The organism is Croceibacterium segetis (assembly GCF_011320115.1).
Classification (GTDB): domain Bacteria; phylum Pseudomonadota; class Alphaproteobacteria; order Sphingomonadales; family Sphingomonadaceae; genus Croceibacterium_B; species Croceibacterium_B segetis.
On the sequence record NZ_JAANOZ010000001.1, the window covers coordinates 1 to 362,446 of the forward strand.

The window sequence follows — 362,446 nt, forward strand, 5'->3', positions numbered from 1 at the left end:
CGCCCTGTCCCGCCCAATCGTGACCGCGTCGCCTTCGCCCGGCACTTTACCGTCGGGCCACGACGCCGGATCGGACCAGCGCGACGGATGGGCCGCGGAAAGCGCTGCCTGCGCGGGCATGTCCATGTGGGCGTGCGTTTCCTGAGCGCCGGCTTCGAACCCTGTGCCGAGGAAAAGGGCAGCAGGAAGAAGCCAGGAAACAAGCAGCCGAGATTGCGCGCGCATGACGTTGATCCCCTCACCCGGGATTGTGAGTCCCGCATTTTAGCCTTTTTGACTTGTGCAACGAAGAGGCCGATTTGCCAAGCTGCTTGCACGCCGATCGCGGGACAAGTTGTAATTGATTGTACCGATTCTGCACCCGCACCTCGGCCTGTTTTTGAAAGAGGATCAGGGATGCCGGCGGGGGCCGCGGGGCCGATAGCTCGGAGCATTGAGGCAAGCTCCACCCGATCGGGCGCCGTTTCCGGATGACGCTCATCGTCGAAGATCATCGAAGGCACGCTTCGGCCATGAACGGGTTGCCATCGCGGTAGCTCCGGGAAATAAGTGTGCATCGGGGGAGGAATTGACGCATGCATGAAGGCATCACGTCCGGAGCTGCAGCTTCGAGGCGTCGGAATTGGCTCCGGCGTGCCTCGGTTGCGATCATCCTGGCCGGCATGGTCGCGGCTCCAGCGGAGACGGCCGCCCAGCAAAGTTCGATCAAGGTCGCTCCGGCCCCGCGGTGCTCGGCATTGCTCAAGCAGGGGCGCGGCGGAGTGGTTATCCAGAGCGCGGAACTGGTCCCGGCGGGCCGTCTGCCCGGGCGGCCGGGCGCCGCCGACGCGGGCCCTCTCTTGCCGGTGCACTGCAAGGTGCGCGGCGTGATCGATCCGCGCACTGGCTTCGGCGGGCGCCCGTTTGGAACGGGATTCGAACTGCGTTTGCCTGTTGCGTGGAACGGCCGCTTCCTGTTCCAGGGCGGTGGCGGGCTCGACGGGCAAGCGATGCCGGCTGTCGGGAACGTTGCGAATTCCACCGGCGAACCTGCGCTGGCGCGCGGTTTCGCCGTCGTTTCCACCGACAGCGGCCACAGCGGCTCGCTGGTCGATGCGACCTTTGGTTTGGACCAGCAGGCGCGGACGGACTACGCCTATAATGCACTCGACAAAGTGACCGCCGAGGCAAAGCGAATCATCGGCGAATTCTACGGCTCGCCGCCGAAGAAATCCTATTTTCTCGGTTGCTCGAATGGCGGGCGGCAGGCGCTGATGGCCTCGCAGCGCTTGCCGCTGCAGTTCGACGGGATTGTCGCCGGGGATCCGGCGATGCGTTTTTCGCGCATCGCCCTCGGTGAAGTGTGGAACATGCACGTCGTTGCCCGGATCGCCCCGCGCGATGCGGATGGCCGGCCGATCTATTCCAAGGCTTTCTCGGACGGTGATTTGAAGTTGGTTCGCCAAGCTGCCCTTAGGCGTTGCGACGCGCTCGACAATCTCGCCGACGGGATGATCAATGACTGGCAGCACTGCGATTTCGATCCGGCCGAACTGACCTGCAAGGCGGGCAAGACCGATCAATGCCTCACGTCCGGCCAGGTCGGAGTGTTGCGCGAACTTTTCGAAGGTCCGCGCACCGCTGGCGGCGGCCATATCTACGGGCCGTTCACTTACGACACCGGGATCGCGTCCTCGGCATGGCGGGGCATGCGGCTGGGGACGTCGGAAACCGGCCAGGCCAATTCGGCCGATGCGACGCTCGGCCTGGGGCAATTCCGCTATTACCAACTGACCCCGCCCGACCCGAACTTCGATCCGCTCATGCCGTTCGACAACGACGAGATGCTGGATCGAATCCGCTACACCGGCGGCATCGGCGATGCCGACAGCCCACTACTTTCGACGTTTGCGCTTTCAGGCAAGATGATCCTCTACAACGGCATGGCCGACCAGGGCATGGCGACGGCGATGATTGTCGACTGGTACAACAAGATGCTCGCCGCGACCGGCCAGCCGGGAGCCGACGCGGTGCGGTTGTTCACCGTGCCAGGTATGCTTCACTGCGGCGGCGGGGAGGCGACCGACCAGTTCGAGATGCTCGACGCGATCGTCGACTGGGTCGAGAAGGGCACTGCACCCGACCGGATCGTGGCGACAAGCAAGACGATGCCCGGCTTGTCGCGGCCGCTGTGCCCTTATCCGAAGGTGGCTCGCTACTCCGGTGGTGATCCAAAGAGCGCCGCCAGTTTCAGATGCACTGCGTAGGCCGAATTTTGCCTCGGCGGCGCTTCGGTCAGTCCCAAACCCTCTCCGTCCGTGAGCGTCCGGACTATCGCCTGCTGCGCCGGCGGTTTTGCCACCACATCGCAAACAGGATCAGCAGGAATGCAGCGAGGCGCAGCAGGTAAAGCCAGCTGCGCTCTTCGTCGTAGAAGTTGCCCAGGGTCAGCAGGCCCTGGGTAATGCCGAGCAGCAGAAAGCTGCCCGAGAACGCGAGGAACAGCCCTTCGCGGGTGCGCCTCCAGAATTTCAGAAACATCAGCGCCGCGACGGCAAAGCCCATGACGATCGCACCGGCGAGGAAATCGTTGATCATCGCTCAGGAATCCTCGTCCCAGATGAAACCGAACAACAGCACGGCAACCGCGAGCAATGTGAGCCACAGGCGGACGGGCCGGAGATCGACGTCCGGATAGATCAGGATATCGAAGATCACGAGCAGGTTCACCAGCGCCAGCAGGGCGAAGCACCATGCGCTCCAGAAGAGCATTCGCGACCGCGCCCTGAAGAAGCTGCGCGCCAGCAGGAAAGCGCAAGCTGCGCTGGTTGCGAAACACAGGAGGTAGACCAGCGTCGGGAACAAGGTGCCCATCCTCAATCCTTCCGCAACTTGAACGCGTCGGCGAACGCGGTGACCCCGGGACTCGCTTGCGCGACGATTAGCCGGCGCACCTTGTCGGGGCTCTTCTGGTAGAGGTCGATCGCCTGCCGAACGAGTCGCTGCTGTTCGCCGTTGCCTTCGTGCAATGCGACCCGCCCCTTGCCGTCGACTACTGCCAGTCCTGCGGCCGAGAGGTTTTCGACGCTTTGCGAGACCACGGCGTCGCTTATCCTGAGTGCGGTGATGAGCTCATCGGGGCTGAACTTCGCCGCAGGATTGATGGCAAGGTATTGCAGGACTTCGAGCGCCCAGACGGACCGGAAGCTGTTTCCGATAAAGGATTCAAGTTGTTTCTGGTCAGCCATCCGCTCGCGCTGGGGGTTTCTTGCCGGGTCCCTGATACCTGGCCCGCTGGTCCTACTCATTCTCGGCGCGCTGGCAACCGCATTTGGGCCAAAAAGTTAATTTTGTTGAGCGGTGCCGGGAACTTGAAGGGACCTTGGCATTTGTGATGTGAGGGGCCGTGGGGACGCACACCCGCGCGTACGGGGAGGGAAGTGTGAACAGCCAGATATCGCAAGCGGAATTCTCGCGCAGCAGACGTGAACTTGTCCTCGCCCTGCGCCGGTTGCGGCGCGGCGACTTCTCGGTGCGGATGCCCGAGGAAGGCAGCGATGCCGACGTTGAAATCGCTACCTTGTTCAACGAGGTGGTCAGCATCAACCAGCAGATGGCCAACGAGATGGAGCGCGTTTCGCGGGTCGTCGGCAAGGAAGGCAAGATCGGCCATCGCGCGAAGGTCCACGGCGCCACGGGCGGCTGGGAAGCCAAGCTGCGCGCGATCAACGAACTGATCGACGACATGGTCCAGCCGACGATCGAGGTCGCCCGCGTGATCGGCGGCGTTGCCAAGGGCGACCTGTCGCAGACGATGGCGCTCGAGATCGACGGGCGCCCGCTCAAGGGCGAGTTCCTGCGCATCGGCAAGGTTGTCAACACGATGGTCGACCAGCTGGCCAACTTCACCTCGGAAGTGACGCGCGTTGCTCGCGAAGTTGGTACCGAAGGCAAGCTCGGCGGGCAGGCGCGCGTGCGCGGTGTGGCTGGAACCTGGAAGGATCTGACCGACAACGTCAACCTGATGGCGGCCAACCTCACCGGTCAGGTGCGCAATATTGCCGAAGTGACGACGGCCGTGGCCTCAGGCGACTTGTCGAAGAAGATCACGGTCGACGTGAAGGGCGAAATCCTCGAACTCAAGAACACCATCAACACGATGGTCGACCAGCTCAACTCTTTCGCCTCGGAAGTGACCCGCGTGGCGCGTGAGGTCGGCACCGAAGGCAAGCTTGGCGGCCAGGCGCAAGTGCCCGGGGTCGCCGGCACCTGGGCGGACCTGACCGAGAACGTCAACTCGATGGCCGCGAACCTGACCGGGCAGGTGCGCAACATCGCCGAGGTTACAACGGCGGTCGCCTCGGGCGACCTGTCCAAGAAGATCACCGTCGACGTGCAGGGTGAAATTCTCGAGCTGAAGAACACGATCAACACGATGGTCGACCAGCTCAACGGCTTCGCCAGCGAGGTGACCCGGGTCGCTCGCGAGGTGGGTACCGAAGGCAAGCTGGGCGGACAGGCGCAAGTGCCCGGCGTCGGCGGCACGTGGAAGGACCTGACCGACAACGTCAACTCGATGGCGGCGAACCTCACCGGTCAGGTGCGCAACATCGCCGAAGTGACCACCGCGGTCGCCTCGGGCGACTTGTCGAAGAAGATCACGGTGGACGTGAAGGGCGAGATTCTCGAGCTCAAGAACACCATCAACACGATGGTCGACCAGCTCAACGGTTTCGCTTCCGAAGTGACCCGCGTGGCGCGCGAAGTCGGCACCGAGGGCAAGCTGGGCGGCCAGGCGCAAGTGCCCGGCGTCGCCGGAACCTGGGCCGACCTGACCGAGAATGTGAACTCGATGGCGGCGAACCTGACCGGGCAGGTGCGCAACATCGCCGAGGTCACCACCGCCGTGGCGCGCGGTGACCTCTCAAAGAAGATCACCGTGGAAGTGCGCGGCGAAATCCTCGAGCTGAAGAACACCATCAATGTCATGGTCGACCAGCTCAACTCTTTCGCCTCGGAGGTGACGCGCGTGGCCCGCGAGGTCGGCACCGAAGGCAAGTTGGGCGGCCAGGCGCAGGTCGAAGGCGTCGGCGGCACCTGGAAAGACCTCACCGACAACGTCAACGCGATGGCCGGCAACCTGACCGGGCAGGTGCGCAACATCGCCGAAGTGACCACCGCGGTGGCGCTGGGCGACCTCTCCAAGAAGATCACCGTCGACGTGAAGGGTGAGATCCTCGAGCTGAAGAACACGATCAACACGATGGTCGACCAGCTCAACTCGTTCGCTTCCGAAGTGACGCGCGTTGCGCGCGAAGTCGGCACCGAAGGGCGCCTCGGCGGGCAGGCGCAGGTCGAAGGCGTCGGCGGCACGTGGAAGGACCTGACCGACAACGTCAACGCGATGGCCGCGAACCTCACCGGGCAGGTGCGCAATATCGCCGAGGTGACCACGGCCGTGGCGCTGGGTGACTTGTCCAAGAAGATCACGGTCGACGTGAAAGGCGAGATTCTCGAGCTCAAGAACACCATCAACACGATGGTCGACCAGCTCAACTCGTTCGCTTCGGAAGTGACGCGCGTGGCCCGCGAGGTCGGCACCGAGGGCAAGCTGGGCGGCCAGGCGCAAGTGCGCGGCGTCGCCGGCACCTGGGCCGACCTGACCGACAACGTCAACCTGATGGCCGACAACTTGACCGGCCAGGTCCGCAACATCGCCGAAGTGACCACCGCCGTGGCTCGCGGCGACCTTTCCAAAAAGATCACCGTCGATGTGAAGGGCGAGATTCTCGAGCTCAAGAACACCATCAACACGATGGTCGACCAGCTCAACGGCTTCGCTTCGGAAGTGACCCGCGTGGCGCGCGAAGTCGGCACCGAGGGCAAGCTCGGCGGCCAGGCGCAAGTGCCCGGCGTCGGCGGCACCTGGAAGGATCTGACCGACAACGTCAACCTGATGGCGACCAACCTCACCAACCAGGTGCGCGGCATCGCCGACGTCGTCACCGCGGTCGCGCAGGGCAACCTCAAGCGCAAGCTGACCTTCGACGCCAAGGGCGAGATCGCCGCGCTGGCCGAGACGATTAACGGCATGATCGAGACGCTTTCCACCTTCGGCGATCAGGTGACCAACATGGCCCGCGAAGTGGGCGTGGAAGGCCGGCTCGGCGGCCAGGCGCGCGTGCCCGGCGCCGCGGGCCTGTGGCGCGACCTGACCGACAACGTGAACCAACTGGCGGCGAACCTGACCAACCAGGTCCGTTCGATCGCCGACGTGGCAACGGCGGTGACCAAGGGCGACCTCACCCGCTCGATCTCGGTCGAAGCCTCGGGCGAGATGGCGGCGCTGAAGGACAACATCAACGAGATGATCCGCAACCTGAAGGATCAGACGCTCAAGAATGCCGAACAGGACTGGCTCAAGACCAATCTCGCGCGCTTCAGCCGCATGCTCCAGGGCGAGCGCGACCTGACGACGATCTCCAACCTGATCATGAGCGAACTCGCGCCGCTGGTGAACGCGCAATACGGAGTGTTCTACGTCGCCAACGACGAGCCCGCGGGCAGCAAGTCGCTCGATCTCGTCGCTACCTATGGGGCGGAGAAGAAGAAGGAACTCAAGAACCGTTTCGAGCTGCGCGAAGGGCTGATCGGCCAGGCCGCGGCCGACAAGCGGCCGATGCGGCTTAAGAAGGTGCCTGGAGACTTCATTCGAATCGGCTCGGGCCTCGGCGCCGCGACACCGGCCAACATCAACATCCTTCCCGCGTTGTTCGAGGACGAGGTCAAGGCCGTGATCGAGCTGGCCTCGTTCGAGGAATTCAACGAGACCCACCACACCTTCCTCACCCAGCTGATGGAAACCGTGGGCATTGTGCTCAACACGATCGCGGCGACGATGCGCACCGAGGAGTTACTCAAGGAATCGCAGCTGCTGACGCAAGAGCTGCAGAGCCGCCAGACCGAGCTCACCCGCAAGCAGGAAGAGCTGCACGCGACCAACGAGGAGCTGCAGGAAAAAGCCCAGCTGCTCGAGAACGAAAAGCGCCAGGTGGAGGCAAAGAACTTCGAGATCGAGATGGCGCGCCGCGCGGTCGAGGAGAAGGCCGAGCAGCTGGCGCTGACCTCGAAGTACAAGTCCGAATTCCTTGCCAACATGAGCCACGAACTGCGCACGCCGCTCAACTCGCTGCTGATCCTTTCGAAAATGCTGGCCGACAACCAGCAGGGCAACCTCAACGAGAAGCAGACGGAGTTCGCCCGCACGATCCATGGCGCGGGCACCGACCTTCTCAACCTGATCAACGACATCCTTGACCTGTCGAAGATCGAATCCGGCACGGTCGCGATCGAGATCGGCGAGATGTCGTTGGCTAGCTTGCGCCAGCACATGGAGCGCACGTTCCGCCAGCTCGCTTCGGAAAAGCAGCTCGAGTTCCACGTCGAGTTCGCGCCCGACCTGCCGCCGGCCATCCGCACCGACGAGAAGCGCCTGCAGCAGATCGTGCTCAACCTGCTGTCGAACGCGTTCAAGTTCACCGCGCACGGCGGGGTGACGCTGGCGGTGAGGAAGGCGAGTCAGGGCTGGAGCCCGGCGCACCCGATCCTCGGCGATGTCGAGGCCGCGATCGAGATCGCCGTCAGCGATACCGGCATCGGCATCCCCGAAGACAAGCAGCGGCTGATCTTCGAGGCGTTCCAGCAAGCCGACGGTACGACCAGCCGCAAGTACGGCGGCACCGGGCTCGGCCTGTCGATCAGCCGCGAGATCGCCGGCCTGCTCGGCGGCGAGATCCAGGTCCGCTCGACTGTCGGCAAAGGCTCGACCTTCACGCTCTATGTTCCCTTGAAATCGCCCGGCGTCGCGCCGGCGCTGGCGCTGCCGGGCGCCGGCGCCCTCGGCGGCGAGGCCGGTCCGTTAAGCCCGGCGATCACCGACGATCGCGACGATCTCGACGGTCATCCGTTCGTGCTGATCGTGGAGGACGACCCGAGCTTCGCCAGCGTGCTGCTCGACATCGCCCGCGACGCCGGCATCAAGGGCGTGATCTCGTCCGCCGGCGCGGGCACCTTGTCGATGGTCCGCAAACTCAGGCCGAGCGCCATAACGCTCGACCTCGGCCTGAGCGACATCGACGGCTTCGTGTTGCTCGATCTCCTGCGCCACGATCCGGAAAGCAGCGACATCCCCGTTCATGTCATTTCAGGTGCCGAGCAGGCTGCGCATGCGCTCACGCTCGGGGCCGAACGCGTGATCGAGAAACCGGCCGAACGAGGCGAGCTGATCGACCTGTTCACGGCGATGGGCGAGCGCTTCGCGCAGCAAGGGCCACGCAAGGCGCGCAAGGCCTCGCGCCGCAAGGGCAGCGACCGCGCCGCGGCCGGGCCGCCCGAGCTGGCCGGCAAGCGACTGCTGATCGTCGACGACGACATCCGCAACATCTACTCGCTGGCCAGCGTCCTCGAGACGCACGGTGCCGAAGTGCTCCATGCCGAACGGGGCGCGGAGGGCATCGCCCTGCTCGAGCAGGACCTCAGCATCGACGTCGCGTTGATCGACATCATGATGCCGGAAATGGACGGCTACGAAACGATGCGGCGGATCCGCGCCAACCCCCGGCTGGCGCACATCCCGCTGATATCGGTCACCGCCAAGGCGATGAAGGGCGACCGTCAGAAGTGCCTCAATGCGGGCGCCTCGGACTATATCGCCAAACCGGTTGATATCGATTTGTTGCTCGCCTTGCTCCGCGTGTGGATCGGCCGCGCGCAAGCCGGTGCGAACGGGCTGGCGCCAGTCCTTGTCGAGAACGCAGCCTGATGGTCCGAGCCGAAGCGATCACGGCGCCTGAACCTGGGCCGGAGCTTGCGCCGGAGGCGGAGCGCCGCCCGCGCGTGCTGTTGGTCGACGATGACGAGCGCAACTTGCTGGCATTGTCGGAGGTGCTCGAGCCGATCGCCAGCGTCGTAACCGCGACCTCGGGTCGTATCGCTCTCCGCGAGTTGCTCAAGGACGAGTTCGCGGTGATCCTGCTCGATGTGTTCATGCCGGAAATGGACGGCTATGAAACCGCCTCACTGATCCGCAAGCGCGCCCAGACAGCGCGAATCCCGATCATCTTCCTATCGGCGGTGAACAAGGAAACCGAGCACCTGATGCGCGGCTACGCGATGGGGGCGGTCGACTATGTCTTCAAGCCGGTCGATCCGGTGGTGCTCAAGTCCAAGGTCGCGGTGTTCGTCGACTTGTTCGAGCTGCGCCAGCAAGTCGCGGGCCAGGCCAAGGCGGAACAGGAACTGCGCGAGGCGCGCCTTCGGGCGGAAGGCGAGCGACTGGTTTATGAGCGCGAGCTGCAGCAGGCGCAACTGCGCCAGGCGGCGATCCTCGAAGCGCTGCCGCTGGCGATGTACGAGGCTTGGCTGGACGACGAAGGGCGCTTGAATCGCCGCTTCATCGGCGGCGACATTGCCAAGATTGCCGGCGACGACACCGAGGCTCTCGGATCGGGCGCCTTGCGCTGGTGCGACAGGATCGCCGAAGCCGACGTTGCCGATCTCGAGCGACGGATTGCCGGCAGCGCCAACCAGTCGGTCACGGCGAACTACCGCTGGACCCGCCGCGACGGCAGCGCGATCCACGTCATCGACCAGTGCGTCCGGTCGTCCGAGAGCGAGAATATCTGGGTTGGAACGCTGATCGACGTCACCGCGCAGCGCGAGCTCGAGCAGCAGCTCGTGCAATCGCGCAAGGCCGAAGCACTAGGGCAGCTGACCGGCGGTGTGGCGCACGATTTCAACAACCTGCTCGCCGCGGTCCTCGGCGGCCTGCGCCTGATCGAGGGGCGCGTCGAACTCCGCGGGCGCGAAAGGCAGATTTTCGACCAGATGCGCAGCGCCGCCGAAAAGGGTGCCGAGTTGGTCCGCCGTCTGATGGCCTTCGCTCGCAAGCAGGAGCTGTCGCCGAGCAGCATCGAGCCGCGGGCCTTGCGCGATTCGGTTGCCGGACTGGTCGACCACGCGCTCGGCGACCACGTGAAGGTCGATTGGCGGCTCGCCGACAAGCGCCTGCGGCTTTACGCCGACGAGGCGCAGCTCGAACTGGCACTAGTCAACCTGCTGATCAACGCGCGTGACGCGATGCCCGACGGCGGCACGATATCGGTCGCCATCGAACCCGTGGCAGCGCCGGACGGTCGCGGCGGCGCGAACGAGTGGCTGCGAATTCGCGTGTCCGACGAGGGCGACGGCATCCCGGCAGAGCTGGTCGAACGGGTGACCGAACCGTTCTTCACCACCAAGGAGGCCGGCAAGGGCACCGGCCTCGGGCTGTCGATGGTGGCCGGGTTCGTCGAACAGTCGGGCGGTGCGTTCGATATCGCGAGCGAAGTCGGCAAGGGCACGCAGATCGACATGGTCCTGCCGGCCACCCGACTCGAAAGCGCAACCGTCGCGGCTGCGCGGCCGGAGGACGGGCCCGAGCGGCTGGTCGGGTCGGTGCTGCTGGTGGACGACGATGCCAGCGTGCGGCTGATTCTGTCCGAGCACCTGCGCGACCTCGGCCTCGAGGTTGCCGTCGCCGAAGATGCAACCGACGCGCTGCGTCTGCTCGAAAGCAACGGCTACCGGCCGGACTTCGTGCTGACCGACTTGTCGATGCCGGGGATGGATGGCTTCAACCTGCTGGGCGCGATCGGGGAACGCTGGCCCGACATCCGCGGGGCGATAATGACCGGCAACCCGCAGGAACGCGTGCAGCGCTGCGACCCGCGGGTGTCGGTGATCCACAAACCGATCGAATTCGGCGAGCTCAGGCGCTTGCTCGCCTGCACCTGAGGAACGTCCGCCCCGCCGCGCCCGTTTGATGGCGATACGGCGAAAGGACTGGGCCTTGCCGCTTGAGCAACACGATTCCGTCGCGCAACTCGATGGCAGTCCGCGGCGACGCTTCTACGCCGGCGGCGACATTGCTCGGGTGGAGGCGATCAACGACCTGCGAGCGCGGACGCACAAGCTGATGCCGCGCTTCGTGCTGGAGTATCTGGAAGGCGGAGCGGGCGAGGAGGCGACCTTGGCGCGGGAGCGCGAGTGTTTCGCCGAATGGCGAGTGATGCCGCATACTCTGGTCGATGAGGCGCACCGCGACCTTACAACTTCGATCATCGGCAAGGACGCGCCGCTGCCGCTGGCGGTGGCTCCGACGGGGCTCAACGGCGTGTTCATGCGCGGTGCCGATACCGCGCTGGCGCAGGGCGCCTCGCGCTCGGGCGTGCCGTTCATTCAGAGCACAATGTCGAACGAGCGGATGGAGGACGTGGCGAGGGTGCCGGGACTTCGCCACTGGTGGCAACTATACGTGTTCGGCGGCGAGGAGATCTGGCAGGAGCTGGTCGACCGTGCCGATGCCTGCGGCTGCGAGGCGCTGGTGCTGACTACCAATTCGCAGATCTTCGGACAGCGCGAGTGGGACAGCCGTACGCGCGTCGAAGGCCAGCGGCCGTCGTGGAGCACGGTCTTCGATGCTGCGCTTCATCCACGCTGGCTGGCGACCACGCTGAACCGAGGCATGCCCGAATTCGCCAACGTGATCGAGTTTGTCCCGAAGGAGCATCGCGGATTCTTCGATAGCGCCTTCTGGATTCGCGGGCAGATGTGGCGCAATCTCGACTGGAAGACGGTCGCGAAAATCCGCGACAGGTGGAAAAAGCCGTTCTTCGTCAAAGGCATGCTGAACCTGAAGGATGTCGAGCGCGCGCTCGACAGCGACATCGACGGGATCATCCTCGGGAGCCACGGCGGGCGGCAGTCCGACTGGGCGGTGGCGCCACTCGACATCCTGCCGCGCGCGCGGGAGATCGTCGGTGACCGCAAGGCGCTGTACCTGACGGGTGGCATTCGCCGCGGCACCGATATTCTCAAGGCCAAAGCGCTCGGGGCAGACGTGGTCCTGACCGGGCGCGCGACGCTCTACGGTCTGTGCGCCTACGGGGCGGACGGGGTCCACCGCGCGATCGAGACGCTCAAGGAAGAGATGCTCAACGAGCTCGGCCAATACGGTATTCCCCGCCTCAAGGCGTTAACGCGCGACTTGCTGGTGCGAACCGATGACCTGCCGCTCTAATCCGCCGGCCAGGCCATCGTAGAAAGCAGCGCGATCTCTGCCGCTCGGCTGTCGAGCCGGGTGTGCTGAACGACGATCGGCTGGTCGCTCTCGATGACGCTGGCATAGTCCTCGCCCGGAGGGATGGGTTCAGGATCGCTCAGCTCGTTGAAGCGCAGGTGAAGCGTGCGCCGTGCGCCGAGCGTGATCTTGTATGGGCCGACCGGCTCGCGATCGGTGAAGAACAAGGTGATCCGCACGTGCGCCTCCTTGTCGCCGGCGTTGAGCAGGCAGGCTGCTTCGTGGCTTAGCAGCGCTCGGTTGGCGTTGATCATGCTCTGGGGCGGAATGAAGCCCTCCGGGATTACCCAGCGCTTGCGTCCGATCGCGTCCGTCACGGTCTAACTCCTTGTTCTGTTTTACATCGGAACGCGACGGGCCACGCTCCGTTTCCAACTGGGGCACACGAAGGCGGCAGATTTCTTTCCGAGGAGTGAGCCATGGCGCAGAGCGTTTCCGAGTTTGTATGGGATCGGCTGCACGAATGGGGTGTACGCCGGATTTTCGGTTATCCGGGCGACGGTATCAACGGCCTGGTCGGCGCGCTCGACGCCAAGAAGGAGCTGTTCGAGTTCGTCCAGGTGCGGCACGAGGAGATGGCCGCGTTCATGGCCAGCGCCCATGCCAAGTTCACCGGCGAGCTGGGCGTGTGCCTGGCCACCTCCGGACCCGGTGCGACCCACCTTCTGACCGGCTTGTACGACGCTGCGCTCGATCACATGCCGGTGCTGGCGATTGTCGGCCAGCAGGCCCGCACGGCGATCGGGGCGCACTACCAGCAGGAGATTGACCTCAACTCGGCGTTCAAGGACGTCGCCGGCGCCTTCACCGGCATCGCGATGGTCCCCGCGCAAGTGCGCCACCTGATCGACCGCGCGGTGCGCATCGCCAAGGCCGAGCGGCGGGTGACCGCGCTGGTATTCCCCAACGACCTGCAGGAAATGGACTATGCCGAGCCGCCGCGTAAGCACGGTGCCGTGTTCTCGGGCGTCGGTTGGTCGCAGCCGAAAGTCGTCCCCAAGGACGAGGACCTCAAGCGCGCCGCCGAAGTGCTCAACAGCGGCAAGAAGGTGGCGATGCTCGTCGGCGCGGGGTGCAAGGGCGCCAGCGACAAGGTCATCGCGATCGCCGACGAGCTCGGTGCAGGCTGCGCCAAGGCACTGCTCGGCAAAGACGTGCTGCCCGATGACTTGCCGTGGGTGACCGGCTCGATCGGCCTGCTCGGGACGAAGCCGAGTTACGATCTGATGATGGAATGCGACACGTTCCTGATGCTCGGTTCGGGCTTCCCCTACTCCGAGTTCCTGCCCAAGCAGGGTCATGCCCGGGGCGTTCAGGTCGATATCGACGCCGGAATGCTGTCGATCCGCTTCCCGCACGAGGTCAACCTGCAGGGCGACGCCGCTCTCACGATCGACGCGTTGCTCGCGCTGCTCGAGCAGAAGATCGACACGACCTGGCGCGACACGATCGCCGGCTGGAAGAAGGACTGGCAACAGACGCTGCACGATCGCGCGATGGTCGCCGCCAACCCGATCAACCCGCAGCGGGTGTTCACCGAGCTGTCTCCACGCCTGCCCGATCGCGTGATCGTCACCAGCGACAGCGGCTCGGCCGCCAACTGGTATGCCCGCGATCTTCAATTTCGCGAGGGTATGACCGGGTCGCTGTCGGGCGGGCTCGCCTCGATGGGCGCAGGCGTGCCCTACGCCATTGCCGCCAAGTTCGCCTTCCCCGACCGCCCGGTGATCGCGCTGGTCGGCGACGGCGCGATGCAGATGAACGGCATGGCCGAACTGATCACCGCGGCGAAATACCACCGCAAGTGGTCCAACCAGACCTTCGTCGTTTGCGTGCTCAACAACCAGGACCTGAACCAGGTGACCTGGGAGCAGCGGGTCATGGAAGGCAATCCCAAGGCCGAAATGACGCAGAACCTGCCCGACGTCCCCTATCACAAGTTCGCCGCCATGATCGGCTTCGAGGGCATCTACGTCGACGACCCCGAGCAGCTCGGGGCCGCGTGGGACCGCGCGCTAGGCTCGAAGGGCCCTTGCGTGCTGGAAGTGAAGACCGACCCCGAAGTGCCGCCGCTGCCGCCGCACATCACCTTCAAGCAGGCCAAATCGTTCATGACCGCCGCAGTTCAGGGCGATCCGAACGAAGCCGGCATGATCAAGGGCAGCATAAAGCAGGTGCTGAGCTCGGTCTTCGCCGTGGACTGATGACCCCCGCCACGAGCAGGCGATGATCGCCCATGCGACCGTATTCACGGACCAGGCGTTCGAGGCGATCGGTGCTACTGAGCGCTGGACGACACCTGCCACCTCAACGGCACCGCGCGGATGGGCGACGATCCCGCCGCTAACGTCGTAAACGCCGACTGCCGCAGCTGAGATACCCCAACCCGTGGAGCTACGACGGTCAGGTGTTCCCGACGGTCGGCGGCGCCAACCCTTCGCTGACAATTCAAGCAATGGCGTGTCGGACGGACGACAGAATCTCGGAACTCGCGCGGCGCGGCGAGATTTAATCGGCATGGCCCACGAACTTGCAGATCCGCCCGTCGTCGTCATCACCGGTGCCACCGCCGGTGTCGGCCGCGCCGTCGCCCGCCGCTTCGCCAAGGACAAGGCCAGGGTCGGATTGATTGCGCGAGGGATGGACCGCCTCGAGGCCACCAAACGGGAGGTCGAGGGGGCCGGCGGCGAGGCCCTGATCTGCCAGTGCGACGTCGCCGATGCCGAGGCGGTCGACAAGGCCGCAAGCGCTGTCGAAGGGCATTTCGGCCCGATCGATATCTGGATCAACGTCGCCTTCGCCGGGATGATGGCGCCCTTCGTCGACATCTCGATGGAGGAGTTCAAGCGCGTCACTGAAGTCACCTACCTTGGCCAGGTGCACGGCACGCATTCGGCTCTCAAGCGAATGATACCGCGCGATCGCGGCTCGGTCGTCCTCGTCGGCAGCGCGCTCGCCTATCGCGGCATACCGCTGCAATCGCCGTATTGCGGCTCGAAGCACGCGATCCAGGGCTTCCAGGATTCGCTGCGCTGCGAACTGCTGCACATGAAGTCCAACGTGCATGTCAGCATGGTCCAGCTTCCCGGCGTGAACACGCCCGAGTTCGACTGGATGCGTACGACCATGCCCAGGACGCTGCGCCCGGCGAGTCCGCCCTACCAGCCGGAAGTCGCCGCCGACGCGATCCACTTCGCCGCTTACTCGAAGCGTAAGGAAGTCACCTTCGGGTGGTGGGCGCTGGCGTCGGTGTGGGCCGACAAGCTCGCCTCGCCGCTGGTCGACCGCTATCTTGCCAGGACCGGCTTCGCCAGCCAGCAGACGAACGAGCCGATCCCGGCGGACCGCATGGATAACCTGTTCGAGCCGGTGCCTGGCGATCCCGGCGCGCATGGCCGCTTCGACGCGGAATCTCACGTCAGGAGCCGCGAACTGTGGCTGACCAAGCACCGCGGCCAGGCCGCGCTTGGAGCCGCGCTTGCTCTCACTGCTGGCGGCCTGGCCTGGCTGGGCTCGCGCCGTCACGCGGCATAGCGCGTTTTTCTTGGCGACGAGCGGAAAGAAACCACTGCTCGCCTGTTGTCTTGATTGTGAAAATGGGACGAACGAGGGTTCGGCGCGACCGGTAGGGAGAGACGCGCGCCTGCCCGATGTCCCCGCGGACCAGAAGCAGGGACCGGCACTGCCACAGATCTTTTCCCCTTCGGCCGACACCTGGATGCGCGTCGTTCTCGGCGGGGCGCTCCTGCTGGTCGCCGGAGCGAGCGCGGCCGGGGCGGGACTGGTGCGCGGCACTTTCTGGACCCGAGCGGGCTGGGTGCAGGATCAGACGGTGCCTTTCAGCCATCGTCACCATTCCGGCGACCTGGGGATCGATTGCCGTTACTGCCATACCGGCGCCGAGACAGGCGCGGTGGCGGGCCTGCCGCCCACTCACACCTGCATGACCTGCCATTCGCAGATATGGACCGGCGCTCCGGCGCTGGCGCCGGTGAGGCAGAGCTATGCCACCGGCAAGCCGCTAGCGTGGAACCGCGTCGCGCAACTACCCGATTACGTCTATTTCGACCACCACGTACACGTCGTCAACGGCGTCGCCTGCGTCGAGTGTCACGGGCGCGTCGACGAGATGCCGCTGACCTGGCGGGCCCAGCCGTTCACGATGGACTTCTGCGTTGACTGCCACCGGCACCCGGAAAGGGCCCTCCGCCCGCCGTCAATGGTCACCCGGATGGATTGGTCGGGTCTGAATCCCAATCTCCTCAAGCAGTACGGAATTCGCATCGCCGGACACAAAGGGCTCGATCCCGACCGACTGACGAATTGCGAGACCTGTCACCGATGAGCCTGGCCGATCCACTCGCGCTGCTCCAGGAGCGCTTCCCCTCGCTCGATCTGCGGCGGCGCGACGTTCTCAAGACGCTCGGTGCGACGCTGGCGCTCGCCGGCCTCGACGGCTGCGGGCGCGAGGCGGACGAAACCGCGATGCCGTTCGTCGAGGATCCGGACGGCGGCCCCGGCGCTGAAAAGCATTACGCCACCGCTGTCGAACTCGATGGAATCGGCCAACCGGTGATCGGCATTTGCCGCGATGGGCGGCCGGTCAAGCTCGAGGGCAATCCGGCACATCCCGCGAGCCTCGGCGCGACTGACGCGTTCACTCAGGCGGCGCTGCTTGGGCTGTACGATCCGGCACGCTCGGCCACACCCCTGCGGCAGGGAGCGCCCGCCACATGGGGCGAGGCGGAAGCCGCACTGTTCCAGCTGGCGAGGCGACTCGACGAAGCCGCGGGCGGCGGCTTTCACTTGCTCACCGGGCCCGTTGGTTCGCCGACGCTGCTGCGGCAGATCGCCGAGCTGCGCGCGAGCTGGCCGGCGATGCGCTGGCACGTCCATGCGCCGCTTGCGGGAACGGTCCCGCAGCCGGTGCTGCCGCTCGACAAGGTCGAGGCGCTTGTGGCGCTCGATTCCGATCCGCTCGGCGCGGGGCCCTTGCAGACAATCCACGCGCGCGGCTGGTCGGCGCGTCGGCGGGCCTACCAAGAAGGGAAGGGTGATGCGCTGCTGTTCGTCGCCGAGCCCGTCCCGACGCTCACCGGAGTCTCCGCCAGCGAGCGGTTGATCGCCCGTCACGGCCGAATTCCGGCGCTGTTGGCCGGTCTGGCCGAAGAGCTCGACGGTGGCGCGAAAGGAGGAACGTTCGACGCGCGCGAGCAGGCGTGGCTGCAAACCGCGGTCGCGGAGCTACGCCGGCACAGAAACGCTGCGCTAATCCTGCTCGGAGCGCACCATCCGCCTCCGCTCCACGAACAGGTTGCAGCGCTCAACGCGGCAATCGCTGCGCCGCGCCCATTGGGCTTTGCCGCGGTCAACCCCGACGCCGAGGACCTGACCGCGCTCGTGGCAGCCATGCGGTCCGGCGAGGCGCAAGCGGTGTTCGTGCTCGACAGCAACCCCGCCTATAGCGCGCCGCCCGATCTCGGATTCAGGCAGGCGTTCGCCAAGGTGCCGCTGCGCCTCCATGCCGGCCCGCACGCCGACGAGACCGCCGCACTGGCGCACTGGCACTTGCCGTTGGCGCATCCGCTGGAGAGCTGGAGTGACGTGCGCGCCGCTGACGGTTCGGCCGGCATCGTCCAGCCGCTGGTGCGGCCGTTCCTCGATGTGCGTTCGCGGCATGAGGTCCTGGCGTTACTCGCCGGAGACCGGAGCGAGGCGCGAGCGCTGGTGCAGGCAAGCTGGAACGCGACCGACGACGATGCGCGCTGGCAGGACGCATTGCTGCGCGGTTCAATGAAGTCCTCTTCCCTTGCGGGAGAGGGAGGAGCACCAACAGGGGCGGACCTCTCCCCCGACCCTCTACCGCACGAGGGGGACGCCGAGCGCGGCCTCGACCTCGTGATCCTGCCCGACCCGACCGTCCACGATGGGCAGTTCGCGCACAATCCGTGGCTGCAGGAGCTGCCCAAGCCGCTGACCAAGCTGACGTGGGACAACGCGATCCACATCGGTCCCACGCTCGCCGCGCGGCTTGGCCTGGAAAACGAACGGCGCGCCGAGCTGTCGGTCGGACAGGCGAGGGTGGTCGGCCCGGTATGGATCGTCCCCGGCATCGCCGACGAGACGGTGCTGGTCCACCTCGGCTACGGCCGCCGTGCGGGCGGCCAGGTGGGTGAGGGGATGGGGTTCGACGCCTATCAGTTGCGGAGCAGCGCCTCGCCGTGGCGGCGCGCCGGCGCACGGTTGCGCGCGCTCGATGGCAGCTACCCGCTGGCCACGACCCAGCCGCACACGACGATGGCGGGACACGACTTCGTCAAGTTCGTCGGCCACGCGGGCGAGGGCGTTCCGAAAACCCCGCCCAAGCCGAACATGTACCCCCCGCAGCCGCGCACGGACGGCCTCGCCTGGGGCATGGCGATCGACCTCGACGTGTGCATCGGCTGCAACGCCTGCGTCACCGCCTGTGTGGCGGAGAACAACATCCCGATGGTCGGCAAGGACCAGGTCCACAAGGGCCGCGAGATGCACTGGCTGCGCGTCGATCACTACGCCGATGGCCCTTCGGACGATCCACAGCATGCGTTCCAGCCGGTGCCGTGCATGCATTGCGAGGACGCCCCGTGCGAGATGGGCTGCCCGGTCAACGCCACCGTGCACAGCCCCGACGGGCTCAACCTGCAGGTCTACAACCGCTGCATCGGCACCCGCACCTGCTCCGCCTACTGCCCGTACAAAGTCCGCCGCTTCAACTGGCTCGACTACACCCGCGAGGACCCTCCGGTGCTGCGCGCCGCGCGCAATCCCGAAGTGACCGTGCGCGACCGCGGGGTGATGGAGAAATGCACGTACTGCATCCAGCGGATCGAGCGCGAGAAGATCGGCGCCGATGCCGAGGGGCGGCCGATGGGCGAGGTCAAGACGGCCTGCCAGCAAGTCTGCCCGACCAACGCCATCGTGTTCGGCAACCTCGCCGACGGCTCCAGCGAAGTCTCGCGCCGCAAGGCCGATCCGCGCGATTACGCGCTGCTGGAGGAGGCCAATACCCGCCCGCGCACCACCTATTTCGCGCGCATCCGCAAGGGGCGCAAGGCATGAGCGAGAAGAATCTCACCGGCCGCTATCACCGGATCACCGGCGAGGTGGTGTCGATCCCGCCGCACTTCCCGGCGCCGGTCGCCTGGGCGGTGCTGTTCGGCATCTCGATGCTGCTGGTAGGACTGCTGGTGGTCTCGGTGGTCGTGCTACTGATCAAAGGGCCGGGCATCTGGGGCAACAACATCCCGGTCGGCTGGGGCTTTCCCATCTCGAATTACATCTGGTGGCTCGGGATCGGCCACGCCGGCACGTTAATCTCCGCCATGTTGCTGCTGATGCAGGAGAACTGGCGCAACTCGCTCAACCGCTTCGCCGAGGCGATGACGCTGTTCGCGGTGACCTGCGGCGGACTCTACCCGGTGCTCCACCTGGGGCGGCCGTGGTTTTTCTACTGGATGGCACCCTATCCCAGCACGATGGGTGTGTGGCCGCAGTTCCGCAGTCCCCTTACGTGGGATTTCTTCGCGGTTCTGACTTACCTGATCGTCTCGATCTGCTTCTGGTACATCGGCATCGTCCCCGACCTCGCCGCCGCGCGCGACCGGGCGGCAAAGCGGCGCTGGCAGGTGTTCTTCGGGATTTTCGCGCTCGGCTGGCGGGGGAGCGGACGGCATTGGGTGCGTTGGCGCCAGGCCTACGTGATCACCGCGGCGATCGCGGTGCCGCTGGTGGTGTCGGTGCACTCGGAAATCTCGATGCTGTTCGCCGCCGGGCCGATCCCGGGGTGGAACTCGACCTTGTTCCCGCCCTACTTCGTGCTCGGCGCGGCGTTCTCGGGCTTCGCCATCGTGACGATGCTGGCGGTAATGGTCCGCTCGCTTCTCGGCCTCAAGGATCTGGTCAACGACCGGCACCTCGACATGCTCGGGCGGATGACGTTGGCGACCGGGCTGCTGACAGGCTTCGGCTACGTCGCCGAGGTGTTCACCGCGCTCTACGCCGGCAGCTACGAGTACCAAACGCTGATCGACCGTTTCACCGGTCCCTACTGGTGGAGCTTCTGGGGCGCGGTGTTCTTCAATTTCGTGCCGCTGCAGCTGTTGTGGTGGCGCAAGGTGCGCGTCGCGGCGATCCCGGCGTTCCTGATCGGCCTCAGCGTCGCGGTCGGCATGTGGATGGAGCGCTACATGCTGCTGGTCACCTCGCTTTACCGCGACTGGCTCGAAAGCTCGGTCAACCTGTTCCACGCGACGTTTTGGGACTGGTCGCTTTATCTCGGCTTCATCGGCTTCTTTATGGCCGCATTCCTGCTGTTCGTGCGGTTCCTGCCGGTGATCTCGCAATTTGAGATCAAGGAAGCGCTTGAAGAGGGGGAGAAGTCCGCTGGCTGAGCGCGAGCCCGCCTTCCTGGTCGCTGAATTCGCCGAGCCCAAGCCGATGCTCGAGGCAGCGAAGACGCTTCGTGAGGAAGGTTGGCGGGTCGAGCTGCACTCGCCGTTCCCGGTCAAGGGGATGAAGGAAGCGCTCGGTTTCACCGACCGCACGGTGCCGCACGCGTTCCTGGTCGGCGGCATCGTGGGGGCCGTGGCGGGTTTCGGCATCCAGGCTTATGCCAACTGGGCCTATCCGCTCGACGTTGGCGGCCGGCCGCTGATCGCCGTGCCGGCGTTCATGCTGATCGTGTTCGAGGTGATGGTGCTGTGCTCGGTGCTCACCGGCATCGCGACGATGTTCGCCAAGAACCACCTGCCGCGGTTGCATTACCCGCTGTTCGACGCGGCGCGTTTCCACCTCGCGAGCGACAACCGCTTCTTCGTCTCGCTGGCGCTGGATGGGTGCGACGAGGGCAAAGCTCGCGCGGCGCTGGACCGGCAAGGCCCGGCCTCGGTCGAGAAGGTGGGCGGGGAGTTGCCGGAATGAGGCGGGTCGCAATCCTCCTCCTGCTCGCGCTCGCCGGGTGCAAGAACATGGTCCAGCAGCCGCGCTACGACGAATACGAGGCGAGCCCGCTCTATCCTGCCCGGATGGCGATGCAACACCCGCCCGAGGGCACCGTGGCGCAGGACTTGCCGCAGCAGATCGCCGCTGCGCAGCGTCCGCCGCTGACCAGGGCGCTGGTCGAGCGCGGCCGCGAGCGCTTCGGCATATATTGCACCCCGTGCCACGCCTACGACGGATCGGGTGACGGCGTGGTCCCCGCGCGGGGCTTTCCGCATCCGCCGGACTTGCGCTCCGCGCGGCTGCGGCAAGCCCCGCTGTCACATGTCTACGACGTGATCACCAACGGCTACGGCGTGATGTACTCCTACGCCGACCGGGTTGCGCCACCGGACCGCTGGGCGATCGCGGCGTACACCCGCGTGTTGCAGCAGGCTCAGCCGGAGAGCCAGCCGTGATCCGTCGCGGCGAGCGGTGGCTCGGCGCGCTCGGCGCGCTGGGCGCCGTGGCCGCGTTGCTGCTCGTGCTCGCCGGCCCGCGCGAGGCGCTCACCGGCTGGCTCGGCGCGGTTTCATTCATCGCCGGATTGCCAGCGGGCGGGCTGATCCTGCTGCTGATGATGCCGCTGATCTCGGGCAAATGGACCGAGGACTTGCGCGGCCCCGCGCGGCTGCTCGGCGCACTGTGGCCGCTCGCCGCGCTCGTATTCGTCCCGGTGGTGATCGGCATGGCGGCGATCTACCCGTGGTTCGGCGCGCCGCCGCATTCGGCGTTCGCCGGGGTGTGGCTCAACCCGCCGTTTTTCGCCGCGCGGACGGTCGGCTGGTTCGCGCTCGCCGGGCTCATCGCCGCGCGCGCCGCGGCGCCGATGAGCGAAGGCGTCGCGGCGGGCCTGTTGATCGCCGTGGTGCTGGCCGACAATTTCGTCGCGACCGACTGGCTGATGACGCTCGACCCCAAGTTCGCCTCCTCGGCGTTCGGGGCACAGGTGATCGTGTTCGACGTTTGCGCGGGGCTCGCGGCGATGATCCTTCTTCGCCTTGCCGCCGGCAAGCCGCGCCACACCGGGGTGCTCGGCGGGTTGCTGCTGACGCTCCTGCTGCTGTGGGCCTATTTCCAGTTCATGCCCTTCCTGATCGTCTGGTCGGGCAACCTGCCGGACGGCGTGGGGTGGTATCTCGCGCGGCGGGGCAGCGGATGGGTGGCGGCCATTGTCGCCGCCTCGGTCCTCGGCGGGGTGCCGATGTTCGCTCTCCTGGCGCCGCAAGCGCGCCGAAGCCCGCGCGGGCTCGGCCTTTGCGCCGCGGCTGTGCTGGCGGGCAAGGCGATCGAATTCGCCTGGCTCGCGCTCCCGGGTCGGAGCGGGCTGGCGGTGCTGGCGTGGTTGCTGGCGCTCGCCGGGCTCGGCTGCCTCGCGGTCGCCTCGCTGCTGCGCGCCGCGCGTCTCGCGGAGGCGGCGGCATGAGCGGCATGGTTCCCGGCCTCCATCCTAACACACGCCCGCAACGCAAGGGCGAGGGCGGCGCGTGGAAGGTTGCCGCGGACAACGCCTTCGAAGCCCGCGATGCGCCGCCGCGCTGGGTCGCTCTGGGCCTCGTCGGCACCCTGGCGGTGCTGTTGCTAAGCGTCGCGGGCGTGCTTTGGTTCGTCGGTGCGAACAAGCCGCGCGTGCCCCTGCTCGCGGACGCAGCGAAGGCGCGCTTCCACACCGCGGGTCCGCCACTCGAGGCCGCTCCGCAAGCCGACCGGGCGGCGCTGGAACGGGTGCATCCCGCACCCAATGGGTCGGCGCTCGATGCGGCCATGGGCGCTGTCGTTCAGCAAGGCTGGGGTGAGGCCGACGCCCCACCTTCGCGCGCCGACACGGCCATGAAACGGGCGGAGGCGCGGCAATGATCGCGCGCCTTCTCGCGCTTGTGGCCGCCGCCATGCTGGCGGCCGGTGCGGTCGATCCCAACGATCCGTTCAAGGCCGCCTCGATCGTCGAGAAGCCCGGCGCCTCAATCCCGCTGGACGGGCCCTTTGTCACGTCGGCGGGTCAGCCGGTCACGCTGCGCCAGCTCGCCGCCGGCAAGCCGCTGCTGATTACGCCTGTGCAACACGAATGCCCGAACATCTGCGGCGTCACGCTTGCGGGAATCGCCGGAGCGATCGACGGGCAACCGAAGTACAAACCGGGGCGGGACTTCGCCATCGTCGCCCTCGGCATAGACCCGCGCGAAGGGTCGGCGCAGGCGGGCGACGATCTCAAGCGGCTCGCCGCGCAGCGCCCGAACGCCGTCTGGCAACCGGCCGCGCTCACGGGTAGCGAACAGGCGATCCACGCCGTCACCGATGCCCTGGGCTATCGTTATGCCTGGTCCGACCAGCTTGGACAGTACGCGCACCTGTCGGGCACGGCGGTGCTGACGCCCGACGGGCGGATGTCGAGCTGGCTCTACGGTCTCGCGCCCACTTCTGCGCAGCTACAGGCGGCGGTGACGCAAGCGAGCGCCGGACGCAGCGGCGGGGTGATGCAGCAGATCTTGCTGCTGTGCTTCCACTACGATCCACAGACCGGCCGCTATTCGCTGGCGATCACAAAGGCCCTGCGCCTTGCAGGGGTCGCCACGGTGCTGCTGATCGCGCTCGCCATTCTCCTCCTCTCGCGGCGGCGGAGGACGGCATGAGTCTGCATTTCTGGCCCACGCAAGCCTCGCTCCATGCCGAACATGTCGACTGGCTGATCGGCAGCTTCGGCATTCTTGTCGCCTTGCTCGCGGCGCCGGTGTTCATCCTCTCGGCGGTCTACCTGGTTCGCTACCGCCACGGGCGCAAGGCCGACCGGAGCCAGCGCGAGGCGGGCAACGTGTGGCTCGAGACAGCGTGGGCGGCGATCCCGTTCCTGCTGGTGATGGGATTCTATGTCTGGTCGACGAAGATGTTTCTCGATCAGCAGAGCCCGCCCGATGACGCGCTGACGATCGACGTGATCGCCAAGCAGTGGATGTGGAAATTCCAGCACGCCGGGGGGCAACGCGAGATCAACGAGCTGCACGTGCCCGTCGGCCGCCCGATCCGCCTGACGATGACCAGCCAGGACGTGATCCATAGTCTCTATTTGCCCGCGCTGCGCATCAAGCAGGACGTGCTGCCGGGGCGCTACACGCAGGAGTGGTTCGCGGCGACCGACACCGGCACGTTCCCGCTGCGCTGCGCCGAGTTCTGCGGGACCGATCACAGCGTGATGGGCGGACGGCTGGTGGTGCAGACGCCGGCCGATTTCGCGGGTTGGCAGGCGCAGGCCGGCGCCGACCGCAGCCTGGCGCAGCTCGGCCACACGCTATTCGACCGGCTCGGCTGCGCGGGATGCCACGGCGGCAATGCCCAAGGACAGGATGCGCAAGTGCGCGCGCCACCGCTCGCGGGTCTCTACGGTAAGCCCGTGCCGCTCGCCGACGGCAGCATCGTCCGCGCCGGCGATCAGTACATCCATGACAGCATCATGCTGCCCAACAAGCAGGTCGCCGCCGGCTACGAGCCGCTCATGCCGCCGTTCGGCAGCGTGCTCGACGAAGAACAGGTCGCCCAGCTCGAGGCGTATATCCGCTCGCTGGGTGCGGGAGGCGACCGATGAGCGAAGCGACGTCACACGTGAACCCGCGCATGTCGCAAGAGCCGATTCCCGACACCGCGGTGGAGCGGGTTTCCTACCTCGCCGAGGGCCATTCGCTGCGCTCGTGGCTGCTGACGACCGATCACAAGCGAATCGCGATCCTTTTCCTCATTTCGATCACCTTCTTCTTCTTTTGCGGCGGTATCGCCGCGGCGCTGATCCGGCTCGACCTGCTGACCCCCGCGCCCGACCTGCTGAGCAACGACGGCTACAACCGGGCCTTCTCGCTGCACGGGATCATCATGGTGTGGTTCTTCCTCATCCCGTCGATCCCAACGACGTTCGGGAATTTCCTGCTGCCGATGATGATCGGCGCGAAGGACCTCGCCTTCCCGCGGCTCAACCTCGCCAGCTGGTACATCTTCGCCCTCGGCGGGCTCGCGACGCTGGCGACGGTCGTCCTCGGCGGAGTCGACACCGGGTGGACGTTTTACACGCCGTTCTCCTCGACCTATTCGAACGGCGCGGTGTTCATGGCGGTGACCGCGGTATTCATCAGCGGGTTCTCGTCGATCCTCACGGGGATCAACTTCATCGTCACGGTGCACAAGCTGCGCTGCCCGGGGATGACCTGGGGGCGGCTGCCGCTGTTCGTCTGGGCGCATTATGCGACTGCGGTGATTTTCGTGCTTGCAACCCCGGTGCTGACTATAGCGCTGCTGCTGGTCGCGCTCGAGCGCGTGTTCGGCATCGGTATTTTCGACCCGCGTCTGGGCGGAGACCCGTTGCTGTTCCAGCACCTGTTCTGGTTCTACAGCCACCCGGCGGTGTACATCATGGTGCTGCCGGCGATGGGGGTGGTCAGCGAATTGATCACCAACGCGGCGCACAAGCAGATCTTCGGCTACTGGTTCGTCGCTGGCAGCGCGATCGCGATCGCGGTGATCGGCTTCATGGTCTGGGGCCACCACATGTTCGTCAGCGGCCAGTCGCCCTATGCCAGCGCGATCTTCTCGTTCCTGTCGATTCTCGTCGCGGTGCCGAGCGCGATCAAGGTCTACAATTGGACCGCGACGCTGCACAAAGGCGACATCGTCATCGACGGTCCGCTGCTCTACGCGCTCGGGTTCATCGGCCTGTTCACGATCGGCGGGCTGACCGGGCTGATGCTGGCGATGCTTAGCATCGACGTGCACGTGACCGACACTTACTTCGTCGTGGCCCATTTCCATTTCATCATGGTCGGCGGCAGCGTCAGCGCCTTTTTCGGGGCTCTGCACTTCTGGTGGCCGAAGGTCACCGGGCGCCTGTACAACGACCTGTGGGCGCGGCTCGCCGCGCTGCTGATCTTCGCCGGCTTCGTGATGACTTTCACGCCGCAGTTCCTGCTCGGCTACGAGGGGATGCCGCGGCGCTATCACGTCTATCCGGAGGCGTTCCAGCCGCTCAACGTGATGAGCTCGGTGGGCGCCTCGATCCTTGCCTTGGGCTATCTGCTGCCGTTCACTTACCTGCTGTGGTCGTTGCGCTACGGCAAGCCGGCGGGGCCGAACCCGTGGGGCGCGACCGGGCTCGAATGGACCACGCCCTCGCCGCCGCCGAAGCACAACTTCGAGACCGTGCCGATCGTCGACAAACAAGCCTACTGCTACCCGGTCGGCGGCCGCGGCGAGCAGTCGGAGCCGCGCACGCAGAACGCGAAGCAGGACGATGGCTGAGGTGAGCCGCCTGCAGCCTCAATTCCCCACGCTCGAGCGCCAGCGCGAGGCCGATCACTTCGGCATGCTGATCTTCCTGGCCACCGAAGTGCTGATCTTCGGCGGGCTGTTCGCCGCGCTGTTCGTGCTGCGCGCGGAGCATTCGACCGAGTACACAAAAGCCTCGAAAGAGATGCATTACTGGCTCGGCGGCATCAACACCGCCGTGCTGCTGACCTCGAGCGCGCTGGTCGCGCTGATGGTTGAGGCAGTGAAGGCCGGCAGCGCCAGGCTGGCGAAATATCTACTGTTCGGGGCTCTCGCGCTCGGACTGACCTTCCTGGCGATCAAGTTCATGGAGTACGGGCTTGAATACCGCGACGGAGTGGTGCCCCAGCTGTCTGCCGCCAAGCTGCGCGGCGGTCCGCACGCGCTTTTCATGGACCTTTATTTCGCCGCGACCGGGCTGCACGCGCTGCACGTTCTCGGCGGGCTCACCTTGCTTGCCTCGCTGATCTGGCCGTTCGGCACCGCCCGGCGCGACACTTCCGCCGTTTTCGCCGGTAATGCCGCGCTCTACTGGCACCTTGTCGATGTGATCTGGGTGTTCCTCTACCCGACGCTCTACCTGGCGCGATGAAGGCGGCGCGCATCATCCTCTTTGCCTGGGCCGCGCTGCTCGCGCTACTGGCCCTGACAGTGGCCGCCAGCTTCGCGCCGCTTGGGAAAGCGCTGCCGTTCGTGTCTTACGGTATCGCCATGGCTAAGACGGCGATCGTCGCCTGGATATTCATGGAGCTAAGGGTCCGCGAGGGACTGCAGCGGCTCGCGCTCGCTGCAGGCTTCGTGTGGCTGGCGATCCTCTTCGTGCTGCTGTTCGCCGACAACCTGACGCGCGGCTGGCTAGGACGATAGCCATCCGCCTTGGAGCAGCTCGCCGACGTTTTCGATCACCAGGTCCGGCCGCCGTTCGCGGCCTTGCGCGGCCCATTGTTCGCGGTTGGTCGTGCCGCTGGCGACGCCTACGCCGATGGCCCCGCCGGCGACGGCCATTTCGATCTCAACCTTGGGATCGTCGCCGATCACCGCGATGTCGCTGGCGGGCAGGCCGAGCCGGGCGGCGACGAAGTCCATTGCCAATTGGCTCGGCTTGCCGGTGACCTGCGGCTCGACCCCGGTTACGCGGTGGATGGCGCCGTTGATGGCGCACGAATAGCCGAAAGCCGGGCCTTCTTTGGTGGCGAAGAACGGTACGTCGGAGGCGGTGTAGAAGGGCGCGCCGTCGAGCACGCGGCCGGCGGCGGCGTGGATGTCTGCCATCGAGCATTCGGGATGCCAGGCGGTATAGACCGCGTCGGCGCTGGCCGCGTCCGGGTCGCCTGGTTGGGTGCAGCGAATGCCGTGACCTTCGAGCGCCTCGACCACGCCGGGTGTGCCGAGCACCAGCACGTTCCGGTAGCCGCGCTCGGCGAAGACCTTGCCGGCGACCGAGTTGGGGGTGAACAGGTGCCCGTCGATGATGGGCAGTCCGACCTCGCGCAGCCGGGGGCCTTGCTTCGAAGCTGAATAAGCGCTGCCGTTGGTCAGCGCGAGGTATGGGATGCCGCGCCGTTCGAGCTCGTTCAGGACCTCGACCGCGCCAGGAATGACCTCGTAGCTGCCGAGCTTGCGGTTCGACAGGATCAGCGTCCCGTCGAGGTCGAACATGAAGCCCTTGGGGGCTTTGGCGGGAGCGTTCACCGGGCCGCGAGCTCCAGCTTAAAGTCGTCCTTCTCCAGTTGCAGCTCGGTCACGTCGGTCCTTTTCAAGAGGTCGCGCAGCAGGTTCATCAGCGCCACGGTCGAAGGGTCGTACTCGCGGGGCGCGGGCCCTTTGGCCTTCATCGCGTCGATCATTTCGGCCGGCATCGTCGCGCGCAGGAGGAATTCCTCGTCGGACAGGTTCTTGCCGATGCGCTTCCTGAGGTCGGACAATTCGGCCATGCCCGGCTCGGCCTGCAGCTCTTTCGTCCGCGGATTGGCCATGATCCTGTCCATGACCTCATGGGCGATCGGCACGTTGGGCCGGCCGAACTTGCCGAGCGCGTAGCGAATGATCTCGTCGGGGATCACCGCGTAGCGCTCCTTGCCGGTGACGTTGAGCACCGCCTGGGTCTGCAGCATCTGCGCGAACGGGGTCATCACGATCGGCCAACCGAGCTCTTCGCGCACCTGGCCCATTTCCTCGATCACCTTGCCTTCGAGCTCCGGCACGCCGTGGTCGGCGAGGTGGCGGCGCATCGTCCCGACCATTCCGCCGGGGAGCTGGTGGCGCAAGTAGGCGGCGTCGAAGTGCATCGGCTTGCCCATCGGCAGCCCCTCAGCCTCGGCGAGCGCGGTGAAGTATTCGGCGACTTCGCGCGCGGCGTCCTCGTCGATGTCGACCGTGTGGCCCATCGCCTTGAGGTTGGCGATCATCCGGGTGATCGGCGGATTGCTGGTGCCGTCGGCCGCCCCGCCGCTGGCGCATTGCACGGCGGCGACGCCGAGGTCGGCGGCTTCGAGGCACGCCGGTTCGGCAAGGCCGATCGTGCAGTGGTTGTGCAGCTCGAGCGGCTTGTCGCCGATCTCGGCGAGGATCGCCGGGATCAGCGTCTGCGCGCGCTTGGGCGTGAGCAGGCCGCCCGGGTCCTTGATGTAGAGCGCATCGACGTCGTGGCTTGCGGCCAGCGTGCGGGCGGCTGCGGCATAGTGCGCGTCGTCGTGGATCGGGCTGATCGAGTAAACGAGTGCCCCAATGACCTGTTCGCCACCGGCACGCTTAACCAATTTGGCAACTTCGACATTGGAAGCGGCATCGTTGGTCGGGTCGGCGAGCGCGAAGCGGCGGATGCCGTTGGTCGCCAGCGTGCGGAAGGCGAGCTCCATGAACTCAGGCGAAGCGGTCTCCCACGCGATGAAGCGGAAGCCGGTGGAGAGGAATTGCAGTGGCGTGTTGCGGCAGATCTGGCCCATCGCGCGGATCCGCTCCCACGGGTCCTCCTGCTTGTAGCGGACCGCCACGCCCATGTGGGTGCTGGTGGTGAAATCGATCGCACGATAGCCGACGCGCTCCATCAGCGGGGCGACGGTCAGCGTCTTGGCGGTATCGACCCCCAGCGCCCCCCACAGGCACTGGTTGCCGTCGCGCAAGGAGGTTTCGACGATCTGGAGCGTGGCCATGCTAGCGCACCTTGACCCGGATCAGCGCCTGGCCTTCCTCGACCGCGCTGCCGTTCGGCGTGAGCAGCGCGACGACCGTGCCGGCCACTCCCGCGCGGATCGGGTTCATGAGCTTCATCACCTCGATGATGCCGATCACCGTTTCCTCGGTCACCGCGTCGCCCGGTTGGACGAACGGCGGATCGCCGGGGCGCGGGGCTTCGTAGAAGTTGCCAAGCAGCGGCGCGGGCACATCGACCTCGCCCGCGCGCGCGGCGCCCGCTTCCTGGCCGAGCGGCATCGGCTCGGGCGCGGGGGAGGGCGTCTCGGCGATCTCGTCCTCTTCGTCATGGTAACGGGGCGCCCAGCTGCCACCCTCGCGGCGAATGCGCAGCTTCAGGCCGCCGGTCTCGAGCTTGAGGTCGGTGAAGTGGCTTTCGTCGAGCAGCCGGGCGATTTCGGCGATGTCGGCGGCCGTCAGGCTCACTTCTTGCCCCCGAAGATGCTCATCACGTGCTTGAGCGGGTTATCCTCGGGCGGCTTGACTGGGGCCAGCGCATCCTTGGTCGCCCACACGGTCTCGGGGCGCGATTGCAGAAGCAGCAAGTTGCCCGCCTTGTCGATCGCCCACTCGATGTCCTGCGGCTTGCCATAGTGCCGCTCGACCTTGCGGCCGACTTCGCGCAGCGCCAGCAGTTCCTCGTCGCTGAGGCAAGGCTGCGAGCGCTCGGCGCCGGACAACTCGACTTCCTTGATCCCCCCGCCTTCGGCCGGGACCTGCTTGGCGTGCTTGTCGGAAATGTCCCGCACGCTGATCTCGCCGGTGATCTTGCCCACGACCCAGCGGTCGGGCGTGACTTCGCCCGAGACGACCGCGCTACCGAGCCCCGGCGCGCCTTCGATGGTGATCACCGACTTGTCGCCGGTCGTCGGGCTGCGCGTGAACATAACCCCCGCGCAGCGCGCGTCGACCATCGCCTGGATCACCACCGCCATCGCCACCCCGTCCTCGGGGAAATCCTGCTTGCGGCGGTAGGTCATGGATTCGACCGAATAGAGGCTGCCCCAGCACTCGCGCACCTTGGTGACCATGTCGGCGCCGGTGAGGACCCACAGGAAGGTGTCCTGCAAGCCGGCGAAGCTGGCGTCCTCGGCATCTTCGGTGGTCGCGCTCGAGCGGACCGCGACGGGCGTCACGCCATCTGTAAGCTCGGCGTGCGCGGAAAGGATCGCCCGCTCGACTTCGGCCGGCATCGGTTCCTCGATGACCCGACGGCGCAGTTCCTCGGAGAGCTTGGTCGCCGCGCCGAGATCGTTCGGATCGAGCGCGGTGACCTTCTCGCGCACCGGCGCCCGCGCCTCGATCGCTTCGAGAAAGGTCTCGAACGCGCTGGTCGTCACGACAAACCCGGGCGGCACCGCAATGCCCGCCTGGGTCAGCTCACCGAGCGAGCCGCCCTTGCCGCCGACGGTCGGTCGGTCGGCGATGCCGACATCCTTGAACCAGGCGACCGCGCTCATGCGTCTTCCAGGACCGGCTCATCCTGAAGGATCGTGACGATCCCGCGTCCGCCATCGACGCGGATGCGCTGGCCGTCCTTGATCTTCGTCGTTGCGCTGCCGGTCCCGACCACGGCGGGGAGGCCGTATTCGCGCGCGACGATGGCCATGTGGCTCATCGACCCGCCGATATCGCTGACCGCGGCGCCGATCTTCTGGAAGATCGGGCTCCAGGTCGGGTTGGTCACCTGGCAGACGAGGATATCGCCCTGCTGGATGCGGCCGATCTCGGCGACCGACTTGACCACCCGGGCCACGCCTTCAACCACGCCGTTGCAAGCGGCAAAGCCTTTCAATTCGTTGGGGTTGGCGTCGGAGCCCTCGTTAAGCCAGGAATCGAGGTTTTCGCGGGTGATGCCCCACAGCATCACGATCGCCGGATCATCGATCACATCGGGTACCGCGCCCAATGCGGGCGAGGTGGTGTGCTTGCCCCATTCCTCGATCGCCGCCTTGCGCTGGGCGACGATCGCCGGCCAGTGCTGCGGGCCGCGCGGGGTCGCGCCGACGCCCCAGCCGAGCATCAGGTCGATGATCGCGCTCTCGAGCTCGTACTGCGTGAGGTGGAAAACGTCGTCCTCCTTGCCCTCGGGGCCAAAGAAGTCATTCTTCGCGAGCAAGGCACCGAACTCCCTGATCTTGTTGAAGAACAGGTTCGTGTACCAGTGCTCGCAGTAGAATTTGTGGCCCTCGACGTATGGGAACACGCGGTGGGCGAGGCCGATCAGCTGGTCGTAAGTCGCCCGATCTTCGTCGGTGTCGAGCAGTTCTCGATAGTCGCTGACCAGCTGGTTGCGTTCCTCGATCAGCTGCGCGGTCGGGCGCTCGATATTGGCGCCGGCCTTGATCTTCTCGATATAGCCGGGGAGCGCCGCGAACGGCAGCGAGAGGTCGTCGTTCCAGCTGCGGTGATAGTGGTAGAAGCCGTCACCCGAGCTGACGTTGAACCACGGATTGCGGCTGGTTTCTAGCTCGCCGAGCCATTCCTTGCCCGCGTTGCTGACCTTGTCGAGATCGGCCAGCACCTGGTCGATGTTCATGTTGTCAGTAAAATGCTGGTCGACGCCCAGTTCGACGGCGCGGCGGGCGAGCCGCTTCACTTCCTCGTCGGGGCGGAAGATCTCGGCTTCCATCCCCGCGACCATCCGGCTGATCGCTTGGTCGCTGATCTCCGGGAAGGCCTTCTTGCAGAAATCGAAGAAGGTCATGTACGCGCCGTAGCCGAGCAGCAGGAACTCGAAGTGGTGGTGCCACATCCGGTGGTACCCTTCGACCTGCTTCTGGTAGATATCGAGCAGCGCGTGGTTCGATGCGACGCCCTTGCCGGTGTGGGTCGTCTCGATCGGTTCGTAGTCGGGCAACTCGGGCTTGGGCAGCGCCTGCGCATCGGCGATCAGCGCCTTCATCTTGACCTTCCACTGGTCGTAGAGCCGTTCCCAGTGCTCGTAGTAGTAGAAGGCGCGCTGCTGGAACTGCTCGACGCGCTCGGCGATCTCCTTGGGGTCGGTCACCGCCACGCCGCCGATGTAGACGCGGCCGTTGATCACCCGGTGGTCGATACCCTTGGCGGTCGGCAGCACGTGGACGCGGGTGTTGAACGCGCCCAGCGCCACGTACGCGGCCTCGGCCGTGATCATATCGAAATGATGCATCGGCTCGGGGAAGTGCATCGAGTTGTAAAACCAGAACTTCTGGTCATCCTCGGGCACGAACTGGGTGTAATAAGGGTAAGCCGCCTGCGCGGCCTCGGTGCCCGGGACGACCTTCAGGTCGCTCGGTAGCGGAAAAGACTTCTGTTCGCTCATCGGTAGGGCAACCTCTCCACGAAGCCCCGCGCCTTTGTGGCATCGTCAGGGGGACTCCTCATGTGTGGAGAGGTTACGCCTCTGCGCCTCACTCGGGCAAGGATTCACGCGCATCGCCAACAGGACAAAAGCGCAGGAGCTTTTGTCTTGTTTCTCCAGGTTGTCCTGGCCTCAGCCGAGCGGGTTCTTGTCCCCGCAGTCGGAATAAACCTTGGCGATCGCCTCGCGTGCGCCGGCGACGTCGAACTTGGTGTTGTAGATGCTGTGCTCGATCGGCTTGAGCCGCACCTCGACGGTCTTGGCGTCGGCCAACTGCTCGAGCAGCCGGCTCAGCGAACGGGTGTTGCCCTGGTCGACCGCCATCGCGAACTTGTCGTTGAAGCGCCAGTTGTCGTCCCAGGTTGGCTTGTCATCCATCCGCAGGGTGACGGGGAAGCTTTCGTACTGGTTGCTCGGCAGCGGCCGTGCCTGGTTGGTGGTGGCGACGACGACCGCGAAGACCTGCTTTTTGCCCGGTTTGTCGCACTTGATCAGAAGCTGCGAGCCATCGGCCGCCTGCACCCCTGCGCCCGAGGCCTGGCCCGGTCCGCCGAAGAAACCCCACGCCGAATTCTGCGCGCCCGCACCCACCGACATGGCCGCCACGGCGACGCCAAACACCCAATAACGCATGTGAATCCACTCCCGCTGACTCATCTCGGGCGATACCGTAACCCGTTGTCCCGCCGTCGGCAAATCAGGATTGGGGCGCATGCCCGGCGCGCCATTCGCGCGGCGTGATGCCGAAGCGCTTGCGGAACAGCCGGGTGAAGTAGCCCGCATCGAGGAACCCCGCGCGAAAGGCGATCTCGGACACCGGCAAGCCGTCGGCGCGCGGGTCGGAGAGCAGGTCGCTCGCCCGGTCGAGCCGCGTGGCGTTCAATTCCTGAACGAAGCTGGTGCCGCTGCCGGCGAGCAGGGTCTGGAGGTACCGCTTGGAAATGCCGATCTTGCCGGCGACCACCTCGGGCGACAGCTCGGGGTCCGCGTAGCCGCTTTCGATCCGGCGGAGGATCTGCCGCGCGAGCTGACCGCGGTGTCGGCTGCTTTCGGCTGGCTCGTGGAAGCCCGTAGCGAGGCCGAGCAGGTGGCCCACTTGTTCGGCGATCAGCGGGCGCGGCAGCGGCGCGTCATCTAGGCTCGTCAGCATGGTCTCAAGCAAGGCGCCGAGTGGCGCGCCCCAACCTTGCCGAGCCTCGATCGGCCGCGCGAGCAGCGCCTCGGGGTCGGGCAGGTACTTCTCGAGCCAGCCTTGCGGCATCATCAGGTCGAGCGCCTCGTGTTCGGTGTCCATTTCCATCTGGTAGAAGCGGGTGTTGTCGAGCAGCACGAACTGGCCCGGCTCGACCGTGAAGCGCTTGCCGCCCATCAGTGTCTTGAGCGTGCCGCGCCGGGCATAGACCAGCTGGATCGACGGCGCCGCGCGCCCGCTCGAGCCTTCCGCTCCCGTATGCGTCACTCGCTGCGCCGGGGCGTGCAGCTGGAGCATCCTCAGTTGGCCGATGCCGTGGCTGGCCCAGCGCGCGGCGAAGCTGTTCGGGTCGAACACAGTGACCTCGATCGGCGCGATCGTGCTCGCCGCCCACTCGCGCCACTCGCGCAAGGCCTCACGCTTGCCGAGGCCGGCGGAGGTCCAGCTGGCATCTTCCGGCGCGGGGGCGGGCTTGGGCATGGCGTGCAAGGGTAGGCCGCCCCTCAAGTGGCGGCAAGCTTGGGCGTTTGGCGCCTGTGCGACACAATTTGCCATTCCTGCGATAGCGCGTCTCGCCACCGGGCGGTATTGTCACCTCCTCAACTCTCCGGGGGAGACAAAGCATGGACTGCAGGATCGGTTACGTGATCGTCGGCGTGAAAGCGCTCGAGCCGGCGATCGCCTTCTACCGTGACACAATGGGCTTCGAGTTCCAGTTCAGCGAACCCGAGATGCATTTCGCCTCCTTCAAAGTCGGCGACATGCGCTTCTCGCTGGCCGAAGGGGCCGAGGAAGTCCACGGCACTGGCAACCGTAACACCGGCATCGGCTTCGAGGTGGCGGACCTCGACGCCGCGCACGCGGATCTCGCCGGCAAGGGTGTTCGCTTCACGATGGGCCCCGGCAAAATGCCGTGGGGGGGCTACATGGCGATGTTCGTCGATCCCGACGGCAACGAGTTCTACCTCGACCAGGCGCAATGAGCCGATGGCCATCGCGATCCGCTGCCTGGCGGCGACCTATTACGGCGGTTTCCACATCCGGCCGCACCGCCACCACTGGGGCCAGCTGATCTACGCCGCCGCTGGGGTGATGCGGGTAAGGGCGGGCGGCATGTTGTGGATCGTTCCGCCGGCGCGTGCCGTTTGGGTGCCCGGCGGGACCGAGCACGAGATTCACGGGCTCGGCGACTTCGCGATGCGCACGCTCTATTTCCCCACCGAGATGAGCGGAGGGCTGCCCGGCGAATGCTGCGCTCTCGACGTCACCCCTCTACTGCGCGAACTGGCCCTCGAACTGGTCGAGCGCTGCCCAATCGACGCTACGGACGATGCGGGCATGCGCCTGTCCGCGGTCGCGCTCGACCTCATCGCGCAGGCGCGCGTGCTCCCGCTGCAATTGCCGCTGCCGCGCGACCCACGCGCCCTGCGGCTGGCCGATCGGCTCTTGGCGGACCCGGCTTCGCCGGCCGAGCTGCCTGAGCTGGCGCGCGCGGCGGGGGCGAGCGCGCGGACGATCCAGCGGCTGTTCCTGGCAGAGACCGGATTGCCATTCAGCCGCTGGCGCCAGCGGCTACGCTTGCTCCGGGGCGCCACCATGCTTGGCAGCGGCGCCTCGGCCACCGAAGCCGGACTGGAGGCGGGGTACGCCGGGACCAGCGCCTTTATCGCCGCCTTTCGCAAGCACTTCGGAGTGACACCTTCGCGGCTCGGTTGAGGAGCATTGCCCTCGCGCCGCCAACCGCTACTCTTCGGCAAACGCCACAGGAGAGACGAATGCGCCTGATCGCCACCGAGGAAGCCTGGTCGATCCCCGAAGTCGCCGCCGAGCTCAAGAAAGTCGGCAACGGCCCTTCGCAAAGTCTCGACAAACTGCTGGTCAAGGGCATCTACAGCGTCGAGCCGGGCGAGCCGGGTTACGACGCGTTCCCGTTCCTTGGCGGCCTGCTCGACGCCGAGGATACCCGCCTCAAACAGATGGATGAATACGGCGTCGACATGCATCTCCTGGCGCTCACCGCGCCCGGCGTGCAGATGTTCGACGCCGACACCGCGCACGAGCTGGCGGTGCTCGCCAATGACCGGCTGGCCGGTCTGACCCATAAATACCCCAAGCGATTCGCCGGCCTCGCCAGCTTCGCTCCGCACAGCCCTAAGCGCGCGGCGAAGGAGATGGAGCGGGCAATAAAAGACCTGAAACTCAACGGCTTCATGGTCAACTCACACACTTACGATGAATACCTCGACGATCCCAAGTTCTGGCCCATCCTCGAAGCCGCCGAGGCGCTCGATCGCTGCCTCTATATCCACCCGCGCGCCGCCTCCTACGGCTTCAAGGGCCCGCTGCAGGACTACGGGATGGACTCGGCGATGTGGGGCTACGGCATGGAAGTCGGCACCCACGCGGTGCGGATGATGGCCGGCGGCGTATTCGACGAATTCCCGAACCTGAAGGTCTGCATCGGCCACATGGGCGAAGCGGTGCCGTTCTGGCTCTGGCGTCTCAATTTCATGAACACCCGCGCGCAGAAGGCCGGCCGGGCGAAGAGGACCAAGCGTTCGATGGCCGAGTATTTCCAGGACAACTTCGTGATCACCAACAGCGGCGTCGAGGACCCCCTGGCGCTGCGCTATTCGATCGACAAGCTCGGCATAGACAACGTCATGTGGGCGATCGACTACCCCTACCAGCCGATGGAACCGGCGGTGAAGTTCATCGAAGCCTTCGTATGCACCGACAATGAGCGCCATGCCTTGTGTCACGGCAACGCCGAACGCATCTTCCATATCGCGCCGGAGTGAGGGGAGGGGGTCCATGTTTGGCTACGCGGTATTCATCGTTACGATGCTGGTGATGAAGCTGGCGCCGGATTCTGCGCTCGGTCGCTGGCTCAGCGCCACGCTCGTCGAACGGCCGCTCGCAAAGGTCGCCGCGATGGATCGGCGGCAAGTGATTTTCCTGATGATCCTGGTCGGCATCTGTTTGTCGGCCGAGACGGTGATCGCGTTCGGTTCGTTCGACCTGCTCTCGCTCTACGCGTGGGACCTCACGGTCTATCTCGACACGATGGTGTTCGTTTATGCGCTGGCGGCGGTGGCGCGGGGGCGGGCGGCGATGCGCTGGCTGGCGCTGCGCGGATCGTTGCTGCTGCGGGGGCGCGCGCGTTTGCGGATGCGGCGCACGCGGGCGGCGCCTCATAGGCCGGAGGACAGCGCCGATAACGACGATGACCCGGCGTCTGCATGGGCCCTCGCGGCATGAACAGGACACGCCACCTGGTCGATCCGGAAATCGCCGCGATGCTCGAGATGCCGGCGCTCGACCTTACCGACGAGACGCTCGAGGAGATCCGCAATAACCCGCTGTTCTCCGCGGCGGACCTGCCGCCGCCGCCCTTTCCGGTGACCGAGGCCTTCGCGCCGAGCGAGCATGGGCCCGAGGTGCGGCTGGTGGTGATGAATCCGCCCAGTGAAAACACCGGTCGCGGGGCGGTCCTGCATATCCACGGCGGCGGGATGGTGGTCGGCGTGGCCGACACGGCGACCGTGACCAAGTGCCCGCTGGCGCTCGAGCACGACGTGGTGGTGGTTTCGGTCGATTACCGGCTTGCGCCCGAAACGCCGTTTCCGGGCCCGCAGGAGGACAATTACGCCGCGCTGCTGTGGCTGGCGGATCATGCAAGCGACCTCGGGGTCGACCCTGCGCGGATCGTGGTGATGGGTGAAAGCGCGGGCGGCGGACTGGCCGCCAGCCTCGCGCAGATGACCCGCGACCGGGGCGGGCCGCGGCTTGCCGGGCAAGTGCTGGTCTACCCGATGCTCGACTGGCGCACCGGCGGCCCCGAGTGCGCGCATAACAACCGCCACACCGGGGAATGGATCTGGACCCGCGACAAGAACCGCTTCGGCTGGGAAGCCCTGCGCGGCGACTACTCGCCGGCCGACGCGCGCAAGGGCTGGTTCTCACCCGCGCTTGCCGACGACCTTTCCAGCCTTGCGCCCGCCTATATTGCCACCGGCGCGCTCGACTTGTTCCTCGACGAGGACCTCGCCTACGCCCGGCGTCTGATCGACGCCGGGGTGGCGTGCGAGCTGCACGTCTACCCCGGGGCGATCCATGCCTTCGAGATGGTGCCGGACACCGCGCTAGCCACGCAGGCGGCGAGCGATCTCAGGCGCGGACTGGGCCGGTTGCTCGCCTAGCGAGCCGTCAGATCCGCCCCAGGAGCCATAGCACCAGCACGATGATCAGGATCAGGCCGAGGATGCCAGTCCCCCGGTGGCCGTAGCCGTAGCCGTAGCCGCCGAACCGGCCACTGAAGCCGCCGAGCAGGGCGATCACCACGATGATGACGAGGATTAGCCCGATCGACATCGGCCGTGCTCCCGAAAAGCGCCGGTCACGCGCGGTGACCGGCGCGGACTAGACGCTCCGGCGCCCCGTAACGAGGTTCCAGATGATCACGATCACAGCGAGCACAAGCAGCAGGTGGATCAGACCACCGCCGACGTGGAACGCGAGGAATCCCAAGGCCCACAGGATCACGAGAATGACAGCGATGGTCCAAAGCATATCGGCTCTCCGTTTTGTTTCCTGCGCAACGGTTCCGGTGGCCGCTAGGTTCCTGAACGGATTTTGCCCGCGGAGCGGGACGATTGCTGGAGTCCGCGCGGCTGGCGCGGTCAGGCCATCCCGCTGACGGTCACCTGCATGAACTGCGGCTTCGACCTGGGCGGGCCGGCGATTTGCTGCAGCGGGTAGTTGCCCTGCGGCAGCGTGGCCAGCGGCATGCCCGCGGCGGCGAGTGCGTAAGGGCTGACGCGATGGCGGGTAACCAGGCCGCCAGCGCCGTCGCTGACCAGCGGTGTCTCGAACTCGACCGCGATCTGCGCGTCCTGCGTGCGGGTGACCATGCAGACCGCGAGCTGGCCGCCGCCGAGGTCGAGCACGAGGCCGGTGCCTTCGGGCACGCCGATCAGGCCCTCGATCTTGGCGCCGGTCTTGCTCAGGTCGCGCATCACCGCCTCGTAGCGGTGGTCGTCGTGGATCACGCCGATGCGGCGGAACACGCTGCGCCGTTCGGGGCGGTGAATTTCCGGTCCCTCGGGCTCGATCTTGAAGTCCTTGTTGGCGATCTTTTCCTCGATCTCCGTCAGGCGCAGCGCCTTCGAGTAGATCCACCCCTGAACGAACTTGGCCCCCTTCGAGATCACCAGCTTGAGCTGGTCGAACGCCTCGACGCCCTCGACCGTGGTTTCCATGCTCAGCGCTTCGGAGAGGCTGATGATCGCGGTGATGATCTTGGCGCTGTTGTGGTCCTTCTGGGTGCACGAATCGACGAAGCTCTTGTCGACCTTGATCTTGTCGAACGGCGCCGAGCGCAGGTAGCTGAGCGAGGAATAGCCGGTGCCGAAGTCGTCGAGCGCGAGGCGCACACCGAGCAGCTTGAGTGCCTTGAAGGTCTCGTCGACCGTTTCGCTGTCGCCCATGAACACGCTCTCGGTCAGCTCGAGCTCGAGCCGGTTCGGCTCGAGGCCCGAGGCGGCGAGCGCCTGGGTGACGATGTCGGGAAAGGCCGGGTTGGCGAATTGCACGGCCGAAACGTTGACCGCCACGCGCACGGTCTTCGGCCAGTTCACCGCGGCTCGGCAGGCGATCTTGAGCGCCCATTCGCCGAGCTGGTTGATGAGGTTGCCCTCTTCGGCTGCGGGGATGAACACCGCCGGGCTGACGAAGCCGCGTTCCTCGTGCTCCCAGCGCATCAACGCCTCGAAGCCGACGACCACGTTGTCGGCGGTGCGCACGACCGGCTGGTAGTGCAGCTCGAGCTTGTCCTCGGCGAGGGCCTCGCGCAGGTCGTCGAGCAGCAGCTGGCGCTCCTGCTCCTCGTCCTTGAGGTCGGCCGAATAAAAGCGGAACTGGCCGCGGCCACCTTTCTTGGCGGCATAGAGCGCAAGGTCGGAGGCGCGGACCATCTCGTCCTTCTCGAGCGCGTCGTAAGGCGCCACGGCCACGCCGACCGAGGTGCCGATGATCGCCCGCTTGCCGTCGATCGGGTACGGCTGGCTGACGATCTGGATGACTTTGCCGGCGAGCTCACCGAGCTTTCCGCGGTCGTCGAGGTCGGGCAGGATCACCTGGAACTCGTCGCCGCCGAGACGGCCGATCTCGCCGCGATCGCCGATGATGTTGCGCAGCCGCTCGGCCACCTGGCGCAGCAGCTCGTCGCCCGCCGGGTGGCCCATGGAGTCGTTGACGTGCTTGAAGCGGTCGAGGTCGAGCATCATCACCGCGCAGCTGCGCTTGGCGCCCTTGTAGGCGGCGAGGATGCCCTCCAGCCGGCGGGTCATCCGATGGCGGTTGGCGAGGCCGGTGAGCGAATCGTATTCGGCCAGGCGGCTGTCCTCGAGCTTGCGCTCGTATTCGACCGTCACGTCCCTGGCGCTGCCGCGATAGCCGAGGAACTTGCCGCTCTTGTCGAATTTCGGATGGCCGTAGAACGACCACCAGACGCGGCGCCCCTGACCCGCCTCTTCGGTGGCGGCGAAGCGCATGATCAGGTCGTTCAACTTGTTGCGGGCGGAAAGCTGGAACTTGAGCGGCCGGTCGGAGCGCTCGTCAGGGTTGTCGGCATCGGTCGCGAACAGCTCGATCAGCGGGTGGCCGAGCAGTTCGAGCACCGGACGGCCGAGCTTCTGGCCGGCGCTGTCGGAAATGTAGATCAGCCGGTTGTCGCTGTCGGTCGCCCAGATCCAGCCGATCCCGGCCTGTTCGAAATCGTCGAGCACGCCGAGCCGCGCCGCCGAATCCGCCGCGGTGATCACACCGGCGGCGGCGCTCACACCGCTTTCCTGCTGCGTGGCGGCGCTCTGGCGGCTCCTGAAGAAACTGGACAATTCCATAAGTTCGACGATCAGCCTCGCGCAGGGCGCCGCTGTCGGCACCCGTGGAATCGAGCCATCGCAGGTCTTGGTTACTATCGGCCTAACGGAGGGCGCCTGGTCTCTCGCCCGAGGCGGAAACGGGTCGACGGGACGGGAGACAAGCTCCCGCCCCGTTTACTTCCGGGGTCAGGGTCCCGGAAGGACCGTTGCCAGGGTCTGTCCCGCACCCGGTCGGAAGGGGGTCCTGCGGATTTGGGCCGTCACCTGTTCGAGGCAGATTATACCGCGCGGCAATCGCGCGGAAGATCTGTCAAGCGGCCAAGAATTACCTAACGAAAGTTAGGCGCGACCAACCGCCAAAAAAAGCTTGCGGAGTTCGACCATCAGCCTCCGCCCGATCGGGTCGCGATGGGCTGGCTGGTAGCGCGGCGGGGTGAGCCCGGCGCTGTCGGTCATTCCCTGGCGGCGATCGCCGAGGTTTTCGACCGTCTGCGAGAGTCGCGTGTCCTTGAGCAGGCGGTTTTGGGGGATCAGCGGCCCCGAGTCGGCATAGAGATGCAGGCTGGTGGTGAAGATCGGCGCGAAGCGCAAGGTTTCCGGAACGGCGGCGCTGCCCGCCTGCAGGCTCGCTGCGCTGCGATAGAGCCCGGCCAGACGCAGCCGTAACCGATCGTCACCGCCACGCTGCCGGTCACCAGATTGCGCGCGCGGCCGCCGCCAACACCCACGCGCCGCCTTCGAGCAGGTCGATCCGCGGCAGTCCCGCGCGGATCGAAACGACGAACGATCGAATGCGAGGCGGGGACTTGCAGGCGCGGCTGCGACGCCTGCGCTAAACCATGAAGCACGCGCCGTAACGCAGTTCTCTGCGCCGCTCCGCGAATCGTCCGCCGCGGGATAGATGGGGAAATACGCTTGGAATGTATCGCTTAAATCTACCGAGCGACCTAAACTAAACCTAACTATCGGTAGCTGTACCACTTTCGGTCGCATGGGCGATCAGCGCCAACTCGGTGCGGTTCTTGATGCCGAGCTTTTGATAGATCGTGTGCAGGTAAACCTTGACCGTGCCTTCGGACATGGCGAGCGCGTCGGCGATCTCGCGGTTGCGCAGGCCGCGGCCGACTTTCGCCGCGATCTGTTTCTCGCGCGGGGCCAGCGAGGCCAGCGGGTCGATGTCACCGCCCGCCAGCGACAGATCGAGCGCCCGCTGCAGCAGCACTTGCGGAATGGCCTTTTCCCCGGCCGCGACTTTCTCGAGCGCGTCGAGCAGCGCGTCTTCGGCCCCGTCCTTGAGCACGATGCCGTTGACCCCGGCACGGACCGCCGCGAGCAGCGAACGATCCTCGAGCGCGGCGGTGAGCAGCACGACCGGCCGCATATCGCCGGAAGCGCGTAGCGCCTGGAGGGCCTCGACGCCGGTTTTCTTGGGCATGCGAATGTCGAAGATGCAGATCGTCGGATCGCGCCGCGCCACCAGCTCGAGCGCCTCGTCGCCGTCGTTGGCCATCCCCACGATATTGAACCGCGTCCCGCGCAGGACCGCCTCGACGCCCGCCCGCATGAACGGGTGATCGTCGGCCAGTAGCACCGGGATCATCAGCGCTCGTCCAGCGGAAGCGCGAACCGAAGCGCGGTACCCGCCGCGCCCGATTCGATCTGGAGTGAGCCGCCGAGCGCGGCGATCCGTTCGCTGATCGAGCGCGGTTGAGCGTTGTTGTCGGCAGGGAAGCCGGTGCCGTTGTCGGCCACCGTCAGGCGCAGCATTCCATTCTCCTCGGCCAGCGCGACCGCGACCCTGCTCGCTGCGCCGTGACGTACCGCGTTGGCGACCGCCTCGCGCAACACCTGGCGCAATTCGTGCGCCAGCCAGCCGGGAATGACAATCCTTTTTCCGCTATCGTCGATCTCGATGGACATTCCCCAGTACTTGGAGAGATCCTCAAGCAGGGGGCCGAGCGTCCGCGACGCGGTGCCGTCGGGCAACAGGCTTTCGCCGTGGCGCAGGCGGTCGATCATCACGCGGACATGGCTTTGCTCGGCGCGCAAGGAGGTCTTGATGGACTGGATCTCCTTGTCGGGATCGCCGCCGTCCTTGATCCAGTGGCGCAGGCCCTCGAGCCGCAACGAGACGCCGGCGAGCGATTGGGCGATGGTGTCGTGGAGGTCGCGGGCGACGGCATCGCGCATGCGCGTGACCGCGCTCTCGCGAACGAGCGCCAGCGTGGCCTGCCGGTCGAACCCGGCGCCGACCTCGCGCGCGATCAGCGCGCCCATCTCGACGTGGTCGGCGCCGACACCGGAAATTCCCGCGAGGAGTATCTCACCGCGACCGGTCACTGCCGCGAACGGTAGAGCCAGGCCCTCGGCGAGGCCGCAATGACCGGCGAACGGATCCTCGATCCGTTCCTTCGATGCCACGCTACGCCAGCCGCCGATCCGCAGCGCCCGGTCCTTCGCGATGTTGAACAGCTGAGTTCTTTTCGCGAACGGGGCATCGGGCGAAAGGTCGTCTGGCGCCAGCCGGCCGCTCCCGCAATCGAGGCCGATCTGGCGAACTTCCACGTGCGGTTCCTCGTCGTCGGCCCAGGCGATCGCTCCGACCTGGGCATCGGTCTGGACCATCGCGTAGCGCAGCGCATCGAACAGCGGCGGAAGCCGGTCCTCGGCGCTGCCGGGGGCCTCGACGAAACGCTCGACTGTTTGCTCGCGGCGCTGCAATCCGAACCAGATCAGCACCAGCGCCAGCACCAGCATGTAGGCCACCCGGCGGCCGAAGCGGAACATGTCAAGGTCGATGGCCGCCCAGCTCATGCCCAGCCCGACAAGCAGGTACAGCAGGGTGACGATCGCCCCTGTCAGCGCCGTAACTCGCCAATCCCAGCGTATCGTCGCCGATAGCATGAGATAGGAAAAGAACGCCAGGAATGGGCTGGTGAAGTCGTCGTTGAGCGTCTCGGTGAAATAGACCGCCGCGAGGAACATGATCACGTCGGCCACGTGCATCGGCCACGCCAACCTGTGATCCCACCACCAGTTGCGCCAGGCGATGACCAGCAGGGCGGAAGCGATCAACATATAGCTGAATAGGATAGCGTAACCGGTCACGCCCGTGCGCACCGGCTGCTGCGGGTCGACCCACAAAGCGATGAAAAACACCGTCGCCAGCACGAAGCGGCAGAGTGCGATTATGCGGCCCGAACGGTGCTCGAACTCGCGCGCGAGCAAGCTGTGCTGGCGCGTTCGAAGCGAAGCTGTCGGTGAAGCTTGCGAGGACACGGGGCCTCGACCGCGTTGGGGGAATTGGCTCAGGCGGCCCTGGCCAGCTCGAGGTCGAGCCGGTCCCAGATTTCGAGCAATGCCCCTGTGAGCGCGCGCATCATCGCCTCGGTGTGCGTCGGGCCGGGGGTGAAGCGCAGCCGCTCGGTGCCGCGCGGCACCGTCGGGTAGTTGATCGGCTGGACGTAGACGCCGTACTCGGCCAGCAGGATGTCGCTGATCTTCTTCGCCCGCACCGGGTCGCCGACCATCAGCGGGACGATGTGCGTTGTCGAATTCATCACCGGCAGGCCGGCTTCGCGGAACAGCGCCTTGAGCGTCGTCGCGGCCGCTTGCTGCCCCTCACGCTCTTCCGAGCTCTGCTTGAGGTGGCGCACCGCCGCCAGCACGCCGGCGGCAAGCACCGGGCTCAGCGAGGTGGTGAAGATGAACCCGGGCGCATAGCTGCGGATGCAGTCGATGATCTTGGTGTCGGCGGCGATATAGCCGCCCATCACCCCGAACGCCTTGCCCAGCGTGCCTTCGATGATGTCGATCCGGTGCGCCGCCTCGTCGCGTTCGGAGATGCCCCCGCCGCGCGGTCCGTACATGCCGACGGCGTGAACCTCGTCGATGTAGGTCAGCGCATTATACTTCTCGGCAAGATCGCAAATCGCGTGGATCGGGGCCACGTCGCCGTCCATCGAATAGACGCTCTCGAAGGCGATCAGCTTGGGAACCTCCGGACTCTCGGCGGCGAGCAGCTCTTCGAGGTGGGCGACGTCGTTGTGGCGGAACACCCGCTTCTCGCACCCCGAGTTGCGGATGCCGGCGATCATGCTCGCGTGGTTGAGCTCGTCGGAGAAGATCACGCAGCCGGGGAGGAGCTTGCCGAGCGTCGACAGCGTTGCGTCGTTGGAGACGTAGCCGCTGGTGAACAGCAGCGCACCTTCCTTGCCATGCAAGTCGGCCAGCTCGCGCTCCAGCTGGATGTGGTAGTGCGTGTTGCCGGCGATGTTGCGCGTGCCGCCGGCTCCGGCGCCGACGTCGTGCAGGGCCTCTTCCATCGCGGCGATGACCTTGGGGTGCTGGCCCATCGAGAGGTAATCGTTCGAGCACCACACGGTGATCGGCTGCGGTCCGTTATGATGGGCGAAGCAGCGCGCGTTGGGGTAGGCGCCCTTGTTGCGCAGGATATCGATGAATACGCGGTAACGGCCCTCTGAATGGAGCCGGTCGATCGCCTGGTCGAAAATCTGATCGTAGTTCAACGGGTCGGTCCGTTCTGCGCCGCGAGCTGGCCGCGGACGTTGTGTTCCGGGCGACTTAGTGGATGCCAGCCGCAGTTTAAAGCGCGGAGTTTGCGAGCTATTCGCATTAGAGCGGTTCGAGTCTTTCGAGGCCATATGTCTTCAACGCCGCAGCAAGAGGTTGGGCACGCGCTAGGTCACCGGTGACCACGGCAACATCCGGAGATGACCGGAGGAAGCCTTGCCCTTGCGTCAGATAAGCGACGCGACGGGCGATTCCTTGCGCACCGTCAACGAAGGTCACGTTATCCCCAAGCGCGGCGCGCAGCTCGTCCTGGACGAGCGGAAAATGAGTGCAGGCGAGCACGACGGTGTCGATGGCCTCGCCGCCGGGCTGTTCGCGCAGCCCGGCTGCCGCCGCCGCGAACACGGCAGGATCGGGAGTCTCGCCGCGGAGCTTGGCCTCGGCGGTCGCGACCAGCTCGGGGCTCGCGTGGCGGATGAGGCGCTTGCCGTGGGCGAACTCGCGCTCGAGGTCGTCGACGTACTTCTGGCGCACGGTCGCCGCGGTGCCGAGCAGGCCGATCGCGCCGGTCCGGCTCAGCGCCGCCGCCGGCTTGATCGCCGGGACGGTGCCGACGATCGGCACGTGCAGCACCTCGCGCACCATGCCAAGCGCGATCGTGCTCGCGGTGTTGCAGGCGATGGTGATGAGCCGCGGCCTGAAGCGCTCGCTCATCCGCCCCAGCAACCCGGCAACGCGGGCGGCGATCTCGGCCTCGGTCTTCTCGCCGTATGGCAGCCCGGCGAGGTCGGCGGCGTAGATCACCGGCGCCTGCGGCAAGAGCTTGCGCAGCTCGGCCAGCACGGTCAGCCCCCCGACGCCGGAATCGAACAGCAGGATCGGAGCACTTTCGTCCATGGTTTCCCTCCGAAGCCGTTCGGCCTGAGCTTGTCGAAGGCCTGCTTTTCTATCATGCGGCGCGTAAGCGAAGGACGCTCCTTCGACAAGCTCGGGGCGAACGGATAGGGTTGGGGCATGGACTGGTTTTACGCCGCGCTGCTTGGATACCTCGCCGGCTCGATTCCATTCGGGCTGCTGCTCGCGAATGCCGCCGGCAAAGGGGACATCCGGCAGATCGGCTCGGGCAACATCGGCGCGACCAATGTGCTGCGCACCGGAAGCAAGGGGCTTGCCGCGGCGGTGCTCCTGCTCGACGCCGGCAAGGGCTTCCTGGCGGTGCTTCTGGCGTCGCGCTGGTTTCCGGAGGCCGTTTCGATCGCCGCGCTTGCGGTGGTCATCGGACACTGTTTTCCGGTCTGGCTCGGCTTCAAGGGAGGCAAGGGGGTGGCGACCAACGCCGGGGTCAGCTTCGGGCTCGGCTGGCCGATCGGCGCGGCTTATGCGCTGGTCTGGCTGGCTGTGCTGGCGATCGCCCGGATCAGCTCGCTGGCCGGGATGAGCGCAGTGGTCGCCGCCGTCATCGCCGCTGCCGCGCTGGGATACGAGCGGTTCGTGCCGGTGCTGGCGGTCATCGCCTTGCTGGTCATCTGGCTTCACCGGGCCAACATCGCGCGCTTGCTCAAGGGCGAGGAGCCCAGGGTCGGTTCGAAGCCGTGACTCTCTCGCAAGACGAAGCGTTCGCCCGTATACGCCTGCTGCGCTCGCCCAACGTGGGGCCGGTCAGCTATACCCAGTTGCTGCGCCGCTTCGGCAACGCCGAGGCGGCGATCGAGGCGCTGCCCGACCTCGCCTCGCGCGGCGGACGCGAGTACCGCCCGGCAAAGCGCGAGCGGATCGAGGACGAGGTGGCGGCCACGCGCCGCGCCGGCGCGCGTTACCTGTTCCAGGATTCGCCGGAATATCCGGCACTGCTCGGCGAGATCGAAGGCGCCCCGCCGATCCTGATCGTGCGCGGTGACGCGTCGCTGGCGAACCGGCCATGCGTCGCCGTCGTCGGCGCGCGCAACGCCTCGGCGGCGGCGGTCAAGCTGGCGCGCGACTTTGCCGCGGCGCTGGCCGATGGGGGCTTCGTGATCGTCTCGGGCCTCGCCCGCGGGATTGACGGAGCTGCGCATCACGGGGCTCTTCCGGCGACGATCGGGGTGATCGCCAGCGGCATCGATGTTGCCTACCCGCCGCAGCACGTCGAGCTGCAGGAGCAGATCGCGCGAGAGGGCTTGCTGGTCGCCGAGCAGCCCCCCGGCACCGAGCCGCGCGGGAGTCACTTTCCCAGCCGCAACCGGATCATTGCCGGGCTTGCCGTCGGCACGCTGGTGGTCGAGGCGGCGCCGAAGTCGGGCTCGCTGATCACTGCTCGGCTCGCCGCGGAGGCGGGCAGGGAGGTCATGGCGATCCCGGGCAGCCCGCTCGAACCACGCGCGCAGGGCTGCAATCAGCTGATCCGCGAAGGCGCGGTGCTGGTGCAGACCCCGGAGGACGTCGCCGAGCTGATGAGCGGTTTCGACGGCACGCCGCGCTCGACCTTTCGCGAGCCGCTTCCCGCCGGCTGGGATGCCGCGCCCGATGAGCTGGCCGACGCCGAGCCGGCAGACATCGCCGGTCTGCTCACCACCGCCCCGGTCGCCGTCGACGAGTTGATCCGCCAGTCCGGTGCCAGCGCCGCCGAGGTGCAAATGGCTCTGCTCGAGCTGGAAATATCGGGACGTCTCGAGCGCCATGCCGCCGGCCGCGTCTCGCTTTGCGCTTGACTGGCGTGGCGATTGTCCGACGATGGCGACGGGATTTATCGAGGGAGAGTGGGCATGGCCGCTGTGGCACCGCGTGAGCTCAAGATCGGGGCGATCATCGACAAGACGCTCGGTGTGCTCGAACGCACCGCCGGGCCGGCTCTGGCCTATTTCGCGGCCCTCACGGCGATCGACTGCGCGATCACCTATTTCACGCTGTCGATGATAGCCCCGCTGCAGGCGCTGGCCATCGGCCTGCTCAAGATGGTCGTCGGCATCGTTGCCGGCTACCTCCTGCTCGATGCGATGGTCCGCAAGACCGGGCTTCGCTCGGGCAAGGGTGAAGACACCTTCCTGACCTTTTTCGGCCTGTCCCTGCTCTCCGGGTTTGCCGTACTTGTCGGATTGATCCTGCTGATCATCCCGGGACTGTTCCTGATTGCTCGCTGGAGCATTGCCCAGCCGCTGGTGGTTGCCCGCGGCGACGGCGTGATGCAGGCTTTCGGGGAAAGCTGGGAGCGCACCCGCGGCAACGAGTTCCAGATCCTCATGGCGATGCTCGCCTTGCTTGCCCTCTTCATCGCCATCGCGATCGCCGGCGCTGCGCTGTTCGAGAAGACCGACATCATCGGGATCGTCATCGGGCAAGTCGGCTCGAGCGCGATAAGCGCGGCATCGCTGGCCATGGGCGTTGCGCTTTACGGCCTGATCGTCGGCGCCGAGAAGGACGTTGCCGCGACGTTCGAATGAAGATTGCGCGCATCGACGCTTGACGAACCGGGCTGAGGCCAACCACCCTCGCGCGTACACATACGTGTAGGGGCTCGTTTTAAATCCATGCAGCTTGTCATCGTCGAATCGCCGGCCAAGGCGAAGACCATCGAGAAATACCTCGGCGGGGACTACAAGGTCCTCGCCTCGTACGGCCATGTGCGCGACCTGCCGGCCAAGGACGGCAGCGTGCGGCCGGACGAGGACTTCGCGATGGACTGGGAGGTCTATGGCGACAAGCTCAAGCGGGTGAAGGAAATCGCCGACCTGGCCAAGAAGGCCGACCGGCTGATCCTCGCCACCGACCCCGACCGCGAAGGCGAGGCGATCAGCTGGCACGTGCAGGAGCTGCTCAGGAACCGCAAGGCGCTGCCCGCCGAAGTCGAGCGGGTCACCTTCAACGCGATCACCAAGCAGGCCGTCACCGACGCGATGGCGCACCCGCGCCAGCTCGATACCGACCTGATCGACGCCTACCTCGCCCGCCGCGCGCTCGATTACCTCTTCGGCTTCACCCTCAGCCCGGTGCTGTGGCGCAAGCTGCCCGGCGCGAAGAGCGCGGGCCGCGTGCAGTCGGTGGCGCTCAGGCTGATCGTCGACCGCGAATTCGAGATCGAGGCCTTCGTGCCGCAGGAATACTGGTCGGTCGTCGCGACCATGGAGCACGACGGGACCGAGTTCGAGGCGCGGCTGGTCACCTTCGACGGACTGAAGCTCGACCGCCTGACCATCGGCGACAAGGGCATGGCCCAGTCCGCCAAGGCTGCGGTCGAGGCCGGGCGTTTTACGGTCGAGCAAGTCGAGACCAAGCCACTCAAGCGCAATCCGGCGCCGCCGTTCACCACCTCGACGCTGCAGCAGGAAGCCGCGCGCAAGCTCGGCTATTCGGCCAGCCACACGATGCGCCTGGCGCAAAACCTCTATGAGGCCGGCGCGATCACCTACATGCGCACCGACGGCGTGCAGATGGACCACAGCGCGATCAGTGCGGCGCGCCGGGCGATCACCGAGCGCTTCGACGGCCATTACCTGCCCGAGAAGCCGCGGATCTATCAGACCAAGGCCAAGAACGCGCAGGAAGCCCACGAGGCGATCCGTCCTACCGATTTCAACCGCAGCCATGCCGGCTCGGGCGACGAGGCGAGGCTCTACGAGCTGATCTACAAGCGCGCGATGGCGAGCCAGATGGCCGGGGCCAGCCTCGAGCGCACGACTGTCACGCTGCGCGATCCGACCGGCCGGCACGAGCTGCGAGCGACCGGGCAGGTGGTGAAGTTCCCTGGCTTCCTGGCGATCTACGAAGAGGGCCGCGACCAGAAGAACGAGGACGAGGAGGACGAGGGCTTGCTGCCGCTGATGCGCCAGGGCGATTCCCCGGCCAAGAAGGCGGTCGTCGCCGACCAGCACTTCACCCAGCCGCCGCCGCGCTTTTCCGAAGCGAGCCTGGTCAAGCGGCTCGAGGAGCTCGGCATCGGCCGCCCCTCGACCTATGCCTCGACGATCCAGACCCTGCGCGACCGCGAATACGTGCGGATGGAGAAGAACCGCTTCTTCGCCGAGGAATCCGGCCGCCTGCTGACAGCGTTTCTCGAGCGCTTCTTCCCGCGCTACGTCGCCTACGACTTCACCGCCGGAATGGAGGAAGAGCTCGACGACGTTTCGGGCGGCCGCGCCGAGTGGAAGCACGTGCTCGAAGCCTTCTGGCGCGACTTCAAGCCGAAGAGCGACGAGGTGATGGAGCGCAAGCCGTCCGAAGTCACCGAAGTCCTCGACGAATTCCTGTCGGACTACTTGTTCCCCAAGCAGGCCGACGGCGGGGATCCGCGGCAGTGCCCCAAGTGCGTCGCCGAGGGCCGCGAGGGCGGCCGTTTGGGGCTGCGCGGCGGTCGGTTCGGCGCTTTCGTCGCCTGTTCGAACTACCCCGAGTGCTCCTTCCGCCGGAAATTCGGCCAGCCGGGCGAGGGCGGGGCCGGGGAGGACGAGTCGATGGGGCAGGATCCCGCGACCGGGCTTGAGGTCAATCGCAAGACCGGGCGCTTCGGTCCCTACGTCCAGCTCGGCGACGGGAAGGACGCGCGGCGCGCGTCGATTCCCAAGGACTTGCCCGACTTCGATCTCGAATGGGCCTTGAAGCTGCTCGCCCTGCCGCGCGAGATCGGCCTGCATCCGGAGAGCGGCAAGCCGATCACCGCGAGCATCGGCCGCTACGGCCCGTACCTCGCGCACGATGGCAAGTACGCCAAGCTGTCGAGCACGCGCGACGTGTTCGAGACCGGCATGAATGCCGCGGTGACGCTGCTCGCCGAAGCGGCCAACCGCAAGGCCGGCGGCGACCGCGCCAAGGCGGAACCGATCAAGGCGCTCGGCGCTCATCCCACCAGCGGCGGTGAGATCAGGGTCATGCCCGGCCGCTATGGCCCATACGTCACCGACGGCACGACCAACGCCACGCTGCCCAAAGACGTCAAGCCCGAGGATGTGACCGAAGCTCAAGCAATCGAGCTGATCGACGCCCGCGCCGCCAAGGGCCCTGCCAAGAAGAAGGGTCGCGGCGGGGCGAAGAAGAAGGCTCCGGCGAAGAGGAAGGCCAAGGCATGAGCGAGCGTTTCGAAAAGCACCGCCAGCCATGGCGCTCCGACGAGGTCGCCAAGCTCAGGACGCTGGCGAGCAAGGGCAAGGGCCTCAAGGAAATCGCCAAGGCGCTCAGCCGGACCGAGGAATCGACCCGCGACCGAGCCAAGGTCGACGGTATCGCCATCGCCAAGAAGCGTTGATAATGTGCCCTTGCCGCCGGCCACGGGTCGGTACGAGCTGAGGGGAGGTCGCCCATGTCCGCACTGTTGCTAGCCGCCGCCGCCGCCGGCTTCGCGCCGCCGAGCTTTGCGCCGGATCAGCTCCGCCAGCTTGAACGGGAGACCGCAACAGCATCCGTAATCCTTGATGCGCAAGTCGATCCAAAGGGACGGATCAGCCACTGCAAGGCGATCGCGACTTCGGGCGACGCGCAGCAAGGCGCGAGCCTCTGCAGCCGTGCCGAAAGCCTGCGGATCGAGCCGGCCGCGGTGCTCGGGAGGTCGGCCTACGGCGTCGTGCGACAATTGGTCGGCGCAGCGGGCGCGGCGCGCTCACCGTCCGACATCGAGGTCCAGGTCAACGTGCTGCCGGCGGGCCAGGCCAGTCTCCGCGTTCAGGCCAACGTCCTCGTCGGCGCCACAGGCAAGCCGCAAGCATGCAACGCCGGCGACGCGCCCGCGGGCTACGGCGATGTCGCTTGCGCGCAGGTCGGCGCCATCACCTTCGGCACGCTGAAAGACGGCGAGGGTCAGCCGGTCCAGTACGTGCGCACCGTGAGCGTCGATTTCGTCACCCAGCCTTCCGCCGGATGAGGGCTGCATGGGACCTTTCGATTGACTGAGCGTTCCCCCGGCATGCTTCGATCCCAGGATTTCGGCGACAGTTCACCCCCGGTGCGCGAAGGGCCCCGGGTGCGGCCGAACCGCGAGATGGACGGGCTGCCGATTCCGCGCCGCTACTGGGCGATCGCGGCGATCAGCTTCGGGACCTCGCTGTTCGTGGTCGACGGGGCTATCGCCAATGTCGCCCTGCCGACGATCGGGCGCGAGCTGGGTGTCGGCAACGGGCCGGTGACCAACGTCGTCACTGTCTACCAGCTGGTGCTGGTGATGGTGCTGCTGCCGTTCTCGAGCCTCGGCGACCGAGTCGGCCACCGCAACCTCTACCAGGTCGGCCAGGTGCTGTTCCTGATCGCTTCGGCGGTCGTGCTGTTCATTTCCGACTTCGCCTGGCTGCTGGTGGCGCGCGCCGGACAGGCGCTCGGCGCCGGGATGGCGCTGAGCGTCTCCGCGGCGATGCTGCGCGAGACGTACCCCGCGCGCAGCCTTGGCAGCGGGATGGGGATCAACTCGGTGGTGGTGGCTTCGTCCTCGGCGCTGGCGCCGACGCTCGGCGGCTGGCTGGTCGCGAGCTTCGACTGGCGATGGGTGTTCGTCGCCGCTGTGCCGATGGCGGTGATCTCGCTGCTGCTCGGGCGCGCCTTGCCCGACCCCGTCAAGTTCGACCGCAAGCCCGAGTACCTCAGCGGCGTGTGGAGCGCGCTGACCGTGCTGATGCTGATCGGGGGCATCCAGATCGCCGCGCATGCCGGAACGATTATCCTCGGCGCCGCCCTCTCTCTGGCGGGCGTGGTTTCAGCGGTGCTGCTCGTGCGGCGCGAGCGCAAGCGGACCAACCCCGTCGTCCCGGTCGACCTGATGGCGATGCCGGTGATCGGTCTCTCGGCACTGGCTGCGGTCTGTGCCTTCATCGCCGCCGGTTCGCTGCTCGTGTCGCTGCCGTTCCTGTTTCAGGAAGGCATGGGCTACCCGCCCGACCAGGTCGGGCTGCTGCTGCTGCCCTTTCCCCTGACGATGCTGATCGTCGCCCCGGCGGCGGGCTACCTGTCGGACCGCATCGCGCCGACCAAGCTCGGCGTCACCGGCATGGCGATCGCCATCGTCGCGCTCCTGCTGCTCGCCTTCATGCCGGATCGGCCGGGCGGCTTCGGGATCGCCTGGCGGTTGTCGCTGTGCGCGGTCGGCTACGGGCTGTTCTTCGCGCCCAACTCGCGGCTGCTGATCGGCCAGGCGCCGAAGGCCCGCGCGGCGGCGGCCGGCGGCCTGCTGTCCACGTCACGCCTCTCGGGGCAGACCCTCGCCGCGGCGATCGTCGGCATCCTGCTATCGGCAGGGCTCGGCCTCGGGCCCACGCCGATGCTGGTCGCTTGCGCCTTGTCGGTCGTCGCGGCGCTGTGCAGCTTCGCCCGCTACACCACGATGACCCGCGCCGGCCACACGATGGCTTCGCTACGCCAGTCCTGACCCTTGCGCGAGTGCCGCCGCCTCGGGGCTGCGCCCTCGCGCTTCCGGCGAGAGCTTGTCGACGAGGGCCGCGATGAAGGCGCGCTCGGCCGCTTCGTCCGCGAAGCTTGCGTGGGGGATCAGGAAGGTCAGCTGGTCGGCCGAAAGCACCCAACCGAGATCGAGCCGCTCGACGCGATCGATCGCCCGCCACTTAGGGGAAATGGTGATCCTGTCGGTGCTCAGGCGCAGGCCCTCGGGGAGGATTTCGAACTGCGCGTCGATTTCGGTCGGAATGCCGAGCTTCGGGAAATTGCGCAGGTAGGCGCGGCGAATGGCCCAGTTCTGGATCGCGCCGACCAAGATCACCACGATGAGCGCGAACAGCGCGGGGATCACGGTCGACAGGCTCACGCCGATCGCGAACATCGCGCCGAACGGGAGCTGCTGGATGAACCAGAAGGCGAAGAGGTGGCCCAATTCTATCGCAAGGATAAGGCCAACGCCCAGGACAACGCCGATCCAGGTTGCGGAGATGGGACGGCTGCGCGAGGCCATGCTGGCCTTCATGACGTCGTCATGCTTGAGCAGCGCGCGATGCGTGAGGGCAGCGTCCATGCCGCCTAGCGTACCCAGTCGAGTCCTATCTCTTCGTAAATCTCGCGGCTTTCGGCCCAGTTCTCGTCGACCTTGACGTGCAGGAACAGGTGCACCGGCACGCCGAGCAGCTCGCTCAGCTCGCTCCGCGCCGCTTCGCCGATGGCCTTGATCCGCGCTCCGCGCTTGCCGAGGACGATGGCTTTCTGGCTGTCGCGGCCGATGACGATCTGCTGGCGGATCTCGATGCTGCCGTCCTTGCGCACGGTGTAGCTCTCGGGCCGCACGGCGCTGTCGTAGGGCAGTTCCTCATGCAGCTGGCGGTAGAGCTGCTCGCGGGTCACTTCGGTGGCCAGCAGGCGCTCGCTGGCGTCGCTGACCTGGTCCTCCGGGTAGTGCCACGGCCCCTCGGGCATCAGCTCGGCGAGGCGGTGCTTGAGTTCGGCCACCCCATCGCCCGTCAGCGCGGAGACGTAGAACACCGCGTCGAAGGCAACCTTGCCGACGAGCCCCTGCGCGAGCTCGAGCAGCGATTCCTTCACCGCTGCGTCGACCTTGTTGAGCACCAGCAGCTTGCGCTCGGAGCGGTGCGCGAGCGATTCCAGCAGCGGTTCGAGCTCGTGGCGGCGCTGCTTGACGGCGTCGACCACGAGCACGATCGCGTCGGCCGCCTCGGCGCCTTCCCACGCGGCGCTGACCATCGCCCGGTCGAGCCGCCGCTTTGGTGCGAAGATGCCGGGCGTATCGGCGAGGATGATCTGCGTTTCGCCCTCGAGCGCGATGCCCATCAGCCGCGCGCGCGTGGTCTGCGCCTTGGCGCTGACGATCGCCACCTTTTGCCCGACGAGCGCGTTGACCAGCGTCGACTTGCCGGCGTTCGGCGCGCCCAGCACCGCGACTACCCCGCAGCGGGTCATCCGAACCTCTCCATGAACAGCCGCGCCGCCTCGGTCTCGGCGTCCTGCTTGCTCGAGCCGGTGCCCTCGACCTCGCCGACCTTGTGCACGCTCACGCGAACGGTGAATTTCGCCGCATGGTCCGGACCGGAGCGGTCGATCACTTCATATTCCGGTGGCTTGCGGCGGTTGCCGGCGGCCCATTCCTGCAGCGCGCTCTTGGGATGCTTGGAACGGCCGGCGTGACCGGAGACCGCCTCCTCCCACAAGTCGTGGACGATTTCGCGCGTGGCGGAAAAGCTGGATTCGAGGAAATTCGCCCCAAGCAGTGCCTCGAGCACGTCGCCGAGGACATTGTCGCTGGTGTGGGCGCCGTCGTCGCGCGCCTGGCGCCCCAGCCGGACGTGCTCGGGCAGGCCGATCTCCTGCGCGATCGCGGCGCACGTCGCCCGGCTGACAAGCGCGTTGAGGCGCTGCGCCAGCTCGCCTTCGGAGGCGTCCTCTCGGCGATAGAGCCATTCCGCTATGGCCAGACCGAGCACCCGGTCGCCGAGAAACTCGAGCCGCTGGTAATCGCGCGAAGCGCCCATGCTGCCATGCGTCAGCGCCTCGATCCACAGCTCCTCGTCGGTGACCGTGAAGCCGAGCCGCTCGAGCCACGCCCGGCTCTCGCCAAGCTCTTTCACAAGGTGTCTCCGATGCGGCCCCAGCGCGCCGCGCGGAACCAGCTGATCGGGTTGACCCAGCTTGCCCGGCCGTCGGTCGAGAAGGCGATCACCGCCGCGCGGCCGACCACGTTGTCGATCGGCAGGAAGCCGACACCCTCGCCGGCTTCGGAGGGGAAGCGGCTGTCTTCCGAATTGTCGCGATTGTCGCCCATCACGAACAGCTTGCCCTCGGGGACGATGACCGCATCGGTGTTGTCGGCGTTGACGCCCCACGGGTTGTTGGCACCCGACTCCCCGAAATCGAGCACCATGTAGCTCACACCGCCGGGCAGAGTCTCGCGGAAGCGGGGATAGCGGCAGACGGGCGTGCCGTCCGCCGCGACGCTGCGAAAGCGGGCGATGCGGCACGGGTCGTAGGGCGTGATCGGGGCGACGAAATCGCCCACGCGCACCTTCGGGATCGCGGCGCCGTTGAGATAGACCACGCCGCCTTTGACCTGCACGGTGTCGCCCGGCAGGCCGATCACGCGCTTGATGTAGGTTTCGCGGTTGATCGGGTGTTTGAACACGATCACGTCGCCGCGTTCGGGCACGTGGCCGAAAATGCGCCCGTCGAACAGCTTGATGTCGAGCGGCATCGAGGCTTGCGAATAGCCGTATGGCCACTTCTCGGTGAACAGGTAGTCGCCCCACATCGCCGCCGGCAGCATCGATTCGCTGGGGATCGAAAACATGCCGAACACGAACGTGCGAAAGAGCAGCACCGCGATCACCAACTTGACCAGGAACCACAGGAAGCTGCCTTCCTCCTTCCTGGCCGGGACGGCCTTGTCGAACTGACTGGCGGGGGGTGATTCGAGGTCAGCCATCGAGCACACCTGAGGCGAAGTTTACACCGGACTGACAAGGTTGACAGGGTCCAGAACAGAAGCCGCCGCACCGCTTCACCGACGGCGCAAGACGCCTCGTCGTCGCGGTGTTTTTCCGGTTCCAAATCATCGCCCGGTCGCCTAGCCGATGTGGCCGCCTGTAGGAAAGGATTGAATAGTGAGCGACCCGCGAACGGACGCCTGGCAAGTCATCAGGACCCGGTCCGACGCAACGCTGGCCGAGCTGTTCGAGCGCGATCCCGAGCGCGTCGGCAAGCTATGCGGCCGGATCGACACGGGCGAGGGCGGGGTGCTGTTCGACTGGTCGAAGACCCACCTGACCGACGAGCTGCTGGGCGATTTCGAAGCGCTCGCGGAGGCGGCGGGCTTCGCCGAGATGCGTCGCAAGCTGTTCGCCGGCGAGGTGGTCAATGGAACCGAGAATCGCGCCGCCGAGCACCCGGCGCTGCGCGGGGTCGGCAAGGAAGCGAGCATCGAGGAGGCGATGGCGCTCGCCGCGCGGATGAAGCTGCTGGTCGAGGCGATCCACGACGGCGCGCTCGGCGAGGTCAACCATCTGATCCATATCGGCATCGGCGGCTCGGCGCTCGGCCCGGCTCTGGCGGTCGATGCCCTGGCGCGCGACCTCAAGCGTTGCGACGTCCACGTCGTCTCGAACGTGGACGGCCTCGCGCTCGAGGAAGCGTTCATGGCCTGCGACCCGGCGACCACGCTAATTGCCGTGGCCAGCAAGACGTTCACGACCATCGAGACGATGACCAACGCGGAAAGCGCGCTGGCTTGGCTGCGGGACAACGGCGTGGTGGACCCCTACGGCCGGGTCGTCGCGCTCACCGCCAGCCCGGAGAAGGCGGTCGAATGGGGTGTCGACGAGACGCGGGTGCTGCCGTTCTCACAGAGCGTCGGCGGGCGTTATTCGCTGTGGTCCTCGATCGGCTTCCCGATCGCCATGGCCGTGGGCTGGGAGGACTTCGCCGCGATGCTTGACGGCGCGGCGCGGGTCGACGCCCACTTCCGCGATACCGGCGGCCGCGCGAACCTGCCGCTTCGCGCGGCGTTCGCCGATCTCTACTACGCCCGCGTCCGGGGCGCCGAGACGCGCGCCGTGTTCGCCTACGACGAGCGCCTGAGGTTGCTGCCGAGCTATCTCCAGCAGCTCGAGATGGAATCCAACGGCAAGAGCGTGACCGTGGACGGCGCACCGGTCGATGGTCCGACCGCTCCGATCACCTGGGGCGGGGTCGGCACCGACGCGCAGCACGCTGTGTTCCAGCTGCTCCACCAGGGCACTCACCTCGTGCCGATCGAGTTCATCGCCAGCGTGGCCCCGGGCGACCAGCTCGACCTGGCGCACCACCGCATCCTGCTCATGAACTGCTTCGCCCAAGGAGCGGCGCTGATGGCCGGGCGCGCCAGCGACGATCCGGCGCGCAGCTATCCCGGCAACAGGCCCAGCGCGACGATCCTGTGCGACGATCTCGATCCGGCCACGCTGGGCGCGCTGGTCGCCTTCCACGAGCACCGCACGTTCGCGAACGCCGTGCTGATGGGCATCAACCCGTTCGACCAGTTCGGCGTCGAGCTCGGCAAGGACATCGCCCGCAAGATCGAGGCCGGCGGGGAGCGCTTCGATCCGAGCACCGAGGCGCTGCTCGAGGCGGCCGGGCTGGCCTGAACGCTATTTCGTGATCAGCACCGGTGTGCCGATCTTGGTCGCTTCGAACAGTTTCGCGGCAAACTCGTCGGGCAGGCGGATGCACCCGTGCGAGGCAGGATATCCCGGCAACCTGCCCGCGTGGAGCGCTACCCCGTAGCTGGTGATCTGCTGCATGTATGGCATCGGCGCGTTGTCATACTTCTTTGAAAAATAGCGCCGGTACTTCGCCAGGACCTTGAAGCTGCCCGGCAGTGTCTCGTGCCCCGCGCGCCCGGTCGATACGGTCGAAACCGCGACCAGGCGGTCATCGTCGTAGGCGTAGATCAGCTGCTCTGTGAGCCTGAGCGCCAGCCGGTCGACCTCGGTCGTGCCGTCCGTCCACAGGAACTTGCCGTTCTCGAGTGTGTCCTGACCGAAGGCCTCGCTCATGGCGGCGCGAGGATCGTCCGCTGCTTCGGCGAGCCTGACGACTGCCACGACGGGTTCGTCCGTCGTCTGCGCCTGCGCCGGAATTGCCAGCGCCGGCGCGCCCAGCAGAGAAAGCCCTTGGACCAAGAGCCTGGTTTTCGCTTCAATTCTAAAAGACATTCGCATGCCTGCGGGCTAGCAACGTGGGCCGCAGGCTTCGCTCCGTAATGTCCGCGATTCCCGCGCGCAGCAGACGCATCTGCTAACGCGCTGCTCAGTCCTTCAGGGCAACCTGGGCCGTCGTGGGGTCGAAGTACGGCGGGTAACCGCCGACGTAGACCGGGATGCCCACTTCGGTCGCGGCGAACAGCTTGGCGGCAAACTTGGTCGGCATGCGGATGCACCCGTGCGACGCGGGATAGCCGGGCAGAGGTCCGCCGTGCATGGCGATGCCGTAGTCGTCGATCCGCTGCATGTACGGCATGCTGGCGTTGTCGTACTTTTTCGAGCGGTAGCTCTCGTGCCGCTCGAGGATCCGGAAGATGCCGGTCGGGGTGATGTGGCCTTCGCGCGCGGTCGAGGCCGTCGCGGCGCCGACCAGCTCGTCACCGTCGTAGGCATAGACCATCTGGTCCGCCAGGCTGACCACCACGCGGGTGACGGTGTCGGCGCCATCCTTCCACATGAACTGGCCGTTCTTGAGCGTGTCCTTGCCGAAGGTATCGAACAAATCCTCGCGCGCGTCGGCGGCGGCGTCGAAGGCCTTTTCGACCGCTTGTTGGCTTTCATTCGATGCTTGCGCGGGGGCCGGCACGGCGAGAGCCAGCGCACCCAAAAGCGCAAGACTTTGCGCCAGGCGTTTCATTTTCGTCACCAATTCTCAAAACTTGCTTTGGTTTAATAATGCCCATTCGCGCGGTGGGTTCCGCTTTTCTTCCGGGCAACTCGGCGCGCCAAAGCAAGCATTCGCCGTATCGAGGCCTCAGTCGTCCTCTTCGCGCACCGCTTCTTCAGCCGCCAGGAAGCCGATCTTCGAGTGCTGGCCGTCGCAGAACGGCTTGGTGGTCGAGGCGCCGCAGCGACACAGGAAGACGTGCTTCTGCCCGGCGAGAGTGTAGGCATTGCCGCCGTCGTCGTGCATCTCGAGCTCGGCGAGGTCGCCGGTCAGCTTGTAGGGGCCGTTCTTCGTGACGGTGATCTTGATCGGCATCGCATCTTCTCCTCGCGCTGGCATGACCATAGCGCATCGCGCCCGGCGAAGGAACGCGTGTCAGGAGAATTTGGGAAGCGGAACGATCATCGAGACCCGGCGTCGATAGTCCTCGTAGCCGCCGATTTCCTTTTCAAGGAAGCGCTCTTCGACCCGCGCCTTAAGGACGAAGCCGAGCGAGAACAGCGCCGCGCCGAGGATCGGCCAGGGCTTTCCCTGCAATCCTGCCATCGCCACCGCGCCGGCGATCAGGCCGGTGTAGATCGGGTGCCGGACGAGGGCATAGGGGCCGGTATCGACCACGCGGTGCTCGGCCATGCGCTCGATCCCGCCCGACCACAGCTTGCCGAGCGCGATCCGCGCCCACCAGGCAAAGGCGATGCCCGCGGCGGTGAGCGCGATCATCGACCAGCCCAGGATGGGGCCGACATGCCACAGCAGCGGCTGGAACCTTGGGACGACTCCGTACATCAGGACCATGCCCGTTGCGACCATCAGGAAATGCACCCGGTAATCGCCGCGCGGCGCCTGCGCGGTCGGCTTGTCGCGCCATAGCGCGGCCAATTGCCAACTGACCAGCCATGCCAGCCACAACGAGGCCGCGACCTTGACGTAGAACGGAAACATCCCGCGAATGTAAGGTGGTGTATCGTCCGCGTAAAGCACCGCCTCGCGCTGGTTGGCAAGCGCCCCCGCAGCCGCCATATGCGCGGCGCAGCAGGAGCTTCCCACATGGCCGACTACGACTACGACCTGTTCACCATCGGCGCGGGCTCGGGCGGCGTGCGCGCGAGCCGGGTCGCGGCCGCGCACGGTGCCCGCGTGGCGGTGGCCGAGGAATACCGCGTCGGCGGCACCTGCGTGATCCGCGGCTGCGTGCCCAAGAAGCTGCTCGTCTACGGCGCCCACTTCGCCGAGGACCTGCAGGATTCGCGGGCTTTCGGCTGGACCGCCGAGAATTGCGTGTTCGACTGGAAGGCCTTGCGCGACAACGTGCTGGCAGAGGTCGACCGGCTCAACGGTCTCTATCGCCAGACCCTCGAGAACCACAAGGTCGAGATCATCGAGCAGCGGGCCACGGTCAGCGGCCCGCACGAGGTGACGCTGGCCGACGGAACGAGGAAGACGGCGAAAGTCATCCTGGTGTGTACCGGCGCCCGGCCGCACATCCCGTCATGTCCCGGGCACGAGCTCGGTATCACCAGCAACGAGGTGTTCCACCTCGACGAAGTGCCGAAACGGATCCTGATTTCCGGGGCGGGCTACATCGCCAACGAGTTCGCGGGTATTTTCAACGAGTTCGGCTCGAAGGTCACGCTGATCAACCGTTCCGACCAGCTGCTGCGCGGCTACGACGAGAGCATGCGCGACCGGCTGCTGCAGATCAGCACGATGAAGGGCATCGGCTTCCGCTTCAACGCCGAGTTCCGCGGCATTCACAAGAACGAGGACGGCAGCTTGCGCGTCTCGATGACCAACCATGACGATCTCGAGGTCGATTGCGTGCTGTTCGCCACCGGCCGCCTGCCGAATACCGAGGGGCTGGGCCTCGAGGATGCCGGGGTCGAACTCGGCGCCAAGGGCGAGATCAAGGTGGACAAGTATTCGCGCACCAGTGTCGAGAGCATTTATGCCGTCGGCGATGTGACCGACCGGATCCAGCTCACGCCGGTGGCCATTCGCGAAGGACAGGCGTTCGCCGACACCGTGTTCGGCAACAAGCCGACGACGGTCGACTACTCATGCGTCCCGAGCGCGGTGTTCAGCCACCCGCCGATCGCCGGCGTCGGCATGACCGAGGGCGAGGCGCGCAACAAACTCGGCGCGGTCAAGGTCTACCAGTCGGACTTCCGGCCGATGAAGAACGTGCTCGCCGGACGCAACGAGCGCAGCCTCTACAAGATCATTTGCGACGGCGAGGACGAGCGCATCGTCGGTATTCACATGATCAGCCCCGACGCGCCCGAGATCATGCAGGCGGCGGCGATCGCGGTGAAGGCGGGGCTCACCAAGGCCGATTTCGACGCGACGGTGGCGATCCACCCGACGATGGCCGAAGAACTGGTGCTGATGCGCTGACCTAGCGGCGCCGGCGCCCTTCGACGGGGGTGGCGGGCAGGGTGTCGAGCGTCAGGTACCCGCGATGCGCGGTGTCGAGCTGGTTGAAGCGCAAATGCGCCGCCTCGCTGGCCGCGGTGCGCGAAATGCGCCCGCGCAGTTCCAGGTCCATGGCCGCTACGGGCTCGGGCAGCCCGAGCAGGTCGAATCGTGCCGCCCCGATCGGTATCGTAGCCTTGCTGCGCTTCGGCCGGTCGACGCTGGGAAGGTCGACATCATCGCCGAATTTCGAGGCCCATTCTTTGTTGCTGTCGGGCGCCCGGGCGCCCGTCCACGAACCGCCGAGCGTTTCGGGCGCGACTTCGCCCTCGTAACGGGTCTTTTCGATGCTATCGATCGCGCCGTCGTGATTGACGTCGAGGGTATCGAAAAACCGCAGGAAGTCGGCGTTGAACTCGGCAAAGTCGAGTTTCCCGTCGGCGTTCTTGTCGGCGCCCGAGAACCAGTCGGCGACCGGATAGGGCACCTCGCCGTAGACGCGAAATGGCTCGCCCGAAGGGGCGATGAAGACTTGCGCGCGGCCTTGCGGCGCGGCATCGCCGGCCGGGGCAGCAGCTTGCGCCGTCATCAGCAGGATCGGAAGAAGAGCAAGCATCGCGGCAGGGTTCCTAGTTGGGGAATCGCATGATTGTACAGCGTTACCTTACCACGGCCTGACTTGCCGGCCGCAAGCCCAGAAACAAGTTCTGCGCCAGGATCGTTCAGAGGGTGAACCATGCCGACGATCTTCACCATTGGATACGAGCAGGCGACGCAAGCCGCGGTGGTCGCAGCCTTGCGCGAGGCTGCGGTCGAGGTCCTGGCGGACATCCGCTATCTCCCGTTGTCGCGCCGGCCCGGGTTCTCGAAGAACTCGCTCAAGGCCGCGGTCGAGGAGGCGGGGATCGCCTATCGCCACTTCCGCGATCTCGGCACCCCCGCGGAAGGACGTGCGGCGGCGCGGCGAGGCGATCAGGCGGAGCTTTCGCGCGTCTATTCCGGGCAGCTCGAATTGCCCGAAGCGATGAAGCAGATGGCCGAGCTGCGCGCGCTCGCCGAGGAGAAGCGTGTGTGCCTGCTGTGCTACGAGCGCAACGCGGCGGAATGTCACCGCGCACTGCTGTTCGACGCCCTGTTCGGCGATTTCGCTCGCGTCGACCTGGAACCGGCGCTCGTGCTCGCGAGCTAGGCCCGCAAGGGGATTACGTTCGACGTCGGCTCGCCCGCTTCGAGCAGCGCTTCCAGCGTGCCTTCGTCGAGCGGTGTATCGAACAGCACGCCGAGCGAGCCGCCCTTGGTCCACTTGAGCTTGCCGGCGATCGGTCCGACCTCGCCCAGCCACAGCTGCAATGCTTCCGAGCGGGTGACCCCGACGGCCTCCGTTCGCACGCGGCAGCCCTGCAAACCCAGGTCGGTCACCAAGGCGGCTTCTGTGCCGCGCTCGCCGATCACGCACAGGCCTTCGATCACCACCGCGTTGCGCGGCGCGGAGCGCGAACGCGCGCTGTTCTGCTGCAGTCTTGTGCGTTTTCCCCTGGTCATGCGGCGACCCTGTAGGACCGGGGTTAAGTTTCTCTTGCGGAGCGAGGGTTAGCGCTCCGGTAAGCTCGAATTGCCGCGTGATAAGTTTCGACGAGCTTGCGCCCGAGCGCCGCGGGCGAAAGCTCTCGTTCGAAGTGCTCGAGCGTGGCCGCCCGCGTTTCCTCGCGAGGTCGTTCCGCCAGCGTCATGATCCCCTCCGCAAAGGCCTCGGCATCGCCGCATGGCGCCAGCGCACCGATCTTGCCTTCGCCGGTCAGCGCGCGGAACGGAGGAATGTCGCTGACGACCGTGCCCAGCCCGCAAGCGAGCGCCTCGATGAGCGAATAGCCGCTGCCTTCACGGTGGCTGCCCAGGATGAACAGGTCGCACGCGCGATAGAGCTGTTCCATCTTCTCATGCGGCAGGGCGCCGAGCAGATGAACATGCTCCGCGAGCGCCGGTTCCTCGCGCAGGACCTGCTCGACGGCAGGCAGCAGGTCGGCTTCGCCGTAGGCGCACCAGAATTGCAGGTTGGGCAGCCGCGGCAGGACCCGGCGGATTGCGTCGAGGATCGTCAGCGGGTCCTTGTTGGCGTTGAGCCGGCCCACCCACAGCAGGGCCGGATCACCCCACACTCCGGCCGACGAGCGAGCGGCGCCACGGTCCCCCGCGGCGAAACGCGTCGAGGATTCCGGTACGGCAAACACCGGCAGCGCGTCGGGCAGCTCCCCGGCGCGGCGGAACTCCTCCGCCTGCTCCTTTGCGGTGAAGGCCACGCCCGCCGCCCCGCGCAAGCTCCACCGCCTGAGCCTGCCCCGCTTGCCGCCGGGGGCGCTGGCGTGGTCCTGGACCAGTACCGGGACGCCGAGACCGGTGATCGCGGCGAGGTGGAGCGGGAAGCCGAGACCGTTGAGGTGGATCACGTCGGGGGCGAGCCGGCGCGCGGCCGCTGCGAGCCGCCACGGCATGATGCCGGCGCCGTACTTCCGCGAAAGCCGCGGTTCGGCGATAAAGCGGTAGTCGACGCCTTCGTGCCGATATTCGGCGGCGAAACGGCTGGCCTGGAGCACGGTCACCCTTGCGCCCGCCTGCGCAATCGCCTCGGCCACCAGCGGGACGGTCGGCCAGGCCCGCAACAGCGCCTCCGGTCCACGTCCTTCGGCGTCGATCCCGCAATTGACGTGGACGACGTGCACTGGGGGCTGTGGTGCGGCTCAGGTTTTCGGAGCGGGCGCCCGCACGATCCCGCCGTTGTCGTCGGACTGCGGCCCGGGGAGCACGCTGATCGTGTGCACCGCGCGCAGCTTGCCGTCGATGAAGCGGAAGCTGTGCGAGTCCGGCCCGCCGGTCGAGCTGCCGAAGCGGCAGAAGACGTTGATCACGCCCATCTCGGGATCGATCAGGTAGTCGCGGTTGACGATGTAGAGCACGCCCGGCGGGATGCCGACCTCGCACGAGGCGTCGGGTTTGCCCTCGCGGTTGGTGTAGGCGCCGCCTTCGAGCCGCGCGCAGGGCTGGCCCCACGGGATGGCCGTGAACTTGTCGGCGAAGGCATCGAGATAGGCGTTGGCGCCGCGGATCATCTCGGCGGGCGCGGTGCCCTGGTACTTCATCAGCGGCTGCCAGTTCTCGGCCCTGGCGTACTTGAGGTAGGCGTTGGCGTTGAACAGCCAGTCGCCCGGCTTGGTCACCAGGCTGTCGACGCGGATGACCTTGCCGTCGTGCAAATAGAGCCGGGTGCCGATCACGTAAGGCTTGGCGCCGGTGACAACGATCTCGCTGAAGGTCTTGCAGCGGATGGGATCGTGCAGGCTCATCGAATGGGCGACCGGCAGCGCGGTGTTCCACAGGCCGGCCGACTTTTCGACCGTCGCCATGTCCTGCAGGTAGTGCGCCTTCGGATCGAGCGGCAGCGCGGAGATGTCGCCCTTGGCTTGCCCGGCGACATAAGCGGCGGTGGCTGCCTTGAGCTGCTCCATCGTGCAGGTCGGCTTGTCGGGCTGCGGCGCATAGGGACTCGGCGGCGGGCCATTCTGGGCGAGCGCCGGCGAGGCGATGCCCGCGAGCAGCGCGGCTGCGACAAGTGTACGGATCATTGTTCTAGCTCCCCCTTGGCTTTCACCGGACGTCCTGGATTTCCTCGCTGCGGCACTGCTCGTAAGTGCCCCAGCCCGAGCAGACGCCGTAGGGCCCGCGGATGAAAACCGCCTCGATGCGGCGGATCTTGTTGTTCTCGATCTTGAACAGTTCGCCCAGCTCCCACGTCCAGTTTATCGGCCGGTGGTCGAAGGCGGCGAAGGCGAAGACGATGCCGCGTTCACGGTCGACGGCGACGAAGCGGCGGTCGCGGATCCCGGTGACGACGCCCCTGAGCGCGGTTTCGAACTGGCCCTTGCAGGTCATCACCGGCTGGCCGCGCATGCCCGGCGTGCCGCCCGGTCCCGCTGCAAGCATGCCGTTCTCCCGCCGCAGGCAATCGTCGGTAAACGGATAGTACCCCTTGCCGTCGTTGCGTTGCATGCCGGTGAAATACTGGTTGGCGACCGCGATCAGGTCGGCGCGGCTCATCCGCTCCTTCTCGGGAACGGCCTGGAGGAAGATCGGGTGGGGCGAGCCCATCGCCTCGACCGCCGCGCCGGTCGCCGGGAACGGGCTGCTGCTGGGCGCCGAGGTGGCGCCGAGCGGACGATCGGGACGGGCGACGATCTGCTCGACCTCGCTGATCTTGCCGCTGGCGTCGATCCGCAGGCGCACGTCGATGCCCACCGGCTCGGGCGGGCGCGCGGCGCCGGCCGCGCTGGTCGAGGCCTGCTCCATCATCGTGCCGAGGAAAGCGACTTGCTGGGTTTCGGTATCGGGGACGTAGAACTTGTATTTGCCGACGCCGCTGGCGGTCGCCCACAGGCCCTCGGTGCCGAACGGCAACTGCACACCGTTCTCGGTGAACCTGACGTTGGCCGCGAACAGCGCCGGATCGACTTGGTGCGCGGCCATCGCGGCGAGGTATTTGTCGACGTAGCCTTCGAGGCAGGCGCGCTGGCACTTGTGCTCGGGCAGCGGCACGCCGCCGGGCGGCTCGGACGCGGCGCCGGCCATGCCGGCCACGGCGGTGAGTGCGAAAGCCGCGAGTGCCATGCGGATCGAACGGCGCATCGATTGTCCTCCCCTTCTGCGGGCCCTCCTCGCGAGCGGGAGAATCCCATTTGAGTCCGACAATAGCGCAAATCGGCGCCGCGGCTACCCGCGCAAATGTGCCAAATTGTCTTGCCGGTCAGGCGGCGGGCGCGGCCTTGCGCGAGACCAGCCACCCGCCGACCGCGCCGCCGACGATCTTGAGCGCGTGGGCCGTGAGGTAGGCGGGCGTGAAGCCGGCCGCAACGCTGGTCCCCGCGACGAACAGGCTCGCGACGAGCCCAATCAAGACGTAGGCGGCCACGGCGATAAGGCCCGTCAGCGCACCCTGGAGCAGGGCCGAGCCTGGCGTTGGCTTTGCCGACCAGTATCCCGCACCGACGAACACGACGAACGAAGCGGGTGGGACGATCAGGCTCAGCAGCGACGCCGCGTGGCCCAGGTCCATCCATCCGTAAAACGGGATCGCGACGAGGATCAGCACCACTTCGCCGAGGACTGCGGCGATCAGCGCGCGGCCCCAGCGCAGGCCCCGCGCGGCGCTATCCGGATTGCTTGCCATGGCTCTCTCCCCATCGACCCGGGCTGGGAAATACCAGTCTTCGCGGGCGGAGACCAGCCGGTGCGGTTGTTCGCGAACCGTCACCATCCCGGAGACACCAGGTCGAGCCCGGCGTTCGTCCCCGTTGGGTTCGGACCTTATCGGCTGACCGCGATGTTGGCTTGCAGATCCGTTGGCCGAATGACCGGCCTGACCGGAGCACTGGCCACCAGCTTGACCCAGAGGTCGTTTCCGTCCCTGAAGTAGGACGTCTGGTTCGCCTCGCGCAAGGCGTCCATGCTGCCCTGTTCCGTGCCGGTGGCTGCCTTGGTGAAACCCGGCAGGTCAAACATGACCCATGAGCCCTTGTCCATTTCGGCCAGGCTGAGAGTGACTTGCGGCCTTTCGGTCTTGACCCGGATCTCGGTGCCGGCACGCACGGTGCTCTGGTCGCCGTTGATTTTGAATTCCCTGCCGTTGCGAACGAGCGCGATGGGCGCCTGCGGAGGACGGCGGGAGAACAGGGCGGCACGCTGGGCCTTGACGAGGGGCGTGTCCGGAGCGTTTGGACCGAGCGAGGAGAGCAGGGCGAACCGGGCGGTGCGGGATTCCAGATCGACTGCGGCGGGAAGTTCTCCCCTGGCGTCCGAGAGGTTCAGGCGACCGATGTCGCCTGTGCATACAGAAGCGTTCCAGGTGGGATGAATCTGACAGGTGTCGTCGGTGACGACGCTGTCATTCTCGCCGTCGTTGAGCATGATGTGGGAATCAGGGATTCCGGTCACCGATCCGTCGAGGTCGTGGATCGACAGGGTCCGATATGCGTTGCCGCCGCGGTTATCATTATCGAACCGGGCATCGTATTTCGGAAAATAGACCGGCTTGGCGTTGACGAATTGCGCGCCGCTTATGGTGCTGCCGGTACTGAGCCCCGCGCTCGTGAACAGCAGGAAGGACAGCGCGCCTGTCTTTCGCCGGTCGTTATCCTGGAAATTCACGAATGTCGTGTTCACCACGTCATCGCGGTAATCGTAGTATTCGTAGCCGCGGATCGGGAAATCCGGAATTGAAGGCTTCGGCAGGCTGCGGCCGTAAGCGACTTCCTCCGGCGTGCGCGGATTGCCGATATTGTCGGTCTCGCCCACGATCAGCGAATCCACCAGCCGCGAATTGAACGGGTTGCTGCCGATGTCGCCGGCGGCCTGCGTCATGCCGATGGCGTTGTCGGCGAATTTGGCGTTGCTGTAGACGAACATGTCGCCCCGGCCCCAGAGTCCGCCATTGCGGTTCTTGTAGCTGGTCAGGTTCTCCCAGTGCGACTCCACCACTTCGCTCTCCAGGTCGGCAGGATTCTTGAGCGGCAGGAACGGGATGGTGGCCAGGCCGAAGGTGTTGTCCGGGTAGATGTTCCGGTCGAAAAGGAACCCGTCGAAGTTCGAATGCGCCACGTTGCCCCTGAATTCGCGCAGCGGCGTGCGGCGCGGCCAGATGGTTTTCGCGGCCTCCGAACCCAGGAACGCGCCCTGGGGGTGCTCGGGCACCGACAGCCAGAAACCGTTCTCGTCGGAACCGGCCGCCACATTGTCGATGAAGCTGTTGTCCGGGTTTGTGATCCAGAACGAGGCCACCGTGTTGTCCGAAGGCAGCAGGGTCTGGCCGTGGAAGCTCGCCTTGCTGTAAGCCGCGCGATCGGCAGCGAGGGGGAGCTTCTCCCCGTTGGCGGCAAGGTTGGTCGGCACGCAGTCCAGGGTCGGATGGCACTTGGTCTGGATGGCCAGGTTCCTGACGAACGTGTTGCCGTGCTCGATGCCGTCTTCGAGGAAGAAGCAGTGGCCCACGGTGTTGTAGGTCACGTTGTTCTCGACCAGCACGTCGTTGGTGCCGTGGACCGTCACGCAGCGGTTGTAGGTATCGTGGATCGCCGCGTTCCTGATGTACATGCCGGCACCCTCGCCGAGCAGGTGGAAGTGCATCGGGTAGCGGGCGAGGGTCAGGTGCTGGCCCATGCGATTAAGCTCGATGCCTTCCGCATGCACGGTCGAACCGGGCATCGCCATGATGTGGCCGCCGAAATAGCTCTTCGCCGCATCCTCGGACGCCTGGACCTTGATGTTGCGGGTCAGCATGCCGACCTCGCCGCGCTCGTCCACCCCGTAAGTGATCTGGCCATAGTGCATGTATTCGAGCGGCTGCGCGAAGCTGAGCGTGTTGCCGTTGACGGCGGTGACGGTGCGGCGCTCCGCCTGGCGCGGATTGTAGTCGGTCGAGGCGAGCACGATCTCGTCGCCCGCGCGCCATTCGCTCGCGTCGAGCACCCGGATCTGCCGGGCCCCGCGCTCGGCGGTGGCGGCGAGCTTGGTCCAGCTGTGCGTCCGGTTGCCGTGCAGTTCCAGCGTCCCGTTCAGCAGCATGATGCCCCGGTCGCCCATGGTGTTGACGTTTTCGCCCGGCACGTTGTCGGTCAGGGTGATCGTCGCCTTGTGCCGGTAGGGCGCGGCCGCGGTGCCGATTTCCAGCGTCCCGCCCGGAACGTAGATCCAGTCGGTCTTGATCTCGATGTCGCGCTTGTCGGCGAAGCTGAGCTTGCCCTGGATGGTCAGGCTGCGCAGTTCGGGCGGGCTGGCGTCGAGGATTACCTCGGTTCCGCGGGGAATGGTCACTTCCTCGCCCGCCGCGGGCACCTTGCCCGAGGGCCATGCCGAAGCGTCCGACCACTTCACGGTCCGCTCGATCGCGCCCGGGGCGGCCCCGTCCATCGCCATGCCGGCGTGATCCCGGCTATCCTGGGCGGCGACACCGGCACTCGCGGCGAGAAGCAGGCAGGCACCAGCGAGGCGAGTGCAAAAGAACAGCCGAGACTGTTTGCGCATGACCAGTTTTCCTCTCCCGGACGATGAGTCCGGGTTATGGCTGGTGCGCGAAGCTTTTTGCAAGGGTCAAACCGGTTGTCTCACGCCGTTCCCTTCAAACAATCCTCCACCATGCTCGGGTCCGCCAGCGTGCTCGTATCCCCCAGGTTCCCCACATCGTTCTCCGCGATCTTGCGCAAAATCCGGCGCATGATCTTGCCCGAGCGGGTCTTCTGCAGCGACGGGGCGAACTGGATCGCGTCGGGCATGGCTGGACCTATCCTTCCGCCGGCAGTTCGCGAAACACCCGCCACAGCAGGATCGCGCTGGCAGGAAACGTCACCGCCCAGGCCGAAGCCGGCCAGATGAGCGAGGGCACCAGCATCTGCAGCGCGAGGAACGGCAGCACCGCTCCGTTGGCGATCATCGCCGCTTTGGCCGCGCGGGCAGAGCGTGCCTGCGGCAGCCCGAAGGCGGCGAACAGCGTCGCCGCGCTCATCAGGCTGTATCCGAACAGGTCGATGGCGAAGAGGAACGACTTGTAGGGCACGAACAGCAGCAGGGCGATGTCCTGCGTGTCGCCCGCCGCCAGCCGCGGGGCGACAAAGGTCAGCTGCACGAAATAGACCAGCCCGGTGAGCGTCGCGTACATGATCGCCAGCGCCAGCCCGGCGAGCGCGAACACCTTCCGCTCGCGCGGCGCAACCGCATAAAGCGCGGCCATCGTCACCACAAAAGCCGGACCGAGCAGCAGCGAGGGGACGAGCAGCACGGCGATGCCGAACGGCGTGCTTGCGCTGTTCGGCCCGCCGGCCGAGCCGAGCATCCCGGCCCATTCGAACAGCTGCGCGACGATATAGGCAATGCTGAAGAAGGCGGCGGAGGACGCCGCCCAGATCCCGACCTGGCGGGCGGAACCGCCCGATTCAGGCACGGGGACGGTTCGCCACCAAATCCGCCACCACGCCCGGGTCCGCGAGCGTGCTCGTATCTCCCAAATTCCCCACGTCATTCTCCGCGATCTTGCGCAAAATCCGGCGCATGATCTTGCCGCTCCGGGTCTTGGGCAGGGCGGGGGCGAACTGGATGACGTCGGGGGTGGCGATGGGGCCGATTTCCTTGCGCACCCATTGCGACAGCTCCTTGCGCAGGGCCTCGCTGTCCTCGGTGCCGACGGTGGTGGTGACGTAGGCGTAGATGCCCTGGCCCTTGATGTCGTGCGGCATGCCGACGACCGCCGCCTCGGCGACCTTGTCGTGCAGCACCAGCGCGCTTTCGATCTCGGCGGTGCCCATGCGGTGGCCGGAGACGTTGATCACGTCGTCGATGCGGCCGGTGATCCAGTAGTAGCCGTCCTCGTCGCGCCGGCAGCCGTCGCCGGTGAAGTACTTGCCGGGATACTGGCTGAAGTAGGTCTGGAAGAAGCGCTCGTGGTCGCCGTAGACGGTGCGCATCTGGCCGGGCCAGGAGTCGGTGATGCACAGCGCGCCTTCGGCCGCGCCTTCGAGCAGGTGGCCGTCGGCCGGATCGACCAGCGCGGGCTTGACGCCGAAGAACGGCTTGCTGGCGCTGCCGGGCTTGAGCGGGGTCGCGCCGGGAAGGGGGGTGATCATGTGGCCGCCGGTCTCGGTCTGCCACCAGGTGTCGACGATCGGGCAGCGCCCGTCGCCGACCACCCGCCAGTACCACTCCCACGCTTCGGGGTTGATCGGCTCGCCGACGGTGCCGAGCAGGCGGAGCGATTGGCGGCTTGTCTTCTGCACCCACGAATCGCCCTCGCGCATTAGCGCGCGCAAGGCGGTGGGGGCGGCGTAGAAGATCTCCACCTGGTGCTTGTCGACCACTTGCCAGAAGCGGCTGAAGTCGGGGTGGTTGGGCACGCCTTCGAACATCACCGTCACCGCGCCGTTGGCCAGCGGGCCGTAGACGACGTAGCTGTGCCCGGTGACCCAGCCGATGTCCGCGGCGCACCAGAAGACCTGGGGCGCGCGGTAGTCGAAGGTGTACTCGTGGGTCATCGCCACCCACACCAGGTAACCGCCGGTGGTGTGCAGCACGCCCTTGGGCTTGCCGGTCGAACCGGAGGTGTAGAGGATGAACAGCGGGTCCTCGGCGCCCATTTCCTCCGGCGGGCAATCGGCGCTTTGACCCGCGACGGCTTCGGCCCAGTCGAGGTCGCGGCCTTCGACCCGGTTCACGTGCGCGCCGGTGTGCCTGAGCACGATCACCCGGCGGACCTTGCCGTGGCGCTCGCAGGCGGCGTCGACGTTGGCCTTGAGCGGGATCTTCTTGCCGCCGCGCAGCCCTTCGTCGGCGGTGATGACGACATCGCTGTCGCAATCCTCGATCCGGCTGCCGAGCGCCTCGGGGCTGAACCCGGCGAACACGACCGAATGGACCGCGCCTATGCGCGCGCAGGCGAGCATCGCCACGGCGGCCTCGGGCACCATCGGCAGGTAGATCGTCACCCGGTCGCCGCGGCGCACGCCCTCGGCCTTGAGCAGGTTGGCGAACTTGCAGGTGGCTTCGTGCAGCTCACGGTAGGTCAGCGTGCGGCCGGGGGTGCTGGGGTCGTCCGGCTCCCAGATGATCGCCGTCTGGCCGCCGCGTTCGGCCAAGTGGCGGTCGAGGCAGTTGCTCGAGAGATTGAGCGTGCCGTCGGCGAACCAGCGGATGCCGAAGGTGTCGGCGTCGAAGCTGGTGTCCTTCACCTGGGTGAAGGGCCTGATCCAGTCGATCCGCCGCGCCTCCTCGCGCCAGAAGCCGTCGGGGTCCTCGACCGAGCGGCGATACTTCTCGGCATAGGTGTCCGCGTCGATCAGCGCGTTCTCCGCCCACTCGCGCGGCACGGGGTGGACCACCTGCTCACTCATCGCCTGCTCCCAAATCGCTTTCCGGCAGCGCTAAGTCGCCGCGGCGGAACGGGCAAGGGGAGTCAGCGCCAGAGAGCGTTCAAGGCCGGCAGAAGGTGCGCACGATGCTCTTGGGGGACGCGCTCGATCAGTTCGCGCTCGAAGTGCTCGATCACCGTGCGGCCTTCGGCCAGTTTGGCGCGGCCGGCATCGGTCAGCGCCAGGCCCTGGCTCTTGCCGTCGATCGGGGCGCGGGCGATCAGTCCGGCGTCCTCGAGCCGCTTGAGGATCGGCACCATGTTGGCGCGCTGGATATCGAGCTGGCGGCCGAGCGCGCTCGAGGTCGCGCCGGGATTGGCCTCGACCAGCATCAGCAGCGAAACATCCGATTGGCGCAAGGCGAGCGCCACCAGCCGCGAGGCGAGTTCTGCCGCGGTTGCGTTGGCGGCACGGCGCAGTGCATAGCCGGGGAGCGAGACGAGCGGATCCTGCATTATCGCTATTGTCTATAACAAAAGCGAAAGCTATGGGCAATAGCAATACCGCCGATTCGAACTGGAGAGACCACCATGGCCATGCCGTCGCAACCCGATCCCCGCCCCGAGGCGGAAACCGTCCGCTACGAGATCGAGGACGGCGTCGCCTGGGTCTATTTCAACCGCCCCGACAAGCGCAACTGCATGAGCCCCAAGCTCAACCGGCGCATGCTGCAGGTGCTGACCGAGCTCGAGTTCCGTGACGACGTGCAGGTGCTCGTCCTGACGGGCGAGGGTTCCTCGTGGTCCGCCGGCATGGACCTCCTCGAATACTTCCGCCTGACCGAGCAGGAAGGCCTGCACGCGATCCGCCGGTCGCAGCGCGAAGCCTATTCGTGGTGGGAGCGCCTTCGCTGGTACGAAAAGCCGACGATCGGCATGATCAACGGGTGGTGCTTCGGCGGTGCCTATGGCCCGCTGTTCGCCTGCGACCTGGCCTATTGCTCGGACGACGCGCAGTTCGGGCTCTCCGAAATCAACTGGGCGATCCTGCCCGGCGGCGGCGCCTCGAAAGTCGCGGCCGAGCTGATGGGCTTCCGCGATGCGATGTACCACGCGATGATGGGCGAGAACCTGACCGGCAAGCAGGCCGCCGAGAAGGGGATGGTCAACGAATCGCTCCCCGCCGACAAGCTCAAGGCGCGGGTCCAGCAAGTCGCCGACGTGCTCAAGAAGAAGGACAGCCAGGCCCTGCGCGCGACCAAGTGGGCCGTGCGCCGGGTGCGCGAGATGACCTACGACAATGCCGAAGATTACCTGATCCGCGCGCAGGAAGCGCTCAACCAGTTCGGCGGCGTGGCAGCGCGCAAGGAAGCGACCAAGCAGTTCCTCGATGACAAGACCTTCAAGCCGGGGCTCGGGGCGTTCGACAAGACCAAAGTCCAGAAGGACTAGAGCGCACCAGCTGTCGTCGCCCCCGGGGCCCCGCTATTCTTCCAGCGCCGCAATCGTAGCGGGTTCCCGGGTCACGTCCGGGATGACGAATGAAATGGAGACGGCTAGGGCGCGCGCCGAATGGAGAGAGATTCGATGACCACCCGCCGCTTCACCAACGCGCAGATCGACCGCCTGCTGCGACCGAAGTCGGTCGCCGTGATCGGCGCTTCGGACCGCCACGGGGCGCTCGGGGCGACGCTGCTGAGCAACCTGGTGAAGTACGAGTTTTCCGGCGACGTCTACCCGGTGAACCCCAAGCGCGACGAGCTGCTCGGGCTCAAGGTCTACCACTCGGTCGAGGAGCTGCCCGAGGGCATCGACTGCGCGGTGCTGGCGATCCCGCGCGATTTCGTGCTCGGCACGGTCAAGAGCCTCGGCGAAAAGGGCTGCGGGGCGGTGGTGATCTACTCGGCCGGCTTCTCCGAAGCTGGCGAGCAGGGGATGAAGGACCAGCAAGAGCTGGCCCGCATTGCCAACGAGCACGGGATGATCGTCGAGGGGCCGAACTGCCTCGGCTGCACCAATTACATCGAGCGGGTGCCGCTCACCTTCGTGCAGACCAACATGCGCACCCCGCCCAAGGGCACGCGCGCAGTCGGCATCGCCAGCCAGTCGGGCGCGCTCGCGGCGGTGCTGGCGACCACGCTGTTCGCCCGCGACGCCTATGTCTCGACCTCGGTATCGACCGGCAACGAGGCGGTCAGCGGGGTCGAGGACTATGTCGAATGGCTGGTCGACGATCCCGACACCCACGTGATCGCGATGTACGTCGAGAGCCTGCGCCGCCCGCAGGCGTTCCTCGCCGCCGCTCGCCGTGCGCGCGAGGCCGGCAAGCCGATCGTCATGCTGCACCCCGGCAAGAGCAACAAGGCGCAGGAAAGCGCCGCGACGCACACCGGGGCGATGGCCGGCGACTACGCGCTGATGAAGGCCAAGCTCGGCCGCGAAGGGGTGATCTTCGCCGAAACGCTTGAAGAACTGGGCGACATCGCGACGATGGCCGTCACCTGCAAGGCGCTGCCCGGGGCCAACATGGCGGTGCTCGGCGAGAGCGGCGCGCTGCGCGGCCTCGCCTTCGACATCGCCGAGGACATCGGCCTCGACCTGGTCGACCTCAACGACGACAACACCCCGGCGATGCGGGCGATCCTGCCCGACTACGTGCCGGTCTCCAATCCGACCGACATCACCGCGCTCGGCCTGTCGGAGCCGGAAATCTACACCAAGGTGCTGACCGTGCTGCTCGAGGATCCGCGCGTCGGCTCGGTGGTCGCTTCGATCATCCAGTCGGACCCGATCACCTCGAAGATCAAGTTTCCCGCCATCATCAAGGTGCTCGAGGACGGCACTTTCCCCAAGCCGCTGGTCTTCGCCGGGGTCGACGAAGGCGCAAACGTGCCGCCGGAATACGTCGAGGGTCTGCGCAAGGTCGGCATCCCGTGGTTCCCGAGCACCGAGCGCGCCTATCGCGCGATCGCCCGGCTCGCCGACCTGTCTAAGCGCGACCTGACCGATCGCAGCCAGCCGCCGCTGCCGGCGGAAGGGCTCGACGCGGTCTCGGGCGTGGTGCCGGAATATCAGGCCAAGGACCTGCTTCGGCCGCTCGGCATCGCGTTCCCGGAGAGCGAGTTTGCCGCCACACCGGACGAGGCCGCCGCTGCCGCCGAGCGCATCGGCTATCCGGTCGTGCTCAAGGCCCAGGCCGCCGCGCTCGGCCACAAGAGCGATGCCGGCGGGGTGATTCTCAACATCAAGTCCGAAGACGATCTTCGCGCCGCCTTCGACGCGATCTACGGCAACGTCGTCGATTACGATGCCTCCATTCGGCTCGACGGCGTGCTGGTCGAAGAGATGGGCAAGATGGGCATCGAGATGATCGTCGGCGCCAAGAACGATCCCGAATGGGGCCCGGTCGTGCTCGCCGGTTTCGGCGGGGTGACTGCGGAAATCCTCAAGGACGTCAAGCTGTTCACCCCCGACATGGGCATCGAGCAGGTCGAGGCCGGGCTGCTGTCGCTCAAGCAGGCGCCGCTGCTCAAGGGCTGGCGCGGCGCGCCGCCGCGCGATGTCGCGGCGCTGGCCGAGCTGATCGTCCAGGTCGGCCGGGTGATGACCGGCAACCCGCGCATCCGCGAGATCGACCTCAATCCGGTGATCGTGCACCCGCAGGGCGAAGGGGTCGTGGCGCTCGACGCGCTGATGCTGGTCGAAGGGTAATTGCCCGGGGGCTAATGCTTCGAGCGCTCATGTTCGCTGCGGTAATACCGCTTCAACCGCTGACGCTCCGAGTTGTAGTGCAAGCGCCAGATGGCGGCGGCCACGCCGCAGGCCAGCAGCACGATCAGAAAATAGGCGATCAGCAACCGAGTCGACATCGAAGGCCATCCTACGCGGCGAATGCGCGCCACACTTCGTCGAGATCACCTGCGAGCGAACAACACCTGCGGCGTCATGCGGTCAATTTCGCAAGAGTGCGTAGGTTCCGGCCGGCCTTCGCTGCGATCAACGATTTGAGGCGTCGCCATAAGGGCTGGCGGGCTTGACCTCGTATTCGATCCGGATCCGCACCCAGTCGCCGACTTGCGACACGCCGTTGACGCGCGGCGGGCGCACGCGGAACTGCCAGGCCGCCGCCAGCACCGCGCGCAGCATGTGCGAGCCTTCGGGATATTCGTCGAGCCCGATGCAATCCTCGACGCGGTAGTCGGCCACGGTCTTGCAGGTGATCAGTCCCCACGCGGGCCCTTCCGCGGTCGAAAGATAGCCGCGCAGTTCCTGATCGGTCGGTTCACGATACCAGGCCGCGGCGTACATCGGCTGGCCATTGGGTGCGGTGCCTACGCGCTTCGAATCTCCGAAGGCCGGGCTGTAGGCGGGGCCGATCACCGGCCCTGCCGGCGCGCTGGGCCGCTTCGGCAGGTTTGAAATGTCGAACGACCGCATTTGCTGCGGCGACACCGGGATGATCGCCGCAGGCGGCTGTGCGGGAGCGACCTCGGCGACGTCGGGCAGCGGTGGCGCTTGCGCCGGCCTCGGCGTGGCGCGGGCGGCTTCGCTCGGCGGCTTGGGCTCCGGCTGGGTAGGGGTTTCGGAATAGTCGCGCGAATCGAACGCGACCGTGGCCATCGGCACGTCCTTGTGCGCGGGGCGCATCTGGCTGAGCGACAGCAGCACAAGCAGCAGCAGTCCCTCGAGCGCTAGCGCCACCACCGCCCCGGTGATCCGGTCTCCGAGGTTCGCGCGCGTCCGCTCGCGGGCGTGGCCGAGCAGCCGCCGCAGTGAGCGGGCATCGAACATTGGGGGTGCAATCATGAAAGGGGCGATTCGGGACCAAGCAAGCTGACGCCGCTCATTGTCGCGTGCCGGACGGTCGATGTCGAGATGCGATCATTGCGCGGCGGCGCTGCTCGCGTCAGCTGGCCTCGTCGCTTCTTTCGCCGGATATGCCTTCCTGAGACGGTACTCTGGCCTTGCGGCCTGCTCGCCGTGCGTGCCGCTTGCGCCGGCGGACGTTGCGTTCGGAGTTGTAGATCGCCCACCACACCGCGAAGCCGCACCCGGCCACCAGTAGAACCAGCAAGGCGTATCCGATTACCAGCCGTGTCGCCATGGGCCCCCCAGCAACCGGTGTTGCTCACGCCACCATTTACCATAAGCGCGCGAAATCCAATCTCATAAAATGCCCCCTTTCGCGCCTCAGGCCCGAATGTGGCTTTCCTGCATTGGTCACATTTTGCTCATGACGCGGCGACCGAAAGCCGGCGATCGTGCTCCTGACAAAACCGGATGGAGGCATGCCGTGACACATGAACCCCTCGCACGATCGACGCCCTTTCGCTCACTCAGCGGATGGTTGCCGGTCGTCCTTGCCGCGGCCGCGCTGGCGTTGCTCGGCGGCTTCTGGCTGACTGGGCCGCACCCGCCGAACATGGTGCTCGACCACGGCGTGTGGCGCGAAGACGAAGGCGTTGCCGCGAGAGTGTGGCAGCTGCTGATGCTCGCACAGCTCGCCGCGATCGCGGTCAGCCTGGTTCGCTGGGTTCCGCGGGCGCCCGGGGCGGCGCTGCAGATGCTCGCGCTGCAGCTCTGCGCCCTGGCTGCCGCGGCGCTGCCGGTCTGGCTGCTCGAGCACTCTTAGGCGAACAGCTCGGCCAGCTCGCTTGCCGCGCCGAGCACGTCGCCGGGGGTCATCATCGTGTTGCTGGCGAGCGCGATCGACAGATCCTCCTCGGGATAGACGACGAGTCCGCAGCGTCCGCCGGGGGTGGTGCCGGCGTGGTGCCAGCGCGCACGGCCCCGCTTGTCGCTGTCGACTCGCCAGCCCAGAGCGAGCGGCGGCTGCTCCGGGCTGCCCTCGGTCAGCGGAGTGAACAGCAGCGTGCGCTCGTCGGCCGTGATCCTCGACTTGGGGCTTTCGAGCAGCGCCGCGCCGAAGCGGGCGAGGTCGGGCATCGTCATCAAAAGTCCAGCGCCGGCCCAGCAGAACGACGGATTGCTGAGGCCCATGTTGGCGAAGCCGTCCTCGCCGGCAGGCGGCGACAGGCCCGGCATGCGCGTGGCGAGGATCTCAAGCTCGCGCGCCGTGAAGTAGCCGCCGACGCGGCCTGGTATGATCTTCATCACCTCGTCGGCGCACAGCGAAGGCAGTTCGAACGGGACGGCGATCTCGTCGGCGACGATCGCGAGGAAGTCCTGTCCGGCCGCGGCCTCCATCACCATCGATGCGAGGGTGTAGCCGTACGAGGAATAGTTCACCGTCGTGCCCGGTTCGGCGACCAGTGGGTCGTCGATGAACAGCGCGAGGATCGAGGCGCAATCGGGGTAGTGCCGCTGGACGACCGATCCGCCGGGCGAGCTCGGATCGAGGTCCTGCGGCCCGTAATGCCGCACGCCGCCGGTGTGGGTGAACAGCTGGCGCAGGGTGGTCCGGCGGTGATGCTCGGGCAGGTCCGGCAGCCAGTAAGCGATCGCCGTATCGAGTTCGAGCAGGCCCCGCGTGACCAGCCGCGCGGCGGCGACGGTCGTCACGACCTTGCTCACCGAGCCGAGCCGGAACAGGTGCGCGGGCGTCGCCGGGACCGCGAACTCGAGGTTCGCCATGCCCGTTGCGGCAGACCACGCCAGTCCCTCGCCTTGCGCTACCGCGAAAGCCATCGCCGGAGCATCGTGCCTGTCGAAGAAGGCCTGCGCCCACCCGTCGGCTGCGTCCGAAGCGCCTAGGGATCGGACCGTTTGGCTCTGCCTTAGCATACTAATACACTAACGCAGCTGGCGGATCGCGGCAAGGGTTGGATTTACTCGGTCAGAACGCGGCGATGCCGGTAATCGCCCGGCCGAGGATCAACGCGTGGACATCGGATGTGCCTTCGTAAGTGTTGACCGTCTCGAGGTTGAGCATGTGGCGGATCACCTGGAATTCCTCGGAAATGCCGTTGCCGCCGTGCATGTCGCGCGCGGCGCGCGCGATTTCGAGCGCGGCGCCGACGTTGTTGCGCTTGACCAGGCTGATCATCTCGGGAGCGAAACGGCCTTCGTCCATCAGCCGCCCGACCCGCAGGCTCGCCTGCAGGCCCAACGCGACCTGCGTGGTCATGTCGGCGAGCTTCTTCTGGTAGAGCTGGTTCGCCGCCAGCGGCCGGGCGAACTGCTTGCGCTCGAGGCCGTATTGGCGCGCGGCGGCGAGGCAGAACTCAGCCGCCCCGAGCGCTCCCCACGAGATGCCGTAGCGGGCGCGGTTGAGGCAACCGAACGGGCCCTTGAGGCCTTCGACGCCCGGTAGCAGCGCCTCGGCGCCAACCACGACGTCGTCGAGAACGATCTCGCCGGTGGTGCTTGCGCGCAGGCTCAGCTTGCCTTCGATCTTCGGCGCGCTGAGGCCCTTCAGCCCCTTGTCGAGCACGAAGCCACGGATCGCTCCGCCATGCGCTTCGCTCCTGGCCCAGACGACGAACACATCGGCGAACGGCGAGTTGGTGATCCAGGTCTTGCTGCCGGACAGCCGGAAGCCATCGCCGTCCTTCCTGGCGACCGTGCGCATCGATCCGGGATCGGAGCCGGCGTCGGGCTCGGTCAAGCCGAAGCAGCCGATCAGCTTCCCGAGCGCGAGGCCAGGCAGGTACTTCGCCTTCTGCTCTTCGGAGCCGTAAGCCTCGATCGGATACATCACCAGGCTCGACTGCACCGAGGCCATCGAGCGATAGCCCGAATCCACTCGCTCGATTTCCCGCGCGACGAGGCCGTAGGCGACATAGCCCGCGCCGGCACCGCCGAATTCTTGAGGGACGGTCACCCCCAACAGGCCCGCTTCTCCCATCAGCGGGAACAGCTCGGGCGCATCGATCTCATCGCGGAAGGCGCCGACGACCCGCGGCTGAAGCGTTCCTTGCGCGAAGCCGTGTGCCGCGTCGCGGATCATCCGCTCCTCGTCGGTCAGCTGGTCTTCGAGCCGGAAGGGGTCGGCCCAGTCGAACGGCACCATCAATTGGTCTCCTTTGAAACCGCCGTAGCGATTTCAAAGGCGCAAGCCAATCGGCTGCGGTTCTAGGTGGCCGCGTTCTCCAGCGCCCCGCTGATCATCATGATCAGCCGGTCTGGCGGGCATGGCTTCGAGCAGGCGATTGCGTGCGGGTAGCGTTGGGCGATGTCGGCCGAAGCGATGTGGCCCGAGTGGAAGATGATCGGCACGCCGGCCTCGGCCAGGGCGTCGGCCAGCGGATAGACTTCGCCGTCCGCCGTCTTGACGTCGAGGATCGCGCAATCGGGCATGTGCTGGTCGATCGCGATGAAGGCGTTTTCCTTGTCGGCGAACGGCCCTTCGACCTTGTAGCCGAGGTCGCGGACGGTCTCCGACAGATCCAGGGCAATGATGAATTCGTCTTCGACGACCAGGACGGTGGGGCGCTCGCGATTTTTCATGCCGAATTCGTTCCAAATGCGATTGGGGACCCGGCTCGTCCGGGTTAAGTGGTTCAATGGCCCGCCGCCGTGCCGGTTCCCGTAAATCGGCGGAAATCCGGCGCTTTTCGACCGGCGATCAAGTTATCTTGCCGAACCGATGCTCGAACCCCGCCATGTCGCCCGCCGCCAGGTAGCGCGCCTGCGTCGGCCAGTCGTCGCGGCGGATGCGGCCGGCGAAGGTGCCGAGCTGGGCATCGATGCGGTCGATCTCGTCGTCGTCCCATGCGGCGATCTGCGAATAGCTGGTGACGCCGAGCGAGTTGAGCAGCTTTTCCAGCTTCGGGCCGACGCCCTTGATGCGTTTGAGATCGTCGCTGTGCAAAGGCTGGTGGAGCGGCTTCGCGATCGCCGCCACCACTTCGCTGACGCCGCCGAGAACCTCAGGCGTCGGCGGGGGCAAGTCCACTTCGGCACTGGCGGGTGTCGCGTCGATCAGCGCCTGGTTGCGCTTCGCGGGCAGGTCTTCGCCGGACGTCTCGGTTCGCTCGATGCGCGTCCGGCGCGATGCGACGAGCAGCCACCAGGCGACCAGGACCACGAGGACCAGCGCGGCCACGAAGATCAGCCAGTTGTCGGAAAACACCTCACGCATCGTCTTCAGTCTCCATCGTGTCAGCCGTCGGCCACCGCCGCGTCCGCGGTGCGCCTGAACAGCACTCTGTCCTCGGGCCCGAAGCCGCGTCGCCAGATCACCCAACCGTAGGCGAATAGAATCGCCGGAATGCCGAAAAGCAGCTCGGCCCATTCGGGCAGCAGGATCACCCCTTCGCCCACGACGATCCCAACGGCCGCCGCCCAAACCAGAGGCCAGCGCCAGTTGTTGATCGAGCGGCGAAGGATTCGCGAGAGCATGAGCGCCTTGGTCAGCGAGGCCGCGGCGAGAGCCAGCGTCAGCGCCAGGGCGGCCGCCGCGGCGCGATAAAGCTCGGGCAGGCCGTAGCGGTCGATGAGCAGCATCGCCGCTACCGTCAGAGCGGCCTGCAGGACGATCGTGCCGATCGAGACGATAAGGTTGCGAAACCGCGCCACGTAGATCAGGGCCGATTCGGAGACGACTGCGGTCGCCGCGACCACTTCGGCCGCCAGCAGGAACGCGAGCGCCCCGGTTCCGCCGACGAAGTTCGGGCCGACCAGGCCCATGATCGCTTCACCCGGAATTCCGAGCGCCAGCGCGATGCCGGCCTGCATCGCGGTGATCCAGAAGCCCACCTGGCACACCTGCCGGGCGATCGCGGCATAATCCTTGTCCTTCAGCGCGCGGGTGATCACCGGCCCGAGGATAGGATCGAAGCTCGACTTGAGCTTCTGCGGCAGGCTCGCGACCTGTTGGGCGATGTAATAGATGCCGACGGCGGCGGGCGCGGCGAACAGACCGAGGATGAAGATGTCGAGCCGGCGGGTGCCCCATTCGATCGCGTCCGCCGCGGCGAGGGGTGCGCCGCGGATCGTCAGCGCCATCATTCGCCCGGGATTCGGCCGCCAGCCGCGCGGGACGCCGTAAGTCTTCACGAACGGCCAGGCGGCGGTGGCCAGAGCGGCATAGATCGACGTCAGATAGGCGAGCTGAAGCCCGCTCTGCGGAACCCACAGGTAATAGACCGCCGCCATGATCGAGATCGTCCACGGTTCGACGACCGCGCGCGAGCGAACCGTGGCGCCGACGTCGTAGCGATAGGCTTGCGCGGCGAGGAGGATTTCGGTGAGCGCCAGCGCGGGTATCGCCAGCACCAGCAGCCTGTCGATCGGGGAATACACCCCGCTGGGGAACATCGGCGCGGGAAACAGCCACAGGATCAGCCCCACGGCGCTGGCGGCGATCAGCGCGGCGAGCAGCCCGTCGGCGACGATATGGGCCGGGTCGCCGTCCCCGTCGGCGTCGGACAATCGCTGCGCCAGCCCGCGCTTCTCGCCGATCGTGCAGACCATTGCCAGCAGCTCGACGATCACCAGCGCCGAAGCGAAGCGGCCGAGGGCCGTGGCGCCGTAGAGCCGCCCGGCGATGAACAGGAACGGCATGCGCGCGGCGAGGCGCAGCAGGAAGCCGAGGAAGTTCGTCCGTCCCCCGCGAGCGAGCGCGGCTATGTCGCCACCGGCCGGCGTGGGATCGGGCGGCGGCTCGCTCAAGCGGCGGGGCCTTCGGAGGTAAGCGGGCGGGCGAGCAGGTTCGAGACCACCTCGCGCGCCGGCGAGCCTTGCAGCAAGTGATAGACCGCCATGGTGATCGGCATCGTCACCCCGTGCCGCGCGGCGAGCTCGACGAGCACCGGCGCGGTGTGCGCGCCCTCGGCGACGGTGCGGCGGTCGGCCATCAGCTCGTGCGGCGGGTGCCCTTCGCCGAGCGCCTTGCCGAGCGAGAAGTTGCGGCTCGAAGTCGAGGTGCAGGTCAGTACGAGATCGCCGAGGCCGCACAAGCCGGCAAGCGTATCGCGCTCCGCGCCGAGCGCCTCGCCGAAGCGCATCATCTCGGCATAGCCGCGCGCGATCAACGCGGCGCGTGCGTTCTGGCCGAGACCGAGGCCCTCGACGACACCGCAGGCGATCGCCAGCACGTTCTTGACCGCGCCGCCGATCTCGGCGCCGATGACGTCCTCGGAATAATAAGGCCGCAAGTTGGGTCGCGCGAGGGCAGTGGAGAGACGCTCCCATTGCCGGCGTTTGCCGCCGCAGGCGAGGGTGACGGCCGTCGGGAGGCCGGCGGCGACCTCGTGCGCGAACGTCGGCCCGGACAGGACCGCGATCTCGCTGTGCGGCGCGGCTTCGCGGGCGACCTCGCTCATCAGCCGCCCGGTGCCGGCCTCGATGCCCTTGGCGCAAAGCACCAGGTCGCGGGGGAAAGTGGGTAGGTCGGACAGGACAGCCGCAAGGTGCTGCGCGGGAGTCACCAGCAGCAGGATCTCGCATCCGTCCGTCTCGGCGATTGCGCCGGTCGCGCGAATGGTTTCAGCCAGGCGGGCGCCCGGAAGGAACAGCGAGTTGCTCCGCTGGGCATTTATCTCCTCGACCAGCTCGGGCTCGCGCGCCCACAAGAGCACGTCGCGCCCGTCGGAAGCCAGCGCTTGCGCCAGCGCCGTGCCCCACGCGCCCGCACCGATCACCCCGATGGTCGCGGTCATGCCTTGTACCCCGCGCCGCGCACCGGTTCGGCCGCCGGGTCGAGCGGCCAGCGCGGCCGGGCGGCGATGTCGAGCGGGTCGGACGCGCCCTGTTGCAGGCGTTCGATCCCGGCCCAGGCGATCATCGCGGCGTTGTCTGTGCACAGCTCAAGCGGCGGGGCGACGAAGCGCAATCCGCGGCTTGCGGCGAGGGCTTCGAGCGATTGACGAACTTGCCGATTGGCGGCGACACCGCCCGCGACGACCAGCGCGGTCACCTCATCCATCTTCTCAAGAGCGCGCGCCAAGCGGTCCTCAATGCAATCGATCGCGGCTTGCTGAAAGCTCGCGGCGATGTCGGCGGGCCGGTGTTTGCCGCTTTCGCTGGCGCGCAGCACGGCGCTCTTGAGCCCGGCGAACGAGAAATGCGGCTCCTCGCTGCTGAGCAGCGGGCGGGGCAGGGGAACCGCGCGCGGATCGCCTTCGAGCGCGAGCTTCTCGACTGCCGGCCCGCCGGGATAGCCGAGGCCGAGGATCTTGGCGGTCTTGTCGAAAGCCTCGCCAAGCGCATCGTCGATCGTCGTGGCGAGCCGCGTGTAGCGCCCGACGCCCTCGACCCGCAGGACCTGGCAGTGCCCGCCGGAGACCAGCAGCAGCGCGTAAGGAAACTCGAGCTCGGGATCGGCGAGGCGGGGGCTCAGCGCGTGCCCCTCGAGGTGGTTGATGGCGATCAGCGGCTTGTCGCTCGCCATCGCCAGCGCCTTCGCGGTGACAAGGCCGACCATCACGCCGCCGATCAACCCGGGGCCAGCGGTCGCGGCAACGGCGTCGCAATCCGCCAGCGTCATCCCGGCATCGCTCAAGACCGCCTCGATCAGCGGTGCCAGCTTCTCGGCATGGGCGCGGGCGGCGATCTCGGGAACGACGCCGCCGTAAGGCGCGTGGGCGGCTTCCTGCGAGGCGATCCGCTGCGCAAGAATGCGCCTGTCGCCTGTCACGAGCGCCGCTGCGGTTTCGTCGCAACTGCTCTCAATGCCCAGGACTACGGTTTCGGCACCTCTCATCCCGGGTTTCCCTGACGCAGATTGCCGATTAGGGCAAGCGGACCTGATGGCGGACACACCCAAGATAAGGCTCGGCACGCGCCGCTCGCCGCTTGCCATGGCGCAGGCCGGGGAGACGCGTTCGCGGCTGTGCGCGGTGCATGGCTGGGAGGAGAGTGCGGTCGAACTCGTTCCGGTCGAGGCCAGCGGCGACAAGATCCAGGACCGCCCCCTCGCCGAGATCGGCGGCAAGGCGCTGTGGACCCGCGAGCTTGACCAGTGGCTTGGCGAAGGACGGATCGACGCCGCGGTCCATTCGCTCAAGGACGTCGAGACGATCCGCCCACCCGAGCTGACGATCGCCGCCGTCTTGCCGCGCGCCGACAAGCGCGACGTACTGCTCGGGGCGGCGTCGATCCACGCGCTGCCGCAAGGCGCCGTCGTCGGCACCAGCGCCCCGCGCCGGGCGGCGCAATTGCTCCACGCGCGGCCCGACTGCCGGGTGGTGCCGTTCCGCGGCAATGTCGCGACGCGGCTGGCCAAGCTGGCGGCGGGCGAAGCGCAGGCGACTTTCCTCGCCGCCGCCGGGCTGCAGCGGCTCGGGCAGCAGGGCGCGGGCCACCCACTCGACGCCGGCGAATGGCTCCCGGCGCCCGCACAGGCCGCCATTGCCGTCGAATGCCGGGCCGACGACGCGCCGACTCGCGAATGGCTCGCCGCGATTGATCACGCGCCGAGCCGCGCCGAGGTCATGGCCGAGCGCGCCTTGCTCGCCGCGCTTGGCGGCTCCTGCCACAGCCCGATTGCGGTGCTGTGTGAGCCCGACGGCGACGACCTGACGCTGCGGGCGGCGATCTTCACTCCCGACGGCGCCGAGAAGATCGCGGGCGAAGCGCGCTTCGCCGCCGACGACCCCGACGGCCCCCGGCAGCTAGCGGCGGACCTCCTCGGCCGCGCATCGTCAGGGCTGGCGGCGCATTTTGCCGGCCAGGGATGAGCTTGCCGATCCTGGCCATCCGGCCCCAGCCGGGCAGCAGCGCCACCGTGGCGGCGGCGGAGGCGGCCGGCCTGACCATCGAAGCTTGCCCGCTGTTGGAACTCCGTCCGGTTCCGTGGAGCCTTCCTCCGGGCGAGTTCGACGGCCTTCTGCTGGGCAGCGCCAACGCCTTGCGGCTCGGCGGTCCGCTTGTGGATAACCTTGTGGGCAAACCTGTCTATGCGGTGGGGGAAACGACGGCCGAGGCAGCCCGGCAACGCGGCTTTCGGGTGGTCCGGACGGGTCGGGGCGGGTTGCAGGCGCTGCTCGACGACCTGGCGGGCGAGGACCTCTGCCTGCTGCGCCTCGCCGGGCGCGAGCGCGTGCCGCTGAGCCCGCCGCCGGAGATCTCGATCGAAACCGCCATCCTCTACGAATCCAGCCCCTTGCCGCTTCCGGAGCGCACCGCCGGGCTCATCCGTACGGGCGCGCTGGTGCTGCTCCACTCGGCGGCCGCGGCGCGTCATTTCGCCGCCGAGTGCGACCGCCTCGGCGTTCCTCGCGGCGACATCCGCCTTGCCGCACTCGGGCCGCGGATCGCTGAAGCGGCCGGAACCGGATGGGCCGCGCTGCGGGTCGCGGCCGAGCCGAACGAGGCGGCGCTCTTGGCACTGGCCCGCGAGATGTGCCATGACCGGCCCTCGGGATAAGACGTAACGCCCGCGAGCGCCGCGCCCAGCGTCGCGAAGGAGCCTGATGGACGAGGACTACGGCAGCATCGCCCGCGCGCAGCAAAGCCGCAGCGGGCGCACGAGAGCCATGCTGGGCACGGGCGCCGTGGTGGTCGCCGTCGCGCTTGTCGGGCTCGTGTGGTGGAGCGGCTGGCAGCCGAGCGACCTGTTTGCCGTCAAGCGCGAGCAACAGCCCGCCTTGTCGGCGCCCCTGCCCACGCCGAGCGCCTCCGCTTCGGAAGCCACCGCCGCGCAGGCGCGCCAGGCGGTTGCCCAGGTTCAGCAGGTCGTCCAGCAACAAGGCGGTCTCGACAGCCGTGTGGCGGCGATGGAGCAGCGCCTCGCCAAGCTCGACCTGCAGTTGCAGGCGGCCTCGGGCAACGCCGCCCGCACCGAAGGGCTACTGGTCGCTTTCGCCGCGCGCCGCGCGGTCGAGCGCGGCGCGCCGCTCGGCTATCTCGCCGACCAGCTGCAGCTGCGCTTCGGCGACGCCCACCCGAGGTCGGTGCGGACGATCGTCGATTTCTCGCACGATCCGGTGACGCTCGACCAGCTCGTCGCAAGGCTGCAGGGGCTCGAGCCGGAACTGGTCAAGGCGCCGAAGGACGAGGGCGCGATCAGCTGGCTCGGGCGCGAAATCTCCGGCCTGTTCGTCATCCGAAGGGCGAGCACACCATCGCCCGAGCCGCAACGGCGGATTGACCGGGCGCAACTGTTCCTCGAGAGCGGCCGGATCGATCCGGCGATCGCCGAGGTCAAGAACCTGCCCAACGCCCAGGAAGCGGCCGACTGGATCGCCGACGCCGAGCGTTACGCAGCCGCCCGCCAGGCGCTCGACATGCTGGAGACTACTGCGATCCTCGAGCCGCGCGAGTTGCGCAATGGAGCCGGGCAGCGGATCGAGCAGCCGAGTCCGGTGGTCAGCGCCCCCTAGGGGCCTAGCCCTTGAGCAGTTCGGGCAGCGCGCCGCTGGTGCCGCGTGCCTCGTCCATGAACCAGCGCTTCAGCGGCGGCGTGCGCTGAACCAGCCCCATGCCGAAGCGGCGCACCGCGCTCGGCAAGCGGCCGGGAATGCCGAACAGCCGGGTCAGCCCGTCGGTGGCGAGCGCGACCATGAACGTGTCGAGCCCGCGCCAGCGCTCGTAGCGGGCGAGCAATTGCGCGTCGCCCGGATCGAGCCCGAGGCGCATGCCCTCGGCGATCACCTCGACCAGCGCGCCGACGTCGCGCAACCCGACGTTGAGGCCCTGCCCGGCGATCGGGTGCAGCCCGTGCCCGGCGTCGCCGACCAGCGCGAGGCGCTGGGCGGTGATCGTCGCGGTGTGGTGAAAGCCGAGCGGATAGGACGAGCGGGTGCCCTCCAGCGCGATAGCGCCGAAGATCCCGTGCATCCGCTTCTCGACTTCGGCGACGAAGGCGCGTTCCGACAGCGCGAGCACGCCGGCGGCGTCCTTCTCGGCGACCGTCCACACCAGCGCGCTGCGATGCTGGCCGTTGGGTCCGTCGAGCAGCGGCAGCAGCGCGAACGGGCCCGCGGGATAGAATATCTCCCACGCGACGCCGTTGTGCGGCTTCTCGTGCGTCAGCCCGACGATGATCGCGCGGTGCTGGTAATCCCAGCGGGTGACGGTGATCCCGGCCTCTTCGCGCGTCGGCGAGTTGCGGCCCTCGGCGGCGACCATCAGCGAAGCCGTCAGCTCGGTGCCGTCCGTCAGCGTGGCCGAGACGCCGTGCTCGCCGCGGCGGCGCCCGGTCACTTCGGCCTTGGCGTGCCAGGCGATCAGCGGCTCGGCCTTGGCCGCTTCGAAGAGCGCCAGGCGCAGCTCACGGTTGGCGAACATCCGCCCGAGCGAGCCCTCGTCCGGCTTGGGCTCGAAATCGATCCGGCCCGGCTTCATGCCGTCGGTCACCGCGATCGAGGCAATCGGGCAGCCGTGCGGCTCGAGCCGTTCGGCGAGGCCGATGTTCGCGAACAGGTTCCAGCTCGCGGTCGAGATCGCGCTGGCGCGGCCGTCGAAGCCCTCGGCGGTCAGCTCGGCGGGATCGGCGCGGTCGACGACGTGGCTCGACAGGCCTTTCTTTGCCGCCGCCAGCGCCAGGGTCATGCCGACGAGGCCGCCGCCGAGGATCAGGAGATCGCGCTTGTCCGCCATGGGGTCGGTCCCTAGAACCCGCGCCGGGATGGACGCAAGACCAATGCATTGGCCACGGGCGCTCGCGCTGCTGCTGGCGTGGGCGCTTGTCGCGTTCGCGCAGCCCGCGCTGGCGAATCACATGGCCGCCGAGCTGGTGCCCGAAGCTCCTGCCGCGCCCGGCAAACCCGTGACCCTGGCGCTCCATTTCGCTCCCGAGCCGGGCTGGCACGGCTACTGGTCCAACCCGGGCGACGCCGGTTACGGCCTCGATCTCGACTGGCACCTGCCGCAAGGGTGGAAGGTCGGCGAGCCCGAGTATCCGGTGCCGCAAATGCTCAGCATCGCCGGGCTGATGAACCACGTCTACGAGGCCGAGTACGCCGTGCTCGTCCCGCTGACGGCCCCGCCGAGCGCCGCAGGCGCGACACCGGTGGCGGTCGACGCCAACTGGCTCGCCTGCACCCGCGAGGTCTGCGTGCCCGAGAAGGCGACGCTGACCGCAGTGATCCCCGCGACGGGTGCGCGCGACGCGCGCTTCGACAAGTGGCGCGCGGCGATCCCCGCGCTGCTCGACCGGCGCGCCAGCTTCGCGCTGACGCCCAAGACGCTGCGCCTCGCCATCCCCCTGCCGGCCTCGCTCAAGCTGCAAGATCCACATGTCTTCATCGAGCAGGCCCAGCTGGTCGATTACGCCGCGCCGCAGGCGTTCAGCCGCGACGGCGACACGCTGATCGCCGAGCTTCCGCGCAAGGGCCTCGCCACCAGCGCCGCGGCGGTCAGCGGTATTCTCAGGATCGACGGTAGCGGGCAGGGCGTTCGCTTCGTCGCCGCCCCAGGCGCGGTGCCGAACGGCGGCACGCCGATCGCCGGCACGGCGGCTCTCCCGGGCTCGCTGTGGCTGTTGCTCGGCCTGGCCCTTCTCGGTGGGCTGGTGCTCAACGTCATGCCGTGTGTGTTCCCGATCCTCAGCCTCAAGGCGCTGAGCCTGGCCCGTGCCGGCGAGAGCGAAGCCGAGGCGCGGCGCGAGGGGCTCGCCTATACCGGCGGGGTGATCGTTGCCGTGCTCGCGCTAGGCGCGCTGCTGCTGGTCCTGCGCGCCGGCGGCGCCCAGGTCGGCTGGGCCTTCCAGCTGCAGGAGCCGGGCGTGGTGGTACTGCTGCTGGTGCTGGCGAGCGCGATCTCCGCCAACCTCGCCGGGCTCTACGAGCTGCCCTCGGTCTCGTTCACCCGCGCCGGAGGCAAGTCGAGCGCATTCGCCACCGGGCTCCTCGCCGCTTTTGTCGCCACCCCATGCACCGGACCGTTCATGGCGGCGGCGATGGGCGCGGCGCTGCTGCTGCCGTGGTGGCAGGGGCTGCTGCTGTTCTTGGCCCTCGGGCTTGGCCTCGCGCTGCCGTTCCTGCTGCTCGGCTGGGTCCCGCCCCTGCGCCGGATGCTGCCGAAGCCAGGGCGGTGGATGGAGACCTTCCGCAAGGTCATGGCCGTGCCGATGGGCCTGACCGCCCTGGCGCTGCTGTGGCTCACCTGGCGGCTCGGCGGCAACTTGTTCGCCGTTGCCGCGTTGGGTCTGGCAATTGCCATGGTCGCGCTTCTCATGATGATCGGACGGCTGCAACGAGCCGGGAAGCCCGTTGGGGTGCAGTCGGCCGTCGGCATGGCCGCCCTGGTGCTGGTCTCCGTGCTCGTCCTGCCGCACGTCCAGGCTGCGCAGGGGCCGGCGGCGCAGGGACTGATCGCGGCCAAGCCGTTCAGCGAAGCGGCGCTGGCCGAGGCGCGCGCCGCGGGCAAGCCGGTGTTCGTCTGGTTCACCGCCGACTGGTGCCTGACCTGCAAGGTCAACGAGAGCGTGGCGATCGAGCGCGAGGGCACCCGCGACGCCTTCCGCAAGGCCGGAGTCGTCGCGCTCGAGGGCGACTGGACCCGGCGCGACCCGGCGATCACCCGCTTCCTCACCGAGCACGGCGCGGCGGGCGTACCGCTTTACTTGTGGTATCCGGCCCGCGGCGAGGCGCAGCAGCTGCCGCAAGTGCTGACGCCCGACAGCCTGGTCGAGCTGGCTGGGCAGGCGAGTCGCTCGGCGACGTAAAGCCGGCGGATCGAGCGAAGTTTACACTCGCCTGACAGCGTTGACACGGTTCACGATGGCGAACCCCGCGCCGGTTCAGATCGGCGAAGTTGACACACCTGACACGGTTCAAGGCGTGGCGCCGGGCTTGCCGAAATGGCGCTCTCGCCGAGCTGGCGCGGAGGATCGAAAAGGTCGGGCGCGGGGTCATCTCGCAGCATAAGCCACAGGTCGGCCGCTGTAGGAAAGGCGCTTTTGCAGCCGCCCGGCTTTTGTTGGATCAGGCCGCGCTCGTGGCGGCCGGCGGGCTCGCGGTTTCCACCGCCGGACCTTTCCCGCCGTCGCGGCACCAGGTGAGGAATTGCCCCGGAACCGAGCTGCCGGCGATCTTCACCGTCCCGCCGCCCGGCAGGGTCGCCTGCAGCGCGCCAGGACCCTCGAATACTTCGAGCAACGGATCGTCGGCGGGGAGCGTGCCCTGCCAGCGCCACTCGTTGTCGGCCAGGGCGGCGTCGACCTTAAAGCGCGAGATGATGCGGTTGCCGATCACCGGAAACAGCGCCTTCTCGCCCGGGCGCGAGGGCACATGGCGGACGATGGTGACTTGCGGCTGGCCCGCCTTCACGCTGCAGGCGAGCGAGACGAACGGCTTCTCACCCGGCTTGGCAAAGTCGATCGCCTGCCCGGTTTGTGCCACCGCCCAGCTGGCGCCGGTGGTGTCGGGCGAGGGCAGCGGCTCCTCGCTCTCGCTGCGCACGTCGGCAAGCGAGATGCGCTGGCCCTGCACCGGCGCCTGCTCGCTGTGGCAGGCGCTCAGCGCGAGGGAGATGGCCATGAGCGCGAGTGCTTGGCGGGCGCGATCCGAAAAGAGCATCCGCCGCCCTTTACCGGGCAACGCGGCCCCGGCAAGACCCGAAGCCTAGCGCCCCCACTTCCGCTGGGTCTTGCCGTAGCGCATCTTTCGCGTCCCCGGCTTGCCCTCGTTGGCGCGGCCGACCGGTTGGCCTTTCTTCTCGGTGTCTGGCAACCCCAGTTCGTCCGCCTCCAACCGCCGGATCTCGTCGCGCAGGCGGCCGGCTTCCTCGAACTCGAGATCGGCGGCGGCGGCGCGCATGCGTTTTTCGAGGTCTTCGATGTAGGCGCGCAGGTTGTGGCCGACGAGGTTGTTGCGCTCGGGATCGTCGATCTCGACGAGCACGCCGTCGCGGCTGGCGGTGTCGGCGATGATATCCTGGATGTTGCGCTTGATCGTCGTCGGGGTGATCCCGTGGGCCTCGTTGAACTGACGCTGCTTCTCGCGCCGGCGGTCGGTCTCGGCGATCGCCCGCTCCATGCTGCCGGTGATCCGGTCGGCGTATAGGATCACCCGCCCGTCGACGTTGCGAGCGGCGCGGCCGATGGTCTGAATGAGGCTGGTCTCGGAGCGCAAGAAGCCTTCCTTGTCGGCGTCGAGGATCGCCACGAGCCCGCACTCGGGGATGTCGAGGCCCTCGCGCAGGAGGTTGATGCCGACGAGCACGTCGTAGACGCCGAGCCGCAAGTCGCGGATCAGCTCGATGCGTTCGAGCGTCTCGACGTCGGAGTGCATGTAGCGCACGCGCAGGCCCGCCTCGTGCATGAACTCGGTCAGGTCCTCCGCCATGCGCTTGGTCAGCGTGGTGACGAGGGTGCGGTAGCCGAGCTGCGCGGTCTTGCGGCATTCGACGATGCAATCCTGCACCTGATCCTCGACCGGCTTGATCTCGACCGGCGGGTCGATCAGCCCGGTCGGGCGGATGACCTGCTCGGCGAACACGCCGCCCGATTGCTCGAGCTCCCAGCCGCCCGGCGTGGCCGAGACGGCGAAAGTCTGCGGCCGCATCGCGTCCCATTCGTTGAAGCGCAGCGGGCGGTTGTCGATGCAGCTCGGCAGGCGGAAGCCGTATTCGGCGAGGGTGATCTTGCGCCGGTGGTCGCCCTTCGACATCGCGCCGATCTGCGGCACCGTCTGGTGGCTCTCATCGACGAACAGCAGCGCGTTGTCGGGCAGGTACTCGAACAGCGTCGGCGGCGGCTCGCCCGGCAGGCGGCCGGTGAGGAAGCGGCTGTAGTTCTCGATGCCGGCACAGGATCCAGTGGCGGCGATCATCTCGAGGTCGAAGTTGGTGCGCTGTTCGAGCCGCTGTGCTTCCAGCAGCCGCCCCTCGGCATGCAGCTCCTTGAGTCGCTCCTCGAGCTCGAACCGGATCGCCTGCGTGGCCTGCTTCATCGTCGGGCCGGGCGTGACATAGTGGGAGTTCGCATAAACCCTCACGCTGTCCAGGCTTGCGCCCTTGCTGCCGGTCAGCGGATCGAATTCGCTGATCGCCTCGATCTCGTCGCCGAAGAAGCTGACCCGCCACGCCATGTCCTCGTAGTGGCTGGGGAAGATCTCCAGGCTGTCGCCGCGCACGCGGAAGGTGCCGCGGGTGAAGGCGGCGTCGTTGCGCTTGTATTGCAGCGCGACGAGCTTGCGGATGATCTCGCGCTGGTCTTGCGTTTGCCCCTTCTTGAGGTCGAAGATCATCGCCGAATAGGTCTCGACCGAGCCGATGCCGTAGAGGCACGAAACCGAGGCGACGATGATCACGTCGTCGCGTTCGAGCAGCGAGCGGGTGGCCGAGTGGCGCATCCGGTCGATCGCCTCGTTCACCGAGCTTTCCTTCTCGATGTAGGTATCCGATCGCGGCACGTAGGCTTCGGGCTGGTAGTAGTCGTAGTAGCTGACGAAATACTCGACGGCGTTGCCCGGGAAGAAGCTCTTGAACTCGCCGTAGAGCTGGGCGGCGAGGATCTTGTTGGGCGCGAGGACCAGCGCCGGGCGCTGCAGCTCCTCGATCACCTTGGCCATGGTGAAGGTCTTGCCCGAGCCGGTCACGCCGAGCAGCACCTGCGTGCGCTCGCCCTCCCGCGAGGCCTCGACCAGCTCGCGGATCGCGGTCGGCTGGTCGCCGGCCGGCTGGTAGTCGGACTCGAGCACGAACGGCCGCCCGCCCATGACCTTTTCCGGCCGTGCGGGCTTGTGCGGCTTGAACGTGCCGGAGGTGTCGGGCTCTTCCAGCCCGCGACGGATAACGAGTTCGGCCATGGCGCAGATATGGAGAACAAAGCGCGGACATGCAACGTTCCCGAGGCGCCCAATCGCCGCCTCGCCAACGCGGCCTTAGCTTGGTAACCTGCCGCATCTCAGCAGGGTGGCGGGAGGAAACCATGAACAGGACCACGATCGGCGTTAGTGCCCTGGCACTCGCCTTGTCGGCGTGCTCGAGCGGCGAGAAGGCGGCCGATTCGGGCAAGGCCGTCGGCCCCGCGGATGCCGCCGCGAAAGTGGCCGGAGCGCAGATCAAGCTCCAGCCCGGCGAATACGAAAGCACGATGAAGGTGCTCGAATTCGCCATGGCCGGGGTTCCTGCGGGCCAGCTCGATAGGATGAAGGGCATGATGGGCGGGCAAATGGAGAAGCCGCACCGGTACTGCTTCACCCCGGAGGAGGCGGCGCAGGGCCCGAAGCAGCTCGTCAGCCGCATGCAGCAAGGCGACTGCAAGATGTCCGATTTCAACAGCAGCGCGAACAGCGTCAGCGGAACGATGCATTGCACGTTCCAGGGCCGCGGCTCGAGCACGACGAAATTCGCCGGGACCTATGCCAGCGACGGGTCGACCATGACGATGGAATCGGATCAGCAGATGCCGGGCTTGCCCGGCAAGGGCATGCACATGAAGATGCAGGTCGAAACAAAACGGGTCGGCGATTGCACGGCATGAAACTGTCTCGTGGGCTCGGGAGTTGGTGAGGTTGAGTAAGACCGCCGCCGAACGGGAGCGCATGGCTCAAGACGCCACTTTCGATCGCCGCCCAGTTGCCGCGCCGGGTCCGGCCGAGCCCGGCTGGCGCGAGGTTGCCCGCCGGGTCGCGCTGGCTCGCCGGCCGCAGCCCGAGGGCGCGCGCAATCCCTCGCTGCGTTTCCTGGTCAGCGAGCTGGGCGAGCTTGCCGAGCCGCTGCGCCGCGCGCTGCACCCGCCGCTGGACATCCCGCGCGCGAAGACCGGCAGGGTGGCCGTCCTGCTGCCCGGCTTCGGCACCAGCCCGTGGCGGATGCGCTACATGGCGAAACAGCTCGAGCGTGCCGGGCACAAGGCCAAGCGCTGGGGCATGGGCGTCAACCTCGGCGTGTCGCCCGAACTGTTCGACAAGCTCTCCGACCGCATTCTTGCCGTGCGCGAACGGTACGGCCAGCCGGTCGTGCTGGTCGGCTGGAGCCTCGGCGGAGTGTTCGCGCGCGAGCTGGCCAAGCTCCATCCGGACGCGGTCGCCAAGGTCATCACCATGGGCTCGCCGTTCTCCGGCTCGCCCTACGACAACAACGCCTGGCGCATCTACCACCTAGTGACCGGGCACCCGGTCGACGAGCCGCCGGTCGAAGCCGAGCTGGCGGAGAAGCCGCCGGTCGAGACGGTGGCGATCTGGAGCCCGCGCGACGGGATCGTCTCCCCGCGCGCTTCGCGCGGCCGCCCGGGCGAACGCGACAGGGCGATAGCGGTGCGCTGTACCCACGTCGGGTTTCCCAATTCGCCGGAGTGCATCCGGGCGGTCCTCGAAGAGCTGGACGCGCTGTAGATGACCTATTGCGTGGGCATGGTCATGGACCGCGGGCTCGTGCTGATGAGCGACACGCGGACCAATTCGGGCGTCGACAACATCTCGGTGTTCCGCAAGATGTTCCACTGGACGGTGCCGGGCGAGCGGATCGTCGCGCTGATGACCGCCGGCAACCTCGCCACCACCCAGGCGGTGATCAGCCGTCTCGAGGAGCGCACCAAGGCACCCGAGGACCGCAGCATCCACTCGCTGCTCGAGGTCCCGACGATGTTCCAGGCGGCCGTCGAAACCGGCCGGGTCTTGCGCGAGGTCGTGCTCGAGACGCAGGAGGAGAACGGCGAGCAGGGCCGCGGCCGGTTCACCGCGTCGTTGATACTCGCCGGGCAGATCAAGGGCATGGAGCCGCGGCTGTTCCTGATCTACCCGGAAGGCAATTTCATCGAGGCGAGCTGGGACACGCCGTTCTTCCAGGTCGGCGAGACCAAGTACGGGCGGCCGATCCTGATTCGCGGCTACGACCGCAACCTGAGCTTCGAGGACGCGGTCAAGCTGCTGATGGTCAGCTTCGATTCCACGCTCAAGGCCAATCTCTCGGTCGGCCTGCCGCTCGACCTGATGGTGATCGAGCGCGATGCCTTCGCGCCGACCCATCAAAAGCGAATCGAGGCCAGCGACGCCTATTTCGAGTCGGTTTCATCCGGCTGGAGCGAGGCTTTGCGCAACGCCTTCCATTCGCTGCCCGACTACAGCTTCTACCGCGAGGCCGAGCGCGATTGAGGACCTATCGAAAGTTAGGTAAGAACCCCTAAGTGTTGAATCGATAAGGACATTTGGCAACCGGAAGAATACGCAGTTGCCTCCGGAATGGAGGAAATATGCGTAAGGACTTGCCCCGCTTTCGGTGGTTTTCGTGGCCGATCAACATTCATTTCCGGGGTGCCTCGGCGTGCATGTTCCGGGCTTCCCGAGCCACATGATGGGCATGGAACAACGCATCGCCCTTCACATCGTCGACCGCGACAGCCGCTCGCGCGCCGAACAGGCCCGCACGGCCTTCGCCCTGGGTCACCACGCCGAAGTCTATTCGGATCTCGCCGAGCTGCTCCTCCGTACGCCGGCGAGCGGGATCATCCTGCTACGGGACCGGACGAGCGATCTGCCGCTCACCGAGCTGTTCGAGCAACTCGGCGAGGACAGCGTCTGGATGCCGCTGATCGTCTGCGATGAAAGCCCCTCGATCGAGCGCGTGGTCGCCGCGATCAAGGGCGGCGCGCTCGATTACCTCCAGCTCCCGCTCGAGGCCGGCCGGCTGGCGAGATCGCTGGCGCGGGTGATCGACGAAGCCGAGGCCCAGCGAAGTGCTCGCCAGCACCTGGTCGAAGCGCGCCGGCGGGTGGCGCAGTTGAGCAAGCGCGAACGCGAGGTGCTCGAGCTGCTGGCGCTGGGCAGCTCGAACAAGCTGATCGCCCGCGAGCTGTCGATCAGCCCGCGCACGGTCGAGATCCATCGCTCCAACATGATGACCAAACTGCGCGCCAATCACTCCGCGGAGGCGGTCAGGCTTTGGCTGCAGTCGGGGCTCGAAGCGAAGATCGCGGAGGTCCCGCGCGAACTCGAGTTCGACGGGAGCCGCGGCCTGTCGCGCTATGCCGACTTCAGCCGGATAGTTCGCGAGCGGTTGCCCGGCGTGGTCGACGAAGGCGAAGGCGCGCCCGAAGTCGGCGCGCGCCGCAAGAAGCTCGGCTGACGCCGCAGCTCAGGCACGGTCACTGATCTTCGAAAGCGACCCCCGCGGACCGGCGGCCCGCGGGGGGAAACGCATCAGGCCTTGGCCGCTGCTCCCGAGGAACCGCCCATCGCGGACAATCCCGTGACGTCTTCCTTGGAATTGTTGAACAGCCGCATGGCAATCACCGTCGCCGCGACGCCGGCCGCGGCCAGCGCGACGTTGAGCGCAACCGCATTGAGCTGCGCGCCGATCGCCGGAATCGTGGCTAGCGCTGTGCCAACAGCCGGCAGCACCAGGACGACCAGAAACAGCCGTCCGGCTTGATCGGCGGCATAACCGAGCCCGGCAATGATGCCGAGGACGACCAGCGCCAGCGCAACGTCGAGCGAAGGAATTGCCACGAAGCCGGCCACGATGGCAAGCAAGGTGGCTAGGAGGCGGGCGAGACCCGCTATCGACTTGACCATAAATTCTCCCCCCAATTGACTTGTCAGATACAGACAAATCGTTGGACGACCCCGGGTGAAATATACGCCTACGGTTAACCCGCTGGGAACCCTTTTTTGTGCGCGGTAAACAGTTGAAAATGCGCCATAATATCGACTTATCCTCAATCACGTTTTTCGCCGGTGCCGCTTTGTCGCCCGTTCGGGGATGGTTTCTGAAGCAACCGCATCCGCGCTTGACTTGGGCTCGGCGCTCTATAGGGCGCCCGGCGGGCCACGCGGTCCCAACGCCGCGCGTGCTCTCTGCAAGGAGAGACTACATGTCTAATGAACCTACGCTCCGTCCGGAGCGCCCCTTCTTTTCCTCCGGTCCCACCGCCAAGCCGCCCGGCTGGTCGCTCGACAAGATCGACACCCGCTCGCTCGGCCGCTCGCACCGCTCGCCTTATGCCAAGGGCCGGCTGAAGTATGCGATCGACCTCTCCAAAGAGCTGCTCGGCGTGCCCGAGGACTACCTCGTCGGCATCATGCCGGCGTCGGACACCGGCGCGCTCGAGTGCGCGATGTGGACGATGCTGGGCGACCGCCCGACCACCGTCGCCGCCTGGGAAAGCTTCGGCAACGTGTGGATCCAGGACGCGGTCAAGCAGCTCAAGCTGCCCAACCTGACCACGCTCGATGCCGACTACGGCGAGATCCCCGACCTGACCGAGATCCCGCAGGACAACGACGTCGTCTTTACCTGGAACGGCACCACCTCGGGCGCCAAGATCCCCAACACCGACTGGCTCGCTCCCGGCCGTGAAGGCGTCACGATCAACGACGCCACCAGCGCGATCTTCGCGATGGAGATGGATTGGCCCAAGCTCGATGCGACGACTTACTCGTGGCAGAAGGTCATGGGCTCGGAAGCCCAGCACGGCATGCTGATCCTCAGCCCCAAGGCGGTCGAGCGGATCGAAAGCTACGATCCGGCCTGGCCGCTGCCCAAGCTGTTCCGCATCAAGAAGAAGGGCAAGCTCGACCGCGCCATCTTCGAAGGCGCGACGATCAACACCCCGTCGATGCTCGCCACCGAAGACTACATCGTCGCGCTCGAGTGGGCCAGGTCGATCGGCGGCCGCCAGGCCATGTTCGAACGCGCCAACCGCAACGCGCAAACCGTGTTCGACTGGATCGAAGCCACCCCGTGGGTCCGCAACATGGTCGCCGACCCGGCCAAGCGGACCAACACCGGCGTGTGCGTGGTCTTCCAGGGCGACTGGTACGAAAGCCTCTCCGAAGAAGAGCAGGCCAACGTGCCGAAGAAGATCGCCGGCACGCTCGAGAAGATGGACATCGGCTACGACTTCAACGGCTACCGCGATGCGCCGCCGTCGTTGCGCATCTGGTGCGGCGGCTCGGTCGAGCAGGAGGACATCAAGCGCCTGCTGCCGTGGATCGAGTGGGCCTACGAGCGCCTCAAGAACGGCGAGCTCTGATTCTGTCGTCGTCCCGGCCTTGCGCCGGGACCGCTTTCCACCTGGCGCGCCACTGCGGCCAGCGATCCCGGCGTTCGCCGGGATGACGGAGTACTTCAAATGACCAAGCCCAAAGTCCTCATTTCCGACAAGATGGACCCCAACGCCGAGCGCATCCTCAAGGAGCTCGGCTGCGAGGTCGACGTGATCACCGGCAAGACGCCCGAAGAATTGAAGGCGATGATCGGCCAGTACGACGGCCTGGCGATCCGCTCGGCCACCAAGGTGACCAAGGAAATCCTCGACGCGGCGACCAACCTCAAGGTCATCGGTCGCGCCGGGATCGGCGTCGACAACGTCGATATCCCCTATGCCAGCTCGAAGGGCGTGGTGGTGATGAACACCCCGTTCGGCAACTCGATCACCACCGCCGAGCACGCCATCGCGCTGATGTTCGCGCTCGCCCGGCAAATCCCGGAAGCCGACGAACAGACCCAGGAAGGCAAGTGGCCGAAGAACGCCTTCATGGGCGTCGAAGTCACCGGCAAGACGCTCGGCCTCATCGGCGCCGGCAATATCGGCTCGATCGTCGCTTCTCGGGCGCTCGGCCTCAGGATGAAGGTCATCGCCTATGACCCCTTCCTGACCGAGGAGCGCGCGGTGGAAATCGGCGTCGAGAAGGTCGATCTCGAAACGCTCGTCACCCGGGCGGACTTCATCACCCTGCACACCCCGCTGACCGACGAAACCCGCAACATCCTCAGCCGCGAGCGGCTCGAGAAGACCAAGAAGGGCGTGCGGATCGTCAACTGCGCCCGCGGCGGGCTGATCGACGAGGCGGCGCTCAAGGACGGGCTCGATTCCGGCCACATCGCCGGCGCCGCGCTCGACGTGTTCGCGGTCGAGCCGCCGCCGGCGGACCATCCGCTGTTCGGCACCAAGAACTTCATCTGCACCCCGCACCTCGGCGCCTCGACCAGCGAAGCGCAGGTCAACGTCGCCCTGCAGGTGGCCGAGCAGATCGGCGACTACCTCGTTACCGGCGGGATCACCAACGCGCTCAACGTGCCGTCGCTCAGCGCCGAGGAAGCGCCCAAGCTCAAGCCGTACATGGGCCTTGCCGAAAAGCTCGGCAGCCTCGTCGGCCAGCTCGCCCGAGGCAGCCTGCCGAAGATCAGCATCGAGGTCGAAGGCGCCGCGGCGCAGCTCAACCAGAAGCCGATCACCGCGGCGGTGCTCAGCGGGCTGATGAAGCACTATTCGCAGAGCGTGAACATGGTCAACGCGCCGTTCCTGGCCAAGGAACGCGGCATGGAAGTGCGCGAGATCCGCAACGAGCGCGAGGGCGTCTACCACACGCTCGTGCGCGTCACCGTGGCGACCAGCCAGGGCGACCGCTCGGTCGCCGGGACGCTGTTCGGCGCCGGCGCGCCGCGGCTGGTCGAGATCTTCGGCATCGGCATCGAGGCCGATCTCGACGGGCACATGCTCTATATCGTCAACGAGGACGCGCCGGGCTTCATCGGCCGCATCGGCTCGCTGCTCGGCGAGGCCGGGATCAACATCGGCACTTTCCACCTCGGCCGCCGCGACGCGGGCGGGGAAGCGGTGCTGCTGCTCAGCGTCGACCAGCCGATCCCGCAGGACCTGATCGACGCGGCCTGCAAGCTGCAAGGCGTGAAGAACGTCAAGGCGCTGGCGTTCTGATGGCGAGAGCCGTTCACTCTTCGCAAGCGGGGAGTGAACGGCTAGGGCCTGTCGCACCATGACCGACCCGACCCGCGACCTGTTGCCCGAGGGGCTCGAGGACCGCCTGCCGCAAAGCGCGGCGGCGGCGGCGCGCATCGAGCGCGCCGCGCTCGAGGCGATGGACGCCTGGGGCTACGACCGCGTGCGCCCGCCGCTGGTCGAGTTCGAGAAATCGATGGCCGCGCGAATGCACGGCTTCGCCACCCGGCAGATGTTCCGCTTCGTCGATCCCAAGAGCCTGCGGATGCTGGCCTTGCGCTCGGACATGACCGTGCAGGTCGGCCGCATCGCCGCGACCAGTCTCGCCGGCCGGCCGCGCCCGCTGCGCCTGTGCTACGCCGGCCAGGTCGCGCGCATCGCCGGCGACCAGCTCGACCCGCGGCGCGAGGCGCTGCAACTGGGCGCCGAGCTGATTGGCAGCGACACCGCGCCAGCGGCCGGCGAGATACTCGAGCTGGCGATCGCCGCGCTCGAAGCGATCGGCGCCAGCGGCATCTCGGTCGACTTCGCCTTGCCCGACCTGGTCGACACGCTTGCGGCCGAGGAATTCCCGCTCGACGCCGAGCAAGTCGCAGCCGTGCGCCGCGAGCTCGACGCCAAGGATGCCGGCGCGCTCAAGGATGCGGGCGGGGCGTCCTATCTGCCGCTGCTCTATGCCGCCGGGCCGTTCGAGGAGGCGATCGCCAAGCTCGCGCAGATCGACGCCAGCGGTGCGCTGACCAGTCGCATCGACGGGCTCAGGAAGATCGCCGAGCGCGTCGCTGGCCGTGCGCGCCTGACGCTCGACCCCAGCGAGCGCCACGGCTTCGAATACAAGAGCTGGTTCGGCTTCACCATCTACGCCGAGGGCGTGCGCGGCACGCTGGGGCGCGGCGGGACTTACCGCATCGGCGGCACCGACGAACCGGCGACGGGGTTTTCGCTCTATCCGGAGGAACTGGTCGAAGCGGTCGGGGCGTCGGAGCCGCGCGCAAAGGCGCTGTTCCTCCCCCTCGGCCATGACCGCGCCGCAGCGAGCAAGCTGCGGGCCGAGGGCTGGCGCACGATTGCGGCCTTGTCCGAAACGGATGATGCCAAGGCGCTCGGTTGCTCGCACCGCCTCGCGGGCGGCGCTGCCGTGAAGCTCTAGCGCATCACCTTGGCCAGCCAGCGGTCGAGCACCGCCGTGGCCGGATAGTCGGCCTCGCCGAGCTTGCGATTGATCTCCATGTGACCGCGCAGCCCGGTCCCGGGAAATCCTTCGATCTCGACGGGCGTCCCGGCCTTCTTCAGCGCCTCGGCGAGCGCCTGGCTTTGAGCCACTCCATCGGGGCGCTGGACGTGAAGGATGAGGAAGGCGGGAGCGTTCGGCTTGGCGGCTTGCAAGGTCGGCGAAAGGCCCTCTTGCCGCTTCGGGTCGCTGCCGAATGCCTGCTTATAAGTGCCGCCCATCAGCGGCGCGCCGATCTGAAGCTGGCGCGGCACGTCGTAGGCCGCGCCGTCGAGCGGCACGACTCCGCGCACGTCGTCCATCTTCAGGCCCGCGCCGTTGAGCCATTTGGGATCGGTCCCGACCAGCGCGACCAGGTGCGCCCCGGCCGAGTGGCCCACGAGCGCGATCCGTCCGACGTCGAAGCCGAGCGCCTGCGCATCGGCGCGCAGGAAGGCGACGGCCGCGGCCACATCGGCCGCCTGGTCTTCCACGCTCGCTTGCGGAACCAGTCGATAATCGAGCGAAGCGACCGCGTAGCCGAGGCTGTGCCAGTGCGTCAGCTTGGCCGAACCGTCCATCATCGTCATGTCGCCGCGGGTCCAGCCGCCTCCGTGGACGAACACCACCAGCGGCGAATGCGCCGTGGCGCCGCGCCAGTATTCGAGCTTCTGCAAGGGCGCGGAGCCGTAAGCGAGCGTCTGCTTGCCCGCAATTCGGTTCGTAGCCGGTGGGGTGGCCTCGCGGGCCGGAGCGATCGAACCGCTCGCGACGGCGGCCAGAATCAGCGGAATGAGCACGGTCTTGCGCAATGTTGCCTCCCGACGATGAGCGCAGGATATTGGCCCAGGCTCGAAGGTCCAGTCGCGAACTGTCGCCGATTGTAGCCTGCGCGGTTGCCCTCAACCGCTGCATTGCCTAGGGCCGCGCCGGTTCTTCCGTGAAAGGCTGCCAGCTTGGCCAACGTCACCGTGATCGGCGCCCAGTGGGGCGATGAGGGCAAGGGCAAGATCGTCGACTGGCTTGCCAGCCGCGCCGACGTCGTCGTGCGCTTCCAGGGCGGGCACAACGCCGGGCACACGCTGGTGGTCGGCAACACCACTTACAAGCTCAGCCTGCTCCCGTCCGGGATCGTCACCGGCACGCTGTCGCTGATCGGCAACGGGGTGGTTCTCGATCCTTGGGCGCTCAAGAGCGAGATCGAGCGGCTCGAGGGGCAGGGGGTTTCGATCACCCCCGAGAACTTCGGCGTGGCCGACAACTGCGCGCTGATCCTGCCCGTGCACCGCGACCTCGACGGCTGGCGCGAGGCGGCGGCGGGCAAGGGCAAGATCGGCACCACCGGGCGCGGGATCGGCCCGGCTTACGAGGACAAGGTCGGCCGCCGCGCGATCCGGGTGTGCGACCTGGCGCATCTCGACGAGCTCGAGCCGCAGCTCGACCGCCTGTGCGCGCACCACGACGCCTTGCGCGCCGGGTTCGGCGAGCCGCCGGTCGACCGCGCGCGGCTGCTCGCCGACCTCGGGGAAATCGCCCCGTTCGTACAGCAGTTCGCCCAGCCGGTCTGGCGCCGACTCAACGAGGAAAAGAAGGCCGGCAGCCGCATCCTGTTCGAAGGCGCGCAGGGCGTGCTGCTCGACGTCGACCACGGCACGTACCCCTTCGTCACCAGCTCGAACACGGTCAGCGGCACGGTGGCGAGCGGCAGCGGCCTCGGCCCCGGCGCGGCGGGTTTCGTGCTCGGCATCGTCAAGGCCTACACCACCCGCGTCGGCTCGGGCCCGTTCCCGACCGAGCTCCACGACGCCGACGGCCAGCGCCTCGGCGAGCGCGGCCACGAGTTCGGCACCGTCACCGGCCGCCAGCGGCGCTGCGGATGGTTCGATGCGGTGCTGGTGCGGCAAAGCTGCGCCATCAGCGGCGTCACCGGCATCGCACTGACCAAGCTCGACGTGCTCGACGGATTTGACACCCTGAAGATCTGCACCGGCTACCGCCTGCGTGGCGAGACCCTCGATTACCTGCCCGCCAACGCCGCCGAGCAGGCCGAGTGCGAGCCGGTCTACGAGGAAATGCCCGGCTGGCGCGAGAGCACCGCCGGTGCGCGCAGCTGGGCCGAGCTTCCGGCGCAGGCGATCAAGTACATTCGCCGCATCGAGGAGCTGATCGAATGCCCCGTAGCCTCGGTCTCGACCAGCCCCGAGCGCGACGACACGATCCTCGTGCGCGATCCCTTCGCCGACTAGTCCGGTGAAGCGCGCCGCATACCCGCTGCTGTTTCTGGTGGCGGGATGCAGCACGCCGAAGCTTGCTCTTCCTCCGTCGCCGGTCGCCGAACGGGTCCCGAACCGAGCCGCCGAGGTCGACTCCGTCCTGGTCGACAAGTCCGACCGGACGCTGACGCTCTTCAGCCGCGGCGTCCCGCTCAAGTCTTACGCCGGCTTGCAGCTCGGCGATGCGCCGGACGGTCCGAAGCATTTCGAAGGCGACGAGCGGACCCCGGAAGGACGCTACACCGTGGATTATCGCAACCCGCGCAGCGCCTATCACCTGAGCCTGCACATCTCCTACCCGAATGCCGCCGACCGGGCCTACGCTGCCGCGCGCGGCCGGAGCCCGGGCGGCGAGATCTTCATCCACGGCCAGCCGAACGCGCTCGCCCAAGGGCGGATGCAGGGCGACTGGACCGACGGTTGCATCTCCGTTTCGAACGCCGAGATCGAGGAGCTGTGGCGGGCAGTGCCCGACGGCACGGCGATCGAGATCAGGCCCTAGGTTCGCCGCCTTCCAGCATCGCCACCTGAACTTGCAGGCGCTTCACCTCGCGCAGGATGGTGAGCATGTTCATCCGGCTGAAGAACCAGTCCTTGGTGAATCCCTGAGCCAGCAGCAGCGCAAGCGTGGCGACAGCCCAGAGGATCAGTTCGCGCGTGCCGGTCGCGGTCAGCAATTGCCAGATCGCCGCGATCATCGCCGCGCCGAGCACGAACGACATGAAAGCCACGAGTCTGGCCCAACGGCCCATCGGACCGGTCAGGCTGTCGCCGACCTGGCGCCAGAAGCCGCGATCGGTTTCGAGCTGCGCAAGGAAAGCCTTGTCGTCGGCATCGAGTACGTCGCGGATGCGTTCGTCGATTGCGGTCATTGTCATTCTCCTTCGAGCGCCGCTTTCAGGCGGCGGCGGGCATGGAACAGCCGGGACTTGGCGGTGCCCACCGGCACCTGCTGAACCTCGGCGATCTCGGCGAGGGTCAGACCCTCGACGAAGAACAGTTGCGCGGCGAGCCGTTGCTCGGCGGGCAGGGCGGCGAAGGCCCCGACCAGCGCCAGCGCCTCGTCGGGAGCGGGCTGTACCGGGGCCTCGACTTCGCCCATGGCGATCGAGCGCCGGGCCTGCGCCCGCCGGATGGCGTCGGCGCAGCGCCGATGGAGGATGCCGAAGGCCCACGGCGCGAAGCGCGCCGGATCGCGCAGCGAGCCGATGCCGCGCAGGATCGAAATCCACGCCTCCTGCACTACACCCGGCGCCATCTCCGCGCCGACGAGCCGCCGTGCGGTGCGCAACAGCCGCGGATGCCAGCGCCGGACGAGCCGCTCGCCCGCGGCGCGGTCGCCGCCCTGGACGAGAGTGACAAGCAGCTCGTCGAACCGCCGCCCGGCATCGCCTCCCGTTCCTCGCGCCGGAGCTTGCATCCCCATCATGCCGTACAGTCGCGCGAAGGCGGCGAATTGTTCAATCGCTCATCAGCCGCCCGCGGCCTCAGGCCGCAGCTTCGAACAGCTCGGCGTGGCGTGCGAGGATCCGCGGCCAGACCTCTCGGGCGCGCGGTTCGTCGATCCCGAAGCGCGTCGCCAGCGTTTCGACGAACTCGTCGGCGTCCGCCACCGTGTGCGTCGTCGTGCCGCCGGGTCCGCGCTCGGTCAGCACGCGGCCGCGAAGGATCAGCTGGCTGTCGTGGTGCCGCTTCATCGCAACGGAATTGAGCGTGAAATTCGACATCGGATGCGTGGCTTGCCAGTCGCGCTTGGCGGTGAGCAGCGCCTCGTCGGCCGGCTCGGCGCGGAAGTCGTAGCTGAAGGGTGTTTCGGCGCGTTCGGTGAAGCGCCAGTAGCCGTCCTCGGTCTGCTCCAGCGAGACGGTGTATGGCGCGTGCTCGCGCGCGTCTGCCGCGAGCGGAAGGGGCTCGAGCAGGCTGCCGCCGAAGCCGGCGTCGCACAACCATCGGCCGTCGCAGTCGACCATCAGCGCGAGATGGGTGCCCATCCGTTCCTCGCCGCCGTCCTGCCGCATCACTCCGCACGACAGGCGCGTGACATCGAAGCCGATCGCCTGCAGCGCCGCCCCGAGCAGCCCGTTCATCTCGTAGCACCAGCCGCCGCGGCGGCGCTCGACCAGTTTCTCGAAGATCGCGTCGGGCTCGAGGCTCGGCACCTCGCCGAGCTGGACATCGAGAGCCTCGAACGGGATCGCGGTCACGTGCGCGCGGTGCACCGAACGCAGCGTGCCAAGGTCCGGCCGCACGTTCCAGGCGTGCCCGATCCGCTCGAGATAGCGCGCCAGCTCACCGTCATTCATAGCTGACCACCTCGAATTCGATCCCGTCCCAGTCGAAGAAATAGAACCTGCGGCCCGGTTCGTAGTCGGCGTGATTGAAGGTTTCCAGCCCTGCATCGAGCACCACCCGCTCCGCCGCGTCGAGATCGTCGACCACCAGGCCGACGTGGTTCAGCGGCGTGCCCTTGGCGTAGCGACCGTGCGGCTGGCGATCGGTGTAGAGCGCCAGGTAAGCGCGGTCGTCGCCGACATGGATCGTCTCACCGCCGTTCATCGCCTCCCCGCGCCAGCGCTCGCGCCAACCCAGCAGCTTCTGGAAGAATTGCGACGAACGCTCGATGTCGTTCACCGTCAGATTTGCATGTTCTATCGTGCCCCTGTGCATAACCGCTCCTTCGTTCGTGGACCCTGAAGAAACCCGACCCATCCTTGACCGGCAGGGAGCAGGGCGAATCAATCGCTTGCTTATCCTGCAACCTCAAGCTAACTTGAGGTCAAGCGTAAAATGGGGTCGGAGAGGGAAATGCCGGCAATCACCAAGGACGACGTCATTCCCATCGGCACGCTCGCCGCGCGCACCGGTGTCGCGGTCTCGGCGATCCGCTTTTACGAGGACAAGGGACTGATCCATGCCGTCCGCACGGGCGGCAACCAGCGGCGTTTCCTGCGCTCCGACATTCGCCGGGTGAGCTTCATCCTCATCGCCCAGCGCCTCGGCCTCGCGCTGGCCGAGATCGAGGAGCAGCTCGCCACCTTGCCCGAAGGGCGCACGCCGAACGTGCGCGACTGGCAGAAGATCAGCCATTCGATGCGCGCCGCGATCGACGACAAGATCAAGCTGCTCACCCGCACCCGCGCCAAGCTCGACGAATGCATCGGCTGCGGGTGCCTGTCGCTCCAAAAATGCCAGTTGTACAACCGCGACGACAAGATGGGCGCCGCGGGAGCGACCGGCCCGCGCCTGGTGCTCGACACCTAGCGGATGGAGCCGCTCGAACTGCTCGCCACGGCCACGGCCACGGCGCCGGACGGCGAGGAACTGCGCCTGATGCGCCGCGGCGGCGATTTCATGATCGTCCTCGACCGCAACGAGCTGATGAACAGCCGCATGAGCGGCTCGGAAGAAGCGCTGGCGACGATGGCCGTCGAGCGCCTGCCGGGCCGCGAGGCGGCGCGTTTCCTGATCGGCGGCTACGGCATGGGCTTCACGCTGCGCGCGGCGCTGAGCGCGCTCGGCCCGCAGGCGAAGCTGACCGTGGCCGAACTGGTGCCCGAGATCATCGAGTGGGCACGCGGGCCGATGGCAGGGTTGGCCGCCGGCTGCCTCGACGATCCGCGCGTCCATGTCGTGCTTGACGACGTGGCCGAACTGGTCGCTCGCGGGCGCGGGGCTTACGACGCGATCCTGCTCGACGTCGACAACGGCCCCGACGGCTTGGTGCGCGACGCCAACGACCGCCTCTACACCCCTGCCGGCCTCGCCGCCGCCAAGGCCGCGCTCAAGCCGGGCGGCGTGCTCGCGGTATGGAGCGCCGCCCCGGACAAGGCGTTCGCCGCGCGCCTGCGCAGGGCCGGCTTCGAAGTCGACGAAGTCACCGTCCGCGCGAGGAGCAACGGCAAGGGCCCGCGGCACACGATCTGGTTTGCGCGGCGGTAGCAAAAGCTGGGCCAATGGCGCTATTCGGTGATCGAGCCGATCAAGGATTGCGACTCATGGCTGCGGGAGGCGATCACCGTATGAGACTTACTCTGGCGAAACTGCCTGTTTCGCTCCTCGCCGCGATCGCCTGCGCTGCGCCGGGGCTGGCCGCCGGCCCGCCCTGGCAGCCGGTGAGAGATTTCGGCGGCGCCACCTTGCTGAATGAGCGAGACCTGGAGAGCTGGACGATGCGCCGGCTCGATGAGCCGCTGATGCCGGTCCGCGGCCAGACGATTGTCGCCTTCGACATCGACGCAACGGGCCGGGCAGCCAATTGCCTGGTCGAAAAGTCGAGCGGCAATCGCGCGCTCGACGGGGTGCTGTGCCCTATTCTCGAAAGGCGGGCGAAGTTCTCGCCGGCTCACTCGGCGGACGGGATGCCCATCGCGGTAAAGGGCCGGCTCAGTATCCAGCTGTGGCCGACAGGCAACTAGCGCGAGCTGCCTTACTCCGCCGCCAGCAGCTCCTCAGCCCCGCCCAGATCGACGCTGACCAGCCGCGAAACGCCCTTCTCGACCATCGTCACGCCGAACAGGCGGTGCATGCGGCTCATCGTCACGGCGTTGTGGGTGACGATCAGGTAGCGGGTCTGGGTTTCGGCGACCATCGCGTCGAGCAGGTCGCAGAACCGGTCGATGTTGGCGTCGTCGAGCGGGGCGTCGACTTCGTCGAGCACGCAGATCGGCGCGGGGTTGGTGAGGAACAGCGCGAAGATCAGCGCGATCGCGGTCAGCGCCTGCTCGCCGCCCGATAGCAGCGTGAGCGACTGCAGGCGCTTGCCGGGCGGCTGGGCGAAGATTTCGAGGCCGGCTTCGAGTGGGTCGTCGCTGTCGACCAGCGCGAGATGCGCCTGGCCGCCTTCGAACAGGCGGGTGAACAGGCGGCGGAAATGGCCGTCGACCGCTTCGAAGGCCGCCTTGAGGCGCTCGCGGCCTTCGCGGTTGAGGCTGCCGATCGAGCCGCGCAACCGGTTGACCGCTTCGGCCAGCTCGGCCTGCTCGGCGACGCTGCTGCCGTGCTCTTCCTCGAGCTTGGCGAGCTCGTCGGCGGCGACGAGGTTGACCGGGCCGATCCGCTCGCGGCTGGCGAGCAGGCGGTCCATTTCCTCGCTCTCGGCGTGCGAGTCCTGCACCTTGGCGTCGTCGAACCCGTAGCGTTCGCCGAGCAGCGGCGGCGGGCACTGGAAGCGTTCGCCGGAGATGCGCGCCATTTCCTCGCGGCGCTGTTCCTCGTTCTCGGCGCGCGCGGCGGCGCCGGCGCGATGCTCGCGGGCCGTCGCCAGCGTTTCGGCGGCTTCGGCCAGGGCAGCTTCGGCGGACTTCATCTGGCCGGCCACTTCGTTTACCGCCGCTTCGGCCACGGCCAGTTCCTCGCCCAGGCGCGCGCGGGTGGCGTCGCCTTGCTCGATTTCGCGCAACAGGCCCTCGGGTTTGGCGGCGGTGACCGCGCGCTCCTCGGCGATCTCCTCGAACCGGCGGTCCATGTCGGCGAGGCGGCGGGCGGCGTCGCCGGCGCGCATTTCCCAACCGCGCATGTCGGCGCGCTGGGCCGACGAGCGCTCGCGCGCCACTGCCAGCGCCTGGTCGTGCGCGGCCAGTTCGGCGAGCGCGGCCTGGAGCCCGGTGCGGGCGGCTTCGTGGCGGGCTTGGGCGGCGCCCAGGGTGGCGCGGCCGCTCTCGGGATCGGGCAGCGCGGCGCGCTTGTCCTCGGCGGCCTTGATCTCGATTTCGGCCTGCGCGCGCTGCTCGGCGAGGTCCCTGGCGGCAGCTTCAAGCTGCTCGATCCGCGAGGCCAGGCGTTCGCGCGCCGCCTCGGCCTGGTCGACCGCCCGCAAGGCCTGGCGTTCGGCTTCGGAGGCTTGCGCCACCTCGCGCTCGGCGGCGACCAGCTCGCGCTGCAGCGCCGACAGCGCTTCGTGCACTTCGGAGTGGACCGCATCCGCGGCCATCGACGCCTCGCGCAGAGCCGGCAGCTCCTTTTCGAGGTCGGCGAAGCGATTCTCCGCCTCGAGCCGCGCCGCTTCCGCCGCGCCTTCGCCGCGGGCGATGAAGCCGTCCCAGCGGCGGAGCGCGCCCGAGCGGGTGACCAGCCACTCGCCCGGCTTGAGCGCGCGCCCGTCGTCGCTCTCGGCGACGTGCACCAGTGCCAGCCGCGCGACCAGTTCGGGCGGGCAATGCGGCACGTGGTCGGCGAGGCTGTCGGCCACCTTTGCGGGTGCTGCCGATCCGGTCCAGAACCGTCCCTCGCTGCCTTGCTCGGGCAAGCCCAGCGGCGCCTTGGCATCGCGGCCGAGAACTGCCGCCAGCGCCCGCTCGTAGCCTTTCTCAGCGCTCACCTTGTCGAGCGCTGCGGGCAGGCCGTGGCGGTTCGCGGCCTGCCTGGCGCGGGCCTCGCGGTCGCGGGCGAGGGCGCCGTATTCGCGCTCGACGCCGGCCAGCTCGGCGCGCGCCGAAGATAGCGCGCTGGATGCTTCGTCGCGCTTTTCGGCGAGCGTTTCCTTGCGGGCCTGCATCGATTCGAGGTCGGCGCGCTTGCGGGTCAGCAGGGTGCCGGCATCGGCGGCGGCCGCCTTGGCCTGCGCCAGCGCGGCTTCCGGATCGCCCTGCTGCCTCAGCGCGGCGCGCGCCTCCTCCTGCCGCCGGACTTCGCCGGCGATCCGCTCGAGCCGCGAGCGCGCCTGCGCCAGCTCGGCTTCGGCGACGCGCCACTCGGCTTCGACGCCGGCGTGGTCGGCGGTCGCCTTGGCCAGAGCCAGCTCCGCGGCCCGCGCGGCGCGCTCGGCTTCCTCGGTACGCGCGGCGATCTCGGGCCGGCGGGCTTCCTCGGCGGCGAGCGCTTTCTCGCCCGCCTCCAGCTCGGCCTGCAGCCGCTTGAGCGCCTCGGAGGCATCGCCGGTCAGCCGGTCGGCATCGCCGCGATCGGCTTCGAGCTGGGCCTTTTGCCGGTCGAGATCGGCGAGGCGCTGTTCGGCGGCTTCGAGCTGGTGGGTCAGCGCGGCCATCCGGTGTCCGTGGGCGCTGGCGTCGTCGCGCCGGTCGGCGAGCTTGTCGCGCGCATCGGCGAGCTTCTCCGCCAACGTAGCCTGTGCCTTCTGCGCGGCGTCCGCCAATTGCTTCGCCGCTTCGACCCGTGCCTCGGCAGTCCGCGCCTGCTCGCGCGCGGCGTCCGCAGCGCTCGCGGCGTCGCGCCAGCGGGCAAACAGCAGCCGCGCCTCGGCGACGCGGATCTGGTCGCTGAGCGCCTTGTACCGCTCGGCCTGCTTGGCCTGCCGCCGCAGGCTGGCGATCTGCGCGTCGAGCCCGGCCATCAGGTCCTCGAGCCGGGCGAGGTTGGCCTCGGTCTGCTTGAGCTTGCCCTCGGCGTCGCGGCGGCGGACATGCAGGCCGGCGATCCCGGCCGCCTCTTCGAGCATCATCCGCCGCTCGGCCGGCTTGGCGGCGATCACCGCGGCGATCTTGCCCTGGCTGACGAGGGCGGGGCTGTGCGCTCCGGTGGCCGCGTCGGCGAACACCAGCGCCACGTCCTTGGCGCGCACGTCGCGGCCGTTGACGCGGTAGGCGCTGCCCGCGCCGCGCTCGATCCGGCGGGTGACCTCGATCTCCTCGCCTTCGCCATCGGAGGCGTGCAGCACGACCTCGGCGAAGTCGCGCGGCGGGCGCTGCGTGGTGCCCGCGAAGATTACATCGTCCATCCCACCCGAGCGCAGCGACTTGGGCGAGTTCTCGCCCATCACCCAGCGGATCGCTTCGAGCAGGTTGGACTTGCCGCAGCCGTTGGGGCCGACGACCCCGGTCAGCCCCGGCTCGATGCGCAGCTCGGCGGGCTCGACGAAACTCTTGAAGCCCGAGAGGCGGAGCTTGCGGAAGAGCATGCCTGTCGAGCCCCGCTCCGGCGCCTTACCTGGCGCCTGCGTTCTGCAGGATCGGCTCGACCTCTTTCCACTCGGACGCTTCGAGGGTCGCGCCGTTGAGCATCAGCGTGGGCGTCTGGTTGACGCCCTCGTCGCTCCACTTCTGGCCTTCCTTGGCGACCTTCTCGGCTGCCGAGGTGTCGGCGAGACAGGCGTGCGCCTGGTCCTTCGAGAGGCCGCGCGCGGCGAACCAGTCGGTCAGCCCGAAGGCGTCGGCCAGCGCGGGAAAGCGCTGCGCGGGCGGCAGCTGCGAAGCCGCCTGCGCCTGGGCGTTGCCCGCCTCGGCGCGAGTCATGAGCGCCGGCTGATCGGTGTAGATCTGTTCGACCAGCGGGAAATAGGCCGATGGATCGACGCAGCGCACCATCACCGTCAGCGGCACGTCGATGATGCCGTGGATCGGGAAGCTGCGGAATTCGTAGCTCACCCGCCCGCTGTTGACGTACTTGTCGACCAGCGTCTTCATCCCGTCGTTCGCGAATTTGGCGCAGTGCGGGCACGACAGCGAGCCATACTCGACGAGCTTGAGCGGCGCGTTGGGATTGCCCATCCGCATGCCGCCTTCGGGCGTGGCCGAGACGACGTCGGACCACATCTGGCCGGCGGGGGCGGGGACCGCCGCGACCGGCTGCCCGGTCGGCGCGGCGCCGGGCGCGGCGTCGTCCTTCGATCCGCAGGCGGCGAGCGCGAGGGCGAGGGGGGCGGCGAGGGTGGCGAGGGCGAGCGAGCGAAGCACGGTCATGGTCAGGTTCCCGTCGATGGGCGGATGGAAAGGCTAGCGGAGCGCGCGCGGCGATCAAACCGCGTTAACCCCGCCGATGTCCGTTTTGCACAGTTAGGACGCGAGCGCCTTCTGCAGCTCGTCCCAGGAGTGCGCGTCGAGCGTCTTGCCGTTGAGGACGAAGCTCGGTGTGCTGTTCACGCCGTATTTGTCGGCAGCGGCGTTTGCTTCGTCGAACAGCGCCCGGACCTTCTTGGTGTCGTTGAAGCAGGCATCGACTTGCGCCCGCGTATAGCCGCGGGTCTCCATCATGTCGTAGAAGCCGGCGTCGCCGGCCACCGCGCGCATCCGTTCAGGGATTGTCCCCTCGTACCAGCGTTCCTGCTGCGCCCGGCTGGTCTTCTGCAGCTTGCCGATCCAGGTATCCTGCTGGCTGAAAAACATGTCGTGGTTGCCGAAGAACTTCTTCGGATCGCCGCATTCGGCGAGGATCACCGCGGCATAGTCGGCCGGATCGCGGATCACGTGGCGGACCTCGACGGAGATCTTGCCCGGCTGCACCAGGGTCAGCTTGATCGGCCCGTCGGCTTCCTTGAAGAAATGGCCGCAATGCGGACAGGTATAGCTGACGAACTCCATCAGCTTGGTCGGCGCGGCGGGGTTGCCGATGCGGTGCCCGCCGGGAGTGACGGCGGTGGTCGTCAGCCAGTTTCGGCCCTTGGCCGTGGCGCCGATCACCAGCGGCGCGGCCGCCAGAAGCACCGCGGCGAATACCAGTTTCTTCATCCCTGTTCGTCCTCCTGCCCGTTGCCCAGGCTGCGGGCGAGCGATTCGAGCACCGTACGCAGCTCCGGATCGCCGATATCCCGCAAGCTGTCGCCGAGTTCCATCGGGATCGGCCTCAGCGACGGCGGCGCCTTGGGGCGCTCCTCACCACGCGGAGGCTTAACCTCGCCTTGCCGCATCTTCACCCGCGCGACCGCCTTGTAGCCGAAGAAGCGGTTTACCCGCTCCATGATCTCCGGAATCACGTGCTGGATCAGCGGCGCGTGCGCCGGGAGCACGACCAGCTGGAGGATCCCCTCGCTCTTCTCGCCCGGCGGGAAGCGGATCGATTCGGGCATGCACACTTGCGCATGGTGCTCGCCGACGATTTCCGGCCAGCGCGTGACGACCGAACTCTGCACGAAGCCGAAGCGGCGGAAGGCGGCACGGCCGATCTGCGGCATCAGGTCGGCGATCGGCTTGGCCGGCCCGCCGCGCGGGCGTTCCCACGCTTTAGGCTTCTTCGCCTTTGCCGGCTTGGGCTCGTCCCGTTCCATGATCGGCGCCGCCATGCCATAGCCACGGCGTGACCGCCAGCCGCGCCATCTCCGAAAAGCTCCTCGAATGGTACGACCGCAATGCGCGGGCGCTGCCGTGGCGCGTGCCGCCCGGCGCCGGCGACATCGGCAGCGCGGCCGATCCCTATCGGGTGTGGCTGTCCGAGGTCATGCTGCAGCAGACGACGACCGCGCACGCCGCGCCCTATTTCTCGGCGTTCCTCGAACGCTGGCCGACGGTCGAGGCGCTCGCCGCCGCGCCCGAGGCAGACGTCATGGCCGCCTGGGCCGGTCTCGGTTACTACTCGCGGGCCCGCAACCTCATCGCCTGCGCCCGCGCCGTGGCTGAAATGGGCGGCTTTCCCGACGACGAGGCGGAATTGCGCAAGCTGCCCGGTCTCGGCGCCTATACCGCCGCGGCGGTGGCGGCGATCGCCTTCGGCAAGCGCGCGGTGGTGGTCGACGCCAATGTCGAGCGGGTGGTCGCGCGGTTGTTCGCCATCGGCGAGCCGCTGCCGGGAGGGAAGGCGCCGATCCGCGCGGCCGCCGAGGCGATCACCCCGCACGCGCGTGCCGGCGACTTCGCGCAAGGCATGATGGACCTCGGCGCGACGATCTGCACCCCGCGCGATCCGAAATGCCTGCTGTGCCCGCTTACCGCCGATTGCACCGGTCGGGCGACCGGCGATCCGGCGCGCTTTCCGGTCAAGGCCGCCAGGAAAATTCGTCCCACCCGTGTCGGCACGGCCTTCTGGATCGAACGCGACGGCAAGGTCTGGCTCGTCCGACGGCCCGGAAAGGGCATGCTCGGCGGCATGCGCGCGCTGCCCGACGACGGCTGGAGCGCCCGCGCCGACGGCTCGGGCGACGCTCCGCTGCCCGGCTCGTGGCGCGCCGGCGGCGTGGTGCGGCACGGCTTCACGCACTTCGATATCGAGCTGGGACTGGCGATCTATGCCGGCGACAAGTGGCGCGAGCTCAAGGGCGAGGGCGAATGGTGGCCGCTCGCCGTGCTCGAGGCGGCCGGGCTGCCGACGCTGTTCGCCAAGGCGGCAAGGCTGGCGCTGGCGAGTTAGGCTCGTAATGTCCGCCTTGGGTGGAATGCGGACATTCCGCTTCTTGGTCGCACCCTCTGAGAGCGTTCGTTCCGCTTTGGCACCAGCCCGACCGTATACCAACGCACAGCTTAGGAACCGTCACAGGACAGCGCCGTTACCGTGTTCCATCAGGAAGTTATGGGCTCATCATGCTGATCGACGAACGAACTGCCCGGATCGGGCGGGAAGAGTTGCACGCCATGATCGCCGACCCGGGATTTCCCTGCGTCGGCGCCAAGTCGGCACTGGCGCGCGGGACCCTCAAGGAATTGGTATGCCACTCGCTGGTAAGCGGGTGGGACGACGTGAGGATCCATTCCGAGCTGCTCGAATGGGTGCGGGAATACCGTCGCGATCCGACTGGCCTGCGCAGCCTGGCGGTGGTTTTTGACGGTCCCGAAGGCCTGTCGGAGGAGAGGTTCGAGACCGCGATGTGGGAGCGCATCCAGTCGCTCGCCGACAAGGACGACTGGCGCGGCCAACACTACGACGAGCGGGTCAGCCCAGACCCTTCCGATCCCCATTTTTCACTGAGTTTCGGTGGCGAGGCGTTCTTTGTCGTCGGGCTCCATCCTAACGCCTCGCGACCGGCGCGCCGGTTTCCGCGTCCGACGCTGGTGTTCAACCTCCACGACCAGTTCGAACGTTTGCGCGAGGCAGGCAGCTACGAAAAGATGCGCGAGCGGATTCTCGAGCGCGATGTCGAGCTTGCTGGCGACGTCAATCCCATGCTGGCGCGCCACGGCGACGCGAGCGAGGCGCGCCAATATAGCGGTCGGCTAGTCGGGTCGGATTGGCTATGCCCCTTCCGCGATCCGCGGGCGGAGTGAGCGTCATCGAGATTCCGCCGCGGAGTGGCGCCGCCTTCACGCTGGGCAAGGGTCAGGTGCTGCGGGTGATCGATCCCGAAGGCCGGCAGGTGTCCGACCTGCTCGCCTACAACGTGGCCGATGTGCGCGAAGCCATCTCGAACGGCCGCACTTTCGACTACGAAGAGACAATTGCGCTCACCGCGGGCCATCGTTTGTGGTCGAACCGCTCCAATCCCATGCTTTCCATCGTCGAAGACACCGTCGGGCGCCACGACTTCCTGCTCACTCCATGCAGCGAGGCGACCTTCCGCCATTTCTATCCCGAGCACCCGGTGCACCCCGGCTGCTTCGGCAACCTCGCCGAGGCATTGGCGCCCTATGGGGTCGAGGCGGACATGATTCCGTGCGCTTTCAACCTGTTTATGAACGTGCCCGTGACGCCAGACGGCCGGCTACGCGTCGATCCACCCATGAGCAGGCCCGGTGATTACATCCGCCTGCGCGCGGAAATGGACCTCGTCGTCGGGCTGACCGCTTGCTCGGCGTACGCATCGAACGGCGGCAGTTTCAAACCAATCCATTACCAGCTGGAAGACCAAGGGGTTGCATCATGAAAAGCCTTTACGGCCGCTGGTTCGATCTTGGCCTCGATGCCTGGACGCTCGGGATTGAGTCGTCGGCGGTCATTGCTTTACGGACGACGAATGCCGCCATGGGCGGAGACGCCGACGGGCGCGAGGCTCGCCGCATGATCCAAGAGAAAGTGAGCGCAGCCATCGAACTTCAGTCGGCTTTGCTGCTCGGCGGTCTCGGAACCGATCCCGCCACCGCAGCCAAGAGGGTCATCCGGTCCTACACCCGAAAGGTGCGTGCCAACCGCCGCCGGTTGACTTAGCCTTGGCACGGTTGTCCGCCGCCGGTCAGCCCAATGTCGGCAATGGGTCGAGCGCGGACCTTGCCCGGCGCTAGAAAATCCCGCCCCCGAGCGAGAGCCGCACCACCGCGATAGCGAACACGATCAAGCAGAAGTTGCGCCCGCCGTTGCTGCGCGAGAGCGCGCCGATGCCGGCGCCGATCACGGCGATGGGCAGGACGAACCAGTTGGCCCAACCGAGCAGCGGGATGGTTGCGGGGATCGCCAGTAGCAGGGCGACGATGCCGATCAGGATCGAGATGACGTTGAGCATGTGTATTACATGGGCAGCACGGCGCGCCTGTGCAAGCCCGGCTTTATCTGTTTGCCACGGCCGCTAAGGTGCGGTTCACGCTGCAGGACCGACGGGGAGCGACGCCGATGAACTTACCAGCCTTCGATCCACGACTCACGCGCAGGCAGTTGCTCGGCGGTGCCGCGGCGGCGGGCGCCGTCACCGCGTTCGGCGCGGTCCCGGCACTGGCCCAGACGGGCTTCGGCTGGCCCAACGTGACCAGGCTGATCGAAAGCTACGTCAACGATCGCAAGGTTTCCGGCATGGTCGCCGCGCTCGCCTTCGGCCGGCGCGATCCGGTGTTCATCGCCCGCGGGGTCGACACTTTCGCCCGGCCACGGCTGTCCGACGCCGACAGCATCTACCGCATCTATTCGATGACCAAGCCGATCACCGGCATGGCGGCGATGATGCTGATCGACGAGGGCAAGCTCGGGCTCGACCAGCCGCTTTACGAGATCCTTCCGGCCTTCAAGGACATGAAGGTGCAGAAGGTCTACGACGGCCCGATCACCGCCGACAATCTCGAGCCGGCGATCCGCCCGATCACCATCCGCCAGCTGCTCACCCACACTTCGGGCCTCGGCTACGGGATCGTCCAGCGGGGGCCGATCAGGGAGGCCTTCCAGGACCGCGGCGTGGTCCCGGGGCTGGTCACGCGGCTGCAGACCCTGCCGGTGTTCCGCGGCACCGCGGTGCCGAGCCTCAAGCTGTTCGCCGACCGTCTTGCCGAGTTCCCGCTGGTCTACCAGCCGGGCACGCGCTGGTCCTATTCGATGGGCGCCGACCTGATGGGCCGGGTGATCGAGGTGGTCTCGGGGCAGAAGTTCGATGACTTCCTGCAGCACCGCTTCTTCGATCCGCTGGAGATGGGCGACACCCATTTCCAGGTCCCGCGTAACGATGCCGACCGCATGACCACCAGCTACTTTCTCGCCGATGGCACGCTCATCCCGATCGATCTCGGCAGCGATTCGGTGTTCATGGACCCGCCGCCGTTCCCCTTCGGCGGCTCGGGCCTCGCCAGCACGCCGCGCGATTACGACAAGTTTCTGCACATGCTTGCCAGTCACGGCTCGTTCGAGGGCAAGGAGGTCATGAGCGAGGCCGCGGTGAGGATGGGGACCTCGAACCTGCTGCCCGCTACCGTCCAGCCGGATCCCAATCCCAGGGGTCTCGGGCTCGACCTGTCGAAGTACGGCTTCGGTGCGTTCGGGCGGGTCGGCAAGGGCTCGCTGGCGAGCATCTACGGCTGGGCCGGCGCCGCCGGTACGGTCGGCTTCGTCGACACGCGCACCGGGCTGCGCGCCGGGCTGTTCACCCAGTACATGCCTTCTGAAGCCTATCCGCTGATCGACGAATTCCCGGCGGCGATTCTCGCCGACATCCCGAGCCTGCTCGGCGGCGCATGAGCCGAAGGCCGCTCGCTTTCGCCGGGCACCCGCTCGACCGCGCGGACCCGATCCGCTCCGACGCCGCGCGGCTGGCCGAGCTGGCGCATGGCGAGGCGCGGCTGCTGCGCCTCGACGGGCTGATCCCCCGGCTGGGCGAGGACCAGCGGCTGCAATGGGGCAAGCTGGGCGAGGCCAATGGCGCGGAAGTGGTCTTCCTCGGCCTGCTCGAGGGCGAGCCGATGTTCGCCGCGGTGCCGACCGAAGGCGATCCCGATCCCGCCTACACCCGCCGCGAAACCTTCGCCGCGCTCGCCGTCCTCCCGCACGACGAGCTGGCGCTTTACGGCGGCGCGCGCAGCCTGCTCGACTGGCACGCGCGGCATCGCTTCTGCCCGCAATGCGGCGGCGCGACCGTGCTCGCCAAGGGCGGCTGGCAGCGCGACTGCACGAGCTGCGGCGCGCAGCAGTTCCCGCGCACCGACCCGGTGACGATCATGCTGGTCGAGCATGAAGGACGTGTGCTGCTCGGGCGCAACGCGCGCTTTCCCGGGCGCAGCTATTCGGCGCTCGCCGGGTTCGTCGAGCCGGGCGAGACGATCGAGGAAGCGGTCGCCCGCGAGGTGTTCGAGGAAGCCGGCGTGCGCGTGCGCGACGTGAGCTACATCACCAGCCAGCCGTGGCCGTTCCCCTCGCAGCTGATGATCGCCTGCCACGCGCATGCCGACGACGACGCGCTCACGCTCGACCCGGCGGAGATCGAGGACGCGCAGTGGTTCACCCGCGAACAGGTGGTCGAGGCGTTCGAAAAAGGGCATGACAGTCCGACTTTCGTGCCCCCTTTTCCTTTGGCGGTGGCGCACCACATGCTCCGCTGGTGGCTGGAGAAAGACGATGGTTAAGCCTGCGATCGACGTGCAGATCTGGTCGGACGTGAATTGCCCGTGGTGCGCGATCGGCTACAGCCAATACGCCAAGGCGCTCGAACAGATCGGCGGCGAGTTGGACGTGGTCACCCGCTGGATGCCCTTCGAGCTCAATCCCGACGCGCCGCCCGAAGGCAAGGACCAGGCGCAGCACATCGCCGAAGTCTATGGCCGCTCGCCCGAGCAGGTCGCAGAAATGCGCGAGCAGCTCAACGCGAAGGCGCGCGCGGCTGGCTTTCCGATGGAGTGGGCCGGTGAGGGCGAGCCGCCCCCGGCGATGATGTGGAACACATTCGAGGCGCACAAGCTGCTGCGCTGGGCGCTGGCGGTGCATGGTCCCGAGGCGCAGACCCGGCTCAAGGTCGCTCTGCTCAAGGCGCATTTCCAGCAGCGTCGGCCGATCGGCGAGCGCGAAACCCTGCTCGACGTCGCCGCCGAGCAGGGCTTCGACCGTGCCGAAGCCGCCGCCGCGCTAGACGAGGAAGCCCTCGCCATCGCCACGCGGATGGAGGAGAAGCGCGGGCTGGAGATGGGCATCAACTCGGTTCCGAGTTTCATCGTCAACGGCCGTTACCTGATCCCCGGCGCCCAGGAGCCGGAGGTTTATGCCGCCACATTGCGGCGAGTGGCGGAGATGGCGGAGGCGGGTTAGTCGAGTCCCAGCGCGGCGAGCTTGCGGATCAGCTTGCCCGGCAGCGCGTCGCCGGCTTGCTCGCCTTCGGCGAGGTCGGGCGGGGCCATCCGGTCGGTCAGGTAGCGCCAGCCCTGGTGGGCGCGCTTGGCCTTGGGGTGGACCAGGATCAGCTTCGGCGCGAGGCGGATCGTCCAGCGGCGATCCTCGCGCTGTTCGAAGCCGAGAATCTCGCTGCGGGCGACGATTGCGTGCTCGAGGATCCAGTAGAGCGAGCCGCCGACCATCTCCTCGTGCCGCTTGGGGCAATAGCGCGTGGTCATCAGCGCCTCGGGGCCCGCCTCGACCCACGCGCGAAGGTTTTCGAGCGTGCCCGATCGGTAGGCGATCTTGGTCATGTGGAGCGGCATGCACGCGAGATAGGGCAATTCCAACATTCGGCAAGGCAGGCGCCGAAACCGCTTTCCTACAACGGTTTGGCCGTGCCACGCTCCGCGAGGTTCTTTGCCATTGTCGGACACCAGCGGCGCCCTCCGGCGCGAAATCAGTTGGAGACCTGTCACCCTGTCGGGAGCAGCCTAGTATTTGAAATATAGGGATATTTGGTCAAGCCTCTGGGTGACAGGGTCCGTAAAGTGTCACCCGGCTCAGGGCACCAGCCCGGTCGCCACGGCAAGGCCGAGGAAGACCAGGAAGCCCATCGAATCGGTCGTCATGGTGACGAAGATCGACGAGGCGATCGCCGGGTCGGTGTCGAAGCGGTCGAGCGTCAGCGGCACGAGCACACCGGCGAATCCGGCGATGAGAATGTTGGTCAGCATGGCCAGGCCGATCACGAGGCCCAGGTGCCAGTCGAGGGAGATCGGCGCCCAGTTGTGCCACTCGCCGAAGATCAGGCTGACCACGGTGCCGATCACCAGGGCGACGCTGACGCCGTTCAGAAGCGCGATCGACATCTCGCGGCGCACCGCGCGCCAGGTGTTGCTGCTGGTCAGCTGGTTGGTGGCGAGCGCGCGGACGGTGACGGCGAGCGTCTGCGTGCCGGCGTTGCCGCCGATCCCGGCGACGATCGGCATCAGCACCGCCAGGGTCACCAGCTGGGCGATGACGTTCTCGAAGCGCGAGATCACGAACGAGGCGACCGAGGCGGTGACGAGGTTGGCGATGAGCCAGCGGACCCGCGCGACATAGGCATCGCGGATCGGTTCGTTGATGTCGCCTTCGCCCGCGCCGGACAGCAGCATCACGTCCTCGCCGGCTTCCTCGGAGATGATGTGGACGATGTCGTCGACCGTCAGCTGGCCGACGAGCCGGCCGCTCTCGTCGACCACGGCGGCGGAAATCAGGCCGTACTTCTGGAACCGCAGCGCGACCTCTTCCTGGTCCATCCCGACCGGGATCAGCGTCTGGTCGCGCTTCATCACGTCGCTCAGCGCGACGGCGCGCGGGGTCCGCAGGATCCAGCTCAGCGCGCAGGTGCCGACCGGCTTGTGCAGCGCGTCGACGACGAAGACTTCCCAGAACTCGGTCGGCAGCTCGTCGTGCTCGCGCATGTAGTCGATCACGTCGCCGACGCTCATGTGCTCGGGCACCGCGACGAACTCGCGCTGCATCAGGCGGCCGGCGGTCTCTTCCGGATAGGCCAGCGCCCGCTCGATCGCCGCGCGGTCCTCCGGCTCCATCTCGGCGAGGATCGCCAGCTGGTCCTCGGGCTCGAGATCCTCGATCAGCTGGACGGCGTCGTCGGTGTCGAGCTGCTCGGCGATGTCCGCGACCGCTTCCGGCGGCAGCGCTTCCATCATGTCCTCGCGAACGTAATCGTTGAGCTCGGCGATGACGTCGGCGGTCAGCAGGTCGGTGATGGCCTTGGCGAGCGCCGCGCGGTCCTCGTGGCCGAGCAGCTCGAACAAGTCGGCGATGTCGGCCGGGTGGAGCGGCTCGACCAGCTCGTAGGCACGGCCCTCGTCGCGAGCTTCGAGGGCGTCCTCGACCGCGCGGACGAATTCGGGCTTCAGCCGGTTCTCCTCGTCGAGCTCGCCCTCCTCGGGCGGGGCGGCGTCGGGCGCCAGCTCGTCGATCTCGGTCTCGGCCATGGCGGCTTCACTATGCCCGTTGAAGGCAAAAGCAAGCGAAGGGTGACATTGCCGGACCGGGGCTTATATCGGCGCCGCAAAAGCAGGAGACTGACCATGGCCGACGACACCCTCACCCTCACCCTCGACACCGGCAACGGCGCGGGCGGCGACGTGGTCATCAAGCTGCGACCGGACCTCGCGCCGGGCCACGTGGCGCGGATCACCGAGCTGACCAAGGAGGGATTCTACGACGGCGTGGTGTTCCACCGGGTGATCCCCGGCTTCATGGCCCAGGGCGGCGATCCGACCGGCACCGGCATGAGCGGCAGCGACAAGCCGGACCTCAAGGCCGAGTTCAACGCCGAACCGCACGTGCGCGGCACCTGCTCGATGGCGCGCACCCAGGTGCCCGACAGCGCCAACAGCCAGTTCTTCATCTGCTTCGACGATGCGCGCTTCCTCGACCGGCAATACACCGTGTGGGGCCAGGTCGTCAGCGGGATGGAGCACGTCGACGCGCTCCCCAAGGGCGAGCCGCCGCGCGAGCCCGGCAAGATCGTCAAGGCGACTGTGGGGTGACGCAAGAAAGGGGGCGCCGAAGCGCCCCCTTCCATTGCCGTCGCCGGCGCCTTCAACCCGCGTAGTAGGTGCCGAGCGTAAAGCCGATCACGCGGCCGCAGAACGGGATCGCCATCCACAGCGCCAGCGACAGCGTCGCCGAGAGCTTGGCGTTGATCGGAATGGCGCCACCGGGAACACCCCAACTGGCGACGTCCTTGCTGAAATAGCGGTGGAACACCGCCATGTTCACCCCCGCGAGCGCCATCAACGCCGTCTTCCAGAGGAAGTACGGATTGGCCATGTAGCTCTGCGCCTTGCTGACGAACAACAGAAGACCGGAAATGACCGCGACGGCGAATGCCACCCAGGTCACCGGCAACGTGTCACGCTCCATCGCGGCGACCGACTTGGTGCCCGAGGTGAGGCCGAGCAGCCGCAGGTCCATCACGGCGATCGCCCCGATCACGGTGACGATGGCGATTACATGGATCGTTTCGATCGTCGGAAACATCCACTCGTTGCCGGCGATGGTGGATCCGAGGCTGGAGTTCTCCAGAGTCGCCCACAGTGAACCGCTTGTCATGACGTGCTCTCCTCAATTCGGTGCGTAAGCGATCCAGCGGCCGCCGGCGATTACCAGGCACCAGAGGATCGTCAGGAAGATGGCGCCGGTGCGCAACGAAGCGTGGCCGCTCGGCGAGACGTCCCAGGTGTCCAGCCGGCCCCGAAGCGAGCGCTGGAACCAGAGCGAACCGACCACCGCAATCAGCAGCAGCGTCATCTTGATCCAGAAAACCGAGTTGACCATGTTGCGAACCGGTTCGCTGATCAGCAGGATCACCCCGCTAGCCACCAGCACGAGCAGCGCCGACCACATCCACGGGCGATAGCGGCGATAGGCGGCTTCGAGGTTCTGGTCGGTGCCGTTGATTCCCAGCACGCGGAAGTTGAGCAGCAAGGTCGAGCCGAACAGCACCGCGATCGACAGGATGTGTATCGTCTGGAACGCCGGGATCGCGTAGAAGTGGCTCTGGAGCCACAGCGCGAACGGCCAATCCGAAACCCACAGCGAAAACTCGACCAAGTGCGTCGTGCGCAGCAACTCGGTCATGTGAAACAGCCAGTCCATCCCTCGTCCCCTGTGACCGGCGGCGGCGCTTCAGGGCGCCGCCTCAACCGGTTTCAGGAACTGAAGATGACTTTGTCCGGCACGAACGGCATTGACGCGGATCAACTAAGCCAAGCGGCTACAATCCCGCATCGATCAGCCAATCGTAGAACATGCGCACCGGGCGGTTCTCAAGGTCCATCGGGCGGCAGACGAACCAGTAGCTGTAGGGGCTCTGGACCTCGACATCGAACAAGTGGGCGAGGCGCGGGTCGCGGGCGCGCTTGAGGTGGTCGTCGTGCATCATCGCGATGCCGAGGCCCTGCGCCGCGGCCTCGAGGATCAGCTGGCCGGAATCGTAATGGTCGATCGCCGCGGGGTGCAGATTGGGCATGCCGATCGCCATCTTCCACGCATCGAAGCTCTGCGGCAGGTCGCTGTGGATCAGGAAAGTCTGCTTCTCGAGCGCCTCGATGCCGGGATTGGAGCCGATTTCCTCGGCCAGTTCGCGGCTGCAGATCGCGTGAACGGTGTTTTGATCGAGCTGAACCGCATGGAAGCCGGGCTCGGGCCTGGTGGTCAGCAGGATCGCCGCATCCAGCGTGTCGCCGACGCGGTCGATCAGGTGCGGCCCGGTGTCGATGTCGATGTGCAGCCGCGGGTGCAGCTTGCGCAACTCGGGCAGGCGCGGGAACAGCCGCTGAGCGCCGAACAGCGGCAGCGTGCCGAGCCGCAGGCGCAGGAGCTGGAGGTTCTCCGACTGGTTCTCGACCGCCGCCGCGAGCGCGTCGAGGTGCGGCTGCACCGCTTCGTAGAACGCGCGTCCTTCGTCGGTCAGCTTCATGGTCTGCCCCGAGCGCGAGAACAGCTTCTTCCCGGTGAAGTCCTCGAGATTGCCGATGCGCCGCGACAGCGCCGACGGGCTCAGCCCAAGCTCCGCCGCGGCCGCCCGCGCCGAGCCGAGGCGGACGGTGCGCATGAACGCTTCGAGCGCGCGCAAGGGGGGGAGTCGGCGGATCGGCATGGGCGGCACTGTTCAGAAATATGCAACTGTGTCGAGGGTGCAAGGGGGCTTATTCGCCGCTCGCGCTCTCGCGCTTCTCCGGGCGGTGCAGGCGCAGGCGCGTGACGTGGGTCTCGTCTCCGGCCGTCACCTCGATGCGCCAGCCGCTCGGGTGCGCCAGCATCGCACCAGGCCGCGGAACTTGCCCGGCGAGGACGAACGCCAGGCCGCCGAGCGTGTCCACCGCTTCCTCGACCTCGGCCAGCCGCGGATCGCCGACGATCCCGGCCACGTCGTCGAGCTCGGCGCGAGCATCGGCGTCCCACATGCCTTCGCCGATCGGCGTGATCAGCTCGACCGGCGCCTCGTCGTGCTCGTCCTCGATGTTGCCGACGATTTCCTCGACCAGGTCCTCGATGGTGATGATCCCGTCGGTGCCCGAGAACTCGTCGACCACGATGGCGAGGTGGATGCGGTGGGCACGCATGTCGGCGAGCACGTCGAGCGCGCCGCGCGCCTGCGGAACGTAGAGCGGCTGGCGCATCAGCACCGTCCAGTCGCCTGGGGGAGCTTCCCCCCGGGCGAGAAACGGGAAGACGTCCTTGACGTGCATCATGCCGATGACCTGGTCGAGCGTGTCGCGGTAGACCGGCAGCCGCGAATGGCCGTGCTCGGCGAACTGTGCGACTACTTCTTCCCAGCTGGCATCGGCTGACAGGGCGACGATTTCGCTGCGCGGGATCGCCACGTCGTCGGCGTCGTGCTCGCTGAAATGGAGCAGGTTGCGCAGCATCTGCAGCTCGAGCGGCGACAGGTCGCCCTTGCCGGGCTCTTCCGAACTGGCGGCCTGCTCGTCCTCGTGCTCGTCGATCGCTTCCTCGAGCTGCGCGCGCAGCGAGGTGTCGGCGTCGCCGTTGTCGAACAGCCGGCGGATGGCCTTGAGCAGGCCGCCGCTACTGTCCGCGTCTCCGGTGACGGAGTCGCCGGGTCTGGAATGGTCGGGCATAGCCCTCGTTAGATCCCCACTGCCTGGTTGCGCGGCTCATATGGGTCCGCCACCCCGACCAGCGCAAGCGCCTTCACTTCCAGCCGCTCCATGACCTCGGCCTGGTCGGGGCCAAGTTCGTGGTCGTGACCGGCCAGGTGGAGCAGGCCGTGAACCACCAGATGGGCCGCGTGATGCTCGAGCGGGATGCCCTTCTCGCCAGCTTCGCGGGCGCAGGTCTCGAAAGCCAGGGCCACGTCGCCGAGCATCACCGGCGGCCCGTCCGCTGCCAGCCCGAGCAGTTCGGCGCGATCGAGCATCGGGAACGACAGCACGTTGGTCGGCTTGTCGCGCTGGCGCCATTCGCGGTTGAGCGCGTGAACCTCGGCGTCCGAGGTGAACAGCAGGCTGGCCGAGAGGCGCGGATTGCCGAGTTCGGGCGCGACCCGAGCCAATGCGGTGGCCGCCAGTTCGCTCCGTTCCTGCCATTCGCCCGCTGGCCACGGGTCTTCGATATCGATGTCGAGTTCCACCGGCGGCTAGGCGTCCTTGCCCTCGTAGGCCTCGACGATGCGGCCGACGATCGGGTGGCGGACCACATCGGCGACGCTGAAGCGCGTGACGGCGATGCCTTCGACACCGGTGAGCCGCCCGACCGCGTCGGCAAGGCCGCTCATCTCGATGCCGCCGGGGATGTCGACCTGCTTGGGATCGCCGCAGATGACCATCCGGCTACCCTGGCCGAAGCGGGTGAGGAACATCTTCATCTGCTCGCGGGTGGTGTTCTGCGCCTCGTCGAGGATCACGAAGGCGTCGGCCAGCGTGCGGCCGCGCATGAAGGCGATCGGGGCGATCTCGATTTCGCCGCTGGCGAGCCGCCGGTCGACCTGCTCGGGCGGCATGCAGTCGTAGAGGGCGTCGTAGAGCGGGCGCAGGTAGGGATCGACTTTTTCCTTCATGTCGCCGGGAAGGAAGCCGAGCCGCTCGCCGGCCTCGACCGCCGGGCGGCTGAGGATCAGGCGCTGGACGCTGCCGGTGATCAGCTGGCTGACCGCCTGCGCGACCGCGAGGTAGGTCTTGCCGGTACCGGCCGGGCCGAGCGCGAAGATCATGTCCTTGCCGGCGAGCTGGCGCATGTATTCCGCCTGCATCGCGCTGCGCGGGACGATCGTCTTGCGGCGGGTGCGGATCATGATCGGCGGATGCTTGGCCTCCCCGCTGATGATTCCCTCGAGGGTCGGCTCGCCGGACATCGCGATGAGCGCCTCGATAGCGCCGGAATCGAGGTCCTGCCCGGTCAGCAGCCGCTGGTGCATGCCCTTGAGCACGTCGCGTGCGCGGGCGACGTCGTCCACCGGCCCTTCCACGACGATCTTGTTGCCGCGCGCGCCGATGTACACGCCGAGGCGGTTCTCCAGCTGGACGAGATTGGCGTCGAATTCGCCGAACAGGGCGCCGAGCACCGCTTGTTCGTCGAAAGCGATCTCCGCGCGCGCGCGGCGCGGGGCGTCGCGGCGATCCTCGGGATGCGTCAGCGCCGCCTCAACGTCGGCGCGATCGGGTTTACGAGCCATGCGCTCCTTTCATGGGCGCGGCCGGGTTCGGTCGAGCCAAGCCCCAAGATAGGCCGCCGCCGGAGGCGCGCAAGCCGTCGCCCGACGAACCGAGAGACCGGACCGTCGCTTTCCCACAGTCCCGTGCGCCTGCGGTGCGTCGCGAGCATTGTGCACGGCAGCTGTCCCGAGCGTTGCCAAGTGTTCATGAAACCGGCCGCTTAGATAAACGTTTGGTTTGATGATCTTCATGAAAGGAAGTTCTAATGCGTAAGTTGTTACTTGTCGCACTTGCGGCCACGGCGCTCGCCCCGAGTATCGCCGGCGCGCAAACCGCCGGCGAAGTTCGCCGAGACCAGCGCGAGGTCAGGCACGACCAGCGTGAAGTTAACCGCGACTTGGCGCGGGGCGATTACCAGGAAGCGCGCGAAGACGCTCGCGAGACCCGACGCGACCAACGCGAAACCACACGGGATTGGCGCGACTATCGCCAGACCCATCGCGGCGTGTACCACCGCCCCGCCTATGTTGCGCCGCGTGGCTACCGTTATCGCCAGGTCGCGGTCGGCACGACGCTAAACCGCGCATTCTGGGGCTCACGCTACCGGATCGGCAACTACAACACCTACCGCCTGCCGTATCCCGGCCGCAACCGGATGTACGTGCGCCACGGCCATGACGTCCTGCTGATCAACGCGCGCAACGGCCGCGTGATCAGGGTCTACAACCGCTTCTTCTGGTAAGCCTGAATTCGAACCGGCGGCCGCCATTCAGGCGGCTGCCGGGACGAGCAATTCACCAGCCAGTGAATTGGGCCCCGCGGCGGCCAGTTCGACTTCGACGAGGTCGCCGATCGCCGCGTCGCCCTCGAAAAACACCGATTGCAGCCACGGCGACTTGCCGAGCCATTGGCCCGGCTTCTTGCCCTTGCGCTCGACCAGCACAGCGCATCGGCTCCCCACCGAAGCCTGGTTGAACGCCAGTTGATGGCGGCCGAGCGCGGCCTGGAGGCGCTGCAGGCGCTCCTCCATCACCTCGCGGGCGACCTGGCCGTTCATCGCTGCCGCCGGCGTGCCCGGGCGGGGCGAATACATGAAACTGAAGGCATGGGCATAGCCGACGGCTTCGACCAGGCGGAGCGTCTCGCCGAACTCGGCCTCGGACTCGCCCGGGAAGCCGACGATGAAGTCGCCGCTGAGCGCGATGTCGGGCCGCGCGGCGCGGAAGCGTTCGAGCAGCCGGAGATACCCGTCCACGGTGTGGCTGCGGTTCATCGCCTTGAGCACGCGGTCGCTGCCGCTTTGCACCGGCAGGTGCAGATAGGGCATCAGCTTGTCGATCTCGCCATGGGCGGCGATGAGGCCATCGGTGACGTCGGCGGGATGGCTTGTGGTGTAGCGAATTCGTTGCAAATCCGGGAGCTTGGCGAGCTCTCTTATCAAGCCGTCTAGGCCGGTCGCGCAGCCCTTGGCGTCCTCGCCGCGCCACGCGTTGACGTTCTGCCCGAGCAGCGTCACCTCGCGCGCGCCGGCCTCGACCAGACGCTGCGCTTCGGCCACCAGCTCGCCGAACGGCCGCGAGATTTCGGCGCCGCGGGTGTAGGGGACGACGCAGTAAGTGCAGAACTTGTCGCAGCCCTCCTGCACCGTGAGGAACGCGCTCGGTGCCACCCGGCGGCGCGGGGGCAGGGCGGCGAACTTGGCGTCGGCCGGCATGTCGGTGTCGGTCGCCCGCTCGCCGCGAAGGGCCTTGGCGATCATCGCCGGCAGGCGGTGGTAAGCCTGCGGGCCCACGACCATGCCGACCGCCGGAGCCCGGGCCATGATCTCCTCGCCCTCGGCCTGCGCGACGCACCCGGCGACCGCGATCATCGGCGGATTGTCGCCGCCCGCCTTCACCAGGCGGCCGATGTCCGAATAGACCTTTTCCGCGGCCTTCTCGCGGATGTGGCAGGTGTTGAGCACGACGAGGTCCGCGTCCTGCCCGTCGACGGCGGGGGCGATGCCCTGGTCGGCCAGCAGTTCGGCCATCCGCTCGCCGTCGTAGACGTTCATCTGGCAGCCGAGGCTCTTGACCCTGAAGGTCCTGGGATGCTCGCGTGTAGGCATGGGGCCGCGCCTGTAAGCCATGGCGCGGCGGATTTAAAGCGCCAGTGCGCGCTCGATCGCGCCGCGCGCTGCCGCTGCCATCGTCTTGCGATCGGCGAGGGCGGGGCCGGCCAGCGCCGGCAGGAAGCGTACGGTCAGGTGGACCGGGCGGGTGCGCGACAGGATGGTGGCGGCGTTGCGCAAGCCGGGTTCGGCGCCGACCCAGGCGATCTCCTCGGGCTCGTCGTAGATCAGTGCCACCGGCTGGATCGGAATGCTCGCCGGCAGGTCCTCCAGCGCCGACAGCAGCGAGCTCTTGAACGGCAGCATCTCGCGCCCGTCGTTGGTGGTCCCCTCCGGAAAGATCGTCAGCCGCCGCTCGCCGAGCGCCTCGCGGACCTGGGCGATCTGCCCGGCAATCGTATGGCGGCGGTCGCGGGTGATGAACACCGTGCCGTTCTGGTCGCACAGCCATTTGAGCGCGGGCGAGATGCTGAGGCCGGAGTGGGCGACGAACGCGGTGCGCGAGGCCGCGGCGAGCGCCATGATGTCGAGCCAGCTGAGGTGATTGGCTAGCAGCAGCGCGTGCACCCGCGGCTTGCCTTCGACGGTGAAGCGCAGGCCGGCGAACCAGCCGAGCCCGCACAGGTACGTCGGCGGGATGAGCCAGCGCTGGCCGAAAAGGCGAACGAAAAGATGGAGCGGGACGACGAGCGCCGTCCACACCAACATGGCGGCCACGCGCGCGACGACGAGCAGCCAGCGCCAGCCGAGCCCTTCGAGACGGGCCTTCGACTTCGCCCCTGGCGGGGTTGCGCCCAGTCCCTCCTCAGGGTGAGCGGAATTTTGAAATGACTCGCTCATCCTGAGGAGCCTCCGGAAAGCAGAGCTTGTCGAAGCATGGAGGAGGCGTTTCGAAGGACGGCTCAGTCTTCGCGATCGAGGCGGACGCCGTAGAGCTCCATCCGGTGGTCGACCAGCCGGTAGCCGAGCTTCTCGGCGATTTGCCGTTGCAGCGCCTCGAGTTCGGGATCGACGAACTCGACGACCTTGCCGGTCTCGACGTCGATCAAGTGGTCGTGATGCGCCTCGGGTGTGGCTTCGTAGCGCGAGCGGCCGTCGCCGAAATCGTGGCGGTCGAGGATCCCGGCGTCCTCGAACAGACGCACCGTGCGATAGACCGTGGCGATGGAGATCTTCGGATCGATCGCCGAGGCGCGCTTGTGCAGCAACTCGACGTCGGGATGGTCCTCGCTATCCGACAGTACGCGGGCGATGGTCCGGCGCTGCTCGGTGATCCTGAGGCCGCGCTCGGCACACAGCGCTTCGAGGTCGATGGCCTGGTGCAAATTTGCCTCTCGCGAATGGACGACGCCTGGGACCTTACCGGTCCCAAGCGTTCATCTCAAGCCGCGCTCAGGCGCTCGCTTTTTTGTGCCGACCGCGGCGCTGGCCGGGCTTGCGGCCGAGGCCAATCTTCTTGGCGAGGTCGCGGCGCTTGTCGGCATAGTCGGGGGCCACCATCGGGTAGTCCGAGGCGAGGCCCCAGCGGGCGCGATATTCGTCGGGCGTCAGGCCGTGATCGGTCATCAGGTGACGCTTGAGCATCTTCATCTTCTTACCGTCTTCGAGGCAGACGATGTGGTCGCGCTTGATCGACGAACGGACGGACACCGCCGGATCGGGCCGCGCTTCGGGCGCGGCGTTTTCCTGGCCGAGGGCGGCGAGCGTCCCGTAAATGTCGCGGATCAGCGAGGAGACGTCGTCCGCCCCAAGCGAATTGTTGGCAACGTAGGAAACCACGATATCGGTGGTGTGAGTTATCAACATGTCATGTATTTCTGCTGCTGCTTCGTCCATTTGTCCGATCTTTCCCTGTTACGAATGGGTCGCGGTTTCTTCCGCGATCCGGCGACTCCCGTTTTCCCTGATGCGAGGCTGATACGGATGCGGGCGATTCTTTACAAGAGCGCGCGGCTTGAGCTTCTTAACGATCGTTACTTCTCAAGAACTGACAAATCCGATTTGGACCGAAGATACGTAATCGCGTCGAGCGGTCCTTTCGAAGCGCGGCGATAATAATTGCGACGCCGGCCGATGGGCTCGAATCCCGCGCGCCGATAAAGCGAATCGGCGGGATTGCCCTCGCGCATTTCGAGAAACAGCCGGGCTTTGCCGCGCGCCTCGGCCGTTTCGATGAAGCGCTGGAGCAACGCGGCGCCGATACCGCGGCCGCGATAGGCAGGATCGACCGCGATCAGCAGCAGCTCCTCCTCATCGAGCACGCCGCGCGAGAGCGCGAAGCCGACCGCCGTGGCCCCGTCGGCGGGTTCGTCGCCATCCGGCCCGGCGAGGACGTAATGGGTGCTGGGCAGTATCAGTGCATCGCTCACCTGGCGGCGGTTCCAGGCTTCGCCGAAGGCCGGATCGAACGCGACCTGCATGACCGCCATGATCCGGTCGAGGTCGTCGATCTGCTCCTCGATCATGCACCCGCCCCTGGCAGCCTGGCATCCGGAGCGCGACCGTAAATCGGGGTCAGGTCGCTGTCGAGAACAGCGGGCGGGAGGAGCGGAAATTCGCGCGCGTCGGGGAGCAGCGCCAAGGCCGTGCCGCTGCCTCGAAGAGCGACCAGCGCCTCCGCCTGGCTTCCGGCAACGATGGGGCGCGTGGCGGCTTCGGCGGCCTGCGCGGGCGCGAGCGAGGCGAGCGCGCCGACGGCTCTGCCATCGGCGCCGAACGCCTGCACGAACCATTCGCCATGGCCGCCGCTCATGCACACAGTCACGGCCCCCGGATGCCGCGCGCGCGCCATGGCCGCAACCAGCGCCAGCGTCGGATAGCCGAGCACTTCGGCCCGCCACGCGAGGCCGAGCGCGCGGGCGGCGGCGAGGCCGATGCGCACGCCGGTGAAGCTGCCCGGGCCGAGCGAGACGACGATTCGTTCGGCGCGGCCCTTGCCCGGCAGTTCGGCGATCATCGTGACCAGCCGCTCGGCGTGGCCGCGGCCGAGGATTTCGTAGCGCCCATCGAGCAAGGCGTCGCCTTCGAACAGCGCCGCCGAGCAGGCCTCGGTCGCGCAGTCTATCGCGAGCGTTCGCACGCCTCAGAGGATGCGGTTGAAGGTGTCGAAGTCGGGCCGCGGGCTGCGGCCGAAGATGCTCGCCGGATCGCCGTAGCCGATCGAGCAGATGAAGTTGCTCTTCCAGTTCGGCTCGCCGGCGAAGAACTCGGCGTCCACCGCGGCGTTATCGAAGCCCGACATCGGCCCGCAATCGAGCCCGAGCGCGCGCGCGGCGAGCATCAGGTAGGCGCCCTGCAGCGACGAATTGCGGAAGGCGTTGGCCCGGCGCAGCTCCTCGTTGCCGGCGAACCAGCTGCGGGCATCGGTGTGCGGGAACAGCCACGGGAGCTGCTCGTGGAACTCGAGGTCCATGGCCAGGATCGCGCAGACCGGGGCGTTGGCGATCTTCGGCTGGTTGGCCGGCATGGCATATTGCGCCAGCCGCGCCTTGGCTTCGGGCGACTTGCACCAGACGATCCGCGCGGGCTGCTGGTTGGCCGAGGTCGGCCCCATCTTCACCAGCTCGTAGATTGCGTGAATCTGCTCCTCGGTGACGTCCCTGTCGAGCCAGCCGTTGTAGCTGCGCGCGGAGCGGAACAGCTGGTCGAGCGCGGAATCGGGAAGCGGTTCGGCCATGCTGGGAATCCTCGGCAATCAGGCGGCGCGGACTTCGGTGACCTCGGGCACGTAGTGCTTGAGCAATCCCTCGATGCCGTGCTTGAGCGTCGCGGTCGAGCTCGGGCAGCCGGAGCACGCGCCCTGCATCTGCAGGTAGACCACGCCGTCGCGGAAGCCCTTGTACTCGATATTGCCGCCGTCGCCGGCGACCGCCGGCTGGACGCGAGTTTCGATCAGCTCGCGGATCTGCGCGACGATCTCGGCGTCCGCCGGGTCGTCGTCGACTTCGGGCTCGGAAGGAACCGCGAAACCGCTCGCATCGCCGCCGGCGAACAGCGGCGCCTGGCTGACGAAGTGGTCGAGCAGGACCGCCACGACTTGCGGCTTGAGCGCCGACCAGTCGGCCCCCGGTGCGGCGGTGACAGAGACGAAATCGCCGCCGAAGAACACGTTGGTCACTTCGCCGGTATCGAACAGCGCTTCGGCCAGCGGCGAGGCCTCGGCCGCCTCGGGCGTGGTGAACTCGCGCGTGCCGGCGGGCATGACCTGCTGCCCGGGGAGGAACTTGAGCGTCGCCGGGTTGGGCGTTGTTTCGGTCTCTATGAACATGGCGGTGATGTAGGCACGGCGCGCCTCGCGGGCAAGCGCTCGCGCCTACTTACGGGCCAAGCGCGGCTATATTCACTGTCCCTTCATCGCCCCAGCCGTTATGGGGCCGAATGCCTTTGCTCCCGCGCGTCGCCCGCGCTCTCGTTCCCCTCCTCCTCTTTGCCCAGCTGCCCGCCGCAGCCCAACAGGTCGCTCCGTTACCCAACGCCGCTGCCGCACCCGCCCTGGCGCCGCCGCGGTACGCCAGGCCGAACGACCCGTGGATCTACCGCGGCACCGACATCCCGGCCGATCCGCAGTGGCTGTTCGGCGAGATGCCCAACGGCATTCGCTATGCGGTGCGGCAAAACAGCGTGCCGCCGGGGCAAGTCTCGATCCGCATCCGCATCGACGCGGGCTCGCTTTACGAGACGGAGAGCGAGCAGGGCTACGCGCACCTGATCGAGCATCTGACCTTCCGGGAATCGAAGTATCTCGGCAACAACGAGGCGATCCCGACCTGGCAGCGGCTCGGCGCCAGCTTCGGCAGCGACACCAACGCCCAGACCACGCCGACCGGGACGGTCTACAAGCTCGACTTGCCGAACGTCAGCCGCCCGGCGCTCGACGAGAGCATGAAGCTGCTCTCGGGCATGATCGAGGCGCCGGCGTTGTCCTATTCGAACTTGCGCACCGAGGTGCCGATCGTGCTCGCCGAGCGGCGCGAGCGGACTGGCGCCGACGAGCGAGTGGCCAAAGCATCGCGCGAGACCCTGTTCGCCGGGCAACTGCTCGCCGACCGCCCGCCGATCGGTACCGTCGAGACGCTGCAGGCAGCCACGCCGCAGTCGGTGCGGGCATTCCACGACCGCTGGTACCGTCCGGAAAACACGGTGATCGTCGTCGTCGGCGACTATCCGCGCGAATACCTCGCTTCGCTGGTCGAGAAGTGGTGGGCCGATTGGCAAGTCGCCGGCAAGCCGGCCGCCGCGCCCGATTTCGGCGCTCCCAAGGCCCCTCCGGGCACCGACCCCGCCAATCCGGTGGGCGAAACCAAGGTGGTCGTCGAGTCGGGCCAGCCGCGCGGGTTCAACTATGCCTACCTGCGGCCCTACCACCAGGTGATCGACAACCTCGAATACAACCGCGGCAACCTGATCGACGCGGTCGCCATGGCGGTGATCAACCGGCGGCTCGAGGCCCGTGCCCGCGGCAGCGCGAATTATCTCGTCGCCTCGGTCGACAACCAGAACATCAACCGCTCGGCGAACGCCACGACGATTTCGTTCGTCCCCCTGTCGGAAGACTGGCGTTCGGCGTTGAAGGACGTGCGCGGGGTGATCGCCGGGGCGCTCTCCCAACCGCCGACGCAGGCCGAGATCGACCGCGAAGTGGCCGAGCTCGACGTCGCGTTTGCCAATCAGGTTCAGCAGGCCGCCGTGCAGGCTGGCGCGGCCATGGCCGACGATGTGGTCAACGCGGTCGATATTCGCGAAGCGGTGGGCAGCCCGGCGCTGTTCCTGCAGGTGTTCCGCGACATGAAGGCTCGCTTCACCCCCGCCGAAGTGTTCGCCCATACCAAGGAGCTCTTCACCGGCACCGTGCTGCGTGCCGTCTATCTGACGCCCGAAGCGGGGGAGGCGGACGCCGCCACGCTCGCCGCGGCGATGCATGAGACGGCGGTGGCGGAGGATCCTTCGCGCACCGCGGCGAAGCCTGTGTCGTTCGCTGAGCTGCCGCCGATCGGCAAGCCCGCGGCGCCCGTCGCGCGGCGCAGGATCGGCATCTACGATATCGAGCAGCTCGATTACGCCAACGGGGTCCACGCCATGGTGTGGAACAGCGGCAACGAGCCCGGACGGGTAACTGTGCGGGTTCGCTTCGGCAGCGGCTCGCGCGCGTTCTCGGCGCAGGACGCGGTCTACGCCCGCCTCGGCCAGATGGCGCTGGTTAGCGCCGGTGAGGACGGACTCGACCAGGATGCGCTCGACCGCATCTCCACCGGCCGCAAGATGGGCTTCGCGTTCGACATCAAGGACGCCGCGTTCGGCTTCAACGCGGCTACCCGGCAGGAAGATCTTGCCGACCAGCTTTACCTGTTCGCGGCGAAGCTGGCGATGCCGCGGTGGGATGCCAAGCCGATCGAGCGGGCGCGGGCTTCGGCCAAGCTCGCCTATCCGAGCTACGGCACCGACCCGGCGAGCGTTCTCGGTCGCGACCTCGAGTGGCTGCTCAACAACCGCGATCCGCGCTACGCCACGCCCACGCCGGCCGAGCTCGACGCAGCGAGCGCCGCGGGATTCCGCAAGGTGTGGGAGCCGCTGCTCAAGCAGGGGCCGGTCGAGGTCGACGTGTTCGGCGATATCGACACCGCGGCGACGGTCGAGGCGATCAACCGCACTTTCGGCGCCCTGCCGCCGCGCCAGCCGATCCCGGCCGCGGCGCTGGCGCGCGGGCTCACGTTCCCCGCCCCGACCGCCCGGCCGGTTGTGCTGCATCACACCGGCGAGGCCGATCAGGCTGCCGCGGTGGTCGCCTGGCCTACCGGCGGCGGTTCGGCCCGGCTCCCCGAGAGCCGCAAGCTCGAGCTGCTCGGCGAGGTGTTCCAGAACCGCCTGCTCGAGGCGATGCGCGAGAAGGCCGGGGCGAGCTATTCGCCGCAGGTCCAGGCCAGCTGGCCCCTCGACATCGACAGCGGCGGGCGCCTGATGGCGATGAGCCAGCTCCCGCCCGAGCTGGTGCCCGAGTTCTTCGCAGCGGCCGACAAGATCGCCGCCGATCTTGCGGCCACCGGTCCGACAGCCGACGAACTCGCCCGGGCTACCGAGCCGCTGCGCCAGTTGCTCAACCGGCTCGAGACGGGGCACACCTTCTGGCTCAACCAGCTCGAAGGGGCGACCATCGATCCCAACCGGGTCAACCTGCTGCCGTCGATCATGAACGACTACACGGTTTCGACACCGGCCGAGATGCGCGCGCTGGCCGCGAAATACCTCCAGCCGGGCAAGGCTTTTCGCGTCGAAGTGCTGCCCGAAACCAAGGGTGACGTGACCGTCCACTAGCGCCAATTCGATACCAGATGTAACCTTTGCAATGCCCGGGGGCAGCGCTTACATGCGCGCCTTCCCGCAAGGCTTGGAACGTGACGTGGCAGAGACCTGGACTCCCGACAGCTGGAAGAAGCGCGAAGCGAAGCACTTGCCGCTGTACGAGGACGCGGCCGAGCTTGCCCGCACCGAGGCCGTGCTCGCCAACTTCCCGCCGCTGGTTTTCGCCGGCGAGGCGCGCGAGCTGAAGACTCAGCTGGCCGACGTCGCCGCCGGCCACGGCTTCCTGCTGCAGGGCGGCGATTGCGCCGAGAGCTTCGCCGAGTTCCACGCCAACAACATCCGCGACACCTTCCGCGTCCTGCTGCAGATGGCGGTGGTGCTGACGTTCGCCAGCAAGCGCCCGGTGGTGAAGGTCGGGCGCATGGCCGGGCAATTCGCCAAGCCGCGCAGCGCCGCGACGGAGACCCAGGGCGACGTTACGCTGCCGAGCTATCTCGGTGACATCGTCAACGGCATCGAATTCGACGCCGAGGCCCGGGTCAACGACCCGCAGCGGATGATCCGCGCCTACTCGCAGAGCGCCGCGACGCTCAACTTGCTGCGCGCCTTCGCCAACGGCGGCTACGCCAACTTGCGCCAGGTCCACAAGTGGACGCTCGATTTCATGGGCCGCAGCGCCTGGGCCGAGAAATTCAAGGACGTTGCCGACCGGATCGGCGAGGCGCTCGACTTCATGGAAGCCTGCGGGATCGATCCCGAAACCGTGCCGCAGCTCAAGTCGACCAGCTTCTACACCAGTCACGAGGCGCTGCTGCTGCCGTACGAGCAGGCCATGACGCGGCAGGATTCGCTTACCGGCAAGTGGTACGACACCAGCGCCCACTTCCTGTGGATCGGCGACCGCACGCGCTTCGAAGGCAGCGCGCACGTCGAGTACTTGCGCGGCGTCGGCAATCCGATCGGCATGAAGTGCGGGCCCAGCCTCGAGCCCGATGCTCTACTGCGCCTGCTCGACACGCTCGACCCGGGCCGCGAGCCCGGGCGAATCACGCTGATCAGCCGCTTCGGACACGACAAGGTGGAGGCCGGGTTGCCCAAGCTGGTTCGCGCGGTGAAGGCGGAAGGGCATCCGGTAGTGTGGAGCTGCGACCCGATGCACGGCAACGTGATCAAGTCCGACAGCGGCTACAAGACGCGCCCGTTCGACCGCATTCTCGGGGAGGTGCGCGGCTTTTTCGCGGTCCATCGCGCCGAGGGCACCCATGCCGGCGGAATCCACGTCGAAATGACCGGGCAGGACGTGACCGAATGCACCGGCGGTGCGGTGGCGATCACCGACGCCGGGCTGGCCGACCGTTATCATACGCATTGCGACCCGCGGCTCAACGCCGCGCAGTCGCTCGAGTTGGCGTTCCTGCTGGCCGAAATGCTCAACCTCGAAGCGGGCGAGCGGCACAAGCACGCGGCTTGAAGAAATGCGCTTTTCCCGCTCCGGCGGAAGGAATGGCTTAACCTCGATTCTTTATGATCCCCCACAAGGGGACAGAAAGACGTGGCTCGGCTCGCCCAGATTCGCGGCCCGCTGATTGCGGGGCTGCTGTGGATCGCTCTCGCGTTTGCGTCGACGACGCTGCGCGACAAGGGCGGCGCCATGCTGCTCTTGTGGCTGCCGACCGGTGTTCACGTCGCCAGCGTCTATGCCACGCCGCGGAAGCGATGGCCGTGGCTCCTCGGCACCTTGTTCACCATGCAAGTCCTGTACGCGATGTGGCGCGGCGTGCCTTTCGTCCCGGCATCGGGAATTGCCTTTGCCAACGGGGTCGAGGCGCTCCTTTGCGCTTACCTCGGTATTCGGGTCCTTGGTGGACGGGCCAAGAGCCCGCAGACCTTTGGGCACGTGGCGGGGTTGTTCGGCGCCGCGCTGCTGGGCTGTGCCGCCGGAAGCCTAATCTCCCTCATGTTCGTTCCCATCCCCAATATCGGAGCGCCTTTTCACTGGTTCCTTTCGAGCGTGCTCGCGGTCCTCACCGCAACGCCGGTGCTTCTGTATCTCAGGCGTTGGCTCGGTTTCGGCGACCAGGACGTACGCTCTTGGCGCGGTGGGCGCCGCTGGGACTTTGTCTTCGCCGTCGCCGGCATGACGGCGCTCGGCGCTCTGGTCTTCGCCAGCCCGGTGCGCGGAGCAACCCCGATCCTGTTCGTGGCGATCGTCTTCGCGGTCTTCCGCTTCGGCCAGCTCGCCGCGGCATGCGGCGTGATCGCCTATGCGGCCATGGGCATGGTCGTCAGCCTCGGTGGCCACAGCCCCTCGCTTTACCTCGATGCCGATCCATTCACCGCGGCGCTGATCCTGCAAGGCCAGATGCTGCTGATGCTCGCGACGGCCTTGCCGCTCGCGGCGATGCTGCTCACGCGCGACCGTCTCGAGCAGGGCTTGCGCTGGAGCAACGACGAGCTGCGCGCCAACTTGACGATTCTCAACCTCACCAAGACGCTCGCCGGTATCGGCCGCTGGCAATACGACCTCGAGACGGGCGCGCAGAACTGGTCTGAGAAGATGCTCGAGCTGAACGGCCTTTCGCCCGATCTCGCGCCCGACCCGGGCGACATCCGCGAACTTCTGCCCGACGGGGGCGAGGAGCTGTTCGCCAAGCTGGCCGAGCACTGCGAGACCCGCATTCCCTACAGCTTCGAATATTCGGTCACGCATCCCGATGGCAGCGAGCACATCCTCAAGATGAACGTGTGCAACGAATTCGATCCCGACGGCGTTCGCATCGCGCTGTTCGCGGTGGCGATGGACGTGACCGAGCAAGTCCGCCGCGAGCAGGCCCTCAAGCGCGCGCGCGAGCAGGCGATCGAGCAGGCCGCGGAAGCGCAAAAGCTCGCCAAGACCGATCCGCTGACCGGGCTCGCCAATCGCCGCGCGACGATCGGCTGGCTCGAAAGCATGATGACCTGCTCGCTCGAGATCGACGAGCCGCTGGCGGTGCTGATGTTCGATATCGATCACTTCAAGCTGATCAACGACACGTACGGGCACCAGACCGGCGACGAAGTCCTGTGCAAGATCGCCGAGATCGCCCGCGCCCAGATCAGGGCCGAGGATCTCGTCGGCCGCATCGGCGGCGAGGAATTCGTCTGCATCCTCTCGGGTATCGGCGGGCGCGAGGCGCGGGCGCTGGCGGAGCGGGTATGCCGGGCGATCGCCCAGGGCACCGAACGGGCCAGCTGCCCCGCCGCGACGATCAGCATCGGCCTGGCGTTGCTGCGCAAGGGCGACACGGTCGAGACCCTGCTGAGGCGGGCCGACGCCGCGCTTTACGAAGCCAAGGAAAACGGCCGCAACCAGGTGCGCCGCGCGGCCTGACGGAAACAAAACAGGCCCGTAGTCTTTTCTTCCTCGCGGTGTTCCGCCATCATGGCCGCGGACTGCCGGGGAGATTTTCGTGCCCGAAGCCCATGCCCAGGCGCCCGCCGGCGCTGCCCTTCCGCTGGCCGAGCGTTATCGCGCGACGCGCCAGCTGACCGAGGCGCTGTGCGCGCCGCTGAGCGAAGCGGACGCCACGATCCAGTCGATGCCGGACGCCTCGCCGGCCAAGTGGCATCTCGCGCACACCAGCTGGTTCTTCGAGACCTTCCTCTTGCGCGATCGCTCGCCCGGCTACCGGCTGTTCGACGAACGCTGGTCGTTCCTGTTCAATTCGTATTACGAGGCCGAAGGCGAGCGCATCCCGCGGCCGCGGCGCGGCATGCTTTCGCGTCCGAGCATGGCGGAGATCTGCCAGTGGCGCGCACACGTCGACGAGAAAATGACTTCGCTGTTCGCCAATCCCCTGCACGCGCCGCTGATCGAGCTCGGCCTGGCGCATGAACAGCAGCACCAGGAGCTGCTGCTGACCGACATCAAGCATGCCCTGGCGCAGAATCCGCTCGGGCCGGCGATGTGGGAAGCGCCCGCGGAGGTCGAGCGGACCGGCGGCCAGCCCGACTGGCACGAGCATCCCGGCGGTATCGCCTTGATCGGCCACCAGGGCGACGGCTTCGCCTTCGACAACGAAGGGCCCGCGCACCGGGTGCTGCTCGAACCGTTCGCGCTCGCCGGGCGGCTGGTCAACAACGGCGAATGGGAGCAGTTCGTCGCCGACGGCGGCTACAGGACCGCGTCGCTGTGGCTTTCCGACGGCTGGGACTGGGTCCGCCGCAAGCGCATCGAGGCGCCGGAATATTGGTACGAAGGCGAGCACTTCACCCACAGCGGCTGGCAAAGGCGCGACCCGTGGGCGCCGGTGACGCACGTTTCGTATTACGAGGCCGATGCCTTCGCCACCTGGGCCGGCGCACGGCTGCCGACCGAATTCGAGTGGGAAGCGATCGCCCAGGGCCGCGATCCCGCGTCGGGCAACCAGCTCGACGGCGCGGGCCCGCCGCTGCCGATCGGCGATCCCTCGCTGTTCGGCGACTGCTGGCAATGGACCCGCTCGGCCTACCTGCCGTACCCGCGCTTCGCCCCTGCCGCGGGCGCGGTGGGCGAATACAACGGCAAGTTCATGTCCGGCCAGTTCGTGCTCCGCGGCGCGAGCTGCGCGACGGTGCGCGGGCACTCGCGGGCGAGCTACCGCAACTTCTTCTACCCCCACCAGCGCTGGCAGTTCACCGGGCTGCGCCTGGCGAAGGACCTCTGATGGCCACCGGGGAGGGCCTGGCGCTCGTCGAGCTCGACGACGACGGCGTGGCGACCGCGTTTCGTGCCGATGTCCTCGCCGGGCTCGTGCAGCCGCAGAAGGCGGTCCCGGCGCGCTGGCTCTACGACGACGCGGGTTCGGAGCTGTTCGAGGAAATCACCCGCCTGCCGGAATACTATCCGACCCGCGCCGAAACCGAGATTCTCAGCGAGCGCTGCGGCGAATTCCGCGAGTTGATCGGGCCGGGCAGGGCGGTGGTGGAGTTCGGCTCGGGCAGTTCGGTCAAGACCCCGCTGCTGCTCGCCTGCATCGAGCCGGCGGCCTACGTTCCGCTCGACATCTCGGGCGACTTCCTGCGCGCCGCGGCGGACGACCTGGCGGCCAAGTTTCCCGATCTGCCGGTCTATCCGGTCGAGGCCGACTTCATGCGCGAAGTCGCCCTTCCGCCGGCGGTGCGCGAGCTGCCCAAGCTCGGCTTCTTCCCCGGCTCGACGATCGGCAACATGGTCGCGCGCACCGCCGTCGACCTGCTGCGCTCGATGCGGGCGACGCTTGGGCAGGGCTCGCAACTGCTCATCGGCATGGACCTGATCAAGGACGTCGCCGTGCTCGAAGCGGCCTACGACGATGCGAAGGGGGTGACCGCCGAGTTCAACCTCAACCTCGCCCGGCGCATCAACCGCGAACTCGGCGGCACCCTGCCGCTCGACAAGCTGCGCCACGTCGCGCGCTGGAACGACACTTACGCACGGATCGAGATGCACCTCGAGGCGCTGGAGGACCTTGAATTCGAAGTCTCCGGCCGCCGCTTCGCGCTGCGCCGGGGCGAGACAATCCACACCGAGAACAGCCACAAGTTCGACCTGCGCAGCCAGAACACGCTTCTCCTCGCCGGCGGCTGGACGCCGGCGCGGCGGTGGCTCGACGGCGAAGGACGTTTTTCACTGATCCTGGCCGACTGGACGATCCCGCGCGGGGCGCCGTGAACGGCTGGCCGCGCCTCGATTACGCTGCCGACAAGGGCACGATCGAGACGCTTCACCTGCTGCTGCAACTGATCGGCAAGCTGCCGCTGCGGCTGCAGCCCTGGCTCAACCACGGCTGGCACGTCGCGCTGCGGATCACGCCGCGCGGGGCGATCACCCGCTCGCTGCCGGCGGGCGAGCGCCACTTCACCGTCGAACTGGACTTCCTCGACGGCGCCATCCGCGTCGAATGCGAAAACGGCGCGCGGGAAAGTCTGCCCATCGGTGGCGAGACTGTCGCCGAGGTTCATCGCGGACTTGGGGCGCTGTTAGCCGCGCTCGGCTTGCCGGCGCCGCTCTACGGCGCGCCCAACGAGATGCCCGATCCGCTGCCCTTCGCTTCAGATGCCCGCCCGCGCGAGTGGGACGCGGACGCGGCGCGCCGTCTGCATGGCGCGTTCCTGTGCGCCGACCGAAATTTCAACGCCTTCCGTTCGCTCTACCGAGGAAAGACATCGCCGAGCCACTTGTTCTGGGGCAGTTTCGACCTGGCGGTGACGCGCTTCTCGGGGCGTAAGGCGCCTCGCCATCCCGGCGGAGTTCCTCATCTGCCCGACGGCGTGACTCGCGAAGCCTACAGCCATGAAGTCATCAGCGCAGGCTTCTGGCCCGGCGGCGGCGGCTTCGACGAAGCGGCGTTCTACGCTTACGCTTATCCGACGCCGGAGGGACTTGCCGGCGCGCCGGTCGAGCCCGCCGGAGCGACATGGAACGCCCAGCTCGGCGAGTTCCTGCTGCCCTATGCTGCGCTACGCGAGGCGGACGATCCCGACGCTCTGGTGCAGCAATTCCTGCAATCGACCTTCGCCGCCGCGGCAGACCTGCTCGATTGGCCCGGCGGTGTCGTGATCGGTCCTGCGCCGAGCTACGGACGCCCGCCGGCCGCCTGATCCGCTCATCGCAAAGCAAGCCTCGACGGACTATATAGCGGTGATGGACTTCGCCTCGATCTGGGACCAGCTGGAGCACAACATCCGCGCGTTGCCGCAATCGCAGCTGATGCTGGCGGCACTCGTGGCGATGGCGCTCGGGCTGCTCGGCTCTCTGGTGATCCGCCGCGTGCCCGCGCTCGGCCGCACGCTCAGGAGCGTAAGCACGCTCGGGCTGATGGGGGTGCTGCTGCTGGTGGTGCTGCAGCTTTCACGGCTGGATTCGCGCTTCGACATGGCGGTGCCGCAGCTCGGGCTGCCCGAGCAGGTCGTCGAAGGCCGCGAGACCCGGGTGCCGCTGGCGCCCGACGGGCATTACTGGATCCGCGCCACGGTCAACGGCATCCCGGCGAGCTTCCTGGTCGACACCGGCGCTACGGTGACCGCGGTCTCCGCCGAGACTGCCGACCGGCTCGGGCTCGAGCCGCGCGGAGCGGGCATTCCCGTGCGCATGCAGACCGCCAACGGCGCCGTCGCCGCGCAGCTGACCACGATCGACGAGCTGCGCTTCGGCAACGTCGCCGCGCGCGGCATCGACGCGATCATCGCGCCCGGGCTGGGCCCGACCAACGTGATCGGCATGAACGTGCTCTCGCGCCTCGCCTCGTGGCGGGTCGAAGGACAGACGATGATCCTCGTGCCGCACCATCCCCAGCCCACCGCATCCGGCGATTGACGCGGGTCCGGCGGCGCTCCACTCTCGCTTTCGACAAGGGGTGGGAGAGGTTACGCATGGCCAGCAGTCCGGCAACGGCCGACAACCGTTTCGACGTTGCCGCCTTCATCGACGCGCGGGCGATCGGCCGGCGCGAGATTGCCATGCTGGTGGTCTGTTCGATCGTCCTCTTCATCGACGGTTTCGACATGTACTTCCTCGGCAAGATCGCCCCGGCGGTCGCGCGGGGGCTCGGCGGGCAGCCGGTCGACATGACGATGGTGTTCACCTGGCAGCAGATCGGCCTCGCCGCGGGTGCTTTCACGATGCCGCCGCTGGCCGACAAGATCGGCCGCAAGCCGATGCTCGTCGCCTGCCTGGCCGGATTCGGCTTGCTGTCCTTCGCCGGGGCGTTCGCCACATCGCTTTTGCAACTGGCGGCGCTGCGGGGGCTTGCAGGGATATTTCTCGCCGGAGCGTTTCCGATCGGACTCACGCTGCTTTCGGAAGTGACGCCGGCGCGAATGCGCTCGCCGTTCATGTCGGTCTCGCTGGTGTTCCTGTCGGGCGGCAACATCGCCAGCGGCGGTGTCGCGGCCTGGCTGCTCGACATCTACGGCTGGCAGGTCGGCTTCTGGCTCGCCGGGATCCTGCCGCTGGTCGCGCTGCCGCTGATGTGGCTCGTCCCTGAATCGCTTGCCTTCCGCGTCAGCCGCGACCCGGTCGACCCCAAGATCGCGCGGATCATCCGCAAGGTCGACCGCGAGATCGTGTTCACCGGCTTCGAGCGCTTCCACTACGGTCCCGAGCAGCCGGCCGGCGCCAAGACGGGCCCGAGCGCCATTCTGAGCCGCCGCTACCGCCTGCAGACGGTCATCCTGTGGGCCACCTGCTTCCTTTCGCTCGGCAACATCGCGCTGCTGGCGAACTGGCTGCCGACCTATTTCCAGGAGCTGGGCGGGGTGCCGATCCAGCAATTCGCCAAGTTCCTGATGATCGCTTTCATCGGCGGATCGATCGGCACGCTGTCGATGGGCTGGTTCATGGCGCGCACCAACCCGTACTGGCTGATCTGCGGCTTCTTCCTCATTGATGCGGCGGCGATTGCCGCGCTCGGCTGGCTGCCGTTCGGCCTGGGCATTTTCGTCGGTGCGCTGATGGCATGGAACTTCGCGCAGGTGGGCGGGCAGACCGGGCTCAACACCCTCGCCACGCTCGGCTATCCGCCGACCATGCGCAGCAGCGGGATGGGCTGGGCCAGCGGCGTCGGACGTTTCGGAGGCATTCTCTTCCCTTACCTCGGCGGAATCGCGCTCAAGGCGGCTTTGCCGCTGAGCACGCTCATGCTGCTGATCGCCGTGCCCGCGGTGCTCGTTTCGGTGCTGATCGCCATCCTCGCAATCGGCACGAAGCGCCAGGCGGCGGAGGAAGGGAGCTCCGCCGCCGCCTGACGGCCCCGTTATCCTGCCGGCCCCTGGGTGGCCGGGCGGGATTGCTCAGAGCTTGAACTTGACGCCGACGGTGTAGCGCCGCCCGAGCACGTCGAAGAGGCTGGCGTTGTACTGCGCCGATGCGCCGGTGAAGGTCGAATAGTAACCCGTCGCCGGCGGGGCCTTGTCGAACAGGTTGGTGACCGATCCCCAGATCTGCATCGTGGAGCCGCCGATCGGTACCTCGTAGCTGAGCCGCAAGTCGGCGTAGAACACTGAGGGCACCGAGTTGTCGGCGATGTTCACTCCCTCTTCGGCAGGCACCGTCCCGAACAGGTATGTCCGTTTGCCTTTGCCGATCAGGCGGCCCTGGAAGAAGACCGAGAACGGACCGTTCGAATAAGTGACGTTCCCGGTTCCCTTGAAGTGCGGGAACAGGCCCACGGCGCCGGTATCGGGGGCGATGCCGGTCAAGCCATCGAACTGCGTCACCAACCCGGTCGGGTTGACGGCGGTAGGTGCCCCGATGTCGGTGCGGTCGAGCAGCCAGGTCATGAACAAGCGCGTCGCGAGACTTTCATCGCCACCACCGAACAGGCTCAGGCTCGTGCGGTAGTCGATTTCCGCATCGATCCCCTGCACGCGCGATGCGGCGACGTTGACGAATTGATTGCCGACCAGGATGATCTTGTTGTTGTCCGCCGGGTCGAGCGTGACGAGATTGCAGAACTGGGGATCGCCGCCGATCAGGCACTGCCGCGCCACCTCGTTGGTGCCGACAGTGGCGATCGCATCCTTGATCTGGATCTTGTACCAGTCGACCGACGCCGAAAGTCCGGGCAGGAACGAAGGCGTGACCACCGCGCCGAGGGTGTAGGTATCGGCCTGCTCCGGCTTGATGTTCGGATTGCCCCCGGAGAAGATCGTGATCTGGTAGGTCTTTCCGCCCCAGGCGGGGTTGTCCGCCGCGGTTCGCGGATCGGTGACGTTGCCCACACCGCCGGTCTTGTCGAAGCGTTCCGATAGGTTGCCGGCGCGGACGTCGCGTGAATAGGTCCCGCGGAAGCGGACGAAGTCGAACAGGCCGACTTCAAGGCCCCCCTTGTAGGCCCATATCGTGCCCGATCCCGAATAGTCGGCCCAGCGTACCGCGCCGTCCGCATTCGCATGGATCGCCTTGGTGTCGAGCAACGGAATGTAGATTTCGCCGAAAGCCTCTTTGACGTCCGACGCGCCCTGGATGTTGGAGACCTTGGAAAACTGGAATGCCACGGTATTGCCGGCGCAGTCGGCCGGATTGGCCCCGCGAAGGCCGAGGGCCGCGTTGTCGCACATCACCGGATGGAACGCGCCGGTGAAGTCCGAGGCCCGGTTGGCGGTGTCCTGCACCACCTGGCGAATCGTTTCCTTGCGGTACGATGCGCCGACGGCAAGCGAAATGGGGCCCGCCCAGCCATCGAAGAGATTGCCGTGCGCCGAGACCTCGGCCAGGTGCTGGACGAAGGTGGTGATGTTCCGCTTGGGTGCGACCGCGTCGTAGGACAGGGTCTCGCCGGTGTAGCCCAGATTGGCGAAGTAAAGCGGGGTGTCGACGTGCGTGCCGGGGTCGTTACCGAGCACGTAATCGATCGCTTCGGACGACGCATTGCCGCGCCCGAACAGATTGAGCGGCTGGCATCCCGGGAACGCGGCCGCGCCCGCTGCGACGGTCGATACCCGGCACACGATGTTGCCGTTTGCATCCCGCACCGCATCGACCGCCGCGAAAATCCGATCGACCCGCAGCGTGTACTGGTCCCAGACGCGCCGGCTGTGGCCGTACTGGTAGAAGCCGTCGACTTTCCACCCGCTCAGGAAGCCGTCGCCGCCGATCTCGGCATTGAAGCCGGCGGTGCCGACGTCCTGCGTCGTGCGATCGGCGAACCACACGTCACCGATGTCGAGGATGCTGCCGTCGCGCCGCAACTGGAACGAGGCGATGTTGTTGGCGATCATCGTCTGGCGCAGCGAATCCGGCAGGAACGCGTTGTCCTGGAAGATCGTGATCGCGGTCGGTGAGCCCTGCAGCGAGGCGCGCGGGTTGTTGTACTGGAACTGATGATTGTAGCCGCGCACGTATTGCGCGAACAGTTTGATGTTGTCGCTCACTTCGTAGTCGCCGTAGGCGAAAATCGAGTAGCGGTCGGTGTCCGGATAGAGCGTAAAGACTTCGCTGTTGAGGTCGTCGCCGCTGCCGCCGACGGTTCGTCCGGCGTTCGGGCCGGTGCCGCCGACTACACCCTGAGTCACGGTTCCGGGAACGAATGGCGCGTAATTGCCATTGCGATCGAACGCCAGACCATTGATCACCTTCCCCGGCGCCGAGATTATGCCGTCGAACGATGCGCTCATGGAGTGGACGTTGGCAAAGTCGGTCCACACGCCGTTGATCTGAACCGAGCCGGTGCTGGTGTACCAGTCGCGCCCGCGGAGCGTGTGGATGCCTTCCATCGAGGCCTTCGATCCGGCCAGAAGGATGTGCCCGCGCTCACCGACATTGAAGCCCCAGGCAAGCTTGGCTTCGTAATTGTAGCCGTCGTCACGGTCGGTGAAGCCGCCTTGCAGGTCGGCCTGCAGGCCGGTGAAATTGGTGTCGAGCAGGAAATTGACCACGCCGGCGACGGCATCGGTGCCGTACGCGGCGGAGGCGCCGCCGGTCACGGTTTCGATGCCCTTTATCATGGCTTCGGGAAACAGGTTGATGTCGACGCCGCCGAAGGCGCTCGAGGACGGGAAGCGCCGTCCGTTGAGCAGGGTAAGCGTGCGGTTGGCGCCCAGGCCGCGCAAGTTGAGGTTGCCGGTGCCGCCGCGCAGGAAGAAGTTCGAACTGACGGGAGTCTGGTTGTTGTAGAATTGCGGCAGCTGGCTGACGCTGTTGATCAGCGCCGTCGGATCCATCTTGGTGAGTTCTTCCGCTGCCACCGCGGTGACCGGCACCGGTGAATCCATGCCGTTGGTGACCACCCGCGAACCGGTGACGACGATTTCCTTGCCATCCGCTGCCGCGGTTTGAGTGGGCGATGAATCCGCAGGCTGTTCGTCGGCGGCGGCGGCGGCCGTATCGGCGGCGGCCTCTTCGGCCAGCGCCGGCGTGCCGGCCAACGCAAGCGCGGCCAGGCTGGCTCCGGTAAGCAATCCCCGCGTCGCGGACATGCCGGCGGCTTTGGCGATGAACCTCATGCAATTCCCTCCCCATGGTCACTTATCTTTTCGAAGGCCGTTTCCAGGCAAATCGCGCTTCGAAGCAACGCATCGCAAAGTGATGACAGGGCATTCACTTCTAGTTATGGGTAATCGGGGGAGGGATAATGGCCAGCTTACCTTTCACGTTGCGTCAGCTCGACGTCTTCGCCAGCCTGTGCGCCACGCGAAGCTTCCGCCGAAGTGCGGAAAGTCTCGGTATTTCACAGGCTTCGGTGAGCAATCAGATCAAGGCGCTCGAGCAGCAGCTCGGTGTCGCCTTGTTCACCCGCCGGCCTGGACAGCGTCCGACGGTGACCAGCGAAGGCATGGCCTTTCTCGACGACCTGCGCACATTTCAGGCTGCGGGTGAGGCGCTTGCGTCACACCGCCGGAGGGCGGCGGAAGCCGAGGACCCGGCGCTCTATCGCGTGCTCGTCGGGCAGGGCATGCTCGACGGTTACATTCGCCCCAAGCTCGACCGGTTCTTCGCCGGGCACCCGCGGGTCGAGCTCGAGTTCGAAGCGCAGCCGCCGAGTCCGGACCTGGCCCGCGACCTGGAAGACGGCCGCTACGATTTCGCTCTGATTCACCGCCGCGCCGACCGCTCGGTCGAGCCTTACTTTCGCCAGCTCGCGCTCGTGCGCGGCGGAATCTACGGCCACCGCAAGTTCGCCGAAGGCAAGCAGCTGCCGCTGGCGCCCGACGAGATCAGCACCTTGCCGTTCATCATGCCGCTGGCGGCGCACGGCCGCGAGCAGGACATGCTGCGCTTCTTCGAACGCCACGGCATTCGCCCGCGGCATGTCATCGGCCATACCCAGTACTACGACGTGCTGGGGGCGATGCTCGATCGGGGGATGGGCATCTCCTCGTTCGCCGACGCCATCCTGCAGCCCGAGATGCGCGAGAACGTGATCATGCTCTACCCGCTCGAGAACTGGCGCCTGCTGTGGTACCGCAAGGATCACGGCACCGATCCGCGGCGCGAGGCGGCGGCGAGCTTCCTGCTATCGAGCGTGCTGCAGGATCCGAACTACCGGACGATCTCGATTTTCGCCGAGGAATACAGCGAGCCGGTCGATCAGCCGGGGAGCTGAACGAGCTCGATTTCGTGCCCCTGCGGGCTGTGCAACACGGCGACCTTGATGCCGTCGCCGACGGTGATGATCCCGGTGCCCTTTTGCGCTCCGGCCGAAAGAGCCCGTTCGTGGGCCGCGGCGATGTCGCTGGTCTGGATGCCGACGGCGCCGTGGCCGTGGCCGACCGTGACGTCGCGCCCGTCCTTGTAAGCGACGAGCATGAGGCTGGGTCCTCCCGCATGAGCCGGCAGCGCGAGTACCTTCTCGTGGAACTCGGCCTCGTCGAAGGTCTGCGCGACTTCGAAGCCGAAAGCTTCGCGCCAGAACGCCAGCGCGGGGACGATCTCGGGTACGTTGAGCTTGAAGAAGGCGAGGCGAAGGTCCGGTTCCATGGTCGATCGACCTAGCTCAAGGAACCGCCATCGCGCAAACGGCATTCCTTTGCCATGGCGCGCGCGTTCCCCGGTTTGGCAGTCCCGCTCGATAAGCCCCCGATGGAAGCCAGGCTGGCGAGCAGGATTCCTGAAGGCGAGGGCTGGCAGTTCGAGCCGAAATGGGATGGCTTTCGCTGCCTCGCCTTCCGCGATGGCGACGCGGTCGAGCTGATGAGCAAGTCGGGCAAGCCGCTGGCGCGCTACTTTCCCGAGATCGCCGAGGCCCTGCTGGCGCTGGATGAAGCGCGCTTCGTCCTCGACGGCGAGCTGGTGCTGCCGCTGGGCGACGTGCTCTCGTTCGCCGCGCTGCAAATGCGGTTGCACCCGGCGGCATCGCGGATCGCGAAGCTGTCGCGCGAGACTCCGGCCCAGTTGATGCTGTTCGACGCGCTGCAGGTGGGCGACGAGAGCCTGCTTGAAAGGCCGCTCACCGAGCGGCGCGCGGCGCTCGAGAGGTTCATGCGAAAGGCCTCGGCGCCGCGTCTGCGCCTTTCGCCGGCCACCCTCGATCCGCGCGTTGCCGCCGAGTGGTTCGAGCGCAGCGGCAAGGCGCTCGACGGTGTGGTCGTCAAGCGGCTCGACGGTCCCTACCAGCCGGGCGAGCGGGCCATGGTCAAGGTCAAGCAGCAGCGCACCGCGGATTGCGTCGTCGGGGGCTACCGCAAGGGCAAGAACGGCGTCGGCTCGCTGCTGCTCGGGCTCCGCGACAAGCACGGCAAGCTCGATTATGTGGGCTTTACCAGCTCCTTTTCGGACGAGGATCGCGCGGCGCTGGCGAAGAAGCTCGCCCGCGACGAAGGACCATCGCCGTTCACCGGCAGCTCGCCGGGCGGAGCGAGCCGATGGAGCAACGGACGCAGCACCGAGTGGGTCTCGCTGAAAGGCGATCTCGTCGCCGAGGTGACTTACGACCAGGTCACCGGCGGCCGCTTCCGCCACGGCACCACGTTCCTGCGCTGGCGGCCCGACAAGCGGCCCGACCAGTGTACCCGGGAGCAACTCGGGCATGAGCTGAGCCTGGCGGCGCTGGAGCAAGTCTTCGAGGGCGCCGAAGCGTGAAGATCGCCAGCTACAACGTCAACGGCGTCAACGGCCGCCTGCCGGTGCTGCTGCGCTGGCTCGAAGGATCGCGGCCCGACATCGCCTGCCTGCAGGAGCTGAAAGCGCCCGACGAGAAGTTCCCCGAACAGGCTATCCGCGATCTCGGCTACGACGTCGTCTGGCACGGCCAGAAGAGCTGGAACGGCGTGGCGATTCTCAGCCGCGTCGGCGAAATCCACGAGAGCCGCCGCGGACTTCCGGGCGACCCCGACGACAGCCACAGCCGCTACCTCGAGGGAGCGATCAACGGGCTCGTCGTCGCATCGATCTATCTGCCCAACGGCAACCCGCGGCCGGGGCCGAAGTTCGATTACAAGCTCAAGTGGTTCGAGCGGCTGACGGCGCGCGCCGCCGACTTGCTCGCCTGCGGCGCGCCGGTGGTGCTGGCCGGCGACTTCAACGTCATGCCGACCGAGCAGGACGTCCACGCGCCCGAGCGCTGGCTCGACGACGCGCTGTTCGCGCCCGAGGTCCGCGCGGCGTGGTTCCGGCTGGTCGAGCAAGGCTGGACCGACGCCGTTCGCGCGCTCCATCCGGACGAGACGATCTACACCTTCTGGAAGTATTTCCGGAACGCCTTCGCCCGCAACTCCGGGCTGCGGATCGACCATTTCCTGCTCACGCCCGATCTCGCGCGCCGCCTGGTCCGCGCCGAGGTCGATCTGCAGGTGCGCGGGTGGGAAAAGACCAGCGACCACGCGCCTGTGTGGATCGAGCTAACGGACTGAGCGGAAGGCTGGCTGGGGCGGCAGGATTCGAACCTGCGCATGCCGGTACCAAAAACCGGTGCCTTACCGCTTGGCTACGCCCCAGCAGCGGGTGCCCCTATAGCGGGTGGCAAGAGGATGGGAAGGGCGGTCCGACCACTTCCGCACGCTTCGGCAAATCCGCAAGCGTGACTCGAAAGACACGCTTCGGCAGCGTTCCGAAGCGCAGCCGCGAACAAAAATTGCCCGCTTTCCCTAACAAATGTAAGAATGAGGCAATTCCTAGGGAGGGAAAACATGAAGATTTCCGCTAGCCGCTTCGCCGGCGCATCGCTCGCCGTCCTGTCGCTGACCCTTGCCGTTCCGGCCACGGCGCAGGACGATGCCAGCCAGGCCACTCCGACCACCGAAGCCATTCCCGGCGACCAGGCCGCTCCGGCGCAGGACGGCAATGCCATCGTGGTCTACGGCTTGCGCCGTGCCGACACGCTGCAGGACACGCCTGCGGCGATCACCGCGTTCAGCGCCGAGACCATCGCCAACGCCGGCATCGAGAAGCCGGCCGACTTCATCAACCTCACGCCCAACGTCAACCTGGTCGAGACGCAGAACGTCGGCAACGCCTTCGTCATCATCCGCGGCATCACCCAGGCGCGCAACAGCGAGCCGTCGGTCGCGGTGGTCGTCGACGGGGTGCAGCAGGTCAATCCGGCGCAGTTCAACCAGGACCTGTTCGACATCCAGCAGATCGAAGTGCTCAAGGGCCCGCAAGGCGCGCTCTACGGCCGCAACGCGATCGGCGGCGCGATCATCATCACCACCAAGCAGCCGACCGACCAGCTGGAAGGCAGCGTCACCGTCGGGATCGACAACGGCTTCGGCTGGTACACCCACGGCGGGATCAGCGGCCCGCTGGCGAAGGGGGTCAAGTTCCGCCTCTCGGGCCTGTTCAAGGACACCGATGGCTACATCCGCAACCCGTACCTCGGCGAGGACGCCGATCCCTACAAGGATTACGCGTTGCGCGGAAACCTGCTGTTCGATCTCGGCCCCGACTGGAACCTCGACCTGAGGGCCTCGGCCGACCGCACCCGCACGCAGGGCTTCTGGTACAACATCGTCGCCGACGTGAACGACGTCAGCCTGCCGGTGCGGGTCAACAACGCCGGCATCGACAACCGCGACACCAACAACGTCTCGGCCAAGCTCAGCTACGCCGGCGAGGGCTTCAAGATGACCTCGGTGACCTCGTACGACACGGTCAAGGAAATCATCACCGGCGACGCGTTCGACTTCCTGCCGATCAACGAGGCGTTCTGCCACGTGACGCCGTTCTGCTTCAGCGGCAACAATGACCTCAACCAGAGCCAGTACCTCAACGTGAAGGCGTTCAGCCAGGAGCTGCGGTTCGAAAGCCCCACCTCGACCCCGCTGTTCTGGATGTTCGGCGGCTACATGATTTCGACCGACCGGTTCATTTCGACCGGCAACATGCTCGATCTCGGCAAGGGCGTGTTCCCGGTCTATCGCACGCCGACGACCAACCCCGACAACCCGCAATACTCGTTCCTGTCGGACCAGCAGAACAACTTCGCCTGGGCGGCGTTCGCCAATCTCGGCTACGAATTCAGCGACTTGTTCCGCATCGACGGCTCGCTGCGCTACGACCATGACCGGCGCAAGAACACGACCAAGACGCCCGAGGCCTGGCTCGCCTACATCAACTACATCGCCTTCCTGAACGGCGCGCCGCAGAGCCACGAGGGCGACGTACGCAGAAGGAACTTCAGCGACTGGCAGCCCAAGGTCACCGCGACCTTCACGCCGACCAAGAACCTGACGATCTACGGCGGCTACTCGCGCGGCTTCCGCTCGGGCGGCTTCAACCAGACCGGCGTCGGCGTGGTCGCCGCCAGCAGCGGCGTGGTCGGCGTCAACGACGTGTTCGAAGCCGAAACCGCCGACACCCTCGAAGCCGGCTTCAAGTCGCAGTGGTTCGACGGGTTGCTGACGCTGAACGGCGCCGCCTTCACCACCACTTCGAAGAACGGCTACTTCTTCGTCTACCTCTACGCCAACTCGACGCAGAACCTCGGCAACGTGCCGAAGGTGCGCCTCAAGGGCATCGAGCTCGAGGCGCGGGTGGTCCCGGCCGACGATTTCCAGATCGACGCCTCGTGGGGGCTGACCGACAGCGAGATCAAGGCTTTCCCCGATCCCGCGGCGATCGGCAACGAGGCGCCCGACATCTCGCGTTCGACGATCAACGTCGGCGTGCAGTGGACGCCCGACATGGGCGGTGGGGTCTCCGGCCTGCTGCGGTGGGATTTCCGCCGCACCGGCCGGACCTGGTGGGACGTCTACAACACCACGGTGCGCAACCCGGTGAGCCTGCTCGACGTGCGCGCCGGCATCAAGACGGACGCCTGGAGCCTGACCGCATTCGCGAGCAACCTGTTCAACGAGAAGTACAACGCCGAGTTCTCGCCCGGCGGCTTCGTGTTCAAGGCCCGCCCGCGGGTCTACGGCGTGGAGGCGGGTTACCGCTTCTGAGGAGCGGAGCGAGCGCGCCGATCAGACGTCGGCGCGCTTCCTCACCGGGTCGAACAGCGCCTTGTCGAGGGTGTCGAAATCGCTCGCCGAGTGGCGTTCGGGCAAGCCGTTCTGCGCGTTGACCAGGCGCCCGCGAATTGCCGCCGGCCGCGCGTCGATCGTCTTCACCCAGCGCGCGACGTTCTCGTACTCGTCGAGGCCGAGGAAGATGTCACAGCGGTTGTAGGCGCCGTGGTAGAGGTTGCCGAGCCACGTATAGCTGGCGATGTCGGCGATCGTGTAGTCGGCGCCGGCGAGATACTCCGTCTTGGCCAGCTGCATGTCGGCGACCGAGAACAGCCGCTTGGTCTCCATCGCGTAGCGGTCGATCGGGTACTTGTAGCGCTCGGGAGCGTAGACGTAGAAGTGGCCGAAGCCGCCGCCCATGAACGGCGCGCTGCCCATCTGCCACATCAGCCAGCTCATCGTCTCGGCGCGCGCCGGGTTGGTCTTGGGCAGCAGGTAATCGAACTTCTCGGCCAGGTGGACGAGGATCGCGCCGCTCTCGAACACCCGGAACGGGGTTGGCCCGCTGCGGTCGACCAGGGCGGGAATCTTCGAGTTGGGATTGATGTCGACGAACCCCGACCAGAACTGGTTGCCTTCGAAGATCTTGATCAGCCAGGCGTCGTACTCGGCGTCGGAAAAGCCCTTCTCGAGCAGTTCCTCGAACATGATGGTCGCCTTCACGCCGTTGGGGGTGCCGAGCGAGTAGAGCTGGAACGGGTGTTTGCCGACGGGCAGCTCGTGCTCCTCGCGCGCGCCGGCGGTCGGGCGGTTGACCCCGGCGAACTGGCCGCCGTTCTCGGGATCGTATTCCCAGACTTTGGGCGGGGTGTAGACGTCGGACATGGGCGCGCTCCTCGATCGTTGAACTTCGGCTGCGGTCCAAATGGCGGGAGCCGGGGTTGCGGGCAAGGGAGAGAATGTTTGCGGCGGCTAATTTCGGTTCGCCGCCGCGATCCGCCACGCCAGCAGCCCCGCCAGTGCCGCGAAGCCGGCGCCGGTCAGGAACGTCGCTCCCGCGCCTTGCCAATCCCACAGGACGCCGGCGAGTACGCTGGCGACGAGCGCCGCCACGCCGGTCGCCAGGTTGAAGATGCCGAACGCCGACCCGCGAAGCTCGGCCGGAGCGTGCTCGGCCACCAGCTTCGCCAGCAGCCCCTGGCTCAGCGCCATGTGCGCTCCCCACAGCGCGATGCCGACGAACGCGCCGACCGCGGTGGCCGCCGACGCAAGCGCCAGGTCAGCCGCGATCAGGCAGGTGAGGCCTACCAGCAGCAGGCGCCGCGGCGGCGAGCGGTCCGCCCAGACACCCGCGGGATAGGAACCGAGCGCGTAGACCGCGTTCATCACCACGAGCACCAGAGGCGCCCACATCAGCGGCAATCCGACGGCGCTGGCCTTGAGGATCAGGAACGCTTCGCTGAAGCGGGCGAGCATGAACACGACGGCGAGTCCGATCACCTGCCAGAAATCGCCCGGAAGGCGCTTGAGTTCGGACAGGTGCAGGGGGACTTGCGGCGCTTTCGATGGCGGCGTGGCGCGGTCCTCGACGCCCACCAGCACGCACACGACCGCCAGCAGCGCGGGGACCGAGGCGATCCAGAAGACCAGCCGCATGTTGTCGGCGAACGCGGCCATCAGGCCGATCGCCGCCAGCGGGCCGAAGAACGCGCCGGCGGTGTCGAGCGCCTGGCGCAGGCCGAACGCGCGGCCGCGCATCTCGGGCGGGGTGACATCGGCGACCAGGGCGTCGCGCGGAGCTCCGCGCAGGCCCTTGCCGATCCTGTCGGCGAAGCGCGCCGCGAATACCGTCGTCGCGCTGGTCGCCAGCGGGAACAGCGGCTTCGACAGCGCCGCGAGCCCGTAACCGAGAAGGACCAGCGGCTTGCGCCGGCCGAGGCGGTCGGAAATGTAGCCGGAGAACATCTTGGTCACGCTGGCAACGGCTTCCGCCACGCCGTCGATCAGACCCACAGTGGCGGCCGTGGCGCCGAGCGACACGGTCAGGAACAGGGGCAGCAGCGCGTGGATGCTCTCCGACGAGGCATCCATGAACAGGCTGACCAGGCCGAGCGCCCAGACGGTGCGCGGAAGACGGGCGGCTGGGTCGCGCATCATGGTCCAGCGGTTGGCGGCAATTGTCTGGAACCGCAAGGCCTTGCGGTCCGTTCCGCGCTCCCATGGCGACCCGCGCTCCCAAGCTGACCCATGTCGACGACGGCCAGCCTGGGATTTCCCGCAAGAAGTCGGGGCGCGGCTGGGCCTATTTCGATCCCGACGGCAAGCGCATCACCGACCGCGCCGAGATCGACCGGCTGAACGCTATCGCGCTGCCGCCGGCCTATACCGACGCGTGGTTCTGCCTCGATCCGAACGGCCACATCCTCGCCACCGGCATCGACGACAGGGGCCGCAAGCAATACCGCTATCACCCCGATTACCGCTCCCGCCAGGAAGCCGAGAAGTTCGACGGGTGCGCAGAGTTCGGGCGACTGCTGCCGAAGCTGCGCAAGCGGGTCGAGAAGGACCTCGCCGGCACCCACCTCAGCCGGGAGCGGGCGATCGCCAGCGTTGTGCGCCTGCTCGATCTCGGCGTGGTCCGCGTCGGCAACGAGAGTTACGCCAAGGCGAACAAGAGTTTCGGCGCAACCACGCTGCGCATGCGGCACGTCAGCGTCTCGGGGAGGACGGTAAAGCTACGCTTCAAGGCCAAGTCGGGCAAGCTGGCCGAAGTCGCGGTAACCGACCGCCGCCTCGCCCACTTCGTGCGCAAGATGGAGGACCTGCCCGGCCAGCACCTCTTCCAGTACGTAGGCGACGACGATGAGGTGCACTCGGTCGGCTCCGCCGAGGTCAACGACTACCTTTGCGAAACGATGGGCGAGCACTTCACCGCCAAGAACTTCCGCACCTGGCATGCCAGCGCAATCGCCTTCGGCCTGCTCGCGCATGCGGAGGGGCAGCTGACGCTCAAGGCGCTGATGGAAGACGTGAGCGAACGGCTCGGCAACACCCCCGCCATCGCCCGCAAGAGCTATGTCCACCCGGCGGTGGTGGCGCTGGTCGAGCGCCAGGCGAAGTGGCGCAAGGCGCTCAAGCTGCCGCGCAAGACCAGGTGGCTGAGCCGCGAGGAGCGCGGATTGCTCGAGTTGCTCGAGCATGGTCCCGGCGCAGCCAGGCTGCTGGCCGCAGGATGATGCGGCGGGCCGAAGGAACCCGAGGAACCCCTCAGGAGTTTCTCAGCTGACTGTCTCTCTAACCACACGATTCGTTAATCTTATGTCCGCCCGAATTCTGATCGTCGAAGACGAAATGCTGGTAGCCCTGGAGCTGCAATCGATCCTGCGCGAGCTCGGCCACGAAACGGTCGGGATCGCTCCCGACCTGCCGACGGCGCAGGGTTACTTCAACCAGGAAATCGATCTCGCGCTCATCGACCTCAATCTGCGGGACGGCCTGACCGGGCCGGAAATCGGCGCAACGCTGGGTTCCAGCGGCGTGACGGTGCTGTTCGTGACGGCGAATCCCCGCCTGCTCGGCAAGGGCATTGCCGGGGCGGTCGGGGTCATCACCAAGCCCACCGACGAGGAAATGGTCTGTTCGGCCGTCAGCTATGCGCTGGCGGTGCGCAGCGGCAGCCCGGCCAAGGCTCCGCCCTACTTGCGCCTATTCGGCTGACAGCTCCCGTCGGCGCAGGTTCTTGCACGGCACGCGCACGCCCACCCGCAGGCCGCCGGGTTCCCAACGGCGATCGATCTCCCCGCCCAGTTGATCGCGGATGCTGATCTCGCTCAGCACGGTGCCGAAGCCGGTCCTTTCCGGCTCGCCTGCGATCGCTGGCCCGCCGACTTCGCTCCATTCGAGCACCAGATCCTCGTCGGCCACCCCGGTGGTGATGCGGACCTTGCCGCTTTCGTTGCTGAGAGAACCGTACTTGGTGGCATTCGTCGCCAGCTCGTGGATCAGCAGGGCGAGCGGCGTGGCGCTGCGGTCGTCAACCATCTCGTCCGAACCGCCGATCTCGATCCGCTTCGCGTCGAAGGCCGGGTAGGGCGAAAGGATTTCCGCCACCAGGGCGTGCAGCGTGGTGTCTATGCCGGGATTGCGCGACTCCTCGCTGTGCGGGCGAACGAACTCGTGCGCGCGGCCCAGCGCGCCGATCCGCTGCCTGATCCCGCTGGCGAATTCCTTGTGCTCCGGCGCCTGCCGGGCCGACATCGAGATCAGGCTGCCGACGACGGCGAAGATGTTCTTGATCCGGTGGCTGAGCTCGCGGCTGAGAACCTCGATCTGCTTTGCCTGGCGCTTGGCGGCGTCGATGTCGGTACAGGTGCCGATCCAGCGGACGATGCGCCCGTCGGCGCCGCACATCGGCGTCGCCCGCCCGAGCGTCCAGCGGTACTCGCCGCTGTGGTGGCGCAGGCGGTATTCGATCTCGTACGGCTCGCCGGTGGCGAGGCTGCGGCGCCAGACCTCCCACGCGCGCTCCTGGTCGTCGGGGTGGAACACGCCGTTCCAGCCCTCGCCGTCGGTGGAGCCGGCGGGCACGCCGGTGAATTCGTACCAGCGCTGGTTGAAATAGTCGTGATCGCCGTCGGGCAGGGCCGACCAGACCATGTGCGGCAGGGCGTCGGCGAGGGTGTTGAAGCGCGCGTCGCTTTCGCGCAGCGCGTTGCGCGCCGCGATGAGGTCGGCTTCCAATTTCTTGAGGGGAATGACTGCCTCCGGGCATGAAGCGGCGAATTCGATAGTTAATCCCCATCGGCCGCATCGGTTCCACGCTGACAGGCCCGGCACGAGCCGTTAGGAGGCGCGCGAGCGGAAGGAGCAAGGCAGGCGATGTCCCAGCTTTACGACGGCGTCTGGCGCGATTCCCCGCCGGCAGCCGAGGAAATCGGCGAGGACGGGCAGTTCCGACGCATCGAGAGCCCGCTGCGCCAGTGGATCTCGCCCGACCCCGACGCCGAGTTCCCGGCCGAGGCGGGCCGCTATCACCTGTTCATCGCCTGGGTTTGCCCGTGGGCTTCGCGCACCACCGCCTATCGCGTGCTCAAGGGGCTCGAAGACGTCATTTCGCTGTCCGCCTCTCACGGGGTGATCGGCAACCAGGGATGGATCTTCCAGGACGAGACGATCCCGCCGTTCACCGTGCCGCACCCGCTCTACCGCGTCTACCAGGAGCACGATCCGCACTATACCGGCAAGGCCACCGTGCCGACGCTGTGGGACAAGAAGACGCGGCGGATCGTCAACAACGAGAGCGCGGACATTATCCGCATGCTCAATTCGGCGTTCGACCACCTGACCGGCAACCGGCTCGACCTCTATCCCGAAGCGCTTCGGGGGGAGATCGACCGCTGGAACGAGCTAATCTATCCGACGCTCAACAATGGCGTCTACCGCGCCGGCTTCGCCAGCACCCAGCGCGCCTATGAAGAAGCCGCGCGCGGCGTATTCGAAACGCTCGACGCGATGGAAGCGCAGCTTGAGCGCAGCCGCTACCTAACCGGGGAGTGGCTGACCGAGGCCGACTGGCGCGCCTTCACCACGCTGATCCGCTTCGATGTCGGCTATCACGGCGCATTCAAGTGCAACTTGCGGCGGGTCGAGGACTATCCGGCGCTGCGCGGGTACTTGCGCGAGCTCTACCAGTGGCCGGGCATCGCCGGCACGGTCAGGCTCGAGGAGATCAAGCGCAACTACTACGCGCTGACCGACAGGCACCACCTCTACCCGATCGGGCCGGAGCTCGACCTCGGCACCCCGCACGACCGCGCGCGGCTGCCCGGCCGGGGCATCTGGGAGCGGCCCGAGTGACGCCGGACCTGATCGTCATCGGCGGTGGCTCGGCCGGGGCCGCCTGCGCGGCGCGGCTGGCCGAGAGCGGCAAGCGCGTGCTGCTGGTCGAGGCCGGCAAGTCGGACGCCGACATCCGCTCGAAGGTCCCCGCGCTGATGAGCGGCATCGTCCACACGCCCGAGTTCGACTGGATGTACAAGGCCGAGCCCGACGCCTCGGTCGGCGGGCGGCCCGATGTGTGGCCGGCGGCCAGGCGCCTCGGCGGCGGCAGCGCGATCAACGGGATGATGTTCATCCGCGGCCACAAGTGGGACTACGACCGCTGGGCGGAGCTCGGCGCGACCGGCTGGGACTACGCCAGCGTGCTGCCGTACTTCCGGCGGATGGAGGACAACGAGCGCGGCGAGGACGAGTGGCGCGGGCAGGGCGGTCCGATCGCCGTCTCCGAGGTGCGCTCGCGCTACGAGGTGACCGACGAATGGATCGAGGCGGTGCAGCAGGCGGGCTACCCACGCTCGCTCGACCTCAACGGGCAGAACGCGGAGGGTGTCGACCATATCCAGCTGTCGCAGCGCCGCGGCCTCAGGCATTCGACCGCGGCCGCCTATTTGCGCCGCAAGCCCGCCACGCTCGAAATCCTGCTCGAAGCGCAAGTGCTCAGGATCGAGATCGCGAACGGCCGCGCGACCGGGGTGACGATCCGCCGCGGCGGCGAGGTATCGACGCTCACGGCGAGCCAAGGCGTGGTGCTGTGCGCCGGCGCGCTCAACACCCCGCGGCTGCTGATGCTTTCGGGGATCGGCCCCGAGAAGGATCTGCGGCATCACGGGATTGACGTCGTCTGCGACGCGCCGGGGGTCGGCGGCAACCTGCAGGAGCATCCTGGCGTCCACCTGGTCAACTCGGTCGATGCCCACACGCTGAACGACGATGCGCGCGGACTCAACGGCGTCAAGGCGGTGCTCTCGCTGGCCATCGCCCGCACCGGCGCGCTGACCACCGGGATCGGCCATGCGCAGGCGTTCGTGAAGAGCCGCGAGGGATTGCCCGCGCCGAACCTCCAGCTCGCCTTTTCCGCCTTCGCCTTCGACGTGACCGACAAGGGCAACCTCGCGCTGCGTCCGGAAAGCTCGGTGTCGACCTTCGTCGCGCTGATGCGCCCGCAGTCGCGGGGGCGGATCACCCTGCGCGCGAACGATCCCGATGCCCCGCCCAAGATCGAGCACTTGCTGCTCGGCGTCGAAGACGACGTCCAGCAGCTGATCGACGGGCTCGAGATCGCCCGCAAGATCATGGCCCAGCCGGCCATCGCGCCGCTTGTCAGGAGCGAGGTTCGCCCCGGCGCCGAACTGACGACGCGCGAGCAGCTCGGCTTCTACGTACGTGCGGCGACGATCCCGATGTTCCACCCGGTCGGCACCGCGAAAATGGGCGCGGCGGACGATCCCGAAGCGGTGGTCGGCGCCGACTGCCGGGTGCGCGGCCTCGAGGGGCTGTGGGTCGCCGACGCGTCGATCATGCCGACCATCCCGCAAGGCAACACCAACGCCACCGCGATCATGATCGGCGAGCGGGCGAGCGACCTGATCCTCGACCGCCTGCGCGAGAAGCAGGCGGCCTGAGGGAGCCCTATTTGGCCACCGCCGTGGCCAGCATCTCGGGCGTCGGCGGGGCGGTGTCCTTCGGATCGGAGCCCTTGTGCTTGTCCGTCGCCGGCAGCGGCTGACCGTTGGCCACCCCGAACCCGACCGGCTCTCCGGCGAACTCGAGATAGGCGATATTGACGTTCATGTTCGCCCGCGCGCGCGGGGTGTTGCCGTACTCGAGGCCCTTCTTGATGTGGGTATCGAGCAGCGGGGCGAAGTCGGCGTTCTTCTGCAGGTCGGCCACCGCCATGCCGGGCGGGTCCATTCGATCGTAGTGAACCTTGGCGGCATCGACGAGGGCGCGGTCGAACTTGGCCAGCCGTACGAGGCCGGCCCAGTTGTTGATATGGCCGTGGCCTTCCTCGACCAGGTCGACCTTGCCTTTCATCGCCTTGACCAGCGCGCCGGTCTCCTCGGCGATCGCTTCGGCCCCGCCGGCGGGCAGGAACGGCGCCATGTTCCACGCCATCACGTCGCCCATGCACAGCAGGCGCGCGGCGGGGAACAGCACGAAAGTATCGCCGTTCGTGTGGCCGCGGCCGAAGTGGTAGAGCTCGATCCGGTCGGCGCCCGAGCCGATCGTCATGCGGTCCTTGTAGGTCTCGGTCGGCAGCAGCGCGGGGCTGGGGCGCGGTCCGCCGCTCAGCTCTTCCTTGGCGCCTTCGTTCATGATGATGCGGGCGTTGGGATAGTGCTCGCGGAAGTAATCGTTGCTGCCGACGTGGTCGGGGTGGCTGTGGGTGTTGATGATCAGCTTGATCGGCTTGTCGGTGACCTTCTTCACCTGCTCGTCGATGTAGGGCCCGTTGCCGGGCATCTTGGTGTCGACCAGGACGACGCCGTCCTTCTGGACCACGACCAGGGTGTTCCCGCCGCCGCCGAAGATCTTGTAGACATTGTCCTTTACGTGCTCGATCGGCTCGGGCGGTGGCAGCCCGCCGCCGCGGGGCGGACCGGCCGGCCGTCCGGGAGCAGCGCCAGGCGCTCCCTGGGGCGCCTGTTGCGCCGAGGCCATTGCGGCCAGGCTGCCGGCAGCCAGAATTGCGAGAACCACCTTCGTCTTCATCCCGTCTCTCCCTCGACGGAACACGATTCGCCCCCGTCGTTGACTCTGTCTAATCCGGCGGGCCCGATTGGCAAAGCCCGCAAGTGTAGCGAATGGTCGTAGACGGGAACGCGCCCCTAGCTCTTCAGCCGCGCCGGGATGAAGTCCTCGCGGACGGCCCTGGCCAGCAGGTCGAGCGGCAGCAGGCCCTGGTCGACGACGAAGTCGTTGAATGCCTGCCGGTCGAACTTGTCGCCCAGCGCCAGCTCGGTCGCGGTGCGCAGGTCGGCAAGCTGGCCGTAGCCGTAATAGTAGCTGCCCGCCTGGCCCGGGCTGCGGAAGGTGAAGCGGTCGACTTCCTCCTTGGTGAACGCCTTCGACAGGCCGACCTCCTCGCGCAGCCACTTGGCCGCTTCGGCGGGCGTGATCTGGCCGAGGTTGAGCATCGGATCCAGCATCGCCCGGCTTTCGCGCAGCAGCTGGTACTGCAGCGCGATCAGCTGCCCTTCGGTCGGCTCGTAGGGCTTGAACTCGGCTTCGGCGTAAAGCGCCCAGCCTTCGGCGTTGACGCTGTTGAAGGCGTAGAGCGCGCGCGCCTGGCTGACGCCGCGGGCGAGCATCTGGGCGAACTGCAATTCGTGTCCCGGGCGCGCCTCGTGCGCGCTCAGGGTCCACGCCGCGGCCTTGAAGTTGAAATCGTCGTAAGCCGCGTCGGCGCCGGCGGAAGGATCGGCGGTGCTGAGCACGAACTGGCCGCGCTCGCCGGTATTGCCGATGAGCCGGGGCGGCGACATGTGCGGCGCCGGCTGCTGGGCGTTCTCGGCGGGGGTCCCGAGGCGCATCAGGACCGGGAAGTCCGGCCGGGTGATGATGCGCTCGCGGGTGATCGTGGCGTCGATCTGCTTCAGCACCCCGGCATAATAGGGTTCCATCTGATCCGCCGGAATCTTGTCCTTCTTGAGGTCGGCGATGACCGACGGATAGTCGGTCTCGGCGAAGCCGAACTTCTGCGCCACTTGCGGCGCGAGCGCCTGCATCTCGGCGCGGGTTTCGTAGAAGCCGCGCCGCGCCCGGGCGACCAGGTCTTCGGGCGGCAAGTCGATGCCGACTTTCTTGAGGCGGAAGGCGTAGAGCTCGGCCGGCAGGCGGAAGTCGTCGCGCGCCTTGGGCAGGACGGTGGCCTTCTCCCACGCCGCATAGTCGCGCAGCTGCCGGTCCATCGCCTTGAGCGCCTTGTCGGCGCCGGCGACCTTGGCCTTTGCGAACAGCTGGTGGATGCCGGCGATATAGGTCTCGGTCTTGCCGAGGGTGTCTTCGACGCGGCCCTTGTAGGGTCCGATCTTGCCTTCGCCCTGGCTGTCCGCCCAGCGCGCCTTGGCGAGCTCGGTCAGCGGCGTGGTTCCCGGATAGAGCCCGGTGTAGCGCTCGAGCAGTTCCCTGGCCTTGGCCTGGCGCGCCGCGCCGATTTGCGCGTCGAGCGCGTCGTTCATGTTGCCGAACACCATCTGCGGCACGTCGTACCAGTCGAGGGTCAGCCGATCGCTGAGGCGGGTGCCCTCGATGTCGCGCTCGATTGAATCGATCAGGATCTGCAGGTCCTGCCTGACTTGCGGGTCGGTCTCGCGCGTCCGCGCTGCCTTGAATTCGTCGAGCCGGACCTGCTCGGCGGCGATCAGGCGTTGCGACAAGTTGGGGCCGAGGTCCATCGCCAGCCCGTCGTACCGCTCGAGCCCGGTCTGCGCGGCTCCCTCGGGTGCGAACTTGGCCTGCGTTTCGAGCAGCTCCTGGGTGTAGCGGTTGCTGGTGGCGATCCACGCCGGAACGTCCCCGGCGGAGGCGGGCAAGGCTGCGGCGAGCAGCGCCGCGGCGGCGGGCAGCGTCAAGGTCCTGAGCATGCGAAACGTTCCCCTCTGGCGAATGGGCGAGCTATCCCATGCGCGCTCGGGAAGGGCAAAATCTTTCGTCCGGCGATTCCGTCCGGCCATGCCGCGGCGACCGGCGGCGCTTGGAACGAGCGAAAACCGACTCAGTCGAGCCGCATGACCCAGCCGTGCTTGTCGTCGGCGGTGCCGCGCTGGATCGCGACGAGCCTGTCGCGCAGGCGCTGCGTGGTCTGGCCGGGGCCGCCCGAGCCGATAGTGAACTCGCCGTCGTGGCTGGCGACCTTGCCGACCGGGGTGACCACCGCGGCGGTGCCGCAGGCGAAAGCTTCGGTGAGCCGGCCGCTCTCCGCATCGGCGCGCCACTGGTCGATGGCGTAGCGCTCCTCGCGCACGGTCAGGCCTTCCTCGCGGGCCATCTGGATCAGGCTGTCGCGGGTGATGCCGGGCAGGATCGTGCCGGTCAGCGGCGGGGTGACGAGGCTGCCGTCGTCGAACACGAAGAACAGGTTCATGCCCCCCAGCTCCTCGACCCAGCGGTGCTCGGCGGCATCGAGGAAGCAGACCTGGTCGTGCCCGCGGGCGACGGCGTTGGCGTGCGGGACCAGGCTGGCGGCGTAGTTGCCGCCGCACTTGGCCGCGCCGGTGCCGCCCGGTGCGGCGCGGGTGTAGTCCTGCGAGACCCAGATCGACACCGCCGGCGAGCCCGACTTGAAGTAGTTGCCCGCCGCGCTGAGGATGACGAGGAACTTGTACTGCTTGGCCGGGCGCACGCCGAGAAACGCCTCGGTGGCGATCATGAACGGACGAATATAGAGGCTGCCGCCGTCGACCGGCGGAAACCACTCGCGGTCGGCGAGGACGATCTTGCGGATCGCTTCGACGAACGCCTCTTCGGGCAGGTTGGGCATCGCCAGCCGGTCGGCCGAGCGATTGAAGCGGCGGGCATTCTCCTCGGGACGGAACAGCGCCATCGTGCCGTCGGCCAGCTTGTAGGCCTTGAGCCCTTCGAAGATCTCCTGCGCGTAATGCAGCACCGCGCAGGCCGGATCGAGGCTCAGCGGACCGCGCGGGCCGAGGGTCGCGCCGTGCCAGCCGCGGTCTTCGTCCCACTCGATGGTCACCATGTGATCGGTGAACACCTTGCCGAATCCGGGGTCGGCGATCGCCCGCGCGCGGGCCTCGGCGGGAACCGGGGCGGGATGCGGCACGCGGGTGAAATCGATCGGGTGGTCGGCGCTGTCAGCCATGGGTTCGTCTCGGGTTGTGATGCGGCGTGCCTGTACGAATATTACAATATAGGCAAGCAAATTGTAATAAATGGTAACCGTTGCGACTACCGCAGTCAGCCCTAGCCGGGGCGCGCGGCAAATTGAAGGGCAGATCGGATCGCAGGCTATCCTTCCCCGCGGGCGCCGAAAATGAGAAGGGCGGCCCCGGTATCCCGAGAACCGCCCTTCGCATGGTCAGCGGCCAGAAGAGCCGCCCACGAAGCCTTTATCGGCGAAAGATCAGATTACCGATAATGCTCCGCAAGGGTCGTTTCCGACCTCCCTGCTGAACCATGAGACATCGGATCACCTCCTTTCGCGCTTAGAGCCGGACCGCCCGTTTCACCGGTGGCCAAGACCCGCGTGGACCGCTGGCCTTGTTGGTAAATGTGAGTCGTTCGGCGCAACAAAGCAAGTCTTGCATTTATGTTTTTCACTGTCAGAATTTGCAGCTTCGGGCCCGCGTGGGGGAGCGCGGGCCTTTTCCGTTCCGGCAGGGGCAAAAGCGAAGCTGTCGCCTAGCGGCAGTCCTCGATCACGCGGGTCACTTCGGGCCAGCTCGGCAGGTACAAAGTCGGCTCGCCGCCGACCTCCACGGCAAAGCGCCCTTTCGAAAATGCCATCGCGTCGAGGAAGGGGTCGGCCGCCGGCAGGCTCGCCGCGACCAGGTGTTCGACGCTGCCTTGCGCCGGATTTGCCGAAAAGGTTCGCGTCGCCGATTCGGTGCGGATCGTCATCGGCTGCGAGGCCATCGACGCGCTGGTACGGCCGATCGAGACGGTACGGCTTGCCTGGTCGCACCGCAGGGCAAACATCGGTTGCCGCTCCGCCGGGCCGAACGCGGCGATCGAGGCGCCGGTTTGCGGGATGTAGAACCAGTCGCCCGGCGTCTGCGGCGCGTCCACCCAGTTCGAGTAGGTCGGAGCGGGCGCCGGCGTGGGCGTGGGTGACGGAGTCGGCGCCGGTGCGGGGGCGGGCGGCGGCGGGGTCGGCGGCGTTACGCATCCCGCAAGCGCCATCAGCGCGGCGAGGGGCAGGGTGGCGAGGGAGCGCTTGGTCATGCCTTCCTCTGTGGCCGAGCGGCGGGATTGGCTCAAGCGTTGCGGAACGGCTAAGCGCGCATACATGGCGAAGCAACGCATCGACCAGCTCCTGGTGGCCCGCGGCCTCGCCGAAAGCCGCGCCCGCGCGCAGGCGCTGGTGATGGCCGGCCTGGTCTTCGTCGGCACGAGAAAGGTCGACAAGTCCGGCCAGCAAGTGGCTGAAGATGCTGAGATCGAGGTCAAGGGCCGCGATCATCCGTGGGTCAGCCGGGGCGGCATCAAGCTGGCCCACGCGCTCGACCATTTCGCTCTCGACCCCGCGGGCGCGGTGGCGATGGACATCGGCAGCTCGACCGGCGGCTTCACCGACGTGCTGCTCCAGCGCGGCGCCGAACACGTCTTCGCGGTCGATTCCGGCACCAACCAGCTCGCCTGGAGCCTGCGGCAGGACCCGCGCGTGACGGTGCTCGAACAGACCAGCGCCCGCGTGCTCACGCCCGGGCAGATCGACAGGCCGTGCGACTGGGTGGTCTGCGACGCCTCGTTCATCTCGCTCGCCAAGGTCCTCGAGCGCCCGCTCGAGCTCGCCGCGCCCGATTGCCGCCTGGTCGCGCTGATCAAGCCGCAGTTCGAGGTCGGGCGGGAGGAAGTCGGCAAGGGCGGAGTGGTGCGCGATCCGGCGCTGCACGCCCGGGTCTGCGACGAAGTGCGGCAATGGCTCGAAGGCGCCGGCTGGACCGTCGACGGCATTGTCGAGAGCCCCATCACCGGCCCCGAGGGCAATGTCGAATTCCTCGTTTCGGCCCGCCGGGGTGCTGTATAGCGGCGCGAATCACAGGAGTGCCGATGAACCGTCTCGCTTCGCCCGCCCAGCTTCGCGCCAGCTTCTTCCGCTGGGCGCTGTTCGTTGTGCCGCTTGTCCTGTGCCTCGGCTTTCTGTCGGGCATGGTGGCCGGGAGCACGGCGAGCAACCCATGGTTCGCCAACCTTGCCAAGCCGGTGACCTACCCGCCTCCGGCGACCTTCGGCATTGTCTGGTCGGCACTTTACGCGATGATGGGTGTGGCCCTGGCGCTGGTCTGCGCCGCCTGGGGCGCGCGCTACCGTGGCGCGGCGATCGCGCTGTTCGTGCTCCAGCTGCTGATCAATCTCGCGTGGAGCCCGGTGTTCTTCGCGCTCCACGAGATCAAGATCGCGCTGGCGGTGATCCTCGCGCTCGACGTGGTGGTGCTGGTCACCGTGGCGCTGTTCTGGCGCGTGCGCCGGCTCGCCGGGTGGCTGATGGTGCCTTACGTGCTGTGGATCCTGTTCGCGACGGTGCTCAACTGGCAGTTCCTCGAGCTCAACCCGCAAGCCGACGGGGCGAATGCCTCGTACGCGGTGCAACGCATCGAATTGTAGCTTGCGGGCCGCCCGGCAAGGTCCCACATCACCGCCATGCAAAGCGAAAACCCCCTCATCGCCGACCTGGTCAAGGTCGCCAACAGCGCCGCCGGCACTCTCGCCGGCATGACCCGCGAGGCCCGCGAAGGCGCGCGCGAGCGGATGAAGGAAGCCCTCGGCGGGCTCGATTTCGTCAGCCGCGAGGAATTCGACGCGGTCAAGGACATGGCCGCCAAGGCGCGCGAACAGGCCGAGGCGCTTGCCGCCCGCGTGGCCGCGCTCGAAGCCAGGCTGGAAAAGTAGCTCGCCCGCCGGGCGAAAGCGGTCCAAGACCCTCCCGCAATTCGGAGAAGGTCTTCATGAGTTTCACTATCTACGAATCGTCCGTGCCGGTTTTCGTCAAGATGTTGCGCAACATGGGCAACTGGCTCGACAAGGCGGCGGCGGAGAAGCCCGAAGCGGAGCTCGTCGCGGCCAAGCTGGCAGAAGACATGCGCCCGCTCACCGCGCAGTACCAGTTCGCCTCGGATTCGGCGAAGAACGCGGTCGCGCGGCTGATCGGCATCGAGGCGCCCTCGATGCCTGACACCGAGACCAGCTTTGCCGAGCTGAAGCAGCGCTGCGACAAGACCATCGCCTTTATCGAGAGTGTCGACCCCGTGGCATTCGCCGGCGCCGAAGATCGCGCGGTCGAGATCAAGTTCCCCAACGGCATGGGCTATCGCTGGAAGGGCGCCGATTACCTGCGCGATTTCGCCCTGCCCAACTTCTATTTCCATGCCACCACCGCTTACGCGATCATGCGCGCCCAAGGCGTTTCGCTCGGCAAGCCGGACTACCTCCAGCATCTGGGGCAGCCTGAGCAATTCTAGCGCATGAACGTCCGCGCCCCAGCGATTCTCTGCGCGGCTCGTCCGCATGGCGAAACGGCGGTCATCGCGCAGTTGCTCACCGCCGATCACGGCCTGCTTGCGGGGTATGTCGCCGGGGGCAGGGGGCGCCAGCTTCGCCCGGTGGTGATCCCCGGCAACCTGGTCGAGGTCGACTTGCGCTCGCGGTCCGACAGCCAGCTGCCGTTCGCCCGGCTCGAACTGGTCGAGAGCCGCGGGCCATGGCTCAATGAACCGCTGCCGGCGGCCGCGATCCAGTGGGCGACGACGCTCACCGCCACGGTGCTGCCCGAGCGCCACGCCTATCCGACGATCTACCAGGCGCTGACCGGGCTGCTCGAGGCCATTTGCTGCGCGCCGTCCGCGCGCGGCTGGGGACGGGCGCTGGTCGGCTACGAGGCGCTGTTGCTGCGTGAGCTCGGTTATGGCGGCGAGCGATCGGCGGGCGAGGACCTTCCCGGCGTGCTCGCCGAAATGGATCGCCTCGCCGGCCCGCTCGACCACTACCTGCTTGCCGACCGCCGCGGCGATGTTATGGCCGCGCGCGCTCGCTTACGGGACCTGTTGGGACGAATGGCATGAAGATCGCGGTACTGGCGGGCGACGGCATCGGCCCGGAGATCATGGCCGAGGCGCGCAAGGTGCTCGACGCGCTCGAATTGCCGGGCGTCGAGTTCGCCGAAGCCGACGTCGGCGGCGCCGCTTATCGCCGCCACGCCCACCCGCTCCCGCCCGAGACGCTCGAAGTGGCCAAGGCCGCCGACGCGGTGCTGTTCGGCGCGGTCGGCGATCCGGCGTGCGACGGCCTCGAGCGCCACTTGCGGCCCGAACAGGCTATCCTCGGCTTGCGCCAGGCGCTCGGGCTGTTCGCCAACCTGCGCCCGGCGACGATGTTTCCCGGGCTCGAGGACCTCTCCGCCCTGCGCCCCGAGATCGCCCGCCGGATCGACCTGCTGATCGTCCGCGAATTGAACGGCGACGTCTATTTCGGCGAGAAAGCCATCCGCACGCTCGACGACGGCCGCCGCCAGGGCTTCGACTTCATGTCCTACGCCGAGGACGAGGTCCGCCGCATCGCCCATGTCGGCTTCAAGGCCGCGCGGGGCCGCAAGGGCCGCCTGTGCAGCGTCGACAAGGCCAACGTGCTCGAAACCAGCCAGTTGTGGCGCGACGTGGTGATCGAGGTCGCCGCCGAGTACCCCGACGTGGCGCTGAGCCACATGTACGTCGACAACGCGGCGATGCAGCTGGTGCGCGATCCGGGCCAGTTCGACGTCGTCGTCACCGGCAACCTGTTCGGCGACATCCTCTCCGACCAGGCGAGCATGTGCGTCGGCTCGATCGGCCTGCTCGCCAGCGCCTCGCTCGGCGAGCAGCAGACCGGGTTCGGCACCAAGGGGCTTTACGAGCCGATCCACGGCAGCGCGCCCGACATCGCCGGGCAGGGCAAGGCCAACCCGATGGCGATGATCCTCTCGGGGGCGATGATGCTGCGCCACTCGTTCGCCCGCGAGGCGGAGGCGGCGCGGATCGAGGCGGCGGTGGCGAAGGCGCTCGCGGACGGCGTCAAGGGCGCCGACCTCGGCGGCCACGCCGGAACGAGCGAGATCGGCGACGCGGTAGTGGCGCGGCTCTAGGCCGTGGCCGCTCGCCTGAGCGGGAACAACCGCCAGTAGGTCAGGCAGCGCCACAACCACTCGAGCGGACCGTAGCGGAAGCGCGCCAGCCACCACGGCGAGCACACCAGCATCAGCGCCCAGCCGAAGAGCACGAACAGCTCCATGCCCGGGCGCATGAAATGACCGTAGAGGCCCAGGCCCCAGCCTTGGAAGATCGCCGCCATCACCGCCGAAGCGCCGATGTAATTGGTGAACGCCATTCTCCCCGCCGCCGACAGCCGCTTGCCGAGGCCCGTCGCCGCCCACACCGGGGTCATCGCCACCAGCACGGCAGCATAGCCGAGGACCATCGGCAGCCGGATCACGTGGCTCGGACCGTAGAACACGAACATGTTGAGCGCGCGCGGGAAGTCCGCCGCCCAGACCCACGCCGCGAGCGGCGCGGCCATCAGCAGCGAGGCGGCGATGCCCAGCGAGCCCCAGCGAATCATCTTGCGCCGGTCCCACCCGCCCGAGAAGAACCCCATGCGGAACAGCGCCGCGCCGACCAGCATGCAGGCGAGCGAATCGAAGATCATGGTGACGGCGCCGAAGAGCGGGTCGAGGCCGTAGTGACGCACGCGATAGGCGACGATCTGCGGCAGACTGCCCTCGGCCAGCACTTTGCCCTCCGCCCGCGCGTCGGCGACGAACTGGTCCTGCTCCTCGACGTATTTGACGCGCTCGGGATTGCTCGCCGGCTCGGCCAGGATGCGGTGCTCGTCGCGCGCCCAGCCGCCGAGGTCCTGCGAGGCGAAGTAACTGTCGGCGCAATAGAGCAGCATGCCGGCGATCAGCAGCGGCTTGACCGGCAGGCGCACCAGCAGCACCGCGATCATACCGAGCAGCGCGTAGTGAAACAGGATGTCGCCTTCGAACAGCACGTAATAGTGGAACAGGCCGAACAGGGCGAGCCAGAACAACCGGCGGTACTGCAGCCAGTAAGGCTTCGCGCCCCTGGCCTTGGCGCGGTCCATGAACAGCACCAGCCCGGCGCCGAACAGCATCGCGAACAGCCCGCGCAGCTTGCCGTCGACGAACAGGAAGTTGACGACCCACAGCACCTTGTCGGCAAACGAGGGCTCGCCGATCAGCTTCAGCCAGCGATGCGCGCCAGGCAGCTGCGCGTAGTTGAGGATGTTGGTCGCGAGGATGCCGAGCACGGCCACCCCGCGGATGAAGTCGAGCGTCGAGATGCGCGCCTCGGGCTGGTCGGGGGTGCCGGCAGCAAGCGCGAGATCCGCGTCGAGCGGCGCCGCGATTCCTGTTGAAACAGCTGTCGCCATGCGTCGTATCCCCCTCGACCGGCGCGACCCGCCGTGACTATGCCCGAGCGCGGCGCGAACGAAAGCTTTTCTTGATATTTGCCATCGATCCGGCGAGGCGGTGCGAATGACCCGCATGGAGATCGTCGAGGCCGCCGAAGCGGCCGGCCAGGCCGTCTTTGGCCAGCTCGAGCTGGCGATCGTCCTGCCGACGCTCAACGAGAAGGGCAACGTGGCGCCGATGGTCGCCCGGCTCGAAGAGGCGCTCGGGCCGAGCGGCTGGGAAGCGGTGTTCGTCGACGACAACTCGCGAGACGGCACCGCCGATGCGATCCGCGAGATCGGCAAGACCGACCCGCGCGTCCGCGTGATCCAGCGGATCGGCCGCCGCGGCCTGGCCAGCGCGGCGATCGAGGGGATGTGCGCCACGGCGGCGCCCTATGTCGCGGTGATGGACGCCGACCACCAGCACGATCCCGCCTTGCTGCGCGAGATGCTCGCGGCGGTGAAGTCGGGCGAATACGACCTCGCCTACGCCAGCCGCTTTGCCGAAGGGGGGACCGCCGAGGGCCTCTCGAGCAAGGGCCGCGAGAAAGGCTCGCGCCTGGCCAACGCGCTGGCTCGCAAGCTTGTCGGCAGCGAGCTGAGCGACGCGATGAGCGGGTTCTTCCTGCTGCGAACGGCGCAATTGCGTGAGCAGGCCGACCGGCTCTCGGGCATCGGCTTCAAGATCATGCTCGACATCCTCGCCACCGCCGAACCGCCGCTAAGAGTGAAGGAATTTCCCCTGAAGTTCGCCCAACGCGCCTCCGGCGAAAGCAAGCTCGACCACGGCGTGGTGCTCGACTTCCTCGCCGGGCTCTACGAACGCTGGTTCGGCCGGATCATCCCCACGCGTTTCGCGCTGTTCGGCACCGTCGGCGCGCTCGGCGTGGTGGTGCACATGGCCGTGCTGACCCCGCTCTACAAGCTGGCGCACGTGCCGTTTACGCTCGCCCAGGCGATCGCCGCGGTGCTGGCGATGACCTTCAACTTCTGGCTCAACAACCTGCTCACTTACCGCGACCAGAAGCTCGCGGGCCTGCAGGCGCTGTTCTTCGGCTGGGCCAAGTTCTGCGCCGCCTGCGCGGTCGGCGCCTTCGCCAACGTGGCGGTCGCGGCGATGCTCAACGACAACGGCGTCCACTGGTACGCCGCCGCGGTCATCGGCGTCACCGTGGCCTCGGTGTGGAATTATGCGCTGTCGAGCAAGTTCGTCTGGGGCCGCTTCAAGTAGCGGTCGAAACGATTGCGCCGCGGAACGCGGGCGGTAAGAATGTGACATCCCGGATGTCGAAAGTTGCCCGCCTATGCGCCTGCTCAAACGCCTCGTTCCGCTTGCGGCCGTCCTGTCGAGCGCTGCATGGGGCCAGGCGGTGAGCGACGATCCCTACATCTGGCTCGAGGAAAAGGATTCGCCGCGGGCGATGGCGTGGGTCGAAGCGCACAACGCCAAGGCCGTCGCCACCCTCGAAGCCGACCGTCGCTACCAGCCGTTCTACGACGAGGCGCTCAAGATCGCCACGGCCGAGGACCGCATCCCGATGCCGGCCTTCCGCAACGGCGGGATCTTCAACTTCTGGCAGGACGGAGAGCATTTGCGCGGCCTCTGGCGGCGCACCACGCTGGCCGACTACCGCAGCAAGGAGCCCAAGTGGCGCACGGTGCTCGACGTCGACGCGCTCGGCAAGGCCGAGGGCAAGAGCTGGGTGTGGAAGGGCGCCAACTGCCTCATGCCCGAGGAACGCCTGTGCATGATCTCGCTGTCCGACGGCGGCGAGGACGCCACCCAGGCGCGCGAGTTCGACCTGGCGAAGAACGCCTTCGTCAAGGACGGGTTCTTCCTGCCGCGCAGCCAGCTCTCGTTCGACTGGGAAGACGCCGATCACCTGCTCGTCTCGACCGACTGGAGCGGGCAGGACCTGACCGAATCCGGATACCCGTACATCGTCAAGCGGGTTAGCCGCGGCCAGCCGCTCGCCGCCGCGCATGAGCTGTTCCGCGGCTACAAGAGCGACGTTGGCGTGTTCCCCAGCGTGCTGCGCGACGGCAACGGCAACACGCTGTCGCTGCTGGTGCGCGCGAAGGACTTTTTCCACAGCGAGACGTTCGTGCTCACCGGCAACACGGCCGACAAGCTGGCGATTCCCGAAAAGGCTTCGGTGTCCGCGCTCGTCGCGGGCCGGGCGATCGTCTCGCTCGACGAAAACTGGAGCGTCGCCGGCACGACCTTCAAGGCCGGCTCGGTGGTCGCGCTCAACCTCGCGGAGCTGAAGAAGGATCCCGGCAAGCTCGTCCCGACGCTCGTCTGGGCGCCGGGGCCGCGCGACGCGCTCGATGGCATCTCGACCACGAAAGACCGCCTGCTGCTGTCGACACTGCACAACGTCAGCGGGCGCGTGCTCTCGTTTGCGCCGCTCGCCGACGGCAACTGGGGCGCGACGCAGATCGCCTTGCCCGACAACCTCGCGCTCGGCGTGGCCGCGGCGGACGACAAGTCGAACGCGATGTTCCTCACCGCGCAAGGTTTCCTGACCCCGAGCACGCTCTACATCGCCGACGCCGCGGCCCCCGCCGCGCCCGAAGCGCTCAAGCACCTGCCGGCCAAGTTCGATGCCTCGAACGACGTCGTCGAGCAGTTCGAGGCGACCTCGAGCGACGGCACGAAAATCCCCTACTTCGTGGTCCATCGCACGGACATGAAGCTCGACGGCTCGACGCCGACGTTGATGACCGCCTACGGCGGCTTCCAGTCGAGCGAGACGCCCTACTATTCGGGCGCCATCGGCAAGCTGTGGCTCGAGCGCGGCGGCGCTTACGTGCTCGCCAACATCCGCGGCGGCGGCGAGTTCGGCCCCGCCTGGCACGAGGCCGGACTCGGCGCCAAGCGGCAGATCATCTACGACGACTTCGCCGCGGTGGCGAAGGACCTGGAAGCGCGCAAGATCACCTCTCCGCGGCGGCTCGGCATCTACGGCGGCTCCAACGGCGGGCTGCTGATGGGCGTGGCGATGGTCCAGTATCCCGAGCTGTTCAACGCCATTACCATCCAGGTGCCGCTGCTCGACATGATCCGCATCTCGAAGATCGCCCGCGGCGCCTCGTGGCAAGGCGAATACGGCGACGTGAACGCCGATCCGGCGATCCGCGCCTTCTGGGAGAAGACCTCGCCGTACCAGAACCTCAAGCGCGGCGGGAAATATCCCGAGCCCTACATCTTCACCACCACCAAGGACGACCGGACCGGCCCGCAGCACGCCCGCAAGTTCGCCGCGCGGATGGAGGAGTACGGGCTGCCGTTCCTCTATTACGAGAACACCGAAGGGGGCCACGGCTCGGGCGCGGATGCCAAGCAGTCGGCGGTGATGACCGCGCAGATGATGGTCTATTTCAGCCGCAAGCTGATGGACTGAGGCAGCCGATCGGTCGTTGGTCGAACTGCGGCGTCAGCCGGTCGGACTATTGTGGATTCCGCGGCCGCGCTAATCATGGCGCCCGGCAGTCAATTTCGGGAGGAATCCGATGCTCTTTCATTTGTCGATCGACGCGCGCGATCCGCAGCACGTCGCTGGCGTTATCGCCGAGCTGTTCGGGAGCGGGCAGGCGGTGCCGTTTCCGCCGGTCGCCAAGGGGAGCTGGGTGGCGCTCGCTCTCGACGAGCGCAACACCACCGTCGAGGTCTATCCGCGCGGCACCGTGCTGCGGGAAGTGCCCGGCGACGCCGACGGAGTGGGCCTGCACGATCCCGCCCGCGGCGCTGATTTCGGCGTGGCGACGCACTTCGCGATGGCGACGCCGCTGACTCAGGAGGAGGTGCTGGCAATCGCCCGGCGCGAGGGCTGGCCGGCCAAGTACCGCAAGCGCGGGGGCGCGTTCGGAGTGATCGAGCTGTGGCTCGAGGGCGACCGGATGGTCGAGGTGCTCACCGCCGAGATGCAGGCCGAATACCTCGCCGCGCTGTCGCCGGAAAACGTCAAACGGTTGATGGCGTCCGTCCGACCGCAAGCGAGCTGACCTTGCGCAAACGCGCGATGTGTATTATTTCGATAATACAGTAATCGTTCTCGCGAGGGAGAAGGCCATGTTCAAGATGCTGTTCGGCTTGATCGTCATCGGGCTCGACATATGGGCGGTCCTCAATGTCTGGCGGAATACCCGCTCGGACGGCGTCAAGATCGGCTGGGCGCTCGGGATCTTCATCTTCCCGATCGTGGGCTTCCTGGTCTGGCTGGTCGCCGGTCCCAAGGACCAGAAGCGCCTGCCCAGGCTCTAGAGCCTAGCGCCAGCTGTCGAGCCACATCCAGTGGGCGAACGACTGCGGGCTGGCGAGTCGCGCCGCTGACAGGATCGGGTAGAAGCCCGCGAACAGCGCGAGGCTCGCCGCTAGAACGGCCAGCGCGATCTTCCGCCATCCGCTGCGCCACAGGGAATCGAGCGCGAGCGCGAGCATTCCCATCAGGAAGGTCCCCGGCAGCAGGTAATGGTAATAGAACTGCACCGGCTTGCCGGCGAGGATCCACGCGCCGAGCGAGACGAGATAGAGGATCACCAGCGCCGCCGCGTCTCGCCGGCCTTCGCCGAACCCGTAAACCCCCGCCCAGACCAGCGCGAGGAGGCCGAGCAGCATCGTCAGCGGATTGCCGACCAGCAGGATGCCGCGCTGCGCGCCGTCGACGTTCTCATAGAGGAACCAGATCGCCCGCCAGTCGACGATCCACTGGTACCACACGCTCTGGTAGGGATGCGGCTTGACCACCGAATCCTGCAGGTGGATCATCTCGCGGTGCAGCGCGACCAGCCCGGTCGGCGCGAGCGGATCGTGGGCGTAGAACATGGCCGGGACGAAGGTCAGCGCATAGATCGCCAGCGGCACCAGGCCCAGCCACAGCGCCGCTTCCCAGATCGTGATTCCCGCCACCGGCGCCCCGCGGCCGCTGGTGAAGCCGCGCCAGCCGCTCTCGCGCAGGCGGACGGCGGCGAACGCGATGCCCGGCAGCACCGCCAGCGGCACCGCGCTCCATTTGGCCGCCATCGCCAGGCCGAGCGCCATCCCCGCGATCGCCAGCCGCCGCCGCCCGGTCTCGTTCTCGCGCAGCGCCCCGGCGAAGGCCCACAGGGCGACGAGCACGAGGCTGGCCATGAACACGTCGAGCATGGCGATGCGGCTCATCACGAACCACATGAAATCGCTCGCCAGCAGCAGGCCGCCGGCGATCGAGGCAAAGCGCGAGCAGCTGGCGAACCACAGCGCGCGCATCGCGGCGAACAGGCCGAGCGTGCCGAACAGCAGCGGCATGATCCGCCAGCCCAGCGGGTTGTCGCCCAATAGCCGCAATCCCAGCCCGATCAGCTCCTTGCCGAGCAGCGGATGCTCGACGTTGACCGGGCGTGACAGCGCCATCAGCGTGCGCGCGGCGGGCAGGTAGTGGACTTCGTCGAAGAACGGCTTGGAGGGGATCGTCAGGCGGATCGCCGCGAGCACGAGGAAGGCCAGCGCGATGGCCAGGTTCCAGGCGAGCGGATCGCGCGGGTGATCGGGCGCCTGGCTCATCGGTAACGATCGTTATCGCGCGGCGGGAGAGGGAGCAAGGTCGCGCTTGCCCCTCGTTCCCTGCCGACCTATCGAGCCATGGCGATGAAGAAGACCACCGGAACCGACCGCTCGATCACCTCCAAATGGCGCCCCGCCACGCGCGCCGTGCGCGCCGGGACCTGGCGCAGCGAGCAGGGCGAGACCAGCGAGGCGCTGTTCCTGACCTCGGGCTATGCCTACGATTCCGCCGAGACCGCCGCGGCGCGGTTCCGCGGCGAAGACCCGGGCATGACTTACTCGCGGTTGCAGAACCCGACCGTGGCGATGCTCGAGGAACGGATCGCGTCGATGGAAGGCGCGGAAGCGTGCCGCGTGCAGTCGAGCGGCATGGCGGCGATGACCGTCGCCCTGCTGTGCCAGCTGAGCCAGGGCGACCACGTCGTCGCCGGGCGCGCGGCCTTCGGCTCGTGCCGCTGGCTGGTCGACCAGCTCATGCCGCGCTTCGGCATCGAATCCACCACCATCGACGCGCGCGACAACCAGGCGTGGGTCGACGCGATCCGGCCGAACACCAAGGTGTTCTTCTTCGAGACCCCGGCCAATCCGACGATGGACGTGGTCGACATGACATTCGTCTGCGGCCTCGCCCGCGAGCGCGGCATCACCAGCGTGGTCGACAACGCCTTCGCCACCCCGGCGCTGCAGCGGCCGATGGAATTCGGCGCCGACGTCGTCGCCTATTCGGCTACCAAGCTGATGGACGGGCAGGGCAGGGTGCTCGCCGGCGCGGTTTGCGGCACGAGCGACTTCATCAACAACAAGCTGCTGGCGATGCAGCGGCACACCGGGCCGAACCTGTCGCCGTTCAACGCCTGGGTCGTGCTCAAGGGGCTCGAGACGCTCGACCTGCGCGCCCACCGCCAGAGCGAGAACGCGCTCAGGGTCGGCCGCTTCCTCGAAGGCCGGGTGCCGAAGATCAACTTCCCGGCGCTGCCGAGTCACCCGCAGCACGACCTGGCGATGAAACAGATGGACGCGGCGGGGCCGATCTTCTCGTTCGAGGTCGAAGGGCGCGAGCAGGCCTTCGCCGTGCTCAACGCGCTCGAGCTGATCGATATTTCCAACAACATCGGCGATGCCCGCTCGCTGATGTGCCACAACGCCTCCACCACCCACTATTCGGTGAGCGCGGAGGCGCGCGCCGAGATGGGCGTCTCCGAGGGCATGCTGCGCCTGAACGTCGGCCTCGAAGACCCGCAGGACGTGATCGACGACCTCGACCAGGCCCTGACCAGGGCCGGGCTTTGACCGAGTCCGGCGCGCGGGGAACCGCCGCACCGTTCGCTGCGTTAACTATCGAATCCACCACGGGGGCGATTCGCGGGGCATCCCTGCGGCTGGGCGAAACATCTGAATGACGGAACTCCGCGATTTCTACGCCGCGCTCGTCGAATCGTGCGACGATGCGATCGTGGCCAAGAACACCGACGGGATCGTGATCGCCTGGAATCCGGCGGCGCAGCGGTTGTTCGGCTGGACTTCCGAAGAAATGGTCGGCGGCTCGATCCGCCGCCTGCTGCCGCCGGACCGGCAGGAAGAAGAGGACCAGATCCTCGCCCGCATCCGCGCCGGCGAGCGGGTGCCGCCGTTCTACACCAAGCGCCTGCACAAGGACGGCCACTTGCTCGACGTGCAGGTCAGCGTCTCCCCGGTGCGCGACGCCAGCGGTACGATCATCGGCGCCAGCAAGCTCGCCCGCGACGTCGGCGAATACTTGCGCGTGCAGGAGGCGGTGCGCGAAAGCGAAGAGCGCTTCCGCACGCTGGCCGAGAACATCAGCCAGTTCGCCTGGATGGCCGAGCCCAACGGCCACATCTTCTGGTTCAACAAGCGCTGGTACGAATTCACCGGCCTTACCGACGAAGAAACGATGGACCAGAGAAGGCGAAAGGTCGTTCACCCGGATTACCGCAAGCGCGTGGTCGCCACTTACCTCGCCGCGATCGCGGCGGGCGAGGACTACGAAGACACCTTCCCGATGCGCGGCAAGGATGGCGAGTACTGCTGGTTTCTCTCGCGCGCCAAACCGATCCGCAACGGGACCGGCGAGATCGTCCGCTGGTTCGGCACCAACACCGACATCACCCAGCAGCGCGAGCAGGCCGAGCAGATCCGTCTGCTGCTGATGGAGGTCAACCACCGCTCGAAGAACATGCTGACCACGATCCAGGCGCTCGCCCGCCGCAGCGCGCCCGGCGAAGAAGGCTTCCTCGCCCGTTTCGAAGACCGCGTGCAGAGCCTGGCAATCAACCAGGACATCCTCGTCGGCCGCGAATGGCGCGAGGTCCCGATCGACGAGCTGGTCCAGTTGCAGCTTGCCTTCATCCACGATGCGCCGGGCGAGTTCGTCGTCGGCGGGCCGCCGATCTCGCTTGCCCCGCGCGCCGCCGAGGTCATCGGCATGGCCATGCACGAGCTGGCGACCAACTCGCTCAAGTACGGTGCGCTTTCGACCGAGGACGGTTCGGTAGACATCGGCTGGTCGCACCGGCCGGACGGAGCGGGACTGATGCTGTGGTGGCGCGAGAGCGGCGGCCCGGCCGTCGTCAGGCCCCAGCACAGCGGCTTCGGCACCACGCTGATCCGCGACGTGCCGCAGCACAATCTCGGGGCCGAGGTCACCCTGCACTTCCATCCCGGCGGTGTCTGCTGGGAGCTCATCTGCGATTCCTCGGCGCTCGCAAAGCCGGTGCCGGTCGACGCCTGAGGATTACTCCGCCCGATCCGCCGCACATCGATTGCGGCCCGCCGGCAAAGGCGTTACGCTTCGGCCCGTCATGCTCGATGCCCTCCGCAGCCTGTTCCAGCACACCGCGATGACAGACGGAGTGGCCGTCCACGTCTCGGTGACTTTCATGCCCGAGCAGTCGCGGATCGAGGCGGGCAAGTGGTTCTGGGTCTATCACATCCGCATCGAGAACGACCGCGACGACACCATCCAGCTGATGACCCGCCACTGGCGCATCACCGACGCGCGCGGAATGGTCAGCCTGGTCGACGGCGAAGGCGTGGTCGGCGAAATGCCGGTGCTCTCGCCGCGCGAGACCCACGATTACGTTTCCGGCTGCCCCCTGGCGACTCCGCACGGTTCGATGGAAGGTCACTACACCTTCCGCGACGGCGAAGGCCGGCTGTTCGAGGTGGCGATTCCGTTCTTCCCGCTCGCCGCGCCCGCCGAAGCGAACTGACCTCTAGGAAGGCGGCGCTTTGCTCGCCGCCGAACGCCAGGCCTGGGGCGAACTGCCGAAAGCGCCGGCGAACCACCGCGTGAAGGCGCTCGGCGAGGCATAGCCGAGCAGGCCGGCCACCGAAGTGACCGGCTGGCTCGAGCCCGTCAGGTAGGCCGCGGCGAGCTCCTTGCGCACCTCGCCCAGCAACTCACCGAAGCGATAGCCTTCGCCATCCAATTGCCGTTGCAGCTTGCGCGGGCTCACGGCCATTTGCGCGGCGACTTGCTCGAGCGTTGCCCGCCCGTCGGGCAGCAGCGCGGCGATGGCGCGGCGCACGCGTTCGCTGACAGGCTTCGGCCCTGCCGCCACCGACACCAGGCCGAGCAGGCGCTGGGCGTGCTGCGCCATCGTCTCGTCGGCCAGCGGATTGGGCCTGCGCAGCATGTCGCGCGAGCAGGAGAAGCCGTTGAAGCTGCTGCCGAACTCGACCGGAGCACCAAAGAACCGCTGCCACGGGAGCCGGTCCCTCGGCGCCTTGCGGGTCAGGTAGACGCGATCGGGCCGCCAGTGTCCGCCCGAGACGCCGACGAGCCCGCGATGCGCCACGCCGATCGTCTGATCGACCACCAGCTCCCGGTGGAGGTTCGGTGGCAGGGCGAACCTGACGAGGCAGACGTCGCCGTCCTCTTCCATCGAAATGTCGACGATGTCGTTGAAATGGCGCTGGTTGGCGATGCAGGCGCGAATGACCTCGCGCAGGTTCGGCAGGTGCTCGAGCAGCATGCTGATGGGCCCGAGATTGGCGAAGTTCCGCCGGCCCGCCGTCAGCAGGGCGAAATCCTCGCGGCCCGTCGCGGCCGCGGACATCTCCAGCAGATCAGCCAGGCGGCCGGCGGGAATGCGGTTTTCGGGATCGCTGAGCGCTTCCTCGGCAATGCCGGCGGCCCGCAGCATCGAGTTCCCGTCGAGCCCCAGCGAAGCCGCGACGTCGAGATAGCCCAGCAGTGAAACCGCGCGAATCAGTTGCATCCCGACTCTCTCCCAGAGCCTGCAATGCGAGCGACCTCCGGGGGCAATTGCACACACTTTGGCGCGAATTGCAAAGCACGTCGGTTTCGGCGCGACTAAGGCGCGCGTCCGCCCTGCCACGGCCACTCGCCGGCACGGACGAAATTACAGCTCGAGGAATCGATGGTCAAAAATGCGCTCCCCAGCGCCGGCGATGTCCGCGCGCTTGCTCATCACTTGTTGTCCTGGGCCGAGCATCTGGCGGCCGGGCCACACCTCAACCGCGTCCTCGCCGATGCCGACCGGCATGAACTGGTCCTGGCGCTGGCGACGGCCGCGCGGGCGATCACCCGCCTCAGGGTGCGGATCTTTCCCGACGTCGGCTTCGCCAATCCGGCGTGGGCGATCATGCTCGAAATCTTCATCCGCGAAGCCAATGGCTATCGCGTCTCGCTCGACCAGCTCACCGCCGAAGACGATCTGCCGCAGCTCACCGCCTATCGCTGTCTCAACCTCCTGATCGACAAGGGCCTCATCGAACGCAGCGAGGGCAAGACCCACAACGACGACGTGTGGCTGTCCCTGACCTTGCCGGGAAAACGAAAGATGATGGAGTTGCTGCTCGAATCCGCTGAATACGCCCGCCGCCGCTGTGGCGAGGCGGACAGCGCAGTGCAGACGCTGCATTCGCGCTGACCCGCCTGGCGGCTGCGCCATTGCCAGTTCCCGGCCGGGACCTTAGAGCGCTCCGGCCATGAAGCGCACGCATCTGCCTCTCAACGCCTTGCGCGTGTTCGACGCCGCCGCGCGGCACTTGTCGTTTACGCGCGCCGCCGACGAGCTGGCGGTGACCCCGGCGGCGGTCGGGCAGCAGATCCGCGCGCTTGAGGACGTGCTCGGGGTGGTGCTGTTCCGCCGCACCAGCAAGGGGCTCGAGCTGACCGACGAGGCCGAGGCCGGGCTCGACCCGCTGCGGGAGGGCTTCCTGCGCTTCGAGGAAGCGGTGCAGGCGATGCAGGCGGGGCAATCGAGCCACTTCTACACCATCGCCGCCCCGCGCGAGTTCTACGCCCAGTGGCTCGCCGCCCGGCTCGCCGCGTTCCGCCGCGAGCACCCCGAGGTGCGCTACCAGCTGATCGGCGGCGAGGAGGTCGATTTCACCGAAGCCAACCTCGACGTCGCCGTGCGCCTGGTCGAAGGGCCGGACGATCTCGAAGGCGTCCAGCTCGCCCCGGCCCAGCGCGTGGTCGTCGCCGCCGAGGGCGCGCCCGATGAATGGGTCGCCTGGCCGGGAGCGCCGCTCCCCGAAGGCGTCGAGCCGGCGCTGCAGGTCGGCAACGCCGGGCAGGCGCTGGCCAGCGCGCTCGCCGGGCTCGGCAAGGCGATGCTGCCGCTGCTCCTGTGCGAGGAAGCGCTCGAATCCGGCCGGCTCAAGGTGCTCGAAGGCCCCGAGGAAGGCCGCCGCGCCTACTGGCTGATCGCCCCGCGCCCGCAATGGCGGCAGAAGAAGGTCAAGGCGCTGGTCGAGTTCCTCGCCGGCGAATGAACCCGCCGCGCGGCTAGGTTCCTCCGTTCACCCCGGCCGCCCAACGGCCTGTCTCTTTTACAGGTAATATTAAGCCCCGTTGCTATATTGGGCAAAGTCAACAGGGGCCGGACGGGGCCTCGCCCACAACATACAGGGTCACCATGATTCTCAACCGACGGCATTTCGTCGCCGCCGCCGCTGCTATGACCGTGAGCGCCTCCAGCGCTCTGCTCGGCCGCTCGACGCCGCTCGCACGCCGCACCCCCTCTCCGTTGCTGCCGCCGCAAGTCCCGGCCGCCGTTCGCGCCGCCGACGAACCGCCGCTGCTGGCCGAGGCGCGCGCCGCGCTCGATGCGCACGCGCCCTATCTCGGCCGGCGCGACAAGATCGGCCTGGTCGACTTCTCGCTCGCCTCGCGGGAGCGGCGCTTCTACCTCGTCGACCTCGAGGGCGGGCAGATCGAGCACATGTGGCTGGTCGCCCACGGCAAGGGCTCGGATCTCACCAACACCGGCTATGTCCAGCGCTTCTCGAACGAGCCCGGCTCGAACGCCAGCTCGCGCGGGTCGTACGTCACCGCGACGCCTTACTACGGCAAGCACGGCCGCTCGCAGCGCCTGATCGGGCTCGATCCCGACAACAGCGCCGCGCTCGACCGGGCGATCGTCATCCACGGGGCGAGCTACGTCGACCCGGCGATGATCGACGCGCGGGGCCGCATCGGCCGCAGCTTCGGCTGCTTCGCGGTCGAGGACTGCGAAGTGAACCGGGTGATGGGCGCGCTCGGCGAAGGGCGCCTGCTCTACGCCGGCAAGAGCGCCTGAGTTAACCCTCGCTCTTGGCCGCCGGCGGCGGCGCCGGCGGGCGCGCTCCCGGAGGCGGGCCGGGCCGGTCGTTGGCCGCCGGATCGTAATCGAACTGCTGGGCGAAGCGGCTGCGCGAATCGTCGGCGCCGGTCTCGGGCTTGCGCGTGCCGGCGGCGATCTGCGCCCGCTCGGCGCGCGACGACTTGATGTAGCCGCTGACCTGCACGTCGCCTTCGAAGCAGGCGTATTCGAAGAACTGGTAGCTGTCGTCGCGGGCCCATTCGAAGCGCGCGGTCCACGGGCGGGTGAAGACCATCGGGTCGTCGTAGGTGATCTGGTAGTCCATCGTGTCGGGGCCGACCATGGTCAGCCGCTCGACCGTGTGGGCCTTGACGCTGGTCGGGATGGTGTTGAACGGCGGCACGTTCTGCGTCGCCATGTTGAGCGGGGAGGCGGCGCGCTTCTGGATGTCGTAAGTCACCCCGTCGCCGCTCTTGATGTTGCTCGTCTCGATGACGAAGGTCTTGCCTTCCCAGTGCCCGCGGCCGTTGCCCATCCACGCCTCGACCTGGCCCGGCCAGGGCTTGGCGTTGCCGATCGGGATGATCCGCGTGCCGAGCATCTCCAGGCTGACGACCATGTAGCCGGGCGACTGGAAGATGCGGATGCCGTTGTTGTAGCGGAAGGGGAACATCGACGCCGGGAAGCCGCGGGAAACGCAGCGGTCCCAGCTGTCGAAGTCGGCCGGCGAATCGTAGGCCTGGCCGGGCACCCAGCTCGAGCGGCCGTTCTTCCACAGCTCCTCCGCCCACGGGGTGAGCGGCGGCAGCTGGCCGTCGGCCGGGTCGATCAGCATCGAGGTGCGGTGGCCGAACTCGGTGCTGGTGACCCAGTTGGCGAGGCCCTGCGTCCCCCCGGCATTCAGGCCCGAGCCCTCGTTCGAAAACTGCGAGTCCGAGCGCTGGGCGTTGGTCTGGCGGATCTTGAACTCCTCGGGCGTGAGGTAGAACCGGTTGGCCCACTTGGGCGAGCGCTGGAACAGGATCCGCGCGGCGTTGAGGTTCTCGATCTGCCAGGTATGCGCGAAGTTGTAGTCGCCCCACGAAGTTTTCGGCGGGGTGTAGGTGGTGTCGACCGGCTGCAGCTTGCCGAGATCGGCCGGGGTCTTCCATTCCTTCGCCGTCACCGGGGCGAGCGGCTTGGCCGGCGGCGGACCCTGTTGCGCATCGAGACCGCCCGCCGGAACGAGCATCATCGCCGCGGCGGCGAGCGCGGAAGCGGTCACGGCAAGGCGAGTGGAAATGGTGCGACGCGTCATGGCAGGCCCCTCTGTTAAGCTGTGTTCTTTTGCCGCAGCCTAGGCCCAATTTGACTTTGTCTCAATCTTTGATTTCGCCTCAGGCGCCGGCGCCGGGGATGTGCTTGCAGCACAGCTTCGCTTCCCGCCCGGCTTGGCTTTCCTCGCATGAGCTCGGGCGGCCGGTCGGCCTTGCGGCCGGCTAGTCGCCGGCCGGATCCTCCGCTTCCTCACCCTCCGCTTCGGGAGAAAGCGGCCGCGCGCGTGCTTGCTCCTGGCGCGCCTCGCCAGCGGTCTCCTCCTCCGCCGCCATCTCGGCGAACAGCGCCTCGTTGGCGAGCCGCCGCTGGCGCATGCCTTCGAGGAAGCGGTCGATCGATTCGAGCACTTCCTCCTCGCTCTCCTCCTCCTCGGCGCGGTAGCGGGCGACCGCCTCGGCGGCGATGCGCTCGTAGACCGGGTGCCCGGGCTTGAGCGCGCGCCAGTCGGGCGCATAGCGCTCGCCGCGGCGGTTGCGCAGGAAGAACATCACCAGCGCCTCGTTGAAGCGCGTCTCGTAGCCCATCACCTTGCCGCCCGAGACGACCATCCGCTCCTCCCCCTCGATCGCCCGGGCGAGCGCGCTGTCCTCGAGCCGCATGACCCCGCGGTCGATCGCCGCGTCCCACGCCGCGCGGAACTCCTCGGCGCCGGGCCTCTGGCGCAGCTTGTAGAGCGCCTCCATCGAAGCGCCGATGCTGCGCGCCGCCTGGGTGACGATGCCGCACTCGGCGAGACTGGCGACGAACGCCCGCTGCCGCGCCGGCCCGATCGAATTGCGCCGCGCCGCCTTGTGCGGGACGGGGCGGAAGCCGAGCAGGGGATCGCCCGGATCGAGCGGCTCGTGGCGATAGGCCATGTAGGACGTGCCCTGCCGCGCAATGGCGCGGGTGCAGGCGGGCGGGCGGGGCGTGTTGGATTCGTCTGACATGACCATGGCTGGCACAAGCAAGCGCTTGTAGGAAAGTTCTTTGTTTGTTCCCGGACCATTTTGTTGGATATGGCAATTGCGTGATTTGGGCTGCGACCAGCAGGACCTCAAGTCCCCGGCTCAACCTCCGGCTCCGGCGCCGGCACCGGCACCGGCCCCTCAGGCTCCGGCGGCAACGGCACATCCTCGTACACCCCCGTCTCCGCCTGCCTTGCGGCTTCCTCCAGGTCGGCGAGGTACTGGCGCTTGCTCTTCTCGAAGTGGAGCACGCTGAGGTAGCAGCTCACCGCCGCGCCCTTGAGGCCCCAGTGGGCGAACAGGGTGTCGCAGTGGTGGCCGTGGTCGACCACCACTTCGGTGGTGCCGCCGGCGAGCCATTGCGCCGCGCTCAGGCGGATTTCCATCACCGGCCCGACCTCGCCTTCGCCGTGATCCTTCCAGAAGTAGAGGTGCTGGCCGCGCAGCACGACTTCGCAGGCGAGCTGGCCCGCCGCGCTGGTCGTGCTTTCGAGCGCGAACCACAGCTTGCACGAGTGCTCGACGGCGATGAAGCTGGCGGCGGCGATCTTCGGCTGCGGCGCGGCCTGGGGCAGGGCGATCTCGCCGGTGGCCGAACCGCCGACGCGGCCGGGCGTGCCGGCCAGCTCGACATTGCCGATCGGGAACTTCGGGTCGTTGCCGGGCCAGTAGGTGAATCCGGGGTGGTCGTAGTCGGGCATGGCAAGGCTCTCCCCTCGCGCGCGACCGACGGCCCTATATCACAAGGTAACGGTCGGCCGCACGGGTCAATGCCTTCGGCAACCCTAAACCGCCCGCACCACCGCCACCTTCATCCCCGGCGCGCAGTCGGTCCGTTCGACCGTGGCGCCGAGCTGCATCGCCAGGGCGTCGACGATGCCGGTGCCGAGGCCCGGCTTTATCGGCGCGGCGCTGGCCGGGATGCCGATGCCGTTGTCGGTCACGGTGAGCGCGAAGCCGGTGCCGAGCGCGCGGTATTCGACCGCGATCTCGCCCGGCTGGTTGCGATCGGGGAAGGCGTGCTTGAGCGCGTTGATCACCAGCTCGGTGACGATCAGGCCGAGGCTCGTCGCCACGTTGGCGGTGACCTCGCTCTTGTCGCCGCCGGCGTGCAGGGCGATGCGCCCGTCGTCGTCGATCATCGAGGCGCCGATGCTGTCGCACAGGCCGGTGAAATAGGGATCGAGCGGCACCTTGTCGTCGCTCGCCACGGCGAGCTGCTTCTGCAGGGTGGCGATCGACAGCACCCGGTTGTGGGCGTTGCGCAAGTGCACGCGGGTCTCTTCCGACTGCACCCGGCGGGCGCTCTGCATCAGCACGCTGGCGATGATCTGCAGGCTGTTGGCGACGCGGTGCTGCAGTTCCTGCAGCAGGACCTGCTTTTCCCTGATCAGTTCGTCCTTGAGGCGCAGCTCGTGCCGCGCCGTGGTGACGTCGGTGGCGGTGAGCACGACCAGCGGGGCTTCCTGGTCGTAATCCAGCCGGTGGGCGTTGAGCACGATGCAGGCGTCGGGCAGGCCGGCGCGGACGAGGTCGATCTCGTAGGCGTCGACCGCGGCGGTGCCGGCGAAGGAGGTCTTGAGCAGCGAGCGCAGCCGCGGCACGTTCCATTCGCCCTGGCCGAGCTGCGCCAGCGAGCGGCCGGCCATGTCGCGCGGCCGCAGGCCGAAGGCGGTGCAGAAGGAATCGCTGGCGCCGACGACTTTCGATGCGGCGTCGAGCAGCAGCACCGGCGCGCGCGAGGCGTGGATCAGCGCCAGCGCGAGGCTTTCGGCGGGGTTCGAACGCGTGATACGGGCTTCGAGCATGCTGGGCGCCTTGGGTGGCCGCCGGGCCCGCGAGAGCGCAGGGCAATCCGGTGTGGGGTGGAAAGCGGGGGAGCGTCAGCCTGTTTGCCGCGAGCGTCCCACGGCCTTCATACACGTCCCCGGGTGAATCGCGGCACGATTTCGAAACTCGGCGTTTCCACGAGTGTGGTTGACCGCCCGGGCAAACTCGCATAGGGGCCGCCGCGTCCGGGCAGTCAGGGTGACCAACCAAGCCTGTACCGGATACTTATAGAGCTGAACATTGGCGGCTCAGCGCCCTCAGGGGGGCGGTCGTCAAAGTAACCCGGCACCAGGCCGGGTGGAGCGTTTCAGGCTCGTGCGATCATCGCCTTTCGGCCCATCGGCCGCGGCGCGCACGTTCCTTTTTCCCTTCACCCGCTGTTTGACGCCAAACCAGGTGAAGAGAATTTATGCCGACGATCAACCAGCTGGTCCGCAAGGGCCGCGAGCCGCAGAAGGCCAAGAGCAAGGTTCCTGCGATGGAGCAGAACCCGCAGAAGCGCGGCGTCTGCACCCGCGTCTACACGACGACCCCGAAGAAGCCGAACTCGGCGCTGCGCAAGGTGGCCAAGATCCGCCTGACCAACGGGCGCGAGGTCATCAGCTACATCCCCGGCGAGGGGCACAACCTGCAGGAGCACTCGGTGGTGCTGATCCGCGGCGGCCGCGTGCGCGACCTTCCCGGCGTGCGCTACCACGTGCTGCGCGGCGTGCTCGACACGCAGGGCGTCAAGGATCGCCGCCAGAGCCGCTCCAAGTACGGGGCCAAGCGGCCGAAATAAGCCGCCCGCTGGTTTTGCCCGGCCGCGAGCGCCTGATCGCAGCGGCCCGAAGATAAGGAATTCATCCGATGTCACGTCGTCGTCGTCCCGAGAAGCGGGAAATCCTGCCCGATCCCAAGTTCGGGGATCAGGTGCTCTCCAAGTTCATGAACAACCTGATGCTCGACGGGAAGAAGTCCGTCGCCGAGAGCATCGTCTACGGTGCGCTCGAAACGGTCGAGAGCAAGGCCAAGGCCGATCCGATCGCGCTGTTCCACGATGCCCTCAACAACGTGAAGCCGCAGGTCGAGGTCCGTTCGCGGCGCGTCGGCGGGGCCACCTACCAGGTGCCGGTCGAGGTCCGTCCGGAACGCGCCCAGGCGCTCGCCATCCGCTGGCTGATCACCGCCGCCCGCGGGCGTGCCGAGACGACCATGGCCGCGCGCCTCTCGGGCGAGCTGCTCGACGCCGCCAACAACCGCGGCAACGCGGTCAAGAAGCGCGAAGACACCCACCGCATGGCCGACGCCAACAGGGCGTTCAGCCACTACCGCTGGTAACTTTCGTAACTACATAGGCCCCGGCCGGGCGGCGCAAGCCCCGGCCTCTGCCTCACTAAGGATTGAATCATGGCCCGCGAATATCCGCTGGAGCGTTATCGCAATATCGGCATCATGGCGCACATCGATGCCGGCAAGACGACGACCACCGAGCGCATCCTTTACTACACCGGCAAGTCCTACAAGATCGGCGAAGTCCACGACGGCGCCGCGACGATGGACTGGATGGAGCAGGAGCAGGAGCGCGGGATCACCATCACCTCCGCCGCCACGACCACCTTCTGGGAGGCCGAGGACGGCAAGGGTCCCAAGCACCGCATCAACATCATCGACACCCCCGGCCACGTCGACTTCACCATCGAAGTCGAGCGGTCCTTGCGCGTCCTCGACGGCGCCGTCGCGGTGTTCGACGGCGTCGCCGGCGTAGAACCCCAGTCCGAAACCGTCTGGCGCCAGGCCGACAAGTACAAAGTGCCGAGAATGTGCTTCATTAATAAGTTGGACCGCACCGGGGCCGACTTTTATTATTGCGTGCAGTCGATCATCGATCGCCTCGGTGCGGTGCCGCTCGTGCTGTACCTGCCGATCGGCGCCGAGGGCGGCCTCAAGGGCGTGGTCGACCTGGTCAACAATCGCGGCATCGTCTGGCAGGACGAAAGCCTTGGCGCGAAGTTCGACTATGTCGAAATCCCCGCCGACATGGCCGACAAGGCCGCCGACTATCGCCACCAGCTGATCGAAACGGTCGTCGAGCAAGACGACGACGTCATGGAAGCCTACCTCGACGGCAACGAGCCCGACGCCGCCACGCTCAAGCGGCTGATCCGCAAGGGCACGCTGGCGCAGGTGTTCGTGCCGGTGACTTGCGGCTCGGCGTTCAAGAACAAGGGCGTCCAGCCGCTGCTCGACGCGGTGGTCGACTACATGCCGAGCCCGCTCGACATTCCGCCGATCAAGGGCATCAACCCCGACAACGACCAGGAAGACACGCGTCCGGCCGACGACAACGCGCCGTTTGCGGCGCTGGCGTTCAAGATCATGAACGACCCGTTCGTCGGCTCGCTGACCTTCACCCGCATCTATTCGGGCAAGCTGTCGAAGGGCACCTACCTGAACTCGGTCAAGGACAAGAAGGAAAAGATCGGCCGCATGCTGCTGATGCATGCCAACAGCCGCGAGGACATCGATGAGGCCTTCGCCGGCGACATCGTCGCGCTGGCCGGCCTCAAGGAGACCACCACCGGCGACACGCTGTGCGATCCGGCCAAGCCGATCATCCTCGAGCGGATGGAATTCCCCGAACCGGTGATCGAGCTGTCGGTCGAGCCGAAGACCAAGGCCGACCAGGAGAAGATGGGCATCGCCCTCAGCCGCCTCGCGGCCGAGGATCCGTCGTTCCGCGTTTCCTCCGACCATGAATCAGGCCAGACGATCATCAAGGGTATGGGCGAGCTCCACCTCGACATCCTGGTCGATCGCATGAAGCGCGAGTTCAAGGTCGAGGCCAACGTCGGCGCACCGCAGGTGGCCTACCGCGAAAGCCTCGCCCGTCCGGTCGAGCTGACCTACACCCACAAGAAGCAGTCGGGCGGCTCGGGCCAGTTCGGCGAGGTCAAGATCGCCCTCAAGCCGGGCGAGCGCGGATCGGGCATCGTCTTCCTCGACGAGATCAAGGGCGGCAACATCCCGCGCGAATACATCCCGTCGGTCGAGAAGGGCATGCGCGAGACGGCCGAGACCGGGTCGCTGATCGGCTTCCCGATCATCGACTTCGAGATCCGCCTGATCGACGGCAAGTACCACGACGTCGACTCCTCGGCGCTGGCGTTCGAGATCGCCGGCCGCGGCGCGATGCGCGAAGCGGCCCAGAAGGCAGGCATCAAGCTGCTCGAGCCGATCATGAAGGTCGAGGTGGTGACACCGGAAGACTTCATGGGCGACGTCATCGGCGACCTGAACTCCCGTCGCGGACAGATCCAGGGCACCGACACGCGCGGCAACGCCCAGGTGGTGGAGGCCTTCGTGCCGCTCGCCAACATGTTCGGCTACGTCAACGAACTGCGCTCGTTCAGCCAGGGCCGCGCCCAATATACGATGCAGTTCAGCCACTACGACGAAGTGCCCGCGAACGTGGCCGCGGAGGTCAAGGAGAAGCTTGCCTAAGGCAGGCTGAGCGTCTAGGGGCGGCGCCTGATTCAGCGGGTGCCCCTCCAACACCGCACAAGATCAAATCACAGACAGAGGTTACGGATAACATGGCCAAGGCAAAATTCGAGCGGAACAAGCCGCACTGCAACATCGGCACCATCGGTCACGTCGATCACGGCAAGACCACGCTGACGGCCGCGATCACCAAGGTGATGGCTGCCGAACACGGCGGCACCGCGGTCGATTTCGCCAACATCGACAAGGCTCCGGAAGAGCGCGAGCGCGGGATCACCATCTCGACCGCTCACGTCGAGTATGAGACCAATGCGCGCCACTACGCGCACGTCGATTGCCCGGGTCACGCCGACTACGTGAAGAACATGATCACCGGTGCGGCGCAGATGGACGGCGCGATCTTGGTGGTGAACGCCGCCGACGGCCCGATGCCGCAGACCCGTGAGCACATCCTGCTCGCCCGTCAGGTCGGCGTGCCGGCGCTGGTCGTGTACATGAACAAGGTCGACCAGGTTGACGACGAGGAAATCCTCGAGCTGGTCGAGCTCGAAGTGCGCGAGCTGCTCAGCTCGTACGACTTCGACGGCGACAACATTCCGATCATCAAGGGCTCGGCGCTGGCCGCGCTCGAAGGCCGCAACCCCGAGATCGGCGAAAACTCGATCAAGGAGCTGATGGACGCGGTCGACGCGCACATCCCGCAGCCCGATCGCCCGGTCGACAAGCCGTTCCTGATGCCGATCGAAGACGTGTTCTCGATTTCCGGCCGCGGCACCGTCGTTACCGGCCGTGTCGAGTCCGGCATCGTCAACGTTGGCGATGAAGTCGAGATCGTCGGCATCAAGGACACGCAGAAGACCGTCGTCACCGGCGTCGAGATGTTCCGCAAGCTGCTCGATCGTGGCGAAGCGGGCGACAACATCGGCGCCCTGATCCGCGGCGTGGCGCGTGAAGCTGTCGAGCGTGGCCAGGTCCTTGCCAAGCCCGGTTCGGTCAACCCGCACACCGAGTTCAACGCCGAAGTCTACGTGCTGTCGAAGGACGAAGGTGGCCGTCACACGCCGTTCTTCGCCAACTACCGCCCGCAGTTCTACTTCCGCACCACCGACGTGACCGGCGAAGTCGTCCTTCCTGAGGGCACCGAGATGGTCATGCCGGGCGACAACGTCACGATCGGCGTCAAGCTGATTGCGCCGATCGCGATGGACGAAGGCCTGCGCTTCGCGATCCGCGAAGGCGGCCGCACCGTCGGTTCGGGGGTTGTCAGCAAGATCACCAAGTAATATAGGCCCGCTCGCCGGCGGGGATTCGTCTCCGCCGGCCGGGATTATCGAGGGACCGCCTCACAGCCGGGAATACCGGCGGGCAGGGCGGTCTCTTGTTTTTTTGGATGGTCTCTGACGGGATTGTCCGTGGCTCTTTCGCATCGGTAGTAGGACATGGAAGCTCAGAATATCCGTATTCGCCTGAAGGCCTTCGATCACCGCGTGCTCGACCAGGCGACTGGCGAGATCGCGGACACCGCGCGCCGCACCGGCGCGCTGATCCGGGGCCCCATTCCTCTCCCGACGCGCATCGAGAAGTTCACCGTGAACCGCGGCCCGCACATCGACAAGAAGTCGCGCGAGCAGTTCGAGGTGCGCACCTACAAGCGGTTGCTCGACATCGTGCAGCCGAACGCCCAGACGGTCGACGCGCTGATGAAGCTCGATCTCGCCGCGGGTGTGAACGTCGAGATTAAGCTCGCTTAATCCGGCGATCCCGGCCATGGCCGGGTGACGACATCGGGATACCGCCGGCACTCTGCCGGGCCGCGTCCCCCGTCTCGTTCCTGCTCCGGCGGGAACACTCAGCCCGGACGGGGCGACGCACGAAAATTTGGGCTGACACGCACCCGGGAATGGTCCCGTGTGCCTCTGTGAAGGAGCATGATCATGCGCACTGGCGTGATCGCGAAGAAAGTCGGGATGACCCGCCTGTTCCAGGAGGACGGCCGCCACGTGCCGGTCACCGTCCTGGCGCTGGAAAATTGCCAGGTGGTTTCGCATCGCACCGCCGACCGTGACGGTTACGTCGCGGTCCAGGTCGGCGCAGGCGAGGCCAAGCAGAAGAACGTCGCCAAGCCGCAGCGCGAGCACTTCGCCAAGGCCCAGGTGCCGCTCAAGCAGAAAGTCGCCGAATTTCGCCTCGACAGCGAGGACGCGCTTCTCCCGGTCGGCGCGACGATCAGCGCCGAGCATTTCGTCGCCGGCCAGATGGTCGATGTCTCGGGTCACACCCAGGGCAAGGGCTTCCAGGGCGGCATGAAGCGCTGGGGTTTCGGAGGCCTGCGCGCCACGCACGGCGTTTCGCTGTCGCACCGTTCGCTCGGTTCGACCGGTCAGCGTCAGGATCCAGGCAAAGTCTTCAAGAACAAGAAGATGGCTGGCCACATGGGCGATAAGCAGCGCACCCAGCAGAATCTCGAGATCGTCCGCACGGACGCCGACCGCGGTTTGCTGTTCGTCAAGGGCTCGGTCCCGGGCGCGAAGAACGGCTGGCTGCTGGTTCGCGACGCGGTCAAGCTGCCGATGCCGGAAGGCGCGCCGTTCCCTGGCGCCATTCTCGACAAGAAGGGCGCTCATGTGCCCGAGCACGAAGAAGCGCCCGCCGGCATGGTCGAACCGGCCGCCGAGCACGAAGTCCACGACGAGGTTTCGCCCGAGCGGCAGGCCGAGCTGCTCCACGAGCAGCATGCCGGCGCCGGCGACGACACGACCCCCGCCGTGGGCCAGGAAAACACCGAAGCCGAGGGCAACGCGCCCGACGCCGACGAAAACAAGGAGGGCTGATCCGTGAAGGTGAAGGTCCAAAAACTCGACGGCAAGGCGTCCGGCGATATCGAGCTCAACGATGCCGTGTTCGGTGTCGAGCCGCGCGCCGACATCCTGCACCGCGTCGTCACCTGGCAGCTCGAGAATCGGCGCGGCACCGCCCGTCCGACGCGCGAGCGGTCAGACGTCGCCCGCACCGGCAAGAAGTACGGCAACCAGAAGGGTGGCGGTACCGCCCGCCACGGTGACCGCAGCGCTCCGATCTTCATCGGTGGCGGCAAGGCCCACGGCGCGCGCAAGCGCGACTTCGAGCCGTCGCTCAACAAGAAGATCCGCGCGCTCGGCCTGCGGATGGCGTTGTCGAGCAAGGCGAAAGAGGGCCTGGTGGTTGTCGACAGCCTCGAGCTCAAGGATGCCAAGACCAAGGCACTGTCCGAGACGTTCGGCAAGAACGGCTGGAACGGCAAGGTGCTGGTGATCGACGGCGACGCGGTGGCGGACGGTTTCCGCCTCGCTGCCGGCAACCTGCCGGGCGTCAACGTGATGCCGGCTGCCGGCGCCAATGTGTACGACATCCTGAAGCATGACACGCTGGTCCTGACCAAGGCCGCAATCGAAAAGCTGGAGGCGCGCTTCAATGGCTAAGAAGCAGGAAATCGATACGCGTCACTACGACGTGATCCTCAGCCCCCACATCACTGAGAAGTCTACCTTGCTGAGCGAGCACAACGGCGTCGTCTTCAAGGTTTCGAACGACGCCACCAAGCCGCAGATCAAGGAAGCGGTCGAGGCGCTGTTCGATCGCAAGGTGAAGAGCGTCAACACGATCGTGTCGAAGGGCAAGACCAAGCGCTGGAAGGGCAAGCCCTACAAGCGCACCGACGCGAAGAAGGCGATCGTCACCCTGGTCGAGGGCCAAGAGCCCATCGACGTGACCAGCGGCATCTGAGGCCAAGGGACCTAGGAAAGAGACAATGGCACTCAAGAACTACAACCCGACCAGTCCCGCCCGGCGCGGCCTGATCCTCGTCGACAAGTCCGGCCTGTACAAGGGCAAGCCGGTCAAGTCGCTGACCGAGGGCAAGCGCAAGACCGGCGGCCGCAACAACAAGGGTCACGTCACTTCGCGCGGCATGGCCGGTGGCCACAAGCAGAAGTACCGTTTCGTGGACTTCAAGCGCCGCAAGTGGGACGTCGAAGGCACGGTCGAGCGGATCGAGTACGATCCCAACCGCACCGCGTTCATCGCCCTGGTCAAGTATGCCGACGACGAGCTTGCCTACATCATCGCGCCACAACGCGTTGCCGTGGGTGACAAGGTCATCGCCGGCGAGCGCACCGACGTGAAGCCGGGTAACGCGATGTTGCTCGGCCAGATGCCGGTCGGCACGATTTGCCACAACGTTGAGATGAAGCCGGGCAAGGGCGGCCAGATCGCCCGTTCGGCGGGCACTTACGTACAGCTGGTCGGCCGTGACCGCGGCCTGGTGATCGTTCGCCTCAACTCGGGCGAGCAGCGTTACCTGCGGGCCGATTGCATGGGCACGGTCGGGGCGGTGTCGAACCCCGACAACTCGAACCAGAATTTCGCCAAGGCCGGACGCAAGCGCTGGATGGGCGTCAAGCCGCTGACCCGCGGCGTCGCGAAGAACCCGGTCGACCACCCGCACGGCGGCGGCGAAGGCCGCACCTCGGGCGGCCGTCACCCGGTCACTCCGTGGGGCAAGCCGACCAAGGGCGCCCGCACCCGCCATAACAAGCAGACGGACAAGATGATCATCCGTTCGCGCCACGCGAAGAAGAAGAAGGGTTAAGCGAGATGGCACGTTCCGTCTGGAAAGGTCCGTTCGTGGACCTCCACCTGCTCAAGAAGGCGCAGACCGCGCAGGACGCCGGTGGGCGCGCGCCGATCAAGACCTGGTCGCGCCGCTCGACGATCCTGCCCGACTTCGTCGGCCTGACGTTCAGCGTCTACAACGGCCAGAAGTTCGTGCCGGTCTCGGTCAACGAAGACATGGTCGGTCACAAGCTCGGCGAGTTCGCGCCCACGCGGACTTTCCACGGGCACGCCGCCGACAAGAAGGGTAAGCGCTAATGGGCAAGCAGAAAGCTCCCCGCCGGGTGGGCGACAACGAGGCGCTGGCCGTCGGCACCACGATCCGTGGTTCGGCGCAGAAGCTCAACCTCGTCGCCGGCCTGATCCGCGGCAAGAAGGCCGAAGACGCGCTCAACATCCTCGCTTTCAGCAAGCGCGGGATGGCTCGCGACGCCGCCAAGGTGCTCGCCTCGGCGATCGCCAATGCCGAGAACAACCATAACCTGGACGTCGACGCGCTCGTCGTGGCGGAAGCCTCGGTCGGCAAGTCGGTGACCATGAAGCGTTTCGCGACGCGCGGACGGGGCAAGAGCACCCGCATCCTCAAGCCGTTCAGCCGGCTGCGCATCGTCGTCCGCGAAGTCGAGGAGGCCTGATCATGGGTCATAAATCCAATCCGATCGGTCTGCGTCTTCAGATCAACCGCACCTGGGACAGCCGCTGGTACGCCGAAGGGCGCGGCTACGCGCAGCTGCTCAAGGAAGACATCGAGCTGCGCAAGTACATCGTCGAGAGCCTGCCGCAGGCGGCTATCTCGAAGGTGGTGATCGAGCGCCCGGCCAAGCTGTGCCGCGTCTCGATTTATGCCGCGCGCCCCGGCGTGATCATCGGCAAGAAGGGCGCCGACATCGAGAAGCTGCGCGCCAAGCTGGCGACGATCACAGACAGCGAGGTCAAGCTCAACATCGTTGAGATTCGGAAGCCCGAGATTGACGCCAAGCTCGTCGCCCAGGGCATTGCCGACCAGCTGGTCCGCCGCGTGGCCTTCCGCCGGGCGATGAAGCGCGCGATGCAGTCGGCGATGCGTCTCGGTGCCGAAGGCATCAAGATCATGTGCGGCGGCCGCCTCGGTGGCGCCGAAATCGCCCGCGTCGAGCAGTACCGCGAAGGTCGCGTGCCGCTCCATACGCTGCGCGCCAACGTCGATTATGCCGAAGCCGAGGCGCTCACCGCGTACGGCGTGATCGGCATCAAGGTGTGGGTCTTCAAGGGCGAGATCCTCGGCCACGATCCGATGGCGCAGGACCGGCTGATGATGGAAGCGCAGACTTCCGGCGTCCGGCCGGCTCGCTGAGGTTAGGGTAGTACAATGCTGCAACCGAAAAAAACCAAGTACCGCAAGGCCTTCAAGGGCCGGATCAGCGGCGATGCCAAGGGCGGCACCGCGCTCAACTTCGGTTCGTACGGCCTTAAGTGCCTCGAGCCCGAGCGGATCACCGCGCGCCAGATCGAGGCTGCTCGCCGCGCGATCACTCGCCACATCAAGCGCCAGGGGCGCTTGTGGATCCGCATCTTCCCCGACGTGCCGGTATCGAAAAAGCCGGCCGAAGTCCGCCAGGGCAAGGGCAAGGGCGCGGTCGAATACTGGGCCGCTCGGGTGAAGCCGGGCCGCATCCTGTTCGAGCTCGACGGCGTTCCCGGTCCGCTGGCCGCGGAAGCATTCAGCCGCGCGGCGATGAAGCTGCCGGTGAAGACCAAGGTGGTCGCCCGTCTCGGCGACACCAGCCACCTCGGAGGCGAATGATGGCCAAGACCGCAACCAAGACCGCCGCCAAGGCCTCGGCGAAGACTTCCGCCAGCAAGGCCGAAGACCTGCGCGCCAAGACCGACGACCAGCTCGAGACGCAGCTGGGCGAGCTCAAGCGCGAGCAGTTCAACCTGCGCTTCCAGGCCGCGACCAACCAGCTCGAGCGTCCCGCGCGGATCCGCGAAGTCCGCCGCGATATCGCCCGCATCCAGACGCTGCAGGGCGAACGCGCCCGCGCTGGCGCGAAATAAGGAACCAGACGATGCCCAAGCGAATCCTGACCGGGACGGTCGTCTCGGACAAGACCGACAAGACCGTGACCGTGCTGGTCGAGCGCAAGGTGAAGCACCCGCTTTACGGGAAGATCATCCGCCGTTCGAAGAAGTACCACGCCCACGACGAAGCCAACGAATACAAGCCCGGCGACGTCGTGCGGATCGAGGAAACCCGGCCTATCTCGAAGACCAAGACCTGGGCGGTGCTCGACCGGGTCAAGGCCGGCGGCACCCAGGCGGTGGAAGCCGAGCTCGAGGTCGAAGCCGCGGGCAACTGAAGAATTTTGGAACTGCCGGGCCTGTCCCGGCAAGCCACTAAGAAGGAACCGGATCGATGATCCAGATGCAGTCCAATCTCGACGTCGCGGACAACAGCGGCGCGAAGCGCGTCCAGTGCATCAAGGTGCTGGGCGGGTCGAAGCGCCGCACCGCGAGCGTCGGCGACGTGATCGTCGTCTCCGTTAAGGAGGCACAGCCGCGCGCCCGCGTGAAGAAGGGCGACGTGCACCGCGCGGTGATCGTCCGCACGAAGAAGGACGTGCGCCGCCCCGACGGCAGCGTGATCCGCTTCGACAGCAACGCCGCGGTTCTCGTGAACAAGAACGAAGAGCCGATCGGCACCCGTATCTTCGGCCCGGTCGTGCGCGAGCTGCGCTCGAAGGGCTTCATGAAGATCATCTCGCTCGCTCCGGAGGTGCTGTGATGGCCGCCGCGAAGATCAGGAAAGGTGACCAGGTCGTCGTCCTGTCCGGCAAGGACAAGGGGCGAACGGGCACCGTCAGCAAAGTCATGCCCAAGGACGGCAAGGTGGTGGTCGACGGGATCAACGTCGCCGCGCGCCACCGCAAGCCGAGCCAGGCAAATCCGCAGGGCGGCATCGACCGCTCACCCGCACCTATGGCGATCAGCAAGGTCGCCATTGCCGGTAAAGACGGCAAGCCCACCCGCGTCCGCTTCGAGACGAAGAAGGACGGAACCAAGGTGCGCGTTGCCGTGAAGTCCGGGGAGACCATCGATGGCTGAGAACTACACCCCGCGCCTGCGCAAGCAGTATGACGAGAGCATCGTCAAGGCGATGACCGAGAAGTTCGGTTACAAGAATCGCCTTGAGGTGCCGCGGCTCGAGAAGATCACGCTCAACATGGGCGTCGGCGAGGCGAGCCAGGACAAGAAGAAGGTCCAGACCGCCGCCGAGGAAATGGCGCTGATCGCCGGCCAGAAGCCGGTCATCACCATCGCCAAGAAGTCGATCGCCCAGTTCAAGCTGCGCGAAGGCATGCCGATCGGCTGCAAGGTCACCTTGCGCCGCGAGCGCATGTACGAGTTCCTCGACCGTCTGGTGACCATCGCGATGCCCCGCATCCGCGACTTCCGCGGGCTTAATCCGCGTTCGTTCGACGGCCGCGGCAACTACGCGATGGGTCTCAAGGAACAGATCGTGTTCCCCGAGATCAGCTACGACAAGATCGAGAAGGTGCGTGGGATGGACATCATCGTCACCACCACCGCCAAGACCGACGACGAAGCGCGCGAGCTGCTCCGCCTGTTCGGTTTCCCGTTCCCTGCCGACGAGCAGGCTGAAGAGAAGCAGGCCGCGTAAGCGGCCGTCAAGATACCGCAAGGAAGTGAGCTTAAGTCCATGGCGAAACTGAGTTCCATCAACAAGAACGAGCGGCGCAAGAAGCTCGTGAAGAAGTACGCGGGCAAGTACGCCCGGCTGAAGGCGATTGCCGACGACGAGTCTCGTGACGAGACCGAGCGTCTGATGGCGCGCCTCAAGCTGGCGGAAATTCCGCGCAACGGGAATCCCACCCGCGTGCGCAACCGCTGCAGCACCACCGGCCGCCCGCGCGGCGTTTATCGCAAGTTCGGCCTCAACCGGATCGAGATCAGGAATTTGGGCAACAAGGGCCTGATTCCCGGTCTGACCAAGTCGAGCTGGTGAGGATCTAGACTATGGCTTTGACCGATCCCCTGGGTGATATGCTCACCCGCATTCGCAACGGCCAGCAGGCGAAGAAGGACTCCGTCCTTTCGCCGGCTTCGAAGCTGCGCGCCAACGTGCTCGAGGTCCTCCAGCGCGAGGGCTATATCCGCGGTTACACCGAGGATAGCTCGAGCAAGCACCCGCAGCTGCGTATCGAGCTGAAGTATTTCGAAGGCGAGCCGGCGATCAAGCACGTCGCTCGCGTCTCCAAGCCGGGCCGGCGGGTCTATTCGGGCAGCCGCGAGCTGCCGACGATCCGCAACGGCCTCGGCATCACCATCGTCTCGACGCCCCGCGGCGTGCTCTCGGACAACGAGGCTCGCGCGCAGAACGTCGGCGGCGAAGTGCTGGCGGAGGTGTTCTGATGAGCCGCATCGGCAAGAAGCCGGTGACGATCCCAAGCGGCGTCACCGCCCAGATCGAGAACGGCACGCTGACCGTCAAGGGCCCCAAGGGCACCCTGACGATCGGCACCGACGAGCTGGTCAACTACAAGCTGGACGACGGCAGTATCTCCGTGACGCCGGCCAACGACAGCCAGACCGCGCGCAGCCACTGGGGCCTCCAGCGCACGCTGGTGTCAAACCTGGTCGAAGGCGTGACGACGGGCTTCACCAAGACGCTCGTCATCACCGGTGTCGGCTACCGCGCCTCGGCGCAGGGCCGCAAGATCAAGCTGCAGCTCGGTTACAGCCACGACGTCGATCTCGACGTGCCCGAAGGCCTGGAGGTCAAGACTCCCGACCAGGTCACGATCGAGATCAGCGGGATGGACAAGCAGGCTGTCGGCCAGTTCGCCGCCGAGATCCGCCGCTGGCGCAAGCCCGAGCCTTACAAGGGCAAGGGTATCAAGTACCGCGGCGAGTATGTCTTCCGCAAGGAAGGGAAGAAGAAGTAACATGGCCAAGCTTTCCCTGTTCGAACGCCGCCGCCGCCGGGTGCGGACCGCGCTCAAGAGCCGCGCCGGCGGCAAGCCGCGCCTGTCGGTGCACCGCACCGGCAAGCACATCTACGCGCAGATCATCGACGACGCCGGCGGCAAGACCGTCGCCGCCGCCTCGACCCTCGGCGTCAAGCCGTCGGGTGCGAATGTCGATGCCGCCGCCAAGGTGGGTGAAACCATCGCCGCCGCCGCCAAGAAGGCCGGCGTCACCGCCGTCGTGTTCGATCGCGGCGGTTACCTGTTCCATGGCCGCGTCAAGGCGCTGGCCGATGCCGCCCGTGCCGGCGGGCTGGAGTTCTGAGCATGGCTGACAAGAAAAAGACCGAAGAGACCCCTGAGGTCGTCGAGACGGCGGAAACCGCGGCCGAGCAGCCGGCGGTCGAGACCGTGGCGGCCGAAGGCGCTCCGGAGCCCGTGGCCGAGACGGTTGAAGCCGCCCCGGCCGACGAGCCGGCGGCTGAAACCGCTCCTCCTGTCGAGGCAGCTCCCGTTGCCGAGACGGCCGAAGCTGCTCCCGCGGTGGAAACCGAGCCGACGGTCGCGGCCGACACCCAGTCGACCGAATCCGGCGACGCCAACGCTCCGCGTGAAGCGCGCGGCGGCCGTGGTGGTCGCGGTGGCGGCGACCGCGGCGGACGCGGCGGTAACGATCGCGGCGGCCGTGGCGGCCGTGGCGGACGCGACGATCGTCGAGGCCGCGGCGATGACGACGGCGGCGAAGAGCTGATCGAGAAGCTGGTCCACATCAACCGCGTCTCCAAGACGGTGAAGGGCGGCAAGCGTTTCGGCTTCGCCGCGCTGGTCGTTGTCGGTGACGGCAAGGGCCGCGTCGGCTTCGGCCACGGCAAGGCCCGCGAGGTGCCGGAAGCGATCAACAAGGCGACCGCTGCCGCCAAGAAGAAGATGATTCGCGTGCCGCTGAAGGAAGGCCGCACGCTGCATCACGACGGCAAGGGCCGCTTCGGCGCCGGCAAAGTCAACGTGCGCACCGCGCCCGCGGGCACCGGCATCATCGCCGGCGGGCCGATGCGCGCCGTGTTCGAGAGCCTGGGCGTCCACGACGTGGTCACCAAGTCGATCGGCACGTCCAACCCCTACAACATGATCCGCGCCACTTTCGACGCGCTGACCGACCAGACTTCGCCGAAGTCGGTCGCCCAGCGCCGCGGCAAGAAGGTCGCCGATCTGCTCGGCCGCGGTGGCGCCAGTACGGCGGACGCCGAGGCTGACGCCGCGGCGATCACGGAGTAATTCGAATGGCCAAGATCAAGCTCAAGCAGATCGGTTCGCCGATCCGCCGCCCGGCAAGCCAGAAGAAGACCCTGGTCGGCCTGGGCCTCGGCAAGATGCACCGCGTTGTCGAGGTGGAAGACACCCCGGAAGTGCGCGGAGCGATCGCCAAGCTGCCGCACATGGTGGCCGTGGTCGAGTAAGCCTTAATCCTATCAGCGCGACTTAAAGCGAAAGCGAGTGCACGACATGAAACTGAATGACATCCGCGACAACGCCGGAGCCCGCCACCGCAGGATGCGCGTCGGTCGCGGCATCGGCTCGGGCAAAGGCAAGACCGCCGGGCGCGGCCAGAAGGGCCAGAAGAGCCGTTCGGGCGTGGCCGTGAAGGGCTTCGAAGGCGGCCAGATGCCGCTGCACATGCGGTTGCCGAAGCGTGGCTTCAATAACATCTTCGGCAAGGACTTCGCAGAGGTCAATCTCGGCATGGTGCAGAAGTTCATCGATGCCAAGAAGCTCGATGCCAAGGGCGTGATCGATCACGAAGCGCTCAAGGCTGCCGGCCTCGCGCGCGGCGGCAAGGACGGTATCCGCCTGCTCGGCAAGGGTGAGTTGACAGCCAAGGTTTCGTTCAAGGTTGCCGGCGCCAGCAAGGGCGCGATCGAGGCGGTCGAGAAGGCCGGCGGCAAGGTCGAAGTGATCGCAGCGGCGGTCCCCGAAGCTGAGAAGAAGCTGGCGCGACGTGAAGCCAACACGGCGGCTCGCAGCGCGAAGAACGCCAAGTAAACGGGACAAGTGAGCAGGGCGGGGTTTCACAACCCCGCCCGCTTCCTATATGGGCCCGACCAAGGCCCGAGCCGGAGGGGAGCCGGCGCCTAGACTAAGGCAATCGAAGACAATGGCATCTCGCGCCGACAACATCGCCAGCAACCTCAGCCTCGCCAATTTTTCCAAGGCGACCGAGCTCAAGAACCGCATCTGGTTCACGATCGGCGCACTGGTGGTGTTCCGTTTTCTCAGCTTCGTCCCGCTGCCCGGTGTCAATCCGCTGATCCTGGAATCGCTCTACGACCAGACCAAGGGCGGCATTCTCGACCTGTTCAACACCTTCTCGGGCGGCAGCCTCCAGCGGATGAGCCTGATCGCGCTTGGCGTGATGCCGTACATCACCGCCTCTATCGTGATTCAGCTCGCCGCCTCGCTCCATCCTTCGTTGATGGCGCTGAAGAAGGAAGGCGAGGCGGGCCGCAAGAAACTGAACCAGTATACCCGCTACGGCACGGTGTTCCTGTGCGCGATACAAGGCTGGTTTCTCGCTTCCGGGCTCGAGTCCTATGGCGCCTCCAGCGGGCTCCAGGCGGTCGTCAACCCAGGCTACCTGTTCCGCGTGACGGCGGTCATCAATCTCATCGGCGGGTCGATGTTCCTGCTGTGGCTGGGTGAGCAGATCACCAGCCGCGGCATCGGCAACGGCGTGTCGCTGATCATCATGGCGGGCATCGTCTCGCGTTTCCCGACTTTCGCCGCCAACCTGTTCGAGGGTGGACGCACCGGTTCGGTCAGCCCGTTCACCATCGTTGCCGTCATCGGCATGATCGTGGTGCTGATCCTGTTCATCTGCTTCATGGAGCGCGCCCAACGAAGGCTGCTGATCCAGTATCCCAAGCGAGCCAGCGCGCACGGGATGATGAATGCCGATCGCAGCCACCTGCCGCTCAAGCTCAACACCGCGAACGTCATCCCGCCGATCTTTGCCAGCTCGTTGCTTTTGCTGCCGCTGACGATCAGCCAGTTTGCCGGCAATTCGGTGACTACAGGCAGTGCCTTCTACAGCGTGGTGCAGACGCTCAACACCCTGCTCCAGCGCGGCCATCCGCTCTATCTCGGGCTCTATTCGGCAGGCATCATCTTCTTCACGTTCTTCTACACCGCGGTGGTCTTCAACCCCGAGGAAACGGCCGAGAACCTCAAGAAGAACGGCGGCTTCATCCCCGGCATCCGCCCGGGCAAGAACACCGCGACCTATCTCGATTACGTGCTCACGCGGATCACCGTGGTCGGCGCGATCTACCTCACGCTGGTGTGCGTGGTACCCGAATACATGGTGGCGCAGACCGGGATCCAGCTGTTCCTCGGCGGCACCAGCCTGCTCATCGTGGTGAACGTGACTGTGGATACGATCAGCCAGATCCAGTCGCATCTGCTGGCGCACCAGTATGGTGATCTGATCAAGAAGGCGAAGCTCAAGGGCCGATTGCGCTAGCGCCACTTCCAGGGAAGGAGAGGCCCCGGTGAACATCATTCTCCTCGGGCCCCCGGGGGCCGGTAAGGGAACCCAGGCCGCGCGTCTGGTCGAACGCTACGGAATGCGCCAGCTCTCGACCGGCGACATGCTACGCGCGGCGGTGAAGGCGGAAACACCGACCGGTCTCAGGGTCAAGGCGATCATGGAAGCCGGCGAACTGGTCTCCGACGACGTAGTCTCGACGCTGATCTCGGAAGAGCTCGTTGCGCTGCCGCAGACCGTGGGAATCATCTTCGACGGCTATCCGCGCACCGCCGCGCAAGCCCGGCAACTCGACGAGATCCTCGCCCGCCATCACCGCAAGCTCGACCGCGTGGTCGAGCTCGAAGTCGACGAGGACGCACTGGTCGAACGGATCACGGGCCGTTTCACCTGCGCGCATTGCGGAGCCGGTTATCACGACAAGTTCAAGCTGCCCAAGAACGCGCTGCACGAGGATGAGCCGCTCCGGTGCGACCACTGCGGCAGCACCGATTTCAAGCGCCGCCCTGACGACAACGAGGAAACGGTGCGCACGCGGATGGCCGAGTACCGCGCCAAGACTGCGCCGATCCTGCCGCTCTACGAAGAACGCGGGATCGTCGTCCGCGTCGACGGCATGGCCGACATCGACATCGTCACCCAGCAGATCGAGCGGGTGCTCGGCCTTTGAGGCGCGGAGCCGGGCATGCGCGGTGCTTGGCACCCTGCCTGCTGGCGGCGGCCGTCGTTCCATCCGCAGCATCGGCGGAAGTGGTCCAGTCTTTGCCGGACGGGTTCGTGGTCCGCGAAACCGCCGTCGTGAAAGCAGACCCCGAGTTCGCCTGGGCCGCGCTGGTCGAGCCGGCGCGCTGGTGGAACAAGGATCACAGCTGGTCGGGGGACGCGAAGAATCTCACGCTGGAGCCGCGCGCAGGGGGCTGCTTCTGCGAAACCTTGCCGGGCGGCGGATCGGCCGAGCATATGCGGGTGGTCCAAGCCGTGCCGGGCTCGCTTCTGCGCATGAAGGGCGCTCTCGGGCCGTTGCAGTCGGAAGCGCTCGCAGGTGTGCTCACCATTGAGCTGAAACCTGTCGCCGGCGCCACGTCGATCGAGTGGACATATGTCGTCGGCGGCTATGCACGCTTTCCGCTGAAGGACATCGCTACCGCGGTGGATTCGGTCCTGGGCGAGCAATCCGCCCGACTGGCGTCGCTGATCGAAGCGGGTCGTGCCGCGCGGCCGTAGCGCGGCCCCTTTGACCGTCACGTCCGTTGCGGTTATAAGGGCGCCTACCGGTTGCCGGGATCGCAACCGACGCGCGGCGCGAAGCGGTTGTCTTCGCGCCCCATCTGCTGTTGACGGCGCGGGCGAATCGCCCTAAGCGGCCGTCATTCGGGAATTCGGGACCAGTCCGGGAGACGGCAGCCTTTGTGCGCGCCCCAACCGGACTTTTTGCCGTTCGGCGGCCCGAACCTAGAATGACGCGATGAGATAGGGACGTCCGGCCGCTGGCCCAAGTCCCTGTGGAGCATGGAGAATTAAGTGGCTCGTATTGCCGGGGTGAACATCCCCACCAACAAGCGCGTGATCGTCGCGCTGACCTACATTCACGGAATCGGCCCGACCACCGCGAAGAAGATCGCCGAGAAGCTCGGCATTGACCCTTCGCGCCGGGTGCAGGACCTGACCGACGCCGAAGTCCTGCAAATCCGCGAAACGATCGACGCAGGTTACCAGGTCGAAGGCGACCTGCGGCGCGATACCGCGATGAACATTAAGCGGCTGATGGACCTCGCCTGCTACCGCGGGCTGCGTCATCGCAAGGGCCTTCCGGTCCGCGGCCAGCGCACGCACACCAATGCGCGCACCCGCAAGGGCAAGGCCAAGCCGATCGCCGGCAAGAAGAAGTAAGGGAGCCGACGAGACATGGCACGTGAACCCCAGCGCATTCGCCGTCGCGAGCGCAAGAACATCTCCAGCGGCGTCGCGCACGTGAACGCCAGCTTCAACAACACGATGATCACCATCACCGACGCGCAAGGCAACGCGATCAGCTGGTCCTCGGCCGGCATGATGGGCTTCAAGGGCAGCCGCAAAAGCACGCCCTACGCCGCCCAGGTCGCCGCCGACGATGCCGGCAAGAAAGCCGCCGAGCACGGCGTCCGCACCCTCGAAGTCGAGATCAAGGGCCCCGGCTCGGGCAGAGAATCCGCGCTCAGGGCCTTGCAAGCCGTGGGGTTCACCATCACATCTATCCGCGATGTGACGCCGATCCCGCACAACGGGGTACGACCGTCCAAGCGCCGCCGCGTCTGATCGATCTGTCGCGGTCTCGCACCGCAACGCAATTCGCATCGGCCGCGGCGCTCCCAGCGCTCCGCGGCCGATGCCGCCAGTGAAACACCTTTAGGGGAAGTCCATGTCCGTCAACACCAAGAACTGGCAGGAACTCAAGAAACCCAACAGCCTCGAGGTCAAGGAAGGCGGCGACAAGCGTCGCAAGTCGACCTTCGTCGCCGAACCGCTCGAGCGCGGTTACGGGCTGACTCTCGGCAACGCGCTGCGCCGCGTGCTGCTCTCGAGCCTGCAGGGTGCGGCCATCACCTCGATCAAGATCGAGAATGTGCTGCATGAGTTCTCCAGCCTCGCCGGCGTGCGGGAGGATGTCACCGACATCGTCCTCAACGTGAAGCAGATCGCGCTGCGCATGGAAGGCGAAGGCCCCAAGCGCCTGCAGCTTTCGGCGACCGGCCCGGGCGAGGTCAAGGCCGGCGACATCGCCGTGTCGGGCGACATCGAGGTGCTCAACAAGGACCTCGTGATTTGCCATCTCGACGACGGCGCGACGCTCAACATGGAACTGACCGCCGACAGCGGCAAAGGCTACGTTCCGGCCGTGTCGAACCGTCCGGTCGACGCGCCGATCGGGCTGATCCCGGTCGACAGCCTCTACTCGCCGGTGCGCCAGGTCAGCTACAAGGTCGACAACGCCCGCGTCGGGCAGGAACTCGATTACGACAAGCTGAGCCTGACGGTCGAAACCGACGGCACGGTCACGCCGGAAGACGCGGTGGCTTACGCCGCACGCATCCTGCAGGACCAGCTGAGCCTGTTCGTCCACTTCGAGGACGGCATTCCGCAGCCCTCGAGCCCGATGATCGGCATGGCCGTCAAGACCGAGGAATCGGACGCCAACCAGCTCAACCGCTACCTGCTCAAGAAGGTCGACGAGCTCGAGCTGTCGGTGCGCAGCGCCAACTGCCTCAAGAACGACAACATCATCTACATCGGTGACCTGGTCCAGAAGACCGAAGCCGAGATGCTGCGCACGCCGAACTTCGGCCGCAAGTCGCTCAACGAGATCAAGGAAGTGCTCTCGAGCATGGGCCTGCGCCTCGGCATGGACATCCCCGGCTGGCCGCCGGAGAACATCGAGGAAATGGCCAAGAAGCTGGAACAAGAGCTTCTCGGCTGACGCCATTAGGGTGATGGGCGGCGACCCTTAACTGCCGCCGGGACCGGGGTACCTCGTACGGCCCCCTTACGAACGGAGTATCGAAAATGCGTCACGGACACGGCGGCCGCAAGCTGCAGCGCAAGTCCGGCCACCGCGCGGCCCTGCTGCGCAACATGGCCGCGGCTCTCATCAAGCACGAACAGATCCAGACCACTACGCCCAAGGCGAAGGAACTGCGCCCCTATGTCGAAAAGCTGATCACGCTGGCCAAGCGTGGCGGCCTCTCGAACCGCCGCCTGGCCCACGCCCGGCTGATGGACGAGGCGCAGGAGAAGAAGCTGTTCGAGGTCCTGGCCGAGCGTTACGCCGGCCGCGAGGGCGGCTACACCCGCATCATCAAGGCCGGCATCCGCATCAGCGACGCCGCCCCGATCGCGATCATCGAACTGGTCGACCGCGACGTCGAAGCCAAGGGCCAGGACAGCGGCCCGGCGATGAACGAGGACGAATTCGAAGCCGCCTGACCTCAACTGAGGCAAATGAATGGGCGGTCGCAGAGATGCGGCCGCCCTTTCCATTTGGAGCGAAACGGGCCTCTCTGTTCAGATTCAAGGTCGTTTGCATGAACAATCGCTGTCGAGCGAGTTCAGCGTCACCTCACCGCGACTCAGGCATAACCTCGGTCATGGGGCAGAATCCGCCCTGGGACACGAAAGGTTTGGACCATGAAGACCATTAGCAAAGCCCTGGTCGGAACCGTCGCGGCTGGCGCGATGGCTCTGGCTTCTGCAACCCCGGCGATGGCGCAGAGCCGCTACGATCGCCATGACCGCCACGACGGCATCTCGACCGGCGAGGTGATCGCCGGAGCGCTGATCCTCGGCGGTGTCGCCGCCGTCGCCTCGGCCTCCAGTCGTAACGGCTACAACCGCTACAACCGCTACAATGGATACAACCGTTACAATGGGTACAACGGCTACAACCGTGCCGGCGACCCGCGTAGCGCTATCGAACAGTGCGTCTATGCCGCCGAGCGCAGCGCGAACCGCTATTCGTACGGCGGCCGCGCCAAGGTCACCGACATCCGCGACGTCGACGCCAGGCGCGACGGTTACAAGGTGAAAGGCCGCATCGCGGTAAACAGTCGCAACGGCGACTGGCGCCGCGGCTGGGGCAACGACTACCGTGGCTGGAACAGCCGCTACAACGGTTACGACGCCGGCAGCTTCACCTGTGACGTGCGTTACGGCCGCGTGGTTGACCTCGACTTCAACGGCATCCGCGGGCTCCGCTAGGGGCCTCGAGGGTCGAACAGGGCGGTTCAGGCTGTTGCAAGCCTGGGCCGCCTAGCCTTGTCCGCCGGGAGGATGCGGCTGTTCGCCGCGCCGGGATCACGAGGACGCCTGCCATGGCTCGCTTGAACCGTTTCGCCGCCGCGAGTGCGCTCGCTGCGGCTTTTTCTTTGGCCGCCACGCCCGCGATGGCACGGGGTTATCACCATCACTGGCAGCGCTGGCACCGTGACCGGGTCGACGGCGGCGATATTCTCGCCGGCGCGCTGATCATCGGCGGCATCGCCGCGATCGCCAGCGCCGCCAGCAACCGCGACCGCGAGGAGCGTCAGTCGGTCCCGCCGCCGGTTCCCGAAGATCGCCAAGGCTACGCTTATGACGGTGCGGACCGCAATGAAGGGCTCGATCGCGCGGCGGACATCTGCGCCGATGCCGTCGAACGCGGGCCGAACCGGGTCGACAGCGTCGATAACGTCACCCGCGACCGTGACGGCTGGGAGGTTTCGGGCGCGCTCGAGAACGGCGCCGGATTCAGCTGCCGCATCGGCAACGACGGGAAAGTGCAGGGCGTGAATGTCGCCGGTCCGCGCGACGACGCTTACGCCGATCGAGCGCCCCAGGCGCAGGACGACGAGCCTGGCGTCGACAATCGCCCCGAGTGGCGCGACGACGACGCCCAGCCGCAACCACAGGACGACGAGCGCTATTCGACGTCCGAGGCGCCCGATTTCGGCGACGAGACCTAGGTCTCACGTGAATAGGGCGGCAGCTCGATCCTCCAGATCAGTGCCGCCCCGCGCAGCGCGAACGCGGCCAGCGCGGCGAGGGCCCACACCGTCCCCTGCGGCACCGGCAACAGGCTGCCGAGCGCGCACAGCGTGGCGCCGAGCGCCGCGGCGGTGACATAGAGCTCCGGCCGCATCAGGATCGAAGGCAGCCCGGCGAGCACGTCACGGATTACCCCGCCGACGCAGCCGGTGATCACCCCCATCAGGATCGCCGGCACCGGTTCGACATCGTACGACAGCGCCTTGGCCGTGCCGAGCACCGCGTATGCGGCCAGCCCGAGCGCATCGGCCCAGTCGAGCACTTTCCCTTCCCACCAGCGGTTCGGGGTAAACCAGGCGATCAGCGCGGTCAGCAGGATGACCGGGGCCACCCACGGGTCGTGCACCCAGAACACCGGCGCGCCGATCAAGAGGTCTCGCACTGAGCCTCCGCCGACTCCGGTGACGAGCGCGAAGAACGCCACGGTCACGATGGTCTGCTTGAGCCGAGTGGCGAGCAGTGCGCCGCTGAGCGCGAACACCGCGATCCCGGCGAGGTCGAGCAAAGGAGGCAGGGTGGGGGCGATCACGCGCGAGGCCGCGCCTTGCGCCGCCGAAACAGCAAGGTGCACCCGAGCAGAGCGCCGAGAATGCCGAGAACCGCAAACGCGATAATCAGCGGGTGATGCGGGTTGTCGCGGTTCCGCAGGTTCATGATGTGCAGGCTCCACATGAGATCGTAGGCGCGCCACCAGCTCGTGCGGAGCGCCAGCACTTCTCCCGTGGAAGCGGCGAAGTACAGATTCGTCCCGTCGGAGAAGTGAGCCTGCCATGAAGCGACCGGGCGGCGAAGGTCGGAGGGCGCGGAATCTCCCGGGAAGTACGCGAGCGCCTGCAGCCTACCCTTGCCGCGATAGGCCGCTCGGGCCAGCACACGCGCGTCGGATCGATCGACGGGCGACACGATCCAGCCTCCGCGCGCGTCGTAGCGGTAGCGGCCCCCGCTGGTCGTCGTGACGATCCAGACAGGCCCGATCGGCTGCTGAGCGAGTTCGGCGCGAACGATGGGTTCGTCCATCGGCGGGAGCGAATAGCTGCCTGCGGGGATCGTCGCCGGCGTGGCCTGCAACGATTCGCCGCGAACGTCCTCGATAGGCCGGGCGACCATGACCAGTCCGGTTACACACCACATCAGGAATGGCAGTCCGACCACCCAGCCGAGCCAGATATGCCACTTCGCGAACCGTCGCATCATGCGCTGGAGGCCCATAGCTGCCCCCTAGCTCAATCCCTGGCGAAAAGCTGCCCGAGATCGGCGAAGGCCTTCATCTCGATCGCGTTGCCGCTGGGATCGCGAAAGAACATCGTCGCCTGTTCGCCGGCCTGGCCAGCGAAGCGGACGTGCGGCTCGATCACGAATTCGATACCTGCCGTCGTGAGCCGATCGGCGAGCGCCTGCCAGTCGGCCATTTCCAGGATCACGCCGAAATGCGGCACCGGCACATCGTGCCCGTCGACCGGATTTGAGGCTTCGTCCGGTCGCTCTGGCGCGAGATGGGCGACGATCTGGTGGCCGTAGAAGTCGAAATCGACCCAGTCCGCCGCGCTGCGGCCTTCCGGGCAGCCGACGATCCCGCCCCAGAACGCCCGCGCCTCGGCGATGTCGCGCACGGGGAAGGCGAGGTGGAAGGGGCGCAGGGTCATCAAATATGAATCGGCTTGCCCTGAACCCCCATCGCCGCCTCCTTGAGCGCTTCGCTATGCGTCGGGTGGGCGTGGCAGGTGTAGGCAATGTCCTCGCTGGTGGCGCCGAACTCCATCGCCAGCGCGGCTTCGGCGATCATCGTCCCGGCGACGGTGGCGATGATCCACACGCCGAGCACGCGGTCGGTTTCGGCCTCGGCGATGACTTTCACGAAGCCGTCGGGCTCGTGGTTGGTCTTGGCGCGGCTATTGGCGAGCATCGGGAACTTGCCGATCTTGATCTTCGCGCCGGTTTCATTCGCCTGCTCTTCGGTCAGGCCGACGCCGGCGATCTCGGGCATGGTGTAGACGACGCTGGGTATCACCGCGTGATTGACGATGCCGGTTTGCCCGGCAATCCATTCGGCTACCGCGAGGCCTTCATCCTCGGCCTTGTGGGCGAGCATCGGGCCGGGGATCACGTCGCCGATCGCGCGCACGCCCTCGACGCTGGTGCGGAATTCGCCGTCGACTTCGATCTGGCCGCGCTTGTTGGTTTCGAGGCCGATCTTGTCTAGCCCGAGCCCCTCAGTGTTGGGCCGGCGGCCGATGGAGACGAGCACGCAGTCGGCTTCGAGCGTCTCGGAGGCGCCGCCGGCAGCCGGCTCGAGCGTCAGAGTCGCTTTCTTGCCCTTCACCGTCACCCCGGTGACTTTGGTCGAGAGGCGGAGCTCGATCCCCTGCTTCTTGAAGATCTTGTTGGCTTCCTTGCGCACGTCGCCGTCCATGCCCGGGAGGATCTGGTCGAGGAATTCGACGCAGATCACTTCCGCGCCGAGCCGCCGCCACACCGAGCCGAGTTCGAGCCCGATCACGCCGCCGCCGATGACGACCATCTTCTTGGGCACGCTGGCCAGTTCGAGCGCGCCGGTGGAATCGACCACCACGCCCTTGGCGTTATCGACTTCGACACCGGGCAGGGGGGTGACCGAGGAGCCGGTGGCGATGACCACGGTCTTCGCCGTCACGGTCTCGTCCCCCACCTTCACCGTGTGCGCGTCCTGGAAAGTGGCGAACCCCTTCTTCCAGTCGACCTTGTTCTTCTTGAACAGGAACGCGATCCCGCCGGTCAGCTGCTTGACCGCGTCGAGCCGCTGGGCGTGCATCGCCGGCAAGTTGAGCCTGGGCGTGACCTCGACGCCCAGCTTGGCCATCGAGCCGTTCGCCGCCGCATCGAAGTATTCGGAGGCGTGCAGCATTGCCTTCGACGGGATGCAGCCGACGTTGAGGCAAGTTCCGCCCAGCGTCTCGCGGCTCTCGGCGCAAGCGGTCTTCAGGCCGAGTTGCGCCGCGCGGATCGCCGCGACGTAGCCGCCGGGTCCGGAACCGATGATCAGGACGTCGTAGTCGTAGTTGTCAGCCATTACGTCCTCACAGATCGATCAGCATCCGCATCGGATCCTCGATCGCTTCCTTGACGATCTTGAGCGCGGTGACCGCCTCGCGGCCGTCGATGATGCGGTGGTCGTAGCTCAGCGCGATGTACATCATCGGGCGGATTACCACCTGGCCGTTGCGGGCGACGGGACGGTCCTCGATGCGGTGGAGGCCGAGCACGGCGCTTTGCGGCGGGTTGATGATCGGGGTGCTCATCAGGCTGCCGAAGACGCCGCCGTTGGAGATGGTGAAGGTGCCGCCCTTCATGTCGTCCATCGTCAGCATGCCGTCCTTGGCGCGGGCGCCGAAGTCGGCGATATCGAGCTCGATCTGCGCGAAGCTCTTCTTGTCGGCATCGCGCACCACCGGGACGACGAGCCCGTTCGGCGCGCTGACCGCGACCGAGATGTCGACGAAATCGTGGTAGAGGATCTCGTCGCCCTCGATGTAGGCGTTGACCGAGGGAACGTCCTTCAGCGCCAGGCAGCTGGCCTTGGCGAAGAAGCTCATGAAGCCCAGCTTGATGCCGTGCTTCTTGGCGAACAGGTCCTTGTAGGCCTCGCGCGCCTCGATCACCGCGGTCATGTCGACGTCGTTGAAGGTGGTCAGCAGCGCGGCATCGTTCTGCGCGGCCTTCAGGCGCCGAGCGATTGTCTGGCGCAGGCGGGTCATCTTGACCCGTTCGGTGTTGCGCTCGCTCGTCGCTGCCGGGGCGGCGGCGGGCGAAGGGGCCGGGGCCGAGATCGACGGCGCTGGGGCTGCCTTCTTCGCCGCGGCCGCGGCGAGCACGTCTTCCTTGGTCAGGCGACCGTCCTTGCCACTGCCCTTGATCTGCGTCGGGTCGATACCGTGCTCGATCACCGCGCGGCGCACCGATGGCGACAGGGTGGCGGCCTGGTCCTCGTGAGATTCCTCCTTCGGGGCCTCGGCGACGCTGGGAGGGGGCGCCTCCTCGCGCGACTTGATCTCGGTGCTTTCGCCCGCGGCGACGCCGTCCTCGATCGTCGCGATCACCGCCCCGACCTCCACCGTGTCGCCCACCTTGACCGCTTGCGCGCCCATCACTCCGGCCACCGGCGAGGGTACCTCGACCGCGACCTTGTCGGTCTCGAGGCTGGCGATCGGCTCGTCGACCTTCACCGGATCGCCGGGCTGCTTGAGCCATTCGCCGATTGTCGCCTCGGTAACCGATTCGCCGAGCGTGGGGACTTTGACTTGGGTGGCCATTCGTCAGCCCTTCTTTGCTGTCTTGAGCGTGCGCCGCGCCGCGTCCTTGTCGCCGAGACCGAGCGCCAGCGCGACGAGCGCCTGGTGTTGTTCCGCATGCTTGCTGGCGAGACCCGTGGCCGGCGAAGCGGCGACATCGCGGCCGGCATAGCACGGGCGCATGCCTTTGTGGCCGGCTTCGCTAAGCGCATCCTCAATACGGGTTTCGACGAAGAACCACGCGCCGTTGTTCTTCGGCTCTTCCTGGCACCAGACAACGGATTCAAGGCCGGTCATCCGCTTGAGGCGTACGGCCAGCGGTTCGCCGGGGAACGGGTAGAGCTGCTCGAGGCGGACGATCGAGACGCCTTCCAGGTTGGCCTCGGCGCGCGCTTCCATCAGGTCGTAGGCGACCTTGCCCGAGCACAGCACCAGCCGGCGGACCTTGGCGTCGGCGATGTCCATCCGGTCGGAGAGGATGCGCTTGAAGTGGCTTTCCTCGATGAATTCGGCCGAGGTCGATTTCGCCATCGGGTGCCGCAGCAGGCTCTTGGGGGTCATGATGACGAGCGGCTTGCGGAACGGGCGCAGCATCTGCCGGCGCAGACAGTGGAAGTAGTTCGCCGGGCTGGTGATATTGCACACCTGGATGTTGTCGTTGGCGCACAACTGCAGAAAACGTTCCAGCCTGGCGCTTGAGTGCTCCGGTCCCTGGCCTTCGAACCCGTGCGGCAGCAGCAGGACGAGCCCGTTGGCGCGGAGCCACTTGACCTCGCCGGCGGCGACGAACTGGTCGATGATAATCTGCGCGCCATTGGCGAAGTCGCCGAACTGGGCCTCCCAGCACACCAGCGTCTTGGGATCGGCGCCGGCGAAGCCGTACTCGAAGCCGAGCACCCCGTATTCCGAGAGCGGGCTGTCGTAGACCTCGAACTTGCCGTGCGGCAGTTCGCACAAGGGAATATATTTGTGCTCGTCGACCTGGTCGATCCACGCCGCGTGGCGCTGGCTGAAGGTGCCGCGGGCCGAATCCTGGCCCGAGAGGCGCACTCCGAAACCTTCGGTGACGAGGCTGCCGAAGCCGAGCGCTTCTGCCGTCGCCCAGTCGAAGCCCTCGCCGGTCTCGAACATCTGCCGCTTGGCCTCGATCACCCGGGCGAGCGTTTTGTGAATGTTGAGGCCCTCGGGGATCGTCGTCAGCGTGCGGCCGAGGCTGTCGAACAGCTTGCGGTCGATCGCCGTGGCCACGTTGCGCCGCGCGGTTTCGGGGTCGGCCGGCTTGTGCAGCCCGCTCCAGCGGCCGCCGAACCAGTCGGCCTCATTGGGCTTGTAGCTCTGGCCGCCGGCGAACTCCTGCTCGAGGAGGGCGTTGAACTCGTAGCGCATGTGCTCGGCCGCCTGCGCATCGATCACGCCTTCTTCGTTCAGGCGCCCGGCGTAGATCTCGCTCACCCGCGCGTGCTGACGGATCGCCTGGTACATCAGCGGCTGGGTGAAGCTCGGCTCGTCGCCTTCGTTGTGGCCGAAGCGTCGGTAGCACCACATGTCGATGACGATGTCGCGCTTGAACTTCTGGCGGAACTCGATCGCCAGCTTGCAGGCGAAGGTCACCGCCTCGGGGTCGTCGCCATTGACATGGACGATCGGCGCCTGGACGCCCTTGGCGACGTCCGACGGGTAAGGCGAGGAACGCGCGAACTGCGGGCTCGTCGTGAAGCCGATCTGGTTGTTGATGACGAAATGCAGACACCCGCCCGTATTGTAGCCGGGAACGCCGGAAAAGCCGAAACACTCCCAGACGATACCCTGGCCGGCGAAGGCGGCGTCGCCGTGGATCAGCACCGGCAGCACCTCGGTGTGCGCGGCGAGATCCTCGCGGATGGCCTGCGTCGCGCGGACCTTGCCGAGCACCACGGGGTCGACCGCTTCGAGGTGGGAAGGGTTGGGAACAAGGCTCATGTGGACCTTGATGCCGTCGAACTCGCGATCGGTGCTGGTGCCGAGGTGGTATTTCACGTCGCCCGAACCGCCGACGTCTTCGGGGTTGGCGCTGCCGCCGGAGAATTCGTGGAAGATCACCCGGTACGGCTTGGCCATCACGTTGGCGAGCACGTTGAGCCGGCCGCGGTGGGCCATGCCGTAGACGATCTCGCGCACGCCCATCGCGCCGCCGTACTTGATCACGGCCTCGAGCGCCGGGATCATCGCCTCGCCGCCGTCGAGTCCGAAACGCTTGGTGCCGACGTACTTCTTGCCGAGGAACTTCTCGTATTCCTCGCCGCGGATCACCGCCGAAAGGATCGCCTTCTTGCCCTCGTTGGTGAAGGCGATGACCGCGTCGGGACCCTCGATCCGCTCCTGCAGAAAGCGGCGTTCCTCGACGTCGGAGATGTGCATGTACTCGAGGCCGACGTGACCGCAGTAATTCTTGCGCAGGATGGCGACGAGCTCGTTGATGCTCGCCCATTGCAGCCCCAGCGTGCCGCCGAGATAGACCGGGCGATCGAGCGCAGCGCCGGAGAAACCGTGATACTCAGGGGTCAGGTCGGCCGGAAGCTCGCGCTTGGTCAGGTGCAGCGGGTCCAGATCGGCGGCCAGATGCCCGCGCACGCGATAAGTGCGTACGAGCATCATCGCGCGGATCGAATCCCCCGCCGCCTGCTCGACCGCGCCGGGCTCGAGCACCTTGCCGGCCTTGGCCGCAGCCGCCTGGACGGCGAGCTTCATCGCCGTCGGGTCGAGCGCCTGCGTGAAATCGTCCTCGGCCTCGCCGCCGAGGATTGGCCAGCGGGCGTTCTGCCAGCTCGGGCCGGGCTGCGGGCCGTCCTGGCCGGTCAGCTCGGGGAGGAAAGACTGTGCCTGGTCACCCATGAGAGTATCCCATCAAGCGATCGGCGGTCATGCCAGTTCCTTGAGCAGCCCGGCGAGCGTCGTGCCGAGCTCGCTGGGCGACGGGCTGACGCGGATGCCGGCGTCTTCCATGGCGGCGATCTTGTCGTCGGCGCCTCCCTGTCCGCCCGAGACGATCGCCCCGGCGTGGCCCATGCGGCGGCCCGGAGGCGCGGTGCGCCCGGCGATGAAGCCGACCATCGGCTTGAACCAGCCGCGCCTGGCCTCGTCCTTGATGAACTGCGCGGCTTCTTCCTCGGCGCTGCCGCCGATCTCGCCGATCATGATCATCGACTGGGTGGCGTCGTCCTTGAGGAACAGCTCGAGCACGTCGATGAAGTTGGTCCCGTTGACCGGGTCGCCGCCGATGCCGACCGCGGTAGTCTGGCCGAGGCCGGCCTGGGTGGTCTGGTGGACCGCCTCGTAGGTAAGCGTGCCCGAGCGGCTGACTACGCCGACGCTGCCCTTCTGGAAGATGTTGCCGGGCATGATGCCGATCTTGCACTCGCCGGGCGTCAGCACGCCCGGGCAGTTCGGCCCGATCAGCCGCGACTTGCTGCCCGACAGCGCACGCTTGACCCGTACCATGTCGAGCACCGGGATGCCCTCGGTGATGGCGACGATCAGCTCGATCTCCGCATCGATCGCCTCGAGGATCGAATCCGCCGCGAACGGTGGCGGGACGTAGATCACGCTGGCGGTCGCCCCGGTCGCGTGCTTCGCCTCGGCGACGGTGTCGAACACCGGTAGGCCGATATGCGTCTGCCCGCCTTTGCCCGGCGTCACGCCAGCGACCATCTGCGTGCCGTAGTCGAGCGCCTGCTGCGTATGGAAGGTGCCGGTATCGCCGGTCATCCCCTGGGTGATGACCTTGGTGTTCTTGTCGACGAGGATGCTCACTTGGCCAGGCTTTCGTCGATGCCCTTGCAGGCGACCAGCAGTTCCTTCACCGCGTCGACCGACTTGTCGAAGTTCGCCTTCGCCTCATCGTCGAGGGCGATTTCGACCACTTCCTCGACGCCGCCGGCGCCGATTACTGCCGGAACACCGACGTAGAGGTCGTTGACGCCGTATTGCCCGGTCAGGTGCGCGGCGACGGGGAGGATGCGCTTCTGGTCGCCGAGGTAGGCTTCGGCCATGGCGATCGCGCTGGTGGCGGGGGCGTAGTAGGCGCTGCCGGTCTTGAGCAGGCCGACAATCTCGCCGCCGCCGCCACGGGTGCGCTGGACGATGGCGTCGATCGCTTCCTTGCTCGACTTGCCCATCTTGACCAGGTCATCGACCGGGATGCCCGAAACGGTGGTGTAGCTGGTCACCGGGACCATCGTGTCGCCGTGGCCGCCGAGCACAAAGGCATTCACGTCGCGCACCGAGACGCCGAATTCCCAGGCTAGGAAGGTGGCGAAGCGCGCGGAGTCGAGCACGCCGGCCATGCCGACGACCATGTTGTGGGGAAGGCCGGAGAATTCGCGCAGCGCCCAGACCATCGCGTCGAGCGGGTTGGTGATGCAGATCACGAAGGCGCCGGGGCAGTTCTTCCTGATGCCTTCGCCGACCGCTTTCATCACCCCGAGGTTGATGCCGAGCAGGTCGTCGCGGCTCATGCCCGGCTTGCGGGGGATGCCAGCGGTGACGATGACCACGTCCGCCCCGGCGATGTCGGCATAGTCATTGGTGCCGGTGATCTTGGCATCGAAGCCCTCGATCGGACCGCACTGGGAAAGGTCAAGCGCCTTGCCTTGCGGAATGCCCTCCATGATGTCGAACAGGACGATGTCGCCCAGTTCCTTCTTCGCGGCGAGGTGGGCGAGAGTGCCGCCGATCATGCCGGCGCCGACGAGCGCGATCTTCCTGCGAGCCATGGGAGAGCGATATTCCTTCACGCTGCGCGGGCGCTGCCGGTCCGGAGGCACCGCCGCCGCGCCCACGCGGAAGGAGGCCGTGCCCGAATGCCGGGCCGCCCTAGGCCCGTGATTCAGGCAAGGCAACCGGCAAAATCGCCGCCTGAGCAACTATCTTTGCAATCAGTTCGCAATAGCAATTAAGGGAGCACGGAGCGGTGCTTCGCTAGGTCTGCGCGGGTCAGCCGACCAGGCGGGCCGTGGTCTCGCGTCCGTCGCGTTCCTGCGCAAGGAGCATGGCCGCGAGAAAGTCCGGCACCGCGCGGCTGAAGTAGTAGCCCTGGCCGAGCGTGCAGCCGGCGTTGCGCACCGCTTCGACCTGCTCGATCGTCTCGAGGCCTTCGGCGACGATCTCCATCTCGAGAGTGGAGCCCATCTCGGCCACGGCGCGGATGATCGCATCGCTCTTCTTGCCGATGTTGGGGCCGGAGACGAAGCTGCGATCGACCTTGATCTTCTTGAACGGGAACTGGTTGATGTAGCCAAGCGATGAATAACCCGTGCCGAAGTCGTCGAGTGCGAAGCGGACGCCGTGACCGGCCAGCTCCTCCATGAACCGGGCGGTATGCTCGCTGTCCTCGATGAACAGGCTCTCTGTCACTTCGAGCTCGAGGCGGTGCGGTGGCAGACCGGCATCGCGGATGGCGTTGAGGATGCCGAGCGCGGCGCCCGGCGCGCGGATCTGGATCGGCGAGAGGTTGACTGCCACCGTGACGTCATCGGGCCACTGCGCCGCGGCCTTGGCGGCCTGCGCGGTGATCCAGTTGCCGAGCGTGATGATGACGCCGGTTTCCTCGGCGACGGGGATGAACTCGTCGGGCCGCAACTCGCCCTTCTCGGGATGGAACCAGCGCACCAGCGCCTCGAAAGTTCGGATCTTGCCGGTCTTGAGGTCGACGATGGGCTGGAAGAAAATCGACAGTTCATCCTTGCGGATCGCGGCGCGCAGCTCGGTCTCGATTTCCTTCTTGCGCACGAGGTCGCGGGTCATCGCCGGGTCGAAGAACCTGAGCTGGTTCCGGCCGCCGACCTTGGCGTGATAGAGCGCCAGGTCGGCGCTCTGCATGACCGTTTCGATGTCGGGCCCGTCGTCGGGCAGCAGCGCCACGCCCATCGAGGCGCCGCAGCCGATGCGATTGCCGTCGATGCGGAACGGGCGCGACAAGTCGCCGATGATCGCGCTGGCCAGCTGTTCGCACTCACCGCGATCCTGGACGACGCAGGCGGCGATGAACTCGTCGCCGCCAAAACGCGCGATCGTCGCGCTGTCGGGGGCTATGTCGGCGAGGCGATGGGCGACCTCCGCGAGCACGCCGTCACCGATGGCGTGGCCGAGCGTGTCGTTGACTTCCTTGAAGCGGTCTAGGTCGAGCCAGAACAGCGCCAGCTTGCAGCCCGCCGGCAGGCGCATCAGCTGTTCTACCAGTTCGTGGTTCAGTCCGGCGCGGTTGAGCAGGCCGGTGACCACGTCGGTGCGTGCCTGGTCGCGCATCTGATCGGCCATCTTGGCGCTGGTGTCGGCGGCGATGATCTGCTCGCGCAGGACGTGGAACACGTTGAAGGTGATCGATATCATCCCGAAGATCATGAACACCACGATCCCCGCGAGTACATAAAGCCCCGGTCCTCCCAGCGCGAGCGAGACCGCGAGGATCGGCAGGCTCGAAAGCAGCAGCTGGCCGATGGCCATCGTCGGTCGGCCGGCGTTGCGTGCGGCGATGCCGACGCCGTAGACCAGGGCATAGCTGGTCGTCAGCAAAGACAAGTGGCTGACATCGCCGACGGCAAGCGTCAGTCCGGCCGTCAGCCCGACTAGGAAGGCGTAAGTCAGCGCGCCGATCTCGAAGGCGAGTTCGAGCAAGTGCTCGTCGCGCCGGGCGACGCCTTGGTCGCGCGCCAGCCAGAAGGCCACGACGACGCGGGAAACGGCCACGAGGATCACCGCAGCGGCGCACCAGATGAGGGAAGGCTGGCGAGTGACCAGGGCGGCGGTGCTGGCCGTGGCGATGCCCGCGAGGGCGCCGTTGGCGAGGCTCGTCGGCTGGGTGTAGAGCGAAACCACCAGCTTGCGGCGGACAAGCTGGTCCCGGCTGTCGCCGCCAAGGTAATCCTTGAATAGGGTATTCAGGTGCTTGATCGGTCCGCTCCTCGCCCGTGCGGGAGTAGTCCGATAAGGTCACTCAATGGTTAATCGCCCCATCACGTGGACACGTGGATAACGGTGCCCGAACGCTCCGCTCAGCCGGCGTCCTTGGTACCCGCGGCGAGTTCGCGCGCCAGGCGCCGGTCGAGAGTGCGGCACACGCCGAGCCACCAGCGATAGGCGTTGCGGTCGCCGGCGAAGAAGGCGGCTTCGGCGCGGCGGCGGGCATGCGAAGCGGCCGCCATGCCGTGCTCGGCGAAATGGCGCAGCGCGGCGCCCAAGAGGGCATCGTCCGAGTGCGACGCTTCGTTGTCGTTGACCGCCTTCGCGATCGCCGCGCGTGCCCGCGAACCTGACAGTCTGACGTTCTGGGCCTGGGGCGGGGCGGCGAAGCGGATGCTCATTGGGGCGACCGTGCTGTTGGAACGACAGGGCGCAGGGCCCGCTGACTTCCCTCTAGCGCGGCGCGGCTAAGCGAGTGTTCGGCAGAATGGTTTACCGAATGCGGCCCGCGGTTAACCCTGTTCATGGCTGCTGCAACCAGCGCCCGCTGCGCTCCAACTCCGGAGAGAGGTTGCCGCCTGCGGGGAGATTGTCCGCGCGGAACGGCGCCTCTCCGACTTCGGCCGCGGAGATCGGCGCGCGAGGCGCCGCCACGGCCCTCAGCGGAACCGTCGCCGCGAAAGCTCGGGCCAGCGCGACCGGATCGGCATCGCTATCCATCGCCGGAGTCAACGCACGCGGATGGGGCGCTGCGGCCGGTTCGCCGCCGAGATAGGCGGCGCGGAAGGCGGCGCGCTCGCCCGCGATGCCGGGCAAGCGGAAGAAGCGGTGCGCGCCGATGGTCGCCACGGTCATCAGGCTGTCGGACCATGCCGGATGGACTTGCAGCGTGTGGTAATTGGTTGCCAGCCCGACCGGCGCGTAGACGGCACCGGAAAGCGCCTCGCGGGCCACGCGGCGAGCGCGGTCCCACCAGAAGGCCGCCGGGCGGCGTGCCAGCGAGCCGTCGCAGGCGAAAGTGAACTGGCAGCCGGTGCTCCGCTCGGAGCCCTGGAAGACCACGCCGCAGACGGTGTTCGGGTAAGCCGGGTGGGCGACCCTGTTGAGTACGACTTGCGCCACCGCGCGCTGACCGTCGTCCGGCTCTGTCGCGGCTTCGTAGTAGATCGCCATCGCCAGGCACTGCTCGGCGCGGGCGCGGTCGAGATAATTGCCGGCGGCAAGGAACGGCCGCGCGGCGAGACTGGCGGCGTCATCTTCGGCGAATGGGGTGTCATCGGCATCGGAATGGATCAGCGATCCGTAAGCGAACCGCTCATAGGCGGCGGTTTCGAGCGCGGCCGGGTCGATTGTCGGCGCGCTGGGTGCGGGTGCGGTGGGCCATTCGGCCGCGCTGGCGATCGCCGGGATGAGTATGGCGGCGATGAGCGTCGTCCATCGCCGGCGCAAACTCCGGCGCTGCTTCGACAGGACCGCTCGGGCGCGCCCCGCGCGGGTCAGCCGCGTGCGGAAATCCAGTGGGCTGGGCTCGTCGAAGGTGGGAAAGCTGCCGGAAATGGTCGAGTTCCTCGCGAAAAGGCGAGCCCGGCCCGTAACTTGGCGAGCCGAGCGGCGCACTCGCGGAGGCGAGGGCGTCCCGCGGCGGGACGCGGCCATGCGAGAGGTTAACGCGGCGCGCGATTGCGCCCGGCGCGGGGCCCGCCTATAGGCCGGCGGGTGTCACGGATCGCCCGGGTGGCCGGGCCGGCGGGTGCAAACTCGCCGAGGGAATCGGGTCGAAATCCCGAACTGCCCCCGCAACTGTGGCCGGGGAGCTTTGCGCCGTCAAAGCCACTGGGCAACCGGGAAGGCAGGCGCAACGGCGGCGATCCGGCGAGTCAGGAAACCTGCCCGTGACGTCGTTCCGCGCCGGGCGGGGTGTACCGGAAGCAAGCGTAGGACGGCCTCACACGGGGCTTTCCCGCCACGAGCGACGTGTTCGCAACTGGTGGGAGGTATAGTGTCCAAATATCTGATTTTCGGCTTATCGTTCGCTACTTCCACTCCCGCCGTTGCGCAGGACCGGGAGGAGATCACCATTACCGCCACCGGCGCGCCGATCGATGTCGAAGACACGGGGCAGCCGGTGACGCTGATCGGCCGCGACGAGATCGACGCAGTCCAGGGGGCCGACCTGACTCGCGTGCTCGCTCGCGCACCGGGAGTGACCTTCAGCCGCAACGGCGCGCCCGGCAGCTTCACCGGCGTGCGGGTGCGTGGGGCCGAAGCCGAGCAGCTGCTGGTGCTGATAGACGGCGTGCGCGTTGCCGATCCCTCGGCGCCCGGCGGGGGGTTCGATTTCGGCAACCTGCTGGCCGGAAACATCGGCAAGATCGACCTGCTGCGCAGTTCGAACAGCACGATCTGGGGTTCTGACGCCATCGGCGGCGTGCTCGCGATCAGCACTCGCAGCGAGCAAGGGATCCAGGCGAGCGGCGAGTACGGCGCGCGTGATACCGCCTTCGGGACGGTGTCGGGTGGTGTGGGCGGCGACCGCGCATCGCTCGCCGGCGCGGCGAGCTGGTACCTCAGCGACGGCTTCTCAAGCGCGGCGGGCGGCAGCGAGCCCGACGGCTTCGAAGAATGGGATGTCAGCGCCCAGAGCCGCGTGGCCGTGACGTCTGCGCTCTCCGCTTTCGTTCGCGGCCGTTACGCCAAAGGGCGGCTCGACCTCGACGGCTTCCCGGCGCCCGATTTCGTGCTCGCCGACACCGACGAAACGCAGCGCACGCGCCAATGGTCGGGCGCCGCGGGCGCGACGTATGACGCTTCGGCTCTGCACCTGACGGCCGCCTACTCGGTTGCCGGCACCGTCCGCCGTACCTTCGACCCGACGCTGGGCACAGCACCGACATTCACCAGCGAAGGCCATGGCGGGCGCGTCGACGTCACCGGCGAATGGCGCCCGACCGAGGCTCTCCGGTTCAATTTCGGCGGCGATTACAAGCGCACCCGGCTCGAAACGCTGTTCGATGCCGCCGAGCGCACGCATGCCGAGGGGGTCTATGCCCAGATCGGCATCGAAACCGGCAAGCTCTCGGCGCATGCCGGCGCGCGGCGCGACGACCACGCTCGTTTCGGCGGCGCGACCAGCTTCGGTGCCGACGTCAGCTATGCCCTTACGCCCGACCTGCGCCTGCGCGCCTCGGCCGGCGAGGGGTTCAAGGCGCCGACGCTGTTCCAGCTCCTCTCCGATTACGGCAACACCGCGCTGCGCCCCGAACGCAGCACCAGCGTCGACCTCGCGCTCGCCTGGCGCCAGCGCAACGCGCTGCCTTATGCTTCGGCGACCGCTTTCCGCCGCGACAGCGACAACCTGATCGACTTCGTCTCGTGTTTCGGCACGGCGAGCGGGATTTGCGCCAACCGCCCGTTCGGGACTTACGACAACGTCGGGCGCGTGCGTGCACAAGGCGTCGAGATCGAGGCGGGGGCCGAGCTGTCGCCGGGCCTGTCAGTCCGGCTCGCCTACAGCCTGGTCGATACCGAGAACCGCACGCCGGGCTCGCCGAACCGCGGCAATGCGCTGGCTCGCCGTCCCCGCCACACGCTGTCGCTCGGTGGCGAATGGCAGGTCGTCCAACGCGGCCCCTCGCTCGGTGCCGACTTGCGCCTGGTCTCGAAGAGCTTCGATGACGCCGCGAACACGGTTCCGTTGGGATCTTACGCCGTGCTCGACCTCACCGCGCGCTGGCCGGTGAGCGAGCGGGTCGAGATATTCGGCCGGATCGAGAACGCGGCGAACGAACGCTACCAGACCGCCGCCGGCTACGCCTCGGCACCGCGCGGCGCCTTCCTTGGGGCGAGGATGAGGGTGTGAGGCAGCCGCTCGCCTTAGCGGTACTGGCATTGGCGGCGTGTGTGCCGGCGGCCGCTCCGCGCGCTCGCGGCGGCCACCCAACAATCGTCAGCCTCAATCCCTGCACCGACGCGATCCTCGCCGAGGTCACCGCGCCGGGGCAGCTTCTGGCGATCTCGCATTACAGCCACGACCCGCGCGGCAGCTCGATGCCGCTGGCCGAGGCGCGGCGCTTCCGCGCTACCGGCGGGACGGTGGAGGAAGTGCTGGCGCTCAAGCCCGACATTGTTGTCACCGGCGGGTTTCTCGATCCAGCCGCCGCGCAGGCGTTCGGCCGCCTCGGCGTGCGTGTCGAGACGGTCGGGATCGCGACCACCGTCGCCGAAAGCGCGGCGCAAGTGCGGCAATTGGCCACGCTCACCGGCGAACCGGCGCGAGGCGAGGCCCTGGCCCGGCGCATCGAGAGAGCGGCCACCGCCGCGCACCGCTCGGGACCACCGGTGACGGCGCTGGTATGGCAGGAGGGCGGCCTGGTTCCCGGGTCTCGAACGCTCGTCGCCGACCTGCTCGGCAACAGCGGCTTCATCAGCCAGTCGGCCGCGCGCGGGCTGCGGCAGGGAGCCTACCTGCCGCTCGAGCAAGTGCTCGCCGACCCGCCGCGCCTGGTGATCGCCGCCGGTGACGAACGCATGCAGCGCCACAGGGCGCTGCGCCGTTTGCGCGGGGTGCGTTATGCCTCGCTCGAGCCGAACCTGCTGTATTGCGGCGGACCGACGATCCTGCGGCTGGCGGCAAGGCTGGCGGCGCTCAGGGATACGCTATCGTGACCCGACCCATCCCCCTCCTGCTCATCTCGCTCGCCGTCGCGATACCGCTGTCGCTGCTCGCCGGGCGCGTGTGGCTCGATCCCTGGACGACGCCGAACGCTGCGGTGATCCTCGGCGAGTTGCGGCTGCCGCGCGCACTCCTGGCGGTGACGATCGGCGGCGGGCTCGGCGCGGCGGGGGCGGCGATGCAGGGGTACTTGCGCAACCCGCTCGCCGATCCCGGGCTGTTCGGCATCGCCCCCGGGGCGGCGCTCGGTGCGGTGGTCAGCCTGCTGCTCGGCTATGCCGCGAGCGCCTGGTTGCTGCCGCTGTTCGCGCTCGCCGGAGCGGGCGGGGCGATGCTGCTGCTGGCGCTGATCGCCGGGCGCGCGGGCGGAATCGCGCTGTTTACGCTCGCCGGGATGATGATCGCCAGTCTCGCCGGCGCGCTGACCAGCCTCGCCATCAGCCTCGCGCCCAACGCCTTCGCGACCAGTGAGATCGTCGTATGGCTGATGGGCGCGCTGACCGACCGCGGCTGGCCCGACGTGTGGCTGGCGGCGCCGCTGACGCTGGCCGGGATCGTCCTGCTGCGCCTCGCCGGCCGCGGGCTCGATGCGCTCACGCTGGGCGAAGCGGCGGCACGGTCGCTAGGCATCTCGCCCGGGCGGTTGCAGGCGCTCCTGGTCGTGGGAGTAGGATTGACCGTCGGCAGCGGCGTGGCGGTCGCCGGCGTGATCGGTTTCGTCGGTCTGATGGTTCCCCACCTCGTGCGCCCGCTGACCGACAGGCGACCGAGCGCGCTGATCGTGCCGAGCGCGCTTGCGGGCGCGCTGCTGGTGCTGGTGGCCGACTGCCTGTGCCGGATTCTCCCGCTGGTCACCGAGCTCAGGCTTGGCATTGCGCTGAGCCTGATCGGGGCGCCGTTTTTCCTTCACCTGCTCCTCAAGATGCGGCGGGAGGCGGTGTGATGCTCGAAGCCCGGGACCTCATGCTGGCCGGTCGCCTCGATGGCGTCAGTGCGGCGTTGCGGCCCGGCGAGATCACCGCGATCTGCGGCCCCAATGGGGCGGGCAAGTCGAGCCTGCTCCAATGCCTGGCCGGGCTGCTGGCGCCCGGGAGCGGCGACGTCAGGCTCGACGACACCGCACTGGGCCGAATTCCCGCTCGCCAGCGGGCGCAGGCGATCGGCTACCTGCCGCAATCGGGCGAGGTCGCGTGGGACTTGTCGGTCCGCAATCTCGTCGCGCTCGGCCGTTTGCCGCACGGCGATGGCGGCGAGGCGCAGATCGACGCCGCGCTGGCGGCGCTCGACCTCGAAATACTCTCAACTAGGCCGGTCAGCACTTTGTCAGGAGGGGAAAAAGCCCGCGTGCTGCTGGCGCGGGTCCTGGCCGGCGACCCGCACTGGATTCTCGCCGACGAACCTCTTGCGGCGCTCGATCTCGGCCACCAGCTCGCCCTGATCGGGCACTTGCGCCAGGCGGCGGAGGCCGGGGCCGGCGTCGTCTTGGTGCTTCACGATCTGGCGCTCGCGATGAACCACGCAAGCCGGGTGCTCGTGCTGGAACAGGGCCGCGTGGCCGCCGATGGCCCGCCCGAAACCGCGCTCGACCCCATGCTGATCGAACGCGTGTGGGGGGTGCCCGCGCGCTGGCTGGGAGAGCCGGGCGCCCGGGCCCTGGTGGCGGACGATCAGGCGGCCAGCGCCGCTGGTGCGGGCAGCTCGCGCGGATCGGCGTAGCTCGCGTTGAGGAAGATGTTTTCGCGCCGCACGCTGCGATAGACCAGGCCCCGCGCCACTTGTCCCGCGGCGTGGCGGTAATCGAGCTCGGCGGCGATCGCGTCGTAATCGCGCGCGGTGATCGCCGCGTTGAGGCCGGGACTGCGCTCTGCCGACAAGTTGCCTTCCCCGACGTTGAAGACGAGATCGACCAGCGCGTCGAATTCGTTCTGGGCCAGCGGCAGGTCGCCGGCCAGGCGCCGGACCACGTGTTGTGCTTCGGCGATGTCGCGTTCGAGGAAGTCGATCACCTGGTCGCGGCTGACGCGATCGCCGATCTCGAGATGGTCGGCGGCGGTGACGAGGTGGCCCACGCCGACAGTCGGGTAGCCGGCGACGTCGATGTAGACGGTGCGCCGCGCGCCTTCCTCCTGGATCATCGCCTCGAGCAAGTCGTCGCTCGCCTGGAGCAGGGCTGCCGGTCTGCGCCGTTCGACTTTCTTGAATAGCGGCGGCGCCGGGATGGGCGCCGGCATCGCGGCAGTACCGAGCCCCATCATCCCCACCGATAGCGCCAGCGCCGCCTTGCGCCGCCGCGCTCGCGCGCCTGGGCGGCCGCGCCGCTCCTGCTTCGCCTGGTGACGTTCGCGCATCCGCCGGACGAGAGACTGGAGCTTGCCGCGACGGCGCCGGCCGTGCGGGTGCTCGGGATGGCGGTTCAGGCTGGGAAGGGGAGGGGGTGCCGGAATGGTCGCGCTCCTGTTGCCAGTCGCCTCCGATCCGGTTCACCGCGTCAACGAACGGCCAGCTCGACGGGTCCCCGCTCCGGCGACCGTAAGCCACGGTTCGTGCGTCAGAATTCGTAATCGACCAGCGCGGAATAGTGCGCGCCATCCGGGCGCAACACGCTTTCGTAGAGAGTGAAGCCCTCGACCTCCCACGGCCCCGCGCGCAGCGTCCCGTGCTGTGCCAGCCAGTCACCGATCGGCCCCGCCGACCGCGGCAACCGGGCGAGCGTGATGTGGGGCCGGTAGCCGCGCTTCTCCGGCTCGAGGCCCACGCGGCGGCAGGCGCGCTCGACCCGGCGCTGGAGCCGGGCCAGCGGCTCGGTCAGCGGCACACGGGCCCACACGGCGGTGGGCAGGCCCTTGCGCTCGAAATGGCCGACGCCCGCCGCTTCGAGCGCGAATGCAGGACTGTCGGCCTCCTCGAGTGCCCCGGTTAGGTCGCGTGCCTGGGCCGAGCCTACCTCACCGACGAACGCCAGCGTCAGGTGGAGTTGTTCGTCGTCCTGCCAACGGGCGCCGTCGATCCCGCCCATCGCGCCGAGCAGCGCCTCGCGCACTGCCGGCGGCGGGCGGATGGCGACGAAGAGCCGTGGCATCTCAGCCCGCTCGGCCCGCCGGCAGACGCCGCTCTGCCCCGCAGGCGCGCTCGCCGCTCAGGCCGGCTGCCCTCCGCGGTCCTCGGATTCCGAGGCGGCCTGCTGCTGCGGAGGCTGCTCGCGGTCGTTCTGCGCCTCGACGGTCTGGCCCTGCGAACTGCTCGCGCCGCGCAGCGGAATCCGCCGGCCGCGCGCCTTCTCGGCGCTCTTCGGCAGCGTGATCGTCAGCACGCCGTCGCGGAAATCGGCCGAGCAGGCATCCTCGTCGACGCTCGACGGCAGCGTCAGGCGCCGCTCGAAGGTGCCATAGCTGCGCTCGGAATAGCCGCGCTCCTTGTCGGTGTGCGCGCTCTTCTTCTCGCCGCGCAACGTCAGCACGCCGTCCTCGACGGTCAGGTCGATGTCCTCTTCCTTGACGCCGGGCAGTTCGGCGGTGATCTCGATCTTGTCGTCGTCCTGGTGGACGTCCATCGCCGGCGCGCTGATCGCAGTCCGGGTGAGGGAACCCGTGTCGCTGCGTTGATCGAACAAGTCGTCGAACAGACGGTTCATCTGCCGGTGCAGGTCGAACAGCGAGCCGCCGAGAATGCCAGGCGTGGTGGCGTCGCTCGCCAGCGAACCGCCGCGCCAAGGTGCGAGATATCTATTTGCCATGTCGATGCTCCTCTGTCCCCCATAGCTAGTTGGGACGGGACCGGGCCGACGCGCTGCTTTGGACGGGAGGGGGGAAACCGCACCGCGACCGGCCCGAATCCCGCACCGGAATCAATGCACCTCGCAAGGGCAGGTTCCGGCCGAAATGGGCGACCTCGAACGATTCTTCCCACACTGCGCGCGGTTCGGCGAATGAGGAGAAACCGACGCGCGTGGCCGGCCGCGGCTGAACCCGCGCCCGGCCATCGCGGCGGCCGGTTACCAGATGTGCACCCGGTCCTCGGGCGCGATGTACATCTTGTCGCCCGGCTTGATGTCGAACGCCTTGTACCACGCGTCGAGGTCGCGGATCGGCACGATCGTGCGGAAGCGCGCCGGGCTGTGCGGGTCGGTGGTGACCTGCTGGCGCACGGCGTCCTCGCGCGTCTTGTTGCGCCATACCTGGGCATAGGCGAGGAAGAACCGCTGGTCGCCGGTGAGGCCGTCGAGCACCGGCGCTTCCTGGCCGTTCAGCGAACGGTGGTAGGCATCGAGCGCCACGTTGAGGCCGGCGAAATCGGCGATGTTCTCGCCCATCGTCAGCTCGGGGTTGATGTGCGCGCCGGGCACCACTTCGAACGCCGCGTACTGCGCGCCGAACTTCTTGGCCTCGGCGTTGAAGCGCTCCGCATCTCCCGGCGTCCACCAGTCGCGCACCTTGCCGGTCGCATCGATCTTGCGGCCCTGGTCGTCGAAGCTGTGGCTGATCTCGTGGCCGATGACGACGCCGATGGCGCCGTAATTGACCGCGGGGTCGGCCGCCGGATCGAAGAACGGCGGCTGCAGGATCGCCGCCGGGAAGACGATCTTGTTCTCCTGGCCACCGTTGTACGCGTTCACCGTCTGCGGGCTCATCGCCCACAGCTTGCGATCGAGCGGCTGGCCGAGCTTGGCCATCTCGTAGTCGGCGTTGAACTTACCCGCCCGGACCACGTCCGCGTAAAGATCGTCGGGCGAGATCGCCAGCGCCGAATAGTCGCGCCACTTGTCGGGAAATCCGACCATGACCATCGTGTTGTCGAGCTTGGCCAGCGCTTCCTGCTTGGTCTTGTCGCTCATCCAGCTGTTGGTCTTGATGCGGTCGGCCATCGCCAACTTCAGGTTGGCGACGAGTTGTTCCATCTTCGCCTTGCTGGCGGCGGGGAAATGCTTGGCGACATAGTCCTGCCCGACGAGTTCGCCGAGCGAGCCGTTGACCAGCGTCACGCCACGCTTCCACCGCGGCTGGTTCTCGCTGACGCCGCTGAGCGACTTGGTGTAGGCGAAGCGGCTGTCGACCATCGCCTTGTTGAGGTACGGCGAGGCCTGATCGGCGACGTGGAATTGCTGCCACAGCTTGAGCGTTTCAAGCGGAGTGGAAGCATAGAGCTTGGCAAGCCGCTGGATCGCGCTGTTCTCGTTCGCGATCAGTCTTTGCTGCGGCGGCACGCCAAGTCCGGCGAAGAAGGCATCCCAGTCGAGCCCGGGGGCGTAGCTTTCCAGCTCGGCGGTCGAATAGGGATTGTTGGTCTTGTCGATGTCGCGCCGGTCGGCGACGTCCCAGCTGAGCTCGGCGACGTAGGTTTCGAAGGCCATGACATTTTCCGCCGCCGTGGCGGGGTTGGGCGTGCCGATCGCCTTGAAGGTGCGCGCCATGTAGGCGACGTAGGCCTTGCGCTGCGGGGCAAAGTTCGGATTGAGATAATAGTCTTTTTCCGGCAACCCGAGGCCGCCCTGCGAGAGATAGAGGACGTTGGTCGTCGGGTTCTCGCTGTCGACGTCGATGTAGCTTGCGATGAGGCTGGACCCGAACACCCCGTCGGTGCTGCCCATGAACCGCGCGAACTCGCTCTTGTCCTGAATCGCCCGGACTTTGGCGAGATCCGCCATCAGGGGCTTCAGGCCGACCTGCTCGGCACGCTTCTCGTTCATGAAAGCGTTGTAGACGGCGCCGTACTTGCTGCCCGCCGGAGCGCTGGTGATCAGCGTCTGCAACTGGCTGCGCACGTCCTCGCTCAGGTTGACGAACGAGCCGGTCGAGGGACGGTCCGAAGGAATCGTCGTCGCATCGATCCACTTGCCCGAGGCGTAACGATCGAAATCGTCACCCGGCTTGGTGTTCGGATCGCGCGCGGCGAGGTCGATGCCGAAGTCGCCGATCGCCGCGTGCCCGGTGACGACGATCTCGTCGGAGTGCGCGGCATTCTGCGCCGTGGCCGGTGCGGATATCACCGCGAGCAGCGCGAGCGCGCTCGCCGAGCGAAGCAAGGTTTTGAGCTTGGTCATGGAAAAGCAGTCCCCGTCAGGAATCGAGCGTGCGCCCGCCCCTGGGCGCAACTGGTAAGCAGCGAAACTATCCTATGCCACTCGCGCGATGGCTTGTCGATGAACGGCGGCGGCGCGTCGATGAACTGCGTACCCAGGCGAACCGCCGCGGCGAAAGTTGCGCCCAGGCGTTGCTTCCCAGCATGTTCGTTGCGCGCGGGTTTCACCTGGAGAAGCGCGGGGGGCGCCTGTCGCCGCTGGCTCCCGACTTGGGGATAAACCACATGTGGGATTCCGCGTGTCGCCGCAGGCGCGCCGATGACGCATGACTTTCCGGGGCCGCAGGGTTCGCTTCCGGGGTCATCGCCGTCCAGCGGTTCCGATCCCGCCACCGGCAATGAACCGGAAGCGGATTTCCAGCCTGGCTCGGGGGGGTTGACGATCGTGGTGGCGCTTTAGCGCGGCTGTTCGAGACGTTTGCGATTGGGCCGTTCGTAAGGGTGGAGGTGCCTCAAAGACAGGTGGGAAACCGTCGGCCACGCCCGCAGAACTCGCCAAAATTGGACCGCATCGGCGCGGCCAAGTGCCGCGAAAATCAATTGGGGGGACTCATGTCAAAATCTTCACTTGTGGCCGCCTGCTCGGTAGCTCTCGCAGTTAACCGGGGTCCGGCGGTCACGAAGTATCTCGAAGCCGGTTTCGGATTAACGGATCTTTATTGCCAGCGGTTCTTCGTGATCGCCGCCCAATCCGACAGGAAGCGCCAGTTCGAGCGAAATTCCGGATCGACAGTGGATGCGTTGATGAATGCCGTCTTGGGCCTGTCTGGCGCTGGGCAAACAGCGCTGGGCCTCTCGAATGCCGCGTTTGAGGCGTACGACTCGACATATCAGAACATCCAAGATGCCTTCTTGGTATCTCCAGACATCGCCAATGTGAGAAAGCTCGTGCAAGCGGCCCAACTCGACTTCAAAACGCGCACGCTCAAAGCGATGCCGACCTCCTACGAGGACGGACGTTCGACAATCGAGCGCTATGCGGGAATATGCAGTTACACCGGCATGAAACAGCTTGTGAATGATTCCGTCACTTCTCAAACACAGGAACTGACGAATTCGGCGAACCCGCCATCGAGCGCCCCCAAAGATGCCACTAACAACGGTGGCGGGAAGTCCGGAGGTAAGCCGGGCCAGGCATCACAGCAGCCGCAAACCCCCCCGCCGCCGAGTCCCACAGCGCAAGTGCCGCTCGCGAACGCGTCGAAGGAATGACCGCCCGCTAGCAGGCCAAAGGGGCCGCCTGCGAAATCGCGTCTTGGCTGCATGGGTTGCGACCGAGCAACGGAGGCCCCACATCGCTCGCGAGCTGTGGGGCTGCCGTTCGGCGCCTCTTGACCTGCGCGAACATTTGCGGAACATCCATTCTCGATGAGTCTTTCCACCATCTCCGTCCGCGGCGCCCGCGAGCACAATCTCAAGGGCTTCGACATCGAGCTTCCGCGTGAGAAGCTGATCGTCATCACCGGGTTGTCGGGCTCGGGCAAGAGCAGCCTGGCGTTCGACACGATCTATGCCGAGGGGCAGCGGCGCTACGTCGAGAGCCTGAGCGCTTACGCGCGGCAGTTCCTCGAGATGATGCAAAAGCCCGATGTCGAGCACATCGATGGGCTCAGCCCGGCGATCTCGATCGAGCAGAAGACCACCAGCCGCAACCCGCGCTCGACGGTCGCCACGGTGACCGAGATCTACGACTACATGCGCCTGCTCTGGGCGCGGGTGGGCGTGCCGTACTCGCCTGCCACCGGCCTGCCGATCGAGGCACAGACGGTGTCGAACATGGTCGACCGGGTGATGGCGCTGCCCGAGGGCACGCGGCTGTTCCTGCTCGCCCCGGTCGTGCGCGGGCGCAAGGGCGAGTACCGCCGCGAGCTGCTCGAATGGCAGAAGGCCGGCTTCACCCGCGTGCGCATCGACGGCGAGATGGTCGAGATCGAGGCCGCGCCGGCGCTCGACAAGAAGTACAAGCACGACATCGAGGTGGTGGTCGACCGGTTGGCGGTGCGCCCCGGAATCGAAACCCGCCTGGCGGACAGCTTCGAGACCGCGCTGAAGCTGGCCGAGGGGCTGGCTTATGTCGACCTCGCCGACGGCAACGTCCCGGGCCGCGAGGTCGAGGATGCCGGCGGGGCGATGAAGGGCGCCGGCCTGCCGCCCAACCGCATCGTCTTCTCCGAGAAGTTCGCCTGCCCGGTCTCCGGCTTCACGATCGAGGAAGTCGAGCCGCGGCTGTTCAGCTTTAACGCCCCGCAAGGCGCCTGCCCGGCGTGCGACGGTCTCGGCGAGAAGCTGCTGTTCGACCCGCAGCTCGTGGTGCCGAACGAACACCTCACGCTCAAGCAGGGCGCGGTGGTGCCGTGGGCCAAGTCGAACCCGCCAAGCCCCTATTACATGCAGGTCCTCTCCAGCCTGGCGAAGGAGTACGGCTTCGACCTGACTACGCCCTGGGACGAGCTCGCGCCCGAGCACCGCGAGGTGATTCTGTTCGGCACGCAGGGACGGCCAGTGCCACTCACCTTCAAGGACGGGCGCAAGGAATACACCGTGCGCAAGGCGTTCGAGGGCGTGATCGGCAACCTCAACCGGCGCATGCTGCAGACCGACAGCGCGTGGATGCGCGAGGAGCTTTCCAAGTTCCAGACCGCGCAGCCGTGCGAGGTGTGCCTCGGCAAGCGGCTCAACGAGAAGGCGCTGGCGGTGAAAGTCGCCATGACCGACATCGCCACGCCGACCAAGATGAGCGTGACCGACGCGCGGAAGTGGTTCCTCGCGCTGCCCGAGCAGCTCGGCGACACGCAGAACCAGATCGCCCGCGCGATCCTCAAGGAGATCAACGAGCGGCTCGGGTTTCTCGACAATGTCGGGCTCGATTACCTGAACCTCGACCGAACTTCAGGTACGCTCTCCGGCGGCGAATCGCAGCGCATCCGCCTCGCCAGCCAGATCGGCTCGGGCCTGTCCGGCGTGCTCTACGTCCTCGACGAGCCGAGCATCGGCCTGCACCAGCGCGACAACGACCGGCTGCTCGAAACGCTCAAGCGGCTGCGCGATCTCGGCAACACGGTGATCGTCGTCGAGCACGACGAGGACGCGATCCGCCACGCCGACCACATCGTCGACCTCGGCCCCGGCGCCGGCGTCCACGGCGGCGAGATCGTCGCCCAGGGCGACCTGGCGACGATCCTCAAGGCCAAGGGCTCGCTGACCGCCGACTACCTCAACGGCACGCGCGAGATCGCCGTCCCGGCCAAGCGCCGCAAGGGCAACGGCCACGCGGTCACCGTCCACGGCGCGCGGGCGAACAACCTGAAGAACGTCACCGCGCGCATTGCGCTCGGCACTTTCACCTGCATCACCGGCGTCTCGGGCAGCGGCAAGTCGTCGCTGGTGGTCGACACGCTCTACCCCTCGGCCGCGCGCACGCTGAATGGCGCGCGGGTGATCGCCGGGCCGCACGACAAGGTCACCGGGCTCGAGCTGTGCGACAAGGTGATCGAGATCGACCAGAGCCCGATCGGCCGCACCCCGCGCTCCAACCCGGCGACCTACACCGGCGCCTTCACCCAGATCCGCGACTGGTTCGCCGGCCTGCCCGAAAGCCAGGCACGCGGCTACAAGGCCGGGCGCTTCAGCTTCAACGTCAAGGGCGGCCGGTGCGAGGCGTGCCAGGGCGACGGGCTGATCAAGATCGAGATGCACTTCCTGCCCGACGTCTACGTCACCTGCGAGGAATGCCACGGCAAGCGCTACAACCGCGAAACGCTCGAGGTGAAGTTCAAGGGCCTCTCCATCGCCGACGTGCTCGACATGACGATCGAGGACGCGGAAGGCTTCTTCAAGGCCGTCCCGCCGATCCGCGACAAAATGCACATGCTCAACGAGGTCGGGCTCGGCTACGTCAAGGTCGGCCAGCAGGCGACCACGCTTTCGGGCGGCGAGGCGCAGCGGGTCAAGCTGGCCAAGGAGCTCAGCCGCCGCAGCACCGGGCAGACGCTCTACATCCTCGACGAGCCGACCACCGGCCTCCACTTCGAGGACGTGCGCAAGCTCCTCGAAGTCCTCCAGCGCCTCGTCGACCAGGGCAACTCGGTGGTGGTGATCGAGCACAACCTCGACGTGATCAAGACCGCCGACTGGATCCTCGACCTCGGCCCCGAAGGCGGCGTGCGCGGCGGCGAGATCGTCGCCGAGGGCACGCCGGAGGCCGTCGCGGCCAACCCGCGCAGCTTCACCGGTTCGTACCTCGAGCCGATGCTGGCCAAGGCCGGGACGGCGAAGAAGGACCGCGCGAAAGAGGCGGCGGAATAGCCGCACCCCCGGGCTAATCGTTTGACAAGAGCCGGCGGGAGGCAGACTTTCCCGGCAGGGGTCGTGCCCGGGTCGCACCGGGAGAGGGCCATGTGTTACGTCATCGCTTTCGGCGCGCTGTGCGCCGTCTTCGCGCCTGCTCCAGCCCGCGTCGAAGTCCTTTCGCCACCCGCGGTCGCGCTCGCCCAAGGCGCCGTGGCGCGACCGGCGGCGATTCCCGCCGAGGCGCCCGCCGGCGAGGCGGCGGTGGTCAGGCTCGACCTGCCCGAGGGGCGCCCCGGTGAAGGGCTCGCGACCTCGCAAGCCCGCGCGGCGGCGCCCGCCCGCATGACCCGCGCCGCCTATGCTCCGCGCGGCGACACCGAGGCCAAGTCGTCGTCCTACGAAAGCGGCGAGGCGGGCAGCGGCGAAAGCGGGGACACCGAGAAGAAATAGGGGGAGGGCATCGATGAAGCCACGCACCGCGTTCGCCGCACCGCTGGCACTGGCCGCGCTCGCCTGGGCCGCGCCGGCCTTGGCGGGGCACCCGCCGCACAGCCCGCTCGCCGAAGGCGTGAGCGGCGGGTGGATGAAGCTCGGCACCGTGAAGGCGAGCGCCGATGAGCCGGCCTTCACCGTCTACGTGAACGTCGCGGAATTCGATCCGGCGGACGACGCCCAGCACCACCTGCGGGTTCACGAATGGGAAGTCTACGACCAGCCGCTGGCGTTCCCGGGAGGGACGGTGGTCGAGGTCGGCTACGAGTATCTGCTCGATTGCGTTCGTGGCAAGTTCGACCCCGAGCCCAGCTTGTTCGCCTACGGCGCCGATGGCGAGCTCGTGTTCGCCAAAGAGGGAAACACCGGCGGCGAGGCGAAGATGGTCGACATCCCGGCCAACGGACTTGAATCCAGAATGGCCGGGCTGCTCTGTGACTAGGCCGCGCATGGGGGGACACAGACGATGAAGGCACTGATCGCGTTCGCCGCGCCGCTCATGCTCGGCGCCTGCGGGCTGGCGTGGGACAACAGCGAGGCGCATGACAAGGCGGTCGTGGCCGAGATCCGCGCGGCCGAAGCGCGGCTGGTCGCGCACCTCGAAGGCCCCGACCGGCTGGCGTGGGTCGGCGACTACGCCGAGGACGCAGTGTTCCAGGAGGGCGAGGACCCGCCGGTCTCCGGCCGCGCCGCGCTCACCGAGGTCGCCCGCTCGCTCGGCCCGCTCTCGGGCGCGGCGATCGAGCCCGTGCGCACCGTGGTGGAGGGCAACCTCGCCTACGTCCAGGTCCGCGCCCGCTACGCCGTCGGCCAGGGAGCCTCCGCCGGCCCGCTCGGCCACTACCGCGGGGTAATGATCTGGCGGAAGGACAGCGACGGGGTGTGGCGGATGCTGCACGAGATGCTGGTGCGGGAGGGGAAGCCGACGGCGTGATCAAGACCGGCGGCTGGATCCTCGACCTCGGGCCGGGAGTCGAAGACGGGGCGAAGCCTCAACGCGGCGTGCGGGGAGGGGAGATCGTCGCGGAAGGGACGCCCGAGCAGGTGGCGGCGAACGCGCAAAGCTTTACCGGGGCGTACCTGAAGCCGATGCTGGAACGGGCGGGGGAGGCGGCGGAGTAGTTTGCACCTATTACTACCAACACAAGGACGAGTTGTGTAAGGCGCACTTGCAACTTCATCACCCGTCGGGGGCGGTTTGGCGAAAATGCTTTTTGACCTTCAAAATGGTCTAATCGAAATCGAGGGCGATGAAGAGTTTGTCGAGAGGGTGTAGCTCCCTTAGCAAACGTTGATCGACTGTCAGTCGATGCCATGCTCTATGAGGCGTAAAGAGGGAGGAGTTGGGGAGAGAATTGCGAACGTATGGGGACTAATGGCGCTAACGTAATAGCGAACTTAGAGTGCTATAGCGTAGCTGCGAAACAGACTATCAAAGTCCCAGAGTTCCGGGCAGAGTTCCGGGGACAGCAGAGTTCCGGGAGAGTTCCGGGGACAGAGAGTTCGGGGGACGTAGACTAAATACGGCCTTGCAGACTTACGCTTCGAGGGCGCATTCCTCCCCACGAGCTGCGGGTCCGGTCGGCACCATGGATGCTGAACTAAGTTCAGCATGAGGAAGCAGGGTGAGGGGCGGCCTTAACGCCCGCGTGCTAAACCCCACCCATGTTCCGCCGCCGCGACCCTAACCTGCTCAGCCAGTACCTTTGCCGCTTCTGCGGCGAGCGGATTGCGTGGGGGGCGATCGTGCGGGTGTTGCGGGTCGATCCGGATACGCCGGGCTACCAGGTCAATGAAAGCTACGCCCACCTCGATTGCCTGCGCCGCGTGGTGCGGCCCGGCGTCGAACTCACCTTCCACCGGCACTGGGCGGGCAAGGGGCCGCTGCCCGACGACAGCGGCGACATCGACGGCCAGCCTTGCGCGGTCTGCGCCGAGGCGATCGCCGCGCCGGAGCTCGTCCGGCTGCGCCTCCAGCGCCCGGCCGGCACGGTCAAGGCGCCGGAGTTCGACGAGCAGTCCCTCCCGTTCCACTTCGAGTGCCTTGCCGCGGTGAGCACCTCGCAGTTGTCGTGAGGCTCGCGCATTCCGAAAAGCCGTCACCCCGGACCTGATCCGGGGTCCCGCTGCATTGCCGGGCGCCGCGCGGGAAGCGGGATCCCGGGTCGGGCCCGGGATGACGAACAAAGGGAAGGGGGCCGGTCATTTTGTTGGATTCCGCGCGCTGTTTTCGCTGTCCTACACGGTGCGCTCGCGCATAAGGAGATCGGTTCTCCCTTCGTTTCAAGGAGCAGAACCCTTGTCCGATACCTTTCCTGCCGACGATCCCTCGACTCCGGCCGGGCTCGACGAGGCGCCTTCGCCCCGCGCACCCCGCCACAGGCACTGGACCCGCGCCAGGATGGCCGCGTTCCTGCGCGAGCTGGGGGCGGGGGCCTCGGTCGCGGGAGCGGCGCGGGCGGTGGGGATGGGGCGGCAGTCGGCCTACAAGCTGCGCGAGCGGCTGGCCGGCTCGGCGTTCGACGAGGCGTGGCAACTGGCGATCGCGCGGCGCGAGCGGCGGCGGCTCGAGCGCTCGCGCGCGGCGGGGCGCGGCGTGCGGCATCCTGCGCGGTTCGGCGGGGGGAGGGGGTGATCCGGTTGGAGAAGTGTCACCCTGTCGCCTTGTCGCCTTTCGGCCATTAAGCCATTGAAAAAGCGTGGAAATGGCTAGGCGACACTTTGGGTGACAGGGTCCGTAAGTGTCACCCTCTCCGGCCGGCGCGCGGCGGGGCGCACGGGCCGCCGCTCGAGGCACGGTCCATCGGAAACCGGCAACCCCTCGGCGCGTTGTCGGAGCGGGTGGGGCAACCCAAGCAGGGAGACCCTTACGATGCACGCGATCCTGAAAGCCGGCTTCGTCCTCGGCGGCCTCACGCTCGCCGCCGCGGCGGCCGCGCAGCCCTCGGCGCCGACCTGGCAGCCGGCACCCTCGATCACCGCCAGCCTCGACATCGGCGGCACCGGCAACTTCACCGGCGTGTTCGAGAACAAGCGACTCTGCTACATGATCAACGCCCCCGGGGTGGCCAACCCCACCGCGGTGCGCATCGTCGCGCTCAAGCCGGAGAAGAACGGCGAGGTGCTGTTCAACCTCAAGCCGCCGGTCGGCGGCGCCAGCGGCGACTGCGTGCCGGCGTCCGACGAGGTCGCCCGGCGGCTGGTCAAGAACGCCGGGAACTTCGCCCTGGCGATCGATACCGCCGCCTATCCAAACGCCGTGTGGGCCCCGCTGGTGGGGATGAACGGGTAGCGCGGCGTCTTATCGGCACGGCCCAACGGAACCGCGGCGCGCTTCGTCGCGTTCAGGCGTCGTAGAATGTTAATGAGGAGAGCTTGCCATGAAGATCGTCTCCGCCGCACTCGCGCTGACCGCGCTCGCCCCTGCGCTGGCCGCCTGCGCCACCACGGCGGCGGGCGGCGCCAACCCGACCCATACCGGCACCCCGCTGATCGCCACCCTCGACGGCAAGGCTGAGGTGCCGGGGCCGGGCGACCCCAACGGCACCGGCGAGTTCACCGGCTGGTTCGACCCGGCGATGGGGCGGATCTGCTACACGCTCGGCGTCGCCAGCCTGGCGAGCCCGACGATGGCGCACATCCACCGCGGCGCGGCCCAGGTCGCCGGGCCGCCGGTGGTGGTGCTCGCCAACCCGGCGCAGAACATCTCCGACACCTGCCAGCCGGTCGCGCCGGCGCTGATCAGCGAGATCGTCGCCAACCCGAGCGCGTTCTACGTCAACGTCCACACCACGGAGCACCCGGGCGGGGCGATCCGCGCGCAGCTGATGCGGCCGTAGAGACGGGGCTTACTGGGAGGAGGAGTCGGGGGTGTCGTCGAGCACGGCGAGGGCGACCTTGCCGCTGCCGGCGCGGCGCAGGCCGATTTCCTCGGCGGCGGCGCGCGACAGGTCGATCACCCGGCCGCGGACGAACGGCCCGCGGTCGTTGATGCGGACCACGACGGATTCGCCGTGGTAGGTCACACGGACCCTGGTGCCGAGCGGCAGCGTGCGGTGCGCGGCGGTCAGCTCGGCGGGGTTGAAGCGCTCCCCGCTGGCGGTGCGATGGCCGGCGAGCTCGGCGCCGTACCAGCTGGCCATGCCGCCGCCGACCGGCTGCCAGGCCTGGCCGCCGTCGTCGGTATCGGTTTGCGGGATGGTGAGCGCAGCGCCGGTGTCGACTTGCGGCTCGAACCTGGGGAGTGCGGGATCGGCTATCGGCGGCGCGGCGATCGCGACCTCGGGTGCGGTATCCTCAGCGTAACCCGGGGCAAGCGCCCCGCCGAGACCCAGCAATGCGGCGGCGCCTAAAGCCAGGCGCAGCCTCATGGTGATGTTCCCATCCATGACGAGGGGTGGGTTAGCGGCGAAAAGGGCGGGAAAGAACCCCGCTGCCTTCGTTTTGCCCCATTCGAGGCTCGCCTCACCGTGAGTCGGACGCGGTTTGCGGCGGGTCGAGGAACTATGTTTGGTTAATTTTCGGCGGGTCGCTGCTGAACGGCGGTGCCTGCGGAAGGGCAAATCGGGGCGATTCGCGGCCGGGCTTCGCGGGCAGGATCGACGTGCTCTGCAGGGCGGATACGGAAATGGGGCCGGCATTGCTGCCGACCCCACTCTCACCGGCGTGTGGGCCCCGAAGGACACTTAACGCCTGGCGTCTTTCGCGTGGCCGACCCCGAAGGGCGGTCTCGCTATGTCGCCCGGCGCTCGCGCCGGTGCCGGTTCCGTCGGGGGACGGATGAAACCCGAAGATTTCCTCCAAACCACCCGGCGGTTCCGCGACCGATCTTTCAGCCAGGTTCGTCAACTGGTTCGGCAATGCGGGGCATCACCTCTCCATCGGAACCGGCCGGCAAGTCCGGCCTGCCGACTGCGCACCTTCGCGGCTTCAACGGTCTGGAAGTTGCAGCATCCGAAGACGCCTTGGCTTTCATTCCTCCACCGCGCGGCATCTCGCCGTCGCGTCGAAAGTGGTTCCAAAATCTCTTCTTCTTTCAGGGTGTTACCCCGTCCATCCGAAGAGCCAATCCCCGCTCTCGATGTCTGGAGAATGCGTCATGGCCCCGAGTCGGGCAAGCGGGGGAAGCGCTAGTTATCCACTTTCAACCCATTTGCCGGTGGACAAGAGTGGATAACTTGCTTTTCGGGCGTAAATACAACCGCTTATCAGCGGTCTCTTTTTGCCAACAATCGCAACCGCAGAGCGTTGAGCTTGATGAATCCTTCGGCATCCTGCTGGTCGTAGGCGCCGGCATCGTCCTCGAAGGTGACGTGCCGCTCGGAATAGAGGCTGTCCGCGCTCTTGCGGCCGACCACCGAGGCCATGCCCTTGTAGAGCTTGAGCCGCACGGTCCCGTTGACCTTCGCTTGGCTCAGGTCGATCGCCGCCTGCAGCATCTCGCGCTCGGGGGCAAACCAGAAGCCGTTGTAGATCAGCTCGGCATACTTCGGCATCAGCTCGTCCTTGAGGTGCGCCGCCCCGCGGTCGAGCGTGATCGACTCGATCCCGCGATGCGCCCGGGCGTAGATCTCGCCGCCCGGGGTCTCGTACATGCCGCGGCTCTTCATGCCGACGAAACGGTTCTCCACCAGATCGAGCCGGCCGATGCCGTGCTTCTTGCCGAGCGCGTTGAGAGCGGTCAGCAAGCTGGCCGGGCTCATCGCCTCGCCGTTCAGCGCCACGCCGTCGCCGCGCTCGAAGTCGATGGTGACGTATTCCGGCTGGTCGGGCGCGTCCTCGGGGTTGTCGGTGCGCGAATAGACGTAGTCGGGCACCTCGCCCCACGGATCCTCGAGCACCTTCCCCTCGCTGCTGGTGTGCAGCAGGTTGGCGTCGGTCGAGAACGGGCTTTCGCCGCGCTTGTCCTTCGGCACGGGGATCTGGTGCTTCTCGGCCCAGGCGATCAGCGCGGTGCGGCTGGTCAGGTCCCACTCGCGCCACGGGGCGATGACCTTGATGTCGGGATCGAGCGCATAGGCGCTGAGCTCGAAGCGGACCTGGTCGTTGCCCTTGCCGGTGGCGCCGTGGGCGATCGCATCGGCGCCGGTTTCGCGGGCGATCTCGATCAGCCGCTTGGAGATCAGCGGCCGGGCGATCGAGGTGCCGAGCAGGTAATCGCCCTCGTAGCGAGCATTGGCGCGCATCATTGGAAACACGAAGTCGCGGACGAACTCCTCGCGCAAGTCGTCGATGTAGATGTGCTCGGGCTTGATGCCCATCAGCTCGGCCTTCGCTCGCGCCGGCGCGAGTTCCTCGCCCTGGCCGAGGTCGGCGGTGAAGGTGACCACCTCGCAGTCGTAAGTCACCTGCAGCCACTTGAGGATCACGCTGGTGTCGAGGCCGCCCGAATAGGCGAGAACGACGCGCTTGATGTCCGACATGGGAGACTCCGGCAGGCGAGGGAAAACCGGGGGCGCTCTAGGGTCAGCGGCGTGGTTCCGCAAGCGCGCCTCTTGCGCGGGTGCTCCGTGCGCGGCACAACTATCTCAGGTCGCGCCACTTTCGGGGGGAAATGGCCGTGCGTCTGGCTGGAATTGTGATCGCGCTCGTGCTCGGGGCGGCCACCGCCGCCGACGCCGTGCAGGAAAAGAACGGCGGGTTTCCCGACATCGGGGCGCAGTACTTCCACCGCGACGATTGCCACGAGGCTTACGACCTGATCGCCGAGGAGGTTACCTCCGGCCGAAGCGTCGCGGATGCCGACAAGGCCTGGGCCGCACAATACGAGGCGGCGGCGGATGCCGGCCAGCCGTGCCCCGAACCGGGCGCGTCGCTGGCGCTGCGGGCGACTGATCGCACCGTCTCGACGGAGGAGGGGCTCGGGCACCTCGCGCTGTTCCACAAGCAGGACGATCCTTCGGCCTGGTTCGAGGCTGCGATGTCGGTGCTCCAGGGCAAGGTTCCCAAGGTCGAAGCGCCGGTCGGCTGGGCGATGCTCGTGAAATCGGCCGGGCTCGGCTACGCGCCCGCGCAGTACTTCGAGGCGCTGCTCTACATCAACGGTACCGCGACCGGCAAAGCCGATTACGCCACTGCCCTTCCGCTGCTCGAAGCCGCTGCGAAGTCGGGCCACGTCGATGCGCTCTTCCTCGCCGGCAACTATTACTACGACGGTAGCCTGGGCGTGAAGAAGGACGGCGCCAAGGCTTTCTCATACTTCAGCCAGGCCGCCGAGCGCGGGCACGTCTACGCCACCTACATGGCCGCGACGATGGCCAACGACGGCACCGGGGTGAAGGCCGACCACGCGCTTGCCTATCGCCTCGCGCGCAATCTCGCCGACCAGGGCCAGGTCGTCGGCTCGGTGATCGCCGCGAGCGCGCTGCTGCAGATGAAGGACGCCAAGGACCGCGAGGACGAGGTGCTCTACTGGATGGACACCGCGATCCGCGACGGCGACGACAAGATCCGCGGGCAGGTGCAGACTATGCGCCCGAAAGTCGTCGCCGCGTTCCAGCGCGCCAACGCGCCGCCCGAATACCATCCGCGGGTGTGGAAGGCTTGCCCGATGAAGACGGTGTGCTTCGTCAATTCCAGCGGGCTTCAGTACAATTGCACCACCAACAAGGACTACTGGAACGATTGCGATGGCTGAGCTGAAGACGAAGGCCACCGAGGTCGCCGTCGAGAACTTCATGGCCAGTCTTCCGGAAGAACGCCGGCGTGAAGAGGCGAGGGCGCTCGATGCGATCTACCGCCGCGTCACCAGGCTCGAGCCGAAGATGTGGGGCCCGAGCATCATCGGCTACGGCAGTTACGACTATCGCTATGACAGCGGCCGCACAGGGACGATGTGCAAGGCCGGCTTCAGTCCGCGCAAGGCGGCGCTCACGCTGTACCTTGTGGGCAACCACGGGTCGCGGCAAGCCGAGGCCGATGCCCTGTTCGCGCGCCTCGGCAAGCATTCGACGGGCAAGGCCTGTCTTTACATCAAGCGGCTCGATCAGGTGGACATCGATGCGCTCGAAGGCCTGATCGCCCTCTCATGGGAACTGATGGCCGAGCGGTATCCCAGCTAAGGCGCCGCCGGCTCAATCCGAAGCACCGCATTTTCGGGGCCGTCGGTCAGGACGTAAATCAGCCCATCCGGCCCCTCGGCGATGTCGCGGACGCGCTGGTGAAGCTCGCTAAGCAAGGCTTCGCGGCGCATCTCGCCGTACGTCTCGTTGAACACCACCCGCTGCAGGCTGCCGGTTCCCGGTATCTCGCCCCATCGGGCGCTACCGACAAACAGGTTGCCCTTCCATGCCGGGAACTTGTCGCCTTGGTAGACCAGCAATCCTGACGGCGCGATCGAGGGCAGCCAGACCAATAGCGGCTTCTCGATCCCTGGCCCGACAGGGTTATCGGCAAGCGGAGCGCCGTCGTAATTGCGGCCGTAGCTGTAGTTGGGCCAGCCGTAATTGCGGCCCGACTTGATCAGGTTCACCTCGTCGCCGCCGTTGGGGCCGTGCTCGGCAGAGATCACGTCGCCGGTCACCGGGTGCACAACCAGGCCGTGCTGGTCCCGGTGGCCGTAGGAATAGACCGCCGGATGGGCGCCGGTCTTGCCGACGAAGGGGTTGTCTTTCGGGATCGACCCGTCGGCGTTGAGGTGGAGCACCTTGCCGTAAATCGTGCCGAGTTCTTGCGACGTACTGCCAAAAGCTCCGCCGGTGGTGACGAACAGAGTGCCGTCCCTTGCGAAGGCGAGACGCGAGCCGAGCGCAGCGGAAGCGCCGCCTTGCAGCAGCGTTTGGATCCCGGTGAGCTTGCCGCCTTCGAGCTTGCCGCGCATCACCGTCAGCCTGCCGAAGGAGTAGAGCTCGGGAGCGGCGTTGTCGCCGGCCGGTCGCGGGGCGGGCTCGTTGTAGGTGAAATAGAGCCAGTGGCTTTTGGCGAAGTCGGGAGCCAGCGCCATGTCCTGGAAGCCCACGCTGAAGGCGGAGCCGGCCGGCGGCCTGGGCATGCCTTCGATTGCTTGCGGATCGAGCCGCGCGCTCGGCTGGGTCGCGTCGCGAATCACGTGGAGGCCGCCGCCGCGCTCGTTCACCAGCAAGTCGCCGTTCGGCAGGAACTCGATTGCGAAAGGCCGCGCCAGCCCCTTGGCTACGACCGTGACCTTGATCTGGTGCTGCTCGGCGGTGTCGAACACGTAAGGCGTGCTCGACAACGTGACGGGCGCCGCCCCGATCGCCGGAGGTTGTTGAGCTGGCCCGGGGCCAGCCAAGGCCAGGGCCAGAGCTCCCAACCCCCCTGTGATGGCTTTGCGCATTCGAATCCCCTCTTGACCAGATCCTTGTTGCGCCGCCACCGCTCGATTGTCAGCCGTTAATAGCCTTCGCGTGAAGCTGTGGGTTCAGCGCGGCAATGTGGTTCAGCCAGGCGCGCGGCTTGCGCAGAAGCTCCTTGGGAAAATCGACCTTGAGCCCGGCCATTTGCGCGATCTTCCCGACAAAGTGGATGCAGTTGTTGTGGTCGAGGTCGTAGAATTTGCCTGGGTGCTTGTCCCAGAAATCGACCTCGGCGCGCATCTCGTGATAGGTCGCGTCGTCAACCGTCACCGCAAAATGACGGTTGGTCTTGGCGATCCACTTGGGTTCCTCGATCCAGATTTCGCCTTCGACCGGCCCGGAGAGAATCGCCGGCGTGACGTGCCTGGCGGTGAACCCGAAATTCTCATCGATCTTCTGCCCGGTGGCGTCGAGCGTGCCGTGGAAGATTACGAACGTGTGCGGATAGCGGCCGAAGAACATCGATCCGTTGAAGCTGCGAAACTCCACCTCGACCTTGGCACAGGCCGGCTGGGTGAAGGCCACCAGCGCGAGGAATGAAAGCACCAGGCGGAGGCAAAGAGTCCAAACGGTGCGCAAGGTCATCGGCCTGCGTTAGGCAATCGTTGTCGCGCTCGCAACCGCCGGACGGCCGTCAAGCGAACGCAACAGCGACGGGACGTACAAACCGAGCGATCCGGCGCGAAACAGGTAGCTGGAGCAGAGGGCCACCCACACCCCGAGGTTGCCGAGCGGTCGCAGCGCGAAGTCGGTGGCCAGGTAGAGCAGCGTCGCGACCACCCCGGCGTTACGAAGCGCGCGGCCGCGAGTGGCCCCGATGAAGATCCCGTCGAGCATCCAGCTTGGCATGCCGATCAGCGGGATCACCGCCGCGAAAGGCAGGAAATCATGCGCGGTGGCGCGGATCGCCGGGTCGGTGGTGACGAAGTCTATCGTCGGACCGCCCAGGCTCCAGAACAGCAGCGCGAGCGCAAGACCGGACACGAACGAGAATTCGAACGTCAGCCGCGCGGCGCGGACGAATTGCGGCCGCGAGCGAGCACCGATCGCCTGGCCGATGCGCGATTCCGCGGTGAAGGCGAAAGCGTCGAGGATGAATGCGGCAACGCTGACGAACTGCATCAGCACGTGATTGGCCGCGAGGTTCACCGCCCCCAGCCGCGCGCCGGCATTGGCGAACCAGGCGAACAGGATCAGCAGCGCGATGGTGCGGATCATCAGGTCGCGATTGATCGCGAATAACCGCGTCATGGCCTCGCCGGCAAACGGCGCCGCTCGCCCCGCCTTGCGCGCCAGGGTGAGGGGACTTGCGCCGGAAACGCGCGTCACCAATGCCAGACCGGTAAATAGCGCGACCCACTCGGCGCCCGAGGTGCCGAAACCGACGCCCGCCGCGCCCATGCCCAGGCCGAAGACCAGCGCCACGTCGAAAGCGACGTTTGCCAGGTTCATCACCAGTTGCAGGCCGAGCGCGGCGCTTGTCCGGCCGAGTCCGAACAGCCAGCCATTGATCGCAAACACCGCCAACGAGGCGGGCGCCCCGATGAACCGTGCGGTCACGAAGGCGCGCGCCTGTTCGGTGACGGTTTCACCCCCGGCGAACACCGCGAGAGCGATCTCGCGCAAAGGCCACATCAGCACCAGCAGGACCAGCCCGATCGCGCCGCCCGCGGCGAGACCGCGCACCAGAAGCGCTTCGATCTCGCCCTGATCGCCCGCTCCGGCGGCTTGCGCGGTGAGCCCGGTCATGCCCATTCGCAGGAAGCCGAAGGTCCAGAAGACGAGATTGATGGTCGTCGCCCCCAGCGCCACGCCGGCGAGCGCGGCAGCATCCCCGGTGCGCCCGATTACGAGGGCGTCGACCACTCCGACGAGCGGGATCGAGGCCTGGCCGAGCATGATCGGCCAGGCCTGCGCGAATATCGAGGCGCGGTTCAGCGTATGCGGAGTGACGGCTTCGGACATCGGCGCGCTCGTCGCACGGCCGCCGCCAGTGCGCAACTTGCGCTCATTCGCCGAGCAACCGGCGCTCCTCTTCCTCGAAGTAGCCGCGCATCAGCGGCAGCGCGTGGCGGTTGCGGGCGTACTGAATCTGGTAATTGCACATTCCGCCGCTCTCGAACGCGGCGGTCGAGCCCGAGAGGTAGAACGTCCACATGCGGAAGAACCTCTCGTCGAACAGGGCGACGATCTCTTCGCGGTGATCGAGACAGCGTTGGTACCATTCGCGCAGCGTCTTGGCGTAGTGCAGCCGCAGCGTTTCGACGTCGGCCGCGATCAGCCGCATCTTCTCGCTCGCGGCCACCGTCTCGCTCAGGGCCGGGATGTACCCTCCGGGAAAGACGTACTTGTCCGTGAACGCGTCGGTGTGACTCGGCTTGCCCATGCGGCCGATGGTGTGCAGCAGCATCACGCCCTCTTCGGTCAGCAGGTTGGCGCAGGCGCGAAAGAAGGTTTCGAATTGCGGCCGGCCGACGTGTTCGAACATGCCGACCGAGACGATCCGGTCGTAAGCCGTGCCGCGCCCGGGAAGCGCGCGGTAGTCGACCAGTTCGAAGCGCACCTTGTCCGAGACCCCGGCCTCCTTGGCGCGCTGCTTGGCGAGGGCGATCTGCTCCTCGCTCAGCGTTATGCCGTGGACCGAGACATCGTAATGGCGCGCGAGGTAGATCGCCATGCCGCCCCACCCGCAACCGATGTCGAGCACGTTCTGGCCGGGCTTTATCGCTAGCTTGGCGGCTATGTGCGCGAGCTTGGCTTCCTGCGCCTGCTCGAGCGTCATCCCCTCGCGCGGCCAGTAGGCGCAGCTGTACTGCATGTGCTCGTTGTCGAGCATCAGCTTATAGAGATCGTTGCCGATGTCGTAGTGGTGCGCGACGTTCCGCCTGGAGCTCCCCGGCTTGTTGAACGAGCGGGCGAGGAACGAGACGTGCCCGGCGATCTTGCGCCGCAGGCTCGGTTCGAGCACCTGGCCGCGCCGCTCCCAGCGGTTGTTCGCCTGGACCAGCTCGACCAGCTCCATCACGCCGCCGCGCTCCATGACGATGCGCCCGTCCATATAGGCTTCGCCCGCGCCGAGCCGAGGGTCGAGCACCACGTCGCGGCCGACCTTGTCGTCGGTGAAGCGCACGGCGACGTCGGGATAGCCGGGAGTCGGCTCACCGTAAGTGGCCGTCTCGCCCGAGGCGTAAGTAACTTTGAGCGTACCGCGCTTGATCAAGCGGGTCATCAACCGGCCGAACAATCCGCTCATGCGATCAGACCGTTGCTTTTCATCCGGCCATGCTCAAGCGGGTTCCACGGGGCCTTGTCAATCGCATGCGTCAAATCCCGGCGTACCATTGGTACCCCGCGCGGTCTTCCCAGAAGCCGCCTTTGCCGCCGCCGACGCCATCGAGGCTGGCGACCGCCTCGATCGCGTTGACATATTTGGCGTGCTTGTAGCCGAGCTGGCGTTCGATCCGCATCCGCAGCGGCGCGCCGTTGGTCACCGGCAGCGGCGCGCCGTTGAGCTGGTGGGCGACGATGGTCTGCGGGTGGAAGGCATCGATCAGGTCGATGCTCTCGTAATAGTTCGCGCCCTCGAGCATGTCGGCGCAATGGAAGACGATAAAGCGCGCGTCCGGCTTTAGCTTCGCGGCATCGAGAAGTGTCTTGAGCTGAGGACCGGTCCACTGGCCGATCGCGCTCCAACCTTCGACACAATCGTGGCGCGTGATCTGGGTGCGCTGGGGCAGGGCGCGGACCTGGTCGAGGGAGAGCAGCAGCGGCCGGTCGACCAGTCCGCCCACGGCAAGCTTCCAGTCAGCGAAACCGGCGGCGGCATGGGCGGCATAACTGGCATCGCCGGGGTCGGTGGTGCCGTTGCCGCGGAAGTAGGGCGAAATGTCCTCGGGCGAGAACTCCCGCGCCAGCGCGTTGCGCCCGGCGAGAGTGCGCTGCGCGCCGCGGTGCCAGCCTTCCGCCAGTTCGAACAGCTTCTGCATCGGCGTGCTGGCGCCGACTTTCGAGCAGCCCGCGACGAGGCCTGCGCCGAGCCCGACCAGGAGATTACGCCGCTTCATCGAACCGCCCTCCGGTGATCATGTCGCGCAGTTGCCCGACCGGTCCCGACAGCAGCACCAGCAGCACGTGGATGACGAAAAAACCGAACACGCACCAGGCGACGATGAAGTGAAGCGACCGCGCGCTCTGCCGGCCGCCGAACACGTCGAGCAACCAGGGGAACGCCGCGTCGAACCCCGGACTGATTGCCATTCCGGTGAGGAACATCAGCGGGAGCAGGATGAACAGAACGACGCCGTACGCGAGCTTCTGGAGAAAGTTGTACTTGCCCTCGCCGTGGTTGAAATCGAACCGCAAGTGCGCGGCGATGTCGGCGCGGATCGCCGACCAGCGCCACTCCTTGCGGTGAGGGACGATGTCGCGCCCGAGGTGCTTGTTGAACAGCGCGATCAGCAAGTAGGCGAGCAGGCCGACGACGAAGACCCAGGCGAAGAGGATGTGCCAGTCGCGCGCCGCAGCGAGGTCGTAGTGACCTGGGATCGTCGCCCAGCCGGGGAACCGCGTCACAGCGAGCCACGCGGTGTTGGGCTGGAAGCCCCACTGGCCCCAGTAGAGCCAGGGATGCGCGTTCGATATGTTGAGCCCCGACATGAACAGGATCACCAGCGCCAGCAGGTTGATCCAGTGCCACAGCCGCGTCGACAGGCGGTGCTTCTTCATCCCCTCTCCTCGCGAGCGAGAAACATGACGTCCCGCGGCTGGCTTAGCAGATGCTGGCCGGAATCGACAAAGACCGTTTGGCCGCTCGCCAGCGGCCCGGTGGCGAGGAACCACGCGGCGTCGGCGACTTCCTCGGCGGTGGTGCGGCGCTCTAGCAGGTTCATCCGGTGCGAGACTTCGGTTTCGGCCGGCGACTGGTCGTGGCTGGCAAGGATCGCGCCGGGGGCAAGGGCATAGACCCGGTCCGCCGGATCGGCCGCCATCGCCATCATCGGCACCGTAGCGGCGAGCGCGTGCTTGCTGGTGGTATAGCTGAAGAAATCGGGGTTGGGATTGGCCAGCTTCTGGTCGGTCAGGTTGATCACTCGTCTTCCGGCTTGCGACTGGGCATGGCGCAGAAAGGCTTGCGCCATCGCTGCGGGTGCGGCGGCGTTGATTTGCATCGCTTCGCCGAAGGTGGCCGCATCGAGCATCGTCGCCGCGTCGGGGCGGAACACCGAGGCCGAGTTGACGAGAACGCGCCAGTCCTCGAGCCGATTTGCCAGCCGCCCGATCATCGCCAGCGCCGCTGCGGTGTCGGCAAGATCGCAGCTCACCACTTCCGCGCTGGGCAGCTCGGACGCCAGCGCGTTGCCCTCGGCGCGCGAGTCATGACAATGGATGACAACGTGCCATCCCCCGGCGGCGAACCGGCGAACGATGGCCTCGCCGATGCGCCGGGCGCCGCCGGTAACGAGCGCGGCGGGGCGGGCCATCAGCCGCGCTTAGCGTCGAAAGCGAAGTTGACCGCTACCGCGTTGTCGAGATCGTTCCCATGCGAGCCGGTGCCGATGCCGAAGCCGACCCGGTCGATCGACGCGCTGCCCTCTACATGACGTTGGGCGCCGCTGCCGCTGAGGCGAAACTCGACATCCTGCGGCATCGACATGCCGTGCAGGCTCAGTGTGCCGTGGGCGACGAAGCGGCCGTCGGGTTGAGCTTCGACCGAGCTGCTCTGATAGGTCGCCGTCGGGCCGCTGGCCGTGCCGAAAAATTCGTCGCCTTGCAGCAGCTCGTCCTTGAAGCTGTCGCCGATTGTGCCGCTGGCCAGGTCGACGTCGATCTTGATCGCGGCGGCACCCGGGTTGTCGGGATCGAAATTGATCGCACCGCCCCACTTGGCGAAGTTGACGGCGATCGTGTCCGATCCGTTGCGCACCGCGGCGCCGAGCGTGCCGCCGGGCTGGATCGCCCAAGCCGGCGCTGTTGAGGTGGCGGCGACCGCTTGATCGGATTGGCCACCGATTAGCGGAACCGCCGCGGCGATGGCCACCACGGCCAGCGCGGCGGCGACCTTGTTGTTACGAAGCTGCATGCGTCCCTCTCTCGTGAGTCCGGCGGAGTATAGCGGACCGGGGCCCGCCAATGGCAACCCCCAATGTCCGCATCCGCCTGGCAACGTGCGCCGAGGGCCGTGAACCTGCGCTGTCCGGTCGGCCTAGTCGGTTTTGGTAGTCGTTGTGGTGGTGGTTGAGCCGTCGCTCACGTTGGTCGAACTCGTCGTTTCGGTGTTCGCACCGTTGTCGACCTTGTCGGCCGCTTTGCCCAGAGCTTCTGCCCCCTGGTCGAGCACTTCCGATGTGTTGCTGGCGGCGTCGGCAGCCGCCGATTTCGCTGCCTCCTGGGCACTGTCCTGCGTCTGTTCGGAGCACCCGGCGAGAGCCAGTCCTGCTGCGAGAGTGGCGGCCATGACGATGCGCATGCGAAATCTCCCCGTGGTTGATCGGTAGGAAAACGGCCGCCCGCGCAGCTAGTTCCTATTCGGGGACGTTCGCGCGCAGCTCGGCCAGCCACACTTCGGCGGAGGCGTCGCTTGGGGCACGCCAGTCCCCGCGCGGGCTTAGCGCGCCGCCGCTCGAGACTTTCGGGCCGTTGGGAATGGCGCTGCGCTTGAACTGACTGAGCTCGAAGAAGCGGAACAGGAAACTCTCCAGCCACTTGCGGATGGTGGCAAGATCGTATGCGTTCATGTTGGCCTCGGGGAACCCGGCCGGCCACGCGCCGTGCGCCTTGTCGCGCCAGGCGTGCCAGGCCAGGAAGGCGACCTTCGAGGGCAGTTGCCCGAAGCGCATCGTGTGATGGAGGTAGAAGTCGTTGAGCTCGTAAGGGCCGATCTTCTGCTGCGTGCTCTGGATCTCGCCATCCTCCCCGACAGGCACCAGCTCGGGGCTTATCTCCTGGTCGAGGATCGCTTCGAGCACTTCGTCGGTTGCCGGCTCGAACTGGTTGGTACGCGTGACCCAGCGGATCAGGTACTGAATGAGCGTCTTTGGCACGCCGGCGTTGACCGCATAATGGCTCATCTGGTCGCCGACGCCGTATGTGCACCAGCCGAGCGCCAGCTCGCTGAGATCGCCGGTGCCGATCACAAAGCCGTTGTGCTGCCCGGCAAGACGGAACAGGTAATCAGTCCGTAGGCCTGCCTGGACGTTCTCGAACGTGACATCGTAAACCGGCTCGCCGCCCGCGAAGGGATGGCCGATATCCTCGAGCATCCGCGTCGCGGCGGGGCGGATGTCGATCTCCTCTGCCGTGATCCCCATCGCCTGCATCAGCTTCCACGCGTTCGACTTGGTGCCTTCGGAGGTGCCGAAGCCGGGCATGGTGTAGCCGCGGATCAGCGTGCGCGGCAGGCCGAGTCGGTCGAGCGCCTTGGCGGCAACGATCAACGCGTGGGTCGAATCGAGGCCGCCCGATATGCCGATTACCAAGCTGTCGCCGCGGGTCTGTTCGAAGCGGCGCATCAGCCCGTCGACCTGGATGTTGAACGCCTCATAGCAGTCGGCGTCGAGCTTGTCCGGGCGGTTGGGGACGAATGGGAAACGGCGGATCGGCCGCTGCAAACCGATATCGCCGGCGGCGGGACGGTGGTTGAAGTTGACAACCCTGACGGGGTGGGCCGCCTGCGTGGCGGCGTCGTTGAAGGTCGGCAGGCGGAGGCGGTCGCCCAGGATGCGCGCGGTGTCGACGTCGGCGATGCACAGTTCCGGCCGCAGGCTGAAGCGCTCGCTCTCAGCCAGCAGGTCGCCCAGCTCGTAGACGATACCTTGGCCGTCCCAGGCGAGGTCGGTGGTGCTCTCTCCGTGGCCGGCCGCCGAATAGATGTACGCGGAGGCGGTGCGCGCCGACTGAGACCGACACAGCATGTGGCGCTCGTCTGCCTTGCCGATGACGATGTTCGAGGCGGAGAGGTTGGCGAGGATAGTCGCCCCGGCGAGCGCGCCGGCGGTCGAAGGCGGGGTGGCGGCCCAGAAGTCCTCGCAGATTTCGATGAACAGCCTGAAGCCCGGCAACTGGTTCGAGGCGAACATCAGGTCGGTCCCGAAAGGCACTTCGATTCCGGCGATGCGGATCGCCTGGCCCACGATGTCCAGGCCGGAGGCAAACCAGCGCTTCTCGTAGAACTCGCGGTAGTTGGGCAAGTAGCTCTTGGGAACCGCGCCAAGGAGCTTGCCATCGGCGATGGCGAGGGCGCAGTTGTACAAGCGGCCCTCGTGCCGCAGCGGCGCACCGACCAGTAGTACGGGGGTCAAGCCGGCGCTGGCCGCGACGATCGCCGTGACGGCCTTCTCGACAGCATCGAGCAGCGCTGACTGCATGAGCAGGTCGTCGAGCGCATAGGATGAGACGCAGAGCTCGGGATAGACCAACAGGTCGACATGTGCGGCGTGAGCGCGCTGGGCTTCGTCGATGATGCCGTCGCGATTGTAGGCAACATCGGCGGTGCGCACGCGCGGGGTGCTGGTGGCGACGCGGAGGAAGCCGTGACGATGCATGTCGTAGAAGGGATGAGCCTTTGGATCGGCGGGGCGTGAGTTTGCCTCGGACGGCGGCTCGAGCCAGTCGGTCGGCTGGCAGATTCCCAGTTCGGTCAGGCGCCTCTGGATACTGGGCCGCGGTATCTTACCGCGAGTCTCCCAGCCGTAAACGGTCCGGCTGGGCCAGGTTTCGGGCTCGCCGAATTTTTGGCCAAATTCAGCGGCTGTTAGCGGCGGGCGCTGGTTTTCACGCCAGGCGCGTATCTTCTCTCCGGCTCTATGCATGACCTATTAGTATCCTAAAAGGATACAGACCGCAAGGCGAGGCGTTCCGGCGAAGAGGGCGCATTTCGCGTTTAAGTTTGAGCAAGGGCCGGGCTGTTTGCTAAGCTTGTCCCCAGGTATTTGCACGGGGGCAAGGCCATGGGCGTTCTCGAGTTTCTCGCCAACCCGTTCGTAGTGGGTGTCGGCACGGCGGCCGCCACCGGGCTGGTCAGCTGGCGGGCGCTCAAATACCGCGAAGGGCGCCTCGAGAAGGATCTCGATGCCGCGCGGTCACAAGTCCAGCAGCAACGCAATCAGATCGAGCAGCTTGAAAAGACCGTGGCCACGACCGCCGACGGCGATTCCAAGCCGGTGGCCTGGCGCAGCGCGATCGTCTCGATCCTCAACGAGCTGACCGAACGATCGGGCGCGGACCGCGCCACGCTCTACGTGCCGGTCGAAAACCGGCGCGGCGCGTTTCTCGGCCTTATCGTGCTGGCCACCGCGCACGAAACCGCGAGCGCCTCGTTCGTTGGCACGGTGTTCGCCGGTCGCGATGCGCGCGCGGTGATCAGTTATCTCGATGCGGTGACCGTGCATTCCAGTGCAACCGCGTTCTCGATCGATGATTTCATGCCGAGTTCGACCTACGCCGAATGCTTGCAGTCGAGCGCGGCCAAGGGCGACGGGCGCAAGGTCGGCGTCGTTCAGCTCCTATCCGACAAGGAACCGATCGACGCGGTCGCCGCGGCCTGGATCGTCGATACGCACCGCGCGAGGCTGGTCGAGCTGGCCGAACGCTTCACGGCGACCAACGGGCAGGCGCTCGAACTGGTCGACTTGCGCGTGCCGCGCGATTCAGAGCGCGGGACTGTCCTTTCGCTCGATATCTCCAATTCGTCCGGGCTGTTCATCGACGAAGCCCGCAGCTTCGTGACCCGCAAGTTCATGGGCGAGCTGATGCGAAGCTCGGTCGATGAGATCAATCGCCATCGCGGCATCTTCGAGGCGTTCACCGGGGACGGGCTGATGGCTTCGTTCGCGGCCGAGGACCGCAACTCAGCGCAGGCGGCGCTCGAATGTTGCCTGGCGATCGAGCAGCACTTCCAGCGCCTCGCCGCCGCCTATCGCGCGGACTTGAATCATCTGAAGGCGCGCCTTTCGCTGCGCTTCGGCCTGTCGACCGGAGCGATCCATCCGATCGCGCTGTCGTTCGGGCAATTGCGCACGGCGAGCATTATCGGCCGCACCCCTTCGCTCGCCAAGCGGATGTGCGATCTCGGCTCGCGCGAGCACAGCTCAATCTGCGCGGACACAGCGACCTGTCAGGAGCTGGGCGAGGGTTCCCGCCAGGCGTTCACGCTGCTGCAACCGCCGTCTGAGGCCCTGCGCGTCGCTTGCTACGAACGGAAGCTTTGAGCCCCGGGCCGATCACCGCGCGAGGGCTTCTTCGATCATCTCGAGCGCCGTTTCGAGCGCGGCGATGCGCACCCCGTCGCGGCCGATCTCGCCGAAATGCTCTTCGCGGTGGGCGACTTCACCGCCTCGTCGCGCGCAGGCGAAGTGCACCAGGCCCTCCTCGTCGTCGGGTCCGCCCGGGCCGGCAAAGCCGGTGATCGACACGGCAATGTCCGACTTCGAACGGCGGAGCGCGCCCTGGGCCATTTCACGCGCGACCGACTCACTGACGGCGCCGCAACTGTCCACCTTCTGACGCGCGATGCCGAGCAGGTCGCACTTGGCGTCCTTCGAATAGACGACGAAACCTCGGTCAAACACATGGCCGCGTCCCCCGACATCCGTCAGCAGCGCGGCGAGCAAGCCGCCGGTGCAGCTTTCGGCGGTCGCCAGCCTGAGTTCCCTGTCGTGCGCGGCGTCAAGCACCGCTTGCGCCTTGTGTTGCACCCTGGCGGGCAGAACGGGATCGAGCGTTTCGGCCGCCACGGCATTCTCCACCGTCGCCGGTTTTGCCCGGCAGAGCCAGAATTCGGTTGGCCGCCAGCGGGTTCCTAAGCTGCGGCTCTTTCTCCGCCGATCGGGAGGTTTGCGCGCACCGTCGCCTTCGACAAGTCAAGCCCGTAGAGCTTGGCCGCGTTGCCGCCGACAAGCTTGCGCACGTCGGCCGGATCCATGTGCCCCATCGTCTCGCCGATCGTGCGCACCGAGTTCGGCCAGATCGAATCCGGGTGGGGGTAGTCGCTCGCCCAGAGCATGTTGTCGGGGCCCCAGAACTCGAGCAGCCGCATCGCCGTCGGGCTTTGCTGGAAAGTGCCGTAGACCTGGCGCTGGAACACTTCGCTGGGCTTGGTCTTGTGCGGTATCCCGCCCTTGTCGGCCCAGTAGTCGGCGCACTCCCACAACCGCCAGTAGCGATAGTCGAGCTCCTCGACGACCCACGGCACCCAGCCGACGCCGCTTTCGGCGATGACGATCTTGAGCTTGGGATGCCGCTCGAGGATGCCCCAGGCGAACAGGTCGACGAACGGATCGAGGAACTGCTCGATGAACATCTTGGCGTGGAGGAAGGTCGCGCCCGGGCTCCCTTTGTACTTGTCGAACGCGTCGCCGGCCTTGGGGAAAACGGTGACGTGGAAGCTGAGGACGATGCCGGATTGCTCGAGCAGGTCGAACAGCGGCTCCCAACGCGGATCCTCGAGCCGCGGCTCGGCGACAGCGATCTGCAGGTTGGCCTGGCGCACACCCCCTTTTTCGGCGAGGCGCTTGAGCTCGGCATAGGCCGCTTCGGGATAGGGCGGCAGCATCGCTACCCCGATCAGGCGGTCGGGCGCGGCCGAGCAGAAGTCGTCGTAGAGCCAATCGTTGTAGGCGGCGTAGCAGGCCTGCATGAACTCGGGGTCGGCGGTCTTGATGCTGGTTACTGGTCCGAACACCAGGTGTGCCCAGACGTGGTCACGGTCCATGTCGGCGAGGCGCAATTGGGGGTGACCGGCGCGCAGCTCGGTCACGTCCTCGATCCCGCCGCGGTCATAGGCAGTGTGGATCGGCTTGGGGCCGTTGCCGAAGAAGCTGCTCTTGGTGCCGGACCAGAAGCCCCACCGTTCGCCGTCGGCGACCCACATCCCGCCCGTGTCGGAAATCTCGACACGCGGGGTCCGCTCGCCCCACTTCCCGGCCATGCGCTTTTGCCAAACATTCGCCGGCAGCATGTTAAGGTCGAGATGGTCGTCGCAAGAGACGAGGGCGGTTTCGATCATGGCACTCTCCGAACGGTCATTTGCGTATCATCATACGCAAAAGGGCCGCGCGACGATACCCGCCGCACGGCCCTCTCGGGGACTTTGGTCCAATCTATCAGCGGCAGCGCACATGGTTGCGGGCGACCGAGCGGCCGAGCAGGGCACCGGCCGCGGCGCCGATCACCGTCCCGGTCGTGCGCGATCCGTGGGTGTCGACCGCGCGTCCGACCAGAGCACCGCCGGCGGCGCCGATGATCAATCCGACCGTACCGTTCGAGCGGCGGCAATGATAGCGGCCGTCGCTTCCGCGCCAGTAGCGAACGCCGTTGCTCGCGGTGTAATAGCGGGTCGCGTGATGGCGGGCCTCGGCCGGGGCGGTGGGCAGGGCCAGGGAGGCCGGAAGCGCCATCGACGCGGCGGTGAGCGCAAGCAGGGTCTTCTTCATGGGATGAACCTTTCCGTTCTCAAATTCTCGCCCCCACAACGGTTAGCATCGTTCGCGGGTCCACAACGCCAGATGAACGGCGGCGGCGGTCCGTAAAGAGGCGATGAGACGGTGCCCCGGTGCGATGGGATGTTCGTATCGGCGTCAACGGTCGAATAGGCAAATTCGCTGAATCGGAAGTTTGCACGGCGACAACTGATGCCATAGCGCTCAAATTTTTCTGGAGGGCAGTTCGTGATCCTCGATCTCGTAGACGTGTTCGGTTCGGCCCCACTGAGGGGCAATCCGCTCGCCGTTGTTCGCGGCGCGGAAGGGCTGGGGACCGCGCAGATGCTGGCGCTGACTCAATGGCTGGGGTTTTCGGAAACCACGTACCTGCTGCCGCCGAGCGACGCGGCCGCCGACTACAAGGTGCGCATCTTCTACCCGGCGGGCGAGTTGCCTTTCGCTGGGCATCCCACGCTGGGCAGTTGCCATGCCTGGCTGGAGGCCGGTGGCCAACCGAAGCGCGCGGGCATCGTGGTTCAGGAATGCGGCGTCGGCCTGGTGGAGGTGAAGCGCGAGGTCGCGACGCTCGCATTCGCCGCGCCCGGCTTCACCCGCACTGGTCCGCTGAGCGATGCCGAGCGGGCGGAAGCCGCGCGCATCGCCGGCGTCGAGGAGGCATCGATCGTCGAGGCGGTGCACGTCGCCAACGGACCGCAATGGCAACTGCTGCGGCTGCGTTCGGCGGAGGATGTGCTCGCGGCGCAACCCGTGGCCAAGGCGCCGGCGGGGACCGACATCGGCCTTGCCGGCCCGGTGCTCGACGGCCGAGGCGCGGACTGGGAAATGCGCGCGTTCTTCGCCGATCAGCACGGCAAGATCGTCGAGGACCCGGTGACCGGCAGCTTCAACGCAGGCGTGGCACTGCACTTGTTCGAAACGGGGCTGGCCAAGGACCGCTATGTCGCCGCGCAAGGTCGCAAGACCGGCGCCGACGGCCGCATCGAATGCGTCCGGGATGCCGATGGGCGGGTTTGGATCGGCGGACGGTGCGACACGATCGCCCGCGGCGCGGCTTTGCCGCTGTTCGAGTCCTAACCGAGCGCCGCCTGCTTTTCCGCCGCGAGACGGTCGAGCTCGGCGCGGCTTTTCTTCTCGGCCGCGGTCTTGAGCTGGCCGCAGGCGGCGTCGATGTCGCGCCCGCGCGGGGTGCGCACCGGAGCGGAAATACCCGCCTCGAAGACAATCTCCGAGAAGCGCCGGATCCGCTCGGGCGTCGAGCATTCGTAAGGCGCGCCGGGCCACGGATTGAACGGGATCAGGTTTACCTTCGCCGGCAGCTTGTACTGCTTGATCAAGCGCACGAGTTCGCGCGCGTCGGCGTCGCTGTCGTTCTTGTCCTTGAGCATCACGTACTCGAAGGTGATCCGGCGCGCATTGGAAGCGCCTGGATAGGCGGCGCAGGCCGCGAGTAGCTCCTCGATGCCGTACTTCTTGTTGAGCGGGACGATCTCGTCGCGGACGTCCTTGTTGGTCGCGTGCAGGCTGACGGCGAGGTTCGTCCCGATCTCCTCGCCGCAGCGGGCCATCATTGGCACTACGCCACTGGTCGAAAGGGTGATTCGGCGCTTCGACAGCGCCAGTCCGTCGCCATCCATTACAAGCCTGAGCGCGTCGCGCACGTTGTCGAAATTGTACAGCGGCTCGCCCATGCCCATCATCACGATGTTGGTGAGCAAGCGGCCGTCGGCGCTGTATTCGGTGACGTCTTCTTCGTCGGGTACGTCCATTCGGCCCTTGGGCCATTCGCCGAGAGCATCCCGCGCAAGCATGACCTGGCCGACGATCTCGCCGGGCGTGAGATTGCGCACCAGGCGCATGGTTCCGGTATGGCAGAAGCGGCAGTTGAGCGTGCAGCCGACCTGGCTAGAAACGCACAGTGTGCCGCGGTCGGCATCCGGAATGAACACCATTTCGAAGTCGTGTCCGTCGGCGGTTCGCAGCAGCCACTTGCGGGTGCCGTCGTCCGATTGTTGCGCCTCAATCACTTCGGGACGGCCGATGACGAACCGCTGGGCGAGCCACGGCCGCATCGTCTTGGCGATGTCGGTCATGGCGTCGAATTCGGTCACCCCGCGGTGGTAGAGCCAGTGGAACACCTGCTTGGCGCGCAGCTTGGCCTGCTTCGCATCGAGTCCGGCTTCCTCGAACAATTCGGCGATGCGCCTTTTCGGCAAGCCGATCAGGTCGACCCGGCCGTCTTCCCGCGGCGTGATGTCGCGCGCGACGGTCACCGGATCGATGTGGCCGGCGATCGGCATGAGGGCGGTGTCGGCCATGGCGTGGCGCATATAGGGTCAGCAGCGCCGGTAAGCAAAATATGTCGGTGAAGCGAAGCTTGGGTAGCGCCAAAGCGTGTCGTGCTCTCGCGCGGGCATCCGCGAACCCCGCGCCCGCGGCTCCAGTTCCCGCAATCCAGCGCTCGGCGAGAGCACTCCGTCGCCGGAAATGTGACCGAAATACAACAGCTTTTTCGTTGTCTGAGGTTCATGAAACCGGCCCGGCGGCCGTCCATTTTCCCGGTCCCGCACCGCAGGAACGCGGTACGGCCTGTGAATGAAAATGGAGTTCGTTATGAAAAAGGGTCTCACCCTCATCGCCGCAACCTCGCTCGTGGCCGTCGCCACGCCCGCGCTGGCCCAAGACAAGGGCTTCTCGGGTCCGTGGGTGGCGGGTGTTGCCGGCTACGATATCAACAAGGCCGGCAGCTCGCAGGACAACGATGCCAAGCCCGACGAGAACCGCTCGGCCAAGGGCATCGTCTACGGCGGCGCGGTTGGTTACGACGCCGATCTTGGGAACATCGTAGTTGGCGGTGAGGCGGAGTTGACCGATTCGACTGCGGATTCGGACAACAACAACAGCTTCGTCGACTACAGCCTCGGCCACGTAGATGCTGGCCGTGACATCTACGTCGGTGGGCGCGTGGGCTTCAAGGCGACCCCTAAGACGCTGGTCTACGCCAAGGGCGGCTACACCAACGCGCGCTTCAACTACGTCGGCACCAACGGCACTACCGAGACCAACCGGCACCTCGACACCGACGGCTGGCGCGCCGGCGCCGGCATCCAGCAGAAGCTCGGCCCGCGCACCTTCGCCAAGGTCGAATATCGCTATTCGAACTACAACAAGGGCGAGCTCGACTTCGAGGATCCGGCCGTACCCGACTCCAGCCGCTTCAACATCGACACCGACCGCCACCAGGTGGTCGCCAGCGTCGGCGTTGGGTTCTGACGGGCTTCCCCCTCCCTCTATCGGGGGAGGGGGCTTACTTCACTCTCGCGCACCCTACCGTCGCTGCGTCCATCGCAGTCGCCGCGCCCCTGAGGCTATAGCGGTCTGTGAAGCGGCGGCCGGCGCGATCGGCTGCGGTGACGCTCATCGAATCCGTCGACCGCATGGCGGCAACGATTGCAGCGTCCGCCCGTTTGTCGAGCGCCCAGGCGTCGGCTCCGCCACCAGTGAGCGGATATCTCGTGCCGCGGAGCGAGAGCGAGGGGCGAGAACCGTTCGCCAGCGCGCGCGAGAGGCGGAAATGGACCTGCCCGCGCACTCCTTGCCGAGGCCAGGTGCCGACGTCGGCGTAAGCCTGGTAGCCGCCCGAGCTCTTTTCCGCGGCGGCGATCGCATAACACCTTGGCACCGCCGGGTCGCTGAACGCCCCCCAATCGTCGAATACGCCGAGACTGTCCTTCGCCGAAATGGGGGCGGCTAGCGAGAGCAGAATTAACGGGATCAGGATGCGGCGCACGCTCGCGCAATACCGGCTCATGGAGCCGCCGGATAGGCGATCGCCAGAACTTCCCAGACCCTTTCGCCGGCGGGCAGCCGCACGGTCCTGACGTCGCCGACCGCGGCGCCGCGCAGCGCGCGGGCGATCGGCGCGCTCCAGCCGATCCTGTTGGCCGATGCGTCCTGTTCGTCGTCGCCGACCAGGGTCAGTGTCCGATGATTGTCGTCTTCGTCGGCTATGGTGACGGTGGCGCCGAACCAGACGCGCGCCGGATCGGGTTGCTGCGCCGGGTCGACGACCTTGGCGGCCTTCATCCGCCGCGCGAGGTGGGCGAGCTCGCGGTCTATCTCACGCATCCGCTTGCGGCCGTAGAGGTAGTCGCCGTTTTCGCTGCGGTCACCGTTGCCGGCGGCCCAGCTGACAATCGCGACGATCTCCGGTCGCTCGGTGCCGAGCAAGTGGTCGTAGCGCGCGCGGAGCGCGGTGAGCCCCGCGGGGGTGATGTAGTTGGCGCGGGGCTCCATGGCGCGGGAGCTTAGCCGAAGCTCGCTTCCCGCGCCAAGGGCGGCATATCAGCCGGGGCTGGTGTTATGATCGTCGTCGTGACCGTGGCCGAGGCCGATGTCATGGCCGCGACCGCGGTCCTTCTCGTGACCAAATCCGTTGCCGTTGCCGGGCTTGTGGCCGTCGGCGTTGGGCAGGCCGTTCGAATTGTCGGACGCGTGGCTCGACGCCGCTGGCAGCGGCGGCAGCGAATCTCGCGATCGGGTCGTGCTTGGTTCGGCGAAAGCCGCCGTACCGGCGAGCAGCAATGCGGCAGCGGCTGCGAGTTTGCAGTGCGTTGTAAGCGTCATCGATTGCCTCCTAGTGGCTGTGCCCCACACGCGACCGGTCGCTCGCCGCCGCATGGGCGGCGATGACCATTCCTCTTCCGTCTTGTTGTTCTCGGGCGGCCTCTTGCCGTGCACGCCGCATGCCGGATCGTCAGCCCGGCTGGTTAATTTGGGCTTTCCGGATTGGGTTTAATCCGGGTGAACCGCGAATAAAGAAACGCCCCTGTCCGCAGGGGGTCCCAAGGCCGAACCCGCGGGCGCCACCGCCCGTCAGAAACTCACCATTATTGGGTAGATTAGGGCGTCAGCGGAGGAACTGGCTGAGGCTGCGTGGCCTGCCGCCGGGCGCCTTCTCGGGGTGCAACGTTTCGTAGACGACGGCATTCTCGAGCACCCGCTGGACGTAGTCCTTCGTCTGGTAGACCGGAATTCGTTCGATCCAGTCGATCCAGCGGATCGCCCCCGTACGCGGATCGCCGTTCTGACGCAGCCACTTGTTCACGTTGCCGGGCCCAGCGTTGTATGCGGCGACCGCCAGCGGATAGCTGCCCCCGTAGTAATTGAGCATGCGCTGGAAATAGCCGTCGCCCAGGCGGATGTTGTACGCCGGATCGTCCACCAGCGACGCCGACAGGTATTGCACACCGCTCTTGCCCGCCTGCTCCTGCGCCGTGCCCGGCATCAGCTGCATCAGCCCACGCGCGCCGGCATAGCTGATCGCATTGTTGGCGAACTGGCTTTCCTGGCGGGTGATCGCGTGGACCATCGTCCAGTCGGTGCCGGGCGGCGCGACCAATGTCGGGAAGCCGATCGTGGTGAAGCCCGAAAAGCCGTTGGAATCGGCCGCATTCGAGAGGATCACCGCCAGGTCACGGCGGCCGATGTCGCGCGCCAGCTGCGCGACAAGGACGCCCTCGTTCAGGGTATCGGCCTGCTCGGCGATCTCGCGATAGAAGCGGATGCCGACGCTCCACGGCGCGTTGCGGGCGACTTCGGTCACCGCCTGCGTGATCGGCTGGCTCAGGAATGCGGCGCGCTCGGCCTCGCTCGGAGTCACATTGGGCGGCGCGAGGAAGGTCAGCGGGCGCCCGAGCCGCTCGAGCGCGAGCTGGCCGTAGAAGCGGTCGGGATATTGCGCCGCCAGCTCGAGATACCGCTTGGCGTTCGCCTGGTCGCCCGCCTGTCCGGCCGCGAGCCCAGCCCAGTAGAGGCCCTTGGTCTTGGTCGGCGAAGTGCGCGCAGCGGCGGCGTAGCGGTAGAACAGCGGCGCCGCGGCGGCAAAATCGCCCAGCTCCCAGGCCTTGGCCGCGCCGAGCCACACCAGCGAGGTGTAGTCGTCGCGCAGCTTGTACTCCTTGGTCGAAATGTCGGTGCCGGGCGCGAACGCATCGTCGACCGAGGCGGCGATCTTCTCGGCCTCGCGCGCGCCGCCGAGGCGGGCGACGTTGAGCAGCTCGCCGACCCACGCGGTCTGGTCGAACGGCAGCGAAGACAGGCGGGGGCGGTTGGCGAGAAGCTCGACTGCCTCGCGCAAGCGGCCCTCTGTGCGCAGCTCGCGGCTGCGATTGTAGAGATAGCCCGGGTCGGCGTTGGCGCCGGGATCTGTTGTGAACCCGTCGCTGCCCTGCAGAATCGCCAGGCGCGCCTGAAATTGCGCGCGCTTGGCCGGCGAAGTCGACGCGAGTTGGCGCACGGCGGAGGCTGAATTGCGCTGCCACAGCAACGCGTCCATCCGGGCGTCCTGATCGTCCTGCGTGAGGTAGCGCCCGTAATTCGCTTGCAGCGTGGCCTCGGTGCCGGGATCCATTTCGCCGCCGCGCCAGGCGGCACGGGCGTTTTCAAGGCCGGCAGGGGCTTGCAGCGTCAACTGCGCCAGCGCGTACTGCGCGCGAGCGAAATTGCTCTTGGGCGGATACTTGGTGAAGAAGGCCACCAGCCGGTCGGAGGCAACCGGTTCGACCCTCAGGCGGTCCTCGGCGAAGCCTTGCAGCTTGTCGGCGTCGGGAAACCCCGGATAAGTCAGCAGGAAGTTCGCATAGTCGCCGAAGCTGTAGCCCTTGCTTGCAGTCAGCTGCTGCCACAGGCTGACCGCCTGCGCCATCCGTCCCGGCTGGCGCGCGACCAGGTTGGCGCGCGCCTTGTCCCAGTCGGCTGCGTCGTAGGTCGCGTCCTGCGCCTGCGCGGAAGCGCCGATACCGGCAACTGAAGCTAAAAGGGCGGAAGCAAGAGCACAGCGAAGCATGCTGGACATTATGGCAAGCGGCTCCTTATCAGGCGGTGAATGATCCCATGTGCGCGGTAACGCGGGGAACCTTTGAATCCATTCTGGAGCGCGACACAATGTTTTCCGGCTCGATACCCGCTCTGGTGACTCCTTTTCGCGACGGAGCGTTGGACGAGGCCGCCTTTCGCCGCTTCGTCGATTGGCAAGTCGAGAACGGCTCGAGCGCGCTGGTTCCGTGCGGCACCACCGGCGAAAGCGCCACGCTCGACCACGACGAGCATCACAAGGTCATCTCGATCTGCGTCGAGCAGGCCGCCGGCCGGGTGCCGGTGATCGCCGGAGCCGGTTCGAACGACACCAAGACCGCGCTGTGGCACATGCGGGTGGCCAAGGACCTCGGCGCCGACGCCGCGCTGCTGGTGGCTCCATATTACAACCGCCCGAGCCAGGCCGGGCTGCTGGCGCACTTCTCGTACCTCGCCGAGCAATGCGACTTGCCGATCGTGCTTTACAACGTGCCCGGCCGCACGGTGACCGACATCTTGCCGGAGACGGTGGTGGAGCTCGCGCGCCGTTTCCCCGAGCGCATCGTCGGCCTCAAGGACGCCAGTGGTGACCTGCAGCGCGTCGTCCAGCACCGGCTCGGCGCGGGACCCGAATTCTGCCAACTGTCGGGCGACGACCCACTGGCGCTTGGCGGCTATGCTTTTGGACAAGTCGGCTGCATCTCGGTGACAGCGAATGTCGCTCCGAGGCAATGCGCCGAGTTCCACGCCGCCTGCCTGGCCGGCGATTTCGCGCGGGCGAGGGCGCTCAACGACAAGCTGTTCCCCCTGCACAAGGCGTTGTTCGCCGACGCGAGCCCATCGCCGACCAAGTACGCGCTCAGCCGTCTGCACAACTGGCTCACCGCCGACACCCGCCTGCCGATCGCCCCCTGCAGCGACGCGGCGAAGAAGGCGGTCGACGCGGCGATGGAGATCGCCGGGCTGTTCTAAGCTTCAGTAAAGCGGCGAGGGATGCCCCTCGCCCAGCATCATCGCGCCGTAGGTAGCGAGGGCGGGGCGCGCGATGATCATATGCTGGTTGAGAGTCAGCGCATCGCGGGCGAGGCGTTCGAGGGGCGAACCTTCGAAGATCACGTTGGCGCCGATCAGGTCGAACAATTGGCGGGTAACCTCGGCCGCCATGCGGAAGGAATTGACGTTGGCGAGGGCGAGGCGGCCCCTGGTCTCCACGGCGGGCGTGCCTTGCTCGAGCTCGGCCCAGAAGTCGTTCGCCGCAGCGTAGAGGAAGGCGCGCGCGGCGCCGTAGCGGGTCTCCGCCTCGGCGATCGCTTCCTGCACATGCGAGAGCTTGCTCAAGGGCTGCGGCGGGATGCCGCCCATGCGCTCGGCGATCAGGGCCTTTGCCTCGTCGAGGGCACGGCGGGCGGTGCCGAGCGGCACCGCGGCCATCGTCGTCACCCAGTTGAAGCCACTCGAATAGAGTGCCTCGCGGCCTTGGAACAGCGTCGCGTCGATCCGCAGCGCCTGTTCCTCGGGGATGAACAGGTCCTCAGCGCGGTAATGCGTGCTGCCGCTGCCGCGCAGGCCGTGGGTGTGCCAGGTGTCCTCGATCACCAGTTCGTCCGCGCGGCAGAAGGCGAGGCGGGTTTCCGGCAGGCCGCTGGCAGCGACAACCGGCGCGCCGCTCTCGTCGAACAGCATCGCCCCGCTCATCACCGCATCGGCGTGGGTGATCCCGCTCCCGAACGGAAAGCGTCCGTTGAGGATGTAGCCGCCCTCGACCCGCTGCAGCCGGCCGCGACCGGCGGTGAATTGGCCGGCGGTGACCATGTCCGGATGCGGCAGCAGCCGTGCCGAGGCGGACGGCGGCAACAATTCGGCGATGATTCCGCTGTCGGTGCCGATCTTGACGCACCAGCCGACCGACGGATCGGCTTCGGCGAGCACTTCGATGACTTCGAGGTGCTGCGGCAGCGACATCTGCGGCCCGCCTTTCGCCCGGCTACGGCCCATCCGGAAGAAGCCGGCCGCGCGCAGATCGGCAACGAGGTCGGCCGGCAGCCGGCGCAAGGCTTCGATTTCCCCCGAGCGCGCGGCGATCGCGGGGGCCATCGCTCGGGCGTTCGCCAGGATGCCCTGTGCGGTCAGTTCTTCCGAGCGGTCCGCCGCGCTGGTCGCCACGCCATCTCTCCCACGGCCGATTCGCCTGTGGAGAGATTAGGGGCCTCGGCGCGTCCGCGCCAACGGGATCAGTTGTTGCCGTGTCGGCGACGTGTTTCCCAGCCTTTGGGGCGGCCGCCGAGCGCTGCTCGGACGAGCCCGACTGCTTGCCGCCGCCGGATTTTTTGTTGGCCATGGCCCACGCGCGCCGTTCGGCGCTCACTTTGCCCACCTGGGCGCGCTCAGTCGGGGGGGTTGTACTTCTGTACGAACGCCACCGCGGCTTCGAGCATTTGCTGGCGAGTGTCGGAGCGAGACAACCAGTGGTCCTCGCCTTTGAGTACTTCGAACTGGTAGCGCTTGCCGGCGTCTTTCAGAGAGTCAGCCATTGCGCAGCTCTGGTTGAACGGCACGACGGTGTCGTCGCGGCCGTGGATCAACAGGATCGGCGCGTCGGCCTGGTTGGCAAAATGGCGGGGCGAGATGTCGTCGAAGCCGCTCTTCGCGCCGAATTCTTCGAGGCGCGACCGCCGAACGAATCCGGCCGCCCCCTTGTCGAATTTCTCGCTCGAGAACAGGTCGCCGACGTCGGAAACGCCTGCGACGGAGACGGCGCAGCGATAGAGCCCGTGCTGCAGCGTCACGCCCGCCAAGGCCGCATAGCCCCCATAGCTGCCACCCATGATGCAGGCGCGCTTGCGATCCACGATCCCGCGCCGGGCCAGCTCTTCCAGGCCGTCCGAGATATCGGTCTGCATGGCCTTGCCCCACTGACCGAACCCCGCCCGCATGAATGTTTCGTCGCGATTGGTCGAGCCGCGGAAATTGGGCTGGAAAACGGCATAACCCCGTGAGGCAAAGGCCTGGGCCCACCAATCGAATGACTCATCGTCATAGGCATGGGGCCCACCATGCGGGAGCACGACCACCGGCAAGTTCTTCGGCTCCCGGCCCGGAGGCAAGCTGAGTATTCCGTCGAGGTCGAGCCCGTCTTTCGCTTTGTAGGCGACGGTCGAGATGTTCCCGACCCACTCGGGACCGATCGCGACGCGCTCGTAACCGATCGCTTCGGCATGCATTGTCGCCATGTCGACGAGATACCACGTGCCGCTGTCGGCATTGCCGTCCGTGCGCACAAGCACGCGCGAAAAGTCGGGCGTCCAGTCGACCATCCGCACATTGAGGTTGGGGAAAGCCTTGTAGATTTGCTCCACGACGGCCTGCTTCGCCGGATCGTAGAAATGCGGCCTCTCGCGACGGCCCATGCGCAGGTATCCGATCAATTCGCCGTTGAGGCGGTCGGTAAAGAGCCGGGACATCTCGTCCTCGTAAGCGAACTGGGAAATGCCCGATCGTCCATCGAGCGAGACCTCCTTCCATTTCGTCCGCCCTTCGCTCTCGTCGAGCTCGCGGTAGATGATTGACCGGCCGTCCTTGCCGAGCGCCACCAGTCCCGCGCCCCCCCGTGTCGCGACACCACTGGCCAGCTCGAGGCCCCCGGGCGCGTCGATTTGCCAGCTGCCGCGCAGGATATCGATCGAGAACGTTGCGGCGACCTTGCCGTCCCGGCTTAGCAGCCAGCCGGTTCCTTGCCCTTGCGAGCCGCGATCGGCGATCTTGTTCCGGTGGCCCGTCAGCGGGTCGATCGCGAACAGCGCGGGCCGGCCGCTGGTAAGGGCATAACCCCGCGCGCCGCGCTCTCTCTCGACGCCGGCGAAATAGACCAGCCAGCGTCCGTCGATCTTGCGCGTTCCGGCGCTGCCGAAGATCGCATTGAGCATCACTGGGTCTTTGTCGAAGACCAAGATCGGGTCCTTCGCCGCGTCGGCCGGGATGACGATCGCGTGCCAGAACTCGAACTTGCTGCTGCCGATGTATTCCGGCCCGAGGATTTCAGTACGGCTCATCTCCACAACCAGCGCGTCGTTGCCGACCCAGTCCAGCGAACGAACCTTTGCGTCCTGCAGGCGCATCATGCGGATCGTCTGCAGCTTGTCGCTCATCAGCACGACCACGCGCTCGCCCTTGATCGTCATCACCGCGGCGATCCGCGAACCGTCGTTTGAAAGCGCCATCGTTTCGATGTCGGGCAGGTTGCCGTAGGCGGCGAGCGGGGGTGGATCCGCCGCCCAGGCCGGCACGGCCATGGCCAAGACGCATGCGAGCCAAAGGCGGAGCAATCGCATCATGGTTTCCCCTCCCGGCGGCAATGATGCCTTTCGCGGGACCGTTGGACAAGCCCGGCCCCGCCACGCCTTCCCCTTTGGCGCCCATGCCCCTACATGCGCCGGCCATGGCGCGCCCCAAATCCTCGACGTTCGACAAGACCAAGGTTGTCGCCGAGAACCGGCGCGCGCGGTTCGACTATTTCATCGAGGAGACGTTCGAGGCGGGGATCGCCTTGAGCGGCACTGAGGTGAAGAGCCTTCGCTTCGGCGAGGGGTCGATCACCGAAAGCTATGCCGAAGTGCGCGGCAACGAGTGCTGGCTGATCAACGCCAACATCCCCGAATTCAGCCACGGTAACCGCTTCAACCACGAGCCCAAGCGGCCGCGCAAGCTGCTGCTCCACGCTCGGGAAATCGAGAAATTCGTCGGCGCGGTCGAGCGCAAAGGCATGACGCTGGTTCCGCTGTCGGTCTATTTCAACTCGCGCGGGCGGGCCAAGGTCGAGCTGGCCTTGGCCAAGGGCAAGCAGACCCACGACAAGCGCCAGACGATCAAGGAGCGCGATTGGCAACGCGACAAGCAAAGGCTGCTGCGCGAGCGCGGTTGACCGCCGGTCGCCGCATGGCTGGCGGCCAGCGGCATTGCGGCTTATCTGGAGAGTTATGGCAGGCGGGAGCAACAGGAAGGGCGGGGCGGGCGGCTGGTTTCACCGGCATATTCCCACGCGCGAGCAGCTCGAGCGCAATCGCTTCGTACGGCCCTTCGCGCATCGCATCCTCCATTCCGAACTGTGGCGATTCACGCGCCGCTCGGTCCCGCGCGGCGTGGCGCTGGGGCTTTTCGTCGGGGTGATGATCCCGCTCGCCCATTTCGTCGTCGCGACTTTCCTGGCGGTGTTCGTCCGGGCTAACATCCCAGCCGCACTGGTGGCGACCTTCGTCGGGTTCCCGGTGGTCTATGTCTTTATCGTCGCGCTTGCCTACAAGATCGGCAACTGGCTGCTGCACCTCGATGCCTCCACCGCGATCCAGCCGCTCAGCGAGACGATGCAAGCCACCAACACCGGGACCTTCCTGGAGCGCCTGACCGGCGCCGGCACGGACACCGCGCTGGGCCTGTTCGTCATCGCCACGGTTCTTTCCTCGGTCGGCTATCTCGCGACCAGCCTCGGCTGGCGCTGGTGGGTCGGCCAGAAGCGCCGCCGTCGCCTCATCGAAGCGCGCGAGCGCAGGGCGCGCGCGGGATGAGCCTGCTGACCCAACGCTCGCCCGGGCGGCTGGTCGATGCCCTCGCGGTCGCCGCGGCGGCGCTCGCCAGCATCGCCCTGGTGCAACTCGCCACGGGGTTGCCGGCCGTCACTCTGGCGTTCGCCGGCGGGTTGGTGGTGCTCGGCTTGATCGCTTTCGCCACCGCCCGCGGCAATCCAGTCTTGCGCGGCGCCGCCGATGCACCCGCGATGCCCGACTGGTCGGTCACCGTCTCCGCGATCGAGCAGCCCGGAACGGCCGTCGCCATCACCGACCGCGCCAACCGTCTGGTCTGCGCCAACGCCGCGTTCGAGCTGTGGTTCGGTTCGTCCAATGCGCCGCCGCGGCTGCCGGTCGACGGCGCCTCGGCCGACGCGCTCGCCCGTGCGGCGCGAAGCGCTTGGCGCGAAGGCGACGGCGGCAGCCAGACGATCGCCGACGAAGATAACGCCTGGACCGCCGAGGTCGTTCGCGCCGGGCGCGGCGAGGACTACCTCGTCTGGCGCTTCGCCCCGGTGGTTCGTCACGAGCCGCTGCAGGGCATCGGCAAATACGTCACCGGAGCGTTCGGCAAGATCCTCAGCGCGGCGGGCATCGAAGTGGCCCTGGTTGGCCCGGACGGCGCGATCCGCGCTGCCAGCCCCGGCTTCGCCAAGCGCGCCGCGGGTGACGAGCACGCCAGCATGGCCGGGCAGGACTTCACCGCGCTGCTTCGTTCGGACGAGCGCGACCGCATCTATTTCGCGCGCGAGGGCCGCAAGGGTACCCCGCAGACCCTGGTCCACGTTCCCCTGGCCGATCCCGAGACGACGCAGGTCAAGAGCGACCAGGCTCCGGCGCTGATGCTGCTGATCGACATCGGCGTCGGCCTGGGTGGCTGGGGTAGCGAAGCGCGCGGGCAGACCCCGCAGCTCGAGGCCTTGCTCGAACAGCTGCCGGTGGGCCTCGCGATGACCGATCGCGACGGGCATTTCCTGTTCGCCAATCCGGCCTTCCGTCGCGCCGCCGGGCTGGCGCCGAACCGCCACCTTCCGCCGTTCCCTTCCGACCTCGTCGCGCGCGAAGACAAGACCGCGATGTCCGATGCCGTGCGCCGCTATGGCCAGGGGCCGGCCTCGACCGGCGATATCGCCGTGCGGCTCAAGAACCAGCCCGACGAGCCGGTATCGCTGGGCCTGGCCGGGGTCCGCGGGCTCGGCGATGCGGCGGTGCTGCTGAGCCTCGCCGACACCACGGAGGAAACCCGCCTCAAGCGGCAGGTCGCCCAGGCGACCAAGATGCAGGCGGTCGGCCAGCTCGCCGGCGGCGTCGCGCACGATTTCAACAACGTGCTCACCGCGATCATCGGTTATTGCGACCTGATGCTGCTGCGGCACATCCCCGGCGACAGCGACTACGACGACATTCAGCAGATTAGGGCCAACTCGAACCGCGCCGCGTCGCTGACCCGCCAGTTGCTCGCCTTCAGCCGTCAACAGACGTTGCAACCGGAAGTCATCCAGGTGCCCGACGTGATCAGCGAGGTCGGGCAGATGCTCAAGCGCCTGCTCGGCGCGCGGATCACCTTGCGCACGCACCACGACCGCGAGCTCGGTCCGGTGCGCGCCGACCCGCGGCAGCTAGAGCAAGTGGTGATGAACCTGGCGGTCAACGCTCGCGACGCGATCCAGACGCGCGGCGGCGAACAGGCGAGCGGTACGCTGACGTTTTCGACCCGGCGGGTGCAGGCGACCGACGTTCGCCGGCTGCGCGAAAACGAGATCATTCCGGCCGGCGATTATACCGCGCTGATCGCCGAAGACACCGGCGGGGGCATTCCGCCGGAAGACCTTGCGAAGATCTTCGAGCCCTTCTTCACCACCAAGGAGCTCGGCAAGGGCACCGGCCTCGGCCTGTCGACCGTTTACGGCATCGTCAAGCAATCGGGCGGGTTCATCTTCGCCGACAACGTCACCGGCCCCGACGGCAAGATCAAGGGCGCGCGGTTCACCATCTACCTGCCGGTCCACAACGTCACGCCCGAGGAACTGGCGCGCGAGAAGCAGACCGAGGAGGCGAGCGACTGGTCCGGCGGCGGACGCATCTTGCTGGTGGAGGACGAGGACACCGTCCGCGCGGTGGCCGAACGCGCGCTGACCCGCCAGGGCTACACGGTGGTCACTGCCGCCGATGGCGACGAGGGGCTGGAGGCGGTCAAGCTCGACGGCGGCTTCGACCTCGTCGTGTCGGACGTCGTCATGCCGAGCATGGACGGGCCGGCGATGGCCAAGGAAATCCGCAAGCTGGCGCCCAAGATGCCGGTACTCTTCATGTCGGGCTACGCCGAGGAGCAGCTGCGCCGCGAAATCGACATCGACGGCATGCACTTTATCCCCAAGCCGTTCAGCGTCCAGCAGATCGCCGCCAAGGTCGGCCAGGTCCTCGGAGCGCAGCGCAACGGTGGCTGAGGTTAACACTTCGTCGCGCGTTCAGCACGGGTAAACCTTCCGGATACATTGTTACATGGTTTCAGGTCTCGGGAGGATCCCGCATGCGATTGCGTAACCTTGTTCTCGCCACCGCTCTCGTCACGGCACCCGCATTCGCGCAGGACGATTCGCTCGCCGAGCCCAACGCGCAGGGTGACCTGTCGGTGACGATCTACAACAACAACCAGGCGCTGGTGCAGGATGTCCGGCAGATCGGAATCGCCAAAGGGCGCAGCCGGGTCGAGTTCCCCGACGTCTCGGCGATGATCCGGCCGGAAACGCTCAGCTTCGCCGCGCCCGGTACCGGGATCATCGAGCAGAATTTCGATTTCGACCTGCTGACGCCGCAGAAGCTGATGGAGAAGGCGATCGGGCAGACGGTCACGCTGCTGCGGACCAATCCCGCCACCGGACAGGAGACACGCGAACGCGCCAAGGTGCTGTCGACCGCCGGCGGGGTGGTGGTGCAGATCGGCGACCGGATCGAGGTGCTGCGCGACGACGGCCTGCCGGTGCGGGTGATCTTCGACCAGGTGCCGCCGAACCTGCGTGCCCGGCCGACGCTGTCGGTCACGCTCGAGAGCGACCGGGCGGGTACGCGGCCGGCTTCGCTGCGCTATCTGACCCCCGGGCTAGGCTGGTCGGCCGATTACGTCGCGCTGTACGATGAGGGCAAGGCGACCGTCGACATGCAGGGCTGGGTCACGCTGACCAACCAGACCGGCACGACCTTCAAGCAGGCCGACACGCTGCTAGTCGCCGGCAATCCCTCGAGCAACATACAGGCCAACCAATACGGCTCGCAGGTCTACCGCGGAGGCCGGCCGATGCCGCCGCCCCCGCCGCCGGGCAAGTTCGTGCCGGGCACCGAGACTGCCGCTCGCGAGCGGCTCGGGGACTTCTACCTCTATCCGATTGCCGGGCGCACCACGATCGCCAACAACCAGACCAAGCAGGTCAGTTTCCTCGACGTGCAGGGCGTGCCCGCGCGCAAGGTCTACGGCCGCACTGTCGGCTGGCTGTCGAGCGAGGGTCAGCCGGTGCCGGTGGCGAGCCAGATCGCCTTCAAGACTTCGAAGGACGGCGGCCTCGGCGACGCGCTGCCCGCTGGAACGGTGCGCTTCTATCAGCGCGACAAGGCCGGCAACCCGCAATTCATCGGCGAGAACGGCATCGGCCACACTCCGATGGGCAGCGAACTAACGCTGAGCACGGGCGACGCGTTCGACATCTACGCTCAGGCGGAAGTCGAAAGCCGCCAGACGATCACCGGCGCGGAATGGGAAAAGAGCGCGCGCTGGCGGGTGATCAAAAATGGCCAGGTGGTCAGCCAGGGCGAGGCCGAGCGACCGAAGACCTTCTACCGCACGACGATGCGCTACACCCTGACCAACGCCAAGGCGGTGCCGGTCGACGTCGAACTGGTGCAGGGGGGACTCGACTACGGCTGGTGGGGCAACGATTTTCGCGTGACCAGCGAAGACGTGCCCGGCGAGCAGCTCAACATGGGCAACCGGAAGTACGTGATCAGCGTGCCCGCCAACGGCAAGCGAGTGGTCCGCGTAACCTACGAGACGCGGTACTGAGGAGGCGGGCGATGCGCCGCGCCGCGCTGCTTCTGTTCGCCGCCCTCTGGGCGATGCCAGCCGCGGCGCGCGAGGTGGTCGACGCTTCGGCGCCGAAGGGCCTCGCGGTGACGCTCTACCGCGATCCCAACCGCGGCGAGGGCCAGGCGATGAACCGCGACTGGCCGCAAGGTTTCGCGATGATCAGCGAGACCCGGCAAGTCACCCTGCCGCCCGGCGAATCGACGATCCGTTTCGAAGGGGTCGCCGAAGGGATGGTCGCGGTGACGGCGATCGTCACCGGACTGCCCGGCGGGACGATCGAAAAGAACCGCAACGCCGACTTGCTCAGCCCCGGCGCGCTTGTCGACGGGACGCTCGGCAACCGGGTGACGATCACCCGCACCAACCCGGCGACTGGCGAGGCGCGGAGCGAAAGCGCCATCGTCCGCACGCGCGCCGACGGCGGACTGGTGCTGCAGACCGGCCAGGGTTTCGAGGCGGTGCGTTGTTCGGGATTGCCGGAGAAGCTGACTTTCGACCGCGTGCCCGCCGGGCTCTCCGCCCAGCCCGTGTTCACCGTCGACACGCGCTCACCAGCGGGCGGCACCTACGCCGTCACGCTGACTTATCTCGCCTGGGGCTTCGACTGGCAGGCGCACTACGTCGCCACGGTCGACGAAGGCAGCCGGGGCGACGTCATGCGGCTCAGGCTGATGAGCTGGCTGACGCTGCTCAATGACAACGGCCAGAGTTTCCCCGATGCCGAACTGATGGCGGTCGCCGGGCGACTCAACGTGACCAGCGATTATCGCAGCCTGGCCGATCCTCCGGACGCCAAGGCGCTCTCGCTGGTGTGCTATCCGATCGGGCGCACGGCCGACGGCTCGCCGGTCGAGGCCATGCTCCCGCCACCACCGCCGCCGCCGCCCACGCCGCCGATGGCGGAACGAGGCATCGTGGTTACCGCGCAACGGCTCGAGCTCAAGACAATGGATTCGGCAGCCCCGATGGTCGCGGTCCAGGAGGAGCTCGGCGACCTCAAGCTCTACCGGGTGCCCGAGCACGTCACCGTCGCCGCCAAGGGCCTCAAGCAAGTCGCGTTTCTCGACAAGGACGCGGTCCGCGGCAAGCTCGTCTATCAGGCCGACTGCAACTGGTGGAACACGACCGACGAGCCCGCCCCGGCGCAGATGCGATTCGAGACGGTCAACGACGCCAGGCACGGCCTCGGCGCGGCCTTGCCGATGGGCGGCATTACGTTCTTCGAGCCCTCCTCTCGCGGCGACCTGTTCGTCGGCGAGCAGCAGCTTCGCGACTATGCCCAGGGCCAGAACGTCGAAGTGGCGCTCGGCGACAGTGCCCAGGTCTTCGTGCGGTGCAGCCAGGTCGGTGGCGGCGACCCCGACAAGGGCGGGGGAGAAATGAAGGCTACACTGATCAACGCCAACCCGCATCAGGTCACGCTGCGGCTCAAGCTCGGCTCGCCGCTTCAGTGGCGCCTTCCCGGGCTCTCGGGCTCGCGGGTGAAGGACGGCGAGGCGGTCTACGAAGTCACCATTCCCGCCAACGGGAAGCGCGAGCTGGCATGGGGCGTTCACCAAGCGAATACAGCCGAATAGAAAATTTCGTTCGCCTCTTGTTCTAGTAGAACAAATCGAATACATCGTGATTCCGAAGGGGAAATGGGGCCAATCCGGACCCGCACCCTAGGCAAGCGATGGAGGCATGTGTCATGGCGGCTGCAAATCTCAAGCTGGTGGAAGGCAAGGAAGTGGATTTGGACCGTCAGAAGGCGCTCGACGCCGCGCTCGCGCAAATCGATCGCGCATTCGGCAAGGGCTCGGCGATGAAGCTCGGCCAGAAGGAAGCGATGCAGGTCGAAACGATTTCGAGCGGTTCGCTCGGGCTCGACATCGCGCTCGGCGTCGGCGGTTTGCCGCGCGGCCGGGTGATCGAGGTTTACGGACCGGAAAGCTCGGGCAAGACCACGCTCGCGCTGCACGTGATTGCCGAGGCGCAGAAGGGCGGCGGCACCGCCGCCTTCGTCGACGCCGAGCACGCGCTCGACCCGGTCTACGCCAAGAAGCTCGGGGTCGACATCGACGAGTTGATCGTCTCGCAGCCCGACACCGGGGAGCAGGCGCTCGAGATCGTCGACACGCTGGTGCGCTCCAACGCCATCGACGTGCTGGTGATCGATTCGGTCGCCGCGCTGGTCCCGCGGGCCGAGATCGAGGGCGAGATGGGCGATAGCCACGTCGGCCTCCAGGCCCGCCTGATGAGCCAGTCGCTGCGCAAGCTGACCGGCTCCATCAACCGTTCGAAGTGCATGGTCATCTTCATCAACCAGCTGCGCATGAAGATCGGCGTGATGTACGGCAATCCGGAGACCACCACCGGCGGCAACGCGCTCAAGTTCTACGCCAGCGTCCGGCTCGACATCCGCCGCACAGGCCAGATCAAGGACCGCGACGAAATTGTCGGCAACACGACACGCGTGAAAGTGGTGAAAAACAAAGTCGCCCCGCCGTTCAAGCAGGTCGAGTTCGACATCATGTACGGCCAGGGCATCTCGAAGATCGGCGAGATCCTCGATCTCGGCGTCAAGGCCGGGCTGGTCGAGAAGTCGGGCAGCTGGTTCTCCTACGACAGCGTGCGCATCGGCCAAGGCCGTGAGAACGCCAAGGAATACCTTAAGACCAATCCCGAGGTTTGCGACAAGTTGGAAGCTGCCATCCGCAGCCGCACCGACGTGGTCGCCGAGGAGATGATGGCGGGGCCGGACGCGGACTCCGAAGACTGATCCTCAACCGGCGCGTGAACGACGCGCGCGCCAAACGAAACCGGGGCCGGTGCGTTTGCCTTACGAGGCACGCGCCGGCCTCTTTCGTTTTGGCCAGGCTTTGTCAGCGGCTTTGCGCCCCTCGCCACAAGCGCTATGCCCCTTTGCTGCAAAGGGGACGGCGATGACTTCGAAGGAAGACTGGCAGGGCAAATCGGGCGAGAGCTGGGCGGCCGAATGGCGGCGGACCGATCGCAGCTTCGGCGGCCTCACGGAGCGTCTGCTCGCCCGCACCCGCGAGTTTCCCTTCCGCCACGCGCTCGATATTGGCTGCGGCGCGGGCGAGCTGTCGCTGGCGCTTGCCCGCGGTCGCCAGCAGGCGCGTGTCGTCGGGGTCGATGTCTCGCCGCGCCTGGTCGAGACCGCCAGCGCCCGCGCGGGCCACCTGTCCAATGTGGAGTTTGAGCTCGCCGACGCCGCGCAGTGGCGCCCGGTCGACGACTTTACGCCGCAACTGCTGATCTCGCGTCACGGGGTGATGTTCTTCGCCGATCCGCCCGCCGCTTTCGCCAATCTCGCCAGCTTCGCTGCGGATGGCGCTGCGCTGATGTTCTCGTGCTTCCGTGACCGCAATGAGAATCCGTTCTTCACTGAAATCGGCTCGTTGATCCCGGCGTCGTCGGAGCCGACCGATCCTTACGCCCCCGGTCCGTTCGCATTCGGCGAGCGAGAGCATGTCGCAGCCATCCTCGGCGACGCTGGGTGGGGAGAGATCGCTTTCGAGCCGTTCGACTTCGCGATGATAGCCGGGGCCGGCGAAGACCCGATCGAGGACGCGATGGGCTACTTCACGCGCATCGGCCCGGCCGCGGCGGCGATGCGCGAGATGGACGAAGCGGCGCGCGACCGGACGCTCGCGGCGATCCGTCAGGTGGCCGTGGACAATTGCCGCGACGGCGTCGTCGCCTTGCGCGCCGCATGCTGGATCGTGACCGCCCGGCGAACCTGAGGAACCGGCGCGGCCACTCGCGGATTTCCGCGCCATGCCCGCTACGCCCCTGCCGGTGATCGTCAACGTCGCGGGCGGCAGCGCCAGCCGTGCGGGCAAGGGACTCCGCGAGCAGATCGAAGGCGCTTTCGCCGTTGCCGGGCGGACCATTGCGCTCGAATTGGTCGACGGCGAGGGTCTGGGCGCCGCGCTCGAACGCAACGCGGGAGCCCGGCGCGTGGTTGTCGGCGGGGGCGACGGAACCCTCGCCAGCGCCGCAGAAGCCGTTTCGGCCAAGGGCGGCGAGCTCGCGGTTCTTCCTCTCGGCACTCGCAACCATTTTTCCGGCCAGCTCGGAATTCCAGCCGATCTCGAGGCGGCCGCGAAGCTGGCGGTCGGCGGCGAGGCTCGCCACGTCGATCTCGGCCAGGCGGACGGCCGCGTGTTTATCAACAACCTCTCGGCCGGCGCGTATGTCGACCTGGTCCGCGATCGGGAGGCCTCGCGCCTGCCCAAGCTGCTAGCCACCGTGCCGGCGATGTGGTCCACCTTGCGCAAGTTGCGCTCGCGGTCGTTCGAGCTGACGATCGACGGCGAGCCCACGCATGTCCGCAGCCCGCTGCTGTTCATTGGCAACAACCGCTATGAGGTCGAGGAAGGCCGCGCCGGCGAGCGCGCGTCGCTAGATGACGGCCTGTTGTCGCTCTACGCCGTCGCGCCGCTGTCGCGCATGGCACTGGCCGCCGCGGCCTTGCGCACGCTCGTCGCCCGCCCGCGCATGCACCGTGACTTCGCGCTCGACCGAACCGCGCGCGAGGTGCGGATCGACGGACTCGGCGCCTCGCTTGAAGTGGCCCTCGACGGGGAGCGCGCTCGCTTCGACTTGCCGCTGACGGTCCGCATCCTTCCCCGCGCGCTGGCGGTCGTTTCACCGCCGGAAAGCGGTTGATCGCGCCGATCGCCCGGCTCGTCCGACTCAATGCGCTTGTCGGAAGCGCCGTCGGCCCCTAATTCGCCCCCATGCACTCGACCAACGACATCCGCCGGGCGTTCCTCGACTATTTCGCCGCCAACGATCACCTGCCGGTGCCCTCGGCGCCGCTGGTGCCGTACAACGACCCGACGCTGATGTTCGTCAACGCCGGCATGGTGCCGTTCAAAAATGTTTTCACCGGCCTCGAGACTCCGCCCGCGCCGCGCGCGGCGAGCAGCCAGAAGTGCGTCCGCGCGGGCGGCAAGCACAACGATCTCGACAACGTCGGCTACACCGCGCGGCACCTGACGTTCTTCGAGATGCTCGGCAACTTCAGCTTCGGCGACTATTTCAAGGATCGGGCGATCGAACTCGCCTGGAACCTCGTCACGAAGGAGTTCGGGCTCGCCAAGGATCGGCTGTCGGTCACCGTCTATCACACCGACGACGAGGCGTGGGACTTGTGGAAACGCATCGCCGGGCTGCCCGACGAGCGCATCATTCGCATTGCCACCAAGGACAACTTTTGGGCGATGGGCGCCGACGGCCCGTGCGGCCCGTGCTCGGAGATATTCTGGGATCACGGCCCGTCGATTGCCGGCGGCCCGCCAGGCTCGCCCGGTGAGGACGGCGACCGCTTCGTCGAGATCTGGAACCTGGTGTTCATGCAGTACCTGCAGGAAGCCGACCAGATCACCGGCGACTTGCCGCGACCGAGCATCGACACCGGCATGGGGCTCGAGCGGATCTCGACCGTGCTCCAGGGCGTCCACAGCGTGTTCGAGACCGACACTTTCCGCAAGCTGACCGAGGCGAGCGAGGACCTGATCGGCGCGAAGGCCGAAGGCGAGGCGCTCGCCAGCCACCGGGTGATCGCCGATCACTTGCGCTCGACCAGTTTCCTTCTCGCCGACGGCGTGCTGCCCTCGAACGAAGGACGCGGTTACGTGCTGCGGCGGATCATGCGCCGCGGCATGCGTCACGCCCACCTGCTCGGGGCGAGGGATCCGCTGATGCACCGCCTGGTGCCGACGCTGGTCGCCGAGATGGGCCAGGCCTATCCCGACCTCGCGCGCGCGCAGCCGCTGATCGAGGAGACGCTCGAGCGCGAGGAAGTGCAGTTCCGCCGCACGCTCGACAACGGCTTGCGCCTCCTCGACGAAGCTACGCGCGGCTTGGGCGAGGGCGCCGAGCTGCCGGGCGAGACCGCGTTCAAGCTCTACGACACCTACGGCTTCCCCTACGACCTGACCGAGGACGCGCTGCGCGCCCGCGGGATCGGCGTCGACAAGGCCGGCTTCGACACCGCGATGGCCGCGCAAAAGGCCGCCGCCCGCGCCGCTTGGAAGGGCTCGGGCGCTGCGGCCGACGACGAAGTGTGGTTCGACATCGCCGAGCGCGAGGGCGGCAGCGAATTCACCGGTTACACGTCGACGGAAGGCGAGGGCCGGGTGGTCGCGCTGGTGGTCGATGGCAAGGAAGTGCAGCAGGCGGGTGCCGGGCAGAATGTGATCGTGCTGACCAACCAGACGCCGTTTTACGGCGAAAGCGGAGGGCAGACCGGCGATGCCGGCACGATCACCGGTGACAAGGGGCTGGCGATCGTGATCGCCGACACGGCCAAACCGCTCGGGCGGCTGCACGCCATGCGCGGCAAGATGCAAAGCGGCAGGATTTCGGTTGGTGACACCGTCCACCTCAAGATCGACGCCGAACGCCGCGACCGCATTCGCGCCAATCATTCGGCGACGCACCTGCTACACGCCGCGTTGCGCAACACGCTCGGCGAGCACATCACGCAGAAGGGCTCGCTCGTCGCCGAGGACCGGCTGCGCTTCGACTTTTCACATCCCAAGGCGCTGACGGCGGAAGAGCTCGCGGTGGTCGAAGCCGAAGTGAACGCCGAGATCCGCCACAACGAGCAGGTCACCACGCGCCTGATGACGCCCGACGACGCCATCGCGGCCGGAGCGATGGCCCTGTTCGGCGAGAAGTACGGTGACGAAGTCCGCGTGCTCTCGATGGGCCGCGCCGGCGATGGCGGGCTCAACTACTCGGTCGAACTGTGCGGCGGCACCCACGTGCGCGCCACCGGCGACATCGGGCTGTTCCGCATCGTCTCGGAAAGCGCGGTAAGCTCGGGCGTGCGGCGGATCGAGGCGCTGACCGGCGAGGCTGCGCGGCGCTGGGTCGTCGGCCGCGAGGAAGCGCTCAAGTCGGTCGCCGCGTCGCTCAAGACCGCGCCCGAAGAAGTCGAGGCGCGCGTCGCCGCGCTGGTCGAGGACCGCCGTCGGCTCGAACGAGAGCTGGCCGAGGCCAAGAAGCAGTTGGCGCTGGGCGGAGGGGGCGGCGCCGCGCCCGCAGCCGACGAAGAAATCGGCGGCGTGAAGTTCTCCGGCCAGGTGTTTCAGGGCATGGAGGCCAAGGAACTGCGCGGCCTGCTCGACGAAGCGAAGAAGCGCCTGGGTTCGGGCGTGGCGGCTATTGCCGCGGTCAACGACGGCCGCGCGGCTTTCGCCGTGGCGGTGACCGAAGACCTCACCAGCCGCTTCAACGCGGTCGACCTCGTTCGCGCCGGCGTCGCCGCGCTCGGCGGCCAGGGAGGCGGCGGACGGCCCGACATGGCCCAGGGCGGCGGTCCCGATGGCGGCAAGGCCGACGAGGCCATCGCCGCGGTGCGGGCGGCTTTGGCTGCCGAACCGGTCGCTTAGCCGCCTCAGCTCGGTAGCGAGGTGGTCCGCAGCTTGGGCTTGTGCTCGAGCGCGGCGCCCTCGCGGATGCTTTCGCGGTACTCGTCGCGCTTTTCGTGGATGCTGGCGATCACCGGGCCCATCGCCACGCCCAGATCGACCAGCACTGCCTCGCTGAGCTGCAGCGAGGCCTCGAGCGTCTCGGGCACTGCGGTGCTCGCGCCGGCCTTGTAGAGCTCGGCAGCGTGGCGGGTGTCACGCGCGCGGGCGATGATCGGGATGTCCGGGTGCGCGGCGCGCACCTTGCGGGTCAGCCGTTGGGCGAGCACCGGCTCGTCCATCGTCAGCACCACGGCCGGCGCCAGGGCGAGCCCGAGCCGTTCGAGCACGTCGAGCCGTGCGGCGTTGCCGAACACCGCGTGGTAGCCCTCGCGCTTGCATTGGGCGATCATGTCCGCGTCGGAATCGAGCGCCACGTAGGGCCGCCCGTGGCGCGCGAGCATGTCGGCCACCAGCCGTCCTACGCGCCCGCAGCCGACGATTACTACTCGCGGTTCGTCGGGATCGGCGGGCGCCACCGCCGGTGCGGGCTCGACTTGCCGGGCGACCAGCCTGCCGACCTTGGCAAGGAGTGGCGTGACGGTCAGCCCGATGGCGGTGACGATCTGCCAGAACTGTGCGGTGCCGGGCTGGATCAGCGCGGCACCGGTGGCGACTCCGAGGACGATCAGCGTGGTCTCCGATGGGCTCGCCATGAGGATGCCGGTTTCGGTTGCCGTGCTGCGCCGCGCGCCCATCAGCCACAGCAGCACGCCGGTGACGAGCGCCTTGAGCGTCAGGACGGCAACCACCGCCAAGGCGATGCTGCCGAAGTTGGCCCATACCATGCCGAGGTCGACGCTCATGCCCACGGTGAGCAGGAACACGCCGAGCGCGAGGCCCTTGAAGGGGTCGATGATCCCCTCGACCTCGGCCTGGTATTCGGTCTCGGCGATAAGCAATCCGGCGACCAGCGCGCCGACGATCGGCGACAGGCCGACCAGCGCGGTGGCCAGGCTGGCGCCGATCACGACCAGCAGGCTGGCGGCGAGGAACAGCTCGGGGCTCTTGGTCCGCGCCGCCTGGGCGAACAGCAGCGGAAGCGCGAAGCGACCGACGACCATCATTACGATCACCACCAGCAGGCCCTGCCAGATCGTCTCGAACAGCAATCCCAGTCCTTCGCCCGCGGCCGCCGGAGAAATCGCGCCGAGCAGGAAGATGATCGGCACCAGCGCGATGTCCTCGAACAGCAGCATCGACAGCGCGGCGCGGCCGACCGGCGTCTGCGTGCCGGCGATCGGCAGCACTAGCGCGGTCGAGGAGAGCGCCAGCGCGAGGCCGAGCCCGAGCGCGCCAGTCCAGTGCTGGCCCATCAGCATCAGCAGGCCGCCAAGCAGCAGCCCGATCGCCAGCAGCTCGAGCGCGCCGAGCCCGAAGACCAGCCGCCGCATCGTCCACAGGCGGTTGAACGACAGCTCGAGGCCGATGGTGAACAGCAGAAGCGTCACGCCGAATTCGGCGAACGGCGCCAGCCCTTCGGGATCGGTGATGGTGACCCAGGTCAGCCACGGCGCTTGCGGGACCAGTCGCCCGAGGCCGAAGGGCCCGACCAGCACGCCGACGAGGATGAACCCGATCACCGGCGTGATCCGCAGCCGGGCGAACAGCGGGATGACGATCCCCGCCGCGCCGAGAATCACCAGCGCGTCGGACAGGAAGGGGGAGATCGCTTCGCCGTGCATCGGCTTCCTATGTCAGACGGAGCGTTGTCGCGACAATCGCGCGATTCACTCGATGCTCACCAAAGCCTCATGACCAACCCCTGGCGAAGCGCCCAGCGTGCCCAGCGGAAGGAACCCGCCATGACCCTGACCGAACCGTACCGCATCGCCGCGCCGGCCGCATTCCTGCTGGCCCTGCCGGCCGCGATTTTCGCGGCAACCTGCTTCATCGCCATCGACCGTCATTCGCACTCGGTCAGCGACACGCTCTACGGCATCTACCCGTTCTGGGGCACGACCTTCCTCTTGTGGGACTGGCTCGTGCGCCGGCTGGCCGAAGCCAAGCGCTGAGCCTCAGGCCTCGGCGGTCTCCCAGGTCGCCATTTCGGCTTCGAGGTTCTGCACGATCGCCTCGAAGAACTGCTCGGTGGTCATCCACGCCTGGTCGGGGCCGATCAGCAGCGCGAGGTCCTTGGTCATCTGGCCCTTCTCGACCGTCTGGACGCAGACCTTCTCGAGCGTCTCGGCGAAACGCACGACGTCGGGCGTGTTGTCGAAGCGGCCGCGATAGATCAGCCCGCGGGTCCAGGCGAAGATGCTGGCGATCGGGTTGGTGCTGGTCGCCTTGCCCTGCTGGTGCTGGCGATAATGGCGGGTGACGGTGCCGTGCGCCGCCTCGGCCTCGACCGTCTTGCCGTCGGGCGTCATCAGTACGCTGGTCATCAGGCCGAGCGAGCCGAAGCCCTGCGCCACCTGGTCGGACTGCACGTCGCCGTCGTAGTTCTTGCAAGCCCAGATGAACTTGCCGCTCCACTTGAGCGCGCTGGCGACCATATCGTCGATCAGGCGATGCTCGTAAGTGATCCCGGCGGCCTCGAACTTCTCGCGGAAACCCTCGGTGTCGAAGACCTGCTGGAACAGGTCCTTGAAGCGCCCGTCATAGGCCTTGATGATGGTGTTCTTGGTGCTCAGGTACAGCGGCCAGCCGCGGTCGAGCGCGTAGTTCATGCTCGCGCGGGCGAAGTCGCGGATCGAATCGTCGAGATTGTACATCGACATCGCCACGCCGCTGGACGGGAACTGGAAGACCTCGCGATCGATCACCTTGCCGTCCTCGCCTTCGAACACCAGGCGCAGCTTGCCGGGGCCAGGGACGAGGAAATCGGTCGCGCGATACTGGTCGCCGAAGGCATGGCGGCCGACCACGATCGGGTCGGTCCAGCCGGGGATCAGCCGCGGCACGTTGGAAATCACGATCGGCTCGCGGAAGATCGTCCCGCCGAGGATGTTGCGGATCGTCCCGTTCGGGCTCTTGTACATCTCGTGAAGGTGGAACTCCTCCACCCGCGCCTCGTCCGGGGTGATCGTCGCGCACTTCACGCCGACGCCGTATTGCTTGATCGCATTGGCGCAATCGACGGTGATCTGGTCGCGCGTCTCGTCGCGCTTCTCGATGCCGAGGTCGTAATACTTCAGGTCGACGTCGAGGTACGGCAGGATCAGCTGTTCGCGGATCCATTGCCAGATGATCCGCGTCATCTCGTCGCCGTCGATCTCGACGATCGGGTTCGCAACCTTGATCTTCGCCATGGGAGTCCTTGAAGTGCTCTGAGTGGAAGTTGGCGCGTCCTTACGGAGCGAGGCGAGGGAGCGCAAGCGCGCCCCGAACAGGGTGACAGTTTACGGACCCTGTCACCCTGGTGTCGCCCACAAAACCGCGCATTTCCGCGTGTTTGCGGGCAGCGCGACGGGTGACACTTCTCCTACCCAAATTCATGGAGCGAGCACCGAAGGCGCGGACGGGTAAGTGACAGGCCCAGCGACACCATCATCAGAACATAAGCAGAACAAGTCGATGTAGGAAAGAACTTTCGGCTAATGCAGCCGCGTCGCGTCGACCAGCCGCGAAATGAGGCCTGGCGCGAGGCGCGCCGCGGCGAGGCCGAGGCGGGTGATGGCCGGCCGCTCGGCGAGGCCCCAGGCCGCTCCGGCCCACATCAGCGGTCCGCGAACACGCTCGTGGAGCGCCTGCTGGTAAGCGGGAGCCGCCTCCGCGGCGCCGGTGAGCCAGGCCTCCGCCGCGGCGATGCCGCTGGCGAGCGCGATGTCGATCCCTTCGCCGGCCAGCGAGGGGATAACCGCCGCCTGGTCGCCGAGCCGGAACACGCCGGGCTCGGTCGCCTGCGCGCTCCAACCGTAAGGGACCGAGCCGATCGTATCGACCCGCGCCTCGCGCCAGCCGGCTTCGAGCCGCAAGGCGAAATGCGGATGGCCGGCCGCAAGGCGGGCGAGCAGTTCCATCGGATTGGCGCCTGCCTCGCCTATGAGCGACTTGCGAACCGCCAGGCAGACGTTCGCGCTGCCGTCTTCCTGAAGCACGATCCCGGCGTAGCCGCCATCGAACAAGTGCAGCTCTATGGTGTTCGCCAGGCGCTTCGCGAGACCGGAGGAAGGCGCGAGCCGCACGCGCAGGCCAAGCGCCGGATCCTTGGCCGAGCGAGGCCGCGCGGTTCCGCGCAGGTCGTGCTTGCCGGTGGCGAGGAACAGGCTCTCGGCCCGCCACTCGTGCGCGCGGCCGGTCACGTGCAATCCTTCGACCTGGCGGACCGTATCGATCGCCAGTTCCGCGCCCGCCGCGAGGGCGCTTTCTCGCAGGGCGGTGTCGAGCGCCTTGCGTGACAGGCCGAACGCGCGCTGGGGCAGGGCGATCTCGACTGGTCTGCCTTCGCCGAACAGCAGCAACCGCTCGATCGGGTGCCCGCCAAGCGTTTCGGGATCAACGCCGAGTCCATGCAGCCGCTGGGCGGTGCGCCAGCTCAGGAAGCCGCCGCAGAGCGCGTCACCGGCTTCGGCGTCGCGATCGACCAGCAGCGGCTTGGCTCCGCCGCGCGCGAGGACGATCGCCGCGGCGCAGCCCGCCGGGCCAGCGCCGACCACCAGCGGGCCTTTCAGCGGATCTTCTCGACGCACAGCCGGAAGGGGAAGCGGCGGCGCACGCGGGCGCCCTCGACCCCCGCCTCGGCGAGCAGCGGCGGCCATTCGGCCGGGCGATAACTGCGCGCGATCGAGGTCGTGCCGTCGAGCCGGACGATGCGGTGCCAGCCCATCAGGCTGGCGAGCAAGGGGAACGACGCGTGCGCGAAGCCGTGGCGGTGGAGGTCGTTGACGAACCAGCCGCGCGCGCTCTCGCGGTCCATGAAGCGCAGGAAGGCAATGAGCTGATCGTGGCTCATGTGGTGCGCGACCAGGCTCGAGATCACGCAATCGAACCCTTCGCCGGCCAGCGCCGCGTAGTCGCCGGCGAGGTAGCGAATGGGCGTGCCGGGGGAGGTCGCCTCGAGAGCCGCGGCGACGCTGCGGGGATTGAGATCGACGCCGGTGAGTTCGGCGGCAATCCCGCGCCGGCCGGCCCAGCGGGCGATCTGGCGCAGCATGTCGCCGTCACCGAAGCCGACGTCGAGCAGGCGCAAGGTCTTGCGCGAGCCGACTGCCCGCGAGAGGAAATCGAGCGTCGGCCGGTAGGCGAAGGTCGTGCGGTTGACCTTGGCCAGGTCGTGAAGCACGGCGCTGTACGTCCCGGGGTCGAGCGCCGGGTCGTCCATCAACTCGTCCACCTGGAGCCTGCTAGTGAGCATCGCCTTCGGTCCAGCCGAAGCGGAAGCCCTCCATCGCCAGGCCCGGTCCGAAAGCCATCGCCACGCCGGTCGCCGGGCGGCGCGGCATGATCTTCTCCAGCACGAACAGGATCGTCGCCGACGACATGTTGCCGCAGGCGCGCAGTACTTCGCGCGATTCGGCGAGCGCGCCCTGGCCAAGCGCAAATGCGCGCTCGACCGCGTCGAGGATGGACTTGCCGCCGGGGTGGACCGCCCAGGCGTCGATATCGATCGCGTCGCTGCCGTCGAGGACTGTATCGGCCAGCGCGGGCTCGGCCAGCGCTTTGGCCAGTCTCCCCGGCACTTCGCCCGACAGGTTCATCGCGAAGCCGGTGTCGCCGATCGTCCAGGTGATCAGCGTATCGCTTTCCTCCAGCGTCGCCGAAAGGCCTTCGCCGATGGCGAGGCCGGGACCTTCGGCCGAGACGATGGCCGCCGCGGCGCCGTCGCTGAACTGTGCCATCGCCAGCATCGATTCGAGCCCGGCGACCTCCTGCAAGTGCAGGCTGCACAGCTCGACCGTGACGACCAGCACGCGCGCCGACGGGTCGGAGCGAACGAGGTGACCGGCAGTTCTCAAGGCCGTGGCCCCGGCGTAGCAACCCATGAATCCGACCACGAGCCGCTCGACATGACCCGGCAGGCCGAGCGCGCGGGCGATGATCTGGTCGACTCCCGGCGCCACGAAGCCGGTGCAACTGGCGACGACGAGGTGCGTGACTTCGCCGATATCGGGCAAGCCGCGGATGGCTTCGAGCGCCAGCTTCGGCGCCTCCCTGGCATAGACCGCCATTCGCTCGGCCGTCGTCGGCTGCGTGGCGCGGGTGTAGAAGCGGCCCTCCTCGAGCCCGGCGTCGTCGCCGAGCACCGACCAGCGATGCTCGATGCCCGATCGCTCCGCCATCCGCCCGAACAAGCGGGCTTCGCGCGGATCCGAAAGCTGCGTCTGCGCCCATTGGCGATAGTCGTTGTCGACGTCGGTGGACGGGATGGCGCCGCTTATGGCGTTGATGCGCGCAACCGTCTTCATGCCTGTCATGTGGGGCAGATAGGCGCCCGGGGTTCAATTGATAGGACGGGAGGCACAAAAAAGGCGCCGCAGGGCGCCTTCTTCGCTTCGATGGTGGGCGTAGCAAGGATTGAACTTGCGACCCCCGCGATGTCAACACGGTGCTCTACCACTGAGCTATACGCCCGCACCATCGGATCAGGCCGGGAGCGAGCCCCGCGGCAGGGGCGCCCTCTAGCGCCGCCCCGCTGGCCTTTCAAGTTACAAAGACGCGGTCGCCCGATCCTCGAACATGCGCTCGACCTCGAGCACCAGGTCCTTGAGGTGGAACGGCTTCGAGAGCACCTTGCTCTGGGGCACTTCGTGGCTCGGGCGGAGCGAAACCGCGGCGAAGCCGGTGATGAACATCACCTTGGTGCGCGGGCTCGTTTCCGAGCAGCGCTGGGCGAGCTCGATGCCGTCCATTTCGGGCATCACGATGTCCGACAGCAGGAGGTCGAAATGCTCTTCTTCAAGCAGCGGCAGGGCCGCGGTCCCGCGATCGACCGCGGCGACCGAATAGCCGGCGTTCTCGAGCGCCCGCACCAGGTAGGTGCGCATCGCTTCGTCGTCCTCGGCCAGCAGGATACGGATCATCGGGTTTCCCTCGTTGCTCTAAGGCCGGCAAATAATCCACGCCCCGTTAAAAATCTTGCCCGTTCTGGCGAGTGCCCTGCTTTGACACAGCAAGGCCGAAAGGGCAGCTAAGCAAACGTGATTCCCGACTCCACGCTTCCGCCGGATTACCAGACTATCGCCGGCGGCTCCATTCCCGGCGCTGCGGCCGGGCGCGCATATACCGTCTTCCGGCGTGAGCCGTCGCCGATCCCGGTGCTGCTTGCCGTTCCTCATGCCGGCAGGAGCTATCCGCCGGAGCTGCTGGGGCAGATGCGCGACGCCCCGGGGGCCGGGTTCAAGCTCGAGGACCGCTACGTCGACTTGCTCGCCCGCGCGGTCGCGCGCGAGACCGGCGCCGGCTTGCTGCTGGCGCACGCGCCGCGGGCGATGATCGACCTCAACCGCGCGCCCGAGGAGATGGACTGGGACATGCTCGCCGACGGCGACGACGGGGAAGCGCGCGAGACCTTCCGCACCGCGCGCCGCGCGCGCGGCGGCCTCGGTCTGGTGCCGCGGCGGCTGCCGGGCCTCGGCGAGATATGGAAGCGGCGGATGACCCGCGCCGAACTCGACGCGCGCCTTGCCGGGGTCCACGCACCCTATCACGCGGCGCTTGCCGGCGAGCTGAAGGCGATCAAGGGGCGGTGGGGGGCGGCGCTGCTGCTCGACCTCCACTCGATGCCGCCGCTGGGGCCCAAGCGCGGGTCGCAGGCCTCGGCCGACTTCGTCGTCGGCGACCGTTTCGGAAGCTCGTGCGACGGCGCGCTGTGCGCCGCGGCCTTCGACCACTTTGCCGCCGCCGGGCGCCGGGCGGCGCACAACCGGCCCTATGCGGGTGGATACGTGCTCGATCGCCATGCCGCGCCCGCGAGGTGCATCCACGGCCTGCAAATCGAAATCTGCCGCGCGGTCTATCTCGACGAGCGGTTGCAGGAGCCCGGCCAGGGCTTCGACGCGGTCGCCGAGCTGCTCACCGGCCTCGTCCGCCGGCTGGCGAGCGAGTTCGCCGCGCTAGGCTCGATGCGTCACGCCGCCGAATGAGACCTTGCCTGCGCTGCCGGTTCTGCCTTCGGCAGTGCTTCGCAACCGCAATTCGAGGGCAAGAAAAAACCACCTCGTGCATTACGCACGAGGTGGCCAAGGTTCAGGGAGGAGGCGCGCCGAAGCGCGCCTATCCGAACGGGCCATGAGGGAAGCGCCGCCCGGACCGATCCTACATAAGCGAGAGGCTCAAATGTTCAAGGCCGCTCGCGTCGCAAATTGTCGCTCGGTCCGGCCTAGGCGCTCGGTTCGACCTGCAGGTTGGGCATCGGAGCGGGCAGCTTGCCCTGCTGGACTTGCTTGCCGAATATGATCCGCATGATGTCCAGCGAGAAGAGGTGCGCGTAGATCAGCGGCAACAACCCGTTCTGGTTCCACGTCCGCAGCTTGTCGCCGCGCACTTCGACCAGGTTCTCCTGATTGATCATCTGGAAGCCGCGATAGACGTAAGGCTTGTCCGGGTCTTCCGGTCGCGCGATCGCCACTTCGCCGTCCATCAGCAGGTCGGCCGACTTGAGCTCTTCCATGAACTGCTGCGTGCGCATGCCGGCTTCCTCGAACTTCTGGCAGAAGTCCATCAGTTCCATCGTCGTTGCGCTCGGCTGGTCACCGTCGAACAGCGGATTGCCTTCGTCGCCCTCCTGGACCAGGCCGCTCTCGGGGTCGAAGCAAAGCGACATCGTCTCGCTGTTCGGATCGAGCCGGGCGAGCAGAAACGGATAGCGGCGGATGTAGGCGGGGATGTAGAAATCCTCCAGCGCCTTGCCCTCGTCGTCGAAGAACACGCTGACACCCTCGTTGAGCCCAAGCAACGCCAGCGGGACCGGGTTGTCGCCGACCGAGAACACGATCGGGAAGTGGCGGTGGGCGAGGGGGAACTCGTCGACGGTGAGCGGAATCGCATGCTGCCCGACGGCCCACGGCGCCCGATCCAGGGTGCGCGCGCGGTAGTTTGCGTGGTCGCGGCTGTTGAGCGGGGTGAGGTCTTTGTAGAACAGGGGCAACTGGGGCTGCGGCGCGCTGGCCATCGGGTCTCTCCGACAATGTGTTTGTTTCGCCTGCACGCACGTGCCCGGCCATTCGAAGCGCGCGCTTTACGGTCTGGCAGGCTCGCGCGCAAGCGGCACCAGCTTGCCCGGATTGAGCAGTCCCCGGGGATCGAGCGCCTGCTTGACCGCGCGCATCAGGTGCAGCTGGACCGGATCGCCGAGCCGCTCCAGTTCGTCACGTTTCAGCTGGCCAATGCCGTGCTCGGCGCTGATCGAGCCTTGCCATTGGGTGACAAGATCGTGCACGAAATAGCTGATTTCCTTACCTTCACTACGTTCCCATTCGCCGGGCTTGGCGCCTTCGGGGGCAAGCACGTGGTAATGCACGTTGCCATCGCCGAGGTGCCCAAAAGCGACCACCCGCACGCCCGGAAAACGCCCTTCGACCAGCGGCGAGGTATCTTCGATGAATGCCGCCATGCTTGCGACCGGTACCGAGATGTCGTGCTGCATCGCGGGGCCGAGCGCGCGCTCGGCGGGGGCGATCTCGTCGCGCAAGAGCCAGAAGGCCTCGGCCTGCGCCTCGTTGGCGGCGATCGTCGCATCCTCCACGAGCCCGGCTTCGAACGCGCTTTCGAGCAGCGTCTGCGCCAGCGCCGGCAACGCATCGGCCTGCGCACGGTCGGCGGCCAGCTCGATCAGCGCGTTCCAGGCGTGTTCGCCGGCGAGCGGATTGCGCGAGCCGGGGACATGCGCGAGCACCGCCTCGAGGCTGTGTCGCGGCATGATTTCAAAGCCCTCGAGAGCGCCGCCGGCAATCCGTTCGGCATGCGCCAGCAACTTCGGCGCATCGCCGACCGAGCCGAGCCCGGCCCACAGCACCGCACGGTCAGCCAGCGCCGGGAGCAGCCGCAGAGTCGCCGCTGTGACGATCCCGAGCGTGCCTTCGGACCCGATCAGCATTTGCTTGAGGTCGAACCCGCGGTTGTCCTTCTTGAGCGAGGTCAGCGCGTCGAACACGCTGCCGTCGGCCAGCACCGCCTCGATCCCGAGCACTTGCGCGCGCATCGATCCGTGGCGCAGCACTTGCGTCCCGCCGGCGTTGGTCGAGATCAGTCCGCCGACCGTCGCACTGCCCTTGCCGCCGAGCGTCAACGGGAAGCGCAGCCCCTCGGCTGCGGCCGCCTCGTGCAGCGTTTGCAGGATCACGCCGGCCTCGCACACGGCCTCGCGCGCTTGCGGATCGAGCCGGCGAATCGCGTTCATGCGCCGCAGCGAGAGCAGGATTGCCGCGCCGCTGTCGTCGGGCGTGGCGCCGCCGCACATCCCACTGTTGCCGCCCTGGGGCACGATGGGCACATCATGCTCAGCGCACAATTTGACGAGCGCCGCCACTTGGGCGGTCGAGTCGGGCGAGGCGAGACCGAGCGCCTTGCCGGTGTAACGCCCGCGCCAGTCGGTCAGCCACGGCCCGACCAGTTCGGGATCGCGCGTGAAACCGCGCGGGCCCAGGAGTGCGGTTGCCGCCTCGATAAAGTCCGCTGTTGCCATTGGGCAACGCTCTGCCAGCGTCCGCAGCCTGTTGCAAAGGGCAAACGGCGAGTTAAGCGAACATTCAAGCGCCGCCACTAACGACTGGCGCGACTGGCCGGGCAATCGGCCGCCAGGGACCCAGCCTCATCGGATGAACAGCTTTGCCGCCATTGTCGCCGTTCTTGCGCTGGCCGTGCCGGGGCCGTCCGACGTCGACGCGTTTGGCGATTTTCGCGGCAGCTATCGGCCCGAGGTGCAAAACCAGATCCAGATCGAGCAGCGCGTGATCATCCGTCTGGTGCCCAGCCCGCCGGCGATGCGGCGCGAGGTCTTCGACGCCCCGCGCGCCGAGCGGCCGGTACGCTACAAGGAAAAGAAGCTCAGCCGCTGCGTGCCGATCGACCAGATCGACGGCATTGCCCCGCTGCAGAACCGTCTGCTGCTGTTCATGCACGACCACCGCCTCCTCAGCGCCACGCTCGAGCGCGTTTGCGATCCCGACGCGTTCTATCTGGGCGCCTCGGTCGAGCGCAACGCCGACGGCCGCCTGTGCTCCGGCCGCGACATGTTACGGTCGCGCACCGGGGCGAGTTGCCAGATCTCCCGCATCAACCGGCTGGTGGCGCTGAAGGATTGAGCTGCCGGGCTCGGCGCGTTCCTTGACTTTTGCCCCTCCGTCCGCCTAGGGGCGCGACGGCCCCCGGGAACTTGCCCGCGCGCCAATCCTTGGCGTTTTGCGCCAGCATTAGACCCGGACAACACACCCGATGAAATTTGCCGATCTCGGCCTCTCTGACGAATTGCTGCAAGCGGTCGAAGCCGCCGGCTACACCGAGCCGACGCCGATCCAGGCGCAAGCGATCCCGCAAGTCCAGATGATGAAGGACGTGATCGCGATCGCCCAGACGGGCACAGGCAAGACTGCCAGCTTCGTGCTGCCGATGATCGACATCCTCGCCCACGGCCGCCGCCGGGCGCGAATGCCGCGTTCGCTCATCCTCGAGCCGACTCGCGAGCTCGCCCAGCAGGTGGCCGAGAACTTCGAGAAGTACGGCACCAATCACGACCTCAAGATGGCGCTGCTCATCGGCGGCGTGCAGATGGGCGACCAGGTCAAGGCGCTCGACGAAGGGGTTGACGTGCTGATCGCTACTCCCGGGCGGCTGATGGACTTGTTCGGCCGCGGCAAGATCCTGCTGACCGGCTGCGACCTGCTGGTGATCGACGAGGCCGACCGGATGCTCGACATGGGCTTCATCCCCGACATCGAGTTCATCTGCGAGAAGCTGCCGGCCAACCGCCAGACGCTGCTGTTCTCGGCGACGATGCCGCCGCCGATCAAGAAGCTGGCCGACAAGTTCCTGACGAACCCGAAATACATCGAGGCCGCCCGCCCGGCGACCGCGAACATCAATATCGAGCAGTTCAAGGTCAAGGTATCCTCGCGCGAGAAGCGCGATACGCTGGTCTCGCTGCTGCGCGGCGACGACGTCACCAGCGCGCTGATCTTCGCCAACCGCAAGACCACCGTGCGCGAGCTCAACAAGAGCCTCAAGCGATCGGGCTTCTCGACCGGTGAGATCCACGGCGACATGGACCAGGGCAGCCGCATCGCGGAGCTCGACCGGTTCAAGAAGGGCGAGATCAATATCCTCGTCGCCAGCGACGTCGCCGCGCGCGGGCTCGACATCAAGGGCGTCAGCCACGTGTTCAACTACGACACGCCGTGGCATCCGGACGATTACATCCACCGTATCGGCCGAACGGGGCGCGCCGGGGCCAAAGGCAAGGCCTTCACGATGGTCACGCCCGAGGATGCCGAGGCGATCGCCAACGTCGAGAAACTCACCGGCATGGCCATCGCCGAGTACGGAGCGAGCAAAGGCGAGCAACGCGAGCCGCAGGAACGCGAGCAAGCGCCGCGCGAACGCGCCGCCGATGATCGGCCACGCCGTGGCAGGTCCCGGCGGCAAGAGCCGCGCGAGGAAGAGCCGAATGTCGAAAAGGTTCGCGAGGAACGGCCGCGCGCCGAAAAACCTGCCCCGGCGAAGCGCCAGCCTGCTCCGCGCCGCGAGCCGGAACCGGAGGCGGTCGACGGCGACGACGACGGCGACTGGAACGGCCCGGTGCCGGGCTTCCTCGCCCGCTCGGCGCTCTAACCGCAGAGGTTCTTCGCGTTATCGCCGCCCTTGCGCCCCTCGCGGTCGCGGGGGTTGCACTCGTCCGCATCGCGCGATTCCTGTTCCTGCTGGCGAATGTCGTGGCCGCTCGATCCGCGCCGTTCCTCGCCGGCCTGGGTGTTGTGCGTCTTACTCGGCATGATGCTCTCCTTGCTCGGAAAACGCGTTGGCGGAACCGAGTTTTCCCGCAGTCTAATTTGCGGTAGGATGATGGGGGGTCGACGCGCTCGAGGGGAGGGTGCCGATGACGGTCTACAAGGGGGGATTTCGCAAGGCGGGGCCGCGACTTTTCTGGCGGCCGGTTTGCTTCACGAACGAGGACAAGGCGGCGTTCTGGGCGGTCGCCATGGTCGGGGCCGCGGCCGAAGCTGCGCTAACCGGTTTCGTGATCGGCGCCGTCGTTGGGGCTTGCTATGGCTTTTGGCTGGCGTGGAACGCCGCGTGCCCCGAGTGCGGCTCGTGCATCGAGATACTCGGTATCCAGACGTTGTGGCCGTTCAGTCTGTTCCTGCCCTCGGTCGTTCCGGTGGTTCCGATCGTCGCCCGGCCAAGCACCGCGGATTGCCCGATGATTCCGCCGGGTTGTCCCTGAAGCTCACGCTGGCCTGACGAAGCTGTCGATCACGCGCTTGCGGCCGCTCGTCTCGAATTCGATTTCGAGCTTGTTGCCTTCCTGGCCGACCACCTCGCCATAGCCGAACTTGTCGTGGAACACGCGCGCGCCGAGCCGCAAGTCACTGCGCGGCTTGGCGGCGAAACTGGCGGCGCTGCGGCCGGGCTCGGCGAGGCGCTTGGGCGCCGGATCGTAGCCGCCGGTCAGCGCGCGCTGCCAGCCGGGGCCCCGCGCCCGGCTGCGATCGGGGCGGTCGCGGCTGACGTGGGCGAACGGGTCTTCCGTCTCGGACCAGTTGGCGCGCCACAACGAGGCGCCGCCGGTGAGGGTGGTCTCCTCATCGATGTGCTCGGCTGGCAGCTCGGCGATGAAGCGGCTGGGGATCGAGCTCGACCACTGGCCGTAGATCCGCCGGTTCGCGGCGTGGAGGATGGTGCACCGGCGTCGCGCGCGCGTGATCGCCACGTAGGCCAGCCGTCGCTCTTCCTCGAGCGCGGCGAGGCCGCCCTCGTCAAGCGCCCGCTGCGAAGGGAACACGCCTTCCTCCCAGCCGGGCAGGAAGACATTGTCGAACTCGAGGCCCTTAGCGGCGTGGATGGTCATGATGGTGACCTTCTCCTCGTCGTCGTTGGCATCGTTATCCATCACCAGGCTGACGTGCTCGAGGAAATCGCCGAGCGTTTCGTAATCCTCCATTGCGCGCGCCAGCTCGGCGAGGTTGTCGAGCCGACCGGCGCTCTCGGCCGAGCGCTCGGCCTTGAGCATGGCATCGTAGCCGGTCTCTTCGAGCACTGTGCGCAGCAAGTCCGACGGCGTGACGGTTGCGGCCAGCTCGCGCCAGCGCAGGAAGCCGCCCATCAGCGAAGCGATCGTAGCGCGCGCCCGCGCGGGCAGCTCGTCGCTGTCGGCCAGTTCGAGCGCGGCGGCGGCGAGCGGTATGCCGGTGGCACGGGCGTGGCGGTGCATCGTTTCGAGCGCCTTGGCGCCGAGGCCGCGCTTGGGCTGGTTGTGGATGCGCTCGAACGCCAGGTCGTCGGCCGGCTGGGCGATGACGCGAAGGTAGGCCAGCGCGTCGCGGATTTCGGCGCGTTCGTAGAAGCGGAAGCCGCCGATGATGCGGTAGCTGAGGCCGATCTGGATGAAGCGGTCCTCGAATTCGCGCGTCTGGTACTGCGCGCGGACGAGGATCGCCACGCCTTCGAGCGAGGCGCCCTCGCGCTCGATGCGCTCGATCTCCTCGCCGACGCGGCGCGCTTCCTCGGGGGCGTCCCACACGCCGATCACGCGGACCTTGTCGCCGCCGCCCTGCTCGGTCCACAAGGTCTTGCCGAGGCGCTCGGAATTGGCGGCGATCAGCCCCGAGGCGGCAGCCAGGATCGGCGGGGTCGAACGGTAATTCTGCTCGAGCCGGATCACCTTGGCGCCGGGAAAATCCTTCTCGAACCGCAGGATATTGGCGACTTCTGCGCCTCTCCATGAATAGATCGACTGGTCGTCGTCACCGACCACGCAGATGTTCTTGCGCTCCTGCGCCAGCAGCCGCAGCCACAGGTACTGCACCGAGTTGGTGTCCTGGTACTCGTCGACGAGGATGTACTTGAAGCGCTGCTGATAGCCCTTGAGGATGTCCGGCTCGCGCCGCAGCACGTTGAGCATGTGGAGCATCAGGTCGCCGAAATCGCAGGCGTTGAGCGCCTTCAGCCGTGCCTGGTAGAGTTCGTAGAACTGCTTGCCCTTGCCGTTGGCGTAAGCCTCGTTCTCCACGGCATCGAGATCGCCGGGGTTGAGCCCGCGGTTCTTCCAGCGGTCGATCAGCCCGGCCAGTTGCCGCGCCGGCCAGCGCTTCTCGTCGAGATCGTTCTCGGTGATCAGCTGCTTGAGCAGGCGCAGCTGGTCGTCGGTGTCGATGATCGTGTAGTTCGCCTGCAGCCCGACCAGCTCGGCGTGCCGGCGGAGCATCCTGGCGCAAATCGAATGGAAGGTGCCGAGCCACGGCATTCCCTCGACCGCGTCGCCGATCAGCTGGCCGACGCGATGCCGCATTTCGCGCGCGGCCTTGTTGGTGAAGGTGACGCAAAGGATCTCGCTCGGCCAGGCGCGGCGGCTGCGGATCAGGTGGGCGAGGCGCGCGGTCAGCGCGGCGGTCTTCCCGGTTCCGGCGCCGGCCAGCATCAGCACCGGTCCCTCGGTAGTGAGCACCGCTTCCTTCTGCGGCGGATTGAGCCCGTCGAGCCACGCCGGAGCTTCGTCGGCGGTGCTCGCGGGGGCGGGAAGGGCGGGGTCGCTCACAGTGAACAGCTAGGGAACAGACGCCCCCCACGCAACCCCGCCGGCGGAACAACCGCCATGGGCGGCGGTTCCCCTGACGACAGGAGAATTCGATGGAGAGAACCCATGCGCAAATTGATCCTGAGCGCCGCCGCCGCGATCGCGCTGGCCACGGTTCCGGCCCTGGCGCAAGAGACCGATAACGATGCGAAAGTCGGCGTTTCGGCCTCGACGGGCAGCCTGACGGCCGACCGGCAGGCGATCGTCGCCAGCTGGCCGGCCGACCGGCAGACGATGTATTCAAGCTGGTCGCCCGAGTACCAAACCTACTTCTGGACGCTCACCCCCGAGGAGCAGCAGGCCTACTTCGTGCTCACGCCGACCCAGCGCGAGCAGATCGCGGCGATGACGCCGACGCAGCGCTCCGCCGCGTGGCAGTCGATCGTCCGGCAACTCGCCGCAGGGGCCAATAACAGCGACACCAGCGTCGCCGCGCGCACCGGCGGCGAAGTTCCCGCTCCGGCGCAAGCGACGCCTGCGGATGACGCGGCCAGCGGTGCGGGCGCGGTGGTCACCAGCGTCCCCGGAAACCTCGAACCGCCGCCGGCCTCGGCGCTCAACAAGCACTACCCGGTCTGCTCGCGGACCGTGCAGGACCAATGCCAGAACCCCGGCGAGGGCGGCGCTCCGGGCCGTTCACGCGCCCTCAAATATTGGCCGGGCAAGCCCGCCAGCGAAGGAAAGTAATCGATTGCCGATTGCGTGACCTAGCCCTCCTGCTACCTCTCCCTCGGGTACGGGAGGGCACATGTCACCACTTCGCGAACATCGCCGGGTATTGGCCGCTTCGCTGGTCGGTACCGCGGTCGAGTTCTACGATTTCTACGTCTACGCCACCGCCGCCGCGCTGGTGTTCGGACCGCTGTTCTTCCCTTCCGAAAGCGCCACCGCACAACAACTGCTGAGCTTCATGAGCTTCGGCCTCGCCTTCGTCGCACGGCCTGTCGGCGCGATCGCCTTCGGCCATTTCGGCGACCGGCTGGGGCGAAAGTCGACATTGGTCGCCTCGCTGCTGCTGATGGGCGTATCGACGCTGCTGATCGCCTTCCTGCCGACTTACGCGATGGTTGGATGGGTCGCGCCGCTGCTGCTGTGCGTCCTGCGCTTCGGCCAGGGGTTCGGGCTCGGCGGGGAATGGGGCGGTGCGACGCTGCTGGCGGTCGAAAACGCTCCGAAAGGGTGGGAATCGCGCTTCGGTTCGGCTCCGCAACTGGGCGCGCCGGTCGGCTTCCTGACCGCGAATGGGTTGTTCCTGCTGCTGGGGCTCTGGCTGAGCGATGCGGACTTCAACGCCTGGGGGTGGCGCGTGCCGTTCCTGCTCTCGGCGCTGCTGGTCGGGGTCGGGCTGTGGGTGCGGCTGCGGATCGGCGAGACGCCTGCTTACCGCGACGCGCTCGAGAAGGCGCCGCCGCCGCTGGTGCCGCTTGGCGTGGTGCTCCGTCACCATTGGGCGCCGACGCTCGCCGCTTGCGCGGCGGTCGTCTCGGCGTTCGCGATCTTCTACCTCTCGACGGCCTTTGCGCTCAGTCACATGACCTCCGCGCGCGGGGTATCGCGCGAGACCATGCTGGCGCTGCAACTGGCCGCCAACCTGTTTCTCGCCGTGGGGATCGTCCTCGCGGCGATCGGTTCGGATCGGACCAGCCCCCGGCGCATGCTGGCCTGGGGCGCGGCGGCGACGGTGCTGCTCGGGTTGGTCTTCGGCCCGGCGCTGGCGGGAGGCTCGCTTGCGCTGGTCTTCACGACGCTGGCCGGCGGGCTCATGGTGATGGGGTTCGTCTACGGGCCGCTCGGCGGTTGGATGCCGCGGCTGTTCCCGGTGACTGTGCGCTACACCGGCATGTCCGTCGCCTTCAATGTCGGCGGGATCCTCGGCGGAGCCGTGGCGCCGATCGCCGCGCAGATGCTGAGCGCGGCTGGGGGCATCTCGCTCGTCGGGTTGTTCCTGAGCGCGGCGGGCCTGGTGACGCTGCTCGGCGTTACCGTGGGGCGGCCGGCAGTCGCAGCAACGTAATCCGCGCGGCGCCGACGGTGCGCTCGGATTCGATCTCCAGCGACTTGACCTGGGCGGGCTCGTCCTTCGCCGTTTCGAGCGCAACCCAGCTGCCTTCGCCGATCCAGCCGAGCCGCACCATCCGATCGAGTGCGACCGCCCCCGCGCCGCTGCGGTAGGGCGGGTCGAGTAGCAGCAGATCGTAGGCTTGCCTGGCGGGCCCCAACGCGAGCACAGAGCCAGCCTGAACCGTGCAGCGATCCTGCGCTCGCAAGGCAGCCACGTTCGCCCTCAGCGCCCGAATCGCCGCCGGATCCTGCTCGACGAACAGGCAGCTGGCGACGCCGCGCGACAGCGCCTCCAGTCCCAGCGCGCCCGAGCCGGCGAACAGGTCCGCCACGGCCAGGCCTTCGAAACTGCCGAGACGGCTGGTGAGCATGTTGAACAGCGTTTCGCGGGTTCGGTCCGCGGTCGGCCGCGTCGCTTCGCCTGGCGGAGCCTTGAGCGGACGGCGGCGCCACTCGCCGGCGACGATCCTCATTCAGCGGCGCCCTTTCGCAGGCTGCTCCTGAAGCGCTCGAGCTCGTGCTTCCTGACCTCGTCGGCCGCGCCGCGCGACAGGTCGCTGAGCGCGAAAGGCCCGTAAGCCGTGCGCAGCAGTCGCGAGACCTCGAGGCCGAGATGCTCGAGCACACGGCGTACTTCGCGGTTCTTGCCTTCGGTCAGCGTCAGCTCGATCCACTGGTTGCGCCCCGTGCGGCGCTCGAGATTGGCGTCGATCGGGCCGTAGCGCATGCCTTCGATGACGATCCCGTCCATCAGGCTTTCGAGCCGCGCTTGGCTGACCTCGCCATAAGTCCGCGCGCGATAAGTACGCGGCACGGCATTGGCCGGCAGTTCCATCGCCCGCTTGAGCTCGCCGTCGTTGGTCAGCAGCAGGAGCCCCTCGGTGTTGAGGTCGAGGCGGCCAACCGGCATCAGGCGCGGCGTGCCCTTCGGCAGCGCGTTGCGCAGCGCGTCGTAGATTGTCGGGCGACCCTTGGGGTCGCGCTCGGCGGTGAGCAGGCCCGAGGGCTTGTGGAACCGAAACAGCCGAGCCCTGTCCGCCGCGCCGACCGGTTTGCCGTCGACCGTCACGCCGCGCAGGCTCGGCAGGATCGTCGCCGGCGTTTCGAGCTTCGTGCCGTTAAGCGCCACCCGCCCGTCGGCGATCATCCGTTCGACCTCGCGGCGGCTGGCAACGCCGGCGCGGGCGAGCAGCTTGGCGATCCGTTCACCTTCGGGTCTGGGGGTATCGGGCATGGCTGCGCCATAGCGGTGAAGCGGCCGCGGTCAAAGCCGGACGGTGGAGCGAGCGTCCAGACCCCTAGCTTCGCCGAGTTTGCACGCTAGGGTGGAACCGCAGGGAGACGCGAACGCATGGCATCGAGTGCGCAACAGGCCAACCCGGCCGCAGTTCGTCCGAAGGGCTTCAAGCTGCTCGCCCGCGCGCTTCAGACGCGCAAGTCGGCCACCATGCTCGGGCTGGGCTTTTCCTCGGGGCTGCCCTTCGCGCTGCTGGTCGGCACGCTCAACGCCTGGCTCGGCGAGGTCGGCATCAACCTCGCCACCATCGGCGTGCTGTCGTGGATCGGCCTCAGCTATTCGTTCAAGTTCCTCTGGTCGCCGCTGGTCGATCGCTTTCCGCTGCCTGGGCTCGACCGGCTCGGGCGGCGCAAGAGCTGGATCCTGCTGTGCCAAACGGTGGTCGTGCTCGGCTTCGGCGGGCTTGCGCTGACCAGCCCGACGCAAGCGATCGGCACGTTCGCGCTGTTCGCGTTCATCGCCGCACTCGCTTCGGCGACGCAGGACATCGCCATCGACGCCTGGCGCATCGACCAGGCCGACGAGGACAACCCGATCGAGCTGCTCTCGGCGCTGACCCAGTTCGGTTATCGCACGGCGTCGATCGTCGGCGGAGCCGTGGCGCTGGTCCTGGCCGCGCGGATGAGCTGGCCCAGCGTCTACCTGATCATGGCGGCGCTGATCGTCCTCGTCGCGTTCCTCACTCTTCGCGCGCCCGACAGCGAGCGGCCCGAGCGAACCGCGATGTACGCGGCGCTGGCGCAGCCCGGCGCCTTGTCGCCCACCGCGCGCCTCGCCGCGCTCGCGGTGGTTGGCCTCGGCTGGGGCTGGGCGATCGTGACTGTGATCCGGTTCATGGCCGCCATGCTGACCACGCCCGCCGGCACGCCGCCGCCCTCGGTGGGGGATTTCACCAAGGCCTACGGCCCGTGGATCATCGTCGCGACGGTGTTCCTGCCGCTGGTGGTCGCCGCGGTGACCAACTGGCTGGTCAATAACGGGAAGGCGGTGCTGACCGAACCCGACGCCGATCGCGGCGCTGGCCGCACGTTCGCCAATCACCTCTACTCCGCGCTCGTCGCGCCCTTGCGCGAGCTGTCGGGGCGGCTCGGCTGGGGCGTGATCATCGTGATCGGCTTCATCCTGACATACGCCCTTTGCTACAACATCTGGGCGAGCTTCGCCTATCCGTTCTACCTCGAGGAGCTGAAGTACACGAAGGACGAGGTCGCCTTCGCCTCGAAGATCTTCGGCATCATCATGACCATGCTCGGGATCGGCCTCGGCGGATACCTGTTCGCGCGGATCGGCCGGTTCCCGACCGTGCTGCTCGGGGCGATCCTGCCGCCGCTCGGCAACCTGCTCTATGCCGACCTCGCTTACGGCAGCCCGAGGATCGACGCGTTCTCGCACCTCTTGCGGCTCGATGCGCTGGCGCAGGCTTTCGGTAGCGACGAGCGGATGATGCGGCTGCTGCTGGCGATCAGCTACGAGAACGTCAGCACCGGCCTCGCGCTCACCGCCTGGATGGCTTACGTCTCTAGCATCGTCAGCAAGCAGTACGCGGCGGTGCAGTACGCGCTGCTCGGGTCGCTGGTCTCGCTCGTCGGCACGCTCGGCCGCGGGATCACCGGCGAGGCGATCGACACTTACGGTTACGCGACGGTGTTCGAATGGACCGCGGCCACGGCTTCGCTGTCGGTCCTTTTCGTGCTGTTCGAATGGGTTCGGGTTTCGCGCCAAGAGCGCCTGGCGCTCGCGCCGGCCTAGGGTTAATTTAACCCCATGTTGGGGCATTATGCATAATCCCCCCTAACCAGGATGCTATAGAAACGGCATCATGACGGACCCTCGCGTCGATCGGGCCTTTCCCCGCCTTAAGCTGGGCATATCTGCCCAGTTGGAGACGCTCGACGGCCGCCAGCGGGTTCGCCTGATGGACTTGTCGCAAGGCGGCGCGCACCTGATCCTGAGCCAGGCGGGCCCCTTCAAGGAATGCGTCCTCACCTGGCTCAATTTCGAGGTTTTCGGGTCCGCCGCGTGGAGCGACGGCAAGCACTTCGGCCTGACCTTCGAAGCGCCTTTGCCGCTGCGCGTACTTGTCGAAACCCGCCAGCGGGCGCCTTCGGTCGTCCGCGAGGAGGAGGAAAGGGCCGCCCAGGAATGGGTCGCCGGGACCTCGCACAGCGGTTCGGACCGTTAGTCAGGCACCTCCCCGTTGGCCGCGAGCACTTTGCCCGCGAGGTAGAGCGAGCCGGCGATGAGCACGGGCGCGCCGTCGTCGGGCAGCGCAGCCAGGGCTGCTTCGAGGCTGTCCGACCACCGCGCGGCCTCGCCATAGGCCTCGGCGCCATGGCTGTCGCTGCCCTCGATGGGCACCGCGGTGACGCTCAGCAGCCGCCCTTCGAGCGGGCCGATGATCGCCTCCGGATAACGGTTCGCCAGCATGCCGATGACCAGGTGCAGGCGGTCCCCGGCAAAATGACGGCCGATCGCCAGTCCGGCATCGGCGTTGTGACCGCCGTCGAGCCACACCGCGTGGCCGGGAGCGAGCGCGGTCAGCGGCCCGGCGCCGAGCCGTTGCAGCCGCGCGGGCCAGCGCGCCGAACGGATTCCCTCGGCCATCGCTTCGGGCGAGACGGCGACGTAGTCCTGGTGCCGCAGCATCGCCACCGCCAGCGCCGCGTTGTCGCCCTGGTGTCGGCCGGGAAGGGCGGGCAGCGGCAGCGTCAGCTCGCCATGGCGGTCGCGGTATTGAATTGCCTCACCGACTTCGGCCCACCAGTCGCGCCCGCGCATGTGCAGCGGCGCCCCGGCGAGGCCGGCCCGGCGCTCGATCTCGAGCTCGACGTCCTCGGCATAAGCCTGCGTGACCAGCGGCGAGCCGGGCCGAGCGATGCCGCCCTTCTCGAAGGCGATGCGGCACATTGGGTCCTCCGGGGTGCCTTCCTCGGGCACCAGCAGGAACGCCTCGTGGTCGATGCCGAGCGTGGCGATGCCGCAGCACGCCGGGCGCTCGAGCACATTGGTGGCGTCGAACCGCCCGCCGAGCCCGACCTCGATCACGCAGGCATCGGCCGGATTGCGCGCGAAGGCGAGGAAGGTGGCGGCGGTGGTGATCTCGAAGAAGCTCGGGTCGAGGTCCTGGCCGGCGTCGAGCACTTCCTTCAGCAATTCGGCGAGCAATTCGTCCGAGATAAGCTCGCCGGCGATCCGGATGCGCTCGTTGTAGCGGACGAGGTGCGGCTTGATCGCGACGTGGGCCTTGAGCCCGTGCGCCTCAAGCATCGCCCGCAGGTAGGCACAGGTCGAGCCCTTGCCGTTGGTCCCGGCGACATGGAAGGTCGGCGGCAGGCGCTTCTGCGGGTCGCCGAGGCGCCGCAGCAGCTCGCGGATCGTATCGAGCCCGAGGCGGCCCTGCGGCAGCGATAGCCGCGCCAGCCGGTCGAGCTGGGCCTGGACTCGCGGATCGTCGGAAGTCGCGAAATCTTTCACCGGATCTAAGCGGCGGCTTGGGCGGGCGCCATATAGCCGAGCAGGGTGCCGAGCATCGCGCGAAGCTCGGCGCGGGGCACGACCATGTCGACCATGCCGTGCTCGTGGAGGTACTCGGCGCGCTGGAAGCCTTCGGGCAGCTTCTCGCGGATCGTTTCCTGGATCACCCGCTGCCCGGCAAAGCCGATCAGCGCGCCCGGCTCGGCGATATGCACGTCGCCGAGCATCGCGTAACTGGCGGTGACCCCGCCGGTGGTCGGGTCGGTCAGCACGACGATGTAGGGCAGCCCGGCTTCCTTCAGTCTACGGGTCATTACCGTCGCGCGGGGCATCTGCATGAGGCTGAGGATGCCTTCCTGCATTCGCGCCCCGCCGGCGGCGGTGACGACGACCATGCCGCATTTCTCGTCGAGCGCGCGCTGGGCGGCGGCGACGAAAGCCGAGCCTACCGCCTGGCCCATCGAGCCGCCCATGAACATGAAGTCCTGCACCCCGACGACCGCGCGGTGGCCCTCGATCGTGCCGAACGCGGCGGTGAAGGCGTCGTCGTGAGGGTTCTTGGCGCGGGCCTGCTTGAGCCGGTCGGTGTAGCGCTTGGAATCGCGGAACTTGAGCGGATCCTCGCGCACCTCGACCTCGGGAAGCACCTCGTAACCGTCGTCGAGAAGCTGGGCGAGGCGCGTGTCGGCACCGATTCGGCCGTGATGCTCGCAACGCGGGCAGACGTAGAGGTTCTCTTCGTATTCCTTGGTGAAGAGCATCTCGCTGCAGCTCGGGCACTTGACCCACAAGTCTTCGGGGGTCTCGCGCTTGCTGCCGAACGAGAGGGAATTGCGGACGCGGGTGAGCCAGCTCATGCGTGGGCCTCCTTGCGGGCGGAATGGACCGCTTCGGCAAGCGATGCGGTGTATTCGCGCAGGTGTTCCGGTGCGGCGGTGCCGTGTTTGCCGACGATCTCGACCAGCGCCGAGCCGACGACCACGCCATCGGCGACACGGGCGATGGCGCGGGCCTGCTCGGGCGTGCGCACGCCGAAGCCGACCGCGACTGGCAGGTCGGTGGCGCGCTTGAGGCGGGCGACGGCCTGTTCGATCGAAGCGGTCGCCGCCTGCTGCTTGCCGGTGATCCCGGCGACCGAGACGTAATAGAGGAACCCGCTCGCGCCATCGAGCACGGTCGGCAGGCGCGCGTCGTCGGTCGTCGGCGTGGCGAGGCGGATCAGGTCGACTCCCTCGGCGCGCAAGTACGGGCCGAGGTCCTGGTCCTCCTCGGGCGCGAGGTCGACGCAGATCACCCCATCGACGCCGCAGCCCTTGCACTCCTTGGCGAACCATTCGGGCCCGCGGCGGACCATCGGGTTGGCATAGCCCATCAGCACCAGCGGCACGTCCGGATGCCGCTCGCGGAATTCGTTGGCGATCATCAGGATTTCGCGCGTCGTCGTGCCGGCGCCGAGCGAGCGCAGGTTAGCCGCCTGGATCGCCGGCCCGTCGGCCATCGGGTCGGTGAACGGCATCCCCAGCTCGATCACGTCCGCGCCGCCGGAGACGAGCGCGTCGAGATTGGCGGCGGTGTCGCCGTCGCCCGCAGTGATGAACGCGACGAGGGCAGAGCGGCCCTTGGCGAAGGCGGAGGCGAGGCGCGGGTTCACATCTCCACTCCCAACGCCTCGGCGACGGTGAAGATGTCCTTATCGCCGCGGCCGCACAAGTTGGCGAGGATGATCGCGTCCTTCGGCATTCCCGGCGCGCGCTTGGCGACGGCGGCGATGGCGTGGCTCGGTTCGAGCGCGGGGATGATGCCTTCGGTGCGGCAGAGGAGCTGGAAGGCGTCGAGCGCTTCGGTATCGGTCGCCGAGGTGTATTCGACCCGGCCGCTTTCCTTCAGCCAGGCGTGCTCGGGGCCGATGCCTGGGTAGTCGAGCCCGGCGCTGATCGAGTGTGCCTCGGTGATCTGCCCGTCCTCGTCCTGCAGCAGGTAGGTCTTGTTGCCGTGGAGGATGCCCGGGGCGCCGCCGGCGAGGCTCGCCGCGTGCTGCTTGTCGAGCCCGTGGCCGGCCGCCTCGACGCCGAGCATCTTCACCTCGGGATCGTCGAGGAACGGGTGGAACAGCCCGATCGCGTTCGAACCGCCGCCGATCGCCGCGACCAGCAGGTCGGGCAGTCGGCCGACGCGGCTGAGCATCTGCGCCCGCGCCTCGCGCCCGATCACGCTCTGGAAGTCGCGCACCAGCTCGGGATAGGGATGCGGCCCCGCGGCGGTGCCGATGATGTAGAAAGTGTCGTGGACGTTCGCGACCCAGTCGCGCAGCGCCTCGTTCATCGCGTCCTTCAGCGTGCGCGAGCCGCTGACCACCGGGACCACTTCGGCGCCGAGCAGCTTCATGCGGAACACGTTCGGCTGCTGGCGGGCGACGTCGACCTCGCCCATGTAGATCACGCACGGCAAGCCGAAGCGCGCGCACACGGTGGCGGTGGCGACGCCGTGCTGGCCGGCGCCGGTCTCCGCGATGATCCGCGTCTTGCCCATCCGCATCGCCAGCAGGATCTGGCCGATGCAGTTGTTGATCTTGTGCGCGCCGGTGTGGTTGAGCTCGTCGCGCTTGAACCACACTTGTGCGCCGCCGAGCGCCTCGGTCAGGCGCGGGGCGAAGTACAGCGGACTCGGGCGGCCGACGTAATGCTCGAGCAGATCCTCGAACTCGGCCTTGAAAGCCGGGTCGACCTTGGCCGCGCGGTAGGCCGTCTCGAGCTCGAGGATCAGCGGCATCAGTGTTTCGGCGACGTAGCGGCCGCCGAATTGGCCGAAATGCCCGCGCTCGTCGGGCTGGTTGCGGAAGGAGTTGGGCTGCGTGCTCATGCTTGCCGGGCCGCTTTGCAGAAGGCGCGGATCAAGTCCACATCCTTGACCCCGGGCGCGCTTTCGAGACCGCTGGAGGCATCGACGAGCGGGGCGCCGGTGACGCGAATAGCCTCGGCGACATTGCCCGGCGTCAGGCCGCCGGCGAGGCCCCACGGCAATTCGTGGCGGAAGTTCGCCAGCAGCGACCAGTCGAGCGCCAAGCCGTTGCCGCCGGGCAGCGCGCCCGCGGCGGCATCGTAAAGCACCTTGTCCGCCGCGCCCTTCCATTTGAGCGAGCTGGCGAGCGAATCCGCGTTGCGCACGCCGATCGCCTTCCACACCTCGAGCGGGGTGTTCTGCTTGATCAGCGCCAGCCACTCGGGCGTTTCCTGCCCATGGAACTGCACCACGTCCGGCTTGACCGCGTCGAGCGCCCGGGCGGTCGGCAGCGCCTCCATGCTGACCAGCAGCAGCACGACCTTGACGTGCTGGGGCACTCGGCGGCGCAGGATCGCGGCCTGGTCGAGCGAGACGTGCCGCGGGCTCCGCTCGTAATGCACAAGCCCGATGTGCGTCGCGCCGGCGTCGATCGCGGCGTCGACGGTTTCGGGCGTGGAGAGCCCGCAGATCTTGATCTCTGTGTTGGCCATTGGGCGTGCAGTTAGGGAAGCGCTCCGGCGAAGGGAAGCCTTCAGAGAGTGGCTTCGATCGCCCGCGCCGCCTCGACCGGGTCCTCGGCGCGGCTGATCGGCCGGCCGACGACCAGCACGCTGGCGCCATCGTCGCGCGCCTGGCGCGGGGTGACAACGCGCTTCTGGTCGCCGTGGTTGCCGTTCATGCGCAGGCCGGGAACGACGAAGAAGCCGTCCTTCCATTGCTTGTGCACCGCGCGGACTTCGTGGCCGGAGCAGACGATGCCGTCGAGACCGGCGGCCTGCGCCAGCTCGGCAAGGCGCATGACCTGGTCGTGGGCGCTGCCTTCGACGCCGGTGCGCATGAGATCGCGCTCGTCGAGGCTGGTGAGCATCGTCACGGCGACGACTTTGGTGCCGTTCGCCGCCGCCGCCTTGGCGTCCTCCATCATCGCCCGCCCGCCGCTGCCGTGAACGGTGACGATCGCTGGTTCGAGCATGTGGATCGCCTGCATCGCTCCGGCGACGGTGTTGGGAATATCGTGGAACTTCAGGTCGAGGAAGATCGGCAGCCCGACATGGGCAATCTCGTGCACGCCGTGGTGGCCGTGCGCGCAGAAGAATTCGAGCCCGAGCTTGAAGCCGCCGACATGCGCCTTGACCTTCTCGGCCAACGCCTTCGCGGCATCAAGCTGCGGGACATCGAGGGCAAGATAGACCGGATTTCCCACCGTTACTCCGATTTCAGCGGCCCGGGGTCCTCCGCCGGGTGCTCGGGGGCGATCACGGGATCGGCCGCGGGATCGACCGCCGGGGCGACCGGCGTCACCGCGGCCGTGCGCGCCGCCACTTGGAGCGAGTTGATCTTGCGCCGCGCGGCGTAGGCGGTGATCCGGTGCAGCAGCCACATCGGCAGTAGACCGAGGAGGAACGACACCACCACCAGTGCGGGGATCTTGGTTTCGAGGACCAGCCCTTCCCAGATCTTCACCTCGACGGGGTTCCAGTTGTTGATCGAGAAGATCAGCAGAACGATGAGCAGTAGGACCCAGACGATCGTGCGGACGATTTGCATGGCGGCCTCCTTCTTCTTCGCCACGGCTTAGGGCGATTGCGCGGCGAAGGGAAGGGCGGCAAGCACCGCTGGCGGGGCACCTGGAGGCGAGATTGCCAGCAGCCTCTAACGGGTGCAAAGTCGCCTGTCAGTGGGGCGGGGGAAAAACGATGAGCAAGGTCGTGATTGCGATGCTGTTGGCAGCTTGCCCGTTCGCAGCCTCTGCGGAGATCATGCCGCGGCAAGAGGCCCTGACCCGCTGCAAGGTGGATTTCGATATCGCCTATGAATTGATCGTGCCCGAGCCCCAGGCCGGCCAGACCGAGCAACAGGTCATCGAGGCGCTCGATCCGCACACGGGGAACGTGGCGCGCGGCCTGGCTGAGCTGGAGGTGCACGCCGCCGCCCAACTGACTCCCATGTGGACCCACAACACGCCCGCCGATGGAGTCCGGCTCGATGCCGTCGAGAAAGGCGAAGAGAAAGAGTTGACCGACCTTTACGACAAGGCGACGAACGATGCCGAGACGAAAGCTATGATGGACAATGTCTTCGACCGCGTCGAAGCGTGCCAGAAGCAGTTTCCCGACCTCTGAGCGACAGCTCAGCTCGCGCCGAACACCCGCTCGAAGATGCGGTCGATCTGTCGGAAGTGGTAAGCGAGGTCGAACTTGTCCTCGATCTCCGCCTCGCTCAGCGCTGCGGTGACCTGCGGGTCGGCCTTGAGCAGTTCGAGCAGCGAGAGCTGCCCGTCGCTCTCCCACACCTTCATCGCGTTGCGCTGGACGATGGCGTAGGCGTCCTCCCGGCTCACGCCGGCCTGCGTGAGCGCCAGCAGCACGCGCTGCGAATGGACGAGGCCGCCCATCCGGTCGAGGTTCTTCTGCATCCGCTCGGGATAGACGAGCAGCTTGTCGATCAGCCCCGTTAGCCGCGCCAGCGCGAAGTCGAGCGTGATGCAGGCGTCCGGACCTATGAACCGCTCCACCGACGAGTGGGAGATGTCGCGCTCGTGCCACAGGGCGACGTTCTCCATCGCCGGCACCGCGGCGCCGCGCACCACGCGGGCGAGACCGGTCAGGTTCTCGCTGAGCACCGGATTGCGCTTGTGCGGCATCGCGCTCGAGCCCTTCTGCCCGGGCGAGAAGTATTCCTCGGCCTCGAGCACTTCGGTGCGCTGGAGGTGGCGGACCTCGACGGCGAGCCGCTCGATCGAGCTGGCGATCACCCCGAGCGTGGCGAAGAACATCGCGTGGCGATCGCGCGGGATGACCTGGGTCGAGATCGGCTCGACCGCCAGCCCTAGCGCCTGCGCGACGTGCTCCTCGACCGCCGGGTCGATGTTGGCGAACGTGCCGACCGCGCCGCTGATCGCGCAAGTGGCGATCTCCGCGCGCGCGGCAACCAGCCGGTCGCGGCAGCGGGAGAACTCGGCATAGGCCTGGGCGAGCTTGAACCCGAACGTGACCGGCTCCGCGTGGATGCCGTGGCTGCGGCCGATCGTCGGGGTGAACTTGTACTCGAGCGCACGGCGCTTGAGCGCGGCGAGAAGCTGGTCGAGGTCGTCAAGGAGGATATCGGCGGAACGCGCAAGCTGCACGGCCAGCGTGGTGTCGAGCACGTCGGAGCTGGTCATGCCCTGGTGCATGAACCTCGCTTCGTCGCCGACTTGTTGCGAGACCCAGGTAAGGAAAGCGATCACGTCGTGCCTGGTCACCGCCTCGATCGCATCGATGGCGGCGACATCGATCGCCGGCTCGGTTCCCCACCAGTCCCACAGCGCCTTGGCGGCACTCTTCGGCACCACGCCCAGTTGGCCGAGCTTCTCGGTCGCATGCGCCTCGATCTCGAACCAGATGCGGTACTTCGCTTCGGGCTCCCAGATCGCGGTCATGTCGGGGCGGGAATAGCGCGGGACCATCGAGAACTCCGGTGCGGGAAGGATGCGCGGCGGCTAGGCCCGCAAAGGGTTCAGATCAACCCCTTCGCCTTCAGACTGACATGCCCCTCGCGGCCGACGATCACGTGGTCGTGGACGGTGATCCCAAGCAATCGCCCCGCCTCGGCGATGCGGGCGGTGATCTGGATGTCGGCACGGCTCGGTTCGGGATTGCCGCTTGGATGGTTGTGGACGAGGATCAGCGCCGTCGCCCCGACCTCGAGCGCCTTCTTGACCACTTCCCGCGGGTGGATCGCCGCTTCGTCGATCGTCCCCTCCTGCGCCTGGTGGTCGAGGATCAGGCGGTTGCGCGCGTCGAGGTAAAGCACACGCACGCGCTCGACGGTCAGGTGTGCCATGTCGATCGCGAGGTAGTCGAGCAGCGCCTGCCAGCTGCCCAGTACCGGCTGCTGGCGCACTTCGCTGCGCGCCATGCGGCGGGCGGCCAGTGCGACGATCTTCAGGGCGGCGGCGCTGACTTCGCCCATGCCTGCGACATCGGCGAGCGCGTTGTGGTCGGCGTTGAGCACGGCGGCCAGCGAGCCGAAGCGGGCGAGCAGGGCTTTGGCGATCGGCTTGGTGTCGCCGCGTGGGCGGGCGGCGAAGAGCAGGTATTCGAGCACCTCGTAGTCGGCCAACGCTTCGGGCCCGCCATCGAGCAGGCGCCGGCGCAGCCGCTCGCGGTGGCCGCTTCCTGCGTGGCCGGCGGCATGCGCCGTTGGCGGTTGATTCCCCGGCAAATTCGACCCTTTCCCTGACCCGAAACGCATTGCCTTTGCCGCGGCCAGCGCGCAAGTGTCGCGGCGATGGCCGACGAAGCCGAGAACGACACCACCGCGGAAACGGCGGTCAGGCGGCGCTCGTTCTGGCGGCGGTGGATCGTCTATCCGCTGCTGCTGATCTTCGCGCTCGCGTTCCTCGCGTTCTGGCTCCAGCGCGAAACGATCGCCGACAACGTGATCGGCAATTACCTTCGCTCGCGACATGTCCAGGCGACCTATCATATCGAGCATATCGGCGGCACGCGGCAGGTGCTGACCGATATCGTCGTCGGCGACCCGAAGCACCCGAACCTGACCATCGAACGGGCCGAAGTGGTGGTTCGTTATCGGCTGGGGTTTCCCGGCATCGCCCGGCTCATTCTTGTCCGGCCTCGGCTTTACGGCACCTACCTTGGCGGGAAGTTGAGCTTCGGGGCGCTCGATCCGGTGCTGTTCGCGGGCAAGAAGCGAGCCTTCGAGCTTCCCGATTACGCGCTCGAACTGAACGACGGGCGCGCGCTGCTCGAGACCGACTTCGGCCCGGTCGGGATCAAGGCCGACGGGAAGGGCCGGCTGCGCGGCGGCTTCGCCGGTATCTTGGCGGCCGACGCGCCGAAGCTGGCCTTTGGCGATTGCCAGCTCGCCGGGGCGACCCTCTACGGCACGATCAGGGTCGATGCCCGGCGCCCGGCCTTCAACGGTCCGCTGCGCTGGAGATCCCTCGATTGCGGAGGAAGTTCAGTTCGGCTGGGTCCGACAAGCCTCGGCGCCGAGCTGCGGCTCGATCGGGATCTCGCCGGCGGCGACGGCAAGCTGGCCGGAAGCAGCCGCGCCGCGCGCTACGGTGCGGCGGTGGCCGACGCCGTGCGGCTTTCGGGCAAGGCGTCGTTCCACGGCGGAGAACTCACCGCGAGCTACGACCTCGCCGGCGACGGAGTGACGAATCCGCAGGCGCAGCTCGCCAACGTGACGGCCAAGGGCACGCTGCACGCCAGCGCGGGCTTCGACCGCTTGCGGCTGGAGACCGAGTTCAATGGCTGGGATTTCCATCCCGGCGCCGGCTTCGATAGCGCGCTGGCACAGGCGGCAAGGAGCACCGGCGACACGCTGGTCGGCGCGGTGCTGCGCAAGCTGCGCGGCGCGCTCTCGCGCGAAGCCCAGGGCAGCACCTTCACGGGTCAGGCGAGCCTGCGCAAGACCGGCAGCGCATTCACCCTGATCGTGCCCCAGGCCACTCTGACGGGCGGCAGCGGCGAGCATGTGCTCTCGCTGTCGCGATTCGAGTATGGCGGCGGCGGGGGAGGACTGCCACGCCTTTCGGGCAGCTTCGCCACCGGCGGGCGCGACCTGCCGCGGATCGAGGGACGCATCCTGCAGCGCGGCAGCGAGGGGTTCAACGCGCAACTGGCAATGGCGAATTACGAGGCACATGGCGGGAGTATCGCCGTGCCGAGCCTGGCCGTGGTTTCGAAAGGCGCGGCCATCGGATTTGCCGGCCGGGCAATTGTCAGCGGCGACTTGCCCGACGGTCGTGCCGATGGGCTGCTGATGCCGCTGTCGGGCAACTGGTCGAGCGCGGCCGGGCTGGCGCTGTGGCGGCAGTGCACCAAGCTGACGTTCGATTCGCTGCGCTTCGCCAACCTCACGCTCGAACGGCGCGGCCTGACCGTCTGCCCGGCGAAAGGCGCGCCCATCGTACGGTATGGGGCGGCAGGCCTGCACATCGCCGCCGGCGTGCCGTCGCTCGATGTCGCCGGGCGCCTAGGGACGACGCCGATCGCCATCCGCAGCGGGCCGATCGGTTTCGCCCATCCCGGCACGGTGTCGGCGCGGCAGTTGCTGGTGACGCTGGGGCCGCGCGATACCGCGGCGACATTCGCCGTCAGCGACCTCACCGCGCGGATCGGCAAGACCGTTTCGGGGCGCTTCGACGGCGCCGACGTCAGGCTGTTCAGCGTGCCGATGGATATCGTCAATGCGAATGGGACGTGGGATTACGCCAACGGTCGCCTGAGTATCGCTGACGGCGCCTTCCGCCTGGTCGATCGCCAGCTGGCCAAGCGGTTCGAACCGCTGGTGGCCCGGGGAGCAACGCTCGCGCTCAAGGATAACCTCATCACCGCCGAAGCCGTGCTGCGCGAACCCCGTACCGATCGCGAAATTACAAGAGTGAACTTGCGGCACGACCTATCGAGTGGTCGCGGCCAAGCCGAACTGACAGTTCCGGGCATCGTGTTTGACGGCAAATTGCAGCCCGGTTTGAACTGCGTCGAGGGGGCGAGCAATCGGGCTGCGGGACTGAGCTGTCTGGCATACGGCCTGGCCGCCAACGTGCGGGGGGTGGTCACCGGCACGGGCCATGTCGCGTGGGACGAGAAGGGCGTCACCAGCACCGGCCGCTTCTCCAGCGATTCGCTCGATTTCGCCGCCGTGTTCGGCCCGGTGAAAGGCGCATCCGGAACGATTGTCTTCACCGACCTCATCGGCCTCACCACCGCGCCGAACCAGGTCCTCAAGGTCGCCTCGATCAACCCCGGCATCGAGGTGACCGACGGCGAAGTCTCGATCGAGATCAAGAACGGACAAGTCCTCACGGTCAATCGCGGCACCTGGCCGTTCATGGGCGGCATGCTGACCATGCGCCCCGTGACGCTCAACCTCGGTACGAGCGAGCAGCGCGCCTACGTGCTCGAAATCGTCGGTCTCGAGGCGGCGCAGTTCGTCGAGCGGATGCAGCTCGAGAACATGAGCGCGACCGGCACTTTCGACGGAGAGCTGCCGCTGATCTTTGATCGGGAGGGCAACGGCCGGATCGAAGGCGGGCATCTGGAATCGCGCGGCGGCGGCAACATCTCCTACGTCGGCGCCCTGACTTACAAGGACCTGTCGACGATGGCCAACATGGCCTTCGACGCGCTGCGTTCGCTCGACTACCGGAAGATGTACATCACCGTGGACGGCCCCCTGACCGGCGAGATCATCACCCACGTTCGCTTCGACGGGGTCAGCCAGGGAGCGAGCGCCAAGAAGAACTTCATCACCCGCCGGATCGGCAAGCTGCCCTTCCGCTTCGTGGTGACGATCACCGCGCCGTTCTACCAGGTGATCACCAACATCAAGTCGATGTACGACCCGACGATGATCCAGGATCCCCGCGACCTGGCTGGCCGCGGCCTGCTGGTCGATGAGAACGGCAACGTCATCCCCGCCGACCGCCTGCCAACCTCGCCCGCCCCCGGGGATAAGAAGACTCCAGATGAAGCCAACATTCAGCGCCGTGAAAGCGAGACTACGCCATGAATGCACTCAAATTGACCAACCGTACGCGCGCAGCGCATAAGGTCCCGATGAGCGGGACCAGGCGAGCATGCGCGGGGGTGATGGCGATGTTGGGCTGCGGCCTGGCTGGGGGGTGCATCTCGGTGACTGCCCCGGACAAGCCGATCGTGATCGAGCTCAACATCAACATCAAGCAGGAAGTGATCTACCGGCTGGCGGCCGGCGCACAGAACACGATCGAGGAAAATTCGGACATCTTCTGATGGAGAACACCATGAACACCGCTTTTACCCGCGCCACGCTGGCCCTCTCGGCCGCGGCGCTCGCGCTGACGGGTCTCGCCGCACCGGCGTTCGCCCAGCGCGACCCGGCCTACGAGGCCGCGCGTTCGAGCGGCAAGGTCGGCGAAAAGCCCGACGGCTACCTCGGCGTGGTCGGCGGCGCCGACGCGTCGGTCAGGAAGATGGTCGACGACCTCAACATCAAGCGCCGGGCGCTCTACGCGCAGAAGGCGCAGGCGGCGAACGCGACGCTCGAGGAGTACGCGCTCACCGCCGGCTGCCTGGCCATTTCGCGCACCGCTCCGGGCGAGAAGTACATGACTCCGCAGGGTGCTTGGGAGACCCGCACGTCGGCCCCGCCGATCCGCGATCCGCGCTGCCCGTAACGCTCGTTTCGAACCGATCACCAGGCGCCGACCGCAGCTTCCGGCCCGCGGGCGGCGCCTGTGCATGTTGCGCCGCGGCAGGGGCGGTTGACTCGCCCGCACACGGTCCGTAATGGCGGCGCGTCGTCGGCCGGGGCCTCCCTTGGCCGCACATCTCTTTGCAACCCCTGCGGCGAGGCGAACGCACCCATCGTGGCCAACGATCCCGACAACGCACCCATCGGTGAAGACCCGCAGATCGACTCGCTCGAGCAGCGGATCGCCGCCGCGCGCAAGACCGAAGACGCGCGGATCGCCAAGGATCACGTGCCCTATGCCGACGCGCGCAGCGGAGCGGTGGGCATCGCCTCGACCATGGTCGGCTATCCGCTCGGCGGCATCATCGTCGGTTTCGGCCTCGACCGCTTCGTGTTCGGCACGACGCCGTGGATTACCATCGGGCTGATGTTTCTCGCCTTCATCGCCGCCTGCATCCAGGTCGTGCGCAGCAATTCGAACCGCGCCGGCTAAGCGGCGGACAGAGCAGGAAAGACGCCAGTGGCAACCGCCGCCAAGATTGATCCGATGCACCAGTTCATGATCGCTCCGCTCGGGAGCGACCAGCTGGCCGCCACGCCGTTCCAGTTCACCAACTCGGCGCTGTGGATGCTGGTCGTCCTCGGCGTGATCGTGGTCTTCATGTGGGGCGGGCTCAAGCGCCAGCTTGTGCCCGGCCGCTGGCAGGCCTCGGTCGAGGTGCTGACCGGCTTCGTCGACAATATCACCCGCGAAAGCATCGGCCCGGCGGGCCGCAAATACCTGCCGTGGGTGTTCACCGCCTTCGTGTTCATCCTGATCTCGAACTGGGTCGGCGCGATGCCGTTCGCCATCGTGCCCGGCGCGCACCCGTTCACGGTCACCAGCCAGTTCAGCGTGACCTGGACGATGTCGGTCATCAGCTTCCTGATCGTGCTCGCGGTCGGTTTCTGGAAGCACGGGCTGCACTTCTTCTCGCTGTTCGTGCCCAAGGGCGCGCCGCTGCCGATCAAGATATTCATCGCGCCGATCGAGTTCGTCTCGTTCATGGTGCGTCCGTTCAGCCTTGGACTGCGTCCGTTCGTGGCGATGTTCGCCGGTCACATCCTGCTCGACGTGTTCGGCAACTTCATCGTCCAGGGCCTCAACGCCGGCTCGGCCATGGGTGGCTTCATCGCCGCGCTGTGCTTCGTCTTCATCGTCATGATGAGCGCGCTTGAACTGCTGATCGGCGCCATCCAGGCGTACGTTTTCGCGCTGCTCACGGCGATCTACATCAACGATGCAGAGAACCTGCACTGACAAGAATTCACCATCGGTTTCACACTTTACAACGGAGTACTCACAATGGATCTCGCTTCTGCCCAGGTCATCGGCGCCGGTATCGCCGCCATCGGTATTGGTGCCGCTTCGGCCGGTGTCGGCACCGTGTTCGGCAGCTATCTTCAGGGCGCCCTGCGCAATCCCGGCGCTGCTGCCGGTGAGCGCATCTGGATGTTCGTCGGGTTCGCGGCGGCCGAGCTTCTCGGCCTCATCGCCTTCACCGTCGCGATGATCATCCTTTACGCGCGTTGATTTGCCCATGCTCTGCGGCACGGCGCCGTCGAGCACGTGAGCCTTAGGGAATACGATGCCCCAGCTTTCGCAACTTGCCCTGGTCTACCAGTCGCAGTGGTTCTGGCTGCTGCTGGTGCTGGGCGCCATCTACGTCTTCGTCGGCCACGGCATCGTGCCCAAGGTCGAGGCGACGGTCGACCTGCGCGATGCGCAGATTTCGGCCGACCTCGCGGAAGCGGAGCGCCTGCGCGCCGAAGCGGATGCCACGGAAGCGGCGTGGCGCGCGAAGATCAACGAAGCGCATGCCGATGCGCAAGTCCTGGCGCACGAAGCCAAGGATCGCTCCCTGCGCGATACCGAGAAGCGCGTGAGTGCCGCCGACAAGAAGCTGGCGACGAAAGCCGAGGAAGCTGCCAAAGCTCTCGATGAGGCGCGCAAGTCGGCTCTCGGCGAGATCGAGACGATGGCGGCCAGCGCTGCCCGCGAGATCGTCGCCAGGCTGGCGGGCGCTGAAGTTGACGAAAAGGCCGCTCGCGCGGCCGTGGCGGGAGCCCTGAGCCGTGCTTGATCTGCTTGCTGCCGGTGCCGGGGAACATGCCGAAGCGAGTGCTTTCGGCCTTGGACCGGGCGCCTACGTCGCGCTGTCGATGATCGTGGTCATCGCCGGCATGCTGTGGGTCGGGCTTCCGAGGATCATCGCCGGCGCGCTCGACAATCGCATCGAAGGCATCCGCAAGCAGCTCGACGAGGCCAGGACGCTGCGCGCCGAGGCCGAGAAGCTGCGCGACGAGTACGCCAGGAAAGCGGGCGAGGCGGACAAGGAAGTCGCCGTGCTGCGCGCCAGTGCCGAGCGTCAGGCCGAGGAGATCGTCGAGAAGGCCAAGGCCGACGCGGCTGCGCTGATCGAACGGCACAAGGTCATTTCCGCCGAGAAGATCGCCACCGCCGAACGCGCAGCGATCGAAGAAGTGCGCGCCAAGGTCGCCACGGCCGCCGCCGCCGCGGCTCGCGAGCTGATTGCCGAGAAGCACGGCGAGGCCGCCGACCGCAAGCTCGCCGACGAGATCATCGGCAACCTCTAAGCTTTGTAGTTGTCCTTCGCCGCCCTGAGCGCCGCAAAGGTCTCGGGCGGCGTGTGGCCGCCCCAGCGCGCCTGCATCTCCGGCGTGTCGGCGCGCAGGAACGGGTTGGTCGCCAGCTCGCGGGCGAGGCTCATCGGCACTGTCGGCTGCCCGGCTGCGCGCTTGCGATCGATCTCCGCCGAATAGTCCCTGAGCGCGGTGTTGTCGGGATCGGCGTGGAGCGCGAAACGGGCGTTGGCCTGTGTGTATTCGTGGGCACAGTAGAGCGTCGTCTCGGGCGGCAGCGCCTTCAGCCGAGACAGGCTCGCCCAGAACTGCGGCGGGGTGCCTTCGAACATCCGCCCGCAGCCGAGCGCGAACAGCGAATCCCCGACGAAGGCGATCCCGGCCTCGGGGAGGTGATAGGCGACATGGCCGTTCGTGTGGCCGCCGACGTCGATCACCTGGGCTTCCCACTCGCCGATCCGCACGGTGTCGCCCGGGCCCACCGTCTGGTCGATCGCTTCGATCTTGGCAGCCTCGGCGGCGGGCGCGAACACCTCGCAGCCGGTCGCCGCCTTGATCGCCGCATTGCCGCCGGCGTGGTCGGGGTGCCAGTGGGTGTTCCAGATTGCGGTGATGGGCCACCCGCGCGCATCCGCCTCGCGCAAGTAGGCTACGGCATCGGGCGTATCGATGCATACGGTCTCGTAGCTCTGCGGGTCGTGCAGCAGGTAGCCGTAGTTATCGCCGAGGCAGGGGAACTGATGGACCTGCAGTGTCACCAGGACGTCTCCCTGCCGCGCGGGTGGTGCGTCAGGCCTTCGGGCAGCGGCACCCACTCATGCTTGCTCTGCTCGTAGACCGAGCGGATCGGGGCGGCGAACGAAGGATCGGCGAAAGCGCCGACGGGCACTCCGGTGATTTCCGGCATTCGGCTCGCCTTGACGTAAACGGCCGCTCCGCACGCGGGGCAGAAACCGCGCGTGAGGGTTTGCCCGGAATCGCCGACGCGCGAGTACTCGCTCGCTCCTCCCGAGACCGTCACCGCCTCGGCTGGAAAATAGGCGATGGTTCCGAACGGCGAGCCGGTGCGGCGCTGGCAATCGAGGCAGTGGCAGGCGATCGTCATCGCCTCCGCGCCGTCGACGACGTCGGCGGTGAGCTTCCCGCACTGGCAGCTGGCCTTCATCCGGCCAACCTAGGACGCCGGGCCGATGTAGGAAAGGCCCGCCTGCGAGCCAAAGAAGATGGGTCGCGGGCGGGCCTTCATTTTGTTGGAAACGAGAGGAGTTGTTACTCGCTCTTCTGCTTCAGCGCTTCGCCGAGAATGTCGCCGAGCGACGCACCCGAGTCCGACGAACCGTACTGCTCGACGGCCTGCTTCTCTTCGGCGATCTGGCGCGCCTTGACCGAGAAGTTGGGCTTCTTCGAGCGGTCGAAGCCGATGACCATGGCATCGAGCTTCTGGCCGACCTGGAAGCGGTCGGGGCGCTGCTCGTCGCGGTCGCGGCCGAGATCGCTGCGCTTGATGAAGCCGGTTGCGCCGTCGTCGCCGGCCTGCACTTCGAGCCCGCCATCGCGAACTTCGAGCACGGTCACGGTGACCACGTCGTTCTTCTTCAGTCCGCCCGCGCCGCCGCCGGCGCTGGCGCCGGTGCTGCCGGCCGCAGGAGCGCCCTTCTCGAGCTGCTTCATGCCGAGGCTGATGCGCTCCTTGTCGGTGTCGACGTCGAGCACGACCGCCTTGACCTCTTCGCCCTTGCGGTGAAGCGCGAGCGCGTCCTCGCCCGAGATGCCCCAGGCGATGTCCGACATGTGGACCATGCCGTCGACGTCGCCGGGCAGGCCGATGAACAGGCCGAACTCGGTGGCGTTCTTGACTTCGCCTTCGACGATCGAGCCGACCGGATGGGCTTCGGCGAACTCTTCCCACGGATTGCGCTGGGCCTGCTTGAGGCCGAGCGAAATGCGCCGCTTGTCGCTGTCGACCTCGAGCACGACGACTTCGACTTCCTGCGAGGTCGAGACGATCTTGCCGGGGTGCACGTTCTTCTTGGTCCAGCTCATCTCGGAGACGTGGACGAGGCCTTCGATACCCGCCTCGAGCTCGACGAACGCGCCGTACTCGGTGATGTTGGTGACCGTGCCGGTAACCTTGGCGCCGACCGGGTACTTGGCCGCGACGTCGCCCCACGGATCGCTCTCGAGCTGCTTCATGCCGAGGCTGATGCGCTGGGTTTCCGGGTTGATGCGGACGATCTGCACCTTCACGGTGTCGCCGATGTTGATCACCTCGGACGGGTGGTTGACCCGCTTGTAGCTCATGTCGGTGACGTGGAGCAGGCCGTCGATCCCGCCGAGGTCGACGAACGCACCGTAGTCGGTGATGTTCTTGACCACGCCGTCGAGCACCTGGCCTTCGGTCAGCTTGTCGATCAGCTCGCTGCGCTGCTCGGCGCGAGTCTCTTCGAGAACGGCGCGGCGCGACACGACGATGTTGCCGCGGCGGCGGTCCATCTTGAGGATCTGGAAGGGCTGCGGCATGTCCATCAGCGGGCCGACGTCGCGCACCGGGCGGATATCGACCTGGCTGCCGGGGAGGAAGGCCACGGCGCCGTCGAGGTCGACGGTGAAGCCGCCCTTGACGCGGCCGAAGATGCGGCCTTCGACGCGCTTGCCTTCGCCGAATTCGCTTTCGAGCTTGTCCCACGCGGCTTCGCGGCGGGCGCGGTCACGGCTGAGCATCGCTTCGCCGTCGGCGTTCTCGACGCGGTCGACGAAGACTTCGACGTCGTCGCCGACCTTGAGCGGCTCGTCGCCTTCGCCGCGGCCGAATTCGCGCAAGGACACGCGGCCCTCGCTCTTCAGGCCGACGTCGATCAGGGCCATGCCGTTCTCGATCGCGGTGACGGTGCCGTGCACGACGCGGCCTTCGAAGCCTTCTTCGCCGGCGCCGCCGAGTTGTTCGTTGAGGAGCGCCTCGAAATCGGCGCGGGTGGGGTTGGCGGTTGAAGCCATGGAGTTCAGGTTCCTAATTCACGTTTTTCCGGCCAGGCGGTTGTATCCGCCGGTCTTGAATGGCCGAGCTGCCCGCGGGGCCGAATGCCTGCGCGGGCGTCCTTTCGAACCGTGGCGGGACGAGGGCGGAAAAAGCCGGGGGAGGGCGGAGGAACCGCCCGGTCGCTGCCGGCCGTGCTTGAAAAGCGCGCTCTCGACCCGGGCCGAGGCCCGATCGAACGGGCGCGCAAGTAGGCGAGAGAGCGGTGAAAAGCAAGCGAAAGCGGCAGCGGGTGCTTCTCGGGCGTGGGTCGATTGCCGGGTGACACTTTACGGACCCTGTCACCCAGGTCTCGCCCGAAAACTCGCGGAAATCCTCGGTTTTTGACCAAGATGACGGGTGACACATTTCCGACAGAAGAACGGCGTCCGATGACCGGGGCGCGACCATTGGTTCGACGTGCGCGGCAAGGATGTTGGATTCGGCCATCCCAAGCATAAGCCACAAGCAAGGGCTTGTAGGAAAGTGATTTTTTCCGAACGCGAAACTGCCGACTATTCGGCGGGGTGTTTCGCGTCGACAGCCGCAATGGCCGCGGCGATCGCCTCTTCGATTCCCATCGCGGAGGTATCGATGACCACGGCATCCTCGGCGGCGCGCAGCGGCGCTTCGGCGCGGGTGCTGTCACGGTCGTCGCGGCGGCGGAGGTCTTCGGTGATGTCCTCGAGCGTGCGCGGGTCGCCGCGGTCGCGCATTTCCTTCCAGCGGCGGCGAGCGCGCGCCTCGAGGCTGGCGGTGACGAACAGCTTCACCTCGGCGTCGGGCGCGATGACGGTGCCGATGTCGCGCCCGTCGAGCACCGCGCCGCCCGGCTGCGTCGCGAAGGTGCGCTGGCGCTCGTAGAGCGCCTCGCGGACCGAATGATGGATCGAGACGCGGCTGGCGAGCCCGCCGCTCGCCTCGCTGCGCAGCTCGGGGTCGAGCAGCAGGCCTTCGGGAAAGGTCGTCGCTGCCAGCGCATGACCCGCATCGTCCGGATCGCCGCCGTCGAGGAACACCTGCCGCCCGACCGCGCGGTAGAGCAGCCCGGTGTCGAGATGCGGCAGGCGGTAATGGGCGGCCAGCGCCTTGGCGATCGTGCCTTTGCCCGAGGCCGTCGGGCCGTCGACGGCGATGATCATGCCCAGGGCCTCGGGGGAAGCGGACCATCGCAATCCATGTCGCCGACAGCCTTGTCGATGGCAGATCGAACGCCAGCGGGAATAGCATGACGAAACGGGACATCGAGCATCCACCGGAAGCGAGCAGTCTTGCGCGCTTCGCTGACAATGCGTTGAAGCAGCTCATTCGAGGGCTTCTGCAAGAGGTTCTCGAGCAGCCCGGCGGCGACAAGGGCAAGAAAATCAGGATCGTCGTAAGTTGCAGCGGCCAGCATCACGAGCGCGAGGCCCCGATCGGAATCTTTGCCTTGATCAAACCAGATCTCCAGCTCGTCAGGAAATCCCTCCCTCCGATCGATCCACTCGTAATAGACCGCGAGAGACGCTCGCAGGTGATCGATGTCCGGTCGCGCCAGCGCGCGCGCCAATTCGCTATCGAAGCTCTTGTCGCTCACGGCTGCTTCTCGCGCATCTTCGCCCGGATCGCCAGCACCAGTCCGACCGCCGCGATGGCCCCCCACGCAGCCTCCAGCACGAAGGCGGCGAGGTTGAAGGTCATCGAGAGCGAGATCAACAGCAGGATCGCGCCGACGAGGTTGGCGAGATTGAACCAGACCTTGTTGAGCTGCTTGGCGACGTTGGCGTAGGCGAAGGCGCCGATGAACAGCGCGCTGCCGATCAGGCCGACGATGTCGGCGGCGAGGGGGTTCATGGCAGCGCCTCCCCACCTTCTCCGTCACCCTGAACTCGTTTCAGGGTCCATCTCTCCTCCGGCGCCGCGCTGTGCGTTGAACGCCCAGCCGAGGGCTTGCGGTTGTGCGGCCTGCACCGCGGATGCTGCACGATGGATGCTGAAGCAAGTTCAGCATGACGGGGAATGCAAAAGGTCACTGCGCGGTCGCGCCGTCGAGCAGCGCCTCGAATTGCGGGAAGCTGGTGGCGATCGGGCTCGTGTCGTCGACATCCACTCCGGCGCGGCTGGCGTGGCCGGCGACGGCCATGCTCATGGCGATCCGGTGGTCGAGGTGGGTGGCGACCTTGCCGCCGCCCGTCTTGGTACCCGGCAGCGGCTCGCCGCCGGTACCGTCGATCACCAGGCCGTCCTCGCGCTCCTCGACTTGCGCGCCCGCGAGGCGCAGCGCGGCGGACATCGCGGCGAGGCGGTCGGATTCCTTGACCCGCAGCTCGCCGAGGCCGCGGGTGACGGTGCGGCCGTGCGCCAGCGCGGCGGCGACGAACAGCACCGGGAATTCGTCGATCATGCTCGCGGCGATGGCCGGGTCGACCTCGATGCCCGTCAGCGCCGAGTGGCGCACGCGCAAGTCGGCGACGGGCTCGCCGCCGACCTGGCGCGCGTCCAGCTCCTCGATGCTGCCGCCCAGCGCGCGCAGCACCTGGTATAGCCCGGCGCGGGTCGGGTTGAGCCCGACGTTCTCTATCGTCAGGTCGCTGCCGGGCACGATCAGCGCGGCGACGGCGAAGAAGGCGGCCGAGGACGGGTCGCCGGGAACCTCGATGGTCTGCGGCCTCAGGTCGGCCTCGCCGCGAATATGGATCACGCGCTCACCGTCGACTTGTTCGACCCACAGCTCGGCCCCGAAGCCCTTGAGCATCCGCTCGGTATGGTCGCGGGTCGGCACCGGCTCGATCACCGTGGTGATCCCGGCGGTGTTGAGCCCGGCGAGCAGCACCGCGCTCTTCACTTGCGCGCTGGCGACCGGAAGGCGGTAGGTGATCGGCACGGCGGGGCACAGGCCGCGCTCGGTGAGCGGCAGCGTGATGCCCGAGAATTCGGCGCCCATCAGGGAAAGCGGTTCGGTCACGCGGCCCATCGGCCGCTTGGACAGGCTGGCGTCGCCGATGAACTGCGCGGTGATCGGGTGGCTGGCGGCCAGGCCCATGAGCAGCCGGGTCGAGGTGCCCGAGTTGCCCATGTCGAGCGGTGCCTCGGGCTGCAGCAGGCCGCCGACGCCGACGCCGTGGATGCGCCACTCGCCTTCAGCCTCGCGCTCGATCGTCGCACCCATCGCCCGCAGCGCCGCGGCGGTGGCCATCACGTCCTCGCCCTCGAGCAGGCCGGTGACGCGCGTTTCGCCCACCGCCAGCGCGCCGAACATCAGCGAACGGTGGCTGATCGACTTGTCGCCGGGCACGCGGATTCGCCCATTGAGCGGCCCGGATGGGCCGAAGCGGCGCGGGCGCGCGGCGTTGGGATCATGGCTGGTCATCAGGCGCGCGGGCTTTTGACAGCGCACCTGCGCTATGGCAAGGCGCGGCCCGCTCTTGATTCCGGCCCTTGAATCGCGTTCAGGCCACACCCAATCAAGTAAACGGATTTCCGCCGGCCCACACGGGCGGGCGAACGACAAGGACATATTCGAATGGTCAAGCCAGAGTGGGGTCACAAGCGCAACTGCCCCAAGTGCGGTGAGCGCTTCTACGACCTCGGTGTCGACGACCCGGTCACCTGCATCGAATGCGGCAACAAGTGGCAGCCGGAGCCGGTGCTCAAGTCCAAGCAGCCGATCCCCTTCGAGGAAGAGAAGAAGGAGAAGGAGGAGGTCGATTCCGATCTCGCCGACGAGGAGCTGGAAGACGTCGACGAGGAAGAGGATTCGCCTGACAACGACATCGACCTCGGCGGCGACGACGATCTCGGCGTGCCCGGCGCGGCGGACGAGAACGAGGAAGACACCTGATTTGACTCTTGCGATTCGGCGGGGCTGCTCATAAAGGGCGGCCCTCCCGCAAGGGCGGCGAACCTCCCAGGGTTCGTAGAAAATTGAATGGATACGGGGCCTTAGCTCAGCTGGGAGAGCGCTACAATGGCATTGTAGAGGTCAGCGGTTCGATCCCGCTAGGCTCCACCATTCGAGAATGAATACTGAAATTGGCCGCGCAGATCTCGCGGCCGCATTGCTGACCCGCCCGCTGGCTGACGAGGTTTCGTCCGCCGGCGCATTTTGCTTTTGGAGCTTTCCCAGCAAAAGTGGGTACCACTTTTGCGGTTCGGGAAAGCGACCGCACAGAGAGAGTACCGGAGCCTCATGTTCGATACGCTGTCCGATCGCCTGACCGGGGTCTTCGACCGCCTGCGCGGGCGCGGCGCGTTGAACGAGGCCGACGTGCGCGAGGCGATGCGCGAGGTGCGCGTCGCGCTGCTCGAAGCCGATGTCGCGCTGCCGGTGGCGCGCAAGTTCATCGACGCGGTGACCGAGAAGGCCGTCGGCCAGCAGGTCCTCAAGTCGGTCACGCCGGGCCAGCAGGTGGTCAAGATCGTCAATGACGAGCTGATCGAGATGCTCGGCGGGGAGGGCGCGGCGCCGCTCGAGCTCGACGTTCGCCCGCCGGCGGTGATCCTGATGGTCGGCCTGCAGGGCTCGGGCAAGACCACCACCACCGCCAAGCTCGGCAAGCTGCTCAAGGAAAAGCACGGCAAGAAGGCGCTGATGGCCTCGCTCGACGTTGCCCGTCCGGCGGCGCAGGAGCAATTGAAGGTGCTCGGCGAGCAGGTCGACGTCGCCACGCTGCCGATTGTGCCCGGCCAGCAGCCGGTCGACATCGCCCGCCGCGCGCTCGAGAGCGCGAAGCTGCAGGCGGTCGACGTGCTGCTGCTCGACACCGCCGGCCGCCTCCACGTCGACGAAGCGCTGATGGCCGAGATGCGCGCGGTCGCCGGGGTTTCGGCCCCGACCGAAGTGCTGCTGGTGGTCGATTCGCTGACCGGCCAGGACGCGGTCAACGTCGCCCAGAGTTTCTCGGGCGAAGTGCCGCTGACCGGCGTGATCCTCACCCGGATGGACGGCGACGCCCGCGGCGGCGCGGCGCTCAGCATGCGCGCGGTCACCGGCAAGCCGATCAAGTTCGCCGGCACGGGCGAGAAGCTCGACGCGATCGAGCCGTTCAGCCCCGAGCGCGTCGCCGGCCGCATCCTCGGCATGGGCGACGTCGTCAGCCTGGTCGAAAAGGCCGCCGCGACGATCGACAAGGACGAAGCCGACGCGCTCGCCGCGCGGATGATGAAGGGTCAGTTCGACCTCAACGACCTGCGCAGCCAGCTCCGCCAGATGCAGAACATGGGCGGGCTGGGAATGCTCGCCGGCATGCTCCCGGGCATGAAGAAGGCCAAGCAGGCAATGGCGCAGAGCGGCGTCGACGACAAAGTGCTCGTTCACATGGACGCCATCATCGGCTCGATGACACCCAAGGAGCGTCAGCGCCCCGAACTGCTCAACGCCAAGCGCAAGAAGCGCGTCGCGGCCGGCTCGGGCACCGACGTGCAGGACGTCAACAAGCTGCTCAAAATGCACCAGGAAATGGGCCGGGCGATGAAGCAGATCCGCAAGATGGGCGGCCTCAAGGGCCTCGGTGCGCTGCTCGGCGGCGGCGGCATGGGCGGCATGGGCGGCGGCGCGCCTCAGCTCCCGGGTCTTGGCGGCGGCTCGATGCCGGGCAACATGAACGATCTTCTCAAGAACAAGTGAATTTTCAGGCATTTGAATCGGAAAGGTGAAGTAAAATGGCAGTTTCAATCCGGCTTTCGCGCGGTGGCGCCAAAAAGCGTCCGTACTATCGCATCGTGGTGGCCGACAGCCGCTCGTCGCGCGACGGCAAGTATCTCGAGCAGATCGGCACCTACAATCCGCTGCTCGCCAAGGACGACCCGACGCGCGTCAAGCTCAACGAGGACCGCGCGCGTTACTGGCTCGGCGTCGGCGCGCAGACGTCGGACCGCGTCGCCCGCTTCCTCGATGCCGCCGGCATCAAGGAGCGCGCCGCACGGCTGAACCCGAAGAAGGGCGAGCCGGGCGAGAACGCCAAGACCCGCGCCGAGGAGAAGGCCGCCAAGCTCGCCGAAGCCGAGGAGGCCGCCAAGGCCCCGGTCGAGGAAGCCCCGGTCGAAGAGACCGTTGCCGACGCGGCACCCGCAGAGGAAGCCGTCGCGGAAGAGGCTCCGGCCGAAGCAGCCGACGAAGCTCCCGCTGAAGAAGCCGCCGCTGAAGAAGCTGCTGCCGAGGAAGCGCTTGCCGAAGAGGCTCCCGCCGAGGAAACCGCCGCGGAGGAAGCTCCCGCTGGAGAAACTCCCGCCGAGGAAGCTCCTGCTGAGGAAGCCGCTGCGGAAGAAGCTCCCGCCGAGGAAGAGCCCGCGGCTGAAGAAACGCCCGCCGAGGGCTAAGCCTTGCCCCAGGACAAGCCCGTCACCCTTGCCGCCATCGCCGGCGCGCATGGCGTGACGGGCGAAGTCCGCCTCAAGCTGTTCGGCGAGGGAGTCGCGGCGCTCAAGCGCCATAAGACCTTCAACGGCGGCGCGCTGACGCTCAAGAGCCTGCGCGACGATGGCAAGGGCGGCGCGATCGCCCGCTTCGAGGAGATCGCCGACCGCACCGCCGCCGAAGCTCTGCGCAGCACGACGCTCACCGTCCCCCGCTCGGCGCTGCCGCCGCTCGAGGAAGGCGAATACTACCACGCCGACCTGATCGGCCTTGCCGCCATGTCCGATACCGGCGAGGCGCTTGGTTTCGTGGTCGCCGTCGAGAACTTCGGCGCCGGCGACATCCTCGAAGTCGAGCGGCCCGACGGCAAGCGCTTCATGGTGCCGATGACCGAGTTCGCGGTGCCCGAATGGGACGACGAGCGGGTGGTGATCGCTACCGGCTTCGCCGATTAGCGCCGCAGCGGCCGCTCCGCCGCGAGGTGATTTCTGATCGCCGTCGCGGCAACACCCGCCTGGCCCATGGCGTGGCTGATCTGGTCGAGGCCGACGACCACGTCGCCCGCGGCGAACAGGCCGGGCACGGTCGTCTCGAGGTGATCGTCGACCACCAGGGCGCCGTCCTCGGCAGTCCTGGCGCCCGCCGCGATGGCCAGTTCGGAGCGCACATGGAGCCCTAGCGCGGGATAGACGCTGTCGAACGCGAGGCGCCCTTCGCCGGTCGTGAGCGTCAGGCGTTCGCCGTCGATTGCATAGCCGCCGCAAGGCCCGGCGACGATCGCCACCCCCGCCTCGTCGAGCCGCCGGCGGCATTCGTCGTCGAGCTCGTGCTCGCCCAATGGTGCAACCAGCGTGATGTCGCTGGTATAGCCGCGCAGGAACTCGGCCTCGCGGGTGCCGTGGTTGCCGCTGCCGATCACGCCGACGCGCCGGTCCGTCACCTCGTAACCGTCGCAGACCGGGCAGTACCGCAGCAGGCCGCGGGATAGCGCCTCCTGGTGCAGGGCCGTCTCCATCTCCGGCGGCGGGAGATTCACCACGCCGGTCGCGACCAGCACGGTGCGCGCGCGATAAGTTCCGCTGTCGGTGCCGATTGTGAAGCCATTCGCCACGCGGGCGAGGTGCTCGACGCGCTTCTCCTCGCGGATCGCGCCGAACGCGCGCGCCTGCTCGCGCATTCGCTCGAGCAGTTCCTTGCCGGAGATGCCTGCCGGAAAGCCGGCGAGGTTGCGGGTGCAGGGGATCAGCGCCGCGCGGCTGTCGCCGCTGTCGAACAAGCGGATCGAGAGCAGATAGCGCGAAAGGTAGATCGCCGCGGTCAATCCCGCGGGGCCGGCGCCGATGATCACGCAGTCGTCCATGCGCCGGACAACGGTAGAGGGGCCGAAGCTTTCCCCGCGCTGGCGGGGGGACTGGGCAGCGGGGTGGCTTCGGCCCCTGCGTGGCGTGCTCAGGCCACGATCGTGTGCGCGATCACCGGATGGGCGTCCGCGGGATGCATGTCGGCGGTGGCGAGCAAGGCAACCGTCAGGACCAGGCCCATGGTCGCGAGGCAGGCGGTCACCCCGGCGAGCGCCGCGCGCGCCGCCGTGCTCACCGTGTCGTCGGCCGGGGCCGTTGCGCACGACGCTTGGGCATAAGTCCGTCCTATGGACGAACTTGACTCCGGGCGGTCGCGGAGGAAGCGATCGAGCTTGAGAGTACCGCGATCGAGATCGGCGGAAAATCCGTTGTGAGCGTCGGCCCATAGCCGCATCAGGTGTTCGTCGGTCATCGCTAGGGTCCTTTCGTCTGGTGGCCCCTAGATGCCGTCTGCCGCGCCCGAGCGCCAACAAAACGCTTGGGGAATAGTATAAGGTGAGATTATACTAAAAGCATGTTGCGCCTGCCGCCGCTCACAGCGATCCGCGCTTTCGAAGCCGCCGGGCGGCACGAGAATTTTTCGCGCGCGGCCGACGAGCTGGGGATGACCCAGGCGGCGATCAGCTATCAGATCCGCCAGCTCGAAGACCGCGTCGGCACGCCGCTGTTCGTGCGCGAGAAGGGCCGGGTGCGGCTCTCCGACAGCGGACGCCGCCTGCTGCCGGCGGTGACGGGCGGCTTCGCTTCGATCGCCGACGCGTTCGACGCCTTGCGCGAGGAAGACGAGGACGTGCTGGCGATCGATACCTCGGTGTCATTCGGCGCGACCTGGCTGAGCTCGCGCATCGGCCGCTTTCAGGTGCGCCATCCCGATCTCGCGGTGAAGATCTCGCTCGCCAACGAGCTGGTCGATTTCGGCCTCGGCGGAATCGATGCCGCGATTCGGGCCGGGCGGGGGCAATGGGACGGGCTCAGGAGCGACTTCCTGTTCTGCCAGCACTTCACGCCGATCTGCTCGCCAGCCTTTCTCGAAGCCAATGCGATCGAGCGACCGGAAGACCTGTTGCGCGTCGAACGGCTCGCTCCCAACGATTCGCTGTGGACCGGCTGGTTCGCCGCCGCCGGCATCGGCCGGCCCGAGCCGCGCCGCGGCATTGTGCTCGACAGCCAATTGCAAGAAGCGAATGCGATGCTCGGCGGCTTCGGCATCGCGATGATGACCCCGTTGTTCTGGCGTGCCGACCTCGAGAGCGGGCGGCTGGTGCAGCCCTTCGAAACGCTCTACCTGCCCGGCAGCGCGCAATGGCTCGTCCATCCGGCAAGCCGCGTGGGCATCCGCAAGATCGAGCGGCTGCGCGAATGGTTGCACGCGGAGTTTGCCGCCGAGCGCGACCTCTTGCCGCAGGAGGTTTGGAACTCACCGCAATGACTTTCGCCGTCACCGTCCTCACGCTCTACCCTGAGATGTTCCCCGGGCCGCTCGGCGTTTCGCTTGCGGGGCGCGCACTTGGCGAGGGCGCGTGGTCCATCGAGGCGGTGCAGATCCGCGATTTCGCGAAGGACAAGCACCATACCGTCGATGACACCCCGGCGGGGGGCGGGGCGGGGATGGTGCTCAAGGTCGACGTTCTGGCGGCGGCGGTCGATCATGCGGTGGCGGAGCATCCCGACTGCCCGGTGCTGGCGATGACCCCGCGCGGCGCCCCGCTCACCCAGGCGCGCGTTCGCGAGCTGGCGGCGGGTCCGGGGGTGACGATCCTGTGCGGCCGGTTCGAGGGATTCGACGAGCGGATTTTCGAGGGAAGGCCGGTCGAGGAAGTCAGTCTCGGCGACATCGTTCTCTCCGGCGGAGAGCCCGCCGCGATCGCCCTTCTCGACGCTTGCATTCGCCTGCTTCCCGGCGTAATGGGCGCGCCTTCAAGCGGGGCCGAGGAATCCTTCGAAGAGGGGCTGCTCGAATACCCGCACTATACCCGACCTCAGGAATGGGAAGGGCGCACGATCCCTGAAGTGCTGCGATCGGGGGATCATGCGAGGATAGCGGCATGGCGCAAGGCCATGAGCGAATCCGACACACGGTCACGCAGGCCGGACCTTTGGGAGCGCCACGGTGGTGCTCGGGTCAAGCCTGCCTCTGGCGCGCGGCGCAAGGATTGAAGGAGCCCGTCATGGGTCTGATCCAGGAGCTCGAGGCCGAGGCCATCGCAGCTTTCAATACGACGAAAGAGATTCCCGAATTCCGTGCCGGCGATACGCTGCGTGTCGGTGTCCGTGTCGTCGAAGGTGAGCGCACCCGCGTTCAGAACTTCGAAGGCGTGTGCATCGCCCGCTCGAACCGCGGCCTGAACAGCAATTTCACCGTTCGCAAGATGAGCTTCGGCGAAGGCGTCGAGCGCGTCTTCCCGCTCTATTCGCCGAACGTCGAGAGCATCACCGTCGTCCGCAAGGGCGTGGTGCGCCGGGCGAAGCTTTATTACCTGCGCGGCCGCACCGGCAAGCGCGCCCGCATCGCCGAACGCCGCGAGGTGCAGAAGGAAGGCTGAGGCCTTTTCTTCAACCGATTTCATGCGTAACGAATTTGGGCGTCCCGGCTGGGGCGCCCTTTTTCGTTCCGGAGGTCGCTCTCTTGAAGGTCCTGAGTTTTGTCGTCGCTGCGGGCGCGCTTGCCACGCTCGTGCAACCGGTTATCGCCCGCGGGCAGGAGACCAAGGCCATGCCCGCCAAGCACGAACAGACGCTGACGATCGAGCGCGTGTTCGCCAGCCCGTCGCTCGACGGGTCCGCACCGCGGCTGCCCAAGCTTTCGCCCGACGGGCGCTTCCTCACGGTCCTGCGCAATCGCGAGAGCGACCGCGAGCGCTACGACCTGTGGGCTTACGATCGGCAGGACGGGCAATGGCGGATGCTGGTCGATTCGGAAAAGCTCGGCACTGGCCGCGAGCTGTCCGAAGCCGAGAAGATGCAGCGCGAACGCCAGCGCCTGGCAGGGCTGAAAGGCATCGTAACTTACGACTGGTCGGCAGACGGCAAGTCGCTGCTCGTGCCAGTCGAGGGCGACCTCTATCTCGCGGGCCTGGATGGCTCGGTAAAGCGCCTGACCGACAGCCCGGAGGGCGAACTCAACCCGGTGCTCAGCGAGAGCGGCAAGTACGTTTCCTTCGTGCGCGATCAGCGCCTTTGGACCGCCCTGGTTGGCGGTGAACCCAGGCCGGTCACTCCGAAAGAGAGCGCCGCCACTGTTCACTGGGGCGAGGCGGAATTCGTCGCGCAGGAGGAAATGAACCGGTTCACCGGTTACTGGTGGTCGCCAACCGACGCGCGGATCGCCGTCGAGCGTTTCGACGAGGCGCCTGTCGGCATCGTCACCCGCGCGGCGATCGGCGCCAGCGGCACGAAGACGTTCGAGCAGCGCTATCCCGCAGCCGGAACGCCCAACGTCGACGTCTCGCTGTTCGTGATCGATCCCGACGGCGGCAACAAGGTCCAGGTCGATCTCGGGCTGGAGCGCGACATCTACCTGACGCGAGTGGATTGGGCGCCGGACGGAAAGACCCTTTGCGTGCAGCGGGTGGATCGCGGGCAGACGCGGCTCGACATGCTCGCGGCGGACCCGGCGACCGGCAAGGCGCATGTGCTGTTCAGCGAGACGGCGGCGCCGGGACACTGGATCAACCTGAGCGACAACTATCGTCTCCTGAAGGACGGCAGCCTTATCTGGTGGTCGGAACGTGACGGTTTCGGCCACCTCTACCGCTTTTCTGCCGGCGAGTGGCAGCAGCTTACCAGTGGGCCGTGGGTCGTCACCAAGCTCGCCGGCGTAGACCAGGAGGCCCACCGCCTGTTCTTCACCGCGACCAAGGACGACGTGCTCGCTCCACAGGTGTACTCGCTCGGTTACCTCAAGCCCGGCGCGCCAGAACGCCTGACTGATCTCGCGTTCGCCAACGGCGCTTCGATGGACAAGCATGGCAAGACCCTGCTCGTCGGCCGCTCGTCGCCGAGCCAGCCGCCGCAGGTCTATCTCGCCGACGCCACCGGCAAGCAGCTCGCGTGGGTCGAGGAGAACAGGCTCGACGCGAAGCATCCTTACGCGCCGTACATGGCCAGCCACCGGTTGCCGCAGTTCGGCACCATCAAGGGTCCCGACGGCACGCCGTTGCACTGGCGGATGGTCACACCGCCGCTGGTTCCGGGCAAGCGCTATCCGGTGTTCTTCTCGCACTACGGCGGTCCGCATTCGCAGGACGTGACGAGAGCCTGGGGCGGTGCGCTCGAGCAGGCGATCGTCGACAAGGGGTTCATCTTCTTCGAGATCGACAATCGCGGTACCTCAAACCGCGGCGTCGATTTCGAGAAGGCGATCTACCGCGCGATGGGCGGGCCCGAGGTGGCCGACCAGAAGGCCGGCGCCGAATATCTCAAGACGCTCGATTTCGTCGATCCCAGGAAGATCGCCATCTTCGGCTGGTCGTACGGCGGATACATGACGATGAAGCAGCTCGAGGCCGATCCCGGCCTTTACGCCGCCGGCATCGCGGTGGCGCCGGTCGGGCGGTGGGAGCTGTACGACACGTTCTACACCGAGCGCTACATGGGCCGGCCGCAGACCGATGCTGCCGCCTATGCCAAGTCTTCGACCGTCGCCGACGCAGGCAAGGTCGCCGATCCGCTGCTGCTGATCCACGGCATGTCGGACGACAACGTGGTTTTCACAAACAGCACCGAGATCATCGCCCAGCTGCAGCAGGACAAGGTGCCATTCGAGATGATGCTCTATCCGGGGGCGACGCATGCCATCGCCGGGCCGAACCTGCGCACCCATCTCTACGAGACGATCTTCGGGTTCCTCGCCCGCCACGGGGTTACTGCGCCCAAATAACGAAAGCGCGGCTTGCCCGCAGACAGACTTTTGTGCATTGCACCACGCCCGCGCCCCGGTAGGGCCGCGGACAGTCTGGCCTAGCGGAGTGTGTGATGGGTTACCGGGTAGCGGTTGTCGGAGCGACGGGGAATGTCGGGCGCGAAATGCTCGCGACCCTGGCCGAACGCGAGTTCCCGCTCGACGAAGTCGTGGCGGTGGCGAGCTCGCGCTCGACCGGGACCGAAGTCGAGTTCGGCGAGTCCGGCAAGACGCTCAAGTGCAAGAACCTCGAGCATTTCGACTTCACCGGCTTCGATATCGCGCTGTTCTCGGCCGGCTCGGGCCCGTCGAAGGAATTCGCGCCCAAGGCCGCCGCGGCCGGCTGCGTGGTGATCGATAACTCGTCGCTCTACCGCATGGACCCCGACGTGCCGCTGGTGGTGCCCGAGGTGAACCCGGAGGCGATCGACGGTTACGCAAAGCGCAACATCATCGCCAATCCCAACTGCTCGACCGCGCAGATGGTCGTGGCGCTCAAGCCGCTGCATGACGCTGCGACGATCAAGCGCGTGGTGGTGAGCACTTACCAGTCGGTCTCCGGCGCCGGGAAAGCCGGGATGGACGAGCTGTTCGAGCAGAGCCGGGCGATCTTCGTCGGCGATGCCGTCGGCGTGAACAAGTTCACCAAGCAGATCGCCTTCAACGTGATCCCGCACATCGACGTTTTCATGGACGACGGTTCCACCAAGGAAGAGTGGAAGATGGTGGTCGAGACCAAGAAGATCCTCGACCCGAAGATCAAGGTCAACGCCACCTGCGTGCGCGTGCCGGTGTTCGTCGGCCATTCGGAGTCGATCAACATCGAGTTCGAGAAGGAACTCTCGGCCGAGCAGGCGATGGAAATCCTCCGCGAGGCGCCCGGCGTCATGCTGATCGACAAGCGCGAGGATGGCGGTTACGTCACCCCGATCGAGTGCGTCGGCGACGGTGCGACCTTCATCAGCCGCGTGCGCGAGGACCCGACGGTCGACAGCGGCCTGTCGCTGTGGTGCGTCTCCGACAACCTGCTCAAGGGCGCCGCCCTCAACGCCGTGCAGATCGCCGAGTTATTGGGCAGGCGGCACCTGAAGAAGGGTTAGGCCGGCACGTCCGCCTTCAAGCGGTGCCCGTCGGGCAGCGCCAGCAGGATCAGCGCGCCAGCCAGCGTGAACGCCGCCAACACCAGGAAAGCGGCGGTGTTGCTCCCACCGTTGGCATCGCGCACGCGGCCGATGATGTCGGGCCCGAACTGCCCGCCGAGATTGCCGACCGAATTGATCCACGCGATCCCTGCCGCAGCCGCCGTGCCGCCCAGTATCGACGTCGGCAAGGACCAGAAGGTCACCACCCAGCAGCCGTTGCCGACCGTAATGAGCGTCAGCCCCACGAGCGACAGCACCGGCGAATGCCCGACCGCCGCGAGCAGCAGCAGGCCCGCCAGCGCCACGAACAGCCCGAGCGCCGAGTGCCAGCGGCGCTCTCCGGTCTTGTCCGAATGGTGCGCCCAGGTGACTTGCGCGACGATCATGAAGCCCCACGGGATCATGCTGACGAGGCCGACCCGCAAGTAGTCGGTCGACGGGATGCCGAGTTCCTGGACGATGGTCGGCATCCAGAAGTTGACCCCATAGAAGCACACGAGCCCGCAGAAGTAGACGGTCGCGAAGCCCGAAATGCGCGGGTCGACGAACACGACCGCGGCGCGCAGAGTTGCCGAGACCTGTTTGGCCGCTTCATCGCGCGCCAGCCGCGCGCTGACGATCGCGCGTTCCTTGTCGCTGAGCCAGCGGGCCGTTTGCGGACGGTCCGGCAGCACTGCGAGAAATACTACCGCCAGGATGAGCGCCGGCATCGCCTCGAGCAGGAACAACCATTGCCACCCGCGCATCCCGAAAGCGCCGCCGGCGAACTGCATGATCGCGCCTGAAATCGGGGACCCGATCAGGTTGGAGACCGCGATCCCGCTCATGAACAGGGCGATCATCCGGGCACGGTATTCGCTGGGAAACCAGAAGGTGAAGTAGAGGATCACGCCGGGATAGAACCCGGCCTCGGCAGCACCGAGCAGGAAGCGCAGAACGTAGAAGGTGAATTGCGCATCACTTGACCCGAAGGCGCCGGCGATCGGCCCCCAGCGCATCGTGCCGACGAACACGAACGCTGCGGAGACGAGCCCCCAGGTGAGCATGATACGCGCCATCCAAAGGCGTGCGCCGACCTTGTTAAGGGCCAGGTTGCTGGGCACCTCGAGCAGGAAATAGCCGATGAAGAAGATACCGGCGCCGAACCCGTAGACCGCATCGCTGAAATGGAGATCTAAGGCCATCTGCAGCTTGGCGAAGCCCACATTGACCCGGTCGAGAAACGCCGCGACGTAACCGGCGAAAAGCAACGGTATCAGCCGCCAGGCAATCCTGGCGAACGTCGCCTGCTCGAAAGCTGGGTCTTCGCCCCCGTCCATTCGTTATCCCCCGGGGCAGGGGCTGACACTTCGGTAGCAACGAGTCAATCGGAGCGCTCAGCGGCGCGAGTGGATGGTATTCTTGCGCATGAAGAAAACGAGCGGCACGGACAGCATGCTGAGCCACATCATCAGGTAAAAGTCGTCGATGTAGGCCACCATCGCCGCCTGGCGGGTGACCTCCAGATTGACCATCGCTGTCGCAGCGTCGCCATAGCCGGCGAACTGGCTGATCGACGAAAGGTCGAACATCGAGCTGACGGCGGGGGTGATATGCTCGGCAAGGGCGCTGTGGACTTTCTGGGTGTTGCGCGCGAGCAGCGTCATCGCCACCGAAATGCCCACGGAAGAGCCGATGTTGCGCGTGAGGTTGAGCAGGCTCGACCCGTCGGTACGCAAGTCCGGCGGCAGCGTGGCAAAGGCGGTTGCGTTCAGCGGGATGAACACCAGGCCGATGCCAAGGCCCTGGACCAGGCCCGACATGGTGATGCTGTATTGATCCACGGCGAGCGACCAGTGGGCCATCCAACTCATCGACCACGCGCCGATAAGGAAGCCGATCGCCACGATCCAGCGCGCGTCCGCGCCCTTGCGCATCAGGTAGCTCGATAGCTGCATGCTGATGAGAATGCCGACGCCGCGCGGCATGAGGATCATCCCGGTGCCGATCACGTCGTAGCCGAGCAATTGCTGGAGCATCAGCGGCAGCAGCGCCATGGTGCCGAACATCACCACGCCGATGACGATCATGAACAGCAAGGCGATGGCGAAATTGACGTCGGCGAACAGCGCGCGATGGAACAGCGGGCTTTTCGCCGTTGCGAGGTGGATGGCGGCGATCCATGTGCTTGAAATCGCCGTCGCGAGGTAGATCCAGGTTTCCGCGGAGCTGAACCAGTCGGCCTCGTTGCCGCGGTCGAGAAACAGCTGCAGGGAGCTCAGCGCCAGCGCGATCATGGCGAATCCGAACAAGTCGAAGCGTCGCCTACGGATCTCGCGCTTGGGCATCTGCGCCAGCAGGATCGTCAGCGCGGCGACGCCGACAGGCAGGTTCACGTAGAACACCCAGCGCCAGTTCCAGTTCTCGGTCAGCCAGCCACCGATCAGTGGGCCGAGAATCGGACCGATCATGATCCCCAGGCCCCACACCGCGATGATTTGCGGCTGCCGGCTCGGCCGAGTGGTGTCGAGCATCGCCGTCTGGCTGAGCGGAGCGATGAACGCGCCGGAAATGCCCTGGAACGCGCGGAAAAGCACCATTTCGCTGAGATTCTGCGCGATGCCGCACAGGGCCGAAGCGATGATGAACCCGCTGACCGCGCCGATGAACAGCGTGCGCATGCCGATGCGATCGGCGAGCCAGCCGGTGATCGGCATCGCCACTGCGGAGGCGACGATGTAGCTCGTCAGCACCCAGCTGATCGTGTCCGGCGTCGCCCCGAGCGAGGCCTGCATGTGCGGCACCGCGACGTTAGCGATCGTTGTGTCGAGCACCTGCAGCAGCGAGGCGGCCATGACCCCGACCATGAACAGCCAGCGGTTGGGGACCTGAAGGAGGGCGACGTCTTCGAGCTCGGCAGGCGCGCCGCGGCGGGAGTCCCGCCGCCCCGCCGCCGGTGCGGCGGTCGCCATCGTTAGTGCCTCTTGCCGTCGGTGTAGACGGTCACGCTGGTCGTGAGCCCGGCGATCAGCTTGCGGTCCGGCTTGGAATCGATCGCGATGCGCACTGGCACGCGCTGGGTAACCTTGACCCAGTTGCCGGTGGCGTTCTGCGCCGGCAGGACCGAGAACTCGGAGCCGGTGCCGGCGCCGATCGCCGCGACGTGGCCCTTGATGTCCATGCCCGGATAGGCGTCGAATTCGATCTTGGCCGGTTGCCCGACGCGCATCTCGCTGAGCTGCGTCTCCTTGTAGTTCGCCTCGACGTAGGCGCCTTGCACGCCCACCAGCGTGAGCATCGGGACGTTTTGCACGACGAGCTGGCCGGGAAGCAGGCGTTCGGCGCCGGCGACCTCGCCGGCCATCGGCGCACGGACCTCGGTCCGGCTCAGGTTCAGCCGCGCGGCCTCGGCCTGGGCCTTGGCGGCGGCGATCTGGGGGTTCTCTCCGGGTACGGCGGCCCCGTGGGCCAGCCTTGCCCGCGCTTCGGCGGCGTTGGCCTGCGCGGCCGTGAGCTCGGCCTGGCCTTGCTCGACGGCGTGGCGCGCCGCGTCATAGGCGGCCTTGGTGGTGAAGCCTTGCTTCCACAGCTGCTGCTGGCGCTCGAAATTGCTCTGCGCGAAAGCGATGTCCTCGCGCGCCTTGGCGATGTCCGCGCCCGACAAGTCGGCGCTGTTCGCCAGAGCGGTGACGTTGGCCTGAGCGGCGGCGATCGCCGCCGTCGCCTGGTCGAGCTGGATCTGGAACGGCTGGGGATCGATCCGGTAGAGCAGGTCGCCCGCCTTCACGTGGTCGCCGTTCTTGACGTAGACGCCGAGGATCTTGCCGCCGACCTCGGCGCTGATGGAGACCTTGTCCTGCTTGACGTAGGCATCGTCGGTCGAGACCTTTCCCTGCAGGCCAAGCCAGTAGACGACGCCGCCGATCAGGATCGCCACCGGAACCACGAGCATCAGGGCCAGCCTGCCCCACCGGCGGCGCGGCGCGGCGTCGCCGATGGTCCCCGGCTCGCCGGGCTCGCGCACGGTTGCCGGTGCCTCGACAATCTGCGGGTCGGCGTCAGCCATTTGAAATCCTTGCCATTTCACGCCGCTCGGAGAGATTGGTGCCGACGGTCTTGAGCAAGCGGGCAAATTCTTCCCGCTCCTCGGGAGTCAGGCCGCAAAGCATGTCGTCAACCAGCGCATCGACCCTGAGCTGCAGTTTCGCAACGATTTTTTGGCTCTTCGCGGTCAGGTGCAGCTGCCACGCGCGGCGGTCCGAGGGATCCCTACGACGCTCGACCATGCCGGCTTCCTCGAGCCGGTCGACCATCCGGCAAAGGGTGATCGGCTCGACCTCGAGCTGCTCGGCATAGAATCCCTGGTTCTCGCCCGGGCGGCGGTTGAGGATCAGCAGCAGCCGCGCCTGCGGGCCGGTCACGCCGATCTCGCGCACCTGCTGGTCGAACGCCCAGCGGGCAAGCCGCGAGTTGTCGGCAAGAAGATAGCCAATGTGAATCATGCGAGCCCGCATATAATAAGCCCGCTTAATGAATCAATAAATCTTGCGGTGGCACATGGTCGAGGCGAAGAACGGCCCGGAAGGAGAAACGCGAATGGCCAATGCCATGACCGGTGGCTGCCAGTGCGGCCGCGTCCGTTACCGGGTCGAGGCGTCGGACGCCGAGGCCTACTTATGTCACTGCCGGATGTGTCAGCGCGCAACGGGGGGCTTCGCGGCGAGCTTCGTCCATGTCCCCGCCGAGGCGGTGACCTGGGAACGTGAGCCCGACTGGTACGCCAGCTCACCGATTGCCCGGCGGCCGTTCTGCTCTGCTTGCGGCACGCCGCTGGGATTTCGCTTCAACGACGGTACCGGTATCGACCTGACCTTCGGCAGCTTCGACGATCCGTCCGGCTTCGTCCCCAAGACGCACGCCGGTGCGGAAAGCCTGCACGAAGCGTGGATCGACACCAGCACCTTGCCGCGCCAGCGCACCGAAGAGACCGAGAGCGTGGTCAGCCGCTGGCACGCCGCGGGGCGCGAGGTGCCTGAGTGAACCCGATCACGACCGAACGTTTCGCCGGCTTCGACGGGAGCGAACTGGCGCTCCACCGTGTCGGCCAGGGCCGACCGGTTGTATTGTTGCACGGGCTCTTCTCCGACGCGCAGACCAACTGGATCCGCTTCGGCCATGCGCAGCGGCTGGCGGAGGCCGGGTTCGAGGCGATCATGCCCGACTTGCGCGCCCACGGGCAGAGCGCGGCGCCGCACGACCCCGCCGCGTACCCCGAGGATGTGCTGGTCAAGGATGCGCAGGCGCTGATCCGGCACCTCGACTTGCAGGACTACGATCTCGGCGGGTTCTCGCTCGGTGCGCGGACGGCGGTGCGCTGCGTGCTGCAGGGCCTTTCGCCGCGGCGGCTGGCGCTTGCGGGAATGGGCCTCGAAGGACTTGCCGGCTGGTCCCGCCGTTCCGCCTTTTTCCTCGACGCGATCGATCGGTTCGACACGGTGAAACACGGCGACCCGGCGTTCATGGCGGTCGCTTTCATGAAGACCCAGAAGGTCGACCGCGTGGCCGCGCGGCTGCTGCTGCAATCGGTCGACGACACCGAACCGGGTGACTTAGCCGGGGTGACGATCCCGACGCTGGTCGTGTGCGGCGACAGGGACCGCGACAACGGCTCGCCGGAGGCGCTCGCTGCGGCGCTGCCGGACGCGCGTTTCGAACAGATTCCGGGCACCCACATGAGCTCGGTCACCGAGCCTGCTCTGGGCGAGGCGATCGCGAGGTTTCTCGCCTAGAAAGGCCTGTCGCCGTTCACCGTCACGCGATGCATCACCCGGCGGTGTCCGCTGTAGTCGTTGAGCGCATAATGCAGCGTGCAGCGGTTATCCCAGAAGGCGACGTCCCCCTTTTCCCAGCGCCAGCGGCAGGTGAACGGCTCGCGCGTGCACTGGTCCATGAGGAAATCGATCAGCGGCGCGCTCTCCTCTTCCGTCATGTCCTTGAAGCGCGGCGTGAAGGCGCCACTGACGTAGAGGCATTTGCGGCCGGTTTCCGGATGGGTGCGGATCAACGGATGCTCGGTTTCATAGTGGGCGGTGGCGTTGGGCGCGGACTTGACCGATGAATCCTTGCTCCAGTCCTGCGACAGGGCGCCGTAGATCTTCGCCGGCGTGTGGATCATCGTCATTCCGTCGAGCATGGCGCGCATGCCGGAAGAGAGCGTCTCGAACGCGAGGTAGCAATTCGACCACAGCGTGTCGCCGCCCACCTCGGGCACCTCCAGCGCGTAGAGGATCGAGCCGAGCGGCGGTTCGGAAAGGTAGGTTACGTCGCCGTGCCAGGCTCCGCCGAAATTGCGCTCGTCGTCCGGCTCCTTCCTGACCTCGATGATGTCCGGATAGGCGTCCAACCCCTTCACCTGGTCGTGCTGGTTGAGCGTTCCGAAGCGGCGGGCGAAGGCGAGCTGCTGTTCCGGCGAGAAGTCCTGCCCGCGAAAGAAGATCACCAGGTGATCGAGCAGCGCCTGGCGGATTTCGGCGATGGTCGCGTCATCGAGGTCCTGCGAGAGGTCGGCGCCCTCGATAATGGCGCCTAGCGAGGCCGAGTAGCGCTTCACTCGGATGCGCTCGAAATTCTCACTGTGGGCCTGGGGGCTGATCTTTGGGCCAGCGAGAACAGTCATGCGGGTTGCTCCTGCTTGCGGGCCGGCCGGACCTGCCGATCGATGATGAAGGCGGCGGCGAATACCAGCATCGCGATGACGGTCAGAACGCCGAAATACCACGCGGAGCCCATGTTGAGCAGGGTGCCGCCGTAATAGACCATGGCGATCGAGAACAGCCGTCCCGAGGTGATCACGAAGCCGATCCCGCCTGAGCGGCAACTCGTCGGGTAGCCCTGCGCCATGACCACGTAGAACACGGTTATCATCATGCTCACCAGCCCGACGGCGAGACCTTCGAGCAGGATGATGAACATCCGTTCGTCGGCGCTCGGGGCGGCGCCGATGTTCTCCACCATCCAGCCAAGCGCGAGGATGTTCGCCAGGATCAGTGCCGCGCCCACCATCGTTACGGCCCGCGAGCCGAAGGTGCGGGTTGTGAGGCCGGCGGACAGCCCGCCGACGATCGACAGGATTCCCTGCCAGACGCCGGCCTGTTGCGCTTGGGCCAAGGTAAAGCCGGCCGAAGTCAGCAGCACCGTCGTCCAGTTGAGCAGGCCGTAGACCAGGGTCGTGGTGGCCGAAAAACTGATCACCATGCCGATGTTGAGCTTGCGGTTGCTGGGATGGAAGATGCCTATGCTTTCGCCCGTTCCATCTTCGTTGGCGCCGACGGTTTCGGGCAGCAGCTCGATAGCGGGGTCAATCACCTTGGCGGCGCTCCGGCGTGCGGCCTCGGCCTTGCCCTTGGCGAGCAGGAATGGTGGCGGCTCGCGCAGCAGCGCGAATGCCAGGGTCCCCAGCACGATCGAAGCGGAGCCGAACGCGATAAAGGCGCCCCGCCAGCCGTAGTTTGGCAGCAGGTACGGCATCACCGCCGCGCTGACCGAGATGCCTACCGGGATTCCGATGGAAACCAGGGAGACGGTATGAGCCCGCCATCGGTCGGGGACCCAATCGCTGACCAGCGCCAGGGCGTTGGGATAGGCGGCGCCGAATCCCAATCCGCCGAGCGCACGCACGGCCGACATCTGCCAGACGTCGTGAGTGAACGAGGCCGAGATCGTCGCCGCGCCGAAGATCAGACAGGCCAGGAACAACGTTCTCAGCCGCCCGATCCGATCGCCGAGCATACCGCCGAGGATTGACCCGAAGCCCATGCCGAACAGCGAGGCGGCGAGAGCTGGGCCGAATGCCGCCCGGTCGATGCCCCATTCCTCGAGGATCGGGGGCGTGACCAAGGGCAGGGATTGCAGGTCAACGCCGTCGAAAACGAGCAGCAGCAGCGCGAATAGGGCTACCGTGACCTGGAACGGCCGCAGAGGAGCGCGGGCGATCGCCGCGCTGAACGTCATCGGCATGGACAGTCTCTCCCTTGCGGCCGATCATGTCAGCCAGAAGGGCGGGCGTCCACTACCTGAAGGGGGGCTCGTTGAACGCGCGCAGCTTGCGGCTGTGCAGGCGCGGGCCTGCGGCGCGCAGGCGCTCGCACGCGCTGATGCCGATCTGCAGGTGCGCGGCGATCGCCTGTTCGTAGAACAGGTTGGCCTGCCCCGGCAGCTTGATCTCGCCGTGGAGCGGCTTGTCCGACACGCACAGCAGGGTGCCGTAGGGCACGCGGAAGCGATAGCCTTGCGCGGCGACGGTGGCGCTCTCCATTTCGATCGCCACCGCGCGGCTCTGCGACAGGCGGCGGGCGGTGTGCGAGTAGCGCAGTTCCCAGTTGCGGTCGTCGGTGGTGACGACGGTGCCCGTGCGCATCCGCGCCTTGAGGTCGGCGCCCTGCGCGCCCGCGACGCTTTCGGCGGCGGCCGCAAGGGCTTGCTGGACTTCCGCGATGGCCGGGAGGGGGATTTCGGGCGGCAGGACGTCGTCGAGTACGTGATCGTCGCGCAAGTAGGCGTGGGCGAGAACGAAGTCGCCGATCTTCTGGCTCGGCCTGAGACCGCCGCAGTGACCGATCATCAGCCATGCCTCGGGCCTGAGCACCGCGAGGTGGTCGGTGATCGTCTTGGCGTTCGACGGCCCAACGCCGATGTTGACCAGCGTGATGCCCATGCGGTTGTCGGCCATCAGGTGGTAGGCCGGCATCTGGTGACGCCGCCAGGTCGTCTCGCTGAGCTGCGCCTTGGCGTTGCGGGCGGTCTTCCTCAGGTCGAGCCCGCCGGCGCCGGTGAGCGCGCTGTAGGTTCCCTTGCCGACCTGCTCGCCGGCCCAGTCGACGAATTCGTCGATGTAGCGGTGATAGTTGGTCAGCAGCACGAAGCGCTGGAAATCCTGCGGGTCGGTGCCGGTGTAGTGGGCGAGACGGGCGAGGCTGAAGTCGGTCCGCAGGGCATCGAACAGCGACAGCGGCATCGCCTCGCCGGGGTCGCCGAGCTCGATGCAATCGGCCAGCTCGTCGCCAATCAGCGCCAGTTCGGTTGTCGGGAAATAGCGGGCGATCTCGTTCGGGCTGACTCCCGCCATCTCCGCTCCGTGGCGCCCTTCGAGCACGTAAGGGAAGGGGATTTCCTGCCGGCTGCGGCCGATCTCGATGGCAACGTCGAAATCCTCGATCAGCAGGTCGAGCTGCTCGGCGAGATAATCGGCGAACAGCTCCGGGCGGGTGATGGTGGTGGAATAGGTTCCGGGCTGGTGCAGCCGGCCGAACGAGCGCGTGCGGTCGCTCGGTGGCGGGCCTCCGCCATAGCGCACGCGTAGCTCGGGGTAGCAGTAGCTTCCGTCCGAGCGGCGCTCGGGCGGCGGCGGTGTGCCGGTGCGGACATATTCGCCGATGTCGGTGCGCAGGCGCTCGACCGCGGCCTCGTAGACAGCGGCTAGTTCGGTGATGACGGTAGTAGAATCCATGACAACCGTTAGCCCCGTGGTCGCGTCATTTCAAAGACCAAACAGGAAAAAGGGGCGCGGTCCACATTGGACCGCGCCCCTGCTTGTTCGTTGGGACCGAAACGATCAGGCCTCGGTCGAGGCCTCGGGATCGGCCGGGTTCTCGAGCATGTCGGCGGGAATTTCGCCGGGCTCGAGGGTCGGGTCAATCGGTTCGACGAAGCCTTCGCCCTCGGCGCGGTCTTCTTCGAAGGCTTGCGCCATCACGTCGACGCCCTGGCGCTGAAGTTCGGCTTCGTCGTCCGAACGGGCGACGTTGGCCTTCACCGTCACGCGCACCTCGGGGTGCAGCGCGATGGTCACTTCGTGCACGCCGAGCGCCTTGATCGGGCTGCCCATGACGACCTGGCGCTTGTCGACCTTGTGACCCTGCTCTTCGAGAGCCTGGGCGATGTCGCGCACGTTGACCGAGCCGTAGAGCTGGCCGGAGTTCGACGACGCGCGGATCAGCACGACCTCGGCTCCATCGAGCTTCTTGCCTTCGGTCTCGGCTTCGCCGCGGCGTTCGGCATTCTCTTTTTCCAGCCGCTCGCGATTGGCTTCGAACACCTGGCGGTTCGCGTCGTTGGCGCGGAGCGCCTTTTTCTGCGGCAGCAGGAAGTTGCGCGCGTAGCCGTCCTTGACGGACACGACGTCGCCGATGCCGCCGAGGTTCTCGACACGTTCGAGGAGGATAATTTGCATGATGTCCTCCTTACTTCACGATGTACGGCAGAAGGCCGAGATGACGGGCGCGTTTGATCGCCTTGGCCAGCTCGCGCTGCTTCTTGGCCGAAACTGCGGTGATGCGGCTGGGGACGATCTTGCCACGCTCGGACATGAAGCCCTGCAGCAGGCGCACGTCCTTGTAGTCGATGACCGGCGCATCCTTGGCCGAGAACGGGCAGGACTTGCGGCGGCGGAAGAAAGGACGGGCCATCAGTCTTCTCCCCGCTCGCGACGGCGAGTGCGCTCGCGGTCGTTCTTGCGCATCATCACGGAAGGTCCACCTTCGTGCTCGTCGACACCGACGGTGATCCAGCGGATGATGTCTTCGTTGATCCGGTTCTGCCGCTCGAGCTCGGCAACAACCGCGCCAGGGCCTTCGATGTTCAGCAGAACAAAGTGCGCCTTGCGGTTGCGGTCGATCTTGAAGGCGAGATTCTTGAGGCCCCAGGTCTCGGTCTTGGTGACCTTGCCCTGGCCGGCTTCGACGATCTCGGTGGCGGCGGCGGCCAGGGCGTCTACCTGAGCTTGGCTCAGATCCTGGCGCGCGAGAAAAACATGCTCGTACAGCGGCATGCGCGCGTTCCTTTCACTTCCATGCCGATCGCTGGCTGATCCCGCACCTGCGGGGGCCCCTCCGGCTTTCTTGGGTTCCCCGGCCGGCTCGCCGATCGGGAACGCGGGCACATACAGGGTTCGCCGGTGATTGCAAGCACGCGGCGGCATTGACGCTTGCCAGGGAGCGCTACACCATCGCAACCATAAACAGGGGAGGGATTCGATGCGCACAACGATGATCGTGGCTGCGGCCGCTCTGCTGGCCATGCCCGCGGCGGCCCAGCAGAAGGCCGACGAGCCGGGACTGGAATTCGTTTTCCAGGAGACGGTCGCCCTCGGCAAGGCGGTCGAAGTGGGCAAGACCGCGCGGGGGCAGCGGCGGATCATCCCGATCACCGGCGGCCATTTCGAGGGGCCGCAGATCAAGGGCGAGGTGATGCCCGGCGGCTGGGACTGGCAGCTGACCCGTGTCGACGGCTGCACCGATGTGAAGGCCGACTACTTCCTCAAGACCGACGACGGGGTGGTGATCAACGTCGTCAACACCGGCGAGATCTGCCCGGGTGAGAAGGGCGCGCCCGCCCCGGTGCGCACCCATCCGGTGTTCGAACCGCCGCTCGGGAAATACGAATACCTGGGGCGGCAGGCGTTCGTCGGCACGCTCGGCATGGCGCCTGCGAGCGCGGGTCCCGCGGTGCTGATCCGGTTTTACCGCGTGAAGTAGCGGGAGGCGACCTAACCGACCGTTTCACGCGCCGGACCTAACTTTCGAAGGTAGGCGTGACGACTTTTGGGAGCCGCCACCACTGTATTTTGCCATATGGAAAGATACCGATACGACCTAGGTGAAAAAGCAGGTGAATCTCCTTAGTCTCGAATGAGTTGATCGGCACGGGATGGTGCCGGCCCAAACCAGGAGTCGTCCATGGCCAGTCACCGGCATATTCACGTCATCGATCCCGATTTTCGCCGCCGCGCGCGAATCACTTACGAGTTGGCGCATCGCAATCTGCACGCGGAAATCTACGAAGACCTCGAGGAGTTCGCCTCGCGGCTTCCGGAGGGAGGGGCGATCTTCGTTGCGGATGAACCGGGGCGGTGCTGTGCCGGCGACGTGCAGGCAATGCTCGATGCGCGGGGCCGTGCGGTTCCGGTGGCGGCCTATTCGGCCGAACCGTCGCCGCAGCGGATCGTCGATGCGATGCTTGGCGGAGCGCTCGATTACTCGCGCTGGCCCTTCGATCCGGCGCTGCTCGAAACCGCGTTGGTGCGGCTGGCGGAGGAGGGCGAGCGCCGGGCACAGCTTGCGCGGCGCGGGGCCTCGGCCAAAGCCGCCATCGAGCACCTCAGCATGCGCGAGCACGAAGTGCTCGAACTTATGATCGAGGGCGATTCCAACAGGGAAATCGGGCGCCGGCTCGGGATCAGCCCGCGCGCGGTCGAAATCCACCGCGGCAACATGATGCGCAAGCTCAACGCCCGTTCGCCTTCCGACGCAGTGCGTCTGGCGATGTACGCGGGCCTCGACGCGGTTAGGGAAGACGAGCGCCTGGCCGCCTGAGCGCGCCTCAGGGGAGGCGCGCGAGCAGACCCCGGGCAAACTCCGTCAGCGTGTCGTCGCGCGCGCCCATTACGGCGACGCGATCGCCCGGGCGGGCGATCTCGACGATCCTCTGGCCGCAGGCCTCGCGGGTCGGAATGTACTCGGCATGCCCGCCAGCTTCCGCGATCAGCTGGACGATGCGCTCGCTGCCTTCGCTACGGTCGACGGTACCGCCAAAGTAGACCGGATCGCACATCAACGTGAGGTCCTCCGGCCCAAGCTCCTCGGCGAAGGTCCGCGCCAGCTCATGGCCCATCTGCCGCAAGGGTCCGTAACCGTGCGGCTGGAAGAAGGCGATCACCCGGCCGGGGTGCGCCTTGAGGGTGCGCAAGGTTGCGCGGCATTTCTCGGGATTGTGGCCGAAGTCGTCGATCACCGTCACGCCGCCCGGGCTGGTGCCGATCACGTCGAAGCGCCGGGCGAGGCCCTTGAACGTCGTCAGCGCGAGGCAGGCGTCGTGGACCGAAACCCCTGCGGCGACGGCACCCGCGACGGCCGCCAGCGCGTTCGACAGGTTGTGCCGGCCCGGCATCGCCAACACCAGCGGATGGATCGTATCGTCCCGACGGTCGATCAGGACCGCCTGGATGCCGCTCGCTGTGTCCTCGATTGTGTCGGCGGTAACGCCCAGCGTAGCTTCGGGATTGTCGATCCCGAAAGTGATCACGTCGCCGGCATGCGCGGCGATCAGGCGCGCTTCGTCGTCGTCGGCATTGGCGGCCACTCGCTCCGCGGTAAGCACGAACCCGGAGAACAACGCGCGCAGCTCCTCCATGCTCTTGTGGTCGAGGCTGACGTTGAGCAGTACCGCGACCTGGGGACGGTAGAGCGCGATCGAGCCGTCGCTCTCGTCGACTTCGGAAACGAACACATCGCCTTTGCCGACCTTGGCGCTGGCGAATGGCGTGTCGGGCGAGACGAAGTTCTTCATCACCGCGCCGTTCATGATTGTCGGGTCGCGCCCCACATCCTGCATGATCCACCCGAGCATCCCGGTGACGGTCGACTTGCCGCTGGTCCCGCCGACAGCGATGCCGCACGCTGAGGCGTTGAATAGCGTGGCGAGCAATTCTGCGCGGGTCATCCGCGGGCAACCGAGCTCTTTCGCGCGGACCACTTCGGGCACGGTGTCCTCGATCGCGGCGGAGGCGACCAGCGTCTGTTCGGCCGAAATGATGCCGCTGCCGTCCTGCGGGAAAAGCGTGAAGCCCTGGCGTTCGAGCGAGGCGAATTTCTCGGGCGTGCGCCTCTGGTCGCGGCTGCGGTCGGAGCCCGCGACTTCGGCGCCGAGGCCCTTGAGGATCGTCGCCAGCGGCAGCATTCCCGAACCGCCGATACCGCAGAAGAACCAGGGATGGACGGTGAGGTCGGCAGCGTCGGGCATGGCTGGCAGGTATGCAGTTGTCGCCTGTAACACAAGGCAGCTAGAAGCAGGCGATGACCCGCATCGCCATCTGTGCCCCAGGCACCCCCATCACGAGCGAGGATGCGGCGCGCGTGGAAGCATTGGCGAAAGCGGAGTTCCCTGAGCTCCAGCTCGATTTTCATCCGCAATGCTTTGCCGACGGCGGCCATTTCGCCGGGCCTGACGAGATGCGGCTCGGCGCATTGCTCGCCTGCGCCAACTCGGCGGCGGACGTCGTCTGGTTTGCCAAGGGCGGGTACGGCTCGAACCGGATCGTCGCCCAGGCTGTCGAGGCGCTATCGGGCCGCTCGGCGCAGCAGCAGTGGTTCGGCTACTCAGACTGCGGTTATCTCCTCGCGGCGGCGCACCGCGAGGGCTTCGCGCGGGCAGTGCACGGGCCGATGCCGGTGGATGTCCGGCGCGAAGGCGGCACCGACGCCATCCGCCGCGCGCTCGGCTGGTTCGCCGGAGCGCGCGCAGGTCTCGAGCCCGACCTTGGCGGGCAACCGGCGGTGGCGTTCAACCTGATCACGCTGGCGATGCTGTGCGGGACACGGTTCCTGCCCGATCTCACCGGCTACGCCGTCCTGGTCGAGGAAGTCGCCGAGCATCTCTATGCGGTGGACCGGCTGTTCTTCCACGTCACCGAACATCTGCGCGGGATTGCCGGCTTGCGCCTGGGCCGATTGAGCGCGGTGCCCGACAACGACCGGCCCTTTGGGAGCGACTCGGAGGCGATCGCCCGCGACTGGTGCGAGCGCACGGGCATTCCCTATCTCGGCCTTGCCGACATCGGCCATGACGCCGCGAACAAGATCGTGCCGTTCGGCCTTGCGGCGGACTTCGCCCGCTCCTAACCGCGCTCGCAACAGGAGAGACGCGATGAGAGCCTTCATCTTCCCCGGCCAGGGCAGTCAGAAAGTCGGCATGGGCGCCGAGCTGGCCGCGGCCAGCGCCGCGGCGCGCGAGGTCTTCCAGGAAGTCGACGACGCGCTCGGGCAGAAGCTGTCGGCGATCATGGGAGAAGGTCCCGAGGACACGCTCATGCTGACCGAGAACGCGCAACCGGCGATCATGGCGAACGCCATCGCAGTCTTGCGCGTGCTCGAGAGGGAAGGCGGCATTTCGCTGGCCGACAAGGGCGATTGCGTGGCCGGCCACAGCCTCGGGGAGTATACCGCGCTGTGTGCTGTCGGCGCCTTCACGTTGGCCGACACCGCGCGGCTCCTGAGGCTGCGCGGATTGGCCATGCAGGCAGCGGTGCCAGTCGGCGAGGGCGCCATGTGCGCCTTGCTTGGCGCCGACATCGACAAGGCCACCGCGCTCGCCGAGGCAGCGGCCCAGGACGAGGTCTGCGAAGTCGCCAACGACAACGATCCCGGCCAGGTCGTGCTTTCCGGCGCCAAAGGTGCGATCGAGCGCGCCGTGGCGATGGCCAAGGATCTCGGCATCAAGCGCGGCGTGCTTCTCCCCGTCTCCGCGCCGTTCCACTGCTCGCTGATGAAGCCGGCGGCCGACGCGATGGATGAAGCGCTGAAACGGGTTCCCCCGCAGCCCTTCCGTCTGCCGCTTTATGCCAATGTCACCGCCGCTTCGTGCACCGATCCCGAGGCCGAGCGCCTGCTGCTCGTGCAGCAAGTCACCGGGCGCGTCCGCTGGCGCGAGAGCGTGCTGGCGATGAAGGCCGCCGGGGTCGACCGTTTCGTCGAGCTCGGCGGCAAGGTTCTCGGCCCGATGGTCTCGCGTACCGTCGAAGATGTAACCGTCACCAGCGTGGTGACCATGGCCGACATCGAAGCGCTGGCGAAGGAGCTGTGAGCATGTTCGATCTTACCGGAATGACCGCCCTCGTCACCGGAGCCAGCGGCGGGATCGGCTCGTCGATTGCGCGATGCCTGGCTGCGCAGGGGGCGCGGCTGGCGTTGTCGGGGTCGAATTCGAGCAAGCTGCGCTCGTTTCGCGAGGAGCTGAACGACGAGTACCGGCACCCGAACGGCACGCACGTGGACATCACCTGCGACCTGTCGAACGCCACCCAGGTCGAGGAGCTGGTGCCCGCCGCGCTCGACACGTTCGGGCAGCTCGACATCCTCGTCAACAACGCCGGGATCACCCGCGACAACCTGGCGATGCGGATGAAGGACGAGGAGTGGGACGCGGTGATCCGCATCAACCTCGAAGCCGCGTTTCGCCTGATGCGCGCCGCCTCGCGGCCGATGATGAAGGCGCGCTTCGGGCGTATTGTCACCATCACCAGCGTCGTCGGCGCGACCGGCAATCCGGGGCAGATGAACTACGCGGCGGCCAAGGCCGGGCTGGTCGGCATGACCAAGAGCTTCGCGCAGGAAGTCGCCAGCCGCGGGATCACCGCCAATTGCGTCGCACCCGGCTTCATCCGCACCGCAATGACCGAAGTGCTGCCCGACGCGCAGAAGGAGGCGCTCAACGCGCGCATTCCGATCGGCCGGATGGGCGAGGGCGGGGACATCGGCGCGGCCGTGGTCTATCTCGCCAGCAAGGAGGCGGGCTACGTCACAGGCCAGACGCTGCACGTCAACGGCGGCATGGCGATGTTCGCCTGAGAGCGCGTTTATCCCCAGCGCTTCGCCATTCATCCTTGCCGCATCCGCCCCTAGCGCTAAGGGTATTGGCGACATTTTCCGGCGCTTGAGGGCGATTCCGGCCTTTCCCGGTCACTCCCGGGGGCGCGCAAGGGGGAACGAGAAGGACCGATGAAGGCCACCATCGAACGCGCCAAGCTGCTTCGCTGCCTGTCTCACGTGCAGTCGGTGGTCGAACGGCGCAACACGATCCCGATCCTGTCGAACGTGCTGATCGAGGCTTCGGTCGACGGGCTGGTCAAGATCATGGCCACCGACCTCGACTTGCAGGTGATCGAGAGCCTTGACGCCGCCTCGGTCGAGACCGCCGGGGCGATTACCGTCTCGGCGCACTTGCTCTTCGACATCGCCCGCAAGCTCCCCGACGGCAGCCAGGTCAGCCTCGAGACCGCCGACAACCGGATGACCGTCAAGGCGGGGCGCAGTCGCTTCTCGCTGCCGACGCTGCCGCGCGACGATTTTCCCGTCATCGTCGAGGGCGACTTGCCGACCAGCTTCGAAATCCCGGCCAAGACGCTGGCCGAGCTGATCGACCGCACCCGCTTCGCGATCTCGACCGAAGAGACGCGCTATTACCTCAACGGCATCTTCCTGCACGTGTCGGAGGAGGACAAGCCGGTGCTCAAGGCGGCGGCGACCGACGGCCACCGGCTCGCGCGCTTCACCATTCCACGCCCCGACGGCGCCGAGGGCATGCCCGACGTAATCGTGCCGCGCAAAGCGGTGGCGGAGCTGCGCAAGCTGCTCGAGGAAGCGCTCGACGGCAATGTCGAGGTCGACCTCTCGGCGAGCAAGATCCGCTTCACGCTCGGCGGCGAAGGCGGGATGGTCCTCACCAGCAAACTGATTGACGGTACCTTCCCCGATTATTCGCGCGTTATTCCAACGGGTAACGACAAGCTCTTGAAACTCGATCCGAAGAGTTTCTACGAGGGCGTCGACCGCGTCGCGACGATCGCAACCGAGCGCACCCGCGCGGTCAAGATGGCGCTTGATGCCGACAAGGTGACGCTGTCGGTGACCAGCCCCGACAATGGCACCGCGGCCGAGGAAGTCTCCGCCGACTACCGCTCCGAACCGTTCGAGATCGGCTTCAACGCCAACTACCTCAAGGACATTCTCGGCCAGATCGACGGCGACACAGTGGAGCTGCACCTCGCCGACGCCGGCGCGCCGACGCTGATCCGTCAGGACGAAAAGAGCCCCGCGCTCTACGTATTGATGCCGATGCGGGTCTAACCCCGCGCCCTGATCATCGCTTCGATATCGACGAACTTCTCGCGCGGCGCGCCTTCGCGGGCGGCGCGTTCCTCGGCTTCCTCGATCTTCTTCCAGTCGCGGAATGTCACCACATCGAGCCCGCGTGCCTCGGCCAGCGCGTCGAAACCCGGACGGCCATGGCGCGCGGCACCACCGAGCGCTCCGCTCTCGATGTCCTCGCGGATGAGCTTGACCACGCCGAACCCGTCGGGCTTGTTGGTGCCGATCGTGCCCGACGGGCCGCGGCGGGCCCAGCCGACGGCGTAGAGGCCAGGGAGGATGCGCCCGTCGTCGTTGGCGAAGCGCCCCTGCCGCTCGTCGAAGGGCACGTCGGGGATCGGCGTCGTGCGATAGCCGATGCAACTCACCACCAGGCTGGCGGGAATGCTGTAGCGCTCGCCGGTGCCGCTCGCTCGTCCGGCGACGACTTCGGTGCGCTCGACCTCGATCGACTCGACCTTGCCGTCTCCGCTCAGTGCCATCGGTTGGGCGAAGAAATCGAACTCGATGGCGATGCGCTTCTCGGCGCGGATATGCTCGGGCATGGCGGCAAAGCCGCGGATCAGGGTGACGGACTTGCGCAGGCCCGGTTCGAGGATCGCGTCCTCGGCTTCGTCCGGCAAGTCGCGCGGATCGACATGCGGCGCGGCGCGCTCGAGCTCGCCCAGTTCGCCCAGTTCCTTGGGCGTCATCATGATCTGGTGCGGTCCGCGCCGGCCGAGGATCACGATCCGCTCGATCTTCGAGGCCATCAGGGCGTCGAGCGCATGGGCGACGATATCGCTTCCGGCGAACTCATTCTGTGTCTTGGCGAGGATCCGCGCCACGTCGAGCGCGACGTTGCCCATGCCGATCACCACCGCGGTCTTGCCCGACAGGTCGGGGTCGAGCTCGGCGAATTCCGGATGGCCGTTGTACCAGCCGACGAAGGCCGCGCTGCCGAACACGTTGCCGAGCTCCGCCCCGGGAATGTCGAGCGGCCGGTCCTTGGGCGCGCCGGTCGCCAGGACCACGGCGTCGTACAGCTCCTGCAGCTCGGGGATCGTCACGTCCCTGCCTACGGTGACGTTGCCGACGAAGCGCACGTTGTCGCTCAGCGCCGTCTTCTCGTATCGCCGCGAGACTGCCTTGATCGACTGGTGATCGGGCGCCACGCCGGTGCGAATCAGCCCATAGGGAACCGGCAGCAGGTCGAAGATGTCGACCCGCACGTCATCGCCGAATTCCTTCTGCGCGGCCTCGGCGGTGTAGTAGCCTGCCGGGCCGGACCCGACGATCGCAATGTGGCGCATGCAACGATCTCCCGGGAGCGATGCTTAAGCCGGGGATTCGCCGCCGCAAGAGAGCGATTGCCGGGATTGGGCAAAACTTGCCGGGTTAACTGATTTTCAAAGGCATAGCGTCATAGTCGCCCGATGCTTGGTGCGCGACCAGCGGCTCGTCCGATCGGCGAACCTGAAGGCGTGGGCGAACGAAGCCCCGTGCGAGAGGGCGCAGCCGCGCCCGGCGCGACGGCAAGGGAGGAAACCCAGGCCGACCGGCGCCGGCATATCGCCCGCCGCGATCCCTCCGAAGACCGCCTCTCGCTGTCGGGCGTGGAGGCGACCGGCATGTCCGGCATGCTGCCGCGCGCGTCGCGTTACCTCGCCGCAGTCATTCCCGGCGCGGTCGCGTTCAATGCAGCCATGACGAGGACATCGCCTCCGCCCGCGGCTGTGGCTTGTTTCCTTCTCTCGTTCGCCGGCTTCTGCGCGCTTCCGCTTGCCCGACGGATGGAAGCCAGGCCCGGCGGCGGCATGTTCCGCAAGGCCGGGCTGGCGCTGACGGTGCTTGTCCCGCTGCTGCTGTTCGCCGAAGGCGCCGTCGCCTGGAACCGCTCGGGCGTGTTGCCCATGCCGGCGCTCATCTGCATGCTGATCGGTGTCGGCGCCGTGGCCGGCGCGCACTTGCGGCGCCAGGCGGGGCTCATCGTCGGCGGGCAGATCGCCTTGTGGCTACCCATGAGCGGCATGACCACGCCGCCTTTCGCCGTGACGCTCCTGCTTCTCGGTCTTGCTGCCGTGCTCATCGCCACTCGCGAGCAGCGCAAGCTCGATAGCGCCGACCTGCAGCGCCGTCTGGCCCGCGACCGCGCGCAAACCCGCGCCCGCGACATTCTCGCCGATTACGAGGAGACCGGGCAGGGCTGGTTCTGGGAGACCGACCGCCGCTCGCAGTTGACTTACGTTTCCACGCCGGTGGCCGCGCTGCTCGGCCTCGATCACGAGGCGTTGATCGGGCGGCCGCTTACCGAGCTGTTCGACCTCGGCGAGGCCCAGGAAGGCGAACGCAGCTTGCTGTTTCACCTGAGCGCCCGTTCGGCCTTTCACGAGCTTCCGGTCAAGGCGGCCAGCGGCGAGGAGCGCTGGTGGTCGGTCAGCGGGCGGCCGATCTACGACCAGTTCGACAATTTCGTCGGCTTCCGCGGATCGGGCAACGACCTCACCGAGAAGCGCCGCAGCCAGGAGAAAGTCTCGCGGCTGGCCAATTACGATTCGCTCACCGGCCTCGCCAACCGCCTACAGATGTCGCAGTTGCTCGAGAAGATCCTCTCCGCTCCGCAAGAGATGAATCGTAGCTGCGCGGTCATGCTGATCGACCTCGACCGCTTCAAGCACGTCAACGACACTCGCGGTCACCCGGTCGGCGATGCGCTCTTGCGACAGGTCGCGCAACGCCTCGAACGCACCGTCAGCCAGGCTGGGCGCGTCGGCCGTCTCGGCGGCGACGAATTCAAGGTCATCGTTCCCAATCGGACCGAGCGCTCGCGGCTGGCCGACATGGCGAAGGACATCATCCATTCGCTGTCGCAGCCCTATTCGGTCGACGGGCAAAGCATCGTCATCGGAGCATCGATCGGCATCGCTGTTTCGCCCGATGACGGCACCGACAGCGACGACCTGATCCGCAACGCCGATCTTGCGCTCTACGCGGCCAAGGATGCCGGCCGCGGCCGCCACCATTTCTATGCCGAGGACCTCCATGCAGCGGCGCATGCGCGCGCCGAGGTGGAGAAGGACCTGCGCGGCGCCATCGCCAACGGAGACTTGCAGCTGTTCTACCAGCCGGTCGTGGCGACCGCGAGCGAGCAGATCGTCGGTTTCGAGGCGCTTCTGCGCTGGAAACATTCGACGCAAGGCTGGATCTCGCCCGACAAGTTCGTCGGCATCGCCGAAGATAGCGGCATGATCGCGCAGATCGGCGAATGGGCGCTGCGCACGGCCTGCCACGATCTCGCCAAATGGCCGGAGGACGTCCGCTGCGCGGTCAATGTCTCGCCGCTGCAATTCGCCAACAAGGAGCTGCCGACGGTCGTCACCAACGCGATCGCCCAGGCCGGCATCCGGCCATCGCGTCTGGAGCTGGAAATCACCGAAAGCGTGTTCCTGAACGACGACGACGGGACCGACGCCATGTTTGCCGCGCTCAAGCGCATCGGCGTGCGCCTGGCGCTCGACGACTTCGGTACCGGCTATTCCTCGCTCGGCTATCTGAAGAAGGCGCCGTTCGACAAGATCAAGATCGACCAGAGCTTCGTGCGCGGCACGACCCAGCCAGGCAGCCGCAACGGCGCGATCATCGCCTCGATCACCAGCCTGGCGCACGCCCTTGGCATGGATACCACCGCCGAAGGAGTCGAGACGCTCGACGAGCTCGACCTCGTGCGCATGCACGGCTGCAGCCATGTCCAGGGCTTCATCTACGAACGGCCGCTCGATGCCTCGGCGGCGCTGGAACGGCTCAAGACCGGCCTCGCCGCGGTGGCCAAGGGCCCGCGCTCGGCGCGCGCTCCGCGCCAGACGATGCTACGCAAGGTGCTGCTCGACCACAACGGGCAGTTCTACAACGGCACGATCCGCAACATCTCGAGCACGGGGGCGCTGGTCGAAGGGCTGTGGAACGTGCCCGTGGGCACTATCTTCAAGATCCAGCTTTCCGACAACCATGTGGCTGTAGCGACCACGCGGTGGTGTGCGCAGGACCGTCTGGGGCTGGAATTCGCACGTCCGCTGCCGCGCGACGCAAGCGGCCGGATCGAGGCGGTGCAGGATGGCCCACCGCCGGCGCGACGGCCGCTGATCCAGAAGGCTGGATAGCTGGTCGGCAGCCTGCCGTGCTTAGAGGATTGTTAAGCGCGAAGGTCTAGAAATACGTTTTATCACTTGGGCTTGCGTCGGAAACGAGAAGCGGGAGTCAAACGCGGACACTAGATGGCGATGCGCGGCATCTTGCAAGGATTGGGGACCAAGCCGGGTCCGGGCGGACGCGCGTCTCGCGCCGGCGACGACATCCTGTCGCCGATCGCCATGGACGATTCCCATCGCCGGCTACAATTGCTAGACGAGTTCGAGGCGGGCGGGATCGCGTGGTTCTGGGCCACCGATGACCAGAACCGCCTGATCTACCTGTCGCCGAGCGCCGCCGAGTTGTTCGGCCTTAGCCACCAGGACCTGATCGGGCGGGCGCTCGCGTCGCTGTTCATTCTCGAGCAGGACGTCAACGACGAGGCCGCCGAGCGGCCCTTGCCGTTCCTCCTGAGCGCGCGCACCAAGTTCGCCAACCTGACCGTTCGGCTCGCCAGCGAAGGCGACCCGAGGTGGTGGACTATCAGCGGCAAGCCCTACCAGGATCCCGAGGGAGCGTTCCTCGGTTATCGCGGCGGCGCCAAGGACATCACCGCCGACTACGAACGCAATCGCGACACCTCGCGTGCCGCCCAGTTTGATGCTCTGACCGGCCTTGCCAATCGTAACCGCATGAGCAAGCGGCTGACCGCCCTCCTCACCGCCTACCGTTCGGCCAAACGCAGTTGCGCCTTGATGATGCTCGACCTCGACCGCTTCAAGCAGGTCAACGACACGCTCGGACATCCGGCGGGCGACGAGTTGCTCAAGCAGGTCGCACAGCGGCTCGAACGGATCGTCGGAACTAAGGGCGAGATCGGGCGCCTGGGCGGCGACGAGTTCCAGATCATCCTCCCCGACATCGACGACCGTGGCGAGCTTGGCGAGCTGGCCCACCGGATCATCCAGATGATCTCGCAGCCTTATTCGCTTGACGGCAGCCGGGCGATCATCGGCACTTCGGTCGGCATGGCGATCGCACCCTACGACGGCATCGAGCCGGCCGACCTGATCAAGAGCGCCGACCTCGCGCTCTACGCGGCCAAGGGTGGCGGGCGCGGTCAGTATCGGTTCTATTCGAACGACCTCAAGGACAGCGCGCAGAAGCGGCGCGAGGTCGAGGAAGACTTGCGCGACGCGCTCACCCGCGGCGAGCTGCAGATGCATTACCAGCCGGTCGTGCGGGCAACCGACAACACGGTTGTCGGTTTCGAGGCGCTAATGCGCTGGGAACATCCCGAGCGCGGGGCGATCAGCCCGGCGGTGTTCATTCCCATCGCCGAGGAATCGAACCTCATCAACTCGCTCGGCGAGTGGGCGCTGCGGCAGGCCTGCGCCGACGCCGCGCAATGGCCCGGCGAGCTGCGGGTAGCAGTCAACGTGTCGGCGCACCAGTTCAATTCGGAAAACCTGCCGACCGTCGTAACCAACGCGCTCGCCTCGACGGGCCTCAAGGCGCGCCAGCTCGAGCTCGAGATCACCGAGAGTGTGTTCATGGGCGACAAGGCCGCCGTCGACACGATGTTCGCGCGGCTCAAGAAGATCGGCGTCAAGCTTTCGCTCGACGATTTCGGGACCGGCTATTCGTCGCTCGGCTACTTGCGCCGCGCGCCGTTCGACAAGATCAAGATCGACCAGGGGTTCGTGCGCGGCTGCACCGAGAGCGACAATTCGAACTCGGCGATCATCGCCGCGATCGTCAGCCTGGCCGAGGCGCTCGAGATGGAGACCACCGCCGAAGGCGTCGAGGCGATGGACGAGCTGGCCCTGGTGCGCCTGCGCCGTGCGACCAACGTGCAGGGCTTCATCTACTCGCGCGCCGTGCCGCAGGCACAAGTGCTCGAAAAGCTCGGCGACGGCGATTTCGTCTACCAGCCGTCGGGCCCGCCCAAGCAGCGCTCGCAGCGGCGCACGGTGTTCCGCAGGATCGGCGTGATTCACGAGGACGCGCGTTACGAAGCGGTCATGCGCAACCTGTCGAAGACCGGCGCGATGATCGAGGGGCTGCTCGACGTGCCGGTGGGCACCGATCTGGTGCTGGACCTCAGCGAGGGGCAGCTCGCGGTCGGCACTGTACGCCGTTCGCAAGACGCCACGCAGGGTATCGAGTTCGAAACGCCGCTGATCAGCGACGGCGCCGACGGCCTGTGCACCCGCCACCGCATCTCACCTTACGCGCTCGCCGCCGCCGGGATGCCCTTGAAGGCGCTGCCCTCGGGCCAGTACGCCCTGATCCAGAACGCCTCCGGCGGCGGTTCGCGCCCCCGGTTCATGCAGGTCGACGTGCAGATGGGCGCCAGCCGCGCGGCCTAGAGAACAGCCGGGCTGACAGGGCGGGGCAGTGCGGCTAAGGGCGCGGCATGACCGACTTGGCGCGCATTCGCAACTTTTCCATCATTGCTCATATCGACCATGGCAAGTCGACGCTGGCCGACCGGCTGATCCAGGCCACCGGCGGCCTCACCGCGCGCGAGATGAGCGAGCAAGTGCTTGATAACATGGACATCGAGCGCGAACGAGGCATCACCATAAAAGCGCAGACGGTGAGGTTGGAGTACAAGGCATCGGACGGAGAGACGTACGAGCTGAATTTGATGGATACGCCGGGGCATGTGGATTTTGCGTATGAGGTGTCCAGGTCATTAGCCGCCTGCGAAGGCGCGCTCCTCGTCGTCGACGCCGCGCAGGGGGTCGAGGCCCAGACCCTCGCCAACGTCTACCAGTCGATCGAGCACGACCACGAGATCGTCCCCGTCATCAACAAGATCGACCTCCCCGCCGCCGAGCCCGAGAAGGTCCGCCGCGAGATCGAGGACATCATCGGCATCGACGCCTCCGAAGCCGTGCTCACCTCCGCCAAGTCCGGCATCGGCATCGACGAAGTGCTCGAGGCCATCGTCAAAAAGATCCCGCCCCCCAAAGGCGACCGCGCCGCCCCCCTCCGCGCCCTGCTGGTCGACTCCTGGTACGACCCCTACCTCGGCGTCGTCATCCTCGTCCGCGTCCTCG

366 protein-coding genes, 3 tRNA genes, 3 pseudogenes and 1 riboswitch are annotated in these 362,446 nt (G+C 67.1%); of the genes and pseudogenes, 196 read left to right on the forward strand and 176 right to left on the reverse strand.

Annotated features, from left to right (window positions below; all coding sequences use genetic code 11):
* Positions 1–225, reverse strand: a 225-nt coding sequence (locus G7B69_RS16665) for a hypothetical protein (protein WP_207785911.1), incomplete at its 3' end; no start/stop codon positions are given.
* Between the two features lie 437 nt (positions 226–662).
* Between G7B69_RS16665 and G7B69_RS00005 the strand changes: the two genes are divergently transcribed.
* On the forward strand, positions 663–2,246 hold the full coding sequence (locus tag G7B69_RS00005; protein ID WP_166174770.1) for a tannase/feruloyl esterase family alpha/beta hydrolase: 1,584 nt from the start codon (positions 663–665) through the stop codon (positions 2,244–2,246).
* Positions 2,247–2,310: 64 nt separating this feature from the next.
* Here G7B69_RS00005 and G7B69_RS00010 read toward each other — a convergent pair whose 3' ends face one another.
* Genes G7B69_RS00010 through G7B69_RS00020 form a run of 3 tightly spaced genes read right to left on the reverse strand, consistent with a single transcriptional unit; the run spans position 2,311 to position 3,227 of the window.
* On the reverse strand, positions 2,311–2,577 hold the full coding sequence (locus G7B69_RS00010; protein WP_166174773.1) for a DUF5985 family protein: 267 nt from the start codon (positions 2,575–2,577) through the stop codon (positions 2,311–2,313).
* A 3-nt stretch (positions 2,578–2,580) separates the two neighbouring features.
* Complete coding sequence (locus tag G7B69_RS00015) at positions 2,581–2,853, reverse strand: DUF5985 family protein (protein ID WP_166174776.1); 273 nt, start codon at positions 2,851–2,853, stop codon at positions 2,581–2,583.
* A 2-nt stretch (positions 2,854–2,855) separates the two neighbouring features.
* The gene (locus tag G7B69_RS00020) at positions 2,856–3,227 is read right to left on the reverse strand and encodes a hypothetical protein (RefSeq protein ID WP_166174779.1); all 372 of its coding nucleotides are present in this window, start codon (positions 3,225–3,227) and stop codon (positions 2,856–2,858) included.
* Positions 3,228–3,421: 194 nt separating this feature from the next.
* On the opposite strand from G7B69_RS00020, the gene G7B69_RS00025 reads away from it, so the two are divergent.
* From G7B69_RS00025 to G7B69_RS00035, 3 genes are read left to right on the forward strand one after another with little or no spacing between them, the layout of a single operon-like run.
* Positions 3,422–8,800: a HAMP domain-containing protein gene (locus G7B69_RS00025; protein ID WP_207785912.1), complete on the forward strand. Its 5,379-nt coding sequence runs from the start codon at positions 3,422–3,424 to the stop codon at positions 8,798–8,800.
* A complete protein-coding gene (locus G7B69_RS00030) occupies positions 8,800–10,812 on the forward strand; it encodes a response regulator (protein ID WP_166174781.1) in 2,013 nt (670 codons plus the stop codon). The genes G7B69_RS00025 and G7B69_RS00030 overlap by 1 nt, the downstream gene beginning before the upstream one ends.
* A 28-nt stretch (positions 10,813–10,840) precedes the next feature.
* Complete coding sequence (locus G7B69_RS00035; protein WP_166174783.1) at positions 10,841–12,097, forward strand: alpha-hydroxy acid oxidase; 1,257 nt, start codon at positions 10,841–10,843, stop codon at positions 12,095–12,097.
* Here G7B69_RS00035 and G7B69_RS00040 read toward each other — a convergent pair.
* A complete protein-coding gene (locus G7B69_RS00040) occupies positions 12,094–12,474 on the reverse strand; it encodes a sensory rhodopsin transducer (protein ID WP_166174785.1) in 381 nt (126 codons plus the stop codon). The genes G7B69_RS00035 and G7B69_RS00040 overlap by 4 nt on opposite strands.
* Before the next feature lie 102 nt (positions 12,475–12,576).
* On the opposite strand from G7B69_RS00040, the gene G7B69_RS00045 reads away from it, so the two are divergent.
* From G7B69_RS00045 to G7B69_RS00110, 15 genes are all read left to right on the forward strand, one after another.
* Entirely contained in the window at positions 12,577–14,361 is a 1,785-nt protein-coding gene (locus tag G7B69_RS00045) for a thiamine pyrophosphate-requiring protein (RefSeq protein WP_166174787.1), read from the forward strand.
* 120 nt (positions 14,362–14,481) lie between these two features.
* Entirely contained in the window at positions 14,482–14,532 is a 51-nt protein-coding gene (locus G7B69_RS16985) for a hypothetical protein (protein WP_341479161.1), read from the forward strand.
* 142 nt (positions 14,533–14,674) lie between these two features.
* On the forward strand, positions 14,675–15,691 hold the full coding sequence (locus G7B69_RS00050) for an SDR family oxidoreductase (RefSeq protein WP_166174789.1): 1,017 nt from the start codon (positions 14,675–14,677) through the stop codon (positions 15,689–15,691).
* A gap of 184 nt (positions 15,692–15,875) precedes the next feature.
* Entirely contained in the window at positions 15,876–16,502 is a 627-nt protein-coding gene (locus tag G7B69_RS00055) for a cytochrome c3 family protein (protein WP_207785913.1), read from the forward strand.
* A complete protein-coding gene (locus G7B69_RS00060) occupies positions 16,499–19,255 on the forward strand; it encodes a 4Fe-4S dicluster domain-containing protein (RefSeq protein ID WP_166174791.1) in 2,757 nt (918 codons plus the stop codon). Before G7B69_RS00055 ends, G7B69_RS00060 begins: the two co-directional genes overlap by 4 nt.
* The gene (nrfD, locus tag G7B69_RS00065; protein ID WP_166174793.1) at positions 19,252–20,586 is read left to right on the forward strand and encodes an NrfD/PsrC family molybdoenzyme membrane anchor subunit; all 1,335 of its coding nucleotides are present in this window, start codon (positions 19,252–19,254) and stop codon (positions 20,584–20,586) included. Before G7B69_RS00060 ends, nrfD begins: the two co-directional genes overlap by 4 nt.
* Positions 20,558–21,115 carry a DUF3341 domain-containing protein gene (locus G7B69_RS00070; RefSeq protein WP_166174795.1) on the forward strand — a complete coding sequence of 186 codons (558 nt, stop codon included), beginning with the start codon at positions 20,558–20,560 and terminating at the stop codon, positions 21,113–21,115. Before nrfD ends, G7B69_RS00070 begins: the two co-directional genes overlap by 29 nt.
* Positions 21,112–21,591: a c-type cytochrome gene (locus G7B69_RS00075; RefSeq protein WP_166174797.1), complete on the forward strand. Its 480-nt coding sequence runs from the start codon at positions 21,112–21,114 to the stop codon at positions 21,589–21,591. Before G7B69_RS00070 ends, G7B69_RS00075 begins: the two co-directional genes overlap by 4 nt.
* A complete protein-coding gene (locus tag G7B69_RS00080) occupies positions 21,588–22,598 on the forward strand; it encodes a hypothetical protein (protein ID WP_166174799.1) in 1,011 nt (336 codons plus the stop codon). The genes G7B69_RS00075 and G7B69_RS00080 overlap by 4 nt, the downstream gene beginning before the upstream one ends.
* Positions 22,595–23,029, forward strand: a complete 435-nt coding sequence (locus G7B69_RS00085; RefSeq protein WP_166174801.1) for a hypothetical protein — start codon at positions 22,595–22,597, stop codon at positions 23,027–23,029. Before G7B69_RS00080 ends, G7B69_RS00085 begins: the two co-directional genes overlap by 4 nt.
* Positions 23,026–23,802 (forward strand): SCO family protein, encoded by a 777-nt coding sequence (locus tag G7B69_RS00090; RefSeq protein WP_166174803.1) that lies wholly within the window; start codon positions 23,026–23,028, stop codon positions 23,800–23,802. Before G7B69_RS00085 ends, G7B69_RS00090 begins: the two co-directional genes overlap by 4 nt.
* Positions 23,799–24,749 carry a cytochrome c oxidase subunit II gene (gene coxB, locus G7B69_RS00095; protein WP_166174805.1) on the forward strand — a complete coding sequence of 317 codons (951 nt, stop codon included), beginning with the start codon at positions 23,799–23,801 and terminating at the stop codon, positions 24,747–24,749. The genes G7B69_RS00090 and coxB overlap by 4 nt, the downstream gene beginning before the upstream one ends.
* Positions 24,746–26,446, forward strand: coding sequence for a cytochrome c oxidase subunit I (locus tag G7B69_RS00100; protein ID WP_243414955.1), 1,701 nt, complete (start codon positions 24,746–24,748; stop codon positions 26,444–26,446). Before coxB ends, G7B69_RS00100 begins: the two co-directional genes overlap by 4 nt.
* Complete coding sequence (locus G7B69_RS00105; RefSeq protein ID WP_166174807.1) at positions 26,439–27,065, forward strand: cytochrome c oxidase subunit 3; 627 nt, start codon at positions 26,439–26,441, stop codon at positions 27,063–27,065. Before G7B69_RS00100 ends, G7B69_RS00105 begins: the two co-directional genes overlap by 8 nt.
* Complete coding sequence (locus G7B69_RS00110; RefSeq protein WP_166174809.1) at positions 27,062–27,340, forward strand: cytochrome C oxidase subunit IV family protein; 279 nt, start codon at positions 27,062–27,064, stop codon at positions 27,338–27,340. Before G7B69_RS00105 ends, G7B69_RS00110 begins: the two co-directional genes overlap by 4 nt.
* Here G7B69_RS00110 and G7B69_RS00115 read toward each other — a convergent pair.
* The 7 genes from G7B69_RS00115 to G7B69_RS00145 all read right to left on the reverse strand — a co-directional run bounded on the left by G7B69_RS00115 (position 27,329) and on the right by G7B69_RS00145 (position 34,680).
* Positions 27,329–28,165 carry an HAD-IIA family hydrolase gene (locus G7B69_RS00115; RefSeq protein WP_166174811.1) on the reverse strand — a complete coding sequence of 279 codons (837 nt, stop codon included), beginning with the start codon at positions 28,163–28,165 and terminating at the stop codon, positions 27,329–27,331. The two genes, G7B69_RS00110 and G7B69_RS00115, sit on opposite strands and share 12 nt — an antisense overlap.
* Complete coding sequence (locus G7B69_RS00120) at positions 28,162–29,625, reverse strand: biotin carboxyl carrier protein (protein ID WP_166174813.1); 1,464 nt, start codon at positions 29,623–29,625, stop codon at positions 28,162–28,164. Before G7B69_RS00120 ends, G7B69_RS00115 begins: the two co-directional genes overlap by 4 nt.
* 1 nt (position 29,626) lies before the next feature.
* Complete coding sequence (locus G7B69_RS00125; RefSeq protein WP_166174815.1) at positions 29,627–30,091, reverse strand: acetyl-CoA carboxylase biotin carboxyl carrier protein; 465 nt, start codon at positions 30,089–30,091, stop codon at positions 29,627–29,629.
* Positions 30,088–31,125 carry a PEP/pyruvate-binding domain-containing protein gene (locus G7B69_RS00130; protein WP_166174817.1) on the reverse strand — a complete coding sequence of 346 codons (1,038 nt, stop codon included), beginning with the start codon at positions 31,123–31,125 and terminating at the stop codon, positions 30,088–30,090. The genes G7B69_RS00125 and G7B69_RS00130 overlap by 4 nt, the downstream gene beginning before the upstream one ends.
* Positions 31,122–32,969: a PEP-utilizing enzyme gene (locus tag G7B69_RS00135; protein ID WP_166174819.1), complete on the reverse strand. Its 1,848-nt coding sequence runs from the start codon at positions 32,967–32,969 to the stop codon at positions 31,122–31,124. The genes G7B69_RS00130 and G7B69_RS00135 overlap by 4 nt, the downstream gene beginning before the upstream one ends.
* Positions 32,970–33,140: 171 nt before the next feature.
* Positions 33,141–33,641, reverse strand: coding sequence for a hypothetical protein (locus G7B69_RS00140; protein WP_166174821.1), 501 nt, complete (start codon positions 33,639–33,641; stop codon positions 33,141–33,143).
* Positions 33,642–33,705: 64 nt separating this feature from the next.
* Positions 33,706–34,680, reverse strand: a complete 975-nt coding sequence (locus G7B69_RS00145) for a helix-turn-helix domain-containing protein (protein ID WP_166174823.1) — start codon at positions 34,678–34,680, stop codon at positions 33,706–33,708.
* A 143-nt stretch (positions 34,681–34,823) separates the two neighbouring features.
* Here G7B69_RS00145 and G7B69_RS00150 point away from each other — a divergent pair, with 143 nt between their 5' ends.
* From G7B69_RS00150 to G7B69_RS00170, 5 genes are read left to right on the forward strand one after another with little or no spacing between them, the layout of a single operon-like run.
* A complete protein-coding gene (locus G7B69_RS00150; protein ID WP_166174825.1) occupies positions 34,824–35,183 on the forward strand; it encodes a VOC family protein in 360 nt (119 codons plus the stop codon).
* Positions 35,184–35,187: 4 nt separating this feature from the next.
* Positions 35,188–35,916, forward strand: a complete 729-nt coding sequence (locus tag G7B69_RS00155; RefSeq protein ID WP_166174827.1) for an AraC family transcriptional regulator — start codon at positions 35,188–35,190, stop codon at positions 35,914–35,916.
* Positions 35,917–35,975: 59 nt separating this feature from the next.
* On the forward strand, positions 35,976–37,001 hold the full coding sequence (locus G7B69_RS00160) for an amidohydrolase family protein (protein WP_166174829.1): 1,026 nt from the start codon (positions 35,976–35,978) through the stop codon (positions 36,999–37,001).
* Positions 37,002–37,014: 13 nt separating this feature from the next.
* Entirely contained in the window at positions 37,015–37,461 is a 447-nt protein-coding gene (locus G7B69_RS00165) for a hypothetical protein (protein WP_166174831.1), read from the forward strand.
* Complete coding sequence (locus tag G7B69_RS00170) at positions 37,458–38,402, forward strand: alpha/beta hydrolase (protein WP_166174833.1); 945 nt, start codon at positions 37,458–37,460, stop codon at positions 38,400–38,402. The genes G7B69_RS00165 and G7B69_RS00170 overlap by 4 nt, the downstream gene beginning before the upstream one ends.
* Positions 38,403–38,409: 7 nt before the next feature.
* Here G7B69_RS00170 and G7B69_RS00175 read toward each other — a convergent pair whose 3' ends face one another.
* The 8 genes from G7B69_RS00175 to murI all read right to left on the reverse strand — a co-directional run bounded on the left by G7B69_RS00175 (position 38,410) and on the right by murI (position 46,514).
* Positions 38,410–38,574 (reverse strand): DUF3309 family protein, encoded by a 165-nt coding sequence (locus G7B69_RS00175; RefSeq protein ID WP_166174835.1) that lies wholly within the window; start codon positions 38,572–38,574, stop codon positions 38,410–38,412.
* Positions 38,575–38,622: 48 nt separating this feature from the next.
* Positions 38,623–38,772, reverse strand: a complete 150-nt coding sequence (locus G7B69_RS00180) for a lmo0937 family membrane protein (RefSeq protein ID WP_166174837.1) — start codon at positions 38,770–38,772, stop codon at positions 38,623–38,625.
* 110 nt (positions 38,773–38,882) lie between these two features.
* Positions 38,883–41,042, reverse strand: coding sequence for a putative bifunctional diguanylate cyclase/phosphodiesterase (locus G7B69_RS00185; protein WP_243414956.1), 2,160 nt, complete (start codon positions 41,040–41,042; stop codon positions 38,883–38,885).
* A gap of 381 nt (positions 41,043–41,423) precedes the next feature.
* Positions 41,424–41,675: a hypothetical protein gene (locus G7B69_RS00190; RefSeq protein ID WP_166174841.1), complete on the reverse strand. Its 252-nt coding sequence runs from the start codon at positions 41,673–41,675 to the stop codon at positions 41,424–41,426.
* Between the two features lie 367 nt (positions 41,676–42,042).
* Positions 42,043–42,684, reverse strand: coding sequence for a response regulator (locus tag G7B69_RS00195; protein WP_166174843.1), 642 nt, complete (start codon positions 42,682–42,684; stop codon positions 42,043–42,045).
* Entirely contained in the window at positions 42,684–44,312 is a 1,629-nt protein-coding gene (locus G7B69_RS00200) for a sensor histidine kinase (protein WP_166174845.1), read from the reverse strand. The genes G7B69_RS00195 and G7B69_RS00200 overlap by 1 nt, the downstream gene beginning before the upstream one ends.
* Positions 44,313–44,392: 80 nt before the next feature.
* The gene (gene hemA, locus G7B69_RS00205) at positions 44,393–45,613 is read right to left on the reverse strand and encodes a 5-aminolevulinate synthase (protein WP_166174847.1); all 1,221 of its coding nucleotides are present in this window, start codon (positions 45,611–45,613) and stop codon (positions 44,393–44,395) included.
* Between the two features lie 106 nt (positions 45,614–45,719).
* Positions 45,720–46,514: a glutamate racemase gene (gene murI, locus G7B69_RS00210; protein WP_166174849.1), complete on the reverse strand. Its 795-nt coding sequence runs from the start codon at positions 46,512–46,514 to the stop codon at positions 45,720–45,722.
* A gap of 117 nt (positions 46,515–46,631) precedes the next feature.
* Between murI and plsY the strand changes: the two genes are divergently transcribed.
* The 7 genes from plsY to G7B69_RS00245 all read left to right on the forward strand — a co-directional run bounded on the left by plsY (position 46,632) and on the right by G7B69_RS00245 (position 53,931).
* A complete protein-coding gene (plsY, locus tag G7B69_RS00215; protein WP_166174851.1) occupies positions 46,632–47,213 on the forward strand; it encodes a glycerol-3-phosphate 1-O-acyltransferase PlsY in 582 nt (193 codons plus the stop codon).
* A complete protein-coding gene (dprA, locus tag G7B69_RS00220) occupies positions 47,210–48,304 on the forward strand; it encodes a DNA-processing protein DprA (protein WP_166174853.1) in 1,095 nt (364 codons plus the stop codon). The genes plsY and dprA overlap by 4 nt, the downstream gene beginning before the upstream one ends.
* Positions 48,305–48,358: 54 nt before the next feature.
* Positions 48,359–49,033, forward strand: coding sequence for a glycerophosphoryl diester phosphodiesterase membrane domain-containing protein (locus G7B69_RS00225; protein ID WP_166174855.1), 675 nt, complete (start codon positions 48,359–48,361; stop codon positions 49,031–49,033).
* Between the two features lie 87 nt (positions 49,034–49,120).
* Complete coding sequence (gene topA / locus G7B69_RS00230; protein WP_166174857.1) at positions 49,121–51,652, forward strand: type I DNA topoisomerase; 2,532 nt, start codon at positions 49,121–49,123, stop codon at positions 51,650–51,652.
* A complete protein-coding gene (locus G7B69_RS00235) occupies positions 51,649–51,828 on the forward strand; it encodes a hypothetical protein (RefSeq protein WP_166174859.1) in 180 nt (59 codons plus the stop codon). Before topA ends, G7B69_RS00235 begins: the two co-directional genes overlap by 4 nt.
* A gap of 54 nt (positions 51,829–51,882) precedes the next feature.
* Complete coding sequence (locus G7B69_RS00240) at positions 51,883–52,440, forward strand: hypothetical protein (RefSeq protein ID WP_166174861.1); 558 nt, start codon at positions 51,883–51,885, stop codon at positions 52,438–52,440.
* A 42-nt stretch (positions 52,441–52,482) separates the two neighbouring features.
* A complete protein-coding gene (locus G7B69_RS00245) occupies positions 52,483–53,931 on the forward strand; it encodes an MFS transporter (protein ID WP_166174863.1) in 1,449 nt (482 codons plus the stop codon).
* On the opposite strand, the gene G7B69_RS00250 is transcribed toward G7B69_RS00245, so the two are convergent.
* The 4 genes from G7B69_RS00250 to lepB are packed head-to-tail and all read right to left on the reverse strand — an operon-like array spanning position 53,917 to position 56,940.
* Positions 53,917–54,528, reverse strand: a complete 612-nt coding sequence (locus G7B69_RS00250) for a YcxB family protein (protein WP_166174865.1) — start codon at positions 54,526–54,528, stop codon at positions 53,917–53,919. The two genes, G7B69_RS00245 and G7B69_RS00250, sit on opposite strands and share 15 nt — an antisense overlap.
* A 5-nt stretch (positions 54,529–54,533) precedes the next feature.
* Complete coding sequence (gene era / locus G7B69_RS00255; RefSeq protein ID WP_166174867.1) at positions 54,534–55,424, reverse strand: GTPase Era; 891 nt, start codon at positions 55,422–55,424, stop codon at positions 54,534–54,536.
* Positions 55,421–56,089, reverse strand: a complete 669-nt coding sequence (gene rnc, locus G7B69_RS00260) for a ribonuclease III (protein WP_166174869.1) — start codon at positions 56,087–56,089, stop codon at positions 55,421–55,423. The genes era and rnc overlap by 4 nt, the downstream gene beginning before the upstream one ends.
* Positions 56,086–56,940, reverse strand: a complete 855-nt coding sequence (lepB, locus tag G7B69_RS00265) for a signal peptidase I (RefSeq protein WP_166174871.1) — start codon at positions 56,938–56,940, stop codon at positions 56,086–56,088. The genes rnc and lepB overlap by 4 nt, the downstream gene beginning before the upstream one ends.
* 178 nt (positions 56,941–57,118) lie before the next feature.
* Here lepB and pgi point away from each other — a divergent pair, with 178 nt between their 5' ends.
* Positions 57,119–58,636: a glucose-6-phosphate isomerase gene (gene pgi / locus G7B69_RS00270; protein ID WP_166174873.1), complete on the forward strand. Its 1,518-nt coding sequence runs from the start codon at positions 57,119–57,121 to the stop codon at positions 58,634–58,636.
* A 3-nt stretch (positions 58,637–58,639) separates the two neighbouring features.
* Here the strand turns inward: pgi and G7B69_RS00275 are convergent, their stop codons facing one another.
* From G7B69_RS00275 to G7B69_RS00290, 4 genes are all read right to left on the reverse strand, one after another.
* A complete protein-coding gene (locus G7B69_RS00275; RefSeq protein WP_243414957.1) occupies positions 58,640–59,173 on the reverse strand; it encodes a L,D-transpeptidase family protein in 534 nt (177 codons plus the stop codon).
* A gap of 127 nt (positions 59,174–59,300) precedes the next feature.
* Positions 59,301–59,891 carry a L,D-transpeptidase family protein gene (locus G7B69_RS00280; protein ID WP_166174877.1) on the reverse strand — a complete coding sequence of 197 codons (591 nt, stop codon included), beginning with the start codon at positions 59,889–59,891 and terminating at the stop codon, positions 59,301–59,303.
* A gap of 117 nt (positions 59,892–60,008) precedes the next feature.
* A complete protein-coding gene (locus tag G7B69_RS00285; RefSeq protein WP_166174879.1) occupies positions 60,009–60,236 on the reverse strand; it encodes a CDGSH iron-sulfur domain-containing protein in 228 nt (75 codons plus the stop codon).
* Positions 60,237–60,296: 60 nt separating this feature from the next.
* Positions 60,297–60,941, reverse strand: coding sequence for a methyltransferase family protein (locus G7B69_RS00290; RefSeq protein WP_207785914.1), 645 nt, complete (start codon positions 60,939–60,941; stop codon positions 60,297–60,299).
* Positions 60,942–60,968: 27 nt separating this feature from the next.
* On the opposite strand from G7B69_RS00290, the gene gor reads away from it, so the two are divergent.
* Positions 60,969–62,315 carry a glutathione-disulfide reductase gene (gor, locus tag G7B69_RS00295; protein WP_166174881.1) on the forward strand — a complete coding sequence of 449 codons (1,347 nt, stop codon included), beginning with the start codon at positions 60,969–60,971 and terminating at the stop codon, positions 62,313–62,315.
* 1 nt (position 62,316) lies between these two features.
* On the opposite strand, the gene G7B69_RS00300 is transcribed toward gor, so the two are convergent.
* Entirely contained in the window at positions 62,317–62,949 is a 633-nt protein-coding gene (locus G7B69_RS00300) for a hypothetical protein (RefSeq protein ID WP_166174883.1), read from the reverse strand.
* Between the two features lie 120 nt (positions 62,950–63,069).
* Between G7B69_RS00300 and G7B69_RS00305 the strand changes: the two genes are divergently transcribed.
* Positions 63,070–63,522, forward strand: coding sequence for a DUF488 domain-containing protein (locus tag G7B69_RS00305; protein ID WP_166174885.1), 453 nt, complete (start codon positions 63,070–63,072; stop codon positions 63,520–63,522).
* Here the strand turns inward: G7B69_RS00305 and G7B69_RS00310 are convergent.
* The 10 genes and pseudogenes from G7B69_RS00310 to G7B69_RS00355 all read right to left on the reverse strand — a co-directional run bounded on the left by G7B69_RS00310 (position 63,519) and on the right by G7B69_RS00355 (position 73,722).
* Positions 63,519–63,875, reverse strand: a complete 357-nt coding sequence (locus G7B69_RS00310; RefSeq protein ID WP_166174887.1) for a hypothetical protein — start codon at positions 63,873–63,875, stop codon at positions 63,519–63,521. The two genes, G7B69_RS00305 and G7B69_RS00310, sit on opposite strands and share 4 nt — an antisense overlap.
* 23 nt (positions 63,876–63,898) lie before the next feature.
* Positions 63,899–65,050, reverse strand: coding sequence for a glycosyltransferase family 4 protein (locus tag G7B69_RS00315; protein WP_166174889.1), 1,152 nt, complete (start codon positions 65,048–65,050; stop codon positions 63,899–63,901).
* A gap of 18 nt (positions 65,051–65,068) precedes the next feature.
* A complete protein-coding gene (locus G7B69_RS00320; RefSeq protein ID WP_166174891.1) occupies positions 65,069–65,950 on the reverse strand; it encodes a DUF8021 domain-containing protein in 882 nt (293 codons plus the stop codon).
* A 22-nt stretch (positions 65,951–65,972) separates the two neighbouring features.
* Entirely contained in the window at positions 65,973–67,007 is a 1,035-nt protein-coding gene (locus G7B69_RS00325) for a DUF8021 domain-containing protein (RefSeq protein WP_166174893.1), read from the reverse strand.
* A gap of 118 nt (positions 67,008–67,125) precedes the next feature.
* Complete coding sequence (locus tag G7B69_RS00330) at positions 67,126–67,548, reverse strand: hypothetical protein (protein ID WP_166174895.1); 423 nt, start codon at positions 67,546–67,548, stop codon at positions 67,126–67,128.
* A 137-nt stretch (positions 67,549–67,685) separates the two neighbouring features.
* Positions 67,686–70,397: a G8 domain-containing protein gene (locus G7B69_RS00335; RefSeq protein WP_166174897.1), complete on the reverse strand. Its 2,712-nt coding sequence runs from the start codon at positions 70,395–70,397 to the stop codon at positions 67,686–67,688.
* 80 nt (positions 70,398–70,477) lie between these two features.
* Positions 70,478–70,660 (reverse strand): annotated as a pseudogene (locus G7B69_RS00340) (hypothetical protein); the annotation flags it as partial.
* The gene (locus tag G7B69_RS00345) at positions 70,654–71,310 is read right to left on the reverse strand and encodes a hypothetical protein (RefSeq protein WP_166174899.1); all 657 of its coding nucleotides are present in this window, start codon (positions 71,308–71,310) and stop codon (positions 70,654–70,656) included. The pseudogene G7B69_RS00340 and the gene G7B69_RS00345, both read right to left, overlap by 7 nt.
* Positions 71,303–73,249 (reverse strand): acetate--CoA ligase, encoded by a 1,947-nt coding sequence (acs, locus tag G7B69_RS00350; RefSeq protein ID WP_166174901.1) that lies wholly within the window; start codon positions 73,247–73,249, stop codon positions 71,303–71,305. The genes G7B69_RS00345 and acs overlap by 8 nt, the downstream gene beginning before the upstream one ends.
* 62 nt (positions 73,250–73,311) lie before the next feature.
* Complete coding sequence (locus G7B69_RS00355) at positions 73,312–73,722, reverse strand: MarR family winged helix-turn-helix transcriptional regulator (protein WP_166174903.1); 411 nt, start codon at positions 73,720–73,722, stop codon at positions 73,312–73,314.
* A gap of 75 nt (positions 73,723–73,797) precedes the next feature.
* On the opposite strand from G7B69_RS00355, the gene G7B69_RS00360 reads away from it, so the two are divergent.
* Together G7B69_RS00360 and G7B69_RS00365 are read left to right on the forward strand one after the other, a co-directional pair.
* On the forward strand, positions 73,798–74,658 hold the full coding sequence (locus tag G7B69_RS00360; protein WP_166174905.1) for a p-hydroxycinnamoyl CoA hydratase/lyase: 861 nt from the start codon (positions 73,798–73,800) through the stop codon (positions 74,656–74,658).
* Between the two features lie 135 nt (positions 74,659–74,793).
* Complete coding sequence (locus G7B69_RS00365; protein WP_166174907.1) at positions 74,794–76,917, forward strand: acetate--CoA ligase family protein; 2,124 nt, start codon at positions 74,794–74,796, stop codon at positions 76,915–76,917.
* Between the two features lie 11 nt (positions 76,918–76,928).
* Here G7B69_RS00365 and G7B69_RS00370 read toward each other — a convergent pair whose 3' ends face one another.
* The 3 genes from G7B69_RS00370 to G7B69_RS00380 all read right to left on the reverse strand — a co-directional run bounded on the left by G7B69_RS00370 (position 76,929) and on the right by G7B69_RS00380 (position 78,310).
* Positions 76,929–77,075: a hypothetical protein gene (locus tag G7B69_RS00370; protein ID WP_166174909.1), complete on the reverse strand. Its 147-nt coding sequence runs from the start codon at positions 77,073–77,075 to the stop codon at positions 76,929–76,931.
* Positions 77,076–77,202: 127 nt separating this feature from the next.
* Positions 77,203–77,997 (reverse strand): hypothetical protein, encoded by a 795-nt coding sequence (locus G7B69_RS00375; protein WP_166174911.1) that lies wholly within the window; start codon positions 77,995–77,997, stop codon positions 77,203–77,205.
* 115 nt (positions 77,998–78,112) lie between these two features.
* Positions 78,113–78,310 carry a hypothetical protein gene (locus G7B69_RS00380; protein WP_166174913.1) on the reverse strand — a complete coding sequence of 66 codons (198 nt, stop codon included), beginning with the start codon at positions 78,308–78,310 and terminating at the stop codon, positions 78,113–78,115.
* Positions 78,311–78,499: 189 nt separating this feature from the next.
* On the opposite strand from G7B69_RS00380, the gene G7B69_RS00385 reads away from it, so the two are divergent.
* On the forward strand, positions 78,500–78,838 hold the full coding sequence (locus G7B69_RS00385) for a hypothetical protein (protein WP_166174915.1): 339 nt from the start codon (positions 78,500–78,502) through the stop codon (positions 78,836–78,838).
* Here G7B69_RS00385 and G7B69_RS00390 read toward each other — a convergent pair.
* The 7 genes from G7B69_RS00390 to tsaD form a co-directional block, all read right to left on the reverse strand.
* A complete protein-coding gene (locus G7B69_RS00390; protein ID WP_279323133.1) occupies positions 78,835–79,950 on the reverse strand; it encodes a serine hydrolase domain-containing protein in 1,116 nt (371 codons plus the stop codon). The genes G7B69_RS00385 and G7B69_RS00390 overlap by 4 nt on opposite strands.
* A 52-nt stretch (positions 79,951–80,002) precedes the next feature.
* On the reverse strand, positions 80,003–81,178 hold the full coding sequence (locus G7B69_RS00395) for an acyl-CoA dehydrogenase (RefSeq protein WP_166174919.1): 1,176 nt from the start codon (positions 81,176–81,178) through the stop codon (positions 80,003–80,005).
* A gap of 62 nt (positions 81,179–81,240) precedes the next feature.
* Positions 81,241–81,615 (reverse strand): response regulator, encoded by a 375-nt coding sequence (locus tag G7B69_RS00400; protein WP_166174921.1) that lies wholly within the window; start codon positions 81,613–81,615, stop codon positions 81,241–81,243.
* 118 nt (positions 81,616–81,733) lie between these two features.
* On the reverse strand, positions 81,734–82,249 hold the full coding sequence (locus tag G7B69_RS00405; RefSeq protein WP_166174923.1) for a hypothetical protein: 516 nt from the start codon (positions 82,247–82,249) through the stop codon (positions 81,734–81,736).
* 20 nt (positions 82,250–82,269) lie between these two features.
* A complete protein-coding gene (locus tag G7B69_RS00410) occupies positions 82,270–83,781 on the reverse strand; it encodes a lipopolysaccharide biosynthesis protein (protein ID WP_243414958.1) in 1,512 nt (503 codons plus the stop codon).
* The gene (locus tag G7B69_RS00415) at positions 83,778–84,770 is read right to left on the reverse strand and encodes an NAD(P)H-dependent glycerol-3-phosphate dehydrogenase (RefSeq protein WP_166174925.1); all 993 of its coding nucleotides are present in this window, start codon (positions 84,768–84,770) and stop codon (positions 83,778–83,780) included. The genes G7B69_RS00410 and G7B69_RS00415 overlap by 4 nt, the downstream gene beginning before the upstream one ends.
* Positions 84,767–85,813 carry a tRNA (adenosine(37)-N6)-threonylcarbamoyltransferase complex transferase subunit TsaD gene (tsaD, locus tag G7B69_RS00420; protein ID WP_166174927.1) on the reverse strand — a complete coding sequence of 349 codons (1,047 nt, stop codon included), beginning with the start codon at positions 85,811–85,813 and terminating at the stop codon, positions 84,767–84,769. Before tsaD ends, G7B69_RS00415 begins: the two co-directional genes overlap by 4 nt.
* A gap of 46 nt (positions 85,814–85,859) precedes the next feature.
* Between tsaD and hemC the strand changes: the two genes are divergently transcribed.
* The 3 genes from hemC to G7B69_RS00435 are packed head-to-tail and all read left to right on the forward strand — an operon-like array spanning position 85,860 to position 88,433.
* Positions 85,860–86,789: a hydroxymethylbilane synthase gene (gene hemC, locus G7B69_RS00425; protein ID WP_166174929.1), complete on the forward strand. Its 930-nt coding sequence runs from the start codon at positions 85,860–85,862 to the stop codon at positions 86,787–86,789.
* Entirely contained in the window at positions 86,786–87,478 is a 693-nt protein-coding gene (locus G7B69_RS00430) for a uroporphyrinogen-III synthase (protein ID WP_166174931.1), read from the forward strand. The genes hemC and G7B69_RS00430 overlap by 4 nt, the downstream gene beginning before the upstream one ends.
* Before the next feature lie 46 nt (positions 87,479–87,524).
* Entirely contained in the window at positions 87,525–88,433 is a 909-nt protein-coding gene (locus G7B69_RS00435; protein WP_243414959.1) for an MICOS complex subunit MIC60, read from the forward strand.
* Positions 88,434–88,437: 4 nt separating this feature from the next.
* On the opposite strand, the gene G7B69_RS00440 is transcribed toward G7B69_RS00435, so the two are convergent.
* Positions 88,438–89,652 (reverse strand): FAD-dependent monooxygenase, encoded by a 1,215-nt coding sequence (locus G7B69_RS00440; protein WP_166174941.1) that lies wholly within the window; start codon positions 89,650–89,652, stop codon positions 88,438–88,440.
* A gap of 43 nt (positions 89,653–89,695) precedes the next feature.
* Here G7B69_RS00440 and G7B69_RS00445 point away from each other — a divergent pair, with 43 nt between their 5' ends.
* Positions 89,696–91,720, forward strand: coding sequence for a protein-disulfide reductase DsbD family protein (locus G7B69_RS00445; protein ID WP_243414960.1), 2,025 nt, complete (start codon positions 89,696–89,698; stop codon positions 91,718–91,720).
* A 259-nt stretch (positions 91,721–91,979) separates the two neighbouring features.
* On the opposite strand, the gene G7B69_RS00450 is transcribed toward G7B69_RS00445, so the two are convergent.
* Entirely contained in the window at positions 91,980–92,534 is a 555-nt protein-coding gene (locus tag G7B69_RS00450; protein ID WP_166174945.1) for a hypothetical protein, read from the reverse strand.
* A gap of 84 nt (positions 92,535–92,618) precedes the next feature.
* Complete coding sequence (uvrB, locus tag G7B69_RS00455; protein WP_166174947.1) at positions 92,619–94,805, reverse strand: excinuclease ABC subunit UvrB; 2,187 nt, start codon at positions 94,803–94,805, stop codon at positions 92,619–92,621.
* 122 nt (positions 94,806–94,927) lie between these two features.
* Here uvrB and G7B69_RS00460 point away from each other — a divergent pair, with 122 nt between their 5' ends.
* The 4 genes from G7B69_RS00460 to G7B69_RS00475 all read left to right on the forward strand — a co-directional run bounded on the left by G7B69_RS00460 (position 94,928) and on the right by G7B69_RS00475 (position 98,064).
* Positions 94,928–95,482: a DUF3617 domain-containing protein gene (locus G7B69_RS00460; RefSeq protein WP_166174949.1), complete on the forward strand. Its 555-nt coding sequence runs from the start codon at positions 94,928–94,930 to the stop codon at positions 95,480–95,482.
* Between the two features lie 25 nt (positions 95,483–95,507).
* Entirely contained in the window at positions 95,508–96,335 is an 828-nt protein-coding gene (locus G7B69_RS00465; RefSeq protein WP_243414961.1) for an esterase/lipase family protein, read from the forward strand.
* On the forward strand, positions 96,336–97,094 hold the full coding sequence (locus G7B69_RS00470; RefSeq protein ID WP_166174951.1) for a proteasome-type protease: 759 nt from the start codon (positions 96,336–96,338) through the stop codon (positions 97,092–97,094). It abuts the gene before it with no gap.
* A 133-nt stretch (positions 97,095–97,227) separates the two neighbouring features.
* On the forward strand, positions 97,228–98,064 hold the full coding sequence (locus G7B69_RS00475; RefSeq protein ID WP_243414962.1) for a response regulator transcription factor: 837 nt from the start codon (positions 97,228–97,230) through the stop codon (positions 98,062–98,064).
* A gap of 74 nt (positions 98,065–98,138) precedes the next feature.
* Here G7B69_RS00475 and G7B69_RS00480 read toward each other — a convergent pair whose 3' ends face one another.
* Positions 98,139–98,513 carry a hypothetical protein gene (locus G7B69_RS00480; protein ID WP_166174953.1) on the reverse strand — a complete coding sequence of 125 codons (375 nt, stop codon included), beginning with the start codon at positions 98,511–98,513 and terminating at the stop codon, positions 98,139–98,141.
* A 299-nt stretch (positions 98,514–98,812) separates the two neighbouring features.
* On the opposite strand from G7B69_RS00480, the gene G7B69_RS00485 reads away from it, so the two are divergent.
* From G7B69_RS00485 to G7B69_RS00495, 3 genes are all read left to right on the forward strand, one after another.
* Positions 98,813–99,973, forward strand: a complete 1,161-nt coding sequence (locus G7B69_RS00485; RefSeq protein ID WP_166174955.1) for a phosphoserine transaminase — start codon at positions 98,813–98,815, stop codon at positions 99,971–99,973.
* 99 nt (positions 99,974–100,072) lie between these two features.
* Positions 100,073–101,659 carry a phosphoglycerate dehydrogenase gene (gene serA / locus G7B69_RS00490; RefSeq protein WP_166174957.1) on the forward strand — a complete coding sequence of 529 codons (1,587 nt, stop codon included), beginning with the start codon at positions 100,073–100,075 and terminating at the stop codon, positions 101,657–101,659.
* Between the two features lie 58 nt (positions 101,660–101,717).
* Entirely contained in the window at positions 101,718–102,830 is a 1,113-nt protein-coding gene (locus G7B69_RS00495) for an ATP phosphoribosyltransferase regulatory subunit (protein ID WP_166174959.1), read from the forward strand.
* On the opposite strand, the gene G7B69_RS00500 is transcribed toward G7B69_RS00495, so the two are convergent.
* Positions 102,827–103,702 carry an alpha/beta hydrolase gene (locus tag G7B69_RS00500; protein WP_423717731.1) on the reverse strand — a complete coding sequence of 292 codons (876 nt, stop codon included), beginning with the start codon at positions 103,700–103,702 and terminating at the stop codon, positions 102,827–102,829. The two genes, G7B69_RS00495 and G7B69_RS00500, sit on opposite strands and share 4 nt — an antisense overlap.
* A 144-nt stretch (positions 103,703–103,846) precedes the next feature.
* On the opposite strand from G7B69_RS00500, the gene G7B69_RS00505 reads away from it, so the two are divergent.
* Together G7B69_RS00505 and G7B69_RS00510 are read left to right on the forward strand one after the other, a co-directional pair.
* Positions 103,847–105,136: an adenylosuccinate synthase gene (locus tag G7B69_RS00505; protein ID WP_166174961.1), complete on the forward strand. Its 1,290-nt coding sequence runs from the start codon at positions 103,847–103,849 to the stop codon at positions 105,134–105,136.
* A gap of 4 nt (positions 105,137–105,140) precedes the next feature.
* Positions 105,141–105,665 (forward strand): L,D-transpeptidase family protein, encoded by a 525-nt coding sequence (locus G7B69_RS00510; protein ID WP_166174963.1) that lies wholly within the window; start codon positions 105,141–105,143, stop codon positions 105,663–105,665.
* Here the strand turns inward: G7B69_RS00510 and G7B69_RS00515 are convergent.
* The 4 genes from G7B69_RS00515 to G7B69_RS00530 are packed head-to-tail and all read right to left on the reverse strand — an operon-like array spanning position 105,655 to position 107,830.
* Positions 105,655–106,035: a DUF6768 family protein gene (locus G7B69_RS00515; protein ID WP_166174965.1), complete on the reverse strand. Its 381-nt coding sequence runs from the start codon at positions 106,033–106,035 to the stop codon at positions 105,655–105,657. The two genes, G7B69_RS00510 and G7B69_RS00515, sit on opposite strands and share 11 nt — an antisense overlap.
* Positions 106,036–106,037: 2 nt before the next feature.
* On the reverse strand, positions 106,038–106,592 hold the full coding sequence (locus tag G7B69_RS00520) for an RNA polymerase sigma factor (protein ID WP_166174967.1): 555 nt from the start codon (positions 106,590–106,592) through the stop codon (positions 106,038–106,040).
* Positions 106,593–106,650: 58 nt separating this feature from the next.
* Complete coding sequence (locus tag G7B69_RS00525) at positions 106,651–107,466, reverse strand: arylamine N-acetyltransferase family protein (RefSeq protein ID WP_166174969.1); 816 nt, start codon at positions 107,464–107,466, stop codon at positions 106,651–106,653.
* Entirely contained in the window at positions 107,459–107,830 is a 372-nt protein-coding gene (locus G7B69_RS00530; protein ID WP_166174971.1) for a VOC family protein, read from the reverse strand. The genes G7B69_RS00525 and G7B69_RS00530 overlap by 8 nt, the downstream gene beginning before the upstream one ends.
* 138 nt (positions 107,831–107,968) lie before the next feature.
* Here G7B69_RS00530 and soxR point away from each other — a divergent pair, with 138 nt between their 5' ends.
* The 3 genes from soxR (at position 107,969) to G7B69_RS00545 (ending at position 109,578) form a co-directional block, all read left to right on the forward strand.
* Positions 107,969–108,424 (forward strand): redox-sensitive transcriptional activator SoxR, encoded by a 456-nt coding sequence (gene soxR, locus G7B69_RS00535; RefSeq protein ID WP_423717732.1) that lies wholly within the window; start codon positions 107,969–107,971, stop codon positions 108,422–108,424.
* A gap of 3 nt (positions 108,425–108,427) precedes the next feature.
* The gene (locus tag G7B69_RS00540) at positions 108,428–109,102 is read left to right on the forward strand and encodes a spermine/spermidine synthase domain-containing protein (protein ID WP_166174973.1); all 675 of its coding nucleotides are present in this window, start codon (positions 108,428–108,430) and stop codon (positions 109,100–109,102) included.
* A gap of 80 nt (positions 109,103–109,182) precedes the next feature.
* On the forward strand, positions 109,183–109,578 hold the full coding sequence (locus G7B69_RS00545) for an energy transducer TonB (RefSeq protein WP_166174975.1): 396 nt from the start codon (positions 109,183–109,185) through the stop codon (positions 109,576–109,578).
* A gap of 11 nt (positions 109,579–109,589) precedes the next feature.
* Here G7B69_RS00545 and G7B69_RS00550 read toward each other — a convergent pair whose 3' ends face one another.
* The 4 genes from G7B69_RS00550 to G7B69_RS00565 all read right to left on the reverse strand — a co-directional run bounded on the left by G7B69_RS00550 (position 109,590) and on the right by G7B69_RS00565 (position 115,112).
* Entirely contained in the window at positions 109,590–113,015 is a 3,426-nt protein-coding gene (locus tag G7B69_RS00550) for an AAA family ATPase (protein ID WP_166174977.1), read from the reverse strand.
* Between the two features lie 25 nt (positions 113,016–113,040).
* The gene (locus tag G7B69_RS00555) at positions 113,041–113,796 is read right to left on the reverse strand and encodes a thioredoxin domain-containing protein (RefSeq protein ID WP_166174979.1); all 756 of its coding nucleotides are present in this window, start codon (positions 113,794–113,796) and stop codon (positions 113,041–113,043) included.
* Between the two features lie 93 nt (positions 113,797–113,889).
* Positions 113,890–114,561, reverse strand: coding sequence for a DsbA family protein (locus G7B69_RS00560; RefSeq protein ID WP_166174981.1), 672 nt, complete (start codon positions 114,559–114,561; stop codon positions 113,890–113,892).
* A complete protein-coding gene (locus G7B69_RS00565) occupies positions 114,558–115,112 on the reverse strand; it encodes a DUF721 domain-containing protein (RefSeq protein ID WP_166174983.1) in 555 nt (184 codons plus the stop codon). The genes G7B69_RS00560 and G7B69_RS00565 overlap by 4 nt, the downstream gene beginning before the upstream one ends.
* 14 nt (positions 115,113–115,126) lie before the next feature.
* Here G7B69_RS00565 and G7B69_RS00570 point away from each other — a divergent pair, with 14 nt between their 5' ends.
* From G7B69_RS00570 to G7B69_RS00585, 4 genes are all read left to right on the forward strand, one after another.
* Positions 115,127–116,173, forward strand: a complete 1,047-nt coding sequence (locus G7B69_RS00570) for an A/G-specific adenine glycosylase (RefSeq protein WP_166174985.1) — start codon at positions 115,127–115,129, stop codon at positions 116,171–116,173.
* Between the two features lie 170 nt (positions 116,174–116,343).
* Entirely contained in the window at positions 116,344–117,024 is a 681-nt protein-coding gene (gntA, locus tag G7B69_RS00575) for a guanitoxin biosynthesis heme-dependent pre-guanitoxin N-hydroxylase GntA (protein WP_166174987.1), read from the forward strand.
* Positions 116,994–117,620, forward strand: coding sequence for a DUF1989 domain-containing protein (locus tag G7B69_RS00580; protein ID WP_166174989.1), 627 nt, complete (start codon positions 116,994–116,996; stop codon positions 117,618–117,620). The genes gntA and G7B69_RS00580 overlap by 31 nt, the downstream gene beginning before the upstream one ends.
* A complete protein-coding gene (locus G7B69_RS00585) occupies positions 117,617–117,901 on the forward strand; it encodes a hypothetical protein (protein ID WP_166174991.1) in 285 nt (94 codons plus the stop codon). The genes G7B69_RS00580 and G7B69_RS00585 overlap by 4 nt, the downstream gene beginning before the upstream one ends.
* A 70-nt stretch (positions 117,902–117,971) precedes the next feature.
* Here G7B69_RS00585 and G7B69_RS00590 read toward each other — a convergent pair whose 3' ends face one another.
* Positions 117,972–118,193 carry a hypothetical protein gene (locus G7B69_RS00590; protein WP_166174993.1) on the reverse strand — a complete coding sequence of 74 codons (222 nt, stop codon included), beginning with the start codon at positions 118,191–118,193 and terminating at the stop codon, positions 117,972–117,974.
* A 107-nt stretch (positions 118,194–118,300) separates the two neighbouring features.
* Between G7B69_RS00590 and G7B69_RS00595 the strand changes: the two genes are divergently transcribed.
* Genes G7B69_RS00595 through G7B69_RS00605 form a run of 3 tightly spaced genes read left to right on the forward strand, consistent with a single transcriptional unit; the run spans position 118,301 to position 121,183 of the window.
* On the forward strand, positions 118,301–119,626 hold the full coding sequence (locus tag G7B69_RS00595) for a serine hydrolase domain-containing protein (protein WP_166174995.1): 1,326 nt from the start codon (positions 118,301–118,303) through the stop codon (positions 119,624–119,626).
* Positions 119,623–120,507 (forward strand): NAD(+) diphosphatase, encoded by an 885-nt coding sequence (nudC, locus tag G7B69_RS00600; RefSeq protein WP_166174997.1) that lies wholly within the window; start codon positions 119,623–119,625, stop codon positions 120,505–120,507. The genes G7B69_RS00595 and nudC overlap by 4 nt, the downstream gene beginning before the upstream one ends.
* Complete coding sequence (locus G7B69_RS00605) at positions 120,500–121,183, forward strand: DsbA family oxidoreductase (RefSeq protein ID WP_166174999.1); 684 nt, start codon at positions 120,500–120,502, stop codon at positions 121,181–121,183. The genes nudC and G7B69_RS00605 overlap by 8 nt, the downstream gene beginning before the upstream one ends.
* Here the strand turns inward: G7B69_RS00605 and G7B69_RS00610 are convergent.
* Both G7B69_RS00610 and mgtE read right to left on the reverse strand, forming a co-directional pair.
* Positions 121,180–121,572, reverse strand: a complete 393-nt coding sequence (locus G7B69_RS00610; protein WP_166175468.1) for a DUF1489 family protein — start codon at positions 121,570–121,572, stop codon at positions 121,180–121,182. The two genes, G7B69_RS00605 and G7B69_RS00610, sit on opposite strands and share 4 nt — an antisense overlap.
* A 237-nt stretch (positions 121,573–121,809) precedes the next feature.
* Positions 121,810–123,255, reverse strand: coding sequence for a magnesium transporter (gene mgtE, locus G7B69_RS00615; RefSeq protein WP_166175001.1), 1,446 nt, complete (start codon positions 123,253–123,255; stop codon positions 121,810–121,812).
* Positions 123,256–123,351: 96 nt separating this feature from the next.
* On the opposite strand from mgtE, the gene G7B69_RS00620 reads away from it, so the two are divergent.
* Positions 123,352–123,816, forward strand: coding sequence for a peptidylprolyl isomerase (locus G7B69_RS00620; protein WP_166175003.1), 465 nt, complete (start codon positions 123,352–123,354; stop codon positions 123,814–123,816).
* Between the two features lie 52 nt (positions 123,817–123,868).
* On the opposite strand, the gene G7B69_RS00625 is transcribed toward G7B69_RS00620, so the two are convergent.
* The 6 genes from G7B69_RS00625 to G7B69_RS00650 form a co-directional block, all read right to left on the reverse strand.
* The gene (locus G7B69_RS00625; protein ID WP_166175005.1) at positions 123,869–124,381 is read right to left on the reverse strand and encodes a hypothetical protein; all 513 of its coding nucleotides are present in this window, start codon (positions 124,379–124,381) and stop codon (positions 123,869–123,871) included.
* A 12-nt stretch (positions 124,382–124,393) separates the two neighbouring features.
* Entirely contained in the window at positions 124,394–124,927 is a 534-nt protein-coding gene (locus G7B69_RS00630; RefSeq protein ID WP_166175007.1) for a DUF6644 family protein, read from the reverse strand.
* A gap of 118 nt (positions 124,928–125,045) precedes the next feature.
* Complete coding sequence (locus tag G7B69_RS00635) at positions 125,046–125,930, reverse strand: LysR substrate-binding domain-containing protein (RefSeq protein WP_166175009.1); 885 nt, start codon at positions 125,928–125,930, stop codon at positions 125,046–125,048.
* A gap of 49 nt (positions 125,931–125,979) precedes the next feature.
* Entirely contained in the window at positions 125,980–126,915 is a 936-nt protein-coding gene (locus G7B69_RS00640; RefSeq protein ID WP_166175011.1) for a hemolysin family protein, read from the reverse strand.
* A gap of 8 nt (positions 126,916–126,923) precedes the next feature.
* Positions 126,924–127,427 carry an rRNA maturation RNase YbeY gene (gene ybeY / locus G7B69_RS00645; RefSeq protein ID WP_166175020.1) on the reverse strand — a complete coding sequence of 168 codons (504 nt, stop codon included), beginning with the start codon at positions 127,425–127,427 and terminating at the stop codon, positions 126,924–126,926.
* 6 nt (positions 127,428–127,433) lie between these two features.
* Positions 127,434–128,468, reverse strand: coding sequence for a PhoH family protein (locus G7B69_RS00650; RefSeq protein WP_166175022.1), 1,035 nt, complete (start codon positions 128,466–128,468; stop codon positions 127,434–127,436).
* A gap of 245 nt (positions 128,469–128,713) precedes the next feature.
* On the opposite strand from G7B69_RS00650, the gene G7B69_RS00655 reads away from it, so the two are divergent.
* Positions 128,714–129,190 carry an RcnB family protein gene (locus G7B69_RS00655; RefSeq protein WP_166175024.1) on the forward strand — a complete coding sequence of 159 codons (477 nt, stop codon included), beginning with the start codon at positions 128,714–128,716 and terminating at the stop codon, positions 129,188–129,190.
* A 27-nt stretch (positions 129,191–129,217) separates the two neighbouring features.
* Here the strand turns inward: G7B69_RS00655 and miaB are convergent, their stop codons facing one another.
* The 8 genes from miaB to G7B69_RS00695 form a co-directional block, all read right to left on the reverse strand.
* The gene (miaB, locus tag G7B69_RS00660; RefSeq protein WP_166175026.1) at positions 129,218–130,555 is read right to left on the reverse strand and encodes a tRNA (N6-isopentenyl adenosine(37)-C2)-methylthiotransferase MiaB; all 1,338 of its coding nucleotides are present in this window, start codon (positions 130,553–130,555) and stop codon (positions 129,218–129,220) included.
* A gap of 33 nt (positions 130,556–130,588) precedes the next feature.
* Positions 130,589–131,398: a lysophospholipid acyltransferase family protein gene (locus G7B69_RS00665; protein WP_166175028.1), complete on the reverse strand. Its 810-nt coding sequence runs from the start codon at positions 131,396–131,398 to the stop codon at positions 130,589–130,591.
* Positions 131,399–131,460: 62 nt separating this feature from the next.
* Positions 131,461–131,883, reverse strand: a complete 423-nt coding sequence (locus G7B69_RS00670) for a Fur family transcriptional regulator (protein WP_166175030.1) — start codon at positions 131,881–131,883, stop codon at positions 131,461–131,463.
* A 67-nt stretch (positions 131,884–131,950) separates the two neighbouring features.
* On the reverse strand, positions 131,951–132,394 hold the full coding sequence (locus tag G7B69_RS00675; protein ID WP_166175032.1) for a Ros/MucR family transcriptional regulator: 444 nt from the start codon (positions 132,392–132,394) through the stop codon (positions 131,951–131,953).
* A 137-nt stretch (positions 132,395–132,531) separates the two neighbouring features.
* Positions 132,532–133,023 carry a ribosomal protein S18-alanine N-acetyltransferase gene (rimI, locus tag G7B69_RS00680; RefSeq protein ID WP_243414964.1) on the reverse strand — a complete coding sequence of 164 codons (492 nt, stop codon included), beginning with the start codon at positions 133,021–133,023 and terminating at the stop codon, positions 132,532–132,534.
* Positions 133,020–133,637: a tRNA (adenosine(37)-N6)-threonylcarbamoyltransferase complex dimerization subunit type 1 TsaB gene (gene tsaB / locus G7B69_RS00685; RefSeq protein WP_166175034.1), complete on the reverse strand. Its 618-nt coding sequence runs from the start codon at positions 133,635–133,637 to the stop codon at positions 133,020–133,022. Before tsaB ends, rimI begins: the two co-directional genes overlap by 4 nt.
* Before the next feature lie 3 nt (positions 133,638–133,640).
* Complete coding sequence (locus G7B69_RS00690) at positions 133,641–134,234, reverse strand: malonic semialdehyde reductase (protein ID WP_166175036.1); 594 nt, start codon at positions 134,232–134,234, stop codon at positions 133,641–133,643.
* A gap of 18 nt (positions 134,235–134,252) precedes the next feature.
* Entirely contained in the window at positions 134,253–134,825 is a 573-nt protein-coding gene (locus G7B69_RS00695; RefSeq protein ID WP_166175038.1) for a NifU family protein, read from the reverse strand.
* A 110-nt stretch (positions 134,826–134,935) separates the two neighbouring features.
* Here G7B69_RS00695 and G7B69_RS00700 point away from each other — a divergent pair, with 110 nt between their 5' ends.
* The 8 genes from G7B69_RS00700 (at position 134,936) to G7B69_RS00735 (ending at position 146,599) form a co-directional block, all read left to right on the forward strand.
* Positions 134,936–137,866: a M16 family metallopeptidase gene (locus G7B69_RS00700; RefSeq protein ID WP_166175040.1), complete on the forward strand. Its 2,931-nt coding sequence runs from the start codon at positions 134,936–134,938 to the stop codon at positions 137,864–137,866.
* Between the two features lie 85 nt (positions 137,867–137,951).
* On the forward strand, positions 137,952–139,325 hold the full coding sequence (locus G7B69_RS00705; protein ID WP_166175042.1) for a class II 3-deoxy-7-phosphoheptulonate synthase: 1,374 nt from the start codon (positions 137,952–137,954) through the stop codon (positions 139,323–139,325).
* 81 nt (positions 139,326–139,406) lie between these two features.
* Positions 139,407–141,224: a sensor domain-containing diguanylate cyclase gene (locus G7B69_RS00710; protein WP_166175044.1), complete on the forward strand. Its 1,818-nt coding sequence runs from the start codon at positions 139,407–139,409 to the stop codon at positions 141,222–141,224.
* Positions 141,225–141,303: 79 nt separating this feature from the next.
* Positions 141,304–142,539: an ergothioneine biosynthesis protein EgtB gene (gene egtB, locus G7B69_RS00715; protein ID WP_166175046.1), complete on the forward strand. Its 1,236-nt coding sequence runs from the start codon at positions 141,304–141,306 to the stop codon at positions 142,537–142,539.
* Positions 142,539–143,525 carry an L-histidine N(alpha)-methyltransferase gene (gene egtD / locus G7B69_RS00720; RefSeq protein WP_166175048.1) on the forward strand — a complete coding sequence of 329 codons (987 nt, stop codon included), beginning with the start codon at positions 142,539–142,541 and terminating at the stop codon, positions 143,523–143,525. Before egtB ends, egtD begins: the two co-directional genes overlap by 1 nt.
* Positions 143,522–144,454: a DUF5996 family protein gene (locus G7B69_RS00725; RefSeq protein WP_166175050.1), complete on the forward strand. Its 933-nt coding sequence runs from the start codon at positions 143,522–143,524 to the stop codon at positions 144,452–144,454. Before egtD ends, G7B69_RS00725 begins: the two co-directional genes overlap by 4 nt.
* A gap of 43 nt (positions 144,455–144,497) precedes the next feature.
* Positions 144,498–145,169 carry a retropepsin-like aspartic protease family protein gene (locus G7B69_RS00730; protein ID WP_166175052.1) on the forward strand — a complete coding sequence of 224 codons (672 nt, stop codon included), beginning with the start codon at positions 144,498–144,500 and terminating at the stop codon, positions 145,167–145,169.
* Between the two features lie 56 nt (positions 145,170–145,225).
* Entirely contained in the window at positions 145,226–146,599 is a 1,374-nt protein-coding gene (locus G7B69_RS00735) for an MFS transporter (RefSeq protein WP_166175054.1), read from the forward strand.
* 45 nt (positions 146,600–146,644) lie between these two features.
* On the opposite strand, the gene G7B69_RS00740 is transcribed toward G7B69_RS00735, so the two are convergent.
* Complete coding sequence (locus G7B69_RS00740; RefSeq protein WP_166175056.1) at positions 146,645–149,797, reverse strand: TonB-dependent receptor domain-containing protein; 3,153 nt, start codon at positions 149,795–149,797, stop codon at positions 146,645–146,647.
* Positions 149,798–149,925: 128 nt separating this feature from the next.
* Between G7B69_RS00740 and G7B69_RS00745 the strand changes: the two genes are divergently transcribed.
* On the forward strand, positions 149,926–150,897 hold the full coding sequence (locus G7B69_RS00745; RefSeq protein ID WP_166175058.1) for a LysR family transcriptional regulator: 972 nt from the start codon (positions 149,926–149,928) through the stop codon (positions 150,895–150,897).
* Here G7B69_RS00745 and G7B69_RS00750 read toward each other — a convergent pair.
* Entirely contained in the window at positions 150,882–151,271 is a 390-nt protein-coding gene (locus tag G7B69_RS00750) for a VOC family protein (RefSeq protein ID WP_166175060.1), read from the reverse strand. The genes G7B69_RS00745 and G7B69_RS00750 overlap by 16 nt on opposite strands.
* Positions 151,272–151,325: 54 nt before the next feature.
* Between G7B69_RS00750 and G7B69_RS00755 the strand changes: the two genes are divergently transcribed.
* A complete protein-coding gene (locus G7B69_RS00755; RefSeq protein WP_166175063.1) occupies positions 151,326–152,372 on the forward strand; it encodes an ATP-dependent DNA ligase in 1,047 nt (348 codons plus the stop codon).
* Positions 152,369–153,142, forward strand: a complete 774-nt coding sequence (gene xth / locus G7B69_RS00760; RefSeq protein ID WP_166175065.1) for an exodeoxyribonuclease III — start codon at positions 152,369–152,371, stop codon at positions 153,140–153,142. The genes G7B69_RS00755 and xth overlap by 4 nt, the downstream gene beginning before the upstream one ends.
* 9 nt (positions 153,143–153,151) lie before the next feature.
* Here xth and G7B69_RS00765 read toward each other — a convergent pair.
* Positions 153,152–153,226: transfer RNA gene (locus G7B69_RS00765), tRNA-Gln, on the reverse strand.
* 192 nt (positions 153,227–153,418) lie between these two features.
* Between G7B69_RS00765 and G7B69_RS00770 the strand changes: the two genes are divergently transcribed.
* Positions 153,419–155,674 carry a TonB-dependent receptor gene (locus G7B69_RS00770; protein WP_166175067.1) on the forward strand — a complete coding sequence of 752 codons (2,256 nt, stop codon included), beginning with the start codon at positions 153,419–153,421 and terminating at the stop codon, positions 155,672–155,674.
* A gap of 21 nt (positions 155,675–155,695) precedes the next feature.
* Here the strand turns inward: G7B69_RS00770 and yghU are convergent, their stop codons facing one another.
* Both yghU and G7B69_RS00780 read right to left on the reverse strand, forming a co-directional pair.
* On the reverse strand, positions 155,696–156,565 hold the full coding sequence (gene yghU, locus G7B69_RS00775) for a glutathione-dependent disulfide-bond oxidoreductase (protein ID WP_166175069.1): 870 nt from the start codon (positions 156,563–156,565) through the stop codon (positions 155,696–155,698).
* Between the two features lie 87 nt (positions 156,566–156,652).
* Positions 156,653–157,837 (reverse strand): MFS transporter, encoded by a 1,185-nt coding sequence (locus G7B69_RS00780; RefSeq protein ID WP_207785915.1) that lies wholly within the window; start codon positions 157,835–157,837, stop codon positions 156,653–156,655.
* Between the two features lie 62 nt (positions 157,838–157,899).
* On the opposite strand from G7B69_RS00780, the gene G7B69_RS00785 reads away from it, so the two are divergent.
* Complete coding sequence (locus G7B69_RS00785; RefSeq protein WP_166175071.1) at positions 157,900–158,916, forward strand: DNA topoisomerase IB; 1,017 nt, start codon at positions 157,900–157,902, stop codon at positions 158,914–158,916.
* An 82-nt stretch (positions 158,917–158,998) separates the two neighbouring features.
* On the forward strand, positions 158,999–159,397 hold the full coding sequence (locus G7B69_RS00790; protein WP_166175073.1) for a response regulator: 399 nt from the start codon (positions 158,999–159,001) through the stop codon (positions 159,395–159,397).
* Here the strand turns inward: G7B69_RS00790 and G7B69_RS00795 are convergent.
* The gene (locus tag G7B69_RS00795) at positions 159,386–160,420 is read right to left on the reverse strand and encodes a sensor histidine kinase (protein ID WP_166175075.1); all 1,035 of its coding nucleotides are present in this window, start codon (positions 160,418–160,420) and stop codon (positions 159,386–159,388) included. The two genes, G7B69_RS00790 and G7B69_RS00795, sit on opposite strands and share 12 nt — an antisense overlap.
* A 138-nt stretch (positions 160,421–160,558) precedes the next feature.
* Between G7B69_RS00795 and G7B69_RS00800 the strand changes: the two genes are divergently transcribed.
* On the forward strand, positions 160,559–161,536 hold the full coding sequence (locus tag G7B69_RS00800; protein WP_166175077.1) for a glutathione S-transferase family protein: 978 nt from the start codon (positions 160,559–160,561) through the stop codon (positions 161,534–161,536).
* A complete protein-coding gene (locus G7B69_RS00805; RefSeq protein ID WP_166175079.1) occupies positions 161,533–163,140 on the forward strand; it encodes a GMC family oxidoreductase in 1,608 nt (535 codons plus the stop codon). The genes G7B69_RS00800 and G7B69_RS00805 overlap by 4 nt, the downstream gene beginning before the upstream one ends.
* Before the next feature lie 7 nt (positions 163,141–163,147).
* Here G7B69_RS00805 and G7B69_RS00810 read toward each other — a convergent pair whose 3' ends face one another.
* The 4 genes from G7B69_RS00810 to G7B69_RS00825 form a co-directional block, all read right to left on the reverse strand.
* A complete protein-coding gene (locus G7B69_RS00810) occupies positions 163,148–164,230 on the reverse strand; it encodes an MBL fold metallo-hydrolase (protein WP_166175081.1) in 1,083 nt (360 codons plus the stop codon).
* 116 nt (positions 164,231–164,346) lie between these two features.
* On the reverse strand, positions 164,347–166,104 hold the full coding sequence (locus tag G7B69_RS00815) for a DUF885 domain-containing protein (protein WP_166175083.1): 1,758 nt from the start codon (positions 166,102–166,104) through the stop codon (positions 164,347–164,349).
* Positions 166,105–166,235: 131 nt separating this feature from the next.
* Entirely contained in the window at positions 166,236–167,339 is a 1,104-nt protein-coding gene (locus G7B69_RS00820; protein ID WP_166175085.1) for a branched-chain amino acid aminotransferase, read from the reverse strand.
* A 539-nt stretch (positions 167,340–167,878) separates the two neighbouring features.
* On the reverse strand, positions 167,879–168,421 hold the full coding sequence (locus G7B69_RS00825; protein ID WP_166175087.1) for a hypothetical protein: 543 nt from the start codon (positions 168,419–168,421) through the stop codon (positions 167,879–167,881).
* Between the two features lie 64 nt (positions 168,422–168,485).
* Here G7B69_RS00825 and G7B69_RS00830 point away from each other — a divergent pair, with 64 nt between their 5' ends.
* From G7B69_RS00830 to leuB, 6 genes are read left to right on the forward strand one after another with little or no spacing between them, the layout of a single operon-like run.
* On the forward strand, positions 168,486–169,226 hold the full coding sequence (locus G7B69_RS00830) for a TlyA family RNA methyltransferase (protein ID WP_166175089.1): 741 nt from the start codon (positions 168,486–168,488) through the stop codon (positions 169,224–169,226).
* A gap of 23 nt (positions 169,227–169,249) precedes the next feature.
* Complete coding sequence (locus tag G7B69_RS00835; protein WP_166175091.1) at positions 169,250–169,804, forward strand: TspO/MBR family protein; 555 nt, start codon at positions 169,250–169,252, stop codon at positions 169,802–169,804.
* Between the two features lie 36 nt (positions 169,805–169,840).
* Entirely contained in the window at positions 169,841–170,089 is a 249-nt protein-coding gene (locus G7B69_RS00840) for an accessory factor UbiK family protein (RefSeq protein ID WP_166175093.1), read from the forward strand.
* A 56-nt stretch (positions 170,090–170,145) separates the two neighbouring features.
* Complete coding sequence (locus G7B69_RS00845) at positions 170,146–170,658, forward strand: DUF1993 domain-containing protein (protein WP_166175095.1); 513 nt, start codon at positions 170,146–170,148, stop codon at positions 170,656–170,658.
* A gap of 3 nt (positions 170,659–170,661) precedes the next feature.
* Complete coding sequence (recO, locus tag G7B69_RS00850) at positions 170,662–171,258, forward strand: DNA repair protein RecO (protein ID WP_166175097.1); 597 nt, start codon at positions 170,662–170,664, stop codon at positions 171,256–171,258.
* Complete coding sequence (leuB, locus tag G7B69_RS00855) at positions 171,255–172,313, forward strand: 3-isopropylmalate dehydrogenase (RefSeq protein ID WP_166175099.1); 1,059 nt, start codon at positions 171,255–171,257, stop codon at positions 172,311–172,313. The genes recO and leuB overlap by 4 nt, the downstream gene beginning before the upstream one ends.
* On the opposite strand, the gene G7B69_RS00860 is transcribed toward leuB, so the two are convergent.
* Positions 172,310–173,620 carry a DUF418 domain-containing protein gene (locus G7B69_RS00860; RefSeq protein ID WP_166175101.1) on the reverse strand — a complete coding sequence of 437 codons (1,311 nt, stop codon included), beginning with the start codon at positions 173,618–173,620 and terminating at the stop codon, positions 172,310–172,312. The two genes, leuB and G7B69_RS00860, sit on opposite strands and share 4 nt — an antisense overlap.
* A 115-nt stretch (positions 173,621–173,735) precedes the next feature.
* Here G7B69_RS00860 and G7B69_RS00865 point away from each other — a divergent pair, with 115 nt between their 5' ends.
* From G7B69_RS00865 to G7B69_RS00880, 4 genes are all read left to right on the forward strand, one after another.
* Positions 173,736–174,875: a glycosyltransferase gene (locus G7B69_RS00865; protein WP_207785925.1), complete on the forward strand. Its 1,140-nt coding sequence runs from the start codon at positions 173,736–173,738 to the stop codon at positions 174,873–174,875.
* A 73-nt stretch (positions 174,876–174,948) separates the two neighbouring features.
* A complete protein-coding gene (locus G7B69_RS00870; RefSeq protein WP_166175105.1) occupies positions 174,949–177,051 on the forward strand; it encodes a prolyl oligopeptidase family serine peptidase in 2,103 nt (700 codons plus the stop codon).
* A 109-nt stretch (positions 177,052–177,160) separates the two neighbouring features.
* Positions 177,161–177,652, forward strand: coding sequence for a hypothetical protein (locus G7B69_RS00875; RefSeq protein WP_166175107.1), 492 nt, complete (start codon positions 177,161–177,163; stop codon positions 177,650–177,652).
* Positions 177,653–177,719: 67 nt separating this feature from the next.
* Positions 177,720–177,911 (forward strand): PLD nuclease N-terminal domain-containing protein, encoded by a 192-nt coding sequence (locus G7B69_RS00880; RefSeq protein ID WP_166175109.1) that lies wholly within the window; start codon positions 177,720–177,722, stop codon positions 177,909–177,911.
* A gap of 3 nt (positions 177,912–177,914) precedes the next feature.
* Here G7B69_RS00880 and G7B69_RS00885 read toward each other — a convergent pair whose 3' ends face one another.
* Entirely contained in the window at positions 177,915–179,189 is a 1,275-nt protein-coding gene (locus G7B69_RS00885; RefSeq protein ID WP_166175111.1) for a glycosyltransferase family 39 protein, read from the reverse strand.
* Between the two features lie 84 nt (positions 179,190–179,273).
* On the opposite strand from G7B69_RS00885, the gene G7B69_RS00890 reads away from it, so the two are divergent.
* From G7B69_RS00890 to apaG, 3 genes are all read left to right on the forward strand, one after another.
* Positions 179,274–180,479 carry a trans-sulfuration enzyme family protein gene (locus G7B69_RS00890; RefSeq protein WP_166175113.1) on the forward strand — a complete coding sequence of 402 codons (1,206 nt, stop codon included), beginning with the start codon at positions 179,274–179,276 and terminating at the stop codon, positions 180,477–180,479.
* Positions 180,480–180,585: 106 nt separating this feature from the next.
* Positions 180,586–181,938 carry a PAS domain S-box protein gene (locus tag G7B69_RS00895; RefSeq protein ID WP_166175115.1) on the forward strand — a complete coding sequence of 451 codons (1,353 nt, stop codon included), beginning with the start codon at positions 180,586–180,588 and terminating at the stop codon, positions 181,936–181,938.
* Positions 181,939–182,008: 70 nt separating this feature from the next.
* Positions 182,009–182,419, forward strand: coding sequence for a Co2+/Mg2+ efflux protein ApaG (gene apaG / locus G7B69_RS00900; protein ID WP_166175117.1), 411 nt, complete (start codon positions 182,009–182,011; stop codon positions 182,417–182,419).
* 3 nt (positions 182,420–182,422) lie between these two features.
* Here apaG and G7B69_RS00905 read toward each other — a convergent pair whose 3' ends face one another.
* Positions 182,423–183,430 (reverse strand): AraC family transcriptional regulator, encoded by a 1,008-nt coding sequence (locus G7B69_RS00905; protein WP_166175119.1) that lies wholly within the window; start codon positions 183,428–183,430, stop codon positions 182,423–182,425.
* A 162-nt stretch (positions 183,431–183,592) separates the two neighbouring features.
* On the opposite strand from G7B69_RS00905, the gene G7B69_RS00910 reads away from it, so the two are divergent.
* From G7B69_RS00910 to G7B69_RS00920, 3 genes are all read left to right on the forward strand, one after another.
* Positions 183,593–184,105 (forward strand): TrmB family transcriptional regulator, encoded by a 513-nt coding sequence (locus tag G7B69_RS00910; RefSeq protein ID WP_166175121.1) that lies wholly within the window; start codon positions 183,593–183,595, stop codon positions 184,103–184,105.
* 58 nt (positions 184,106–184,163) lie between these two features.
* Positions 184,164–184,955: a LysR substrate-binding domain-containing protein gene (locus G7B69_RS00915; protein ID WP_166175123.1), complete on the forward strand. Its 792-nt coding sequence runs from the start codon at positions 184,164–184,166 to the stop codon at positions 184,953–184,955.
* Positions 184,956–185,098: 143 nt separating this feature from the next.
* Positions 185,099–185,761, forward strand: coding sequence for a murein L,D-transpeptidase catalytic domain family protein (locus G7B69_RS00920; RefSeq protein WP_166175125.1), 663 nt, complete (start codon positions 185,099–185,101; stop codon positions 185,759–185,761).
* Between the two features lies 1 nt (position 185,762).
* On the opposite strand, the gene G7B69_RS00925 is transcribed toward G7B69_RS00920, so the two are convergent.
* The 4 genes from G7B69_RS00925 to G7B69_RS00940 all read right to left on the reverse strand — a co-directional run bounded on the left by G7B69_RS00925 (position 185,763) and on the right by G7B69_RS00940 (position 189,836).
* The gene (locus tag G7B69_RS00925; RefSeq protein WP_166175127.1) at positions 185,763–187,061 is read right to left on the reverse strand and encodes a hypothetical protein; all 1,299 of its coding nucleotides are present in this window, start codon (positions 187,059–187,061) and stop codon (positions 185,763–185,765) included.
* 181 nt (positions 187,062–187,242) lie between these two features.
* Positions 187,243–188,010: a hypothetical protein gene (locus tag G7B69_RS00930; RefSeq protein WP_166175129.1), complete on the reverse strand. Its 768-nt coding sequence runs from the start codon at positions 188,008–188,010 to the stop codon at positions 187,243–187,245.
* A gap of 107 nt (positions 188,011–188,117) precedes the next feature.
* Positions 188,118–188,729 (reverse strand): hypothetical protein, encoded by a 612-nt coding sequence (locus G7B69_RS00935; RefSeq protein WP_166175131.1) that lies wholly within the window; start codon positions 188,727–188,729, stop codon positions 188,118–188,120.
* A gap of 84 nt (positions 188,730–188,813) precedes the next feature.
* Entirely contained in the window at positions 188,814–189,836 is a 1,023-nt protein-coding gene (locus tag G7B69_RS00940; protein ID WP_166175133.1) for a sensor histidine kinase, read from the reverse strand.
* Between the two features lie 431 nt (positions 189,837–190,267).
* On the opposite strand from G7B69_RS00940, the gene rpsL reads away from it, so the two are divergent.
* The 34 genes from rpsL (at position 190,268) to G7B69_RS01110 (ending at position 211,973) form a co-directional block, all read left to right on the forward strand.
* Positions 190,268–190,639, forward strand: coding sequence for a 30S ribosomal protein S12 (gene rpsL, locus G7B69_RS00945; RefSeq protein WP_166175135.1), 372 nt, complete (start codon positions 190,268–190,270; stop codon positions 190,637–190,639).
* Between the two features lie 68 nt (positions 190,640–190,707).
* Positions 190,708–191,178, forward strand: a complete 471-nt coding sequence (gene rpsG / locus G7B69_RS00950; protein ID WP_166175137.1) for a 30S ribosomal protein S7 — start codon at positions 190,708–190,710, stop codon at positions 191,176–191,178.
* Between the two features lie 69 nt (positions 191,179–191,247).
* Positions 191,248–193,341, forward strand: a complete 2,094-nt coding sequence (gene fusA / locus G7B69_RS00955) for an elongation factor G (protein WP_166175139.1) — start codon at positions 191,248–191,250, stop codon at positions 193,339–193,341.
* Between the two features lie 92 nt (positions 193,342–193,433).
* Positions 193,434–194,624 (forward strand): elongation factor Tu, encoded by a 1,191-nt coding sequence (tuf, locus tag G7B69_RS00960; protein ID WP_166175141.1) that lies wholly within the window; start codon positions 193,434–193,436, stop codon positions 194,622–194,624.
* 156 nt (positions 194,625–194,780) lie between these two features.
* Complete coding sequence (rpsJ, locus tag G7B69_RS00965) at positions 194,781–195,092, forward strand: 30S ribosomal protein S10 (RefSeq protein ID WP_034905023.1); 312 nt, start codon at positions 194,781–194,783, stop codon at positions 195,090–195,092.
* A gap of 183 nt (positions 195,093–195,275) precedes the next feature.
* A complete protein-coding gene (gene rplC, locus G7B69_RS00970; protein ID WP_166175474.1) occupies positions 195,276–196,172 on the forward strand; it encodes a 50S ribosomal protein L3 in 897 nt (298 codons plus the stop codon).
* A 3-nt stretch (positions 196,173–196,175) separates the two neighbouring features.
* Positions 196,176–196,799, forward strand: a complete 624-nt coding sequence (gene rplD / locus G7B69_RS00975) for a 50S ribosomal protein L4 (RefSeq protein ID WP_166175143.1) — start codon at positions 196,176–196,178, stop codon at positions 196,797–196,799.
* Positions 196,792–197,103, forward strand: a complete 312-nt coding sequence (locus G7B69_RS00980) for a 50S ribosomal protein L23 (protein WP_166175145.1) — start codon at positions 196,792–196,794, stop codon at positions 197,101–197,103. The genes rplD and G7B69_RS00980 overlap by 8 nt, the downstream gene beginning before the upstream one ends.
* 25 nt (positions 197,104–197,128) lie before the next feature.
* Complete coding sequence (gene rplB / locus G7B69_RS00985; RefSeq protein WP_166175147.1) at positions 197,129–197,968, forward strand: 50S ribosomal protein L2; 840 nt, start codon at positions 197,129–197,131, stop codon at positions 197,966–197,968.
* Between the two features lie 5 nt (positions 197,969–197,973).
* Positions 197,974–198,249 (forward strand): 30S ribosomal protein S19, encoded by a 276-nt coding sequence (rpsS, locus tag G7B69_RS00990; protein WP_166175149.1) that lies wholly within the window; start codon positions 197,974–197,976, stop codon positions 198,247–198,249.
* The gene (rplV, locus tag G7B69_RS00995) at positions 198,249–198,626 is read left to right on the forward strand and encodes a 50S ribosomal protein L22 (RefSeq protein ID WP_166175151.1); all 378 of its coding nucleotides are present in this window, start codon (positions 198,249–198,251) and stop codon (positions 198,624–198,626) included. Before rpsS ends, rplV begins: the two co-directional genes overlap by 1 nt.
* Before the next feature lie 2 nt (positions 198,627–198,628).
* Positions 198,629–199,324 carry a 30S ribosomal protein S3 gene (rpsC, locus tag G7B69_RS01000; protein ID WP_166175153.1) on the forward strand — a complete coding sequence of 232 codons (696 nt, stop codon included), beginning with the start codon at positions 198,629–198,631 and terminating at the stop codon, positions 199,322–199,324.
* Between the two features lie 15 nt (positions 199,325–199,339).
* Positions 199,340–199,774: a 50S ribosomal protein L16 gene (rplP, locus tag G7B69_RS01005; protein ID WP_166175155.1), complete on the forward strand. Its 435-nt coding sequence runs from the start codon at positions 199,340–199,342 to the stop codon at positions 199,772–199,774.
* Entirely contained in the window at positions 199,774–200,028 is a 255-nt protein-coding gene (gene rpmC / locus G7B69_RS01010; protein WP_166175157.1) for a 50S ribosomal protein L29, read from the forward strand. Before rplP ends, rpmC begins: the two co-directional genes overlap by 1 nt.
* Positions 200,029–200,039: 11 nt before the next feature.
* Positions 200,040–200,330: a 30S ribosomal protein S17 gene (gene rpsQ / locus G7B69_RS01015; protein WP_166175159.1), complete on the forward strand. Its 291-nt coding sequence runs from the start codon at positions 200,040–200,042 to the stop codon at positions 200,328–200,330.
* Positions 200,331–200,386: 56 nt separating this feature from the next.
* A complete protein-coding gene (gene rplN, locus G7B69_RS01020) occupies positions 200,387–200,755 on the forward strand; it encodes a 50S ribosomal protein L14 (protein ID WP_166175162.1) in 369 nt (122 codons plus the stop codon).
* Positions 200,755–201,075 (forward strand): 50S ribosomal protein L24, encoded by a 321-nt coding sequence (gene rplX / locus G7B69_RS01025; protein WP_166175164.1) that lies wholly within the window; start codon positions 200,755–200,757, stop codon positions 201,073–201,075. The genes rplN and rplX overlap by 1 nt, the downstream gene beginning before the upstream one ends.
* Positions 201,068–201,652: a 50S ribosomal protein L5 gene (rplE, locus tag G7B69_RS01030; RefSeq protein ID WP_166175166.1), complete on the forward strand. Its 585-nt coding sequence runs from the start codon at positions 201,068–201,070 to the stop codon at positions 201,650–201,652. Before rplX ends, rplE begins: the two co-directional genes overlap by 8 nt.
* A gap of 39 nt (positions 201,653–201,691) precedes the next feature.
* Positions 201,692–201,997 (forward strand): 30S ribosomal protein S14, encoded by a 306-nt coding sequence (rpsN, locus tag G7B69_RS01035; protein WP_166175168.1) that lies wholly within the window; start codon positions 201,692–201,694, stop codon positions 201,995–201,997.
* Between the two features lie 11 nt (positions 201,998–202,008).
* Positions 202,009–202,404 carry a 30S ribosomal protein S8 gene (rpsH, locus tag G7B69_RS01040; protein ID WP_166175170.1) on the forward strand — a complete coding sequence of 132 codons (396 nt, stop codon included), beginning with the start codon at positions 202,009–202,011 and terminating at the stop codon, positions 202,402–202,404.
* Complete coding sequence (gene rplF, locus G7B69_RS01045) at positions 202,404–202,937, forward strand: 50S ribosomal protein L6 (protein WP_166175172.1); 534 nt, start codon at positions 202,404–202,406, stop codon at positions 202,935–202,937. The genes rpsH and rplF overlap by 1 nt, the downstream gene beginning before the upstream one ends.
* A gap of 1 nt (position 202,938) precedes the next feature.
* Complete coding sequence (rplR, locus tag G7B69_RS01050) at positions 202,939–203,283, forward strand: 50S ribosomal protein L18 (RefSeq protein ID WP_166175174.1); 345 nt, start codon at positions 202,939–202,941, stop codon at positions 203,281–203,283.
* Positions 203,284–203,501: 218 nt separating this feature from the next.
* Positions 203,502–204,233: a 30S ribosomal protein S5 gene (gene rpsE, locus G7B69_RS01055; protein WP_166175476.1), complete on the forward strand. Its 732-nt coding sequence runs from the start codon at positions 203,502–203,504 to the stop codon at positions 204,231–204,233.
* A gap of 5 nt (positions 204,234–204,238) precedes the next feature.
* On the forward strand, positions 204,239–204,415 hold the full coding sequence (gene rpmD / locus G7B69_RS01060) for a 50S ribosomal protein L30 (protein WP_166175176.1): 177 nt from the start codon (positions 204,239–204,241) through the stop codon (positions 204,413–204,415).
* Between the two features lie 46 nt (positions 204,416–204,461).
* A complete protein-coding gene (gene rplO, locus G7B69_RS01065; RefSeq protein WP_166175178.1) occupies positions 204,462–204,998 on the forward strand; it encodes a 50S ribosomal protein L15 in 537 nt (178 codons plus the stop codon).
* Positions 204,999–205,110: 112 nt separating this feature from the next.
* On the forward strand, positions 205,111–206,475 hold the full coding sequence (gene secY, locus G7B69_RS01070) for a preprotein translocase subunit SecY (protein ID WP_166175180.1): 1,365 nt from the start codon (positions 205,111–205,113) through the stop codon (positions 206,473–206,475).
* Positions 206,476–206,503: 28 nt separating this feature from the next.
* Positions 206,504–207,169, forward strand: coding sequence for an adenylate kinase (locus tag G7B69_RS01075; protein WP_166175182.1), 666 nt, complete (start codon positions 206,504–206,506; stop codon positions 207,167–207,169).
* 107 nt (positions 207,170–207,276) lie between these two features.
* Positions 207,277–207,723 (forward strand): SRPBCC family protein, encoded by a 447-nt coding sequence (locus G7B69_RS01080; RefSeq protein ID WP_243414967.1) that lies wholly within the window; start codon positions 207,277–207,279, stop codon positions 207,721–207,723.
* Positions 207,724–208,020: 297 nt separating this feature from the next.
* The gene (gene rpsM, locus G7B69_RS01085) at positions 208,021–208,389 is read left to right on the forward strand and encodes a 30S ribosomal protein S13 (RefSeq protein WP_166175186.1); all 369 of its coding nucleotides are present in this window, start codon (positions 208,021–208,023) and stop codon (positions 208,387–208,389) included.
* A gap of 15 nt (positions 208,390–208,404) precedes the next feature.
* The gene (gene rpsK / locus G7B69_RS01090; RefSeq protein WP_046902269.1) at positions 208,405–208,794 is read left to right on the forward strand and encodes a 30S ribosomal protein S11; all 390 of its coding nucleotides are present in this window, start codon (positions 208,405–208,407) and stop codon (positions 208,792–208,794) included.
* Between the two features lie 103 nt (positions 208,795–208,897).
* Positions 208,898–209,953, forward strand: coding sequence for a DNA-directed RNA polymerase subunit alpha (locus G7B69_RS01095; protein ID WP_166175188.1), 1,056 nt, complete (start codon positions 208,898–208,900; stop codon positions 209,951–209,953).
* A gap of 86 nt (positions 209,954–210,039) precedes the next feature.
* Positions 210,040–210,459, forward strand: a complete 420-nt coding sequence (gene rplQ, locus G7B69_RS01100; protein WP_166175190.1) for a 50S ribosomal protein L17 — start codon at positions 210,040–210,042, stop codon at positions 210,457–210,459.
* A gap of 201 nt (positions 210,460–210,660) precedes the next feature.
* A complete protein-coding gene (locus tag G7B69_RS01105; protein ID WP_166175192.1) occupies positions 210,661–211,230 on the forward strand; it encodes a hypothetical protein in 570 nt (189 codons plus the stop codon).
* Between the two features lie 113 nt (positions 211,231–211,343).
* A complete protein-coding gene (locus tag G7B69_RS01110; RefSeq protein WP_166175194.1) occupies positions 211,344–211,973 on the forward strand; it encodes a hypothetical protein in 630 nt (209 codons plus the stop codon).
* Here G7B69_RS01110 and G7B69_RS01115 read toward each other — a convergent pair.
* From G7B69_RS01115 to G7B69_RS16670, 11 genes are all read right to left on the reverse strand, one after another.
* Entirely contained in the window at positions 211,970–212,584 is a 615-nt protein-coding gene (locus G7B69_RS01115; RefSeq protein WP_243414968.1) for a trimeric intracellular cation channel family protein, read from the reverse strand. The genes G7B69_RS01110 and G7B69_RS01115 overlap by 4 nt on opposite strands.
* Entirely contained in the window at positions 212,581–213,246 is a 666-nt protein-coding gene (locus G7B69_RS01120; RefSeq protein WP_166175196.1) for a PepSY domain-containing protein, read from the reverse strand. The genes G7B69_RS01115 and G7B69_RS01120 overlap by 4 nt, the downstream gene beginning before the upstream one ends.
* 32 nt (positions 213,247–213,278) lie before the next feature.
* Entirely contained in the window at positions 213,279–213,698 is a 420-nt protein-coding gene (locus tag G7B69_RS01125; protein WP_166175198.1) for a VOC family protein, read from the reverse strand.
* Positions 213,698–215,101, reverse strand: a complete 1,404-nt coding sequence (lpdA, locus tag G7B69_RS01130) for a dihydrolipoyl dehydrogenase (RefSeq protein WP_166175200.1) — start codon at positions 215,099–215,101, stop codon at positions 213,698–213,700. The genes G7B69_RS01125 and lpdA overlap by 1 nt, the downstream gene beginning before the upstream one ends.
* 7 nt (positions 215,102–215,108) lie before the next feature.
* A complete protein-coding gene (gene odhB / locus G7B69_RS01135) occupies positions 215,109–216,341 on the reverse strand; it encodes a 2-oxoglutarate dehydrogenase complex dihydrolipoyllysine-residue succinyltransferase (RefSeq protein ID WP_166175202.1) in 1,233 nt (410 codons plus the stop codon).
* 3 nt (positions 216,342–216,344) lie between these two features.
* A complete protein-coding gene (locus G7B69_RS01140; protein ID WP_166175204.1) occupies positions 216,345–219,191 on the reverse strand; it encodes a 2-oxoglutarate dehydrogenase E1 component in 2,847 nt (948 codons plus the stop codon).
* A gap of 27 nt (positions 219,192–219,218) precedes the next feature.
* Positions 219,219–220,109 (reverse strand): succinate--CoA ligase subunit alpha, encoded by an 891-nt coding sequence (gene sucD / locus G7B69_RS01145; RefSeq protein ID WP_166175206.1) that lies wholly within the window; start codon positions 220,107–220,109, stop codon positions 219,219–219,221.
* On the reverse strand, positions 220,106–221,071 hold the full coding sequence (gene mdh / locus G7B69_RS01150; RefSeq protein WP_166175208.1) for a malate dehydrogenase: 966 nt from the start codon (positions 221,069–221,071) through the stop codon (positions 220,106–220,108). Before mdh ends, sucD begins: the two co-directional genes overlap by 4 nt.
* 220 nt (positions 221,072–221,291) lie before the next feature.
* Positions 221,292–223,172 (reverse strand): putative bifunctional diguanylate cyclase/phosphodiesterase, encoded by a 1,881-nt coding sequence (locus tag G7B69_RS01155; protein WP_243414969.1) that lies wholly within the window; start codon positions 223,170–223,172, stop codon positions 221,292–221,294.
* 176 nt (positions 223,173–223,348) lie between these two features.
* Positions 223,349–223,657 (reverse strand): hypothetical protein, encoded by a 309-nt coding sequence (locus G7B69_RS01160; RefSeq protein WP_166175210.1) that lies wholly within the window; start codon positions 223,655–223,657, stop codon positions 223,349–223,351.
* 121 nt (positions 223,658–223,778) lie between these two features.
* The gene (locus G7B69_RS16670; protein WP_243414970.1) at positions 223,779–224,705 is read right to left on the reverse strand and encodes a cell wall hydrolase; all 927 of its coding nucleotides are present in this window, start codon (positions 224,703–224,705) and stop codon (positions 223,779–223,781) included.
* Between the two features lie 266 nt (positions 224,706–224,971).
* Positions 224,972–225,164: riboswitch (cobalamin riboswitch) on the forward strand.
* 91 nt (positions 225,165–225,255) lie between these two features.
* Between G7B69_RS16670 and G7B69_RS01170 the strand changes: the two genes are divergently transcribed.
* Genes G7B69_RS01170 through G7B69_RS01185 form a run of 4 tightly spaced genes read left to right on the forward strand, consistent with a single transcriptional unit; the run spans position 225,256 to position 229,644 of the window.
* The gene (locus G7B69_RS01170; RefSeq protein ID WP_243414971.1) at positions 225,256–227,115 is read left to right on the forward strand and encodes a TonB-dependent receptor plug domain-containing protein; all 1,860 of its coding nucleotides are present in this window, start codon (positions 225,256–225,258) and stop codon (positions 227,113–227,115) included.
* Complete coding sequence (locus G7B69_RS01175) at positions 227,112–227,921, forward strand: ABC transporter substrate-binding protein (protein ID WP_243414972.1); 810 nt, start codon at positions 227,112–227,114, stop codon at positions 227,919–227,921. Before G7B69_RS01170 ends, G7B69_RS01175 begins: the two co-directional genes overlap by 4 nt.
* Positions 227,918–228,871 carry a FecCD family ABC transporter permease gene (locus G7B69_RS01180; RefSeq protein ID WP_207785917.1) on the forward strand — a complete coding sequence of 318 codons (954 nt, stop codon included), beginning with the start codon at positions 227,918–227,920 and terminating at the stop codon, positions 228,869–228,871. Before G7B69_RS01175 ends, G7B69_RS01180 begins: the two co-directional genes overlap by 4 nt.
* Positions 228,871–229,644, forward strand: a complete 774-nt coding sequence (locus G7B69_RS01185; protein ID WP_166175212.1) for an ABC transporter ATP-binding protein — start codon at positions 228,871–228,873, stop codon at positions 229,642–229,644. Before G7B69_RS01180 ends, G7B69_RS01185 begins: the two co-directional genes overlap by 1 nt.
* Here the strand turns inward: G7B69_RS01185 and G7B69_RS01190 are convergent.
* The 4 genes from G7B69_RS01190 to G7B69_RS01205 form a co-directional block, all read right to left on the reverse strand.
* Positions 229,596–230,276: a lysozyme gene (locus tag G7B69_RS01190; RefSeq protein WP_243414973.1), complete on the reverse strand. Its 681-nt coding sequence runs from the start codon at positions 230,274–230,276 to the stop codon at positions 229,596–229,598. The two genes, G7B69_RS01185 and G7B69_RS01190, sit on opposite strands and share 49 nt — an antisense overlap.
* Positions 230,277–230,476: 200 nt before the next feature.
* On the reverse strand, positions 230,477–231,007 hold the full coding sequence (gene thpR / locus G7B69_RS01195; protein WP_166175214.1) for an RNA 2',3'-cyclic phosphodiesterase: 531 nt from the start codon (positions 231,005–231,007) through the stop codon (positions 230,477–230,479).
* 57 nt (positions 231,008–231,064) lie between these two features.
* Positions 231,065–231,661, reverse strand: a complete 597-nt coding sequence (locus G7B69_RS01200; RefSeq protein ID WP_166175216.1) for an Hsp20/alpha crystallin family protein — start codon at positions 231,659–231,661, stop codon at positions 231,065–231,067.
* A gap of 258 nt (positions 231,662–231,919) precedes the next feature.
* A complete protein-coding gene (locus G7B69_RS01205) occupies positions 231,920–233,965 on the reverse strand; it encodes a M13 family metallopeptidase (protein ID WP_166175218.1) in 2,046 nt (681 codons plus the stop codon).
* Positions 233,966–234,504: 539 nt separating this feature from the next.
* On the opposite strand from G7B69_RS01205, the gene G7B69_RS01210 reads away from it, so the two are divergent.
* The 10 genes and pseudogenes from G7B69_RS01210 (at position 234,505) to G7B69_RS01255 (ending at position 242,624) form a co-directional block, all read left to right on the forward strand.
* Positions 234,505–235,215, forward strand: coding sequence for a hypothetical protein (locus G7B69_RS01210; protein WP_166175220.1), 711 nt, complete (start codon positions 234,505–234,507; stop codon positions 235,213–235,215).
* A gap of 156 nt (positions 235,216–235,371) precedes the next feature.
* Positions 235,372–238,308, forward strand: a complete 2,937-nt coding sequence (gene uvrA, locus G7B69_RS01215) for an excinuclease ABC subunit UvrA (protein ID WP_166175222.1) — start codon at positions 235,372–235,374, stop codon at positions 238,306–238,308.
* Between the two features lie 90 nt (positions 238,309–238,398).
* Positions 238,399–238,743 (forward strand): hypothetical protein, encoded by a 345-nt coding sequence (locus tag G7B69_RS01220; protein ID WP_166175224.1) that lies wholly within the window; start codon positions 238,399–238,401, stop codon positions 238,741–238,743.
* Between the two features lie 13 nt (positions 238,744–238,756).
* Positions 238,757–239,227: a hypothetical protein gene (locus tag G7B69_RS01225; protein ID WP_166175226.1), complete on the forward strand. Its 471-nt coding sequence runs from the start codon at positions 238,757–238,759 to the stop codon at positions 239,225–239,227.
* 57 nt (positions 239,228–239,284) lie between these two features.
* A complete protein-coding gene (locus tag G7B69_RS01230; RefSeq protein WP_423717753.1) occupies positions 239,285–239,719 on the forward strand; it encodes a YybH family protein in 435 nt (144 codons plus the stop codon).
* Positions 239,716–239,907: pseudogene (locus G7B69_RS01235) on the forward strand (hypothetical protein); the annotation flags it as partial. The gene G7B69_RS01230 and the pseudogene G7B69_RS01235, both read left to right, overlap by 4 nt.
* A gap of 543 nt (positions 239,908–240,450) precedes the next feature.
* Entirely contained in the window at positions 240,451–240,861 is a 411-nt protein-coding gene (locus G7B69_RS01240; protein ID WP_166175232.1) for a hypothetical protein, read from the forward strand.
* A 223-nt stretch (positions 240,862–241,084) separates the two neighbouring features.
* A complete protein-coding gene (locus tag G7B69_RS01245; protein ID WP_166175234.1) occupies positions 241,085–241,420 on the forward strand; it encodes a hypothetical protein in 336 nt (111 codons plus the stop codon).
* A 237-nt stretch (positions 241,421–241,657) separates the two neighbouring features.
* Positions 241,658–242,077 carry a CHRD domain-containing protein gene (locus G7B69_RS01250; RefSeq protein ID WP_166175236.1) on the forward strand — a complete coding sequence of 140 codons (420 nt, stop codon included), beginning with the start codon at positions 241,658–241,660 and terminating at the stop codon, positions 242,075–242,077.
* A gap of 88 nt (positions 242,078–242,165) precedes the next feature.
* Complete coding sequence (locus G7B69_RS01255; protein ID WP_166175238.1) at positions 242,166–242,624, forward strand: CHRD domain-containing protein; 459 nt, start codon at positions 242,166–242,168, stop codon at positions 242,622–242,624.
* 9 nt (positions 242,625–242,633) lie between these two features.
* Here G7B69_RS01255 and G7B69_RS01260 read toward each other — a convergent pair whose 3' ends face one another.
* Together G7B69_RS01260 and G7B69_RS01265 are read right to left on the reverse strand one after the other, a co-directional pair.
* Positions 242,634–243,155, reverse strand: coding sequence for a septal ring lytic transglycosylase RlpA family protein (locus G7B69_RS01260; RefSeq protein ID WP_166175240.1), 522 nt, complete (start codon positions 243,153–243,155; stop codon positions 242,634–242,636).
* An 837-nt stretch (positions 243,156–243,992) separates the two neighbouring features.
* Complete coding sequence (locus tag G7B69_RS01265; protein ID WP_166175242.1) at positions 243,993–245,207, reverse strand: argininosuccinate synthase; 1,215 nt, start codon at positions 245,205–245,207, stop codon at positions 243,993–243,995.
* A 131-nt stretch (positions 245,208–245,338) separates the two neighbouring features.
* Between G7B69_RS01265 and G7B69_RS01270 the strand changes: the two genes are divergently transcribed.
* Together G7B69_RS01270 and G7B69_RS01275 are read left to right on the forward strand one after the other, a co-directional pair.
* Positions 245,339–246,421 (forward strand): tetratricopeptide repeat protein, encoded by a 1,083-nt coding sequence (locus G7B69_RS01270; protein WP_166175244.1) that lies wholly within the window; start codon positions 245,339–245,341, stop codon positions 246,419–246,421.
* The gene (locus G7B69_RS01275; protein ID WP_166175246.1) at positions 246,414–246,845 is read left to right on the forward strand and encodes a DUF1801 domain-containing protein; all 432 of its coding nucleotides are present in this window, start codon (positions 246,414–246,416) and stop codon (positions 246,843–246,845) included. Before G7B69_RS01270 ends, G7B69_RS01275 begins: the two co-directional genes overlap by 8 nt.
* Here G7B69_RS01275 and G7B69_RS01280 read toward each other — a convergent pair.
* The 10 genes from G7B69_RS01280 to G7B69_RS01325 form a co-directional block, all read right to left on the reverse strand.
* The gene (locus tag G7B69_RS01280; RefSeq protein WP_166175248.1) at positions 246,842–248,080 is read right to left on the reverse strand and encodes a PQQ-dependent sugar dehydrogenase; all 1,239 of its coding nucleotides are present in this window, start codon (positions 248,078–248,080) and stop codon (positions 246,842–246,844) included. The genes G7B69_RS01275 and G7B69_RS01280 overlap by 4 nt on opposite strands.
* Before the next feature lie 49 nt (positions 248,081–248,129).
* Complete coding sequence (locus tag G7B69_RS01285) at positions 248,130–248,684, reverse strand: hypothetical protein (RefSeq protein WP_166175250.1); 555 nt, start codon at positions 248,682–248,684, stop codon at positions 248,130–248,132.
* A 9-nt stretch (positions 248,685–248,693) separates the two neighbouring features.
* Complete coding sequence (locus G7B69_RS01290) at positions 248,694–250,064, reverse strand: MATE family efflux transporter (RefSeq protein WP_243414974.1); 1,371 nt, start codon at positions 250,062–250,064, stop codon at positions 248,694–248,696.
* A 43-nt stretch (positions 250,065–250,107) separates the two neighbouring features.
* On the reverse strand, positions 250,108–251,352 hold the full coding sequence (locus G7B69_RS01295; protein WP_166175252.1) for an SAM-dependent methyltransferase: 1,245 nt from the start codon (positions 251,350–251,352) through the stop codon (positions 250,108–250,110).
* 70 nt (positions 251,353–251,422) lie between these two features.
* On the reverse strand, positions 251,423–252,163 hold the full coding sequence (locus G7B69_RS01300) for a molybdopterin-dependent oxidoreductase (RefSeq protein WP_166175254.1): 741 nt from the start codon (positions 252,161–252,163) through the stop codon (positions 251,423–251,425).
* Positions 252,150–252,824, reverse strand: a complete 675-nt coding sequence (locus tag G7B69_RS01305; RefSeq protein WP_166175256.1) for a cytochrome b/b6 domain-containing protein — start codon at positions 252,822–252,824, stop codon at positions 252,150–252,152. The genes G7B69_RS01300 and G7B69_RS01305 overlap by 14 nt, the downstream gene beginning before the upstream one ends.
* Positions 252,821–253,579 (reverse strand): SDR family oxidoreductase, encoded by a 759-nt coding sequence (locus G7B69_RS01310; RefSeq protein ID WP_166175258.1) that lies wholly within the window; start codon positions 253,577–253,579, stop codon positions 252,821–252,823. The genes G7B69_RS01305 and G7B69_RS01310 overlap by 4 nt, the downstream gene beginning before the upstream one ends.
* On the reverse strand, positions 253,579–254,178 hold the full coding sequence (locus G7B69_RS01315) for a YceI family protein (RefSeq protein WP_166175260.1): 600 nt from the start codon (positions 254,176–254,178) through the stop codon (positions 253,579–253,581). Before G7B69_RS01315 ends, G7B69_RS01310 begins: the two co-directional genes overlap by 1 nt.
* A gap of 123 nt (positions 254,179–254,301) precedes the next feature.
* Positions 254,302–254,565, reverse strand: coding sequence for a hypothetical protein (locus G7B69_RS01320; RefSeq protein ID WP_166175262.1), 264 nt, complete (start codon positions 254,563–254,565; stop codon positions 254,302–254,304).
* 55 nt (positions 254,566–254,620) lie between these two features.
* Complete coding sequence (locus G7B69_RS01325; protein WP_243414991.1) at positions 254,621–256,639, reverse strand: NAD(+) synthase; 2,019 nt, start codon at positions 256,637–256,639, stop codon at positions 254,621–254,623.
* A 387-nt stretch (positions 256,640–257,026) separates the two neighbouring features.
* Between G7B69_RS01325 and G7B69_RS01330 the strand changes: the two genes are divergently transcribed.
* Positions 257,027–258,304: an adenylate/guanylate cyclase domain-containing protein gene (locus tag G7B69_RS01330; protein ID WP_166175266.1), complete on the forward strand. Its 1,278-nt coding sequence runs from the start codon at positions 257,027–257,029 to the stop codon at positions 258,302–258,304.
* A gap of 12 nt (positions 258,305–258,316) precedes the next feature.
* Here the strand turns inward: G7B69_RS01330 and G7B69_RS01335 are convergent, their stop codons facing one another.
* From G7B69_RS01335 to G7B69_RS01345, 3 genes are all read right to left on the reverse strand, one after another.
* A complete protein-coding gene (locus G7B69_RS01335) occupies positions 258,317–258,829 on the reverse strand; it encodes a CinA family protein (RefSeq protein WP_243414975.1) in 513 nt (170 codons plus the stop codon).
* Positions 258,830–258,894: 65 nt separating this feature from the next.
* Positions 258,895–260,100 (reverse strand): amidohydrolase family protein, encoded by a 1,206-nt coding sequence (locus tag G7B69_RS01340; protein WP_243414976.1) that lies wholly within the window; start codon positions 260,098–260,100, stop codon positions 258,895–258,897.
* 97 nt (positions 260,101–260,197) lie between these two features.
* Positions 260,198–260,527: a glycine zipper 2TM domain-containing protein gene (locus G7B69_RS01345; protein WP_166175270.1), complete on the reverse strand. Its 330-nt coding sequence runs from the start codon at positions 260,525–260,527 to the stop codon at positions 260,198–260,200.
* A 234-nt stretch (positions 260,528–260,761) separates the two neighbouring features.
* Here G7B69_RS01345 and G7B69_RS01350 point away from each other — a divergent pair, with 234 nt between their 5' ends.
* On the forward strand, positions 260,762–261,610 hold the full coding sequence (locus G7B69_RS01350; protein ID WP_166175272.1) for a PhzF family phenazine biosynthesis protein: 849 nt from the start codon (positions 260,762–260,764) through the stop codon (positions 261,608–261,610).
* Here G7B69_RS01350 and rlmN read toward each other — a convergent pair.
* The gene (rlmN, locus tag G7B69_RS01355) at positions 261,607–262,851 is read right to left on the reverse strand and encodes a dual-specificity RNA methyltransferase RlmN (RefSeq protein ID WP_166175274.1); all 1,245 of its coding nucleotides are present in this window, start codon (positions 262,849–262,851) and stop codon (positions 261,607–261,609) included. The two genes, G7B69_RS01350 and rlmN, sit on opposite strands and share 4 nt — an antisense overlap.
* A gap of 295 nt (positions 262,852–263,146) precedes the next feature.
* Here rlmN and G7B69_RS01360 point away from each other — a divergent pair, with 295 nt between their 5' ends.
* Positions 263,147–263,806 carry an outer membrane protein gene (locus G7B69_RS01360; protein ID WP_166175276.1) on the forward strand — a complete coding sequence of 220 codons (660 nt, stop codon included), beginning with the start codon at positions 263,147–263,149 and terminating at the stop codon, positions 263,804–263,806.
* 34 nt (positions 263,807–263,840) lie between these two features.
* On the opposite strand, the gene G7B69_RS01365 is transcribed toward G7B69_RS01360, so the two are convergent.
* From G7B69_RS01365 to G7B69_RS01380, 4 genes are all read right to left on the reverse strand, one after another.
* Positions 263,841–264,344: an invasion associated locus B family protein gene (locus G7B69_RS01365; RefSeq protein WP_166175278.1), complete on the reverse strand. Its 504-nt coding sequence runs from the start codon at positions 264,342–264,344 to the stop codon at positions 263,841–263,843.
* Positions 264,341–264,829, reverse strand: coding sequence for a transcription elongation factor GreB (gene greB / locus G7B69_RS01370; protein WP_166175280.1), 489 nt, complete (start codon positions 264,827–264,829; stop codon positions 264,341–264,343). Before greB ends, G7B69_RS01365 begins: the two co-directional genes overlap by 4 nt.
* A 48-nt stretch (positions 264,830–264,877) precedes the next feature.
* Positions 264,878–265,159: a hypothetical protein gene (locus G7B69_RS01375; protein WP_166175282.1), complete on the reverse strand. Its 282-nt coding sequence runs from the start codon at positions 265,157–265,159 to the stop codon at positions 264,878–264,880.
* A gap of 283 nt (positions 265,160–265,442) precedes the next feature.
* The gene (locus tag G7B69_RS01380; RefSeq protein WP_166175284.1) at positions 265,443–267,389 is read right to left on the reverse strand and encodes a lytic transglycosylase domain-containing protein; all 1,947 of its coding nucleotides are present in this window, start codon (positions 267,387–267,389) and stop codon (positions 265,443–265,445) included.
* 89 nt (positions 267,390–267,478) lie between these two features.
* Here G7B69_RS01380 and dapA point away from each other — a divergent pair, with 89 nt between their 5' ends.
* Complete coding sequence (gene dapA, locus G7B69_RS01385) at positions 267,479–268,360, forward strand: 4-hydroxy-tetrahydrodipicolinate synthase (protein ID WP_166175286.1); 882 nt, start codon at positions 267,479–267,481, stop codon at positions 268,358–268,360.
* A gap of 3 nt (positions 268,361–268,363) precedes the next feature.
* Here the strand turns inward: dapA and G7B69_RS01390 are convergent, their stop codons facing one another.
* Positions 268,364–269,551 carry an acyl-CoA dehydrogenase family protein gene (locus tag G7B69_RS01390; protein ID WP_166175288.1) on the reverse strand — a complete coding sequence of 396 codons (1,188 nt, stop codon included), beginning with the start codon at positions 269,549–269,551 and terminating at the stop codon, positions 268,364–268,366.
* Between the two features lie 221 nt (positions 269,552–269,772).
* Complete coding sequence (locus G7B69_RS01395; protein WP_243414977.1) at positions 269,773–271,677, reverse strand: alpha/beta hydrolase family protein; 1,905 nt, start codon at positions 271,675–271,677, stop codon at positions 269,773–269,775.
* A 146-nt stretch (positions 271,678–271,823) separates the two neighbouring features.
* Here G7B69_RS01395 and smpB point away from each other — a divergent pair, with 146 nt between their 5' ends.
* From smpB to alaS, 9 genes are all read left to right on the forward strand, one after another.
* A complete protein-coding gene (gene smpB / locus G7B69_RS01400; RefSeq protein ID WP_166175290.1) occupies positions 271,824–272,306 on the forward strand; it encodes an SsrA-binding protein SmpB in 483 nt (160 codons plus the stop codon).
* A 55-nt stretch (positions 272,307–272,361) separates the two neighbouring features.
* The gene (locus G7B69_RS01405; protein ID WP_243414978.1) at positions 272,362–272,946 is read left to right on the forward strand and encodes a DUF2062 domain-containing protein; all 585 of its coding nucleotides are present in this window, start codon (positions 272,362–272,364) and stop codon (positions 272,944–272,946) included.
* Positions 272,943–275,393, forward strand: a complete 2,451-nt coding sequence (locus G7B69_RS01410; RefSeq protein WP_166175292.1) for a response regulator — start codon at positions 272,943–272,945, stop codon at positions 275,391–275,393. The genes G7B69_RS01405 and G7B69_RS01410 overlap by 4 nt, the downstream gene beginning before the upstream one ends.
* Before the next feature lie 83 nt (positions 275,394–275,476).
* The gene (locus G7B69_RS01415; protein WP_166175294.1) at positions 275,477–277,000 is read left to right on the forward strand and encodes a DUF4139 domain-containing protein; all 1,524 of its coding nucleotides are present in this window, start codon (positions 275,477–275,479) and stop codon (positions 276,998–277,000) included.
* A gap of 11 nt (positions 277,001–277,011) precedes the next feature.
* Entirely contained in the window at positions 277,012–278,601 is a 1,590-nt protein-coding gene (locus tag G7B69_RS01420) for a DUF4139 domain-containing protein (protein ID WP_166175296.1), read from the forward strand.
* A 113-nt stretch (positions 278,602–278,714) separates the two neighbouring features.
* Positions 278,715–279,785: a recombinase RecA gene (gene recA, locus G7B69_RS01425; RefSeq protein ID WP_166175298.1), complete on the forward strand. Its 1,071-nt coding sequence runs from the start codon at positions 278,715–278,717 to the stop codon at positions 279,783–279,785.
* A gap of 163 nt (positions 279,786–279,948) precedes the next feature.
* Complete coding sequence (locus G7B69_RS01430) at positions 279,949–280,773, forward strand: class I SAM-dependent methyltransferase (RefSeq protein WP_166175300.1); 825 nt, start codon at positions 279,949–279,951, stop codon at positions 280,771–280,773.
* A 34-nt stretch (positions 280,774–280,807) separates the two neighbouring features.
* Positions 280,808–281,701 (forward strand): diacylglycerol/lipid kinase family protein, encoded by an 894-nt coding sequence (locus G7B69_RS01435; protein WP_166175302.1) that lies wholly within the window; start codon positions 280,808–280,810, stop codon positions 281,699–281,701.
* Between the two features lie 71 nt (positions 281,702–281,772).
* Positions 281,773–284,436 carry an alanine--tRNA ligase gene (gene alaS / locus G7B69_RS01440; protein WP_166175304.1) on the forward strand — a complete coding sequence of 888 codons (2,664 nt, stop codon included), beginning with the start codon at positions 281,773–281,775 and terminating at the stop codon, positions 284,434–284,436.
* Positions 284,437–284,441: 5 nt separating this feature from the next.
* Here the strand turns inward: alaS and G7B69_RS01445 are convergent, their stop codons facing one another.
* A complete protein-coding gene (locus G7B69_RS01445) occupies positions 284,442–286,199 on the reverse strand; it encodes a cation:proton antiporter domain-containing protein (protein WP_166175306.1) in 1,758 nt (585 codons plus the stop codon).
* Positions 286,200–286,319: 120 nt separating this feature from the next.
* Here G7B69_RS01445 and G7B69_RS01450 point away from each other — a divergent pair, with 120 nt between their 5' ends.
* A complete protein-coding gene (locus G7B69_RS01450) occupies positions 286,320–286,529 on the forward strand; it encodes a hypothetical protein (RefSeq protein ID WP_166175308.1) in 210 nt (69 codons plus the stop codon).
* Between the two features lie 3 nt (positions 286,530–286,532).
* On the opposite strand, the gene G7B69_RS01455 is transcribed toward G7B69_RS01450, so the two are convergent.
* The 6 genes from G7B69_RS01455 to cpdR all read right to left on the reverse strand — a co-directional run bounded on the left by G7B69_RS01455 (position 286,533) and on the right by cpdR (position 291,479).
* Positions 286,533–287,768: an NADP-dependent isocitrate dehydrogenase gene (locus G7B69_RS01455; RefSeq protein WP_166175310.1), complete on the reverse strand. Its 1,236-nt coding sequence runs from the start codon at positions 287,766–287,768 to the stop codon at positions 286,533–286,535.
* A gap of 285 nt (positions 287,769–288,053) precedes the next feature.
* The gene (locus G7B69_RS01460) at positions 288,054–289,148 is read right to left on the reverse strand and encodes an NAD(P)/FAD-dependent oxidoreductase (protein ID WP_243414979.1); all 1,095 of its coding nucleotides are present in this window, start codon (positions 289,146–289,148) and stop codon (positions 288,054–288,056) included.
* Positions 289,127–289,813, reverse strand: a complete 687-nt coding sequence (locus tag G7B69_RS01465) for a methyltransferase domain-containing protein (RefSeq protein ID WP_166175314.1) — start codon at positions 289,811–289,813, stop codon at positions 289,127–289,129. Before G7B69_RS01465 ends, G7B69_RS01460 begins: the two co-directional genes overlap by 22 nt.
* A complete protein-coding gene (locus tag G7B69_RS01470; RefSeq protein WP_166175317.1) occupies positions 289,803–290,864 on the reverse strand; it encodes a type III polyketide synthase in 1,062 nt (353 codons plus the stop codon). Before G7B69_RS01470 ends, G7B69_RS01465 begins: the two co-directional genes overlap by 11 nt.
* Before the next feature lie 91 nt (positions 290,865–290,955).
* Positions 290,956–291,030: transfer RNA gene (locus G7B69_RS01475), tRNA-Val, on the reverse strand.
* A gap of 74 nt (positions 291,031–291,104) precedes the next feature.
* A complete protein-coding gene (cpdR, locus tag G7B69_RS01480; protein ID WP_166175319.1) occupies positions 291,105–291,479 on the reverse strand; it encodes a cell cycle two-component system response regulator CpdR in 375 nt (124 codons plus the stop codon).
* 117 nt (positions 291,480–291,596) lie between these two features.
* Between cpdR and G7B69_RS01485 the strand changes: the two genes are divergently transcribed.
* Entirely contained in the window at positions 291,597–292,541 is a 945-nt protein-coding gene (locus G7B69_RS01485; protein ID WP_243414980.1) for an N-formylglutamate amidohydrolase, read from the forward strand.
* Between the two features lie 236 nt (positions 292,542–292,777).
* Here the strand turns inward: G7B69_RS01485 and G7B69_RS01490 are convergent, their stop codons facing one another.
* Both G7B69_RS01490 and G7B69_RS01495 read right to left on the reverse strand, forming a co-directional pair.
* Positions 292,778–293,569: a SapC family protein gene (locus G7B69_RS01490; protein WP_166175321.1), complete on the reverse strand. Its 792-nt coding sequence runs from the start codon at positions 293,567–293,569 to the stop codon at positions 292,778–292,780.
* A 66-nt stretch (positions 293,570–293,635) separates the two neighbouring features.
* Positions 293,636–295,081: an FAD-binding oxidoreductase gene (locus G7B69_RS01495; RefSeq protein WP_166175323.1), complete on the reverse strand. Its 1,446-nt coding sequence runs from the start codon at positions 295,079–295,081 to the stop codon at positions 293,636–293,638.
* Between the two features lie 133 nt (positions 295,082–295,214).
* Between G7B69_RS01495 and G7B69_RS01500 the strand changes: the two genes are divergently transcribed.
* Both G7B69_RS01500 and G7B69_RS01505 read left to right on the forward strand, forming a co-directional pair.
* Positions 295,215–295,700 (forward strand): hypothetical protein, encoded by a 486-nt coding sequence (locus G7B69_RS01500; protein ID WP_166175325.1) that lies wholly within the window; start codon positions 295,215–295,217, stop codon positions 295,698–295,700.
* A gap of 130 nt (positions 295,701–295,830) precedes the next feature.
* Positions 295,831–297,222: a DEAD/DEAH box helicase gene (locus tag G7B69_RS01505; RefSeq protein ID WP_166175327.1), complete on the forward strand. Its 1,392-nt coding sequence runs from the start codon at positions 295,831–295,833 to the stop codon at positions 297,220–297,222.
* Here G7B69_RS01505 and G7B69_RS01510 read toward each other — a convergent pair.
* Positions 297,219–297,383, reverse strand: a complete 165-nt coding sequence (locus G7B69_RS01510) for a hypothetical protein (RefSeq protein WP_166175329.1) — start codon at positions 297,381–297,383, stop codon at positions 297,219–297,221. The two genes, G7B69_RS01505 and G7B69_RS01510, sit on opposite strands and share 4 nt — an antisense overlap.
* A gap of 104 nt (positions 297,384–297,487) precedes the next feature.
* Between G7B69_RS01510 and G7B69_RS01515 the strand changes: the two genes are divergently transcribed.
* The gene (locus G7B69_RS01515; protein WP_166175331.1) at positions 297,488–297,835 is read left to right on the forward strand and encodes a hypothetical protein; all 348 of its coding nucleotides are present in this window, start codon (positions 297,488–297,490) and stop codon (positions 297,833–297,835) included.
* 3 nt (positions 297,836–297,838) lie between these two features.
* On the opposite strand, the gene G7B69_RS01520 is transcribed toward G7B69_RS01515, so the two are convergent.
* Positions 297,839–300,145, reverse strand: a complete 2,307-nt coding sequence (locus G7B69_RS01520; RefSeq protein ID WP_243414981.1) for an ATP-dependent helicase — start codon at positions 300,143–300,145, stop codon at positions 297,839–297,841.
* A gap of 105 nt (positions 300,146–300,250) precedes the next feature.
* On the opposite strand from G7B69_RS01520, the gene G7B69_RS01525 reads away from it, so the two are divergent.
* Positions 300,251–300,871: a hypothetical protein gene (locus G7B69_RS01525; protein ID WP_207785918.1), complete on the forward strand. Its 621-nt coding sequence runs from the start codon at positions 300,251–300,253 to the stop codon at positions 300,869–300,871.
* A gap of 61 nt (positions 300,872–300,932) precedes the next feature.
* The gene (locus G7B69_RS01530) at positions 300,933–302,198 is read left to right on the forward strand and encodes an MFS transporter (RefSeq protein ID WP_166175333.1); all 1,266 of its coding nucleotides are present in this window, start codon (positions 300,933–300,935) and stop codon (positions 302,196–302,198) included.
* Here the strand turns inward: G7B69_RS01530 and rsmD are convergent.
* On the reverse strand, positions 302,164–302,718 hold the full coding sequence (gene rsmD / locus G7B69_RS01535) for a 16S rRNA (guanine(966)-N(2))-methyltransferase RsmD (RefSeq protein ID WP_166175335.1): 555 nt from the start codon (positions 302,716–302,718) through the stop codon (positions 302,164–302,166). The genes G7B69_RS01530 and rsmD overlap by 35 nt on opposite strands.
* Positions 302,715–303,479, reverse strand: a complete 765-nt coding sequence (locus G7B69_RS01540) for a pseudouridine synthase (protein ID WP_166175337.1) — start codon at positions 303,477–303,479, stop codon at positions 302,715–302,717. The genes rsmD and G7B69_RS01540 overlap by 4 nt, the downstream gene beginning before the upstream one ends.
* A 117-nt stretch (positions 303,480–303,596) precedes the next feature.
* Between G7B69_RS01540 and G7B69_RS01545 the strand changes: the two genes are divergently transcribed.
* Together G7B69_RS01545 and G7B69_RS01550 are read left to right on the forward strand one after the other, a co-directional pair.
* Positions 303,597–305,291: an AmpG family muropeptide MFS transporter gene (locus G7B69_RS01545; RefSeq protein WP_243414982.1), complete on the forward strand. Its 1,695-nt coding sequence runs from the start codon at positions 303,597–303,599 to the stop codon at positions 305,289–305,291.
* Between the two features lie 70 nt (positions 305,292–305,361).
* Complete coding sequence (locus tag G7B69_RS01550; RefSeq protein ID WP_166175339.1) at positions 305,362–305,724, forward strand: PilZ domain-containing protein; 363 nt, start codon at positions 305,362–305,364, stop codon at positions 305,722–305,724.
* On the opposite strand, the gene G7B69_RS01555 is transcribed toward G7B69_RS01550, so the two are convergent.
* Genes G7B69_RS01555 through G7B69_RS01585 form a run of 7 tightly spaced genes read right to left on the reverse strand, consistent with a single transcriptional unit; the run spans position 305,721 to position 311,588 of the window.
* Positions 305,721–307,016: a bifunctional folylpolyglutamate synthase/dihydrofolate synthase gene (locus tag G7B69_RS01555; RefSeq protein WP_166175341.1), complete on the reverse strand. Its 1,296-nt coding sequence runs from the start codon at positions 307,014–307,016 to the stop codon at positions 305,721–305,723. The genes G7B69_RS01550 and G7B69_RS01555 overlap by 4 nt on opposite strands.
* A 5-nt stretch (positions 307,017–307,021) precedes the next feature.
* Positions 307,022–307,873 (reverse strand): acetyl-CoA carboxylase, carboxyltransferase subunit beta, encoded by an 852-nt coding sequence (gene accD / locus G7B69_RS01560; RefSeq protein WP_166175343.1) that lies wholly within the window; start codon positions 307,871–307,873, stop codon positions 307,022–307,024.
* Positions 307,870–308,667 (reverse strand): tryptophan synthase subunit alpha, encoded by a 798-nt coding sequence (gene trpA, locus G7B69_RS01565; RefSeq protein ID WP_166175345.1) that lies wholly within the window; start codon positions 308,665–308,667, stop codon positions 307,870–307,872. The genes accD and trpA overlap by 4 nt, the downstream gene beginning before the upstream one ends.
* A complete protein-coding gene (gene trpB, locus G7B69_RS01570; protein ID WP_166175347.1) occupies positions 308,664–309,875 on the reverse strand; it encodes a tryptophan synthase subunit beta in 1,212 nt (403 codons plus the stop codon). The genes trpA and trpB overlap by 4 nt, the downstream gene beginning before the upstream one ends.
* On the reverse strand, positions 309,872–310,507 hold the full coding sequence (locus tag G7B69_RS01575) for a phosphoribosylanthranilate isomerase (protein ID WP_166175349.1): 636 nt from the start codon (positions 310,505–310,507) through the stop codon (positions 309,872–309,874). The genes trpB and G7B69_RS01575 overlap by 4 nt, the downstream gene beginning before the upstream one ends.
* Before the next feature lie 41 nt (positions 310,508–310,548).
* Positions 310,549–311,220 (reverse strand): orotidine-5'-phosphate decarboxylase, encoded by a 672-nt coding sequence (pyrF, locus tag G7B69_RS01580; RefSeq protein ID WP_166175351.1) that lies wholly within the window; start codon positions 311,218–311,220, stop codon positions 310,549–310,551.
* Positions 311,221–311,222: 2 nt separating this feature from the next.
* Complete coding sequence (locus tag G7B69_RS01585) at positions 311,223–311,588, reverse strand: hypothetical protein (protein WP_166175353.1); 366 nt, start codon at positions 311,586–311,588, stop codon at positions 311,223–311,225.
* Between the two features lie 125 nt (positions 311,589–311,713).
* On the opposite strand from G7B69_RS01585, the gene G7B69_RS01590 reads away from it, so the two are divergent.
* Positions 311,714–312,139, forward strand: a complete 426-nt coding sequence (locus G7B69_RS01590) for a hypothetical protein (RefSeq protein ID WP_166175355.1) — start codon at positions 311,714–311,716, stop codon at positions 312,137–312,139.
* A gap of 8 nt (positions 312,140–312,147) precedes the next feature.
* Here the strand turns inward: G7B69_RS01590 and purB are convergent, their stop codons facing one another.
* Both purB and radC read right to left on the reverse strand, forming a co-directional pair.
* On the reverse strand, positions 312,148–313,464 hold the full coding sequence (gene purB, locus G7B69_RS01595) for an adenylosuccinate lyase (RefSeq protein WP_166175357.1): 1,317 nt from the start codon (positions 313,462–313,464) through the stop codon (positions 312,148–312,150).
* A 50-nt stretch (positions 313,465–313,514) separates the two neighbouring features.
* Positions 313,515–314,222 (reverse strand): RadC family protein, encoded by a 708-nt coding sequence (gene radC, locus G7B69_RS01600; RefSeq protein ID WP_243414983.1) that lies wholly within the window; start codon positions 314,220–314,222, stop codon positions 313,515–313,517.
* Positions 314,223–314,288: 66 nt separating this feature from the next.
* On the opposite strand from radC, the gene G7B69_RS01605 reads away from it, so the two are divergent.
* The 8 genes from G7B69_RS01605 to G7B69_RS01640 all read left to right on the forward strand — a co-directional run bounded on the left by G7B69_RS01605 (position 314,289) and on the right by G7B69_RS01640 (position 320,843).
* Positions 314,289–317,543 carry an intermembrane phospholipid transport protein YdbH family protein gene (locus G7B69_RS01605; RefSeq protein ID WP_166175361.1) on the forward strand — a complete coding sequence of 1,085 codons (3,255 nt, stop codon included), beginning with the start codon at positions 314,289–314,291 and terminating at the stop codon, positions 317,541–317,543.
* A gap of 47 nt (positions 317,544–317,590) precedes the next feature.
* On the forward strand, positions 317,591–317,785 hold the full coding sequence (locus tag G7B69_RS01610) for a YnbE family lipoprotein (protein WP_341479160.1): 195 nt from the start codon (positions 317,591–317,593) through the stop codon (positions 317,783–317,785).
* A gap of 11 nt (positions 317,786–317,796) precedes the next feature.
* Positions 317,797–318,189: a YdbL family probable chaperone protein gene (locus tag G7B69_RS01615; protein ID WP_166175363.1), complete on the forward strand. Its 393-nt coding sequence runs from the start codon at positions 317,797–317,799 to the stop codon at positions 318,187–318,189.
* A gap of 192 nt (positions 318,190–318,381) precedes the next feature.
* A complete protein-coding gene (locus G7B69_RS01620) occupies positions 318,382–318,699 on the forward strand; it encodes an AtpZ/AtpI family protein (RefSeq protein ID WP_166175365.1) in 318 nt (105 codons plus the stop codon).
* Between the two features lie 27 nt (positions 318,700–318,726).
* Positions 318,727–319,506, forward strand: a complete 780-nt coding sequence (locus tag G7B69_RS01625) for a F0F1 ATP synthase subunit A (protein ID WP_207785919.1) — start codon at positions 318,727–318,729, stop codon at positions 319,504–319,506.
* 45 nt (positions 319,507–319,551) lie between these two features.
* Positions 319,552–319,779: an ATP synthase subunit c family protein gene (locus G7B69_RS01630; protein ID WP_166175367.1), complete on the forward strand. Its 228-nt coding sequence runs from the start codon at positions 319,552–319,554 to the stop codon at positions 319,777–319,779.
* Positions 319,780–319,834: 55 nt separating this feature from the next.
* Positions 319,835–320,329: a F0F1 ATP synthase subunit B family protein gene (locus G7B69_RS01635; protein ID WP_166175369.1), complete on the forward strand. Its 495-nt coding sequence runs from the start codon at positions 319,835–319,837 to the stop codon at positions 320,327–320,329.
* Positions 320,322–320,843 carry a F0F1 ATP synthase subunit B family protein gene (locus tag G7B69_RS01640; RefSeq protein ID WP_243414984.1) on the forward strand — a complete coding sequence of 174 codons (522 nt, stop codon included), beginning with the start codon at positions 320,322–320,324 and terminating at the stop codon, positions 320,841–320,843. Before G7B69_RS01635 ends, G7B69_RS01640 begins: the two co-directional genes overlap by 8 nt.
* Here G7B69_RS01640 and gloB read toward each other — a convergent pair.
* The 7 genes from gloB to aroA form a co-directional block, all read right to left on the reverse strand.
* A complete protein-coding gene (gene gloB, locus G7B69_RS01645; RefSeq protein WP_166175371.1) occupies positions 320,840–321,607 on the reverse strand; it encodes a hydroxyacylglutathione hydrolase in 768 nt (255 codons plus the stop codon). The two genes, G7B69_RS01640 and gloB, sit on opposite strands and share 4 nt — an antisense overlap.
* Positions 321,604–322,014, reverse strand: a complete 411-nt coding sequence (locus G7B69_RS01650) for a GFA family protein (RefSeq protein WP_166175373.1) — start codon at positions 322,012–322,014, stop codon at positions 321,604–321,606. The genes gloB and G7B69_RS01650 overlap by 4 nt, the downstream gene beginning before the upstream one ends.
* A 104-nt stretch (positions 322,015–322,118) precedes the next feature.
* Positions 322,119–323,843, reverse strand: a complete 1,725-nt coding sequence (gene rpsA, locus G7B69_RS01655) for a 30S ribosomal protein S1 (protein ID WP_166175375.1) — start codon at positions 323,841–323,843, stop codon at positions 322,119–322,121.
* A gap of 534 nt (positions 323,844–324,377) precedes the next feature.
* Positions 324,378–325,004, reverse strand: a complete 627-nt coding sequence (locus G7B69_RS01660; RefSeq protein ID WP_166175377.1) for a (d)CMP kinase — start codon at positions 325,002–325,004, stop codon at positions 324,378–324,380.
* Entirely contained in the window at positions 325,001–325,438 is a 438-nt protein-coding gene (locus G7B69_RS01665) for a DUF6869 domain-containing protein (RefSeq protein ID WP_166175379.1), read from the reverse strand. The genes G7B69_RS01660 and G7B69_RS01665 overlap by 4 nt, the downstream gene beginning before the upstream one ends.
* Positions 325,435–325,695, reverse strand: coding sequence for a CBU_0592 family membrane protein (locus G7B69_RS01670; RefSeq protein ID WP_166175381.1), 261 nt, complete (start codon positions 325,693–325,695; stop codon positions 325,435–325,437). Before G7B69_RS01670 ends, G7B69_RS01665 begins: the two co-directional genes overlap by 4 nt.
* A 175-nt stretch (positions 325,696–325,870) precedes the next feature.
* Positions 325,871–327,211: a 3-phosphoshikimate 1-carboxyvinyltransferase gene (aroA, locus tag G7B69_RS01675; protein WP_166175383.1), complete on the reverse strand. Its 1,341-nt coding sequence runs from the start codon at positions 327,209–327,211 to the stop codon at positions 325,871–325,873.
* A gap of 153 nt (positions 327,212–327,364) precedes the next feature.
* Between aroA and G7B69_RS01680 the strand changes: the two genes are divergently transcribed.
* The 5 genes and pseudogenes from G7B69_RS01680 to rimM all read left to right on the forward strand — a co-directional run bounded on the left by G7B69_RS01680 (position 327,365) and on the right by rimM (position 330,651).
* The gene (locus tag G7B69_RS01680) at positions 327,365–327,682 is read left to right on the forward strand and encodes a TIGR02300 family protein (protein WP_166175385.1); all 318 of its coding nucleotides are present in this window, start codon (positions 327,365–327,367) and stop codon (positions 327,680–327,682) included.
* 95 nt (positions 327,683–327,777) lie between these two features.
* Positions 327,778–327,853, forward strand: a tRNA-Ala gene (locus G7B69_RS01685).
* A 177-nt stretch (positions 327,854–328,030) separates the two neighbouring features.
* Entirely contained in the window at positions 328,031–329,467 is a 1,437-nt protein-coding gene (ffh, locus tag G7B69_RS01690; RefSeq protein ID WP_166175387.1) for a signal recognition particle protein, read from the forward strand.
* 35 nt (positions 329,468–329,502) lie between these two features.
* Positions 329,503–329,991: pseudogene (gene rpsP / locus G7B69_RS01695) on the forward strand (30S ribosomal protein S16); the annotation flags it as partial.
* 171 nt (positions 329,992–330,162) lie between these two features.
* Positions 330,163–330,651, forward strand: coding sequence for a ribosome maturation factor RimM (gene rimM, locus G7B69_RS01700; RefSeq protein WP_166175391.1), 489 nt, complete (start codon positions 330,163–330,165; stop codon positions 330,649–330,651).
* On the opposite strand, the gene G7B69_RS01705 is transcribed toward rimM, so the two are convergent.
* Both G7B69_RS01705 and G7B69_RS01710 read right to left on the reverse strand, forming a co-directional pair.
* On the reverse strand, positions 330,648–331,556 hold the full coding sequence (locus G7B69_RS01705) for an NAD(P)/FAD-dependent oxidoreductase (protein WP_166175393.1): 909 nt from the start codon (positions 331,554–331,556) through the stop codon (positions 330,648–330,650). The genes rimM and G7B69_RS01705 overlap by 4 nt on opposite strands.
* A gap of 89 nt (positions 331,557–331,645) precedes the next feature.
* The gene (locus G7B69_RS01710; protein WP_166175395.1) at positions 331,646–331,969 is read right to left on the reverse strand and encodes a hypothetical protein; all 324 of its coding nucleotides are present in this window, start codon (positions 331,967–331,969) and stop codon (positions 331,646–331,648) included.
* Between the two features lie 102 nt (positions 331,970–332,071).
* Here G7B69_RS01710 and G7B69_RS01715 point away from each other — a divergent pair, with 102 nt between their 5' ends.
* The 5 genes from G7B69_RS01715 to G7B69_RS01735 all read left to right on the forward strand — a co-directional run bounded on the left by G7B69_RS01715 (position 332,072) and on the right by G7B69_RS01735 (position 337,557).
* Positions 332,072–332,986, forward strand: a complete 915-nt coding sequence (locus tag G7B69_RS01715) for a LysR substrate-binding domain-containing protein (protein ID WP_166175397.1) — start codon at positions 332,072–332,074, stop codon at positions 332,984–332,986.
* On the forward strand, positions 332,983–333,714 hold the full coding sequence (gene trmD, locus G7B69_RS01720) for a tRNA (guanosine(37)-N1)-methyltransferase TrmD (RefSeq protein WP_166175399.1): 732 nt from the start codon (positions 332,983–332,985) through the stop codon (positions 333,712–333,714). The genes G7B69_RS01715 and trmD overlap by 4 nt, the downstream gene beginning before the upstream one ends.
* An 11-nt stretch (positions 333,715–333,725) precedes the next feature.
* A complete protein-coding gene (gene rplS / locus G7B69_RS01725; RefSeq protein WP_166175401.1) occupies positions 333,726–334,100 on the forward strand; it encodes a 50S ribosomal protein L19 in 375 nt (124 codons plus the stop codon).
* Positions 334,101–334,270: 170 nt separating this feature from the next.
* A complete protein-coding gene (locus G7B69_RS01730) occupies positions 334,271–336,436 on the forward strand; it encodes a S9 family peptidase (protein WP_166175511.1) in 2,166 nt (721 codons plus the stop codon).
* A 95-nt stretch (positions 336,437–336,531) separates the two neighbouring features.
* Positions 336,532–337,557 carry an aspartate-semialdehyde dehydrogenase gene (locus G7B69_RS01735; protein ID WP_166175403.1) on the forward strand — a complete coding sequence of 342 codons (1,026 nt, stop codon included), beginning with the start codon at positions 336,532–336,534 and terminating at the stop codon, positions 337,555–337,557.
* Here G7B69_RS01735 and G7B69_RS01740 read toward each other — a convergent pair.
* Genes G7B69_RS01740 through G7B69_RS01755 form a run of 4 tightly spaced genes read right to left on the reverse strand, consistent with a single transcriptional unit; the run spans position 337,554 to position 342,080 of the window.
* On the reverse strand, positions 337,554–338,918 hold the full coding sequence (locus tag G7B69_RS01740) for an MFS transporter (RefSeq protein ID WP_166175405.1): 1,365 nt from the start codon (positions 338,916–338,918) through the stop codon (positions 337,554–337,556). The genes G7B69_RS01735 and G7B69_RS01740 overlap by 4 nt on opposite strands.
* A 57-nt stretch (positions 338,919–338,975) precedes the next feature.
* Positions 338,976–340,550, reverse strand: coding sequence for a DHA2 family efflux MFS transporter permease subunit (locus G7B69_RS01745; protein ID WP_166175407.1), 1,575 nt, complete (start codon positions 340,548–340,550; stop codon positions 338,976–338,978).
* Between the two features lie 2 nt (positions 340,551–340,552).
* Positions 340,553–341,644, reverse strand: a complete 1,092-nt coding sequence (locus G7B69_RS01750; protein ID WP_166175409.1) for an HlyD family secretion protein — start codon at positions 341,642–341,644, stop codon at positions 340,553–340,555.
* Positions 341,637–342,080, reverse strand: coding sequence for a MarR family winged helix-turn-helix transcriptional regulator (locus G7B69_RS01755; protein ID WP_166175411.1), 444 nt, complete (start codon positions 342,078–342,080; stop codon positions 341,637–341,639). The genes G7B69_RS01750 and G7B69_RS01755 overlap by 8 nt, the downstream gene beginning before the upstream one ends.
* Before the next feature lie 94 nt (positions 342,081–342,174).
* Between G7B69_RS01755 and G7B69_RS01760 the strand changes: the two genes are divergently transcribed.
* Both G7B69_RS01760 and G7B69_RS01765 read left to right on the forward strand, forming a co-directional pair.
* Positions 342,175–342,618 (forward strand): GFA family protein, encoded by a 444-nt coding sequence (locus G7B69_RS01760; protein ID WP_166175413.1) that lies wholly within the window; start codon positions 342,175–342,177, stop codon positions 342,616–342,618.
* Complete coding sequence (locus G7B69_RS01765; protein ID WP_166175415.1) at positions 342,615–343,367, forward strand: alpha/beta fold hydrolase; 753 nt, start codon at positions 342,615–342,617, stop codon at positions 343,365–343,367. Before G7B69_RS01760 ends, G7B69_RS01765 begins: the two co-directional genes overlap by 4 nt.
* On the opposite strand, the gene G7B69_RS01770 is transcribed toward G7B69_RS01765, so the two are convergent.
* From G7B69_RS01770 to rpsF, 6 genes are all read right to left on the reverse strand, one after another.
* On the reverse strand, positions 343,364–344,254 hold the full coding sequence (locus G7B69_RS01770) for a TauD/TfdA dioxygenase family protein (protein WP_166175417.1): 891 nt from the start codon (positions 344,252–344,254) through the stop codon (positions 343,364–343,366). The two genes, G7B69_RS01765 and G7B69_RS01770, sit on opposite strands and share 4 nt — an antisense overlap.
* Entirely contained in the window at positions 344,251–345,594 is a 1,344-nt protein-coding gene (locus G7B69_RS01775; RefSeq protein WP_166175419.1) for an MFS transporter, read from the reverse strand. Before G7B69_RS01775 ends, G7B69_RS01770 begins: the two co-directional genes overlap by 4 nt.
* 52 nt (positions 345,595–345,646) lie before the next feature.
* Positions 345,647–347,083 (reverse strand): AMP nucleosidase, encoded by a 1,437-nt coding sequence (locus tag G7B69_RS01780; RefSeq protein ID WP_166175421.1) that lies wholly within the window; start codon positions 347,081–347,083, stop codon positions 345,647–345,649.
* A gap of 105 nt (positions 347,084–347,188) precedes the next feature.
* Positions 347,189–347,806, reverse strand: coding sequence for a 50S ribosomal protein L9 (rplI, locus tag G7B69_RS01785; protein WP_166175423.1), 618 nt, complete (start codon positions 347,804–347,806; stop codon positions 347,189–347,191).
* A 10-nt stretch (positions 347,807–347,816) separates the two neighbouring features.
* Positions 347,817–348,041 carry a 30S ribosomal protein S18 gene (rpsR, locus tag G7B69_RS01790; RefSeq protein WP_166175426.1) on the reverse strand — a complete coding sequence of 75 codons (225 nt, stop codon included), beginning with the start codon at positions 348,039–348,041 and terminating at the stop codon, positions 347,817–347,819.
* A complete protein-coding gene (gene rpsF / locus G7B69_RS01795; protein ID WP_166175428.1) occupies positions 348,041–348,403 on the reverse strand; it encodes a 30S ribosomal protein S6 in 363 nt (120 codons plus the stop codon). Before rpsF ends, rpsR begins: the two co-directional genes overlap by 1 nt.
* A gap of 205 nt (positions 348,404–348,608) precedes the next feature.
* Between rpsF and G7B69_RS01800 the strand changes: the two genes are divergently transcribed.
* Positions 348,609–349,109, forward strand: coding sequence for a DUF3237 family protein (locus G7B69_RS01800; RefSeq protein WP_166175430.1), 501 nt, complete (start codon positions 348,609–348,611; stop codon positions 349,107–349,109).
* A gap of 201 nt (positions 349,110–349,310) precedes the next feature.
* On the forward strand, positions 349,311–349,946 hold the full coding sequence (locus G7B69_RS01805; RefSeq protein WP_166175432.1) for a response regulator transcription factor: 636 nt from the start codon (positions 349,311–349,313) through the stop codon (positions 349,944–349,946).
* 7 nt (positions 349,947–349,953) lie between these two features.
* Here the strand turns inward: G7B69_RS01805 and G7B69_RS01810 are convergent, their stop codons facing one another.
* Positions 349,954–351,372 carry a glutamate ligase domain-containing protein gene (locus G7B69_RS01810; RefSeq protein WP_207785920.1) on the reverse strand — a complete coding sequence of 473 codons (1,419 nt, stop codon included), beginning with the start codon at positions 351,370–351,372 and terminating at the stop codon, positions 349,954–349,956.
* Positions 351,373–351,425: 53 nt separating this feature from the next.
* On the opposite strand from G7B69_RS01810, the gene G7B69_RS01815 reads away from it, so the two are divergent.
* The 4 genes from G7B69_RS01815 (at position 351,426) to dnaN (ending at position 355,253) form a co-directional block, all read left to right on the forward strand.
* Positions 351,426–352,250: an LD-carboxypeptidase gene (locus G7B69_RS01815; protein WP_166175434.1), complete on the forward strand. Its 825-nt coding sequence runs from the start codon at positions 351,426–351,428 to the stop codon at positions 352,248–352,250.
* 25 nt (positions 352,251–352,275) lie between these two features.
* Positions 352,276–353,211 (forward strand): ACP S-malonyltransferase, encoded by a 936-nt coding sequence (gene fabD / locus G7B69_RS01820; RefSeq protein ID WP_166175436.1) that lies wholly within the window; start codon positions 352,276–352,278, stop codon positions 353,209–353,211.
* A gap of 2 nt (positions 353,212–353,213) precedes the next feature.
* Complete coding sequence (gene fabG, locus G7B69_RS01825) at positions 353,214–353,975, forward strand: 3-oxoacyl-[acyl-carrier-protein] reductase (protein WP_166175438.1); 762 nt, start codon at positions 353,214–353,216, stop codon at positions 353,973–353,975.
* A gap of 150 nt (positions 353,976–354,125) precedes the next feature.
* Entirely contained in the window at positions 354,126–355,253 is a 1,128-nt protein-coding gene (gene dnaN, locus G7B69_RS01830) for a DNA polymerase III subunit beta (protein WP_166175440.1), read from the forward strand.
* Here dnaN and G7B69_RS01835 read toward each other — a convergent pair.
* The gene (locus G7B69_RS01835) at positions 355,250–356,566 is read right to left on the reverse strand and encodes an FAD-dependent oxidoreductase (RefSeq protein ID WP_166175442.1); all 1,317 of its coding nucleotides are present in this window, start codon (positions 356,564–356,566) and stop codon (positions 355,250–355,252) included. The genes dnaN and G7B69_RS01835 overlap by 4 nt on opposite strands.
* 189 nt (positions 356,567–356,755) lie before the next feature.
* On the opposite strand from G7B69_RS01835, the gene G7B69_RS01840 reads away from it, so the two are divergent.
* From G7B69_RS01840 to G7B69_RS01850, 3 genes are all read left to right on the forward strand, one after another.
* Positions 356,756–359,410: an EAL domain-containing protein gene (locus tag G7B69_RS01840; RefSeq protein ID WP_243414985.1), complete on the forward strand. Its 2,655-nt coding sequence runs from the start codon at positions 356,756–356,758 to the stop codon at positions 359,408–359,410.
* Between the two features lie 114 nt (positions 359,411–359,524).
* A complete protein-coding gene (locus G7B69_RS01845) occupies positions 359,525–361,750 on the forward strand; it encodes an EAL domain-containing protein (RefSeq protein ID WP_243414986.1) in 2,226 nt (741 codons plus the stop codon).
* Positions 361,751–361,797: 47 nt separating this feature from the next.
* On the forward strand, positions 361,798–362,446 hold a 649-nt coding region (locus G7B69_RS01850; protein WP_166175446.1), incomplete at its 3' end, for a GTP-binding protein.

Excerpts from the sequence above, each read along its gene's own strand:
- G7B69_RS00635 (WP_166175009.1), bottom strand. The coding sequence starts at position 125,930 with ATGCCGATCCGCCGACTCCCCCCCTTGCGCGCGCTCGAAGCGTTCATG.
- G7B69_RS01120 (WP_166175196.1), bottom strand. The coding sequence starts at position 213,246 with ATGCGACGGTTCGCGAAGTGGCATATCTGGCTCGGCTGGGTGGTCGGA.
- G7B69_RS01280 (WP_166175248.1), bottom strand. The coding sequence starts at position 248,080 with ATGCGCAAAGCCATCACAGGGGGGTTGGGAGCTCTGGCCCTGGCCTTG.
- G7B69_RS00250 (WP_166174865.1), bottom strand. The coding sequence starts at position 54,528 with ATGGACGCTGCCCTCACGCATCGCGCGCTGCTCAAGCATGACGACGTC.
- G7B69_RS01340 (WP_243414976.1), bottom strand. The coding sequence starts at position 260,100 with ATGATCGAAACCGCCCTCGTCTCTTGCGACGACCATCTCGACCTTAAC.
- G7B69_RS01715 (WP_166175397.1), top strand. The coding sequence starts at position 332,072 with ATGTTGCGCCTGCCGCCGCTCACAGCGATCCGCGCTTTCGAAGCCGCC.
- rplO (WP_166175178.1), top strand. The coding sequence starts at position 204,462 with ATGAAACTGAATGACATCCGCGACAACGCCGGAGCCCGCCACCGCAGG.
- G7B69_RS01770 (WP_166175417.1), bottom strand. The coding sequence starts at position 344,254 with ATGACTGTTCTCGCTGGCCCAAAGATCAGCCCCCAGGCCCACAGTGAG.
- rplX (WP_166175164.1), top strand. The coding sequence starts at position 200,755 with ATGGCCGCCGCGAAGATCAGGAAAGGTGACCAGGTCGTCGTCCTGTCC.
- thpR (WP_166175214.1), bottom strand. The coding sequence starts at position 231,007 with ATGCCACGGCTCTTCGTCGCCATCCGCCCGCCGCCGGCAGTGCGCGAG.
- accD (WP_166175343.1), bottom strand. The coding sequence starts at position 307,873 with ATGAGCTGGCTCACCCGCGTCCGCAATTCCCTCTCGTTCGGCAGCAAG.
- rpsS (WP_166175149.1), top strand. The coding sequence starts at position 197,974 with ATGGCACGTTCCGTCTGGAAAGGTCCGTTCGTGGACCTCCACCTGCTC.
- tsaD (WP_166174927.1), bottom strand. The coding sequence starts at position 85,813 with ATGAGAGGTGCCGAAACCGTAGTCCTGGGCATTGAGAGCAGTTGCGAC.
- G7B69_RS01630 (WP_166175367.1), top strand. The coding sequence starts at position 319,552 with ATGGATCTCGCTTCTGCCCAGGTCATCGGCGCCGGTATCGCCGCCATC.
- G7B69_RS01250 (WP_166175236.1), top strand. The coding sequence starts at position 241,658 with ATGCACGCGATCCTGAAAGCCGGCTTCGTCCTCGGCGGCCTCACGCTC.
- G7B69_RS00675 (WP_166175032.1), bottom strand. The coding sequence starts at position 132,394 with ATGGACGAAGCAGCAGCAGAAATACATGACATGTTGATAACTCACACC.
- G7B69_RS00820 (WP_166175085.1), bottom strand. The coding sequence starts at position 167,339 with ATGGCTGACAGCGCCGACCACCCGATCGATTTCACCCGCGTGCCGCAT.
- G7B69_RS01805 (WP_166175432.1), top strand. The coding sequence starts at position 349,311 with ATGGCCAGTCACCGGCATATTCACGTCATCGATCCCGATTTTCGCCGC.
- G7B69_RS01635 (WP_166175369.1), top strand. The coding sequence starts at position 319,835 with ATGCCCCAGCTTTCGCAACTTGCCCTGGTCTACCAGTCGCAGTGGTTC.
- G7B69_RS01660 (WP_166175377.1), bottom strand. The coding sequence starts at position 325,004 with ATGATCATCGCCGTCGACGGCCCGACGGCCTCGGGCAAAGGCACGATC.
- G7B69_RS01220 (WP_166175224.1), top strand. The coding sequence starts at position 238,399 with ATGTGTTACGTCATCGCTTTCGGCGCGCTGTGCGCCGTCTTCGCGCCT.
- rplC (WP_166175474.1), top strand. The coding sequence starts at position 195,276 with ATGCGCACTGGCGTGATCGCGAAGAAAGTCGGGATGACCCGCCTGTTC.
- G7B69_RS00595 (WP_166174995.1), top strand. The coding sequence starts at position 118,301 with ATGAACTTACCAGCCTTCGATCCACGACTCACGCGCAGGCAGTTGCTC.
- leuB (WP_166175099.1), top strand. The coding sequence starts at position 171,255 with ATGAAGATCGCGGTACTGGCGGGCGACGGCATCGGCCCGGAGATCATG.
- G7B69_RS01265 (WP_166175242.1), bottom strand. The coding sequence starts at position 245,207 with ATGTCGGACATCAAGCGCGTCGTTCTCGCCTATTCGGGCGGCCTCGAC.
- G7B69_RS00075 (WP_166174797.1), top strand. The coding sequence starts at position 21,112 with ATGAGGCGGGTCGCAATCCTCCTCCTGCTCGCGCTCGCCGGGTGCAAG.
- G7B69_RS01305 (WP_166175256.1), bottom strand. The coding sequence starts at position 252,824 with ATGAAGAAGCACCGCCTGTCGACGCGGCTGTGGCACTGGATCAACCTG.
- G7B69_RS00940 (WP_166175133.1), bottom strand. The coding sequence starts at position 189,836 with ATGCTCGAAGCCCGTATCACGCGTTCGAACCCCGCCGAAAGCCTCGCG.
- G7B69_RS01610 (WP_341479160.1), top strand. The coding sequence starts at position 317,591 with ATGAGCGGGACCAGGCGAGCATGCGCGGGGGTGATGGCGATGTTGGGC.
- G7B69_RS01510 (WP_166175329.1), bottom strand. The coding sequence starts at position 297,383 with ATGCCGAGTAAGACGCACAACACCCAGGCCGGCGAGGAACGGCGCGGA.
- G7B69_RS00545 (WP_166174975.1), top strand. The coding sequence starts at position 109,183 with ATGAGACTTACTCTGGCGAAACTGCCTGTTTCGCTCCTCGCCGCGATC.
- G7B69_RS01745 (WP_166175407.1), bottom strand. The coding sequence starts at position 340,550 with ATGGCGACCGCCGCACCGGCGGCGGGGCGGCGGGACTCCCGCCGCGGC.
- G7B69_RS00755 (WP_166175063.1), top strand. The coding sequence starts at position 151,326 with ATGGCGCGCGCGTTCCCCGGTTTGGCAGTCCCGCTCGATAAGCCCCCG.
- G7B69_RS00470 (WP_166174951.1), top strand. The coding sequence starts at position 96,336 with ATGACCTATTGCGTGGGCATGGTCATGGACCGCGGGCTCGTGCTGATG.
- rplB (WP_166175147.1), top strand. The coding sequence starts at position 197,129 with ATGGCACTCAAGAACTACAACCCGACCAGTCCCGCCCGGCGCGGCCTG.
- G7B69_RS00520 (WP_166174967.1), bottom strand. The coding sequence starts at position 106,592 with ATGATGGGGATGCAAGCTCCGGCGCGAGGAACGGGAGGCGATGCCGGG.
- G7B69_RS01705 (WP_166175393.1), bottom strand. The coding sequence starts at position 331,556 with ATGGACGACTGCGTGATCATCGGCGCCGGCCCCGCGGGATTGACCGCG.
- uvrB (WP_166174947.1), bottom strand. The coding sequence starts at position 94,805 with ATGGCCGAACTCGTTATCCGTCGCGGGCTGGAAGAGCCCGACACCTCC.
- G7B69_RS01505 (WP_166175327.1), top strand. The coding sequence starts at position 295,831 with ATGAAATTTGCCGATCTCGGCCTCTCTGACGAATTGCTGCAAGCGGTC.
- G7B69_RS01140 (WP_166175204.1), bottom strand. The coding sequence starts at position 219,191 with ATGGGTGACCAGGCACAGTCTTTCCTCCCCGAGCTGACCGGCCAGGAC.
- gntA (WP_166174987.1), top strand. The coding sequence starts at position 116,344 with ATGCTGATCGACGAACGAACTGCCCGGATCGGGCGGGAAGAGTTGCAC.
- G7B69_RS01360 (WP_166175276.1), top strand. The coding sequence starts at position 263,147 with ATGAAAAAGGGTCTCACCCTCATCGCCGCAACCTCGCTCGTGGCCGTC.
- G7B69_RS01730 (WP_166175511.1), top strand. The coding sequence starts at position 334,271 with ATGCCCGCCAAGCACGAACAGACGCTGACGATCGAGCGCGTGTTCGCC.
- G7B69_RS00485 (WP_166174955.1), top strand. The coding sequence starts at position 98,813 with ATGTCTAATGAACCTACGCTCCGTCCGGAGCGCCCCTTCTTTTCCTCC.
- odhB (WP_166175202.1), bottom strand. The coding sequence starts at position 216,341 with ATGGCCACCCAAGTCAAAGTCCCCACGCTCGGCGAATCGGTTACCGAG.
- G7B69_RS00835 (WP_166175091.1), top strand. The coding sequence starts at position 169,250 with ATGAACCGTCTCGCTTCGCCCGCCCAGCTTCGCGCCAGCTTCTTCCGC.
- uvrA (WP_166175222.1), top strand. The coding sequence starts at position 235,372 with ATGAGTCTTTCCACCATCTCCGTCCGCGGCGCCCGCGAGCACAATCTC.
- yghU (WP_166175069.1), bottom strand. The coding sequence starts at position 156,565 with ATGTCCGACGTCTACACCCCGCCCAAAGTCTGGGAATACGATCCCGAG.
- G7B69_RS01160 (WP_166175210.1), bottom strand. The coding sequence starts at position 223,657 with ATGAGCATCCGCTTCGCCGCCCCGCCCCAGGCCCAGAACGTCAGACTG.
- G7B69_RS00785 (WP_166175071.1), top strand. The coding sequence starts at position 157,900 with ATGGCGACCCGCGCTCCCAAGCTGACCCATGTCGACGACGGCCAGCCT.
- serA (WP_166174957.1), top strand. The coding sequence starts at position 100,073 with ATGACCAAGCCCAAAGTCCTCATTTCCGACAAGATGGACCCCAACGCC.
- G7B69_RS00790 (WP_166175073.1), top strand. The coding sequence starts at position 158,999 with ATGTCCGCCCGAATTCTGATCGTCGAAGACGAAATGCTGGTAGCCCTG.
- G7B69_RS01200 (WP_166175216.1), bottom strand. The coding sequence starts at position 231,661 with ATGGCAAATAGATATCTCGCACCTTGGCGCGGCGGTTCGCTGGCGAGC.
- G7B69_RS01315 (WP_166175260.1), bottom strand. The coding sequence starts at position 254,178 with ATGCAGCTTCGTAACAACAAGGTCGCCGCCGCGCTGGCCGTGGTGGCC.
- purB (WP_166175357.1), bottom strand. The coding sequence starts at position 313,464 with ATGGTCCCGCGCTATTCCCGCCCCGACATGACCGCGATCTGGGAGCCC.
- G7B69_RS00585 (WP_166174991.1), top strand. The coding sequence starts at position 117,617 with ATGAAAAGCCTTTACGGCCGCTGGTTCGATCTTGGCCTCGATGCCTGG.
- rplP (WP_166175155.1), top strand. The coding sequence starts at position 199,340 with ATGCTGCAACCGAAAAAAACCAAGTACCGCAAGGCCTTCAAGGGCCGG.
- G7B69_RS00135 (WP_166174819.1), bottom strand. The coding sequence starts at position 32,969 with ATGAGCGAACAGAAGTCTTTTCCGCTACCGAGCGACCTGAAGGTCGTC.
- rplF (WP_166175172.1), top strand. The coding sequence starts at position 202,404 with ATGAGCCGCATCGGCAAGAAGCCGGTGACGATCCCAAGCGGCGTCACC.
- G7B69_RS01615 (WP_166175363.1), top strand. The coding sequence starts at position 317,797 with ATGAACACCGCTTTTACCCGCGCCACGCTGGCCCTCTCGGCCGCGGCG.
- fabG (WP_166175438.1), top strand. The coding sequence starts at position 353,214 with ATGTTCGATCTTACCGGAATGACCGCCCTCGTCACCGGAGCCAGCGGC.
- rpsL (WP_166175135.1), top strand. The coding sequence starts at position 190,268 with ATGCCGACGATCAACCAGCTGGTCCGCAAGGGCCGCGAGCCGCAGAAG.
- rpsQ (WP_166175159.1), top strand. The coding sequence starts at position 200,040 with ATGCCCAAGCGAATCCTGACCGGGACGGTCGTCTCGGACAAGACCGAC.
- G7B69_RS01415 (WP_166175294.1), top strand. The coding sequence starts at position 275,477 with ATGCGATTGCGTAACCTTGTTCTCGCCACCGCTCTCGTCACGGCACCC.
- G7B69_RS00885 (WP_166175111.1), bottom strand. The coding sequence starts at position 179,189 with ATGAGCCAGGCGCCCGATCACCCGCGCGATCCGCTCGCCTGGAACCTG.
- G7B69_RS01740 (WP_166175405.1), bottom strand. The coding sequence starts at position 338,918 with ATGGACGGGGGCGAAGACCCAGCTTTCGAGCAGGCGACGTTCGCCAGG.
- G7B69_RS01530 (WP_166175333.1), top strand. The coding sequence starts at position 300,933 with ATGTCACCACTTCGCGAACATCGCCGGGTATTGGCCGCTTCGCTGGTC.
- G7B69_RS00160 (WP_166174829.1), top strand. The coding sequence starts at position 35,976 with ATGCGCCTGATCGCCACCGAGGAAGCCTGGTCGATCCCCGAAGTCGCC.
- G7B69_RS01575 (WP_166175349.1), bottom strand. The coding sequence starts at position 310,507 with ATGGCCAACACAGAGATCAAGATCTGCGGGCTCTCCACGCCCGAAACC.
- G7B69_RS00560 (WP_166174981.1), bottom strand. The coding sequence starts at position 114,561 with ATGAAGAAACTGGTATTCGCCGCGGTGCTTCTGGCGGCCGCGCCGCTG.
- era (WP_166174867.1), bottom strand. The coding sequence starts at position 55,424 with ATGACCCGCTGCGGGGTAGTCGCGGTGCTGGGCGCGCCGAACGCCGGC.
- trmD (WP_166175399.1), top strand. The coding sequence starts at position 332,983 with ATGACTTTCGCCGTCACCGTCCTCACGCTCTACCCTGAGATGTTCCCC.
- rplR (WP_166175174.1), top strand. The coding sequence starts at position 202,939 with ATGGCCAAGCTTTCCCTGTTCGAACGCCGCCGCCGCCGGGTGCGGACC.
- G7B69_RS00395 (WP_166174919.1), bottom strand. The coding sequence starts at position 81,178 with ATGGTGCCGTTCGACTGGGCCGACCCCTTCCGGCTCGAAGACCAGCTG.
- G7B69_RS00085 (WP_166174801.1), top strand. The coding sequence starts at position 22,595 with ATGAGCGGCATGGTTCCCGGCCTCCATCCTAACACACGCCCGCAACGC.
- G7B69_RS00005 (WP_166174770.1), top strand. The coding sequence starts at position 663 with ATGGTCGCGGCTCCAGCGGAGACGGCCGCCCAGCAAAGTTCGATCAAG.
- G7B69_RS01255 (WP_166175238.1), top strand. The coding sequence starts at position 242,166 with ATGAAGATCGTCTCCGCCGCACTCGCGCTGACCGCGCTCGCCCCTGCG.
- G7B69_RS00630 (WP_166175007.1), bottom strand. The coding sequence starts at position 124,927 with ATGGACTGGCTGTTTCACATGACCGAGTTGCTGCGCACGACGCACTTG.
- G7B69_RS01710 (WP_166175395.1), bottom strand. The coding sequence starts at position 331,969 with ATGACCGACGAACACCTGATGCGGCTATGGGCCGACGCTCACAACGGA.
- tuf (WP_166175141.1), top strand. The coding sequence starts at position 193,434 with ATGGCCAAGGCAAAATTCGAGCGGAACAAGCCGCACTGCAACATCGGC.
- G7B69_RS01470 (WP_166175317.1), bottom strand. The coding sequence starts at position 290,864 with ATGAAGACGGTTGCGCGCATCAACGCCATAAGCGGCGCCATCCCGTCC.
- G7B69_RS00525 (WP_166174969.1), bottom strand. The coding sequence starts at position 107,466 with ATGAATGACGGTGAGCTGGCGCGCTATCTCGAGCGGATCGGGCACGCC.
- G7B69_RS00415 (WP_166174925.1), bottom strand. The coding sequence starts at position 84,770 with ATGACCGCGACCATCGGGGTGATCGGTGCGGGCGCGTGGGGCACGGCG.
- lpdA (WP_166175200.1), bottom strand. The coding sequence starts at position 215,101 with ATGGCTGACAACTACGACTACGACGTCCTGATCATCGGTTCCGGACCC.
- G7B69_RS01345 (WP_166175270.1), bottom strand. The coding sequence starts at position 260,527 with ATGAAGAAGACCCTGCTTGCGCTCACCGCCGCGTCGATGGCGCTTCCG.
- G7B69_RS00195 (WP_166174843.1), bottom strand. The coding sequence starts at position 42,684 with ATGATCCCGGTGCTACTGGCCGACGATCACCCGTTCATGCGGGCGGGC.
- G7B69_RS01185 (WP_166175212.1), top strand. The coding sequence starts at position 228,871 with ATGCTCGAAGCCCGGGACCTCATGCTGGCCGGTCGCCTCGATGGCGTC.
- G7B69_RS00915 (WP_166175123.1), top strand. The coding sequence starts at position 184,164 with ATGAAGCGCACGCATCTGCCTCTCAACGCCTTGCGCGTGTTCGACGCC.
- G7B69_RS00590 (WP_166174993.1), bottom strand. The coding sequence starts at position 118,193 with ATGCTCAACGTCATCTCGATCCTGATCGGCATCGTCGCCCTGCTACTG.
- G7B69_RS01095 (WP_166175188.1), top strand. The coding sequence starts at position 208,898 with ATGTCCGTCAACACCAAGAACTGGCAGGAACTCAAGAAACCCAACAGC.
- G7B69_RS00460 (WP_166174949.1), top strand. The coding sequence starts at position 94,928 with ATGAACAGGACCACGATCGGCGTTAGTGCCCTGGCACTCGCCTTGTCG.
- G7B69_RS00540 (WP_166174973.1), top strand. The coding sequence starts at position 108,428 with ATGGAGCCGCTCGAACTGCTCGCCACGGCCACGGCCACGGCGCCGGAC.
- G7B69_RS01670 (WP_166175381.1), bottom strand. The coding sequence starts at position 325,695 with ATGAACCCCCTCGCCGCCGACATCGTCGGCCTGATCGGCAGCGCGCTG.
- G7B69_RS01845 (WP_243414986.1), top strand. The coding sequence starts at position 359,525 with ATGGCGATGCGCGGCATCTTGCAAGGATTGGGGACCAAGCCGGGTCCG.
- G7B69_RS01810 (WP_207785920.1), bottom strand. The coding sequence starts at position 351,372 with ATGCCCGACGCTGCCGACCTCACCGTCCATCCCTGGTTCTTCTGCGGT.
- G7B69_RS01495 (WP_166175323.1), bottom strand. The coding sequence starts at position 295,081 with ATGGCAACAGCGGACTTTATCGAGGCGGCAACCGCACTCCTGGGCCCG.
- aroA (WP_166175383.1), bottom strand. The coding sequence starts at position 327,211 with ATGACCAGCCATGATCCCAACGCCGCGCGCCCGCGCCGCTTCGGCCCA.
- G7B69_RS01190 (WP_243414973.1), bottom strand. The coding sequence starts at position 230,276 with ATGCGCGAACGTCACCAGGCGAAGCAGGAGCGGCGCGGCCGCCCAGGC.
- G7B69_RS00550 (WP_166174977.1), bottom strand. The coding sequence starts at position 113,015 with ATGCTCTTCCGCAAGCTCCGCCTCTCGGGCTTCAAGAGTTTCGTCGAG.
- G7B69_RS00865 (WP_207785925.1), top strand. The coding sequence starts at position 173,736 with ATGGAGATCGTCGAGGCCGCCGAAGCGGCCGGCCAGGCCGTCTTTGGC.
- miaB (WP_166175026.1), bottom strand. The coding sequence starts at position 130,555 with ATGCCTACACGCGAGCATCCCAGGACCTTCAGGGTCAAGAGCCTCGGC.
- rpmC (WP_166175157.1), top strand. The coding sequence starts at position 199,774 with ATGGCCAAGACCGCAACCAAGACCGCCGCCAAGGCCTCGGCGAAGACT.
- G7B69_RS00050 (WP_166174789.1), top strand. The coding sequence starts at position 14,675 with ATGGCCCACGAACTTGCAGATCCGCCCGTCGTCGTCATCACCGGTGCC.
- G7B69_RS00750 (WP_166175060.1), bottom strand. The coding sequence starts at position 151,271 with ATGGAACCGGACCTTCGCCTCGCCTTCTTCAAGCTCAACGTACCCGAG.
- G7B69_RS00240 (WP_166174861.1), top strand. The coding sequence starts at position 51,883 with ATGTCCGCACTGTTGCTAGCCGCCGCCGCCGCCGGCTTCGCGCCGCCG.
- G7B69_RS01225 (WP_166175226.1), top strand. The coding sequence starts at position 238,757 with ATGAAGCCACGCACCGCGTTCGCCGCACCGCTGGCACTGGCCGCGCTC.
- G7B69_RS01465 (WP_166175314.1), bottom strand. The coding sequence starts at position 289,813 with ATGCTCACTAGCAGGCTCCAGGTGGACGAGTTGATGGACGACCCGGCG.
- G7B69_RS00365 (WP_166174907.1), top strand. The coding sequence starts at position 74,794 with ATGACCACCCGCCGCTTCACCAACGCGCAGATCGACCGCCTGCTGCGA.
- G7B69_RS01515 (WP_166175331.1), top strand. The coding sequence starts at position 297,488 with ATGACGGTCTACAAGGGGGGATTTCGCAAGGCGGGGCCGCGACTTTTC.
- G7B69_RS00130 (WP_166174817.1), bottom strand. The coding sequence starts at position 31,125 with ATGAGCGCGGTCGCCTGGTTCAAGGATGTCGGCATCGCCGACCGACCG.
- rpsJ (WP_034905023.1), top strand. The coding sequence starts at position 194,781 with ATGGAAGCTCAGAATATCCGTATTCGCCTGAAGGCCTTCGATCACCGC.
- G7B69_RS00735 (WP_166175054.1), top strand. The coding sequence starts at position 145,226 with ATGGCCAGCAGTCCGGCAACGGCCGACAACCGTTTCGACGTTGCCGCC.
- G7B69_RS01680 (WP_166175385.1), top strand. The coding sequence starts at position 327,365 with ATGGTCAAGCCAGAGTGGGGTCACAAGCGCAACTGCCCCAAGTGCGGT.
- rpsF (WP_166175428.1), bottom strand. The coding sequence starts at position 348,403 with ATGCCGCTGTACGAGCATGTTTTTCTCGCGCGCCAGGATCTGAGCCAA.
- G7B69_RS00620 (WP_166175003.1), top strand. The coding sequence starts at position 123,352 with ATGGCCGACGACACCCTCACCCTCACCCTCGACACCGGCAACGGCGCG.
- G7B69_RS01455 (WP_166175310.1), bottom strand. The coding sequence starts at position 287,768 with ATGGCGAAGATCAAGGTTGCGAACCCGATCGTCGAGATCGACGGCGAC.
- G7B69_RS00810 (WP_166175081.1), bottom strand. The coding sequence starts at position 164,230 with ATGAAGACGAAGGTGGTTCTCGCAATTCTGGCTGCCGGCAGCCTGGCC.
- G7B69_RS00390 (WP_279323133.1), bottom strand. The coding sequence starts at position 79,950 with ATGCTAAGGCAGAGCCAAACGGTCCGATCCCTAGGCGCTTCGGACGCA.
- fusA (WP_166175139.1), top strand. The coding sequence starts at position 191,248 with ATGGCCCGCGAATATCCGCTGGAGCGTTATCGCAATATCGGCATCATG.
- G7B69_RS00165 (WP_166174831.1), top strand. The coding sequence starts at position 37,015 with ATGTTTGGCTACGCGGTATTCATCGTTACGATGCTGGTGATGAAGCTG.
- G7B69_RS00745 (WP_166175058.1), top strand. The coding sequence starts at position 149,926 with ATGGCCAGCTTACCTTTCACGTTGCGTCAGCTCGACGTCTTCGCCAGC.
- G7B69_RS00090 (WP_166174803.1), top strand. The coding sequence starts at position 23,026 with ATGATCGCGCGCCTTCTCGCGCTTGTGGCCGCCGCCATGCTGGCGGCC.
- G7B69_RS00055 (WP_207785913.1), top strand. The coding sequence starts at position 15,876 with ATGCGCGTCGTTCTCGGCGGGGCGCTCCTGCTGGTCGCCGGAGCGAGC.
- G7B69_RS00450 (WP_166174945.1), bottom strand. The coding sequence starts at position 92,534 with ATGGCCATCTCCCTCGCGCTGAGCGCCTGCCACAGCGAGCAGGCGCCG.
- rpsN (WP_166175168.1), top strand. The coding sequence starts at position 201,692 with ATGGCGAAACTGAGTTCCATCAACAAGAACGAGCGGCGCAAGAAGCTC.
- topA (WP_166174857.1), top strand. The coding sequence starts at position 49,121 with ATGCAGCTTGTCATCGTCGAATCGCCGGCCAAGGCGAAGACCATCGAG.
- G7B69_RS00605 (WP_166174999.1), top strand. The coding sequence starts at position 120,500 with ATGGTTAAGCCTGCGATCGACGTGCAGATCTGGTCGGACGTGAATTGC.
- alaS (WP_166175304.1), top strand. The coding sequence starts at position 281,773 with ATGCACTCGACCAACGACATCCGCCGGGCGTTCCTCGACTATTTCGCC.
- G7B69_RS01285 (WP_166175250.1), bottom strand. The coding sequence starts at position 248,684 with ATGACCTTGCGCACCGTTTGGACTCTTTGCCTCCGCCTGGTGCTTTCA.
- G7B69_RS00060 (WP_166174791.1), top strand. The coding sequence starts at position 16,499 with ATGAGCCTGGCCGATCCACTCGCGCTGCTCCAGGAGCGCTTCCCCTCG.
- rplE (WP_166175166.1), top strand. The coding sequence starts at position 201,068 with ATGGCTGAGAACTACACCCCGCGCCTGCGCAAGCAGTATGACGAGAGC.
- G7B69_RS00330 (WP_166174895.1), bottom strand. The coding sequence starts at position 67,548 with ATGGCAAGCAATCCGGATAGCGCCGCGCGGGGCCTGCGCTGGGGCCGC.
- gor (WP_166174881.1), top strand. The coding sequence starts at position 60,969 with ATGGCCGACTACGACTACGACCTGTTCACCATCGGCGCGGGCTCGGGC.
- G7B69_RS01275 (WP_166175246.1), top strand. The coding sequence starts at position 246,414 with ATGGCTGAGCTGAAGACGAAGGCCACCGAGGTCGCCGTCGAGAACTTC.
- G7B69_RS00905 (WP_166175119.1), bottom strand. The coding sequence starts at position 183,430 with ATGCAACTGATTCGCGCGGTTTCACTGCTGGGCTATCTCGACGTCGCG.
- G7B69_RS00445 (WP_243414960.1), top strand. The coding sequence starts at position 89,696 with ATGCATTGGCCACGGGCGCTCGCGCTGCTGCTGGCGTGGGCGCTTGTC.
- G7B69_RS00180 (WP_166174837.1), bottom strand. The coding sequence starts at position 38,772 with ATGCTTTGGACCATCGCTGTCATTCTCGTGATCCTGTGGGCCTTGGGA.
- egtD (WP_166175048.1), top strand. The coding sequence starts at position 142,539 with ATGGCCACCGGGGAGGGCCTGGCGCTCGTCGAGCTCGACGACGACGGC.
- G7B69_RS00830 (WP_166175089.1), top strand. The coding sequence starts at position 168,486 with ATGGCGAAGCAACGCATCGACCAGCTCCTGGTGGCCCGCGGCCTCGCC.
- G7B69_RS00140 (WP_166174821.1), bottom strand. The coding sequence starts at position 33,641 with ATGCGTTATTGGGTGTTTGGCGTCGCCGTGGCGGCCATGTCGGTGGGT.
- rpsC (WP_166175153.1), top strand. The coding sequence starts at position 198,629 with ATGGGTCATAAATCCAATCCGATCGGTCTGCGTCTTCAGATCAACCGC.
- G7B69_RS01380 (WP_166175284.1), bottom strand. The coding sequence starts at position 267,389 with ATGTCCAGCATGCTTCGCTGTGCTCTTGCTTCCGCCCTTTTAGCTTCA.
- G7B69_RS01490 (WP_166175321.1), bottom strand. The coding sequence starts at position 293,569 with ATGGCCAGCGCGCCGCAGCCCCAGTTGCCCCTGTTCTACAAAGACCTC.
- soxR (WP_423717732.1), top strand. The coding sequence starts at position 107,969 with ATGCCGGCAATCACCAAGGACGACGTCATTCCCATCGGCACGCTCGCC.
- G7B69_RS01105 (WP_166175192.1), top strand. The coding sequence starts at position 210,661 with ATGAAGACCATTAGCAAAGCCCTGGTCGGAACCGTCGCGGCTGGCGCG.
- smpB (WP_166175290.1), top strand. The coding sequence starts at position 271,824 with ATGGCGCGCCCCAAATCCTCGACGTTCGACAAGACCAAGGTTGTCGCC.
- G7B69_RS00305 (WP_166174885.1), top strand. The coding sequence starts at position 63,070 with ATGCCGACGATCTTCACCATTGGATACGAGCAGGCGACGCAAGCCGCG.
- G7B69_RS01320 (WP_166175262.1), bottom strand. The coding sequence starts at position 254,565 with ATGCGCATCGTCATGGCCGCCACTCTCGCAGCAGGACTGGCTCTCGCC.
- rpsH (WP_166175170.1), top strand. The coding sequence starts at position 202,009 with ATGGCTTTGACCGATCCCCTGGGTGATATGCTCACCCGCATTCGCAAC.
- G7B69_RS00170 (WP_166174833.1), top strand. The coding sequence starts at position 37,458 with ATGAACAGGACACGCCACCTGGTCGATCCGGAAATCGCCGCGATGCTC.
- plsY (WP_166174851.1), top strand. The coding sequence starts at position 46,632 with ATGGACTGGTTTTACGCCGCGCTGCTTGGATACCTCGCCGGCTCGATT.
- G7B69_RS00625 (WP_166175005.1), bottom strand. The coding sequence starts at position 124,381 with ATGACAAGCGGTTCACTGTGGGCGACTCTGGAGAACTCCAGCCTCGGA.
- G7B69_RS00870 (WP_166175105.1), top strand. The coding sequence starts at position 174,949 with ATGCGCCTGCTCAAACGCCTCGTTCCGCTTGCGGCCGTCCTGTCGAGC.
- G7B69_RS00110 (WP_166174809.1), top strand. The coding sequence starts at position 27,062 with ATGAAGGCGGCGCGCATCATCCTCTTTGCCTGGGCCGCGCTGCTCGCG.
- recO (WP_166175097.1), top strand. The coding sequence starts at position 170,662 with ATGAACGTCCGCGCCCCAGCGATTCTCTGCGCGGCTCGTCCGCATGGC.
- G7B69_RS01835 (WP_166175442.1), bottom strand. The coding sequence starts at position 356,566 with ATGCGCCACATTGCGATCGTCGGGTCCGGCCCGGCAGGCTACTACACC.
- G7B69_RS00650 (WP_166175022.1), bottom strand. The coding sequence starts at position 128,468 with ATGGCTCGTAAACCCGATCGCGCCGACGTTGAGGCGGCGCTGACGCAT.
- G7B69_RS00530 (WP_166174971.1), bottom strand. The coding sequence starts at position 107,830 with ATGCACAGGGGCACGATAGAACATGCAAATCTGACGGTGAACGACATC.
- G7B69_RS01310 (WP_166175258.1), bottom strand. The coding sequence starts at position 253,579 with ATGGCCCGCCCCGCCGCGCTCGTTACCGGCGGCGCCCGGCGCATCGGC.
- G7B69_RS01775 (WP_166175419.1), bottom strand. The coding sequence starts at position 345,594 with ATGCCGATGACGTTCAGCGCGGCGATCGCCCGCGCTCCTCTGCGGCCG.
- G7B69_RS00430 (WP_166174931.1), top strand. The coding sequence starts at position 86,786 with ATGAGCTTGCCGATCCTGGCCATCCGGCCCCAGCCGGGCAGCAGCGCC.
- G7B69_RS01735 (WP_166175403.1), top strand. The coding sequence starts at position 336,532 with ATGGGTTACCGGGTAGCGGTTGTCGGAGCGACGGGGAATGTCGGGCGC.
- G7B69_RS01780 (WP_166175421.1), bottom strand. The coding sequence starts at position 347,083 with ATGGATTCTACTACCGTCATCACCGAACTAGCCGCTGTCTACGAGGCC.
- G7B69_RS01590 (WP_166175355.1), top strand. The coding sequence starts at position 311,714 with ATGAGCAAGGTCGTGATTGCGATGCTGTTGGCAGCTTGCCCGTTCGCA.
- G7B69_RS00155 (WP_166174827.1), top strand. The coding sequence starts at position 35,188 with ATGGCCATCGCGATCCGCTGCCTGGCGGCGACCTATTACGGCGGTTTC.
- G7B69_RS01550 (WP_166175339.1), top strand. The coding sequence starts at position 305,362 with ATGACGGACCCTCGCGTCGATCGGGCCTTTCCCCGCCTTAAGCTGGGC.
- G7B69_RS01500 (WP_166175325.1), top strand. The coding sequence starts at position 295,215 with ATGAACAGCTTTGCCGCCATTGTCGCCGTTCTTGCGCTGGCCGTGCCG.
- G7B69_RS00880 (WP_166175109.1), top strand. The coding sequence starts at position 177,720 with ATGTTCAAGATGCTGTTCGGCTTGATCGTCATCGGGCTCGACATATGG.
- G7B69_RS00100 (WP_243414955.1), top strand. The coding sequence starts at position 24,746 with ATGAGCGAAGCGACGTCACACGTGAACCCGCGCATGTCGCAAGAGCCG.
- G7B69_RS00355 (WP_166174903.1), bottom strand. The coding sequence starts at position 73,722 with ATGCAGGATCCGCTCGTCTCGCTCCCCGGCTATGCACTGCGCCGTGCC.
- rpsA (WP_166175375.1), bottom strand. The coding sequence starts at position 323,843 with ATGGCTTCAACCGCCAACCCCACCCGCGCCGATTTCGAGGCGCTCCTC.
- G7B69_RS00515 (WP_166174965.1), bottom strand. The coding sequence starts at position 106,035 with ATGACCGCAATCGACGAACGCATCCGCGACGTACTCGATGCCGACGAC.
- G7B69_RS01205 (WP_166175218.1), bottom strand. The coding sequence starts at position 233,965 with ATGACCAAGCTCAAAACCTTGCTTCGCTCGGCGAGCGCGCTCGCGCTG.
- G7B69_RS01650 (WP_166175373.1), bottom strand. The coding sequence starts at position 322,014 with ATGAAGGCCAGCTGCCAGTGCGGGAAGCTCACCGCCGACGTCGTCGAC.
- rlmN (WP_166175274.1), bottom strand. The coding sequence starts at position 262,851 with ATGGCCGACACCGCCCTCATGCCGATCGCCGGCCACATCGATCCGGTG.
- G7B69_RS01300 (WP_166175254.1), bottom strand. The coding sequence starts at position 252,163 with ATGAAGCGGCGTAATCTCCTGGTCGGGCTCGGCGCAGGCCTCGTCGCG.
- cpdR (WP_166175319.1), bottom strand. The coding sequence starts at position 291,479 with ATGATCCGTATCCTGCTGGCCGAGGACGACGAAGCGATGCGCACCTAC.
- G7B69_RS00890 (WP_166175113.1), top strand. The coding sequence starts at position 179,274 with ATGAAGAAGACCACCGGAACCGACCGCTCGATCACCTCCAAATGGCGC.
- G7B69_RS00020 (WP_166174779.1), bottom strand. The coding sequence starts at position 3,227 with ATGGCTGACCAGAAACAACTTGAATCCTTTATCGGAAACAGCTTCCGG.
- rplI (WP_166175423.1), bottom strand. The coding sequence starts at position 347,806 with ATGCAAATTATCCTCCTCGAACGTGTCGAGAACCTCGGCGGCATCGGC.
- rpsG (WP_166175137.1), top strand. The coding sequence starts at position 190,708 with ATGTCACGTCGTCGTCGTCCCGAGAAGCGGGAAATCCTGCCCGATCCC.
- G7B69_RS00730 (WP_166175052.1), top strand. The coding sequence starts at position 144,498 with ATGGACTTCGCCTCGATCTGGGACCAGCTGGAGCACAACATCCGCGCG.
- rimI (WP_243414964.1), bottom strand. The coding sequence starts at position 133,023 with ATGATCGAGGAGCAGATCGACGACCTCGACCGGATCATGGCGGTCATG.
- G7B69_RS00400 (WP_166174921.1), bottom strand. The coding sequence starts at position 81,615 with ATGAAAAATCGCGAGCGCCCCACCGTCCTGGTCGTCGAAGACGAATTC.
- rplQ (WP_166175190.1), top strand. The coding sequence starts at position 210,040 with ATGCGTCACGGACACGGCGGCCGCAAGCTGCAGCGCAAGTCCGGCCAC.
- G7B69_RS01525 (WP_207785918.1), top strand. The coding sequence starts at position 300,251 with ATGCGCAAATTGATCCTGAGCGCCGCCGCCGCGATCGCGCTGGCCACG.
- G7B69_RS00290 (WP_207785914.1), bottom strand. The coding sequence starts at position 60,941 with ATGGCGGCTGCGGGGGCGCTTGCCAACCAGCGCGAGGCGGTGCTTTAC.
- G7B69_RS00495 (WP_166174959.1), top strand. The coding sequence starts at position 101,718 with ATGACCGACCCGACCCGCGACCTGTTGCCCGAGGGGCTCGAGGACCGC.
- rplS (WP_166175401.1), top strand. The coding sequence starts at position 333,726 with ATGGGTCTGATCCAGGAGCTCGAGGCCGAGGCCATCGCAGCTTTCAAT.
- rplN (WP_166175162.1), top strand. The coding sequence starts at position 200,387 with ATGATCCAGATGCAGTCCAATCTCGACGTCGCGGACAACAGCGGCGCG.
- acs (WP_166174901.1), bottom strand. The coding sequence starts at position 73,249 with ATGAGTGAGCAGGTGGTCCACCCCGTGCCGCGCGAGTGGGCGGAGAAC.
- G7B69_RS00655 (WP_166175024.1), top strand. The coding sequence starts at position 128,714 with ATGCGTAAGTTGTTACTTGTCGCACTTGCGGCCACGGCGCTCGCCCCG.
- G7B69_RS00980 (WP_166175145.1), top strand. The coding sequence starts at position 196,792 with ATGGCTAAGAAGCAGGAAATCGATACGCGTCACTACGACGTGATCCTC.
- G7B69_RS01410 (WP_166175292.1), top strand. The coding sequence starts at position 272,943 with ATGAGCCTGCTGACCCAACGCTCGCCCGGGCGGCTGGTCGATGCCCTC.
- murI (WP_166174849.1), bottom strand. The coding sequence starts at position 46,514 with ATGGACGAAAGTGCTCCGATCCTGCTGTTCGATTCCGGCGTCGGGGGG.
- G7B69_RS00555 (WP_166174979.1), bottom strand. The coding sequence starts at position 113,796 with ATGACCGTGCTTCGCTCGCTCGCCCTCGCCACCCTCGCCGCCCCCCTC.
- G7B69_RS00375 (WP_166174911.1), bottom strand. The coding sequence starts at position 77,997 with ATGTTCGATGCCCGCTCACTGCGGCGGCTGCTCGGCCACGCCCGCGAG.
- G7B69_RS00030 (WP_166174781.1), top strand. The coding sequence starts at position 8,800 with ATGGTCCGAGCCGAAGCGATCACGGCGCCTGAACCTGGGCCGGAGCTT.
- G7B69_RS01110 (WP_166175194.1), top strand. The coding sequence starts at position 211,344 with ATGGCTCGCTTGAACCGTTTCGCCGCCGCGAGTGCGCTCGCTGCGGCT.
- G7B69_RS00610 (WP_166175468.1), bottom strand. The coding sequence starts at position 121,572 with ATGCCGCTCCACATGACCAAGATCGCCTACCGATCGGGCACGCTCGAA.
- G7B69_RS00770 (WP_166175067.1), top strand. The coding sequence starts at position 153,419 with ATGAAGATTTCCGCTAGCCGCTTCGCCGGCGCATCGCTCGCCGTCCTG.
- apaG (WP_166175117.1), top strand. The coding sequence starts at position 182,009 with ATGCTCGATGCCCTCCGCAGCCTGTTCCAGCACACCGCGATGACAGAC.
- G7B69_RS01230 (WP_423717753.1), top strand. The coding sequence starts at position 239,285 with ATGCTCGGCGCCTGCGGGCTGGCGTGGGACAACAGCGAGGCGCATGAC.
- G7B69_RS00640 (WP_166175011.1), bottom strand. The coding sequence starts at position 126,915 with ATGCCCGACCATTCCAGACCCGGCGACTCCGTCACCGGAGACGCGGAC.
- G7B69_RS01545 (WP_243414982.1), top strand. The coding sequence starts at position 303,597 with ATGGCATCGAGTGCGCAACAGGCCAACCCGGCCGCAGTTCGTCCGAAG.
- G7B69_RS01420 (WP_166175296.1), top strand. The coding sequence starts at position 277,012 with ATGCGCCGCGCCGCGCTGCTTCTGTTCGCCGCCCTCTGGGCGATGCCA.
- G7B69_RS01375 (WP_166175282.1), bottom strand. The coding sequence starts at position 265,159 with ATGACGCTTACAACGCACTGCAAACTCGCAGCCGCTGCCGCATTGCTG.
- G7B69_RS01365 (WP_166175278.1), bottom strand. The coding sequence starts at position 264,344 with ATGAGCCGGTATTGCGCGAGCGTGCGCCGCATCCTGATCCCGTTAATT.
- G7B69_RS00225 (WP_166174855.1), top strand. The coding sequence starts at position 48,359 with ATGGCCGCTGTGGCACCGCGTGAGCTCAAGATCGGGGCGATCATCGAC.
- G7B69_RS00015 (WP_166174776.1), bottom strand. The coding sequence starts at position 2,853 with ATGGGCACCTTGTTCCCGACGCTGGTCTACCTCCTGTGTTTCGCAACC.
- hemC (WP_166174929.1), top strand. The coding sequence starts at position 85,860 with ATGGCGGACACACCCAAGATAAGGCTCGGCACGCGCCGCTCGCCGCTT.
- G7B69_RS00925 (WP_166175127.1), bottom strand. The coding sequence starts at position 187,061 with ATGACGCGTCGCACCATTTCCACTCGCCTTGCCGTGACCGCTTCCGCG.
- G7B69_RS00010 (WP_166174773.1), bottom strand. The coding sequence starts at position 2,577 with ATGATCAACGATTTCCTCGCCGGTGCGATCGTCATGGGCTTTGCCGTC.
- G7B69_RS00815 (WP_166175083.1), bottom strand. The coding sequence starts at position 166,104 with ATGCTCAGGACCTTGACGCTGCCCGCCGCCGCGGCGCTGCTCGCCGCA.
- G7B69_RS00825 (WP_166175087.1), bottom strand. The coding sequence starts at position 168,421 with ATGACCAAGCGCTCCCTCGCCACCCTGCCCCTCGCCGCGCTGATGGCG.
- G7B69_RS01125 (WP_166175198.1), bottom strand. The coding sequence starts at position 213,698 with ATGACCCTGCGCCCCTTCCACCTCGCCTTCCCCGTGCGCGACATCGCC.
- nrfD (WP_166174793.1), top strand. The coding sequence starts at position 19,252 with ATGAGCGAGAAGAATCTCACCGGCCGCTATCACCGGATCACCGGCGAG.
- G7B69_RS00435 (WP_243414959.1), top strand. The coding sequence starts at position 87,525 with ATGGACGAGGACTACGGCAGCATCGCCCGCGCGCAGCAAAGCCGCAGC.
- nudC (WP_166174997.1), top strand. The coding sequence starts at position 119,623 with ATGAGCCGAAGGCCGCTCGCTTTCGCCGGGCACCCGCTCGACCGCGCG.
- G7B69_RS00695 (WP_166175038.1), bottom strand. The coding sequence starts at position 134,825 with ATGTTCATAGAGACCGAAACAACGCCCAACCCGGCGACGCTCAAGTTC.
- G7B69_RS00895 (WP_166175115.1), top strand. The coding sequence starts at position 180,586 with ATGACGGAACTCCGCGATTTCTACGCCGCGCTCGTCGAATCGTGCGAC.
- rpmD (WP_166175176.1), top strand. The coding sequence starts at position 204,239 with ATGGCCAAGATCAAGCTCAAGCAGATCGGTTCGCCGATCCGCCGCCCG.
- G7B69_RS01605 (WP_166175361.1), top strand. The coding sequence starts at position 314,289 with ATGGCCGACGAAGCCGAGAACGACACCACCGCGGAAACGGCGGTCAGG.
- mdh (WP_166175208.1), bottom strand. The coding sequence starts at position 221,071 with ATGGCTCGCAGGAAGATCGCGCTCGTCGGCGCCGGCATGATCGGCGGC.
- G7B69_RS00930 (WP_166175129.1), bottom strand. The coding sequence starts at position 188,010 with ATGTCAGACGAATCCAACACGCCCCGCCCGCCCGCCTGCACCCGCGCC.
- G7B69_RS00335 (WP_166174897.1), bottom strand. The coding sequence starts at position 70,397 with ATGCGCAAACAGTCTCGGCTGTTCTTTTGCACTCGCCTCGCTGGTGCC.
- G7B69_RS00280 (WP_166174877.1), bottom strand. The coding sequence starts at position 59,891 with ATGAAACGCCTGGCGCAAAGTCTTGCGCTTTTGGGTGCGCTGGCTCTC.
- G7B69_RS00310 (WP_166174887.1), bottom strand. The coding sequence starts at position 63,875 with ATGACCAGGGGAAAACGCACAAGACTGCAGCAGAACAGCGCGCGTTCG.
- G7B69_RS00740 (WP_166175056.1), bottom strand. The coding sequence starts at position 149,797 with ATGAGGTTCATCGCCAAAGCCGCCGGCATGTCCGCGACGCGGGGATTG.
- lepB (WP_166174871.1), bottom strand. The coding sequence starts at position 56,940 with ATGGCTGACCTCGAATCACCCCCCGCCAGTCAGTTCGACAAGGCCGTC.
- ffh (WP_166175387.1), top strand. The coding sequence starts at position 328,031 with ATGTTCGATACGCTGTCCGATCGCCTGACCGGGGTCTTCGACCGCCTG.
- rpsR (WP_166175426.1), bottom strand. The coding sequence starts at position 348,041 with ATGGCCCGTCCTTTCTTCCGCCGCCGCAAGTCCTGCCCGTTCTCGGCC.
- G7B69_RS00320 (WP_166174891.1), bottom strand. The coding sequence starts at position 65,950 with ATGATCCGTACACTTGTCGCAGCCGCGCTGCTCGCGGGCATCGCCTCG.
- G7B69_RS00145 (WP_166174823.1), bottom strand. The coding sequence starts at position 34,680 with ATGCCCAAGCCCGCCCCCGCGCCGGAAGATGCCAGCTGGACCTCCGCC.
- G7B69_RS00325 (WP_166174893.1), bottom strand. The coding sequence starts at position 67,007 with ATGCGCCGTTCGATCCGCATGGCACTCGCGGCTTTCGCACTCACCGCC.
- G7B69_RS00360 (WP_166174905.1), top strand. The coding sequence starts at position 73,798 with ATGGCCATGCCGTCGCAACCCGATCCCCGCCCCGAGGCGGAAACCGTC.
- G7B69_RS00845 (WP_166175095.1), top strand. The coding sequence starts at position 170,146 with ATGAGTTTCACTATCTACGAATCGTCCGTGCCGGTTTTCGTCAAGATG.
- G7B69_RS00875 (WP_166175107.1), top strand. The coding sequence starts at position 177,161 with ATGCTCTTTCATTTGTCGATCGACGCGCGCGATCCGCAGCACGTCGCT.
- G7B69_RS00285 (WP_166174879.1), bottom strand. The coding sequence starts at position 60,236 with ATGCCGATCAAGATCACCGTCACGAAGAACGGCCCCTACAAGCTGACC.
- G7B69_RS00045 (WP_166174787.1), top strand. The coding sequence starts at position 12,577 with ATGGCGCAGAGCGTTTCCGAGTTTGTATGGGATCGGCTGCACGAATGG.
- G7B69_RS00235 (WP_166174859.1), top strand. The coding sequence starts at position 51,649 with ATGAGCGAGCGTTTCGAAAAGCACCGCCAGCCATGGCGCTCCGACGAG.
- dnaN (WP_166175440.1), top strand. The coding sequence starts at position 354,126 with ATGAAGGCCACCATCGAACGCGCCAAGCTGCTTCGCTGCCTGTCTCAC.
- G7B69_RS00580 (WP_166174989.1), top strand. The coding sequence starts at position 116,994 with ATGCCCCTTCCGCGATCCGCGGGCGGAGTGAGCGTCATCGAGATTCCG.
- G7B69_RS00370 (WP_166174909.1), bottom strand. The coding sequence starts at position 77,075 with ATGTCGACTCGGTTGCTGATCGCCTATTTTCTGATCGTGCTGCTGGCC.
- G7B69_RS00120 (WP_166174813.1), bottom strand. The coding sequence starts at position 29,625 with ATGGCCACGCTCCAGATCGTCGAAACCTCCTTGCGCGACGGCAACCAG.
- G7B69_RS01760 (WP_166175413.1), top strand. The coding sequence starts at position 342,175 with ATGGCCAATGCCATGACCGGTGGCTGCCAGTGCGGCCGCGTCCGTTAC.
- G7B69_RS00935 (WP_166175131.1), bottom strand. The coding sequence starts at position 188,729 with ATGCCCGACTACGACCACCCCGGATTCACCTACTGGCCCGGCAACGAC.
- G7B69_RS01815 (WP_166175434.1), top strand. The coding sequence starts at position 351,426 with ATGACCCGCATCGCCATCTGTGCCCCAGGCACCCCCATCACGAGCGAG.
- fabD (WP_166175436.1), top strand. The coding sequence starts at position 352,276 with ATGAGAGCCTTCATCTTCCCCGGCCAGGGCAGTCAGAAAGTCGGCATG.
- G7B69_RS01435 (WP_166175302.1), top strand. The coding sequence starts at position 280,808 with ATGCCCGCTACGCCCCTGCCGGTGATCGTCAACGTCGCGGGCGGCAGC.
- G7B69_RS00840 (WP_166175093.1), top strand. The coding sequence starts at position 169,841 with ATGCAAAGCGAAAACCCCCTCATCGCCGACCTGGTCAAGGTCGCCAAC.
- trpB (WP_166175347.1), bottom strand. The coding sequence starts at position 309,875 with ATGAGCACGCAGCCCAACTCCTTCCGCAACCAGCCCGACGAGCGCGGG.
- G7B69_RS00565 (WP_166174983.1), bottom strand. The coding sequence starts at position 115,112 with ATGGCGGCGCCGATCATGGAACGGGACGAGCCCAAGCCGGCAAAGGCG.
- G7B69_RS01540 (WP_166175337.1), bottom strand. The coding sequence starts at position 303,479 with ATGCCCGATACCCCCAGACCCGAAGGTGAACGGATCGCCAAGCTGCTC.
- G7B69_RS00245 (WP_166174863.1), top strand. The coding sequence starts at position 52,483 with ATGCTTCGATCCCAGGATTTCGGCGACAGTTCACCCCCGGTGCGCGAA.
- dapA (WP_166175286.1), top strand. The coding sequence starts at position 267,479 with ATGTTTTCCGGCTCGATACCCGCTCTGGTGACTCCTTTTCGCGACGGA.
- mgtE (WP_166175001.1), bottom strand. The coding sequence starts at position 123,255 with ATGGCCGAGACCGAGATCGACGAGCTGGCGCCCGACGCCGCCCCGCCC.
- rsmD (WP_166175335.1), bottom strand. The coding sequence starts at position 302,718 with ATGAGGATCGTCGCCGGCGAGTGGCGCCGCCGTCCGCTCAAGGCTCCG.
- G7B69_RS01800 (WP_166175430.1), top strand. The coding sequence starts at position 348,609 with ATGCGCACAACGATGATCGTGGCTGCGGCCGCTCTGCTGGCCATGCCC.
- G7B69_RS00690 (WP_166175036.1), bottom strand. The coding sequence starts at position 134,234 with ATGGCCGAACCGCTTCCCGATTCCGCGCTCGACCAGCTGTTCCGCTCC.
- G7B69_RS00910 (WP_166175121.1), top strand. The coding sequence starts at position 183,593 with ATGGTCAAAAATGCGCTCCCCAGCGCCGGCGATGTCCGCGCGCTTGCT.
- G7B69_RS00440 (WP_166174941.1), bottom strand. The coding sequence starts at position 89,652 with ATGGCGGACAAGCGCGATCTCCTGATCCTCGGCGGCGGCCTCGTCGGC.
- G7B69_RS00860 (WP_166175101.1), bottom strand. The coding sequence starts at position 173,620 with ATGGCGACAGCTGTTTCAACAGGAATCGCGGCGCCGCTCGACGCGGAT.
- secY (WP_166175180.1), top strand. The coding sequence starts at position 205,111 with ATGGCATCTCGCGCCGACAACATCGCCAGCAACCTCAGCCTCGCCAAT.
- G7B69_RS01750 (WP_166175409.1), bottom strand. The coding sequence starts at position 341,644 with ATGGCTGACGCCGACCCGCAGATTGTCGAGGCACCGGCAACCGTGCGC.
- G7B69_RS01295 (WP_166175252.1), bottom strand. The coding sequence starts at position 251,352 with ATGAGCGGATTGTTCGGCCGGTTGATGACCCGCTTGATCAAGCGCGGT.
- G7B69_RS00405 (WP_166174923.1), bottom strand. The coding sequence starts at position 82,249 with ATGCGTGAGGTGTTTTCCGACAACTGGCTGATCTTCGTGGCCGCGCTG.
- G7B69_RS01260 (WP_166175240.1), bottom strand. The coding sequence starts at position 243,155 with ATGAGGCTGCGCCTGGCTTTAGGCGCCGCCGCATTGCTGGGTCTCGGC.
- G7B69_RS01325 (WP_243414991.1), bottom strand. The coding sequence starts at position 256,639 with ATGCATCGTCACGGCTTCCTCCGCGTCGCCACCAGCACCCCGCGCGTG.
- G7B69_RS01405 (WP_243414978.1), top strand. The coding sequence starts at position 272,362 with ATGGCAGGCGGGAGCAACAGGAAGGGCGGGGCGGGCGGCTGGTTTCAC.
- G7B69_RS01270 (WP_166175244.1), top strand. The coding sequence starts at position 245,339 with ATGGCCGTGCGTCTGGCTGGAATTGTGATCGCGCTCGTGCTCGGGGCG.
- G7B69_RS00700 (WP_166175040.1), top strand. The coding sequence starts at position 134,936 with ATGCCTTTGCTCCCGCGCGTCGCCCGCGCTCTCGTTCCCCTCCTCCTC.
- G7B69_RS01430 (WP_166175300.1), top strand. The coding sequence starts at position 279,949 with ATGACTTCGAAGGAAGACTGGCAGGGCAAATCGGGCGAGAGCTGGGCG.
- G7B69_RS00480 (WP_166174953.1), bottom strand. The coding sequence starts at position 98,513 with ATGGTCAAGTCGATAGCGGGTCTCGCCCGCCTCCTAGCCACCTTGCTT.
- G7B69_RS01755 (WP_166175411.1), bottom strand. The coding sequence starts at position 342,080 with ATGATTCACATTGGCTATCTTCTTGCCGACAACTCGCGGCTTGCCCGC.
- coxB (WP_166174805.1), top strand. The coding sequence starts at position 23,799 with ATGAGTCTGCATTTCTGGCCCACGCAAGCCTCGCTCCATGCCGAACAT.
- rpsK (WP_046902269.1), top strand. The coding sequence starts at position 208,405 with ATGGCACGTGAACCCCAGCGCATTCGCCGTCGCGAGCGCAAGAACATC.
- G7B69_RS00150 (WP_166174825.1), top strand. The coding sequence starts at position 34,824 with ATGGACTGCAGGATCGGTTACGTGATCGTCGGCGTGAAAGCGCTCGAG.
- recA (WP_166175298.1), top strand. The coding sequence starts at position 278,715 with ATGGCGGCTGCAAATCTCAAGCTGGTGGAAGGCAAGGAAGTGGATTTG.
- G7B69_RS00665 (WP_166175028.1), bottom strand. The coding sequence starts at position 131,398 with ATGAGCGAGTCATTTCAAAATTCCGCTCACCCTGAGGAGGGACTGGGC.
- G7B69_RS01240 (WP_166175232.1), top strand. The coding sequence starts at position 240,451 with ATGTTCCGCCGCCGCGACCCTAACCTGCTCAGCCAGTACCTTTGCCGC.
- G7B69_RS01445 (WP_166175306.1), bottom strand. The coding sequence starts at position 286,199 with ATGCACGGCGAAGCGATCTCCCCCTTCCTGTCCGACGCGCTGGTGATT.
- greB (WP_166175280.1), bottom strand. The coding sequence starts at position 264,829 with ATGGAGCCCCGCGCCAACTACATCACCCCCGCGGGGCTCACCGCGCTC.
- G7B69_RS00105 (WP_166174807.1), top strand. The coding sequence starts at position 26,439 with ATGGCTGAGGTGAGCCGCCTGCAGCCTCAATTCCCCACGCTCGAGCGC.
- G7B69_RS00035 (WP_166174783.1), top strand. The coding sequence starts at position 10,841 with ATGGCGATACGGCGAAAGGACTGGGCCTTGCCGCTTGAGCAACACGAT.
- G7B69_RS00175 (WP_166174835.1), bottom strand. The coding sequence starts at position 38,574 with ATGTCGATCGGGCTAATCCTCGTCATCATCGTGGTGATCGCCCTGCTC.
- G7B69_RS00380 (WP_166174913.1), bottom strand. The coding sequence starts at position 78,310 with ATGGCGACACGGCTGGTAATCGGATACGCCTTGCTGGTTCTACTGGTG.
- rplV (WP_166175151.1), top strand. The coding sequence starts at position 198,249 with ATGGGCAAGCAGAAAGCTCCCCGCCGGGTGGGCGACAACGAGGCGCTG.
- G7B69_RS00800 (WP_166175077.1), top strand. The coding sequence starts at position 160,559 with ATGTCCCAGCTTTACGACGGCGTCTGGCGCGATTCCCCGCCGGCAGCC.
- G7B69_RS00780 (WP_207785915.1), bottom strand. The coding sequence starts at position 157,837 with ATGATGCGCGACCCAGCCGCCCGTCTTCCGCGCACCGTCTGGGCGCTC.
- G7B69_RS00920 (WP_166175125.1), top strand. The coding sequence starts at position 185,099 with ATGATTCTCAACCGACGGCATTTCGTCGCCGCCGCCGCTGCTATGACC.
- G7B69_RS00300 (WP_166174883.1), bottom strand. The coding sequence starts at position 62,949 with ATGCTTGCTCTTCTTCCGATCCTGCTGATGACGGCGCAAGCTGCTGCC.
- G7B69_RS01450 (WP_166175308.1), top strand. The coding sequence starts at position 286,320 with ATGACCCTGACCGAACCGTACCGCATCGCCGCGCCGGCCGCATTCCTG.
- G7B69_RS01290 (WP_243414974.1), bottom strand. The coding sequence starts at position 250,064 with ATGTCCGAAGCCGTCACTCCGCATACGCTGAACCGCGCCTCGATATTC.
- G7B69_RS01395 (WP_243414977.1), bottom strand. The coding sequence starts at position 271,677 with ATGGCCGTGCCGGCCTGGGCGGCGGATCCACCCCCGCTCGCCGCCTAC.